This is a genomic window from Streptomyces sp. NPDC058646 (assembly GCF_042716875.1).
In the GTDB taxonomy this organism is placed as follows: Bacteria; Actinomycetota; Actinomycetes; order Streptomycetales; family Streptomycetaceae; genus Streptomyces.
Window position 1 is genome coordinate 1 of sequence record NZ_JBHXRK010000001.1, and the last position, 456,947, is coordinate 456,947.

The window sequence follows — 456,947 nt, forward strand, 5'->3', positions numbered from 1 at the left end:
GTGAGGTGGCGGGCGAGCCGGTCGGCGCGGGAGTCGAGTTCCCGGTAGGTGAGTTCCTGGCCGGCGAAGACCACGGCGCGGGCGTCGGGGCGCAGACGGGCCTGTTCCTCGAAGAGGTCGGTCAGGGTGCGCTCACCGATGTCGGTACGCGTGCCCGTCCACTCCTCCAGCACCTGCCGGCGCTCGGCCGCACCCAGCAGCTCCACCTCCGACAGCGGCCGGCCCATGTCCTCCAGCACCGCCTCCGCGAACCGCAGGAACCGGTCCTGGTGACCGGCCACCGCCGGGATGTCGCACACCTGGCCCGCCGCGTCGAAGTCGATCCGCAGCCCGCCCTGCGGCCCGAGGTCGTACACGCCGACCGCCAGGTCCTCCACCGGCCCGTTGCTCAGGTTGTGCTGGGTGGTCGGGAAACCGCAGAACCGCATCCCCGGCGTGAACGCCATGATGTTGACCAGCGGCGCCGCGATCCGCCGCTCCCCCTCGCCGAGACCCAGGTCCCGGCAGATGTCCTCGTACCGCGTCCGCTGGTGCCGCAGCCCCTCCCGCGTCTCGGTGACCACCGAGGCCAGCAGCCCGGCGGGCGAGGCGTCCGCCGGCACCGCCACCCGCAGCGGTACGACGTTCGACAGCATGCCCGGCGTGCAGCGGGCCCGCTCCGTCCGGCGGCCGGTCACCGGCAGGCCCAGCACCAGCTCGGGACTCCCGCTCACCCGGTGCACGTACGCGGCGACCAGCGCGATGACCAGCATCGTCCACGGCGCCCGGTGAACCCTGGCCGCTTCCCGCAGCCGCTCCGCCCGGTCCGGCGGCAGTACCACCGTCCGCCGTACGAAGGGGAGTTCACCCCGCACCGGGACCCCGCCCGTCCGGCCCTCACCCAGCCGCGGGGTCTGCGGGAGACCGGCGAGGTGCGCCGCCCAGTGCGCACGGTCCGCGGCCGCCTCCGGTGAGGACCGGTACGCCGCGTCCTCGGCCAGCACCTCCGCCAGCGAACCGAAGGGGCTCGGCCCCCAGTCCTCCCCGGCCGAGGCCCGCTCGTACAGCTCGACCAGCCTGCGGTCGAGCAGGGCGACGCCCATGCCGTCGATGGCGAGGTGGTGGAAGGCGTGGAAGTAGAACCACCGCTCCTCGCCCTCCTCGCTCAGCCCCGCCCGGATGAGCGCGTGCCGGGTCAGCCAGTCCTCCGCCAGGTCGAAGGGCCGGGCCAGCTCCGCCGCCATGAGGCCGCGGGCCGCCGCCCCGGGGTCCTCCGCACCGCTGACGTCGAGCAACTCCACTTCCCGGCCGGACGGTTCGGGGTGCAGCAGCTGCCACAGGCCGCCGTCCTCGCCCGCCCCCGTACCCCGCAGCCGCAGTACGTCCGCCTCGCGGGCCAGCTGGTACCAGCACCGGGCGAACAGCACCGGGTCGAGCGCGCCCAGGATCTCCCGGTACTCCCCGATGTTGTAGCGGCAGCCCGAGGCGTCCAGACCGTGGGCCATCCAGATGTCGCGCTGCGCGGCGGACAGGGGCAGCCGCACAGCGGCCGGCCCGTGCGCGGTGTCCTGGTCGGACGCGTTGGTGGACATGCACTGGCTCCTCGGAATAGGTCTCTGCAGCGGGATGCGCGGATGGGCAAGGGATGCCGGGGGAGCGGCGGGGCGCCCGGGCGGGCGGCGGTGCGCGGGAACTGCTGGGCGGTCCGGCCGTACGTCATCCAACCCGCGGGCCGCAGGCCCCGGCGGCAGTTGTTCCGGCACTCGGGAAGCAGTTCACGCCCCGGCGGCAGCCGCCAGACCCGCCAGCGGGCCCGCCCCGCAGGCGGCCCGGACCAGGCCCAGCACCCGGAAGCGGGAGCTGCCGCCCTCGTGCGCGGCCCGGACGGCGCCGCTGATCAGCAGCTCGCGCAGCATCCGGCCGCACTCGGCGAGACCGGGCCCGGCCGGCCCGGTGAGGTCGGCCAGCGAGAACTCCTCCCCGGCGCGGTCGCAGAGTGAGGACAGCAGCTCCCGGGCATCCTGCGGAAGCTTCTCCATCCGTGCGCGCAGCGCCGTCCGGAGCCGCTCCGCCCCGGTGCCCGCGCCCAAGTGGTCGAGCAGGGCCGCCGGGTCGGCCTCCAGGCTCTGGCACAAGGTGGCCAGATCGCACACCACCAGCCAGGACGCCGCCGCGGCCAGCGCCCCCGGGTGCCCGTCCAGACGGCGGCAGATCCACGCCGCCCGCTCCAGGTCGGCCCGGCCCGGGACGAACTCGGGCCGCACCCGCCGGACCTGGCCGAGGAAGACCCGTACCGCCGCGGACGCAGGATCCACCGCGCCCTCGCCCGGCACCTCCAGCGGGGACAGCAGGAAGATCCGCTCGCCCGGCACCTCCCACGGCTGCTCGGAGGTGACCAGCAGCCGCAGCCCCGGGCAGGCGCGCAGCAGCCCGGTCAGCCGGTCCGGCCGGGGCGGGCCCGCAGGAGCGCCGTCCAGTACGAGCAACGCCGGCTGCTCACCCAGGAGTTCGGCCAGCAGCCCGGCAGCCCCCGGGGTCTCGCCGGGTTCCCCGGGCTCCCCGGTGCACAGTTCCGCCACGGCCGCCGCGACCAGGGCCGCCGCATCGCCCCCGGCGCAGCCGAGGTAGTCGGCCGCCGCACCGGGAAAGGCGTGCCACAGCACCGGCGTCCCCGTCGCGTGGAGCCGCGCCGCGACCTCCAGCGCCAGCCGCGTCTTGCCGACCCCGGTCAGCCCCACCACATTGACCAGGCGTTCCGTACCGGAGGACAACTCCCCGGCCAGCACGCCCGCTTCGGCGTCCCGTCCCAGCATCGGGTGCAGTGCGGTCGGCGGCGCGGGCAGCTCGGCGGGCCCGTGCCCGCCGGCCCTGCCCTGCTGGGCCGCCGCCTCCAGTGCGGCCCGGGCGCGCGGGCCGAGCCGCAGGGCGTCGGCCATCAGCCGTACGGTGTCCGGGCGGGGCCGTCTGGCCTTGCCCTGCTCCAGGTCGCGGATGGCTCTCACGCTGATCGTCGACAGATCGGCCAGCTCCCGCTGGGTGAGCCCGATGCGCAGCCGGTGGGCGCGTATGAGGGATCCCAGGGGCGGGGCGGCGGGGTCGGTCGGGTGGTGCTGCGCGTTCGTCTGCTGGTGCGTGTGCGCGGTCATGTGCCCGTTCATGTGTGCGCTCCCGGCGAAGGTGGTGGGGAACGGCGCGGCCTGGGGTGATGTGGCCCGGTTCCTGTCTCCATCGTCGGCAGCCCGCTATCGCCCCGGCATCCCCGGACGAACGGGTTCCGGCCAGTGGCCCTATCACCGGCCCTCCCCGCCCCTCGCGGGGCTCGGACGGTGATAGCGCGGGGATAGGGGCGGGGCCGGTCCCGGGATTCCAGCGGTTCCTAAGTTGATGTCCAGAAGGAAGGAAGCGCCCCGGAAGGCCGGGGCGCACCGACGAAGGGACACGAAATGAACCTCGCCCACGCCCTCCGCGCCGCCCTCGTCACCGTAGCCCTCGCCGGGACCGCCGTACTCGGCACCCAGGTCGCCCGGGCCGACGGCCCGGCCACCCCCGCCACCCCGGCGGGCAGCGCCGTCCCCGCCGCCACCCCGACGCCGAGCACCACCGCCGACACCAACCCCTGGGACTGACACCGCACGGCGGAGCTCAGACCCCGGCGGCGGACCCCGTCGCCGGCACGCGCACCACGGACGTCAGCGACGCCAAGGAGTCCACGGAGCCGCCCGGCCCCGAAGCTCCGACCCGCTCCACCGGCCCGGCAGGCCCCGCGAGCCCGGCCGGTTCCGCAGCCGCGACCGGCACCGCCGGACCCGCAGGCTCCGCCGAACCGTCCAGGAGCCGCTCCGCCTCCGCCAGTTCCGGCTCCATCCGCCGGTCGCGGAAGGCCCGGACCGCCGTCTCCAGCAGCTCCCGCGACCGCGAGCGTTCCGCGGAGCCGCCGCTCGACACGAGCAGCCGCGCCAGGTCCATCCGGACGAGCGCCGCCCCGCCGTGGTCCATGATCTGCTCCCGCACCGACAGCGCCTGCGCGTAGAACCCGCGCGCCGCCTCGCCCCGCCCCATCTCGGCGTACGCGTGGCCCAGGTCCCGCAACAGGTGACCCTCGCCGATCACGTCCCCGCCGTCCCGGCACAGCTCCAGCACCTCACTGAAGGTCCGGACCGCCCGCTCGTGCTCGCCCTGGCCCTGGAACAGCTGCCCCGCCCGGCGCAGCGTCCGCGCCTGGCCGCCCGTATAGCCCACCGAGCGGTAGATGGACAGCGCCTCGTCCAGTCGGCCCTGCGCGGCCGCGGTCTGCCCGCGCCGCATCCAGATGTGCGCGCTCTGGGTCAGGACGATGGCCCTGCCCACCACATCACCGACCAGGTCGAAATCCCGCAGCGCCCGGTCGTACAGGGTCAGCGCCCGGTCCTCGTTGCCCCGCATCCGCTCCAGCAGCGCGAGGTCACGGTGGCACAGGGCCAGCCCCTGCCGGTCGCCGAGCTCCTGGAACACCCCCAGCGCCGAGGTCAGCGCCGCCCGCGACTCCTCCGGCTGGCTGCGGCCGAGGTAGAGCGCGCCGAGCGAGCTGAGCAGCGCCGCGCCGCCCCGCCGGTTGCCCGCCGCCCGGACGGCCTCCAGCGCGAGCTGGTGCGTGCGCTCCCAGTCGTCGAAGTACCCGCGCGCCTCGAACAGCGTCGCCAGGGTCGTCGCCAGGTCCCAGCACAGCTCGTCCATCTGTTCCCGTGCCGCGTGCTCCACGGCCTGGACCAGGTTCGCGTGCTCGCTGTCCAGCCACTCCAACGGGTCCACCAGCAGCTCGTCCACACAGCTCTGCGGCGGTTCCCAGCGCGGCGCGGTGCCGTGCAGCACCGTGAAGTCCCCGCCGTAGATCCGCCGGTGGGCCTGCTCCGCCAGGGACATCCAGCCGCCCATCATCCGGCCGAGCGCCGCCGACTGCACGGCCGGCGCGTCGTGCACCGCGAGCTGCTCCCGTGCGAAGACCCGGATGATCTCGTGGAAGCGGTAGCGGAACCCGCCCGTGGACTCCACCCCGACCACGTCCAGCATCTGTACGTCGACCAGCGGCTCCAGCAGGTCGGAGGGGAAGGGCCGCCGGTCGTCCAGCAGGGCCCCCGCCAGCCAGCCCGGTAGCGCCGGCCCCTGGGCCAGGCTCAGCAGCCGCAGCAGCCTGCGGTCCTCCTCCGCCAGCCCGTCATGGGTCAGGGAGAGGCTGGCCCGCATCGTCATCTCGCCGTGCGTCAGCTCGTCGAGGCGGTGCCGTTCGTTGGCGAGGCGGTGCACCATCGAGGCCAGCGACCAGTGCGGGCGCGCCGCCAGCCGGGCCGCCACGATGCGCAGCGCGAGCGGCAGCCCGCCCACCGTACGGATGAGGGCCTCGGCCGCCACCCCCTCACGTTCCACCCGGTCACCGCCGACGACGCGCACCAGCAGCTCCAGCGCCCGCGCGGTGTCCATCACGTCCAGCTCGACGCGGTAGGCCCCGGGCAGTCCCGTCAGCCGGACCCGGCCGGTGACGAGCACGGCGCAGCGGTTGCTGCCCGGCAGCAGCGGCCGGATCTGGCTCTCGGACGCGGCGTCGTCGAGCACCACCAGCACCCTGCGCGAGGCCAGCAGCGTCCGGTACATCTCGGCCCGCTCGTCCTGGGACTCCGGGATCACCGGGCCGGGGATGCCCAGCGCGCGCAGGAACCGGCCCAGCACCTCCGCGGCGGTGGCCGGGATCCCGGTCCCGCGCAGGTCGCAGTACAACTGCCCGTCGGGGAAGCCGGTCTCGCTCAGCCGGTGCGCGATGTGCGTGGCCAGGGTGGACTTGCCGGTGCCGGGCTTGCCGACGATCGCGGCGAGCCCGACGGCCCGCCGCCCGCCCTCGCCGAGCAGGGCCCGTTCGATCCGCCCGATCTGCTCCTCGTCACCGACGAAGTCCGAGGTGTCCGCGGGCAGTTGGCGTGGGATCTCGTCCCGGTACGCCGGCCCGTCGAACGGGTCCGCGGCCCCGCCCCGCGGCCGCACCCCCGGTGCGGCCCGCCCGGGTCCCGCCCGGCGGACCACCCCCGGAGCCGTCCCGTCGGCGGCACCCCCGCCCGGCCCCGCGCCCTCCGCGGTAGCCGGGCCGAGGCCCCGCGCGCCGCCGCCCGGTCCCTCCTCGGGGCTCCTGCCGCCGGGTCTCTCCCCGCCCCGGGCCGCCGGGCCGCCGCCGGGGAAACCGGCGGACCCCGGGCGCGCGTCCGGGTACGGGGCTCCGGGCACGCCCGCGCCTACGGGGTCCGGCGATCCGCCGTACCCGTCCGAGGCGGCCCGGGACGGGGGCGGGACCTCGCCCGCGAGGATCGCGGACTCCAGCCGGCGCAGCTCGCCGCCCGGCTCCAGGCCCAGCTCCTCCACCAGCAGTTCGCGCCCGACCCGGTAGCTCTCCAGGGCCTCCGCCTGGCGGCCCGAGCGGTACAGGGCGAGCATCAGCTGCCCGCGCAGCCGCTCCCGCAGCGGATGGACACGGACGAGCAGCTGCACCTCGCCGACCAGCTGGTGGTGGCGCCCCAGCTCCAGCTCCAGGTCGATCCTGGTCTCGGCCGCGATCAGCCGCTCCTCGTCGAGCTGCAGGGCCTTGCTGCGCAGCGTCTCGCTCGACACCCCGCTCAGGCAGTCGCCCTGCCACAACTCGCCCGCGGCGCGGAGGAGTTCGACGGCCTCCGCGGCCCCGCCCTGTCTGCCCAGGGCGCGGGCGTCCGCGACCTTGCGGGCGAAGAGGGCGGCGTCGACGAGATCGCCCTCGGTCTTCAGGACGTACCCCGGCGGCCGGGTGGTGATCGCTGCGGCGATCTCCGCCTTGGTGAACAGCTTCCGCAGCCGCGAGACGCAGATCTGCACCTGGGTGCGCGCCGTGTCCGGGGGCTCGTCGTCCCAGATCAGGTCGACCAGGTAGTCGGTGCTGACGACCCGGTTCGCCTCCAGCAGCAGGGCGGCGAGTATGACCTCCTGCCGCCCCGGCGGGATCCTGACCGGCCCGCCCTGGCCGGACACCTGTAACGGTCCGAGGATCCGGAAAACCACCACATCCGGGGTGTGCGGCACCCCGCCGGGCGAAGCAGTCATGACTCTCCCAGCTGGGGGCACGCCTGAAAACGGGTGGAGCGCGGGGTCAGTCTCCCCGAACAACTCTCCGGTTGTCCATGGTGTGGAGATTCCGTGACGGCGTCCCGACGGTGATAGGGCGGCGATAGCCCCGAGTTGCGGGTCCGGCGCACGGTGTACCTGCCGACACCTGGCCGGGGTGCGGCCGTACGGAAGGACTTCCCCCCATGAACAGCCGCAGCGCCAGGAGGCTCCCGCCCAGCCCCGTCGTCACCGACTCCGGTGTCGACCACGTGCGCCTCGCGTACGACTACCTCGACGCCGGCGACCTCGACGGCTACAGCTCCCTCCTGCACGCCGGCCACCTGGGCGTGGCCGAGCTGGAACGCCCCGCCCCCGGCGCCCGCCACCACATCACCCGGATCGTCGCCGAGGGGGACTGCGTGGTGGCGATGGGCCGCCTCTCGCCCCAACAGCGCGAATTCGTGGACGTGTTCACCCTCTCCGCCGAGGGCATGCTGCGCGCCTGCCGCCGCTACTGGGCGGCCGGGCAGTCCCACCGCCCCTGAACTCCCCTGTGCCCGGGGGCCGCCGGCAGAACCGGCCGTTCCGGGCGCCGTGCCGTCCGAGCGGCGCTATGGTGCGGGCGGGACGACTGCACGAGGGGGCGGGGCGTCGATGCGTTTTCTCTTTGTCCACGGCACGGGGGTCCGGCGCGAGCGGCACGACAGGCTCTTCGCCCTGGTCCGCGACCGCCTGGAGGCCAGGTTCCCGCACGCGTCGGTGGAGTCCTGCTACTGGGGCGACCGGTTCGGGGCGGGCCTCGGCGCCGGCGGCCGGTCCGTGCCGGGCCTGCGCCCCCGCCCCGGCGGCGACCCCGATCCGGTGGACGCCGAGACGGCCGAATGGGCCCTGCTGCTCGCCGACCCGCTCTGCGAGGTACGGGTCCTGGCCGAGGCGGGCTGGGACACCGCGGACGGCGCCGGTCCCGCCGGGGACGACGGCTTCGCGATGCCGGGGGTGAGGGCCGCCGGGGCCCGGCCCCTGGACCTGCTGGACCAGCTGGACCAGCTGGCAGACCGTCCCACCGCGGCCCTGACCACCGGCGCGCCCGCCGGGGCCGCGCCCGCCGGCCCCGCGACCCCGGCGGCGACCACGAGCGCGGTGGCCTCCGGGGGCGGGGACGAACTCGCCGCCCTGCTCCGGGGAACCGGTCTCGCCGCGGGCTTCCCCGCCGCCCTGGAGAGCACCGCCCGCTCCGCCGAGGCCGCGCGCGCCGCCGAGCGAGCCCTCACGGAGCCGCAGGCCCGCGAGCTGGCCACCGTCCTCGCCCGCGCCGTGACGGCCGCCGCCCTGGCCTCCGCCGGCGCCGACGCCGACTGCACCGGCGCCGAACGGGACCGCCTCGTCGAGCTGCTCACCGCCCGCCTCGGCGGCGACGCCCGCGTGCCCGGGGCCCGCGCCGCCGCCGTCCTCGGGCGGCTCGCGATGCGGGTCACCACCCAACCGCTCCTCAACGCCTGGCGCGGCTCCCTCACCGTCGGCGCCACCCCCGCCCTCGGCGACATCCTCCGCTACCAGGCCCGCGGCCACGACCTGCGGGAATTCCTGCGCGAGCGGATCACCGCCGAGCCGGGACCGACCGTGCTCATCGGCCACAGCCTCGGCGGGATCGCCCTCGTGGACCTCCTCGCCCTCGCCGCCGCCCGCGGCGAGCCCGTACCCGGAGCCGGACTGCTGGTCACCGTGGGCTCCCAGGCGCCCTTCCTCTACGAACTCGGCGCGCTCACCGCGCTCGCCCCCGGCGCGAAGCTCCCGTACGGCTTCCCCGGCTGGCTCAACGTCTACGACCGGCAGGACGTGCTCGCGTACCTCGCCGGCCCCGTCTTCCCCGACGACCCGCGCGTCACCGACCACGAGGTCGGCAGCCGCCAGCCCTTCCCCGCCTGCCACAGCGCGTACTGGAAACAGGACTCCCTCTACGAGCGGATCGAACAGGCGGTGGCCGAAGCGGAGATCGGGTGATCCCCGACGCCCTGCTGCCGCCGGGCCTCGGACCGCGGCGCACCTTCGCCCTCGTCGCCGGGGTCGAGCGGTACGACATCAGCCACCGGTGGAACCTGCACGGCCCGGCCCGCGACGCCCTGAGGTTCGCCCGCTGGCTGACCGGTCCGGGAGAGGTGCCGCCCGGCAACGTACGGCTGCTGCTGTCCCCGCTCGACGGACCGGACGCCCTGGAGTGGACGGACTCCCCGGCCATGGCGGCCCTGCGGGCGGACCACCGGCCGGCCACCGAGGAGAACGTGAAGTCCGCCCTGCTCGACGAACTCCCCCAGTGCGACGGCGACCTGCTGTGGATCTTCTGGGCGGGCCACGGCTACCTCGGGCAGCGCCAGGAGCTGATCCTGCCCTGCACCGACGCCCGCCCCAGCCAGATCCGCCACCTCAACCTCGACTCGGCCCTGCGCTGGTGGCGCACCGACCTGGTCAAACAGCGCCGGTTCCCGCTCCAGGCCGCCCTCGTGGACTGCTGCCGGGTCGACGCGCCCCGCGACAGCCGCTGGAACTTCGGCACCACCGACTACGGAGGCGGGAGCTCGGTCCCCGGCAGACGGCAGTTCCGCCTGTACGCCTCCCGCGAGGGCGAGGCCGCGCAGAACGACGCCGAACGCGGCGCCGGCCGCTTCACCGAGGCGCTGCTCGGCGAACTCGGGCAGCGGTCCGTACGCGAGGGAGTCACCGGACTGCCCGCCGCCGCCCGCAGCATCCACCGCACCTTCCAGGAGCTGCGCGAGCGCGGCGAGGGCTGGCAGCTGCCGCAGTTCCTCGTGGACCGGGACTGGGACGCCTGCTCCTTCCTCGACGAGGAGCTGCCCGGCCGCCGCACGGCGCGCGCCGTCCGGCTCGACCAGCCCGCCTGGGACGGGCTCGGCGAACTCTTCGAGGGCCGCGACCTGCCGCGCTGCGCCCACGACGCCTACACCTGGGCCTTCAAGGCGGCCGGCTGCACCACCCCGGTGCGCGGCGGCCTGCCGGGGGAGAGCCTGCTGGAGGTGGTCCAGGACCTGGACGAGCGCCAGGGCGGCCCGGACGGGATGCCGCTCGCCGTGCCCTTCGTACGCTTCGTGGCCGACCGGGCCGGGGCGGGCGACGCGGCCTGGGCGGCCCGGCTGCGGGACTGGGTGCGCGCCACCCGGGAGCGGCTCGGCCTGCCCGCACTGCCGCCACCGCCGGCCCCGCCCCGCAGTACGGCCCTGCACGTCAGGCTGGAGGCACCGCCGGGCGGGGAGGACGGCTTCCTGGCCCGGATGTGGCTGCGGCGCGAGGTCACCGAGCAGATCTGGGAGGCGGACGGCAGCCCGGTCGGACTGGACGCCGTACGGGAGGAACTCGTCCACCGGCTCGCCGCGGTCGCGCGGGCCCCGGGCGGCGATCCGGAGGCGGGCCGGCCGTACGACACCGTGGAGCGGATCGAGTTCCACGTGCCGTACGAGCTGCTGGACACCGCCTTCGACGAGTGGCCGGTGCCCCGCGGCCCCGGCGGACGGACCACCCGGTCCCTGGGCCTGCTCTACCAGGTGGTGGTGCGCTGCCCGCAGGAGCGGGAGGACGCCCGGGCGGAATGGCGCAGGAAGTGGCGCTGGCTCGCCGCCCGGGGCGGGCGGCACCCGGACGCCGTCCGCACGGTGGAGGACGGGGACGTGACGGACGTGCTCGGGATGGAGCTGGGGGCGGGACCGGCACCGGCCTGCGTCCTGGCGCACACCTCCGCGGGGGCCCGCACCGAGGGCGCCCTGGACGCCGTGCTCGAAGGAGGGGTCCCGGTGATGGTGTGGCGGCGCGGGGGCGGCGCACCGGCCGCCGGGCTCCTCGGACTGCTCGCGCCGCCCGACGGCGCGGAACGCGGCCCGGGCGCTCCTGCGGACCCCGGCGCGCTGGACGTGCTCGCCCTGCCCGCGCGGGTGCGGGAGTTGCGCCGGGCCGCCGGCCGTGCCGGCCAACAGGCTGAAGGGGGAGACCGGTTGGTGCTGTTGTGGGACGATCCCGACGAGACCCTCACCCTCCGGTCCCTGTCCTGATGCCGATGTCCCGACGATGCCGCCGCCCGCCGCCCGCCGCCCGCCGCCCGCCGCCCGCCGCCCCGGCCCGCCGCGCCACCCCACCCGGGGCCGGGGTCGCCCCACCGGCCCGGCCGACGTCCGTCCCGACCCGACCGACCGCGACACCCGACCATGGAGGCAGAGGCAGTGGCGAAGGACTGGTGGCTGTACCACGGGACCGGCGAGGGCGCGGCCCGGCGCGCCCGCCTGGAGGCCGGATCCCCGCCGCCCTGGCGGGACTTCACCGGAACCCCGGACCCGGACTACACCCCGCCCGGGTGCGCGGGACCGGCCTGGGACCGCACCCGCCGGCGCGGGGAGGGCTACGTACCCGACGACCCGGAGAAGGACGTCGTGAACACGGCCCTCCACCTGCGCAGGCCGCTGCTGATCACCGGCAAGCCGGGCGTCGGGAAGTCCACCCTCGCCTACAGCATCGCCGCGGACCTGGACCTGGGCCCCGTACTGCACTGGCCGATCACCAGCCGGACCGTGCTGCGGGACGGCCTGTACCTGTACGACGCCATCGGGCGCCTCCAGGAGGCCGGGCTGGAACAGCTGCGCACCCCGGGCGCGGCGGGCGCCGCCCCGGCGGCCGCCGTCCCCCCGGACGGACCGGCGGAACCCGCCGCGCCGCCCACCGCCCCCTCCATCGCCCGCTACCTGCGCCTCGGGCCGCTCGGCACCGCCCTGCTGCCCCAGGACCGTCCCCGCGTCCTGCTCGTCGACGAGATCGACAAGAGCGACATCGACCTGCCCGGTGACCTCCTCACCGTCTTCGAGGACGGCGGCTTCGACATCCCCGAACTGGCCCGGCTCGCCAAGGAGGACCCCACCGTCGCCATCGGCACCGACGACGACCCCGACGCCGCCGTACGGATCACCCAGGGCCGCGTCCAATGCCGGTACTTCCCCGTCGTCGTCCTCACCAGCAACGGCGAACGCGACTTCCCGCCCGCCTTCCTGCGCCGCTGCGTCCGGCTGCACCTGGAGCCGCCGGGCCCGGACAAGCTCGCCCGCATCGTGCAGCAGCGGCTGAAGGTGGACGTCGAGGGAAGCGAGGAGTACCAGGAACTGGTCCAGAGCTTCCTCGAACGCGCGGAGGACGGAGACCTGGCCACCGACCAGCTCCTCAACGCGATCCAGCTCCGCCTCGCCGGAGCCTGGTCGGACGCCGGCGACCGCGAACGGTTCCTCGGCACGGTGATGCAGCACCTGACGGGCCCCTCCGCGTGATCGAGGAACTGCTCGCCGCCTTCGCCGAAGGCTCCGACGACAGCGGCCCGCGCCCCGGCATCGGGGCCGAGGAGATCGCCGACATCCTGTGGCTGGCCGCCCGGGTGGACCCGCAGGGGGCCGGGCCCGCCGCGCCGCGGCCCGGCGACGCGACCGCCGAACCGCCGCCCGCCGCCCGACCGGACCCCTCCGGGTCCGGCACCGGCACCTCGCCCGGCCCCGGGGCGGCGGGCGGCGAACCGGCCGTGCAGCTCTACCCCGGACCGGTGCCGGACCCCGCCGGGAAGCCGGCCGACACCACCGGAGGACGCCGGGGATCGGCGCTGCGGCTGCCCCGCGCGGCCTCCCTCGACGACCCGCTCGCGCTGATGCGTTCCCTGCGCCCCGTGGGCCGGCGCTCCATCGGAGGCCCGGGCGAGGAACTGGACGAGCAGCTCACCGTGGAACGCAGCATCGAGCGGATGGTCCCGACCCCCGTCCTGCGCCCCGCCGAGAGCCGCTGGCTGGACCTGGCCCTCGTCGTCGACACCCACCACTCGATGCTGCTCTGGTCGGACCTCGTGGACGAGCTCCGGCGCGTGCTGACCCGCAGCGGGGTCTTCCGCGACGTCCGCACCTGGCAGCTGACGGGCACCGGCCCCGGCGGCTTCCCGATGCTCGGCCGCCGCCGCGGCGGCCCGCCCCGCAACCCCCTGGAGCTGGCCGACCCGGCGGGCCGCCGGCTGATCCTCGTCCTCTCCGACACCGTGGCGGGCGGCTGGAGCCAGGGCCCCCTCCAGGCCGTGCTCCGGCACTGGTGCGGGCACAACGCTGTGGCCGTGCTCAACGTCCTGCCGGAACGGCTCTGGACGCGCGGCGCCGTCCGGCCCGTCACCTACGCCGTCCGCGCGGACCGGCCCGCCGCCGCCACCCGCTCCTGGCAGCAGGTCCCCCTGGCCCGCCTCGCCCGCACGGCCCGGACGGGACGCCACCGCGCCGGCCCCGCCGTGGTCCCGGTCGTCGGCATCGGCTCGGGGAGCCTGGCCCGCCTGGTGCGGGTGGTGTCGGGCGACGGGCGCTGGCGGCGCCTGGCCTGCCTGCGCCTGGACGCGGAGCCGGCCTCCCGGGCGTCCGGGAAGGAGACCGGCCCTCCGCCCCCCGGGGACGACGGCCCCACCGGCCTCGAAGCGGTGGAGCGCTTCCGCGCAGGCGCCTCCCCGACCGCCCAGCAACTCGCCGCACACCTGGCGGCCGTCCCGCTGACCCTGCCCGTCATGACCCTGGTCCGGCGCTCCCTGCTGCGCGATTCGGAGCACGGCCACCTGGCCGAGGTCGCCCTCGGCGGGCTCTTCGCACCGTGGGGGGACACCGGCCGCAGCGCCGAGGACATCGAGTTCGAGTTCCTCCCCGGGGTACGGGAGGCCCTGCTCGGTTCCCAGCTGCGCGGGGACGTCGCCGCCGTACGGGAGCTGGTCCGCCGCCGGGTCTGGGAGTTCATGGCCCGCAACCGCGGTACCGGGCCCGACTTCTCGGCGACCGAGGTCACCACCGGGGAACGGGGCCGCCGCCAGGTGCCGCCGGAGGCGATGCCGTTCGCGGCGCGGCCCCGGACCCGGCCCCTGGCGGACGGGCCGGAACCGCCGAGGCCCCAGGTACGGGCGGTCCCCCGGATCCTGCTGGACCAAGGGCTGCGGGACCGCGTCGTCCGGGTCCGGTACGACACGGCAGCCGAGCCGCAGGAGGTCGGCACCCTCCTCGCGCCCCGGCTGGTGCTCACGGTCGGCGAGGGCCGGACCGAGGCGGGGGTCCTCGCCTGGGTCCGTGCGGGCGACCGCGAGGTCCAGTGCCACCCGGTGTGGTGGGACGAGGGGTCGCCCCGGGTGTTCCTGCTCGCGGCGGTGCAGGACCTCGCCGATCCGCGGACCTGGCCGGAGCCGTTGCGCTGGGCGGGGCCGCACGGCACCCGCCCGGAGGTGGTCCACGTCGACGGCCGCACGGACCAGGGCGAACCGGTCCTGCTGACCGGCGAGATGACCCCGTACGGCGGAGCCCGCAACGGCGAGCTGGTGCGCCTGTCCTCCGAACCGGAGAGCTGGACGCACTACCGCGGCGCGCCCGTCTCCCGCTACGGAGCCCTGATCGGAGTCGTGCACGGGGTGTGGCCCGACCGCATGGTGTTCCTCACGGCCCAGGCCCTGCTCCAGCAGCCCGGCTTCCAGGAAGTACTGTCCGCGCACACGACGGCCTCGCCGCCGGCCGGCCGGCCGGGGACACCGATCTGCCTGCTGGCCCGCGTCCAGACGGACATGGACACGGACCCGGACCCGGACGCAGGCGCAGGCGCACTGGAGGCGGGCACCGAGGTGGCCACCCTCCTGCGGAGGCTCCTGCAGTACACCGGCGTGGCGGGGCGCGTGACGGAAACCCCCGGTGCGGCCCTCCTCGTCGTGGACGAGCCCGGTGCCCTGGCGGGAGCGGGCCGGATCCTGGCGGAACTGCCGGGCCGGTTCGAGGAGCTGCGGGCCGAAGGCGGCCGGCCGGACGCGCGGCTCGTGGTCGGGGTGAGCACCGGCCGGATCGACTCCGAGGAGGACGGGCCCGGCGGGCAGGCGGTGCGGGAGGCGGGCCGGCTGGTCGCCGCCCCCGAGGTCGCCCGGCGGCCCGGCCCCGGCCGCTTCCCCGCGGTGCGCCTGCTCCTGTCCGCACCGTTCCACGAGGAGCTGCGCGCGCTGCTCCGGCCCGACGTACGGGTCACCCTGTCCCCGCTGGTGGGCGACGTAGAGGGCTGGCAGTGCACCCGTGACCCCCGCGAACTGGGGCGGGCGCTCCTGGAGGCCGCCGCGATCCGCAGCACCGGCCCCGGGTGGCCGCACTGCGGTGCCGGCGCCTCCGAGAACGATCCGCTCGGCTGCACCGGCGTCCGGCAGACGGGTTCCTCCCGCTGCCTGGCCCACGTCGGTGACGACGAGCGCCAGGCCCGCCTCGCGGCGCTCGGCCCCGGGTCAGCCGTCGACCTGCGGGGCACCACCTTCGAGAACGGCCTGCTCCAGCAGGTCCTGGACGCGCTGCGCGAACCGGGGACGGGCCGGGTGCGGATCGGGCGGGCCGCCTTCGACCGCGCGCACTTCCCGGACGGCTGGAGCACCGAGCACGCCGCGTTCGAAGGCAGCGTGTCCTTCCCGCACGCCGCGTTCGCGGGCCCGGCGCGGTTCGACGGGAGCACCTTCACCGGGCGGACCTCCTTCGACGGGGCCGTGTTCCAGCAGGACGCCGCGTTCGGGGGGAGCAGCTTCCGCGGCGGGGCCACCTTCCGCCGCACGGTCTTCGGCGGTTCCACGGACCTGACGGACAGCGCCTTCCGCTACGGGGTCTCCTTCGACCGGGCGGTCCTCGAGGGCCCGGCGGACCTCGACGGGATGCGGGTGTCGGGGCCCGCCGACTTCACGCACACCGACTTCCGTGGCCCGGCCGGGATGAACGGGGCCCACTTCGCCGGCTCCGCGGTCTTCTCGTACGCGCACTGGGAGCGGGGCCTGCTGGCCGCCGGGACCACCTTCGCGGGGCCGGTCACCTTCGACCACGCGAGCTACGAGGGCCGCGTGCGCTTCGACGGCGTGCGCTTCCTGTCCGACCCCGGCGCCGGACTCCCCTCCGCGGACCGGCCGGACCGCTGGGACGTCGAGCGACGCCCGGGCGACGTGTTCCACCTGCGCCTGCTGGAGGGGGAGGAGAGCACGTAGGGGGTGTCCTGCCGGTCGGGCCGGTTCATGAGCCGGTGCGGGAGGCGGCCTCCAGCCGCCTGCTTCCCGCCCGGCCGTCGGCCGAGGCGAGCTGAGCCTCGATGTCGTCCAGGGCCCGGCGGGCCGTCGCGATGCGCTCCCTGACCTCGGTGGCCGGGTCGGGGCCCTTGCCGGGCGGCGGGACGCGTCCGGCCTCCTCCTCGATCTCACGTGCCTCGTCCAGGGAGTTGAGGACGACCCCGATGAGGACGTTCACCAGCACGAAGGAGGCGAGCAGTGCGTAGGAGGCGTAGTAGAGGATGCTGAGGCGGGAGATCTGCAGGCCCGCGCGGACGGCGTCGGTGAGGCCGTCGAGCGTGGTGAGCAGGAACAGGGTGAGGGCGGCGCGGCCCACGGAGCCGTAGTGCTCGGGGTCGGAGTCGGCGAAGCACACCCAGCCGACCATGGCGTACACGTACAGCACCAGCGCGCCGATGAAGAGGAAGCTGGCGGTGCCGGGCAGGCTGCGGCCGACCGCGATCAGCAGGATCCGCAGGTGGGGCAGGAAGCGGGCGGTGCGCAGCACGCGGGCGAGGCGCAGCAGGCGCAGGACGGTGGCGTTCTCGCGGATCAGCGGGAGGAAGGCGGACAGCACGATCGCGAGGTCGAAGAGGTTCCAGGGATCACGGAAGAATGCTTTCGGCCGGTCGGCGTACGCACCCGTCCGCAGCAGCATCTCGACCGTGAACAGGGCGAGGCAGCAGTGCTCCGCGGCCTGCAGGGCCTGCCGGTACTCGGCGGCGAGCCCGCTGTACGTCTCCGCGCCCATCAGGAGCGCGTTGAAGAGGATCACGCAGAAGGCGACCAACCCGAAGGCCTGAGCCTCCGTGACCACCCGGCACCGGGCCGCCAGTTCCATGCGGCCGCGGCCGGCCTGCATCGGGTCAGTCATCTCACTCCTCGTGCTGGTCGTGCGCGTCTTCGCCGGGGCCGGCGCCCGCTGGGCGCGGTGATCCGTTCTTCTAACGCCCCACATCCGATCGGCTTTCACCCCCACCCGCACGCCAACGCGCAGCGACCGCACCGGGTCGGCGGATCGGCCCGTCCCACGGCTACGCTTCGCACCTTCGGAGCAGACATCAAGCAGGAGCGTGCCCAGTGCTCGAACCGGTCCAGGCCAATCCCTTCCCCGACAGCCACGCCCCCGGCGAGGGTGCCCAGCCGCACCCGCTGCTGCGTCCGGTGCTGCCGCTGCTGGGGCGCTGGCACGGCCGGGGCCGCGGGGAGTACCCCACCCTGGAACAGGACTTCCGGTACGAGCAGGAGATCACCTTCAGCCACGACGGCCGGCCCTTCCTGCGCTACGAGGCGCGCGCGTGGCTCGTCGACGGGACCGGGGCCGCGGTGCGCCCCGCGGGGCGGGAGGCCGGCTGGTGGCGGGTGCTGCCCGACGCCTCCGTGGAGGTGGTGCTCAGCCATCCCACCGGGATCGTCGAGGTCCTGGTGGGGCGGGTCTCGGGCGAGGAGATCGAGCTGGAGACCAGGGAGGTGGCCCGGACCCCGATGGCCAAGGAGGTCACCGCTACCCGCCGCCGGTACGGGATCCACGACGGCGAGCTGGTGTTCGTGCAGGAGATGGCGGCGGTGGGGCAGCCGATGCAGCACCACCTCGCGGCCCGGCTCCGCCGGTACTGACGCACGCCGGCGGTTCCGCCGGTACGGATGCGCCGCCACCGATGTGCCGGTACGGACACGCCCGGCGGCGCCGGGTCGTGCCGCACGCGGGCGGGCCCGGTGGGCGCGCCGGAGCGGGGGCCGCCGGCGGGGGCGGGCGGACATCGGTGCCCGCCCGCCCCCGCGGGGAGACCTCAGTTCTTGCCGAGCAGGCCGTTCATCGTGTCGATCTCGGCGGACTGGGAGGCGATGATGGCGTCCGCCATGGTCTTGGCCGCGGCGAAGGAGCCCTCGCTCTTTTCCGTCCTGGCCATCTCCACCGCGCCTTCGTGGTGCTTGATCATCAGCTCCATGAACGCGGTGTCGAAGGCCTTGCCCGAGGCCTTGGACAGCTCGTCCATCTCCTCGGCGGACATCATGCCGCCGCCCGGTCCGTGCCCCTGCCCGTGCTGCGAGTGGTCCGTGGCGTCCGCGGACGGCACCGGCTCGCCCCACGAGGTCAGCCACCCGGACAGGGTCCTGATCTCCGGATCCTGGGCCTTCTTGATCTCCTCGGCGAGCCTCTTCACCTGCGCCGACTCGGCCCGGTCGGGCGCCAGGCCGGCCATCTCCACGGCCTGGCGGTGGTGAGGGATCATGCCCGTGGCGAAGGCCACGTCAGCCGCGTTGTGCTGACCGGCCGCCGTCACGGACGGGGAGGCGGCGGCGGAGTGTCCGTTGTGCCCGGTGGCGCCGCCGCCGTCCGCACCGCAGGCGGCCAGGACGAGGGTGGCAGCGGCCGCGGCGCCCAGGGTGGCGGCGCGGCGGACGGGGTTACGGCCGAGGGACGAGTGGTTCGAGGTCATGGTGGTGCAACTCCTTGAGCGAGGCGGTCAGGACGTGCCGGGGCGCGGCGCGGCCACCACCGGAGGAACCGGGGCGGGCGGGCGCCGTGCGGGGTCCTATATCCGCAGGAGTTGCAGTTCGGCCAGGTCGGGCGGCGCCCGGCCGGTGTACGCGGCGGCCGGGGCCGCGCCGGGCGGCGCCCCGCCGGGAAGGGCCTCGTCCACGGAGGCGACCAGCGGGGGCGGCACGTACGCCGAGCCGACTCCGGCCGCCGCACAGGTCCCGTCCGCGTGAGCGAGGTGCTCGGGCGCGCCGGCGGGGACGGAGCGGTCGGTCCCGCCGTGACGTTCGGCCGCCGGTTGCGCCGCACAGGCCGTCAGGTGCGTCGCGTGGGCCGCCGGGTGCGCCGCGTGGACGGATGGGGGCGCCGCGACGGGCACGGGCCTCGGCCCCAGACCGTGCATCGCCAGGACGCCGGCCAGCACCGCGAGCACCAGCAGGACGAAGCCCGGCCCGGCAGGGCGGGGGCGCGTACGCGGCACGGCGGCGATCATGCGCTCATCGTACGAGCCCTTGCCGGGCCCGGCCTGCCCGGTCCGCCTTTCGGCCCAGCCCGCCGCCCCGCACGGCCGGGGCGGCCGGGCGGGGCGGCGCCCGCTCACAGGGGCCTGGTGGGCCAGTCGAGGAGGCGCGCGCCGATGACGGCGGTGTGGAGGGTGTAGCGGTGCATGGGGGTGCGAGGGGTCGATGCCGGTGAGGGTGTGGACCCGCTCCAGGCGGTAGGTGAGCGCCCGTACGCTCAGCGACAGCCTGCGGGCGGCTTCGGCGGCGTTGCAACCGGTGTCGAAGTAGGCGGTGAGGGTGGCGACGAGCGGTTCGGCGCCGCCGCGTGCCTGCTGGAGCGGACCGAGCGTGGTGGCCACGAGGTCGACCAGGGCCTGTCTGTCGCGGGCCAGCACGGGGAAGACCAGCAGGTCGACGGCGCGCATCAGCGGTTCGTCGAAGCCCATGCGGTGGGCGACGTCGAGGGAGTTGAGGGCCTCTTCGTAACTGTGCCCGATGCCGACGACGCCCGGGCGGACCCGGCCGACGGCGACCCGGCCGCCCCCGGTGGCCGCATGGGAGTGCTCGGCGAAGTGGACGAGGACGTCGTCCTGGTCGCCCGGAGCGATGCACACCATGCGGCCGTCCTTGGTGCTGAACAGGATGCGGCGGCTCTCGAACCGGCCGAAGAGCGCCGCCGCCACCCGGCGGGGCACCTCGTCCGTCTCGTCGTACTTCTCCGGCCCCTCCGCCACGGCGACCGTGTGCGTACGGGGACAGGCGCAGTCCGAGGTGCTCCGCCCGCGCCGCGAGGTGGCCCGCGTCGCCGAGCCCGTGCAGCAGGTCGTCGATGAACTCCCGTCTCGCGGTGACCGCCTGGCGCAGCGCGATGTGCTGGGCCTGCTCGTACCCGGCGGCGAAGGAGTCGACGGCCTGCTCGATCACGGACAGCACGGTGTCCTGAGAGGCACCCGCGGGCCAGGCGGCCCGGGCGGCCCGCAGGTGTTCGCGGACCAGCAACCGCAAGCCGGTGCCCTTCGCGGCGGCCTCCGTGCCCAGGGCGTGGCGGGACCGCAGCTCCTCGCGCGTCAGCCGGCGGCCGGTGGCGCAGGCTTCGGCGAGGATCCGGGTGAAGCCGTCGAGGAACTGCTCGGGCGTGCTGTGCGCGGTCATGGGGCCCTCCTGGTGGCCTCGAGTCCTCCGGAGGGACCCGCAGCGGTGGTGGTCTCATCGGTGCGGCGCCCGTCCGGGGCCTGCGGCGGCCGTCCTGCGCCGCCGGGCCCGCCCGGGTGCGGGCGGGGCGCCGGCGTCGTGCGGGCGCGCCCGGGTCTCACGCGTCGGCGGGAACGGCCGGGGGCCTGCTGCCGGCCGCTACGTCCCCGGTCCGGGGGGACGCCGTGGCGCCCGGGCGGACGAGACCGGCGAGGCGCCCGGCGAGGTGCTCGGTGTAGCGGGCGGTGAGCGGTCCGGCGAGCACCAGGATGAGGACGTAGGCCGTGGCCAGCGGGCCGATGCGGGGTTCGGTACCGACGGCCAGCCCGGCGATGACGATGGAGAACTCGCCGCGGGCGACGAGGGTTCCGCCGGCCCTCCAGCGGCCGCCGCCCTTGATGCCGGCGCGGCGGGCCGCGTACCAGCCGGTGGCGATCTTGGTGAGGGTCGTGGCGATCGCCAGCAGGAGCGCGGGGACCAGCACCGGGGGGATGGCGGCCGGGTCGGTGGACAGGCCGAAGAAGACGAAGAAGACGGCGGCGAACAGGTCCCGTAGCGGCGTCAGCAGACCGCGGGCCCCCTCGGCGACCTCGCCGGACACGGCGATCCCGACGAGGAAGGCGCCCACCGCGGCGGAGACGTGCAGCCCCTGGGCGATCCCGGCGACCAGAAGCGTCAGGCCCAGGACGACCAGCAGGAGCAGCTCGGAGTTGTCGGAGGAGACCGCCCGGCTGATCACGCGTCCGTGGCGGAGCGCCAGGTACAGGACGGCGCCCACGGTGCCCAGGGAGATCAGCAGGGTGAGGGCGCCGCCCGCCAGGCCCGCACCGGCGAGCAGGGCCGTGAGGATGGGGAGGTAGAGGGCCATGGCGAGGTCCTCGATGACCAGGACGCCCAGGACGACGGGGGTTTCCCGGTTGCCGAGGCGGCGCAGGTCACCGAGGACCTTCGCGATGACCCCGGAGGAGGAGATCCAGGTGACGCCGGCCAGGGCCACGGCGGCGACCGGCCCCCAGCCCAGCAGCACCGCGGCGACGGCGCCGGGCACGGCGTTGAGGACGAAGTCGACCGCGCCGGAGGGGTATTGGGTACGGAGGCTGGCGACGAGTTCGGACGAGGAGTACTCCAGCCCGAGCAGCAGGAGCAGCAGGATGACGCCGATCTCGGCACCCGTCGCGACGAACTCCTCGCTGGCGCGCAGCGGCAGGAGGCCGCCGTGCCCGAAGGCCAGACCTGCCAGCAGGTACAGGGGGATGGGGGAGAACCCCACCCTGCCGGCCAGACGGCCCAGCAGGCCCAGGACAAGGATGATGGCTCCGAGTTCGATCAGCATGGCGGTCGTGTGATGCACGGGCGTCGGTCCTCCGGTCGGGTCGGTGACGGCGTCAGTGCCTCGGCGGCTGCTCCGGGCAGGGAGAGGTCACGGCCCGGGGCGGCACGCGGTGCGGCAGGTGTGCGGGTGCGGGTGTACGGGGTGCAGGGCTCGGTGCGGAGTGGGCTGCGGGGTGCCGCGGCCGGTACGGGCCGGGCCGGCGGTCGGCGGTCGGCGGTCGGGGCGGCGGGCGGCGGGGGCGCGCCCGGCCGCGCGTGGCCGGTCCCTGGGACGCCGGGGCTGCATGCGGGCGCACAGCGCGGATCGGCACCCGACGCGACGGCACGCCGGGGCTGCGTGCGGGACGGGGCGAACGGCGAGGCGGGCGAGGGCCCGGCGGTGGGGGGCGGACGGCCCGGTCAGGCGTGGAGCCCGGCCGTGGTGCTATCGGGCACGCTGTCGCGCGCGGCGTTGTCGATCCGTGCCGCCCTGGCGGGGTGAGCGGTCAGCCGGCGGGTCGCCGACGGGGCGGGGAGGCACGCCGCCTGGAACTTCCGGCCCATGTCGTCCCCCTCGTCCGTCTCGTCGCTCCGGCTCGTCCAGAGCCCTGGGACCGCCACGACCCCACAATGAGCACTCGTCCGCTCAATCGAGCATAAGCGTTTGATGAGGGAGTTTACCTTATGGCCAACGATGCATGACGGTCAGTCATCACTAATTCGGCAGGTCCGTCCGCCCACCGAGGTGGGGTGCGGGTGATGCCCCCGCCGTGGAGAGGAGGCGGAACCTCCGGCCATCGTGCCCTGCCGGCGGCTCCGTTCGCATTGCCGACTCCCGGCAGTCTTCATGCGACCTTGACGCGGTCGACGCGGTCGACGCGGTCGACGGGGCCGGCCGGACGTGAAGGGAGCGGGCCGGCCGACCGGCGGACTCCCCGACCTGCTCATCGCGGCCGAAACGGGTGCACCGCGTCACCGCGGCGCTCGGGGCGCGGTGGTGATGCTCCTGACCGGGGCGACCGACCGCGGCCCGGGACCGGCCGCCGTGACGCGGTCAGCGGCGGCGTCGGCATCAGCGTCAGCGGCGCCGGCCCCAGGCGATGCGACAGCCCAGGTACGCCGTGCCCACCGGCCCCAGGACGATCAGCGCGGTCAGCGTCAGCGCACTCGACACGGGGTGGCGTCCGCGGTCGACGCGCCCTGCGGGCTGCGCAGCATGAAGCGGGGCAGGGTGCGGGCGAAGCCGACGGCGCCCCCGAAGCAGACGGCCAGGGCGGCGAGCAGCAGCACGGTCTCCCGGCCGGTGACCGCCACCCAGGCCTCTTCGCTCACGTCCGGCCGGCCGGGTCCTGGTCCGGGGCCTTCTCCGGCGACTTCGCGGGGGAGGGCACGGCGGCGAGCAGGGGTTCGGACGGGGCGCGGCGGCGGGCGAACCAGGCGGCGGCGGGCTCGGTGTAACGGGCGGTCAGCGGCCCGATGACGACGAGGATCAGCACGTACGCGGTGGCGAGCGGCCCGAGCGCCGGTTCTATGCCGGCGGTCACGGCGAGGCCGGCGATCACGATGGAGAACTCGCCGCGTGCGACCAGGGTGCCGCCCGCCCGCCAGCGGCCCTTGACGCCGATCCCGGCCCGCTTCGCGGCCCAGTAGCCGGTGGCGATCTTCGTACCGGCGGTGACGACCGCGAGGGCCAGCGCGGGCAGCAGCACGGGCGGGATGCTCGCGGGGTCCGTGTGCAGGCCGAAGAAGACGAAGAAGACCGCTGCGAACAGGTCGCGCAGCGGGCTGAGCAGCGTGTGGGCCCCTTCGGCGACCTCGCCGGAGAGGGCGATGCCGACGAGGAAGGCCCCGACGGCGGCGGAGACCTGGAGCTGCTGGGCGATGCCCGCGACCAGCAGGGTCAGTCCCAGGACGACGAGGAGGAGCTTCTCGGGGTCGTCGCTGGAGACGAACCGGGATATGTGGCGTCCGTACCGCACCGCGACGAAGAGGACCGCGCCCGCCACACCGAGGGCGATGGCCAGCGTCGCACTCCCGGCCGCCAGGCTGACCCCGGCGAGCAGCGCGGTGATGATCGGCAGGTAGACGGCCATGGCCAGGTCCTCGAGGACCAGGATGCTGAGGATGACCGGGGTCTCGCGGTTGCCGACGCGCCCGAGGTCTCCCATGACCTTGGCGATGACCCCGGACGAGGAGATCCAGGTGACGCCGGCCAGCACCACGGCGGCGACCGGCCCCCAGCCCATGAGTAGCGCGGCGACCGCGCCGGGCACGGCGTTCAGGCCGAAGTCCACCAGACCGGCCGGGTACTGGGTCCTGAGGTTGGAGACCAGGTCACTGGCGGTGTACTCCAGGCCGAGCATGAGGAGCAGCAGGATGACGCCGATCTCGGCGCCGATCGCGACGAACTCCTCGCTCGCACCCATGGGCAGCAGCCCGCCGGTGCCGAAGGCCAGCCCGGCCAGCAGGTAGAGGGGGATCGGGGAGAACTTCAGGCGCCCGGCGACGCGGCCGAGCAGACCCAGCCCCAGGATGATCGCCCCGAACTCGATCAGGAAGACGGCGGAGTGCACCGGCGCTCACTCCCGTCCGAGGACGGAGGCCGCCGCGTCGACGCCCTCGCGGGTGCCGATCACGATGAGGGTGTCCCCGCCCGCGAGCCGGAAGTCGGGCGCGGGGGAAGGACGGGCCTCGGCGCGGCGCAGTACGGCCACCACCGACACCCCGGTCTCGGTCCGCATGCGGGTCTCGCCCAGCAGGCGTCCGTTCCAGTACGAGTGGGCGGACAGCTCGATGCGCTCGGCGACCAGGCCCAGGTCGGTGGTGTGCAGGACGTTCGGGCTGTGGTGGGCGGGCATCAGCGCGTCGATCAGCGCGGCCGACTCCGACCCGGTCAGGTGCAGCGACTGCGCACACGCGTCCGGGTCGTCGGCGCGGTACAGGTTCACGGTCCGCGTTCCGTCACGGTGGGCGATCACCGACAGGTGGCGGTGTTCGCGGGTGGTGAGGTCGTACTGGACCCCGATGCCGGGCAGTGGCGTGGTGCTCATCCGTGGAGCAGGCACAGCTCTGTCCCCCCTTGCTTCGCGTTCGGCAGTGGTGCGGCGCAGTCCTGACGGGAGGTCCTGACGGCAGACAGGGTCCCGAAGCCGCGCAGGGTCATGGTGCCACCTCGCCGAACGGGCGGGATATGGGTGCTGCCACGGATGGACAAGCTCCCCGGCGGACGACAGGCTGAGGCGGGGACACGGATCCCGTCGCAGGTCACCGTAGGCGCGGGGCCGTACCGGCGGGGACAGTGGAGGTGAGCGCCCGCCGGGGCTCGGAGGCGGGAACGAAGGGGAGGGACGGACATGTCGCTGTACTGGCGGATCTTCCTGCTCAACGCGGCCGTCCTCGTCGCCGCCGTCCTGCTGCTCCTCGATCCTCAAGCTCGTCGCCGAAGGCCACTCCTCGAAGGAGATCGGCGACCTCCTCGTCATCAGCGCCAAGACCGTGGAGCGCCACCGGGCCAACCTGCTCCAGAAGCTGGGGATGCGCGACCGCCTGGAACTCACCCGCTACGCCATCCGCGTCGGCCTGATCGAGCCGTGACGGATGGACCTCCGACCCGGGACACGGCCCGTGCATCACGCCGGCGAACCGGCAGGCGACCGCGCCCGGAGCGCCCGGGGAACGACGCTGCGCCGGCTGGGGCCGCTGCTGGCGTGGTGCACGGCCGTCACCCTCGTCCTGGGGCCGGCGGGCGCGGCCCTGCGGCAGCCGGTGACCCTGCCGGGGTGCGGTGCGTCCGCCGTACTCCTGACCGCCGTCGGAGAAGCGGCCCACCGGCTGGGACGGCGCCTGCGGCACGGCACCCGGAGAACACGCCGACGCGGACGCCCCCGATGTCCCCGGCACCCCAGCAGGCCCCGCACCCGTACAGGGGCGGACCTGATGCTCGTGTGCGGCGACGACGCGCTCGCCGTACGGCTGGCGGGCGACCCCACGACATCCACCGGCAGCTCGTCACGCTGCTGCTGCCCGACGCCGACACCACCGGCCCCGCTTTGCCGCGGACCACGAGGGCGGTCGAGGCCGAGGCACCGGACGCCACCGCCCTCCGCGCGACCCCGCGCTCGGCGACCCCACCGAGCGCCGGCTGCTCCAGCTCTTCACCGGCCTGTCGGCCCGCTCCTCCTACCGGTCCTGATCGCCGCCGTCTGGGAGCCTTCGGTTCCTTCCGCTCCGCCTCCGCCCTGCGCCGGCCGCCCCGCGGCACGGCGGACCACGTCGTCCTGCCGGGCCTCGGCCAGGTCGGCACCCGCGTACGGGCCCGCCTGCGCGAACTCGGAGTCACCGTCGTCTGCGTGGAGGAGGACCCCGAAGCCCGCGGCATCGCCCTCGCCCGGAGCCTGCGCGTCCCCGTCGTACTGGGCGACGTCACCCAGGAAGGCGTCCTCGAAGCCGCCCGGACCGACCGCGCCCACGCCCTCCTCGCACTCACCAGCTAGACACCACCAACTTCGAAGCCGTCCTCTGCGCACGCACCATCACCGCCGACCTGCGCGTGGCCCTGCGGCTCTACGACGACGACTTCGCCACCGCCGTCCACCCCAACCTGCGTGCCGCACACCCCCAGGCCCTCACCCGAAGCCGCAGTGTCACCTCCTTGGCCGCCCCGCCTTGGCCGGCGCCATGATGGGCCGACATGTCCTGGGGGCCGTACCCGTGGAACGCCGCGTCCTGCTTTCCGCCGCCGTCGACGTCGCCGGCCTGCCCCACCTCGAAGGCCGCACCATCGCCGACACGTTCCGGCCCGGACACCGGCGGGTCCTCGCCACCGACCCGTCCGAGCGCCGCCCCGGCCTGCGCACCACCCGGCTCGACGGCCGCAGCCACGTCAGCGGCCTCCGTCCTCGGCCCGGCCGACCGCGTCGTCATCGCCGCCACCCGCCTGGGCCTGGCCGAACTCCTCAACCACGCCGACCCCCCCGTCCCCGCCGGCCTGACCCGTGCACCCCGGCTCTGCTCCCCGCCCCCCGGGGCTGCCATGATCTCCCCTCGGACCATGGAGCCGCAGGAGTGGGAGGACCGACCGACCGTGACCGGCATCGATTTCCTGGCCTCGTTCATCGCGACGGGCCGCCTGCACGGCCTCGTCACCGGCTCTCCCCTCGGCGAGGTCGACCGGGCCATCCCCCACCGCTTCGTCGATGTCGTCGACGAGGGCGGCGAGTCCCTGCGCCGCGACTACGGATTCGTCGAGTTCTACTTCAACCTCAACCACGCCGGCAGGTGGGTGATGTCCGGCGGGTCGATCGAACTGCACCGCCTCGCGTTCGGCTACGACAGGGCGGCGGAGTGGGCCCGTGCCACGGGGGTCGACTTCCCCCGTTACGTAGCCTGGAAGGACGTCCAGGAGGCACTCGGCCGGATCCCCGGAGCCCCCGCATTCAAGGTGGCCGCCCAGGGAGGCTTCCTCGAACACCGGGCGGCGGGCGTCTCCGTCATCGTCGTGGACGACGAGGAGGAAGAGCGCGGCTACCACGCGGGCCACGGCGACCTGTGGAGCGTGAGCCTGTGGACGCCGGCACCCACGAGATGACCCCTCGCGGTCCGCCGCAGGCACGGCGAACCCGCTGTGTCATGAGTCTTGCGGCGAACCCGCAACGCGTACGAGGTCCCCTCGGGCCAGATGCTGTACTACAGGTCCGTCCTGTGCCGAACCTGACCGAGCACGTGGTCGAGGAGGCCGGGCACGTGCCGTCCGCCCAGGACGAGCTGCCGATCCAGCAGGCGGTTTCCTGTCTCGCACGAGGTTTCGCTGACGAGGGCGCATCCGTGGCAGGCCGACAGATTGAGTTGCGACGAGCCTTGGCGATCGCTCTCGATGCACACCGGGTCGTTCGAACAGACATCTGCGTCACTCAATGCGGCCAGCAGAAGGGGGAGGATCCTGTCCGGCGCGCCCAGTCGGACGAGCCCGCCGAGGGTTCCCTGTGCGTCCCCGGCCGCCGTGTAGATGAAGATGCCCGCGGTGCGGTCCGGCCGATCGGAGTGTGCGTAGATGCGCTCCTGGAGGGCCGCGGACGCGTAACCGCTCGCGAACGCGAGCCGGCGGATCAGCAGGTGGGAGATCGTGTGGAGCGCGACGAACCGAGGCTCGGGCACGTCCAGGCGCTGGGCCCACGGGCTCACGTCCCGGCGGCGCGCCAGGATGTCGGCCCGTGCGCGGACCTCGGGCAGGACCTCCCACTCGGACATCCGCTTCTCGTCGAACCGGAGGAAGATCCCCTCGCCGAACGTCTCGACGGCGGGATAGACGGGATTCCGTCGCCGGTCCGGACCGAGATCGGCAGAGATGAAATCGGAGTCGGCGTCGTGACGTCGGAACCCGCGCAGCGCTCTGACCTCACGGACCCGGCGCACCTGGCCCACACCGACGAGTCGGCTGGTGAGGGCTGAGAAGCGATCCGCAGTGGCGGGCATCCGCCAGCCGTCGACGACGAAGTCGCCCGCACCGTGGTCCCTGCCGCCATCGAGTTTCTGGACGAAGGCAGCCCATTCACCGTCCTTGAGGTCGAGGAGTGGGGACTCGCCGGAGTCCTCACCGCCGGCGGCAAGGGCGAGGACGTCTTCCGGCGACACCCCCTCGATCTCGTCCGCGATCCATCCGGCCACCATCTCCGCCTGCGGGCCGCCGTTGTCGGCCACCACTTTCTCGAAGTACACATGGCCCCGGATCAGGTCCGTCGTCCGCTCGGACCGGGGACGTTCCTCAGGGATGTCGAGCGCCGAGAGACGATCCGCGATGTAGTTGCCGGTGGCACCGCGCTGAACGGCGGCGAGGTGGTGATCGCAGACGTGATCGGGCTTCGGGTCCTCCCACGGCTGGGTGCCCTCGCAGCGGATGCCGTCCCGGTGCAGCGACTCATTGCCGACCAGCTCGGAGAGCGGACGGGACCGGCCACACCCGGTGCACTGGACGCGGAGCGACCCCAACCCCTCCCCGAGCCGGGACGAGCGTACGAACTTCAGTTCCTTGTATGCGCGGCAGAACCGCACGGCGTCGCTGACGCCTCCGTCGTTGCCACGGTGTGCCCACTTGAACCAGGGGATGTCCTGGATGTGACTGCCCTTCCGGCACACGGCGACGTAGCGCATGGGCACGAGCGTCCCGCCGCACTCGCAACTGTTGGTGAAGCGGCCCTTGTTCTTGCCGGTGAACTGGGAGAGCTTGGTGCACCTCTCACAGAACCGCCAGGCAGGGAACCGCCAGTAGAGCAGGTGCGGGGTCCCCTTGGCCGCGCGCCCCGAGTGGGCCGGTGCCTGGCGCAGGACACCGGCGCCCAGCCGTGAGAGGAGCCGTTCGCAACTGATCTCGGGGGCGAACCTGCGGTCCCACCACGAGGTGTCGGGTGCGATCAGGGACTCCCCGAGCACATCGACGATGGCCCCCACACCGAACGGTGAGAGCGTTTCCGACAACCGCAGGTCATGCAGGATGCGTTCCACGGTCGCCTCCTTCCATCGGCTCACGAACCTGCACGGCGACCTTCGGCTCGACCGACCGCATCGAGTCGGCGACGAGCCACCCCTCGCCCCGCTGACCGAACCGCTTCAACAGAGCGTTGTCGTCCGACTTTCTTCGGTCGTACAACAGTGTGGATCCGGCCTCCCGCGCCAGGCGCGCGCGGCGGTCCCAGTCGCACAGGAGCCGCCGCACCTCTTCCTCGGTCTCCTCGGTCTCTGCACCGTCGGAGCGGCTCACCAGGTCGAGGAACGTCGCGACGAGCCCGTCGACCGCCCCGCGCATCCGATCGTCGGAGAGGTCGAGACGTGACGCGCGATCGTTTTCGGCGAGGGTGGAGAACGAGTGCCTCAGCAACGCCACGAGTGCGCCGGCGAGCGATCGTCCGCGGGACGCCACCGACCAGGGGGTGACGCTCGTCGGTTCGACGCTGCGGTAGAGCGCTTCGTGATAGCCGCGGAACGTCTCGAAGTGCGAGCGGTCGCGCGCACGGTTCGAGCGGAACAGCGTCGTGACGATGCCGTTGTTGCGCCCGCGGCCGACCCGGCTGGTGGCTTGGATGTACTCGGCGGTCGTCTTGGGCTGGCCGACCATCAGCATCAGTGCCAGTCGTGGGATGTCGATCCCCACGGACAACATGTTGGAGGACAGGACCACATCGACGGCCCCGTCCCCGTCGTCCACGCTCCGGTTCAGTTCGCGCAGATCATTGGGGAGTTCCTCCGGACCCCGTCGGCTGGTCAGTTCCAGGACCCGGTCGGCCTGGACCCGACGCAACGGCAGGCCCAAGCGCTCCGAACGCGGTTCCAGGCGCCCGTTCACATCGTCGACGACGAGCGTCCCCGAGCGACCGAGCTCACGGAGACTGTTGTGGTACATCACGGCCGTCCAGTAGGAGTCCCGAGTCGTCTCCGGATCGGGTGCTCCGGCGAGCACCTCGGGGATCTCGACCATCGGAGCGGTCGCGGCGATCACCGCGGAGACCTGGGAGAGGGACTGCGGCATCAGCCCGACGTACATACGGCCCTCGCCGCTCTCCACGGGTCGGGAGAAGAAGGTCCGGTCGCCGTCGAGCCCCGCCGGGGGGTACAGGGCGACGCTGCGCCCGTACAGCGCCCGGACCTGCGCGTCCGACGCGCGGATCGTGGCCGTCGAGGCGACGATCTTGGGAGCCGATCCGTTCTTGCCCAGGAGCATCTTGACCACGGCGTCGAAGACCGCGACCGTCGTGCCGAGCGGCCCCGACAGCAGGTGCAACTCGTCCTGGATGATCAGGGAAGGCTGCCGGAACGACGTGTCGAGGCCGAGCAGACGGCCCGCCTCCGGCTTGAACTGGAGACGGGCGAACTTGTCCACCGTGGCCAACAGGATCGTCGGAGGATCCTCGTAGAGCACGTCATCGACCACGCCCACGGGGAGCTCGTCACGGAACCGGCAGTCCTCACGGGTGCAGTGGACGACGACGTCGCGGCCGACGAGCCGGAAGCCGTACCGAGCCCGGTCGTGGGACTTGGCCTCGGGCAGGAGCGCGGCGCCGCACCACGGACAGCTTTCGACCTGGAACCTGTTCACCTCCTTGGGCCGGGATGCCTTGTGCAGGCGCTCCAGGGCGCCCTCGGCGTCGTCCCTCGTGGCAGGGGTGACCTCGTTGCCGACCCACAGGCCGATGGAGAACCGGGCCATGCCCTTCACCCGCGGGTCGCCGCGACGCAGGACCTCCATGGCGCAGACGAGGGAAGCCGCGCGCTGGAATTGCTGTGACGTCAGGAGACGGAGCGTGTACCGAGTGATCACCGCGGTACCGGCACCTGCGACGCCGTGCACGATCCGGCGATGGAAGATCTCGATCGCCGCCAAGCCCAGGTAGGCCTCCGTCTTCCCTCCGCCGGTCGGGAACCAGATCAGATCGACGAGCTCGCGGTCGTCGTGCCTCTCGTCGACGGTCGACGCGAGGGACACCAGCAGGAAGCCGAGCTGGAAGGGGCGCCAGCGGGGCTCCTCCACCGCTGCCGGGTCCTTGCCGTTCTTGATCGCTGTCTGACGTAGCTGCAGCCGCATCGCGGCCATCCCGAGCGCGAACGCCTTCCTCAAGGCGTCCTGGTCCGTGTCACGCAGCAGGTCCACACCGGCTTCCATGCGGCGCACGGCGATGCGCGCCCGTTCGGTGATCGACTGGGCTGCAGGAGCGTCCTCTGCGTGCTCACCGACCCGGTCCTCCTGCTCCGCGACCCAGTCGGAGAAGGACGCGACGAATACGTCCAGTGTCGGCAGGACCGCAGCGGGCTCCGCGTGGATCCGCTCCAGGAGGTCGAGGCGGAGCGCCTTCTCCGCCTCGGATCCGGGAGCGAACCCTGTGGTCTCGACCGCGGGGACGACATACGCCGGTACGGGATCGAGAAAGACACGCGTGCACGCGCCGTCCCGCAGGTCCCAGTCGGCCGCCATGCCGTGGCCGACCGCGTACACCCTCTTGTCCCGGTAGCGCAGCCGTAGTTCGGCGGACTCCTCGTCCAGATCGAGCGACCGGGCGCCGTCGTACTCGAAGATCTGCCCGTCGCGGGCGGGGGTCACCCCGAGTGCGATCTGAAAGAGCATCAGGGCGATGTCGGACCGGTCGTTGCCCGTCGACTTGGACAGCACGCGCGCATGCACTGTCACGAGATGGACGTCGCCGTACGGGCGCCATCTCGATCCGATCTCCAGCTCCACCTCTCCCGCCCGGAACTCGTACGGGGGGCGCTTGCCGGACAGCTCGATCCCGTCGAACCGGAAGGGCCGGCGCTGCCAGCGCGGGGGCCCGTCGCCTGTCACCGGCTGGTAGGTGCCGCCCGAGAAGTCGCACGAGACGGTGTCCCGGTCCGTGACGAAGGAGATCGCCACCGACGAGGGGCGCCAGTCTTCGGCCAGCGGCACGCCGGCGTCGGCCTCCTCCACGTCTCCCTCGGTGACATCGGCCGAGACCTCCACCCCCTCGTCGCCGTCCCCGGTACCCGCCGAAGACCCGGCGGGGAACAACATCCCGACGGCGTACTGCCGGTCCGGCATGTTGGTGACTACCTCGTCCTCGCCGCTGTCCGGTCCGACGTACGCCGCACGAAGGTGATCCAGCGCGAGGTCCTGCGCCTTGGTCCTGCTCATCGGGTCACCGCCCGCTGGGGGAGCAGCTGCTGGAGACGTCGTCGGTCCTCCTTGGACGCGACGATGTGCAGGGAGACGCGAGCACGCGTGACCGCCACGTAGAAGGCCGCGGTCCCGGCGTCGTCGTAGGTCCGGGGAAGGTTGCACACGATGATGTGCTCCGCTTCGAGACCCTTCGCGTACCTCGGGCTCGTCACGATGTGTCCGCGGGGCATCTCGTGGGGAGCCGCGGTCGACGTCGTGCTGATGATCCAGATGTCAGGACCGCGGACCCCGTCGGCCAGCAGTCGGCGTGCCACGGAGTCGGCCGCGGCGAGGTCGGCTTCGGCATCAGGAGTGTGCCACTGGACCCGCTCCCCGTGGACGATGCCCGGATCGCCGACGTCCGCCGCGAGGTATTCCTGCACCATGTGCACGATCGCTCGCGTATTGCGGACGTTGAGGTCCAGGTCGACCGACAGCGCTTCGGGGGCGATCAGTTCGAAGACGTCCCGGTCGAAGCCCCCGTCGACGTGTGCCTGGTTGTTCATGTCGAGGAACATGCGCCACCGACCGCCGGCCCGTCCACTGACGACGACTGCGTCGAGCAGGTCCATCGCCTCCGCGGTCATCAGGTCCTGTGCCTCGTCGACGAACACAGCGTCGTAGCCCTTGGTCGGCCGCAATCGGTCGAACGGGACCACGTCGATGTTGCGACCGGTCACGTGTGGGGCGAAGAAGCGCACGAGTTCCGGGGACCGGAAGGTCACCAGTACGGACCTCCCCTGGTCCGCCTCCTGTTTGGCAGCCTCGACGAGGACGAGGGACTTGCCCGTCCCGGCACCTCCGAACACCATCACGCGAGGGTTGCGGGCAAGCGATGCGAGGACCCTTGCCTGGCTCGCCGTGGCGCGGTTCTGTTCCTCGATGACCGCCCCGCGTTGCGCGTCGATCACGGGCATCCGCGTGAACTCGCCGAACAATCGGGCCCGAAGGTCCTCGATCCTCGCGAACCTCCGGCCGACAGGAGGCTTGCGCGAGGCCGCCGCGACGGCGTCGAGCGCACGGGTCATGTGCTCCCTGCTCATGGCGTCCTTCGCCAGCCAATGGGTCGGCTGCCATTCGACCGAGTGCGGGAGCGGCTCGGTGTCGGGTGTGACGACGACGGCCTCGTGGGCGAACCAGCCGATGCCCTCCTCATGGAGGATGTCCCGCAGCGCGTGCATGGCGGAACGGGCCTGCTCCATCGGGGAACCGGCCAGCTTGTGCCAGTCGTCGCGACGGTCGACGCTGTACCAGGCCCCGTCGAATTTCCTGACGCCCCCGCCCTTCACCTCGACGAGGATGACGACCTTCTTCCAGAGGATGACGAAGTCCGCCTCCGCCTGCTGCTTGTAGGCGTGGGACCGCAGCTTCACCGAATGGAAGGCGACTGCGTCGGGGTCGCCCTCCATGTCTCGGAGCAGACGGGCGACCCTGCGTTCGGCGTCGCTGTCCGCGTTCCTCTCGATATCAGCAAGATCGGGAACGAGGATCACGCGCGTTGTTCCTTCCACAGGTCTTCGTACTCGCGGTACCCGAGCAATTCGTTGACGTCGCCGAAGTTGTCCGCCATGTCCACAATGAGGCACTCGGGTTTACCGCCGTTGGCGAGGCCGCGCAGACCACGTCCGGCCATCTGGATGTAGGCGTTCGGGCTGAAGGTCGGGCGAGCGATGTACAGGGCGCGGACGCCCGGGGCATCGAACCCCTGGATCAACAGGTCGCAGTTCGTGAGGACGCGGATCTCGTTCTTCTTGAACTTCGTGATGATGTCGCGGCGTTCCTGTCTGCCGGTCTGTCCGCTCACCGCCGCCGCCTCGACCCCGCGGTACCTCAGCGTCGCGGCGAGCACCTGGGCCGACAGGACGTTCGGAGTGAACACCAGCACCGGCCAGTCCTCGTTCAGACCCATGATGTGGTTGACGAGGGTGGCCATGCGGGCCTGGTCCCGGCCGATCCGCTCCATGACACTGGGGCTGACCCTGCGCTGCTCCGTGGCCTCGGTGATCTCCTCAGGCCGGAGCTGGACGTCGATGCCGTTCAGCACCTGGTGCTCGACCCGCGCGAGTACGCCGATCTCCGCGAGCTGCTTGTACGCATCCGAGTCGAAGGCATTGAGCTTCTGGTTGCCGAACCGGTTCGCGAGGGCCGTCGTCGCCGCCTCGGACGTCCCCTTGAACGGTGTCGCGGACAGACCGACCAGGGGGCGTGCCCAGCCGCGCCCGGCCACGCCGAGCCAGTCCAGGATGCGCGTGTACCGCTCGGAACCGCCCGCACGATGCCCCTCGTCGACGATGACTGCCGACGAGTCGGCGAGCCACGCGTACTCCGGACTGCCGAGGATGACGTCGAGCTTGGCGTCCGTCGCGACGACGAGGCTGAACTCCGTGTCCGGTTCGTGGACGGTGTTGCCCTCCCAGAGCCGCCCCACCGTCAGCGGCCGCTCGTCCGCGAGCCCCCGCCAGACCGTCGTCCAGGTCTGCACCGCCTGCTCGCACAGCTCCAACGACTGTGCGATCCACAGGACCGGCCCCTGCAGGGCACCCTCGATGAAGAGCCTGAGGACGGTCTCCGCCGCGACGCGCGTCTTACCTGCACCCGTCGGGAGTTCCATCATCGCCTTCTGATGACGACCGTTCGCGTCGGGCTGGACAAGTACATTCCTGAGCTTGCCGCTGATCTCCTCCTGGAACGAGTGGAGGGGGTTGAGCTTCACGGCGCCCGGGACGACGAATTCGTGCTCCTGGCGCTCGTTGCGGCGGCCCGCGTACTTGGTCCCGAAGCCCATCTTCCGCAACCACGAGATGGCTGCGGGGCCCCCACCCCACGCACTCGGCACGTCGGGGAAGCCCTCCTGCCGGAACAGATCGGCGAGCAGCTTGATCGAGTCCGATCCGTACACAGTGAGGAAGAGCTCGGAGACGGAGGCGTCGCCATCGAGCAGTCCCTGTGTCTCCAGAGCCTGCCACAGCCCCTTGGGCAAGGCCTCCCGCAGGTCGTCCGGCCCGAAGTAGACGTCGAGCCGCTCGGCGTCGGTGGAAGCCGCCTTTGCTTCCTGCCGAAGTCCCTCGAGCCGGTGGTCGAGACCCGTTCTGAGGACGCCCTCGAGCTCGGCGTTCGTCAGCCGGAGCTCGAACGCGTCGTTGACGCAGCCGAGGAGTCGCCGCTCGTCGGCATCGCCGCGTACGACCAGGGCCGACCCGTCGAGGTGCCAAGGCAGCGGTTTGTCCTCGACGCCGTCCTCTGTCGTCACACGCTTGACCACCTGGATCGCCCGGGCGACCGTCGCGTTGGTCAGCTTGTCGGCGACGTGCGTGCTGCGCAGCCCGGTGAAGACGTCGACGACCCGCTCGCTGCCCTGCTCCCCGTCGATCACCATCGAGAACGCGAAGCTGTCCTCGAATCGCCGGCACCCCACCGAGGCCACGAGTTCCAGCGCCTGGGCATCCGTCACGCGCAGGTACGGACGCTGACGCGAGGAGAGGAACTCCTGCTGCTCGTCCGTCGTGGCGAGGTAGACGGACGCGGGGGAACGCGACTCGGTGGCTCGCTTCACCCGGGCGGGAATGCTCGGGGGATGGCCACCCGGATAGGCGATGCTGCACGCCGTCGTGATGAACTCGACGAGGAGGGTGTCCTCGATGTTGGGCGGGAACAGCTCGGCTTCGAGTGCTTCCCTGAGCACGGGAGCGGGTACGGCTTCCAGCTCGTCCGGCAGGCCCAATGCCTCGGGGACCTGGCGTGGTCCGCGGAACAACGGCAGGAGCTTCTCGTACTTGACGAGAGACGGGGCGACGACGTCGGCCGGCCGACGGTACCCGCGGTTCGAGTGGAGCAGACCCGCACGGTCCACCGCCCAGCGAACCGGTGACGGCACGGAATGGGTCCGGCCCGTGTCGAGGTCCTCGCACGTCCATTCGGCGTCGCCGGTTTCGAGCAGGCCGACGGTCCAGCTCTCGCGCAACTTCGGGGATGCATCCGAGTCGAGCAGGATGGACAACATGGAGAACGGCCCCGGGCCCTCGCCGGGAAGGAGGTCGATGTTCTCGATCGGCCGTTCGCCGGGACCCTGATCGGCGTTGAGCGTTGCGACGACCCACTCCCGGTACTGCGCTAGCGCCGGCTCGTCCTCCGCGAAATATCTGCGCCTCGGCGCACGGACCACACCCAGCTCGTGCGCAACCTCGGGCATGCAGCGCCGTCGGTCCAACGTCCTTGATGCGTGCTCGTCGCCCAAGGGTTCGGAGAGGTCGAAGACCGTGCGCGGCCAGGCCCATCCACCGTCACGGGTCGGCACCTTGACCGTGGCCGGGTGGCCGGCCAACACCTTGCCCGCTTCGCGAGGAGGCAGTCCGAGAACGGCGTCCCAGAGCTTGGAGAGTTCGTCGTCGCCCGAGGAACCTGAGAGCGTGGCAAGGCGCGCGTTGAGGATCGCGCGCGGGTCCAGATCCCGGAAACCGACCTGTCTGAGGCCCTCGTCGACACCGGGCTGGGCCAGGAAGCCGGGAGAGACGAAGATCGCTCCCTCGATCTCGACGCCCTCCTCCTGGTGCAGGAAAACGACGCTCCTGTCCGCGAGTGACCGCATTCCCTCGGTGGTCGGGACGACCTTGGCCCGATAGACCTCGGACTGGGGCTTGTACCCGAGTACGAACTTGAACGCGTTGGCCGAGGACACCGTGTCCGGCCCCTCGGCCCACTCGCGCAGCCAGGAGAGCAGTCCGCGTTTCGGGAGTTCCTCCAGGGCTCGCTTCAGGTCCCTGTCCGTCGCGTCGATGCCCCCGTGCGGACTGGCCGCTATGAACAGCTGGCGCAGACGGGTGATGCGCTGGGGCGACGTGTAGCACCGCCAATGCGGCACGTCGGCGGCGGTGTGCGTGGAGTTGCTCCACGCACGATGGACGTCAGGCTGGGCTTGGACGGCGAAGTCCAAGGGGCGCAGGATGTCGGCGTTCACCAGGGTCCCCGTGGCGTCGGGTACCAGGTCGACGCCCGCAGCGGTCTCCGGCACGTGTGCGCAGAGCAGCTTGTCGCCGAATGACAACGGCTCCCGTCCTCGCGCCGGCATGTAGTCGAGGTGTGCGGCAGGGTCGTCGGGCTGCGTCACCTGCGGCAGCACGTCGACGAACATGTCCGAGAGCGTGGCGAGGATCTCCCGGTTGTAGTCGTTCTCCAGCAACGTGGTCCGATCGTCGTTCACGCTCCACGGAGCGTTGAAGAGCGCGGACGCAGACGTCTGGTCCTGGAGCGGGAAGTAGGACCAGAACCGTCCGATGCGTTGCCTAGCGTGGCGCTTCGGGATGGCGACGGTGACCTTGACCTCCGTACGGGAAACGGCCTCACCGACTTCCTTGCGCGCTGCCATGGACGGTGCGTGCATGCGGTCGGTGACGATCCACTCGTCGCCGCCACCGTCCGGGGTCTCGATCTTGAAAACCCCGCCTCCGAAGTCGCGAGAGGTGTGGCTGGTCCGGAAGCCGTCCGGGCCGAGCACCCTGAGCCTGACCTGGCGCACAGCGCCGACGAAGAGCAGGAACTCCGAGGCGAACGACTCGATCTCCCGACGGAGTCGGCCGAGGTTGGCGGCGTGCGGAAGTTTCACGACGGTGGAAGCCCACTCGGCGAGCTCCGCGAGGATCGGGTCCTCGGCGAACCTGGCCAACGGGTCGACGACAGTGGGTGTGCGCAGGATCGGATAGCGCCTTGCGGTGGACGTGATCCGGCCGATCTCGGACCGTGCCGTGCGCGAGTTGAACTCGAACGACACCGATCGGCTGAACACCTGTGGCGCGTCCGACACGGCCAGGACGGACTTGAACCCCAACCCGAAGCGCCCGATCTCGTCACCTCGTTTGCCGCTGAGGTGTGCGTGCGTGATCGCGGTGAGTCCGTTCTTGGAGAATGGGCGACCGGCGTTGGCACAGTAGAGGGTCTGATTCTCCGGGTCGAGGACGATCTCGACCCGCCCTGCGAAACCACTTCGGTCGTCACCGACCCCCGACATGGCGTCGGCGGCGTTCTGGACGAGCTCCAGCAGTGTCCGATTGGCATACCCGCCGACCCGGATGGACTCCTCGTGATTGGCGTGCTCGGAGACGAGGTGCGCGTTGGCCCGGTAGGAGGCGAGAGCCCTCTCGAACTGATCCCCCACTTCCCCCACGAGGCCCGCGTCCGGCGTCCAGGACTGTGGCGTGATCGTCACGGGCGACCGCTCCTCATCTCGAATGCATCCGAGCCGTCGGAAGATACAGGCCTGCTCGGAGCGGCTCCAACTCCCGGGGAAACAAGCTCGATCGGGCGCGATATCGCCTCGCGAGCGATGTGGGGAGGATCGCCGGATGGACGGACATGCATGCAGCCGCCGGACCGCTCGACAGCGCCACGACCGTCTCTCGGCCCAGCCCCATCCCAGTGTCGCAACCTTGACCCCTATGTCGTCGCTCGGTGGCCGGACGTGTGCAACCCGGCATAGTCCGACTGCACATGAATCTAGACGATGCGACCGACGTAGACGCCATGAATCCGGATCAAGGGACAGGTCTGATGCGATCGCTGCTCAAGGGTGTTCCGAACCTGATTCGATCATGCAGGTGGATCGGTCATGAGGCTGTGTCCAGATGTTGGTTACTGCCGCATCCGTAGCCGACCTAGGCGGCGGGTCTCCCGGCAGGTCGCCCTCGTTCAGGGCGCGCACGTCGTCAGCAGGCCCTCGTCGTTGCCTCGGCCATCCCTCCGGACGTCGCGTGCTCGAAACGCAAGCTGCTGAACGTTCCTACAGCCAGTCGCGCTTCTTGAAGATGACGTACAGGCTGACGCAGACCACTGCCATCAGCAGGATCGCGAAGGGGTAGCCGGCTGCCCACTTCAGCTCGGGCATGGTCTCGAAGTTCATGCCGTAGATCGTGCCGACCAGGGTGGGGGCGAAGAGGATGGCGGCCCATGAAGAGATCTTCTTGATCTCTTCGTTCTGTTCGAAGCCGGCTTCGGCCAAGGCGCGCATTTCGGCGTTCTGTTGTTGGGAGACCAGGGTGGCGTTGACCGTCAGGATTTCCGTGAGGGCCTGGCGGAAGCCGTCCACGCGTTCGCTGGTGTGCGTGACGTGGTCGGCGACGTCGCGGAGGTAGCGCTGGAGCTCCTCGTCCGTGCCGTACTTCGCGAAGCCGGCCATCAGGCCGTGGAGCATGCCGACCAAGGGGCGGGTCGCGCGCTGGAACTCGACCATTTCGCGGGAGAGTTCGTAGATGCGGCGGGAGACCGCCGGGTCGCCGCGGAAGACCTCGGTCTCGATCTCGTCGATGTCCGTCTGGACGCCCTCCACCACCGGGGCGTAACCGTCGACCACCGAGTCGAGGATGGCGTACAGGGCGGCCTCCGGTCCCAGGCGGAGGAGTTCGGGGGTCTTCTCCATGCGGCGGCGGACGCTGGAGAGGTTCGGGGCGCCGCCGTGGCGGACGGTGATCAGGAAGTCCGGGCCGACGAAGATGTGGAGCTCGCTGAACTCGACCTCCTCCTGGGCGTCCAGGTAGCGGGCCGCGCGCAGGACGACGAAGAGGGTGTCTCCGTACCGCTCCAGCTTGGGGCGCTGGTGGGCCTCCAGGGCGTCTTCGACGGCGAGTTCGTGGAGGTTGAACTCGGCGGCCAAGGAGTGGAGTTCGGGTTCCGTCGGGCGGTGCAGGCCGATCCAGGCCATGCCGTCGGGCTGTTCGCGCAGCTGGCGGAAGGTGTCGGCCAGGGAGGTGGGGGAGGCGATCCGGCGGCCGTCGCGGTAGACGGCGGAGTCGATCACGCTGCGGTGGTGGTTCGGCGGGGCGGCGGCCGGGGGTGCGGGGGGCGGGGTGGACGCGGGAGGGCCCGCGGGAGGGGTGACCGGGGCGGAGGCGGGGCGGCGCCATCCCAGGCGCCTTTCGGACGGCGCGGGTGAGGGGCGGCGGTCTGGGCGCTCCGACATCGCAGGTCTGCTCCCGGTCGAACGTGTGTTTACGGGCAAGGTGCAGGATATATGGGGGAAAGGGGCATCGGTCTTCGCTCGGGCGGGGTCCGTCCCGGATTCCCGGCGCGGACACTTCTCTTGCGGACAGAAGATGTCCGCAAGGGGCGGTTAGCTTGCTGCCATGGCCCCCAGGACGACGCACTCGCATCCCGTACTCGGCACCCGCGCACTGAACCGTGCCACGCTCGCCCGCCAGCTGCTGCTCAGCCGCGCCGAGATGTCCGCGCAGGACGCCGTGACCCACCTCCTCGGACTGCAGGCGCAGAACGTGAAACCGCCGTACTTCCAGCTCCACGCCCGCCTCGCCGGGTTCCGGCCCGCCGAGCTGGCCGGGCTCATGGAGTCCCGGGAGGTGGTCCGGATGGTCACCATGCGCTCCACCATCCACACGCACACCGCCCACGACGCCCTCACCCTGCGCCCGCTCGTCCAGCCCGCCCGCGACCGCGAGGTGAACTACTTCCGCAAGGGGTTGGACGGCGTCGACCTGGAGCGCCTCGGCGCGTGTGCCCGCGACTTCGTCGAGAGCGAGCCGCGCACCATGGGGGAGATCCGGGAGGCGCTGCTCGCGCAGTGGCCCGGCGCGGACCCGCAGGCCCTGTCCGTCGCCGCCCGCTGCCGGCTGCCGCTCGTGCAGGTCACGCCCCGCGGGGTGTGGGGGCGCAGCGGGCAGGTCCGGCTGACCACGGTGGAGCGGTGGCTGGGGCGGGCCGCCGGGCAGGCGCAGCCGGTGGACGAGGTCGTGCTGCGCTACCTCGGCGCCTTCGGGCCCGCCTCCGTCAAGGACATGCAGGTCTGGGCCGGCCTGACCCGGCTCCGCGAGGCCTTCGAGAGGCTGCGGCCGGGCCTGGCCGTCTTCCGGGACGGGAACGGCGTCGAGCTCTTCGACCTGCCCGACGCCCCCCGGCCCGACCCGGACACCCCCGCGCCGCCGCGCTTCCTCCCCGAGTTCGACAACCTGCTGCTCTCGCACGCCGACCGAAGCCGCGTGGTGGCCCCCGAGATCAAGGGCCGGACCTGGACGGGGAACCAGGCCCACCGGACCCTGCTGGTCGACGGGTTCCTCGCCGGGCTGTGGAAGCCGGACGGGGCGGGGGTCACCGTCGAGCTCTTCGGTACGGTCTCCCGGGCCCGCAAGGACGAGATCGTCGCCGAGGGGGAGCGGATGATCGCCGCGATGGCGGACCGGGACCCCGACCCCGACGCCGATGCCGCCCCCGGCGCCGACCCCTATGCGGACGCCGCCGCCCGCCCGGGCTCCGTACGCTTCGGGTCAATCCACGGCTGACGCCGCTCTGGTGGTCCCTTCGCCGGACACGGCACGATGCCTGGCATGACCGAAAGCACGCAGCACAGCACCCGAGACGCCGCCGCCGACGAGTTCCTGGCCGCGCGGGACTTCCTGCTGGAGCGCCGGGGGGACTACGAGGCCGCCCGCGCCGGCTTCACCTGGCCCCGGCCGCACCGCTTCAACTGGGCCCTGGACTGGTTCGACCGCATCGCCACCGGCAACGGCGCCGACGCCCTGCGGATCGCCGAGGAGGACGGCACCAGCCGCAGCGTCTCCTTCGGGGAGCTGGCCGTACGGTCCGACGCGGCCGCCAACTGGCTGCGCGGCCAGGGGGTCGCCGCGGGCGACCGGATCCTGGTCATGCTCGGCAACCAGCGGGAGCTGTGGGAGGTCGTGCTCGCCGCGATGAAGCTGCGCGCCGTCGTCATCCCCGCCACCCCGCTGCTCGGCGCGGCCGACCTGCGCGACCGCATCGGGCGCGGCCGCGTACGCCACGTCGTCGCGCGCGCCGAGGACACGGGCAAGTTCGGCGAGGTGCCCGGCGGCTACACCCGCATCGCCGCCGGGCCGGAGGTCCCGGCCGGCTGGCGGCGGCTGGAGGACATGTACGCGGCCGACGCCGACTTCACGCCGGACGGGGAGACCCTCGCCACCGACCCGTTGATGCTGTATTTCACCTCCGGCACCACCGCCCACCCCAAGCTGGTCGAGCACACGCACGCCTCGTACCCCATCGGGCACCTGTCCACCATGTACTGGCTCGGCCTGCGCCCCGGGGACGTGCACCTCAACATCGCCTCGCCGGGCTGGGCCAAGCACGCCTGGTCCAGCCTCTTCGCCCCCTGGAACGCCGGGGCGACCGTCTTCGTCCACAACTACGCCCGCTTCGACCCCGAGCGGCTGATGGCCGAGATGGACCGGCACGGCGTGACCACCTTCTGCGCCCCGCCGACCGTGTGGCGGATGCTGATCCAGTCCGACCTCACCAAACTGGCCACGCCCCCGCGCGAGGCCGTCGCCGCCGGGGAGCCGCTCAACCCGGAGGTCATCGAGAAGGTCCGCGAGGCCTGGGGGATCACCATCCGCGACGGGTTCGGGCAGACGGAGACCACCCTCCAGGTGGGCAACTTCCCGGGCGCGCCCGTCAAGCCCGGCTCGATGGGACGTCCGGCGCCCGGCTACAAGATCGTGCTCGTCGACCCGGCGACCGGCAAGGAGTCCCCCGACGAGGGCGAACTGTGCGTGGACCTGCGCACCGGGCCCGCCGGTGTGATGACGGGCTACCGTGACGACCCCGAGCGCACGGCGGAAGCCATGGCCGACGGGCTGTACCGGACCGGCGACATCGCCTCGCGCGACGCCGACGGGTACCTCACCTACATCGGCCGGGCCGACGACGTCTTCAAGGCCTCCGACTACAAGATCAGCCCGTTCGAGCTGGAGAGCGCCCTGCTGGAGCACGAGGCCGTCGCCGAGGCCGCGGTCGTCCCGGCCCCCGACGCGCTGCGCCTGGCCGTCCCGAAGGCGTACGTGACGCTCGCCGCGGGCTGGGAGCCCGGCCCGGAGACGGCCCGGGCGCTGTTCGCGCACTCCCGAGCCGTGCTCTCCCCGTACAAGCGGATCCGGCGCATCGAGTTCGGCGAACTCCCGAAGACCGTCTCCGGCAAGATCCGCCGGGTCGAGCTGCGCGACCTGACCGCGGCCGGCTCGACGGGGGAGTACGAGGAGTCCGAGCTGAGCTGAGCCCCGCCGGGCCGACCCGAGCTGAGCCGACCGGGCCGCGACGGCCCCGGCCTGGCCGCCACGGGCCCCACCGCTTCGAAGGCCCCGCGTCCGCGGGACGAGGCCCCCCGTACGCGGAACCCCGTACGGGGGGCCTTCGTACGCGGGGCCTTCGTACGGGGTCCCGTGCGGTCCCTACGCGGGCAGGTGCGCCTCGATCGCGGCGATGACCTCGGGGGCCTCGGGCTCGATGCGCGGGCGGAAGCGGGCCGCGACCTCGCCGGCGGGGGAGATCAGGAACTTCTCGAAGTTCCACTGGATGTCGCCCGCCTCGCCCTCGGCGTCCGGGGTCTTCACCAGCTCCTGGTACAGCGGGTGCCGGTTCTCGCCGTTGACCTCGGACTTCTCCAGGATCGGGAAGGTGACGCCGAAGCCTGCCGCGCAGAAGGTCTGGATGTCGTCGGCGTTGCCGGGCTCCTGACCGCCGAACTGGTTGCAGGGCACGCCGACCACGGTGAACCCCTTCGCCTCGTACGCGAACTGCAGGCGGGCCAGCCCCGAGTACTGGGGGGTGAGCCCGCACTGCGAGGCGGTGTTCACGACCAGGATCGCCTTGCCCTTGTACGCCGCGAGGCTGGTGGGCTCGTCGGACAGGGTGGTCAGCGGGATGTCGTAGAGGCTCATCGGGCTCTCCTCGGCAGGAAGGGCGGCTAACAAGTAGCGGATAACGCCCCCGAGCCTAGGCCCCCGAGTCGATCAACTCGTCCGCCGGGTCGTTGACCGGCAGCGGCATGCCGGTGAGGTCCATCACGAACAGCGGTATCCCCAGGTAGTCCGCGCGGGTGCGGGCGTCCTCCGTGTACCCGGCGAGCGAGAAGTAGACGCTGGTCGCGGAAGCTGTGAGTCCGTTCAGCCAGACGCACTCCACCGCCCGCAGCCCGGCCGGAGCCGTGGTCGGGTCCACCTGCGCGACCAGCCCCGGAGCCCGCAGGTCCACGGCGGCGGAGGGGATGGGCCGGCCGTCGGGCTGGCGTACGTCCTGGAACCCGAGCCAGCGCAGGTAGAGCGCGGCCGTGGCCACCGCGTCCCGGGCGGTACGGATGGTCACCGGGCGGAACGCGGGCCGCGCCGGACCGCCCGCCGTCCCCGTCTCAGGCTCCCCGGGGAGCCGGTCCGCCACTCCGGCCGACCCCTCCCGGACGCCGCCCGCGCGGCCCGCGGACCCGGCGGCTGGGGACCGGGCCCCCGGCCGGGCCGTCCCGGCGCCCTGCTGTCCGGCGCCCGTCCGGTCCGGCTCGGCCCGCGGCGCCCGAACCTGCTCCGCCGCGGCCTGCTCCGGCGGGGTCTGCTCCAGTGGGGTCTGCCCCAGCGGATGCACCGCGATGCGCACCACCGTCCCGCAGGATGCGCACCCCAGCTCGGGGTGCGGCCACTCGCTCTCCCGCCCGCAGTTCGTGCACCGCACCGCCACCCAGGCGTCCGACCAGGTGCGGTGGGTCAGCGGTTCCGGCGGCGCCGTCAGGTCCAGCGGGGGGACGACCGGGCTTCCGCAGGCGCAGGGGAAGACCGGGCAGGTGTAGCTGTTCTCGCGCATGCACGCCGGGCAGCGCACCGGCACCGCTTCCGCCATGAGACCCGGACCCCTTCCGTCGCAGTGCGTGGGTCCATGCTCCACCACCGGCCACCACCGGGGGACCCGGTCCTCGGATTCCAGCGGATTTCGGCCCCAGGCGCGGCCCATTTGTGCGACTCACGGAGCGAGACGCGGCTTTTGGTGGGTTCCGGGCTGTCGCAGCGCCTTGACGTGCGCCGGGCCGCCGCTTAGCTTGTTCCGTATAGCAGAACAAAACTTCCGAATTACGGAAAAGCCTGACCGTCGGACCCGCAGGAGAACTCGATGCCCCGTATGACAGCCGCCGCCGCTGCAGTGGAGATCCTCAAGCTCGAGGGCGTTTCGCAAGCCTTCGGCGTGCCCGGCGCTGCGATCAACCCGTTCTACCGCGAGCTCAAGAACGTGGGCGGCATCAACCACACGCTGGCCCGCCACGTCGAGGGCGCCTCGCACATGGCCGAGGGATACACCCGTGCCAAGGCGGGCAACATCGGGGTCTGCATCGGTACCTCCGGCCCCGCCGGCACCGACATGATCACCGGTCTGTACTCGGCGATCGCCGACTCGATCCCGATCCTGTGCATCACCGGTCAGGCTCCGGTCGCGAAGCTCCACAAGGAGGACTTCCAGGCCGTCGACATCGCCTCGATCGCCAAGCCCGTCACCAAGGCCGCGACCACCGTCCTGGAGGCCGCCCAGGTCCCCGGCGTGTTCCAGCAGGCCTTCCACCTGATGCGCTCCGGCCGTCCCGGCCCGGTCCTGATCGACCTGCCGATCGACGTCCAGCTGACCGAGATCGAGTTCGACCCGGAGACCTACCAGCCCCTGCCGGTCTACAAGCCGCAGGCGTCCCGCGCCCAGGCCGCCAAGGCCCTGCAGTTCCTGCTGGAGTCCGAGCGTCCGCTGATCGTCGCCGGTGGCGGCATCATCAACGCCGACGCCTCCGACCTGCTGGTCGAGTTCGCCGAGCTGACCGGCGTCCCGGTCATCTCCACCCTCATGGGCTGGGGCGTCATCCCCGACGACCACGAGCTGAGCGCGGGCATGGTCGGCGTCCAGACCTCGCACCGCTACGGCAACGCGACCTTCCTGGAGTCGGACTTCGTCCTCGGCATCGGCAACCGCTGGGCCAACCGTCACACCGGCTACAACCTCGACGCGTACCTCGGCGACCGCAAGTTCGTCCACGTCGACATCGAGCCCACCCAGATCGGCAAGATCTTCGCCCCGGACTTCGGCATCGCCTCCGACGCCAAGGCCGCCCTGGAGCTCTTCATCGAGGTCGCCAAGGAGCTGAAGGCCGAGGGCAAGCTGCCGGACTTCTCCGCCTGGGCCGCCTCGGGCCAGGAGCGCAAGGCCACCCTCCAGCGCCGCACGCACTTCGACAACATCCCGATGAAGCCGCAGCGCGTGTACGAGGAGATGAACAAGGCCTTCGGCCCGGAGACGCGTTACGTCACCACCATCGGCCTCTCCCAGATCGCCGGCGCGCAGATGCTGCACGTCTTCAAGCCGCGCCACTGGATCAACTGCGGCCAGGCCGGCCCGCTCGGCTGGACCATCCCGGCCGCCATCGGTGCCGCCACCGCGGACCCGGAGACCCCGATCGTCGCGCTCTCGGGCGACTACGACTTCCAGTTCATGATCGAGGAGCTCGCGGTCGCCGCGCAGCACAAGGTCCCGTACGTCCACGTCCTCGTGAACAACGCCTACCTGGGTCTGATCCGTCAGGCGCAGGGCGGCCTGGGCATCAACTTCGAGGTCAACCTCGAGTTCGAGAACATCAACACCCCGGAGATCGGCGTCTACGGCGTCGACCACGTCAAGGTCGCCGAGGGTCTGGGCGTCAAGGCCATCCGCGTCACCGACCCGAACGAGCTGGGTGCGGCCTTCGAGCAGGCCAAGAAGCTGGCCCAGGAGTTCCAGGTCCCGGTCGTCGTCGAGGCCATCCTGGAGCGCGTCACCAACATCGCGATGAGCAAGACGGTCGACATGAGCGACGTCACCGAGTTCGAGGAGCTGGCCACCGAGCCCGGCCACGCCCCCACCGCGATCAAGTCCCTCAAGGTCTGATCAGCGTCGGCGACGCCCGCAACACCCGTACGGCCCGCAACAGCCGTACGGCCCGCAACACCCGCACTGCCCGTACTGCCTGAACCCACCTGACCGGGATTCCGGCAGTACGCACCGGCCCCCGTCGCTCCGCAAGGAGCGGCGGGGGCCGTTCTGCAGGTCCGGGCGCGTACGCGGGGCCGGGGCGGGCGGGCTACTCGGGGCGGGGGCCGAGCTCCGCGTCCACCGCGCCGGTGAGCAGCTCGCGGGCCCGCTCCAGGGTCAGCGAGCCGCTCAGCCGGCGCTCGCTCAGCCCCTCCACCAGGGCGGTCAGCCGTTCGGCCGCGTCCAGCGGGGTGACGTGCAGGTCGGCGAGGCCGGCCGCCTGGGCGTCCGAGACGGCCTCCGCGGTGTCCTGGGACCAGGAGCGGGTGGAGTCGGCCAGGGTCTCGCGCAGATCGGTGTCGCAGATGGCGCTCGCGCGCAACTCGCCCCAGGCGGTGGTGTTCTCGCGGACCTGGGGGGTGTCCTGGAGCTCGCCGAGCAGCAGCTGGAGGAGGACGGCGCGTGCGTCCTCGGTGTTCCGCACGGCCTCGTCGGTGTAACCGATGGCGCGGTCGCTGATGAAGGCAGGCGTGCGCTGGATCAGCCCGGCGCGGTCCTTGAAGTGGTAGTAGATCAAGGCGGTGGAGACCCCGGCCTCGGCCGCGAGGTCCTCGACGCGCAGGCCTCTGACGCCGTTGCGGGAGATGACCCGAACAGCTGCTTCCAGGATCAACGCCTGGCGATCGGCCACTCCCGCTCGCACCCTTCGGTCGGACCCCTGGACCCGCGGATCCCCGCGGGGGAGGTGCTGCCGGAGGCGCTGCGCCCGCACTTCCCGGACCGCGACCCGCGCCCGCGGGTCCGCGAACTGCTGGACCAAGTGGGCCCGGGGGAGCGGGAGTCGGCGGCCCGGGCCCGCGAGCTGTCGGGCGGCCGGCGCCGACGCGCGGCCGTCGCGCGGGTCCCGGCGGTGGAGGCCGCCCGCCGCCACCGGTCGCCGGAGGCACACGGCAAAGCGCCGAGCCACGGGACCGTCCGTGGCTCGGCGCTCTGGTTTGTGACCGCCCGACGGGGCGAGGCTGGCGCGACAGGACGTTCGCACCGCCGGGCGGAGCAGGAGGCTCCTCGGTTCCGCGCAGGGGGCTCTGTGCGTAGCCCCTGTACGGGAGAGGAGTGGCGGGGACCGTGGCGGGCGGGCGACGGGAACTCCGGCTTCGTCTCCCTCAGGTCAAGAGACGGGCCTCGGAACCCATTACCACCGCACTGGCTCGCACGCTCGCCACGGTCCTCGTCCTGCCCTCACCGCGTACCACCCCTCATCCGGGTCCGCGGCTCGGGCTCGGTACCCGGGGCCTGACCTCCCGTCAGGCCCCCGGTACAGCTATGCGGCTCAGGCGTCGCGCAGGGCGCGGACGGCCTCCTCGACGCGCTTGCCGTAGTCGGTGTCGGCGGCGTGGAAGTGAGCCAGGTTCTTCTCGATGACGTCCTCGAGGGTGACCTGAGACAGGCCGCCGGCGATGTTCGCCACCAGGCGCTGCTTCTCGGCCTCCGACATCAGGCGGTAGAGCTCACCGGCCTGGAAGAAGTCGTCGTCCTTGGTGTGGGCCGGGGCCTCGTGGGTGCCCGTGTAGCCGGAGACGGCCCTCGGGGCGCCGAGCGCCAGACCGGTCTCGGCCGGACCCTGGTACGAGTTGGGCTCGTAGTTCTTGTCGTGGCGCGAGCCGTTGCGCAGCGCCATGACACCGTCGCGGCCGTAGTTGTCGGCCTTCGTCGCCTTCGGGGCGTTGACCGGCAGCACGGTGTGGTTCACACCGAGGCGGTAGCGCTGGGCGTCGGCGTACGCGAACAGACGGCCCTGGAGCATCTTGTCCGGCGAGGCGGTGATGCCCGGGACGAAGTTGTTCGGGGAGAAGGCGGACTGCTCGACCTCGGCGAAGACGTTGTCCGGGTTGCGGTCGAGGACCAGGCGGCCCACGCGCTGCAGCGGGTAGTCGCTGTGCGGCCACACCTTGGTGAGGTCGAACGGGTTGAAGCGGTAGTCCGCGGCCTCGGCGGCGGGCATGATCTGGACGTAGAGGGTCCAGCTCGGGTTCACACCGCGCTCGATGGCCTGGAGCAGGTCGGTCTGGTGCGAGTTCGCGTCCTTGCCGACGAGCTCGGCGGCCTGGTCGCTCGACAGGCAGCGGATGCCCTGGTTCGTCTTGAAGTGGTACTTGACGAAGAAGGCCTCGCCCTGCTCGTTGGTCCACTGGTAGGTGTGGGAGCCGTAGCCGTTCATGTGACGGTACGAGGCGGGTATGCCGCGGTCACCCATCAGCCAGGTGATCTGGTGCGTGGCCTCGGGGGCGTGCGCCCAGAAGTCCCAGACGTTGTCCGGCTCCTGCTTGCCCGTGAAGGGGTCGCGCTTCTGGGAGTGGATGAAGTCGGGGAACTTGATCGGGTCCTTGATGAAGAACACCGGGGTGTTGTTGCCGACGAGGTCGTAGTTGCCCTCTTCGGTGTAGAACTTCAGGGCGAAGCCGCGCGGGTCGCGGACCGCGTCCGCGCCACCGAGGGAGTCGGCGACGGTGGAGAAGCGCAGGAAGGTCTCGGTCTTCTTGCCGACCGTGTTCAGGAACGCGGCGCTGGTGTACGCGGTGACGTCGTCCGTCACCTCGAAGTAGCCGTACGCGGCCGAACCGCGGGCGTGCACCACGCGCTCCGGGATGCGCTCGCGGTTGAAGCGGGCGAGCTTCTCGAGGAGCTGCTGGTCCTGGACCAGGAGCGGGCCACCGACGCCGGCGGTGGCGGAGTTCTGATTGTCGGCGACCGGGGCGCCGGACTCGGTCGTCAGCGTGCGCTTCGACATGGTGACCTTCCGTACGGGTAACTGCTGACGGAAGGCGTCTTCCGTCATGCGGAACAGCCTAATTTCGGCGTGAACGCGACGTCAACAGTTTGTTGAACAAAGATGTGGGAGAGGTGATCCGGACGGCGCCGGCACTTGGGCGCGACAGGACAGGTGTCAGCACCGGCGCCATCCGGAAACTCAGGTCCCCTTGCGGGGAGGTCCGGAGCCCTTGGGCCCCGGAGGGGGATCAGATCTGGGCGCCGGAGAGGCGCTCGACCGCGCGGAGCAGCGCGGAGTGGTCCAGGCCGCCGTCACCCTGGGCGCGCAGCGAGGCGACCAGCTGGGCGACGACCGCGCCGACCGGCAGGGCTGCACCGACGTTGCGGGCGGCGTCGGTGACGATGCCCATGTCCTTGTGGTGCAGGTCGATCCGGAAACCGGGCTTGAAGTCGCGGTTCAGGAAGTTGTCCTTCTTGCGGGTCAGGACCGTGGAGCCGGCCAGACCGCCGTTGAGGACGTCCAGGGCGGCCTGGAGGTTCACGCCGGACTTCTCGAGGAAGACGACGGCCTCGGCGCACGCCTGGATGTTCACCGCGACGATGAGCTGGTTGGCGGCCTTCACCGTCTGGCCGGAACCGTGCGGGCCGCAGAGCACGATGGTCTTGCCGAGGGCCTCGAGGACCGGCAGGGCCTCGTCGAAGTCGGCCTGCTCGCCGCCCACCATGATCGACAGGACGGCCTCGATGGCGCCGGCCTCGCCGCCGGACACCGGGGCGTCGATGACGCGGATGCCCTTCTCGGCGGCGTTCTTCGCGAGGTCGATCGAGGTCTGCGGGGTGATCGACGACATGTCGATGATCAGCGCGCCGGACTTCGCGTTCTCCAGGATGCCGTTCTCACCGTAGGCGATGGCCTCGACCTGCGGGGAGGCGGGCACCATCGTGATGATGACGTCCGCGTCCTTGACGGCCTCCGCGATCGAGCCGGCGGCGGTGCCGCCGGCCGCGGCCAGGCGGTCCAGCTTGTCCTGCTCCAGCGTGAAGCCGGTGACCGGGTAGCCGGCCTTCAGGAGGTTCTCGGCCATGGGGGAACCCATGATGCCGAGGCCGATCCAGGCAATGTTGGGGAGGGTGCTCATGATGAGGGTCCTTCTCTTAATGCTTTGTACGAAAAGTGCGTGGGGTGCCTGGCTGATCGCCTGGACTTTGTCCGCCTACTTGGCGGCGCGGGCCTCGGCCGGCAGCCACGCGAAGGACGCGGCGGCGTCGGCGGCCTTGTACTCCAGGCCTACGTAGCCCTCGTATCCGGCCTTCTTCAGCTGGTCGAGCAGCTCCTCGAGGGGCAGCTCGCCGGTGCCGGGGGCACCGCGTCCGGGCTTGTCCGCGATCTGGACGTGCCCGGTCTTGGCGGCGTACTTTTCGATGACCTCGGAGAGGTCCTCATCGTTCATCGCCAGGTGGTACAGGTCGAGCAGGAACTTGGCGTTGCCGAGGCCGGTGGCCTCGTTCACCTTGTCCACCACCTCGATGCCGGCCGGGGTGCTCACCAGCGGGTAGAGCGGCGACTCGGGCTTGTTGAGGGTCTCGATCAGGAGGATCGCGCCGACGCGGTCCGCGGCCTGGGCCGCCACGACCAGGTTCTTCAGCGCGAGCTCGTCCTGCACGGCGGGGTCGACGCCGTCGACCCGGTTGCCGTAGAGGGCGTTCAGTGCCTTGCAGCCCACCGAGGCGGCGAAGTCCGCGGCCACGTTGATGTTGGCGTTGAAGCGCTCCGACTCCTCACCGGGAACCGAGACCGCACCGCGGTCCGGACCCGGCAGCTGGCCGGCGTAGAAGTTCAGGCCCACCAGCTGGGTGCCGGCGTCCTCAAGGGCTTTCTTGAGGGCGTCGAGCTCCTCCTGTGCGGGGGTGGGGGTCTCGATCCAGGGCCACCACAGCTCGACCGCCGTGAAGCCGGCCGCGGCGGCAGCCGCGGGACGCTCCAGGAGCGGGAGTTCCGTGAAGAGGATCGACAGGTTCACATCGAAGCGCTGGTCCGTGTATCCCATGAGGGGTGTGCGCTCCTTCCGTATTGCGGAAGTTATTTTCTGCTTGATGGAAGACTGCATCGGGCTTGTTGCAGATGTCAAGTGCGGACTCCCGGAAAATCGCGACCGCGGGGTAGCTTGGCCCGCGTGCGATTGAGAGTGGAGTTCACGACCGAGCCCTTCGATCTCGAAGAGGCCCCTGCCCATGCCGTGGCCGCTCGCGAGGTCATCCAGAAGGCCCAGCTGGACGCGGTGGACGTCGGCCCGTTCGGCAACACCGCCGAGGGCGAGTCCGGCCCGGTGCTGGCCGCGGTGGCCGCCCTGCTGCGCGACTCCCTGGAGGCCGGCGCCACCCGGGTCTCCCTCCAGGTCAACGTGCTCGGGGAGGAGACGCCATGACCGAGCCCCGCGACCACCCGTTCGTCACCGCCGTCAAGCCGCTGGTGGACGCGATGGGCGGCGAGCTCATGGATCCGGCCCTCGCGCAGCCCGACGACGTCGTGCTCAGCTGGGAGGGCCAGGAGCTGCTGGCCGTGCGCCTGCCCCAGCTCTCCGACTCGCTGGACCACATCCTCGCGGCCCTGGAGCGCCGGCACGGCGTGCCGCTGGCCCAGCTCGACCGGAAGTCCAAGCAGGACGTCGTACGGATACTGGAGGCGCGAGGCGCCTTCTCGGTCCGGCACGGCGTGGAGACGGTCGCGGGCGCGCTGGGGGTAAGCCGCTTCACGGTGTACAACTACCTGAACAGGGACTCAAACCCTCCCAAAGCGGCCGGAAAGGCCAGCCAGGAGTGAACGAAGCCTGACCCGCAGTGACGAGCCGCCGCCCAATTCACCCGGGCGGCGGCTTTTGTGTACGGGAAGTTTCAACAAAGTGTTGACGCCGTGTGGTGGAGGGCGTTAGCTATGCGCAGCCCGTCAAAGCAACAACAGGCCACGGAGGCCTACCGTGACTTCGAGTCCGACCCCGGGTCTCACCCGGTTCAACGCCTTGGACGACAGCGCGGCCTCGGCCGAGCTGCACGAGGTGTGCGCCAGTTCGGCGTGGGGGAGCAAGCTGCTCGCCCAGCGCCCCTTCGCCACCGCTGAATCCCTGTTCGCCGCGAACGAGGCCGCCATGGCCGAGCTCACCGCGGAGGACCTGGGCGAAGCGATGGGAGGCCACGCGCCGATCGGCCGGCCGAAGCCGGGAGACCCGACCTCCGCCCGCGAGCAGCGCGGCATGGCCGGTGCCTCGGAGGAGCTGAAGAACGAGCTCCTCGAACTGAACCTGGCGTACCAGGAGAAGTTCGGCCACGTCTTCCTCATCTGCGCCACCGGTGCGACCGGTGAGTTCATGCGGGACGCGGTCAGGGTCCGGATCGACCACTCGCCGGAGCAGGAGCGGGAAATCGCCCGCGGTGAGCTCGTCAAGATCAACAAGATCCGCCTGACCCGCCTCGTCGAACTCGCAGAAGGAGCGTGAGCATGAGCACCGAGACCACCGCGTCGGTGTCCACGCACATCCTGGACACCAGCATCGGCAAGCCCGCCGAGGGCGTCGCCATCTCCCTGTCGGCCCGTACGGGTCTCGACGGCGAGTGGGCGGCCCTGGGCGGCTCCGCCACGGATGCGGACGGGCGCTGCAAGGACCTGCCGGCGCTGCCGGAGGGCACCACCCACGTGCGTCTCGACTTCGAAACCGAGACGTACTTCTCCAAGAAGCAAGCCGAGGCGCAGCAGGACGCCCCCCGCGTAAGGGACAGCGGTGCGTTCTTCCCCGAGGTCACCATCACCTTTGCGGTGAACCCGGGCGAGCATTACCACGTACCGCTGCTGCTCAACCCGTTCGGCTACTCCGTTTACCGAGGGAGCTAGCATGGCCACGATTCTGGGCCAGAACCAGTACGGCAAAGCAGAGAACCGCGTCGTCAAGATCACGCGGGACGGCGACACGCACCACATCAAGGACCTGAACGTCTCGGTCGCCCTCTCCGGCGACATGGACGACGTCCACTACTCCGGCTCGAACGCCAACGTCCTGCCGACGGACACCACCAAGAACACGGTGTACGCGTTCGCCAAGGAGTACGGCATCGAGTCCGCCGAGCAGTTCGGCATCCATCTGGCGCGCTGGTTCGTCAACAGCCAGGAGCCGATCAAGAAGGCGCGCATCCGGATCGAGGAGTACTCCTGGGACCGGATCGCCACCTCGGACGCCAACTCCAAGTTCATCGGCTCCGACGAGGTGAACCACTCCTTCGTCCGTCAGGGCATGGAGACCCGCGTCACCCAGATCACGTACGACGGTACGAACTGGGAGGTCATCTCCGGTCTCAAGGACCTCGTCGTCATGAACTCCACGAACTCCGAGTTCTGGGGGTACGTGAAGGACAAGTACACGACGCTGAAGGAGGCCTACGACCGCATCCTGGCCACCCAGGTGTCGGCGCGCTGGCGCTTCAACTGGTCGGACGACGAGCAGCGGATGCCCAACTGGGAGAAGTCCTACGCCGAGACCAAGAAGCACATGCTCCAGGCCTTCGCGGAGACCTACTCCCTCTCGCTGCAGCAGACGCTGTACCAGATGGGCTCGCGCATCATCAACCACCGTTCGGAGATCGACGAGGTCCGCTTCTCGCTCCCGAACAAGCATCACTTCCTCGTCGACCTGGAGCCCTTCGGCCTCAAGAACGACAACGAGGTGTACTTCGCCGCGGACCGCCCGTACGGTCTGATCGAGGCCACTGTTCTCCGGGACGGCGTAGACGCCCGTATCCCCGTGGACATGACCAACCTCTGATGCGGCACGCGCGTCCCGGGGCTCCGCAGTGGCCCCGGGACGGCGCGACACTCTTCAGCTTCGTGAATCGGCACCCGGACGCACATACGGGGCGGCAGTACTGTCAGCTGTCAAGGCCCCCGGCTCCGGCACTCAAATCTCCTGGGCCTTGCCGTGCCCGCACCGCCACTGAAAGCACGAGGAAGTCCCATGGCAGCATCGGCAGCCCTTGACAGCGCGGTCGAGCGCATCGTCATCGAGAACTGTGCGATCGCGACCGTCGACGCGAACGACACCGAGTACGCCTCGGGACACGTGGTCGTCGCCGGTAACAAGATCGAGTCGATCGGTGCGGGCAAGGCCCCCGAGAACCTCGAGAACGTGGTCCGCCGCATCGACGGCACGGGTCACCTCGTCACCCCCGGCCTGGTCAACACGCACCACCACTTCTACCAGTGGATCACGCGCGGTCTGGCCACCGACCACAACCTCTTCAACTGGCTGGTCTCGCTCTACCCGACCTGGGCGCGCATCGACGAGCAGATGACGTACGCGGCCGCGCAGGGCTCCCTGGCCGCCATGGCCCGCGGTGGTGTCACCACCGCGATGGACCACCACTACGTCTTCCCCAAGGGCTCCGGCGACCTCTCCGGCTCGATCATCCGCGCCGCCTCGGAGATGGGCGTCCGCTTCACCCTCGCCCGCGGTTCGATGGACCGCAGCGAGAAGGACGGCGGCCTGCCGCCGGACCACGCGGTCGAGACCCTCGAAGGTGCGCTCGCGGACACCGAGGCGACCGTGAAGAAGTACCACGACGCCTCCTTCGACGCGATGACCCAGGTCGCCGTGGCCCCGTGCTCCCCCTTCTCGGTCTCCACCGAGCTGCTGAAGCAGGGCGCCGAGCTGGCCCGCCGCCTGGGTGTGCGCATGCACACGCACGGCTCCGAGACCGTCGAGGAAGAGCAGTTCTGCAAGGAACTGTTCGGCATGGGCCCGACCGATTACTTCGAGTCCACCGGCTGGCTCGGCGAGGACGTGTGGATGGCGCACAGCGTCCACATGAACGACTCCGACATCGCCGCGTTCGCCCGCACCAGGACCGGTGTCGCGCACTGCCCGTCCTCCAACGCCCGTCTGGCCGCCGGCATCGCCCGCGTCCCGGACATGCTCGCCGCCGGCGTACCGGTCGGCCTCGGCGTGGACGGCACCGCCTCCAACGAGTCCGGTGAGCTGCACACCGAGCTGCGCAACGCGCTGCTGATCAACCGCCTGAACCCGGTCCACCGCGAGCGCGCCCTGAACGCGCGCCAGGCCCTGCGCCTCGGTACGTACGGCGGCGCCCAGGTCCTCGGCCGCGCCGACAACATCGGTTCGCTGGAGGTCGGCAAGTGCGCCGACCTGGTGCTGTGGAACCTGAACACCTTCCTGCACTCCTCGATCGCCGACCCGGTCACCGCACTGGTCTTCGGCGCGGCAGCCCCGGTGACGGCTTCGTTCGTCAACGGCAAGCAGATCGTCGAGAACAACCGACTCCTCTTCGCCGACGAGGACGCCATCGCCGTGTCCACGCGGGAAGAGGCCCAGCGCCTGGCGCGCATCACCGCGCAGGCCTGATCCCCCGGAGTCCGGCCGGGGGGGACGGCCCCCGGCCGGTCGCCGCGGACCCGAGCGGGGTCCGTCGGCAGCCGTGCCCGGGAAGCGCCCGAGGAAATCCGAGGGCGCTCCCGGGTGCGGTGAATCCAGCCACCGGCTTCTTCGCAGGAGGACCGGCGCGGAACGGTTTTGGGCGAATCGTTTCTGCACCCCTTGGGACAAGCATGCGCACCATCCACAACTGAACAAAGGCTCGACTCGCACAGCTTTCGCACCACCTCCATGACACCCACGTCCCTGCCGACGTGTCTAACCGACCGGAGGAAGCCGTGGCCGTAACGCCCAGGTTTCGCAAAGATGCAGTCGCAGTACCGGAGGAGAAGCACCCGGTCGACGAGACCCTGCCTCCGCTGAAGATGTTCACGAGCGGCCTCCAGCACGTGGCCGCCATGTACGCGGGTGTCGTAGCCCCGCCCATGATCGTCGGCCCCGCCGTCGGTCTTTCCGCCACCGAGACCGCCTTCCTGATGGGCGCCTCCCTCTTCACCGCCGGCCTCGCGACCCTCCTCCAGACCCTCGGCTTCTGGAAGATCGGCGCCAAACTCCCCTTCGTCAACGGCGTCTCCTTCGCCGGCGTCACCCCGATGATCGCGATAGGCAAGGGGGAGGGGGACGACGCCATCCCCATCATCTTCGGTGCGATCATCGTCGCCGGAGTCATCGGCTTCTTCGCCGCCCCCTACTTCGGCAAGCTCGTCCGCTTCTTTCCCCCGGTCGTGACGGGTACGGTCATCACCCTGATCGGCATCTCGCTCCTGCCGGTGGCCTTCAACTGGTCGCAGGGCGGGAACAGCACCGCCACCGACTACGGCTCGATGAAGAACATCGGCATGGCCGCCGCCACCCTGGTCATCGTCCTGCTGATGCGCAAGTTCCTGCGCGGCTTCCTCCAGCAGATCGCCATCCTGCTCGGCCTGGTCGCGGGCACCCTCATCGCACTGCCGCTGGGCATGACGAGCCTCGACGCGGTCAAGAACGCCTCCGTGGTCGGCTTCCCCACCCCGTTCCACTTCGGCGCCCCGCAGTTCCAGGTCGCGGCGATCATCTCCATGTGCATCGTCATGCTCGTCTGCATGACCGAGTCCACCGCGGACATCCTCGCGCTCGGCAAGATCGTCGGCCGCCCGGCGGACGCGAAGACCATCGAGGGCGGACTGCGCGCCGACACCCTCGGCAGCGCCATCAGCCCGCTCTTCAACGGCTTCATGTGCAGCGCCTTCGCCCAGAACATCGGGCTCGTGGCCATGACCAAGGTGCGCAGCCGCTTCGTGGTCGCGGCGGGTGGCGGCATCCTGATCCTGCTCGGCCTGTGTCCGATGGCGGCCTCCGTCATCGGAGTGGTCCCGCTGCCGGTCCTCGGCGGCGCCGGCATCGTCCTCTTCGGCTCGGTCGCCGCCAGCGGCATACAGACCCTGGCGGGCGCGGCCATGGAGAAGGGCGAGAACGCCCTGATCGTCGCCGCCTCGGTGGGCATCGGCCTGATCCCGATCGCCGCGCCGCAGTTCTACCACGCCTTCCCGAAGGACCTGCTGGTCGTCCTCGACTCGGGCATCAGCACCGGCTGCGTGGTGGCCATCCTGCTGAACCTGGCCTTCAACCACCTCGGCGCCAAGAAGGGCGCGGCCTCGGCCGCCCCGGAACCGGTGCCCGTCCACTGACGTCCGGACCGGCCGGCCCCACCCCTCCCGGGGCCGGAGCCGGACGAAACGGCGGCGCGTACGCCACCCGCTGCGGGTGTGGCGTACGCGCCGCCGTTTCCACTGCGCCGTTTCCGCCGCGGCATTTCCGCCGTGCGGTGTCGCCGTGCCGAGTCCGGCGTGGCTCAGCAGGGCGGATGGAAGAGGCCGCCGACCCGCTCGGTCGCGGCCAGCCGGTTGTACGGTTCCACCGCCGCCCGCGTCGGCTCGACCTGCACCTCGATCCCGGCCCGGCGAAGCACCTCCCGCGTCTGCGGCATGACCGGGAGGCGTTCGTCCATGCCCCGGCCGAGGACGACCGCCGTCACCCCGAGGGCGAGGAACTCCCGTACCTCCTCGGGCCCGATGCCGGGCTCGTGGCGGGTGGCGTGTCCGGACCGGTGCGCGGGGACACCGCGGGGCCGGGGGTGTCCGGGGCCGGTTCCGGGGGAGTCCAGAGCATCAGGTTGCTCATCAGCTCCGCCTGCTCGATCGCGTCGTCCAGGGCGTGGTGGGTGTGGCGCCGCCGGGACAGCAGCTCGCGCGGCATGCGGCCCTTCACGGCGGCCCGCAGCGGGACCCGCGCCTTCGTCGCGTACAGGGTCTTCATGTCGAGGCAGCCGGAGTGCCCGAACGGGCTGTCGCCGCCGAAGGACATCAGGTACCAGTACAGGAACATCCAGTCGAAGGATGCCGGGTAGCCGCACATCACCGGCTGTGCCCCCGCCGAGACCTCCCGCACCCAGGCCCGGAACTCGTCCATCGCCAGGGCCGGTTCGGCCCCTTCCCGGAGCAGCCGGTCGCGGTCCAGCCCGCTCACGGCCAGCGCCTCGGGCGCGTAGGTCCCGCTGATCGGGCGCAACTCCCGGTAGAAGGTCAGCTGTTCGGGGTCGGCGGCGGTGTACGCAGCGCCGTCCTGGCGTCCCGCGACGGACGCCCCGAAGCTGATCATCGAATAGGGCCCGGGGACGGGTCCGTCGGCCTCGATGTCGACGGAGATGTAGAGGCTGGGACGTGCGCTGCGCGATGCCATGTGCCCGAGGATGCCAGGCACCGCGGCGCCCCTCACCCCGATTTCGTGCGGGCACGCACCGTAGCGGCCCGGACCGGATGCGTCGCGCGGAATCGACGGCCGGCGGGCCCGGGGGGAGGATGGAAGCGGAAGCGAAGCGGACCGCGTCGATCGAAGGAACGGCCATGTTCGGAGACAGCAAGGCATTCAGCGGATTCTCGGTCGACGACCTGGGCAAGGCGAAGGAGTTCTACGGCACGACCCTCGGGCTGCGCGTCACGGAGGACGAGGGCATGGGCCTGCTGTCCCTGCACCTCGCGGGCGACACCACGGTCCTGGTCTACCCGAAGGAGGACCACAGGCCCGCGGACTTCACCATCCTGAACTTCCCCGTGGACGACGTCGACCGGGCCGTGGACGAACTCGCCGCCCGCGGCGTCCGTACGGAGCGCTACGAGGGCTTCGAGGCGGACGAGAAGGGCATCATGCGCGGCGACGGGCCCACCATCGCCTGGTTCAAGGACCCCGCGGGCAACGTCCTGTCCGTACTGGACCAGGGTTTCTGAACGCCCCGCCCCGGCGCCCCCCCCGGCCGTCCCGCGGACGTCCGGCCCCTCGCGGGAGCCGGACGCCCTTCAGGAGCCGGACACGGGCTAGGAGGCCGGGGTGAGGAACATGCCGGTCTGGTCGGCGCCCGCGGTGTTCTTGCAGGAGAAGCCCGACCCGGTGGCCGGCTGCGCGGCGACCAGGGCGAGGCAGCGGCCGGCGGCCAGCTGGCCGAAGTGGTTCGGGTGCATGGACTCCTGGATCAGCCCCTGCGTCTCGCTGCTGTCGATCCAGCGCGCCCACTCGCTGGTCTTCGCGGAGGCGGGCTTCGCGGTGGTGACCTGGCTGCTGGCCTTCGCGCACACCTCACGGCCCTGCATCATGTCCCGCAGGTCCATGAACTGCACGCCCTTGGCGGCGGCGACTCCCTTGAGCCGGTTCGCGATCTGCGGCACGAGCGAGTCGCGGGCCCAGTCCGAGTCGCGGTTCCAGAAGGGGCAGCCGCCCGTGTCGAGGCGGCTCCAGTCGCTCTGCGTGTAGCGGTTCTCCGCGCCGCGCGGAATGGGCGAGGGGTAGGACTGGAGCACGATCCGGTACGAGGAGTCGGCGTAGCCGGCTGTGCGCATGACGGCCCGGATCTCGTCCACGGACTTGCCGACCTTGGCCATGACTCCGTCGATCTTCTGGTCGACGCCGTACTGCTGGTCGTCGTAGCAGTACGAGTTCCAGATGATGAAGTCGTAGGCGCAGTTCTTGATGATGTCGGCGAAGCCGAGGTCGTTGCCGCCGACCGACAGCGCGATCAGCTTCACGTCGTGGGAGGCGGCCACCGCGGCCAGCTGGTCGGCCTGCGGTGCCTCGCCCTTGTAGGCCACGCCGCCGTTCGAGGCGCGGAAGACGTTGTCCGTGGTGGCCCCGGAACAGGCCAGGTTGACCGCCACGTCGGCGAGGGGACCGGCGCTGCGCACCTCGGCGGAGTCGGACCGGTGGCAGCCGCCCGCCGTGGTTCCGTACACCTTCGCCGGGTCGTAGGTGCTGCCGCTCAGCCAGGCCCGGTCGGTGCCGGTCCGGTTCCCGCTGTCGGTCAGGCTGTTGCCCTTCCAGCGGCCGGCTTCGCCGGAGATGTAGCTGTCGCCGAGGGAGACGACGGCGGTGGGGCCGTTGCCCGGGCCGGCGGCCGCGGTGCCGGCCCCGGCCGTGAGCAGCGCGGTGAAAGCGAGCGGGAGGGCGGCGGCGACTGCGGTCAGTCGTCGCACACGACTGGTGGGGTTCTTCCTGCGGGCGGTGCGGGATCCGATCACTGCGGAACTCCTGCGTTCGGCCACACGGAATCCAGGAACAACTCCGGTGCGTGGCTGGGAAAGTGGGGGTACCGCCGGCCGGTGGCAATCGGAAAGGTGACACGCCGACTCTTGTTACCGCTAGGTAGCCGCAGATTACGAGTGGGTAACGACCGACCGGTCGTTCGGTTGTGTCAGGTTCCGGAAACAGCTCCGCCCCCGCTGCCGGGGGCAACGGGGGCGGTACTGCCGGATGTTCGGCTGCTGTGCGTTTCAGCCGAATGTCAGGTCGGTGCCCGGCTCCGTGGTGGTGCCGGAGTGCGTGTCGGTCAGCCCGTGAGCTGGTCGTACGCGGGAAGCGTGAGGAAGTCCGCGTAGTCCGCGTCCAGGGAGACCTGGAGCAGGAGGTCGTGGGCCTGCTGCCACTTCCCGGCCGCGAAGGCCTCCTCGCCGACCTCGGCACGGATGGCGGCCAGTTCCTCGGCCGCGATCGCGCGGGTCAGCTCCGCCGTGGCCTTCTGGCCGTTCTCGAAGACGACTCCGGCGTTGATCCACTGCCAGATCTGCGAGCGCGAGATCTCGGCGGTGGCCGCGTCCTCCATCAGGCCGAAGATGCCGACGGCGCCGAGGCCGCGCAGCCAGGCCTCGATGTAACGGATGCCGACCTGGACCGCGTTGCGCAGACCCTCGTACGTGGGCTTCGCGTCGAGGGAGTCGATCGCGATGAGCTCGCCCGGGGCCACCGAGACGTCCTCGCGCAGGCGCTCCTTCTGGTTCGGCTTGTCGCCGAGCACCGCGTCGAAGGAGGCCATGGCGATCGGGACCAGGTCGGGGTGGGCGACCCAGGAGCCGTCGAAGCCGTCGCCCGCCTCGCGGTCCTTGTCCGCCTTGACCTTCTCGAAGGCGACCTTGTTGACCTCGGCGTCCTTGCGGGACGGGATGAAGGCCGCCATGCCGCCGATGGCGTGCGCGCCGCGCTTGTGGCAGGTGCGGACCAGCAGCTCGGTGTACGCCCGCATGAACGGGGCGGTCATCGTCACCGCGTTGCGGTCCGGGAGGATGAACTTCTCGCCGCCGTCACGGAAGTTCTTCACGATCGAGAAGAGGTAGTCCCAGCGGCCGGCGTTCAGGCCCGCCGCGTGGTCCTTGAGCTCGAAGAGGATCTCTTCCATCTCGTACGCGGCCGTGATCGTCTCGATCAGGACGGTGGCGCGGACCGTGCCCTGCGGGATGCCGGCGTAGTCCTGGGCGAAGACGAAGATCTCGTTCCAGAGGCGGGCCTCCAGGTGCGACTCCGTCTTCGGCAGGTAGAAGTACGGACCCTTGCCGAGGTCGATCAGGCGCTGCGCGTTGTGGAAGAAGTACAGGCCGAAGTCGACCAGCGCCCCCGAGGCCGGGGCACCGTCGATCCGCAGGTGGCGCTCCTCCAGGTGCCAGCCGCGGGGCCGCATGACGACGGTCGCCAGCTCACCGGCGGGCTTGAGGGCGTAGGGCTTGCCCGTGCGGGCGTCGGTGAAGTCGATCCGGCGCTCGTAGGCGTCGATCAGGTTCAGCTGGCCGAGGACGACGTTCTCCCACGTGGGGGCCGAGGCGTCCTCGAAGTCGGCGAGCCAGACCTTGGCGCCCGAATTCAGGGCGTTGATGGTCATCTTGCGGTCCGTCGGACCGGTGATCTCCACACGGCGGTCGTTCAGCGCGGCCGGAGCCGGCGCCACCTTCCAGTCCCCCTCGCGGACCTGTGCCGTCTCCGGGAGGAAGTCGAGGGTGGAGGTCCGGGCGATCTCGGCGCGGCGCTCGGCGCGGCGGGCGAGGAGCTCGGCGCGGCGGGGGGCGAACCGCCGGTGGAGCTCGGCCACGAAGGCGAGGGCCGCTTCGGTGAGGACTTCGTCCTGCCGGGGCAGGGGCTCGGCGTCGACGATGGCCAGCGGGGACGGCGCTGGTGCGGACATATCTGTCACTCCTTCAGCGGCGGTGCCTGGCGGCCGCGGGGGAATGCTCGCGCGAGACGGCACGCAGTGCCGTCGGGTGTGGAGAGTTCCGGGATACGGTCGCGGGCGCCGTTCTTGGTTCAGGGCGCTTCTGACCAGTGGATAGTAATTTCCTCATGGTGGAAGTTCAATGGTTTGTTGATATCGAGATTCTCTGAGTCGACAGATTCCACTTCCCGGTGGCCCTCAGTGCCATCGCAGTTACCCCCCGCTCGGACGGTTCGCTCCGCCGGTTCACGCCAGTCGTACCAGGTCGGGCGGGGTGTCGATGTCGAAGGCCTCCGCCACGTCCCCGCACTCCACCAGGGTGAGCTCTCCCGCGTGGCGCGTCAGGTGCACCCGCGCGCCCTTGTCGCCGGTCGCCGTCGCCGCGATGTCCGCCCAGCGGTCCGCGCCGAACAGCACCGGATGCCCGCGCTCGCCGCCGTACGCCGCCGCCACCAGGCTCGCCGGGGAGCGGTAGGCCTCCCGGACCCGGGCCACGGCCTCCGGCCCGATGCCCGGCTGGTCCACCAGCGACACCAGGGCGGCGCGGGCGCCCGTACCCGCCAGCGAGGCGAGGCCGACCCGCAGGGAGGAACCCATCCCCTCCGCCCAGTCCGGATTGTCGGCGACCACGCACCCGCTCAGGTCGGCCCGCTCACGGACCTCCGCCGCGGCGGCGCCGAGCACCACGTGCACGGGCCCGCAGCCCGCCTCCCGCAGGACGCGGACGGCGTTCTCCACGAGCGGGCGGCCGCGGTAGGGCAGGAGGGCCTTGGGGCGGCCGCCGAGGCGGCGGCCCCCGCCGGCGGCCAGGAGCAGGCCCGCGATCACGGGCGGGCCGGTGTGGGACGACATGCCACCGATTCTCGCTCCTTCAGCGGCCCGCGTGTCCACGGAAACAGGTTCCGGCGTACGGCGGCCAGCGCGGGCCCGATCCGGAGCGGTGCGCAGACCCGGTTCTCGGCGGCGGCCAGCAGGGCCCGTTCGTCACGGTCGGTCAGCATTGCGGTGACTCCTTGCCAATCGGGGGCCAATACGGCGAGTCTGGACCTCGATCGGCCTGGACGGCAGAGCCAATCAGGGGAGGTTGGCATGGCAAACGGGCGAGTGGTCCGGACAGCGGACAGAACCCTCGGCAGCCGGCAGCTCGCGGCCCTGCTGCCCGCGGAGGTACGGGCCCGCCCCGGCTACCGGGCCCTCGCGGACGCCGTCCGCACCCTGATCCTCGACGGGCGCATCGCCCTGCACGTGCGGCTGCCCGCCGAGCGCGAGCTGGCCGGGGCCGTCGGAGCCGGCCGGGCCACCGTGACCGGCGCCTACGACCTGCTGCGCGAGAGCGGCTACGTCCGCAGCCGGCGCGGCTCCGGCACCTGGACCGAACTGCCCGAGGGCCACCGCCCCGTCGGCGCCCACACCCTCGTCGGCGGGGGCGGCCGGAGCGCCGGCGGCGATCCCGGCATCGACCTCGCCATCGCCGCCATGGGCGCACCGGACGGCAGCCTCGCCGAAGCCCTCGCACGGGCCGCTCCCCGGCTGCCCGCCCTGGCCCGCACCCCCGGCTACCACCCGTTCGGCCTGCCCGACCTGCGTACGGCCGTCGCCGACCGGTTCACCCGCCGCGGCCTGCCCACCCGCCCCGAACAGATCCTGGTCACCGCCGGCGCCCAGCAGGCCTTCGCGCTCGTCGTCAGCCTCCTGTGCGGACCGGGGGACCGGGTCGTCACCGAGAGCCCCACCTACGCCAACGCCCTCGACGCCCTGCGCCACGCACGGCTGCGCACCGGCTCCATAGCCGTCTCCGACGCGGGCTGGGACATGGAGATCGCCGAGTCCACGCTGCGGCAGACCGTGCCGAGGCTGGCCTACACGATCCCCGACTTCCACAACCCGACGGGTGCACTGATGCCGCCGGAGCAGAGGCTGCGCCTGCTGGCCGCGACGCGGCGCACCGGGACCTGGCTGGTCGTCGACGAGACCATCGCCGACATCGCGCTCGACGTCCCCGCGCCCGCGCCGCTGGCCTCGCTCGCCCCGCGGGGCGGAGCCGACCACGTCGTCACCATCGGGTCGCTCAGCAAGACCTACTGGGGCGGCCTCCGGGTCGGCTGGATCCGGGCCGCCGAGAAGATGATCACCGAGCTGACGGCGGTACGGGTCGCCGCCGACATGTGCGGCTCGGTCCTCGACCAGCTTGTCGCGCTCCCGCTGCTGGAGGGCCTGGACCGGTCCCTGCCCGCGCGCCTCGCGCAGCTGCGGATCCAGCGCGAGGCCCTGGTGCGCTCGCTCCGGCAGCACGCACCGGAATGGTCCTGGAGGCTCCCGCCGGGCGGGCTCTCCCTCTGGGTCGACCTGGGCGGGCCGGTCAGCTCCGCGCTGGCCGAACGGGCCGCGGTCGCCGGGGTGCACATCGGCCGCGGCGCCCGCTTCGGTGTGGACCCGGGCACCTTCGAACACCGGCTGCGCATCCCGTACACCCTCCCCGCCGCCCAGCTGGACGAGGGGGTGCGCCGCCTCGCGACCGCCTTCCACGACGGGGTGCCGCTGCCCCCGGCGGTGGAACGGCCGTACTGGGTCGCGTAGGCCGCGGGCAGGGCGTACGGGGTCGGGCGTACGGGGTCGGGCGCAGCGGATCAGGAGGCCCGGCGGAAGTACGCGTTCGCCGCCGGGCGGAACATCAGCACCACGGCGGTGAGCACGGCCGCCAGGTGCAGCACCCGGCTCGCCCCGAACACCGCGTCGAGGGCGTCCGCGCCGGTGAGCGCGGCCGGGACGGACCCTCCGTCGAGCAGGTACCCCAGCGGTTCGGCGACCAGCGAGGCCGTACCGAACACGCCGAGACCCACCGCCAGGACCAGCCGCGCCCACCCGGCCCCGTCCCGCATCCGTACGGCGACCAGCACGGCCACCGTGAACACGGTCAGCCGCACCGCCAGCCCCGGGGCGATGCCGCCGGCCGTGGCCTCGCCGTCCGCGGCCAGGCGGCCCAGCATCAGCGCGGTCTCGAAGGCCCCGGCGGCCACCGCCGTCAGCCAGAGCACGAAGGCGGTGCGGACGGCGGCAGGCGGCGGTCCGGGACGGCGGCGCGCGGCCGCGGCGTACGGGGGAGCACTGGGTACGGGGCTCATCGGGCACTCGCTCTCGTGGCGGTGGCGGTGGCGGTGGCGGGGCCGGTTCTCCCCGCCCACCCCGATCCTCCCGGCCCCCCACGCCCCCGACCCGCCTGCTGCCCGGTGGATCCGGCCGGGGGGCTGCCCCACCCCCCGGCGGCCGGCTCAGGGCGTACGGATCAGCCGCCGGCTGCCTGCTGCCGCGACCGCGGAGGTGCGGGAGTCGACGCCGAGCTTCGCGTAGACGTGCACCAGATGGGACTTGACCGTGGCCTGGCTGAGGAAGAGCTTCTTGGAGATCTGCTGGTTCGACAGCCCGTCGGCGACCAGTTGCAGGACCTCCAGCTCCCGCTTCGTCAGCGCCTCCGCCGGGGTCCGCATCCGGTCCATCAGGCGCAGCGCCACCGCCGGGGCGAGCGCCGACTGGCCCGCCGCCGCGGTGCGCACCGCCGCCGCCAGCTCCTCCGGCGGGGCGTCCTTCAGCAGGTAGCCCGAGGCGCCCGCCTCCACCGCCGCCAGGATGTCCGCGTCCGTGTCATAGGTGGTCAGGACCAGCACCCGCGGCGCACCCGGCCGCGCCGTGATCAGCGCCGTCGCCGCTGAGCCGTGCATGCCGGGCCCGAACTGGAGGTCCATCAGGACCACGTCCACCGGCGTGGTGCCCGCCAGTTCCACCGCCCGCTCGGCGGTCGCGGCCTCCGCGACCACCGCGAAGTCCGGTTCGGTGTCCAGCACTGCGCGCAGCCCGGCGCGCACCACCGGATGGTCGTCGGCCAGCAGCAGCCGGATCGTCATCGGGGGGACCTCGCTCCGAGACCGGGCGCCGGGTCCGGGTCGGCGGCCGTATCCGCGTACGCGTCCACCGGCAGCGGCAGGGTGACGGCCACGGCGGTGCCCTGGCCGGGGTCGGACTCCACGGTGAACAGACCGCCCAGGGTCTCGGCGCGCGCCCGCATCGCGGGCAGCCCGAAGCCGCCCTGGCCCGACGGGGCGGCGGGCGCCGAGGAGGGGTCGAAGCCGCGGCCGTCGTCCACGACGTCGAGCGTGACCGAGGAGTCCATGAACGTCAGCGTGATCTCGGCGCGCCCGGCCCGCGCGTGCCGCACCACGTTGGCCAGTGCGGACTGGGCGATCCGTAGCAGGGCCACCTCGTACGGGGTGGGCAGCACCCGCGGCGTGCCGCTCAGCGAGAACCGGACCCGCGGCCCCGGGACCCCCGCGCACAGCCGTTCCAGGGCGGCGGCCAGGGACCCGTGCTCCAGGTCCGGCGGCGTCAGGGCCCGGACGAACCGCCGCGCCTCCGCGAGGTTGTCCTGGGCGGCCTCCCGTGCCCGGGCGATGTGCTCCACCGCCGGAGCCCCGGCCGGCAGCGCGCGCTCGGCGGCCCGCAGCAGCAGCTGGATCGACGACAGGCCCTGGGCCAGGGTGTCGTGGATCTCCCGTGCGAGCCGCTCGCGCTCCGCCAGGATGCCCGCGCCCCGCTCCGCGACGGCCAGCTCCGCCCGGGTCGCCAGCAGCTCCTCGATCAGCTCGCGGCGGCGCTCGCTCTCCCGGTACAGCGCCTGGTAGCCGAGGACGGTCGCCACCGCCACGCCCCCGCCCAGCAGCGGCCCCAGGAAAGCCCCCGGTGTCGCCGGACCGCTGTGCGCGAGGAAACCGCCGATCGCCGCGCAGGCGGTCACCGCGACGGCCGTCACGCCCCAGCGCAGCCGCAGCAGGTGCAGCTCCAGGAAGTACAGCGGGAAGGCGATCCACAAGCCGTCGGGGGAGACCGCGAGCAGCCCCGCCCAGGCCGCGCCGAGGACCGCCAGCCATACCGCCCCGGCGCGAGGCGACCGGTGCACGGCGGGGGTCCGTACGCCCGCCGCGTACACGGCGGCCAGCACGGCGCACAGCCCGACGACCCACCCCGAACGGGGCGCGGCATCGGCGACGGCCCGCCCGGCGGCCAGCGCGAGCAGCCCGAGGAGCAGCGCGTGCAGGCACAGGCGCAGGACCTTCGAGACGGGGGTGAGGGCGCGCGGGGCGCGGGGATCGGGAGGAGCCATGGCCCGACCAGCGTAAGGCGGCGCCCGCCGGCCCCGGTCAATCGAAAGTTTGATGTCGGGATGCGCCCTTCGATACGAGGATCCCTCCTGTGGCGCGATGTGCTGTGCCCGCGCGGCGGACCAAGGTGGGGAGCATGTTCGTCGCATGGAGAGACCTACGGTTCGCGAAGGGCCGGTTCGCCCTCATGGGCTCCGTCGTCCTGCTGATCACCCTGCTCGTCGGCCTGCTGTCCGGGCTCACGTCGGGACTGGCCCGGGAGAACGTCTCGGCCGTCACCGGGCTGCCCGCCACACACCTGGCCTTCGCCGCGCCCGGCGGTGACCAGGAGGTCTCCTTCACCAACTCCCAGGTGCCCGAGAGCGCCTGGCTGGCCTGGCGGGCACGGCCCGGGGTGAAGACGGCCGAGCCGCTGGCCATCCGCACCACCAACGCCGTCTCGGGCGAACGGACCGCCGCCGTGTCCGTCTTCGGCGTGGAACCCGGCGACGGGCCCGGCCGCCTGAGCCCACGAGGCAGCGGCCTCACCCAGGGGCGGGTGGTCCTCACCGAGAAGGCGGCCCAGGAGCTCGGCGGCCTCGCCGCGGGCGCCGGGGTCAGGATCGGCACCCTCGAACTCTCCGTGGCCGCCGTGTCCGGCGCCGCCTCCTACAGCCACACCCCGGTCGTCTGGATGGACCTCCTCGACTGGCAGCGCATCGGCAACCCCGGCACCTCCCTGGAAACCCCCCTCGCCACCGTCGTCGCCCTCTCCGGCGACGGCGTGGACCTGGCCGCCGGGGACGCGGCCGCCGGCACCGAGACCCGGACCGTGGAGGAGGCCCTCGGCGCCATAGGCTCCTACCAGGCCGAGAACGGCTCGCTCCAGCTGATGCGCGGCTTCCTCTTCGCCATCTCGGCCCTCGTGACAGGCGCCTTCTTCACCGTGTGGACGATCCAGCGCAGCGGGGACGTGGCCGTCCTGAAGGCACTGGGTGCCTCCACTCCCTACCTCCTCAAGGACGCGCTCGGCCAGGCCGTGGTCATGCTCGCCGCCGGCACCGCACTGGGTACGGCGCTCGCCGCCGGGTTCGGCGCCCTCATCAGCGGCGGCGACGTGCCGTTCGTCCTCGACGCCGCCACCGTGCTGGTCCCCGCCGCGGTCCTGATCGTGCTCGGTGCGCTGGGCGCGGCCCTGTCCATCCGGCGGATCACCGCCGTCGACCCGCTGACCGCCCTCGGGAGCGCCCGATGACCCTCCTCGTCCACGACGTCACGCTGACCTACCCGGACGGCGACGGCCGCCTCACCGCCCTCGACGAGGTCTGCCTGGAGGTGCCCGCGGGCACCCTCACGGCGGTGATCGGCCCCTCCGGATCCGGTAAGTCCAGCCTGCTCGCGGTCGCCGCCACCCTGGTCACCCCCGACTCCGGCCGGGTCGTGGTGGCCGGCCGGGACACGGCCCGGCTCAGCGCCGCGGAGAAGTCGGCACTGCGCCGCGAGACGATCGGCATCGTCTTCCAGCAGCCGAACCTGCTGGCCTCGCTCACCGCCGCCGAGCAGCTCCAGGTCATGGCGCACCTCACCGGCCGGCCCGCGCGGCAGCTGCGCCGCCGGGCCCTGGAACTGCTCGACGCGGTGGGCCTGGCCGACAAGGCGGACCGGCGCCCCCACCAGCTCTCCGGAGGCCAGCGGCAGCGGGTCAACATCGCCCGCGCGCTGATGAACGAGCCCGCCGTGCTGCTGGTCGACGAGCCGACGAGCGCGCTCGACCACGAGCGCGGCGCGGCCGCGCTCGACCTGTTGGTCACCCTCACCCGCGAGCGCTCCACCGCCACCGTGCTGGTCACCCACGACCACGCCCACCTGGAGCGGATGGACCGCACGGCGACGATGGCGGACGGCCGCCTGGTGCAGCAGCCGGACCCGGTCCCGGCCGCCTGAGGCCGTCGCCGCAGGTCCCCCGACCGTCCCCCGGCCGTCCCCGCGCCCCCGTCCCGCCCCGTCCCGCCGCCGGGGACGGGCGGGCGCGGGACGGCCGGGCGCCGGCTCAGCGGCCGATCGGGGTGCGCTGCAGGAAGGCGAGCCGCTGCCGCGCCAGGTGCAGGTGGCGGGGGTCGAAGGAGGGCAGGGCGCGCAGCAGGCGGATGAGTTCCGGGCCGGCCTCGGCGGCGGCCGCCTGGTCCTTGAGCTGGGTCCAGCAGTAGAGGGCGCCCGCCGCCGCGCCCTTCACCTCGGGGGCGTCCGGGGGCTGGTGGGCCAGCCGGGTACGGCCGACGCTGGTCCACAGCTGGGTCGCGAGCCGGAAGTTGCCCGCCATCCGCGCGAGGTCGGCGCGGATCTCCGCCCACTGGGTGGCCTCCGCCGAGGAGTACCCGTGGATCTCCAGGACGTGCGCCTCCCACGCCTGGGCGAGCGTGGCCGCCTCCACGTGCCGCCCGGCGGTCGCCAGGGCGTGGATGTGCGGCCGCGGGTCCGGCGCGGGGTCCGCGGCCTGCGGCGGCGCCTGCGACGGCGTCCGCCCGGCCGGTGCCGGCCACGGCCCCGGCGCGCGGCCCGGCAGCGGCGGTACGGAACCCTGCGGGAGCGGCGGTACGGGTGCCTGCGGGGCCGGGGGGACCGGGGCGGCCGCGTCGGGGCCGGGGGCCTCCCCGGACTCCCGTACGGGCCACCCGGCGCCCTCCCTGGCCCCCGGTACGCCCAGCTCGCGGGCGGTCGGCAGGACCAGGGCGCCCGGCGGCAGCGCCGCGGTGCCCGCGGCGAGGGCGTGCAGCTGGAGGTTGCCGGGGCGGCCGGGGCTGCTGCGCAGCTGGTTGATCCACTCCCGCGTGTAGCTGCTCACCCCGTCGCCGCCGCCCGCGAAGCCGGGCGGCACGACCACGCCGTACACCTCGGCGGAGGGGGAGGCGGGCAGGCTCCCGTACTCCTGGAGCAGCGGCCACGCGGCCTTGTCGGCGGCGAGGTCGAGCAGCACGGTGGTCAGCCCGGCGGGGCGGCCGCGCAGCTCGGTTCCCAGCCACTCCCAGGGCAGGCCCGTGTAGCGGACGCTGCCCGCGGTGGTCCCCGCCAGGCACAGGTGGAGCCGGCGGCTGCGGCGGTCGACCGTGAGCCTGCCCGACAGGTAGACCAGCAGCGGGCCGGGGGTGGCGGCGGCCGTCCGCAGCCGCGTGAGCACGGTGTTCGGGTCGCGGGCGCCGTCGAGATAGGTGGTGTCGCTGGGGACACCGCTGTTCAGCAGCATCGCCACGGGCACCACCCCCAGCGCGGCCAGGTTGGCGCTCGGGGCGACCTGGACGGTCCGGCGCCGCACCGCGGCGTCCCCCGCTATGAGGAGGACGTGCCCCCGCTGCTGCTCCACCGCGATGTTCTGCATGAGCAGACCGTACTCACTCCGCACGGCGCGGCGTGCGGCCCGGCCCCCGCACCCGCCGCACGGCGCCGTCCGCACAGCCGCCCGGCCGCCGCCCGCCCGTGCCCCGGGACCGCCGGCGGCAGGCCGTACGAAGGCCCCGCCGCCCCTCGTGACGGAGGGGCCGCGGGGCCTTCGCGGAGCTGCTGCGCCCCGCCGGCGGGCGGGGTGCGGATCAGGCCGGGGTCTGGTTGGAGAGGGCCACCGACAGCTCGGCGGCGACGCCCTGCAGGATCGGTACGAAGGACTCGGCCACGGCCTCGGTGACCCGGCCCGCCGGGCCCGAGATCGAGATGGCTGCGGCGGTCGGGGAGTTCGGCACCGAGACGGCGAGGCAGCGGACTCCTATTTCCTGCTCGTTGTCGTCGACCGCGTAACCCGACCTGCGGACCTTCTCCAGCGCGTCGAGGAAGCCCTCGGGCGTGGTGATCGTCTTCTCGGTCGCCGCGGGCATCCCGGTGCGGGCCAGGAGGGCCCGTACCTCCTCGGCGGGGGTGTGGGCGAGGAGCGCCTTGCCCACGCCCGTGGAGTGCGGCAGCACCCGGCGGCCGACCTCGGTGAACATGCGCATGGAGTGCTTGGAGGGCACCTGTGCGACGTAGACGATCTCGTCCCCGTCGAGCAGGGCCATGTTCGCCGTCTCGCCGGTCTCCTCGACCAGGCGGGCGAGGTAGGGCCGGGCCCAGGTGCCCAGCAGGCGCGACGCGGACTCGCCGAGGCGGATCAGGCGGGGGCCGAGGGAGTACCGTCGGTTGGGCTGCTGGCGGACGTAGCCGCATGCCACGAGGGTGCGCATGAGGCGGTGGATGGTCGGCAGCGGCAGGCCGCTGGCGGCGGAGAGCTCGCTGAGCCCGACCTCGCCACCGGCGTCGGCCATGCGTTCGAGCAGATCGAAGGCGCGCTCGAGGGACTGAACGCCACCGCTGGCGGCGGTGGGCTTGGCGGAAGCGTCGGTGGTGCTGGCGCTGGACGTCGGCACGGCGCGGTCCTTTCGGTGCTGGCAGGCAAGGAAGCAGCCTACCGGTCGGTCGGCGTCGGCCCTAGAGCCGGGGCGGTGCCGTCCCCGCCGGTCAGAGGGGGTTTGTCCTGGTGGCGGCCGTCCTCGGGAAGTTACCCGCCCGGCTCCCGGTGGTGGTAGCTACATTCTGTATAGCGAAATCTTAATTCCATCCTGTGGAAACCTCCAATGGTGGAGGAAGTGGGTCAGTGGTCCGTCCGGGCGCTCTTGACTGCTCCCGGATCGCCGTGAAGACTCCGTCAACAGAACGTTGAATTTCGCTCTGTGGAAGTAGATGGGGAGGTTCCGGTGTCCGACGTGGCTGTGGAACTGGTACTGCGCTCGACGCGCGTCATCACCCCCGAGGGGACGCGCGCCGCCTCGGTGGCCGTCGCCGGCGGGAAGATCACGGCCGTGCTGGCGTACGAGGCCGAGGTACCGGCCGGAGCCCGGCTGGAGGACTTCGGCGACGACGTCCTGCTCCCCGGCCTGGTCGACACCCACGTCCACGTGAACGACCCGGGCCGCACCGAGTGGGAAGGCTTCTGGACGGCCACCCGCGCCGCCGCGGCCGGCGGCATCACCACGATCCTCGACATGCCGCTGAACTCCCTGCCGCCGACCACCACCACGGAGAACCTGCGCGTCAAGCAGGAGGTCGCCCGCACCAAGGCGCACGTGGACGTCGGCTTCTGGGGCGGCGCCCTCCCGGACAACGTCAAGGACCTGCGCCCCCTGCACGACGCCGGCGTCTACGGCTTCAAGTGCTTCCTGTCGCCCTCCGGCGTGGACGAGTTCCCCGAACTCGACCAGGAGCAGCTGGCCACCTCCCTCGCCGAGATCACCGGCTTCGGCGGCCTGCTGATCGTGCACGCCGAGGACCCGCACCACCTGGAGTCGGCCCCGCAGAACCCGGGCCCCAAGTACGCGGACTTCCTGGCCTCCCGCCCCAAGGACGCGGAGAACACCGCGATCCAGAACCTGATCGACCAGGCGAAGCGGCTGAACGCGCGCGTCCACGTCCTGCACCTGTCCTCCTCCGACGCGCTGCCGCTGATCGCCGCCGCCAAGGCAGAGGGCGTGCAGATCACCGTCGAGTCCTGCCCGCACTTCCTCACCCTCACCGCCGAGGAAGTCCCGGACGGCGCCACCGAGTTCAAGTGCTGCCCGCCCATCCGCGAGGCCGCCAACCAGGACCTGCTCTGGGACGCGCTCGCCGACGGGACGATCGACTGCATCGTCTCCGACCACTCGCCCTCCACGGCGGACCTGAAGACCGGCGACTTCGCCACCGCATGGGGCGGCATCTCCTCCCTCCAGCTGGGCCTCCCGGCGATCTGGACCGAGGCGCGCAGGCGCGGACGCTCCCTCGAGGACGTCGTGCGCTGGATGTCGAGCGCCCCGGCCGCCCTCGCAGGCCTGGCGCAGAAGGGCGCGATCGAGCCCGGCCGCGACGCCGACTTCGCCGTCCTCGCGCCCGAAGAGACCTTCACCGTGGACCCCGCGGAACTGCACCACCGCAACCGGATCACCGCGTACGCGGGCAAGACCCTGCACGGCGTCGTGAAGTCCACCTGGCTGCGCGGCACGCAGATCGCCGACCACGGAACCCCGACCGAGCCCACGGGCCTCCTCCTCGAAAGGCAGAACTGACAGTGGCGATTCCTTCTTTCACCGGTAACGCGAACCCGTACGGAGGCGGCGACCCGTACGCGGACTACCGCACCGCGGACTTCCCGTTCACCCAGTACGCGAACCTCGCCGCCCGTGAGCTGGGCGCCGGTGTCACCTTCGCCAACGACGAGTTCTTCGCCCAGCGCGAGAACCTGCTGATCGCCGAGGCCGCGCACTTCGACCCCGAGCACTTCGGCCACAAGGGCAAGATCATGGACGGCTGGGAGACCCGCCGCCGCCGCGGCGTCTCCGCCACCCAGCCCTGGCCGACCCCCGAGGACCACGACTACGCCCTGGTCCGCCTCGGCGCCCCCGGCGTCATCCGCGGCATCGTCGTCGACACCGCCCACTTCCGCGGCAACATGCCGCAGGCCGTCTCCATCGAGGGCACCAACTGGGAAGGCGCGCTCGCGCCGACCCCGGAGGAGCTCCTCGGCGAGGACGTCAAGTGGACCACCCTCGTCCCGCGCACCGCGGTCGGCGGCCACGCGGCCAACGGCTTCGAGGTCAGCGCCGAGCAGCGCTTCACGCACCTGCGCGTCAACCAGCACCCCGACGGCGGCATCGCCCGCCTGCGCGTCTACGGCGAGGTCGTCCCGGACCCGCAGTGGCTCGCCACGCTCGGCACCTTCGACGTCGTCGCCCTGGAGAACGGCGGCTCCGTCCAGGACGCCTCCAACCGCTTCTACTCGCCGCCGACCAACACCATCAACCCGGGCCGCTCCCGCAAGATGGACGACGGCTGGGAGACCGCCCGCCGCCGCGACAACGGCAACGACTGGATCCGCTACCAGCTCGTCGCCGAGTCCGAGATCCGTGCCGTCGAGATCGACACCGCGTACCTCAAGGGCAACTCGGCCGGCTGGGCCTCGCTGTCGGTCAAGACCGGCGAGGACGGCGAGTGGACGGAGTTCCTGCCGCGCACCCGCCTGCAGCCCGACACCAACCACCGCTTCGTGCTGGACGCCCCGGCGGTCGGCACGCACGTCCGGATCGACATCTTCCCGGACGGCGGCTTCTCCCGCCTGCGCCTCCACGGCTCCCTGACCGAGGCGGGCGCGGCCGCGCACACCGCCCGCCACCAGGAACTGGGCGGCTGACCCGGCCCCACCGTCACGCCGTGCCCACCGCGGTGGGCACGGCGGCCACCGCGACTGCGCCCCTGCGGGGGCGCCGCGGGTGACCGGACCGCCCCCGGGGGCCGACACCCCCGGGGCGCACGGCCCGAAGGGGCGCACCACTGCCCGGTGCGCCCCTTCGGCGCGTCCGGGTCCGCGCCGGCGACCCGCTCCGGTCAGCCGTGCCAGACCCCCGTCGCCGCCGTCGTGGCGGCGTAGTCGGTGAAGTCGCGGGGTTCGCGGTGCAGGGCGCGCTGGACACCGTCGGCGAGGTGGGCGAAGCGGCGGTCGGCGATCCAGCCGTAGAGCATGTTCAGCAGGTCGGTGTAGTCCTCCGGCAGGCCCTGCTGCGCCGCGTACTCGGCGAAGCCGGCGGGCGGTACGGGGCGGTAGGCGATCGGGCGGCCCGTCGCCCGGGCGATCTCCTCCACCACCTCGGCCATGGTCAGCAGCCGCGGCCCGGACAGTTCGTAGGTCCGTCCGGCGTGCCCGTCCTCGGTGAGGGCCGCCACGGCCACGTCGGCGATGTCCTCGGCGTCGACGAAGGGCTCGGCCCCGTCCCCCGCCGACATCACCACGTCACCGGAGAGCAACTGGCCGCGGAAGAAGGGGTCCTCGCTGAAGTTCTGCGAGAACCAGGCCGGCTTCAGGATGGTCCACTCGGCGCCGGACTCGCGCACCGCCCGCTCGCTGGGAAGCTTCTCCTCGCCGTCCGGCACCACCCAGTCGCGGGCGGACAGCAGCACCAGCCGCTCCACCCCCCGGGACACGGCGAGCTTGCCGAAGGAGCCGAGGGTCGTCGCGGCGTCGGCGAGCTGCGAGTCGATCAGATAGGCCGCGCGGGCGCCCTCCAGAGCGGGCTCCCAGGTGTTCTCGTCGTTCCAGTCGAAGCGGGTCGAGGGGGTCGTCCCCTTGCGGGAGGCCCCGCGGACCTCGTGTCCGCGGCGCCTCAGGCCCGCGGCCACGCGGCGTCCCGTCTTGCCCGTGCTGCCAAGTACCAGTACCGGTTGCGTCGTCATGGCCCCAGTCAATCCGCCCGGGGTGAGCCGCAGAATGGTTCATCCGCTCATGTCGATGTCTGAGCGTCTAGCCTGGCCGCATGGATGCGCTGGCGAGTCTGCTCTACGAAGTACGGTCCGACGGGGCCCTGTTCAGCCGCAACATCGTGACCCCGCCCTGGGCGGTCCGCTTCGCCGGCCGTACGCCGCTCACCCTCGTCAGCACGCTGCGCGGTGAGGGCTGGGTCGTCCCCGGCGGGGACGCCGCACCCGTCGCACTCGGTCCCGGTGACGTCGCCATCGTGGTCGGGGCGGAGCCCTTCACCCTCACCGACGACGCCGGGCTGCGGACCCGGCCCCTGTACGTGGTGCAGGGCCCCGACCACTGCACGACGGACGACGGCGGCGAGATCAGCGCCGACCTGATGCTGGGCCTGCGCACCTGCGGCAACAGTCAGGACGGCCCGACCGTCCTGCTCACCGGGAGCTACCAGGTCGGCGGCCGGGTCTCCGCACGGCTGCTCGGCACGCTGCCCCGGGTGCTCGTGGTCCGCCACGGAGGCCGCCCCGGACCGATCCTGGACCTCACCGTCGCGGAGATCACCCGGGACGACCCGGGGCAACAGGCCGTCCTGGACCGGCTCCTGGACCTGCTGCTGCTGTCCACGCTGCGGGAGTGGTTCGCCGGCCCGGAGGCCGATCCGCCCGGCTGGTACCGGGCGCTCGGCGACCCCGTCACGGGACGGGCACTGCGCCTGATCCACGACGGGCCCGAGCGGCCGTGGACCGTGACGGCCCTCGCCGAGGAGGCCGGCGTCTCGCGGGCGACGTTCGCCCGCCGCTTCAGCGAGCTGGTCGGGAAGCCGCCCATGGCCTACCTGACCGACTGGCGCCTGGCCCTCGCGGCCGACCTGCTGGTGCGCACCGAGGCCACCGTGGAGTCGATCGCCCGCCAGGTCGGCTACCAGAGCGCCTTCGGGCTGAGCGTGGCCTTCCACCGGGTGTACGGGACCCGCCCCGGCCGGCACCGCGCGTCCGCCACCCGGACGGCTTGTTGATCTTCGGCGTTGACAGGGAGCGGCCGGGTGCGTGTAATGGAGGCGGTGTCGCGTGACGCCGGCCAAGAGCAGTGGGCCGGCCGGCAGTCGGGCGAACACCCTTCACGCAGAGGGTCCGTCATGAGTTCCTGCTCCGCACCCCGCATCTGACGCAGCGCCGACAGGCGAGCGCCGGGCATCACGAGCACCTGCACGTCCCGTGCGTCCATCGCGTACGGCGACCTGCGTGCCGCGGTCCCGTTCCGTGCCGTCCAGGCCGCTCAGCCTTCGGCGCCTTCAGTGCTTCATCCCCTTCAGACGTCATCCTTCGCGCTTCCGCGTGCCCTTGCCCCACGGCTCGCGCACCGTCGCGCGCACTCCTCGTATCCTCCGGAGACGCATCCGTATGCCTACGCCTTTCAACCAGTCCGTCATCGACGAGTTCCGCGCCCACGCAGGGAAGGTGGGAGGCCCCTTCGAGGGCGGCGACCTGCTCCTGCTGACGACCACCGGTGCCACCTCGGGCACCGCGCGGACCACCCCCCTCGGCTACGTCCGCCACGGCGGCTCGCTCCTGGTCGTCGGGTCGAACATGGGCGCCCCGCGCCATCCCGACTGGTACCACAACCTCCTCGCCCACCCCGTCGTACAGGTCGAGATCGGTACGCAGAGCTTCGGAGCCCTCGCGGTCCCCGCCGAAGGCGCCCGGCGCGACGAGCTGTTCGCGCACGTCGTACGGGCCGAGCCCGGGTACGGCGACTACCAGGCCCTGACCACCAGGGTCCTGCCGGTCGTCGTACTGGAGCGGGCGGACCCCGACGGCTGGGAGGCGCCCCGCGAGGTGACCAACCTCGCCGACAAGCTGCTGGAGGTCCACACCTGGCTCCGCGGCCAGTTGGGCCAGGTGAAGGCCGAGGTCGACGCCCACTTCGCGGCGCGCGCCGCCCACCGGGGCACGGGGCTGCCGCCCGCCCCGGGTCTCGGGCTGCAGATCCGGCAGCGCTGTCTGGCCTTCTGCCAGGCCCTGGAGTTCCACCACACCAGCGAGGACGCGCATCTCTTCCCCGGGATCGCCCACCACCACCCCGGCCTGGCCGGGACCTTCGACCGGCTCGCGGAGGAACACCGTACGGTCTCCCGCATCCAGGGCGAACTGGCAGCGCTGCTGGCCGGCATCGGGGTCGCCGAACCCGAACGGTTCCGCAGCGAACTCGATGCGATGTCAAGGGAGTTGAACACGCACCTCGACTACGAGGAAGAGGCGCTCCTCCCCCTCCTGGCCGACGTGCCCTGGCCGCCGGCGCCGCCCGCGCAGGACTGACGGCTCCCGGCCCCGAGGCGGGGGACCGGCCCCGGGCTCCCGCCGGCCGGCCTCACCGCGCCCAGACGTGCAGGGCGTCGTCCTCCGCCGAGGCGGTGTACCAGGTCCCGTCACCCAGGGCGCGGGGGAGGCCGGACACCGGGAAGGGATAGGCGATCTCGCCCGTCACCCGCAGGCCGGTGAGATCGACGAACCAGTGCCGGCCCGCGCCGGACTCCTCGTCGCTCTCGACCGTGCCGACCACCGCCGTCCCCTCGTCGACGAAGCCGCCCTCGTAGTCGAAGAAGACGCAGGCGTCCTCGTCGCCCGGCTCGGCCTCGGGATGGCCGGGAAGCACGTCGGCGCCCAGTTCCCCCTCCACCGACCAGCCGTCGGCGTCCGGCCCGGAGCCGGTGCCGTCGGCGGCCCGGTGCACGGTGAGGGCGTCCTGGTCGTGCGTCACCGTCAGCAGGCGCCCGCCGGAGGGGCTCACCGCCAGCAGTACCCGGTCCTCGTCCCCGAAGCGGTCGACGGCCCAGCAGCGATGCCACAGCTCCCACCGCACCGCCCCGGTGATGTCCACGGCCCGCAGGGCGTGCGGGCCCGCGAAGACGGCCAGGTCACCGGTGGGCGCCACGGCGTACCCGCCGAACCGGCGCGGCCAGGGAGCGGGGAAGCGGACCTCAGCCGGTTCCGGCGCGGCGGCGCCGGCCCGGGCCGCGTCCCGTACGACCACCTCGGTGTCGCCCCGCTGCACCAGCCGCCACCCGCCGGGCCGGGACAGCACGGACGGGGCGTCGTCCGCCCCGGAGAAGGGCAGGGGCGCGGTCAGGGTGGCGACGAGGCGGGCCGAGGTGTTCACGGGTGCGGTGCTCCGGAACCGGGGAACGGGAGGTGGGGGCGGGGGTGCCCGCAGCGGCACCCTGCGGCCCGCTGCCGCCTCCGGGACGACACCCCCGGGCCGGTCCGTCCCGGAGCCGTGCCGTCGGCCGGGTCGAAACGGGGTGGGCTCCTGCGTGCCGCACCGATGAGTTCCGGGCGGGCCGGGAGTCTGAATCCCTGAGTACGCAGACACGCGGCGCACGCAGACACGCAGTACGCACAGAGCACGCGGCGCACGCCGACCGAGCGGCGCACGCACCACCGGACAAGGAGCGCAGAGCCATGGGAAAGCTGACCCTCACCACCTTCCTGACCCTCGACGGAGTCATGCAGGCACCCGGCGGGCCCGAGGAGGACCCCAGCGGGGGTTTCGCGTACGGGGGCTGGCTGGCCCCGTACGCGGACGAGGACATGGGCGCGTTCATGAACGGGGTCTTCGACCGGGCGGAGGCCTTCCTGCTGGGGCGCCGCACCTACGACATCTTCGCCTCCTACTGGCCGCGGCACGACGACCCCGCAGACCCCGTCGCCGGCCGGCTGAACCGGCTGCCCAAGTACGTGGCCTCGTCCACGCTCAAGGAGCCGTCCTGGGCCGGGACCACGGTGATCGACGGGGAGCAGCTGCAGAGCGAGATCGTCCGGATCAAGGACACCCTCGACGGCGAGCTCCAGGTGCACGGCAGCGGCGCCCTGGCGCAGTGGCTGCTGGCCCGCGACCTCGTGGACGAGCTGAACCTGCTGTTCTTCCCCGTGTTCCTGGGCACCGGGCGCAGGCTGTTCCCGACGGGCGGTCTGCCCACGGCCTGCGAGCTGACCGACTCGCGCACCACCGCCGCCGGTACGGCCGTCCACACCTACGCGGTCGCGGGCCGCGCCACCTTCGGCACCGTCGGGGAGTGAACGGCAGCCGGGTCCGCCCGCGGAAACGGGGTCGCCCCGCAAGATCGGCTCGGATAGCGTGGGCCCGCACCCGTGCGAGCCGCCGAAGTCTCCACCCGATCCATGCCGTTGGAGAACCCGGTGACCGCCACCTCGCCCGCCCTCGCCCCAGCTGCCCTCGCCGCCCCCCGCCGGACCTGGTCCGCCGATCTGCCCGTCCTGGCCGTGGCCGTCGTCTGGGGCGGCAGCTACCTGGCGGCCAAGGGCATCACCACCGCCCACACCGTGATCGCGGTCCTGGTGCTGCGCTTCGCGCTCGTGCTGCCGGTGCTCGTCGTCACCGGCCGGCGGCGTCTGCGGGCGCTGAGCCCCGCCCAGCTGCGCGGCGCCGGCCTGCTGGGCTGCGTACTCGGCGGGATCTTCCTGCTGGAGACCTACGGGGTGGTGCACACCTCGGCCACCAATGCCGGGCTGATCATCAGCCTGACCATGATCTTCACCCCGCTCGCCGAGTCCGCCCTCCGGCGCGAGGCACCCCCGGCCGCGTTCCTCGGCGCCGCCGCCGTCTGCGTCGCCGGCGTCGTGCTGCTCACGCAGGGCGCCGGATTCACCGCGCCCGGCCTCGGCGACCTGCTCATCCTGTGCGCCGCCCTCGCCCGGACCCTCCACGTCCTGCTGATGGCCCGGATCAAGGCCGTCCAGGACGCCGACGCACTGTCCCTGACCACGGTCCAGCTCGGCGCCGCCGTCCTCGTCTTCGCCCTGCTGGCCGCCGTCCCGGGTACCGGGGACAGCCCGTGGGCCGCGGCCGCCGGCTTCGGGCCCGCCGAGTGGGCCGGCCTGGCCTTCCTCTCGGTCTTCTGCACGCTGTTCGCCTTCTTCGTGCAGATGTGGGCCGTACGCCGCACCTCGCCCTCCCGCGTCAGCCTGCTGCTCGGGACCGAACCTCTCTGGGCGGCTGCGGCGGGCATCGCCATCGGCGGCGAGCACCTCGGCGCGGCCGGACTCGCGGGAGCGGTCCTCGTCCTGGCGGGCACGGCGTGGGGGCGCCGCGCGGCAGGCTGAAACGATTGTCCGAAACCGGCCCCGCGCGGCATGATCCTCCGGTCGTACCCTGGCCTCCATGCCCGCCCTCACTGGGGCCTGGTCACAGGTCCGGGAGCTCCTCCAGCCGTACCCGGCGCCGCTCCCGGCGCGACAGCTCGCACGCCTCCGCGACCCGGAGCGCGGCGAGCGCCTCGAATCCCTCGCAGAGGTTGGGCCCCTCGCCGCGCACCAGACGGACGAAGGCGGCCAGCTCCGCTTCGTACGCCGGGCCGAACCGCTCCAGGAAGCCCGTCCAGGGCTTGCTCGCGGCGGGCGGCCCGTGCGGTTCCGTCGAAGCGATCGGCGTACGGTCGTCCAGCCCCGCGGAGACCTGGTCCAGTTCTCCGGCCAGCTCCATCCGCACGTCGTACCCGGCGCCGTTGCACCGCGTACCGGTCGAGGTGACGAGGGTCCCGTCGTCCAGGGTGAGCACCGCCGCGGCCGTGTCGACGTCACCGGCCTCCCGGAACTGCGCGGGCCCCGCGTCCGAACCGGTCGCGTAGACCTCCGTCACCTCGTGCCCGGTCACCCAGCGGACCATGTCGAAGTCGTGCACGAGACAGTCCCGGAAGAGCCCGCCCGAGGTCGCCAGGTACGCGGCGGCCGGCGGCGCCGGGTCGGCCGTCGTCGTGCGTACGGTGTGCAGCCGCCCCAGGGCGCCGGAGCGCACCAGCTCCCGCGCCGTGCGGTAACCGGTGTCGAAGCGGCGCATGAAACCGAGCTGGAGCACCCCGTCCTCGTCGGCCACCTCGCGCAGCACCGCCAAGGAGCGGGCCAGGTCCGGAGCCACGGGCTTCTCGCAGAAGACCGGCAGTCCGCCGCGCACCGCCCGGACGACCAGCTCCGCGTGCCCCTCGGTGGCGCAGGCCACGACCACCGCGTCCACGCCCCAGGTGAAGACCTGCTCCACGGAGGGCGCGGCGGTGGCCCCGAGCCGGCCGGCCAGGAGCACCGCCCGGGCGGGGTCGGCGTCGGCGAGCAGGAGCGACCCGGCGTCCGGCCGGCGGGCCAGGGACGCCGCGTGGAACGAGCCGATCCGGCCGGTTCCGATGAGCCCGATGCGCATGCACTCAACGTGACCCCGTACGGGGGACCTGTCAATCTGCCCGGGCATGCCCCGATGACCCTTCATGGTCCACTGTGGCGGATACTGGGCGGCTGGAACCGGAATGACCGAATCATGACGGACGAGACGGACGAGGGAAGGGCGCGGCGACGTGGCTAGGGTTCGGACAGGGGTGCGCGTCGTGGGCGCTGTGCTCGCGGCGGTACTGGGAGCCTCGCTCGCGGGCTGCAGCAGTACGGGCGGCAAGCGCGCCGAGGAGCGGGCGAAGGCCGCCGAGGCGGGCCGGCCGGCCGTGTCCACCCCGCGCTGGACCTTCGCGATGGTCACCCACGCGGGAGACGGCGACACCTTCTGGGACATCGTCCAGAAGGGGGCCAAGGAAGCGGCCGCGAAGGACAACATCAACTTCGTGTACGCCCACGACGACCAGGCGCAGCAGCAGGCGCAGTTCGTGCAGAACGCCATCGACCAGAAGGTCGACGGGATCATCGTGAGCCTCGCCAAGCCGGAGGCCCTCAAGGACGTCATCGGCAAGGCGGTCAAGGCCGGCATCCCCGTGGTCACGGTCAATTCCGGCTCCGCCCAGTCCGCCGCGTACGGGGCGCTGACCCACATCGGCCAGGACGAGGAAATCGCGGGCGAGGCCGTCGGGACCGAACTGGGCAAGCGCGGCCGCAAGAGGGCCGTCTGCGTCCTGCACGAGCAGGGCAACGTGGGGCACGAGCAGCGCTGCGCCGGCGCGAAGAAGACGTTCGCGGAGTCCGGCGGGATCATGGAGAACCTGTACGTCGAGGGCACCAACATGCCCTCCGTCCAGGCGGCCGTCCAGGCGAAGCTCCAGGCCGACCCCTCCGTCGACGCGGTCCTCACCCTCGGCGCCCCCTTCGCCCCCACCGCCGTCAAGGCCAAGGACGCGGCGGGCAGCAAGGCCGAGGTGGACACCTTCGACCTCAACGAATCGGTCGCCCGCGACCTGAAGTCGGGCGCCCTCGGCTTCGCCGTCGACCAGCAGCCCTACCTCCAGGGCTACGAAGCGGTCGACCTGCTGTGGCTCTACCGCTACAACGCGGACGTGCTCGGCGGCGGCCGCCCGGTCCTCACCGGCCCGCAGATCGTCACCGGCGACCAGGCCGCCGCGCTGGAGGAATTCATCAAGCGGGGCAGCCGATGAGCGCGTCCGCCGCCGTGGACGAACGGCTGGCGCCGGCCTCCCTGGTCCGCCGGCTGCTGGGCCGCCCGGAGCTGGGCGCCGTGGTCGGCGCGGCAGCCGTCTTCGTCTTCTTCTCCTTCGCCGCCGACAGCTTCCTGCGGGCCTCCAGCCTCAGCACGGTCCTGTACTCGGCGTCCACCATCGGGATCATGGCGGTCCCGGTGGCGCTGCTGATGATCGGCGGCGAGTTCGACCTCTCGGCCGGTGTCATGGTCACCACCTCGGCCCTGTTCAGCTCGATGTTCAGCTACCAGATGACCGCCAACGTGTGGGTCGGCGTCCTGGTGTCCCTGCTGGTCACCCTCGCCGTCGGCTTCTTCAACGGCTTCCTGCTGACCCGCACCGGACTGCCGAGCTTCATCATCACGCTCGGCACCTTCCTGATGCTGACCGGCCTGAACCTCGGCTTCACCAAGCTCATCAGCGGCTCGGTCTCCACCAAGACCATCGCCGACATGGAGGGCTTCTCCTCCGCCCGGGCGCTGTTCGCCTCGCAGTGGAACGTGGGCTCGGTGACGCTGAAGGTCACCATCCTGTGGTGGCTGGTCCTGGTGGCCGTGGCCACCTGGATCCTGCTGCGCACCCGCGCGGGCAACTGGATCTTCGCCGTGGGCGGCGGGGCCGACGCGGCCCGCGCGACCGGCGTGCCCGTCGTGAAGACCCGTATCGGGCTGTACATGGGTGTCGCCCTCTGTGCCTGGATCTCCGGGCAGCACATCCTCTTCTCGTTCGACGTGGTCCAGTCGGGCGAGGGCGTCGGCAACGAGTTCCTCTACATCATCGCGGCCGTCATCGGCGGCTGTCTGATGACCGGCGGCTACGGATCCGCCATCGGCTCGGCCGTCGGCGCCTTCATCTTCGGCATGGCCAGCAACGGCATCGTGTACGCGCAGTGGAACCCGGACTGGTTCAAGTTCTTCCTCGGCGCGATGCTCCTGCTGGCCACGCTGCTCAACGCATGGGTCCGCAAGCGGGCGGAGGCGAAATGAAGAACACCGCAGCGGCCGCGCCCGCCCCCGGGGCGGGCACCGCCCTCGTGAAGCTGACCGGCGTCAGCAAGTACTACGGGAACATCCGCGCGCTCCAGGGCGTGTCCCTGGAGGTCTCGGCCGGCGAGATCACCTGTGTCCTCGGTGACAACGGTGCCGGGAAATCCACCCTCATCAAGATCATCGCGGGGCTGCACCGGCACGACGCCGGCACCTTCGAGATCGAGGGGGAGGAGACCGAGCTGGCCAACCCGCGCGCGGCCCTGGACCGCGGCATCGCCACCGTCTACCAGGACCTCGCCGTCGTCCCGCTCATGCCCGTCTGGCGGAACTTCTTCCTCGGGTCCGAGCCCACCAGGGGCCGTGGCCCCCTCCGCCGCCTCGACGTGGCGTTCATGCGCGAGACCACCCGCGCCCAGCTGCTGCGGATGGGCATCGACCTGCGCGACGTCGACCAGCCCATCGGCACCCTGTCCGGCGGTGAGCGGCAGTGCGTCGCCATCGCCCGTGCCGTCTACTTCGGGGCGAAGGTCCTCGTCCTGGACGAGCCCACCGCGGCCCTCGGCGTGAAACAGTCCGGGGTCGTCCTCAAGTACGTCGCCGCCGCCCGTGACGCGGGCCTCGGGGTGGTGCTGATCACCCACAACCCGCACCATGCCCACCTGGTCGGGGACCGTTTCGTCCTGCTCAAGCGCGGCACGATGGCGGGCAGCCACACCCGCGACTCGATCACCCTGGACGAGCTCACCCGGCAGATGGCGGGCGGTTCGGAGCTCGACGAACTGAGCCACGAACTGGAGCGAGTGGCAGAATCAGGGCCGAACAGCACGCCACCAGGCCCGGACACCCCGTCCGGCACCACCGCACCATGAGGGACGGCACGACTCGATGAGCACGTACCGGGACTTCGCGCTCGCCCACCGGGGCGCCGCACGGGGCACCGTCCTGCGGACCGTCGGGACCCGTGAGCGCCGGTCGCACCTGACGGCACCGCGCGTCCCGACCGTCGGCATCGACATCGGCGGCACCAAGGTGATGGCGGGCGTCGTCGACGCCGACGGCGTCATCCTGGAGAAGATCCGCACCGAGACCCCGGACAAGTCGAAGAGCCCCAAGGTCGTCGAGGACACCATCGTCGAACTGGTCCTGGACCTCTCCGACCGGCACGACGTCCACGCGGTGGGCATCGGCGCCGCCGGCTGGGTCGACGCCGACCGCTCCCGGGTGCTCTTCGCACCTCACCTGGCGTGGCGCGACGAACCGCTGCGCGACGCCCTCCAGGCCCGGCTCGCGGTCCCGGTCATGGTCGACAACGATGCCAACACGGCCGCCTGGGCGGAGTGGCGCTTCGGCGCCGGGCGCGGCGAGGACCACCTCGTCATGATCACGCTCGGCACCGGCATCGGCGGGGCCATCCTCGAAGGCGGCCAGGTCAAACGCGGCCGTTACGGGGTGGCGGGCGAATTCGGCCACATGCAGGTCGTCCCCGGCGGCCACCGGTGCCCCTGCGGGAACCGCGGCTGCTGGGAGCAGTACAGCTCGGGGAACGCCCTGGTCCGCGAGGCCCGGGAGCTGGCCGCCGCCGACTCCCCGGTGGCGTACAACATCATCGCCAGGGTCGGCGGCAACGTCCACGAGATCACCGGCCCCCTGATCACCGAGCTGGCCCGCGAGGGCGACGCCATGTGCGTCGAACTGTTCCAGGACATCGGCCAGTGGCTCGGCGTCGGCATCGCCAACCTCGCCGCGGCCCTGGACCCGTCCTGCTTCGTCATCGGCGGGGGCGTCAGCGCCGCCGACGACCTGCTGATCGGCCCCGCCCGCGATGCCTTCCGCCGCCACCTCACCGGGCGCGGCTACCGGCCCGAGGCCCGCATCGCCAAGGCCCAGCTCGGTCCGGAGGCCGGCATGGTCGGCGCCGCCGACCTCTCCCGGCTCGTCGCCCGCCGCTTCCGCCGCGCGACGCGTCGGCGGGTGGAGCGGTACGAGCGCTACGCGCAGCTGGGCCGGCGCGGCGCCACGGGCTCCGAAGACAAGGCACGAGACCAGGAACAGCAGTGACGCCACCCTCCTTGCCCCACCAGGCCCCCGCTCCCGACGGCGACTCGGTACCCCCGCCCGCCGAGGACCGCCGGCACGTCGTCCGGCGCCGCTGGATCACCGCGATCATCATCCTGCTGCTGGTCGGCGTCCCGGCGGGGTACCTCGCCGTCTCCGCCCAGCAGAGCCGCCAGAGCGGCCGCGACAAGGCTGCCAAGGTCGGCGCCACCAAGGTGCGACCCGGCTGGCCCTCCCGGGTGCAGCGCAGCATCTACGAGGTGCCGATCCCGGACAAGGCCTGGCGGGTCGGGTTCCTGGAGACGAACAACTGGCGCACCAGCCGGCTCTACACCCAGTTCGCCGTCACCCCGCCCGAGCTGGACGCGTTCCTGGCGTCCGTCGGCACCGGCCGGGACGAGCTGACCCCCGGCGTGTCGATCTCCGAGCACGACACCGCGGTCGCCGGCTGGAACTGGAAGACCCACACCGAGTGGCTCGGGACCACCCTGGAGCAGGACGACCCGCGCCCCACCCGGGACATCACCGTCGACCTGACGGACCCCGAGGTCTCCAAGGTGTACGTGGTCTCCTCGACCACCCCCTGACGGCGCCCGCCCGAGGGCTAGCCTGGGATCATGAAGCTCACCAAGCGGCTGCACTCCTGCGTCCAGCTGGAGAAGGACGGGCACACGCTCGTCATCGACCCGGGCGCCTTCAGCGAACCGGACGCGGGCCTGGGGGCGGACGCCCTGCTGGTCACGCACGAGCACCCCGACCACTTCGAGGAGGGCCGGCTGCGGGCGGCCCTCGACACGAACCCGGCGGCGTCCCTGTGGACGCTGCGCAGCGTCGCGGAGAGGCTCGCCCCCGCCTACCCGGGCCGGGTCCACACCGTGGGCCACGGGGACACCTTCACCGCGGCCGGGTTCGAGGTGCAGGTGCACGGCGAACTGCACGCGGTGATCCACCCCGACCTCCCGCGGGTCACGAACGTCGGCTACCTCGTGGACGCCTCCCTCTTCCACCCGGGCGACGCGCTGACCGTGCCCGACGCCCCGGTGGAGACCCTGATGCTCCCGGTGCACGCCCCCTGGAACAAGGTCTCCGAGGTGATCGACTACCTCCGCGAGGTCAAGCCGCGGCGCGCCTTCGACGTCCACGACGCCTACCTGTCGGACATCGCCCGGCCGGTCTACGACACGGTCCTGGGCGCCCTCGGCGGCGCCGACCACGGCCGACTCACCGCCGGGCACAGCGCGGACCTCTGAGTGTCGGTGCCGGGCGGTAGGTTGGGACGCATGCGTATCGCCACCTACAACGTCAACTCGATCACCGCCCGGCTGCCGCGCCTGCTGGCCTGGCTGGAGAGCTCCGGTACGGACGTCCTGTGCATCCAGGAGACCAAGTGCTCCGCGGAGCAGTTCCCGCACGCCGAGCTGCGCGAGCTGGGCTACGAGTCGGCCGTCAACGCCACCGGCCGGTGGAACGGCGTGGCCCTGCTCTCCAAGGTCGGTCTGGAGGACGTGGAGCTGGGACTGCCCGGCGGCCCCGACTACGAGGGCGTCCAGGAGCCCCGTGCGATCTCCGCGACCTGCGGCGGCGTGCGCGTCTGGTCGGTGTACGTACCGAACGGCCGCGAGGTCGCGCACGACCACTACGGCTACAAGCTGAACTGGTTCCGGTCCCTGACCGCCGCCGTCGCCGAGGACGCTGCGGGCGCCCGCCCCTTCGCGGTCCTCGGCGACTTCAACGTGGCCCCGACCGACGAGGACGTCTACGACCCGGCCGTCTTCGCGGGCGCCACCCACGTGACCCCGGAGGAACGGGCCGCCCTGGAGGCCCTGCGCGCCGCCGGACTCACCGAGGTGCTGCCGCGCGCGCTCAAGTATGACCGCGCCTACACGTTCTGGGACTACCGCATGCTGGCCTTCCCCAAGAACAAGGGCATGCGCATCGACCTGGTCTTCGGCAACGAGCCCTTCGCCAAGGCCGTCACCGACGCCTACGTCGACCGCGAGGAGCGCAAGGGCAAGGGAGCCTCCGACCACGCCCCGGTCGTCGTCGACCTGGCCCTGGACGCGCAGGCCCCGTAGCGGACGCGGCCCGGCTCGGGCCGATCCAGGCGCGCCCTGTGGCCAGCCGGGGATCCTGGTGCCAGGCTGGGCGGTATGAACATCCCTTTCCTGGACAAGTGGCTGAACCGGCACGAAACGGAACAGGGTGCGGGGCTCGCCGCCGCTCTCGCGGACGACCCCGAAGGCATCGACGAGTTGTTCGCGGAGTGCGAGCTGCTGCGCGTCCAGGCGAGGGCGGCCGGCCTCGAACTCGACCAGAGTCCGGCTTCGTTGGAGCAGCTCGACCAGCTGATGCCCCGCTGGCGGCGGGACCCCGAGGCGGTGCCGTGGCTGGGCAACGATGCGGGCTTCTACCTCGGGACCGTGATCATCAAGACCGTCCCGGGCGCCGTCTGGCAGGTGTGGCCGAACGGCCAGCCGGTGATCCGGCTGGCCTCGGGCCGGGAGCTGAACGTGATCGAGTCGGGGGTCTCCTGGGCGATGACCGGGTCCCCCGAGCTCAGCCAGGCGTACGCGGAGGCCTCCGAAGGCTGATTCCCGTACGGGGAGATGAGCTTTATATCCCCTTTAGGCGTGTCGAGGTGAAGTGCCCTTCCGCGGCTGGATAGTTTGCGCTGACCTCGACACACCGACAAGTGGGCAGGGCAGCGCATGGCCGTCGATCCGTTGATCGAGCTGCGGGACGTGAACAAGCACTTCGGAGAGTTGCACGTACTCCAGGACATCAACCTCACCGTCGGCCGCGGGGAGGTGGTGGTGATCATCGGCCCCTCCGGATCCGGGAAATCGACCCTGTGCCGGACGATCAACCGGCTGGAGACCGTCGAATCGGGGACGATCAGGCTCGACGGGCAGCCGCTGCCCGCCGAGGGCAAGGAGCTGGCCCAGCTGCGCGCCGAGGTCGGCATGGTCTTCCAGTCCTTCAACCTCTTCGCCCACAAGACCGTCCTCGCGAACGTCTCCCTCGCCCAGACCAAGGTCCGGGGACGCAAGAAGGACGAGGCGGACAAGCGTTCCCGGGAACTCCTGGAGCGCGTGGGCCTCGCCGACCAGGCCGCCAAGTACCCCGCCCAGCTCTCCGGCGGCCAGCAGCAGCGCGTGGCCATCGCGCGGGCCCTCGCGATGAACCCGAAGGTGATGCTCTTCGACGAGCCCACCTCCGCGCTCGACCCGGAGATGATCAATGAGGTGCTGGAGGTCATGCAGCAGCTCGCCGGCGAGGGCATGACCATGGTGGTGGTCACCCACGAGATGGGCTTCGCCCGTTCCGCCGCCAACCGCGTCGTGTTCATGGCGGACGGCAGGATCGTGGAGGACCGGAGCCCGGAGGAGTTCTTCACCGCCCCCGAGAGCGACCGGGCCAGGGACTTCCTCTCCAAGATCCTCAAGCACTGAGGGGCCGTCCGATGACCTCCTCCCGCATTCCCTCCCGCGCTCTCGTCCGCGTCCTCGTCCGGGCCCTCGTCCTCCTCCTCCTGGCCGCAGCCGTCGGCTGCGGCCGGCCGGGCAGCCCCCCGGTGAAGGGGCCGCAGCCCGAGGACCTGCCCGTCTACCAGGTCGACACCGGCCTCCGGCTGCCCGACTCGCCCACCTGGGAGAAGGCCAGGCGCCGCGGCCACCTGGTGGTCGGAGTCAAGGAGGACCAGCCCTACCTGGGGGAGAAGGACCCCGCCGGCGGCCGCTACTCCGGCTTCGACATCGAGATCGCCAAGATGATGTCGGCCTCGCTCGGCTTCGACCCCGAGAAGACCGAGTTCAAGACCATCGCCTCCGCCAACCGCGAGACGGCCCTGCAGAACGGCCAGATCGACTACTACGTCGGCACCTACACCATCAACGACAACCGCAAGAAGCAGGTCGGCTTCGCCGGCCCCTACTACATGGCCGGCCAGTCCCTGCTGGTCCGCAAGGACGAGGAGGACATCAAGGGCCCCGAGGACCTCGCGGGCAAGAAGGTCTGCTCGGCCGCGGGCTCCACCCCGTACCAGCGGCTCCAGAAGGAGTACCCGAAGGCCGTCCTCGTCGCCTACGACACCTACTCGGTCTGCGTGGACAACCTGCTCACCTACCAGGTCGACGCCGTCTCCACCGACGACTCGATCCTCCTGGGCTACGCGGCCAAGGTCCCCGAGGAGCTCAAGGTGGTCGGCAAGCCGTTCTCCCGGGAGCCCTACGGCATCGGGGTGCCGCGCGGCGACAACGCCCTGCGCTTCGCCCTCGACGACGCCCTGGAGGCGCAGGAGAAGAACGGCAACTGGAAGAAGGCCTACGAGGCCACGCTCGGCCTGTCCGGCGAGCCCGCCCCGACGCCGCCCGCCATCGACCGCTACCCGGCGAGCTGAGGGAGAGGGCACCGCCATGGACGTACTCACCGAGAACTTCTCGCTCTACGGGAAGGGCTTCGTCGGCACCGTCGAACTGACCGTCTACGCCTCCCTGCTCGCGCTGGTCCTGGGCTTCGTGATGGCCTCGTTCCGGGTCGCCCCCGTCGGCTCCTTCCGGGTCTTCGGCACCGTGTGGGTGACCGTGCTGCGCAACACCCCGCTGACCCTGCTCTTCTTCGCCGTCCTCCTGGGCCTGCCCCGCTTCGGCCTGGTCCTGCCCTTCCAGCTCTTCGCGGTCCTGGCGCTGGGCTGCTACACCTCGGCCTTCATCTGCGAGGCGCTGCGCTCGGGCATCAACACCGTGCCCAAAGGGCAGGGGGAGGCCGCCCGCAGCCTCGGCATGACCTTCGGCCAGACCCTGGGCGCGGTGGTCCTGCCGCAGGCCTTCCGTTCCGTCATCCCGCCCATCGGCTCCACCCTGATCGCGCTCGCCAAGAACTCCGCGATCGCCGGCGCGTTCAGCGTCACCGAGCTGCTGGGGACCTACAAGACCCTCAACGAGCTGGGCTACAGCATCATCTGGACCTTCATCTGGATCGCCGTCGGCTACCTGATCATCACCCTGTCCGTCAGCGCGCTCTTCAACGTGCTGGAAAAGCGCTACGGAGTCGCCCGATGACCGCGCACGCGCTCCACGGGGACACGCAGTCCACCGCCCTCTACGACATCCCCGGCCCCAGGGCCCGGCGCCGGCACTTCCTCTACGGGATCGCGTCCACGGTTCTGATCCTGGCCCTGCTCGGCTGGCTCCTCCACCTGCTCTTCGACACGGACCAGTTCACCGCCGGCAAGTGGAGTCCCTTCACCTACGCGGGCATCCAGGAGCTGCTGCTCAAGGGGCTGGGAAACACCCTCAAGGCCTTCGCGTACGCCTCGGTGCTCTCCCTCCTGCTCGGCGCGCTGCTCGCTGCCGGCCGGCTCTCGGTCCACCGGCCGGTGCGCTGGCTGGCCACGCTCCTCGTGGAGTTCTTCCGGGCCATGCCCGTGCTGGTCATGATCTTCTTCATCTTCGTCGCGCTGAAGGTCCAGCCGCTGCCCGCACTGGTGGCGGGGCTGACCCTGTACAACGGCTCCGTGCTCGCCGAGGTCTTCCGCACCGGCGTCGACGCGGTGGACCGGGGGCAGCGCGAGGCCGCGTACGCGCTCGGCATGCGCAAGACCCAGGTGATGACCTACGTCCTCGCCCCGCAGGGGGTCCGGGCGATGCTGCCCACCATCATCAGCCAGCTGGTGGTGGCGCTGAAGGACACCTCGCTCGGCTACCTGATCACCTACGAGGAGTTCCTGCACGCGGGCAAGCTGATCGCCTCGAACCTCGACTACGACCTGCCGTTCATCCCCGTCGTCATGATCATTTCCCCCGTCTACATCGGCATGTGCATGTTGCTCTCCTGGTTCGCCACGTGGGTGGCCAGGCGGGAGCGCGGCAACGTCAAGACCAGCGCGGTCGAGGTCGCCCCCGCCGAGCCGGGGACGGTGCTGCCGGGGAGGTGAGCCCGCGGGAACGGCCCCGCCCGGCGGCAGCCGTGGATCACTGCTCGCGCAGCGGTACCGAGACGTACGAGGGATCGGTGCGCGGCGAGGAGAAGGTCAGCTGCGCGCCGGTCGGGTTGTGCTCGATGTAGAGCGGGTCGACGGTGTCGACGACGAGTGCGAGCCGGTGGCCCGCGGGCACGTCGTAGGCGGTGGAGAAGAGTTCCAGGTCCACGCCGAAGGCCTGGCCGGGGGTCCGGCCGTGGAAGGTGTACGGGGCGTTGCTGACCAGTTTGCCGATGCCGAGCGGGCCGACGTCGTAGAGGTACGCGACGAAGGTGCCGTCGGACCTGGTGGGCGTGACCGTGGTGTGCAGGGCGACCGTGCCGCGGATGCGGCGCGCCTCGTCGTAGCGCCCGGACTGCCAGACGGCGGCGAAGGCGCGGGGGAGGAGCGGGACCGAGGCGGTCGGGGGCGCCTTGGCGAACTGGTCGAGGACGCTGGAGAGGAAGAGGATGCCGCCGTTGGCTCCGGAGTCGACGTTGGCGAAGACGTGCTCGCTGTCGGAGAGCGCGAGTCTCTCGGACCCGCCGGAGCCGACCGACTTCCAGTCGGCGTAGCCCTCGTACCCTCCGGTGCTGCGGGACTTCAGCTGGACCGGGGCCTCGGTGTCGATGCCGTTGCGCTCGCCCTTGAGGTAGCGGTCGAACCAGCGGTGGGCGTTGGTCCAGGTGTCGTTGGGGAGGCCGAGCAGGCCGGAGGCCTCGGCGGTGGCGTGGTCGCCGGGCCGGAACTCCAGGCGCTTGGGGCCGGTCAGCTCCTCGAAGAACTTCGCGTACTGGTTGGGCGGGAAGACGGTGTCGCCCCAGGCGTTGCCCAGCATGACCGCGGCGCCGTTGGCGTTGATCTTGTCCACCTGCTCGGAGGCCGAGCGCTTCCTGCCCCACTCGATCATGGCCTGCTCCTTCTCCAGCCGGGAGCCGAGGAAATCGCCGAGGATCGTCTCGAGTTCGGGGCCGGGGCGGCCGGTGAGGTAGCCGGCGGCGCCGAGCATCCCGGCGGCCTGGAGGTGCTGGGTGCGGCCGGAGTAGATGGACTCGATGATGTCGGCCCAGCCGCTGAGCGCCACCACGGCCTTGACGCGCGGGTCGTGCGCGGAGGCCAGGAGGCTGATGCCGGCGCCGTACGAGACCCCGCCCAGGCCGATGCGGTCCGCGTCGGCGGGGGTGTGCGCGAGGGCCCAGTCGATGACGCCGGAGACGTCGGCGATGTCCGGCGGGCCGGCCACCTCGATCTCGCCGCCGGAGAGCCAGAAGCCCCGCGAGGTGTAACTGACCACGACATAGCCGGAGTCCGCGAGCTTCCTGGCCTGGGCGATGTATTCGATCTGGGGCATGCCCCAGCTGGTGGGCAGCACGATCAGGGGGTACTTCCGGCCGTCCGCGGCGTCGGCCGGGGTGAAGACGTTGCCCTTGAGGGTGATGCCGCCGGAACCCGGGATGTCGTGGAAACGGAGTTCCGGGGAGGCGGCCGGGCTCGCGGCGGGTGCCGCGGCGGGCGCGGGCGCCGCCGCCTGGGCCTGGTGGGGGGCCAGGCCCAGGGCGGCCGCGGCGAGCAGGGCCGCCACGGCCGCGGCGGTGGTGGTGCGTTCCATCGGTCGCTCCTCGTGTACGCCGGGGTGCCAAAGTGAGCCGACGGTAACGGGGAGGGCTTACCGGAGGTAACCCGCCAGTAAGTTACGTACTGGTAACAGTTGAACAAGAGTCAAGTCGACGGGCGGTGCCGCGGCGGGCGGTCAGCCGTTGCGGGCGCCGCCGGCCAGCGCGCTCTTGGCCTTCCACTCGTCCCACGACAGGTTCCACTCGCCGTAGCCGTTGCCGAGGTCCGCGTTGCCCTTGGAGCCGGATCCGACCACCTCGAAGGGGTCGCCGACCTGGGACTGCGCGAAGAAGTCCTTGGCGTCGGCGTCGCTCATCCCCACGCAGCCGGAACTGCTGTTGGTGCGACCGAAGTTCGCGCTGTTCCACGGTGCGGCGTGCGCGTACATGCCGGACCAGGTGAGCCGCATCGAGTAGTCGACCATCTTGTCGTAGGCGTCGTCGAGGCCCACCGTCTGGGAGTCCATCCGGATGGTCCCCTCCTTCGACATGATCACCATCTTCCCGGACCAGGAGGCCTTCTTGCCGCCGGGAGTGCCCGCCGAGACCGGGATCGTCTTGAGCGCCTGGCCGTTCTCGGTCACCGACATCTTCTTGGCGTCGAGGCTGACCTCGATCCGGCGGTCCTTGCCGATCTTGAACTCGGTGTTGTAGTCCTTGGCGAAGAGGCCGCCGCCCTTGCCGGAGTCCACGCCGTTCAGGTTCATCTCGACCTTCACGTCGGTACCGGACTTCCAGTACTCCTTGGGCCGCCAGTCGACGCGGTCGTTGCCCGAGTAGTCCTTGATCCAGCCCCAGGAACCCTCGGTGTTGTCCGAGGTGGTGACCTTGAGCTGCTTCTCCACCTCGGCCTTGTTCGCCACCGGGTTGTCGAAGACGATCGAGACGGGCATGGCCACGCCCACCGTGTTGCCCTTGGGGATGTTGATCGAGACCTTGTTCACCTTGTCGGCGGCGCCGGTCCTGAACTGCGTTGTGGCGCTCTGGCTCTCGGTGTTCTGGGCCTCGACCTTGTACTCCGAGCCCGGTGCGGCGTTGCGCTCCGAGGTCCAGGTCTTCCCGTCGTCGGCTATCTTCCCCGGCAGTTCCGCGCCCTTGGCGTCGGTCACCTTCACCTGGGCCAGCTTGCCCTCGGCGACGGTCACCGTGACCGGCTCGCCCGCCTTGACCTGATCGCCCGTGAGATTCACCGAGACGGCCATGTCCGGCTTCGGCTTCGAGCCGGGCTTGCCGTCCTCGGCGCCGCTCCCGCTCCCGCCCGAGCATGCGGTCAGCGCGGCGGCCAGAAGTGCGGTACCCGCCATGGCGGTGCGGCGTATGCGGCTCAACGAAGAACCCCTTCGAGTAGCGGTGGTAATAACCCGTTTCGCACACGTAGATGCGAACGGCACGACTCCAGGTTGCGCAATCCGCGGAAAAGATCGTCCTTTCAGTTGTGACCTGGACCGCAGCAGAACGGTCGTCATCCGGTCACCATCGCCGCGCCCTCCGGTCACGGACGGCCGTGAGAGCCCTGTGCATCCTGCCGCCCGCGCCGTCGAACAAGGCCGATCAGCCATGTGCGCACTGCTCGTGACCCCCGCCCGGAACCACCAGGAGCAGGAGCTGACGGTGCGTTCCCCGGCCGTCCCGGAATACCGGGATTTCCTCGACCGGCACGGCAGGGCGGGCTTTCTCCAGTACCCCTCCTGGGTCGGAGTAAAGGACCTCTGGCGCTCGGAAAGGGTCGGATGGCACTACCCCGGCGGTGAGGTGGAAGGTGTCGGACTCGTGCTCTACCGGCAATTCCCCGGCACCCGGAAATACTTCGCCTACCTGCCCGAAGGTCCCGTGGCCGACTGGTCCGACCCCCGCCGCCACCGCCAAATCCGCCACCGGGCCCGGCCGGCAGATGTCCGACGTGCTCGCCACGGAGGTCGACGCGGGGTCGGCGCGGCCCTCGCCGACCGGCTGCGCACCCGGGGCTGGACGCGCTGCGGCGGCGGGAGCGACGGCGACGCCCAGCCCCGCCACGTCGTGCGCGTACCGCTCGCGGGCCGCTCCCGCGAGGACCTGTGGGCCGGACTGATCCAGGAGTGGCGGCGCCACGTGCCCAGGGCCGCGAAGGCCGGCGTGCAGACGCTCATCGGATCCGCCGCCGACCTCCCCGGGTTCTACCGGCTGCTGCGCAGCACCGAGGAGCGCGACGGCTTCCGGCCCCGCCGCTCCCTCGCGTACTACGAGCAGCAGTACGCGGTCCGCAACGCCGAGGAGCCCGGCCGGATGAGGCGCCCACGCCCTCGGCGCGGACGAGTACGACATGCGGGGGGTACCCTCCACCCTTGACCCCGACGAACACTCCTTCGGACTGCTGCGCTGGAAACTCGGCACCGGAGGCCAGGTCGTCGAGACGCTCGGCGAGTGGGAGACCCCGATGGACGGATACGCCAACACGGCGCTCTACAAGGCCTTCCAGGCGTACCTGGCCCGCCGGTGAAGCACGGCACCACGAGGGCGGCGGCCGCCACGGAAGCCGCCGCCACGGCGACGGCCTCCGCTACGGCATCCGGAGCCGGACCCGCGACCGTCCCCGCACCTGCACCCGCCCCGGCCCCCGCCGCGGCGAAGACCTCGGTGCTGCGCAGCGGTGCGCTCATGGCGGCCGGTTCCGTGGTCTCCCGCGCCACCGGCTTCGTCCGCTCCGCCGTCGTCGTGGCCGCGCTGGGCACCGGCCTCCTCGGGGACGGCTACGCCGTCGCCAACACCGTCCCGAACATCCTGTACATGCTCCTCATCGGCGGTGCGCTCAACGCCGTCTTCGTCCCCGAGCTGGTCCGCGCCGCCAAGGAGCACGCCGACGGCGGCTCCGCCTACACCGACCGGCTGCTGACCGCCTGCACCGCGGCGCTCCTGACGCTCACCGCCGCGGCGGTCCTCGCCGCCCCGCTGATCGTCTCCGCCTACACCGACTACGAGGGCGCCCAGGCGAGCACCACCGTGGCCCTGGCCCGGTACTGCCTGCCGCAGATCCTCTTCTACGGCCTGTTCACCCTGCTCGGGCAAGTGCTCAACGCCCGCGGCCGGTTCGGCGCGATGATGTGGACCCCGGTCCTCAACAACTTCGTGATCATCGGTGTCTTCGGGCTCTTCCTCCACGTCTCCCACGACGGCCCGGCGGGAGCGGCCGGCCTGAGCGCCGCCGACACCCGCCTCCTCGGTCTCGGCACCACCGCGGGCATCGTGGTCCAGGCGCTCGCGCTGATCCCCTCGCTGCGCGCCGCCCGCTTCCGCTGGCGCCCCCGCTTCGACTGGCGCGGCAGCGGCCTCGGCCGCCCCCTGCGCAACGCGGGCTGGCTGGTCCTGCTCGTCTTCACCAACCAGATCGCCTACTGGGTCGTCACCCGGCTCTCGACGGCCACCGGAGCGCACGCCGTCGAGGCCGGCCTCGCGGGCGGCGCCGGCTACACCGCCTACAGCAACGCCTACCAGCTGTGGATCGTCCCCCAGGGCATCGTCACCGTCTCCCTCGTCACCGCCCTGATGCCCAGGATGAGCTCGGCCGCCTCCGACGGCGACCTCGCCACCGTGCGTCGGGAGATCTCGTACGCGCTGCGCTCCAGCGCCGCGCTGGTCGTGCCCGCGGCCGCCGCCTTCGCCGTCCTGGCCCCCTGGGTGATCGGCAGCGTCTTCGAGTACGGCCGCACCGGCCCCGCCGACACCGAGGTCATGGCGGGCATGCTCGTCGCCTTCGCTCCCGGGCTGATCGCCTTCTCCGCGCAGTACGTGCTCTCGCGCGGCTTCTACGCCCTCTCCGACACCCGTACCCCCTTCTGCCTCAACCTGGTCATCGCCGGTCTGAACGCCGCCCTGTCGGCCGCCGCGTACTTCCTGCTGTCCCCGCGCTGGGCGGTCACCGGCATGGCCGCGGCCTCTTCCGTCGCCTTCACCGCGGGCGCCGCCGTCACCGCGTACGCCCTCGCCCGCAGGCTCGGCCCCCGCGCGGGCACCCGCGCCGAACGGCGGACGACCGCCCTGCGCTCGCACCTGCGGCTGGTGGCCGCCTGCGTGCCGGCGGCCGCCGCCGGGTACGCGGCCGCCCGCGCCGCCGACCCGCTCGGGAACGTCGCCGCGGCCGTGACGGGAACCGTGGCGATCGCGCTGGCCGTCGTCCTCCTTGCGAGGCCGCTGCGCCTGACCGAGACCACCGACCTGCTCGACTCCCTGCGGCGCAAGACCGGCCGTTAGCGGGAGGAAAGCCATGAACCACCCTGGGACACCGACCCGATGCCACGCATACTGCTGATCGAGGACGACCCTTCCATCCGGGAGGGGGTCGCCCTCGGCCTGCGCGGGCGCGGCCACGACGTGAGCGCCGCGGAGACCGGCGAGGCGGGCCTCGCCCTGATGGGGAGCGTCCGCCCCGATCTCGTCCTGCTCGACCTCATGCTGCCCGGGATCAACGGAGTGCAGGTCTGCCACCGCATCCGCGAGACCAGCGAGGTCCCGGTCATCATGCTCACCGCGCGCGGCGACGACTTCGACATCGTCATCGGCCTCGAAGCCGGCGCCGACGACTACATCGTCAAACCCGCCCGCACCGAGGTCATAGAGGCCCGCGTCAGAGCCGTACTGCGCCGCCTCCAGGACCCGGCCGCCAACCGGCCCGGGGTCGAGGTCCACGGCGAGCTGGCCATCGACCGCGCCGGACTGACCGTCGCGAAGAACGGCGGGCGCGTCCCCCTGGCCCCCAGCGAGATCAAACTCCTCCTGCACCTGTCCGCCTCCCCGGAGCAGGTCTTCTCCCGCCAGCAGCTCCTGGAGTACGTGTGGGAGCACAGCTACCACGCGGACGCCCGGCTGGTGGACGCGTGCGTGCGCCGGCTGCGCCACAAGGTGGAGGACCCCGCGGGCAGTCCCCGCTACATCCAGACGGTGCGGGGCTTCGGCTACCGCTTCGGCCCGCTCTAGGGCGGGCGGACATGCGACGGATCGCCCCGCTCGGGCTGCGCACCCGGCTGATCGCGGCCTTCCTGCTGGTCGCCGCGATCAGCGCGGTGTCCACGGCCGCCCTCACCTACCAGCAGGCGCGCAACGCCATCCTCAAGCAGACCCAGGACACCGCCGTCAGCACCCTGCGGGACCAGGTCGAGCAGCTGGACATGCGCCTTCCGCTGGACCAGCCGGAGCTCCAGCGCGTGGTCAGCGAGCTCGGCAAGCGCGGCAAACCCCACCCGTGGATCGTCTTCGGCGAGTACGGCAGCGTGCGCGTCTCCACCAACCCGGGCACGCCCACCTCCACCGTGATCACCGAAAGCCTGCGCGAGAGGGTCCGCGGCCACGAGTACACCGCCTTCCAGCGCGTCGAGGACCAGCGCGGCAACCCGTGGCTCACGGTCGGCGTCCCCGCCCTCTTCGAGCACAACGGCTACTCCGGGGCCACCGGAGCCGTCTTCTACGCCAGCATCCCGCTCTCCAGCGAGAAGCAGACCGTCGAGGCCATGGTCGAAGCCGCCCAGCAGGGAGCGGTGCCGGGACTGGCCATCGCCGTCGTCCCCGCGCTGCTGGCCGCCCGCAGCGTGCTGCGGCCGGTCCGCGACATGCGCCGGGCCGCCCAGCGGCTGGGCCGCGGCCGCCTCGACACCCGCATCCAGGTCCGGGGCGCCGACGAACTCGCCGGACTCGCCCGCACCTTCAACGAGACCGCCCGCGCCCTGGAGCAGTCGGTGAGCGAGCTCCGGGACGCGGAGACCCGGGCCCGCCGCTTCGCCTCCGACGTCTCCCACGAACTGCGCACCCCCCTCGCCGGGATGCTCGCCGTGACCGAGGTCCTGGACGAGGACGCCGCGCACCTCGACGCCGACACCGCCAAGGCCCTGCGCCTGGTGAGCGCCGAGACCGGCAAACTCGCCGTCCTCGTCGAGGACCTGATGGAGATCTCCCGCTTCGACGCCCGGGCCGCCGAGCTGAACCTCGACGAGGTGGACATCGGCGAAGCCGTGCGCAAGACCCTCGAACGACGCCAGTGGGACGACGAGCGCGTCGTCACCGAACTCCCGGACGGGGTACGCGCCCGGCTCGACCCGCGCCGCTTCGACGTGGTCCTCGCCAACCTCGTCGGCAACGCCCTGCGGCACGGCGGCGCCCCCGTCCGCGTCACCGTGCGGACCGTACCGGGCGAGGACGGCGAACGGCTGCTCATCGAGGTCGCCGACAGCGGGCCCGGCATCGCCCCGGAGGTGCTGCCGCACATCTTCGACCGCTTCTTCAAGGCCGACGCGGCCCGTACCCGCTCCGCCGGCAGCGGTCTCGGGCTCGCCATCACCCTGGAGAACGTCCGCCTGCACGGCGGCACCCTCCAAGCGGCCAACGGGCCCGTCGGCGGAGCCCTCTTCACCCTCGACATGCCGCTGGAGGCCCGCGTATGACGGGGCGCAGGACCGGCTCCCGGACCGTGGCCGCCACGGCGGTCCTGACGGGCTGCGCCCTGCTGCTCGCCGGATGCGGGATCAAACGCACCGGGGTGATCGAGAGCGGCCACGCCGCCACCGTCAAGAAGCCCGGCGGCCAGGTCGCCGTCCTCTACTACGTCTCCCAGGAGGGCGACCGGCTCGTCCCCGTCCCGTTCGTGATCGAAGGCGGCTACACCATCGCGCCCAAGGCGCTCGTGCGGCTGCTGCTGGACGGCCCCACCGGTCCGGCCCAGCAGGCCGGCCTCACCACGGCGCTGCCCCGGCTGACCGGCATCCAGGCGGAGCAGGTGTCGGTCGGCGCGTACGTGCCGGGCAGGGGACTGACGGTCCGCATGCCGCTCGCCGTGGGCGGTCTGTCGGAACAGGCCCGCCGCCAGCTGGTGTGCACCCTCGGCGTCTCCGCCGTGCCGGACGTCCTCAGCCCGGTCGCCCTGCAGGGCACCGACGCCGCCCTCCCGCCCGCCGAGTGCGACGCGCGGCGCTGACGGATGCGGCCGGCCCGGCCCGCCGGCCGCACCCTTGCGCGCGGGGCCGCGCACCCCGCACCGTGGCCCCATGGATCACGCCGCGGACGTCCCGGACGTCTTCGACCCCCGCATCTACGCGGACGGCATCCCCCACGGGCGCTACCGCGCGCTGCGCGACCGGCACCCGGTCGCCTGGCAGGCCGAGCCGCGGATCGGGGGCTGGCCCGCCGGACCCGGCTTCTGGGCGGTGACCCGGCACGCCGACGTCGTCCGGGTCCTGCGCGACCACCGGACGTACTCCTCCTGGCTGGGGGCCACCCAGATCCGCGACCCCGACCCGGCCGACCTGCCGTTCCTGCGCCGCACCATGCTCAACCAGGACCCCGGCAAGGCCTCCGGGGACCACGGCCGGCTGCGCCGCCTGGTCGCCCGCGCCTTCACCCCCGCCCGGGTCGACGCCTTCGCCGGCCGGGTCCGGGAGCGGGCCCGGGCCCTGCTCGGTGCGGCCCGGGACGAAGCCGAGGGCGGCTCCGCCGACCTCGTGCGGACCGTCACCGACGAGTACGCCCTGCTGAACCTGACCGATCTGCTGGGCGTCCCCGCCGCCGACCGGGGCCTGCTGCTGGCGTGGACCGTACGGATCATCGGCTACCAGGACCCCGAGGATGCGCCGGCGCCCCGGCTCGGCCCGGACGGAACCCCCCTGAACCCGCGGTCCCCGGCCCTGCTCGGCGAGATGTTCGCGTACGCCCGCGAACTGGCCGCCCACAAGCGAGCACACCCCGGCGACGACGTGATGACCGCCCTGGCCCTGGCCGGACTGGACCCGGCCGAGCTGGAGATGTTCTTCTTCCTGCTCACCGTCGCCGGCAACGACACCGTGCGCAGCGCCGCACCCGGCGGCCTGCTCGCCCTGTCCCGCGACCCCCGCGCCTACCGGCAGCTCGCCGGCGGCCGGGTCCCGGTGGACCGGGCCGTCGAGGAACTCCTGCGCGTCCACCCGCCGGTGCTGAGCTTCCGCCGCACGGCTGCCGTCGACACCGAGCTGGCCGGGCAGCGGATCAGGGCCGGGGACAAGGTGGTGGTCTTCCACGCCTCCGCCAACCACGACGAGCGCGTCTTCACCGACCCCGGCCGGCTCGACCTCGGCCGCAGGCCCAACCCGCACGTCTCCTTCGGGGACGGCCCGCACGTCTGCCTCGGCGCCCACTTCGCCCGGCTCCAGCTGCGCACCCTCTACGAGGAGTGGTGCGCGACCATGCCCGCACCCGAACAGGCGGGCCCGCCGCGGCGGCTGGTCTCGAACTTCATCAACGGGATCACGCGGCTGCCGCTGCGGGTGTCCGGGCCGCCTCGGTGACGTCCGCCACCAGCTCGGTCACGTCGGGGCCGTAGGCATCCGAGTTGACCACCTTCAGCAGGATGCAGAAGGAGCCCACGCCGTACTTGCGGGTCAGCTGCCGGTGGTGGCGGGCCAGGTAACGGGCCGCGGCCTGGTTGCTGTTGGCGGTCTGCCCCGACAGCAGGAACACCGGCCGCGCACCGTGACCGTTCGTCAGGCGGGCCAGCAGCACGTACTCGGTCATGCCCTTCTCCCACAGGTACGTCTCACCGCCGACGGCGATCGAGCCCCGCTCCGGGCCGCGCGCGGAGGAGACGTCCACCCGCACGCCCGGCAGCATGGACATCAGGTGCGCCGCCGTACGGACGTTGGAGACGGGGCCGCCCACGCAGAATTCGGCACGTTCCCCGAAGCCCTGCCGGGACTCGTCGTGGGTGACGATCTGCACGTTCGCCCCGCAGTCCTTGATCAGGGCGGATATCTCCAGCAGGGCGAAGGCGTCGTTGCGGTGCAGCGAGGACTCTGTGCCGCCCATCTGCCGGTTGACCACGAACAGGCAGTCGGACCCGGTCGGCAGCCCGAGGAAGGCCTGCTTGCGGCGGAGCGCGCGCCGCCAGAGATAGGTACGGGCGAACCAGCCGAACCCGCCACTGAGGGCGGTGGCCACCACCCCCAGCACGATGTTGCGCACGTCGTCGTTCATGCGCCGGATGCTAGGGCATCCGCCCGCCCGGGGGAGAGCCCCCGGGCGGGGCCGGGGCCGTGCGTGCGGACCACCCGGAGGGGGCAGCCGCGGGCCGGTCCCCTGACGGGGCGGCAGGCCGCCCGCTAGGCTCTGCGGACGCTGCCGACCGGAGGTCCGTGAATGCACCGTCCCGCCGCACGTACGTTGCCGCTGCTCGCCCTCGCCGGGGCGCTCGTCTCCACCGGCGCCGCCTCACCACCCTCCTCCCCGGACACCCCGGTCAAGGTCCCCGTGGCCGCGGGCTACGGCGGGGCCGTTGCCAGTGTCGACGCCGACGCCTCCGCCGCCGGGATCGCCGTGCTGCGCTCCGGCGGCAACGCCGTGGACGCGGCCGTCGCCACCGCCGCCGCGCTCGGGGTGACCGAGCCGTACTCGGCGGGCATCGGGGGCGGCGGCTACTTCGTCCACTACGACGCCGCCTCCCGCCAGGTGCGGACCATCGACGGCCGGGAGACCGCCCCCGCGACCGCCACCGCCGCCCTCTTCCAGGAGAACGGCCTGCCCATCCCCTTCGCCGAAGGCCAGACCAGCGGCCTCGGCGTCGGCGTCCCGGGCACCCCGGCCACCTGGAAGAGCGCCCTCGACTCCTGGGGCACCAAGCCCCTGCGCCACCTGTTGAAGCCCGCCGAGGAACTGGCCCGCAAGGGCTTCACCGTCGACGCCACCTTCCGCGCCCAGACCGCGGCCAACGAGGAGCGGTTCCGGGACTTCCCGGCCACCTCGAAGCTGTTCCTGCCGGGCGGCGCCCTGCCGGTGGTCGGCTCGACCTTCAAGAACCCCGACCTGGCCGCGACGTACGCGGAACTCGGCCGCAAGGGGACCGGCGCCCTCTACCGGGGCCCGATCGCCGAGGACATCGTCCGGACCGTCCGCAAGCCCCCGGTCGACCCCGCCGCCACCCGCACCGTCCGCGCGGGCGACCTGACCACCGGTGACCTGCGCGGCTACGCGACCAAGCGGCAGGCCCCGACCCGGACGAGCTACCGGGGCCTGGACGTCTACAGCATGGCCCCGTCCTCCTCGGGCGGCACCACCGTCGGCGAGGCGCTGAACATCCTGGAGCGGACCGACCTCTCTGCCCTCTCCGAGACCCAGTACCTGCACCGCTTCATCGAGGCCTCGCGGATCTCCTTCGCGGACCGGGGCCGCTGGGTCGGCGACCCGGCCGCCGAGGACGTGCCCACCCGGGAACTGCTGTCCCAGAGGTTCGCCGACTCGCGGGCCTGCCTGATCACCCCGGACCGGGCGCTGACCAGCCCGCTGGCCCCCGGCGACCCGCGCCGGCCCGTGCCGTGCGGTACGACCGGGCAGGCCGCCCCGACCACGTACGAGGGCGAGAACACCACCCACCTGACCGTCGCCGACCGGTGGGGCAACGTGGTCTCCTACACCCTGACCATCGAGTCCACGGGCGGCAGCGCGATCACCGTGCCCGGCCGGGGCTTCCTGCTCAACAACGAGCTGACCGACTTCTCCTTCGCGCCGGCCGCCCCCGGAGTGCCCGACCCGAACCTGCCCGGCCCGGGCAAGCGGCCGCGCTCGTCCATGGCCCCGACCATCGTGCTGGAGGACGGGAAGCCGGTCCTGGCGGTGGGCTCCCCCGGCGGGGCCACCATCATCACCACCGTCCTGCAGACCCTGACCGGACACCTGGACCGGGACCTCCGGCTGGTCGACGCGATCGCCGCGCCGCGTGCCAGCCAGCGCAACCAGACCACCACCGAGCTGGAGCCGGGCCTGTGGAACAGTCCGGTGCGCGCCGAACTGGAGGCCATCGGGCACGGCTTCCGGCAGAACCCCGAGATCGGCGCCGCCACCGGAGTCCAGCGGCTGCCGGACGGGCGCTGGCTGGCGGCGGCCGAGACGAGCCGGCGCGGCGGCGGCTCGGCGATGGTCGTCCACCCCCAAGGGAGGCCGTAACCGGCCGCGCGCTACAGGGCGGTGAGGATCCTCGGGCCTTCGGCGGTGATCGCGACCGTGTGCTCCGCGTGCGCGGCGCGGCTGCCGTCGACGGTCCGCAGGGTCCAGCCGTCCGCGTCGCAGGTGTAGTCGTCGGTGCCGCCCGCGATCACCATCGGCTCGATCGCCAGGACCATGCCGGGGCGCAGCTTCATGCCGCGCCCCGGCGGGCCCTCGTTGGGCACGCCGGGGTCCTCGTGCATGCTGCGGCCGATGCCGTGGCCGCCGAAGCCGTCGGGGATGCCGTACCCGGCGGTGCGGCAGACCGTGCCGACGGCGTGCGCGATGTCCCCGATCCGGTTGCCGGGCACCGCGGCAGCGATGCCCGCGGCGAGGGCCGCCTCGGCGGTCCCGATCAGCCGCAGGTCGGCGGGGCGCGCCCGGCCCACGGTGAAACTGACGGCGGCGTCGCCGACCCAGCCGCCGAGCCGTGCCCCGCAGTCGATGCTGACGAGGTCGCCGTCGCGCAGCCGGTACCCGCCGGGGATGCCGTGCACGATCGCGTCGTTGACCGAGGCGCAGACCACGGCGGGGAAGGGTACCGGCGCGAACTGCGGGCGGTAGCCGAGGAAGGGCGAGCCGGCGCCCGCCTCGCGGAGCACTTCGCGGGCCGTCCGGTCCAGTTCCAGGAGGGAGACGCCGACCCGCGCCCGCTCCCGTACCGCGGCCAGGGCGTGGGCGACGACCCGCCCCGCGGCACGCATCTCGTCGATCGACTGTGCTGTCTTGAGTTCCACCATGCCAATAACTATACCGGTATAACTGTAACGGGATAGTTATTGGGCGACAGGGTAGGATGGGGGCATGGTTCGTAGCCCCCTCACCCCCGAAGAGCGCGAGCGCGGCGAGCGCCTGGGCGCCCTGCTGCGCGAGGCGCGCGGCGGCCGCAGCATGGTGGAGGTGGCCGCCAGCGCCGGGCTGTCCGCCGAGACCCTCCGCAAGATCGAGACGGGCCGCGCGCCCACCCCCGCCTTCTTCACGGTCGCCGCCCTCGCCGAAGCGCTCGGCCTGTCCCTGGACGACGTACTGCGGCGCTGCGCCCTCGCTCCCGTCTGACCGCAGGGTGCGCCGGCCCGCCGGCCCGCGGCGGGGGCTGCCGTACCGCTGCGGCGCGGGCCGTGAGCGCGGCAGCCCGGCCTGCGGTCCCTGCCGCGTGACGGCGCACCGCGCGCATCGCCTCGCCCCCTCGTCGGCCTGTGTCACCGGGGGTACGGCGAACAGGTGATCACGCCCCCCCAACGGCTCCTCCCGCCCCGCAGGCCGGCCGCACCGGCGGCTCCGGCAGGCCGTGTCAGGCGCCGTCCCGGGCCGGCTCGAACCCCTTGGCGAGGAGCCGGACCGCCAGGACCAGCTCCCAGGCGAAGACCGGGACCGCCGCGGCCGATCCCGCCACGGAGACCTGCTCGTACGCCCCGAACATCACGGCCACCGCCGAGGCGCATATCAGGGGTCCGCCGACCAGTCCCAGGACGGCGACGAACCGGGGCACGAGCCGCGCGCGGTACACCGCGTAGGCCAGCAGTGTCGTGTTCAGGCCCAGGGCGACGTTCGGCCCGAGCAGGAAAGCCCAGTCGTGCAGGGCCACGAGCGCCCGGTCGGCGCCCGCGTATCCGGAGGCGTCCGCGACGGTCCCGGCACCCGCCGCCTCTTGACGCAGGGTCACGAGCGCCAGGACGCCGAGGGTGCCCACGGCGATGACCGCGGCTTCGAGGAGGCGGAAGCAGGCGTAGCCCAGCGCCAGCTGCTCGTGCCGCCTGCGCAGGACCGGGAACAGTGCGACCCCGGTGCCGATGACGGCGGCCACGAGGACCAGTTCGCACAGGACCCCCAGGAGCGCCGAGGTGCCGGCGCCGGGGTCCAGGGTGCCGGGGACTCCGTCCAGCACCGGCTGGTAGAGGGCCAGTCCTCCGATCGCGGCGGCCTCGGTCACCAGGAACAGCACGCCCGCGGTCGTCGCGGTCCTTCTGTCTGCACGCATCGTCGGTCCTCTCGGGATCCCAGAAAGGTGTACGCCGTACACCACGCGGCCACCGTAGGCGTACGCCGTACACTCGTCAAGCGGGTTCCGGCCGGGACCCGACCGGAGGGGAGTCGGGATGACACGGCAGCGGGAGGCGGGCCGCCGGGCGCCGTTGAACAGGGAGCGGGTGCTGTCGGCGGCCGTGGCGCTCGCCGACGACGGCGGCATCGAGTCGCTCAGCATGCGCAGACTCGCCCAGGAGCTCGGGGTCGTGCCGATGGCCCTCTACAAGCACGTGGCCAACAAGGAGCAGCTCCTGGACGGCATGGTCGACGCGGTCGTCGCCGAGATCGACCCGCCCGGGGACGGCGCCGACTGGAAGGACGTGGTCCGCCGGCGCGTCCTCTCGGCGCGCCGGGTCCTCCTGCGGCACCGCTGGGCCTCGCAGGTCATCGAGTCGCGGACCGGGCCGACCCCGGCGGTGCTCGCGTACCTGGACTCGATGATCGGCACGTTCCGGGACGGCGGCTTCTCCGTCGACCTCACCCATCACGTGATGCACGCCCTGGGCAGCCGGCTGCTCGGCTTCAGTCAGGAGCTGTTCGACGACTCGGGCAGCGCCGGCCCGGCAGACGCGGCGGCGATCGCCGCGATGGCGGGGAGGTACCCGCGGATCGCGGAGCTGGCCTCGGCCGCCGCCCACGACGGGGAGTCGGTCGTCGGCCGCAGCTGCGACGACCAGTTCGAGTTCGAGTTCGCCCTGGACCTCCTGCTGGACGGGCTGGAGAGACTGCACCGGCAGGGCTGGACCTCCGCCGGATCGCCTAGGGTCGGGGGATGACGATGGAGGAGCTCGGCCGGGCGCGGTACGTCAGTCTCACCACCTTCCGCAAGGACGGCACGCCCGTCGCCACGCCGGTCTGGGCGGTGGCCGACGGCGGCGAGCTGTACGTGTGGACGCGCAGCGATTCGTGGAAGGTCAAGCGGATCCGCCACGACAGCCGGGTCACCGTGGCCGCGTGTGACGTGCGCGGGCGCGTGGAGGAGGGGGCGGCCGTACGGGAGGGCCGTGCGCGGCTGCTGGACGAGGAGGGGCTGCGGCGGGTGCGGCGGCTGATGTCGCGCAAGTACACCTGGCAGTTCTGGATGGTGGACGTCCCCGCCACGTTGTGGCGCCGGGGTGAGCGGCCGCACACCGGGATCGCCGTCAAGCTTTGAGATTCCCGTAGCCCGCACGTAACACGGGTGGGATCGAATGCGGTCATGGAGACCGCGACTTCGCCGGCGATCAGTCAATTCTCGGACTACCTACGGGGGTTGACCCAGAGACTCGACCCCGGAGCGGGCTGGTACGGGGAGTTCCTGCGCCGGGACCCGGAGGGCGTTCGGGCCTGTCTCCAGGGGGCCGCGATGGCTCCGTGGGACGTCGTGGAGTCACTGCTGCGGGACCTCGCGGCGCTGCGGGGCGAGGAGTCGGCCGGGCGGGAGACCGGGTACGCGGCCGGGCTGCGGGCCGCCGCGGTCAGCGCCTGGGACCGGCTGCCCGGCGGCACCGAGGAACTGCGGACCCTGCTCGCGGCGGCGGCCGGCCAGCGGGCCGCGGCGGACACGGCCCTGCGCAGCACGTCAGCCCGCCTGGTCTCCACCACCGACCCGGCGGAGGCGGAGACCCTGGCCCGGGAGGTCTCCTGGACCCGGGACGACGCAGCCCGCGCCGCGGCCCGCCTCGAGGACCTGACGGCCCGCCTGGCGGCCGTCTCCCCCACGGCCGGACCCCGGACGCGAGAACCCCTCGGGGCGGGGGAGCACCCAGCGCCGCCGGAGCAGGTCCCGTTGCCGGAGCCACGGTCGCAGCAGTGGCCGGACCCGGGGCAACGCCCGCAGCCGGCGCCGGCCCAGGCCTCCTGGGCGGGGCCGGGCTCCCCGCGGGAGCCGGGGCAGGCGGCGGCCTCGTGGGCGGGGCCGGAGGTGTCGGGGGAGCAGGGCTCGGTGTCGCAGCGGGGGCCGAACCCGGGGGCGGGGCCTGGGCAGGGGGCGTCGGCGGAGCCTGGGCGGGAGACCTCGGGGCAAGACCCCTGGGCGGGGCAGGGCTTGCCGCGGGGGCGGAAGCCGGGGGCGGGACCTGGGCACGGGGCGTCGGGGCCGGACACCTGGTGGGAGCAGGGGCAGGAGCCTCTGGCGGGGCAGACCCCGCCGGCCGGAGCCCCGCGGCAGCGGGAGGAGGCTGCGCCGGCGGAGGCGCCCGTCGGGCGGGCCGAGGGGCGGTGGCTGCGCGGCGGCCGGCGCTCCGGCGGTGCCCGGTACGCCGGAGCCGGGACCGGAGCGGGAGCCGGAGCGGGAGCCGGTGCCGGAGCGGGGGCCGGCCCGGGGGGCGCCGGGGCCGGGACCGTAGCGGGGGCCGGGGCCGCAACCGGGGGCGGGGGCCAGGGGTTCGTCCCGCCGCCGGGATATCCGGCCGACCTCCCCGGGGCCGGACCGGGGGCTGCTCCGGAGCCCGTCCTCCCCGCGCCCCGCGGAGCCCGCTTCGGCCACCCGGCCGCGCCGGACCCCGGCCCCCGCGCCGCCCCCGCCGCGGACCGGGCCCCGCAGCCGGCCGGAGGCTCCGGGGCCGCGCCCGCCGCGGACCGGGCCCCGCAGCCGGACGGCGGTCCCGAGGGCACGCCGTCCGCAGGCAGGGCGCCCGGCCGGGCCGGGGTCCTCGTCGCGGAACTGATCGCGCTGCGCGCGCAGGCGCGGACCGGCGAGGCCCACGTGCTGCTCTGCGAGGCGGCGGCCTGGCCCGCCGAGCGGCTGCCCGGCCTCGCCGACGAGCTGGCCCGTGCCGGACTCGCGGCCGACTGGGCCACCCTCCTGTGGGAGGCGGCCTCGCTCCCGCCCGAGCGGCTGGCCGCGGCCGCGGCCGCGCTCGGCGAGGCGGGCCGCGAGGCCGATGCGGACGCGCTGCTGCGCCAGGGCGTGGCCCGGCCCGCCGCCGAGATCGCCGAGGCGGCACTCGTCCTGGCCGGAGCCGGCCGGACCCGGGAGGCCGAGTCCCTGCTCGGCGCCTTCGTCCGGGTCCGTACCGCGGAGGAGGCGGCCCGCCTCGCCCGCCGCGACCCGCAGTGGCTCGCGCCCCGCCTGCTCCACGCGGCCCGCGCCCTGCCCGGCACCCGCCACCGCGACCTGGTCCACGCCCTGCGCGTGGCCGGAATCGCTACGGCCTAAACCGCCCGCCTCCTGACCGCAATCGACCGCGGGGCGACGTATCGTGATCGACTACTCCAACCGCGCAACGCGGTCTTGCCCCACGCTGTGCCGAGGCCTACGTTCTACTCCCTACGCACTCCGTCTACGTGCGTAGAACCGGCGTTCCCGTCGCGAGGAGCAGCTCATGGCCCAAGTCGTCCGCGCCGCGCTGGTCCAGGCCACCTGGACCGGAGACACCGAAACGATGATCGCCAAACACGAGGAGCACGCCCGCAGGGCCGCCGCCCAGGGAGCGAAGATCATCGGCTTCCAGGAGGTGTTCAACGCCCCGTACTTCTGCCAGGTCCAGGAGCCCGAGCACTACCGCTGGGCCGAGGCCGTCCCCGACGGCCCGACCGTGCGCCGCATGCAGGACCTCGCCCGCGAGACCGGCATGGTGATCGTCGTACCGGTCTTCGAGCGGGAGAGCGCGGGCTTCTACTACAACACCGCTGCCGTCGTCGACGCCGACGGCAGCTACCTCGGCAAGTACCGCAAGCACCACATCCCCCAGGTCAGAGGATTCTGGGAGAAGTACTACTTCCGGCCGGGCAACCTCGGATGGCCCGTCTTCGACACCGCCGTCGGCCGGGTGGGCGTGTACATCTGCTACGACCGGCACTTCCCGGAGGGATGGCGCCAGCTGGGCCTGGCCGGAGCCCAGCTCGTCTACAACCCGTCCGCCACCCACCGCGGCCTCTCCTCGCACCTGTGGCAGCTGGAACAGCCGGCCTCGGCCGTCGCCAACGAGTACTTCGTCGCCGCCATCAACCGGGTCGGCCGTGAGGAGTACGGCGACAACGACTTCTACGGCACCAGCTACTTCGTCGACCCGCGCGGCCAGTTCGTCGGTGACGTCGCCAGCGACAAGGAAGAGGAACTCCTCGTCCGCGACCTCGACTTCGCCGTGATCGACGAGGTCCGCAACCAGTGGGCCTTCTACCGCGACCGCCGCCCCGACGCCTACGGAGGGCTCGTACAGCCGTGACCGACCCGATCCCCCTGCACAGCCGCCACGTCAGCGTCATGCCGGACTGGCTCGCGCTCTACTACCGGCGGCCCCTCGAACTGACCCACGGCGAAGGCCGTCACGTCTGGGACTCCGAGGGCAATCGCTACCTCGACTTCTTCGGCGGCATCCTCACCACCATGACCGCCCACGCCCTGCCCGAGGTCACCAAGGCCGTCTCCGACCAGGCCGGGCGGATCATCCACTCCTCGACCCTCTACCTCAACCGGCCGATGATCGACCTGGCCGAACGGGTCGCGGCGCTGTCCGGCATCCCCGACGCCAGGGTCTTCTTCACCACCTCCGGCACCGAGGCCAACGACGCCGCCCTGCTGCTCGCGACGACGTACCGCCGTTCCAACCAGATCCTCGCGATGCGCAACAGCTACCACGGCCGGTCCTTCTCCACCGTGTCGATCACCGGCAACCGCGGCTGGTCCCCGACCAGCCTCTCGCCGCTCCAGACGTACTACGTCCACGGCGCCGTACGCACCCGCGGCCCCTTCGCGGCCCTGCCCGACGCCCGGTTCACCGAGGCGGCCGTCGCCGACCTGGAGGACGTGCTCGGCCAGGCGCGCGGGGGAGTGGCCGCGCTCATCGCCGAACCGATCCAAGGCGTCGGCGGCTTCACCTCCCCGCCCGACGGCCTCTACGGGGCCTTCCGCGAGGTGCTCGACCGGCACGGCATCCTGTGGATCAGCGACGAGGTGCAGACCGGCTGGGGCCGTACCGGCGAGCACTTCTGGGGCTGGCAGGCGCACGCCCAGAACGGCCCGCCGGACATCCTCACCTTCGCCAAGGGCATCGGCAACGGCATGTCCATCGGCGGGGTCGTGGCCCGCGCCGAGGTGATGAACTGCCTGGACGCGAACTCCATCTCCACCTTCGGCGGTTCCCCGGTCACCATGGCAGCCGGCGTCGCGAACCTCTCGTACCTGCTGGAGCACGACCTCCAGGGCAACGCCCGCCGCGTCGGCGGCCTGCTGCTGGAGCGGCTACGCGCCATCGCCGCACACGTGCCCGCCGTACGGGAGGTCCGCGGCCGGGGCCTGATGGCCGGCCTGGAACTGACCCGCCCCGGCACCGACCGGGCCGACCCGGACGCGGCCGCCGCCGTCCTGGAGGCCGCCCGCGAAGGCGGCCTCCTGCTCGGCAAGGGCGGCGGGCACGACACCAGCGTGCTGCGCATCGCGCCGCCGCTCTCCCTCACCGTCGCAGAGGCGGAAGAGGGGGCCGAGATCCTCGAACAGGCGCTCCGCAGCATCCCGTAGGGGGAACTCCCATGAGCATCCGCACCCTGATCCGCGGCGGGCTGGTCGTCACCGCCTCCGACGAACTGCACGCGGACGTCCTCATCGAGGACGGACGCGTGGCGGCGCTCGCCGCCCACGGCTCGGCCGCCGCCGAAGCCTGGACCGCCGACCGCACGATCGACGCGAGCGGGAAGTACGTGGTCCCGGGCGGCGTCGACGTGCACACCCACATGGAACTCCCTTTCGGAGGCACCGCCGCCTCGGACACGTTCGAGACCGGAACCCGGGCCGCCGCGTGGGGCGGTACCACCACCATCGTCGACTTCGCGGTGCAGAGCGTGGGCCACACCCTGCGCGAGGGACTCGACACCTGGTACGACAAGGCCGACGGCAACTGCTCCATCGACTACGCCTTCCACATGATCCTCTCGGACGTGAACGAGGGCACCCTGAAGGAGATGGACCTCCTCGTCGGGGAGGGCGTCACCTCCTTCAAGCTGTTCATGGCCTACCCCGGCGTCTTCTACAGCGACGACGGGCAGATCCTGCGCGCCATGCAGCGGGCCTCCGGCAACGGCGGGCTGATCATGATGCACGCCGAGAACGGCATCGCGATCGACGTCCTCGTCGAACAGGCCCTGGCGCGCGGCGAGACCGACCCCCGCCACCACGGCGAGGTCCGCAAGGTGCTGCTGGAGGCCGAGGCCACCCATCGGGCGATCCAGCTCGCCCGGGTCGCGGACGCCCCGCTGTACGTGGTCCACGTCTCGGCGCAGGAGGCGGTGGCCGAACTGGCCGCCGCCCGCGACAAGGGCCTGCCCGTCTTCGGGGAGACCTGCCCGCAGTACCTCTTCCTGTCCACCGACAACCTGGCCGAGCCCGACTTCCAGGGCGCCAAGTACGTCTGCTCCACGCCGCTGCGGCCGAAGGAGCACCAGGCCGCGCTCTGGCGGGGTCTGCGGACGAACGACCTCCAGGTGGTCTCCACCGACCACTGCCCGTTCTGCTTCCGGGGCCAGAAGGAGCTGGGCCGCGGGGACTTCTCGAAGATCCCCAACGGGCTGCCGGGGGTGGAGAACCGGATGGACCTCCTCCACCAGGCCGTCCTGGACGGGCACATCAGCCGCCGCCGCTGGATCGAGATCGCGTGTGCGACCCCGGCCCGGATGTTCGGCCTCTACCCGCAGAAGGGCACCATCGCGCCGGGCTCCGACGCCGACATCGTCCTCTACGATCCGCACGCCGAGCAGGTCATCTCCGCCGAGACGCACCACATGAACGTGGACTACTCGGCGTACGAGGGCAGGCGGATCACCGGGCGCGTCGACACCGTGCTCTCGCGCGGCGAACTCGTCATCGACCGCCGCGAATACACCGGCCGGGCCGGCCACGGGGTCTTCGTCCCCCGCACCACCTGCCAGTACCTGTAAGCCGTCAAGGAGCCGCCCCATGGACTTCGGCCTCGTCCTGCAGACCGACCCGCCCGCCTCGCAGGTCATCAGCCTCATGCGCCGCGCCGAGCGCAACGGCTTCCGCTACGGCTGGACCTTCGACTCGGCGGTCCTGTGGCAGGAACCGTTCGTCATCTACAGCCAGATCCTCGCCAACACCCAGAAGCTGCACATCGGTCCGATGGTCACCAACCCGGGCACCCGCACCTGGGAGGTGACCGCCTCCACCTTCGCCACCCTCAACGACATGTACGGCAACCGCACGGTCTGCGGGATCGGGCGCGGGGACTCGGCCATGCGGGTCGCCGGGCGGGCGCCGAACACGCTGGCCCGGCTCGGGGAGGCCATCGACGTCATCCGGGATCTCGCCGAGGGCCGTGAAGCCGAGGTCGACGGCAATGCCATCCGGATTCCCTGGATCAAGGACGGAAGGCTCCCGGTCTGGATGGCGGCGTACGGGCCGAAGGCCCTCGCTCTGGCCGGGCAGAAGGCGGACGGTTTCATCCTCCAGCTCGCGGACCCCTACCTCACCGAGTGGATGATCAAGGCCGTCCGCCAGGCTGCTGTGGAGGCCGGCCGCGATCCCGCCTCGATCACCATCTGCGTGGCAGCTCCGGCCTACGTGAGCGAGGACCTCGCGCACGCCCGCGACCAGTGCCGCTGGTTCGGCGGGATGGTCGGCAACCACGTCGCCGACCTCGTCAGCCGCTACGGCGAGCACTCCTCGATGGTCCCCGGCGAACTGACCGAGTACGTCAAGGCCCGCCAGGGCTACGACTACAGCCACCACGGCCGCGCCGGGAACCCGTCCGCCGACTTCGTCCCGGACGAGATCGTCGACCGCTTCTGCCTGCTGGGCCCGCCCGAGGCCCACATCGAGAAGCTGCGCGCCCTGCGCGACCTCGGCGTCGACCAGTTCGCCGTCTACGACATGCACGACGCGAGGGAGGCCACCATCGACGCGTACGGGCAGTACGTCATCCCCGCACTGACCACCTGACACGCCCCCGGCCCGCACGGCCCGGCGCCGGTCCCCGCTCGGCGGCGGGGCGGCGCCGTCGTGTGGCCGGCCGGGCGGCGCCGGCCCGTCCGCTCACCCGGACGCGGTCGTCCGGCGCAGGCCCACCCGCTCCAGGACCGCGTACGTCCCCACGACCAGCGCGCCGACCAGCATGAAGACGGTGCCGAAGCGGGTGAGCGGGACGAAGTCCCCGCCGGCCACCACCCCGCAGGCGACGGCGCAGCCGAGTTTCACCCCCACGACGGCCCTGACCGGACCGGCCGGGATCACCGGGTAGCCCGCCAGGAGGGCCAGCGAGGCCGCGCCGCCGAGCTGGAAGAGACCGAAGCCGGTGCTGAAGGCGACCGGCATCCCGGTGGCGGAACCGAGCGGCACGCACGCCGCGATGAGCACGGCCGCCATCACCGCCGTGCTGGCCCCGTCGATCCGCAGGACCATCCGCAGGAAACGGTCGGGCGCCCGGCGGGGCGCCGCGGCCCGAGGGGCCGGATGCGCGGTCTGGCCGGGGTGTACGGACGGTGTCATGGCAGGGCTCCTTCGCGCCGGGACGGTGCCCTCACCGTCACACGGGACCGGTCGCCCGCTCCATGACCTCCCAGGTCATGGAGGCGCCGCCGTCCCGGCGGATGCGGTGGTGCGCATGAAGCAGGAAGTCCCTCCCCGCGTCGGCCTGTTGCTGCGTGAGTGGCGCAGGCGCAGGAAACTCAGCCGGCTCGACCTGGCCCTGCGGGCCGACACCTCCACGCGGCACCTGTCCTGTGTGGAGACGGGCCGGGCCCGGCCCGGCCGGGAGATGGTGCTCCGGCTCGCCGAGCACCTCGACGTGCCGCTGCGCGAGCGCAACGGCCTGCTGCTGGCGGCCGGTTACGCCCCTGCCTATCAGAAGAGCCCCCTGGGCAGCGACCGATGGCGATGGCACGCCAGGCGCTGCGGAGCATGCTGACCGGTCACGAGCCCTACCCGGCGGCGGTCGTCGACCGGGTCTGGAACGTGGTCGACGCCAACCGCTCGATGTCCCTGCTGATGGACGGCGTCCCGCCGGCCGTGACGGCCGAGGGCGTCAACGTCATGCGCCTGATCCTGCACCCGGACGGACTGCGGCGGCACTGCCTCGACTTCGCGGAGGTCCACGCGCACGCCCTCGGCCGCCTCCTGCACCAGGCCCACGGCACCGGTCACCCCGAACTGCGGCGCGCTGTACGAGGAGGTGTCCGCCCACCGGCCGCCGCACCGGTCGCGCCGCCCGGCCCGGTCGACGCGACCGGTGCGGTCGTACCGCTGCGGCTGCGCACCCCCTACGGCGACATGGCGCTGTTCAGCATGATCGCCACCTACGGCGCGCCCGCGGACGTGACCCTGATCCGAGCTCGCCGTCGAGACGTTCTTCCCCATGGACGAGGAGACGGCCCGCCTCCTGCCCCGGCACGTGGCGGCGGGCCCGGGGAACCCGCAGGCCCCCTGAGACGGCGCGGCAGGTCAGCCGACCGAGGTCGCCACCCGGCGCCCGGCGCGGTGCGTCCGTACGTGCTGGACGGGCTGGGTCGGCGGGTGCACGGTCGCCGGGTACAGGGCGACGGCCTGCCGGGCCACGTACACCCGGGCGACGAGTTCGGCGTGGTCGGAGCGCGGCAGCTCCACGCCGAACACCTCGCGCATCAGATCCGGGACCTCCTCCGGGGCGAACCCGCGCGCCGTGGTCGTACCGTCCGGGGTGGTGGTGGTGAGGGTGCTGCCGTCCAGGGCGAGGTGGTCGCGCTCGCGCATCTGCTGGACGAGCAGCCGGCCGGCGAAGGGCGAGCGCGCGTGGGTGGACAGGAAGTGGTTGGCCACCATCCAGTCCGGCGCGTACCGCTGGTCGAGGGTGAAGGCGTGCAGGTCGAACCAGCCTTCGGCGCCGCGCGAGCGCATCAGGTACAGCGGGTTGCCGGTCTCGGTGGCCGTCCGCTCCAGCCGGAAGCCCCACCCGCCGAGCGCGGTCTCGGCGCCGTGCACGAGTTCCATCGGCTCGATGGGATTGCGGCCGAAGCCCGGGTCGCAGACCCACACCTGGCCGGTCTCCGGGGTCTCGGCCGTCTCCACGCGCAGCATCGCGTGCGTGGCCGGACGGAGCTGCTCGCCGCCGATGCGCACCCGCGAGGCCAGCCCCGTCACGCGGAATCCGATGCGCTCCAGCACCGCTGCGAGGAGCACGCTGTGCTCGTAGCAGTAGCCGCCGCGGCGCGCGTGGACCAGCTTGTCCTGAACGTCCGGCAGCTCGAGGGAGATCGGCCGGCCGAGCACGATCTCGACGGTCTCGAAGGGGATCGAGGTGGTGTGCGCGCGCGTCAGCGCACGCAGAACGTCGAGGGTGGGCGCGAGCTCTCCGTCGTATCCGGTACGCCGGAGGTACGCATCCAGGTCGAGGCGGCCGCCCTGCCAGGCCGTGGCATCGTCGTTCATCGTCATGGCGGACATGATGCAGAGAAGTCGGCCCCCGGCCGGACCCCCCGGGGACGAGAACGTCACGTTCGCGCCCCTAGGCCCTGTCGTCGAAGTGGCGCCTGGCCCGCGACGCCCGGCACCGCACCTCGCCGCGTTGTCGGGGCACCCGGGTACGTCCAGTACGCGGGCGCCCCTCCGCCTTGCGATGCACGGCGCCGGACGCCGCGGGCCTGACCGGCGCCACTTCGACGACAGGGCCTAGGGCGCCTTCAGTGCGGTGCCGGCGAACTCCTTGGTCCGTTCGACCGCCTGCTTCATGGAGAAGTGGTCGCCGCCGGGCGGGAAGAAGTCGACCGCCCCGACGGCGCCGTAGTCTGTTCATGCCGTACCCCCCGAAGCGACAAACGATCAAGGCAAGCCTACGAGATCTCCGGGGACCGGCCCGGCTGCCGGCCGGTTCACCCGGCGTCCACCCCGTGTCCGGCCGCCCGTCCGGGATTGTCGGTGGGGTTTGTCGGCCGGGCGTGCTTTGCTGGGGGCATGATCGAAGAGTTCCTGGCCCGTGACCTGTCCGATGTGGAAGAGGCCGTACGCAAGGCGGCGGCGGTCGAGATCATGCCGAGGTTCCGGCAGCTCGCCGACCACGAGGTCGATCAGAAGAGCGGACCGCACGACCTCGTGACCGTCGCCGACCGCAGGGCCGAGGAGCACCTCACGGCCGCCCTGACCCGGCTGCTGCCCGGATCGGCCGTGGTGGGCGAGGAGGCCGTGCACGCCGACCCGACCGTGTACGGGGCGCTGCGCGCCGACGCCCCGGTGTGGATCGTGGACCCGGTCGACGGGACCCGGCAGTTCGTCTCCGGCGACCCCGCGTTCTGCACCCTGGTGGCGCTGGCCCACCGCGGGGAGATCCTCGCCTCGTGGACCTTCGCCCCGGCACTGGAGGAGCTCGCGACCGCCGTCCGCGGCCAGGGCTCGTACGTCAACGGAGAACCGATCCGGTGCGGTTCGCCCGCGCCGGGTGCCGAGCTGCGCATCGCCATGGCCCATCCCCTGTACACCTCCGAGGCCGACAAGCGGGCCCTCGCCCGGCTGGACGTCCCCGGAGTGGCGGCCCGGCCCTGCGGTTCCGCGGGCCTGGAGTACCTGAAGGTGGCCCGCGGCGAGATGGACGGCCTGGCCTTCACCTGGCCCTCCGCCTGGGACCACGCGGCCGGGCTGCTGCTCGTGGCGGAGGCGGGCGGCGCCCAGAGCACGGTCGAGGGGGTCCCCTTCCGGGTGGACCGGGACAACGCCCTGCCGTTCGCGGTGGGCCGGGACGAGGCAACCGCCGTACGGATCCGCGAGCTGCTGCGCGGCGCCTAGCAGGCGCCCGGCGGGGCCGGGCGGCGAGGGCCCGTACGACGGGCGGAATATCCTGGGCGGGGTGGCGCCGCCGGACGAAGGAGTCGCAAGTGCCGTCGATTCTCGATGCGGTCGTGGTGGGGGCGGGGCCCAACGGGCTGACGGCCGCCGTCGAACTGTCCCGGCGCGGCCTCTCGGTGGCCGTGTTCGAGGCCGCCGACGCCGTCGGCGGCGGGGCCCGGACCGAGGAGCTGACCCTCCCCGGCTTCCGCCACGACCCCTGCTCGGCCGTGCACCCCCTCGGTGCCGGTTCGCCCGTCTTCGCCACGATGCCGCTCAAGCGGTACGGGCTGGAGTGGCTGGACGCCCCGCTGCCGATGGCGCACCCCTTCGACGACGGTACGGCCGCCGTCCTCTCCCGCTCGGTCGCGGAGACGGCGGCGTCCTTCGGATCGCGCGACGCGGGCGCGTACCGGCGGCTGGTGGAGCCGTTCCTCGGCCGATGGGACACCCTTGCCCGGGACTTCATGTCCCTGCCGAGCACCGCCCTGCCACGGGACCCCGTCACCCTCGCCCGCTTCGGGCTCGCCGGGCTGCCGCCCTCCACGTGGCTGCTGCGCCGCTTCCGGGACGACCGGGCCCGGGCACTGTTCGCCGGGCTCGTCGCGCACGTGAACGCCCCGCTCGGCGGGATCGGCACCGGCGCGGTCGGCCTGGTGTTCGCCCTGGCCGCGCACGCGAACGGCTGGCCGCTGCCGCGCGGAGGCTCGCAGTCCATCTCGGACGCCCTCGCCGCCTACCTGCGCGAGCTCGGCGGGACCGTGCACACCGGCTTCGAGGTGAGGCGACTCGACGAGCTGCCGCCCGCCCGGGCGTACGTCTTCGACACCTCGCCGACCGCGCTGTCGCGGATCGCCCGCCTGGGGCGCGCGTACGACGGATACCGGTACGGCCCCTCCGTCTTCAAGATCGATTACGCGCTGGACGGCCCGGTCCCGTGGACCGCGCAGGAGCCACGCCGTGCGGGCACCGTCCAGATCGGCCCCGGCACCCGCGACATCGACGCCGCCCTGCAGCTCGCCTCGGGCGGCAGGGCCCCGCGCAACCCCTTCCTGATCACCGCGCAGCCCAGCCTCGTCGACCCGGGCCGGGCGCCCGCCGGCAAGCACGTCTTCTGGGCGTACGGGCACGTCCCCGCGGGCTGGGACGGCGACCTCACCGACGCCGTGGAGCGCCAACTGGAGCGCTTCGCCCCGGGCTTCCGCGACCTGGTCCTCGCCCGCGCCACCGCGGGCCCGCCCCAGCTCGCGGCCCGCAACCCCAACTACGTCGGCGGGGACATCGCCTGCGGAGCCACCTCGGGACTCCAGCTCCTGCTGCGCCCGAAGCTCTCGCTCTTCCCGTACACCACGGCGCACCCGGCCGTCTTCATCTGTTCCTCGGCGACCCCGCCCGGCCCCGGAGTGCACGGCATGTCCGGCCACAACGCGGCCAAGGCGGTCTGGCGCCACCTGCGAAAGGACTCGTGATGGTCCGCATCACCCTCGTCCAGGGGGACATCACCGCGGAGCAGGCCGACGCGGTGGTCAACGCGGCGAACTCCTCGCTGCTCGGCGGCGGGGGAGTGGACGGCGCCATTCACCGGCGCGGCGGGCCGGAGATCCTCGCGGCCTGCGAGGACCTGCGCCGCTCCCGCTACGGCAAGGGCCTGCCGACGGGCCGCGCCGTCGCCACCACGGCGGGCCGGCTGCCCGCCGGCCACGTGATCCACACCGTCGGCCCGGTCTGGTCGCGCGAGGAGGACCGCTCGGAGCTGCTGGCCTCCTGCTACCGGGAGTCCCTGCGCGTGGCCGACGGGCTCGGGGCCCGTACGGTCGCCTTCCCGGCCGTCTCCACGGGTGTCTACGGCTGGCCGATGGACGACGGGGCCCGGATCGCCGTCGAGACCGTACGGGCCGCCACGACCTCGGTGGAGGAGGTCCGCTTCGTGCTGTTCGACCGGGCGGCGTACGAGGCCTTCGAGGCGGCCGTGGCGGACACCCCCTGAGGGTGCCGGGGGCCGAACCGGCCCGTCCTCGGGCCACCGCGCCGCCGACGGTCATGGAAACGGCCCCCGGCCGCTGCCCGCCCACCCCGCGCCACCAGGGGGAACACCCGGACAACACCCCGACCGGCCCCCGGTCTGACCGGCACCTCAGGATCGCCGGGAGCCCCCGCCCGGGTGGGGGCGGGGGTAGGTCCTGGACTGCTTGACGCTGCCGTAGGCGAAGCTCGATTCGATCGAGGCGATGCCCGGGATGGCGTGGATCCGGTGGCGCACCAGGGCCTCGTACGCCTCCAGGTCCTCGATGACCACCCGGAGCAGGTAGTCGCTGCTCCCCGCCATCAGGTAGCAGTCCTGGATGTGCTCGATGCCGGCGACGTGCCCCTCGAAGAGCCGGACGGCCTCCGCCGTGTGGCGTTCCAGCCGGATCCGGACGAAGACGGTGACCGGGAGCCCGAAGGCGACCTGGTCGACCATGGCCGTGTAGCCGCGGATGAGGCCCGCCTCCTCCAGCCGCCGGACCCGGCGCAGGCAGGGGGAGGGGGACAGCCGGACGCGGTCGGCGAGGTCCTGGTTGGACAGGCGCCCGTCGGCCTGGAGCTCCCGGATGATCTGCAGGTCCACCGCGTCCACGGCCACGCTCCTCGGGTTCGTCGGTGCTCTGGGGCGTTCCCGGCCGCTGTCGGGCCCTTGCTCCGGAGTTCCTTGGCAGATCCTGCCCCAAACGTATGCCCGAGCGGCAGAACTGGCAATCGGCTGCCCCGCCCCAGGCCCTAGCGTTGCCCCCGCACGGACCGGACCGGTCCGGGTCCCAGAGGCTGGAGCGTTTCCCTTGGTCGCGACGAACACCACCGGCGCGGCCGCGCCTCCCGGCACGACAGCCCCGCGGGCCGGAAACCCCGGCCGGCGAGGGCTCTCCCCGCACGCCGAAGGCATGGCGGCGCTGCTGGTGACCGTGGCCATCTGGGCGGCCTTCGCACTCAGCGCCCGCGCCCTGAGCGCCTCCTCCCTGCTGCCCGCCGACGCCGCCCTGCTGCGCTTCGGGGTCCCGCTCCTCGTACTCCTCCCCGCCCTGTGGCGGCGCCGCCACCGGATCGCCGCCGTACGCCCCGGCCCAGCGGCCAAGATCGTCTGCGGAGCCGGGGTGCCCTTCTTCCTGGCGGCCATGCACGGCGGCTCCCTGACCTCGGCGGCGTTCGTCGGCTCGATCGTCCCCGGGATGGTCCCGCTCTTCGTCAGCGCCCTCATGGCCGCCCGGGGCCACGGCGCACCCCGCGGTACCCAGCCGGCCGGGCTCGCGCTCATCGCCCTCGGCGTGGCCGCCCTCGTCTGGCGCTACGTCGTCCCGGTGGACGCAGGCGTGCTCGAAGGAGCCGGCACCCTCCTGGTCGCCAGCGGCCTGTGGGCGCTGTACACGGTCGGCCTGCGCGACGTGGACCTGGACCCGGTCGGATCCATCGGGCTGCTGTGCCTGCCCTCCTTCGCGGCGATCGGCCTCCTGGTCCTGACCGGGGTGCTCCCGACGGGGATCTCCCACGCCGCCGGGAGCGACATCCTGCTCTTCCTGGTGGTGCAGGGGCTCGGGGTCGGCCTGTGCGCGGGCCTGCTGTACGCCTTCGCCATCCGCAGGCTGGGCGCCGGGCGGGCCTCCGTCGTCGGCAGCCTGAGCCCCGTCGCCGTCGTCCTGCTCGCCGTCCCGCTGCTCGACGAGTCGCCCACCGCGGCCGTCCTCGTCGGCGTCCCGCTCATCACCGTCGGCGTGGTCCTCGCCAACCGGCGGCCCCGCACCCCCGTCCGTACCCGTACCCGTCCCGAGGTCCCCGCAGATGCTTGAGCTCCTTCCCCCGCCGCCCACCGACCCGCTGTGGGACCTGACGTACGAGTTCGGCACCGACGAGCGGCCCGAGCGCCTCAACCTCGTCCTCGGCGTCTACCGCGACGCGGCGGGGAGCACCCCCGTCATGGCCGCCGTGCGCGCCGCCGAGATCCGCCTGGCGGAGCGCTCGGAGTCCAAGGAGTACCGGGGGCTCTCCGGCAACGCCGCCTTCAACCGGGCCCTGCTGGGGATGGTCCTGGGGGCCGGCGGACCCGCCGACCGGGCGGCGGCCGTCCAGACCGTCGCGGGCTCCGGCGCGCTGAGGCTGCTGGCCGACCTGATCTGCCGCACCCGGCCGGGCGCCACGGTGTGGATCAGCGACCCCGCGTACGTCAACCACCGGCCGATCATGGAGGCCGCCGGGCTGACCGTGCGCACCTACGCCTGGCGCGACGCGGCGGGCGACTTCGACGCCGAGGGGGCGCTGCGGGACCTGGCCGCGGCGCGCCGCGACGACGTGGTCCTGCTCCAGGGCTGCTGCCACAACCCCACCGGCGCCGACCCCTCGCGGCAGGCCTGGGAGGCGCTGGCCGAACTGTCCGCCCGCGAGGGCTGGGTGCCCTTCGTCGACCTCGCCTACCACGGGCTCGGGGACGGGCTCGAGGCCGACCTGTGGGCCACGCGGATGCTGGCGGAGCGGGTGCCGGAGATGCTGGTCGCCGTCAGCTGCTCGAAGAACTTCGGCCTCTACAGCGACCGCACCGGCTGCGCCATCGTCCTCGGCGCCTCGGCGCGGGCCGTACGACACGCCGAGACGGCCCTGCAGAACGCCGCCCGGACGCTGTACTCGATGCCGCCCGAGCACGGTGCGGCCGTGGTGACGACGATCCTGGAGGACGAAGGGCTGCGGGCCGCCTGGCGCGCGGAACTGGACGTCATGCGGGGCCGGATCACCGCCAACCGCGCGGAGCTGACCGCGCGCCTGGGCGCCCTGGGCCACGGAGGCCTCGCGGACTCCCTCGCGCGGCAGAAGGGCATGTTCTCGATGCTGCCGCTGAGCTCGCCCCAGATGCTCCGGCTGCGCAGGCAGTTCGCCGTCTACGGAACCACGTCCGGGCGGATCAACATCGCGGGCATCCCGGCCGACCGGATCGCCTGCCTCGCCCGCGGCATCGCCGGCGTGCTCGACCCTGCGGGCGCACCCCGGGCCGCCCACCCCGTCGCCGGCTGAGCCCCGCCCGGGGAGCCGGGAAGGAGCCCTTACATGCTGGACGGGGCCGCGCGGGGCCGGACATGACAGTCCCCGGCAGTCCGCCGATTCCATGAACCGTCCGTCGTCGCGGGCGGTTCCCGTGGATCGTGGGTCCTGCCGGGGGCCTGGCCAGAGCCTCGACTAGGGTCACGCGGGCCTCCGGACGTCTCCGGAGGGAGGTGCGGCTCTATCTGGTGTTCCGGTGTATTCATGAGTTTCCTCCCTATTCGTCCCACGTCAAGAGGGGCAGGAGAACTGCTCCGGCCGTCGCCCGCCGCCCCCGGCCTCCCTGCGGACACAGCGCCCCGCACGGAGCCCTCGGATAGGGTGAATCGGTAGGAATCAGGGCCCCCGGTGTGAGGTCGGTGCGTTGGACACTTACCAGTCGACGAGCGAGGTGCCGGAGCAGCCGTTGGCGGCTGTCGGCTACGCGGGCGTGCTCCGCGAGCTGCTCCCGATCGCCCTGTGGCGGGAGGACGCGGACGGGCGCATCGTCGAGTGGTCGCTGGCCGCGCAGGACCTGCTCGGCCACCGCCCCGAGGACGTCCTCGGCCGGCCGGGCACCGCCGTGCTCGTCCCCGAGGCCAACCGCGAGCTCGCCGAGGAGCTGACCCGGCGCGTGCAGTCCGGCGAGACGGTCGTCGGTACCCTCCCGGTCCGCCACCGCGACGGGCACCGGGTCCCGATGGAGATGTGGATCGTGCCCGCCCGCGACCCGCAGGGGCGTACGGGGGCCCTGCTCATCGCCGTGGAGACCTCCCAGGTCCACCACATGCGGGACTCGCTGGCCGCCCTCCAGAGCCTCTTCACCCAGTCGCCCATAGGCCTCGCCACCCTCGGCCCCGACCTGCGGTTCCTCCGCGTCAACGACGCCCTGGCCCGGATGAACGGGGTATCCGCCGAGGAACACCTGGGCAAGCGGCTCACCGAAGTGGTGCCCGGGGTCAACGCCGCCGCCCTGGAGGCGATGATGCAGCGGGCCCTCGACGGAGGCACCGCCGTCGTCGACGTCCGCCGCACCGGCCGCACCCCCGCCGACCCCGATCACGACCGGACCTGGTCCTGCTCCTACGCGCCCCTCCTCGACGGCTCCGGGCGCCGCCTCGGCCTGATCGCTTCCCTGATCGACATCACCGAGGGCCAGCGGGCCCAGGCCGACGCCGGACGGGCCCGGCACCGCTTCGCCCTCCTGGCGGAGGCGGGCACCCGCATCGGCACCACGCTGGACCTGCGGCAGACCGCCCAGGAGATCGTGGAGGTGCTGGTACCGCAGCTCGCGGACTCGGCCGACGTACAGCTCCTGGAGGCGGTGCTCGAACCGGACGAGGCGGCGGCGTCGACGCACGGCGTCCTGCGCAGGCTCGCGGCCGCCTTCCCCGACCCGGCCGCGCCCACCGCGAAACTCGTGGCCGGCCAGACCTTCCGCATCCCGGCGGGCACGGTCTACGAGCGGGTGATCGCCGACGGGCAGCCCATGGACCTGTACACCTCCGACATCCCGGCCCTGATCAGGGACCCGCGCGCCGAACCCCTGCGCGCCTACCTCGCCACCCTGGGGTCCGCGCGCATGATCCCGCTCGTCGCGCGCGGCACCGTGCTCGGCGCGGTCGCCGTCACCCGCCTGCGCGACCGCGAGCCCTTCGACGAGGAGGAACGCGTACTGATCGACGAACTCGTCGCGCGCGCCGCCCTCAACATCGACAACGCCCGCATGTACACCCGCCAGCGGCAGGCGGCCCTGACCCTCCAGCGCAGCCTCACCAACAGCGCGCTGCCCGAGGTGCCGGGCCTGGAACTGACCGGCCGCTACCTGCCCGCCAGCGACCACGACGTGGGCGGGGACTGGTTCGACGTCATCCAGCTGCCCGGAGGCCGGACCGGACTGGTCATCGGGGACGTCATGGGCCACGGGATCCACGCGGCCGCCGTCATGGGCCAGCTGCGCACGGCGGTACGGACCCTCGCCCGCCTGGACGTGCCCCCGGAGCAGATGCTCCGCTCGCTCGACGCGGTCGTGGCCGACCTCGGGGAGGACGAGATGGCCACCTGCGTCTACGCCGTCCACGACCCGGAGTCGGGCAGCTGCGTGATCGCCCGGGCCGGCCACCCGCCCCCGGCCGTGGCCGGCTCCGACGGGCGGATCACCTTCCTCGACGGCCCGCCGGGGACCCCGCTGGGCACCGGCGGCCAGGACTTCCCCGCCGAGGAGGTGCCGCTGCCCCCCGGGAGCCTGCTCGTGCTCTACACCGACGGACTCATCGAGGCCCGGGACCGGGACCTCGACCAGGGCATGGACCAGCTGGCGACCGCCCTGCACGGCGTGGACCAGCCCCTGGAGGAGCTGTGCGACGAAATCCTGGAGCGGCTGCTGCCCCGCGCCCCGCAGGACGACGTGGCCGTGCTGCTGGCCCGCACCCGGCAGCCCTGACGGAACCTGACGGAACCTGACCGGGCCGGGTGCGGGCGGGGCGGGGGGCCGGGTGGGGTCACCAGGCCAGGTCCTCCAGCGCGTCGAGGTCCAGCGCGCCCGCCTCCGGTAGCGCCCCGTCCCCGGTCAGCGGCAGCTCCGCCCAGATGACCTTGCCCCGCTCCGTGTAACGGGTGCCCCACCGGTCGGCGTACTGCGCGACGAGGAACAGCCCGCGCCCGCCCTCGTCGGTGGTGGCCGCGTACCGCAGGTGCGGGGAGGTGCTGCTGCCGTCGGACACCTCGACGATCAGGCACCGGTCGCGCAGCAGGCGCACCCGTACCGGAGCGCTCCCGTACCGGATCGCGTTGGTGATCAGCTCGCTGAGGATCAGCTCGGTGGTGAAGGCGACGCCCTCCAGGCCCCAGGCGCTCAGCTGCGCCGAACCCGCGTTGCGCACCCGGGAGACGGCCGACGGGTCGCCCGGCACCTCCCACTCGGCGATCCGGTCCGCCTCCAGCCGCCGGGTGTCGGCGATCAGCAGCGCGATGTCGTCGCTCGGCACCGGGAACAGCAGCGCGTCGAGGACGTCGGCACAGGCCTCGTCGGGGCTGCGGCCGGTCTGCGACAGCGCCTCGCCCAGCAGGTGCAGGCCGGTGTCGAAGTCCCGGTGGCGGTCCTCCACCAGGCCGTCCGTGAACAGCGCGAGCCGGCTCGCCTCGGGCAGCTGGAACTCGGCGGCCTCGAACGGCATGCCCCCGACGCCGAGCGGGAGCCCGGTGGGCAGCTGGGGGAACTCCACCCACCCGTCGGGGCTGACCAGTGCGGGGCCGGGATGACCGGCACTGGCCATCACGCACCGCCCGGAGACCGGGTCGTAGACCGCGTAGAGGCAGGTGGCACCGGTGACCTGGGCCGCCTCGCCCATGCCGTCCGCGGCGGCCCCGCCCACGCCGTCCGCGGCGCCGCCGCCCCCCTCGCCCGCGGCCATGCCGCCGCTCTCGTTCTGGTCGATCCGGTTGATCAGCTCGTCCAGGTGGCCGAGGAGCTCGTCGGGCGGCAGGTCGAGCGTGGAGAAGTTGTGCACGGCGGTCCGCAGCCGCCCCATCGTGGCCGCCGCGTGCACCCCGTGGCCCACCACGTCGCCGACGACCAGCGCCACCCTCGCCCCCGGCAGCGGGATCACGTCGAACCAGTCCCCGCCGACCCCCGCCTTCGCGGGCAGGTAGCGGAAGGCGACGTCCACCGCGGTCTGGTCGGGCAGCACCCGCGGCAGCAGACTGCGCTGGAGCGTCACGGCCGTCGCGTGCTCGCGGGTGAAGCGGCGGGCGTTGTCGATGGACACCGCGGCGCGCGCCCCCAGCTCCTCGGCGAAGGACAGGTCCTCCTCGTCGAAGGGGTCCGGGGTGTCGGCGGCCCGCCAGAAGTTGGCCATGCCGAGGACGACGCCCCGCGCCTGCAGCGGTACCGAGATCAGCGAGTGCAGCCCGTAGTCGAGGGCCACGCGGGTCCCCTCGGAGTCCTGGGCCCGCCAGCCCATCGCCGCGTGCAGGTCGGCGGCGAGCACCGCCCGCCCGGCGTCCAGGGCCGCCGCCATCGGCGCCGTCGGCACGACGAAACGGATGACGTCGCCGACCGCCTGCAGCGGCGGGTCCGGGCGGACACCGCTCATGGCCGCCCGCCGCATCTCCGTGTACAGGCCGCCGGCCGGCGAGGGCTCGTCACCGCGCAGCACCGGGTCCAGCAGCTCCACGGTGGTGAAGTCGGCGAAACGGGGGACGGCGACCTCCGAGAGCTCCTCGGCGGTGCGCACCACGTCCAGGGTGGTGCCGATGCGCACCCCGGCGTCGTACAGGAGCTGGAGCCGGCCGCGGGCCACCTCGGCACGGCCGGAGACCGCGGCGAGCTCGGTGGAGTCGCGCAGCGTCATGACGGTACCGGCGGGCTGGCCCGCGTACGGCTTGGTGGGGCGCACGTTGACCGCGAGGAGCCGGTCGCCCGCCAGGTGCACCTCGTCCGTCGCGACCCGGCCGGAGGTGAGCAGTTCCGCGGTGCGCGGATCGAGGCCGAGGTCGCCGACGTACCGCTGTTCGGGGTCGGCGGGCAGGTCCAGGAGCCTGCGGGCCTCGTCGTTGGCGAGGACGAGCCGGTGGTCGGCATCGATGATCAGAACGCCCTCGCGCACGGCATGCAGGACCGCCTCGTGGTGTTCGTTCATCCGGGTCATCTCGGCGGCGCCCAGCCCGTGGGTCTGGCGCCGCAGCCGGTGGCTGACCAGCGCCGCGCCGCCGGTGCCGAGCAGCAGGGCGCCCGCGGCCGCGCCGAGGAGGAGCGGGAGCTGGTCCTCGACGGAGCCGGACACGTTCTCCACCTCGATGCCCGTGCCGACCAGGCCGACGACGGCGCCGCGGGCGTCGCGGACCGGAACCACGGCGCGGACCGCGTCGCTCGGCTCGCCCGTGAAGGTCTCCGTGAAGGACTCCCCGGCCGCGGCGCGCGCGAGGTCGCCGGTGGCGCGCTCGCCGATCAGCTCCGGCCGAGAGTCGGTGTACCGGATCCCGTCAGTGCTCATCACGGCGAGGAAGTCCAGCCCGGAGGCCCTGCGGGCGGCCTCGGCCAGGGGCTGGAGCTCGCCGGTCGGGTCCGGTGACCGGAGCGCCTGCGGGAGGCCGGGCGCGTGGGCGAACGCCTCGGCGGCGGCGAGCGACCGGTGGGCGGCGTCGCGCCGGCTGTCGTACCGGGCCTGTACCACCAGGGCGGCTGCGGCCGCGGTGATCAGCAGCAGCACGATCACCGCCTGGAGGGCGAAGACCTGACCGGCGACGCTGTGGACCCACTTGGACAGGCGCGCGAGCAGGCGCGGGCCCCACCCGGTCGGCTGCCGACCAAAACGTCCGGTCATGAGCCATTTCTAACACTGTCGCGGGTGTTTGGGAGCGGCTGCCGGTACGGAGTCCGCGGGGCGGAGCGCAGGGCTCGCGCCGCCGCCAGCGCCCGGCGGGCCCGCGTGCCGGTGCGGCCCGGACCCCCTCGGGGGTCCGGGCCGCACCGGCACGGATGGATCAGAGGACATCGGCGGCGATGTTCGCCGCGACCTGCTCCAGCAGGGGACCCGCGTTCGGGATGGACTTCGCCGGGTCGGGCTCCAGGTCCGTGAGCGGGTATGCCCGGCGGATGCCGGCCGCCTCCAGGGCCTCCTGGTCCAGCAGCAGCCGCCCGCAGACGGCCACGACGGGCTTGCCCGCCGCGCGCGCGGCGGCCGCCACGCCCGCCGGGGCCTTGCCGTGCAGGGTCTGCTCGTCCAGCGAGCCCTCGCCGGTGATGACCAGCGTGGCGCGCTCCAGGGCCGGCGCGAAACCGAGTACCTCCAGCATCAGCTCGATGCCGGGACGGAACGTGGCGCCGAGCAGCAGGGCGCCGTAGCCGATGCCGCCCGCACCGCCCGCACCCGGGAGGACCGCGCACTCGGCGGCCTTGGCGCCGATCGACTTCTCCAGCACCACCGCGAAGTGGGCCAGGGCCGCGTCGAGCGCCGCCACGTCCTCGGGCGAGGCGCCCTTCTGCGGGCCGTAGACCGCGGGCGCGCCCTTCGGGCCCGTCAGCGGGTTGTCCACGTCGCTGGCGAGGACGAAGTCCACGTCCGCGAAGCGCGGGTCGATCCCGGACAGGTCGGCCGAGGCCAGTCCGGCCAGCGCGCCGCCGCCCGGGCCGACGGGTTCGCCGTTCGCATCCAGGAACACCGCGCCCAGCGCGGCCAGCATGCCGGCGCCGCCGTCGGTGGTGGCGCTGCCGCCGACGCCGAAGACGATCGAGCGCGCGCCCGCATCCAGCGCGGCCTTCAGCAGCTCGCCCGAGCCGTAGGTGGTGGCCGTCAGCGGGGCGAAGGTGTCCGCCGGCAGCAGCTGCAGCCCGGAGGCCTCCGCCATCTCGACCACGGCGGTGCCGTCGCGCAGCGCGAAGGCGGCCGTGACCTGGTCACCGAGCGGTCCGGTGACCCGTACCTCCCGGCGCTCGAAACCGGCCGCCACCGCGGCCGCGACCGTGCCGTCGCCGCCGTCCGCGACGGGGAGGGTCTCGATCTCCACGTCCGGTACGGCCCTGCGGAGACCGGCCGTCACCCGCTCCGCGACCTGAACGGCCGTGAGCGAACCCTTGAATTTGTCCGCGGCGATGAGCACGCGCGCGGTCTCAGTTACTGCTCCGTCCGTCACCTTGCTATTCCCTTGCTATCGAACAGTGCAGTCGCGCCGCCATGAGCTTATCCGGAGGATCCTCCTATGCCCATGAGTGGCCTGGGCCACACCCGACGGGTCATGTTCCTAAAGCGGGATATATGCCCGCATGGTGTGGCCGCATGAGCGCCGATTCACGGGAACCGTCACCCCCGGACACCCCGGGCGGCCGGTCCCGAAGCCCGGCGGACGGCGCTCCCGACCGCACCGTCGTCACCGTGGGCGCGCTCGCGGTCCTGGCCGTGGTCGCCTGGGCAGCGCTTGCCAAGGACTCCTTCGACACCGCTTCGGGCACCGCGCTCGCCTGGGTGCTGGAGAACTTCGCCTGGCTGTTCGTGATCGCCGCGGACGTCTTCCTCGTCCTGTGCGTCGTGCTCGCGATCAGCCGCTTCGGCCGGATCCGCCTCGGCGCCGACGACTCCGCGCCCGCGCCACCATCCTGGTCGCGCTGCCCTTCGTCGTTGTCATGCTGCTGCTGTGCTGGGCCCTGCTGAAGGAGCTCCGCGCGGACCCGGGGGCCGGACCCGCCCGCCACCACGCCCTGCACGGCATGGGGGACGCCGTCCGGGCCAGGGTCGGCGACGCCCTCACCGAACAGGGCGCGGCCCGCCACCCGCGCCTGCGGCGCGTCGCCGGGTCCAGGACGCGCAGCCGCGAGGACGGCGGCTCCGGCACCCCCGGGACGCCTGGGTAGGGTTGCGGCGTGACCACCACGGATGACTACGCCACCTACATCGCGAGCCTGCCCCGGGTGCTGGCCGGAGCGGCCGCCCTCTACCGGGACGCCGAGGGCCGGGTCCTGCTCGTCGAGCCCAACTACCGCGAGGGCTGGGCCCTGCCGGGCGGCACCGTCGAGTCGGACCTGGGTGAGTCGCCGCGCACCGCCGCCCGCCGCGAGAGCGCCGAGGAGATCGGGATCGACGTGCCGCTCGGCCGGCTGCTCGCCGTCGACTGGTCGCAGGACGCGGCCCGCCCGCCGCTCGTCGCGTACCTCTACGACGGCGGGGTGCTGGACGCCGGACAGCTGGCCGCCGTCACGCTCCAGGAGGAGGAGCTGGTCTCCTGGCTCCTGGTCGAGCCCGCCGAACTCACCACCTACCTGCACGGAACGCTCGGCCTGCGCACCCAGGAGGCCTATCACGTCCTGCAGTCGGGCGAGGGCACGGTCGAACTGGAGAACGGACGCCGCCCGGCCGCTTCCTGAGGCGCCCCGCCCGTACCGGATCCCGACCCACCGCGCCCACGCCGAGCAGGACAGAATCCAGTAGATGATCACCATGTACGCCTGGCCCAGCACCGCCGACGGGCCCGAAGGCCTGCCCCTGGTCCACTTCACCACCGACCAGCAGGCCGGCGGTGAGGTCACTCCCGAGGGGATGCCGGTGTGGCTCTTCGACACCGCGATACGCGAGGGCGGCTGGGCCCAGTTCACCGATTTCGAGAGCTGGGCCGTGCCCGCGACCGGCTGGCAGGCCTTCTACCGCCGGGAGGACGACGTCCTCGCCGTCACCGGACCCGGGTCGTGCGAAGGCTGGTACCAGGGCAGCCTCGGCGCCGACCCGGACTGGGTGGAGGCGGCCGCCGCCCAGCAGAGCGTGGTCCTGCTCGCCGCCCCCGTCCAGCACCCGTCGCTGTACAGCTACGCGGTGGAAGCCGGCGCCGCCTTCGCCCTGCTGGTCCCGCTGCTCGTGGTCTAGACCGCCGGACGGCCCGCGGCCGGCGCAAGGCCCCGGCCGCGGACCGGAGGCCCTACTTCTTCTCCAGCTCCAGCAGCCGCACCTTGCGCTCCAGCCCGCCGCCGTAGCCCGTCATCGCGCCCGAGGCACCGATGACGCGGTGGCAGGGGACGATGATGCTGACCGGGTTCCTCCCGTTGGCCAGGCCCACCGCGCGCGAGGCGTTCGGCTTGCCGAGTTCCGCCGCGAGGCGCCCGTACGACCAGGTCTCGCCGTAGGGGATCCGCAGGAGCTGGTCCCACACGCTGCGCTGGAACGCGGTGCCCTCCAGGTGCACCGGAACGGTGAACTCCGTCAGCTCCCCGGCGAAGTAGGCCCTCAGCTCCAGGACCACCTCCGCGAAGGGGGCCACCCCGTGCGGGACCCGTTCCCCGAAGGTCTCCTCGGCGGGCTGGTGGCGGTGGTCCGTCATGTACAGGGCACTGAGGACCCCGCCCGTGGAGACCAGCTTGAGCAGGCCGAGCGGGCTGTCGACGACGGTGTACTGCTTGCTGGTGGTGCTCATCAGCGGTGTGCTCCTCAGACGGGCAGGTGGTTGACGGGGTGGGCGTCGGTGGCCCACAGGTACTGGACGGCGTAGGCGCGCCAGGGCCGCCAGTCGGCCGCCCGGGCGGTCAGTGCGGCCGGGGTGGAGGGCAGCCCGAGCGCCCGCGCGGCCCGCCGGACGCCGAGATCGGACGCCAGGAAGGCGTCCGGGTCGCCGAGCGCCCGCATCGCGATCACCTCCGTGGTCCACGGACCGAAACCGGGCAGGGCCGAGAGCCCCGCCCGCGCCGCCTCCCAGTCGCTGTCGATGCCGAGCGGCAGCGAACCGTCGGCGAGGGCCGAGACCAGCGTGGTCAGCGTGGTCCGCCGGCTGCGCGGCAGGGCCAGCGACTCCGGGTCCAGGGCGGCCAGCGCCTGCGGCGCGGGGAAGAGGTGCGTCAGCCCGCCCTGCGGGTCCTCGACGCGCTCCCCGTGGGCGGTGACCAGCCGTGCGGCGTGCGTCCGGGCCGCAGCCGTGGAGACCTGCTGGCCCAGGACCGCCCGTACGGCGAACTCCGCCGCGTCGACCGTACGCGGTACCCGGCGCCCGGGGGCCTTGTCCACGATCGGGGCCAGCAGCGGGTCGCGGCGCAGCTGCTCGTCGACCGCCTCGGGGTCGGCGTCCAGGTCGAGCATCCAGCGGCAGCGGCTGATGGCGATGGTGAGGTCGCGCAGGTCGGTGAGGGCCAGCCGGCAGCCGATGTGGTCGGGCTGCGGGGTCAGCGCCACGACACCCGTGCCGTAGGGCAGGCGCAGGGTGCGGCGGTAGGCGCCGTCCCGCCACTCCTCCACGCCGGGCACGGCGGTCGCGGCGAGGTGGCCGAAGAGGTTGTCCGGGTTCAGCGGGGTCCGGAACGGCAGCCGCAGGCTGATCGTCCCCGGGATCCGCGGCTCGGCGCCCCGCCGGCCGGCGGCCTTCGCGGCCCTGTCGCGCAGCTCGCTGGGGGAGAGGGCGAACACCTCGCGGACGGTGTCGTTGAAGGTCCGGATGGAGGAGAACCCGGAGGCGAAGGCGACGTCCCCCATCGGCAGCTCGGAGGTCTCGATGAGCAGCCGCGCCGTCTGGGCGCGCTGGGCCCGGGCGAGGGCCAGCGGCCCGGCCCCGAGTTCGGCGTTGAGCTGCCGCTCGACCTGACGGGCCGAGTAGCCGAGCCGGGTGGCGAGCCCGGGCACGCCCTCGCGGTCCACGACCCCGTCCTGGATCAGTCGCATGGCCCGGGCCACGGCGTCGGCCCGCGCGTTCCACTCCGGGGAGCCCGGGCTGGTGTCCGGCCGGCACCGCTTGCAGGCGCGGAACCCGGCCTGCTGGCAGGCGGCGGCGCTGGGCAGGAAGGTCATGTTCTCGACCTTGGGCGGTACCGCGGGGCAGCTGGGCCGGCAGTAGATCCGGGTGGTCAGGACCGCGGTGAAGAACCAGCCGTCGAAGCGGGCGTCCTTCGACTGAACGGCTCTGACGCAGCGCTCGGTGTCGGTGTGCATGGGTCCAGGATCCCGGGACGGAGGGGCGGGGGCTGGCGGTTTTCCGACATCAAGGCTACGCCGTCCCGCCCAGCCGGTGGGCCGATACGGCCAGGGTCAGGGCGATGAGGTCGTGCGGACGGGACAGCGAGCGGGCAGTCAGCTGCTCCAGGCGGCGCAGCCGGTTGAAGACCGTGTTGCGGTGGCAGTAGAGGCGGGTCGCCGCCCGCCCCGCCGAGCCCTCGGCGGCGAGCCACGCGTCCAGGGTCTCCAGCAGCACGGCACGGTCCGCCGGGTCCAGCTCCAGCAGCGGCCCGAGGACCTCCTGCACCAGCTCCCCCGCCAGCTCGGGCTGGCGGACGACCAGCGCCGTCGGGAGCCGCTGCGACAGCCGGACCAGGGACCGTTCCTCGGCCCCGCACGTGGCCAGCGCCGTCTCCGCCAGCCGTCTCGCCCGGCCCAGCTCCGCCAGCCCGTCCACCACCGGGCTGATCCCGCCGGGGCCGGGACAGCGGTCGGTCAGCTCCGCCACCAGCTCGTCCAGCGAGGAGGACCCCAGGGCCGCCACCGCCAGCTCCTGCTCCGCCCGCATCCGCCAGAACAGCCGCATCCCGCCCGCCGCCGCCACCCGGTGCACCGAGTCCCGCCGGTCCACCGGCAGCACGACCACCGCGTACCGCCCCTGCTCCGGCAGGTCCAGGCCCGCCGCCGCCCGCGCGGCCAGGCCCGGCGCCGCGTTCCCCTCCAGCAGCGCGTCGAGCAGGGCCTGCACCCGCTCGTCGCTGCGCCGCCGCATCTCCAGCTCGCCCGCCCGGTAGGCCTCCGCCGTCGCAGCGGCCTGCTGCTCGATCCCGGCCCACATCGCTCCGGCCGTACGGGCCAGCACCGGCAGGGCCTCCGGCTCCTCCTCCGTCACGATGTCCAGCAGGGCGTCCCAGGTCAGCCGCCCCGCGCGGCGGTACGCATACAGCAACAGGTCCAGCGGCAGCCCCTGTTCGGCCCGCCGCCGGCCGAGCTCCTCCGCGTACGCCAGGTCCTTGCGCGGGTCCGAACGGCGCGCGGCGAACGCCTCGATCCCGTAACGCATCGCCTCGCTGACCTGTTGCCAGTGCTCGTCGCGCGGCACCGCCAGGTCGAACAGCGGCGAATGCTTCGCCAGATCGCCGATCAGCTGCTCCGTCAGTGCGGGTACGCGCTCCAGCAGCACCTCGGCCGCCGTCAGCAGCACCGACCACTCCGCCTCCGTGCGCGCCCTGCGTCCGCCCATGGCCGCAGAGGATGTCACCCGCCGGCCGCCCGCGTAAGGGGCCGCGTCCACAGGTCTGTGCCGCTGCACAACCCCACCCCGGTCCCGGCTGGTCATCGGCAGCGATTCCGCTTCCGCCCGTGGACGGGCCGCTCCGCCCGGTGCTGGTCTGTGCGCCAGCACAACGCCCGGAAGGGCCTGGCGGTAGGAGGGAATGTGGCCTCGCTTCAGGTGCGTGGGCTGTCGGTCGGATACGGGCCGGTACGGGCGCTGCGCGGCGTGTCGCTGGACGTGCCGGAGGGCGCCGTGGTCGTCGTGCTCGGCGGGAACGGCGCGGGGAAGACGACACTGCTGCGCGCAGTGTCCCGGACGCTCGCCTTCCACCGGGGCGCCGCGACCGGGGGGAGCATCGGCTTCGACGGCCGGGCCTTCTCCGGCCCCGAGGGGACCGCCGGGCTCTCCCCGGCCCGTGCGGTCGCCGCCGGGGTGGTGCAGGTGCCGGAGGGGCGGCAGGTGTTCGCCCGGATGACGGTCGCGGACAACCTCCGGGCGGGAGCCCTCGGCGCCCGGGCCGGATCCCGCGCCGACATCGCCCGCTCACTGGCCCGCGTGCACGCGCTGTTCCCGGTCCTGGCCCGGCGGGCCGGGCAGCGGGCCGGGCTCCTGTCCGGCGGCGAGCAGCAGATGCTGGCTCTGGGCCGGGCCCTGATGGCCCGCCCCCGGCTGCTGCTCCTGGACGAGCCCTCGCTGGGCCTCGCGCCGAAGATGGCCGCGACCATCGCCGAGACCGTCACCGAGATCAACGCCTCGGGCACCTCGGTCCTGCTCGTGGAGCAGAACGCGGCCCTCGCCCTGCGGCTGGCCTCCTACGCGTACGTCCTGGAGGTCGGCGAGGTCACCCTGGAGGGCCCGGCCGCCGAACTGGCCGCCTCCGACGAGGTCCGCCGCCGCTACCTCGGTCTCACGGGCGAGGACGCCCCGGGCCCCCGGACGGCCCGCACCCTGGACCGGTGGTCCGCATGACCCGCGCCCCGGACGTCCCGGCGCTCACCGTCCGCGACGTCACCGTCCGCTTCGCCGGGCTGACCGCGCTCGACGGGGTCTCCCTCACCGTCGAGCCGGGCAGCGTGCACGCCGTCATCGGCCCCAACGGTGCGGGCAAGTCCACCTGTTTCAACGTGCTCTCCGGGGTCTACCGGGCCGCCTCCGGAAGCGTCCGGTTCGGCGCCACCGAGCTCACCGGCCTCGCCCCGCACGCCGTCGCCGCGCTCGGTATCGCACGGACCTTCCAGAACCTGGCCCTGCCCCCGCACACCACGGTCGCCGACAGCCTGCTCCTCGGCCGCCACCGGCTGATGCGGTCCGGCTTCCTCAGCACCGGACTCCGGCTGCCGGCCGCCGCACGCGAGGACCGCCGCCACCGCGAACGGGTCCGCGAGATCGCCGCCTTCGTCGGCCTGGAGGCCGATCTCGCCGCCCCGGCGGGCTCCCTCCCGTACGGCAAGCAGAAACTCGTCGAGCTGGCCCGGGCCCTGTGCATGGAGCCCCGGCTGCTGCTCCTGGACGAACCGGTCGCCGGCATGACCGCAGACGAACGGCGGCGCACCGCCGACGTCGTCGCCGGGGTCCGGGACGGCCTCGGCATATCGATCGTGCTGGTCGAACACGACATGGGGGTGGTGATGCGGCTCGCGGACGCGGTGACCGTACTCGACTTCGGCAAACGGATCGGCGGCGGAACCCCCGCCCAGGTGCAGAACGACCCCGCGGTCGTCCGCGCCTATCTCGGCGAGGAGGAACCCGCCGCATGACCACCTTCCTCGAACTCCTGCTCGGCGGGCTCTCCATGGGCTCCGTCTACGCGCTCATCGCCCTCGGCTTCGTGGTGATCTTCAAGGCCACCGAGGTCGTCAACTTCGCCCACGCCTCCCTCCTCCTCGCCGGCGGGTACGTCACCGCCGTCCTCCACGACGACATCGGCTTCTGGCCCGCCCTCGCCGTCGGCGTCGCCTCGGCCGCCGCCGTCGGGGCGGGGGTGGAGTTCCTGGTCATGCGCCGCTACCGGGGCCAGGACCACAGCGTCCTCGCCATCGTCACCATCGGCGTGGACATCCTGATCACCACCGACCTCACCCGCCGCATCGGTACGGACGTCCTCGCCCTCGGCGACCCGTGGGGCGACGCGGTGGTCCACCTCGGCCCGGTCACCCTCCCGCAGACCCGCGTCGCCGCCTTCGCCGCGGCGAGCCTGATGATCGGCGCGTTCCTCCTCGTGTTCCGGTACACCGCCTGGGGCGTGGCCATGCGCGCCGCCGCCGAGAAGCCGGAGACCGCCGCACTGATGGGCGTACGGCTGGGCAGGGTCTCCCTCGCCGCCTGGGCGGTCGCCGGAGCCCTGGCCGCCGTCGCGGCGCTCTTCCTGACCGTCTTCCCCACCCCCGGTCTCGAACGGGCCACCTCGCTGGCCGCCCTCAAGGCCTTCCCGGCGGCGATCCTCGGCGGCCTCGACTCCACCACGGGAGCCCTGGCGGGCGGCCTGATCGTGGGCGTCACCGAAGCCATGGCCACCGGGTACCAGAGCCAGCTCGCCTTCCTCGGCCGCGGCATCGGCGACCTGGCCCCGTACCTGGTCATGGTCGCGGTGCTGCTGCTGCGCCCCGCGGGTCTCTTCGGCACCAAGGAGCTCGCCCGTGTCTGACCTGATCCCCGGGGCCGCACCGGCCCCCGCCACCGCCCCGGCCGCCTCCGGCCCGACGCCCACGGGCCTCCGCCGTCCGCGCCCCGGCCGCGTCCGGTACGCGCTGTGGGCCGCGGCCGGCCTCGTCCTGCTCGCCCTGCCCTTCTACCTCGACCGGTTCTGGCTCCAGGCCGGGCTCTTCGCCATCGCCGCCGGGATCGGGGCCATCGGGCTCAACCTGCTCACCGGGGCCACCGGACAGCTGTCCATGGGGCACGCCTTCTTCCTCGCCGTCGGGGCCTACGGGTACTGCGCGCTGGCCGGCGGCGGCGGGCGCTCCGGCTCCCACGAGCTGGTCGGCCTCGGCCTGCCCAGCTGGCTCGCGGCCCTCCTCGCCGTCGCCCTCGCGGGAGCCGCCGGGGGACTGTTCAGTCCCATCGCGGGCCGGCTTAGGGGCGCCTACCTCGGCATCGCCACGCTCGCGCTGATCTTCATCGGCCAGCACGTCCTGTTCAACGCGACCTCCCTCACCGGCGGCTTCAACGGCCGGGCCGTCGAACCCCTCTCCCTCCTCGGGATCACCTTCGACGACACCGAGACCGTGATCGCCGCCGTCCCCTTCCAGTCCGCCGAGAAGCTCTGGTACGTGGCCCTCGCGGCCCTCGTCGCCTGCGCCCTCTTCGCCCGCGGCATCCTGCGCGGGCGCCCCGGCCGCGCCCTGAACGCCATCCGCGACCACAACATCGCCGCCGGCGTGATGGGCGTCCCCGTGGCCCGCTACCGGGCCGCCGTCTTCGTCCTGTCCTCCATGTACGCGGGGCTGGCCGGGGTCCTGCTGGCCCTGGTCTTCCAGCGGACCGTGCCGGACTACTTCGGCATGGTCCTGTCCCTGGAGTACCTCGCCATGATCGTGATCGGCGGCCTCGGCACGGTCGCCGGCGCCGTCATCGGCGCCGCCTTCGTCTCCCTGCTGCCCCAGCTGCTCACCCGCTACAGCGACGCCCTCCCGCTCGTCTCCGCCCCCGGTACGGGCGGGGTCGCCCCGGGCGAGGCGTCCCGCTACCTGTACGGGGCGGCCGTCGTCGCGGTCGTCCTGTTCCTCCCCGGCGGCCTCGCCCGGATCCGCCCCTCCCGTCCCGCACGCACCCCGAAGGAGCCAGTGTGAAGAGATCCGGCCCCCACAAGAGAGCACGACTCGGTACGGCGGCCCTGGCGGCCGCGCTCGTCCTCACCGGCGCCGCCGGGTGCAGCTCCAAGGCGGGCGGCGGCAGCGAGGACAAGCAGGCCGAGGGGGGAGTGAAGACCGGCAAGGGTGTCTCCGCGTCCGCCATCCGGCTCGGCGCCCTGACCGACATGACCGGCGTCTACGCCTCCCTGGGCAAGAGCGTCACCCAGGCCCAGCAGCTCTGGATCAAGCAGGCCAACGCCTCCGGCGGGATCTGCGGCCGGCAGCTGGAGCTGACCGTCCGCGACCACGGCTACGACCCGCAGAAGGCGCTGGCCGCCTACACCGAGCTGGAGCCCGAGGTGCTCGGCTTCGCACAGTTCATCGGGTCCCCGTTCGTGGCCGCGGTCAAGGACCGCGTCGACGGCCAGGACAAGGGCCTGGTCGTCCCCCAGGCGTGGTCGGCCTCGCTGCTGGGCAGCGCCTCCATCCGGACGATCGGGGCCACCTACGACATCGAGACGGTCAACGCCATCGGCTACCTCCTCGACCAGAAGCGCATCGCCTCCGGCGACAAGATCGGACACGTGTACTTCGAGGGGGACTACGGCGAGAACGCGCTGGCCGGGGCCAAGCACGCGGCCGAGGAAGCCGGGCTCACCGTCGTGGAGCAGAAGATCAAGCCCACCGACAGCGACATGTCCGCCCAGGTCGCGGCCCTCAAGCAGGCCGGGGTCAAGGCCGTGGTGGTCAGCGCCGGGCCCAAGCAGGCGGCCTCGCTGGTCGGGGTGGCGGCGGCGGGCGGCTGGAACGTCCCCGTGGTCGGCAACAACTCGGCCTTCGCCCCCCAGCTCCTCGCCACCCCCGCGGGCGCGGCCCTGCAGAAGGACTACTACGTCGCCGCGTCCTCCCTGCCGGTCGGCGACGCGGCCCCCGGCCCGGCGGCCCTCGCCGCGGCCTACAAGGCGGCGTACCCGGACGCGGGCCTCGACAACGGTGTGGTGGCCGGGTACACCGCCGCCGCGGTCTACGGGGAGGCCCTGAAGAAGGCCTGCGCGGAGAAGGACCTCACGCGCGCGGGCGTCGGGAAGGCGCTGCTGAGCCTGAAGTCCTACGACAGCGGCTTCGGGATCACGCACGACTTCTCCGACCCGAAGGCCCCCTCCACCCGGCAGAGCGTGATCATGAAACCGGACGCGCAGGTCCCGGGAGGCCTGAAGGTGGTCAAGGAGCCCGCGGTGGCCCCGGCGGCCCAGAACTTCACCCCGGCAGGCTGAGCGACGCCCGGCCCCCGCACCGCCCGGCCGCGGGGGCCGGGACGCTTGTCCAGGCGGCGGCCCTGCACCGGGGAACCGTGCGGGGCCGGGACGTTTGCCCAGGCAGCGCACCTGCACCGGGAAACCGCGCCGGGCCGGGACGCTTGTCCAGGCGGCGCACCCGCACCGGGAACCGGGCGGAGCGCCGGCAGCGGACCCGTACCCGCAGACGCGAAAAGGGCCCCCGGACGCCATCGGCGTCCGGGGGCCCTTCCCTGTACGGCTAGCGCAGCGTCGTGGCGCGCGCCTCGCGTCGGTTGTGCCGGAAGGTGTTCGCCCGGCGGGTCGTCGCGAACAGCGGGATGGTCGCGGCCAGCGCGATCTGCAGCGCACAGCCCGTCTGGAGGAGCAGCTGACCGCCCGGGGCGTCGAACGCCCAGGCCGCCAGCAGACCCATCGCCCCGACGATCCAGCTGAGCATCGCCACCGCGAGGACACCCCGCGGCTTGGGGTACTCGACCCGGCTCACCATCAGCCAGGCCACCCCGATGATCGCCAGCAGGGTCGGGACGAACGGCAGCTCCAGCAGCACGATCGAGACGACCGTCAGCGCACCGAAGGGGCTCGGCATGCCCTGGAACATGCCGTCCTTCATCGTCACGCAGCTGAATCTGGCGAGCCTGAGCACCACGGCGAGCAGCACCACGATCGCGGCCAGCGCCGACATCTTCTGGTGCGCGTCGTCGGCGACCATGCCGTAGACGAGCACGAAGTAGGCGGGAGCCAGCCCGAAGCTGATCAGGTCGGACAGGTTGTCCAGCTCGGCACCCATCGGTGAGCTGCGCAGCTTGCGGGCCACGATGCCGTCGAAGAGGTCGAAGACCGCCGCGAGCAGCATCAGTATGACCGCGGTCGCCGCGCTGTGCCGGGCCATGCCCGACTCGCCGCTGCCGGTGAGGTGCGGGATGAGGATTCCGGTGGTGGTGAAGTACACCGCCATGAATCCGCACGTCGCGTTGCCGAGAGTGAGGGTGTCCGCTATCGACAGCCGCAGTGAGAGCGGCATGTCGTCCTCGGCGGACTCCTCCCCGGCGGACTCGGGTACCCAGCCGGCGGCAGGAGTCTCGGGGTCAGTCACGGTCAATTCGGGTCACCCCCGCGGTGGTGGCCTGACCGACCTCGACCGCGACCTCGACGCCCTCGGGGAGGTAGATGTCGACGCGGGAGCCGAAGCGGATCAGACCGATGCGTTCGCCCTGCTCCACCTTGGTACCGGCCGGCAGGTACGGGACGATGCGGCGTGCGACGGCGCCGGCGATCTGCACCATCTCGATGTCACCGAGCTCGGTGTCGAAGTGCCAGACAACGCGCTCGTTGTTCTCGCTCTCCTTGTTGAACGCCGGGACGAACCCGCCGGGAACGTGTTCCACGGACGTCACCGTGCCCGCGAGGGGCGCGCGGTTGACGTGGACGTTCAGCGGGCTCATGAAGATCGCGACCCGGGTCCGCCCGTCCTTCCACGGCATGATGCTCTGCACCACACCGTCGGCGGGCGAGATGACGCGGCCCTGAGCGATCTCACGCTCGGGGTCGCGGAAGAACCACAGCATGCCCGCCGCGAGCGCGGTGGCGGGCACGGCCGCCGCGGCCCAGCGCCCGGACTTGCGCGCCCGGGTCAGGCTGAGCGCCGCGGTGGCGACGGTCGGCAGGAGCCACGGCGATGCTCCGCGTGCGAGACGTCCGTTCAGGAAGCCGACGCGAGGTGCAGAGGTTTGGCTGTGGGGCATGGATGACCTTCGTAGCGGGTGATGCCGCGCCGCAAACGGGGGGACGGGACGGCGGCTTTACTGGAATGCTATCGGTTGCGCGCAACAACTGGGCAAGCCAGAAGCCGAGTCGATGGCCGTCGGCCAGTGACCGCTAGTGACTCCTCCGCGACGAACCGCTGGACGATTCGCCGCAAAGGGTACTTTCAGCCCTGGAGGCGGTACTCCTCGAGCAGGCGTCGCCCGATGATCATTTTCTGGATCTCGGCGGTACCTTCACCGATCAGCAGCATCGGAGCCTCCCGGTAGAGACGCTCGATCTCGTACTCCTTCGAGAAGCCGTAGCCGCCGTGGATCCGGAAGGCGTCTTCCACTACCTCCTTGCAGTACTCGGAGGCGAGGTACTTCGCCATCCCTGCTTCGAGGTCGTTTCGTTCCCCGGAGTCCTTTTTGCGTGCTGCGTTGACCATCATCGCATGGGCGGCCTCGACCTTGGTAGCCATCTCGGCCAGCTTGAACTGGATGGCCTGATGTTCGGCGATCGGCTTGCCGAAAGTGTGACGTTGCTGGGCATACGAGACACCCAGTTCGAAAGCACGCTGAGCGACACCGCAGCCACGCGCCGCCACGTTGACGCGGCCGACCTCGACGCCGTCCATCATTTGGTAAAACCCTCGGCCGGTCTCCCCGCCCAGGACCCGATTGGCCGGAATGCGCAGTCCGTCCATGATGAGTTCGGTCGTGTCGACGCCCTTGTACCCCATCTTGTCGATCTTGCCGGGGATGGTGAGGCCCGGACGGACCTCTCCGAAGCCCGGCTCCTTCTCCACGAGGAAGGTCGTCATCGACTTGTGGGGCGCGGTCCCCTCGGGGTGTCCTTCGTCACTTCGTACGAGGACGGCCACCAGGGTGGAGCTTCCGCCGTTCGTGAGCCACATCTTCTGGCCGTTCAGGACGTACTCGTCGCCGTCCTTCACCGCCTTCGACGTGATGGCCGACACGTCCGAGCCGAGCGCCGGCTCGGACATCGAGAACGCGCCGCGCACCTCGCCCAGCGCCATCCGGGGCAGGAAGTGGTCCTTCTGCTCCTGCGTGCCGTGCTGCTTGAGCATGTACGCCACGATGAAGTGCGTGTTGATGATGCCCGAGACGGACATCCAGCCCCGCGCTATCTCCTCGACGCACAGGGCGTAGGTGAGGAGCGACTCACCCAGGCCGCCGTACTCCTCGGGGATCATCAGGCCGAAGAGGCCGAGCTCCTTGAGGCCGTCGACGATGTCCTGCGGGTACTCGTCGCGGTGCTCCAGCTCGGTCGCGACCGGGATGATCTCCTTGTCGACGAACTCCCGGACGGTCTTGAGGATCTCCCGCTGGACGTCCGTGAGCCCGGCGGTCTGGGCGAGTCGGGCCATGGCTACTTCCCCTGTTCCTTCAGCGTGGGGCGGCCGGGCTGCTCGCCGCCGCGCTCCTTGATGTACGTCTCGGTCGGGACCATCACCTTGCGCCGGAAGACGCAGACGAGGGTGCCGTCCTGCTTGTAGCCCTTGGTCTCCACGTAGACGATGCCGCGGTCGTTCTTCGACTTCGACGGGGTCTTGTCGAGGACCGTGGTCTCGCCGTAGATCGTGTCGCCGTGGAAGGTCGGCGCCACGTGCCGCAGGGACTCGATCTCCAGGTTGGCGATGGCCTTCCCCGAGACGTCCGGCACGGACATGCCGAGCAGCAGCGAGTAGATGTAGTTGCCCACGACCACGTTCTTGCCGAAGTCGGTCGTGTTCTCGGCGTAGTTGCTGTCCATGTGGAGCGGGTGGTGGTTCATGGTCAGCAGACAGAAGAGGTGGTCGTCGTACTCGGTGACCGTCTTCCCGGGCCAGTGCTTGTAGACCGCCCCGACCTCGAACTCTTCGTACGTGCGTCCGAACTGCATGGCCCTACGCCTCCGCCGTCTTCTCGATCGAGGGGTGTTCGAACTTGCTGGTGCGCTGCATGCCCGCCGCGCGCCCCTTGCCCGCGATGACCAGGGCCATCTTGCGGCTGGCCTCGTCGATCATCTCGTCGCCGAGCATCGCGGAGCCCTTCTTGCCGCCGGCCTCGGAGGTGCACCAGTCGTACGCGTCGAGGATGAGCTCGGCGTGGTCGTAGTCCTCCTGCGAGGGGGAGAAGACCTCGTTGGCCGCGTCGACCTGGCCGGGGTGCAGCACCCACTTGCCGTCGAAGCCCAGTGCCGCCGCCCGGCCCGCCACCTCGCGGTAGGCGTCCACGTCGCGGATCTGGAGGAAGGGGCCGTCGATGGCCTGGAGGTTGTGCGTCCGGGCCGCCATCAGGATCCGCATCAGGATGTAGTGGTAGGCGTCCGCGCCGTAGCCGGGCGGCTGCATGCCCACGACCAGGGTCTTCATGTTGATGGAGGCCATGAAGTCGGCCGGGCCGAAGATGATCGTCTCCAGCCGCGGGGAGGCGGCGGCGATCTCGTCGACGTTCACCAGGCCCTTGGCGTTCTCGATCTGCGCCTCGATGCCGATCTTGCCGACCTCGAAGCCCATGGTCTTCTCGATCTGCGTCAGCAGGAGGTCGAGCGCCACGATCTGCTGGGCGTCCTGGACCTTCGGCAGCATGATGCAGTCGAGGTTCTGGCCCGCGCCCTCGACGACCGTGATGACGTCGCGGTAGGTCCAGTGGGTGGTCCAGTCGTTGACGCGCACGACCCGGGTCTTGCCCGTCCAGTCGCCGTTGTTCAGCGCGTCCACGATGGTGTGGCGGGCGCCTTCCTTGGCGAGGGGCGCGCAGGCGTCCTCCAGGTCCAGGAAGACCTGGTCGGCCGGCAGGCCCTGGGCCTTCTCCAGGAACCGCGGGTTCGAGCCGGGCACCGCGAGGCAGGAGCGGCGCGGGCGAAGGCGGTTCACCGGGTGGACTGGCGTGGTCATGCGGGGACCTCCGTGCTTGCAAGGATTTCTAGAGGGGCGAGCTTGTTCGCTGTGCGGATCTCGTCGACGATACGGCCGATGATCTCCGTGATGCCGAAGTCCTTCGGGGTGAAGACGGCGGCGACGCCGGCCGCCTTGAGGGTGACGGCATCCGCGTTCGGAATGATGCCGCCGACGATGACGGGTATGTCACCCGCCCCCGCCGCGCGCAGGCGTTCGAGCACGTCCGGCACGAGCGCGCAGTGCGAACCGGACAGGATGGACAGTCCCACGCAGTGCACGTCCTCGGCCAGTGCCGCCGAGGAGATCTCCTCCGGTGTCAGCCGGATGCCCTGGTAGACCACCTCGAAGCCCGCGTCGCGGGCCCGGACGGCGATCTGCTCGGCGCCGTTGGAGTGCCCGTCCAGGCCGGGCTTGCCGACCAGCAGCCGCAGCCGCCCGGAGCCGAGCTCGTCGGCCGTACGGGAGACCTTCTGGCGGACGAGGGCCATCGGCGTGCCCTCCTCGGCGGTGACGGCCACCGGGGCCGAGGAGACCCCCGTCGGAGCCCGGAACTCCCCGAACACCTCGCGCAGGGCGCCGGCCCACTCGCCGGTGGTGACGCCCGCCCGGGCGCACTCCAGGGTGGCCTCCATCAGGTTCTCGGTACCGGCCGCGGCCTCCTTGAGGCGGTCCAGGGCCTGCCGGGTGGTGGGGAAGACGAACGGGTCGCCGTTGCCCTGGCGGTCCGAGGACTCCTCGCGCTCGGCGCGCCACCGGGTGATGCGCTCGACGGTCAGCGCCTCCACGGCGCCGTCGACCGTCATGATCGCGCCGTCCAGGTCGGCGGTGAGCGGGTTCTCCTCCGTCTGCTGGAAGCAGTTGACCCCGACGATCTTGTCCTCGCCGGCCTCGATCCGGGCCCGCCGCTCGGCGTGCGAGGAGACCAGCTGGGACTTCAGGTAGCCGGACTCGACGGCGGCCATCGCGCCGCCCATCTCCTGGATCCGGTCGATCTCGGCGAGGCACTCGGCGACCAGGGAGTCGACCTTGGCCTCGATCACGTGGGACCCGGCGAAGATGTCCTCGTACTCCAGCAGGTCGCTCTCGTGGGCGAGGACCTGCTGGATGCGCAGCGACCACTGCTGGTCCCAGGGCCGGGGCAGACCCAGCGCCTCGTTCCAGGCGGGCAGCTGCACGGCGCGGGCGCGGGCGTCCTTGGAGAGGGTGACGGCCAGCATCTCCAGCACGATGCGCTGGACGTTGTTCTCCGGCTGGGCCTCGGTCAGGCCGAGCGAGTTGACCTGGACGCCGTAGCGGAAGCGGCGCTGCTTGTCGTCCTCGATGCCGTAGCGCTCGCGGGTGACCTTGTCCCAGATGCGGCCGAAGGCGCGCATCTTGCACATCTCCTCGATGAAGCGGACGCCCGCGTTCACGAAGAAGGAGATGCGGGCGACCACTTCGCCGAAGCGCTCCTCGGGGACCTGCCCCGAGTCGCGCACCGAGTCCAGCACGGCGATCGCGGTGGACATCGCGTACGAGATCTCCTGGACCGGGGTGGCCCCGGCCTCCTGCAGGTGGTAGCTGCAGATGTTGATCGGGTTCCACTTCGGGATGTGGTTGACCGTGTACGCGATCATGTCCGTCGTCAGGCGGAGCGAGGGTCCCGGCGGGAAGACGTGCGTCCCGCGCGAGAGGTACTCCTTGACGATGTCGTTCTGGGTGGTGCCCTGGAGCTGGGCGATGTCCGCGCCCTGCTCCTCGGCGGCCACCTGGTAGAGCGCCAGCAGCCACATGGCGGTGGCGTTGATCGTCATCGAGGTGTTCATCTGCTCCAGGGGTATGTCCTGGAACAGCCGCCGCATGTCGCCCAGATGGGAGACCGGGACCCCGACCCGGCCCACCTCGCCGCGGGCGAGGATGTGGTCGGGGTCGTAGCCGGTCTGCGTCGGAAGGTCGAACGCGACCGACAGGCCGGTCTGGCCCTTGGCGAGGTTGCGGCGGTACAGCTCGTTGGACGCCTCGGCCGTGGAGTGGCCGGCGTACGTCCGCATGAGCCACGGACGGTCCTTCTGGCGCTCTGTCATCTCAGGCGTTCCCTCTGGCCCTTAGATGTTGCGGAAGCGGTTGATGGCTTCGAGGTGCGTGGCGCGCATCTCGTGGTCGCGGACTCCCAGTCCCTCCTCGGGGGCCAGCGCGAGGACGCCGACCTTGCCCTGGTGGAGGTTGCGGTGGACGTCGTACGCCGCCTGGCCCGTCTCCTCCAGGGAGTAGACCTTCGAGAGGGTGGGGTGGATCTTGCCCTTCGCGATCAGGCGGTTGGCTTCCCACGCCTCGCGGTAGTTCGCGAAGTGCGAGCCGATGATCCGCTTGAGCGACATCCACAGGTAGCGGTTGTCGTACTCGTGCATGTAGCCCGAGGTCGAGGCGCAGGTGGTGATGGTGCCGCCCTTGCGGGTGACGTAGACGCTCGCGCCGAAGGTCTCCCGGCCGGGGTGCTCGAAGACGATGTCGATGTCCTCGCCGCCGGTCAGCTCGCGGATGCGCTTGCCGAAGCGCTTCCACTCCTTCGGGTCCTGGGTGTGCTCGTCCTTCCAGAACTTGTAGCCCTCGGCGCTGCGGTCGATGATCGAGGTCGCGCCCATCGCGCGGCAGATCTCCGCCTTCTGCTCGCTGGAGACCACGCAGATCGGGTTGGCGCCGCCGGCCAGCGCGAACTGGGTGGCGTAGGAGCCGAGCCCGCCGCTGGCGCCCCAGATCAGGACGTTGTCGCCCTGCTTCATGCCGGCGCCGTTGCGGGAGACCAGCTGGCGGTAGGCGGTGGAGTTGACCAGGCCGGGGGAGGCGGCCTCTTCCCAGCTGAGGTGGCCGGGCTTCGGCATCAGCTGGTTGGACTTGACGAGCGCGATCTCGGCGAGCCCGCCGAAGTTGGTCTCGAAGCCCCAGATGCGCTGCTCGGGGTCGAGCATCGTGTCGTTGTGGCCGTCCGAGGACTCCAGCTCGACCGAGAGGCAGTGCGCGACGACCTCGTCACCGGGGTTCCAGGCGTTGACGCCGGGGCCTGTGCGCAGCACGACGCCCGCGAGGTCGGAGCCGATGACGTGGTACGGGAGGTCGTGGCGCTTGGTGAGCTCGGACAGGCGCCCGTAGCGCTCCAGGAAGCTGAAGGTGGACACCGGCTCGAAGATCGAGGTCCACACGGAGTTGTAGTTGACCGAGGAGGCCATGACGGCCACCAGGGCCTCGCCCGGGCCCAGCTCGGGCACCGGGACGCTGTCCAGGTGCAGGGACTTGCGCGGGTCCTTCTCGCGCGTCGTGAGCCCCGAGAACATCTCCACCTCGTCCTTGTGCACGGTGATCGCGCGGTACGACTCGGGGAGCGGCAGGGCTGCGAAGTCTGCGGCAGTGGCGGACTGCGACTGAATCGCGTCCAGGATGTCCTTCACGGGAGAGCCTCCGGCTAGCGCTGATGAGGGTGCGCTGGGGTGAACGGGGGTGCGGGGAGCTTGTGGTGTGTGCCGTCGGTCCGGCTGGTGCGGTGGTGCTGGGCGACGCCCGTGGTGAGGCGTGCGGTGCCTGGTGACGCAGGCATCCGGGGCGCGGTCCGTGCCGTGTTCGGCGTGGGTCGCGGGGACATCCGGACGAGATTCAACGTATGGCACCCCGTGTCACTCAGCAAGGCACCGGGTGCCAAAACTTTCTCTCATTTGCCGATTGACCTGCGCCGATGAGCGATGATCGATCAGAGTTACCGGCGAGTAGGGGCAAGCTGGACAAACAGAAACGGCCGCCCCCGGAACCGGGGGCGGCCACTGTGACGAGCGTCGCTCGTGCGTCTCCTGCTACTTGTTCTTCAGTGCTTCTTCGATGGTCCGCATGACCTCGTCCAGCGGGGCGTCCGTACGGGCCACCGCCACCAGCACCTCGCCCTGCGTGCGGACGGCCGCCGGCGCGGCGGCGGGAGCCGTGCTCAGGGTGCGGCCCGCGCCGATCCCCGTACCGAAGGTCCGGCGCACGATCGAGAAGGCGTGGTCCAGCTGTGCCTCCACGTCCCCCTGCCCGCCCGCCCGCAGCCAGCGCCGCAGCACGTGGTTGTGGGCGGTCACGACCGCGGAGGCGGCCACCTCGGCCAGCAGCGGGTCGTCGTTGCCGTCGTGCGGCTCGTGCTCGTCGAAGTGGGCCAGCAGGTAGCGGGTGAACAGCCGCTCGTACCGGGCGACCGAGGCGATCTCCCGCTCCCGCAGCGCCGGTACCTCGCGGGTGAGCCGGTAGCGCTCCACCGACACCGCCGGCGAGGCGGCGTACATCTTCATGACTTCCTTGATCCCGCGGCACACCGTGTCGAGCGGGTGCTCGTGCGCCGGGGCCACGTCCAGCACCGCCTCGGCGCGGGTCAGGGTGTCGTCGTGGTCCGGGAAGATGGCCTCTTCCTTGGACCGGAAGTGCCGGAAGAAGGTCCGGCGCGCCACCCCGGCGGTCGCGGCGATCTCGTCGACCGTCGTCGCCTCGTACCCCTTGGTCGCGAACAGCTCCATGGCGGCCGCGGCGAGCTCGCGGCGCATCTTGAGCCGCTGTGCGGCCGCCCGGGTGCCGGCCGCGCTCTCCGGGGTGTCGGAGGACGCGGAGGCGCGGGGCGAGGTCTTGGCGGGCTGGGACATAGAGCGAAAGTACTTCATTTGCGCAGGGGACCGCGCCTGCGGGGGGTGGGAGGGGGAAGGATGCGGGGGAGGGCCCGCACTGGGCTCGGGAGGGTTCGTCCGCCGTGAGGGTCCGGCGGACCCGAGCAGCCCTCCCCACGCATCCGGCTCATGGGCCGGCCGGTCAGCGGGTGTCCCCTTACCGGCGGGCGTACTCACGGAATCCGCGGCCGGTCTTCCGGCCCAGGCAGCCCGCCGCCACCAGGTGCTCCAGCAGCGGGGAGGGTGCCAGGCCCGGATCGCGGAACTCCTTGTGGAGGACCTTCTCGATGGCCAGCGACACGTCCAGGCCGACCACGTCGAGCAACTCGAAGGGCCCCATCGGGTAGCCGCCGCCCAGCTTCATCGCCGCGTCGATGTCGTCGAGGCTGGCGTAGTGCTCCTCGACCATCTTGACGGCGTTGTTGAGGTACGGGAACAGCAGCGCGTTCACGATGAACCCGGCCCGGTCCCCGCAGTCCACCGGGTGCTTGCGGACCTTGACGCAGATCTCGCGGACCGTGGCGTGCACGTCGTCGGCCGTCAGCACCGTCCGGACCACCTCGACCAGCTTCATCGCCGGGGCCGGGTTGAAGAAGTGCATGCCGATCACGTCCTGCGGGCGCGACGTCACCCGGGCGACCGCGATCACCGGCAGCGAGGAGGTCGTGGTGGCCAGCACCGCGCCCGGCTTGCAGACCTTGTCCAGGGCCGCGAAGAGTTCCTGCTTGACCGCCAGGTCCTCCGCGACGGCCTCCACGGCCAGGTCCACCTCGGCGAAGGCGTCCAGTGAACCGGCCGGGGTGATCCGGGCCAGGGTCTGCGCGGCCGCCTCCTCGGTGAGCCGCCCCTTGGCCACCGCACGGCCGAGGGACTTCCCGATCGCGGCCTTCGCGGCCTCCGCCTTCTCCGCGCTGCGGGCGGCCAGCACCACGGTGAACCCGGACTGCGCGAAGACCTGCGCGATCCCGCTCGCCATCGTGCCCGAACCGGCCACGCCGACGGTGCTGACGGGACGGCCCGCTCCGGCCCGGCCCCCGTCCGGCGGGGTCTGCGCGTCGCGGACGACCGTGGTGCTGCCCGCCGCCTCGTACGTGTAGAAGCCCCGGCCGGCCTTCTGGCCCGTCAGGCCGGCCTCGGTGAGGTGGCCCAGGATGGGGGCCGGCGCGTGCAGCCGGTCGCCCGACGAGGCGTACATGGCCTCCAGGACGGTGCGGGCGGTGTCCACGCCGATCAGGTCGAGGAGCGCGAGCGGGCCCATCGGCAGGCCGCAGCCGAGCCGCATCGCCGCGTCGATGTCCTCGCGGGAGGCGTACTTCGACTCGTACATGGCGGCGGCCTGGTTGAGGTAGCCGAAGAGGAGTCCGTCGGCCACGAACCCGGGGCGGTCGCCGACGGCGACGGGCTCCTTGCCGAGGGCGCGGGCGAGCGCGGTGACGGCCTCGACGGCCGGCGGTGCGGTGAGGACCGAGGAGACCACCTCGACCAGCTTCATCGCCGGGGCCGGGTTGAAGAAGTGCAGGCCCAGCACGCGTTCGGGATGCTGGGACTCGGCGGCGAGGCGGGTCACCGAAAGGGCGTTGGTGCCGGTCGCCAGGATCGTGTCGGGCCGCACGATGGCGTCGAGCTCGCGGAAGACCCGCTGCTTGAGCTCGTACGTCTCGGGCACGACCTCGATCACGAGATCGGCCTCCGCGGCGGCGGCCAGGTCGCCGAAGGTGCGGAAGCGGGCGAGGATGTCCGCGCGCTCCTGCTCGCCGAGGCGCTCCCTGGCGACCGAGCGGGCGGTGGCGGCGGCGAGGGCGGCCGTCGCCCGGCGGGCGGCGGCCTCGCTGACGTCGATGCCGATGACCTCGTGACCGGCCCGGGCGAGGACCTCGGCGATGCCGGTGCCCATCGTGCCGAGGCCGACGACGGCGATGGTCCGGAGGGTGGGGTGACTGGACGGACGGTCCATCGAGGGACTCCAGTGGAAGAGGGTGACGACTGAGGGGCGCGCGGCGCACAGTGCGCGCTGATGCCGACGGAGAACCGTGCGGGGGTGACCCGTGGGGCGAAGGCCCGGACGGGCGGAAGCGGAGCGGCCCTGTCCCGGGGCCACGCCGTGCGACATGCGGAGTACGAACCGACCGGCACGGGGCGGCTGCGTCACCAGGCCGCCCTCGTACGTATGGAAGTGACAGTAACCCGTCGGTAACTGGTGCGCCAGAGTGCGGAGATGTGACCTGTACCGCCCAAATGTACCGATCATCGATCATCAGCCGTTGGGCAGCGCCCTCCGCGGCGCTAGGGTGGCCCGCGTGAACGACGTGCTGGAGCGCCTGCGAACAGAAGCCGCCGGTTCGCCGCAGTACGCGGAGTACGAGGTGCTGCGCGCGGCCGGGCCCGACGCCCTGGCCGCCTCCCTGACCTCGGCCGGGCTGCCGCTGTGGGCCCGCGAACTGGCCGCGTACCGGCTGGGGCTGGCGGGGGACCGCCGCGCCTTCGAGTCCCTGGTGCTGCTGCTCAACCACAGGGACCCGCCGCGCTGCGCGGCCGCCGCCGAGGCCCTCGCCGTCCTGGGCGACCCCCGCACCGCCCGCGCGGCCGCCGCCCTCGCCACCAACGGCCTGCGCACGGCCTACGCCCTCCAGCCGGTGCGGCTGCTCACCGCCCTGCGCGCCCCGGAGTCGGCCCCCGCCCTCATCGCGACCCTGTCCCGGCTGCTGTCCCCGCACGATCCGTACTGGCGCATCGCCCTGGCCTGCGTCGAGGGCCTGGGCGCCCTCGCCGACCCGCGCGCCCGCGAGGTCCTCACCCGGGCCCAGTCCCACCCGCGCCTCGCGGTGGCGGCGACGGCCGCGCTGCGCGCGCTCGGCTGAGGCCCGGCGGCCGGCGGGGCGGCCCGAGGCCGTGAGGCGCCCGCGAGCGGTCACGGGCGCCCCGGTACGGGCTCAGCCCCGGAACCCCAGCAGCCCGTGCAGGGCCGCTCCGCCCGCCGAGGGGGACACCGCCCGGGTGGCCGCGGCCGGCTTCGGGGCCGCCTGCGCCGGGCAGGTGGCGTCCGCGGCGTGCCCGGTCCTCAGGTACGCCGCGACCTTCTCGTCCAGGCACTTGTTGCCGCTGAGCGCGATGCCGTGGTTGCCGCCCCCCTCCTCGACGACCAGCGACGCCCCCTTCAGCTTCTCCCGCATGCTGAGCGCTCCCGCGAACGGCGTCGCCGCGTCCTCCGTCGCCTGGAGCAGCAGGGCGGGCGGCAGGGCGTCGTTGGTGACGTCGGGGGCGCGCAGCGGCTCGGCCGGCCAGAACGCGCACGGCGCGTTGTACCAGGCGTTGTTCCAGGTCATGAACGGGGCCCGGGCGTGCGTGCGCCACATGTCCGCCCGCCACTGGTTCCAGTCCCGCGGCCAGGCCGAATCCCGGCACTGGACCGCCGTGTACACGCTGTAGCTGTTGGCCGCGGAGGGCTCCACCGCCCCGAACCGCTCGTACGCCGCCACCAGCGGCTTCGCGTCCCCCTTCAGCACGAACGCCGAGAAGGCCTCGGCGAGGCCCGGCCAGTAGCCGTTGAAGTAGCCGCCCGGCATGTAGGTGTCCTCCAGCTCGGAGGGGCCCACCTTGCCGCCCGCGGGCGTCCCGCGCAGCGCTTCGCGCATCGCGTACCAGCGCTTCTCGACCCGCGCGGGATCGGTGCCCAGCCGGTAGGTGGCGTCGTACTGCGCGACCCACGCCAGGAAGGCCTTGTGGCGGGCGTCGAAGGCCCGGTCCTGGGCGAGGTTGTCCTCGTACCAGACGCCGCCCGGGTCGACCACCGAGTCCAGGACCAGCCGGCGCACCCGGCCCGGGTGGAGCTTGGCGTACACCGCGCCCAGGTAGGTCCCGTACGAGTAGCCGAAGTAGTTGATCTGCTCGGCGCCCAGCGCCGTCCGCACCACCTCCAGGTCGCGGGCGGCCGAGACCGTGCCGATGTGCGGGAGCACGTCCGCGTGCGCGGTCCGGCAGGACTCGGCGAAGGCGCGCACCCGTTCCAGGTTGGCCCGCTCGGTCCGGGCGTCGCGCGGTACGGAGTCCGGGCGTACGGGGGAGAAGTGGCCCGCCCCGCAGGCGAGGGCCGGCTCGCTCCTGCCCACGCCCCGGGGGTCGAAGCCGATCACGTCGTACTGGGCGGCCACGTCCTTGGGCAGGGCGGAGGCCACGAACCCGGCGAGGGCGCGGCCGCTGCCGCCGGGTCCGCCGGGGTTGACCAGCAGGGGGCCCTGGGAGGTGGCGGCGGTGTGCGGCACCCGGGTGAGGGCGAGGGAGATCTGCCGCCCGTCCGGCCGGTCGTGGTCGAGCGGGACCTTGAGGGAGGCGCACTGCAGCGTCGGGTAGCGGGGCGTCGCGCAGTCCGACCAGCGCAGGGCCGCCTTCGAGGGCGCCGGTGCGGCCGGCGCGGCCGTGACGGGGCTCGCGAGTGCGGCGGCGACGGTGGAGATCGCGAGCAGGACTGCGGCGCGCTTCTTCAAGGGGTGCAGCATGGGGCCTCCCAGCCGAGGGTTCTGGGCGGAATCGTCCCGGAAGCCGCGCCCGGAAGGCGGTATTGGGCCCCCCAATGGCCCGATGTGATGACTCCTCAGGGGCTGGCGGGGGTCACAGCAGGGTGAGCTGCGTCGGCGCGGCGGGCACGGGCCCCGCCGGCGGGTCCGCGGGCCGCTCGGGGGTGAGGACGCGGCGGCCCGCCCCGCGCCCGCCCGGACCGATGCCGAATGCGGCCGCCAGCTCGTGCACTTGGCGGGTGATCTGCCGCTGGTACCAGGTGGGCGCGTACGAGCCGCCGGCGTACATCCGCTCGTACCGCCCGACGAGGTGCGGGTGGTGCTCGCCCAGCCAGGCCATGAACCACTCGCGCGCCCCGGGCCGCAGATGGAGTACCAGGGGTGTCACGGAGGTCGCACCGGACGCGGCCACGGCCCGGACCGTCTCCCGCAGCTGCTCGGGGGAGTCGCCGAGGAAGGGTACGACCGGCGCCATCAGCACCCCGCACTCCAGACCGGCGTCGGTCAGGGCCCGTACGGCGGCCAGCCGGGCGGCGGGGGAGGGCGTACCGGGTTCGACGGTCCGCCACAGCTCCTGGCCGGTGAAGCCCACGGAGACGGAGATCCCGACCTCGGTGACCTCCGCCGCCTGCCGCAGCAGGGGGAGGTCCCGCAGGATCAGCGTCCCCTTGGTGAGGACGGAGAAGGGGTTGGCGCGGTCCCGCAGCGCCTCGATGATCCCGGGCATCAGCCGGTAGCGGCCCTCGGCGCGCTGGTAGCAGTCGACGTTGGTGCCCATGGCGACGTGCGCGCCGGTCCAGCGGGGCGCGCCCAGCTCGCGGCGCAGCAGCTCGGGGGCGTTGGTCTTGACGACGATCTGGGAGTCGAAGCCGATCCCGGTGTCCAGGTCGAGGTAGCTGTGGGTGTTGCGGGCGAAGCAGTAGACGCAGGCGTGGCTGCAGCCACGGTAGGGGTTGACGGTCCATTCGAACGGCATGCGCGAGGCGCCCGGCACCCGGTTGAGGACCGAACGGGCCCGCACCTCGTGGAAGGTGATCCCGCGGAACTCCGGGGTGTCGAAGGTCCGCGTGACGACGGCATCGGCCCCGAAGAGCGCGGACGGACCCGTGGGGCCCTCGGTCAGGTTGTCCCAGCGCATGAGCGCCTCCCTCGGTAGCTCTGCCCCGAGAATAGAACAAACGTTCCCATGATCGTGCGGGCCGTTCGCCGCCCGGCGCCCCGGCGGCGCCCGGCGGCGGCCCCCGTCCGGCCCGGATTTGGGCGCCCGGGCCGGAGGTGGTTGGCTTCGCCGTGACGAGCGAGCACAACTGTTGGAGGAACAGCCATGGCGCAGGTCGAGGCCACCACGGAGCGGATCATCGCGGCCGACGCGGACACCGTGTTCGACGCGCTGGCGGACTACGCCGGGACCCGGGGCAAGGTGCTGCCCGAGCACTTCAGCGAGTACGAGGTGCTGGAGGGCGGCGACGGCGAGGGCACCCTCGTCCACTGGAAGCTCCAGGCCACGAGCAAGCGCGTGCGCGACTGCCTGCTCGAGGTCACCGAGCCCACGAACGGACAGCTGGTGGAGAAGGACCGCAACTCCTCCATGGTCACCACCTGGGTCGTCACCCCGGCCGGTGAGGGCAGGTCCAAGGCCGTCGTCACCACCGTGTGGGACGGCGCCGGCGGCATCGGCGGCTTCTTCGAGCGCACCTTCGCCCCCAAGGGCCTCGGCCGGATCTACGACACCCTGCTGGCCAACCTGGCGGGCGAGGTCGAGGGCTGAGAACGGGCGGGGCCCGGCCGCCGGCCGGCCCGCCCGCGCGGGACGCGGCGGCTCACCGGTTCGGGTGGATTTCCCGGCGGGGCCCAGGGGGTGTCCCGCCGGGCGTGGCCCCGGGTCGGCCCGGGCCCCGGCGGCTAGGGTGGGTGCTCTGCACGTGCCGTCCGCGCCGGCCGCGGTTACGCGTCCGACGGGCGCGCGTGCACGAACCGCGTGCACCGAACGCGAGCAACCGACCGCCCGGGGGCCCGATGAAGATCCTCATCTCCGCCGACATGGAAGGCGCCACCGGCGTCACCTGGCCCGCAGACGTGCTGCCCGGGACGCCGCAGTGGGAGCGCTGCCGGCCGATGTTCACCTCCGACGTCAACGCCGCCGTCCTCGGCTTCTACGACGGCGGCGCCGACCAGGTCCTCGTCAACGAGGCCCACTGGACCATGCGCAACCTGCTGCTGGAACGGCTCGACGCGCGCGTCGAGATGCTCACCGGCCGCCACAAGTCCCTCTCCATGGTCGAGGGCGTCCAGCACGGCGACGTGGACGGCATCGCCTTCGTCGGCTACCACACGGGCGCCGGCTCCGAGGGGGTCCTCGCGCACACCTACCTCGCCAACTCCATCACCGGGGTCTGGGTCAACGGGGTGCGCGCCAGCGAGGGACTGCTCAACGCGCACGTCGTCGCCGAGTACGGGGTCCCGGTCGTCCTCGTCACCGGCGACGACCTGACCTGTGTGGACGCCGCCGGCTACGCGCCCGGCGCGGTGACCGTCGCGGTCAAGGACCACGTGTCCCGGTACGCCGCCGTCTGCCGCACCCCGGCCCGTACCGCCGCCGACATCCGGGCCGCAGCCAAGGAGGCGACGGCGCTCGCCGTCCGCCGCGATCCCGTACGGGGCGGCCCCTACACTGTCGAGCTGGAGTTCGATGCCGAGCACCTGGCGATGGCTGCCACCGTGGTCCCGGGCGCCGAACGGTGTGCCGAACGCAGGGTCGCGTACAGCAGCGAGACCATGTACGAGGGGATCCGGACCTTCAAGGCGGTCACGACCATCGTCTCGGCCGCAGTGGAGGAGCAGTATGGCTGACATGCCCGCAATCACCGCCGAGGCCCCGGCCGAGGTCCCGACCACCCACGTCCCCGTCCCCGGACGGGCCGGCGCCCCGCAGGCCCCACCGGTCCAGGCCGTGGACGAGACCGCGCTCGCCGAAGCCGTCGAGTTCACCTCCGGCCTCATCCGGATCGACACCACCAACCGGGGCGGCGGGGACTGCCGCGAGCGCCCCGCCGCCGAGTACGTCGCCGAGCGGCTCGCCGCCGCCGGCCTGGAGCCGGTGCTGCTGGAACGCACCCCGGGCCGGACCAACGTGGTGGCCCGGATCGAAGGCACCGACCGCGGGGCCGAAGCCCTCCTGGTCCACGGCCACCTCGACGTCGTCCCCGCCGAAGCGGCCGACTGGAGCGTCGACCCCTTCTCCGGCGAGGTGCGCGACGGCGTGGTCTGGGGCCGCGGCGCCGTCGACATGAAGGACATGGACGCGATGGTCCTCGCCGTCGTGCGCGCCTGGGCCCGCGCCGGCGTCAAGCCGCGCCGCGACATCGTGATCGCCTACACCGCCGACGAGGAGGACAGCGCCGTCGACGGCTCCGGCTTCCTCGCCGACCGGCACCGGCACCTCTTCGAGGGCTGCACGGAAGGGATCAGCGAGTCCGGTGCCTTCACCGTGCACACCGGCACCGGACCCGCCCTCTACCCGATCGCCGCCGGTGAACGCGGCACCGCCTGGCTGAAGCTGACCGCGCACGGCACCGCGGGCCACGGCTCCAAGCCCAACCGCGCCAATGCCGTGAGCCGGCTCGCAGCCGCCGTCGCCCGCATCGGCGAGTACCGCTGGCCGGTGCGCCTCACCGACACCGTCACCGCCTGCATCACCGAACTCGCCGCCGTCCAGGGCCTGTCCGTGGACCCGCGCAGCCCCGGCTTCGACCTCGACGCGCTCCTCGCCGGGCTCGGCCCGGCCGCCACCCTGGTGGAGGCGACCGTACGCAACAGCGCCAACCCCACCATGCTCAGCGCCGGTTACAAGCTCAACGTCATCCCCGGCGAGGCCACCGGCTACGTCGACGGGCGGATGCTGCCGGGCGGCGAGGCCGAGTTCATCGCCACCCTGGACGAACTCACCGGCCCCGACGTGCGCTGGGAGTTCCAGCACCGCGAGGTCGCGCTCCAGGCCCCCGTGGACGGGCGGACGTACGGGATCCTGCGCGAGTCCGTCGAACGCTTCGACCCCGACGGGCGCGTGGTGCCCTTCTGCATGGCGGGCGGCACCGACGCCAAGCAGTTCTCCCGCCTCGGCATCACCGGATACGGCTTCTCCCCCCTGAAGCTCCCGCCGGGCTTCGACTACTGGTCCCTCTTCCACGGGGTGGACGAGCGGGTCCCCGTCGAAGCCCTTCACTTCGGGGTCCGGGTCCTCGACCACGCGCTGCGCACTCTGTGAGGGGAACCCTGTGATGGTGGCGGCGACCCGGCCCTACGGCAGCTGGCCCTCACCCATCGACGCGGGCCTCGCCGCCGCGCTCGACGGGCGGCCCGAGTACGTCGGCACGATCGGCCCCGAGGTGTGGTGGACCGAGCCCCGCCCCCGGGAAGACGGCCGCCGCACCCTGGTCCGCCGCACCGCCGACGGCGGCCCGGGGGCCGCGGCGCTGCCCGCCCCGTGGAACGTGCGCAGCCGGTTCACCGAGTACGGCGGCCGCCCCTGGACCGGGACCGAACGGCCCGGGGGCGGACCCCTGCTGGTCTTCGTCCACTTCGCCGACCAGCGGCTCTACGCGTACGAACCGGACGCCCCCGACGGCGCTCCGCCCCGGCCCCTCACCCCCGTCTCCGAGGTCGGCGGCGGACTGCGCTGGGCCGACCCGGTGCTGCGCGGAGGCGAGGTCTGGTGCGTGCTGGAGGAGTTCACCGGCCCGGCCCCGACCGACGTGCGCCGCGTACTGGCCGCCGTACCCCTGGACGGGTCGGCGGCCGGCGACCGGGCAGCGGTCCGCGAACTGACCGACGGACGGCACCGGTTCAGCACCGGGCCCCGGCTCTCCCCGGACGGCCGGCGCGCCGCCTGGCTGGTGTGGGACCACCCCCGGATGCCCTGGGACGGCACCGAGCTGCTGCTGGCGGACGTCACCGCCGACGGGGAGCTGACCGGGGTCCGCACCGTGCTCGGCGGCCCCGAGGAGGCCGTCGCCCAGGTCGAGTGGACCGCCGCGGGGCACCTCCTCGCGGTGAGCGACCGCAGCGGCTGGTGGAACCCGTACCGGGTGGACCCGGACACCGCAGACGCGGTCAACCTGTGCCCCCGGGAGGAGGAGTTCGGCGGCGCCCTGTGGAAACCCGGGCTGCGCTGGCTCGCCCCGCTCCCCGACGGGCTCCTGGCCGTCCTGCACGGCCAGGGCTCCCCGGTGCTCGGCATCCTCGACCCGGACAGCGGCGACCTGGTGGACGCGGCCGGCCCCTGGACCGCCTGGCAGCCGACGCTCGCCGTCAGCGGCACCCGCGTCTACGGGGTGGCCGCCAGCCCGCGCAGCGCGTACGAGGTGGTGGAGCTGGACACGGCCGGCGGGCACGCCCGGGTCATCGGCGGCGGCTCCCCGTCCGGGCCGGACCCGGCCTACTACCCGGAGCCGCAGAGCCGCACCTTCCTGGGCCCCGACGACCGGCAGATCCACGCCCACGTCTACCCGCCGCACCACCCCGCCTGCCGGGCCCCCGCCGACGAACTGCCCCCGTACGTGGTGTGGGCGCACGGCGGCCCCACCGACCACGTACCGCCCGTACTCGACCTGCACATCGCGTACTTCACCTCCCGCGGCATCGGCGTGGTCGTGGTGAACTACGGCGGTTCCACCGGTTACGGCCGCGCCTACCGGGAGCGGCTGCGCGAGCAGTGGGGCGTGGTCGACGTGGAGGACTGCGCGGCGGTGGCCCGCGCACTCGCCGCGGAGGGCACCGCCGACCCGGACCGGCTCGCCATCCGGGGCGGCAGCGCGGGCGGCTGGACGGCGGCGGCCTCCCTGGCCGCGACCGGCCTCTACGCCTGCGCGGCCGTCATCTACCCGGTCCTGGACCTGCGGGGCTTCGCCGAGGAGACCCACGACCTCGAGTCCCACTACGTCGACGGCCTGGCCGGCCCGCCGCAGACCCTCGCCGTGCGCAGCCGCGAACGCTCGCCCGTGGCCCGCGCCGACCGGATCACCGCGCCGTTCGTCCTCCTCCAGGGGCTCGACGACCCGGTCTGCCCGCCGGCCCAGGCGGAGCGGCTGCTGGCGGCGATGCGGGGCCGGTCGGTGCCGCACGCGTACGTGGCCTTCGAGGGCGAGGGGCACGGCTTCCGGCGGGCCGACACCATGGTCAGGGCGCTGGAGGCGGAACTGTCCCTGTACGCCCAGGTCTTCGGGATCGACCGCACCGACATCCCCCGGCTGGACCTGCACGGCTGAGCCCCGGCGCCGCCACCGCCGCACCGGGTCACGGACGTGACGGCGCCCGGCACGTAGCCTGGAGCCGTGATCCTTCACCCCTACCTCAGCGAAGGCACCCGGGTGGGCCTGCGGCCCTTCCGGGTCGCGGACGGACCCGAGTTCACCGCCCGCGTGCGGGAGAGCCGGGACTTCCACCGGCCGTGGCTGTTCCCGCCCGCGACCGTCGAGGAGTACGAGCCCTGGGCGAGCCGCCTCGCGGCGGGCGAGGAGCGGGCCGGGTTCCTCGTCTGCGAACTCGCGACGGGCGCCGTCGCCGGATTCGTCAACGTCAACAACATCGTGCGCGGCGCCTTCCGGTGCGGGGCCCTCGGCTACGGCGCCTTCGTGCACGCGGCCGGGCGAGGCCTCTTCCGGGAAGCGCTCGGCCTGGTCCGTGCGCACGCCTTCGCCCCGGAGGGGGAAGGCCTCGGCCTGCACCGGCTCGAGGCCAACATCCAGCCCGCCAACGCCGCTTCGATCGCGCTGGTGCGCGGCGCGGGCTTCCGGCTCGAAGGGTTCTCCCCCGCCTTCCTCCACATCGACGGGGCCTGGCGCGACCACGAACGCTGGGCGGTCACCGCCGAAATGCCGTGACCGCAGGGCCCGTTCGGAGCAGGATGGGACCATGCGATCCCTCGTGCTCCTCGACGCCCCGTCCAACCTCGGCCTGCGGCCGCCCGCGCCCGGCACCGTACCCGGGGTGTACAAGCTGGCCGGGGCCCTGCGCGAACAGGGCCTCCTCGGCCGGCTCGGCGCACGCGAAGGCGGGGTGGTGGTCCCGCCGCGCTACGACCGGGGCGACTGGAGGGAGGGTGACGGGGTGTTCCACGCCCGGGAACTCGCCGCGTACACCGTCACCCTCGCCGACCGGATCGAACGCCACCTGAGGGCCGGGGAGTTCCCCGTCGTCCTCGGCGGCGACTGTTCGATCCAGCTCGGCGCCGCCCTCGCGATGCGCCGGCTCGGCCGGTACGGGCTGGCCGCCGTCGACGGCTCCGCCGACTTCCGCCACCCCGGCAACGAGGCCGTGAACGGGCCCGTCGGCGCCGCCGGAGGGGAGGAACTGGCCCTGTCCACCGGGCGGGGCCAGCGGGACCTCACCGACCTGGAGGGACTCTCGCCGTACCTGCTGGACACCGACGTCCGCCTCTTCGGGCTGCGGGACGGGGACGCCGACCTGGAGGAACTGCGGGCCGCGGGCATCGACGCGGCCACCGTCGGGGAGATCCGCGAGCGCGGCGCCGGGCCGGTGGCCCGGGCGGCACTGGACGGACTCCACCCGCCGGTCACCGCCGGTTTCTGGGTGCACCTGGACGCCGACGTGCTGGACCCGGGCGTCATGCCCGCCGTGGACAGCCCCGACCCGGGAGGGCTGCTGCCGGACGAACTGGCCGAGCTGCTGGGCGTGCTGGTGCGCTCCCCGCGCTGCGTCGGCCTCAACGTCACCATCTACGACCCGGACCTGGACCCGGACGGACACGCGGGCGCACTGCTCGCCGACCTCGTCGCGGGCGCCTTCGCCTGACGGACGCCCGCCCGGGCGTTCCCCGCCCGGGCGTTCCCCGCTCGGGCACACCGGCCGGCCGATCCGCCCGACCGCCCGAGGGGGCCCGCGGCGGCCTCTCCGCGTCATCCTGAACGGTGGTGATTGCGCGGAACCCCTGTGCACCGGCCGCCGTGACGTGTTCCCTTTCCCTCATGGCCACCACCGTCCGCCGTGCCGTACTGACCCTGACCGCCGCGCCGACCGGCCCCGAGAACCCGCTGCCCGCCCTGCGTGCGCCCGACGGGGTGCACGTACTGGACGAGCGGTCACGCGAGGGGCTCCCGCGCGACATGGCGCGGCAGATCGGGTACGCCCCGCTGCGCTCGCTGCTGCCCGTACGCATCCGCGACGGGTACCGGCGCGAGCGCACGGAGCAGCAGTTCGACGCCGTCGTCATCGAGAACGCACACCTGCGCGTCACCGTCCTGCCCGGGCTGGGCGGCCGCGTCCACTCGCTCGTCCACCTGCCCACCGGACGCGAACTCCTCTACCGCAACCCGGTGTTCCAGCCCGCCGACTTCGCCCTCAACGGCGCCTGGTTCTCCGGCGGCATCGAATGGAACTTCGGCGCCACCGGCCACACCGCCCTGTCCTGCGCCCCGCTGCACGCCGCGCTCGTCCAGGCCCCCGACGGGGGAGCGATGCTGCGGATGTGGGAGTGGGAGCGGCTGCGCGACCTGCCGTTCCAGGTCGACCTGTGGCTGCCCGAGGACTCCGCGTTCCTGTACGCCGGGGTCCGCGTCCGCAATCCGCACGAGCGGCCCGCCCCCGTGTACTGGTGGTCGAACACCGCGGTCCCGGAGGAACCGGGCACCCGGATCCTGGCCCCCGCCGACGAGGCCTGGCACTTCGGCTACGAACGCACACTGCGGCGGATCCCCGTCCCCGGCCGGGAGGGCGCGGACCGCACGTACCCGCTGCGCAGCGAGTACCCGGCCGACTTCTTCTACGAGGTCCAGGACGCGGCCCGGCCCTGGATCGCCTCCCTCGACGCGGACGGGCACGGCCTCGTGCAGACCTCCACCGCCGCGCTCCGCGGACGCAAACTGTTCGTGTGGGGCGCGGGCACCGGCGGCCGGCGGTGGCAGGAGTGGCTGACCGAACCGGGCACGGGCGGCTACGCGGAGATCCAGGCCGGCCTGGCACGGACCCAGCTGGAGCACGTACGGCTGGAGGGCGGGGCGGAGTTCAGCTGGCTGGAGGCGTACGGCCCGCTCTCGGCCGACCCTTCGGCCGTGCACGGCGCCGACTGGACGGCGGCCCGCGGCGCGGCCGAGGGCGCGCTGGACGCCGTACTGCCCCGGGAACGGGTGGAGGCGGCGTACGGGGCCTGGCGCGGGAGCGCCGACACCGAGCCGGGCGAGCGGCTGGCGGAGGGCTCGGGCTGGGGCGCGCTGGAGGCGCTGTGCGGGGGCCACCGGCTGCCCGGCACCCCCTTCGGGGAGTCCACCCTCGGCGAGGAACAGGCCCCCTGGCTGGAACTGTGGCGCACCGGAGTCTTCCCGGCCCCGGAGCGGGTCGGGCCGCCGGGGCCGAGCCTGGTGGCCGCGCACTGGCGGGACATGCTGGAGACGGCCCCGGCCGACCCCCTCACCGAGTACCACCTGGGCGTGGCCCAGTGGCACGCCGGCGATGTGGCCCAGGCGGTACGGAGCTGGGAGCGCGGCCTGGCGCTCGCGCCCTCACGGTGGCCCCTGCTGCGCTGCCTGGCGGTGGCGGACGCCCTGGCGGGTGACCCGGCGCGGGCGGCCGACGGATTCGCGGCGGCCTTCGCGGACCTGGCCGCCGAGAGCCGGGGCGGGGAACACTGGAGCGCCGCGGAGGCCGCGCTGGGGCGCGAGGCCATGACGGCGCTGCTGGCCGCCGGCCGGCTGCCGGATGCCCGCGAGGTCTGGGACCGGCTCCGGCCGGCCCTGCGCGAACAGGGCCGCTTCCGGCTCCTCGCGGCGCGGCTGCTGGCGGCGGAGGGCCACGTGGCGGCGGCCCGCCGGGTCTTCGAGGACGGCTTCGAGGTCCCGGACCTCAGGGAGGGCGAGGAGATCCTCTCCGAGGTCTGGTCCACCCTGACGGACCACCCCCTACCCGCCCGCTACGACTTCCGCATGCGCCCACCGGGCGCGCCGTAGCGGACCCGTTCCGTACGTGCCCGCGTGCCGCCCCGGCTCAGGCGAGGGCCGTGGCGGTTTCGGGGGCCGTGCGGCGGGCCACGAGGGAGGCGCAGACCTCGCCCGCGCGGACGGCGGCCATCGACAGCAGGTTTCCGGTGATGCCGTGGGTGTGCTCCGTCCCGCCCTGGAGGTAGACCGCCGCCTCCAGTTCCGGTGCGGTGTCCACGCGGTAGTCGCGCAGGATCCGCAGCCGGCCCTCTTCGTCGCGCAGGCAGGAGCCGGCGAGGTCGCCGAGCAGGCGGCCGGGGTCGGGCTCGGTGTAGCCGGTGGCGTAGACCACGGCGTCGGCGGTGAGCCGCTCGACGGCGCCGGTGGCCAGGTTGCGGACGTACACGCCCAGGCCCTCGGGGTCCTGGTCGACGCCTTCGACGCGGGAGGTGTTGAGGATGCGCAGGCGCTCCTCGCCGCGGACCTTCTCCTGGTAGGAGCGGCGGTACAGCTCGTCGATGAGGTCGATGTCGACGACGCCGTAATTGGTGTTGCGGTGGTAGTCCATGAGCCGGTCCCGGACGGCCGGTTCGGCGCCGTGGTAGAGGTCCACCGCCTCGGGGTCGAAGAAGCGGTTGGCGTACGGGCTGTCGTCGGCCGGGCTGTAGCCGTAGCGGGAGAGGACCGCGCAGACCTCGGCGCCGGGGTAGGTGCGGTGCAGGTGGTCGGCGACCTCGGCGGCGCTCTGCCCGGCGCCGACGACGACGAAGCGGTGCGGGTCCGGTTCGGTGAACCGCTCCAGCCGGTGCAGGAACTCGCTGGAGTGCCAGACGCGTTCGGAGGACGTGATGCCCTTGGGCAGCTTGGGGACCAGGCCCGTGCCCAGGACGAGGTTGCGGGCGCGGTAGGTGGTGGTCGCGGAGCCGGACGCACCGACCACGTCGACGTCGACCTCGACGACGCGGGCGCCCGGCTCCGCGCCGCCGCCGGCCGGGGCGGCGGCGCGGACGGCGCCGACCTCCAGCCCGTAGCCGACCATGTGGTCCACGCCGTCGGCGCACCAGCCCAGGTAGTCGTGGAACTCCTCGCGGGAGGGGAAGAGCACCTTGTGGTTGATGAAGTCCACGAGGCGGCCCCGGTCCTGGAGGTAGGGGACGAAGCCGAACCTGCTCGTCGGGTTGCGCATCGTGGCCAGGTCCTTGAGGAAGGACACCTGCATGGTGGCCCCTTCGAGGAGCATGCCGCGGTGCCAGCCGAAGGAGGCCTGCTTCTCCAGGAAGATCGCCGTCAGCCGCTGGTCCGGGGCGGCGGCCTCGTTGTACTCCTCGATGGCGATGGCGAGGGCGAGGTTGGCGGGGCCGAAGCCCACGCCGACGACGTCGTAGACGGGGGTCTGCGGATCGGACGCGTAGGGGGAACTCATCGTTCAGGGGCCTTTCGGTGGAAGAAGTTCAGGCCGGCCGCGAGGTGGCAGCCGAGGGCGAGGACCAGGGCGATCGCCAGGCCCGTGCCGGCGAAGGCGAGGAAGCCGGCCGAGATCAGGAGCGTGACCATCGCGGTGGTCCGCAGGGCGGGCGCCGGGCCGGCGGCCCGCAGGGCGGCCGCGGCGGCGACGATGTAGAGCAGGAGGAAGCAGCTGCTGGTGGTGATGAGCGCCAGCTCCACGCCGGCGCCGGTGACGGCGAGCGCGCCGAGGACCACCAGGTAGGCGGTGGCCAGTACGGCCGGCGGGCGGGCGGCCCGCGCGGTCACCGCCCGCGGCAGCAGGCCGTCGCGGGCGGCGGACCCGACCAGCCGGGAGGCGCCCAGCACCCAGGCGTTCGTCGCGATCACCGACAGGCCGAGGGCCAGCAGGTCGCCGGTCACGGCACCGCCCTCGCCCAGGGAGGCGCCCAGCAGCGCGGTGATGACCAGCGGGTCGTCCCCGGGCACGGCCAGGTAGGCCGCGGTGACGCAGACGTAGAGCAGTCCGACGACCGGCACCGCCCAGCGGATCGCGCGGAGGTAGGACCGGGCCGGGTCCTCGACCTGGTCGGCGAGGGTCGAGACGTTCTCCCAGCCGAGGAAGGAGAAGAAGGCGATGACCACGGCCGTGCCCACGCCGCCCCAGCCCGCTTCGAGGAACGGCGTGTACGAAGCCGCCTCCATGTGCGGCGCGGCCAGCACGACCGCCGTGCCCAGGCCCGCCAGCAGCACGACGAGGGAGGCGGCCTGGATGCGCGCGCCGGCGGCCACGCCCAGCAGCGTGAAGCCGGTGGACAGCAGCATGAAGCCGCCGGCGACCGCGTACAGCAGGGTGTCCGAGGCGTCGGGGACGCCGAGGAGGCGGAGCAGGCTGCCGGCCGAGACCACGCCCATCACGGGGTTGCCCACGGCGTACGTGACCAGCAGCAGCAGGGACGCCGACCGGCCGTGGCGGGGGCCGAAGCCGCCCGCCACCACCGATCCGAGGCCCGAGGCGTCCGGGTTCCGGGCCGACACCTCGGCGAAGAACCGGGCGAAGGGGTACGAGGCGAGGGCCAGCGCCACCCAGGCCAGCAGGGCGGCCGGCCCGGCCTGTGCCTCGGTGAGACCCGGAACCAGGAGGATGCCGGTACCGACGATGCTGCTGACGTAGAAGACGACCAGGGCGCCGACGCCGATGCCCCGATCCCTCCGGGTCCGCGGCGGGCCGAGGGTATCCGTCATCCGAGCGCCTCCGGGCCGAGCATCTCCCGTACGTGCGCGGCGACCTGTTCGGCCGCGGCGGGCGCCGTCTTGAAGCCGGAGCCCGACCAGCCGGTGGCGAAGACGATCCGGCTGTCCTCGGACTCCGGCCCGAGGACGGGGCGCCCGTCGCGGGTGTACAGGTCGACGCCGTGGCGGCCGAGGAGGAACTCCGCGTCGGCCAGCCAGGGCCACCGGTGCGTGGTGCCCTCGCGGATGTGCTCGACCTGCTCCTCGGTGACGCCGGGGCCCCCGTCCGGTTCCACGTCCCACTCGTCGACCGGGCGGCCGACGAGGTAGCCGTCGGCGGCCGGACCGGTGTGCTGGGGCCGGCCCCAGACCCCCGTGACCAGGTCGATGACGGACGGCAGGGTCCGGCCGTCGGGGTGCTCGAAGAAGGCGTAGCGGATCCGCTTGGTGCGCGGCGCCTCCGCCGGCAGGACCTCGGTCCCGGGCCGCGGTCCGAGGGTCTGCCAGGCGTCCGGGTCCTGGCCCGCCGTGCCGTCGGGGACGTCCGCCGAGAGGCGGTGGCCCTGGATGTACGGGGTCCCGGTGCCCGCGGCGAGCACCACGGCCCGGGCGCTGACCTCGCTCTCCTCCAGGAGGACGTGGATCCGGTCGGCGTCGCGCCGCTCCAGGAGCCGGACCCGGCCGGGCAGGACGACGGCCCCGTGGGCACAGGCCCGGTCCCGGTAACCGCGCGCCACGGTCGGCGGGTCGGCGTACCCGGCGCCCGGCTCCCACACGGCGCCGGCGACATCGCTGACGTCCAGGGCGGGGTAGAGCTCGCGCAGCTCCGCCGGGGTGAGCAGGGTGGCCTCCACGCCTTCGGCGGTGAGCTCGGCGACGCCCTTCTCGGCCTCGGCGAGGTCGCCCTCGCTGAGGAGCACGAGGGAGCCGGTGCGCTCGTAACCCGTCTGCAGGGTGTCGGGGCCGGGCTCCCGCCCCCAGGCCAGGTGGTGGCTCCGCAGGGCGAGCGCGCGGATCACCGGGTCGGGGTCGTAGGCCCGGACCAGGCCGCCGGACTCGGTGGTGGCGGCCGGGTCGGCGTCGGACGGCGCGGTCATGGCGACGCGCAGGCCCTGGCGGGCCAGCACGTCGGCGGTGGCCGCGCCGACGACGCCGGCGCCGATGACGAGGACGTCGTACGCCTTGCCCTCGTGCTCCGCGTCGGGCGGTACGGACGCCGCCGCGCCGGTCGGCGCGGGGACGGGGACGACCTCCCAGGCGGCTCCGCCGCGGCCCGGGACGGGCTCGCCCTCGGCGGTGAACTCCCGGTCGGCGTGGGCGCGCAGGGCGTCCAGGACCGCCGGCCCGTCCTGGCCGGAGGCGGCGGCCAGGGCCTTGGCCACCGTGGCGAACGCGGAGTCCACCTGGGCGGCGGCGCCGCCCTGCAGCCGGGCGACGTGGGCCTCACCGGCGGCCTCCCCGAGGAGTTCGGCGAACTCCTCGACGGCGCAGTCGTCGGTGAAGTACAGGGTCCCGGTGAATCCGGCGGCCCGGCGGGCGCGGGCGGTGCGCGCCGCACCGGCGTGGGTGCCGCAGACGATGAGGGCGGTGGCGTCGGCCGGGATGCCGGTGTCCGGGCCGCCGACCTCCAGGCCGTCCTCGGGCAGGACCCGCAGGAGCTGCGCGAGGACCGCTCCGTAACTGCTGCCGTCGTCGTCGACGGCCACCGCGGTGTGGCCGGCGCGCAGGACGGCCGCACGCAGCTCGGCGAGCTGCGCGAGGTCGTCGGGGCACCAGCGCAGGGCGGCGCCGGTCGTGCCCGTCAGCAGTCCCGGCGCGGTGGCGAGGGGCAGCAGGACGGGTAGCCCGGCCGCCCGGTAGACGGGCAGGGCGGTGCGGGCGCCGGCGCTGTTGAAGTGGCCGATCACCAGGGTGTAGCGGCCGTCGGCGACGACGGCCTCGGCGACGGTACGGGACACGGCCGTCTCGCCCCGGTCGTCGTGGAGGTCCCAGTCGAGGCTGTCGTGTGCGGCGGCCCCCCGTTCCAGGAGTTCTCCCCAGGCCGCGCGCGGCCCGGAGAAGGGGCCGACGACGGCGGCGCGGACGCCGCGGTCCGTGGCCGTCGCCTCCGCGGGGGCGGCGGGGAGGCTGCGGTCAGGCACTGAACACCCCCTCGGTGGGCACGGCGAGCGGGGTGCCCGCGGCCGGTGCGCGCAGGGCGTCTGCGTCGACGCGGCGGCCGGCGGGGACACCGAGCAGACCGGCGAGCCGGGCGGCGCCGTGGGGCAGTACGGGGGCGGCCCAGGCGGCGAGTGCGGACGCGGCGGCGAGCTGGGCGGCCAGCGCGGAGCGGTACGCCGCGGCTCCTTCGGGGCGCTCGCGTTCGTGGCTGTGGACGTGCCCGAAGTCGTCGGCGAGGGAGACGGCCTCGTCGAGCAGGGCCACGGCGCGCCGGGCGTCGAAGCCGGCCGCCGAGTAGGCCTCGCGCAGCTCCTCGGCCGTACGGGTGAGGCGGGCGCGCAGCCGCTCCCAGGCCCGGCCCGCGGGCTGCTCGGCGGGGGCGGCCCCCTCGCAGTCCTCGGCGACGGCGGTGAGCAGGCGCGTCAGCCAGCCGTCCCAGTGCCCGGCGAGCCGGGCACGGCTGCGCTCGAGGTCGGCGGAGGTGAAGCTGGTCTGGCGGCCCTGGGGCCGGTCGGACAGGACGTGGTAGCGCAGCACGTCGGCAGGGGTGCGGGCGAGTTCCTCGTGGGCCCAGATGGCGTGCCGGCGGCTGGTGGAGAACTTGAGGCCCTCCAGCCGGTAGAACTCGTTCACGATGAAGGTGCTGGGCAGCGGTGCCCTGTCCGCGCCGTGGGGCCCGGCGGCGTCGGCGAGGAAGGCCGCCGGGAAGAGCAGCGCGTGGAAGTAGCCGTTGTCGAAGCCGAAGAACTGGACGGGGCCCGGGGCGGGCTGCCCGGTCCCGCACTTCTCCCACTCCAGCAGGTAGCCGGGGGCCATCTCGAACCACACGTAGACGCGCTGGTCCGTGAAACCGGGCACGGTGACCGGGACGCCCCAGCCGGAGGGGTGGCTCACGGCGATCTCGGGCAGGCCCTCGGCCCGCATCCGTTCGCACAGGGCCCGCAGGTGCGGGGGCATGTCCACGCGCTGCCAGTAGGCGTCGAGCTGCTCGCCGAAGGGGGCGAGGGGGAAGTAGAGCCGCTCGCAGTCGCGCAGTTCGGCGGGCGCACCGCAGGCGGTGCACTGCGGGTCCGTGAGGTCCGCGCAGTCGTTGGGGCGGCCGCACGGCTCGCAGGCGTTGCCGTTGGAGCCGGAACCGCAGTGCGGGCAGCCGCCCTTGACGTAGGCCTCGTAGAGCCAGCGCTCGCAGCCGGTGCAGTAGGGCAGCGGGCGGGTGCGGGCGACGATGTGGCCCTCGTCGTAGAGGCGGTGGAAGAAGTCCTGGACGTAGGCGGTGTAGCCGGCGTCGCGGCGGGGGCGGACGATCGAGTCGAAATCGGCTCCCGCACGGCTCCAGACGGACTCGATGGACTCGCCGTAGCGGTCGGCGATCTCCTCGCCCTTGAGGCCGCCCTCCAGCAGCCCGCGCACCGGGACGTAGCTCTGGTGGTCGTCGAGACCGGTGGTGTAGCGGACGTCGGCGCCGTCGGCGAGGCGGAAGCGGCGCAGGACGTCGCCCGCGAGGTAGGGGCCGGCCATGTGGCCGATGTGCAGGTCGCCGTTGGGCGTCGGGGGAGTGGCGGTGATCCACTCGGTGCGGCTCATGCGGCGGCCGCCTTGCGCTCGTGCAGCGGCCAGTAGAGGGAGACCCAGCTGAGGACGGCGTCCGCAGGGTTGTGGACGACGTGTTCCCGGTTGCGGGGCAGGACGACGAGGTCACCGGCGGTGCAGGGCTCGTCCTCCTCGCCCGCCAGGGACACGGTGCCCGAACCCGAGAGGATGATCATGACCTCGTCCTGGTCGTGGCAGTCGGGGTCGGACGTGGCGCCGGCGGGCAGGAAGCAGGCCATGGCGCCGACGGGCGGCTCCTCACCGATGCCCTGCCACGGGATGAGCCGCTGGCAGGCCATGCCGAATTCCCGGGCGGCGGAGCCCTCGTCGATGCGAATCTTGGTGACCACTGGTCGGTTCCTTTCGGAATTACGGAGGTTGACACGAAAACGTGGGGATGCAGGGCCGCGGCGATTACAGGTCGCGCAGTTCCAACGTGCAGCACTTGGCGCCGCCGCCGGCCTTCATCAGCTCGGGGAGGTCGATGCCGATCGGCTCGAACCCCCGGGCCTTCAGTGCGCCGATGAGGTGCGTGGCGGCGCTCGAGAGCAGGACGTGCCGGCCGTCGGAGAAGGCGTTGAGGCCGAAGACCTCGGCGTCCGCGGCCGTCGCCAGCACGGCGTCCGGGTACAGCTCCCGCAGCACCGCCTGGCTGCCGGGGGAGAACGCCCCGGGGTAGTACATGACCTCGTCGTCGGAGAGCACGGCGAGGGCGGTGTCCAGGTGGTAGAACCGCGGATCGACCAGGGTCAGCCCGGTGACGGGGACCCCGAAGAACTCCTGGGCCTCCGCGTGGGAGCGCGGGTCGGTGCGGAAGCCGGTGCCCGCCAGGAGGCGCCGGCCGACGAGGAGGTAGTCCCCCTCGCCCTCGTTGATGTGCTCGGGCCAGAGGATGTCCGTGCAGCCCTGCTCCCGGAACCAGTCCAGGTAGGCGGGGCCCTCCGCCGTGCGCTGCACGTGCCGGAAGCGCGCGCCGAGGACCTTGCCGTCCACCACGGTGGCCCCGTTCGCCGCGAACACCATGTCGGGCAGGCCCGGTTCGGGCCGGATCAGCTCGACGGTGTGCCCGAGCTCGCGGTACAGGTCGTGCAGCCGGTCCCACTGGATCTGGGCACTGCCCTGGTCCGTGGGCTTCTCGGGCTCCATCCACGGGTTGATGGAGTAGTTCACGTCGAAGTGGCGGGGCGGGCACATCAGCAGCCGCCTCGGCGTGGCCACCCGCTGCGGCGCGGTCGCCCCGGGGCGGGTCGCGGCGGCCGGGGCGATCGGCTCGGCTTCGGGCATGGCAGGTCTCCTTCTGTGGTGGGGAGGGGGTGGGACCGCCCGAGGCGCGGGGTGTGCGCCTGCGGCGGCGGTGGTGCGGGCCGCCGGCCGGTTCGCCGCGCGGCCGTCCGTCGCTCAGTCGGCGACGACGAAGACTCCGGCGCGATTGCGTTCCTGGAGGTACCGCAGGTCGGCGAGGAGCACGGCCTGGTCGGCGTGGCGCAGCAGGACCGCCGCGCCACCGCCCTCGCCGACGGTCCGCGCCACGGTGTCCCCGGGCGCGGGCATGAAGAGGTCCCCGCTGTAGGAGGTCAGCTGCCGGACCTCGTCGAGACCGCTGAAGCCCGTCAGGGTGCCGTCGCGGCGCACGGTGAAGGCGTAGTCCGCGACGAACCCGTCCGGCGCCTGCGCCGCGTCCCCGCTCTGGCCGTCGATGCCCAGCAGGGAGCACAGCCGCGGCAGCGGCTCGCCGGCGATCCGGCGGGCGTACTTGACGACCTTGACGTCCGAGCCGCTGAGGACCGCCTCGAAGCAGACCGGCCCGCTGCGCACACCGGAGCCGGTCACCAGCGCTTGGAGCGCCTGCTCCAGCAGCCGCACCTCGGCCGACCCGGGCAGGGCGTTGACCACGGCGGTCAGCAGCCAACGCGGCCCCTCCTCCAGGCTGTAGCAGCGCCAGGTGTCCGTCAGCCGGAGCTCGCCGTCCACGACGACGCCGTTGGCGAAGTACGGGGTGCCCGGCACGAATGCGTGGACGAGCACCCGGCCGCCGTCGCGCCACAGCCCGGCCAGCTCCTCCGGCGGGACGGGCCGCCCCGGCCGGGCGAAGAGCGCCGAGCCCGTGTTCGCGGTGAACTCGGGGCGCAGCACCTGGGTGGTGCCGGCCTGCCCGGCCAGGTACCGCTCCAGTGCGGCCGGGTCGGAGAACACGACCGTGTCGAAGGCCAGTTCCGGGGCGGCGGCGCGCACCGCCTCGTGCTGGACGACCTTGCTGCCGGCCCGGGCCGGCGCCACCGGTTCCGCGCTGACCTCGAAGGAGGCCGCCGTCCGGCGGATCGCCTCCTCCACGGCGGCACTGGACGCGCCGCGGAAACGGAACCGGCCGCCCACGTGCTCGTAGTACGAATCGGCCTCGGGCAGCACCTCGCCGGGGGTCAGCAGCGCCTCCGCGTACGGCTGCCCGGGCAGCGGCCCGGCCATCGGCGTCACCGCGGTGATCCGGCAGGGGCGGCTCTCCGGCGCCGGGACCAGCAGCCATCCGCCGGTCTCCCCGGTGCCGGGCTGCCGGGGCTCCTCCAGGACGGGCAGGCCCAGCTGGTTGCGGAACGCCGTCTCCATCAGGTCCCGGCCGTGCACCTCCCGCCACAGCAGGGGGATCTCCGCGCCGCCGACGCGGGCGCCGACCTCCAGGAAGGCACAGGTGCGGGTGGCCGGGTCGAAGAAGACCTCCAGGTGGAAGACGGTCGGCCGGTCCGTCAGCGCCCGCAGCACGCGCAGGGCGAAGCCGGCGACGGCCCCGTTGACCTCCGGGTCGTCCTCCTCGACCGAGCCGAGCACTCCGCCGCCGCGGAACTCCAGGCAGTTGTTCAGGTAGCGCGAGGCGCGCACCACCGTCACCCGGCTCCCGTCGAAGGAGCCGTCCACGTGGTAGATCCCGTGCGGGTCGAACGCCTGGACCATGCGCGGCTCACCGCGGAACGACACCCCGGCCAGGTCCTGCGGACCGTCCACGCGGACGACTCCCGCGCTGGAACTGCCGATCAGCGGCTTGACGATCACCGGCCAGCCGGCCCGCCCGGCGAAGTCCAGGACCGAGGCGGCGTCTGGCGCCGGCGCGAAGTCCGGAACCTCCACACCGGCGGCCGCCACCTCGGTGGCCATCCGGAACTTGTCCCGGAACGGCAGCAGCTGCTCCTCCCGGGGGCCCGGCACGTCCCACTCGGCCCGCAGGGCGGCGCCGACGAGGAGGTCGTCCTCCTTCAGGGCGACGATGCGGTCCGGGGCGCCGTGGCGCTCGGCCAGTGCGGCGACGGCCTTGCGGACCTCGGCGAGGTCGTCCGTGGCCTCCACGACCACCACTTCGGCGGCGGTGGGCGGGATCGAGGCCCGGCCCACCTCCGTGCTCACGTAGGTGACGCGGTGGGCGCTGTGGTCCAGGTAGCGGGCGAAGTCCGCGTACTGCTCGCGCCAGCGGTTGACGACGACGACGTGCGACGAGGGTTCCAGTACGGTGCCGTTCATGACGCCCCGCCGTCCGGCGCGAGCGCGTAGAAGTCCGGGCCGTCCAGGTAGCGGATGGTGTTGGCGTCGCGCAGCACCGTCTCCTCCGTGTCGTGGAGCAGCGTGACCATCAGCGGGTAGCCCATGTCGTTCACGGTCCGCTCGATGCGGGAGCCGGGCGGCAGGGCTCCGCGGAGGTCGTTGAAGCTCTCCAGCGCCTTCACCTCGTCCAGGCGCGGGAAGCCGGCGAAGACGCCCTCGACCGGCGACACCAGCGTCACCGAGGCCATGAACGGCCCCTTCGGGTAGTCCTTGCCGAGGCGCTCCTCGAACCGCTCGGGGGCGAGGTAGGCGGCGGCGGACAGGTCCAGCTGCGACTCGCCGAGGGTCACCTTGGCGTAGTGGGGGAGGTTGCCGCCGCAGATGCGGGCGCCCATCTCCACCAGCACGGGACCGGCGTTGGTCATCTTCACCTCGACGTGCGCGGGACCGTGCTGGATCCCCAGGGCGTCGAGGACCTGGACGGCGTACTCGGCCAGCCGGTCCTGGACCTCGCCCCGGCGCTGCATCAGGTACGCGGCGTCGACGAGGTCGATCACCCCGTTCGCGGAGATGCGGGTGGTGCGCCAGATGTCGGTGACGTGGTGGCGGCCGCCGAGGCTGACCGTGTTGACCATGTACTCGGTGCCGCGCAGGTACTCCTGGGCGACGACACCCGTGTTGATGTCGGAGAACACGTTCCGGGCGCCCAGGAGCTTGCCGAAGGCGGCGGCGGACTCCTCGGGGGTGTCGCAGAAGAAGATCCCGTCACCGGCGGCGCTGCGCAGCGGCTTGACCACGATGCGGCCGCCGTGCGTGCGGTGCCAGTCGGCGAGCTCCTCGGCGGAGGAGGGCAGGAGCTGGCGGGCGCCCGCCAGGCCGGCCGCCTTCACCGTCTCGATCTGGACGTACTTGTCGCGCCGGGCCTCGCTGAACTCCACCCCGTTGGTGGGCAGGCCCAGTGCGGAGCTGAGCGCGTCGGCGAACTCGACGCCCACCTCGCCGCCGGCGACGACCGCCACCGGCTCGTAGGCGGCGACGGCCCGCGCCGTGGCGGCCAGGTCCCCGCCGTGGACGATGTTGTCCACGTAGTCGTCCAGGCTGAACGAGCCCTCGTAGACCTTCGGGACCTCACGGGTGCTCTGGACCCGGACGAGGGTCGCACCCGCCTTGAGGAACTCGTCGGCGAGCAGTTTCGTCGGCGCGTACGAATCGACGATGACGACGTGCTGTGCAGCGGACATCTCTACCTCTCGTGGGTGACGGGCTGAAGGGCCGGCGCGGTCTCCCGCTCCGGGGCCGGGCCGGTACGACCGCGCAGGGCCACCGCGGCGAACGCCGCGACCAGGGCGCCCAGGACGCCGGTGACGGCGAAGGCGGCCACGGCACCGGAGGCGTCGAAGGCCGCTCCGGCGAGGGGGGCGCCCAGCGCACTGCCGGCGCTGATCGCCGCCCCGTAGATGCTCATGACCGTGGCCCTGTTGCCCTTCCCGGACAGCTCGCTGGCCGCGGTCGCCGTCGCGGCGAAGACCGGCGAGTACAGGACGGCGGCGGGGACGACGGCGAGCGCCAGCAGCCACCACTCGCCGATCAGGCCCAGGGGCAGGACGGACAGGCTCAGCAGGGCGGTCGCCAGCGGCACCGGCAGGCTGCGCGGCAGGGAGCCGAAGGCCAGGCCGCCGGCCACCGAGCAGATGCCCGACAGGAGCAGGACGACGCTCGTCCACTCGATCTGGCCCTCGGCGCGCAGGGTGGCCACGATCGCCACCTCGTAGCCCGCGATGATCGCGCCGGAGGCGAGGGTGGCCGCGAAGACGGCGATCAGGGGCAGGTTCAGCCGGCCGAGCCCGGAGGCCTTCGCCCCGGCGCCGGACGCCTGCTCCTCCTCCTTCTCGGTCTGCGGGTTGCGCACCGCCAGGGCGAGGTTGGTGCCCAGCAGGAGGGCGCCGAGCGCGAGCAGCGCGACCTCCGTGGACACCTGGGTGGCCGCCGCCACGGCGAGGGCCGGGCCCGCCATGTACGACAGGGAGGTGAGGGTGGAGTCCAGGTTGAAGGCGGTGTGCCGCTGCTCCTGCGGGACCAGCCCCGCGATGGCCAGGCGGATCACGGTGGAGCCCGGGACCAGGACGAGGCCCGACAGCAGGGCGCCGGCGACGAAGACGGGGAAGGACATCAGCGGGGCCAGGCCCCAGAACGCCCCCTGACCGAGGACCGCGACCAGCAGCATGGCCCGCAGTCCGCGCCGGTCGATGAACCGGCCCTGGAAGGGCGCGCCGACGGTCACACCGGCGGTCCACGCCCCGGCGACCAGGCCGGCCTGCCCGTACCCCTGGCCGAGGCCCAGGGCCGTGTGCAGGGTCAGGACGATGGGGATCGCCACGACCGGCAGCTTGGCGAGCAGTCCGAGCAGCAGGACGGCACGGAACCCGGGTACCGCCAGCACCTGGCGGTACTTGTCAGGCCCCATCGGGCTGCCCGCCGCCGTCGGGCACCGGCTCGAAGCCGAACGTGCGGATGAAGCAGTCCCGCGGCTGGCCGACGGCGAACAGGATGCAGTCGAGGAGCGAGCGGGCGGTGAGCCCGGTGCCGGGACCGCGGTCGGCGCCGTCCCACTCGGGGCCGAGCGGGTCCACGTTCCGGAAGTCCGGCGGGTAGAGGGAGATCACGCGCACCCCCTGCGGGCGCAGCCGCTGCGACATGATGTCGGCGAAGTTGGCCTGGGCGCCCTTCGCCGCGTAGAACGCCGGGCTGGCGCTGCTCGAGTCGCTGCGGCCGGAGGCCACCAGGGAGACGATGTTGACGATGTCGGGGCGCTGCGAGGAGCGCAGCAGCGGCAGGAAGTGCTTGGTCATCAGCACCGTGCCGATCCCGGCGGACGCGACGGTCGCCATGATCTCCTCGTCGGTGACCGTCTCCAGGTCGAAGCCGTCCAGCCACCCGGCGCCGTTGTTCAGCAGGATGTCCACCCGGTCGGTGACCCGGCCCACCTGTTCGGCGAACGCGCGGACCGACTCCGGGTCGCTGACGTCACAGGCGAACGCGTGGACCTTGGTGTGGCCGAGGGCGAGGATCTCGTCCCGGGTCGCCTCCGCGGCCTTCAGGCTGCGGGCCGACAGGAAGACCTCGGCGCCCAGGGAGGCGAAGCGGATCGCCAGCGTCCGGCCGAAGTCGCGGGCCGCGCCCGTGACCACGACGCTCGTGTTCTTCATAGCGTTGCGTTCCTTAGCTCAAGATGAGGGTGTCTTCCGAGCGCTCGGCGGGCAGCCGGTGGATCAGCGCATCGGCGGCGGTCCGGGCCCACTCGTCGGGCGTGGGGTAGGTGTGGTGCTCGTCCGGGAGGCAGGTCGCGAGCATGTCGGTGTCGATGCCGCCGCCGGGATCGGCCGCCACCACCCGCACGCCGGGCCGCAGCCGGGCCGTCTCCTCGGCCACCGCGCGGGTCAGACCCTCGACGGCGAACTTGCTCGCGGTGTAAGTGGCGAGCATGGCCCGGGGGTTGCGGCCCCAGCCCGAGGAGACGGTGACGAGCGTGCCGCCTTCGGCGATCCGGGGGATGAAGGCGCGGGCCATCGTGTACACGCCGCCCACGTTCACCCGCAGCACCGCGTCGAACTCCGCCGGGGGAACCTCCCACAGCGGCGCCGGCGCGTTGACGGCCCCCGCGTTGGCGACGACCAGCCCCGGCGCGCCCAGGTCCGCGTGGACCCGCCGCGCCCATTCCTCCACCTGGTCGGCGTCGGTGACGTCCACCCGGTCGAAGCGGTGCCCGGCGCCCAGTTCGGCCCTCAGTTCCTGGAGGGCCCCGGTGTCGCGGCCGCAGCCGGCCACCGGGTAGCCCAGTCCGGCGAAGCGCCGGGCCAGGGCCCGGCCCAGGCCCTTCGTCGCGCCGGAGACCACCACCGGCAGCAGCCTGTCGTCGGTCACGCTCGTCCTCCTCTGCTTGCCAGTTCACGTACGGGGCCCCGCGGGTCGAGATCGGTGACGAACCGCGCCGAACGCCCGGGGCGGTCGTGGAGCACCTGCTCGGGCGGGAAGAAGCCGTAGCGGGTGACCAGGACGAAGTCCGTTCCGGCCGCGTCCGCGGCCAGGACGTCCTGCCGGGAGTCGCCCACGAGCACGGCCTGCTCGGGAGCGGCTCCACCGCGCGAGAGGATCTGCTCCAGCCGCCGGGACTTGGGCTCCTCGCCGCCCAGCACCGAGTCGAAGGCGCCGAGGAGTCCGCCCGCTTCGAGCACGCCGACCGCCTCGGCGGTGAGGGTGCCCGTCGCCACGTGCAGCGGCAGGCCGCGCGCGGACAGCTCGGCGATCAGCTCCGCGGCGTGCGCGCACAGGGGCGCCCGCCGGTACCGCTGCGCGAGGAGGGCGGCGTAGGCCCCCGCGTAGCGGTCGTGGAACTCCGGGGCGTCCGGCCCGGCCAGGCCGCGCTCGGCAGCTGCGGCGTGGAACGCGGCGAAGTGGGCCCGCCGGGAGCGGCCGAAGGTCCGGCGGAACTCCGCCGCGAACTCCTCGACCAGCTCCGGCGGGTACTGCGCGAACACCTCGCGGACGCAGTCGACCTTGAGCTCGTTGGAGTCCACGATCACTCCGTCGAGGTCGAAGACGACGACCGGGTGACCGGCCAGTACGTCCAGGAGCCGCTCAGACCCGGGCATGGGCCAGCGCCTCGTCGAACAGGGCCGGGGAGAAGGCGGAGGCCGAGGCCTGCGCCAGGAAGCCGAGCGCGCTCAGCTTCTCGTCGGCCGACAGGCCGGTGTTCTCCTCGATGCGCTGGACGTACGTGGGGTGCACGTTCCGCATGCCGGCGAGGGCGTAGAGCCCGCTCGGGCCCCAGCGGTACTTGTCCATCAGGGGGTGGAAGTGCCGCACGACGATGTCCATCAGTGGCTGCAGCCTCTCCGGCCCGTCGCCGAGGACGGCGAGCAGCTGCTCGGTCCGCGTGTTGCCCGCCCCGCGGCCCATGCCGTGGACGGTGCCGTCGAGCCAGGTGGCTCCGGCCCCGGCGGCGGTCACGGTGTTGTGGAGGGCGAACCCCTGGTTGTCGTGGGCGTGGATGCCCACGGCGGCCTGCTGGCCGTCCTGGAACAGGCGGACCAGCGCGGCGGTGCGGTCCGGGCGCAGCGAGCCCAGGGAGTCGGCGATGTAGACCGCCTCCAGCGGGCCCGCCGCGACCACGTCGGCCAGGCAGGAGGTGACTTCGTCGGCGGTGGCCAGGTCGATCTGCATCAGGTTGAGGCAGACGGCGTAGCCGGCCTCGCGCAGGGAGGCGATCGCCCCGGTCACGCCGGCCACCTTGTCGTAGCGGACCGCGACGCGGACGATGTGGACCGGCAGCGACCCGGGCTCCAGCTTCCGCTTCAGCTCCCGTCCGACTTCGGCGGCGGGCAGGGCGACGAGGTCGGTGCCGTCCACCATCACTGCGAAGCGCAGCCGGTGTCCGGCGGGCAGGGCGTCCGCGAGGTTCGGGGTCAGCCCTTCGGGGAGCTGCCCGTACGGGCCGAACCGGCCCTCCTCGAAACGGACGTACCCCAGCTCCACCACGTCGATGCCGAGACCCGGACAGGCGGCCAGGTACTCCTCCACCAGTGCGGTGTCGAAGTTCCAGTTGCTGTAGTAGCCGCCGTCGCGCAGCGTGCAGTCGAGGACCGTCAGGCCGTTGTGGTCCACGGTCGTCACTTCCCGTCGAGATCAGGAAGGGTGTTCGTGAAGTCGACGTGGTGGATGCGCTGCATCTCGGCCCAGTTGAGCTTGGCGTCGTGGTTCTCGTGGCGGACGAGGAGGCCGCCGTCGAGGTGCATCATGTCGTCCCACGCCTGGACGGCCGGGTGCAGGTCGTTGGCGCGCAGGAAGTCGTAGGTCGGGTCGAAGTGGTCCTCGGCCTCGACGTACATGAAGAGGGTCAGCGGCTCGATGTAGAAGATCTGGAGCTTGCGGACACCGATGACGTCCAGGGCACCGCCGGGGGCGACGATCTCCGGAATGGCCTCGCGGTGCAGGGCGATGTACTTCTCGGCGGCGGCGGCGTCCTTGAGGCGGATGGTGAAAGCGTGGTTCTTCATCGGGAGATCTCCTTGGTAAGGGTGAGAAGGTTCTGATAGGTGGCGTGGACTTCGGTCCACGTCTCCTCGTCGAGAATGTGCCGGCTGGGGCCGCGCACATGGGTGTTCTTGACGATTCCGCGTTCCTTGAGGAAGCGCTTCGCAATGGCGAGGTAGTAATCGGTGCTGTTCATCATGTGGCACATGAGGTACGAGAGCTGGTGGCCGATGCGCTCGGCCTCGGCCCGCCGGCCCTCTTCCAACAGACGCCACAGGACCACCACGATTTCCGCGATCTCCGTCGCGGGAATGGTGCCCGTCAGACCGCGGCGGTGGCAGTCGAGGAGCATCATTCCGCCGTCGCCCTCGAAGATCCGGGCCCGGCCGCCGGTGGCGTCGCGCAGCTCGCTGACGCGCGGCGGCGTGGGCTGGGCCTCCGGCTTGAAGAGCACGCGCTCCTCGCCGTACGTCTCCAGCAGCCGGACCTGGGCGTCGATGCTCAGAGGCGTCTTGGCCAGGCTCTTCGCGTGGTGGATGATCACCGGGATGTCGACGGACCCGATGACGTCGCTGTAGTAGCGGACCATGCCCTCGTCGCCCAGCGCGATGGTCGCCGGGTGCATGACCAGGAGCGCGTCCACACCGGCTTCCTGCGCGTGGCGGGAGTACGCGACCGCGGCCTCGGGGGATTCCGCCCCGGTGCTCATCACCGATATCCCGCGGCCCTGTGCGGCCTTGGCCGAGAGTTCGGCGACGCGCAGTCGCTCGTCGTGGGTCAGGCGCAGCACTTCCGAGATCTGGCCGACGACGAATCCGTCGCAGCCGACGTCGAACATGTGGTCCGCCTGGGCGAGGAAATCCTCCTCGTCGATTGCGCCGGTCTCCGTGTAGGGCATGAGGACGACGGGCAGAACGCCTTTTACCTGCTTAGCCATGCGCTTGGTGTCTTCCAGTTCTGGTGGGAGGTTTTCCGGATTTCCGGACAGGCCGGGTGTTTTCCGCGGCGTGTTTCAGCGGCCGGTGACGAGGCGGGCGATTTCCCCGGCCGCCCAGGGCGCCATCTTGAAACCGCCGCCGTTGAAGCCGGTGGCGAGGAGCAGTCCCGTCTCGCCCGGGACCGGGGCGACGCGCGCCGGGGCGGTCGTCGCGTCCGGGGAGTCCGGGGCGTGCGGCGCGTCCGGGGCGTAGCACTCGGAGGCCCGCAGGGTGCCGAGCGAGGTGCTCCGCGCGGCCCACCGGAAGCGGGTGCTTCCCGCGGCCACGGCCCGCCGGGTCTGCTCCGGGTCGGCGGGGAGGCCCCCGGCCGGGGCGTCCACGCGCTGTCCGGTGGGGTGGCCGAGCAGCATGCCGCCGGACTCCGGGTCCGGGCGGCCGTTGACGTCGTGGACGTCGTCCATGTAGGCGGGGTGGTCCTTCACCGTGCCGTCGGGCAGCCGGAGTTCGACCTGAACGGCCTGCGCCCACAGATCGTGGGGGACCCCCCAGGAGTCGAGCAGCCGGGGGGTGTCGGCGCCCGCGGCCACGACGACGCGGTCCGCGGCGATGACGCCGGCCCCGGTGCGGATGCCCCGCAACCGGCCGCCGGTGCGCAGGAGTTCCCGCGCCTCCACGCCTTCCAGGACCCGGCCGCCCTTGCGCCGTCCGGCGGCGAGGTAGGCGCGGGTGATGTCGATCGGATCCGACCATCCGGCCCGGGGCTCCCATACCGCGCCGTCGACCGGCCGGTTCAGGAGGTGGCCGAACCTGAGGTCCGCCTCGGCGGACTCCAGCCACTCCATCGGGGCCTCGGGGGCACCCTCCACCACGGACCGGGCGTGTGCCAGCCGGCTCGGGTGGGGGACGTAGAGGAACCCACTCTCGAAGAAGGGCACTTCGACGCCGGTGCGGTCGGCGAACTCCTGGAAGTACCGCCAGCCGGCGAGGGCCCGCGCCGTGAGCGTGGGGTCGTCGTGGTAGCAGCGCACGATGCCGCCGCTCCACGCCGTGGTCCCGAGGCCCGCCCGGCCGCGTTCGACCAGGAGTACGGCGACCCCGCGGTCGACGAGTTCGTGGAACACCGCCGCCCCGACGACCCCGCCGCCGATCACCACCACGTCCGCGGCGGCCAGGGAGGGTTCAGCCATGGTGGCAACACCGGACTTCATCGGCCTCAGTGACACGCATGATCGACTCTCCCCCCGGACCCGGGCCGGAACCCGGTGGTGCTCGTCAGTGCAACGGAACACGCGGACGCCGCCGGCCGCATCCGGGCGCCAGGCGGGCGTCCGGCCGGTGATCAGCGCGTTCACGACACGAGGAAGCTAGGTCGGCGGACCGGGGAGCGTCGAGGAGCACCGGGCGTGCTTCGTCAGGTCCGGCGGCTCCCCGGGCGGCAGCCGGCCGCCCCCACACTGCATGCGGAAGCCGGCCCCGCCGCCGTCCGGGGCCGCCCGCCGGCACCGGCCCTGCTGCCGCCAGGGAGCGGGGTGGCACCGGCGGTGCCCGGGACGCGAGGCAAGCGGAACGCGGCCGGGCACCGAAGGGTTTTTTGGGTACGCCGGGGGGCTCCTTGACCGCTGACCGCGGGTCGGGGCGGCGCGATGATCCCCTCGCCCCGTGGCCTACCGGTCCTGGCGGCGCGGGCCCGGGGTCAGGCCGGGCGCCGGCTCCGTGTCAGACCCGGCACAGGACCTCGCCGTTCAGGACCGAGAACCAGGCGTCGGGGTGGGCGCCCCAGGCGCGCCAGGCCTCGGCGGCGGCGGTCAGGTCCGCCCGCGTCGCGTGACCGTCCCGGGTGGCGATGTCCGCGTAGCCGGAGGCCGTGGTCCGGTCCGCCCACAGGGCGGACCACCAGGCGGTCTCCTCCGCCGTGGCGTAGCACCAGGCCGTCGCCGTGCACCGGACGTCGGTGAAGCCGGCCTCCCGGGCCCAGGCCGCCAGCCTGCGGCCCGCGTCCGGCTCGCCGCCGTTGGCGCGGGCCACCCTGCGGTAGAGGCTCAGCCAGTCCTCCAGCCCCGGCGCCGCCGGATACCAGGTCATCGCCGCGTAGTCGGCGTCCCGTGCCGCCACGATGCCGCCCGGCCGGCACACGCGCCGCATCTCGCGCAGGGCCCGCACCGGGTCGCCGACGTGCTGGAGCACCTGGTGGGCGTGGACCACGTCGAAGGAGTCGTCCGGGAAGTCCAGCGCGTGCACGTCCGCCGTGCCGAACTCCACGCCGGTCAGTCCGCGCTCCGCCGCGTACGCGCGGGCCTGTTCGACGACGTCCGCGGACGCGTCCACGGCGGTGACCCGCCCGCCCGGGGCGACCAGCTCCGCCAGGTCGGCGGTGATGGTGCCCGGCCCGCAGCCCACGTCCAGGACGGACAGGCCCGGCCGCAGCTCGTCGATCAGATAGGCGGCCGAGTTCACGGCCGTGCGCCAGCGGTGCGAGCGCAGTACCGACTCGTGGTGGCCGTGCGTGTAGACGGCGGTCTCCTTGCTGGCGTCCATGGCCTGACCCCTCCTCCTCGAAGCGTGCTCCCCACCGTAGACGATCAGTTCGGCATGTGAGACAGACGTTTTGAAATGTGGACACGTGCCCTGTGTGTCAAGAGAACCGGTCAGGTGGGTGGCAGCGCCGGGCCGGTGCGAGGAGAGTGGGCGCAGGGGACCGGACACCCGTGGCAGAGGACGGTGGGAGCCATGTCCGACACGTTGCTCTCCCAGCACGCCGCAGCGCTGCGGCTCTTCGGCGAACGACTGCGCGCCGTCGCGGACGACCAGTGGGACGCCCCGACCCCGTGCACGGAGTGGACCGTGCGGGACCTGGTCGACCACGTGACGGGCGAGCAGCTGTGGGTCCCGCCGCTGGTCACCGACGGCCGCACCGTGGAGGAGCTGGGCGACGCCTTCTCCGGCGACGTGCTCGGCGAGGACCCGGTCGCCGCCTGGGAGCGGGCCTCGGCCGCCGCGCACGCGGCCTTCGCCGCGCCCGGGGTGCTCGACCGGACCGTACGGCTCTCCTACGGGCCCGCGCTCGGCTCCGCGTACTGCTCGGAGCTGACCGCAGACTGCGTCGTGCACACCTGGGACCTCTGCCGGGGCATCGGGGCCGACGACCGCCTCCCGGACGGCCTGGTCGAGTTCTCCATCAAAGAGGTCATGCCGTACGCCGACGGTCTCGCGGCCGGCGGCATGTACGCGGAGCCGCTGGAGGTCCCGCCCGGCGCCGACGCGCAGACCCGGCTGCTCGCGCTGCTGGGGCGGAAGGGCTGACCGACCGCGACAACGGGCACACCGCACCAAACAATCGTATAAAGGGCAGGTCTGGCGGAGTGGAACGGAGCGGTGCGAGCGCGGAAGGCGGGAACCGGTGGCGGGGATGCAGCGCACGGCGGCGGAGGGCCGTGGTCCGGTCCGGTACGGACCCCCCGCGCCCCTGCCCGGCCTGCCGGTGCTCCCCGAACTCCTCTCCGTCCTCGCCGCGGCCGCCGGGCGCTCGGCGCCCGAACCCGCCGGCGGCGGCGAACCCGTCCGCGAGGCCGCATGCCGCCACTGGGCGCGGCGCGGGCTGCCGACCGCCCCCGAGAACGTGGCCGCGGGCCCCGGGGCCCCCGCCCTGCTGCTCGCCCTGCTCGGCGCGTACGGGGGCGACGTGATGCTGCCCCGCCCCTGTCCCGCCTGGTGGACCCCGCAGGTGCGGCTGCTGGGAGGGCGGGCCTATCACGTGCCCACCCCGGCCGAATGCGGCGGCGTACCGGACCCGTACGCCCTGCTGGAGACCGTACGGCGGGTACGCGCCGAAGGCGGCGACCCGAGGGTGCTGCTGCTGTCGGTGGCCGACGACCCGACCGCGACCGTGCCGCCGCCCGAGATGCTGCTGGAGGCCTGCGAAGCCGCCGCGTCCGCCGGGCTGTTCGTCGTCAGCGACGAGAGCTGGCGCGACACCGTCCACCGGCCCCACGACACGCTCGTCCTGAGCCCCGCCGAGATGCTGCCCGACCAGGCGGCCGTCCTGGTCGACCTGGCCGGAGCCCTGCTCCCCGCGGGCTGGCCGGCCGCCGTGGTCCGCTTCCCCGACACCCCGCGCGGGACCGCGCTGTGCGCCCGCACCCTCGACGTGCTCACCGCCACCGGCGCGCTGGTCGCGGGCCCCGTCGCCGGGGCCGCCGCGCACGCCCTCGACGAACCCGACGCCGTCGCGGGCCGGGCCCGGGCGGCAGCCGCCCTGCACGGCGCGGTGGCCGCGGCCGCGCACCGGGAGCTGCTCGCCGTCGGGGCCCTGGCGCGGCCCCCGCAGGCGGGCCGCCACCTGTACGCCGACCTCACCCCGCTGCGCGCCGGCCTCGCCCGGCACGGGGTCGGCGACGCCATGGAACTGGAGGACTGGCTGGGGGGCCGGCTCGGCGCGCCCACGCCCGGGGGGCAGCGGTTCGCCGACGAACTGGGGGCCCTGCGGGTGCGCCTGTCGACCGGTCCGCTGCTCGGGGCCACCCCCGAGGAACGGCTGGCCGCGCTCACCGCCGCCGATCCCCTCGCCCTTCCGTACGTACGGCGCTCCCTGGACCTCCTCGGATCGGTCCTGGCAGGACTGGCCTGATCCCGACCCGGTGAACGGAGACACGTCGATGAGGGACCAGACGGACGCCCAGGCCCCCGCCCACCGGCCCCACCCCGGGCCCGGGCCGGAACCCGGGCCCGCGACGGAAGGCGCGTCCGTGACCGGGGCCGCGGTCGTGACCGGCGCCGCGGCCGTGACCGAGGCCGTGACCGAGGCCGTTGCCGTCGCTGTGGCCGGACCCGCGTCCGTGACGGAAGGCGAGTCCGTGATCGGACCCGAGTCCGTAACGGGGGCTGCGTCGGTGATCGGACCCGCGTCGGTGACCGGCGCCGCGGCCGTGATCGGGTCCGCGGCTGTGGCCGGACCCGCGTCCGTGACGGAAGCCGCGTCCGTGATCGGACCCGCCTCCGGCCCCGGGCTCGCCCCGGCCCCCGCCCCGGCCCCCGCGGCCGGGCCGCCGGGCGGCGGGCCGCGGGTCCTGGGGGAGGTCCGCCGCTGGCCCCGCTCCTTCGCCGGGCGGCTGACCACCCCGCTGCCCGGCCTGCGCGCCTTCGCCCGGCTCGCCCGCGAAGGCGCCTTCCGGCCCGACCCCGCGGGGCTGCGGGGCATCCCGGACCTGCCGTACGAGCCCGCCCCGCTGCCCGCCGCGGACCCCGGCACGGTCTGCGTCACCTGGGCCGGACACGCCAGCTGGGTGATCCGCGCCGGCGGGCTGACCGTCCTGACCGACCCCGTCTGGTCCCGGAAGATCCTCGGCACGCCGACCCGGATGACGCCCGTCGGGGTGCGCTGGGAGGACCTGCCGCCCGTGGACGCGGTGGTCATCAGCCACAACCACTACGACCACCTCGACGCGCCCACCCTCAAGCGGCTGCCGCGGCACACCGCCCTGTTCGTCCCGGCCGGCCTGGCCCGCTGGTGCCGGCGCCGCGGGTTCACCCGGGTCACCGAGCTCGACTGGTGGGAGTACGCCGAACTGGACGGCGTACGCTTCGAGTTCGTCCCCGCCCACCACTGGTCGAAGCGGTCCCTGACCGACACCTGCCGGACCCTGTGGGGCGGCTGGGTCCTCACCGACGCCGGCAGCCCCGCGCGGACCCAGGTCTACTTCGCCGGCGACACCGGCTACGGCCACTGGTTCGCCGAGATCGGCCGCCGCCACCCCGGCATCGACCTCGCGCTCCTGCCGGTCGGGGCCTACGCCCCGCGCTGGTGGCTCAGCGACGTCCACGCCGACCCCGAGGAGGCCGTACGGGCCTGTCTCGACCTCGGCGCCCGGCGGATGGCCCCCATGCACTGGGGCGCCTTCGTCCTGTCCGCCGAGCCCGTCATGGAACCGCTCCTGCGGACCCGGGCCGCCTGGAGCCGCGCCGGTCTGCCCCGGGAGGACCTGTGGGACCTCCCGATCGGGGCTTCCCGCACCCTGCGCGGCCCGACCCCCGACTGACCGCACCGGGCGGGACTGACCGCACCGGGCCGGAACAGGGCGGCTCAGTGGTGCCAGGCCCGCCCGCCCACGTTGTGGATGAACCGCTGGAGCACCTTCAGGGTGAGGAGGTACTCCTCGTCCGAGATGCCCGCATGGCGCTCGTCCCACAGCTGCTCCTGCAGAGCCGCGGCCTCGGCGTGGAACGCCCGGCCCTCGGGGGTGAGGTCGAGGCGGCCCTCGGCGTCCTGGGTGATCCAGCCCCGGACGACGGCCGTGTCGATCTCCTCGGCCAGCGCCTCCTCGCCCACCGCGAGGTAGTTCCGCAGCACCCCGGTCACCTCCTCCCGGGACCTGCCCGCCGGGGCGGGCGCGAGCTGGGTGAGGATCCACCACTGCGGCTGGGTGGTGCCCAGCCCGGCCAGCGCGCCCCGGGTGCGGCTGACGACCGCGTCGTAGGCGGCCCAGCTCCAGTAGCCGATGGGCTGCCGGACCAGTTCGGCGTCTTCGTGCGAGTACTCCATGGCGGGTCCGCTCCGTTCCGTCGCTGTGCAGATCGTCCGACACCCAGGACCCTATGAACTCAACCCCGGTCGAGGTCCAGTGGCGAGGCCGGGCGAGGTCCGGCGGCGAGCTCCGGCCCCCGGAGGCGGCCGGGTCAGCGCCCCGGCCGCAGGCGCCGCAGCAGCGCCGGGCCCGCGCTGATCAGCAGGGCCAGGCCCACCGCCAGCGCCACACCCTTCCAGGGCTCCGGGAAGAGCGAGCCGCCCAGGATGCCGATCAGACCGTACGTCGCCGCCCAGGCCAGGCAGGCCGGCGCGTCCCCGCGGGCGAAACGGCGCAGCGGCAGCTCCGCCAGCAGGCAGGCCAGCATCGCCGGGATGCGCCCCGCCGGGACCAGCCGGGACAGCACCAGCACCAGCACCCCGTGCTCGTCGAGCCCGGTCTGCGCCTGCTCCAGCCGCTCGGGCGTGGCCCGGTTGCGCAGCGCCTCCAGCCACCGCGAGCCGTTGCGGGAGTGCACCCCGCGCCGGCCCAGCCAGTACAGGGCCACGTCCCCGGTGAACGCGGCCAGCGCCGACACCCCGAAGACCAGCAGCAGCCCGAAGGGCAGCGACTGGTGGAAGGCCACCACCGCGGCCGAACTGACCAGCGCCCCGGTCGGGATCACCGGCACCAGCGCCCCCAGCGCCACGAGCAGGAACAGCGCCGGATACCCCACCGCCTGCTGGGTCGTCTCCGGCGGTACCTGGCCGGCCGCCGCCGCGAGTTCGCGCAGGATCACGGCAGCCGCACCCGCTCGCCGTGCCCGGGCACCCGCACCGTCACCTTCGGCGCCAGCAGGCCCGCCCGGCGCGCGAACTCCTCGCCCGGCGCGTGGAACTCGTGGGGCCGCACCGCGTCCAGCCCGATCGGCCAGTACGTGCCGTAGTGCACCGGGACCGCAGCCGAGGGCGCCAGTCCGGCAAGCGCCGTGGCCGCCCGCGCCGGGTCCAGGTGCCCCGGCCCCAGGTACGGACCCCAGCCGCCCACCGGCAGCAGCGCCACGTCCACCGGCCCGACCTCCCCGGCCATCGCGTCGAACAGCCCGGTGTCCCCGGCGAAGTAGGTCCGCGCCGCGCCCTGCACCACGTACCCGAGCGCGGGCGCGAGCTGCGGCCCGAACGGCAGCCGCCGTCCGTCGTGCCGCGCGCTGACCGCCCGTACCCGTACGCCGTCCCGCACGGCGACCTCGTCGCCCGGCGCCACCTCGGTCACCGGCAGCCCGCGCAGCCGGGCCAGGCGCGCGAACCCCGGCACCGCCCGGCGCGCGCCGCGCGGCACGAGCAGCCGGGTGCCGGGCGCGAGCCGCGCCAGGGACGGCAGGTGCAGATGGTCGGCGTGCAGGTGCGACACCAGCGCCACGTCCGCCACCGCCGCCTCGGGCGGCGGCACCGCCCCGCGCCTGCGCCGCAGATGCGCCAGCCGCCGGGCGAACAGCGGGTCGGTCAGCACCCGCACCCCGGAGTCCTCGACCGTGCACGTGGCATGCCCCCACCAGGTGATCTCCACCGGCATCCGGCCTCCCTCCCTCGCCCGCTCTCTCCCACGAGCCTAAGCGGCCCCGGGGGAAGCGGGGTGCGTCCCCGCCCCCGGCAGGGAGGCTGCCCCGAGGATCCGCAGGGAACCCGAAGCTCTCCCGACCCCTCCTCGCGGGCGTGAGATCGGAGTAGGGTCGGGCGGCATGGAAGAGCTGCGCGTGGCCGCGATCGCCAGCCTGGCCCCGCTCGAAGACCTGGACGCCGACCCCTTCGCCGTGGACACCCGGAGCCAGCAGGCGATGTGCGCCCGCTGGGCCGCCGGGCAGGGCTACGTCGTGACGCGGCAACTGCTCTTCTACGGGCTGCGATCCGACCACTGCGTGCTCTGGTCCGGCGTCGACGACGGGCAGGTCGACCTCTTCGTCGCCGCCAACCACCGGGTGCTGGCCCGCGCGCTGCGCTGCGTCGAGGAGTTCAGCGCCGAATGCGCACGGCGCGGCGTACGGCTGGAGACCGCCGGTCTCGACGAGCCGCAGTACACCTCCGTGATGAAGGCCGAGGTGCACCGCAGGCTCTCCATGCCCACCGCCGGCTACGACGGCACCTGACGGGCGCCCCCGCCCGTACCGGAGCGCCCCCCGTGTCGCCCGGCCGGGTGAGCGGCCCTGTGCGAGCCTGGGAGGCGGGACGGGGGTCCGCGGCGGGTCGCGGGCCGGAGCGGTGAGGCGGGTGCGGCGTGTGGCGAGGACGGTGGCGGACCGCGGGCAGCGCCCTGGTACGGGTGATCGTCGTGTGGGCGGTGTCCACCCTCACGATGCTGGCGCTGGCCGGGATCCTGCCCGATTTCCGGCTCCGGGCCGGTGACGGCGACAGCATCACGCAGATCGGGCTGACCGCCGCCTGGGGCGCGGGGGCCTTCGGCCTGCTGAGCGCCCTGGTCTGGCCGGTGCTCGTACGGGCCCTGCTGCTGGTTCCCGCCCTGGTGCTCGGCCTGCTCGTCTTCTTCCTGAACGGCTCGCTGCTGCTCATAGCGCTCAGCCTCATCCCGGCCGGGCGGGGGGAAGTCGCACCGGAGACCGCGGTCGTGGTGGCCGCGGTCATGTCCGCCGTGGCATCGGCGACTTCGACCGCGCTCGCGGTGCGCGACGACGGGGCCTACCGGCGGCGCCTGCACCGGCTCGCCGACCGGCGGCGCCGCCGGCAGGGCCGCGCGGCCGGACCCCGCAGGGGCGCGGCCCCGCCGGGCCTGGTCTTCCTCCAGCTCGACGGCGTCGGGTACGAGGCCCTGCACCGGGCCGCGGAGGGCGCCCTGATGCCGACCGTGCGGGACTGGCTGGACGGCAGCCACCGCATCGCCCCGTGGCGGACGGACTGGTCCAGCCAGACCGGGGCCAGCCAGCTCGGGATCCTGCACGGCTCCAACTTCGACGTGCCGGCCTTCCGCTGGTACGAGAAGGACACCGGCGAGGTCGTCGTCTGCAACCGGCCCACCAGCGCCGCCGAGCTCCAGCGGCGCGCCGTCGAGCGCACCGGGGACGGCGGCCTGCTCACCCTGGACGGGGCCAGCCGCGGCAACCTGTTCAGCGGCGGCGCCGACCAGCTGGCCCTGGTGCTGTCGGTCTCGGCCAGGCGGGGCCGGGCGAACCGGTCCCGCGCCGGCTACTTCGCGTACTTCTCCGACCCGGCCAACGCCGTCCGCACGGCCCTGTCCTTCGTCGCCGAGGTGGGCCGGGAGATCGGACAGTCGGTACGGGCGCGGATGCGCGGCGACCGGCCGAGGGTCTCCCGGGGCGGGCTGTACCCGCTGATCCGGGCCTTCGCCACGGTGGTGGAACGCGACGTGGTGGTGGCGGCCGTGATCGGCGACATGTTCGCGGGCCGCGCCGCGGTCTACGCGGACCTGGTCGCCTACGACGAGGTCGCGCACCACAGCGGCCCGGAGGGCCGGGACACCGACCGGGTCCTGGCCCGCCTCGACCGCAGCCTCGCGCTGATCGCCCGGGTCGCCGAGCACGCGCCGCGCGAGTACCGGATCGTCCTGCTGTCGGACCACGGGCAGAGCCCGGGGGAGACCTTCCTCGGCCGGTACGGGCTGACCCTGAAGGACCTGGTCCGGGCGGGCTGCGGACTGCCGGTCTCCCGCCGGGCCGGCGGCACCCGCAGCGGCGCCGAGGCCCGCGCGGCCGTCCTCGCGGCCCTGCACCGGCCGGTGGAGGAGGGCGAGGAGGCCCACCCGGAGCCCGGCTCCGACCCGGTGGTGCTGGCCTCGGGCAACCTCGGGCTGATCTCCTTCCCCGAGGTTCCCGGCCGGGCCTCGCGGGAGTGGATCGAGCGGGCGCACCCCGCCCTGCTGGCGACCCTGGCGAACCATCCGGGGGTGGGCTTCGTGCTGGTGGACGGGGTGGTACTGGGCCCGGGCGGAACGGCGGCGCGGCTGGACGTCCCGGGGGAGGCGGAGGAGTTCCTGGCCTCCTTCGGCCCGGGCGCGGCCAGGGCCGTCCGGCGGACCGACTCCTTCCCGCACGTGGCCGACATCATGGTCAACTCGGCGTACGACCCGCGGACGGGCGCCGTGCACGCCTTCGAGGAGCAGATCGGCTCACACGGCGGCCTGGGAGGGGAGCAGGGGCACCCGTTCCTGATGTGGCCGACGGGGCTCTCGGACCCGGGCGCCGACCTGGTGGGAGCGGAGGCCGTCCACGCGGTCCTGCGGCGCTGGCTCCGGGAGGCGGACGGCCCGCAGGTCCCCGTCGGACCCGGGGCCGCCGCGCGGCCCGCCGGGGGCCGCGCGCAGGATCCGCGGCCGGAGGGGGACACCGGCGGAACCTTTCCTCCCGCGGGGGTGCCCGCACGGGACGAAATCCGCTGATTTGGTGCCTCGTGTGCGGTGGCCGACCATGTGTCGACCTGCCCACCATGTGAGACCTACCGAGGCGCACCCCCGATGACCAGCACCGCAGCCCCGTCCGTCGAGACCACCGGGACTGCGGGGTCCGCCCCGCAGGGCGACCCGCACGCCCGGCGCTTCGGCCTTCCCGTAGCCACCTGCCTGGTCATGGGCAACATCATCGGCGGCGGGATCTTCCTCCTCCCCGCGTCGGTGGCCCCCTTCGGGACGATCAGCCTCGTCGCCTTCGCCGTGCTCACCGTGGGAGCGACCGCCCTCGCGCTGGTCTTCGGCCGTCTCGCGCGGCGGCACCCGCGGACCGGCGGCCCGTACGTCTACGCCCGCGCGGCCTTCGGGGACTTCGCCGGCTTCCTCGCCGCCTGGAGCTACTGGATCACCGGCTGGGTCTCGAACGCGGCCCTCGCGGTGGCGTCGGTCGGCTACCTGTCGGTGCTCTTCCCCGCCGTCGGCGCGCACAGGTGGTCGATGTGCCTGGCCGCACTGGCGGTGCAGTGGCTCCCCGCGCTCGCCAACCTGGCGGGCACCCGCTACGTCGGCGCGGTCCAACTGGTCTCGACCGTACTGAAGTTCATCCCGCTGCTGCTGGTGGCCGTGGGCGGGCTGTTCTTCTTCGACCCGGACAACCTCGGCCCCTTCCGGGCCACCGACCAGAGCGCGGTCGGCGCCGTCTCCGCCTCAGCGGCCATCCTGCTCTTCAGCTACCTCGGCGTCGAGTCCGCCGCCGTCAGCGCGGGCGAGGTACGCGACCCGGCCCGCAACGTCGGCCGGGCCACGATCCTGGGCACGGCCGGCGCCGCAGCCGTCTACCTGCTCGGCACCCTCGCCGTCTTCGGCCTGGTCTCCCACGACACGCTCGTCGGCTCCCAGGCGCCCTTCACCGACGCGGTCAACGCCATGTTCGGCGGGACCTGGGGCGGCACGGTGGTCGCCTGCGCCGCCGTGGTCTCGATCACGGGCGCCCTCAACGGATGGACCCTGCTCAGCGCGCAGACCCCGTACGCGGCCGCCGAGGACGGGCTCTTCCCGAAGGTCTTCGCCAGGAAGCGGCGCGGGGTCCCGGTCGCCGGCGTCCTCGTCACGGTGCTCCTCGCCTCCGCCCTGACCGTCTACAACTACACGGCCGGCGCGGAGGGCGTTTTCGAGATCCTGGTCCTGGTCACCACCTTCACGGCCACCGTCCCGTACCTGCTGTCCACGGCCGCCCAGATCTACTTCCTCGCCACCGGCCGGTCGGAGCGCGTCGACCGCCCCCGCCTCGTGCGCGACGCGGTCCTGGCCTGCCTGGCCTTCGGCTTCTCCATGTGGCTGGTCGCCGGTTCCGGATACGCGGCGGTCTACCAGGGCGTGCTGTTCCTCTTCGCGGGCGTCCTCGTCCACGCCGTCATGTCCGCCCGCCGGGTGCGGCAGGCGGGGCAGGCGGGAGCCGGCACCGGCGCGTGAGACCCCGTACGGGGCGCGCACCCGGACGGCCGCACCCCGGATGCCGTCCCCGCGCCCCCGGGGGAGGCTGTGGCCGTGACCGCCGCCACCGCACAGACGAGGACCGCGCCATGACCCACTGCCGGCGTATCGGCGTCATGACCGGGGTCGCAGCGCTGCTGCTGACCGCCACCGCCTGCTCGGGCCTGGGCCGGAGCACGGTGGGCATGCTCAGCTTCCGGGGCCACGACTCGCCGGTGGAGGTGAGCTACACCAGCACCTCGGTGAAGGGCTGCCACCGCATCGACGTCCCCCACGGGGCCTCCCACGTCGAGAACAACACCCTCGTCGACGTCGTCCTGTACCGGACGCCGGACTGCCGGAAGGCCGACCCCGACGACGGCATCTACGTCGCCACCACCCAGTCGAACGTCACCGCGCCCGACACCCTGCCCTGGCGCAGCTTCCGGGTCATCCACTGACCCGACGGGCCGGTGACGGTCCCCGCACCGATCTCGACGCGTTCTGCCGGCGCGGCCCGGTCCGGGGCTTCCACCTGCATGCGTACGGGCAGCCCACGGACGGCGGGGGCGACACCCTGCGGAGCCGGCGCGAGCACGCCTGTCCGGTTCCGCAGGGCGTCTGCCTGCCGTTCACCCCCAGGGGGCCCGTCTTCCGACCGGCCCGAGTCCCGACGACTCAGTCGAGGTAGTCGCGCAGTACCTGCGAACGCGACGGGTGGCGCAGCTTCGACATCGTCTTGGACTCGATCTGGCGGATGCGCTCACGGGTGACCCCGTACACGCGGCCGATCTCGTCCAGCGTCTTCGGCTGGCCGTCGTTGAGGCCGTAGCGCATGGAGACCACGCCCGCCTCGCGCTCCGAGAGCGTGCCCAGGATGGACTGGAGCTGCTCCTGGAGGAAGGTGAAGGAGACCGCGTCGGCCGGGACGACCGCCTCGGAGTCCTCGATGAGGTCACCGAACTCGCTGTCGCCCTCCTCACCCAGGGGGGTGTGCAGGGAGATCGGCTCACGGCCGTACTTCTGGACCTCGATGACCTTCTCGGGGGTCATGTCGAGTTCCTTGCCCAGCTCCTCCGGGGTGGGCTCGCGGCCCAGGTCCTGGAGCATCTGGCGCTGCACGCGGGCGAGCTTGTTGATGATCTCGACCATGTGCACCGGGATGCGGATGGTGCGCGACTGGTCGGCCATGGCGCGGGTGATCGCCTGCCGGATCCACCAGGTCGCGTACGTGGAGAACTTGAAGCCCTTGGTGTAGTCGAACTTCTCCACGGCGCGGATCAGGCCGACGTTGCCCTCCTGGATCAGGTCCAGGAAGAGCATGCCGCGGCCCGTGTAGCGCTTGGCGAGGGAGACCACGAGGCGGAGGTTGGCCTCCAGCAGGTGGTTCTTGGCGCGGCGGCCGTCCTCGACGAGGATCTCCAGCTCGCGCTTGAAGGCGGGCTTGTGGTCCTCCTCCTCTTCGAGCTTGTACTCGGAGAAGAGACCCGCCTCGATGCGCTTGGCGAGCTCGACCTCCTGCTCGGCGTTGAGGAGCGGCACCTTGCCGATCAGCTTCAGGTAGTCCTTGACCGGGTCGGCGGTGGCACCGGCCACCATGACCGTCTGCGCCGGGGCGTCGTCCTCGTCGTCGTCGGACAGGACGAAGCCCTGGGAGCCGCCGGCCTTCGGCGCCTCCTCCTCGGCCTCGTCGGCGAGGTCCTCGGCAGCCCAGTCCTCGCCCACGGCCGCGGGGGTCTCGCCCTCGTCGGCGTCCTTGGCACCGGTCTTCTTCGCCGCGGCCGTCTTCTTGACGGCCGTCTTCTTCACGGCGGCCTTCTTGACGGTGCGCTTCTTCGGCTCGGCGGCCTCGGCCGCCTCCTCGGGAGCGGCCGCGGTGTCTGCAGATATCGCCGCCGCGGCGGCGACGGGGGCGGCCGCGGTCTTGCGCGCGCCGATGGGGCGCGGCGCGGCGGCGGCCTTCTTGGCCACGGTGCGGGCGGGGGCGGCGGCGGCCTTGCGGGGCTTCTTGGCGGCAGCCTTGGTGGCGGGGGCCGCGCTGACGTGAAGGGCGACACCCTCCTCGTCCAGGACCTGGTTCAGGCTGCGCAGGACCCGCTTCCACTGGTCCACCGGGATGCGGCCGGCCTCGAAGGCCTGGCGCACGTCGTCACCGTTGATGTGACCCTGCTCGCGTCCGCGCTCGACGAGCGCGACGAGGGCCTCGGATTCGGCGATCTCCGGAGGGAACGTACGGGACGGGCTGAGCGACACAAGGAGCCTCTCGTTGCGAACAGATAAGGGGTGGACGGGACATCATCGCGCGAACTCGGGAAACAGACCCGAGGGGGGTCTGTATTCCGGGGCCGCGCGAGGACACCTGTCGGTTCATCGCACGTCCGAGTCGATTCGTTACGCGCTGAATTGAGTGACCTGCGCCACGCTGTGTCCGCGCAACCGATTCGGCGCGGATCCGTCCGGCCCCGCCGTCAGCCCGTTTTGCGGGCCTCGATGAGGAAACGGGCGGTGTGCGCGACGAACGGACCCTCGCGTGCAATCCGTTCGTGCAGCTCGCGCAACCGGTCCCGGTACTGCCCGACCGTGAAGCCGGGCACCATCCAGATCACCTTCCGCAGAAAGTAGATCACGGCTCCGATGTCGTGGAACTCCGTGCGCAGGCGTTCGGACCGCAGATCGACCACTTCGAGCCCGGCCTCCGTCGCCGCGGCCACCGCGTCGTCGGGGTGCCGGCCGCGCCGGACCTCCTCGGGCTGCGGGCCCAGGAAGAACTCGACGAGCTCGAAGACGCTCGCCGGGCCGACCTGCTGGGAGAGGTAGGAACCGCCCGGCAGCAGCACGCGCGCGATCTCGTCCCACCAGATGGTCACCGGATGCCGGCTGGTGACCAGCTCGAAGGCCCCGTCCCCGAAGGGCAGCGGCGGCTCGTCGGTGTCGACGACCACGGCCGCGCCGAGCGGGTGCAGCAGCTCGGTGGCCTTCTGGACGTTGGGCGGCCAGGACTCGGTGGCCACCGTCAGCGGGGGCAGCGGACCGGCCCCGGCGAGCACCTCGCCGCCGCCGGTCTGGATGTCGAGCACGGACCGGACCCCGGCCAGCCGCTCCCGCAGGAGCCCCTGGTACCCCCAGGAGGGACGCTGCTCGGTGGCCCGGCCGTCGAGCCAGGAGAAGTCCCAGCCGTCCACGGAGACCGATTCCGCTTCGGCGACGAGATGGTCGAAAGTACGCGTCATGTCTAGATCGTCCCAGGCCGGGACCCGGTGGACCACCGGATATGTCGACTACAGTGGACGGCGGGCCGTGACTGGCGTTCGGGTGGATCACCACCGGGGAGCGGCCCGGCGTACTCCCGTACGCCGACTGCCGCGCGCCTGGGCGAACCGCGATCCGCAGCGACGTTCAGGAGACCCCATGACGACTGCCACTGCCCAGCTGATGGACGGCACCGCCCTCGCGCGCCGCATCTCGGAGCAGACCGCCGCCCGGGCGGCGCAGATCACCGAGCGCACCGGCACCGCTCCCTGCCTCGCCACGGTCCTGGTCGGCGAGGACCCCGCCTCGGTCACGTACGTCCGCATGAAGCAGAACCGCTGTGCCAAGGCCGGGATCACCTCGCGCCACGTGGAGCTGCCGGCCGCCACCACCACCGAGGAACTGGTGGCCACCCTCACCGCGCTCTCGGCGGACCCGGAGATCAGCGGCATCCTGCTCCAGCACCCCGTTCCGCACCACATCGACGAGCGGGCCGCCTTCGAGGCCATCGCCCCGGGCAAGGACGTCGACGGGGTCACCATGCACTCCTTCGCCGCCATGGGCTTCGGACTGCCGGGCTTCGTGTCCTGCACCCCCGGCGGGATCATGCGCCTGCTGGAGGCCTACGACGTCGACCTGACCGGCAAGCACGCCGTCGTCGTCGGCCGCAGCGCCATCCTCGGCAAGCCCGCCGGGATGCTCCTGCTGGAGAAGAACGCCACCGTCACCTACTGCCACTCGCGCACCCGCGACCTGCCCTCGATCGTGCGCCAGGCCGACGTGCTGGTCGCCGCCGTCGGCAAGGCCGAGTTCATCCGCGGCGAGGACATCAAGCCGGGCGCGGTGGTCCTGGACGCCGGGTACAACGAGGGCAACGTGGGCGACGTCCACTTCGAGTCGGCCGCCGCGCGGGCCTCGCTGATCACCCCCGTGCCGGGCGGGGTCGGCCCGATGACCATCGCCGTCCTGCTGGAGCAGACCGTCCAGGCGGCCGCCGCACAGGCCGGGCTGGACCTCGCGGGCCTCTGACCCCCGCGGAGCGCTGAGCACCCGCAGGCCTGCGCCCTGCCCCCTGCCGACCCCTGACCTCCGCGGCACCCTTCCCCGCACGCCGTACGCCCCGGGCCCTTCGGCCCGGGGCGCGCCGTTTCCGCCGGTGACCGGACGGAGGGACGATCCCCGGAGCGGGACCCGGGCGGTGCAGCGGACAGGTGAGCGCACCGGGGGACACGCAGACCTGGGGCCCGCCGGGCCGCACTGCAGGGCGGGTGCCGGGAGCCTGAACTGCCTGCGGCAGGGTGCCGCCGTGATCAGGGCGGGGGCGGTGACGGTCTTCTTCGCCCGGCGCCTGGGGGCCCTCACCGGCGAGGGCCGCCGCAGCGGCCCCGGCGCCCGCCCGACGCCGCGGGAGCGGCCCCCGGCTCAGGCCCGCCCCACCGCCGCCCGGCGGCGCGCCGCGGCGACGACGGGGGAGCGGCGGAACTCCCGGGACAGTGCCGTCAGGGGCCGGCTGTCCAGGCGGTACGGGTCCGGGTGCCCGGGCCCGGCGCCGCCCGCCGCCCGGTCCTGGCAGGCCGCCGCCAGCACGGCCGCGTCGGCCACCACCGCGGCCCGCGCCTCGCAGACGCCCTGCCCCCGCGCGGCCTCGTATGCGGTCTGCCGCACAGCGGGGTCGAACCAGGGAGCCAGGGCCAGGATCCCGTCGTCGATGACGGACTCCCGGTGGATCAGCCGGATCCCGACCGGCGACCACCAGGTGAGCGGTACGGTGCGGAGGTTGGAGGCGGCGTAGCCGCGCAGCGCCGTCGACAGCGGACGCAGCAGCCGGTACCGGTTGAAGTCCCGCCAGGCCGCCGACCCGCCGACCAGCGGCACGGTGAACCCCGCACCGACCATCAGGGCTGCCGCCGAGGCCAGCGGCGGTGCCACGTCCGTGGACAGGACCACCCAGTCGCGGCCCGCCCAGCGGGCTCCCACGGAGGCCCACTTGGCGGCGAGGTAGGCCAGGTCCAGCAGCCCGCCGAGCACGATCAGGGCCAGCCCGCTGCGCAGCGGCCGCAGCGAGCGGTCCGCGCGCCGCAGCCACTTCGCGCACAGCAGGGTCAGCGCCGAGGTGCCCACCGTGTGCGCCACCAGGAAGCAGACGATCATCTCGCGGATCCACGGTGTCGTGGCGTAGTACGTGTCCAGGTCGCGGAGGCGTTCCACCGGCGCGTCGCCGATCACGAACAGCACCACGATCGCCGCGGTGACCGCGCCGAACACGCCCGCCGTCAGCCGGGTGGCACGCCGCACGGCCGCGGGCGGACCGCCACGCCACTGCAGGACCAGGACGACGCACAGCCCCGAGAAGACGGTGGCCAGGCCGAACACCAGCGGCGCGGAGAAGTTGACCACGCCGGTGAACCGGTTGACCGCGGCGATCGTCGGCGGTGACGCCAGGAACGTGATGGGGGCGCCCACCACGAGCAGGGCGCACGCCGTCCGGTTCAGCGGCTGGTCCCAGCCCCGGCGCAGCATCGGCGCCTTGATCAGCAGCGCCAGGAGCATCAGGGAACCGGGCAGGAGCAGCAGGAGCCCGCCGCTCACCGGACCTGTCCGACGGGGTCGGCGGGGCCGACCGGGTCCACCGGGCCGGTGCCGGTGTCTGTGCCGGTGCCGGTGTCTGTGCAGGGCTCTGTGCCGAGGACGGCTCCGGGGGCGGCTCCCGGTACCGGGCCGAGCCCGGCGACGGCCCGCTCGGCGGCGGTGAGCGGCGGCGCCTGGAGGGCGCCCCGGTCCGAGGCGCGCAGGACGTGCCAGATCACCGGCGGGCGCAGCCAGTGGGTGGGTGCGCTGCTCATGGTGAGGACCTTGAACAGGGCGGCGGTGAGCACCTCGTCGGTGGTGGCCCCCGTCATCAGCCGGTTGACGTACGCGTTGAGCAGGCCGGTCCCGGCCCGCGGCTTCATCCCGGTGGCGCCGGGGTACAGGATGTCCTGCGAGGTGGCCAGCTCCCAGGCGGTGCTGACCTGCGGGGCGATCGCGCGCTGCGCCGCGCGGCCGATGCCCGGGTGGGCGAGGCCCTTGGCCTGGAGCAGGGCGCGTACGGCCAGCAGTCCCTGGGCGGCGACCGACATGCCCTGCCCGTACAGCGGGTTGAAGGTGGCGACGGAGTCGCCGACGGCGATGAAGCCGTCGGGCAGCTCGGCCTTCTCGAAGTAGATCCGGCGGTTGGCGGTGCCCTGGGTGACGGAGACGTCCGTCAGGGGCTTCCTGCCCTCCAGGAGTTCGCCGACGATCGGGTCCCGGACGCCCTTGGCGAACGGGATGAACCGGTCCGGGTCGCCGGTCGGCTGACCGCCGCGGGTGCCGGAGAGGGTGGCCTGCCACTGGCCGTTCTCGATGGGCACGATCGTGGCCGTCTGCCCGGGCACGGGCACCCGGGGGTCGGACTGCACGTTCACGATGGGGAAGCCCATCTCGTGGGCCCCCGGAGGGGCTTCGAAGATCCGGGTCGCGTAGACGAGCCCGGAGTCGACCTCCGCCTGCCGGATCCCGCTCACGCCCAGCGCCTGGAGCCAGGTCCGGGCCCGCGAGCCGCGCCCGCTCGCGTCGACCACCAGGTCGGCCGCCACCACCAGGCCCTCTTCCTGGGGGGTGTCGACGCGGACGCCGGTGACCCGGGCCGCCGTGCCCTCCAGCCCCCGGACGCGGCTCTGCCGGAGGGTGGAGACCCCGTCGAGGCCGGTCACCCGGGCGCGGACCACCGAGTCCAGGAGGTCCCGGCTGCAGGAGATGTTGAACTGCTTCTCCCCGCAGCGCGGTATCCAGCCCTGGGCGGTCTTGGTGACCAGGTCGGTGGGCAGGCTGCGGCGGATGGCGCCCGCGGCCGTCCAGTCGTCGGTGATGCCGGGCAGGATCCGCTCGATGGCGCGGGCGCCGCCCGACCACAGCAGGTGGGTGTGGCGGGCCTGCGGGAGTCCGCGGCGCGGCGCCGGGCCGTCGGGCAGCGGGTCCGCGTCGATGACGGTGACCGTCGCGTGCTCGGCGAGGACGGCGGCCGCGAGGAGGCCGGCCAGACTGCCGCCGATGACGACGGCGTGGTGCGGCCGGGAAGACTGGTTCATCGTGTCGTGCTCTCTGTCAGGGCCGTGCTGAGGGCATCGGCGCGAGGTGTGCGGCGGCTGGCCGGGGCGCAGGTCACCGGCGTGACACGGCGCTTCCCCAGCCGAGCGAGGTCTTGATGCGCTCGAGCGCCTCGGGGAACTGCTCCTCCCGGGGCGGCGGCAGGTAGGGCCGCAGGAGGCTGCCGAGGTGCAGGCCGAAGGTCTCGGCCCGGACCTCCGCCGGATCCCCCTGGTCGGCGCGGGCGGCGGCCTGCCGGACCACCGGGGCCAGCCCGTCACCGGAGTTCAGCAGTTCGGTCAGTTCTCCGTGGCGCCCCGTCAACCGGGCGGCGACCGCCATGCCCGGCCCGAGGCTGTCGCAGGACCCCTCGTCGAGGTGCCACAGCTCGTGGCAGGCGATGACGAGCTGGTGCTCGGGCCGGGTGTGCTCCTCGATGACGATCAGGTCGACGTCGTCCAGCGCCAGCCAGAGCCCGCTCGCGGTGTCGGGCGGGAAGGCGGAAAAGTGGAAGTCGACCTTCCGTTCGGTGCCCCGGCGTCGGGTGTAGGCGGCGCAGAGGGCCGCGATGATCTCCGTGACATCGGCGGGAGGCGTCAGGCGCGCGTCCGCAAGCAGGTCGGACCCCAGTTTCCGCATGGCTCGTGTGGTCCTCATGGCGCTTCTCCCTCGGCGGTGCGGCCTTCGGCCGCGGGTCCGCCCTTCGTGCCCGGAAGCCCGAGCTGTCCCTCGCGCGCGAGGAGGTCGTCCAAGTGGTCGGCCAGCGACTTCCAGCCCTGCGGGGACAGCCGGCCCGCCCGGGTGACGATGCTCCGTACGTCGTGCCCCCGCATCACCGCCAGCATCGGGTTCTCCGTCTCCCGCTCGGCGGACTCCAGTTCGCGCTCGATGCCGGACAGAACGGTCGCCAGCGCCTCGGCGTCGTCGGCCAGCAGGAAGCCGCTCTCGACGCCGTAGAAGCGCTGGATCCCGGCGGCCGCCGCCAGGTTCGGCAGGCCCTCGCGCTGGACGAGCCGGGTCAGCGACTGCCCCGACGCGTCGAAGGACCTGGCGATGGCGGCGAGTGAGTGGGCCTGCCCGTCCTGGCGGGGACGGGTGCGGCGCAGGTGTTCGAAGCGCTGGTGGACCTGCTCCTTCAGCGGCAGCCGGGGCGGCCTGCCGTCGAGGGTCAGCCGGATGGCGTGCGGGTCCATGCCGGTCAGGTGCGACAGGTGTTCCAGGTCGTCCCCGCCGTCCGGGGCCGTGCTCGCGGTGAGGGCCAGGGCCCGCTCCACCGCGCTCTTGCTGTCGGCGAGGAGGAATCCCGCGTAGACCCCGAAGAAGCGCTGCACGCCCGCCGCGTGGCCCAGCCGGGGCAGTCCGGTGCCCGCGTTGAGCGGGCCGAGGGAGGCGCCGGGTGCGTCGAAGTCGTCGGCGATGGCCGCGAGCGGCCACTCCCGGCCGTGCTTGTCCCGCCGGGTGGCCCGCAGGTGGAGGAACCGCCGGTGCACGCGCTGCTCCAGCGGCAGCTCGGGGGCCGTGCCCGCCACCACCCCGGGGACCCGGGCGGCTTCGACCCCGGAGAGCAGACTGAGCCGCTCCACGGCCAGCACCTCGGCAGGGTCCTTGCCGCGCTGCCCCGCCAGCTCCTCGATGCGACGCCAGGCCGCGGCGAGGGCGGGTCGGGCGGCGGCTCGCACCTGCGGATTCTCCGTGAGTCGAGAAGGAGTTCGAGTGTTCTGGGCTGGATGAAGCCTAGCCGTCCGCCCCCCGCCGAACCAGGGCACCCCCAACCTTTCCTGTGCTCGGACTCAAGAAAGGTTGGGCTCAGGAGACCGGTGCGTGCGGGTACTTCGCCGTCGCCGGGTCACCCGGCAGCAGCCGTTCCGCCGTCGTCGTGCCCCGGCGTCCACCGCCCCGCCCGGGACCGGCCGGGGGCGACTCAGCCCAGGTCGAAGAGGTTCCGCAGGCCGAGCCGGTAGCGCCACCGGTCGTGCCGCCGGGCGGCCTCCAGCCCCGGCGCCCGGTACCGGGGCGTCACCGTGCACCGGGCCGCCGCCGAGCCGTCCCGGTCGAGCAGGCAGTTGACGGCCGCGCGCGCCGAGGCGTTGGCCCCCTCCATCGTGGCCAGGTCGATCTCGACCTGCACGTAGTCCCCGCTGAGGAAGAAGTTCGGTATGCGGGTGCCCGCGCTCGGCCGGTTGTGGAAGGTGCCGGTCGGGTGGATCAGCAGTTCGTCCTCGTTGGTCGGGTCCGGGGTGCCGAGCCCGTCCACGCCCGGGTCCAGGAACCACGAGTGGAGCGCCGAGTCGCTCAGCGCGATTGCCCCGGTGTCGTTGAGGGAGGCCTTCAGCTGCGCCCACACCTCCCGCGCCACCTCGTCGCGGGTGCACTGTTTGGCCGTCTTCCCGTAGAGGATCCCCGGCTTGTCCCACTCCGAGATGTCCACCGACAGGCAGTCCACCGCCCGGCCGTCCCCGTAGTCGGCGGGGAAGTCGCGGGACGGCCAGTGCTCGGCCTGCTGGATCGCCGTCAGCGACCAGGCGGAGTCGATGCAGTTGAAGTGGCCGTGCACGAGCGGCGCCCGCTCGGTGAGATAGAACTGGATGCCGGTCATCCAGTCGGTCTCCAGCCGGTCGCAGCGCCCCAGCATCGGATCCGCGGCCCGCAGGCCCGCGCTCCAGGTACGGCGGGCGTGCTCCACGGGCAGCGCCGACACGTAGTGGTCGGCGGTGACCGTCTGCCGGGAGCCCGCCGGGTCCAGGACCACCACCCCGCTCACCCGGCCGTCGCCGTACTGCACCTCCCGGACCGTCCAGCCGATCTTGAACTCCACGCCCAGGGAGCGCAGGTGGGCCTCCCACGGGTCGATCCACGCCTCGTTGGTCGGCAGGTTCAGGATGCGGTCGGGCGGCCCGTCCGCGCCGCGCCCGAGCGCGTTGAAGACGAAGGCCTCGCCGAGGGTCCCGACCGTACGGGTGGAGGCCTCCTCGGCCTTGGTCGCCACGATGTTGCGGGTGATGCCGACGGCGAGGATCCGCTGGTACTCGCGGGACATCTGCGCGGCGCGCACGAAGTCCCACCAGGGGGTGTGCTCCCACACCTCGTCCCGCCGCTCGTCGCAGCTGGTGAGGAAGACGAGCACGCGGTCGGCGAAGTACGCGGTCTCGTGCGGGGGGAGGCGGACCAGGGTCTGCAGGATGCCGCCGAGGGCGCGCCGCAGCTCGTCGGGCGTCAGCTCGGCGGGGGAGTGGCCGGGCCACGGGATGGGCGCGCGCAGGTCCTCGCGGCCCCCCTCCCGGGCGAACATCATCTCGCGCGGGGCGACGAGGTTGTCCCACACGCCGTTCGCGTTCCCGGGGAAGGGGATGCGCCGCATCGTGTCGGGCAGGTCGTGGTAGATGCCGGGGATGAAGCGGAAGCCGTGCTCGGCGGGTAACGGCCGGCGTCCCCCGCGGGCGCTGCCGGGCACGTCCATGCTGCGCGCCTTGCCGCCGAGCGCGCGGCGCTCGTACACGGTGACGGCGTAGCCGCGCTCCGCCAGTTCGTGGGCGGCCGTCAGGCCCGCGACCCCGCCGCCCAGTACGGCGACCCGGCGGCCGCTCCCCGCTGCCGCGGCCGCCGCCGTGCCGCTGGTGGCGGCGGTGGCCGCGGACGCCGGGACCGCCGCCGCCCCGACCGCCGACAGGGCCCCGGCCCCGGCCGCCGCGCCCGCCATGAACGTACGCCTGGAACTTCCCGTGCCCGCCATCCGGTGCCCCCTCGTTACCGCTGGTAACAGTCTCGTCCGGCGCAGGAGCATAGGGGGGCCGCGCTCGGCACGGAAGGCACGGACGTACCCGAGCGCACTATGGCGCGAAAGGTTCACACCGGCGCCCGCTGTGCGAACCTTGACTTCACGTCACGGGAAAAGGAGCCGGTGCATGCCGAGTGAGCCGCTGTCGCAGAAGGAGATCGAGGACCGCCTGCGGGAACTGCCGGGCTGGGCCTTCGAGGACGACCGCATCTTCCGTACCTACCGGCTGGGCACGCACTTCGCGGCGAGCGCCTTGGTCGCCCACATCGCCTCCGTGCAGCAGGAGTTGAACCACCACTCCGACCTGACGCTCGGCTACGACACGGTCCGCCTGTCGGTGCACAGCCATGACGCCGGCGGGGCCGTGACCGAGGCGGACTTCGCCCTCGCCGAACGGGTCGAGGCCATCGCCCCGGCCCACGGCGCGAGCTGATGCCCCGGCCCTCCCCGCCACCGGGCACGCTCCTCGGCTACGACGCGGAGGCCGCGGCCTACGACGCCACCCGCGGCGGCACCCCGCGCGCCGCGGCGGCCGCCGCGGCGGTCCTCGGCCTGCTTCCCGCACGGACCGCCACCCTCCTGGACCTCGGCTGCGGCACCGGCATCGTCACCACCCGGCTCACCCGGCCCGGACTGCGGGTCCTGGGCGCGGACACCTCGTACGGGATGGCCGCGACGGCGGCCCGCCGCGGGGTCCCGGTGGTCCTCGCCTCCGGCACCCGGCTGCCGGTGCGGACCGGATCCCTGGACGCGGTGAGCGCGGTGTGGCTGCTCCACCTGCTGCGGGAACCCGGCGCCGTCGGGGAGCTGGTCGCCGAGGCCGGCCGGATCCTGCGGCCGGGCGGGGTCCTCGTCACCACCGTGGACAAGGACGCCGCCCACGACGTCGGCAGCGACATCGACACCGTGCTCGCGCCGCACCTGACGCGGTCCCCGGCGGACGCCTCCGGACAGATCGCGGACCACGCGGACCGGGCGGGCCTGGAACCGACCGGCCAGGCCCGGTTCACCGGCCACGGCCAGGGCCGCACCCCGCGCCAGGCGGCCGCCGCGCTGCTCGCGGGCCGGTACGCCTCCCGGATCGTCCCGCGCGGCATCACCGCGCAGGAACTGGCGGCCCGGCTGGAACGTCTGCCCGATCCGGACCGGCCGCGCGGGGAGCCGGTGTACACGCTCCGCCGCTACACCCGCGTCTGACGGCTTCCGCTCCGGACGGCCGGACGGCCGGACGGCCGCGCGGCTGCCCGGCCGTCCCCCGTCAGAGCCGTTCCAGACGCCACCACTGGGCGGGGGAGTCGCTGTCCTCGCCCTGCCGGACCCGCCCCTCCCCGTCGGTCTCCAGCACCAGGCCGCTGATGCACGCGATCAGCGACACCACCCCGGGATCGTCCAGGTGCTCCTCGACGATCCACTCCTGCGCGCCGAAGGCGTTCGCCCGCCACACCTGCACCCGGGCGCCGCTGTCCGTCGAGGCGTTGGCGACGTCGAGCCGCCGCCCGTTGTCCTCGCTCACCACGTGGAAGATGCCGCCGCCGCTGTGCACGGGCGAGATCCGCCACCGGCGGGCGGCCGCCGGGGCGGGCGGCCCGTCGGGTCCGACCCGTACCCGGGAGGCGCCCTCCAGCTGGAGCACCAGCCCGCTCTTCACGTTGCGGATCCGGTAGAGCCCGTCGGAAAGTGTCATGCGATCGCCGCTCACACGTCGAAGACGGCCGGATCCGGCCCGATCCGGCGGCCCGCCGCGCCCGCGCCGAGGGCGTCCAGCGCGGCGACGTCGGCGGCGTCCAGCTCGAATCCGAAGACGTCCAGGTTCTCCCGGATGCGCGCCGGGGTCACGGACTTCGGGATCACCACGTTCCCGTGCTGGAGGTGCCAGCGCAGCACCACCTGCGCGGCGCTGCGGCCGTGCTTCGCGGCGATCACGGTGACGGCGGGGAGCGTCAGCAGCTCCTTGCCCTGCCCCAGCGGAGACCAGGCCTCGGTGGCGATCCCGCGCTCGGCGTGCACGGCCCGCAGCTCGGCCTGCGGGAACAGCGGATGCAGCTCGATCTGGTTCACGGCCGGGACCAGCGCGCTCTCCGCGGCGATCCGTTCCAGGTCGGCCGGGCGGAAGTTGGACACGCCGACCGCCTTCGCGCGGCCGCTCGCGGCGATCTCCTCGAAGGTCTTCCAGATGGAGACGAAGTCCTCGCGCATCGGGCGCGGCCAGTGGATCAGGTACAGGTCGACGTGGTCGAGCCGCAGCTTGCCGAGCGAGTCGTCGAAGGCGCGCAGCACCGCGTCCCGGTCCCAGGTCCGCTTCGGGCCGTTCCACAGCTTGGTGGTGACGAACACTTCCTCGCGGGCCACGCCGGAGGCGGCGAGGCCCTTGCCGGTGCCGGCCTCGTTGCCGTAGACGGACGCGGTGTCGATGCTGCGGTAGCCGGCCTCCAGCGCGGTCGCGACGGCGCGCTCCGCCTCGGCGTCCGGCACCTGCCAGACGCCGAAACCGAGCTGGGGCATCAGCGTGTCGTTGTTGAGCTTGACGGTGGGGACCTGATTCACGTCGGGTAGTTCCCTCGGGTCGGTGGTGCGGCGGCGTACGAGGGGCGACAACCGGCCCCCCGTACGCCGTATTCCCGCCACGGCGCCGACCCTCACGACGCGCCGGCGGAGCTCCCCAGGTACGCCTCCCGGACGCTCGGGTCCGTCCGGACCTCGGCCGGGGTGCCCTCGGCGAGCACCTTCCCGAGGTCCAGGACGACCACCCGGGTGCACAGGTCCATCACGAAGGCCACGTTGTGCTCCACGAGCAGCACCCCGCAGCCCTCCTCCGCGGCCAGCCCCCGCACCACCCCGGCGAGCCGCCCGCGCTCGGGGGCCGACATGCCGGAGGCCGGCTCGTCCAGCAGCAGGACCCGCGGCGGATCGGCCGCGGCGCGGGCCAGCTCCACCATCCGGGCCTGCCCGACGGGCAGGCCGCCCGCGGACGCCGGCCCGAGCCGGCCGATCCCGCAGCTCGCCAGCACCCGCTCGCCCCGGGCCCGCCGTTCCCGCTCGCGGGCCCGCCGAGCCGGCCAGCCCGTGAGGTCGGCGGCGAGGCCGCCTCCGCCGCCCCGCCACTCCTGCGCCACCAGCACGTTGTCGGCCACGCTGAGCTGCCCGAACAACTGCTGGCGCTGGAAGGTCCGGCGCATCCCGTGGCGGGCCCGCCAGACGGGGGAGCGGCGGGTGATGTCCGCCCCGTCCAGCAGCAACCGGCCCTCGTCGGGCCGCCGGATCCCGGACAGCACGTCGAACAGGGTGGTCTTCCCGGCCCCGTTCGGCCCGATCAGCCCGCACACCTCACCGGCCCGGATCCCGAGGTCCACCCCCGTCAGCGCCCGGACACCGCCGAACCGGAGGCTGACGCCGCGGGCCTCCAGTACGTATCCGCTCATGTCGCGATCCCCAGGTAGGCCTCGGTGAGCCGGTCCGCCTCCACCTCGGCCCGCGGGCCGCACCAGGAGACCCGGCCCTGGGCTAGGTAGGCGACGGTGTCGGCGATCCCGAGGATCTCGGCCGCCTTCTCCTCCACCAGCAGCAGCGCGGTCCCGGCGTCACGGAGCTCCGTGAGCAGCGCGTACACCGCGTCCACGACGCGCGGGGCCAGCCCGAGCGAGGGCTCGTCGGCGATCAGCACCGCGGGCGGCCGCTGCAGCAGCGGGGCCAGGGCCAGCATCTGCTGCTCCCCGCCGGAGAGGGCGCCCGCGGGGATCCCGCGCCGCTCCGCCAGCCGGGGGAACCGGTCGTACACGGCGGCCCGCGCCGCTGCCTCCCCCAGGTACAGGGCCAGGTTCTCCTCGATGGTGAGCGCGGGGAAGATCCCGCGGCCCTCGGGGGCCAGCAGCACCCCGGCCCGCGCCCGGCGCACGGCCCCCTCGTGCGTGGCCTCCCGTCCGTTCACGAGTACGGAGCCGGCCGCGACGGGCAGCAGCCCCGCGGCCACCCGGCACGCGGTGCTCTTCCCGGCGCCGTTCGGCCCCAGCACGGCGAGGATCTCGCCCTTCCGGACGGCCAGGTCGACGCCGTGCAGCACGAGCCCGCCGTCGTACCCGGCCGCGACCGAGCGCAGCTCCAGGGCGGGCCCTGCGGCGCTCTCCCCCGCACCACCCCTCCGCGGAACCGGGGGCCGCAGCCCGAAGCCGGCCCCGCCGGCGTTCGAGGGGCGGGGTCCGGAGCGGAGCCCCGCTTCGGGAAGGGGCGGGGCGGGGGAGGGCCCCGCAGGGTCCCGCCCCGCGGCCCGCCGCTTCGCCAGCCGGACCGGCACCGCCGCGCCGTACCCGTCGGGATCGTTGGCCAGGGCCAGCCCCGCCAGACCGAACAGGATCACCGGCAGGTGCACGGACTCCGTCACGTAGTCCGACAGCAGCCGCGGCGCCACGGCGAACACCAGCCCCGCCACCACCGCGTACTGCGGCCTGCGCACGCCCGCCGCCACCACGACCGCCAGCCACACCAGCCCCGTCATCGCCGTGAAGTCCGTCGCGGTGATACGGGTGTTGTACGAGGCGTACAGGACGCCCCCGAAGCCGGCGAGCCCGGCCGACAGCGTGAACAGCAGCAGTTTCGTCCGCAGTACGGAGACGCCCGAGGCCACGGCCGCCGCGGGCGCCGACCGCACGGCCAGCATCGCCCGCCCCGACGGCGAGCCGCGCAGCGCGCTCAGCCCGGCCGCCACCAGGGCGACCAGCACCACCAGGGCCACCCCCAGCGCCCGGTCGTCGGACAGGTCCACCGGGCCGAACACCGGGCGGGGGACCGGCCATCCCGCATCCCCGTTGCGCAGCCACCTCAGCTGGAACAGCACCTGGTCGGCGAGGAAGGCCAGCGCCAGCGTCGCCAGCGCCAGCGAGCGCCCGCCGAGGCGCAGCGCCGGCAGGGCGGCCAGCGCCCCCAGCACCGCCGCCCCGCACGTCCCCACCGCCAGCGCCGCGACGAACGGCCAGCCCCGGCTCATGAGCAGCCCTGCGACCAGGGCGGCGCCGGTCACGAAGGTGGCCTGGGCCAGCGAGACCATCGCCCCGAGCCCGGTCACCACGGTGAAGGACATGAACACCAGGGCGATGGCCAGCCCTTGCGCCAGCAGCCCGCTCCAGAAAGGGGTCGTCACGGTGTAGAAGGCGACGCAGAGCAGACCCGCGCCCGCGGCCCACACCCCCCAGCGGCGTCCCCAGGAGGCCCCGGCCAGATGGTCCACCGGCGGTGCGTCCACGGCCGCGACCCCCGCGGTCCGGGCCCGCCGGGTGAGCACCAGCAGACCGCCGAAGAGGATCAGGAAGGGTACCGCGGTGCGGAACCCGGTGATCCCCTCGGCGAAGGAGGCGTATCCGGCCACCAGGTTCTGCAGGACGCCCAGTCCCAGGCCGCCCGCGAAGGCGAGCGGCACGGATGCGAACCGTCCGATGACCGCCGCCGTCGCCGAGACGAACAGGAACAGGGTGAAGTCGTGCGCCGACAGGCCCAGCAGGGGCGTGGCCAGCACGCCCGCCAGGCCGGCCAGCCCCGACGCGATCATCCAGGCCACCGAGGACAGCCGGTCGGCGCTGATCCCGCGCAGCTCGGTCAGCGACCGGTTGTCGACGGCGGCGCGCAGCCGCAGCCCCAGCCGCGTGTGCCGCATCAGCACCCACAGGGCCACCGCCACCAGCGCGGTCACCACCCAGGTGATCAGCTGGTCGGAGTCGATGCCGACGCCCTCGGCGAGCTGCCAGGACTTCGCGGGGCTCGGTCCCACGCCCGGCAGCCCGAACTGGTTCTCCGCCGGTTTCACGGGCGCGCCCGCGTCCGCCAGCAGCTCCACCACCCACAGGCCGGCGGCCGGCAGGGCCACCAGCAGCCCGATGGTGGCGACGATCTGCGCGGTCTCGCCGACCCGCGCGAGCCGCCGGAACATCAGCCGGTCCAGCCCCCAGCCGAGTGCGGGGGCCAGGACGAGCACCACCAGCAGCGCCGCCGGTACGGCTGGCCACCCGAGCCCCGAGTGCAACTCGTAGAAGGTGAGCGCGCACAGGTAGGCGGTGGCCCCGTGCGCGAAGTTGAACAGCCCGGACGCCGAGTACGACAGCACCAGCCCGGTGGCGAGCAGTGCGTACAGGGCGCCGGAGACCAGACCGCTCAGTACGAAGACGAGCAGATCTCCCATGGCGCGTCCCCTACTTGAAGGGGATGGGCTCGTAGCACCTGAACGGGACGGAGACCTCGTACGCACCGTTCTTCAGCTGTACGAGTGCTCCGCAGCCGAAGCTGTCCTTCTGCCCCTTGGGCTCCGCCCGGTCGCCGACGAGCGTGCCGGTGTCGGAGAAGCCCTGCGCGGCGGCCTGGAAGGACTCGACGGTCAGGTCCTTGCCCGCCTTCTTCGCGATGGACACGAACAGGTCGGCCGACATGTAACCGGTCAAAATGTGCATGTTGAGCGGTACGTCCTGACCGCCCGCGGCTGCCCTGATGTCGGCCTTGAACCGGTCCATCTGCGGATCGGCCGACTCGAAGGGCTGGAACTGCAGCAGCACGTGCACCCCGTCGAGGGCCTGCTTGGTGGCGTCCTTGGCGAGCAGGCCCGGGTCGTAGTCGGTCGGGTCGGAGATCAGGCCCTTGTAGCCGCTGCGCTTGAGCGCGGTGAACAGCCCGATGTTGTTGGGGGTCTGCATGACGGAGACCACGGCGTCCGGGGCCTTGCCGCCGTTGCTCTCCATGATCTCCTTCACGTACGCGGACCAGTCGTTCGGCACGGCCGTGCCCGGCACGGAGGCCTTGGCGTACGAGACGGTGAACCCGGCGCTGGTGAAGCCCTGCTGGAAGGTGCGGATGCCGAACTTCCCGGCGTCGCTGTCGTTGGCGATCACGGCCACCGACCTGCCCTGCGCCCCGCCGAGGATCTGGGCGATGCCCTCGGGCCAGGTCTGGTTGAGGGTGCCGCCGGGGCTGGGCACCAGGCAGCCGTTGAACCCGTAGATGTACTTCGGCCCGCAGAAGGAGGGCAGGGTGCCCCAGCCGAAGGTGGGCACCTTCTCCTGCTCCAGGAAGTCGGCTCCGGAGAAGGTCACCGAACTCATGGGGGAGACCGCGAAGACCTCATCCTGCTGGACCAGCTTGCGCGCGGCCGCCAGGTTCTTCGCCGGGTCCTGGCCGTCGTCCTCCGCGCCCAGGTAGTCGATCTTCCGCCCGTTGACGCCGCCCTCGGCGTTGGCCCTGAGGTACCGGGCCTTGGCCCCGAGGTCGGTGTCCTTCTTGCTGTAGCCGCTGGCGGTGGTCATCGACACGATCCCGCCGACCTTGATCGAGTCGGCGGTCACCCCCCGGGAGTTCCCCGAGGCTCCGGGCTCGCCGGGCCGGGTGCCGTCGGAGGCGGAGTTGCAGGCGGAGACGAGCGCGAGGGCCGCTGCCGCGGCGGCCAGGGTGCGGATCGGTCGCAACATGTTGGGGATCCCCTCCGATCGGAATCCCCGCATTCTGTGCGGGACCTGACGGATCGTCAATATCGATGACGAGGAGAAGTGATGGTCCGTCAGAATGTGCCGGTAGGGAGCGTCATGCCTGGTAGAGGGCCGCGACCTCCTTCGCGTACGCCTTCTCGATCGCCCGGCGCTTCAACTTCAGCGAGGGGGTCAGCAGCCCCTGCTCCTCCGTGAACTGCTCCGGCAGCACCCGGAAACCGCGGATCGCCTCGGCCTGCGAGACGAGGGTGTTGGCCGCCACCACCGCCCTGCGCACCTCCGCCGCCAGGTCCGGGTCGTTCACCAGGTCGGCCGCCTTCAGCTGCGGCCGGCCGCGCATCGACAGCCAGTGCGCGACCCCGTCCATGTCCAGGGTGAGCAGCGCGGCGATGTAGGGCCGGTCGTTGCCCACCAGGACGCACTGCGCCACCAGCGGATGGGAACGCACCCGTTCCTCCAGCGCGTTGGGGGCGACGCTCTTGCCGTTGGAGGTCACCAGGATCTCCTTCTTGCGGCCCGTGATGGTGAGGTAGCCCTCCTCGTCGAGCCGCCCCAGGTCCCCGGTCGCCAGCCAGCCGCCGCGCAGCACCGCCTCCGTGGAGCGCGGGTCGTTGAGGTAGCCGGAGAAGATGTGGCCGCCGTGCAGCCAGACCTCCCCGTCGTCCGCGATGTGTACCGTGCTGCCGGGGATGGGCCGGCCCACCGTGCCGTACTTGGTGGCCCCCGGGGGGTTCGCCGTCGCCGCGGCGCACGACTCCGTCAGCCCGTACCCCTCGAAGACCGTGATCCCGGCACCCTCGAAGAACAGCCCCATCCGGCGCGACATCGCCGAACCGCCCGACATGGCGTGCCGCACCCGGCCGCCCATCGCCGCGCGGACCTTCCCGTAGACGAGCTTCTCGAAGAGCCGGTGCTCCATCCGCAGCCCGGCCGAAGGCCCCGGGCCGATGCCGAAGGCCTTGTCCTCCTGCGCCTCCGCGTACCGCACCGCCGTCTCCACCGCCCGGTCGAACGGCCCCGTACGCCCTTCCGCCTCGGCCTTGCGTCGGGCGGCAGCGAAGACCTTCTCGAAGACGTACGGGACTCCGAGCACGAAGGTCGGCCGGAACGCGGCGAGGTCCGGCAACAGCTCCGCCGCAGCCAGTACGGGCTGGTGCCCGAGCTTCACCCGCGCCCGGACCGCTGCCACCTCCACCATCCGCCCGAAGACGTGGGCCAGCGGGAGGAAGAGCAGGGTGGAGGGCTGCTCGCCGGGCCGGGCCCGGAAGACCGACTCCCAGCGGTGCACCAGCGTGTCCGCCTCGTACATGAAGTTCGCGTGGGTGAGGACGCACCCCTTCGGCCGGCCGGTGGTGCCGGAGGTGTAGATGACGGTGGCGATCGAGTCCGGGGTCACGGCCCCGCGGTGGCGGTGCACCACGTCCTCGGCGACCCCGCTCCCGGCGGCCACCAGTTCGTCCAGCGCGCCGGTGTCCAGCTGCCACAGCCTGCGCAGGTGCGGCAGCCGGTCGATCACCGAACCGACGGTCATGGCCTGGTCCTCGTCCTCGACGACACAGGCCGTGCACTCGGAGTCGTACAGGATCCAGTGCACCTGATCCGTCGAGGAGGTGGGATAGACCGGTACGGGCTGGGCCCCCACCGCCCACAGGGCGAAGTCGAAGAGCGTCCACTCGTACCGGGTCCGGGACATGACGGCCACCCGATCCCCGAACCGCACGCCCTGGGCCAGCAGCCCCTTGGCCAGGGCGAGTACCTCCGCCGCCAGTTCGCCGGAGGTCACATCGCGCCAGATCCCCGCGGTCTTCCGGCCGAGCACCACCCGGCCGGGATCCTGGCGGGCATGCTGGAAGACGGCGTCGGCCAGGCCACCGACGGGCATGCCCGTGACGACCGGTGGGACGGTGATCTCGCGCAAGGCCCCGCTCCTCTCCGCACAGCGCGGCGACGCTATCCCACGCCCGGCTACAGATGATCAGCCCGCGGAGACCTCCACAAGACCTCCTCAGCGGGGTTCAATCCGGTCCGTGGTGAGGCTGGGACGGGCCGGTCACGTGGTGCGGCTGAGGCGGTCGGCACCGCTGAGGACGGCCGCCGCGAGGGCCTCCGAAGCCGGGGTCGGCCGGTGTCCCTGGAGCAGTGCGAAGTCCACCGGCCCGAGCTCCGGCAGCCCGCCGATCCGCACGAGCCCCGGGGGGATCAGCCCCCGCGTGTGCGCCATCACCCCCAGCCCGGCCCGGGCCGCCGCGACCAGGCCGCTCAGGCTGCCGCTCGTGCACGCGATCCGCCACGGCCGGCCCTCCCGCTCCAGCGCTTCCAGCGCCCGGGCCCGGGTGATCCCCGGCGGCGGGAACACGATGAGCGGCACCGGGCGCTCCGGATCCACCCGCAGCCCTTCCGCCCCGATCCACACCATGCGGTCCCGCCACACCAGGCGGCCCCGCTCGTCCCCCGGGCCCCGCCGCTTCGCCAGCACCAGATCGAGGCGGCCCGCGTCCAGCCTCTCGTGCAGGGTGCCGGACAGCTCCACCGACAGCTCCAGGTCCACCTCGGGGTGCTCGTGCCGGAAACCCTCCAGGATCTCCGGCAGCCGCGTGAGCACGAAGTCCTCCGAGGCCCCGAACCGCAGCCGCCCGCGCAGCCGGGTGCCCGCGAAGAAGGCCGCCGCCCGCTCGTGGGTCTCCAGGATCGTCCGGGCGAAGCCCAGCAGTGCCTCGCCGTCCTCCGTCAGCTCCACGCGGTGGGTGTCCCGGACGAACAGCGGCCGCCCCGTCGCCTCCTCCAGCCGCCGGACGTGCTGGCTGACCGTGGACTGCCCCACCCCGAGCCGCCCGGCGGCCTGCGTGAAGCTCAGCGTCTGGGCGACCGTGAGGAAGGTGCGCAGATGGACAGGGTCGTACATACCGCCCAGATTAGCGCCCGTCATCGTGTTCCGTGATGACAGTGAGTGCGGTGTGCGGGTTTCCCGATCACCGAATCCCCCTGACCATGGAGGAACACCCGCCTGGCTTCCTGGGCGGGCACCCGCGCGGCCCTGGCCGTGCACCCCGCGCGACCCCCCGGCCGTGCACCCCGCCTGGTCTTCGTGCCGGGCACCCGCCTGGCCTCCTCGGTCGGGCACCCGCCCGACCTCCCCGGTCGGGCACCCGACCGTCTGGACCGCGTACCCGCCCCGACAGCAAGTGAGCCCCGCCCATGCGCCGCCCGCACTTCCCCGCCCGGCTGCCCCTGGACCCGTACGTCCTGGCCCTGCTCGGGACCGTCGGCCTCGCCGCCCTGCTGCCCGCCCGCGGCACGGCCGCCACCGTCGCCGGCGGCGCCGCCACCGCCGCCGTGGCCCTGCTCTTCTTCCTCTACGGGGCCCGGCTCTCGACCCGCGAGGCCCTCGACGGGCTGCGCCACTGGCGGCTCCACCTCACGGTGCTCGCCGGCACCTTCCTGATCTTCCCGCTCCTCGGGCTGGCCGCCGGGGGCCTGGTCCCGACCCTGCTCACCTCCCCGCTCCACAGCGGCCTGCTCTTCCTCTGCCTGGTCCCCTCGACCATCCAGTCCTCCATCGCCTTCACGTCGATGGCCCGCGGCAGCGTCCCCGCCGCGATCTGCGCGGGCTCCTTCTCCAGCCTCGCCGGCATCGTCCTCACCCCCCTCCTCGCCGCCGCCCTGCTCGACGGGGCCGCGGGCGGCTTCTCCCCCGACTCCCTGCTCAAGATCGTCCTCCAGCTCCTGCTGCCCTTCCTCCTGGGACAGCTCCTGCGCCGCTGGACCGGCGGCTTCCTCGCCCGCCACAAGCAGGTCCTCGGCCGCGTCGACCGGGGCTCGATCCTGCTCGTCGTCTACACGGCCTTCAGCGCGGGCATGGCCGCGGGCATCTGGCACCAGGTCAGCCTCCCGCGCCTCGGCGCCCTGCTGGTGATCGAGGCCGTACTCCTCGCCGTGATGCTGACCGTCAGCTGGTACGGCGCGAAGCGCCTCGGGTTCGGCCGCGCCGACCGCATCGCCATCCAGTTCGCCGGGTCGCAGAAGAGCCTGGCCGCCGGACTCCCCATGGCCAGCGTCCTGTTCGGGGCCCAGGCGAGCCTCGCCGTGCTGCCGCTGATGCTGTTCCACCAGATGCAGCTGATGGTCTGCGCGGTCATCGCCCGCCGCCGCGCCGAGGACCCCGCCGAGGACCCCGCTGAGGCCCCGGCCCAGGATCCGGCCGAGGACTGCGCCGCCGAACTTCCCGCCGGGCATGTGGCGGAGGTCTCCCGGCCGTCCCAACACCCCGCGCCACAGGCCCGGTAACGTGCGTCGGTGACCTGGACACGCCCGATCGCCGCCCGCGCCGAACGCCCCTGCACCCTGGTGGTCTGCCGCGGCTGCTGCTGCGGTGACCCCCGCAAGAACCCCGGCACCGACCACGCCGGGCAGCTCGCCCGGCTGCGCGCGGCGGCCGAGGCCTCGGGGGGCCGGCTGGCCGTCCGTACGAGCGACTGCCTCGGCCCCTGCGCACAGGCCAACGTGATCGTGGTCCAGCCCACCAGCGAGGCCCGCCGCCGCGGAGCCCGCGCGGCCTGGTTCGGGTGGGCGCTCGACGACACGGCGACCGACGACATCATCGCCTGGGCCGCGTCCGGCGGGCCGGGCTCCACCCCCGTCCCGGCCACGCTCGACCTCCACCGCATCGAGCCCCCGGACCCCAAGCCGGCGGCCTCGTCCCCCTCCCGCCGGACCCGGCGCAACCGCTGAGCGGCGGGGAGAGGGCGGCGAGGCGGCCGGCTAGACGAGGACGCGCTCCTCGCCCGCGTAGATGTTCATGTCCGCCCCGCGCAGGAACCCCACCAGCGTGAGTCCCGACTCCAGCGCCAGGTCCACCGCGAGGGAGGACGGGGCCGATACGGCGGCCAGCACCGGGATGCCCGCCATGACGGCCTTCTGCGCCAGTTCGAAGGAGGCCCGGCCCGACACCAGCAGGACCGCCCCGGTCAGCGGCAGCCCGCCGCCCTGGAGCGCTCGGCCGATCACCTTGTCGACCGCGTTGTGCCGCCCCACGTCCTCCCGTACGTCCAGCAGCTCGCCCTCCGCCGAGAACAGTCCGGCCGCGTGCAGCCCGCCCGTCCGGTCGAAGACCTTCTGGGCAGCGCGCAGCCGGTCGGGGAGCGTGCCGAGGAGCTCCGCGCGGATGCGTACGGGGTCGGCGGCCGCGGCCCCCGGGAAGCGGGTCGCCGTACGGACCGCGTCCAGGCTGGCCTTTCCGCACAGACCGCAGGAGGAGGTGGTGTAGACGTTCCGCTCCAGGGTGATGTCCGGCACGGGCACCCCAGCGGCCAGCTGCACGTTGACGACGTTGTAGGTGTTGACGCCGTCCTCGTCCGCGCCCTCGCAGTAGGTGACCGCCCGCACGTCCGAGGCGGCCCCGAGGACCCCCTCGCTCACCAGGAAGCCCACCGCCAGCGCGAAATCGTCGCCCGGGGTGCGCATCGTGATCGCCAGCGGTTTGCCGTTCAGCCGTATCTCCAGCGGCTCCTCGGCCACCAGTGTGTCCGGCCGGCTTCCGGCGACGCCGTTCCGGATCCGGACGACACGGCGGCGCTCGGTGACCCGTCCCATGGTGATCAGCCCACCCCTTCTGTTCCCGAATCCATCCGACAAGGTCATTCTCCCGGTTCCGCTTCCCGCGCGGCTCCCGGCAGCAAGATCCTCGGGAATCTCCAAATTCCAGTGCAGGAATCCTGTCGGGTCACGCGCCCCCGTACCCACCAGTAGCAGGCAAAGCTGGGTGATCCTGACTTCCGTACGAGGGGGGACCCCGCCCATGACCGGTTCACGCGTGGTGGCGCTAGGGCACTACCAGCCCGCGAGAGTGCTCACCAACGAGGACCTCGCGGCCATGGTCGACACCACCGACGAGTGGATCCGGTCCCGGGTCGGCATCACGACCCGCCACGTCGCCGGCCCCGAGGAGCCGGTCGACGAGCTGGCCTACCAGGCGGCGGGCAAGGCCCTCGCGAGCGCCGGCCTGACCCCCGACGACATCGACCTGGTCCTGGTCGCGACCTCCACCGCGATCGACCGCTCGCCCAACATGGCCGCGCGCGTCGCCGCCAAGCTGGGCATGCGCGGCGGCCCCGCGGTCATGGACCTCAACGTGGTCTGCTCGGGCTTCACGCACGCCCTGGCCACCGCCGACCACGCGATCCGGGCCGGCTCCGCCACCCGTGCCCTGGTCATCGGCTCCGACAAGATGACCGAGATCACCGACTGGTCGGACCGCACCACCTGCGTGCTCACCGGTGACGGTGCGGGCGCGGCCGTCGTCGAGGCCTGCGCGGAGCCGGGCATCGGCCCGGTGCTGTGGGGTTCGGTGCCCGAGATGGGCCACGCGGTCCGGATCGAGGGGTCGCCGCCGGTCTTCGCACAGGAAGGCCAGTCCGTCTACCGCTGGACGACCAGCCAGCTCCCGCCGCTCGCCCGCAAGGTGTGCGAGCGGGCCGGGGTCGCCCCGGAGGATCTCGCCGCGGTGGTCCTGCACCAGGCGAACCTGCGGATCATCGAGCCGCTCGCGCAGAAGATCGGGGCCGTCAACGCCGTGGTCGCCCGCGATGTGGTCACCTCCGGCAACACCTCGGCCGCCAGCATCCCGATGGCCCTGTCCAAGCTGGTCGAGCGCGGCGAGGTCCCCTCCGGGGCCCCGGTCCTCCTCTTCGGCTTCGGCGGGAACCTCTCGTACGCCGGCCAGGTCATCCGCTGCCCCTGAGCCGCATCGTCAGGTCCACCCACCGCCGCGAGACGAATCGTCTCGCGGCGGAGTGCTGGGTATGACTGCAGGTCAGCGCGGCGTGGCGGACAGCCGCCCGCGGAATATGTGGTCGGATCCCCGCCGATCCTTTGCTATTGTTGTCCATGTCGCCGCGGGAAACCGGGGCCGATCACCTGGTCCGGGTGGCGGAATGGCAGACGCGCTAGCTTGAGGTGCTAGTGCCCTTTATCGGGCGTGGGGGTTCAAGTCCCCCCTCGGACACCAGCAGGAACCCCACTTCGGTGGGGTTCTTTTGCGTTGCGGCCCCGGCCCGGCCCCACCCCCTCCCCGGCTCTCCGCCCCGACCCCCTCACGTACGCAGGACCACCAGGCCGTCCGGGGTGGCGAGGCTGCCCGGGGCGACCTCGGTGAAGGTGTGCGGGAGGGACAGGCGGGGGTGGCCGGTGCACGGGGCGGCCTCGAAGAGGTAGACGGCCGCGGACGAGGTGTCGCTGACCAGGTGGGGCCCATCGGGCACGGTGCCGATGCCGATGCCGGTGAGCGGGGTGCGGAAGAGGCGCCGCAGGTGGCGCAGGGTCTCCGGGGTGGCCGGGGCCCCCGCCGGCCGGTGCTGCGGCTGCTGGTCACGGGGCGGGGCGGCCTCGTCGGCAAAGGGGTCCGCCGGGGTCGCGGCGGCCGGGGCGTCGGGGGGCATGGCGCCGCTCAGCAGAAGGGCGAGGAGCACCGGGACGGCCTTGCGGCGCAGTGCCCCGGTCGCCGAGGGCAGGCGGTGGGCGTGGCCGGCCGGCAGCGACAGCGCCAGGCTCCCCGCAGCGTCGCCGGTGGCGATCGGGACCGCCGCGCAGACCACCCCGGGGGCGTACTCGCGCAGGTCGAAGACGGGCGCGCCCGGGGCCACCGCGTCCAGGGCGCTGAACAGGGCACGGCTGTCGGTGATGGTCTGCGGGGTCAGCCGCGTGGGGCGGTGGCGGGCCACGTGGTCGGCGCGGCGGTCGTGGTCGAGCTGGGTCAGCAGGCACTTGCCGACGGCGCTGGCGTGCGCGGCGGCCCGGAAGTCCACCCACTCGCGCACGGGAGGCGCACCGGGCCCGTCGGCCATCTGCGTGATCCGGACCTCGCCCTCGGCGTACCGGCTCAGGTAGACCGCCGCCCCCGCGCTGTCCCGCGCCAGCGCCAGGGTGCGCTGGAGCTGGCCCGCCAGACCGCTGCCGCCCGGAGCGGCGAGCCGGTCGAGGGCCGGGCCGGACGCGAACACCCCGGCGCCCGGGCGGTACGCGTACTCCTCCTCGCACAACATCACCAGCAGGGCCCCGAGTTCCGCGGGTGCGAGGCCGGACTCCCGACCCAGCTGGCGGGCCCCCACCCCCAGCGGGTGCCGTTCCAGGACCCGTACGACGGCCAACGCGCGGTGGGCCTCCGCCAGGGCCCCGCCGGTCCCGGCCCCGACCACGGTCCCGCGGGCCGCCGCCGTCAGCGCGGGGTGGCGCAGCGGACCGGCGGCCGGCCGGGGCGGAGCCGCCGGCGCAGCGGCCGGCGGCAGGGGCAGGAACGCGGCCAGCACCCCGGGCAGCCCGGGCCTCGGCAAGGGAACCGGGCCCAGGTCGGGATCGTCGAGCTGGTCCACGTAGCGCAGGACGGCCGCCTGCGCACACAGCCGGACCTCCCGCAGGTCACGGCGGCCGCTCGGGCGGAAGCCGCGCCGGCCCAGCTCACGGGCCCAGTGCCCGGCGTCGTGGTGCTCGCCGCGCCGGGAGTGGTCGAGGAAGAGGCAGTAGGCCGCCGAGGCGGTCCCCGGGCTGCCGGAACCGGCGGCGAACTGCCACCAGAACCGGGCGCCCTCACGCAGCCCGGCCAGGTGCAGGAGGCAACCGAAGACGACCGCGCCGGCCAGGTCGGTGTGGGCGTGCGCGACGAACGAGCCGAGCTGCGTCCTGGCCTCGGGCGCGCACACCGAGGCCAGACAGGCGGCCTTCAGGTCGCGCCGGGCCGGTTCCGCGTCGAGCGGGCGGTCCCGGGCGGGGTCGCTCCAGCCGTGGGAGCGGCGGCGGGTGCGGGTCACGGCGCCGGGGGCGTGCGGAGCGCGCAGCAGGCGGGCCTCGGCGGCGCCGAGGTCGTAGTGCGGGTAGCGGTCGCGGACGCCCGCCCGCGCCAGGAACTCGGCGAGGGAGCGGGGGGCGCCTTCTGCACCCCGTGGCCCGTGCCGGTCGCGGCCGCTCATGATTCCGCGGGGGCGTCGAGCAGCCGGGAGAGCCGCCGGTGCGCCTGGCCCAGGTACGAGCCGACCGTGCCCTCGTCGACGCCCATCACGGCGGCGGCCTCGCCGGGGGAGCAGCGCAGCCCGTACCGCAGCAGCACGGCGTCGCGCTGCCGCTCGGCGAGGCGGGAGACGGCGGAGTAGAAGCGGATGGTGTCGGCCAGCACCTCGTACTGGTCCGTGTGGGCCCCCTTGAGCGCGGCCTCGAAGGCGCTGATGTCCATCGGCTCGGGCCGCTGCTGCCAGGGGGCGCGGCGGCGCTGCCCTTCGACGATGCAGTGCTTGAGGACGGTCCAGGCGTAGGCGTCGAGCCGGTCCATGTGGAGCATCCGGAGCCACTCGTTCATGATCGAGTCGAAGGCGGCGTCCACCGTCGCCTCGGCCGCCGCGTCGGAGCCCAGGTGCAGGTAGGTGAAGCGCATGTACGCAGGCCGTCTGTCGGCGTGGAAGGCCCAGTACGACAGGCGCGCCGCCGCGTCCCACTGGCTCATGGGTGTCGGCCGTCGGCGCCGGCTCGGCAGTCCCACGGCCCCACCGGACTCCTCGGGTCCGCCATCGCTCACCGTTCCACCTCATCCCCTGTGCGGCCCAGGGAATCAGCGCGGGCGCACCGAGGGGGCGCAGAGAAGAAACCTGGAAATATTACGTTCGGTGATGATCGGTCGGTGATCGATGTAGATCGAGCAGGGCATCAGCCAGCGCATATGCATATGCCGGTCGACCATGGCGGTGCACGGGGTGTGACCATCCCAGGATTCACTCGTTTGCCGGAGGCGTGAGCACCTCACCGCGCTTCCGCTCCACCGCCCTCGAACAGGCCGAGGCGGTCCCGCCGCGGCGGACCAGGTGGCCACCGCCCGCGCGAGCAGCGCCCGGTCGGAGGTGTGCGTGCCCGCCCCGTGGATCGCCGCTGCGGGCACCCGTGACCTGCTCCGGGCCGGGGAGGACACCAGGCCGCCGGCCGTCGCCGCCGACGGGGTGACCGCACCCGTGGAGGTGCCCGCCGCCACGGGGGCCTGCGCGGCGTGGCCGGCCCTGGAGGTCACCTCCTCGGCCCGCATCGTGGAGGCACACGCCTTCGTCCTCACCGACCTGGGCGCGCTGACCCCCGTACACCTCACCCACACCCCGCTGCCGGACGGGCCGGGCGCCGTCCCCGCGCGGCAGCCGCGCGAGGCCACCGGGGCGGCCGCCCGGGCCGCCTGGGCGCCCACCGCCTGCCGGCTGCGGGAGATGGGCGGCGACGCGGTCCGCGCCGTCAACATCTGGGAGTTCGCCGCCTCGGACCTGCCCGACGGCGGCGGCCGTGCCGTGTGGTCCTGCACCCGGGCCTCCGGCTGGGCCGGGACCGGCGACGTGCTCGTGCGGCTCGGTCCGGCGGCCGGGCCGCCCCAGGACGTGACCCGGGCCCGCGCCACGGCGGCCTGCGGGCGCTTCGGCCGGCACGTGCTCGCGGGCACCCGGTGGCGGTCGCCGGCCGGCCGCTGGTACCTGCTGGCCGCCGGCAGTCGGGAGGTGGCCGGGATCACCGCGACCGGAGCCGTCCGTGCCCGGGCGGAGGGCCGGACCCTGAGCGCGCCCGCCGGACCGGAGGGAGCAGCGGTCTCGCTGACCGCGCGGCTCGCGGGCGGCGCCGCCGTCACCGCACTCGACGACCGGGGCGGCGGCCGCGACTGACGGGTCGGCGGCACGTCCCACCGGCTGTAACATTGGCCCATTGCGAGGGCCGTGACGGAGAGGTCACTGCCCTCGCTTTCGCGTATGTCCACCCAGTGAAAAAGCGGGACGTCGCCTTTGGGCGGTTCGATACGATGAACCGCATCATCGCCCTGCAGGCCACGTGGTACCGCATATATGAAATGGAGCATCCGAGGATGGCTCGACACCTGATCACCAGCGCGCTTCCCTACATCAACGGGATCAAGCACCTGGGCAACATGGTCGGGTCGATGCTTCCGGCGGATGTGTACTCCCGGTACCTCCGCCAGCGCGGCCACGACGTCCTCTACATCTGCGCCACCGACGAGCACGGCACCCCCGCCGAACTCGCCGCCAAGGCAGCCGGTCTCTCGGTCGCCGAGTTCTGCGCGCAGGCCCACGACGCCCAGAAGGCGGTCTACGACGGCTTCGCGCTGTCCTTCGACTACTTCGGCCGCAGCTCCTCGGAGCAGAACCGCGAGATCACCCAGCACTTCGCCCGCCAGCTCGAGAAGAACGGCTTCATCGAGGAGCGCGCGATCCGGCAGGTGTACTCGCCGGTCGACGGCCGCTTCCTCCCGGACCGCTACGTCGAAGGCACCTGCCCGCACTGCGGCTACGACAAGGCCCGCGGCGACCAGTGCGAGAACTGCACCCGCGTCCTCGACCCCACGGACCTGATCGAGCCCCGCTCGGCCATCTCCGGCTCCACCGAGCTGGAGGTCCGCGAGACCAAGCACCTCTTCCTCCTCCAGTCCAAGCTCCAGGTCGAGGTCGAGGCCTGGGTCGCGCAGCACGAGGAGGAGTGGCCGCAGCTGGCGTCCTCCATCGCCCGCAAGTGGCTGACCGAGGGCCTGCACGACCGCGCCATCACCCGCGACCTGGACTGGGGCGTCCCGGTCCCGGCCGACACCTGGCCCGAGCTGGCGGCCGAGGGGAAGGTCTTCTACGTCTGGTTCGACGCGCCGATCGAGTACATCGGTGCGACGAAGGAGTGGTCGGACCTGGACCCGGCGAACCGCGACTACAAGTCCTGGTGGTACCAGGCCGAGGACGTCCGGTACACGGAGTTCATGGCCAAGGACAACGTCCCCTTCCACACCGTGATGTTCCCCGCCACCGAGCTCGGCGTCCGCGAGCCGTGGAAGATGGTCGACTACGTCAAGGCCTTCAACTGGCTGACGTACTACGGCGGAAAGTTCTCCACCTCGCAGAAGCGCGGCGTCTTCACCGACCAGGCGCTGGAGATCCTCCCGGCCGACTACTGGCGCTACTTCCTCATCGCCAACGCGCCCGAGTCCGACGACTCCTCCTTCACGTGGGAGCACTTCACCGCCACGGTCAACAAGGACCTCGCCGACACCCTCGGCAACTTCGTCAACCGCGTGCTGTCGTTCTCCCGCAAGCGCTTCGGCGACGAGGTCCCGGCGGGCAACCCGGCCGGAGGGGCCGAGGCCAAGCTGGGCGAGCAGATCGCCGAGCTGCTGGCCGAGTACGAGGGCCACATGGACGACCTCCAGTACCGCAAGGCCGCGGCCGCGCTGCGCGCCCTGTGGTCGGCCGGAAACTCCTACCTGGAGGAGAAGGCCCCCTGGCTGGAGATCAAGACCGACCCGGAGGGCGCAGCCCTCACCCTGCGCACCGCGATGAACCTCATCCACCTCTACTCGGTGGTCTCCGAGCCCCTCATCCCGGCCTCGGCGCGCGCCATGCGCTCCGCGTTCACGCTCGCGGGCGACACGGCGACGTGGGTGACCCCGGAGCAGGCCAAGGCGCTCGACTCGGTTCCCGCCGGGACGCCGTTCACCGTGCCGCCGGTGCTCTTCGCGAAGATCACCGAAGAGGACCTGGAGTCGTACCGGGAGCGCTTCGGCGGTTCCCCCGAAGCCGCCTGAGGCGGCAGCCCGCCCGTAGCGGGCGTCCGTCGAGCGCATGAGGGGTGCGACCCACCGGGGTCGCGCCCCTCACGCGTACCCGTCGGCCCTCACGCACACGCCTCCCGTACGTGGTTGCGGCCGGCGTTCCCGTACGCGGCTCCCGCAGGCCGTTCCCGTACGTGCCTCCCGTACGTGCCTCCCGTACGTGCCTCCCGTACGTGCCTCCCGTACGTGCCTCCCGTACGGGTAGGGAAAACCCCACCGTGAAGAGTCCGCCTGGGCGTGCAGACCCGCCGGGGGGTGCGCGGCTGGAATGGCCGCATGACCCCTTCGCGCACCGTTCACCGGAGCCTCGGCTGGCTGCTCGCCGCCGCCTGGGCCCTGTCCTTCCCGCTGTTCTCCGCGCTGGAACCGCACCGGCTCTGGGGCTGGTGCGCGGCCGCAGGGTACCTGGCCGCGGCCGTGGCGACCCGCTTCGGCCGCCGCGGGGCGCTCGCCGCCGCCCTGCTGGGGGCCGTCGTACTACCCCTGGTCTGGCTCGTGCTCACCGGGCAGGGCCAGTCGGAGGTGACGGTCATCGAGCGGTCGGGGCGACTCCTGCTGGAGTCCGGCCGGCCGTACGTGGACCAGCCCGCGCGCGTCGAGGAGTACACCCCCTACCTCCCGGGCATGGCCCTGCTCGGCATCCCGAGGGCGCTGCTCGGCGGCGACGGCGGTAGCTGGCCGGTGCGGCTGCTCGGCGACGCCCGGATCTGGTGCGCGGCGGTCCTGTTCGGGTGCCTGTGGGCGGCCCGGCGGGTGCTGGGAGGCGCCCGGCCCGTGCTGCCGGCCGTCCTGGTGGCCTCCCCGGTGGTGGCCCTGCCGCTGGCGGTGAGCGGGGTGGACCTGCCGCTGGCCGGGCTGTGCTGCCTGGCGCTGGCGGCTGCCGCGGGTGGCCGGCCGGCCCTGGCCGGAGCGGCGCTGGCCGGTGCGTGCGCGCTCAAGTGGACGGCGCTGCCCGCCGTGGCGGTGGCGGTGGCGCTGCTCGCGGCCTGCCGGGGCGGGCGGGCGGCGGGTCGCTGCGCGCTGGTGGCGGCGGCCGGTACGGTCCTGCTGGTGCTGCCCGGAGCGCTGCTCCAGCCGGGCGAACTGTGGCGGCAGGTCTTCGCCTTCCCGACCGGGCGGGCGGAGGTCGCGACCCCGGCGAGCAGTCCGCTGCCGGGGCGGCTGCTGGCCGAACTGGGCGACTGGGGCTGGTATCTGACGGCAGGTCTGTTCGTCCTGGGCGGCCTGGTCGTGGCGCTCTCGCTGCTGGTGCGGCCGCCGCGCTCGCTGGTGGCGGCGGCCGACCGCCTCGCCCTCGGCCTCACCCTGGCCTTCCTGCTGGCCCCCGCCGGCCGCTTCGGCTACCTGGCGCTGCCGCTGCTGCTGGCGGTCTGGGCCCGCTCGGCGGCCGTACCGGGAGCCTCGCGCATCGTGACGGGCTCCTTCCGGACCCTCCGCACCCGGCGGGCGGACGGACCGGGGGACGGGCCGGCGGAAGGACCGGCGGAAGGGCGGGATACGCGTTCCGCCTGACAGGCCCCGGCCGCCGGACGGTTCGACCACCTTGCTCCCGTGGACCAGCTGACCGCCGAAGACCCGCGCCGCAGAGGACCGTACCGACTGATCGCCCGGCTGGGGGCGGGCGGCATGGGCCTGGTCCATCTGGGCCGCTCCGAGGGCGGCCGTACCGTGGCCGTGAAGGTGGTGCAGGCCGAGTTCGCCGGGAACCCGGACTTCCGCAGGCGTTTCGCCCGTGAAGTGGCCGCCGCGCGGCGGGTGGGCGGGAGCTGGACGGCGGCCGTGCTCGACGCCGACACCGAAGCCGCGGTCCCCTGGGTCGCGACCCAGTACATTCCCGGACCCGACCTGCACACCTCGGTAGCCGAGGACTTCGGCCCGCTGCCGGAACGCTCGGTCCGGACCCTCGCCAACCGTCTCGCCCTCGCCCCGCGGGCCGTGCACGGGGCGGGCCTGATCCACCGCGACCTCAAACCGTCCAACGTCCTCGTCACCGTCGACGGCCCCCGCGTCATCGACTTCGGCCTCGCGCGGGCCATGGACAGCCTGACCGGGGACAGTCCGCACACCCGGACGGGCATGCTGATCGGCTCCGCCGGCTTCATGTCGCCGGAGCAGGTCCGCGGTCGCGAACTCACCTCCGCCAGCGACGTCTTCTGCCTGGGCGCCGTCCTCGTCCACGCCGCCACCGGGCGCCTCCTGTTCGGCGCCGCGGAAACCGGCCTGAACGCCCACCTCTTCCGGGTCGCCGAGGAGGAGGCCGACCTGACCGGCGTACCGGAGTCCCTCGTCGACCTCGTCCGCGCCTGCCTGGACAAGGACCCGGCCAAGCGGCCCCCCCCGAGGAGGTGGCCGCCCGCACGGCGGAGGACCAGGCCGGGGAATGGCTGCCCGGCACCGTCCTGGCCCAACTCGGCCGCCACGCCGCACAGCTGCTGGACTACGCCCCCGCGGCCGCCCCGGACGCCCCGCCGCCGAGCAGGACCCGCGCATCCCCTCCGCGCGGCAGCAGCCGCTGCCCCCGCCGCCCGCGTACGCGCCCGCGGCACGGGGCCACTCCGGCCCGGTGCAGGGATTCGGGCCGCCGGCCTTCCCGCCGCCGTTCCCGGCCTCCTTCCAGGACCGGGCCGCCCCGCGCCCCAGGCGCTGGTGGGGCCTGCTCGTGATCGCCCTGACCCAGCTGCTGGTGCTGCCCGAAGCGTCGGCCTTCGACCGGGCGCTGCCCACCCTCCAAGCCGACCTCGGCCTCCACGCGGCCGCCCTGAACCCCGTCACGAGCACCTACGTGCTCGCCTTCGGCGCCCTGCTGCTGCCCGGCGGACACCTCGCGGATCTCGCCGGAGCACGGAAGATACTGCTCCTGGGCCTGGCCGGCTTCGCGGCGGCCTCCGCGCTCGGCGGTTCGGCGGGCGACCCCACCCTGCTGATCGCGGCCCGCGCCCTGCAGGGCGCCTGCGCCGCCCTGCTGACACCGGCAGCGCTGTCCCTGGTGCTGACGGGCTTCACCGACCCGAAGGCGCGCCGCCGGGCCTTCGGGATCTACGCCGCGATCGCCGCGGGCGGCGGCGCGTTCGGGCTCTTCACGGGCGGCTGGCTCCTGGAGGCGCTGAACTGGCGCGCGTCCCAGTACGCCGCCGTCCCCCTCGCCCTGATCGCGGTGATCGGCGTGCGCGCCCTGCTGCCCGGCCTCCCGGGCCGCACCGGCGCCCGCTTCGACGGACCCGGCGTGCTGCTCGGCTCCGCGGGGCTCCTCGCCCTCACCTACGGCCTGGGCGACGCCGAGTCGGCCGGCTGGGCCACCCCGGTGACCCTGCTCCCGGTCGTGGGCGGCGCCCTGCTGCTCGGTGCCTTCCTGCTGCGGCCGGCCACCGCGCCCGGCCCGCTCCTCGCGCCGTCCGTCCTGCGGGACCGCAGCGGCCTCGGCGCCGTCCTCACCCTGGTCGTGCCCGGCTTCGCCGTGCTCGCCCTCCTCCCGGCCACGGGCTCCTTCGTGCAGCAGGTCCTCGGCCACGCCCCGTTCGAGGCCGGGCTGGCCCACCTGCCCCTGGCGGCGGCGGCCGTGATCGCCTCCACCCAGGTCTCCGCCCGCCTGCTGGGCCGCGTCGCTCCCCGCGTCCTGATCGTGGCGGGCCTGGCCGTCACCGCCCTCGGCCTCGCCCTGCTGACCGGCATGACGACCGGCGACTCGTACACCGCCGACGGGCTTCCCGGCATGCTCCTCGCGGGTTTCGGCCTGGGTCTGGCCTTGATGCCGCTCCTCGCCACCGCGACCGCCGGGGTCGCCGCGCCGCACGCGGGCGGGGCCTCGAGGGCCGTCGCCACGGCCCAGCACGTCGGCCAGGCGATCCGCGGGGCGGTGCTCGGCACCGTCGTCATCGGCCGGCTGCGCGACGTCCCGCACCTGCCCGAGGGGCTCGCCGGGCAGCTGATGGACGCCTACACCACCATGCTCTGGATCGCCGTCGGCGTGCTGCTGCTCGCCGCCCTGGGCGCCGGCCTCCTGGTCACGCGCAGGGCGTCCGGCGCCGAGGCGCCCGCGGTGCCCGCGCACCGGTGGTGAACCCTGCCGGGGGCAGCGTTCAGGCCTGCTGTCCCGACAGGTGGGCGAGGACCGCGAGGACCCGGCGGTTGCCCTCCGTGGCGTCCAGGTCGAGCTTCGTGAAGATGCTGGACGCGTGCTTGACGACCGCCGCCTCGGTGATGAACAGCCGGCCCGCCAGGGCCTGGTTGTTGTACCCCTCGGCCATCAGCGCCAGTACCTCCCGCTCGCGCGGGGTCAGCCGGGCGAGCGGCCGGTCGGTGCTGCGGCGGCTGAGCAGGACCCGGACCACCTCGGGGTCGATCACCGTCTGGCCGGCCGCGACCCGTTCGAGGGCGTCGAGGAACTCGGCCACCTCGCCGACCCGGTCCTTGAGCAGATAGCCCAGCCCGGCCGCCGACGCCCCCGTGAGCAGCTGCGTCGCGTAGGCGGTGGCCACGTACTGCGAGAGGACGAGGACCGGCAGCGAGGCGTCCCGGGAGCGGAGTTCGAGCGCGGCCCGCAGCCCTTCGTCCCGCAGGCCCGGCGGCATCCGGACGTCGGTGACGACGGCGTCCGGCCGTTCCGCTGCCACGGCCCGCACCAGCTCCTCGGCGTCGCCGACGGCAGCCAGGACCCGGTGACCACCGCGCGTGAGCAGTTCCGTCAGCCCCGCGCGCAACAGTACGGAGTCCTCCGCGAGGATCAGCCGGAGCACGGTACCTCCGCCCTGAGTTCGGTCGGTCCGCCGACCGGACTGGACACCACCAGTCGGCCCCTCAGCATCGCCACCCTGTCCGCCAGTCCCGTCAGGCCCGCCCCCGCCGCGGGATCGGCCCCGCCGCGGCCGTCGTCGGTGACGCGGAGGGTGAGCCGCCCGCCCTCGACCCTGCCGACGACGGCGACGTGCGAGGCGCCGCTGTGCTTGGCGGCGTTCGCCAGCGCCTCGGCGACGGTGAAGTACGCCGTCACCTCAACCGGTTGGGGAAGGCGCGGCACATCCAGGTCCACGGACACCGGCACCGGATGGCGCAGGGCCACCTCGGCCACCGCCGCCGCCAGCCCGTGGTCGGTCAGGACCTGCGGGTGGATCCCCCGTACGAGGTCCCGCAGTTGCTCCAGCGCCACCCTCGCCTCGCCGCGGCCCCGGCTCACTAGCGCGGCGGCGTCGCCGGCCTGCGGGACCTTGCGCAGTTCCAGCTCGGCGAGCCCGAGGGTCATGCTGAGCGCGACCAGCTGCTGCTGCGCGCCGTCGTGCAGGTCCCTTTCGATGCGCCGCCGTTCGGCTTCGAAGGCGTCGACGAGGCGGACCCGGGAGCGGGTGAGCTCCATTACCCGGTCGTCCTCCTCGCGCGGCCCGAGCAGCAGCCGGGCGGTCTTCACCTGGGCCCCGGCGAGCAGGGCGCCCGTGTACGCCGCCACCGCGAGCGTGACCAGTCCCGCGGCGGTGCCGCCCAGGGCCTCCAGCGGGCCGGAGACCGGCCGGCCGGGGATCAGCATCACCGTGTCCGGGGCGATGGCCCAGACGGTGACCGGGGTGGCGACGAGGATCAGGGCGAACGCCATCAGGAGGACGACCCCCAGCCCGGCCGCTCCGAAGACCGGCCCCAGCAGGGCCGCGTAGCCGAGCTCGCGCCAGGTGGCGCGCTCCCGCAGCCGCGTCCGCAGCCACGCGGCGGGCCCGGCTCCGGCCAGCGACGCGTGCGGGTCCGGCACACGGCCGGGCTCCACCCACCGCAGCCGCCGCCGCTCCAGCGCCCCGAGGGGCACCGCGCCCGCGACGGCGCCGAGCAGGAGCAGCAGCCCGACCCCGGCCACCGCCAGCAGCACCCCGAGGCCGACGAGCAGGGCCAGCACGATCAGGGCGGCGTACCCGACGAGGAACCCGCTCCCGAGGTACGCCCAGCACCGCCACGGCCACCAGGAGCCCAGGAAGCGCAGCGGTCGCCGCAGCACCGCCCAGACGGCGACGGGCGGTTCGCGGCCCGGCTCGGCAAGGACGACGGCATCGGACATGCGGACCAGCCTATGTGACCCCGCGACAGTCGGCGGAGCGTCACATCAGGGCGCCCAGGGCCAGGAATCCGCAGACGTCCTGCACGCCGAAGAGCAGGACCTCCGCCTCCGGGGCGGCCCTGGGCAGGCCGTTCACCAGCGGGATCGAGCCGCCCGTCGCGACGTACGAGGCCTCCGTGCCCCAGGCCTCCTCGAGTGCGGTGGCGGCGCGGTCCGCCGGTCCGCCTGTGCGGGCTTCGAAGCCGGGGCCGGTGTCCCCCGGGGACGAGCAGGTCGCGGGCCTGCTGGACGGGCTCGGGCGGATGGCCGGCGGAGGCGGCCGAGGGGATGGCCGCCAGCCGTTCCGGATCCGCCTGCAAGCCCTCCATCAGGGCGTCCGCCCCGGATTCCGGCCTGTCCGGGCTGCCCGTGGCGTGGCGGACCGGGCCGGACGAGTGGATCATAGTGAAGCCGGCACAAGCGATAGACATGCACTCCCGTGCGTGATCTCCAGGGAGGTCTCGATGGACGTCCTCGTGCTGATCGGCCGCCTGCTCTTCGTGGCCCTGTTCGCGGCCTCCGGCGTCGCCCACGTGACCCGGACCCGGCAGATGGCGGGCTACACCGCATCCCGCGGGGTGCCCATGGCGGTACCCGCGACCTTCGTCAGCGGTCTGGTCATGCTGGCGGGCTCGGTGAGCATGGCCTTCGGAATCTGGGCCGATCTCGGTGCGCTGGCCCTCGCGGCCTTCTGCTTCGCCGCGGCCCTGCTGATGCACCCCTTCTGGAAGGAGAGCGATCCGCAGGCCCGCATGATGGAGCAGACCCAGTTCTCCAAGGACCTGGCGCTGGGCGGCGCCGCCCTCGTGATGTTCGCGTTCTTCGCCTACGCCGGCCACGACCTCGGCCTCATGGTCACCGGCCCGGCCCTCTCGGTCGACTGAGCCACCGCCGTAAAATCATGGGTATGAACCAGAACGGCCCCCGTGCGGAACTCGGCGACTTCCTGCGGTCCCGGCGGGCGCGGATCCGGCCCGAGGAAGCGGGACTGCGCTCCTACGGAGGCCGCCGCCGGGTGCCGGGCTTGCGCCGGGAGGAACTGGCGCAGCTCGCCGGGGTGAGCGTCGACTACTACACGCGCTTCGAACAGGGCCGGGCAGAGAACGCGTCCGACGCCGTCCTGGGCGCCGTCGCCGCCGCCCTGCGCCTCGATCCGGCCGAGACCGCCCACCTCGCCCGGCTGGCGCGTACGGCGGGACGCGGGGGCGCGGGCGCCGGCGCGCCCGCGGGCGGTGAGGCCGCGTCCGAGCAGGCCCAGGAGGTCCGGCCGGGGCTGCTCAGGCTGCTGGATTCGATGCCGGGGACGCCCGCCTTCGTCATCGGCCGGCGCACCGACATCCTGGCCTGGAACCCGCTGTTCGCCACCCTCGTCACCGACTTCGGCGCGCTCCCCGCCGAGCGCCGCAACAAGGCCTGGCTGCTCTTCCTCGACCCGCAGGTGCGCGGACGGTTCGTCAACTGGGAACGCAAGGCCCAGGACCTCGTCGCCTACCTCCGCTTCGACCACGGACGGCACCCGCACGATCCGCGGTTCGCCGCGCTCATCGCGGAACTGACCGACCGCAGCCCCGAATTCGCCCGGCTGTGGGCGGCCCAGGAGGTGCGGGAGAAGACCCACGGCGGCTACCACCTGCGCCACCCCCTGGTCGGCGAGTTCACCCTCGCCTACGAGAGCCTGGACCTGCCGGACGACCCCGACCAGAGCCTGATCACCTACACCGCGGAAGCCGGCTCGCCCTCCGAGGCGGCGCTGCGGATCCTGGCGGCGGAAGCGGGGCGGACCGGCGGGCGGGCCGCCGGACAGCGCGGTGGACAGGGCCGCGGAGGGCGCAGCGGCCGGGACGGGGATCAGGACGCCGGGAGCACGGCACGCACCGACAGACTCTCGTAGCCCGGGATCGGCACCCCCGGGCCGGGCACCGCCGTCCACACCCCGCCCGCCGCTCCCGGTCCCGTCCTGGTCCAGCGCTCGGGGTCCGTCAGTACCTCCGGGGTGGGACGGGCGCCGCCCACCACCACCCCGGCACGGGGCACCCGCACCACGGGGCCGCGGGCCAGGACGTCGCTCAGCAGCCGGTGCGCCACGGGGTGCGCGGCGGTCCGGACAGGCCGCTCCCCACGCTCCGACTCCGCCATCGGGGGCAGGCTGGTGCCGCCGATGGCCTGAAGTGAACCCTGCGAGAGGGATCTTGACCTGTCTGCCGCGTATCGAAGCGGGGCCGTGATCGTTTTTTCAGCCGTAACCCCTGCAAGTGTTGCGGAATCGGGAGGACGCGCGGTGACCGCTTGGCAGTACTTCGCCGGTGCGGGCCTGGTGGCGGCGCTCTGCCCGCTGCACGGCCACGTGGCGGTCGCGGGCGACGGCAACGGCCGGGGAGCCCGGATCGACGTGTGCGTTCCGGCCGGGCAGCCGGGGCCGCCCTCCGTACGCCCTTCCGCACGGCCCTCGCTCCCGGCCGTCCTGCCCGGGACCGGCCGGCCGACCGTCCACCACCCGGGGCGGTCCCCGCGGCCCGCCGGGCGGCCGGAGCGGCCCGCGCCGGCCGCGGACCCCGCGGCCGGGCCGGTGGCTGAGGACCCGAAGCCGCCGGAGCCCGCCGCCCCGGGGCCGGCGGCCGGCCCGGAGCCCGCCCCGGCCGACACCGCCGGCCCGCCCCGTCCCAGGGCCGCCGCCGCGCCCGCGAGCGCCTTCCACGTGCGCCCGTACCGCTCGGCCGCCCTGCAGCGGCGCGGCCCGGACGGCATGTCCACCGTGATGCTCATGGTGGTCGTCACCACCCCGGCCGTACTCGCGGCCGCCGCACTGCGGCCGCGCTCCAAGAGCCGCGGCTGATCCCGCGCACCCCACCACCGATCCACACCGGGAGAATCCACGTGTCCGAATGGCTGGTCCTGGCCATCGCCATGGCGCTCGTCTGCGCCCTCGTCCTCACCATCACCACGATCCGGCACCGCCGGGCCGCCGATGACGAGGACACCAGCGAAACCCCCGACGTCATCGAGTACATGACGATGATGGTGGGGGTGGTCTACGCGATCGTGCTCGGCCTGGCCATCGCGGGGGTCTGGGAGGCGCGCGGCGCCGCCGAGGACAGCGTGCGCCGCGAGGCCCAGGCGCTGTACGAGGTCACGCAGCGCGCCGACGTCTACCCGGCCGCCGTGCGCGACCGGATCCGCGGCGAGGTGGACGCGTACGTCTCCCACACCGTCGCGGTGGACTGGCCGCTGATGACCTCCGGCGAGAGCGCCTCCGCCGAGGGTGCCCAGCTGCTCGGCAAGCTGCGCAGCGACGTCACCCACCAGAGCCCCGCCACGGAGCTGCAGGCGCAGGCCTACCAGCCGCTCCTGGACCACATCGCCGCCGCCGACGACGCACGGCACTCGCGGACGCAGAGTTCGGAGTCCACGCTGCCGAGCGTGGTGTGGTTCGGGCTGCTGGTCGGCGGGGTGGTCACCGTCGGGTTGATCTTCACCTTGCAGATCCGCCGTTCCGGGCGGGAGCTGCTGCTGGCCGGGCTGTTCAGCGCGCTGATCGTGTTCCTGCTGTTCATGGTGTGGAGCTTCGACGCACCGTACGGACGGGACGGGATCGATTCGGCCGCGCCGTTCCAGGACCTGTTCCCGGCGCTGACGTCCGCCGCCGCCCGCTGACCGTCCGGACGGCTACAGCCCGCTGCCCGACAGTGCCGCCTGCTGGCGGACCGCCGCGACCACCGGCGAGTGCCGCAGGGCGTGGGAGATCTTCAGGAGGTCGCGGGGCCCGTCGGCGGTGTCGAGGACGGTCTCCTCGCTCGCCACGATGACCTTGCCCTCGGGGTCCGCGGAGCGGGCCTGCACGGCGGCCGCGACCATGGCGGCGTCGGCGACCGCGCGGGCGGTCTCCTCGTCGGCCCCCGCCGCGGCGGCGCGCTCGTAGGCGTCGTCGCGGTGGCGGGTGTCGAAGTAGGGCCCGAGGTTCAGGAACCCGTCGTGGATGTCCGACTCGCGCTGGATCACGCGCAGCTCGGCGGCGGACCACCAGGACATCTTGACGGAAGGGGTGCCGCTGGGAGCGGAGATCTGCACCTCGTGCCAGAGCGCGCCGAGCCGGCGGTAGGTCCGCCAGGTGTGCCAGCTGTCCGAGAGGCGCTGGCAGACGAGCGGGACCACGAAGCCGATGGCACTGATCAGCGCACCCAGGGAGGCGAGCGGCGGGGCGACGTAGGTGCTCAGGGCGTCCAGGTCGTTGCCGAGCCAGCGGGCGACGACGGCGGACATCTTGGTGGCGTCGTACCCGAGGTTGAAGATGTAGCCCGAGACGATGATGACCAGGCCCACCCGGAGCCAGCCGCGGACCTGGAGGGACCAGCGCCAGCACAGCACCACCATCACCACGGCGGCCACGTGGTGCGCCAGCAGGTAGAGGGTGATCATGTGCCCGATGTAGGGCGTCGTCGCGTAGAAGGTGTCGAAGTCGCGCAGGCGCTCCTGCGGGGTGTCGCCGAGGGCGAACAGCACCACGAGGGTGACGATCACGATGCTGTAGCCGAGGATCCAGCGCCGCGAGACCCGTCTGGTCTCCTCGGCGGGCCCGCCCCGCCAGTTGACCATCAGGACCAGGCAGGAGGCGCTGAAGGCGGTGATCAGGCAGTACACCAGCGGGGCCGAGACGTTGACGATGCCGGTCCAGCGGTTCACCGCGGCGATGGTGGGCGGGGCGGCGAAGGCGAACACCGCGCCCGCCAGGGTCAGCAGGGCGCAGACGGAGCGCAGCAGCGGGTCGCGCCAGTTGTGGCGCAGCGCCGGGATCTTGAAGGCGAGCGCGACCGCCATCGCGGCTGCCGGTATGTAGTAGTCCTCACCGTTCAACGGTCGTTCCTGTGCCCCCGGTATCCGAGCGAGGCCTCGATCCGGCCCGCCAACTGGTCACGCTGGGCCGGAGCCCGGTGGCTCGCCGAACCGGCCAGCCAGGTCCTGCACCTGCTGCCCAGCAGTAAACCGAAGGTTTCCGCCTCGGTCTCCTCCTGGACGTCGGCGCGCGTGCGCGCCGCGACCCGACGGACCGTCTCGCCGATGTCCGCCTCGTCCGTCAGGAGCCGGGCGGCGACGGCGGCGCCGTCGACGTGATGGCTGCAGTGGCCCGCCTTCATGTGCCACAGCTCGTGCCCCAGGATCACCAGTTGGTGGTCCGGCGCCGTGCGCTCCTCGATGACCACCAGGTCGCGGTCCGCCATGTCGAGCCACAGGCCGCTGGCCGTCCCCGGCGGGAACGAGGCCATCCGGAAGTCCACCCGGCGGCCACGGTGTCTGCTCATGCCCTCGCAGAGGGCGGCGTAGAGGTCCACGGGTTCCACGGGCGCGGTGAGCCGGATGCCGGCCACCAGCTCCCCGCACAACCGCCGCTGCTCTCTGCCTATGCTCACCGTTCTCCCCGTCGGCGCGGATCCGGATCAGGACTCAAGGATCAGACCCAGACTTTCGCCTGGGTCAGGATTCGTTCGGTTTGACGCTTTCGAGGAGCATGTCCAGCCATTCGGTCACCTTGTCCCGATGCTTGTCGCTGGGCAGTTGGGCGGCGCGCCAGGCGATGCCCCGCACTCCGTGGTTCTGGAGAAGTCTTGCCAGTGGATCGCCCGCCGAAGCGGCCGAGGCCGGTACGGTTTCCCGCGCGCGGCCCGCGAAGTCCTGGAGCAGCTGCTGTTCGGTCCGCTGGAGCGCGTCGGTCAGGGCGTCGGCGTCGTGGGCGGTGAGGAACCCCGCGTGGACACCGAAGAAGCGCTGGATCGCGTCGCAGTGTTCCATGGTCGGCCGGCGGTCGCCGTTGATCAGGGCTCCCGCCTGCTGGCGCGACATGCCGGCGCCGTCCGCGATCTCCTGCTGCGTGTACCTGCGGCCGTTGGGTTTGACCCTGGTGCGCCGGAGCAGGTCGAGGCGCTGGAGGAAGCGGGCCTGCAGGTCCGGTTCACCGGCCGGCCGTCCTTCCAGCAGGGTCCTGACCACGTCCGTGGGGACGCCGGATGCCTCCGAGAGCCGTCGCAGGTCGAAGACCTGGTTCAGCTCGCGGCCCATCTTGCCCGCGAGTTCGGCTACCCGCGTGACGGTGGCTGCCAGGGGTGCGTTGGCCACCGCGACGGGAGCCGGGAAGCCGTCTGTCACCAGTGGTTCTCCTAGATCGCGCGAGGTCGGTACGGGCACGTGGTCGGCCTCTGGAATCTATCCGCTCCGCCTCCGGAGGACCAGAACTTGCCACAGCTGTGGCGGGAATGAGCTGTCGGGAGGCTGGAATTGCCACAATAGTTGACACTCGAATGAAGTCGGTAGCAGGATCGCCACAGGCAATGAAGATCCAGACCGTGAGGAGGGGGAGCTCTCGGTGCCACATCTCGCAGCGGTGGGCCCGTCCGATGGCCTCGCCCGAGCCGGCGAGGAGCGCCTGGCGGGCGATGAGTCGGCGCGCGGCGCCGTGCGGTCGGAGCGACGCAAGGAGATTTTGCGCCAGCGCCGCGAGGAGCTGGGCCTGAGCCAGGAGGACCTCGCCGCACGGCTGCGCATCAGCGTCCGTGCGTACGGGAACTGGGAACGGGGCCTGGTCAAGGAGTGGACCGACCGCAAACTGCTCGCCCTGGCCGAGGCCTTGGAGATGAGCGAGCGGCAGTGCTTCTGGCTCTTCCGCGTCATGGTGGACCGTGATCCGCCGCTCACCTGGCGGGCCTCCGAGGACAGCCGGCTGCCGGACGACCCGGCCCAGCGCGACTACCTGTGCGACTACGCGGCGCTCATGGAGTCCGTGCCGTACCCGAGTTTCCTGGTGGACCACCGCTGGGACGTCGCGCTGACCAACTCGGCCTTCGACCAGCTCTTCCAGTCCGTACGGCCGCATCCCACGGCCCTGCCGGACGACAACTTCCTGCGCTTCGTGCTGTTCCACCCGGACGCGGCGGCGGTGCTGGAGGACCACGAGCCCGCCTGGTGCGTGCCGCTCCTGGCCCAGTTCGCGACCGCACTGGCCGGGGCCCCCGAGGACGAGGGGCTGCGCAGCATCCGCCAGGAGGTGGCCCGCGACCCCTTCATGGAAGCGGCCTACCGGTACGGGGTGCCGCACTGGCTGAGCACGCACGGAGCCGGCGTCGCGGAGCGCGACGGGGCGGTGCGGACCGTGCGCCACCCCGACCCGGGGTGGGGGCTGGTGCGCTGCCGCATGGTGGCCGAAAGCAGCCGGATGCTGGACGAGATGGGGCTGACCCGGATCACCCTGATCCTCTCCGCCCCCCAGGGCGCCCAGCTCGGCCCGGTCCGCGGCGGCGGGATCCCGCACCAGCAGCCGACCCGCCTGCGCGCCGTGCCGCCGCTGGGGGAGTGACCGCCCGGGGGACACTGGTCCCCCGGCGTGTGCGTGCGCGGCGGGGGTGCCACGGATCGTGGCACGGTGCGGTGTGCGGCGAAAGGGCGGTAGGGGCGTGCGGCTGACGATCCTCGGCGGGGGCGGGTTCCGGGTACCGCTCGTCTACGGAGCACTCCTGGGCGACCGCGCCGAGGGCCGGGTGTCCCAGGTGACGCTCTACGACGAGGATCCCGCGCGGCTCGCCGCCATGGCCCGGGTGCTCGCCGACCAGGCGGCAGCGGCCGCGGTGCCGGACGCCCCGGCCGTGACGGCCACCACGGACCTCGACGAGGCCCTGCGCGGGGCCGACTTCATCTTCTCGGCCATCCGCGTCGGCGGCCTGGAGGGACGCGCCGCGGACGAGCGGGTCGCCCTCGCCGAGGGCGTGCTCGGCCAGGAGACGGTGGGAGCCGGCGGGGTCGCGTACGGCCTGCGGACCGTGCCGGTGGCCCGTCGGATCGCGCGGCGGATCGCCAGGACCGCCCCCGACGCCTGGGTCATCAACTTCACCAACCCCGCCGGACTGGTCACCGAGGCCATGGCCGAGGAGCTCGGGGAGCGGGTCATCGGCATCTGCGACTCCCCGGTGGGGCTCGGCCGGCGCATCGCCCGGCTGCTGGGGGCCCGGCCGCAGGAGGCCTGGATCGACTACGTCGGCCTCAACCACCTGGGCTGGGTGCGCGGGCTGCGCATCGGGGGCCGCGACGAACTGCCCCGGCTGCTGGCCGACACCGAGGCGCTGGAGTCCTTCGAGGAGGGCAGGCTCTTCGGTGCGCAGTGGCTGCGCTCGCTGGGCGCCATCCCGAACGAGTACCTGCACTACTACTACTTCAACCGTGACACCGTACGGGCTTATCAGGAGGCGAAGCAGACACGCGGCGCCTTCCTGCGCGACCAGCAGCGCGGATTCTACGCCGAGGCCGGCCGTGCCGGGCTGCGGGCCGGGGAGGCGCTCGCCGCCTGGGACCGGACCAGGGCCGAGCGCGAGGCCACGTACATGGCCGAGAACCGCGAGGCGGCGGGGGCCGGGGACCGGGACGGGAGCGACCTGGAGTCCGGGGGCTACGAGCAGGTCGCGCTGGCGTTGATGCGGGCCATCGCCCGCGACGAGCGGGCCACGCTGATCCTGAACGTCCGCAACCGTTCCACCCTGTCCGTGCTCGACGACGAGGCCGTCATCGAGGTGCCCTGCCTGGTCGACGCCAACGGCGCCCACCCCGTGGCCGTCGCCCCGCTGCCGCTGCACGCCGTAGGGCTGGTGACGGCGGTCAAGGCCGTCGAACGGGAGGTCCTGGCGGCCGCGGCGAGCGGGTCACGGGCGGACGCCGTGAAGGCCTTCGCCCTGCACCCGCTGGTGGACTCGGTGGGCGTGGCGCGCCGGCTGGTGGACGGCTACGCGGCGGCCCATCCGGGCCTGGCCCACCTGCGCTGAACCTCCGCCGGGCCGGGCCGAGGGCCCGGCGCCGGGCCGCTCGTACGGCCTCGCGCCGGGGTCCGCGTTCGGTCCCGTACGGCCTCGCGCCGGGGTCCGCGATCGGTCGCTGGTGCGGCCCCCGCCCGGCCGCTCGTACGGGCCCTCGCAGCGGCTCCCCCGTACGGCCCAGTGCGCATGCGGCCCGGCGGGGGCGCTGTGAGAGTGCGAGATGTGACCACTGCCCCCGCTGACGCCCCTGCCGCACCGCGTGCGGCGCCCCCCGTGCTCGACCGGCGGCGGCGGAACGTCATCTTCGGCACGATCATGCTGGGCGTGCTGCTGGCCGCGCTCGACCAGACCATCGTCGGCACCGCCCTGCCCACGATCGTGGCGGACCTCGGCGGCGGCGACCACATGTCGTGGGTGGTGACGGCCTACTTGCTCGCGGAGACCGTCGCCACGGTGCTCGTCGGCAAGTTCGGCGACGTCTTCGGCCGGAAACTGATCTTCCAGATCTCGGCGGTCATCTTCATCAGCGGCTCCTTCCTGTGCGGGTTCTCCAGCAACATGACCCTCCTGATCCTGTGGCGGGGCGTGCAGGGCATCGGCGCGGGCGGCCTGATGGTCACGGCGATGGCGCTGATCGCCGATGTGGTGCCACTGCGCGAACGGGGCAAGTACCAGGGCGCGATCGGCGCCGTCTTCGGCGTGGCCACCGTCATCGGACCGCTGCTGGGCGGGCTGTTCACCGACTCCCTCAGCTGGCGCTGGTGCTTCTACGTCAACGTGCCCATCGCGATCCTGGTGGTGATCGCGGCCGCGCGGACCATCCCCTCCGTGCGCGCCGCAGGCAAGACCGTGATCGACTACCTCGGCATCGCGCTGGTGTCGGTCGGGGCCAGCGCCCTGATCCTGGCGACGAGCTGGGGCGGCAACGAGTACGCCTGGAACTCCGGGGTGATCATCGGCCTGTTCGCGGGCGGCGTCCTGGCACTGGCGTTGTTCTGCGGCGCGGAGGTCCGGGCCGCAGAACCGATGCTCCCGATGCGGCTGTTCAGCAACCCGGTCTTCTCGGTCTGCTCCGTCCTGAGCTTCGTCGTCGGCTTCGCCATGCTCGGTGCGATGACCTTCCTGCCGACCTACCTCCAGTACGTGGACGGGGACTCGGCCACCATCTCGGGGGTGCGGACCCTGCCAATGGTCATCGGCCTGCTGATCGCCTCCGTCTTCAGCGGCAACGTCACCAGCAAGACCGGCCGCTACAAGGTCTTCCCCATCGTGGGCTGCGCGGTCATGGGCGTCGGCCTGTACCTGCTGTCGCTGATGGGGCCGGGGACCAGCACCTGGCTGGAGTCCCTGTACATGTTCGTCCTCGGTACCGGCATCGGCCTGTGCATGCAGGTGCTCACCATCGCCGTGCAGAACACCGTGGACTACGCCGACCTCGGCACGGCCACCTCCGGCGTCACCTTCTTCCGTACCCTCGGCAGCGCCTTCGGGACCGCCGTGTTCGGAACCCTCTACGCCAACAGCCTGGGGCCCGGGCTGAAGACGGCGGTCGGCGAGGCGGCCCGGGCCACCGGAACCGACCCGGCGGTGCTCGGCCGGGCCGCGCAGAGCCCGGAGGGGGTGCACGGGCTGGACCCGGCGCAGGCCGGCCCGGTGATCGCGGCGTATGCGGAGGCACTGCAGACGGTGTTCCTGTGGACGGTACCGGTGGCGGTGTTCGGCTTCGTGGTGGCGCTCTTCCTCAAGCAGGTCAAGCTGCGCGACAGCGCCCGGGCGGGCTCCACGGACATGGGCGACGGCTTCGCCTCACCGGCGACGGCCTCGGGGAACTCGGCGAAGCTGCTGGAGCTGGCGGTCGGCAAACTCGTGCGGACCATGGGGCCGCAGGAAGCGCGGGCCATCGTCGAAGGCTCCGACACCCGCCTGGACATGGCCGGGGCGTGGACCGTCATGCAGGTGGAGCTGATGACCCGGACCGTGGGCTACGCCAGCCTCGGGCTCATCGCCGGACGGCGCCACCTGCCGCCGGAGGTGCTGCTCCCGGCCTTCGACCGGATGGTCGAGGAGGGCTACCTCACCCACGAGGGCAGTTTCTTCACGCTCACCCCGGGAGGCCAGCGGGAGGCCGACGTCATCTCGGCGGCCTGGGCGCACTGGCTCGGCGACCAGCTGGAGAAGGACCGGGGGCGGCCGCGGAGCGCCGAACTGCGGGTGGCGGCTGACGCGATCGCGAAGCGGCTGCTGGCCGAGGACCTGGGCGAGGGGAACTTCGCGCCGAGGCCGGCGCTGCCGGGGTGACCGTCGGGGGTCAGAAGCCGGTGCGGCCCGGCGGGTCCGTGACCGGTGCGGCCGGCGTGGAACCATCGGCGGGCGGCGGGCGTTCTTCCCACCGAGGCACAAGCGCAACGGGGGTACTACACATGGCGATCACACTGGCAGAAGAGGTCATGCTGCTGTCGCTGGACGACGAGACCGGGTCGGCCAAGCAGCGGCAGACGGCGGGCTGGGCGGTGGCGGGCGGCATCCTGCTGGAACTGGTCCTGGCCGAACGGGTGTCCGTGGCGGGCAAGTACCTGGAGCTGACGGATCCGACGCCGACCGGGGAGCAGCTGCTCGACGGCCGGATCCTGCTGATCGAGGCGTGGCTGCGGGGCCGCAGCAAGCGCCGGGTCACGGACTGGCTGACCAAGGACCACACCAAGGCGGTCGGCGCCACGCTGGAGAGCTTGCGCGGGCGGGGCGTGGTCACGGAGCAGGAGCACAAGGTGCTCGGCATGTTCCCGGTGCGCCGCTACCCGGAGTCCGACGGCTCGGTCGAGCGGGAACTGCGGCAGCGGCTGGAGGCGGTGGTCCTCGAGGGCGCCGAGCCGGACGTGCGGACGGCCGGTCTGATCGCCCTCGTCCACTCGGCGAAACTGCACCGCCTGGCCTTCCCCGGCCAGCCGCGCAAGCAGATCGTCGCGCGCGCGGCCGAGATAGCCGCCGGGCAGTGGGCGGCGGAGGGAGTGCGGGCCGCGATCCGCGACATGCAGGTGGCCATCACGGCCGCCAGCCTGGCGACGGCGGCGGCCGTGACGGCGTAGGCGGCCCGTCCCTTTGCGCGGGGTAGGGATGATCCGCCCATCGGAATGAGCTGACGCCAGATCCGCAACCACGGGGCGGCAGTGGGACGACGTGGGCCGTGAACGTCTCGGTGAGAGAGGCGTCTGGTCGGTGGTCAGCCGGTCGCGCCTCCAGACCGCTTGTGCGGTCCGGGTCGCACAGGCGAGGGCAGACCGCAGCCCGCCCGGGCGTCCGGCGCTCAGCTCCTCGCCCCGCGGGGCGAGGGCATGTCGGACCTGTCTGTTCAGTGCACTGAACTCCGCGGCGGAAAGCTTGGGCACGGCGCAATGGTCGTACGCGCCGGATGCCACCGCCGCGGCGGTGGCCTGCCGGATCGCGTCCGGCGTCCGTTCGGACAGCCGGGATGCCGTGGCGACGAAGGCCGCCACCCCAGGCGGAACCGTAGACATGGGGCCACGGTAGCGGTGGACGAGATGGCGTGCCCCGGCCCCTGGCCCCGGTCGTGGCCGGGCGGGGGCAGAGGGCAGGGGGCCCGTTCCGGTTGCCGTCGCCGCCAGGTGGCCGCCTCGCCGGCTGCCCTCAGGCGGTCGAGGTCGAGGTCGGGTAGGCGTACGAGGACACGTCCGGCAGCGTCGTGAGGTCCGGGCGCCAGGCACGCAGGACGCCCGCCGAGGGGGCGTAGAGGGCCGCCGGGATCTCGGCCGGGGCGAACCACTGCCACCGGACGATCTTGTGCGGTTCGGTGACGGCGGGCACGCCCTGCGCGGTGGTGGTGACCGCGGCCGCCGTGAGCCGGGTCGTGCCCGACTTCGCGTCGATCTGGACGGAGAGCACCCGGATCCCCTCGGGGGCCGCCCGCAGGTCCGTCTCCTCGGCGAGTTCGCGGGCCGCGGCCTGCTCGAAGCCCTCGCCGGGGTCGACCTTGCCGCCGGGCAGCTCCCAGCGGCCGTCGTGCGCCTGGCCGAGCAGCACCCGGCCGTCCGGGCCCACCACGACCAGCCCGACGCCGACGACGGCATTGGGCTGCGGGACGGCCCGCTCAGGGCGTTCCGGATGCTCGGGGCGGGGGTCGGTGCTGCTCATGGCCGTCCTTTCGGTGGGGTGCTGGGCCGGGCCCTGACGTGGATCCGCTCGCCCTGCGGACCGAACAGGCTGAGGAACTCCGCGGGCTGCGGACCCGGGTTGAAGAAGGCGTGCGGGGTGTGCGTGTCGAATTCGGCCGCCTCGCCGGGGCCGAGGATCAGATCGTGCTCGCCCAGCAGCATCCGTACCCGCCCGGACAGCACGTACAGCCACTCGTAGCCCTCGTGGACGCGGAGTTCGGGCGGCGGCCCCTCGTGCGGCGGGAGGATCAGCTTGAAGGCGCTCACCCCGCCGCCGAGGCCGCGCGTCAGCGGCACGTACGTGGAGCCGTGCCGGACGAAGGGACGCGGGCGGATGCGCGGGTCCCCGGTCTCGGGCGCTCCGACCAGCTCGTCGAGCGCCACCCGGTGCGCCCGGGCCAGCGGGAGCAGCAGCTCCAGCGTCGGGCGGCGCTGTCCGGACTCCAGCCGGGACAGCGTGGAGAGCGAGATGCCGGTGGACTCGCTGAGCTGCGCCAATGTCGTGCCGCGCTGCCGGCGCAGGGCGCGCAGTCGTGGTCCGACGGAGGTGAGCACACCCGCGAGTTCTTCGTCCTGCTCCTCGGTGGCCATGCCTCCATTTGCTGCTTCGGCAACAGAATTTGTCAAGCGCGGGGCCACGGGCGGACCCTCGCCGACATGGACGACATGGACGACATGGACGACATGGACGACATGGACGCCAGGAACGACAGCGGCGGCATCGGCGGCAAGGGCGGCGAGGACGGCATGGACACGGACGAGCGGTTCGACGCGGTGGTGGTGGGCGGCGGGGCCGCCGGTCTGGCCGGGGCGCTGACCCTGGTCCGGGCCCGGCGCTCGGTGCTCGTCCTGGACTCGGGGACTCCGCGCAACGCCCCCTCCGCGCACCTGCACGGCTACCTCGGCCAGGACGGCCAGAGCCCCGCGGCCCTGCTGGCCAGGGGGCGCGCCGAGGTGACTGGCTACGGCGGTGAGGTCCGGGCCGTCACGGCCGTCGCGGCCGACCGGTTGCCCGGGGGAGGGTTCCTGGTCCGCTGCGGGGACGGCTCCACCGTCCGCGCCCGGAGGCTGCTGGTCGCCACCGGCCTGGTGGACGAACTGCCGGGGCTGCCGGGCATCCGGGAGCGCTGGGGCCGCGACGTGCTGCACTGCCCGTACTGCCACGGCTGGGAGGTCCGGGACCAGCCGCTCGCCGTGCTGGCCACCGGCCCCGTATCCGTGCACCAGGCCCAGCTCTGGCGCAACTGGAGCGAGCACGTCACCCTGCTGGCGCACACCTGGCCGCTCACCGCCCAGGACCGCGAGCTGCTGGCGGCCCTGGGCGTGGCGGTCGTTGAGGGCGAGGTGACCGGCCTCGACGTCAGTGAGGACCGGCTGACCGGGGTGGCGCTGGCCGGGGGGACCTCCGTGGCGTGCCGGGCGCTGGTGGTGGCCCCCAGGTTCGTGGCCCGCGCGGGCGTGCTCACCAGCCTGGGCCTGCCGACCGTCGGTGTCGAACGCGACGGCCAGGTGGTCGCCACCTGCGTCGCCTCCGATCCCGCGACCGGGGCGACCGCCCTGACCGGGGTCTGGGCCGCGGGCAATGTGACCGCCCCGATGGAGCAGGTGGCGGGCTCCGCCGCCCAGGGCGTGCGGGCGGCCGTCGCTCTCAACGCCGACCTGGTCGAGGAGGAGACCCGGCGGGCGCTGGAGGTCCACCGGGCCGGTGCACGGGCGGATCCGGAGGCAGGCCCGGGGCCGGCCGGGCGGTAGGGCGCTGGTCCGTTATCGGATGCCTGTACGGGTTTGGGCCCGACGCCGTCCGTGCAGGCTCTGGGCGGTCTGATCGTCGTACGGTTCGGCGGTTCAACGGCTCAGGGGGCGTTCACATGGCACATGTGCTGGTTATAGGCGGAGGTGTCGGAGGGCCGGCCACGGCCCTGCTGGCGGCACGGCGGGGGCATACGGTCGAACTCTTCGAACGCGACACCCGGGCCCCGGGCACCGCGCTCGACCGCGACTTCTTCGGCTGGCGCCGCCCGGCCGTACCCCAGGCGACCCAGCCCCACGTCCTCCTCGGGGCCGCGCGCACGGTCCTGCGGAACGAACTCCCCGACGTATACGAGGAGATGCTGCGGCTGGGGGCGCGCGAACGGCACGAGCTCGACTGGTTCGACGTACGCCCGCCCGCCCGGCCCGGCGACGAGGACCTCGTCATGATCCAGGCCCGGCGCATCCTGCTGGAAAGCGCCCTGACCACCGCCCTGCGCGCCGAACCGGGTGTCGTCGCACGGTACGGGGAACCCGTCACCGGCCTGACCAGCCTGACCACACCATCAGGGGTCCGGGTGACGGGAGTGACCACGGAGGCCGGCGGCCACCCGGGGGACCTCGTGGTGGACGCAGGAGGGCGGCGCGGCGGCGTGGAGCGCTGGCTGACCGCAGCGGGCTGCCGTCCCTCCGTCGTGGAACGCCACCGCACCGGGCTGGCGTACTTCTGCCGCTGGTACCAGCTGCCCGGGGGAGTGGAGGACGGGCCGCGCCGCCCGTGGGCGGTGGCCGGCGGGACCTTCGCCGGATGCGCCGTCTTCCCGGCCGACAACCGGGTGTTCGCGGTGACCCTGATCGTGCACACCGGGGACTCCACGCGCTCCGCCCTGCGCGACCCCGCCGTCTTCGAGGCCGCCGCCCGCTGCTTCCCGCCCGGCGCCGCCTGGCTGGGACTCGGCGCCGAACCGCTGTCCGGGGTGGTCGCCACCGCGAGCCTGGACAACCGGTGGAGCGCGCTGGTCGACGACCGGGGCCCGGTGGTGACGGGACTCGTACCGGTCGGGGACGCGATCACGCACACCAACCCGACCCTCGGGCAGGGCACTTCGCTCGCCCTGTGGGCCGCGAGCAGGGTGGCCCGCACGGCGCACCAGGAGCCCGCTTCGGAGCAGTTCGCCGCCGACCACCACGCGTGGGCCGTGCGCACCCTGAAGCCGTGGTTCGACTTCCAGGTGGTTGCCGACGCGGCCATCGGGGAGCGGTTCGCGACCAGGGTCGCGCGGACCGGCACGGCGCGCGAGATCGCCGCGCTGTTCGACTGCGCCCTGGACGACCCCGAGGTGATGCGGGCGCGGGCCAGGGTCCGGCACCTGGCGGAGCCGCCGGAGCGGGCGTACGCGGACCCGGAGGTCCGGGCCCGGGTGGCGCGCTGGCTGGCCGCGCGGCCGGAGTACGCGCCGAACGCGGTCGGGCCGGACCGGGCGGAGTGGGAGAGACTGACGGCCGGTTGAGCAAGCCGCGGCCGGGGCGCTCGCGGCGGGGGTGCCCGCGGCCGGGTGCCCGCGGTCAGGTGACGGGGCCCAGCACCTCGGCGAGGTCGTAGCCGACGACCTCCTCGAGCTGGGCGTAGGTGCAGCTCTCCGGCACCCGGTCGGGCCGCCACCGGCGGAACTGGGCGGTGTGCCGGAAGCGGTCGCCCTCCATGTGGTCGTACGTGACCTCGCAGACCCGCTCGGGCCGCAGCGGGACCCAGGACAGGTCCTTCTTCCCGGTCCAGCGGCTCTGCGCACCGGGCAGCCGGGCGCTCTCGTGCGCCTCCTCCTCGGCCCAGGCGGCCCACGGGTGACCGGAGACGTCGGCCATCCGGAGCGGTTCCAGCTCCTCGACCAGCTCGGCGCGGCGCTTCATCGGGAAGGCGGCGCACACGCCCACGTGCTGGAGGGCGCCGTGCTGGTCGTGCAGCCCGAGCAGCAGTGATCCGACAATCGGACCGCTCTTGTGGAAACGGAAACCCGCGACGACGACGTCGGCCGTACGCTCGTGCTTGATCTTGAACATCAGGCGGGCATCGGGCCGATAGGGCAGGTCGAGCGGTTTGGCGACCACCCCGTCGAGCCCGGCGCCCTCGAACCGCTCGAACCACTCCTGCGCGAGCGCGGCATCGGTGGTCGCGGGCGCGACGTGGACGGGGGGCCGAGCGGTGGACAGGGCTTGGGTGAGGGCGGCGCGGCGGTCGGCGAGCGACGTGTCGAGGAGCGACGCCTCGCCGAGCGCGAGCAGGTCGAAGGCGACGAAGCTGGCCGGGGTCTTCCCGGCGAGGAGGGTGACGCGGGACTGCGCGGGATGGATGCGCTCGGTCAGCCGGTCGAAATCGAGACGTCCGCCATGCACGATCACGATCTCACCGTCCACGACGCACCGGTCGGGCAGATTCTCCTTCAGCGCCACCACCAGCTCAGGAAAGTACCTGGTCAAGGTCTTCCCGGTGCGGCTGCCGATCTCCACCTCGTCCCCGTCCCGGTGCACGATGGCGCGGAAGCCGTCCCACTTGGCCTCGTACTGCATCCCGGGCGGGATCTTCGCCACGGCCTTGGCGAGCATCGGCTTCACGGGCGGCATCACCGGTAGATCCATGCCCTCGATTCTGCGGTGGTACGTCCGGACCCGCCCGGTATGCGCACCCGGCCGGGCCCGCCTACCGTGGCGGTCATGGGTGCTGCCGGAGATGCGATCGAGCTGGAGGCGGGTGGGCGGACGGTACGCCTCTCCAGCCCGGACAAGGTGTACTTCCCGGAGCGGGGCCTCACCAAGAGGGACGTCGCCGAGTACTACCTGGCGGTCGCCGACGGCATCACGCGTGCCCTGCGCAACCGCCCCACGACCCTGGAGCGCTTCCCCGACGGGGTGGAGGGCGAGTCCTTCTTCCAGAAGCGTGCGCCGAAGAACCTCCCGGACTGGATCCCGACCGCCCACATCGCCTTCCCGAGCGGCCGCTCGGCCGACGAGATCTGCCCGACCGAGCCGGCGGCCGTCCTGTGGGCGGCCAACCTGGGCTGCCTCACCTTCCACCCCTGGCCGGTGCGGCGCGAAGACACCGACCGGCCCGACGAACTGCGGATCGACCTGGACCCGCAGCCGGGCACCGACTACCACCACGCCGTGGCGGCCGCCCACCAACTGCGCGCTCTGCTGGAGGAACTGGGCCTGCGGGGCTGGCCCAAGACCTCCGGCGGCCGAGGGTTGCACGTCTTCGTCCCGATCGCGCCGCGCTGGACCTTCACCGAGGTCCGGCGGTGCGCGATCGCCCTCGGGCGGGAACTGGAACGCCGGATGCCGGGCAAGGTCACGACGGCCTGGTGGAAGGAGGAACGCGGCGAGCGGATCTTCGTCGACTACAACCAGACGGCCCGCGACCGCACGATCGCCTCCGCCTACTCCGTCCGCCCCCGCCCGCACGCCCCGGTGTCGGCGCCCCTGCGCTGGGACGAGGTCGACGACGCGGAGCCGCGGGACTTCGACATCGTGACGATGCCGGCCCGTTTCGCCGAACTGGGCGATCTGCACGCCGACATGGACGAGCACGCCTTCACCCTGGACGCCGTACTGGAGCTCGCCGAACGCGACGAACACGACCACGGCCTGGGCGACATGCCGTACCCGCCGGACTACCCGAAGATGCCGGGCGAGCCGAAGCGGGTCCAGCCGAGCCGGGCGAAGCACGAGGACGGCGCGTAGGGCCGGGCAGAGCCGGGTGTTGATCAGGCGTTGATCGGACGTCCATCGGCGGCGATCAGTATCTCCGGCATGTCGATGAACACCGCTTCCACCACCTCCGCCCCCGCCTGGTACGACCTCGCCCTCTGTGCCCAGACGGGCCCGAGCTTCTTCTTCCCGGAGCCCGGCTCGTCCCTGCGGGACGCGAAGGCGCTGTGCGGGTCGTGCGAGGGGCGGGCGGCGTGCCTGGAGTACGCCCTGGCCAACGACGAGCGCTTCGGCGTCTGGGGCGGACTCTCCGAATCCGAACGCCTCGCCCTGCGCCCCCGCGGCTGATCAGGTCCGCGTCCCCTTCCCACTCCGCCGCACGAGCCCGACCCGCAGCGCGAGATCGAACCCGTCGCCACCGCACTCCTCCCGCCGCGGCGCATGGGGCACGACCCGTACGGGGTAGTGCCCCCCGACGGGCGACACGACCCCGCCGAAGCGAGGGTCCCCGGCGAACCAGAGCCGTGGACTGCGCTCGTGTGCGTCCGCCGCCAGTTGCACGGGGAACGGGAACAATCGAAACGTCGAGGCGATTTGGTCCGTGAACCGGATGACGACGAGCGAGGCCGTCTGTGGATCGGTCTCATAGGGCAACTCACACCACGGGTATGTCTGGAGGATCGAGGCGATGCGTCGTCGGCGGCAGAACGCGACGACCACTACGGGGAGGAATGGGACGACGACGGCGACCACACTGCTGAAAATGAGCAGGGCGTGCGGGAGCAGACCCAGTACGAGGCCGGCTCCGGCGATCACAGCTGAAGAAAGCAGCCCCACCAGCCATGCGGCACGGCGGACCACCAAGCGCTGGTAGCCGACGGGCGTCTGGGGGTGGTCCCATGCGACCTTGGTCATCACAGGTGTCACAGAAGCACCTCTAGGATGCGCGAGGTGCCTGCTGAACTCGGAGCGCGAGCTTCGGGGTTCGAAAAGCTGACCGTATGGGTGACGGCCTCCAGGATGCTTGTGTATGCCTCGGCGTGCTCGATCGCCGTGCTGGTGAGGTCCAGGATGATGATGTGACGTCCCGCCGGGTCCGCAGTGACGACTCTGGCTTGAAACAGACAACCGTCCACCTCATCGGGGGTGATGAGCCCAGCAACGAGGCAGCACGGGCTCGAAGAAGCGAGCTCGATGACCTTGCGCGTCGCGCTGCTCCAGAGCGAGGACCGGGCGATGGCGAGGGCGGTCCGGGCCACGGTCACCCGAGGATTGGGGTGGTCCGCTTGCCGGATGGTCAGTGAGAACAGTGAGGTCGATACACCTCCATCGCCCTCCGGATGCAGTCCGATCGAGGTACGCACCACCTGGTGAGCCACCAGAGCGTCCATGCGGTCCATGAGCTGCGCGATTTGCCGGCGGCTCTCTGTACCACCCAGAGCCTCAGCGACGACTTCGAGCACCGGCCGATCGCGCGGACCGATGTCGTGGAAGCCCGGCGGTAGCCGGAACCAGAGTGCGGGGACCTGCACGTCGTGCATCACGGCCTCATCACCGCCCAGGCACTGGCGGACTTCGCGGCCGCGGACGGTGCGTCGTCCAGCACCCCGCGCACGCCATCTGCCGTAGTGGATGCCTGCTCGACCGCATCGCTGTCCGACAGAAACCCGGCACCACCCGTGACCGCCCCCGTCACCGGCCCAGCAAGTCCCACAGACTTCCGGACCGTGGGGTCCGTCGTCCGCACCGCCCAGGTGAGGAGGGGGTTTTCGACCTCCTGGATGGCGAGACCCGTCGACCACGTGGTCCGGCCGAATTCACCCGCCCCCGTCCCCAGGCTTGCCAGGGCGCTGGTTTCCGGGGCGGCGGAGAGGGCCGCGCGGGCGGCTGCTGTGCCTGCCTTGGCTCCTGAGGCGACCGCGGCGAGGCCCGGGACCGAGCCTGCGGTGTCGCCGAGGAGGGTCACGCCGCTCTTCCAGAAGTCCGCGTCGAACTCGCCCTTCGTGAAGCCGTCCGACAGGGACTTCCGGAATCTCGGGTCGGCGAGGTGTGTGCCCAGCGCGGCCACGGACAGCCCGCCGGCGACCAGCATCACCGCCAGGCCCGCGGGCGGGCACAGCAGGGCCACGCCGGCCCCGACCGCACCCAGAACCGCCGACGCGTTCGACAGGGCGTCGCCCGGGTCGTCGGTGATCTTGTGCCAGATCGAGGCCAGTACGCCCGGTTCCTTCGGGGCCAGTCGGTCGGTGGCCTTGTCCAGGGCGTGGGCGACGCGGCGGGCCGCCGCGGCGTGTTCCGAGGCGAGCTCGCGGGCCAGGCGGCGGGCGTCCGCGAGGGCCTCCTCGGTCTTCGCGGCGGCGGCCTGGGACTCGTACCGGGCGGCCAGCGCGCGGTGGGCGACCAGGGTGTCGTGCCAGGCCGTGAGCCGGCGGGCCGCCTCCGCGAGGGAGGTGTGGGCCGAGCCGAGGTAGCGGGGGAGCTCGTCCGAGAGGGAGGCGCGGAAGGCGGTGGCGGCCTCGCCCTGCCAGGCCGAGCTCTGGGAGACCAGGGCCTTGACGACGCGAGCCGCCTCCCCCAGGGAGGCGGACGAGGCGTTCAGCTTCTTGGCCAGGGCCAGCACCGCCGCGGGGTTCCCCGGCGCCGGGTCGAAGCCCAGGGCGGCGGGCTCAGCCACGGGCGTCCGCCGCCGCACGGCGGAAGGCTTCGCGGACGGCCGTCTCCAGCTCCGCGTACTCCTGCGCGCTGCGGTCCACGCCCTCCCGTACGCGCTTGACGCGTCTGGTCAGCTCCCGCGCGCCGTGGGCCCACCGTTCCTGGAAGCCGTCGCAGGCGGCGTCCAGGTCCGCCGTGCCGAGCTGGTCGGCCCGTACGTGGTCCAGTGCCTGCCGGGCCTCCCGCAGCGAGAGCAGGGAGGAGTCCAGGGCGCGGGTCAGGCGGGTCAGCTGGTCGATGTCCACCCGGAGCGAGGTCATGACGCGAAACCCTGGCAGAGCGCGGCTCCGCCAGGGCAATCGGCGTCACCCGGGCGAGCGAGCGGAAACCGGTCAGCCCGGAGGCGGAGCCTCCGGGCCGAGGGGGTGGCCGGGGTCAGGCCGGAGACGGAGCCTCCGCGCCCGGGATCAGCCCTTGCGGGCCGCGATGCGCGCGGCGCGGGCGGCCAGGCGCTCGTCGAACTTGCGGGCCTCGGAGTCCAGGCCGTTCATGAAGAGCGCGAGCTCCTCCTGGGCCTTCTGGCCCTCGGGGCCGAGCCCGTCGATGTTCATGATCTTCAGGAAGCGGATCACCGGGCTCAGCACGTCGTCGTGGTGGATCCGCAGGTTGTAGACCCCGCCGATCGCCATCTGCGCGGCCATCCGCTCGAAGCCGGGCATGCCGTGTCCGGGCATCCGGAAGTTGACCACGACGTCCCGCACGGCCTGCATGGTCAGGTCCGGGGCGAGCTCGAAGGCCGCGCCCAGCAGGTTCCGGTAGAAGACCATGTGCAGGTTCTCGTCCTGCGCGATGCGGGCCAGCATCCGGTCGCAGACCGGGTCACCGGACTGGTGGCCGGTGTTGCGGTGCGAGATGCGGGTGGCGAGCTCCTGGAAGGCGACGTACGCCACCGAGTGGAGCATCGAGTGCCGGTTGTCGGACTCGAACCCCTCCGACATGTGCTGCATCCGGAACGCTTCCAGCTTGTCCGGGTCCACGGCGCGCGAGGCCAGCAGGTAGTCGCGCATGACGATGCCGTGGCGGCCCTCCTCGGCGGTCCAGCGGTGCACCCAGGTGCCCCACGCGCCGTTGCGCCCGAACAGCGAGGCGATCTCGTGGTGGTAGCTGGGAAGGTTGTCCTCGGTCAGCAGGTTCACGACCAGCGCGATCTTGCCGATCTCGGTGACCTTGGACTGCTCCGGGTCCCAGGCCTCGCCGTCCTCGAAGAAGCCCGGGAAGTTCCGGCCGTCGCTCCACGGGACGTACTCGTGGGGCATCCAGTCCTTGGTCACCTGCAGGTGGCGGTTGAGTTCTTTCTCGACCACCTCTTCCAGCGCGAACAGCAACTTGGCGTCGGTCCACGCCTCCGAGCTGCCGAGGTGGGGAGAGGTGACTGTCACGGGTACTCCTGGGTGCAAAGCGAATTACCTACGGTTCCGTAGCCTACGGAGTCGTAGGTTAAGCGCGACATCAAGGCCAGCCAAGCCCCACTCACCCATATGTCCGGTTACATCCAGTTATCTATGCAGTTTGAGCCCGGTCAGGGGCGGGGAAGTGCGGCTGGCAAAGTCATACCCTCAGGTGGTGCACGGGTCCTCGCCTTGACGACCGGGACCGGAGCCCGGGCCCGGGCGGGGCCAGGCCCTGCCGGTGTACGCCTTCCCCCGGGCGCCCGGCCCTAAGCGGACTCGGCGCGCTGCTTCGCCGCGCAGGGGCCTCGCCCCGCGTGATTCGCGTCACCCCGCGTCATCCCGCGCCGCCAAGCCCGCCGGACGGCCGTCTGTCGGCCATCCGGGGCCGGCCGGTCACTCGTGCCAGAGGTTCTCCCGTACCTCTTCGGCCGTGGTCGGCCGCAGGTCGCCGTCCAGCAGCAGCCACCGCGTGATGCCGATCGACTCCAGGAACGGCACGTCGTGGCTGGCCACCACGAGCGCGCCCTCGTACGAGTCCAGTGCGCCGGTCAGCTGCCGGACGCTCGCGAGGTCCAGATTGTTCGTCGGCTCGTCGAGCATGAGCAGCTGTGGCGCGGGCTCGGCCAGCAGCAGCGCGGCCAGCGCCGCCCGGAAGCGTTCGCCGCCCGACAGGGTGCCGGCCGGCCGGTCCGCCCGGGCGCCGCGGAAGAGGAAGTGCGCGAGCCGCGCCCGGATCAGGTTGTTCGTCGCCTGCGGGGCGAACCGTGCCACGTTCTCCACCACCGAGCGGCTCTCGTCGAGCACGTCGAGGCGCTGCGGCAGGAACCGCGTGCTCACGTGGGTGACGGCCTCGCCGGACTCGGGTGCGAGCTGGCCCGCCATCGTGCGCAGCAGGGTGGTCTTCCCGGAGCCGTTGCGGCCCACGAGTGCGATCCGCTCCGGTCCGCGCAGCTCCCATTCGCCGCGTACGGCCGCCCCGTGCGCCAGGCGCAGGTCGCTCAGGGTGAGCACGCGGCGCCCCGGCGGCACCTGGGTGGCGGGCAGTTCGATGCGGATCTCGTCGTCGTCGCGCACCGCGTCGACCGCCTGGCCGAGCCGTTCCCTGGCCTGGGCCAGCTTCTCGGTGTGCATGATGCGGTGCTTGCCGGCCGATTCCTGCGCCGCGCGCTTGCGGGCACCCATCACGATCTTCGGCTCGCGCTTGTTCTCGAACATCTTCTGGCCGTACCGCTTGCGCCGGGCCAGTTTGACGTGGGCGTCGGCCAGTTCGCGCTTCTGCCGCTGCACGTCGGCCTCCGCGACCCGGACCATCCGCTCGGCCGACTCCTGTTCGGCGGCGATCATCGCCTCGTAGTCGGTGAAGTTCCCTCCGTACCAGCGGACTTCGCCGTCGTGCAGGTCGGCGATCTGGTCGACGCGCTCCAGCAGCTCCCGGTCGTGGCTGACCAGGACCATGACCCCGTTCCACGATTCGACCGCCCCGTACAGGCGGCGGCGGGCGCGCAGGTCCAGGTTGTTGGTGGGCTCGTCCAGCAGGAGCACGTCGGGGCGGGCGAGCAGCAGGGCGGCCAGTCGCAGCAGGACGCCCTCGCCGCCCGACAGTTCGCCGACGGTGCGGTCCAGGCCGATCCCTGCGAGGCCGAGCTGGTCGAGGGTGGCCAGGGTCCGTTCCTCCACGTCCCAGTCGTCGCCCACGGCGGCGAAGTCGGCCTCGGTGGCCTCGCCCGCCTCGATGGCGTGCAGGGCGGTGCGCGCCGCACGGATCCCCAGCGCCTCGTCCACGCGCAGCGCGGTGTCGAGCGTGAGGTTCTGCGGCAGGTGGCCGACCGTGCCGGCGACGGAGAACTGGCCCCCGGACGGGGTCAGCTCTCCGGCGGCGAGTTTCAACAGGGTGGACTTCCCACAGCCGTTGAGTCCGATCAGGCCCGTCCGACCGGGGCCGACGGCCAGGTGGAAGTCGTCGAAGACGGGGGTGCCGTCGGGCCATTCGAAGGAGAGCGCGGAGCAGGTGAGGAAAGCAGGGGCGTGACTCATAGAGGCCTCCAGGTTGCGTGAGTGGTACGTGCAACGCGGGGAGACAGCCGACGGTCAGCCGGTGACGCGGAAGGTCACGGTGGGGCGGTCGGTGTCTCGGACCTCAGACGAGCAATGTCCTGCTCCGTTTCGGCGGCAGTGGGGCGTCTACGAAGCTACGGGCGGCCGGATTCGGCCGCAAACGGATTTACGGGGCCGGGGGAGCGGGGGCCGTCGCCGGGCGGGCCCGGGCGGCGGCGCGGACGGTCAGCAGGTGTCGCGCATCAGCTCGGCGAGGCTGTGGTCCATGTCGAGGTAGAGGTGCTCCAGACCCGGGGGCACCACGGTCGCGGCCCGCTCCAGGAACCGGTGCAGCTCCGCGGTCGTCATCAGGACGATCGCCACGCCCTCGGGTGCGTGGAACTCGACCGTGGTGCGGTCGGCGTCGTACGGGCGCACGCGGACGTCCCCGCTGCCCGACGGGCGGTCCAGCCCCGACTCCAGCAGCTCGCGCGCGAAGGTCCACGAGACCTCGATGCCCTCGAGCGTGGCGGGGGCCGGGAACGCCATGCGCACGGCGAAAGGATCCGCACGGTCGTAGCAGAGGGTGACGGTCACGGTCTCGACCTTCGGCGCGGTGGCGACCAGACGGGCCTGAACGGCCTGCTCGATGACAGTGATCAAGGCTCACTCCCTTGCGGCGGATCTGCTGCCGGGCTGAGGGTGAAGTCCGGCAACCGGATAGACGCCGGAATCGGCAAATCCGTGCACGGGGGATGACGTGAGCTGTATCACCGATTGGCCGGAACCTGTCCGTGTGATCGCACAGAGTGACCGTTCGGTCGGAAGTGCGGGAAGGCGGAGTAGTCGGTTCCGTACACCCTGAAGTGCGTGAAGAAGGGCTGGTAACCGCTCACTCCGGCGGAGCAAGGTGCCGCCCCGAAGCGTTCGCGGCTCATCCGCCGAGGGCCGCCACGCCCGGTGCGCACCGACCGGCGGCCGGCCGACGCAAAAGCGTACGGGGCCCGTCGGCGGCCGGGCGACCGGTGCACCCGGCGGCCCCGGGCCCAGGCGGGCCGCGGCCGCGAGGCGCCCTGGACGGCCGATCCGGGGTGCGTTAGCTTCCGGCGCCATGAGACTTCTGGGAGTTGGCATGTGCGCGGCGGCTGTGGCGCTGGGGATGGCGGCGGCACCCGCCCAGGCGTCCCCGGCCGGAGCCTCGGCCGAACTGGCCGAACTGGCCGAACTGCGCGGCGCGGGCTGGGCGTTGAAGGACACCGGCAAGGAGGCGCGGTTCCGGGGACTGGCAGCGGTCAGCCGGTCGACGGCGTGGGTGGCCGGCTCCAAGGGGACCGTCCTGCGCACGGTGGACGGCGGCCGCAGCTGGCGGGACGTCTCCCCGCCGGGCGCCGTCGCGGAGGGGCTGGAGCTGAGGGACATCGAAGCCTTCGACGCGCGGCGCGCGGTGGCCCTGTCCATCGGGGAGGGCGAGGCCTCCCGGGTGCTGCGCACGGAGGACGGCGGCGCCACCTGGACCGAGACCTTCCGCAATCCCGACCCGCGCGCCTTCTACGACTGCCTCACCTTCTTCGACGCCCGGCACGGGCTGGCGATGAGCGACCCGGTGGACGGCAAGTTCCGCATCCTGTCCACGCAGGACGGCGGCCGCAGCTGGCGGGTGCTGCCGAGCGACGGGATGCCCCCGGCCCTGCCCGGCGAAGCGGGCTTCGCGGCGAGCGGACAGTGCCTGGTCAGCGCCGGGTCCCGGGACGTCTGGCTGGCCACGGGCGGCGGTGCCGCCGCCCGGGTCCTGCACTCCGCGGACCGCGGCCTGACCTGGCGCGTCGCCGACTCCACCGTCCCGGCGGGCGATCCCGCACGCGGGGTCTTCGCCCTGGCCTTCCGGGACCGTACGACGGGCCTCGCCGTCGGCGGCGACTACCGCACGGGCCAGGCCTCCCCGCAGGCCGCGGCCGTCTCCTCCGACGCCGGCCGCACCTGGCGCCAGGCGGCAACCCCGCCGCCGGCCTACCGCTCGGGCGCCGCCTGGTACCCGTACGCCCGGGGCACGGCCCTCGCCGTCGGCCCGACCGGCACGGACGTGACGACCGACGGCGGCCGCAGCTGGCGGGCGCTGGACGCGGGCTCCTTCGACACCGTCGACTGCACGGCCGACGCGGCCTGCTGGGCGGCGGGGGAGAAGGGCCGGGTCGCCCGGCTGGAACGCCGCTGATCAGGGAGCCGGGGTGATCCGGTCCATGCCCGGGTAGCGGCCGGGCGTGAAGCCCGCGGCCCGGTACACCGGCTCGCCGTCCGCGCTGGCGTGCAGCTGGACGTAGCCGATGCCGAGGCCGCCGAGCCACTCCAGCAGTCCGTCGACGACGCGGCGGCCGTGTCCCCTGCCGCGGGCCGCCCCGTCCGTCACGATGCCGTCCAGGTAGCCCCGGCGCCCGTCCGGCCCCGCTGGACCGGGCAGGTGGTAGGTGATCCAGGCCATGCCGGAGGCCAGCAGCGGTCCGCCGGGGGGAGCGCCGACGACCAGGCAGCGCACGGCGGGCCGCTCGCCCACCCGCTCCGCGAACCAGCCCGCCGCGATCGTCCGCCAGGCGGCGTCGGGCGGGCCCGGCTCCACCCCCAGAGCCTCCAGGGCGACGGCGCGCAGCCGGATCAGCTCGGGTATGTCGGCGGGCTCGGCGAGGCGGGGAAGCACCGGTTTCTCCTCGGAAGTCGTGAGGCGCGGCCGCGTCCGGCCGCCCGCCGCGTCGGCGCGGGCCGGGCGTCCGTACGGCCGCGGGTCAGTGGTGTCCTGACGGTCGAATCGAATCCAGATCGAGCTGTGCCGAGCCGAGACGGGGCGCAGCCGGCCGGACGGGGCCGGGCTCCGCCCGTCGGTCAGACCAGGGGGTTCTCGCGGACCGTCGCGAGGTCCGCGGAGGTCTTCGTGGCGATGAACTCCGTGATGCGGTAGGCGCAGACGCCCGCCACCGTGAAGGGGTCCTCGGCCGCGATCTTCTCGATCTCCGCACGCGAGACCCCGCCGGCCAGGATCACGCCCCCGTCGCGCGGGATCTTGCGGCCCGACGCGAGGAAGACGCCCGCCGCGTAGTGGCCGTCCAGCCAGGCGATGTGGGCGTCCATCTCCTCTTCGACGGCTTCGAGGGGTGCGGTGTAGGTGAGCTCCATGACGAACATGATCGCCAGGCTACTCTCGCTCCATCATGACGAGTGCGAAGACCCCCGCCGACGAGGCCGAGGCCCGGGCGATACAGGACGAACTACGCCACCAGGTCGTGCTCACCGAGCCCGGCCCGCCCCCCGGGCAGGGCCTGGTCGCGGGCGTGGACGTGGCCTACGACGACGAGCGGGACCTGGTGGCCGCCGCGGCCGTGGTGCTCGACGCCGCGACCCTGGAGGTCGTGGAGGAGGCCACCGCCGTCGGCCGGGTCAGCTTCCCCTACGTGCCCGGCCTGCTCGCCTTCCGGGAACTGCCGACCGTACTGGAGGCCCTCGGGGCGCTCACCCGGGCGCCCGGCCTCGTCGTCTGCGACGGCTACGGCCTCGCGCACCCCCGGGGCTTCGGCCTCGCCTGCCACCTCGGGGTGGTCACCGGACTGCCGGCCATCGGCGTCGCGAAGAACCCGTTCACCTTCACCTGCGAGGAACCGGGCGCTCGGCGCGGCGACGGGGCCGCGCTGCTGGCGGCCGACGGCGCCGAGGTCGGCCGGGCCCTGCGGACCCAGGACGGGATCAAGCCGGTGTACGTCTCCGTCGGCCACCGCGTCTCGCTGGACAACGCCTGCGCCCACGCCCTGGCGCTGAGCCCCCGCTACCGGATCCCGGAGACCACCCGCCACGCGGACTCGCTGTGCCGCCGCGCCCTGCGCGAGGCCTCCTGACCGTCGCCTCCGCCCGGCCCCGGGGTCCGCGGTACGGGCTCCCGGACGCCGGGGCGGGCCGGGGTCAGCGCGAGTGCACCACCCGGAAGGTGATCCCGGCCCGCTGGAGCCGGGGCAGCAGCGCGTCACCCATCGCCACGGCCGTCGTCAGCTGCCCCCCGGCCTCCGGTACGGGGTCGTAGGCCAGGCAGAGCGCAGACTCGGCCAGCATCTTCGCCGTGTCGCCGTAGCCCGGGTCACCGCCCGCCACCTCGGTGAACACCCGGCGCCCGCCGCCCTCGCCCACGAAGCGCAGCGTGAACCAGCTGCGGGCCCGCCGCTCCGCGTCCGGTCCCTGCCCCGGCTCCCAGCGGTTCATCAGCATCCGCCGGGCGGGCGGGACCTGGGCCAGGGCCACGGCCGCGCCCACCGCGGCCGTACCGCCCACCGCGACGGACAGGTGCTTGACGGAGGCGTAGTGGCGGTAGCGGAAGTCCGGCCCGTACCGCTCCAGCGCGGCGGCGGAACGGGCCACCACCGTCGGGTCCAGCGTGGGCAGTGGCAGCGCCCAGGTGCCGGTCTCCCGACTGAACCGCGGCGCACCCACCGGCCCCCGCGCCCGGCGCCCCAGCAGCCGGGGCTCGTGCAGCCGGCGCGCCCGCGCGGCCGTCAGGGTCTGCGGGCCGCGGCTGAGCGCGGTGAGGGCGGAGGTCAGGGTCCCGCCCGAGAAGAGGGCGTTGGTGCGCATGAACCCGTCGACCTTCAGCGGTACGCCCTCCGGGAGCTGACGGACCGTGAAGTACGCCCCGAGGTCGGCGGGGATCGAGTCGAAACCGCAGGCGTGCACGATCCGGGCCTCGGTCTCCCGCGCCCGCGCGTCGTGCTCGACGTACATCCGGTCCACGAACTCCGGCTCGCCGGTGAGGTCCACGTAGTCGGTGCCCGCCTCGGCGCACGCGGCGACCGGTCCGGCCCCGTACCAGACGTACGGGCCCACCGTCGTGGCCAGCACCCGGGTGGAGGCGGCCAGTTCGCGCAGGGCCTGCGTGTCCGAGGCGTCCACCCGCAGCAGTGGCAGCTTCGCGCAGGCGGGATCGACGGCGGCCAGCCGCTCGCGCAGCCGCTCCAGCCGGGCGAGGTCCCGGCCCGCGAGGGCCCACCGGCAGCCGTCCGGTGCGTGCGCGGCGAGGTACTCGGCGGTCAGCGCTCCCACGAATCCGGTCGCGCCGAAGAGCACGACGTCGTACGGCCGTTCCGGATGGTCCTGCCGAACCTGTGCGTTCATGACCGCTCCTCCCAGCTGGTGTCGGTGGCTGAGGCTAGCGTGAGGAACGGCTGTCCGTGCGGGCAGGTGTGACCTGCGGTAGGTGGGAGGCGTCATGAAGGCTCGGGAGGCTGCGGTGCGCAAGTGGGAGGCGGTGCGGGAGTTCGCTCTCGGGCTCCCGGAGGCGTGGGAGGACCATCCGTGGGGGCCCGAGGACTGCGTGACGAAGGTCAACAAGAAGATCTTCGTCTTCCTGGGCACCGTGGACGGTCCCCAGCAGCCCGGCCTCTCCGTGAAGCTCAAGGACGAGGCGCTGCACGGGCACGCGATGACCGCTCCGGGCGCGGCGCCCTCCGGGTACGGTCTGGGCCGGTCCGGGTGGGTCTCCGTACCCCTGGGGGAGAAGGGGACGCCCTCGGTGGAGGTGCTGTGCGAGTGGGTGGAGGAGAGTTACCGGACGGTGGCCCTCAAGCGGCAGGTCAAGGAGCTGGACGCCCGGACCGGGGCAAACGGCTAAGCGCTTGCTCTTGTGCTGAGTGGGACACGTTCCTAGCATCGCTGGTGTTACATCAGTTGTGTCACACCGTGCGACCGACAACGCTGGGGGCTCGATGGCAGTGACAGGGAACGGCCCGCTCGCCGGAGTGCGCGTCGTCGAGCTGGCGGGCATCGGCCCGGGACCGTTCGCCGCCATGCTCCTCGCCGACCTCGGCGCGGACGTGGTCCGGGTGGACCGGCCCGGCGGCGGCGGGCTCGCCGTCGATCCGGCCTTCGACGTCACCAACCGCAACAAGCGCTCCGTCCTGGTCGACCTCAAGTCCGCGGAGGGCCCCGCCCGCGTACTGGACCTGGTCGAGCGGGCCGACGTCCTCATCGAGGGCTTCCGCCCCGGGGTGGCCGAGCGGCTCGGCGTCGGCCCGGCCGACTGCCACGCCCGCAACCCGGAGCTCGTCTACGGCCGGATGACCGGCTGGGGCCAGGAAGGGCCGCTGGCCCACACCGCCGGGCACGACATCGCGTACATCGCCGTCACCGGCGCGCTGGGCATGATCGGCAGCGCGGACGGACCCCCGGCCGTCCCCGCGAACCTGGTCGGGGACTACGCGGGCGGCTCCCTCTACCTGGTCATCGGCGTGCTCGCGGCCCTCCAGCACGCCCGCACCGCAGGCACCGGGCAGGTGGTCGACGCGGCCATCGTCGACGGCACCGCCCACCTCACCGCCATGATCCACGGGATGGTGGCGGCCGGCGGCTGGCAGGACCGGCGCGGGGCCAACCTCCTCGACGGCGGCTGCCCCTTCTACGGCACCTACGAGACCTCCGACGGCCGGTACATGGCCGTCGGCGCGCTGGAGCAGCAGTTCTACGACACCTTCGTGGAGCTGCTCGGCATCAAGGACCAGGCCCCCGCCCGCAAGGACCTGGCCCGCTGGGGCGAGCTGCGCGAAGCCGTCGCCGCCCGCTTCCGCACCCGTACGCGCGCGGAGTGGACGGCGGTCTTCGAGGGCACCGACGCCTGCGTGGCCCCGGTGCTGTCGCTGGGCGAGGCCCCGCACCATCCGCACCTGGCCGCCCGCGGCACCTTCACCGACTTCGGCGGGATCACCCAACCCGCGCCCGCGCCGCGGTTCTCCGCCACTCCGGCCGCCGTCAGCAGCGGCCCCGCCCTGCCGGGTGCGCACGCCGCCTCCGTGGCCGCCGACTGGGACGTACCGGCCCTGCTCCCGAAGGAAGCCTGATGGAACTCTCCATGATGCTCGACTACGCGGGCGATCCGCGCCGGGCCGCGGACGAGGCGGCGGCGCTGGAGTCCGCGGGCCTGGACGCCGTCTGGGTGGCCGAGGCCTGGGGCTTCGACTCCCCGACGATCATGGGGTACCTCGCCGCCCGCACCGAGCGGCTGAAGATCGGCTCGGCGGTCCTCAACGTGTACTCGCGCACCCCCGGCCTGATCGCCCAGACGGCCGCCGGTCTCGACGCGGTCTCCGGCGGCCGGGCGATGCTGGGCCTCGGCGCCTCCGGACCGCAGGTCGTGGAGGGCTGGCACGGCCGGCCGTACGACAAGCCGCTCGGCCGGACCCGCGAGACGGTCGAACTGTGCCGCCGGATCTGGCGCCGCGAGACGATCGACCACCACGGCATCACGGACATGCCGCTGCCGCCGGAGAAGGGCGGCCGGCACGGCAAGCCGCTGAAGATCCTCACCCGCCCGGTCCGGGACGCGATCCCCGTGTACGTCGCCTCGCTCGGCCCGGCCAACGTCCGCCTGACCGCCGAGATCGCCGACGGCTGGCTGCCCACCCTCTTCATCCCGGAGAAGGCCCGTGCGGTGTGGGGCGCCCCCCTCGCCGAGGGCGCCGCCGCGCGGTCCCCGGACCTCGGGCCGCTCCAGACGGTGGCGGGCGGGCTGCTCGCCATCGGTGCGGACGCCGCGGCCGTACGCGACCTCGCGCGACCGCAGATCGCGCTGTACGTCGGCGGGATGGGCGCGGTGGGGAAGAACTTCTACAACGACCTCGCCGTGGCCTACGGCTACGAGGAGGAGGCCCGCCGGATCCAGGAGCTCTACCTCTCCGGGCGCAAGCGCGACGCCGCGGCCGCCGTCCCGGACGAGTTCTGCGAGCTGATGACGCTGTGCGGACCCGAGGGCTACGTACGCGACCGCGTCGAGGCCTTCCGGGAGGCGGGCGTCACCATGCTCGACGTCACGCCCGTCGGCCCCGACCCCGCCCGCCTGATCGAAACCGTCAAGAACTGGCTCTAGGGGGTGTCCTGCCCACAGGCCGGCCCGGTCCGCCCGAGCACAGGCCGGTCCGACCGGCCGCCGACCCGCCCGGCCTGACCGCCGCACTCCGCCCCGCGGCGGCCCCGGACGGCAGCCTCCACCGCCGGGGGGCCGCAGCCGCCCGATCCCGCTCACCGAACCCCCCGACCGGCACGACACCCCTGGGAGCCCCTCCGATGAAGCGAACCGTCCGATGAAGCGCCAGATCTTCGACGCCGACCACGAGGCGTTCCGCGAGACCGTCCGCACCTTCCTCACCAAGGAGGTGCTGCCGCACTACGAGCAGTGGGAGAAGGACGGCATCGTCAGCCGCGAAGCCTGGCTGGCCGCCGGCCGGCAGGGGCTGCTGGGGATGGCCGTCCCGGAGGAGTACGGCGGCGGCGGGAACACCGACTTCCGATACGCCGCCGTGATAGCCGAGGAGTTCACCCGCGCGGGCACCCCCGGGCTCGCGATCGGCCTGCACAACGACATCATCGGCCCCTACCTCACCTCGCTCGCCACCGAGGAGCAGAAGCGCCGCTGGCTGCCCGGCTTCTGCTCCGGCGAGACCGTCACCGCCATCGCGATGACCGAGCCGGGCGCGGGCTCGGACCTCCAGGGCATCCGTACGACGGCCGAGGACCGCGGCGACCACTGGGTGCTGAACGGTTCCAAGACCTTCATCTCCAACGGCATCCTGGCCGACCTGGTGATCGTGGTCGCCAGGACCACGCCCGAGGGCGGCGCGCACGGCCTGTCGCTGCTGGTCGTCGAGCGCGGCGCCGAGGGCTTCGAGCGCGGCCGCAACCTCGACAAGATCGGCCAGAAGGCCCAGGACACCGCCGAGCTGTTCTTCCACGACGTCCGGGTGCCCAAGGAGAACCTGCTCGGCGAGCTGAACGGCGCCTTCGTCCACCTGATGACGAATCTCGCGCAGGAGCGGATGGGCATCGCGATGGCCGGGATCGCCGCCGCCGAGTACCTGCTGGAGATCACCACGCAGTACGTCAAGGAGCGCGAGGCCTTCGGCCGCCCGCTCGCCAAGCTCCAGCACATCCGGTTCGAGATCGCCGAGATGGCCACCGAGTGCGCCGTCACCCGTACCTTCCTCGACCGCTGCATCACCGACCACGCGAACGGCGAACTCGACCACGTACACGCCTCGATGGCCAAGTGGTGGGCCACCGAGCTCCAGAAGCGCGTCGCGGACCGCTGCCTGCAACTACACGGCGGCTACGGATACATGACCGAATACCGGGTCGCGAGGGCCTTCACCGACGGCCGTATCCAGACCATCTACGGCGGCACCACCGAGATCATGAAAGAGATCATCGGCCGTTCCCTGCTCGGCTGACCCCCGCCTGCCCCTCCCCTTGGAAAACCTCCGAAAGGCTTGACCAGTGAGCACCGAAGCGTACGTATACGACGCGATCCGCACGCCGCGCGGCCGCGGCAAGGCCAATGGCTCCCTGCACGGCACCAAGCCGATCGACCTGGTCGTCGGCCTCATCGACGCCCTGCGCGAGCGCAACCCCGGGCTCGACCCCGCCACCATCGACGACATCGTGCTCGGCGTCGTCGGCCCGGTCGGCGACCAGGGCTCCGACATCGCCCGGATCGCGGCGATCGCCGCCGGACTCCCGGACACCGTCGCGGGCGTGCAGGAGAACCGCTTCTGCGCCTCCGGGCTCGAAGCCGTCAACATGGCGGCCGCCAAGGTCCGCTCCGGCTGGGAGGACCTCGTGCTGGCCGGCGGGGTCGAGTCCATGTCCCGCGTCCCCATGGCCTCCGACGGAGGCGCCTGGTTCGCCGACCCGATGACCAACTGGGACACCGGCTTCGTCCCGCAGGGCATCGGCGCCGACCTGATCGCCACCATCGAGGGCTTCTCGCGGCGCGACGTCGACGAGTACGCGGCCCTCTCCCAGGAGCGGGCCGCCGCGGCCGTGAAGGAGGGACGCTTCGCCAAGTCGGTCGTCCCCGTCACCGACCGCAACGGCCTGGTCGTCCTGGACCACGACGAGTTCATCCGCCCGGGCACCACCGCCGACACCCTCGCCAAGCTCAAGCCGTCCTTCGCGGACATCGGCGAGCTCGGCGGCTTCGACGCCGTCGCGCTGCAGAAGTACCACTGGGTCGAGAAGATCGACCACGTCCACCACGCGGGCAACTCCTCCGGCATCGTCGACGGGGCCTCGCTCGTCGCCATCGGCTCCCGCGAGGCCGGCGAGCGCAACGGGCTGCGCCCGCGCGCCCGCATCGTCTCGGCCGCCGTGTCCGGCTCCGAGCCCACCATCATGCTCACCGGTCCCGCCCCCGCCACCCGCAAGGCCCTCGCCAAGGCCGGGCTGACCATCGACGACATCGACCTGGTCGAGATCAACGAGGCCTTCGCCGGTGTGGTGCTGCGCTTCGTCAAGGACATGGGCCTGTCCCTCGACAAGGTCAACGTCAACGGCGGGGCCATCGCCCTCGGCCACCCGCTCGGCGCCACCGGCGCGATGATCCTCGGCACGATCGTCGACGAGCTGGAGCGCCAGGACAAGCGCTACGGGCTCGTCACGCTCTGTGTCGGCGGCGGCATGGGTGTCGCCACCGTCGTCGAGCGCCTCTGAAACGTCCTGTCCCCAGACCCTCCTCCGCACGGACCGACACGAAAGCAGTGACCATGAGCGAGTCCACCACGATCCGCTGGGAACAGGACGAGACCGGCGTCGTCACCCTGATCCTCGACGACCCCGACCAGTCCGCCAACACCATGAACCAGGCCTTCAAGGACTCCATCGAGGCCGTCGCCGACCGCGCCGAGGCCGAGAAGGACTCGATCCGCGGCATCGTCTTCACCTCCGCCAAGAAGACCTTCTTCGCCGGCGGCGACCTCAAGGACATGATCCGGCTGCGCCCCGAGCACGCCCAGCTGGCCTTCGACACCGGCACCGCCATCAAGCGCTCCCTGCGCCGCATCGAGACCCTCGGCAAGCCCGTCGTCGCCGCGATCAACGGAGCCGCCCTGGGCGGCGGTTACGAGATCGCCCTCGCCTGCCACCACCGCGTCGCCCTCGACGCGCCCGGCTCCAAGATCGGCCTGCCCGAGGTCACCCTCGGCCTGCTCCCCGCCGGTGGCGGCGTCACCCGCACCGTGCGCCTCATGGGCATCGCCGACGCGCTCCTGAAGGTCCTCCTCCAGGGGACCCAGTACAACCCGCAGCGCGCCCTGGACAACGGCCTGGTCCACGAACTGGCCGCCACCCCCGAGGAGATGCTCGCCAAGGCCCGCGCCTTCATCGACGCCAACCCCGAGTCGAAGCAGCCCTGGGACGTCCCCGGCTACAAGATCCCCGGGGGTACGCCGTCCAGCCCGAGGTTCGCCGCGAACCTGCCGGCCTTCCCCGCGAACCTGAAGAAGCAGCTCAACGGGGCCCCGTACCCGGCGCCGCGCAACATCCTGGCCTGCGCCGTCGAAGGCACCCAGGTGGACTTCGAGACCGCGCTGACCATCGAGGCGCGCTACTTCACCGAGCTGGTCACCGGCCAGACCGCCAAGAACATGATCCAGGCGTTCTTCTTCGACCTCCAGGCCGTCAACGCCGGCCGCAGCCGCCCCCAGGGCGTCCCCGCGCGCACGGTCCGCAAGGTGGCCGTCCTCGGCGCGGGCATGATGGGCGCCGGCATCGCCTATTCCTGCGCCCGCGCGGGCATCGAGGTGGTGCTCAAGGACGTCACCGCCGAGGCCGCGGCCAAGGGCAAGGCGTACGCGCAGAAGCTCCTCGACAAGGCCGTCTCCCGGGGCCGTACGACCGAGGCCCAGCGCGAGGAGCTGCTCGCCAGGATCACCCCCACCGCGGACGCCGCCGACCTGGCGGGCTGCGACGCCGTCATCGAGGCCGTCTTCGAGGACACCGCCCTGAAGCACAAGGTGTTCCAGGAGATCCAGGACGTCGTCGCACCGGACGCGCTGCTGTGCTCCAACACCTCCACCCTGCCCATCTCCGGGCTGGCGGAGGGGGTTTCGCGTCCGGCCGACTTCATCGGGCTGCACTTCTTCTCGCCCGTCGACAAGATGCCGCTCGTCGAGATCATCAAGGGCGGGCAGACCGGTGACGAGGCCATCGCCCGCGCCTTCGACCTGGTCCGGCAGATCAACAAGACGCCCATCGTGGTCAACGACTCGCGGGGCTTCTTCACCTCGCGGGTCATCGGCCAGTTCATCAACGAGGGCGTGGCGATGGTCGGCGAGGGCATCGAGCCCGCCTCCGTCGAGCAGGCCGCCGCGCAGGCCGGCTACCCCGCCAAGGTGCTCTCGCTGATGGACGAGCTGACCCTGACCCTGCCGCGCAAGATCCGCAACGAGACCCGCAAGGCCTTCGAGGCCGAGGGCCGGACCTGGGCCGAGCACCCCGCCGACGCCGTCATCGACCGGATGGTCGACGAGTTCGGCCGCCCGGGCCGCAGCGGCGGGGCCGGCTTCTACGCGTACGACGAGTCGGGCAGGCGGGCGGGCATCTGGCCGGGGCTGCGCGAGCACTTCGCCAAGCCGGGACACGAGATCCCCTTCGAGGACATGAAGGAGCGGATGCTCTTCTCCGAGGCCCTGGACACCGTCCGCTGCCTCGACGAAGGGGTCCTCACCTCGATCGCCGACGCCAACATCGGCTCCATCATGGGCATCGGCTTCCCGGCCTGGACCGGCGGCGTGATCCAGTACATCAACGGCTACGAGGGCGGCCTGCCGGGCTTCGTCGCCCGTGCCCGCGAGCTGGCCGGGACGTACGGGGAGCGCTTCACCCCGCCGGCTTCGCTGGTCGCGAAGGCCGAGCGCGGCGAGACGTACGCCGACTAGCGCGGCGGGACGTAGGCCGGCCGGCGCGGCCGTCCCGGGCCCGTGGAGGCGGGCCCGGGACTGTTCCGTTGCGTTCCGTCCCTACTGGCCGGCGCCGCTCAGGAAGGCGAACACCCCGCGCTCCCCGGTCCCGTCCGGGGCGGACCAGCCGGCCAGCACCTGCCCGAGCAGACCGTCCGCGGCGGCGGCCCCGGGGCCGAGCACCCGGGTCACGGTCAGCCGCAGGACCGGCCCCGCCCCGGACGCGCGGCCCACCGTGACGACGGTCGCTCCGGCGGTGTCGGCCACCTCGCCGGGGCCGGTGAGGTCCTCCGGTACGCCCTCGCCCTCGGTGCGGACCTCGACCGTCGGGTCCGGGGCGTCGCTCGCGTTCTGGTCCTGCGCCGTCGTCCGGCCCGCCATCAGCGCCAGGAGCTGCTCCACCAGGACCGGGTCGTGGGCGCCGTCGTAGATCCAGCGGCGGCCCAGCACCCCGTGCTCGGACGTGCCGATGAGGCCCTCCTCCGCGCCCTTCAGCGGGGCCCCGCGGTAGGTGACCGGCACCAGGTAGGCGATCGGTGCGTCACCGGAGCCGTCCGTGACCACCATGAACTCGATGCCCACCTCGCCCTCGGGGTCGTCCAGCCGGAAGCCACCCGCCTTGGCGAGCTGCGGGACGGCGCCCTCCGCGCCCTGGTACCAGGGGCGTGAGGGCAGCCAGCCGGTGAGGAGTTCGAGTTTGCCGGGGGACATGGTGGTGCGATGAATGACAGCCATGTCCGTCAACCTATCCGCACGGCCCGACAGTTGCCGCTCAGGCCTGCGGGCCGACGTCCGGTGTCCGTTCCGGTTCCGAGACGAACGCCGCCCGCAGTTCCTCCCGCAGCGACCGCTGAAACGCCGTCACCAGGGCCTGCACCACCATCGGCTGCATGTGCGCCGACAGGGCCTTCATCGACTCCACCCGTTCCGGATCGCTCTCGCCCTCGGTGAACGGCCCCCACACCTCGTCCCGGAACAGCGCCGTCAGCTCGTGCGCCGCCGACCGGGTGTGCTCCATCAGCACCGTCCGGGCCGCCAGGATCGTCTCGTGCGCGATGGGTACGTCGAGCAGTGCGACGCCCAGCCTCAGCAGCCCCACGTCCACCCGGAACCCGTCCCCCGAGGGGGCCAGTACGCCCATCGCGGTCAGCCGCTCGACGTCGCCGTCCGACAGGCCGCGCCCCGCCCGTTTCTCCAGCTCCGCCCGCGAGGCCTCCAGCGCCGCGTCCGGAGCCCAGCTCGCCACCAGCGCCCGGTGGATGGCCAGGTCGTGCGCGCTCAGGTCGTCGGGGAGGGCGTCCAGGTACCGCTCGATGGCCGACAGCGTCATCCCCTGGTGCTGCAGCTCCTCGATCAGCGCCAGCCGGGACAGGTGCTCCGGACCGTAGTGGCCCACCCGGCGAGGACCGATCGCGGGAGGGGGCAAAAGCCCGCGCGTGCTGTAGAACCGTACGGTGCGGACGGTGACGCCCGCCCGGGCCGCCAGCTCGTCCACGGTGAGCATCGGCTCGGGTGCCCGGTCGGTCATCGTCTGCGCCTCGCTCTCTGCTCCACAGCTTGGGTTCAACAGTATTGCTGTCGCACCAACGATGTGAAACGGCCAGGAGCTGCCCATGACCACGAACCTGCGACTGCCCGGACGGCCCGAGGAGCTCACCCTCCCGGCCCTGCTGGCCCGCAACGCCGCCGCGTACGGGCACCTGCCCGCCCTCTCGTGGCGCGCCGGCCCCGCAACGGCCCCGTGGACCACCCTCACCTGGGCCGAGGCCCGCCGCGAGGTCGCCGTCCTCGCCTCCGGCTACCGCGCCCTCGGCGTCGAGCGCGGTGAACACGTGCTGCTGATGATGGGCAACCGCCCCGAGCACTGGCTCAGCGACCTCGCCCTCGTCCACCTCGGCGCCGTCCCCGTGACCGTCTACGGGACCTCCGCGGCCGAGCAGGTCGCGCACATCGCCCGCCACAGCCGGGCCAGGGTCGCGGTCGTCGAGGGAGCCCGCGAACTCGCCCGCTGGGAGCCGCTCCTGGACGACCCCGGCGTGCCCCTGGAACGGCTCGTCGTCGCCGAGGCGGCCGAGGCGGGACCGCACCGCGCGTACGAGGACGTGTACGCGAGCGGCGTCCGGCTGGACGGCGCGGACGCCTTCGAGAAGGCCTGGCAGGACCCGGAGAACCAGTTCTGGCGCCCCGAGGACCCGCTGACGGTCGTCTACACCTCCGGCACCACCGGCGACCCCAAGGGCGTCCGGCTGACCCACCGCAACCTCATGCTCCAGTCTGTCCGCCTCGACCGGAACGTGGCCCTGCCCGAGCACGCCGAGCACCTGTGCTACCTGCCCTTCGCGCACATCGCCGAGCGGATCCTCGGGATCTACCTGCCGTTGCTGCGCGCCGCGCACGTACGGCTGTGCGCCGATCCGGCCGCCGTGTCCGCCGCCGTCCGCGAGCTGCACCCGGTGCAGTTCTTCGGGGTGCCCCGGGTGTGGGAGAAGCTCGCCGCCTCCGTACGGGCGGTCCTGGCGCGGCTGCCCGAGGAGCAGCGCGCCGCCATCGAGGCGGCGAACGACCTGGCCCGCACGCGCGCCGGCCACCGGGAGCGCGGTGAGGAGGTGCCGGCGGCGCTCGAAGCCACGTACGCCCGGACCAAGGAGCGGGTGCTGGACCCGCTGCTCGGCCTCGCCGGGCTGGACCGCCTCGTGTGGACGGCCAGCGCCACCGCCCCGATGCCGATCGACGTGGTCCGCTTCTGGGCGGGCTGGGGCATCACCATCATGGATGCCTGGGGGCTGACCGAGACCTCCGGCGTGTGCACGGTCAACAGCCCGGACGCCTTCCGGCTCGGCTCGGTGGGCCGCCCGATCGAGGGGGTGGAGCTGAAGCTCGCCGAGGACGGGGAGATCCTCACCCGCGGTGCGACCGTCTTCGGCGGCTACCTGCGGCCCGACGGCTCCCTGGAGAGCGCGGCCGACGCCGAGGGCTGGTTCCCGACGGGGGACATCGGGCGGCTCGACGAGGACGGGTTCCTCTGGCTGACCGACCGCAAGAAGGAACTGATCATCACCTCGAACGGCAAGAACGTCTCGCCGGCGCTGGTGGAGAACACGGTCAAGGAGCACCCGCTGATCGGGCAGGCCATGGTCCACGGAGACGGCCGCTCCTACCTCGTGGCCCTGCTGGTCCTGGACCCGGAACTGGCCCCGGCCTGGGCCGCCGCACGCGGCATCGAGGCCGCCTCCCCCGCCGCCCTCGCCGCACACCCCGCCGTCCGCGAGGAGGTCGCCCGCGCGGTCGAGGCCGCGAACGCCCGGCTCAACCGCACCGAGCAGATCAAGCGGTACCGGCTGCTGACGGCGGAGTGGGGGCCCGACACCGGTGAGCTCACCCCCTCGCTCAAACTCCGCCGCCGCGTGGTCCGCGAGAAGTACGGGGCGCTGATCGACGGGCTGTACGAGGAGCCGTACGAGGGACCCGGCGGGGAGGCACCCGGGGAACCGGAAGGCGTTCGCCGGGCGTAACCCCAACGGCCCGGTCCGGTGGGCGTGCACCCGCCCACCGGACCGGGGCTGTGGAATGTCGACATACCCAGCCCGTCACCCCGCTCCCCGCCAGACAGGGCGGTGACGGACAGCGGGTGCCCGGGGCAGCCGGTCACCCGGCGGCCTCGATGTTGGCGACGGCCGTAGTGATCTCGCGGCCGGACGCGATCCGGATGTACGCCAGCTCCGCCCACCGCTCGACGCCCGTGTTCGACACGGTCTCGTTGACCACGGCCATCAGCTCGCCCTCGGCTCCGGACGCGATGTCGCGGACGCGCTTGCGGAGCAGGTGGTGCGGGACGTCCTCGTACGCCTCGGTCATCGCGCCGCCTCCGGGTGGTGTCGGCGGATCAGGACGTTCAGGTCGCTCACGCGGGACGAATCGCGGGCGCCGTGTGCCCGGATGCGCTCCATCGCGTGGCGATGGCATTCCTCGCACGTGTCCGGCGGGACCGGCCATCGCCGGGGGAACAGCTCCAGGTGCTCGGTCTTGATCGTGCTCGCCATGTCCGGCGCTCCCTACCGTCGTCTGCGGGTGAGACGGCCGTTCTCCTGCGGGAGTAACGGCCACAGGAGGATGATGGCCGGGCACGCGGAGGGGCAGATAGGCCATCACGTGGCCATCCGCGGCCACGTAGCGGCCACGGCCGGGGGCTGATGTGATGACACCTCAGACTGGGGCCATGGGCCACCGAAACGACGCGCTCCGAGCAGCCCGACTCCGGGTCGGGTGGCGCAGCATGGAGGCCGCGGCGGCAGCGCTCCAGGCACACGGACAACGGTTCCTCGACGACCCCCACTTCACCGTCAGCGCCCGCACGTGGCGCCGGTGGGAGGGCGGCGCGCCCGGCTGGCCGCCGGAGGAAACCGCGACCGTGCTGCACGACGCGCTCGGGCAGTGGCCGGAGGACCTCGGATTCACGGCGCCCGCCGACTGGTTCCGACCCGAGGCACACCAAGAGGAAGACGTGAAGCGCAGGACCTTCGTATCCGTCACCGCCGCAGCGCTCGTGCCCGGCCCCGTCGCTACCCAGCACGTCGACCCCGCGCTCATCGACTACTTCCAGCAGCAGCTCGAAGGGCACTACCGAGCCGACATGTTCCTCGGCCCCCACGACCTCATCGGAACCGTCAGCGCGCAGTACCAGCTCATTGACAAACTCGTCCGGTCAGCGAAGGGCGAGACCCGCCGCGGACTCCTCCGCGTCGGCGCCGCGTACGCCGCGCTCGTCGGCTGGCTCTACCAGGACGCCGGTGACCTCGGCGCCGCCGCGTTCTGGCGGGGGATAACGCAGGAGATCGCGGCCCGATCCCGGGATCCGCACCTCGTCGGCTACTCCCTCGTCAACCTCGCGCAGGTCCGCACCGACCTCGGCGACGGGTACGGCGTCATCGACCTGTGCGAAGCGGCGCTCCACGGTGACCGGATCTTCCCGAAAGTGCGGATCATGGCCATGCAGCAGCAGGCCCACGGCGCCAGCCTGACCGGTGACCGGAGGACCGTCGACCGGCTGATCGATGCCGCTGGCGGACTCCTGTCCCGAGTCGATGACGACCTCCCGTGGGGTAACGCATGCCGTCGGACCCCCGGATACCTGGAGGTTCAGCGGGCCACCTGCTACGGGAGGCTCGGCCTCGGACGCGAAGCGGAATCCCTGTGGTCCCAGGTCCTCGCGGCGGTCCCTGCCACCGCCCGCCGGGACCGCGGCGTCTACCTCGCCCGGCACGCCACCGCGGCCGCTGGCGCCCTGGAGCCGGAGCAGGCGGTAGAGATCGCCCGAGCGGCGGTAGAGATCGCGGCAGAAACCGGGTCCGCGCGCATGCTCCGTGAACTCGGCGCCCTGGAACAGGCCATGCGACCGTGGCACGATGCCACCGTAGGCCGGGACCTTGCCGAGGTCCTGGCGCCCGTGACCGAGGGGAGCTGACATGGGTGGCGTACCGCGGCCGTTGACGCAGGAGGAGATCGCCGAAGGGCTGGGGAAGCTGCCCGGTTGGGAACAGGACGGGGATTCGATCACCCGTACGTACCCCATCCGTTACCACGCGGCGGTGGCCGCGATCGTGACGATTGCGGACCGGTCCCGACGGGTTCAGCATCACGCTGACCTCGACCTGCGCATCGATCACCTGCGCGCGTCCATCACCACACACGACGCGGGGAACCGGTTGACCGGAGCTGACTTCGACCTTGCGCACCGTATCGACGCCATCGTGGCCGCGCACCAGGCGCTCCCCCTGGACTGACAGCCGACTCTGTCTGGCCGGGCCGGTGTTGCCGGTGTCACCCGCGCTGATTCCGCGCCGTCCGCGCAGGCTCGGATGGCGCCGAGGTGGGCTCCGGCGGAAGAGGTGTCCGCTGAGGAGCCCACGCCCGGCTGGAGCCTCGTCCGGCTACGGGGCCCCTCAGCGGCCGATCACCGGGTAGTGGTCCGAGAGGTTGTCGTAGGTGTAGGAGGTGCCCCAGCTGGAGACCGTCCAGGGCGCCGACTGCTCCTTGACCACGTTGTTCTCCCAGCCCGCCGGGCGGGCGTTGCCCTTGCGGTAGAGGACGTAGTCCAGGTCCTCGCGCGGGTCGGTGGGGTATCGGTACCGGGCTATCGAGTTCAGGGCGGTGTCGAAGGAGTACGTGTGCCCCGTCCGCGAGTCGGAGTCCGCCAGGTCGGCGTCGGCGAGCATGGACGCGTACTCGGGGGTGTGCGAGTCGACGTTCATGTCGCCCGCCACGATGACCTGCTCGCCCGCCGGGATGTTCTTCCCGTCGAGGAAGGAGTCGATGGTGCGGAACTGGCGGGCGCGCATCTGCGCCGCCTCGCCGGAGCCGCAGCCCGGGTCGGTGGACTGCGCGTGCGTGCCGACCACGTGCACCTTGGCGCCGTTCACGTTCAGGACGACGTAGGCGAAGCCCTTGTTGGACCACCAGTCGGCGCCGCACGCGTCCTTGTAGACCACCTGCTCCTTGCGCACGATCGGCCACTTGCTGAGGACCGTGACGCCGCCGTCCTCCGGGGTGGTGGAGGAGTAGGCGCCGCCCGTGGCGTCCCAGCCGCTCTTGCTGCGGCCGACGACCGGGGTCTGGTACGGGTACTGGGCGGCCGAGTTGGCCTTCAGCGCGTCCGAGGCGGAGTTGTCGAAGGCCTCCTGGATCACGACCACGTCGTGGCCCTGGTAGAAGGAGGCCCGGGGGATCTCCGCCGCCCGGTGGTCCTGGCCCCAGTTCGGGTAGAGGCTCTTGCTCATCAGGAACACGTTGTACGACAGGACGCTCAGCCGCGGGGCCGAGGCCGACTCGGCGGCCGTGGCGGCGGGCGCGGTCGTGGCGGCCAGCGCGCCGGCGGCGACCGCCGCGACGGCCGCGGCGGCGGCGCGGTGACGACGGGGAGAGCTCTGGGGCATGGGGGTCTCCATCATTCCTGCGGGGGAAGATCGGCTCCGTCATCCAAGCAGCCACGGTTACCTCTGGGTAACACCCGTGCAGCGACTTTCTGTCCGGCCGGGGACATCGCGGGGAGACCCGCGAACGCAGCCGGTCATACTGGACACATGAGTACGACGGAGCAGCCCGCAGGACCCGGTGCGCGGGCCGGTGCCGGACACCGCACCGACCCCGCGCCCCCGCCGCCCGGCGGGGTGCTGTGGACCATCGCCGGGGACGTCAGGGCCCTGCTGATGCTGCCCGCCGCCTTCACCCTCCAGGTCGCCCACCCCGCGATCGGGGCCGGGGTCGACCAGTACTCCGTGTTCCGCACCGACCCCTGGGGCCGCGGCGAGCGCTCGCTGCGCTCCGTCCAGCTGTGGGTGTACGGGGGCGAGGAGGCCGCCGAGGAAGGGCGCCGGGTCCGCAGGCTGCACAAGGAGATCCAGGGCACCGACACCCGCGGCCGGCGCTACCACTCCCTCGACCCCGCCTGCTACGGCTGGGTGCACGCCACGGGCTTCCCGGTCTACCTCTACGCCGGCCGCTACCTGCTGCGCCGGTTCACCCCCGCCCAGGAGCGGCAGCTGTACCGGGAATGGCTCCAGGTCGGCCGGATCCTCGGCATCCATGACCGGGACATGCCGCAGAGCATCGAGGCGTACTGGGAGTACTGGGGCCGCATGCTGGCCGAGGAGATCGAGCCCACCAAGGTGGCCCGGGAACTGGTCGCCACCGACGTGCCGCTGCCCCGCCCCGAGGTCGGCTCCGTCGCCGTGCGCCTGCTGCTCCTGCTCACCTGGCCGGTCCTGCGGGTGGCATTCCTGCGCCTGCGGGCCTTCGTCACCGTCGGGTACATGCCGCCGGAGGCCCGCGCGGCCATCGGGCTGGAGTGGACCCCGGCCCAGGAGCGCAGGCTCCGGCGGTTCAGCACGGTCGTACGGCTGCTCGTACCGCTGCTGCCCGAGCGGCTGCGGTACCTGCCGATCGCGCGGGCGGCGCGGGCCCGGTGGCGCGGCGCCGCCCGCTGACCCCGTCAGTGGCCGTCGTGCCCGCTGCCGGAGCCGCGGCCGTGCTCGTGGACCGAGTTCGTCGCCGCGATCTTCTTCCAGGACCTCGGCTCCACCTGCCCGGCGGCGGGAGCGCCCTGGGCCGGCGGTGCGGACCGCGGCGAGCGGGCCGAGGGCTGCGCCGGGTTCAGGGCGGAAACGTCCGGCTTCCCCGGGGTGTACAGCCAGGTCTCGAAGAGCTGGGCCAGCGGCTTGCCGGAGGCCTGCTCCGCGTACCGGACGAAGTCGCCGACCTTGGCGTTGCCGTAGGCGCGCTCGGCCGGCCAGCCCTTGAGGATCTGGAAGAACTTCTCGTCGCCGATCTCGTTGCGCAGCGCCTGGAGGGCGATCGCGCCGCGGTCGTAGACGGCCCCGTGGAACTGGTTCTCCGCCCCCGGGTCGCCCGGCTTGACCTGCCAGAACGGGTCCTCGGCCGGACGTGAGGCGTAGGCCCAGTCGGCGAGCTCCTGCGCGGTGCCCTCGCCCTCCTTCTCCGACCACAGCCACTGGCTGTAGCGGGCGAAGCCCTCGTTGACCCAGATGTCCTTCCAGCCGTCGACGGAGACGCTGTCGCCGTACCACTGGTGGGCCAGCTCGTGCACGACCACGGAGACGTTGGCGCCGTTGCTGAACTGGCGCGGGCTGTAGAACGGCCGGGTCTGGGTCTCCAGGGCGTAGCCGCTGGTCACGTTGGGCACGTAGCCGCCGAGGGCGTTGAAGGGGTACGGCCCGAAGACCCCCTCCAGCCACTCCGCCACCTCGGTGGTCCGCTCGACGCTCGCGCGCGCGGCCCCCGCGTTGTCGCCGAGGTCCTTGCTGTACGCGTTGAGGACCGGGAGCCCGTTCGCCGTCCTGTCGGTGGTGATGTCGAACTTGCCGATGGCCAGGGTGGCGAGGTAGGTGGCCTGCGGCTTGTTGGAACGCCAGTTGAAGCGGGTCCAGCCCAGCTTCGAGGTCTGCGACTGGAGCACGCCGTTGCTGATGGCCTGGGTGCCGTCCGGGACGTTGACGGACACGTCGAACGTGGCCTTGTCCAGGGGGTGGTCGTTGCTCGGGAACCACCAGACGGCCGAGTCCGGCTCCTGCGCGGCGACCCCGCCGTCCGGGGTGCGCGCCCAGGCCGACCAGCCGTCGACCTTGAACTCGGAGGGTTTTCCGGCGTACTTGACGACGACGCTGAGCGGAGTGTTGCGCGCCAGCGGCTTGGCCGGGGTGACCTCCAGTTCGTGGGCGCCGGAGGTGGTGAACTTCGCCTTGGCGCCGTTGACGCGGATCTCGCTGACCTTCAGGCCGAAGTCGAGGTTGAAGCGGGACAGGTCCTGCTTGGCGGTGGCCAGCAGGGTGGCGGTGCCTTCGAGGAGATCGGTCTTCGGCTGGTACTGCAGGCGCAGGTCGTAGTGGGACACGTCGTATCCGCCGTTGCCGCTGGCCGGGTAGTAGGGGTCGCCGATACCCGGGGCCCCCGGGCCGTAGCCGGCCGCCGAAGCCGGGATCACCAGCAGGAGGGAGGCGGCGAGCACGCTCGGGGCGATGACTTTGCGGTGCACGAAGGACTCCAAGGGGTAGAGGAGACAGCTCAGTTCGATGACGCGTCGCTCGACCGTATTCACCCTCGGCGCCCCAGGTCATGTCTACGGCCCCTGCTGTCACACGATCGCCATTCGGCCGTCACGGGACGGGGCGCGTGCGCGCCGCGGTGCGGCCCCGCCCGGTCCCCGGCCTGCCCCGCGGCACCCGCCGGCCGGCGACGGCGGACCGCCCGGGCCCCGACTTCCCCCCGGCACCCCGCACCAGGACGACCGGAAACCGCGTCCCCGCCAGGGCCCGGACGACCGTCCGGACCGCCTTCCCGCCAACGGCCCGGACGGCCGTCCGGCGGCCGAAGCAGGGACCGGCCCGTGCTCCCGGCCCCGGGCGTGGTTGCGACCCGGCCGCAGCCGTGGCGGCGACCCCGCCAGCCCCCGCAGGGGCGTCCCAGCGACACCGCAGGGCGTCCCAGCGACATCGCAGGGCGGCCCCGAAAGAACCGGAGGACCCGGGAGGGGGGTCGACATACTGAGCAGTCGGTAACCTACCCGGCATGACACTTCCCGCGCTCGCCGCCCGCCGCTGCTGGCACGCCGCGATCAACCCGCTGCACGCCACCATCTACTTCTCGCCGGACCTCGCCGAGCACTTCGCCGCCCTCGGCGTCACGCACCCCGCCGCCGTCAACCTCGCCAGCCGCTCCGCGGCCATGGGCGCGGTCGGCGCCGGCGCGGTCACCGCAGCCTTCTCCAACTACCGGCACGACCTGGTCGCCCGCCACCTGCCCGCCGTGTGGGAGACCGCCACGCCCGAGCAGGCGCTCGCCGCCCGGCTGCGGGCCGCCGACAGCACCCTGCGACGGCTCCTCGGCGACGAGGTCGTCGGGTCCCCCGAGCTCGCCGAGGCCGCCGCCCTGGCGATACGGGCCACCGAGGGCTGCACCCGGCACGCCCGCACCCTCTACGCCGCCCATGCCGACCTCCCCGTACCCGAGGAGCCCCACCTGCGGCTGTGGCACGCGACCAGCCTGCTGCGCGAGCACCGCGGCGACGGCCACCTCGCCGCCCTGCTCATCGCCGGCCTGGACCCGGTCGAGGCCCTGGTCAGCCACTCCGCCACCGGCCGCGGCATGAGCGCGAAGTGGATCAAGGCCACCCGGGGCTGGGACCAGGAGGACCTGGACGCCGCCACCGCCCGGCTCCGCGCCCGCGGCATCCTCGACGCGGACGGGGAACTCACCGAGGAGGGCAAGGCCGTACGCGAGCGCGTGGAGGCCGACACCGACCGCCTGGACGCGGCCCCGTACGAGCACCTCGGTGCGCAGGGCCTGGCCCGTCTCCACGAACTCGGCGGCGGTTTCGTCGCCAGGGCGGTCGGCGCCGGGGCCTTCCCCCCGGGCCTCTTCGGCAAGGCCTGACCGGCGTCCCGGGCGCCAACCAGCAGGGTTCCCCGCGTCCGCCACTGCCACCTGCCACAATTGGCAGCCTTCCAGTGCAAACGAAGGCAGGCGGGACCCGATCGTGACGATGTCCATCGAAGGCAGGATCGCCGAGGAGCTCGGCGTACGGGAGCGGCAGGTCGTGGCCGCCGTCGAGCTGCTCGACGGCGGCTCCACCGTGCCGTTCATCGCGCGCTACCGCAAGGAAGCGACCGAGATGCTCGACGACGCCCAGCTGCGGACCCTGGAGGAGCGGCTGCGCTATCTGCGCGAGCTGGAGGACCGGCGCAAGGCGGTCCTGGACTCCGTACGGGAGCAGGGCAAGCTCGACGCCGAGCTGGAGGCGCGGATCAACGCGGCCGACACCAAGGCCCGGCTGGAGGACATCTACCTGCCCTTCAAGCCGAAGCGGCGCACGAAGGCGCAGATCGCCCGCGAGGCCGGTCTGGAGCCGCTCGCCGAAGGCCTGCTGGCCGACCCGTCGGTGGAACCGGCCGCCGCCGCGGCCGCGTTCGTCGACGCCGACAAGGGTGTCGCCGACCCCGCCGCCGCCCTGGAGGGCGCCCGGGCGATCCTCACCGAGCGGTTCGCCGAGGACGCCGACCTGATCGGCGAGCTGCGCGAACGCATGTGGAGCCGCGGCCGGCTCGCCGCGAAGGTCCGCGAGGGCAAGGAGGAGGCGGGCGCCAAGTTCGCCGACTACTTCGACTTCGCCGAGCCCTTCACCGCCCTGCCCTCGCACCGCGTCCTCGCGATGCTCCGCGGCGAGAAGGAGGAGGTCCTCGACCTCACCCTGGAACCGGAACCGCCGGCCGAGATCCCCGGCCCGTCCACGTACGAGGGCATGGTCGCCCGCCGCTTCGGCATCGCGACCCCCTCCGAGCAGAGCCGCCCCGGCGACAAGTGGCTGGCCGACACGGTCCGCTGGGCCTGGCGTACGAAGATCCAGGTGCACCTCGGCATCGACCTGCGGACCCGGCTGCGCGCCGCCGCCGAGGACGAGGCGGTGCGGGTCTTCGCCTCGAACCTGCGCGACCTGCTGCTCGCGGCCCCCGCGGGCACCCGCGCCACCCTCGGCCTCGACCCGGGCTTCCGTACGGGCGTGAAGGTCGCCGTCGTGGACGCCACCGGCAAGGTGGTGGCCACCGACGTGATCTACCCGCACGTGCCCGCCAACAAGTGGGACGAGTCCCTCGCCAAGCTCGCCCGCCTCGCGAAGGAGCATGCGGTCGAGCTGGTCGCCATCGGCAACGGCACGGCCTCGCGGGAGACCGACAAGCTGGCCGGGGACCTGATCACGCGCCACCCGGAGCTGGAGCTGACCAAGGTGATGGTCTCGGAGGCCGGCGCCTCCGTGTACTCGGCCTCCGCCTTCGCCTCGCAGGAGCTCCCGGACATGGACGTGTCGCTGCGCGGCGCCGTCTCCATCGCCCGCCGCCTCCAGGACCCGCTCGCCGAACTGGTCAAGATCGACCCGAAGTCGATCGGCGTGGGCCAGTACCAGCACGACCTGTCCGAGGTGAAGCTCTCCCGCTCGCTCGACGCGGTGGTCGAGGACTGCGTGAACGGTGTCGGGGTGGACGTCAACACCGCCTCCGCCCCGCTGCTCTCCCGGGTGTCGGGCATCAGTGGCGGCCTCGCCGAGAACATCGTGGCCCACCGCGACACCAACGGCCCCTTCCGCAGCCGCAAGGGCCTCAAGGACGTGGCCCGGCTCGGCCCGAAGGCGTACGAGCAGTGCGCGGGCTTCCTGCGGATCCGCGGCGGGGACGACCCGCTGGACTCCTCGGCCGTGCACCCGGAGGCCTACCCGGTGGTGCGGGCCATGGGGAAGACGGCGGGCGGCGAGGTGGCGGCACTGGTCGGCAACACCGCCGTGCTGCGCTCCCTGCGCCCGGAGCAGTTCGTCACCGAGGCCTTCGGCCTGCCGACCGTCACGGACATCCTGCGCGAGCTGGAGAAGCCGGGCCGAGACCCGCGTCCCGCCTTCAAGACGGCCACCTTCAAGGAGGGCGTGGAGAAGATCGGAGACCTGACCCCCGGGATGATCCTGGAGGGCGTGGTCACGAACGTGGCCGCCTTCGGGGCGTTCATCGACATCGGCGTCCACCAGGACGGCCTGGCCCACGTCTCGGCGCTGTCGAAGAACTTCGTCAAGGACCCCCGGGACGTGGTGAAGCCCGGCGACATCGTCCGCGTCAAGGTCATGGACGTGGACATCCCGCGCAAGAGGATCTCCCTGACCCTGCGGCTGGAGGACGAGGCCGGGGCGGAGCGCGGCGCGGGCGCGCCGAGGCAGCGCGAGGACCGGCAGGAGCGGCGCGAGCGGCAGGGCGGCGGCGGCCGTCCGCCGCAGCAGCGCGGTGGTGCGGGTGCCCGCGAGGGCGGCAGCAACCAGGGGCAGGGTCAGGGCCAGGGCGGCCGGCGCGGCCAGGGTCAGGGCCCGCGGCAGGGGGGCGGCTCGGGTGGTTCGGCCCCCGCGCCCGCCAACAGTGCCATGGCCGACGCCCTGCGCAGGGCCGGCCTCACGGGCCCGGAGGAGCGCCGCAAGCGCTGAACCCGCGGCCCCGGGGAGGGTTTGCAGCCACCCGGGACGTGGGGGACTCCGTACGGAATGGCCGAATAGGCACCTCGTGCGGGGGAACGCCTTGCCAATTCCCGTACAAGATCTGTAGGCATGAAGGAACGCCCGTTCGTCTTCTGGCGAACGGGCTTCCGCTTTCCCCTCAGGACCGCATTCCCCGAGGCCGCCTTGAAGGCACAGGACGTCATGCCCATGCCCACACACGCCTACCGACGCTGCCCGCGAAAGGGTCCGAAGAGGGATCACATGCCCTACCCGCAACTCAGCCTGCGCAAGAGGTGCGAGAACATTCTCGGCCATCTGGATCTGACCCGACCCTTCTCCCTCGACGGGCTGTGCCAGCGCATAGCGGAGCAGCGCGGCCGCCCCATCCGGCTGCACCCGCTCCCCAAGGAGGCGGCGGAGTCCGGGGTCTGCGGGCTGTGGGTCGGCACGGCCAGTGTCGACTACGTCTTCTACGAGGCGCAGACCACCCCGCTCCACCGGGAACACATCGTCCTCCACGAACTCGGCCACATCCTGTTCGGCCACAACTCGCTGCTGGGCGAGGAGATCGACGGGCACGCGCCGGTGGTGCTCGGGCGCACGAACTACACCACCCGCCAGGAGCAGGAGGCGGAGATGCTCGCCAGCATGATCCGCATCCGCACGGCGAACTCCGCACCCCCGTCGGCCGTCCGCGCCGGGGACACCCTGTCCCGGCTGGAGTCCGCGATGGGATACGAGCGGCACGAGCGGGGGAGCCATGGGGGCTGACCTGACCGCCATCGGCGACTGGCTCGCCGTCCCGAGCGTGGTGTGCCTGTGGATCGCGGTGCTGCTGCGCGCCCCGGGAGCACTGCGCTCCCCGCAGCAGCGCGGCCTGTGGTTCGCCGTCGCCACCGCCGCCGCCGCGATGACCCTGAACCTTCCCGCCGTCGTCACCTACGCGATGCGGGACCCGCACCACTCGCACACCGTCGGCATCGTCCGCAATCTGATCGGCGTCCTGTCGGCGGGCGCCGTGCTCTACTTCGTGGCCGCCGCCACCCGCGGCCGCCGCCTCCAGCTCGCCTCCTGCATCGCGACGGTGGCCTGGGTCACCGCGCTCCTCGCCCTGGACGCGACCGCACCCGGCCACGGCACGCACACCATGCCTCTGGTGGGCGACCCGGTGCCCTCCCTCGCGTACTGGCTCGTGCTCATCTCCGCGCACGTCATCGCCAACACCGTCTGCGTCGCCCTGTGCTGGCGCTACAGCCGGCGGACCGAGAGCCGGGGCCTCGCCGCCGGGCTGCGGCTGTTCGGCCTCGGCACCGCGCTGGCCGGCCTGTTCTGGTTCGCCTACCTGCTCAAGGCCCTCTTCGGCAGCACCTGGGCGATGCCCGCCCTGCCGCTCCTGATGAACCTGCACGGACTGCTGCGCGCCGCCGCGATCCTGGTGCCGACCCTGTTCACCCTGCGCCGCACCACCGCCGACATCTCCACCGCCTGGCAGCTCTGGCCGCTGTGGCGCGACCTGGTCCAGGCCGTCCCGCACGTGGCCCTCAACAAGCCGCGGGCCGGCCGGCTGGTGGAGCTGCTGTGGCCCCCCGTCCCACGGAACCTGCTGGTGTACCGCAAGGTCATCGAGACCCGTGACGCGATCCTCATCCTCGGCGAGTACGTCGCCCCGGGCGTCCCGGAACTGGCCCGCGGCCACGTCACCGGACGCGGGGTCCCCGAGCAGCGGCGGACCGCGGCCGCGCTGGCCTGCGTACTGAAGGAAGCACGGCAGGCGAAGCTCGCCGGCCTCCCGGGCCGGGCCGCGGAGGCCTCCGCGCTGACCCTGCCCGCCGCCATCCAGACCTCCGGCGAGGGCAACGGCCTGGAGGACGAGGCCCGCTTCCTCGTCGACGTGGCCCAGGCCTACGCCTCGCCGACCACCACGGCCTTCACCCCGTGACCCGCTCGCCCAGAAAGTGAAAGACTCTTGACCACCGTTCTGATCACCGGGGCCAGTGCCGGGCTGGGTGCGGCCTTCGCCCGCGGGTTCGCGGCCAAGGGCTGCGACCTCGTCCTCGTCGCCCGGGACAAGGACCGCCTCGACGCCCTCGCCGACGCCCTCGGCAGCGAGTTCGGCACGGAGTCCGAAGTGCTCCCCGCCGACCTGCTGGACGCCCGGGAGTGCACGGCCGTCGCCGAGCGGCTCGCCGACCGGGCCCGGCCCGTGGACATCCTGGTCAACAACGCGGGCTTCGGACTGTCCGCGCCCTTCCCGTACAGCCCCGTCGAGGACGAGGAGCGGATGCTCGACCTGCTGGTGAAGGTGCCCCTGCGGCTCACCCACGCCGTGCTGCCGGGCCTGCGCGAGCGCCGCTGCGGCGCCGTGCTCAACGTCTCCTCGGTGGCAGGCCTCCTGCCCACCGGCACGTACGGGGCCGCCAAGGCCTGGGTGGCCGCCTTCAGCGAATCCCTCCGGGTGGACATGGAGCCGTACGGGGTCCGGGTGCTGGCGGTGGTGCCCGGCTTCACCCGCACCGAGTTCCAGGAACGGGCCGGGATGGACGTCAGCGCCCTGCGCGACGCGGTCTGGCTGGAGCCGGACGCCGTCGTCGACCGGGCCCTGCGCGATCTCGCGCTGCGCCGCCCGGTCAGCATCACCGGCCGCCGCTACCGCGCCTACGCCTTCGCCGCCCGCCACCTCCCGCGCACCTTCGTGGCCCGCAGGCTGGCCCGCAAGCGCCGGGCCCCCGAAGGACAGGGCCGATGACGGCGCAGGGGGACCGGATCCGCGGAGCCGTGGACTCCGGGACTCCGGCACCCCGGTCATCGAGGCGGGCAGCGCGGGCCCGGCACGATCGCGAAGAGACGGCCTAGAGCTCGGTGACCTTGCCGTCCGCCACCCGCAGACGGCGGGTCACATGGACGGCGTCCAGCATCCGGCGGTCGTGCGTGACCAGCAGCAACGTGCCCTCGTACGCCTCCAGGGCCGCCTCCAGCTGCTCGATCGCCGGCAGGTCGAGGTGGTTGGTGGGTTCGTCCAGGACCAGCAGGTTCACCCCGCGGCCCTGGAGCAGGGCCAGGGCCGCGCGGGTGCGCTCACCCGGGGAGAGGGTGGCCGCCGGGCGCAGGACGTGGGCCGCCTTGAGGCCGAACTTCGCCAGCAGGGTGCGCACTTCGGCCGGCTCGGTGTCCGGGACCGCCGCGCAGAACGCCTCCAGCAGGGGTTCGTCGCCCAGGAACAGGCCGCGGGCCTGGTCGACCTCGCCGATCAGCACCCCCGAGCCGAGGGTGGCGGAGCCGGAGTCCGGGGCGAGGCGGCCCAGCAGGACGGCGAGCAGGGTGGACTTGCCCGCGCCGTTGGCCCCGGTGATCGCAACCCGGTCCGCCCAGTCGATCTGCAGGCTGGCCGGGCCGAAGGCGAAGTCGCCGCGCTCGACGGTGGCCTCGCGCAGGGTGGCCACGACCGAGCCCGACCGCGGGGCCGCCGCGATCTCCATGCGCAGCTCCCACTCCTTGCGGGGCTCGTCGACGACGTCCAGCCGTTCGATCGCGCGCTGCGTCTGGCGGGCCTTGGCGGCCTGCTTCTCGCTGGACTCGCCGCGCAGGTTCTTGCCGATCTTGTCGTTGTCGCCCGCCTTGCGGCGGGCGTTGCGCACGCCCTTGTCCATCCAGTTGCGCTGCATCTGGGCGCGGCCTTCGAGGGAGGACTTCTTCCCCGCGTACTCCTCGAACTCCTCGCGCGCGTGGGTACGGGCGCGCTCGCGCTCCTCCAGGTAGGACTCGTAACCGCCGCCGTAGAGGTTGATCTGCTGCTGGGACAGGTCGAGTTCGAGGACCTTGGTGACGGTCCGCGTCAGGAACTCGCGGTCGTGGCTGATCACGACCGTGCCCGCGCGGAGCCCCTTGACGAACTGCTCCAGCCGCTCCAGGCCGTCCAGGTCCAGGTCGTTCGTGGGCTCGTCCAGCAGGAAGACGTCGTAGCGCGACAGGAGCAGCGAGGCGAGGCCGGCGCGGGCGGCCTGACCGCCCGAGAGCGCCGTCATGGGCAGGTCCAGGCCCACCGTGAGACCGAGCTCGGCCGCGACCTCCTCGGCCCGCTCGTCGAGATCGGCCCCGCCGAGGTCCAGCCACCGGTCCAGCGCGGTCGCGTACGCGTCGTCCGCGCCCGGCGTGCCGTCCACCAGGCCCTGCGTCGCCGCGTCCAGCTCCGCCTGCGCGGCGGTCACGCCCGTTCGGCGGGCCAGGAAGTCGCGTACCGACTCGGCGGGCCGGCGTTCCGGCTCCTGGGGGAGGTGCCCCACGGCGGCGGTGGGCGGGGAGAGCCGCAGCTCACCCGTCTCCGGGGTGTCCAGTCCGGCGAGCAGGCGCAGCAGGGTGGACTTCCCGGCGCCGTTGACGCCGACGAGACCGATGACGTCGCCGGGCGCGACGACGAGGTCGAGATCGGCGAAGAGCGTGCGCTCACCGTGCGCGGCGGTGAGCTTCTTGGCGACGAGGGTTGCAGTCATGGTCCGTCGATCCTATCCGGGCCCGGACGCGCCCCCGGATGGCAGTAAAGGTGGGATGCACGTCATTGCGGCCATCGGGCCGGCGTCACACCATGGGGTCATGGTGTTGCGAAACGTACTGGTCGTTCTCTACGACGGGGTGCAGAGCCTGGACGTGACCGGGCCGGTGGAGGTGTTCGCCGCCGTGGACCACTTCCCGGGGCGGGCCGGGTACGCCATCCGCACCGTGTCGCCCGGCGGCGGGCCGGTCCGTACGAGCAGCGGGCTCACGCTCGTCCCGGACGCGGACCTGGAGGGCGCCCGGCCTGGACCCGGGACCACGCTGCTGGTGCCCGGGGGCCGCTTCACGGCCGATTTCGAGCCGAGGCTGACCGACTGGCTGCGCGCGTACGGGGGTCGCGCGGAGCGGTTGGTGTCCGTGTGCACGGGAGGGCTGCTGCTCGCCGAGGCCGGACTGCTGGACGGGCGGCGGGCGACGACGCACTGGAACGCCTGCGAGGGGATGGCGCGGGACTACCCGGGCGTCGTGGTGGAGCCGGACCCCATCTACGTGCGGGACGGGCCCGTGGCCACCTCGGCGGGGGTCACGGCCGGGATCGACCTCGCGCTGGCGCTGGTGGAGGAGGACCACGGGCGGGACGTGGCGCTGACGATCGCCCGGCACCTGGTGGTGTTCCTGCGCCGGCCCGGCAACCAGGCGCAGTTCAGCGCGCAGCTGGAGGCGCAGACGGCCCGGCGGGAGCCGCTGCGGGACGTGCAGCAGTGGATCACCGAGCACCCCGAGGGGGACCTCGGCGTGGAGGCGCTCGCCGCCCGGGCCCGGCTGTCGCCGCGGCACTTCGCGCGCGCCTTCCAGGCGGAGACGGGGGTGACGCCGGGGCGGTACGTGGAACGGGTGCGGGTGGAGCACGCCCGCCGTCTGCTGGAGGAGAGCTCCACGGGCGTCGCCCAGGTCGCCCGCGCATGCGGGTACCGCACGCCGGAGGCGCTGCGCCGCGCCTTCGTGAGGGCCCTGGGCCAGCCCCCCGCGGAATACCGCCGCCGCTTCGGCCCCTGACCCGCCTCCGACCCCTGCCCCGGCGTCCGCCCACCCGCCCGGGCCCGCCCCCGACCGGTCCGGCCTGACCGGGCGGGCCCGACAGGACCACACCCGACCGGACCCGGTCGCACCGACCGACCGGACCCGGACCGGCCGGCAGACCGCATCGAGCCGACCGACCCGACCCGACCCGACCGCTCCGGAGGAGCCATGCAGATCGCCGTACTGCTCTACGACCGCTTCACCGCCCTCGACGCCATCGGCCCCTTCGACACCCTCGGCCGGCTGGAGGGGGCCGAGGTCGTCTTCGTGTCCGAGCGGCCGGGTCCCGTGCGGACCGACAACGGCGCGCTCGCGCTCGTCGCGGACAAGGCGCTCGGCGAAGTGACCCGGCCCGACATCGTCATCGTGCCCGGCGGCCCGCACCCCGAGGTGGAGATGAAGAACCCCGCCGTCATCGAATGGCTGCGGGCCGTCGACGCCACCACCACCTGGACGACCTCCGTCTGCACCGGCTCCCTGCTGCTCGCCGCGGCCGGACTGCTCGACGGGCGGCGGGCTGCCGGCCACTGGCTGTTCCTGGACCAGCTGCCGCAGTTCGGCGCCCGGCCCACCGGGGAGCGCGTCGTGTTCGACGGCAAGTACGTCACCGCCGCCGGGGTGTCCTCCGGGATCGACATGGGGCTCACCCTGCTCGGCAGGATCGCGGGGGACACGTTCGCCCAGACCGTCCAGCTGATGACGGAGTACGACCCGCAGCCGCCCTACGACGCCGGTTCCCCGGACAAGGCCCCGGCCGAGATCGTCGCGAGGCTGCGGGGGGTCAGTCCGCTGTAGGCCAGCGGAAGACGGGCGCGCGGCGCTCCAGGAAGGCGGCGACACCCTCCGCGGTGTCGCCGCTGCCGGCGGCCTCGGCCGCCCAGTGGCCGTCCCGGTCGGTCCTGCCGTCGGCGAACTCCTTGGCCGCCGCCTGCGTCAGCTGCGACCGGGAGGTCAGGACGCGGGTGAACCCGGCCACCCGCTCGTCCAGGTCACCGGCGGGCACCAGCTCGTTCAGGAACCCCGCGCGCAGCGCCTGTTCGGCGTCGATCAACTCGGCCGAGAAGAGGAGGTACTTGGCCCACGCCGGGCCCACCAGCCCCGCCAGCCTCCGGGTGGAGGACGCCGGGTAGACGACGCCGAGCTTCGCCGGGGTCACCCCGAACGAGGCCCCCTCCTCCGCGAAGCGCAGGTCGCAGGCGGCCGCCAGCTGGCTGCCGCCGCCCACGCAGAACCCGCGGATCGCCGCCAGCGTCGGCTTCGGGAAGGCCGCCAGGGCCTCCTCCGCCGCGACGGCGAGGGCCTGCGGGTCCTCGTCCCCGGTCAGCGAGGAGATGTCCGCTCCGGCGCAGAAGGTCGGCCCGGCTCCGGTGAGCACCAGCACCCGTACGGCAGGGTCGGCCGCCAGTTCCGCGAGCAGCTCCGGCAGCGCCCGCCACATCGCGGCCGTCATGGCGTTGCGCTTCGCGGGGTGGTTGATGACCACGGTGGCCACCCCGTCGGCGACCGTGCAGGGGAGGGCTGCGTCCAGGGCTGCTTCCATGCGCCGGATGCTATCCCGGGCCGTCGATCCTATGATCAAGGGAGTCCGTTCGGGGGGTGCGAGGAAGGTGGCACGCTCATGGGCGCAGACCGTTCCGAAGAGAGGGACCGCGACCCCCGGCGGGAGAAGAAGAAGCTGGGGCGCAGTTTCGGACTGCTGGCCCTGCTCGGAGTGCTCCTCGTGCTGGCCGGTCTGGTCGGCTTGGTCTACACCGGCGTGGCCACGCTGACCTCGATGTTCCTCTTCGGCTGGCTGCTGCTCATCGGCGGTGTGGTGGGGCTGCTGCAGGCCGTGCAGTCCCGTAGGGGGAACTACTTCTGGCTCGCCGTCATCGTCGCCGCGATCAACCTCGCGGCCGGTTTCGTGATCCTGCGCCGTCCGGAGGCGAGCGCCGAGGCGCTGACCATGTTCGCCGCCCTGCTCTTCCTCACCGGCGGGGTGTTCCGGCTGGTCGGTGCCCTGGTGGTGCGGGGCACCAACTTCGGGCTCGCGCTCGTCCAGGGCGCCTTCGGGATCCTGCTGGGCGTCCTGATCCTGTCCAACTGGCCGGGCAACAGTCTGTACGTGATCGGAACCTTCTTCTCCCTCGCGCTGCTGTTCGACGGGCTCAGTCTGATCGCCACGGGCCTGGGCGCCCGGCGCATCCTGGGCTTGGTCAGCGAAGACGAGGCGCCGGCCGGGCCGGGCCCGGCGGACGGTACGCGCCAGGCGGCGGAGAACCGACCGGTAGAAGATCAGGAACAGTCGAACAACTGACTCTGTCATACGCCAGTGTTCAGAAAGCGTCCGAATCACGCTGACTTCTGGTCAGTGCTTCGGTCCGGACGAGCGCGTTCCCCACTCTTGACGCGTGGACACGATCGAGCGCGAAGACGGGGGACGGAACATGGACCTCAGCGGGAGCGTCCCGCCGGCCAGGGGGGGTGAGCCGGAGGCTCCGGCACACCCCCTCGCCTACGAAGGGGTGTGGCGGTTCACCGCGCCCGCCGTAGAAGAATCCGTTCCGCAGGCCCGCCGGGCGGTCCGGGACCTCCTCGGGCGCCAAGGGGTGCCCGCCCGGCAGGACCTCGTGTACTCCCTGCTGTTGATCGTCTCCGAGCTGGTGACGAACTCGGTCCGGCACGCCGCACTGCTCTCGCCGGAGGTCGCCGTCGAGGTCGCGATCGGCCGCGAGTGGGTACGGGTGGCCGTGGAGGACAACCACCCGTACCGCCCGAAGGCGCTGGAGGCCGATTTCGGCCAGACCGGCGGCCGGGGGCTGCTCCTGGTACGGGAGGTCACGCGGGAGGCCGGCGGGGTCTGCGACGTCGAGCACACCTCGACCGGCGGCAAGGTGATCTGGGCGGCCCTGCCGCTCACTGTGCCCGCCCCGGCCGGACCCGCCGGCCCGGCCTCGCCCGCGGGACCCGTCGTACCCACCGCTCCGGTCGTCTGAACCGCGTACGGCCCACCGGCTCCGATCGTCCGAACCACGCACGATCCACCGGCTCCGGCCCTCCGGACGGCGTACGGGCTACCAGCCCGCCGCATCGCCCGTCAGCTCGCGGATGGCGGGCCGCGCCGCGTCGAGCACGGTCATGAACCAGGCCGAGAACGGTACTTCCGCGTGCCGCTTCGCCAGTTCCGCGGCGGTGACGAAGGCGGTGTCACCCACCTCCGCCGGATCCGGCCGCAGCGCCGCCTGCGCAAGTCCCACGAACAGGTGGTTGTACTCCTGCTCCACCAGACCCGAAGCGGGATCCGGGTGGTTGTAGCGCACGGTGCCCGCTTCCGCGAGCAGCGACGGGGACAGCCCCAGCTCCTCGTGGGTCCGCCGGGCCGCGGCCGCGAAGGGCGACTCCCCGGGGTAGGGGTGACCGCAACAGGTGTTCGACCACACGCCGGGGGAGTGGTACTTGCCGAGGGCGCGCTGCTGGAGCAGCAGACGGCCCTGCTCGTCGAAGAGGAACACCGAGAACGCCCGGTGCAGCTGCCCGGGCGCCTGATGGGCGGAGAGCTTCTCCGCCGTGCCGATGGTGTTGCCGGACTCGTCGACCAGTTCGAGCATGATCGCTTCTTGAGCGCCGGTGCCGTTGGACGCGCCGTTCGCGGCGGTGGCTGGTGTGGTCGGCATACCCATCCTTCGCTTCGGACTTCGGCCTTCAGTCTGCCGTACAAAAGCGGCTTGTCCCTACTTCGGTGATCCGCGCATGTCTGCCCCTCGCCGCGTGGTAAACGGCGAGGGGCAGATCACAGGGCCGGGCGCGTCCTCGGCAGCGGAGGGGGTCAGAGGCCGAAGGGAGCCGGGTACGCGATGGTCCCCGCAGGCACCGGAACCGAATCGTCCAGCACCAGCGCCATCAGCGCCTCGTCAGGCACCTCGAAGGGCGCCCGGATGCCGAAGCGCGACGCCGGGACGAACCCGAAGCGCCGGTAGTACCCGGGATGCCCCAGGACGAGGACCAGCGCCTCGCCGCGCTCCTCCGCCGCGGCGAGCAGGGCCCGGACGACCGCGCTGCCGGCCCCCGAGCGCTGGAGCGCGGGAGCGGTGGCCACCGGCGCCAGGGCGAGCGCCCGCACGCCGTCGACCGCGCACGCCGTCAGCAGGGCGTGCGCGGCCACCGACCCGTCCGGGCCCTCGGCCACGTACGACAGACCCGGCACCCAGGCGTCGTCCGTGCGCAGCGCGTCCACGAGATCCGCCTCCAGCGGGGTCTCGAACGCCGCCCGGACGACCTCCCGGACGGCGGCGGTGTCGGCCCCGGTCTCCGGGCGGGTCCGCCAGGTGCCGCCGTCGCCCGCGCTCACCGGACGCAGGACGTAGCCCGTGCACCGGTACTCGTGGCCGTGGCGCACCCGTACGTCGAGCTCCTCGCGGGTCGCGGCCGACGCCGCCCGCGCCGCGGGGGTCGCCGGGGCCGGGAAGGTGCGCACCCGCTCGGCGAGCGGGCCGTAGTACTCGGCCCAGTCGGAGCCGGGCTGGTGGTGCACGCCGAGCACCTGGTACCCGGCGGCCCGGGCGGCCGCCAGGTTGCCCGCGGTGGAGCGCAGCGGGTAGTGCTCGTCCCAGAAGGCGCGGGCGCCGGCGGACGGATCCGCGACGGTCCACTCGCACTCGGTCAGCACGAGGGTGCCGCCGGGGGCGAGCAGCCTCTTCCACCGCTCGAGCGCGGTGTCGAAGCCGATGGTGTAGGCGGAGCCCTCCGCCCAGACGAGGTCGAAGGAGCCGTCCTCGCAGGGGAGAGCGCCCATGTCGGCCTCGACGGTGCGGACGCGGCCGTCGAGCCCGCGGGCCGCCGCGGCGGTACGGAGCTCGTCGAGGAAGGGCCGGTGGAGGTCGACGGCGGTGACCTCGGCGCCGTCGGCGCCGCCCGCCTCGGCCGCCAGCAGCAGGGCGCTGCGGCCGGGACCGCAGCCCAGGTCCAGTACGCGCGGCCGCTCGGGCAGCGGTCCGCACAGGGACAGCAGGTGCCGGGTGGTGGCGTCCGAACCGGGGGCCTGCCGGGGCAGGCCGTGGTGGAGCGCGAAGAACGCCTCGTGGAGGGCGTCGGCGGAGGCGTGCCCGGAGGTGTCGGAGGTGGTGTGGGTGTTGTCGGTCAACGTGAACCCTCGAACGGGGGCCCCGGCCGACGAGGCGCGATCAGCGGTGCGGCTTGCTCAGCCGTCGGATCGGGCCTGGCCGGGTGCCCGGAAGGAAAGGGGGGTGTGCCGGAGTTCGCTGCCCATGGCCGCGACCTTGACGACGGTCATCAACCCCACCTCCTTCTCGCTCGGTCACCTCTGGACGGCCACTTCTGGATGCCCAGGACGCTTGTGCGGGAGGCGCACGCGTCAGCGGCCACCTTAACATCCGGGCCGGTTTGTGATCTCTGCGCGCGGTCGTCGATGATGATCACGCCCGACCCGGGGTCCCGGATATTCGGCTCGTCGGGGCGTAAACGGGTGGTGAACCCCCGCTTCCATTCATCCGATAGCCTCTGCCGACGTGCCGCCGCCCGACCAGGCGCCGGTCCAGAATCCGTCGCAAGGAGTGAGTTCGTCTGCCGACCGTCATCCTCACCGGCCTGCCGGTCCCCGGATCACCGCTCGCGGACGAGCTGCGCGGACTCGGCTTCGACGTGCGCCCCGCCGCCGGTCCTGAAGAGGCCGCCGCCATGCTGTCCACCGTCCCCGCCGACCAGCGCGTGGCCGTCGTGGACAGCGCCTTCGTCGGCCACGTCCACGCCCTGCGCCTCGCGCTGACCGACCCGCGGTTCGACGCCTGCGCCGTCAGCGGGGCCCTCGCCGTCCAGCCCGCTGCCCGGACGGCCCTGGACAAGGCCGCCGCCACGGCCGCCGCCACGGGCGCCGGCTCCTACGCCGACCGGCTCGCCGCTGAGGCCGAGGCCGCCGGGGCCACCGTCCAGCGGCCCGAGCTCGGCACGCTCGTCGCCGCCGTGCCGGCCACCGCCGCGGAGCGGGACGCGGCCGTCGCCGCCGTCGCCGCCGTGGACGAGGAGGCCGTGCGCCTGCGGACCGCCGTGAAGTCCCGGGACGGCTTCTTCACCACCTTCTTCATCAGCCCGTACTCGCGCTACATCGCCCGCTGGTGCGCACGCCGCGGCCTGACCCCGAACCAGGTCACCACCGCCTCACTGCTCACCGCGCTCGTCGCGGCCGGCTGCGCCGCCACCGGCGACCGCTGGGGCTACGTGGCGGCCGGTGTGCTGCTCCTCGTCTCCTTCGTCCTGGACTGCACCGACGGGCAGCTCGCCCGCTATTCGCTCCAGTACTCGACGATGGGCGCCTGGCTCGACGCGACCTTCGACCGGGCCAAGGAGTACGCCTTCTACGCGGGCCTCGCGCTCGGGGCCGCCCGGAACGGGGACGACGTCTGGGCCCTCGCCCTCGGCGCCATGATCCTCATGACCTGCCGCCACGTCGTCGACTTCTCCTTCAACGAGGCCAACCACGACGCGACCGCGAACACGAGCCCCACGGCCGCCCTGTCCGGGAGGCTCGACAGCGTGGGCTGGACCGTCTGGGTCCGGCGGATGATCATCCTCCCCATCGGTGAGCGCTGGGCGATGATCGCGGTGCTGACCGCCGTCACCACCCCGCGCACCGTCTTCTACGCCCTCCTGATCGGCTGCGCCTTCGGCGCCCTCTACACCACCGCCGGCCGGGTGCTGCGCTCGCTGACGCGCAAGGCGCGCAGGACCGACCGGGCAGCCGCCGCCCTGGCCGAGCTCACCGATTCGGGCCCGGTGGCCCAGGCCTGGGCCACGCTGATCGGCGGGCGGCTGCCCGCCGGCCCGCTGGTGTACGCCCTCGTCGGCTCCGTCCTGATGGTCGGCTCCGCCGTGGACAGCGAGTACGGCGCTCCCTGGCTGATCGGGACCGCCGTGTTCTACGGCATCGCCGCCGGGAAGTCCCTCGAGCGCCCCCTCAAGGGCGCGCTCGACTGGCTGATACCGCCGCTGTTCCGGGCCGCCGAGTACGTGTCCGTCCTCGCCCTCGCCCTCCACGCGGACGTGCCGGGGGCGCTCCCGGCGGCATTCGGCCTGATCGCGGCGGTCGCCTACCATCACTACGACACGGTCTACCGGATCCGCGGTGGCACCGGCGCGCCGCCGCGGTGGCTGGTGTGGACGACCGGAGGTCACGAAGGCCGGGTCCTGCTGGCCGTGGTCCTCGCCGCAGTCCTTCCCCGGGACGCGTTCCCCGTCGCGCTCACGGCCATGGCCGTGTTCGTGGCACTCGTGGTGCTCGTGGAGAGCATCCGCTTCTGGGTCTCCTCCGGAGCACCCGCCGTACATGACGAAGGAGAACCAGCATGATCGGCCTTGTACTCGCTGCCGGTGCCGGACGCCGCCTGCGTCCCTACACCGACACCCTGCCCAAGGCCCTCGTGCCCGTCGGTCCCGAGGGCCAGGAGGAGAGCCTGACGGTTCTCGACCTGACGCTCGGCAACTTCGCCGAGGTCGGCCTCACCGAGGTCGCCGTCGTCGTCGGCTACCGCAAGGAAGCCGTCTACGAGCGCCGCGAGGCGCTCGAGGCCAAGTACGGCGTCAAGATCACGCTGATCGACAACGACAAGGCCGAGGAGTGGAACAACGCCTACTCCCTGTGGTGCGCGCGTGAGGTCCTGAAGCAGGGCGTCATCCTCGCCAACGGCGACACCGTCCACCCGGTCTCGGTCGAGAAGACCCTGCTCGCCGCCCGCGGCGACGGCCGGAAGATCATCCTCGCGCTGGACACGGTCAAGAACCTGGCCGACGAGGAGATGAAGGTCGTCACCGCCGAGGGCCGGGGCGTGCGGAAGATCACCAAGCTGATGGACCCGGCCGACGCCACGGGCGAGTACATCGGCGTCACCCTCATCGAGCCCGAGGCCGCCGAGCAGCTGGCCGAGGCACTGAAGACCACGTTCGAGCGCGACCCCGACCTGTACTACGAGGACGGCTACCAGCAGCTCGTCGACGACGGCTTCACGATCGACGTGGCCCCCATCGGCGACGTCAGGTGGGTCGAGATCGACAACCACGACGACCTCGCCAAGGGCCGGACGATCGCATGCCAGTACTGACGCGGCTCATCCCCTCGCCCGTCGTCGTCGACATCAGCTGCGGGGCGATGGACGACCTGGCCGGCCTCCTGGCCGACCAGCGGATCTCCGCGTCCGGCAAGCTGGCGATCGCGATCAGCGGAGGCTCCGGCCAGGCGCTGCGTGTCAAACTGGAACCCGTGCTGCCGCACGCCGACTGGTACCCGGTGGTCGACGGCACGATCGACTCCGCCGTCAAGCTGGCCGACGACATAAAGGGCCGCCGCTACGACGCCGTCGTGGGCCTGGGCGGAGGCAAGATCATCGACGTGGCGAAGTACGCCGCGGCGCGGGTCGGGCTGCCCATGGTGGCGGTCGCCACCAACCTCTCCCACGACGGCATCTGCTCGCCGGTGTCCATCCTGGACAACGACAACGGCCGCGGCTCCTACGGCGTGCCGACCCCGATCGCGATGGTCATCGACCTCGACGTGATCAAGGACGCCCCCGTACGGTTCATCCGCGCCGGGATCGGCGACGTGATCTCCAACATCTCGGCCATCGCCGACTGGGAGCTCTCGCACCGCCTCACCGACGAGGCCGTCGACGGCCTCGCCGCAGCCATGGCCCGCACCGCCGGTGAGTCCGTACTGCGCCACCCCGGAGGCGTCCGCGACGACGAGTTCCTCACGGTGCTCTCCGAAGCCCTCGTGCTGTCCGGCATCGCCATGTCGATCAGCGGCGACAGCCGCCCCTCCTCGGGCGCCTGCCACGAGATCAGCCATGCCTTCGACCTGCTGTACCCCGGACGTTCGGCCCTCCACGGCGAGCAGGTCGGACTCGGGGCGGCCTTCGCCATGCACCTGCGGGGGGCCGCGGAGAAGTCCGGGCTCTTCGTCGAGGTGCTGCGCCGCCACGGACTGCCCGTGCTGCCCGAGGAGATCGGGTTCAGCGTGGACGAGTTCGTCGCGGCCGTCGAGTACGCCCCCCAGACCCGTCCGGGACGCTTCACCATCCTGGAGCACCTCAACCTGTCCGCAGCCGAGATCAGGGACGCTTACGCCGACTATGCCAAGACCATCCGTAGCTGAACTCCGGCCCGTCGTTCACCCGGCGGGCGTCAAGGACCGGGTCAGCGGCGAGCACTGGGGCGGGCGCCTCTACATGCGCGAGATCTCCCTGCGCATCACCCGCGTCCTGGTCACCACCAAGGTCACGCCGAACCAGCTGACCTACCTGATGACCCTCGCCGGCGTCCTCGCCCTCCCGGCCCTGCTGGTGCCGGGCGTCTGGGGTGCCGTCCTCGGCGTGGTGGCCGTCCAGATGTACCTGCTGCTCGACTGCGTCGACGGCGAGGTCGCCCGCTGGAAGAAGCAGTTCTCGCTCTCCGGGGTCTACCTGGACCGGGTCGGCGCCTACCTGTGCGACGCGGCCGTCCTCGTCGGCTTCGGCCTGCGCGCCGCGGACCTGTGGGGCAGCGGCCGCATCGACTGGCTGTGGGCCTTCCTGGGCACCCTCGCGGCGCTCGGCGCGATCCTGATCAAGGCCGAGACCGATCTGGTGGGCGTCGCGCGCCACCAGGCCGGGAAGCCGGTGGTCCAGGACGCCGCGGCCGAGCCGCGCTCCTCCGGCATGGCCCTCGCCCGCCGGGCCGCCGCCGCGCTCAAGTTCCACCGCCTGGTCCTCGGCATCGAGGCCTCCCTGCTGATCCTGGTGCTGGCCGTCCTGGACCAGGTCCGCGGCGACCTGTTCTTCTCCCGGCTGGGTGTCGCCGTACTGGCCGGCATCGCGCTGCTCCAGACCCTGCTGCACCTGGTGTCGATCCTGGCCTCGAGCAGGCTCAAGTGAGCGCCCCGATGCGGCTGGGCGCCGTGATCATCACCATGGGCAACCGGCCCGACGAGCTCAAGGCGCTCCTCGACTCGGTGGCCCGGCAGCAGGGCGACCCGGTCGAGGTCGTCGTCGTGGGCCAGGGCGTCGAGGTCACCGGCCTCCCCGAGGGCGTCCGTACCGTGGCGCTGCCCGAGAACCTGGGCATCCCCGGCGGCCGCAACGTCGGCATCGAGGCCTTCGGCCCCGGGGGCCGCGACGTGGACGCGCTGCTCTTCCTCGACGACGACGGGCTGCTGGAGCGGACCGACACCGCCGAGCTGTGCCGCCAGGCCTTCGCCGAGGACCCCCGGCTCGGGATCATCAGCTTCCGGATCGCCGATCCGGAGACCGGTGAGACCCAGCGCCGGCACGTGCCCCGGCTGCGCGCCTCGGACCCGATGCGCTCCTCCCGCGTGACCACCTTCCTGGGCGGCGCCAACGCCGTCCGCACGTCGGTGTTCGATCAGGTGGGACCGCTGCCGGGGGAGTTCTTCTACGCCCACGAGGAGACCGACCTGGCCTGGCGGGCGCTCGACGCAGGGTGGCTGATCGACTACCGGGCGGACATGGTGCTGCTGCACCCGACCACCGCCCCCTCCCGGCACGCGGTCTACCACCGTATGGTTGCCCGTAACCGGGTGTGGCTCGCCCGCCGCAACCTGCCCGCTCCGCTGGTCCCGGTCTACCTGGGCGTCTGGCTCCTGCTGACGCTCCTGCGCAGGCCTTCGGTACCGGCTCTCAAGGCCTGGTTCGGCGGCTTCAGGGAGGGATGGACCACTCCCTGCGGTCCCCGGCGCCCCATGAGATGGCGCACGGTCTGGCGGCTGACCCGGCTGGGCAGACCACCTGTCATCTGACGACCCCGCGTCTGGGACCATGGCGCGATCACGGGCCTCGTGCCACCAGCCTGATGCCCGATCCGGCCGCATCTTGAAGACGAAAGTTTCAACTTGTGAGTGACACAACCCACGACGGCGCCCTCGCCACGAGCAGGCCGCCGTCCGAAGACGCGGGGCTGGGCCCCGCGGAGCTCGCCCGGAAGTACGGCCTCTCCGTGAGCGGCGCCCGGCCCGGTCTGGGCGAGTACGTGCGGCAGCTCTGGGGTCGGCGCCACTTCATCCTGGCCTTCTCCCGCGCCAAGCTGGTCGCGCAGTACAGCCAGGCGAAGCTCGGCCAGGTCTGGCAGGTGGCGACCCCGCTGCTGAACGCGGCCGTCTACTGGCTGATCTTCGGCCTGATCCTCGGCGCGGGCCGGGAGATGCCGGAGGGCGTCTACGTCCCGTTCCTGATGATGGGCATCTTCGTCTTCACGTTCACCCAGAGTTCGGTGATGGCGGGCGTCCGGGCGATCTCCGGCAACCTCGGCCTGGTGCGGGCCCTGCACTTCCCGCGCGCCGCCCTGCCGGTGTCCTTCTCGCTCCAGCAGCTCCAGCAGCTGCTGTACTCGATGGTCGTCGTCTTCGTGATCGCCGTCAGCTTCGGCAACTACCCGCGGCTGTCCTGGCTGCTGGTGGTCCCCACGCTGGCGCTGCAGTTCGTCTTCAACACCGGCCTCGCCATGATCTTCGCGCGGATGGGCTCCAAGACCCCCGACCTCGCGCAGCTGATGCCCTTCGTGATGCGTACCTGGATGTACGCCTCCGGGGTCATGTTCCCGATCGGGATCTACCTCAAGGACCAGCCGCAGTGGATCAGTGACGTGCTGCTGTGGAACCCGGTCGCGATCTACATGGACCTCATCCGGTTCGCGCTGATCGACGACTACGGCAGCAGCAACCTGCCCCCGCACGTCTGGCTCTTCGCAGTGGGCTGGGCCGCCGTGATCGGCCTCGGCGGCTTCGTGTACTTCTGGAAGTCTGAGGAGCGTTACGGCCGTGGCTGACAACACCAAGGGGCGCGTCCCCACCGTGATCGCGGACGAAGTCCACATCGTCTACCGGGTCAACACCGGCGGCGCCGGCAGGGGCGCGGCCACCGCGGCCCTCAGCAAGATCCTCCGCCGGGGCAAGGGCGACGCCCCGGGCGTCCGCCGGGTCCACGCCGTGCGCGGGGTCTCCTTCACCGCGTACCGGGGCGAGGCCATCGGCCTCATCGGCTCCAACGGTTCCGGCAAGTCCACGCTTCTGCGGGCCATCGCGGGCCTGCTGCCCTGCGAGTCCGGCAAGGTCTACACCGACGGCCAGCCCTCGCTGCTGGGTGTCAACGCCGCACTGATGAACGACCTCACCGGCGAGCGCAACATCGTTCTCGGCGGTCTCGCGATGGGGATGACCCGCGAGCAGATCAAGGAGCGGTACCAGAGCATCGTCGACTTCTCGGGCATCAACGAGAAGGGCGATTTCATCTCCCTGCCGATGCGCACCTACTCCTCTGGCATGGCGGCGCGTCTGCGTTTCTCCATCGCGGCAGCCAAGGACCACGACGTCCTGATGATCGACGAGGCGCTGGCCACCGGTGACCGCAGCTTCCAGGTGCGTTCCGAGGACCGTATCCGCGAACTGCGGGAGAAGGCCGGCACCGTCTTCCTGGTGAGCCACAACAACAAGTCCATCCGCGACACCTGCGACCGCGTGCTGTGGCTGGAGAAGGGCGAACTCCTGATGGACGGGCCCACGGAGGAAGTCGTCTCGGCATACGAGAAGGCCACCAACGGCTGATCCGGGCGCCGCGGCGCCCTGCGCGCCGCCCCCCGGCGGACCCCCGCAGGCCCCCACCGCTCAGCGCGGCGGGGGCCTCGGCATGTCCTTACGCGCAGCAGGACGACATTCAGTGGCGGAGCGAATACCCCAGAGGCTTCCGCGCCGTTGTACAGCGTAAGCTGAAGCCGTCCTGAATCGGGGACAAGAGGGGACGATTCCCCGCAGGTGAACGGCCCGGGGACCCCCGGGGAATACCTGGCGGCGTGTCCGAAATAGGATGTATTAGGTCGGCAGTGTAGAACGGGAGATGTGACGGCAATGGCTACGGGAATTCTCCGGCCCCCAGGCACTACGGCCGTCCCCGCCCCGGGCGGCGGGCGGTGACCCCGGGGTACAGCACCCGCCCCCTGCCCGACACCGATCACACGCGCGCCACCCTGGACAAGGCCCGGACGGAGAACTTCCCCGTCGCCCCCGCCTTCCTTCCCCGCGCCTGGCGCGAGGGCCTCATGGCCGTCTACGGGTACGCCCGCCTCGTCGACGACATCGGCGACGGCGACCTCCTCCCCGGCGGCAGGGACGCCGAGCTCCTCGGCCTCGACCCCGCCGCCGCGGACGACCGGCTCGCCGTGCTCGACGCCTTCGAGGCCGACCTGCTGCGCGTCTTCGGCGGCTCCGGCGGCGACCCCCGCCACCCGCTGCTCCTCGCCCTCCGGCCCGTCGTCCGCGCCCACGGCCTCACCCCGGAGCCCTTCCTCGGCCTGATCGAGGCCAACCGCCAGGACCAGCGCGTCACCCGTTACGAGACGTACGAGGACCTCGCCGCCTACTGCGAGCTGTCCGCCCACCCGGTGGGCCGCCTCGTCCTGTCCCTCACCGGCACCAGCACCCCCGAACGGATCCGCCGTTCCGACGCCGTGTGCACCGCCCTGCAGATCGCCGAACACCTCCAGGACGTCACCGAGGACCTCGGCCGCGACCGGATCTACCTGCCCGCCGAGGACATGCGCCGCTTCCACGTGACGGAGGCCGACCTGCGGGCTCCGTCCGCCGGGGCCTCCGTACGGTCCCTGATCGCCTTCGAGACGCAGCGCGCCCGCGACCTCCTGGACGAGGGCGGACCGCTCGTGGGCAGCGTCCACGGCCGGCTCCGGCTGCTCCTCGCGGGCTTCGTGGGAGGCGGGCGCGCCGCCCTGGGAGCCGTCACCGCCGCCGGCTTCGACGTACTTCCCGGCCCGCCCAAGCCCACCAAGAGCGGCCTGATCCGCGAGGTGGCCGCCGTCCTGCGCACAGCGCCGAGAAAGAGGTGAGCCCGATCGTGGAGGGCCCCGCACACCCGTCCGCACCGGTCCTGGCCGCCTACAGCTACTGCGAGGCCGTCACCGGCTCGCAGGCGCGCAACTTCGCCTACGGCATCCGGCTGCTGCCCACGGACAAGCGGCAGGCGATGAGCGCCCTGTACGCCTTCTCCCGGCGCGTCGACGACATCGGCGACGGCACGCTCGCCCCGGAGGCCAAGCTGGCCCGCCTGGAGGAGACCCGCGCCCTGCTCGGACGGATCCGTTCCGCGGACGTCGACGAGGACGACACCGACCCGGTCGCCGTCGCGCTCACGCACGCCGCACGCCGCTTCCCGATCCCGCTCGGCGGCCTCGACGAACTCATCGACGGCGTCCTGATGGACGTCCGCGGCGAGACCTACGAGACCTGGGACGACCTCAAGGCCTACTGCCGCTGCGTGGCCGGGGCCATCGGCCGGCTCTCGCTCGGCGTGTTCGGCACCGTGCACACCGCGGTCCCCGGCTCGGACGCCTCGCGCGCCGGGGAATACGCCGACACCCTCGGGCTCGCCCTGCAGCTGACCAACATCCTCCGGGACGTCCGCGAGGACGCGGCCAACGGACGCACCTACCTGCCCGCCGAGGACCTCGCCAAGTTCGGCTGCTCCGAAGGCTTCCACGGCGACCGGGCACCCGCCGGCGCCGACTTCGCCGGGCTCGTCCACCACGAAGTGCGGCGCGCCCGCGCCCTGTTCGTCGAGGGGTACCGGCTGCTGCCCCTGCTCGACCGCCGCAGCGGTGCCTGCGTGGCCGCCATGGCGGGCATCTACCGGCGCCTGCTCGACCGCATCGAGCGGGAGCCCGAGGCCGTGCTGCGCGGCCGCGTCTCCCTGCCGACGCACGAGAAGGCCTACGTCGCCGTGCGCGGCCTGTCCGGCCTCGACGCGCGGACCATCTCCCGCCAGAGCACGAGGAGGCGGACCTGATGACCCGGACCACCTCCGCCCCGGCGCTCCCGCGCGCCGGGCAAGCAACCCCCGCGCGGGCCGCCGCGTCCGACCGTACGGGCGCCGCGCACACGGACGCGGGCCGCGCCGCGGCCACCGGCGCGCCCGGACCCGCGCCTGCCCGCCGGCAGGCCGCTCCGGCAGGGCAGCACACGACGGGGGAGGGCGCATGAGCAACACCGACACCGACAACGGCACCGACAACGGAGGCCGGGCGGGCGCCGGCCGTGCCGTCGTCGTGGGCGGCGGACTCGCCGGGGTCACCACCGCGCTCGAACTCGCCGACGCCGGACTCCGGGTCACCCTGCTCGAAGGCCGCCCGCGGCTCGGCGGGCTCGCCTTCTCCTTCAAGCGCGGCGAACTCACCGTGGACAACGGCCAGCACGTGTACCTGCGCTGCTGCACCGCCTACCGCTGGTTCCTCGACCGCGTCGACGGAGCCGCGCTCGCCCCCCTCCAGGACCGCCTCGACGTCCCCGTCCTCGACGTCGCGCACCCCCGCGGACCGCGCCTGGGCCGGCTGCGCCGCAGCGCCCTGCCCGTCCCCCTGCACCTGGCCGCGTCACTGGCCACCTACCCGCACCTCTCCCTCGCCGAGCGGGCGGGCGTCGGCCGCGCCGCCCTCGCGCTGCGCCGCCTCGACCCCGCCGACCCGGCGCTCGACGGCATCGACTTCGCGACCTGGCTCGGCCGCTACGGCCAGTCCCCGCGCACCATCGAGGCCCTCTGGGACCTCGTCGGCGTCGCCACCCTCAACGCCACCGCAGACCAGTCCTCCCTCGGTCTCGCCGCCATGGTCTTCAAGACCGGCCTGCTCTCCGAGAACGGCGCCGCCGACATCGGCTGGGCCCGCGTACCGCTCGGAGACCTGCACGACACCCTCGCCGGCAAGGCGCTCGCCGCGGCCGGCGTGCGGACGGTCCTGCGCGCCCGGGCCACCGCGGTGTCCCCCGTCCCGGAGGGCGGTTGGCGCGTCGACACCGAGGAGGAGTCCCTCGACGCGGACACCGTCGTCCTCGCCGTCCCGCAGCGCGAGGCGCATGCACTGCTGCCCGCCGGGGCCCTGCCCGACCCCGACAAGCTCCTCGACATCGGCACCGCGCCGATCCTCAACGTCCACGTCGTCTACGACCGCAAGGTGCTCAAGCAGCCCTTCTTCGCCGCCCTCGGCTCCCCGGTCCAGTGGGTCTTCGACCGCACCGACTCCTCCGGGCTCCCCGACGGAGGCCAGTACCTCGCACTGTCCCAGTCGGTCGCCCAGGACGACATCGACGAACCCGTATCGGTCCTGCGGCACAAGTACCTGCCCGAGCTGGAGCGGCTGCTGCCCGCCGCGCGCGGCGCCAAGGTACGGGACTTCTTCGTCACCCGGGAACGCACCGCGACCTTCGCCCCCACCCCCGGCGTCGGCCGGCTGCGCCCCGGGCCGCGGACCGACACGCCGGGGCTCTACCTCGCCGGTGCATGGACCGCGACCGGTTGGCCCGCGACCATGGAGAGCGCCGTCCGGAGCGGACTGAGCGCGGCACACGCCGCACTCGCCGCGCTCGGCCGCCCCCGGGAACACCCGCTGCAGGAGACGGCATGACGACCAGCACGACCAGCACAGCACGTACAGGAACCAGAGGAGAGCCAGTGAACCCGGGGAATCCGGCTGTCGAGAACACGGGTGCCGGTGTGGGCACAGCCGGAAGGGGAGCCGAGAAGGCGGACACGGTCGCCCTCCTGGAGCGCGGCCGCACGCTGACGACCCCCGTGCTCCGGGCCGCCGTTGACCGGCTCGCGGCGCCCATGGACACCGTCGCCGCCTACCACTTCGGCTGGATCGACGCCCACGGCAACCCGGCGGACGGCGACGGCGGCAAGGCCGTCCGCCCCGCACTCGCCCTGCTCTCCGCCGAGGCCGCGGGCGCCGCCGCCGAGGTGGGCGTGCCCGGCGCGGTCGCGGTCGAGCTGGTGCACAACTTCTCGCTGCTGCACGACGACCTGATGGACGGCGACGAGCAGCGCCGCCACCGCGACACGGTGTGGAAGGTGCACGGCCCCGCCCAGGCCATCCTCGTCGGCGACGCGCTCTTCGCCCTCGCCAACGAGGTGCTGCTGGAGTTGGGCACCGTCGAGGCGGGGCGCGCCGCGCGCCGGCTGACCACCGCCACCCGCAAGCTCATCGACGGGCAGGCGCAGGACATCTCGTACGAGCACCGCGAGAGCGTCAGCGTCGAGGAGTGCCTGGAGATGGAGGGCAACAAGACCGGCGCCCTCCTCGCCTGCGCCGTCTCGATCGGCGCCGTCCTCGGCGGCGCGGACGACCGCACCGCCGACAAGCTGGAGGAGTACGGCTACCACCTGGGCCTCGCCTTCCAGGCCGTCGACGACCTCCTCGGCATCTGGGGCGACCCCGAGGCCACGGGCAAGCAGACCTGGAGCGACCTGCGCCAGCGCAAGAAGTCCCTGCCGGTCGTCGCCGCCCTCGCGGCGGGCGGACCCGCCTGCGAGGAACTCGCCGAGCTGCTCTCGGCCGACGCCAAGAGCAACGACTTCGAGAACTTCTCCGAGGAGGAGTTCGCCGCCCGGGCGGCGCTCATCGAGGCGGCCGGCGGCCGCCGGTGGACCGCCGACGAGGCCCGCCGCCAGCACGCCGTCGCCATCCGGGCCCTGGACGACGTCGACATGCCCCAGCGGGTGCGCGACCAGCTCGTCGCCCTCGCCGACTTCGTCGTCGTGCGCAAGAGGTGATCGCCACCCGGTCCCAGATATGAATCGCGAGTCGCCGGCCGGCGCCGCCGCCTGAGGGCGGCGAGCACCGGCCGACGGCAGACCCCAGCACAGCAGAGGACACTGTTCTAAGGGGAAGCCATGACAGCGACGACCGACGACGCCGCGGACGCCCGCGGCGCCGCCAGCGAGGTGAACGCCGTGCCGCGTTCCGCCTCCCGTCCGGCGACGGGGATCCCGCCGGACGCGACGGGCCGGGGCGGCCCGGGCACGGCCGCGCCGCCCGGCGCGCCCGCCCCGGGCCGGAACCCCGTACGGGCAGCCGCCGCGGACCCGCCCCCGCCGCCGGAGGACGACCCGCAGGGCGTGCGCGAGGCCGTCGCACGGGCGACCCGGCAGCTGCTCGCACGCCAGGACCCCCAGGGCTGGTGGAAGGGCGACCTGGAGACCAACGTCACAATGGACGCCGAGGACCTGCTGCTGCGCCAGTTCCTCGGGATCCGGGACGAGAGGACCACCGCGGCCGCCGCCCTGTTCATCCGCGGCGAGCAGCGGGACGACGGCACCTGGGCCACCTTCCACGGCGGCCCGCCCGAACTCTCCGCCACCATCGAGGCGTACGTGGCCCTGCGCCTCGCCGGTGACGCGCCGGACGCCCCGCACATGGTCCGCGCCTCGGCCTGGATCCGCGCCCACGGCGGGATCGCCGCCGCCCGGGTCTTCACCCGCATCTGGCTGGCCCTCTTCGGCTGGTGGAGCTGGGAACACCTCCCCGAACTCCCGCCCGAGCTGGTGTTCCTGCCCCCGTGGGTCCCGCTGAACATCTACGACTTCGGCTGCTGGGCCCGGCAGACCATCGTCCCGCTGACGGTCGTCTCCGCGATGCGCCCGGTCCGCCCGGCCCCCTTCGCCCTGGACGAGCTGCACGCCGACGCGAGGGTGCCGAACCCGCCCGAACGGCTCGCCCCGCTGGCCAGTTGGGAGGGGGCCTTCCAGCGGGTGGACCGGGCCCTGCACGTCTACCGGCGGTTCGCCCCGCGCCGGCTGCGCAAGGCGGCCATGGCCTCCGCGGGCCGCTGGATCATCGAGCGTCAGGAGAACGACGGCTGCTGGGGCGGGATCCAGCCGCCCGCCGTCTACTCCGTCATCGCCCTGCACCTCCTCGGCTACGACCTGCGGCACCCGGTCATGCGGGCCGGCCTGGAATCGCTGGACCGGTTCGCGGTGTGGCGCGAGGACGGCGCCCGGATGATCGAGGCCTGCCAGTCGCCGGTCTGGGACACCTGCCTCGCCGCGATCGCCCTGGCCGACGCGGGGCTGCCGCCCGACCATCCGGCGCTGGTCAAGGCCGCCGACTGGATGCTCGGCGAGGAGATCGTCCGCAGCGGGGACTGGGCCGTGCGGCGGCCCGCCCTGGCCCCCGGCGGCTGGGCCTTCGAGTTCCACAACGACACGTACCCCGACATCGACGACACCGCCGAAGTGGTCCTCGCGCTCCGCAGGATCAAGCACCCCGACCCCGCCCGGGTCGAGGCGGCCATCGCCCGCGGGGTGTCCTGGAACCTGGGCATGCAGTCGCGCAACGGAGCCTGGGGCGCCTTCGACGCCGACAACACCAGCCCCTTCCCCAACCGGCTGCCCTTCTGCGACTTCGGCGAGGTCATCGACCCGCCCTCGGCCGACGTCACCGCCCACGTGGTGGAGATGCTCGCCTTCGAGGGCATGGCCGGTGACACCCGCACCCGGCGCGGCATCGCCTGGCTGCTCGCCGAACAGGAGCCGGAAGGCGGCTGGTTCGGCCGCTGGGGCACCAACTACGTGTACGGGACCGGCTCGGTGGTCCCCGCGCTGACAGCGGCGGGCATCGCCCCGGGACATCCCGCGATCCGGCGGGCGGTGCGCTGGCTGGAATCCGTACAGAACGCGGACGGCGGCTGGGGCGAGGACCAGCGCTCCTACAAGGACCGGTCGTGGGCCGGCAAGGGGGCCTCCACCGCCTCCCAGACCGCGTGGGCGCTGATGGCCCTGCTGTCGGCCGGCGAGCGGGACAGCCAGGCCGTGCGGCGAGGCGTCGCCCACCTGGTGCGGACGCAGGAGGAGGACGGCTCCTGGGACGAGCCGTACTTCACGGGCACCGGCTTCCCCTGGGACTTCTCCATCAACTACCACCTGTACCGGCAGGTGTTCCCGCTCACCGCGCTCGGCCGCTACCTGCACGGAGAGCCGCCCGCGGCGTGCGCACCGCAGGCGGCATCCGCGGCGTCGGTGCCGGCCGTGTCGGCAGCCGGGTTCCCGGCCCCCGTGGAGCGCAGGGCTGCTGCCGGGGCCGGGGAGACGTGATCTCCGCCGAGGCGGCCGCCCCGCTGCTGGTCGCCTGCGCGCTGCGCATCGAGGAGGCCGCGCTGCGGAGCGCGGCCCGCGGAGCCCGCACGCCGGCCGGGTCCGGGCACACCCTGCTGCGCACCGGCATGGGTCCGCGGGCGGCCGGGCGGGTCGTCGGACGGGCCCTGGACCGGCCCGGGATGGACCGGGCCGCCGTCCTCGCGACAGGCTTCTGCGCGGGACTGGTCCCCGGCATGCACCCCGGCGACCTGGTCCTCGCCGAGCGGACCCGCGACCCGCAGGGCGACGTCACCTGCACCGGCACCGCCCTGCTCGCCGAGGCACTGGCCCGGGCCGCACCCGGCCGGACCGTGCACATCGGCCCCCTGACCGGATCCGACCACGTCGTCCGCGGCCAGGAGCGCGCGCAGCTGCGCGCCACCGGCGCCATCGCCGTGGACATGGAGTCCGCGGCCACGCTGTGGACCGCCACGGGCGGCGGCAGCCGCCCGGTTGCGGCCGTCCGGGTGGTCGTGGACGCTCCCGAGCACGAGCTCGTCCGCATCGGCACGGTCCGCGGTGGAATATCGGCCTTCCGTGTACTGCGTGCCGTACTGCCCGCGTTCTACGACTGGCACCGTTCTTTGCTGCTCCCCAGGAGGTGAGCCAGATGGCCATGCCGCTGCGCCAGACCATCAGGGTCGGGACCTATCTTCTCGAACAGAAGCTCCGCAAGCGCGAGAAGTTCCCGCTGATCGTCGAGCTGGAACCGCTCTACGCGTGCAATCTGGCCTGTGAGGGGTGCGGGAAGATCCAGCACCCCGCCGGGGTCCTCAAGCAGCGCATGCCGGTCGCCCAAGCGGTCGGTGCCGTGCTGGAGTCCGGTGCGCCCATGGTGTCCATCGCGGGCGGCGAGCCCCTGATGCACCCGCAGATCCACGAGATCGTCCGGCAGCTGGTGGCGAAGCGGAAATACGTGTTCCTCTGCACCAACGCGTTGCTGCTGCGCAAGAAGATCGAGAAGTTCACCCCGTCCCCCTACTTCGCCTTCGCCGTGCACATCGACGGCCTGCGCGAGCGGCACGACGCGTCGGTGGCGAAGGAAGGCGTTTTCGACGAGGCGGTCGCGGCGATCAAGGAGGCGAAGAGGCGGGGCTTCCGGGTCACGACCAACTCCACCTTCTTCAACACCGACACACCCCAGACGATCATCGAGGTGCTCGACTACCTCAATGACGACCTCCAGGTGGACGAGATGATGATCTCGCCGGCCTACGCCTACGAGAAGGCTCCCGACCAGGAGCACTTCCTGGGGGTGGAGCAGACCCGTGACCTCTTCAAGAAGGCCTTCGCGGGCGGCAACAGGCGGCGCTGGAGGCTCAACCACTCGCCGCTCTTCCTGGACTTCCTCGAAGGCAAGGCCGATTTCCCCTGCACCGCCTGGGCCATTCCGAACTACTCCCTCTTCGGCTGGCAGCGTCCCTGCTACCTGATGAGCGACGGCTACGTGCCCACGTACCGCGAACTCGTCCACGACACCGACTGGAGCAAGTACGGCCGCGGAAAGGACCCGCGCTGCGCGAACTGCATGGCGCACTGCGGGTACGAGCCCACCGCCGTCCTCGCCACCATGGGGTCCCTCAAGGAGTCCCTGCGGGCGGCCCGGGAGACGATCGGCGGGAGCCGGGGACCCTCGCGGGGACCGGCATGACCGCCGCCGCGCAGGGCCCGGACGACGACGCACGGGACGGCCGCGGCCGGGGGAACGGCTTCGACCTGCGGGCCCTGCTGGCCCGGCGCGGCGGCGAGCGGTACGAGCTGCACGCCCGCCACCTCAACCCCCAACTGCCCCGGATGCTGCACACCATCGGCTTCGACAAGGTCTACGAGCGGGCCGAGGGAGCCCACTTCTGGGACGCCGAGGGCAACGACTACCTGGACATGCTGGCCGGGTTCGGGGTGATGGGCCTGGGGCGCCACCATCCGGTCGTACGCCGGGCCCTGCACGACGTCCTGGACGCCCGGCTCGCGGACCTCACCCGCTTCGACTGCCAGCCGCTGCCCGGGCTGCTGGCCGAGAAGCTGCTCTCGTACAGCCCGCACCTCGACCGCGTCTTCTTCGGCAACAGCGGCACCGAGGCCGTGGAGACCGCCCTGAAGTTCGCCCGGTACGCCACCGGGCGGCCGCGGGTCCTCTACTGCGACCACGCCTTCCACGGGCTGACCACGGGCTCGCTGTCGGTGAACGGGGAGGACGGCTTCCGGGAGGGCTTCGCCCCGCTGCTGCCGGACACGAAGATCGCGCTGGGGGACCTGGCCGCCCTGGAGCGGGAGCTGAAGCGCGGGGACGTCGCCGCCTTCGTCGTCGAACCGGTCCAGGGCAAGGGGGTGATCGAATCCCCGCCGGGCTTCCTCCTGGCCGCACAGGAGCTGCTGCACCGGCACAAGGCGCTGCTGATCGCGGACGAGGTGCAGACCGGACTCGGACGGACCGGTGACTTCTACGCGTACCAGAACGAACCGGGCGTGGAGCCCGACCTGGTGTGCGTGGCCAAGGCGCTGTCGGGCGGTTACGTGCCGGTCGGCGCGACCCTGGGCAAGGACTGGATCTTCCGGAAGGTCTACTCGTCCATGGACCGGGTGCTGGTGCACTCCGCCAGCTTCGGTTCCAACGCGCAGGCGATGGCAGCCGGGCTCGCCGTCCTCTCCGTGATGGAGGACGAGGAGCTCGTGGCGCACGCCCGGGCGACGGGCGACCTGCTGCGCGGGCGGCTCGCCGCCCTGGTCGGCGAGTACGAGCTGCTGCACGAGGTGCGGGGGCGCGGCCTGATGATCGGCATCGAGTTCGGCAGACCGTCCTCGCTGGGGCTGCGCAGCCGGTGGACCGTGCTCCAGGCGGCGCGCAAGGGACTGTTCGCGCAGATGGTCGTCGTCCCGCTGCTGCAGAAGCACCGGATTCTCACGCAGGTCTCCGGGGACCACCTGGAGGTGATCAAGCTGATCCCGCCGCTGGTCCTGGACGAGCAGGACGTCGACCGGTTCGTCGGCGCCTTCCGCGAGGTCATGGACGAGGCGCACGGCGGGTCGGGCCTGATGTGGGACTTCGGCCGGACCCTGGTGAAGCAGGCGGTCGCCAACCGCTGACCGCCGCTCCGTACGGACCGCGGCCCTCCACCCCGGTGCCGGGGAAGGGCCGCGGCCTGTGAGCGCGCGCACGGCCGGGTCCTCAGGGGGCGGTCAGCAGCCGGTCGCGGAGGCGGTCCAGGGTCGCGGGGGCGAGTCCGAGGCCGTCGGAGAGGTAGTGCCCGACCCCACCCCACCGCAGGTCGATGGTGTCGAAGGCGGCGGTCAGGTACTCCGCGCGCGCGTCGAACAGCGGGGCGAGCAGCTCCATCACCTCGGGGGAGTGGGCCGCGACCGGCTCGCCGCTGCGGCGCACCCGGTAGCGCCGGTGCGGGGCGTTCGACTCCAGGTAGTCCGCGACGATGGCGTCGCGTTCGACGCCGAGCGCGAGCAGCGTGACGGCGACCGACAGCCCGGCCCGGTCCTTGCCGGCCGCGCAGTGCATCAGGGCCGGGACGCTGTCCTCGGCGAGGGCGTGCACGACCCGGCTGTGCTCGGCGGTGCGGCGCTCGATGATGGTGCGGTACGACTGCGCCATGCGGGCCGCCGCCTTGCCGTCGCCGAGCGCCGAGCGGAGCTGGTCGAGGTCGCCGTCGCGGACCATCTTCCAGAACTCCCGGCCGTCGGCGGGGTCCGACAGCGGGATGTTCACGTTCCGCACGCCGGGCAGTGCGACGTCCGGACCCTCCAGGGCGTGATCGGCGTCGTTGCGGAAGTCGAAGATGGTGTGCAGGCCGAGCGAGACGAGGAACTGTGCATCGGTTTCGGTGGCATGTGCCAGATGTCCGCTTCGGAACAGTCGTCCCGTCCTGACCCATCGTCCGTCGGCGGTCGGGAGTCCGCCCACGTCACGGAAATTGCGCACTCCGGCCAGCTCCGGCTCCGGTGCCGGCTCCGGTCCGGGTCGCGTCGGCGGGGCCGGGGGTATCTGCTGGGTCACGGGTACTCCTCCGCATCGTCGTGGGTGTCCGAATTAGGCTACTTGGCGACAACTTGCCGTGTACGGAGGCCAGATCGGGCGCCTCCCCGTGAGCCAGATCATACGGTGACCGTGAGTGTCTGATCACGAATGCCGAATTGCCCGGCAGGGACGGTTGTTGGCGGTGGGGAATGGACACAGGGTGACCGGAATTCCGTCGATCCCTCACTCCTGTGAATCCGTCAGGAAATTCACAGCTTGTTCCGTGCGGCCCCGCTCGATTAGCTTCGCCCTCGATCCGGGTGGACCGCCGAATCCTGCCGCCGCCCGGAAACCGCACCCGACTATTCATGCGCGCGGCAGGAGCGGGGGAACCAGGTAAGCCGCTGTTCCGGATCTCTGAACCGGGACGGCTTGGGGTGAAGTCGTACATATGTGACCCATGTCCAACGGGTCCCGTGGGTACGGCCGGACATCTCCAGTCCGAACCCGACAGCTCACCTCGCAGGCGACGGAGAGGAATTCGTCATGCCCGCAAAGGGAAAGCACCGCCGCCCCAAGTCCGGTCCCATATCGCGTGGTTTCGCCGTGGCCGGCACCGGGGGCGCCGCCCTCGCACTGCCGCTGATGGGTGCCGCCGGCGCCCACGCCGCGCAGGCCCCGGCCGCCGCGACCGCCACCGCCACCGCCCCGGCGGTGCAGGCCGTGCAGGCGGCCGCGCAGGCCGCTCCGCAGGCAGCCCAGCTCCCGGCCGCTCCCCAGGCGGCACCGAGCGTGTACACGGTCGTGCCGGGCGACTACCTCTCCAAGATCGCTGCCGAGCGCCGGCTCACCGGCGGCTGGGAGCAGCTGTACGCCGACAACCGCGAGGCCGTCGGCGCCGACCCGTCGCTGATCCACCCGGGCCTGAAGCTCACGCTCGGCGGGCAGAGCGCCTCCGCCCCGGCCGAGGCCCCGGCCCGGTCCGCCGCCGAGGCGACCCCGGAGAAGAAGGCCGCTACGCAGCAGGCCGCCCCGCAGAAGTCCGCCCCGCAGAAGTCCTCCGGTTCCGCCTCCTCGGCGCCCAAGGCCAAGAAGCCCTCGGCCGACTCGGCCGCCCCGGCGAAGCAGCAGGGCTCCGGCTCCGCCGCGAAGGCTCCCGCGGGCGCCGGTTTCGTCGCCCCGGTCGCCGGCGGCGTCTCCACCCAGTACAAGGTCTCCGGCAGCATGTGGTCCTCCGGCTACCACACCGGCGTCGACTTCATCGCCCGCTCCGGCACCAGCGTCAAGGCCGTCGGTGCGGGCACCGTGGTCTCGGCCGGCTGGAGCGGTTCGTACGGCAACGAGGTCGTCATCCGGCACGCGGACGGCAAGTACTCCCAGTACGCGCACCTGTCCTCGCTCTCCGTCTCCTCCGGCCAGAGCGTCACCGCCGGACAGCAGATCGGCCTGTCGGGCTCCACCGGCAACTCGACCGGCCCGCACCTGCACTTCGAGATCCGCACGAGCCCGTCGTACGGCTCGGACATGGACCCGATCGCCTACCTCCGCTCGAAGGGCGCGAGCCTCTGACGGCACCCGCCGCCGGAAGAAGGACACACGTGAGGCCGGGACCCGAGGGGGGTCCCGGCCTCACGTGTACTTGTTCCTTGTCCACCAGGTGGTACAGATCACGGTCCGTCAACCCCTGCTTACGTTGGCGTAGGTCGCCCACGGCGGTGAAGGATGGTGTCCCGTGGCAGCGACGACGACGAAACTCAAGACCATCGGCTCGTACGCGGCGATCGGGGACAGCTTTACCGAGGGCGTCGGGGACCCTGGACCAGGGGGCTCCTATCTCGGCTGGGCGGACCGGTTCGCCGTGCTCCTGGCCGATCAGCGCGACGAGCACGACTTCCGGTACGCGAACCTGGCCGTGCGCGGCCGGCTCCTCGACCAGATCGTGGCCGAACAGGTGCCGCGGGCCAAGGCCCTCGCACCGGACCTCGTGACCTTCTGCGCCGGGGGCAACGACATCATCCGGCCCGGCAGCGATCCCGACGACGTGGCGGAGCGGTTCGAGGCGGCCGTGGCCGACCTCGCCGCATCCGTCGGACAGGTCATGATCACGACCGGCTTCGACACCCGGGGCGTGCCGGTCCTCAGACACCTCCGCGGCAAGGTGGCGACGTACAGCGCACACGTGCGCGCCATCGCCGACCGCTACGGCTGCCCGGTCCTCGACCTCTGGTCGCTCAGATCCGTGCAGGACCGCCGGGCCTGGGACGCCGACCGGCTCCACCTCTCGCCCGAGGGACACACCCGGGTCGCCCTGCGCGCCGCGCAGGTGCTCGGCCTGGAGGTGCCGGCCGACCCGGACCAGCCGTGGCCGCCGCAGCAGCCGCGCGGATCGGTGGACGTGACCCGGGACAACATCCAGTGGGCGCGCGAGCACCTGGTGCCGTGGATCGGCCGCCGGCTGCGCGGGGAGTCCTCCGGGGACCACGTGGAGGCGAAGCGGCCGGACCTGATGCCCCTGTAGGCACGGGCCGCACCGCGGGGACGAGGTCGCGCACGGAGGGGTGCGCGGCCGGAAAAGGCGGGCGGACGGCCGAAAATGCGTGTGTACGGGGGCCGGAAGCGGAATCCTTGGGGGCGGGTGTGCGTTGGGATGGTCGTAGACCCCTACGACCACGCAGAACCCCCTTCCTCCCAGGAGGCGCCTTGACCGGCTCCCGTCCCCTGCGTCCACGGCTGCGCGCGCTGCGGCCCGAAGCCTTCGGCGCGGACCCGTCCGGCGCCCGGTTGGAGCGGATCCGCCGCTCGCCGAACTTCGCCGACGGCGTCTTCCAGAATCCGGTCGGCGCCCGGACCAGGCCCTCCGGGTCGATGAAGGAGTTCGCCAAGATCTATTTCCACAAGGAGCAGCGGCTCCGGCGAAGCCCCGGGGCCCCGATCCCGGTGCACCCGACGACCTTGGCCGATCTGGCGAAGCCGCCGGTCAGCGGGTTGCGGCTGACGTGGATGGGGCACTCCAGCGTGCTCGCGGAGATCGACGGGCGGCGGGTGCTGTTCGACCCCGTGTGGGGCGAGCGGTGCTCCCCCTTCCCCTTCGTCGGCCCCAAGCGGCTGCACGCCGTGCCCGTACCGCTGGCCGCCCTGGGGAAGGTCGACGTGGTGGTCATCTCGCACGACCACTACGACCACCTCGACCTGCCGACCATCAAGGAGCTGGCCGGTACGGACACCGTCTTCGCCGTCCCCCTCGGCGTCGGCGCGCACCTGGAACGCTGGGGGGTCCCGGCCGGCCGGCTGCGCGAGCTCGACTGGAACGAGAGCACCGAGATCGCGGGACTCTCGCTCACCGCGACCCCCGCCCGCCACTTCTGCGGCCGCGGCCTGCGCAACCAGCAGCACACCCTCTGGGCCTCCTGGGTCGTCGCGGGGGACGAGCACCGCATCTACCACAGCGGGGACACCGGCTACTTCCCCGGCTTCGCGGAGATCGGCGCCGAGCACGGCCCCTTCGACGCCACGATGATCCAGATCGGGGCCTACTCGGAGTACTGGCCCGACATCCACATGACGCCCGAGGAGGGCATGCGCGCCCACCTCGACCTCCAGGGCGGTACCCCGCACGGCACGATGCTGCCCATCCACTGGGGCACCTTCAACCTGGCCCCGCACCCGTGGGACGAGCCCGGCGAGGGCACGCTCTCCGCGGCCGGGGGAGCGGGGGCCGCCGTCGCCCTGCCGATTCCGGGCCAGCCCTTCGAGCCCGGCACCACGGGTGTCCCGGCGGTGCCGTGGTGGCGCCCGTTCGTGGCCGCGGGCCCGGTGCGGCCCGAGTCCGCGCCCGCCGCCTCCCCCCGGCCGGCCGTCAGCGGCCGGCCCGCCGCCGCGACCCGCGAGGAATCCGAGGCGGTCGGCTCGTAACCGCACCCGCCCCGACCGGCCCGCCCCCGCGCACGCATCGGGGCGGGCCGGCGGGCGCAGGGGCACCCTGCGGTGGGCGGGGCGGCCGGGCCGGTCGGGCTCGGGGCGGCCGGCGGAACACCGGGAATCCGTGATGCCCCGGAGCCGCCGGGGGGCGACCGGCGGATTCGGGCTGTCGTGCGAGCGCTCCACCGGGAGCGGTAAGCACCCCCCTGAACTTCCCCAACTGGCAGTCCCGGGCGGGAGCATGCGGTCTAGCGTGGGTATCCGGTGATCAACACCGGGCCCCGGGAACTACTGGGGGCCGGGCCCCACGTACCGAGGACGCCCATGTCCGGACTCCGAGCCGCCCGCCACTCCCCGTCGAGACACGCCGTCACCGGTCCGGGGCGGCAGTTACGCCCCCAACTGCTCCGTGCCGCCCTGCTCCCCACACTCGCCGCGGGCCTCAGCGGCGCCGCCGCGGTGATCTTCACCCTGCAGCTCGGCGGGGGAGCCGGCGACCGCGACCCCCGGCTGTGGCCGGTGCTCACCGGTTGCGCGCTGCTCGTCGCCGGCGCGCTCGCCGCCGCCCTGCTCGGGGCGCAGCGCTCCGCCAAGGCCGTCCAGGACCGGTGCGAGGCCCTGCGCCGGTCCAGCGTGCGCGGCCGCCAGGAGCTGCGGACCGCCGCCGAGCGGCTCGGGCGGGGCGAGGTCCCGCCCCGCCCGGTGCGCGGCGGGCCGAGCGCGCCGCCGGTCGGAGCCGACCCGGCCGGGGTGGACGAGTTCTGGCTGCTCTCGCAGGAGCTGCGCGGCGCCCGGGAACAGGCGCACGCCACCCTCGTACGGCTGGCCGGCCCGGCCACGCCGTCCGACAGCGAACGGAAGGTCGAGGTCTTCGTCAACCTCGCGCGGCGCCTGCAGTCCCTGGTGCACCGGGAGATCTCGCTGCTCGACGAACTGGAAGACTCGGTCGAGGACCCGGACCTGCTCCGGGAACTCTTCCACGTCGACCACCTCGCGACCCGGATCCGCCGGCACGCGGAGAACCTGGCCGTGCTCGGCGGCGCGGCCTCCCGCCGCCAGTGGACCCGGCCCATCGACCTGAGCGAGGTGCTCCGCTCCTCGGTCGCGGAGGTGGAGCAGTACACCCGGGTCAAGGTGGTGCCCCCCTCGGGAGGCAGCGTCCGCGGCCACGCGGTCGCCGACGTGGTGCACCTGCTGGCCGAACTGGTCGAGAACGCCACGGTGTTCTCCGCCCCGGACACCGACGTCGTGCTGCGCGCGGAGCGGGTCACCGCCGGGATCGCGGTCGAGGTCGAGGACCGGGGGCTGGGCATGCCCGCGGAGGAACAGCACCGGATGAACGCCCTGCTCGGCGACCCCGACCAGATCAGCGTCCGGCACCTGCTGGCGGACGGCCGCATCGGCCTGTTCGTCGTCTCGGCGCTGGCCCGCCGGCACGGGATCGCCGTCGAGCTCAAGTCGAACATCTACGGCGGGGTGCTGGCCGTACTGGTGCTGCCGCAGGAGCTGCTGGGCGCGGAGGCGCCGGGCGCCGCCGATGCGGCGGGCTCGCGCGCCACCTCCTGGGGGACCGGGGAGGGGGCGGGGGCGCCGCCGCTGGAGCCCGTACGCGTGACGCTGCCCCGGCAGGAGGCCCCGCCCCCCTGGACCTCCACCGCCGCCTCCCCGGAGCCTGCGGCTGCGCCTCCGGCGGGTGTGCGCCGGGCCGGGGGCCGGGCCGAGAACCCGGTCGGGGCCGGGCCCGGGCCCGGCGGCGACCCGCGTACGGAGAGCTGGGCGCAGGACCGGCTCGGGGGCCTGCCCTCGCCCCGGCCGGGAGAACGGTCCGGTCCGGATGCCGGGTCGGGCGGGCAGCAGCGGAACGGGGCTCCGGAACCGGCCCCGCCGCCCGTACGGACCTCCGCTCCGGCCGGGGACGCGGACCCCGCCACGGCACGGCTCCGCAGCGAGAAGCAGCGCCGGGCCCCGGCACCGGCCCGCACCGGGCCCCCGCACCCGTACGGCGCCCACGCCCCGGCCCCGCCGCCCACGCAGGAGCCGACCCCGGCACAGGCCCCGGCCGGAGCCCAGGCGGACGACCCTGCCGGGGCCCGGGCACAGGAGTCCAGGGCGTCGTCGGCCGCGGCACACGGCCAGGCCTGGCCCCGCACACAGGCTCCGACCTCGGCTCCGGCGCAGGATCCGCCCTGGGCGGAGGCATCTGCCCAGGCGCCGGCCGCGGCCCCGGTCCAGGCCCGGGACGCGGCCTGGGCCCCGGCACGGGTGCCGTCCCAGACGGCGGCCCCGGGGGCAGCGCAGGACCGGGGCCGGGCTCCGGCACGCGGCCGGGCCTCGGCTCCGGCGCCGCTGTCTCCGGCGGAGGACACGGCGCAGGGCCCGGTGACCGACCCGTTCCAGGGGTCGGGCCCGGGTGCGCCGCAGGTGCACGATCCGGCCTGGGGTCAGGCGGATGGCCCGGGCTGGGGCGACCTCCGGGCGCAGGAGCCGTCCGGGGCGGCGGCCTCGACCCCGGCAGACGGCCAGGCCTGGGTCCAGGCACAGCAGACGGCCCCGGCGCCGGTGTCGGACACGGCCCCGGCCCTGGCGTCGGACACGGCCCCGGCCCCCGCGCAGGGCCCGGTGCCCCTGTCGGCGCAGGACCCGGTCCGGGGTGGGCCGCAGGTGCAGGGTTCGGCATGGGGTCGGGCCGAGGCGGCGTCCCGGGCACAGGGCTCGGCGCTGGAGCCGCCCCCGGCCGGGCCGCCGGCGGAGGACCGGCCGGCGTTGCCGCGGCGGCGGGCCCAGGAGCACCTCGCGCCGCAGCTGCGCGAGGCCCCCGCGCCCCGGCGGGTCGACGGCGCCGAGCAGCCCCTGCACGACCCGGGTCTGATGGCCGCCTTCCAACGGGGCTTCGGCCGCGCGCAGTCGGAGCACCGGACATGAACCCCACCCCCCACCTCAGCAAGGAGCGCACCCCCATGGGCGGCGAAGTGGCGACGAAGACCGGCAGTCGGCTCTCGGACCTCGACTGGCTGCTCAGCGGCCTGGTGCAACGCGTGCCCTACACGCGCAGTGCCGTCCTGCTCACCGCCGACGGACTGGTGACCTGCGTCCACGGCCTGGACGCCGACAGCGCGGACCACATGGCGGCACTGGCCTCGGGCCTGTACTCGCTGGGACGCAGCGCGGGATCCCGGTTCGCCGACGGGGCCGAGGTCCGCCAGGTGGTGGTCGAACTCGACAGTGCCCTCGTCTTCGTCTCGGCGGCCGGCTCCGGGACCTGCCTGGCGGTCCTCGCCGACCGCGAGGCGGATGCCGGGGTGCTCGGCTACGAGATGGCGATGTTGGTCAAGAGCGTGCGCCCGTACCTGGCGGCCCCGCCGCGGCGCCCCGTCGCCGGCCCGGAGCAGTGAGGGCCCGGGCGAGGGGGGCCTGCGCGAAGGGACGGGACACGCCGTGGCTCGACGACTCGGCGGGCCGGGTCATGCGTCCGTACACGGCCAGCGGGGGGCGGACCCGCCCGGGCGTGGCGCTCGACCTGCTGTCGCTGGTGACCGCGACCGGAGTACGGCCGCGCGGCCCGCTCGGCGCGGAACACGCCCTCGCGCTGCGACTCTGCGCCGGCGCGGCGGCGGTCACGGTCGCCGAAGTGGCCGGGCAGCTGCGGCTCCCGGCGGGTGTGGTGAAGGTGCTGCTGTCCGACCTGATGGAACACGGGGCCGTCATGGCGCAGTCGCCGCGGTACCCGGGCGGTGGATCCTTCGCCGCCGACGACCGGTCCCTGCTCCTGGCGGTGCTCGATGGCCTGCGTAGACGACTGTGACGTACCGGCCCCCGCGACCCTGAAGATCCTGGTCGCGGGCGGCTTCGGCGCGGGCAAGACCACCTTCGTGGGCGCGGTGAGCGAGATCGAGCCGCTCAGCACGGAGGAGCTGCTGAGCGGCTTCGGCGAGGCCACGGACCCGCTGGAAGGGGTCGGGCAGAAGACCACGACGACCGTGGCCCTGGACTTCGGCCGGATCACCCTGGACGAGCGGCACGTGCTCTACCTCTTCGGCACGCCCGGGCAGCAGCGCTTCTGGTTCCTGTGGGAGGAGATGTGCAGCGGCGCACTCGGGGCGGTGGTGCTCGCCGACACCCGCCGCCTCGCCGACTGCTTCCCGGCCGTCGACTTCTTCGAGCGGCGCGGGATCGCCTTCATCGTCGCCGTCAACGAATTCGACGACGGTCACCGCTACGCGCCCGAGGAGGTGCGCGAGGCGGTGGGGCTCGGGCCGGACGTGCCGGTCGTACGGTGCGACGCGCGCCTGCCGAGCTCCGGGACCGGGGCGCTGGCCGCCCTCGTCCGGCACCTCCTGTGCCTGTCCACAACAAGATCGACACCTGCACTGTCTTCGGAGTCGGGGGAACCGTCATGACGTACTACGAATCGACCGGACACCTGCTGCTCACACCGGTGGACCGGGAAGCGCCCGCACGGGTCGTGCGGCTGCGCCAACTGGGTCTGGGGGAGCGGACGGACGCGGAGCTGGACGCCTTCGCCCGGCGGGTCTGCGAGGCGCTGGAGGCGCCGTACGCGGGGGTCAACTTCATCGGCGAGGAACGGCAGTTCTTCGCCGGCCTGCACCATGCCCCGCAGGCCCCGGCGAGCGGCTACCCCGCCCGGGTGCTGGCCCGGGACCACGGCTACTGCCCGCACGTGGTGGTGCGGCGGCGGGCGCTGGTGCTGGAGGACGTACGCGACTTCGCCCGCTTCGCCGGCAACGCGGTGGTGGACGAGAGCGGGGTGCGGTCCTACGTGGGCGCCCCGCTGACGGACCGGCAGGGCGTCGTCCTCGGCACGGTGTGCGCGGTGGACGTGGTGCCGAGGCGCTGGGGGACGGAGGGCCTGGCCACGGTCAAGGCCCTGGCGGCGGATCTGGTGGCGCTGCTGCACGCGAGGGAGGACCGGCGGCCCTGAGCGCCGCGGGCGGCGGTCGTCGGTAGGGGACCACGGGAGGCCGGAGAGGAGCCACGGGGATGGTCACGACCGCGCAGGACGTCCGTACGATCGCACTGTCGCTGCCGGACAGCAGTGAGAAGCCCGCCTGGGGCATGCCGGCCTTCCGGGTGGGCGGCAAGATCTTCGCCGCGCTGGCGGACGACGACACCTCGATCGGGGTCAAGTGCCCCCAGGAGGACCGGGCCGAGCTGATCGCGGCGGAGCCGGAGAAGTTCTTCGTCCGTGCGGGGCACGACGACAACTACGCGTGGCTGCGGGTGCGGCTGGCGGCGGTGCAGGACGCGGAGGAGCTGCGCTCGATCCTGACCGACTCCTGGCTGCAGGCGGCCCCGAAACGGCTGTCCGCCGCCCATCCGGAGCTGGGCGGCGGCGGCACGGACCGAGGCGGCACGGCCAGGGGGTGAGCCGCCGCCGGTCACCGTGCCGTGCACCCACCAGGAGACCTCCGGTTCACCGGAGGCAGGGCTCCCTCGGGGCGGATCGGGGCGGGGCCGGAAAGCCGCGCGCGACCACCCCGCGAAGTGCGGTATTGTTCTCCTGCGCGTTCAACCAGGGGAAACCCCAGGTCAACGGGTATCGGGACGTGGCGCAGCTTGGTAGCGCACTTGACTGGGGGTCAAGGGGTCGCAGGTTCAAATCCTGTCGTCCCGACTGTGCGGAAACGCAGGTCGGAGGCCGTTCTCTCATCCATGAGAGGGCGGCCTTTTTCGTCTGTCCGCCCCTGGAACGCCGCGGGGTCCGGGTCCGGGGGAGCCGCTCGTGCGCGGACCGGTGACGCGGCCGTGGCCGGCGCAGCGGACCGGACGCACCCGGGATCGAGGACCGTAGCTGTCCGCAAGTGCGCCGGCGCGTTGCCCGGGAGCCGGACAGACTGCCGGGTCCGGCGTATGCGTCCGGATCCGGACGTTCCCAGCCCGGCGGACAGCGGCGGACGTGCCTGACGTGCATCGTGATCACCTCCTGTTACTTCACGTGCATCCGTTGGAGGATGATCCTCATGGCGAACAGCGCCACCCCCGAGCCCGTCCACCGCACCGTCGAGGGCCCCGCGGGCCGGATCCATCTGGTCGAGCAGGGCGCCGGCCCGCTGGTTTTGCTGGTGCACGGCTTCCCGGAGTCCTGGTACTCCTGGCGTCACCAGCTCCCGGTGCTGGCCGCGGCCGGCTACCGGGCCGTGGCGATCGACGTACGCGGCTACGGGCGCTCCTCCAAGCCCGCCGACGTGTCCGGCTACCGGATCGGTGACCTGGTCGCCGACAACGTCGCCGTGGTCGAGGCCCTCGGTGAGGAGCAGGCCGTGATCGTGGGCCACGACTGGGGCTCGGTCATCGCCGCGAACTCCGCGCTGCTCGCCCCGGACACCTTCCGCGCCGTCGCCCTGATGTCCGTCCCCTACGCACCGGCGGGCGGACCCAGGCCGACCGAGGTGTTCGCGCGCATGGCGCCTCCCGGGCACGAGTTCTACGTGTCCTACTTCCAGCAGCCCGGCCGCGTCGAGGCGGAGATCGAACCCGACGTCCGGGGCTGGCTGCGCGGCTTCTACGCCTCCATGTCCGCCGACACCATGGCGGGCCCGGCCGAGCCCCCGGCAGTGCTGGTCCCGGCCGGCCACCGGATGCGCGAGCGCTTCCCCGAGGCGCACCCCGCATGGCTGTCCGACGCCGACCTCGACGTGTACGCGGGCGAGTTCGAGCGCAGCGGCCTGGTCGGCGCGCTGAACCGGTACCGCAACTTCGACCAGGACTGGGAGGACCTCCAGCCGCACGCGGGGGCCCCGATCACCCAGCCGTCCCTGTTCATCGGCGGCGCCCTCGACGGCAGCGTCATCATGCAGGGCGAGGTCATCGAGGCGTTCGAGCACACCATGCCGAACCTCCACGCCACCCACATCCTGGACGGAGCCGGCCACTGGCTCCAGCAGGAACGCCCCGAGGAGGTCGGCGAGCTGCTGACCGCATGGCTCGCGGCCGTGGACGGCTGACCCTCTCCGCTGCTCCCGGCGGCGCGGACGCCGCTGCCGTCCGGGGCCGCGGCCACTTCCGGACCGGTGGCCTGACGCCGGGGTCGCCGAAGTGGACGCGTCCTCCCCGCGGATCGCCTCCGCCGCATCAGCGGCTGCTGGGCCCCACGCCACGACTGGATCACGGCAGCGCCCGTACGGTCGGGCTGCCACCGTCCCGCCGGGCGGGGCGCGCATGCGCGACCTCGCGCCTCGCACCCACCCTCCCCGAGGGGGCGGCGCCGGCCTGTTCGAGGAGCCCGAGGCCACCGGGCAGGCCGGCGAAGGGCGTTGGCGCCCCCACCCCCGGCTCCGGAACCCCCGCCCGCTCCTCCGGTGGCCCCTGAGCCCGGGGCCCGGCGGGGCGGGCAGCCGGGGAGGCGGAGTCGGGGCCGGATCGCCCGGCGGGTACGGTTCGCGCAGGGACGTGTCCACCAGGCGTACGACGGGCGCCGACGCGACCGCGGTCGACACCCCCTAGGATGCGTCCGGCACCGCGAGGAACCGGGCCGACGCCGCGTTTCCGCGACCATGCCGTCGACGTCGCGGCCGAAAGCACGGGACTCGTGGTCCACCCGGCCGAGAACGCCGGCTGAGCCGTTCGCCGTACCCCCGGCACCTGCAGGAAAGCCCCACCGTGAACACCATCAGAACCCTCTGTTTCGTCATCGCCGCGCTCTCGTCGTACGCCGCGCTCGCCTACCGGCTGTGCCAGGGACGGCGCAGCTGGAAGGACGGCGCCTACCGCACGCTGATCACGACCCTGCTGTTCCAGTGCCTCACCTTCACGATGGGCGCCGTCGCCATGGACTGCGCGAGCCTCTTCGGCGTGGGCAACCTCGCCATCCTCGTCATGCACATGGCGGCGGTCACCTTCTGCATCAGCGCCCAGCTCATCCTTCTGCAATGGGCGGCCACCGGTGAGGAGGCGGTACGCAAGACCCGCTACTGGCTGGTCGCCGGCGTCGCCCTCAACGCGCTCCTCGCGGGCCTCTTCTTCCTCTCCGGCGGTCCCGGCCGGGAACCGCTGGACTTCGACGGCAGCGGCGATCCGCTGCTCCTCGCCTACCTCCTGGCCTTCATCGCCTCCCAGGCGATCCCCTGCGTCACCATCTTCCGCCAGTGCGGCCCGTACCTGCGGATGACCGACAACTCCTCGCTGCGGCAAGGCCTGCACATGCTGTCCGTCGCGGCGGTGATCCTCTTCGTCTACCAACTGGTCAGGACGGCCAACGTCCTGGCCATCGCGGCCGGACTCGGCATCGGGCCGTGGAAGGAGGCATTCGCCTCCGTCCTCAACATGCTGGGCATCATCGCGCTCTCGCTCAGCCTGACCGTGTCCTTCTGGGGCCCGGCGACGGCCCGGCTGCTGGAGTGGACGCGGACCTACCGGTCCTACCGGGCCCTCTACCCGCTCTGGCGGGACCTGTACGAGGCCTCCCCGGGCATCGCCCTGGAGCCGCCCGGCACCTCGGTCTCCGACCTGGACTACCGGCTCCACCGCCGGGTCGTCGAAATACGGGACGGATGGCGGGAACTGCGCCCGTACATCGAACGCACCACCGGGGACGGCAGCGGCGGCGGGCCGGGCGGGGACGGGAGCGCGGAGGTCCGGCAGGCCTTCATCGAAGCGGCCCAGATCAAAGAGGCCCTGCACGCGAAACGCACCGGCACCGTCCCCCAGGACAGCAAGGACGTCGGCGACTTCGACGACCGCGACACCGGCAACTTCACCGCGGAGGTCGCCTGGCTCACGAAGGTCGCGGCCGCCTACACCCGGCTCGGCAGCGCGACCTGACCACCCCGGCCGGGTCACATCCGCGCGGACCCGGCGCGGACCCGGCGCGGTTCAGGCACGCGCCAGGAGGAGGCCGCCCATCGTGACCATGGTGGCGGCCACCAGCCCGTCGAGGACCCGCCAGGCGGAGGGCCGGGAGAGGAGGCCGCTGAGCAGGCGGGCCCCGTACCCGAGGGTGGTGAACCAGGTCAGGCTGGCCAGGACGGCGCCGGTGCCGAAGGCCCAGCGCAGGTCCCCGCGGCCGGCGGCGAGCGAGCCGACGAGCAGGACGGTGTCCAGGTAGACGTGCGGGTTGAGCCAGGTCATCGCCAGGCAGGTCAGTACCGCCCGGCGGCCCGACGCGGCCGAGGCCCCCGCGGTGGTCAGGCCGGCGCCGGGGGTGGGGCGGAGCACCCGGCGGGCCGCGAGGACCCCGTAGCCGACGAGGAAGGCGCCCCCGGCGAGACCGACCACGGTGAGGGCGGCCGGCCAGGCGGTGACGAAGGCGCCGACCCCGGCGACGCCGAGCACGATCAGGAGGGCGTCGGAGACGGCGCAGATGGCCACGACGGCGAGGACCGCATGGCGGCGGGCGCCCTGGCGCAGGACGAAGGCGTTCTGCGCGCCGATGGCGACGATGAGGGAGAGTCCGGTGCCGAAACCGGCGAGGGCCGCGGTGGTGATGCCGTGTGTCATGGCACCGACGCTATGGAGCATCGATGGTTCAGTACAGCTAAAGATTTTTACGTACCATTAGCGCTCATGATGGATGAGCTTCCTCTGGACCAGGTGCGGACGCTGTTGGCCGTGGTCGACGAAGGCACCTTCGACGCCGCTGCCGCCGCCCTGCACGTGACGCCCTCGGCCGTCAGCCAGCGCGTCAAGGCCCTGGAGCAGCGGACCGGGCGGGTGCTGCTGATGCGCACCAAGCCGGTGCGGGCCACGGAGTCCGGGCAGGTGGTGATCCGCTTCGCCCGGCAGCTGGCCCGCCTGGAGCGCGACGCGCGCGCCGAGCTGGGGATGGCCCACGGGATGGGGCCGGTACGCCTGCCGATCGCGGTGAACGCGGATTCCCTCGCCACCTGGTTCCTGCCGGCGCTGTCCCGGGTGCCGCAGGATCCTCCGGTCTGCTTCGAGCTGCACCGCGAGGACGAGTCGCACACGACGGCCCTGCTGCGCGAGGGCCAGGTGATGGCGGCGGTGACCTCCTCGCCGGACCCGGTGGCGGGGTGCACCGTACGGCGGCTCGGGCTGGCGCGGTACCTGCCGGTGGCCAGTCCGGCCTTCGCGGCCCGGCACCTGACGGGGGAGCTGGAGCGGGACCTGCAGGAGGCGCCGACGGTCGTGTTCGACCGGAAGGACGAACTCCATGACGCGTTCGTACGGGAGCTGGCGGGGCGGCCCTCCGCCGGCGCCGGCCCGGTGCGGCACCACATGCCGACCTCGGAGGGCTTCCGCGACGCGGTGGTCGCCGGACTGGGGTGGGGGCTGGTACCGGAACCGCAGGCGAGCCCGCTGCTGCGGGCGGGGCAGCTGCTGCTGCTGGCCCCGCGGCGGCCGATGGACGTGCCGCTGTACTGGCAGCAGTGGAAGCTGGACTCGCCCGTACTGTCCGCGGTGGCGGACGTGATCGCGGAGGCGGCCGCGGAGGCACTGCTCTGACGCCCGGCGGGCGGGACCGGCCGCGCGGGCGGGGCCGGGCGCGCGGGCGGGGCCGGGCGCGCCGCCGGCTGCGGCCGCGCACCCTAAGCTGCGGGCATGGAGTCCTACACGATCGGCCAGGCGGCGCGGCTGCTCGGTGTGAGCGTCGACACCGCCCGGCGGTGGGCGGACGCGGAACGCTTCCCCACCCGCCGGGAGGGCACGCGGCGGATGGTGGACGGGCCGGACCTGGCCGCGTTCTGCGTGGAGGTCGCGCAGGAGGGCGGGGACGGCGAGCAGGCCCCGTACACCTCCGCCCGCAACGCCTTCCCCGGGATCGTCACCGGCGTGAAGCTCGGTACCGTCGACGCGCAGGTGGAGATCCAGGCGGGAGCGCACCGGATCGTGTCGCTGCTGACCCGGGAGGCCGTGGAGGAACTCGGCCTCGAAGTGGGTGCGCGCGCCACCGCCCGGGTCAAGTCGACCAGCGTGTTCATCGACAGGGCCTGACGCAGGCCCGTCCGTGCGGCGCGGCGCTGCGGCGGGGCGGCCCCCGGGACGGTGGCAGACTTGCCGGTGATCCGCCGAAGGGGAGTACGCCGTTGTCCATGTTCAGCAGCCTGCGCCGGGTCGTGCGCCGCGGCTACCGCCGGGCCGTCGACCTCAGCCATCCCGCGCGCTCCCCGCTGGGCAGCGCGGTGGTCAACTGCGTGGTCTACCAGGACGGCGTGCGGCAGGACGGCTGCGCCGAGGCCGAGCAGGCCCTCCACCGGGTCCGCAAGACGGGTCACGGCTTCGTCTGGATCGGGCTGCACGAGCCCTCGCAGCAGGAGCTGGCCGGGCTCGCCGAGCTGTTCGGCCTGCACCCCCTCGCGGTCGAGGACGCCGTGCACGCGCACCAGCGCCCCAAGGTGGAGCGCTACGACGACATACTGTTCTCCGTCTTCAAGACCGTGCGCTACGTCGAGCACGAGGAGCTGACCGCGACCAGCGAGGTCGTGGAGACCGGCGAGCTGATGGCCTTCACCGGCGAGGACTTCGTGATCACCATCCGCCACGGCGGCCGCGGCACCCTCGGCCCGGTCCGCGAGGCGCTGGAGGCCGCGCCGGAGCAGCTGGCCGCGGGTCCGGCGGTGGTCCTGCACGCCATCGCCGACCACGTGGTCGACGACTACGTGGCGGTCACGGACGCGGTGCAGAACGACATGGACGCGGTGGAGACCGCGGTGTTCAGCGAGCACGGCGGCCGCGGCGACGCCGGCCGGATCTACCAGCTCAAGCGGGAACTCCTCGAACTGCGCCGGGCGGTGGCCCCGCTGGACCGTCCCCTCCAGCAGCTGGCCACGCAGCCGATACCGGTCGTCCCGCCGGAGTGCCGGGCGTACTTCCGGAACGTGGCCGACCACCTGACGCGGGCCACCGAGCAGATCGGCGCCTACGACAACCTCCTCGACTCGATCCTGCAGGCCCACCTCGCGCAGGTGACCGTCGCCCAGAACGAGGACATGCGGAAGATCACGGCATGGGCGGCCATCGTCGCCGTGCCGACGATGGTCTGCGGGGTCTACGGCATGAACTTCGAGCACATGCCGGAACTGCACTGGACCTACGGGTACCCGGCCGTCGTCGGTGTCATGGTGGTCGCCTGCCTGGTCATCCACCGCGGCTTCCGCCGCAACGGCTGGCTCTGACCGCCGCAACCCCGGCCCGAACCGCGGCCCCGCCGCCGGTGCGCGCCGCCGCCGGCGGACACGTCGGCGGCGGCGCCCACGCCGTTCCGGGACCTGCCCGGGTGACGCGCGTCTCGCGGCGCATGTGGCAGGGGGCTGTCCAGACCGGCCCGGTCAGGAGATATCTTGATGTCGAGCAATGTTGCAGACGAGAGACGCAGACTGTGGAGCGGAGCATCCGGTGACTGACTCGACCATCATCTACACGCACACTGACGAGGCCCCGGCCCTCGCGACGTATTCGTTCCTGCCTGTGATCCAGGCCTACGCGTCGACGGCCGGTGTGAATGTCGAGACCCGTGACATCTCCCTGGCCGGTCGGATCATCGCCAGCTTCCCCGAGCACCTCGAGGAGAGCCAGCGGATCGACGACGCCCTCGCCGAGCTGGGCGAGCTGGCGAAGACCCCGGAAGCCAACATCATCAAGCTTCCGAACATCTCGGCCTCGATCCCGCAGCTCAAGGCCGCGATCGCCGAGCTCCAGGGCCAGGGCTACGCCCTCCCGGACTACCCGGACGACCCGAAGACCGACGAGGAGCGCGAGGCCCGCGCCCGCTACGACAAGGTCAAGGGCAGCGCCGTCAACCCGGTCCTGCGCGAGGGCAACTCCGACCGCCGCGCCCCCGGCTCGGTCAAGAACTACGCCAAGGCCCACCCGCACCGCATGGGCGCCTGGACCTCCGAGTCGAAGACGAACGTCGCCACCATGGGCGAGAACGACTTCCGCTCCACCGAGAAGTCCGCGGTGATCGCCGAGGCCGGTACCCTGCGCATCGAGCACGTCGACGCCGACGGCGCCACCACCGTCCTGCGCGAGTCCGTACCGGTGCTCGCCGGTGAGGTCGTGGACGCGTCCGTGCTGCACGTCGACGCGCTGCGCACCTTCCTGAACGACCAGATCGAGCGTGCCAAGGCCGAGGGCGTGCTGTTCTCCGTGCACCTCAAGGCCACGATGATGAAGGTCTCCGACCCGATCGTCTTCGGCCACGTGGTCCGCGCCTTCCTCCCGAAGACCTTCGCCCGCTACGGCGCCACCCTCGCGGCCGCCGGCCTGTCGCCCAACGACGGCCTCGGCGCGATCCTGAACGGCCTGGGCGCCCTGCCCGAGGGCGACGCGATCAAGGCCTCCGTCGACGCCGAGATCGCCGAGGGCCCGGCCCTCGCGATGGTCGACTCCGACAAGGGCATCACCAACCTGCACGTGCCGTCCGACGTCATCGTCGACGCCTCCATGCCGGCCATGATCCGCACCTCCGGCCACATGTGGGGCCCGGACGGCGCCGAGGCCGACACCCTCGCCGTCCTCCCGGACAGCAGCTACGCGGGCGTCTACCAGGTCGTCATCGACGACTGCCGTGCCCACGGCGCCTTCGACCCGTCCACCATGGGCTCGGTCCCGAACGTCGGCCTCATGGCGCAGAAGGCCGAGGAGTACGGCAGCCACGACAAGACCTTCGAGATCGCGACCGCGGGCACCGTCCGCCTCGTCGACGCCGCGGGCACCACGGTCCTGGAGCAGGAGGTCGCCGCCGGCGACATCTTCCGCGCCTGCCAGACCAAGGACGCCCCGATCCAGGACTGGGTCAAGCTGGCCGTCACCCGCGCCCGCGCCACCGGCGTCCCGGCCGTCTTCTGGCTCGACGAGGACCGCGCGCACGACGCGCAGCTGATCGCCAAGGTCAAGACGTACCTCGCCGACCACGACACCGAGGGTCTGACCATCAAGATCCTCTCCCCGGTCGAGGCCACCGCCTACTCCCTGGAGCGGATCCGCCGCGGCGAGGACACCATCTCGGTGACCGGCAACGTGCTGCGCGACTACCTGACCGACCTCTTCCCCATCCTGGAGCTGGGCACCAGCGCCAAGATGCTGTCGGTCGTCCCGCTGATGAACGGCGGCGGCCTCTTCGAGACGGGCGCCGGCGGCTCCGCGCCGAAGCACGTCCAGCAGCTGGTGAAGGAGGACTACCTGCGCTGGGACTCGCTCGGCGAGTTCCTCGCGCTGGCCGTCTCCTTCGAGCACCTCGCCGTCACCACCGGCAACGCCAGCGCCCAGGTGCTGGCCGACACCCTGGACCGCGCGACCGGCACCTTCCTCAACGAGGACAAGTCGCCCAGCCGCAAGCTCGGCGGCATCGACAACCGCGGCAGCCACTTCTACCTCGCCCTGTACTGGGCGCAGGAGCTGTCCCGCCAGACCGACGACCCGAAGCTGGCGGCCGCCTTCGACCCGCTGGCCAAGTCGCTGGCCGAGTCCGAGCAGAAGATCGTCGCCGAGCTGATCGCGGTCCAGGGCTCCCCGGTCGACATCGGCGGCTACTACCAGCCCGACGCCGCCAAGGCCGCGGCGGTCATGCGCCCGTCCGCGACCTTCAACCAGGCGATCGCGACCCTGGGCTGAGCCCTGCGCCCCGTTCCGCCGTCGCGTGCCACCCCCAGGTGACGCGCCCGTGACGTGCTCCGCCCCGGCCGGCCAGGTGCCCGGCCGGGGCGGAGCCGTATCCGGCGGGTCAGAGGCGGTGGATCCGTTCCTGTTCGAAGGCCAGCGGCGACCGGCCGGCGGCGAGGATCCGCAGCCCGGGGGCCACGGCGAGCAGCTTCCCCAGCCAGACCCGGGCGTCCGGGCCGAGCTGGTCGGTGCCGTCCAGGACGAGCAGCATGTCCCGTTCGGCCAGCCACGAGGCGGCGTTCGCCGTCCCGCACGGCAGCGGGCGCACGCCCGGTAAGCAGCCGAGCTGCGCCGTCAGTTCGCGGACCCCGTAGACGCCGAGGACGGGATCCATGGCGACGACGGCCGACCCGTCGTAGAAGTTGGACGAGAGCCGCCGGGCGATCTCCCGGACGAGCAGGCTCCGCGGTTCTCGGAACCCTCCCGTCACGGTCAGCACCCGCCCCCGCCGGACGGCGGTGAGCAACCGGGACAGCTCCGCGGACGAAGCGGGCAGTGATCCGGTCGACCCCGAATCCCTCATCGGCACGATGCCCCCCATTGCATACGTGACCAAGCGCGGCGACAGGGATCGTTCGGGCCGCGTGACGACGATTATGCGCCAACTGGGCCCGAGGGCCAGGGGAATGACGTATTCCGGAGGGGAGCCGGGGCAGGGGGGCCACCGGCGGGCCGTACGGGGGCTGCCGAGGGGCCCGGCATGCCCGCTGTCGTGCCCGCGCCCGTGCCCGTTCCCTTGCCGGTCGGCGCCGTGCCCGCCGTGCCGGTGGCCCACCGGACCGCGCAGGTCCCGTCCCGTACCGGGCCGCGGCCGCCGGCCGGTGCGCGGGGTGGCCTATTCCAAGGAGCTCGCCGCCACCCGGCTGGTCCCGGTGGCCGTGCAGGACCTGACCGCCGAAGCCATCCCCTGCGGGGAGCTGCGGGCGAGGCCCTCACACGCCTACCGGGGCGGCAGTTTCCCGTACCTGCTGATGGCCGCCGACCGCGTCTGAACCGAACCCCTCCGGTCGGCGTAGGTGCCGTGGTCCCGCTGACGTACGTGTCCGGCCCCGACTCCTGGGAACGGTTGTCCGGCAGCCGGTAATGGGCTCTACTGCTGTGCAGCCCCCACTCGGGGCATATTCCGGGGAGGGACCAGGATGACAGCGGACCGGCGAGCGGACCGGCGAGCGGAGCCGGGCACGGACGGGCGCACGGACCGGCGCGCCGGGCGACGGACGGCCGGCCGGCGGGCCGCCCGTCCCTCACACCGCCGCCGCCCGGGCTTCCGGGGCCGCCGGACCCTGCTGGCGACGGCGATCTCGGTCTTCCTCCTCGTCGGTGTCTGCGCGGCCACCGGAATCGCCTGGGACCCCTTCGGCGGGGCCTCCGCACAGGCCGGTCCGCCCCCCGGCGCCGACGCGCCCCTGCTCCCCGGCCCCACCGCCGAGGCCTCGCCCGCACCCTCCGGCCCGGTCACCCCGCAGCCGTCGCAGAGCCCGCAGCCCCCCGGAGGCGCGGCCGACGGCGGCTCCGAGGGCGCGGGGGAGCCCGCGGCCGAGCGCCCCACCGGAGCCCTGCCCTTCGACATGCCCCAGCCCGCCGCCCTGCGCTCCGGGGAAGCGGGCCGGAAGCTGGTGTTCGCCCACTACTTCACCCCGTACCCGCTGTCCCTCGACAACGTGGGCGCGGAGGCCGACTACTACACCCGCAACTACCTGAACCCGGACGGTGAAAGCGGCAAGCACGAGAAGTACGGCGGCCTGCTGCGCGACCGGCCGCTGCCCGTCCCGCCCAAGAGCGGCAACTGGGAGCTGGCCAACCTTCAGCAGGAGGTGCGCACCGCCCGGGCGGCGGGCATCGACGGGTTCACCCTCGACATGCTCTCCCTCTCCGGGAAGAACTGGGAGCGCTCCACCCTCCTGATGGAGGCCGCCCGTTCGGTGGACCCGGCCTTCAAGATCATGCTGATGCCCGACATGACCTCGCTGAAGACCGACGACCCGGGCGTCCTCGCCGACGCAGTCGCCGCACTCGGGAAGTCGCCCGCCGCGCACCGGCTCGCCGACGGCCGGCTCGTCGTCTCCCCCTTCAAGGCGGAGGCGAAGAGCGTGGCCTGGTGGACCGGGGTCATGGACGCCCTCACGTCCCGCCACGGCATCCGCACCGCCTTCGTCCCGCTCTTCCTCGACTTCCACGCCAACAGCACGGACTTCGCCCAGATCAGCTACGGCTTCTCCGAATGGGGCAGCCGCAGCTACGTGGGCCAGGACAGCGCCGCGCGCGACATCCGGCGGGCGCACGGCATGGGCAAGATCTGGATGCAGCCCGTGTCCGTCCAGGACGTCCGCCCCAACCAGGGCATCTACGACGAGGCGGGCAACACCGCGACCCTGCGGTCGACGTGGAAGCACGCCATCGACGACGGCGCCGACTGGGTACAGCTCACCACCTGGAACGACTACTCCGAGAGCACCCAGTTCGCCCCCTCCCTCCACAACGGCTACGCCTACCTGGACCTGACCTCCTACTACCTGACGAGGTTCAAGACGGGCAGCTGGCCGAAGATCGTCCGGGACACGCTCTACCTCACGGCGCGCACCCAGTTCGCGGCGGCCGACCCGACCGGGGACCAGTCGCTGGTGATGTCGCTGCGCAAGGGCAGCGCCGCGCCCCGGGACACGGTGGAGGTGCTCAGCTTCCTCGCCGCGCCGGGTGTCGTCCGTACGACGGTGGGCTCCGTGAAGGCATCCCACGACGCCCCCGCAGGCCTCCACGCCGAACTGCTGCCGCTGAAGGCGGGCACCAGCTCGGCGCAGGTGGTGCGCGACGGCAGGACCAAGGCGCAGGTGGAGCTGCCCTATCCGGTGGACCACAAGGTCGAGGTGCAGGACCTCCAGTACTACGCGGCCACGAGCGGGCGGGAGGCGCCGGCCGCGCGGTGAGCGTGCCGCGGCCGTCGTCCCGTGCCGAGCCGTGCACCAGCGCCCCCCGGCCTCGTACCTCGTGTCGGATCCGTGGGGACCGACCTGGTGACCTGGCGGCCCGGCAGGCCGGCGGCGGCGAACCGACCGCGGTCCGGTACCGCCTCGACGGTGGTCCGGAACCGGGCTCCCGGCCCGGCTCGCCCCGCACACCCCCTCGCCCAGGGACCACCACTCCCGCGGAACCGGCCACCCGCCCCCGGCCCACGGGCAGGCCACTCCCGCGCGATTGGCCTTCGCGCGCCCGGCGCCGCCCCGGCATGCTGCGGAAGCAGAACACCGCCCATGCCACCCGGAGGTACCCGTGACCGAGCCAGCCACCCCGTCCGTCTTCCCGGGCGGCCCCGGCCTCTTCCGGCTGGACCCGGGCACCGCCCACCTCAACCACGGCTCCTACGGGGCGGTGCCGGTCCCCGTGCAGGAAGCCCAGGAGGCCCTGCGCGCCGAGGCCCACGCGGACCCCGACGCCTTCTTCGACTCCGTCCCCGACCGGCTGGACCTGGCCCGCCACAGGATCGCGGCCCACCTCGGGGCCGACCCCGAGGGCATCGCCTTCATCGCCAACGCCACCGAGGGCGCCAACCTCGCCCTCGACGCCGTCCCCCTGACCGAAGGCGACGAGATCCTGGTCACCGACCACGGCTACGGCACGGTCGTCGCGGCCGCCGCCCGCCGCGCCCCCGTGACCACCGTGGCCCTGGACCCCCACCTGCCCGACGAGGAAGCCGTACGCGAGACCGTGCTGGCCGCGCTCACCCCCCGCACCCGGGTGGCCCTGCTCGACCACGTCAGCTCGCCCACCGCCCGCATCGTCGCGGGCCCCCGGCTCCTCGCCGACCTCGCCGCCCGCGGCGTCACCACCGTCGTCGACGGCGCCCACACCCCGGGCATGCTGGCGCGCCCGGTCGCCGAGGGCGCCGACTTCTGGTTCGGGAACCTGCACAAGTGGGGGTACGCCCCCTCCGGCAGCGCGGTCCTGGCCGTCGCCCCCGCCCACCGGGCCCGGGTCCGGGCGCTCTCCCCCTCCTGGGAGGACCACCGCGGCTTCCCCCGGTCCGTGGAGTACCGGGCCACCGCCGACTACACCGGCTGGCTGGCCGCCCCCGAAGGACTGGACCTGCTGGAACGCCTCGGCGCGGGCGAGGTCCGCGCGCACAACGCCGCCCTCGCCGCCCACGGCGCGCAGCTCCTCGCCCGGATCCCCGGATTCACCGCCCTCCCGCACACCGAAGGCCTCCCGCTGCGCTCCCTGCTCCTGCCGCCCGGGCTCGCCGAGACGCAGGACGCCGCCCGGGCCCTGCGCGAGGAGATCGCCGCGAAGCTGCGCACGCGGGTGCTGATCTGGCCCCGCCGGGGCGGCGGCGGCATCCGGCTCTGCGGGCAGATCTACAACCGGCCCGGGGAGTACGAACGCCTCGCCTCCGCGCTCCCCGGCTTCCTGTCCGGGCCGCTCAGCCGCGCCGCAGCAGGTACGTGTCCATGATCCAGCCCTTGCGGGCCCGGGCCTCGGTCCGCAGCTCCTCGATCCGCCCGGCGACCTCGGCCAGCTTCCCCGAGACCAGGATCTCGTCCGGGGTGCCGACGTAGGCCCCCCAGTAGATGAACAGGTCCTGGTCCAGATGGGCGGTGAAGGCGTGCCGCGCGTCCAGCATCACCACCACGTCGTCCACGTCCTCGGGCCAGCCCTCGGCGAGCCGCCGCCCGGTGGTGATCTGGACCGGCCGGCCCACCCGGTTCAGGTTGGTCCGGTGCCGCGCCAGCAGCGCCGAGACACTGCTGATGCCGGGCACGACCTCGTGCTCGAAGGCCACCCGGCCCCGTTCCAGCACCTCGTCGAGGATGGCGAGCGTGGAGTCGTACAGGGAAGGGTCGCCCCACACCAGGAACGCCCCGGTCTCGCCCTCCGCCAGATCCTCCGCGATGAACCGCTCGAAGAGCGCGGCCCGCGCGCTGCGCCAGCCGTCCACCGTCGGCGCGTAGTCGGCCGGGGTCCGGTCGCGGTCCGGGTCGCGGCCCTCCACCAGCCGGTGGCCGGGGCGGGCGTACTCGTCGAGCATCGCGCGCCGCAGCCCGGTCAGATCCGCCTTCTCGTCACCCTTCTCCAGGATGAGGAACGCGTCCGCCGCGCCGATCGCCTTGACGGCCTGGAGGGTCAGGTGGGCGGGGTCACCCGCACCGATGCCGATCACTGAGAACTTCTTCACCCGGCTATTCTGCCCGTCATGCGTGTCGCCCTGTTCGTCACCTGCGTCAACGACGCGCTGTACCCGGCTACCGGCATCGCCGTCGTCCGCCTCCTGGAGCGGCTCGGCGTCGGGGTGGACTTCCCCGCCGCGCAGAGCTGCTGCGGCCAGCCCCAGTACAACACCGGGTACCGGCGCGAGAGCGAACCGCTGGTCCTGCGCACGGCCCGGGCCTTCGCCGGGTACCCGTACGTGGTCACCCCCTCCGGATCCTGCGCCGCGATGATCCGCGAGCACTACCCCCGCATCGGCCGCAAGGCCTCCCAGGAGGGGCGGGGCACCGAGCTGGCGCAGGCGGCACAGTCCCTGGCCCCCCGCGTGTTCGAACTCACCGAGTTCCTGACCGACGTCCTCCGGGTGACCGACGTGGGGGCGTACTTCCCGCACACCGTCACCTACCACCCTTCGTGCCACGGCCTGCGCGGACTCGGACTCGGCGACCGGCCGCGCCGGCTGCTCTCCGCCGTCAAGGGCCTCGACCTCGTCGAGCTGCCCGGAGCCGAGGAGTGCTGCGGGTTCGGCGGGACCTTCTCCGTCAAGAACCCCGACGTGTCCGCCGCCATGGGCGCCGACAAGATCGCCGGTGCCCGCGCCACCGGCGCGGACGTCCTGTGCGGGGCCGACAACTCCTGCCTCGCCCACCTCGACGGCCTCCTGCGCCGCACCGCAGCTCCGCTCCGGGCCCTGCACCTCGCCGAGATCCTGGCCGCGACCGAGGAGGAACCCCTGCGATGACCGGGCCGACGACCACCCACCTCGGCATGCCCGCCTTCCCCGACGCCGCCCGCGAGGCCGTACGGGACCAGGTGCTGCGCGCCAACCTCCGCCGCGCCACCCACACCATCCGCGACCGGCGGGCCCGCGCCGTCGCCGAACTCGCGGACTGGGACCGGCTGCGCGCCGCCGGCAAGGCCGTCAAGGACCACACCCTGCGCCACCTCGACCGCTACCTCCTCCAGCTGGAGGAGGCGGTGACGGCCGCCGGAGGCACCGTCCACTGGGCGGCCGACGCGGACGAGGCCAACCGCATCGTCACCGGCCTCGTCCGCGCCACCGGCGAACGCGAGGTCGTGAAGGTCAAGTCCATGGCCACCCAGGAGATCGGCCTCAACGAAGCCCTGGAGGCGGCCGGGATCGCCGCCTACGAGACCGACCTCGCCGAGCTGATCGTCCAGCTGGGCCACGACCGCCCCTCCCACATCCTGGTCCCCGCCATCCACCGCAACCGCGCCGAGATCCGTGACATCTTCCGCACCGAGATGGGCCGCTGGGGCCGGCCCGCGCCGGACGGACTCGGCGACGACCCGCGGGAACTGGCCGAGGCGGCGCGCCTGCACCTGCGCGAGAAGTTCCTCCGCGCCAAGGTCGCCGTGTCCGGAGCCAACTTCATGGTCGCCGAGACGGGCACCATGGTCGTCTTCGAGTCCGAGGGCAACGGCCGGATGTGCCTGACCCTTCCCGAGACCCTGATCTCGGTCGTCGGCATCGAGAAGGTGGTCCCCACCTTCCGCGACCTGGAGATCTTCCTCCAGACCCTGCCCCGCTCCTCCACGGCCGAACGGATGAACCCGTACACGACCATGTGGACCGGCACCACGGACGGCGACGGACCCGCCGCCTTCCACCTCGTCCTCCTCGACAACGGCCGCACCGACACCCTCGCCGACGAGACCGGCCGCCAGGCCCTGCGCTGCATCCGCTGCTCCGCCTGCCTCAACGTCTGCCCGGTCTACGAACGCGCCGGAGGACACGCCTACGGCTCCGTCTACCCCGGCCCCATCGGGGCCGTCCTCAGCCCCCAACTCCGCGGCACGGCCAGCGACATCGACGCCTCGCTGCCGTACGCCTCCACCCTCTGCGGCGCCTGCTACGACGTCTGCCCCGTCGCCATCGACATCCCGGAGGTCCTCGTCCACCTGCGCGAACGGGTGGCGCAGGGCGGACCGGTGACCCGTGACGGCATCCGCGTACGGATCCGCCCCGCACACGGCCACGCCGCCGAACGGGCCGCCATGCGCGCCTCCCGGCTGCTCCTGGACCGCCCCGCCGCCCTGCGCGCGGGCGAACGCCTGCTGGCACGGGCCCGCCGTCTGAGCCCGCGCCGGCTCCCGGGACCGGGCCGGGCCTGGACCGACAGCCGCGAGCTGCCCGCCGTCCCCGCGGAGTCCTTCCGCGACTGGTGGGCCCGGGAACGGGGGACTCCGCGATGAGCAGCAAGGACCGCATCCTGGCGCGCATCCGCCGGGCCGCCTCCGGGCCGGACGGCGAGATCCCGCGCGACTACCTCCGCGTCCACGGCTCCCCCACCCCGGCCGAGAGCACCGACCTGCTCGCCGCGCACCTCACCGAGTACCGGGCGCACGTCCACCGCACCGGTGAGGACGGCCTCCCGGCGCTGCTGGCGCGGCTGCTCGCCCCGCACCGGAGCGTCCTCGTACCGCCCGCCCTGCCCCCGCACTGGCTCTCCGCGGCCCACCCGGCCCGGATCCACGACCGGGCCGCGTCCACCCCGGCCGAGCTGGACCGCACCGGAGCGGTGGTCACCGGCTGCGCCCTCGCCGTCGCCGAGACCGGCACGATCGTCCTGGACGGCGGGCCCGACCAGGGGCGCCGGCGCATCACGCTCATCCCGGACCACCACGTGTGCGTGGTCCGCGTCCCCGGCCAGGTGGTGGACTCCGTCCCGCAGGCCCTCGCACGCCTCGACCCGGCGCGCCCGCTGACCTGGATCTCCGGCCCCTCCGCGACCAGCGACATCGAACTCGACCGGGTGGAAGGAGTGCACGGCCCCCGGACCCTGGACGTGATCCTCCTCGATGCACCATAGGGTCATGCCCGCACACATCGCCCTCGCCGCCCTCGTGGTGCACGACTACGACGAGGCCATCGACTTCTACACCCGCGCCCTCGGCTTCGACCTCGCCGAGGACACCGCCCGCCCCGACGGCTCCCGCTGGGTCGTGGTCCGGCCGCCCGGCGCCAAGGAGACGGCGCTGCTGCTGGCCCGCGCCAAGGACGAGGCCCAGCGCTCCCGGGTCGGCGACCAGACCGGCGGCCGGGTGGGCTTCTTCCTCTACACCGACGACTTCGCCCGGGACCACGCCCGGATGACCACCGAGGGCGTCCGCTTCCTGGAGGAGCCGCGCCACGAGCCGTACGGCTCCGTCGCCGTCTTCGAGGACCTGTACGGCAACCGCTGGGACCTACTCCAGCCCGCCGCCTAGCCTCGGCGCCTCCCGCGCGGCATCGACGGCCGGGCCGTCCTCCGCCACCCGGCCGGCCAGCTCCCGGGCCCACCGGACCAGGCCCGGCACGTCGATCCCGTACGGCTCCCCGTCGAGCCCCTCGATCCCGGCGGCCCCGCGCGACAGCAGCCGCGCCCCGCCGACGGCGTTGCCGCGCGCGGAGTGCGTCAGCCCGACCGCGAGCTGTGCCAGCCCCCGCCACAGCGGGGCCGCGGCGGGCGGCCCCGACTTCCAGGCGTCCTCGAACACCTCGTGCGCGTGGAAGGGCATCCCGGCGTCCAGCAGCCGCTGCGCCTCGCGCACCGTCCCGGCGGGGGACCGGACCACTCCTTCGGGCTGCCGCTCCACACCCTCGGCCCCGTACGGCAGCGGCCGCCCCAGCCCGTCCCTCGGCCGGGCGCTGCGCGCCCGCCCCGCATCGTCCCTGTCCCGTGCGTTCACCCCCTCATCCTGCCGGTCGCCGATTACCGGTGCATGCACACCCCTCGCCGTGGGGTAATGTTCTGCATGTGCCGCCGGGACGGGGAAACCCAGTCGGAGGAACAGCCGGAGGCACAACGGGACGTGGCGCAGCTTGGTAGCGCACTTGACTGGGGGTCAAGGGGTCGCAGGTTCAAATCCTGTCGTCCCGACTCGAAAGAGTCGCAGGTCAGGGGCCGTTTCAGAGCAATCTGAAACGGCCCTTCGATCGTTTTTGGGGACCGGTTGGGGAGCTGGGCGGTCAGTGCTTCACGTTCGACGTCAGACGTAGGCTGCTGTCGGAGAACAAGGGGGAGACGATGACTGACGACCACAAGACGAGCGTGCCCGTGTGGACGCTGGCGACCGCTGAGGTCCGAGTGCCAGGGTTGACCGCGGGCGACTCGATGACGGCTGAGCGCCTGGCTGAACTGCGCGGCGTACTGGCCGTCCTGGCCGACGAGCCGATCGTCACGCTTGAGGTACATCCGCTGCCCGACAAGATCGACCGCGGCCGGGGCATCCCGCTCGACGCCGCGAGTCCCCTGGCGCAGCACCTGTCACAGTTCATCACGCAATCGGCGCGGAGTTCCCTCACGGTGGCCAGAGCGACCGCTTCCGGCGAGAGCCTGTACCGCATGGTGGTCCCGGCGAAGGTCGCCGCCCAGTTCGGGCAGGGCATCCTTCGCCCGATGGTGCCCAAGGGGGCGGCCGGTGGCATCTACGGTGAACTCGTGAACTCCACGGGCCAGATCGCCTCCAAAGCGCGGTTCGTGCCGGTCGGAGGAGCGGCAGCGGCCGGCACGGTCGGCGGGGCCGGAGCGACCGCCGGTGCCGCGGCCGCCGGCGGGACAGCGCTCACCGTGGCCGCTCCGCTCGTGCTCATGGCCGTGGCGGTGGGGGTGAGCGCGCACGCCGACCACAAGCGCCAGCAGGCCATCGAACACATCACGAAACTGCTGGAGCAACTGCAGGAGGAGAAGCTCGACGACGAGCACAGCGAACTCGACGGCTGCCGGGACGCCATCGACAAAGCGACTGCCATTCTGCTCGACCAGGGCAAGCCCGGTGTCTCGCTGGGACTCGACTCGGCGGTGCATGCCATCAACACGGCGCTGGGCAAAGCCGACCGCCGCCTTGCCCGATGGCAGAGCGCGCTGGACAGCCTGCCCGAGGGCGAGGCCGTCGAACTCGGCACGCTGACCAAGTCGTTCCCCGGCGTCGACGACCACGGCGGCAGGTTCCGCACCCACCTCGAACTCGCTTCCCTGGCCATCGCGCTGAAGCGGCGGGTGGTCGTCCTCCAGGCCGTCGAGCACGCCCAGAGCGACGCCGGCAATCCGTTCCAGAACTTCACCCGCGCACTCAAGCGCGATCAGCAGCGCCTCGACGAACTGGAGTCGAGCATCGCCGGCGTCCTGGTACGCCTGTCGGCACTGGAACTGGCCCGCCCGAACGGTTTGCGACCCGTCTTCACGACCGGTGAGGTCGATCGCCTCATGAGCGCGGCACACCGGATCCACACGTTGGGTGACGGCGTCACGGTCAACAGCCGCACGACAGACGTGGCGATCGAGATGGCCCGCGACAAGGACGGCTCGGTGGTCGTGTTCCCCGCGCTGCCCGCGTAGGCGCAGGCGCGCGCGGCCGGGCCCGCCGGCGCCGCTGCGTGCAGGCCGGGGAACAGCAGGCCGCCGAGACCCACGGCGCGGTGCGCGGCGATGACCGACGGACGCCCGGCGCGAGGCGCCCGTCAGGCGGGTCCGCCCGACAGGAGACGGCGCAGGTGCGCCGCGGCCTTCGCCGAGCCCTTCGCGGCGGCCTGCCGGTACCACTGCACGGCTTCCTGCGGGCGTGAACGTTCCAGCACCTCGCCGAGGTTGAGCATGCCCATGGGCTCGCCCGCCTCCGCCGAGCGGCGGTACCACTGTTCGGCCTCCGCGGCACGGTCGCTGTACCGGAGGATGTTGCCGAGGTTGTTCATCGCCTGTGGCTCCCCCTTGTCGGCGGAGCGCCGGTACCACTGTTCGGCCTCCGCCTGCCGCCCTTCCCGCTGCACCAGCGCGGCCAGGCTGAACATGGCCGACGGATCACCTTGGTCGGCCGCGGCGCGCAGCCACTTCTCGGCCTCCGCCGTGCGGCCCTTCTCGCCCAGCATCATGCCCAGCACCAGCATCCCTTCCGCCTCGCCCTGCTCGGCCGCCCTGCGAAGCCACCGCTCCGCCTCGTCCATCCGGTTGCCCCGGAAGGCGCGGAAGCCTTCCTGGACCATGGCGGGGGCGTACCCCTGCTCGGCGGCGCGCCGCTCCCACTGGGCGGCCTCGTCCTCCTGTCCCGTCCGCTTCAGCACCACGGAGAGGTTGTGCATCGCCAACGGGCTGCCGAGTTCCGCCGCGCGGCGGAACTGCTGTGCGGCGTCCGCCGTGCGGCCCTGGTCGAGCAGCGAGGCGCCCAGGCGGATCATGGCGTCGGTGTCGCCGGACCGGGCGTCCCGGCGGTGCCGGGCGTCCTGGGTGTCCAGCTCCGGGTTGCCGGTCATCCGCACGAGCGCCCGGAGCAGCGGCTCCAGTTCCCCGGCAGCGCCCGCGGAGGTGTGCCGGTCCCGCTTACGGCCGTACACGGCGGCCCCTTTCGTCGTCTCGGTCGTGTCTGCCGTCCCGCTCGTCCGCGGCCCGGCTGCCCCGCCCGGCGGATCGTCTGCGGCCAGCTGCCAGTCGAGTTCCCATACGCGTACGGTCCCGTCGGCGGCGGCGGACAGCGCCGAGCAGCCGTCCGGGCCGAACAGGGCGTCCCGGAAGCCGTCCTTCGGCCCGCCGAGCACGCGCAGGCAGCGGCCGGTGGCGAGTTCCCACAGCCGCATGGGCCCCTCGGCGCCGCGGGAGAGCGCGAAGCGGCCGTCGGGCGTCAGCCGGACGGCCCGGGCGGGTCCCGGCTGTTCGTCGAACACCCGCAGGCAGGCTCCGGTTCCGGTGTCCCACAGCCGGATCCGGGCGTCGTCCGGGCCGCCGCAGGACAGCAGCAGCCGTCGCCCGGTGTCCGCGCAGACGGCCTGCACCGGGGCGGTGTGGCCCCGCAGCACCCGGAGGCAGCGGCCGGTGTCCAGGTCCCACAGCCGGACGGTGTTCCCGGCCCCGCTGGTCGCGGCGGTCCGGCCGTCCGGGGCGAGCCACAGTTCCGCGGACCAGCCGTGGTCCCCGTCCAGGGTCCGCAGACACGTCCCGCTCGCCAGCTCCCACAGGCGTACGCGGTGGTCGGCACCCCATACGAGGGCGCGCCGCCCGTCGTCGGTGAACCGGGCCGCGGCCGCGCCCAGGGTGAGCCGGAGCGAGACCTGGCGGGTGCCGGTGGCCACGGACCAGGCGTCCAGTGAGCCGTCGGCGTTCGCCGTCAGCACCGTACGTCCGTCGCGCGTGAACTGGACGCCTTTGAGGACGTTCATCCCGTGGCTGTCCGGCAGGCCCTCGATCACCGGTCCGGGTTCACCGGATTCCACGTCGAGGACGTGGAGGGTGTGGGGGAGCCGGACCGCCACCGTCCGGCCGTCTGCGGACAGCGCCAGGGTCGCCCCGGAGTCGAACTGCGCCAGGACCCTCGCCGGCCAGGCCGCGCGCAGTCCCGTCCGGGTGACGCGGCGGTCGCGGGCCAGGGCCCGCCACGCGGCGAGCGCCTGCGGGGCCCGTTCGTGGCCGGGGACGGCGCGGGCCCGGGTGAGCAGGTCCAGGGCGGCGGCGCTGCGGCCGAGCCGCCGCGCCTGTTCCGCCTCCTCGACCAGGGCCGCCACCCTGCCGTCCAGGCTGCTCAGTTCGTCGTGCCGCCGCGGGCGGCTGAGCCGTGTGGCCGCCGTGTAGGGCTCGGGCAGCCGCCACCTCCGTGCGGTGCCGTCCCGCCCGGCGGAGAGCAGGTGCCGGCCGTCGTCGAGGAACACCACGGCCTCGACCCCTTCCCGGTGTCCGCGGTAGGTCCGCAGGGTGCGGCCGGTGGCGACGTCCCACAGCCGGACCCCGCCGTCCCGGCCCGCCCCCGCCAGGAGCCGGCCGTCGGGGCTCAGGTCGAGGCAGTCGGCCCGGGCGTCGAGGGAGCGCAGGGGTTCACCGGTGTGCGGGGCCCACACCCGGATGCCGCCGCCGAGGAGGGCGACAGCCGCGGTGTGCCCGTCCGCGGCGAGGCAGAGGGGGGATGCGAACATGTTCCGCACCGGCAGGACCGTCTGCTCGCGCGCTCCTTCCGGGTCACGCAGGGACACCATGCCCGGGCCCCCGAAGTACACCAGCCGCCGGCCGTCGGAGGTCGCCTGCACCGGCCCGCTGTGGAAACCCTCCAGGGTGTAGCGGACCCGGCCGGTGACGACGTCCCAGCCGAGGACGGTGCCGTCCGTGGTGCCGGCGACGACCAGCCCCGGCTCCTGGAGGAGCCGGGGCCGGTGCACCCCGGTGGAGCCGGAGCGATAGGCCGGCGTGAAGGTCTGCAGGCAGCGGCCGTCGCCGAGGTCCCACAGCCGCACCAGGCCGTCGGAGCCCACGCCCACGGCCTGCCGTCCGTCGGGGCCGAGGTCCACGGAGCGGCGCATCCCGTCCAGTTCACGCAGGCAGCGGCCGGTGCCCACGTCCCACAGGCGGACCGTGCCGTCGAAGGCCGTCAGCGCGCGGCGTCCGTCGCGCGTGAGCCGGATCTCGACGTCGGGCTTCTGGTACGGGTACCAGGGCAGCTCCCGTGCCTCGCCGACGGCGCCGGGGCCGGCCGCGCCCCGCTCCCGGTGCACCTCGTCGAGGAGCGGGCGCACCCGCTCGGCGTCCTGCGCGTCGGCGCGGGCGGCCTCGAGCGCGGAGATCAGGTCCTCGTCGGTGGTGGCGCCCCGTCTCCAGCGCGCCAGGCCCGCGTTGTAGGTGGCCTCCGGGTGGCGCGGATCGACTTCGAGGGCCGCCTCGAAGGTCTCACCGGCCTCCGTCGTGCGGCCCAGGTCGAGGAGGGACAGGGCCCGGTTGTTGAGTTCGTCGGCGCGCAGTTCCGCGGCGCGCGGCGGCGGCCTCGGATGGGCGTGCCCCGTCAGCTCCCGGTAGAGGACGACGAGTTCCTCCGCGACGGCGGCCATCGAATCCGGCCTGCGCGCGGGATCCTCGTCCAGGCAGCGGGCGAGCAGGCCGGCGACGCCGGCCGGCAGGAAGACCGGCCCCTCCGGACCCCCCACCCGCGCCGGGCCCTCGGTACGGGCCGCCGCGAGCGCCTCGCCCACCACCGGGCCCATCAGCCAGGTCACCTCGCCGGTGAACATCTCGAAGACCGACACCGCGAAGCTGTAGATGTCGGTACGCAGGCTCAGCGGCGCCCCCGCGGCCTGCTCGGGCGAGGCGTACGCCACGGTCATCCCGCCGCCGGTGACCAGTTCACCGCCTCCGGCCGCGTGCGCCCTCGCGATGCCGAAATCGGTGACCTTGGCGGTCCCGTCGGTGTCGATCAGGACGTTGGCGGGCTTCACGTCCTGGTGGACGAGGCCGCGCTCATGGGCGTGCTGCAGACCCCAGGCGGTCTGGACGGCCAGGTCCAGGATGCGGGCCAAGGCCTGTGCCGGACCGCCCGCGTACAGCCGCCGGTCACGGATCCGGTCCCGCAGGCTGCCCCCCGGCACGTACTCGGCGAACACCCGCGGGACGCCGCCCAGAACGCGTACGTAATGGCAGCCGCACACATGCGGATGCAGACCGATCGACACCCACGTCTCGGCCTCGCGCACGAACAGCCGCTGCTGCTCGGGAGTGCGGAACAGCTCGGGCCGCGGGCACTTCACGGCCAGGTCCGTGTCCCACTCCCGGTGCCACACCCGGTAGACCAGGCCCATGCCGCCGTCCGTGTGCACGCCCGTCACCTCGTACTGACCGGCCACGACGTCGCCGACCTCCCACAGCAGAGGTGTCGGCGGCTCCCCGACGGGCACCTCAGCCGGCCCGGAGGCCGGGCAGTGCGGCGAACTCCCGTGCCACCACGGCACTTTCTCGTACGGTGCGCACCCAGGCCCGCGCCTTCGTCAGCGGGTGGTGGGGGAACTCGGCGTCCCAGGCCGGATCGTCACTCGGTTCGTACGGCAGCTGAGGGTCGTACGGGTGCCCGCCGTCCTTCCTGGAGGGCGCGCCCGTCTTGAGGTGGACCAGTGACTCGCGCATGCCGCTGATCTGCCACTCCTCGAACTGGCCGGTCAGCACGGCGGTCCGGTCCGCCTTGGCGAGCACGAACGAGGCCCGGAACAGGCGCCCGGTCGCGGACCTGGGCAGCTTCTCCGCCACCAGCGTGTACAGCGCCATGGAGCCGCCCAGCAGGACGGAGTCCGCTTCGAGGAGCGTCGCGGTGGGTGTTGGCGCGGCGGCGGGCGCGGGGCCGGGTAACACGCGAGCGGCGTGGGTCCGCGCGAGCTGCCGGCGCAGCACGTCGATCTCGTACAGCCACACGGGGCTGCGGGGCAGGCTCGGCTGCATGCTCAGCACCACGACGTCACGCGTGTCCGGGTCGAACCACCGCGTTCCGTCGAGGTGTTCGAACCCGGTGGTGTCGAAGGATATCGGCTGGGATTCCCAGGTCGCATGGGCCACGGGCGCAAATTAACACGCACACCGGGACCGCACCACGGTCGACAACGAGCCAACGACGCCCGTAGATCCGTCACCGGTTCGGCGTCAGCTGCCGCGTTCCGTGTCCGTACCCGCAGGGGACTCCACGAGGCACCGGCGGACCCGGGCCCGGCGGTGCCGACCGGCCGGCCCGCGCCGGTACGCCGTACCCGCCGTCACCGGCGGGCCGCCGGCGAGCCCCACACGGACCGCCGAGACCGGCACCGCACCCGTAACGGATCGCGTGCGGGGGCTTGTGGCCGCTCCCCGGAGGCTGCTATTCCCTTCCTGTCGTTAGGAAACTTTCCTTACGATCGCAGCACCGTCAACGGGATGGAGAGACCCTTGAGACCCCCACGCCTTCGGCTGCGCGCCCTCGCGGCCGCCGGAACTCTCACCGGAAGTCTGCTCGTCGGCCTGGCCGGCGCGCCCGGCGCAGCGGCCCCGGCCCCCACCGCCGCCGCGGCGCCCCGGACCGCCGAAGCCGCCGCCGCTCCGGCGGCCGCCGTCGTCCACGAGGCCGAGAGGGCCTTCGTCTCGAAGGGCCTCGTCGAGTCCGACCACGCCGGCCACACGGGCAGCGGATTCGTCAACTACGACAACACAAAGGGCAGTTACGTCGAGTGGACGGTGAACGCCGCCCAGGCCGGCAACGCCGCACTCACCCTCCGCTACGCCAACGGCACCACCGCCGGCCGCCCCATGACCCTCACCGTCAACGGCACGGCGGTCGCCACCGCCAAGGCCTTCGACGGCACCGGCGCCTGGACCTCATGGGCCACCACCTCCCTGACCGCCCACCTCAAGGCCGGCGCCAACACCGTGCGGGCCACCGCCACCGGCGCGGCCGGCGGGCCCAACGTCGACCACCTCGCCGTCGACCCCGGCACCGCCCCGCCCCGGCCGGGCGCCACCCCGGTCGCGGCCAACGGCCAACTCGCCGTGTGCGGAACCAAGCTCTGCAACCAGTACGGCCGGCCCGTCCAGCTCCGCGGCATGAGCACCCACGGCACCCAGTGGTACGCCCAGTGCCTCACCGGCGGTTCGCTCGACGCCCTCGCCGGGGACTGGAACGCCGACGTCCTGCGCGTCTCCACCTACGTCCAGGAGGGCGGCTACGAGACCGACCCGCGGAAGTTCACCGACCTCGCCCACGCCCTGATCGAGCAGGCCTCCGCCCGGGGCATGTACGTGATCGTGGACTGGCACATGCTCGACCCGGGGGACCCGAACGCCAACCTGTCGAAGGCCAGGACCTTCTTCAAGGCGATCGCCGACCGCCACAAGGGCAGGAACAACATCCTGTACGAGATCGCCAACGAACCCAACGGCGTCACCTGGTCCAAGATCAAGAGCTACGCCGAGCAGATCATCCCGGTGATCCGCGCCATCGACGCCGACGCCCCCGTCCTGGTCGGCACCCGCGCCTGGTCCTCGCTCGGAATATCGGACGGCGCCGACGAGTCCGAGACCGTCGGTAACCCGGTCGACGCCCCCAACATCATGTACACCTTCCACTTCTACGCCGCCTCGCACGACGACGCCTACCTGAACGCTCTCTCCCGGGCCGCCGACCGGATCCCGGTGTTCGTCACCGAGTTCGGCACCCAGGACTACGCGGGCGAGGGCCCGGACGACTTCGCCATGTCGCAGAAGTACCTGGACCTGATGGCCGCCAAGAAGATCAGCTGGGTCAACTGGAACTTCTCGGACGACTTCCGCTCCGGCGCCGTCTTCAAGACCGGCACCTGCAACGGCAACGGCCCCTGGGCCGGAACCGCCTCCCTGAAGCCGGCCGGCGTCTGGATCCGCGACCGGATCCGGACCGCCGACGACTTCCCGACCGGCTGACGCCCCTCCCGCACCGCCCCCGCGCCGTCCCCGCCCGCCTCGCCCGGCGGGCGGGGACGGCGCGGGCCCCGGTGGGCAGGGGCACTCCCGGAGGGCCGGTTCCGTGACGCAGACCGCATGGCTACGGGGACCCGGCGAACGCGGCAACACCGCGACGCGCCTCGACCGGCGCCGCCCCGACCGCAAGACCCGATCGGGCGGGTCACGGCCATCGACGCGCTGAACCGCGCAGGCGGCGACCGCTCCGAGCTGAGCTGCGCCGTACGGGACCGGCCCCCGCGCCTGCCTGCCTGGGCCCGCCCGCGCGCGCCGCCGACGCGTGGCGTCCGTTCGGCCTACGGGCTGCTCCATCGGCGTTGCAGGGACGTTGCCTCTTGATCGTCCGCTCGTTGGGCGGGGTGCGCGGCAGCCGCCGCGGTCGTCCCCCGCCGGTGAGAGGGAGTTCCCCATGCGCGCCGAGATCCCCCCGTCCCAGCTGCGGCGCGTCACCCGCCGCACGATCCTCTCCGGTGCGCTGGGGCTCGGGACGGCGGCGGTGTGGCCGCGGACCGCCGCCGCGCACGCCTCGGCCGCGACGGGCCCGGAGATCTTCGACTGCGCGGCCTGGGGCGCCCGGCCCGCGGCCGAGCCCGTGGTCATCCTCTCCACGCCGCCGCAGCGGATCGTCGTCCACCACACGGCCACCACGAACGTGGAGGACTACACCCGCCAACGTGCTTTCGCCCTGGCCCGGGCGATCCAGAACTACCACATGGACACCCAGGGGTGGATCGACACCGGCCAGCACTTCACCATCAGCCGCGGCGCGTTCATCACCGAAGGGCGGCACCACAGTCTCGCCGAACTGGCCGCGGGGGCCCGGCAGGTCCGCTCCGCCCACTGCGTCGGCCAGAACAACGTGTCGGTGGGCATCGAGAACGAGGGCACCTACACCAGCGTGGAACCGCCGGCGAAGCAGTACGAGGCCCTCGTCGCGCTGTGCGCGCACGTCTGCGGCCAGTACGGGCTGTCCCCGGAGGAGATCCACGGCCACCGGGACTTCAACGACACGGCCTGTCCCGGCGACCGGCTGTACGCCCTTCTCCCGCGGCTGCGCCAGGACGTCGCCGCCAGGCTGGGCGAGGACCCGGCGGCGGACCCCGCCCCGAACCCGCCCGTCGACCTGGGCGAGGACCTGTGGAACAGCATCGGCCTGGAGGGCCGCCACCGCTGGACCGGGCCCCTCCGAGTACCTTCCCGCGGACGCCCTGGAGCGGGTCCTCGGGCCGCGCTCGGGCCCCCGCTGATCCGGCCCTGACCGGCACAAACGGCACGAGCTTCCTGGACCCGCGACGGCGGCCGGCCGCGCGGGCCGGGCGGACGGCGGCCCCGCCCGCCTGCGCCACGGAGTCCGTCCCGCGTGTCGCACATCACGTTTCCCGGATGCGTATCCCCGCGGCTTCCGGGAAGAGGCGAGTAGAACGGAAGGATGATGCCGGATGGTTCCGGGAGCGGACAGCGAGCGCTTCACCGTCGCGGTGCGGACGGTGGACGGAGCCGTCGTCGTCGAGCTGGCGGGAGAGCTGGACCACGACACGGCCCAGCCGCTGCGCGACGTCCTGGAATCCTCGGTCCCCGCGGGAGGCCTGCTGCTGGTGGACCTCACGGACCTGGGATTCTGCGATTCCACCGGGCTGAACGTGCTGCTGCACGGTCGGCTCACGGCACAGGAGGCCGGTGCGGGCCTGGAACTGGTGGGCCTGCACGGTTCGGTCGCCCGCATGTTCCGCATCACCGGCGCGGACGGGGTCTTCCCCGTGCACGCCGACGTGGCGGCGGCGCTGGGCGAGCCGGGTCCGGCGGACCCCCCCTAGCCCCCGGCCCGCGGCAAGCGGACACGCGGAGACGACTCCGCGTCGACACGGAGGAGCCTGAGCGTCATGGAAGAGCGGGGGTCACCCGACCGGACCTGGTACCTGGTACTGGACGGGGCCACCGATGTCGTGACGCGCGCCCGGGACTTCACCCGCACGGCGCTGACCGCTTGGCACTGGCTCCCGGCCGGGCAGCGGGAGGACCAGGAGGCCGCCGAGGACGTCCTCCTGCTGGTGTCGGAGCTGGTGGCCAACGCCTGCCTGCACGGCGGCGGGCCGGGCGCACTCCTGCTGGACTGCACGGAGGAGCGGCTGCGGATCGAGGTGACCGACGGGAACCCGGCGCCCCCGCGCCCGAGCGTCCCCCGGCCCGGCCGGCCGGGCGGGCACGGCCTGCTGATCGTGGAACGGCTGTCCCGAGGCTGGGGATCGCAGCCCTGGCCGGGTGGCAAGAGCGTCTGGGTGGAGGTGCTCTGCCCCTCGCCGGTGCAGCGCGGCCGGGCCGGGAACTGAGACGCCGGACCCCCGGATCCGCCACGCCTACGGGCGTTCGTACCGCAGCTCGACGACGCCGTTGCCGAAGGTGCGGGTCCCGTCGAGGCGCAGCGGCGTACGGGCGGCGGACGGCGGGAAGAGCGTCCGGCCGCGCCCGATGAGCACGGGGTGGACGTAGATCCGGTAGGCGTCCACCAGGTCGTGGCGCAGGAACGAGGCCGCGAGGTCCGCCCCGCCCACCACCAGGTCACCGCCGGGGGCGGCCTTCAGGGCGGCGACCTCGTCCGGGACGACGTCGCGGACGATCTGGGCGTTGGGTCCGACCGTCTGCAGGGTGCGCGAGTACACGTACTTCGGGGTGTCCCGCCAGATGCGCGCGAACTCGGCCTCGGTCGCGGAGGCGGCGGGGTCCTGGTCGGCGGTCGGCCAGTAGCCTTCCATCAGCTCATAGCTCACACGGCCCTCCAGGAAGGCGCCGATCGTCCGCGCCTGGTCGTTGAAGTGCCGGTGCAGCTCGTCGTCGACCAGGTGCCAGTCGATCTGCCGCTCGGGACCCTCGAAGAATCCGTCCAGGGACACCGACATCCACAGAATGATCTTCCTCATACCGGCTCACGCTACCGCGCGGACATACTGATCGACGTGAAGACCGAAGACGACAGCGCCGGGAACACCGTTCTGTGCGAGATCCGGGGCCGGGCCGGGGTGATCACCCTCAACCGTCCCGAGGCCCTCAACGCCCTCACCCACCCCATGGTGCGGCGGATCGACGAGGCCCTCAGCACGTGGGAGCGGGACCCCGCCGTCGAGCAGGTCCTGATCCGCGGGGCCGGGGAGCGCGGCCTGTGCGCCGGCGGGGACATCCGGGCCATCTACGACGACGCCAAGGCGGGAGCCACGGCCTCCGTGGGGTTCTGGCACGACGAGTACCGGCTCAACGCCCGCATCGCCCGCTGCCCGACACCGTACGTCGCCCTGATGGACGGCATCGTGATGGGCGGCGGAGTCGGCGTCTCGGCCCACGGCAGCGTCCGCGTCGTCACCGAGCGCTCCCGGGTCGCCATGCCCGAGACGGGGATCGGTTTCGTCCCCGACGTCGGCGGCACCTACCTGCTGGCCCGCGCCCCCGGCGGGCTCGGAACGCACCTGGCCCTCACCGGCGCCGCTGTGGGAGCCGCCGACGCGGTGCTCTGCGGACTCGCCGACCACTTCGTCCCCGCGGCCCGCCTGGAGGACCTCACCGCCGCCCTCGCCGCCGCACCTGTACACGAGGTGCTGCCGCGGTACGCCGCCACGCCCCCGCTTGGCGAGCTCGCCGGGCGGCGGCACTGGATCGACCACTGCTACGCGGCGGACACCGTCGAGGAGATCGTGGAACGGCTGCTCCGCCACGGCGACCCCGCCGCGAAGGAAGCCGCCGAAACGATCCTGGCCAAGTCCCCGACGGCCCTCAAGATCACCCTCGCCGCCCTGCGCCGCGCCGCCGCCCTGGGGGCCCTGGAGGAGGTGCTGGCCCAGGAGTTCCGGGTGTCGTGCCGCGCGCTGGTCCTGCCCGACCTGGTGGAGGGGATCCGGGCCCAGGTCGTGGACAAGGACCGCAACCCGCGCTGGTCACCCGCGGCGCTGGAGGCCGTCACCGACGCCGAGGTGGAACGGCACTTCGCCCCGCTGGGCGCCGGTCGCGAACTGCACTTCCCGCAGGGCTAGGCCCTGTCGTCAAAGTGGCACCGCGGGCCAGGCGCCACTGTGACGACAGGGCCTAGGAGGCGACGTACTCCCGCAGGTGGCGGGCGGTCAGGGTGTCGCCGCCGGCCACCAGGGCCGCCGGGGTGCCCTCGAAGACGACCTCGCCCCCGGCGTGTCCGCCCTCCGGGCCGATGTCGATCAGCCAGTCGGCGTGGGCCATCACCGCCTGGTGGTGCTCGATGACGATCACCGAGTTCCCGTCGTCCACGAGCCGGTCCAGCAGCGCGAGGAGCTTGTCCACGTCCGCCATGTGCAGCCCCGTCGTCGGCTCGTCCAGGATGTAGGTGGAGGACTTCTCCGCCATGCTGATGGCCAGCTTGAGGCGCTGGCGCTCACCGCCCGACAGGGTGCTGAGCGGCTGGCCGAGCCGCAGGTAGCCCAGCCCCACGTCGGCGAGCCGGCCCAGGACCGCCCGGGCCTGCCCCGTGGTGAAGAAGGCGTGCGCCTCCGCCACGGGCATGTCCAGCACCTCGCTGATGTTCTTGCCGCGCAACCGGTAGGACAGCACCTCGGCAGTGAAGCGCTTGCCCTCGCACTTCTCGCAGACCGAGGCCACCCCGGCCATCATCGCCAGGTCCGTGTAGACCAGCCCGAGGCCGTTGCAGTGGGGGCAGGCCCCCTCCGAATTGGCGCTGAACAGCGCCGCCTTGACCCCGTTGGCCTTGGCGAAGGCGGTCCGGATCGGGTTCAGCAGCCCCGTGTACGTCGCCGGGTTGGAGCGGCGCGAGCCACGGATAGGGGACTGGTCGGCCACCACCACCCCCTCCCGTCCGGCCAGGTAGCCGTGGATCAGGGAGCTCTTCCCGGAGCCCGCGACCCCGGTGACGACCGTCAGCACCCCCAGGGGGACCTCCACGCTGACGTCCTTGAGGTTGTGCAGGTCGGCGCCCTTCACGGACAGGTGCCCGCGCGGCGGGCGCACCGTCTTCCGCAGCCGCGCCCGGTGCCCGAGGTGGCGGCCGGTGAGGGTGCCGGAGGCGCGCAGCCCGGCCACGTCACCGCTGTAGCAGAGCTGCCCGCCCGCCGTGCCCGCGCCCGGGCCGAGGTCCACGACGTGGTCGGCGATGGCGATGACCTCGGGCTTGTGCTCGACGACGAGCACGGTGTTGCCCTTGTCGCGCAGCCGCAGCAGGAGGTCGTTCATGCGCTGGATGTCGTGCGGGTGCAGGCCGGTGGTCGGCTCGTCGAAGACGTACGTGAGGTCCGTGAGCGAAGACCCCAGGTGGCGGACCATCTTGACCCGCTGGGCCTCACCGCCGGACAGGGTGCCGGAGGGGCGGTCCAGGCTGAGGTAGCCCAGCCCGATCTCGACGAGCGACTCGAGCAGCCCGCGCAGGTTCGCGAGCAGCGGGGCCACGCCCGGGTCGTCGATCCGGCGGACGAAGGCGGCCAGGTCGCTGATCTGCATCGCCGAGCACTCGGCGATGTTCACCCCCTGGATGCGGGAGGAGAGCGCGGCGGCGGACAGGCGGGTGCCCGCGCAGTCCGGACAGTCGGCGAAGACCACGGCCCGGTCCACGAAGGCCTTGATGTGCGCCTGCATGGACTCGCGGTCCTTGGACAGGTAGGAACGGCTGATCCTGGTGATCAGCCCCTCGTACGTGAAGTTGTTCGAGCCGACCTTCACCTTCACCTGGGCCTTGTGCAGGAAGTCGGCCCACTCCTGCTCGGTGAAGTCCTTGAGCTTCGTGTCGGGGGAGTAGAAACCGGAGTTCGCCATGACCTGCCAGTACCAGGAGTCCACGGCGAAGCCCGGGACCGTGATCGCGCCCTCGTTGAGCGAGAGCTCGCGGTCCACCAGCTGGTCCACGTCGATGTCGGATACCTGGCCGATGCCCTCGCAGCGCGGGCACATGCCGTCCGGCGCGTTGAAGCTGAAGGCGCTGGAGGTGCCGATGTGGGGCGTGCCCAGCCGGGAGAAGATGATCCGCAGCATGGTGGAGGCGTCGGTGGCGGTCCCCACGGTGGAGCGGGAGTTGGCTCCCATCCGCTCCTGGTCGACCACGATGGCGGCGCTCAGGTTGTGCAGGCCGTCCACGTCCGGCCGGCCCAGGCTCGGCATGAACGACTGGATGAACGCCGTGTACGTCTCGTTGATCATGCGCTGGGACTCGGCGGCGATGGTGCCGAAGACGAGGGAGGACTTACCCGATCCGGACACGCCCGTGAAGACCGTCAGCCGGCGCTTGGGGATGTCCAGCGAGATGTCCGCGAGGTTGTTCTCCCGGGCGCCGCGGACCTGGATGACCTGGTGGCCGTCGGCGAGGTGTGCTCGGTTCACGCGCGCTGCTCCTGGTCGTCCATGCCGTCACGGGACTGCTCGCCGGCGGCCTCGGCGGCCCACTCCACGAGCTGGATGATCACGCCGTTCGGGTCGGCGACCTGGAACAGCCGCTCGCCCCAGGGTTCCTCGCGCGGCTCCATGGCGATGGTGACGCCCTCGGAGCGCAGCCGCTCGTACTCGGCCGCGAGACCGGTGACGGTGAAGGCCAGGATCAGGCCGCCCGCGTGCTGGTCGCGAAAGCCCTCGGGCAGGACCTCCAGTCCGCGCCGGAGGAAGATCACCTCGGGGCCGCCGGGGCGGGTGAGGGAGGCGTAGCCCTCGGCCGCGCGAGCCTCCTCGTAGCCGAAGTGGCCGGCCAGGAAGGATGCCGAGGCGGGGACGTCGTCGACGTTCAGGGATATGGCGGTACTGGTGATCTGCACGGGAGCTCCTCGCGTGGGCGACTGTCTCGAGCTTACTCTATACGCTGTACTCTATACGATGTAGTCAATTAATCGCCGCGAGAGGGGACCGGAGATGCCGAAGGACCGGAGCGGGGCGGGCGATCCCGTCCGCACGCTGGAACTGCTGTGGCGGGAGACCGGGCAGGAGGCCCCGCAGCCCGGACGGCGCGGACCGCGCCAGGGCCTCAGCGTGGACGCCGTGGTCCGCGCCGCGACCGCGCTCGCCGACGAGCAGGGGCTCGCCGCACTGACCATGAGGGCGCTGGCCCAGCGCCTCGGCGTCACCCCGATGACCCTCTACACGTACGTGCCGGGGAAGGCCGAGCTGCTCGACCTGATGCTGGACGACACGTACCGGTCCATGGACCGCCGGCCCGCCCCCGCCGGGGAGCCGTGGCAGCAGCAGGTCACGCGCGTCGCCGACGACAACCGCGACCTGCTCCGTCGCCACCCGTGGCTCGCCGACCTGTCCGTCACCCGCCCGCCCCTGGGGCCCGGGGTGATCGCGAAGTACGAGTACGAGCTGGCCGCCTTCGACGGCATCGGCCTCACCGACCCCGAGATGGACGCGGCCCTCACCCACCTCCTCGGCTTCGTCCACGCCAACGCGCTGGCCGCCGCCGACGCCGCGGACCACAACAGCCGGCAGAGCGACGAGGAGTGGTGGGCCGTCAGCGCCCCGCTGCTGGAGCAGGCCATGGACGCCGAGCAGTACCCGCTCGGCACCCGGGTCGGCGGCGCCGTCGGCGCCTACGACCCGGAGGCCGTGTGGGCCTTCGGCCTCCGGTGCGTCCTGGACGGGCTGGCCCGGCTCATCGAGACCCGCACCGGCCGCCGGGCCTGAGGCTCCCGGCGCCGGGAAGTCGCCCCGGCCCGCCCGGGAATGCCCCCGGGAAGGCCCTCGGCGGGCGTACGGGCGCCCGCCGGGGCCCGTCGCGGGGGCCGGGTCCGCCGTGGCCGCCGACGGCCCCCCGCGAGCCGCCCAAGGCCCTCCGGTGGAACCGGGACATCGCCTCTGACCTGGGCTCATGTGCCGCGCTCGCCTAGGATCGAGCTCTCGGGAAAGGGGAGTTCATGGACCGGAACATACGCTCGGTGGACGATGTGCTCAGCCTGCTGGACGGGCTGTTCGCCGCGGAGGCCGACCGCTGGACGGACGGCGGCGCCGACTGGTGGGACGGCTTCTACGCGGACCGCTCCCGGCAGGTGCCGTTCTTCGTCGCGAAGCCGGACGAGAACCTGGTCTCCTGGCTCGACCGCGGCCTGCTCACCCCCGGCCGCGCCCTCGACCTGGGCTGCGGCCCGGGCCGCAACGCCCTCCACCTCGCCTCCCTCGGCTTCGAGGTGGACGCCGTCGACCTGTCGCCCGCGGCCGTCGCCTGGGCACAGGAACGCGCCCTCGCGGCCGGCGCCGACATCCGCTTCCACCGCGGCGACGCCTTCGCGCTCACCGCGGCCGAACTGGAGGGACCCTACGACCTGATCTACGACTCGGGCTGCTTCCACCACCTGCCGCCCCACCGCCGCATCAGCTACCGCGCCCTCCTGGACCGGGCCCTCGCCCCCGGCGGCCACCTCGCCCTCACCTGCTTCGCCGCCGGAGCGATGGGCTCCGAGCGTGCCGACGCGGACTTCTACCGGCAGGCCCGACTCGACGGCGGGCTCGCCTACACGCCGGAGTCGCTGCGCTGGATCTTCTCCGACCTGACCGAGATCGAACTGCGCCGCATGCACGACGAGCCGGACACCTCCCCGGCCTTCGGCGAGCCCTTCCTCTGGACGGCCCTCTTCCGCAGGCCCGCTCAGCGGTAGCCGGTGGTGTCCGCCGGCCGGTCCGGGTCCTGGACCTCGACCAGGTAACGCCAGGCGTCCGGCCGGCTGCCGTCGAGGTCCGTGAAGCCGTAGATGCCGGCCAGCTGCCCGCTGGACAGGGACTGCCCGTTCCAGCGGGACACCTCCGGGTCCGCGGCCAGCGCCGCGACCGCCCGGCCCACGTACGAGGGGGTCTCGGAGATGCCGAAGTGCGGAACCTTCTCCAGGGCGTCCCGCCAGTTCTCCTCCGTCACCCCGAAGTGCTCCAGCATCATCTCCGAGCGCAGCCACCCCGGCGTCAACGCCACCGCGGTGGCCCCGCGCGGCCCCACCTCGTGCCCCAGGGCGAACGCCATGCGCAGGACCGCGGACTTGGCGATGTCGTAGAAGAACGAGACCCGGTAGCGCGTCGCGTTGTAGTCGGCGGTGCCGTCCGTCATCTCCACCACCAGCCCGCCCGGCTCGCGCAGCAGCAGCGGCAGCGCGAAATGGCTCGTGACGGCATGGGTCTCCACCGCCAGCCGCAGCAGCCGCAGGCCCTTGTCCAGGTCGTGCTCCCAGACCGTGCTGTCCCACTCGAAGAGCTTCTCCCCGCCCCAGATGTCGTTGACCAGGACGTCCAGACGCCCCTGCTCCGCGTGGATCCGGCCGACGAGCGCCTCGACCTCCTCCGGCACGAGATGGTCGGCGACCACGGCGATGCCCCGCCCGCCCGCCGCGGTGACCAGCTCCGCCGTCTCCTCGACCGTCTCGGGCCGGTCGTACTCCGAACGCCTGCCCCGGGTGCTGCGCCCCGACACGTACACGGTGGCGCCCTGCGCTCCGAGCTGGACCGCGATGCCCCGGCCCGCACCCCGCGTCGCCCCCGCCACGAGGGCGACCTTGCCTCGAAGAGTCCGCTGTGATTCCGGCATGCCCCGAGCCTACGACGCCCCGCCCCACCCCGGCACGCGGGACACGGCCGACTCCATCGCACCCGCGGGCTTGTCCAACCCGCCCTCCACGCGGCACTGTTGACCGGGTCTCGTCCACCAGGTCAGGAGAACGGGCTTGTCGCGCGACGCCACCCGCCCCCCGCACGTGATCGACCCGGCGGGCGGCTGCCCGCACGCCCTCAACGCCCGGCTGCGCGCGGCGGGTGCCGTCGCGGACGTCCTGCTCCCGGGACGGGTCCCCGGCGCCGTGGTCCTCGGGCACGAGGCCCTCAAGCAGTTCCTCGCCCACCCCGACGTGGCCAAGGACCCCCGGCACTGCCCCGCCCTGCACGACGGCAGCATCCCCCGGGACTGGCCGCTGCGGGTCTTCGCCGACGCCCAGGGCATGCACACCGCCGACGCCGCCGACCACCGCCGGCTCCGTGCCCTGGTCGGCCAGGCCTTCACGGCCCGCCAGGTGGAACGGCTGCGACCGCGCGTCGAGGAGCTGACCAGGGCGCTGCTGGACGACCTCGGCCGCGCCGCGGCCGCGGCCCCCGACGGGATCGCCGACCTGCGCACCCACTTCGCCCTCCCGCTCCCGATGAGCGTCATCTGCGAACTCCTCGGGGTGGACCCCGAGCACCGGGTCCGGCTGCACCACCTGTCCAACACGGTGATCGTCGCGACCGACACCACCCCGGCCGAGGCGATGGCCGCCGTACGCGAACTCGTCGCGCTGATGGGCACCATCGCCGCCGCGCGCCGCCGGGACCCGGGCGAGGACCTCACCAGCGCCCTGATCGCCGCCCGCGAGGACGACGGGGACCGGCTGAGCGAGGCCGAACTCATCGGCACCATGCGGCTGATGCTCATCGCGGGCCACGAGACCACCCTCAACCTCATCAGCAACGCGGTTCGCGCCCTGTGCACCCACCGGGACCAGCTCGCCCTCGTCCTGGAGTCCAAGGCCACCTGGTCGGACGTGGTCGACGAGACCCTGCGCTGGGACGGCCCCGTCAGCTGGTTCCCCTTCCGGTACCCCACCCGGGACCTGGCAGTCGGCGGCACCGTGATCCCCCGGGGCACCCCGGTGCTCGCCGGATACACCGCGGCCGGCCGCGACGAGGCCTTCCACGGCCCGGACGCCGACCGCTTCGACGTCACCCGCCCCACCGCCGCCCGCCACCTCGCCTTCGGCCACGGCGCGCACTACTGCCTCGGCGCCCCGCTCGCGCGGCTGGAGGCGACCATCGCCCTGGAGCGGCTCTTCACCCGCTACCCCGACCTCGACCTGGCGCTCCCCGGAGCCGGCCTCCCGCACCAGCGCAGCTTCATCGGCAACAGCGTCGAAGCCCTGCCGGTCCGCCTCGTACGGGAATGAGGTGGCGCCGGGTCGGCGGGGGCCCGGCGGGGCGGTCCCTGGCTCAGCGGGTTCAGCGCGTCGGGGTACATCCCGGTCCAGGTCTGGACATCGTGCCCGCCGACCCGCCGACCCGCCGGTCCGCCATGCCGGCTCAGGCGGCTGAGGCGGTGCAGGTGCCCCACCCTTGTGCGCGGCCCACGTGCACCGTGACCGCGTGCCGGCCGGTCGCCCCGTCCGGGACGGTCCCGGTGCGCTCGCCCGTCTGTACGGCCCGGGTGCGGTCCGCGGCCCGGACCTCCAGCCGGTGTCGGCCGGGGGCGGCCGCCCAGAGCCACACCCACTGGCGCCAGGTGTCGTCCCCGTCCGCGGCCCCGAGCCGGGCCTGCTGCCACGGGCCGCCGTCCACCCGCACCTCGACCAGGGAGATCCCCCGGTGCTGCGCCCACGCCACCCCGGCCACGGCCACCCGGCCGGCCGACAGGGCAGCGGAGGGGCGCGGGGTGTCGATCCTCGACTGCGTCCTGACCGGGGCCCGCGCAGCCCACGACCGGCGCACCCAGTACGCGTCGTACGCGTCGAAGGTGGTCAGCCGCAGCTCGCGCAGCCACTTGCAGACCGAGACGTATCCGTACAGGCCCGGCACCACCATCCGTACCGGGAAGCCGTGGGCGAAGGGCAGCGGCTCGCCGTTCATCCCGAAGGCCAGCAGCGCCTCCCGGCCGTCCATGACCGCCTCGACGGGCGTGCCCAGCGTCATCCCGTCCACCGAGCGGGCCACCAGCTGGTCCGCCGGCCCGCCCCGGGACGGCGGCCGCACCCCCGCCTCCCGCAGCAGGTCCGCGAGGCGTACGCCGAGCCGGCGGGCGTGGCCCACGTACGGGCCCCCGACCTCGTTCGACACACAGGTGAGGGTGGCGTCGTGCTCGACGACCGGGCGGGCGAGCAGGTCCCGCAGGTCCAGGGTGAGCGGCCTGGCCACGCCCTCGCCGTGGATGCGCAGCCGCCAGGCGCCGGCGTCCACGCGCGGGACGACCAGGGCGGTGTCCACCCGGTAGAAGTCCCGGTTCGGTGTGAGGAAGGGGGACACCCCGGGCACCCGGAGGTCCGCCCCGGCGGGCACTGGCGGCGCGGGCACGTCGGAAGCCGGGAGGAGCAACCGGGCCCGGGAGTCCGTGGCCCCCGCCGAACCGTGGGAGCCCAGGCGCCGCCCCGCGAGCCCCGCCCCGGCCGACGCGGCCAGTGCGGCGGCGACCAGCCGGCCGAAGCCTCGCCGGTCCGTCACCCAGGTCCCGCCGGGCGGCGCCCCGGCGGGCCGGGACCGGGTCGCCGCCCCCTGACCAGCAGGTACAGCATCCAGACCGCGCCGAGCCCGCCCGCCAGCGATGGCAGGGCGTCCCGCCAGGAGGCCTCCGGGCGGCTGAGCGCCGCGGCCGCCCCGGTCAGCGCGAAGGCACGGGTGAGGGCGATCCCGGCGGGGAGCCGGCGGACGGCGAGGAGACCGGCCGCCACCGCGACGGCGGCCAGCACGGCCACGATCCCGAGCGTCAGCACCGGTTTGTCGGTCGCGCCGAACTGCCGGATCGCCCATTCCCTGACGGCCGCCGGCGTACGGTCGACGGCGGCCCCGCCGACGGCGGTGACGGGGGAGGCCTCGGGGCGCACGGCGGCCGCGGCCAGCTCGGCCAGGGCCAGCCCGGCGCCCGCGGCGACCACCCCGCTGACGGCGCCGAGCAGGTACGGCCGCCGCCGGAGATCCGCTGCCTCACGCACCATCAGGGGCCACCTCCGCCCTGTCCGGTCAGGCAGGGCCCGCTTCCAGTGTCGCCCCGTTGCTCCGGTCGCCCCGTGTGCGGCCGGGGTCGCCCCCGGCCACCGCCGCCTAGGTCCGCGGCCGGTCGGCCCGGTCCGCCGCCCGGCGGGCCAGGAGCTCCGGCCACAGCGCCGGGTCCGCGGCCGCACTCGGGGTGCCCGGCCCCCGGCGCTTGCGCAGCTCCACCACCCCGTCGGCGAAAGGCGACCCGGTGGTGCACCCGCAGGCGACCGGACCCGCGTCGTGCCCGCCGCCTAACCGGTCGGGGGCAGCGGGCTCCGGCGCCGCCGGCCGCTGCTGCGCGGACTCGGGCCGCTCCTGTTCGCTCTCGGACATGCCCCGATGATTTCCGGGGCGGTCCCGCCAGGCAGCCCGCCCGGAGCGCTCTCCCCCGCACGGGCACCGAGATTCCCCCGGGAGGGTGACGATCCGCCCGTCAGCTGGTCGTCGCCGCGTCCCGTGGTGTAGTTCAGCGGGCCGGTGCGGCTGCCGGGGGGAGGGCCTGCGCGATCCGGGTGGCCAGGGCGTAGGGGTCCCCGCTCGGCCGGCTCGGGTGCGGGGTGGTCCGCCGTGCCCACTCCTCCTCGAAGGCGTGCCAGTCGATCTCCCGCGGCGCGGCCTGGCGGACCAGGGCGTCCTCCAGCGAGTCGAAGTAGACCTGCCAGCGGCGCGCGTACAACTCGCTGATCAGGCCGTTCCATTCACGGTTGGCGTAGTCGTGGAGGAAGCCCCCTTCGCTGGTGCCCCGGCCGCCCCACACGCTCAGGACCGAGCGGGCGTCGTACTCGTACCGGTCCTGCTCGGCCCGGTCGGCGCCGCCGGAGCGGGCCGCCCCCAGCCAGCGGCCCAGCAGGAAGTTCGGGTCGGAGCCCGTGACGGCGTCCAACTGCCTTTCGCCCTCGTGCCATTGGGAGGTCAGCTCGCGGAAGAGGGCCAGGTCCTTCGCCTCGTACGCCGCCCTGATCTTCGGCAGCAGCACCCGCGAGTGGTTCGCGAGGGCCTGCCGGGCGGTGTCCACCAGGTCGAAGCGGTAGGCGCTCGATCCGCGCAGCCGGGGATCCACCGCCAGGAGGTGGTCCAGGGCCCTGCGTACCGAATCGGCCGGGTAGCGCATGGACTTGGGGCTCCAGTACGCCGCCCCCGCCGCGGTCAGGCTCGGCCGGGCGGTGAAGAGGCTGTCCTGGGACTCCGACCACAGCCCCGAGGAGGTGCTGTACGGACCTTTGCGCAGTTCCTCCCAGGCCGCCGAGGCCGCGGCGTCGGGCCGGCCGTACCGGCGGGCGGCGAACGCGGCGAACCACGCCCGCTGGTCCACGTTCCCCGGTTCCCAGGCCAGATCGGTGAAGAGGTCGAAGGCGGCCGGGTTGGTCCCGGTGGCCTCCGGCAGGTAGGCGATGCCGGTGAGCGCGCTGTTGCCCTTCGCCCGCCAGGGGCCGAACCGCTCGATCCACACGGAGGTGTTGGCGCCGACCGTGGTGTGCCCGCCGAAGTTGTAGATGGTGCCCAGGGCGTACGGGGCCCCGCCCCACCGGGTCTCGCGGTCCAGGCGGTTGTAGCGGTCCGACAGCCCGTCCAGGATCAGCAGCTTCGAGGTGTCCACCCCGGCGAGCAGCTCCGCGGTCGGATCGTCCTGCCAGCCCAGTACCGCCCACAGCGCGCCCGGGTGCGCCGCGTGCAGGGCGTCCTGGATCGCCCCGGCGGCGGCCTTCACGTCCACCGACCCGGTCCGGCCGCCCTCGTGCAGCGGGCTCATCCGGTACATCGTGCTGTCCCCGAACACGGCCCGCTGCTGCGCGTAGTACGCGGCGGCCAGCTTCCCGAACGCCGGGGAGGCGGGGTCCAGCCAGTCGGGGCGGTCGAAGCCCGCCCAGTCGCCCTGCGCCACCGTGACCGAGCCCGGGTTCCGGGCGGCGAAGCCGGGCGGGACGGTGCCGAAGTAGCCGGGCAGCACCGGGGTCATGCCGAGCCCGCGCAGCTGCTCGGCGATCCGCCCGCCCAGTTCCGCCCGCTCCCGCATCAGCCGCTCGGAGACCGGGCCGCCGAAGCCGCTCAGGTTCTGCAGCAGCCACCAGCTCTGGTGGGCGGGGCCGGGGATCCACTTCCGCAGCTCCTCGGCGGAGTAGCCGAAGTCCTGGAGCGCCCGGTAGTACGGGTACTCGGCGCCGACCTGCACGAACACCTCGTTGATGCCGTGCAGGGCGAGCAGGTCGACCTGCCGCTGGTGCTCCTCGAAGGAGCGGTACGGGCCCGCGTACCCGTCGTCGGTGTCGTTGAGGGCGTACCGGTGCGGGACCACCGCACGGCGGGTGACCGGCGCGGGGACGCCCGGCAGGGTCGCCGGGAGCATCCCGAGGCTGTCGCCGGGCCAGCCGATGTCGGCCCCGGCGACGTGCTGGAGGTACCAGCCCACCCCGGTGAGCAGCGTGGCCCCGGTGCTCCCGCGCACGGTGAGGGCCCCGGAGGTGCCGGACACGGTGAAGGTGTCGGCCGCGGCGGCCGGGTCGGGAACGAGGGTGAACTGTCCGGCGTGCCGGGGGAGCAGCCGCCCCAGCGCGGCTCGTGCGGGCGCGGTGTCGAAGGTGCGCGGGCGCGGCGCGCCGGTTCGCGCCGCTGCGGGCGCTAGGGCCCCTGTGGTCCCGCGCACGCCGGCCGGTGCGGTCCCGCGCACGTCGGCCGGTGCGGGCGGGGGCGCGGCCGGGGTCGCGGCCCCGGGGGCGGGGCCGGCGCAGGCGAGGGTCAGCAGCACCGCGGGGAGCGCGGCGCGGACGACCGGGCGGGTCCGCGGCCTGGGTGTCATGGGGTCCTCATCCGTTCGCTCGCCGTGGGCTGTTCGCGGCCGGCTGCCCTCGTGCCCGGCAGCCGGCCGCCGTCCGTCGTTGCGCCGTCAGACCGGCAGGGACCAGGCCTGGTCCACCCGGTGGTCGCCGCAGGCCGCCAGCCGCAGCCGCTCGGCGGGGGCGTCCGGGGCCGCCGCCGCGGCGGGAGCGGTCAGGCACCGCCCGCTCGCCTCGTCGACCAGGGCCCCGTCCCGGCGGTGCGTCCAGCGCTGGCCGGGCTGCTCGTCCTCCCGGGACGCGCACTCCGCCAGCTCCACCAGGCCGCCCTCGCCCGCCGACAGGCAGTCACCGGCGAGCCGCAGGCGGGCGTCGTCGCCCAGGATCCAGCGCTGGTCGGCAGCCCCCGTGCAGGCCGCCAGTACGACTGCCCCGACACCGGTGGTGTTGGCCCCGTCGGCGCACTTCGCGCCGTCACCGACGATCTGCCCGGTGGGCACCGCCTCGGTGCAGCCGCCCGGCGTGAGCCGCCAGACGCCGGTGTCGTGCGCGCCGACCCTCCCGGTCAGCGTCCCGGAGACCTCCCGGCGCTGCCCGGTCCACAGGTCCTTGGCCCCGGCGGTCGCGCATCCGTGGAGGCCGAGCTCCTCCAGCGGTACGGCGATGTCGCGGTCGCGGGCCGAGCGGTTGAGCACGGCCACGGCGCGGTCGCCGTTCGCGAGCGGCCGGACCAGGATCTCGAAGGTGGCGTTGGAGGAGACCACCGCGCCCTGACGGCCCATCGGGTCCTGGTCGAGCGCGATCAGATCGGTGTTCCCGAGAGCGGCGAGGCCTTCGGGGGTGAGCGCCGAGACGTCGGAGGACAGGATGAAGGGGGCCGCCATCATCGCCCACAGCGCGACCTGGCTGCGGCTCTCGGCCGCGGTCAGCCCTGGCGCGCCGGCGATCAGGAAGTCGGGGTCGTTCCAGTTGCCGGGCGACGCGTACCGGCCGAGCCAGCGGTTGTACCCGTAGTTGCCCGTCACCGAGCTCCAGCGCGAGGTGGCGGGGGCGGCCGGGTTGTACACCTTGATGTCCCGGCCCTCGCGCCACAGCTGGCCGGTCTCGCCGACCCAGCCGAGCACCTTGTGCCAGTCGGGACTGCCCCATTCGCCCTGCTGGAAGTAGGCGGGGGCGGAGGCGGACAGCACCATGTCGCGCCCGCTGGCGCGCAGCGCCCCGGCGACGGCGTTGTAGGCGTCCCGGTAGGCCTGCTCCTTGGTCGTGCCCTCGGGCACCCACAGGTTGCAGCCGTCCATCTTGACGTAGTCCACCTTCCAGGAGGCGAACTGCCGGGCGTCCTGCAGGTAGTGGTCCGCGCCACCGCCCTGGGGCGCACCGCTGCCCGGGTACTTCTCGCAGGTCAGGGAGCCGGCGTCCTGGTAGATGCCGAACTTGAGGCCCTTGGCGTGGAGGTATTCGCCGAGCCAGGCCATGCCGCGCGGGAACTTATGCGTGTCGACGACCAGGCTGCCCCGCGCGTCCCGGCTCTTCGTCATCCAGCAGTCGTCGACGGTCACCGTGTCGTAGCCCTTGGCGGCGAGCCCGGTGGACACGAGCGCGTCGGCGTTCGCGACCACCTTGGCCTCGTCGATGTCGCACATGTAGTGCGCCCAGTTGTTCCAACCCATGGGCGGGGTGAGCGCGAGGGGGGTGTCCGAGGTCGCGGTGGGCTCGGCCGCCGCCGGGGCGGGAGCGAGCGCGAGGGCGAGCAGGGCGGCCGCGGTCAGGCAGGGGAGCGAGGCACGCAGGCGAGGCGGCACGGAGTCTCCTTGACGGGGGGCGGGCGTTCCGAGGCAGTGGTGCGCTCAGTGCAGCGGTGCGATTACCCACTGTCAACACAAGTCGATGGTTATCAGTCGATGACCAGCAATATGGCCGTAGTCGACGTCACACGAAAGGGGTGACGGGCCGTGCGCGCCGTCACCTGGGGCGGGGCCGGTGCCGTGTCGTACCGCGAGGGACGGAGATACAACGGCTGATACGGTGTATCTCATGCCCAGGAGATCAGCCGCCCTCGACCGCGCCACACCCGGGGCCATCGCCGCCGCCGCCCTGCGGATCCTGGACGAGGAGGGACCCGGGGCCCTCAGCTTCCGGGCCCTCGCCGACCGGCTCGACGTCTCCCACGCCACCGTCCAGCGCCGCTGCACCGACCTCGCCGGACTGCTGGACCTGTGCACCGAACACCTGGCCGCGCAACTGCCCGAGGTCCCCGCCGGGACGGACTGGGCCGAGGCCACCGAGCTGCGCTTCACCGCCCTATACCGGCTGCTCACCGCCCACCCCGGGCTGCTGGTGCTGCGCGGGGGCCGGCCCTGGCTCGGGCGGCAGCTGCTGGCCCGGCTCGTGGAGCCCGCCCTCGCCGACAGCGTGGCCGCGGGGATGACCGCCGCCGAGGCGATGACCGTCTACCGCCGCATGTACCTGCTCACCCTGGGCAGCGCGGCCTTCGTGGACCACCGGGACCCGGCCGGGGCCACCGAGGCCTCCCGCGCCGCGCTCGCCGCGCTGGATCCGCAGCGGTTCCCCGTGCTCTCGGGCGGGCTGGCCGACGTACTGCCGCCGCTGACCGACCACGAGGTGTACTACGGCGCGCTGCGCCAGCTCATCACGGCCGCCCGGCCCGCCGTCTGAAAGTCTGAAAGGCAGTCCGACCATGGAACAGCAGCTCGACTACGCCGCCGTGCGCGCCGCCGCCGACCGGATCGCAGCGGGGGTGCGGCCCGTCGCCGTGGTCCCCGCCGTGGTCCCCGCAGGCGGTCCGGCCGGCGGGACCTGGTACGCGCTGGAGCACCTCCAGCACACCGGGTCCTTCAAGGCCCGCGGCGCCCTCAACTTCCTCACCGCCCACCACCGTGCCGGCAGCCTCCCCGCAGCAGGCGTCACCATCGCCTCCGGCGGCAACGCGGGCCTCGCCTGCGCCTGGGCGGCCCGCGCGCGGGCCGTGCCCGCCACCGTGTTCCTGCCCGCCAACGCCCCCCACGTGAAGGTCGAACGGCTGCGCGGATACGGGGCCCGGGTGCGCCTCGTCGGCGACCGCTACGCCGAAGCGCTGGCCGCCTGCCAGGAGTTCGCGGCCGACACCGGGGCCCTCAGCAGCCACGCGTACGACCACCCGCTCATCGCGGCGGGCGCCGGGACCCTGCTCGACGAGATCCGGACGGCACTGCCCGGCCTGGACACCGTGGTCGTCGCCGTGGGCGGCGGCGGCCTCTTCGCCGGGGTCGCCACCGCCGCGCGCGAGCACGGCGTACGCGTGGTCGCCGCCGAGCCGGAGAACTGCCGGGCCCTGAACGCGGCCCTCGCGGCGGGGCGGCCCGTGGACGTCGCCGTGGACTCGGTGGCCGCGGACTCGCTGGGCGCCACCCGGGTCTCGGCGGACGCGCTGAGGGCCGCGCAGCAGGGGGGCGCCGAGTCGGTGCTGGTCCCCGACACGGCGATCACCGCCGCCCGGCGCGCCCTGTGGGAGGAGCACCGGATCGTGGTCGAGACCGGCGCGGCCACCGCCCTGGCGGCGCTGCGCGGTGCGCCTCGGCCGCCGGGCGAACGGGTCGCCGTCATCCTCTGCGGAGCCAACACGGACCCGGCCGACCTGGCGACGGCCGTGTCCTAGGAATCTCCCGGCGGGGCCGATGCTCCGTCAGCCGTCCCAGTTGCCCCGGCTGTCGCCGCCTCCGTCGACGCCGTCGTCTCAGTCGTCCGCCTCGTCGCCCTCCCGGACGACCACGACCGTGCTGGCTGAGTACTGCACCACCTGCTGGCTCACCGACCCCAGCAGGGCCCCCTTGAAACCTCCGTACCCGCGCGTGCCGACCACCATCAGGTCGGCCTCCTTGGAGGCGTCGACCAGTACCTGGGCGGGGGAGCCCTGTTCGACGCGGCGGAACACCGGCACGCCGGGCGATGTGCCGACGGACGAGGCCACGGTGTCGGCCAGCTTCCTCCTGGCCGCCTCCTCCACCGTGACCACCTCCTCCTCGGCGGTCAGGGAGGCTGCCGAACCGATCGCGAACGGGTTGCGGTTCCACTCCCAGGCCATCACGGCGTGCACCCGGCCGCCCGTCATCCTGGCCTGCTCGACTCCCCAGCGCAGGGCCCGCCGGGAATGGTTCGACCCGTCCACGCCGACGACGATCAGAGGCTCGATGGGGCGCTCGGTCACGGTGGTTCCTCTCGCTTCGCCCGAATAGTCGATCTTCTCCATGTATACCCGGAGGGAGGCGCCGACCTCGTACGACGATCGTCGCGACGGCCGAAGACTTTGGAGGGCAGCCCGCCCGCCCCCGTTCCGGCGAAGGTCGGAGTGTCACGGTGAACGGCGCCGGACACGGCACGACATGGAGGAACGGGCGTGGCACAGCGCAAGGGTTGTCTGATCGGCTGCGGCGTGGCACTGGTGGTGGGCATCGGCCTCCTCGTGGCCCTGGTCTTCGGCATGGGGAAGGTCCTCGACATAGCCGACAAGACGCTGGTGGACCCCAAGGTCTTCGAGGCCGTGCAGACCGGCGACGCGGAGAGCGAGGTCCGCGGGAAGCTCCCCTCCGGCGACACCTTCGTCAAGGGCGTCCTCAAGGAGGGCGGCCCCGCCGAGCCCGAGGGCAGCACCTGCGCCTGGTACGTCTCCAGCGGTGACCCCAAGGCCGGCAAGGAAACCGTCTTCCGCTTCTGCTTCAAGGACGCCGAGCTCGCCCAGAAGGCCGAATACCCCATGCAGTAGCAGCCGCCACCGTCCGGCGGAGGGCGGCGATCCGTGGAGCGGGGGCGGGCAGCCGCGTCGGACGGCAGGCGGGCGGTGTGCTCGTCGATCCAGGCGAGTACGGAGGCCTGCTCCCGGTCGGTGCACCGGGAGAGGCGGAACAGCAGCGCCCGCCAGGCGCGGTCGGCCGCGGCGGCCGGGGCGGACCTGCGGGCCGCGGCGCTGAAGGAGCCCCGGGCCACGCCGTCCCAGCCCGGTCGTGGTGCGATGCCGACGCGGCGGACCGGCGTGGCGAGCCCGCCGGTGGTGAGGATCCGGGGACTGCTCCGCGACCGAGGCGTGGGCCGCCGGGCCCGCACGGCCTGCCGGCCGTCCGGGTCCGGTAGCTGCGTGAGGTCCGTGAGCCCGGCACGCCCGGCGCACAACCGGGCGAACCGGACCGGTTCCTGCGCGTCGGCGATTCAGGACGTACCGCCCGCTGTCCGGCAAGGACCCCAGCCGGCCGGGACCTTCGTCCGTGAGGCAGTACGCGAAGACCTCCGCGCAGGAGGCGTCACCTGCGGGGGGCTGCCGTGCATCGTTCTCGTCCATGGCCGGCGTGGCAGGTCCTGCCCCCGCGTCCTCCGGTTCTGAGACCGGTGCTCTGGCTGCTGCCCTGCACGCCGCGACGGCGAAATCCCGACGTGCGAACGCCGCTCGCACAAACCGGGACGCGCTCGGCCCGCGTCGATACGATCAGCCGTATGAGAGCTGCCGGCACGTTCAGCGTCCACACCTTCACCCCGACGGAACTGGGCCCGGACCCGGTCGTGCCCACCGGGACCCCGGTGGGGGTCGCGCGGATGGAGAAGCGCTTCGGGGGCGAGGTCGCCGGCCGCTCCGCGACCCTGTTCACCTCCGCGTTCGACCAGACCACCGGGGTCGGCACGTACGTGGCGATGGAGTCCTTCGAGGGCTCGCTGGACGGGCGGAGCGGCGCCTTCAACTTCGCGCACTCGGCGACGACCTCCGGCAGCGACCGCACCGCCGAGTTCTTCACCATCGTGCCCTCCAGCGGCACCGGCGAACTGGCCGGGATCTCCGGCGCCGGTGGGATGGCGGTCGACTCCGACGGCACGCACCGGATCTGGTTCGACTACGAGATCGGCTGAAACCTGCGGTAGGTAAACCGGTTTCACCGGGTGCGGGGTAAAGCGCATTAGTGCGCGGCCGCGCGGACGGTCGACAAGGAGTCGATTTCCCCCCTCGACCGGCTTCGTTATCGAATCGATACCGGCCTCGCCGGGCTTCGCACTAAAGCGCATCAGCCCAGTTCCACGCCGTACCGATCGGGTCTTTCGCGCACTGCTCCGGTCCCTCGCGCCATTCGGTACCCGCCAGCCGCCGGCAGGCGTCCCTTTCGCCTCATTGACGCGGTCCCGATTTCGGGCGAGCGTGTGCACCGCCTCCGGCAACGAGGCCGGACTTCTGCGAAGGCGGCGAGGATGACTCGTTCGAACCTGACCCGTATCGCTGGTGCCGGGCTCGTGGCCGGCGTCCTGTTAGGGGCCTCCGCGTGCGGCCTCAGCGGCGGCGCCGCGGACAGCGAGCAGGGCGAGAGGACCGGCAGAGTGGCCGGGAAGATCACCTTCAGAACTCTCCAGCTGAAGCCCGTGTACACCTCCTACGTCCAGGGGGTGATCGACGCCTTCGAGGCGAAGTACCCCGAGGCCGAGGTCACGTGGGAGGACGTCCCGGGCGACGGCTACAACGAGAAGCTCGTCGCGGACGCCCAGGCCGGGACCCTCCCCGACGTCGTCAACCTCTCCACCGACTCCTTCCAGCTCCTCGGTGACCGGGGCATGCTCGCCGACGTGGCCGCGCTCGACACCGGACAGGCGAAGGAGTACGTCCCCGGCGCGTGGGAGCAGTTCAAGCTGCCGGGCAAGGGCGACGGCGTGTTCGCCTACCCCTGGTACGTGACCCCCGAGATCCTCACCTACAACCGGGAACTGTTCCGGAAGGCCGGCCTGGACCCGGACGCGCCGCCGACCAGCGTCGAGCAGTTCTTCGACTACGCCGACCGCATAGCGGCCGCGTCCGGCGGCCAGTACGCCGCCTTCATGGCCGACCCCAAGGGCCGGCTCCCCGGGGACTGGCAGAAGATGGGCATCCCGATCCTCAACGGCGCGCAGGACCGGTTCACCTTCGACACCGACAAGGCGGTCGAATGGGTCGAGCGGATGAAGGACCTCTACGCCAAGGGTGCGATGCCCAAGGAGTCCCTCCTCACGTCCGACGACGTCAACCAGCTGTACGGCGGCGGAAAGCTCGTCTTCGGTCCCGGCTCCCCGGGCTTCGTCAAGGACATCAAGCGCAACGCCCCGCAGGTCTACGCGGACACCCAGGTCGCGGGAGCCGTCACCGGAAAGCTCGGCCACATCGGCATCTACGCCCAGTCGCTCGGCATCCGGAAGGACACCGAACACCTCGACGCCGCCACTGTGTTCGCCCAGTGGGTGACCAACGGCCCCAACCAGGTGGAGTTCTCCAAGAAGGCCACCATCTACCCGTCCAACGCCCAGGGCCTCGCCGACCCCTACTTCTCCGACCGCGGCGACGGCAAGGACGCGGAGACCGTGGCCCGCGCGGTGGGATCCGAGCAGCTGAAGACCGCGGCCCTCGACGCCAACACGCCCGTCCAGTGGACCAACCAGGTCGGTGACGCCGTCGTACGCGAGATGCAGAGGGCCATCACGGGCGAGCAGGACGCCCGTACGGCCGTACGCAAGGCCCAGGAAGCGGCCAACAAGCTGCTCGCCGACGCGGCCGCGAAGTGACGCAGGCACGCCAGGTGACGCAGCCCGACACGGAGCCGGAGACGGGGACGGAGAAGGGGCGGGCGCGGCGGACGGGGGAGGCCCGGCGGGCACGGGGCGTGGGGCGGGCGCGGCCGGCACGGTGGGCGCGGCGGGCGACACGGACGCGGCGCGCGGACGAGGCCGGGGCCGGGCTGCCCCACCGCACCTGGTGGACGCCCTACCTCTTCCTCGCCCCCGGTCTGGCGATGGTCGCGGTCTTCAGCATCTGGCCGTTCGTCAACACCGTCGTCCTCTCCCTCACCGACGCCCAGATCCTGCGCGGCGGCACCTTCGTCGGCCTCGACAACTACCGCCGCGCGCTCGCCGATCCGGACTTCTGGGTCGCAACCGGCAACAGCGTGCTCTACCTCGTGGTCGTCGTCCCCTGCCTGGTCCTCCTCCCGCTGGCCCTCGCGGTGCTCGTACAGGCGAAGGTCCCCGGCATCGGGTTCTTCCGCTCCGCCTTCTACACCCCGGTGATCGCCTCGGCCGTGGTCGTCGGCCTGATCTGGCAGTGGGTGCTGCGCAGCGACGGCCTCGTCAACACGGTCTTCCAGGAGCTGCGCCTCGTCTCCGAGCCCGTCCCCTTCCTCACCGACAGCACGATGCTGCTGGTCTCCGCCATGATCGTGACGGTGTGGAAGGGCCTGGGCTACTACATGGTCTTCTACCTGGCGGCCCTCGGGAACGTTTCCGCCTCCCTCCACGAGGCGGCCGCCCTCGACGGCGCCGGGGCCGTGCGGCGCTTCTTCAGCATCACCGTCCCCCAGGTGAAGCCGATGATGCTGCTGGTGGGCACGCTCTCGGCCATCTCCGCGCTGCGCGTCTTCACCGAGATCTACATCCTCGGCGGCGAGAGCGGCGGCCCGGGCGGCGGCGCCCGCACCCTGCCCTTCCTCATCCGGCAGGTCGGCCTCGGCTTCTCCGGCGAGACCGGCTACGCCTCGGCCATCTCCATGCTGCTGTTCCTCCTGACGCTGGTCTTCAGCCTGCTCGGCCGCCGCCTGTCGAAGGGAGACGAGAGTTGAGCACCCCCGCCGACGCCCCCGCGAAGGGCGCAGGGCCCCGCCGTGCCACCGGGCACGGGCGCCGCCGGGCCGCACTGGCCTGGCGGTACGCGGCGCTGACCTCGATGCTGGTGGTGATGCTGGGCCCGATCGTCTGGCAGTTCCTGACGTCGATCCGGGGCCGCACCGAGAACGTGTACGACGGGGTGCTGCCCGCGCATCCCACCCTCGACAACTACGTCCGGGTCGCCGAATCGTTCCCGCTGCTCCAGTACGTCGGCAACACCCTCACCGTCGCCGTGCTCGCCGTGACCTCGAACCTGCTCTTCGCCGCGATGGGCGGGTACGCCCTCTCCCGGGCGGGGTGGAGGGGCCGCAAGACCGTGTTCACCGTGCTGGTGGCCACGCTCATGTTCCCCTTCGAGTCCGTGATGATCTCCATGTTCCTCACGGTCCGGGAGATGGGGCTGGTCGACACCCTCATCGGGGTCTGGCTGCCCGGAGCCGTCTCCGTCCTCAACATCATGATCATGCGGGCGGCCTTCCTCGCCGTGCCGCGCGAGGTGGAGGAGGCAGCGGTCCTGGACGGCGCGGGCGAATGGACCCGCTTCACCCGGGTCTTCCTTCCCGCCGCGAAGGGGGCCCTGGCCGTCGTCTGCATCACCAGCTTCATGGGCGCCTGGGACGATTTCCTCTGGCCCCTGCTCGTCCTCACCGACAGCGACCACTACACGCTGCAGCTCGGCCTGAAGTCCCTGGCCGGCGCGACCACGGTCAACGACCAGCGGCTCGTCGCCGCCGGGGCGATGGCCGCGCTCGTCCCGATGGTGCTCCTGTTCTTCGCCCTCCAGCGTTTCTTCTTCAAGGGCGTGGGAGGGGGAGCCGTCAAACTCTGAGCCGCCCCCCCGCACCGCCTCCGGCCCTCGTCCTCGTCCTCGTCTTGACCCTCGACCCGCCTCCGGCCTTCGCTCCCGTCCCACCGCCCTCCATCGCCGCCGACCTCCCCCCCGCATCTCCGCCCCCGACCTTGCCGACTCCTGGAGCAGCCGTCATGCACGACGAGCGCAGCATCTCCGAACACCGCCTCCGCCGGGTTCTCAGGGAACGCATCAAACCCGCCGTCCACACCCACCCCGTCCCGCTGACCGTCGAGCGCTGGGACGCCCCGGGCGAGCCCGTCCCGGTCGCCGAGGGGCTCGCCGCGCCGTACCGGCCCTGTGGGGCCGGCGAGCCGTGGGGCCCGGCCTGGGGGACCACCTGGTTCAAGGTCACCGGCACCGTCCCGGCCGACTGGGCGGGCCGGACGGTCGAGGCCGTCCTCGACCTCGGCTTCGACCGGATGATGCCCGGGTTCCAGTGCGAGGGCCTGGTCCACCGGGCCGACGGCGGCGAGGTCAAGGCCCTGAACCCGTACAACGACTGGGTGCGCGTCGCCGACCGGGCCGAGGGCGGCGAGCGCGTCGAGTGGTACGTCGAGGCCGCCGCCAACCCGGTCCTGGTCGACCACGCGCCCACGTACGAGGGGGACCGGCAGACCAGCGGTGAGCAGCCCCTGTACCGGCTGGCCAGGATGGACCTCACCCTCTTCCAGGGCGAGGTGTGGGAGCTGGTCCAGGACCTCGAGGTCCTCCACGACCTGATGACCCAGCTCGGTGTCGACGACGCCCGGCGGTACGCGATCCTGCACGCCGTCGACGCGGCCCTGGACGCGGTGGACCTCGGGGACGTCCCGGGAACCGCGTCCGCCGCCCGCGGGCGACTCGCCGGCGTACTCGCCTCCCCGGCCCATGCCTCCGCGCACCGGATCAGCGCCGTCGGCCACGCCCACATCGACTCGGCCTGGCTGTGGCCGCTGCGCGAGACCGTGCGCAAGGTCTCCCGCACCGCGTCCAACATGGTCCACCTCATGGACGGGCACCCCGATTTCGTCTTCGCCATGTCGCAGGCGCAGCAGCTCGACTGGATCAAGACCCACCGGCCCGAGCTCTTCGAGCGGATCAAGAAGAAGATCGCGGACGGCCAGTTCGTACCCGTCGGCGGCATGTGGGTGGAGTCCGACACCAACATGGTCGGCGGCGAAGCCATGGCCCGCCAGTTCCTCTACGGCAAGAAGTTCCTGCTCGACGAGTTCGGCATCGAGACCCACAACGTCTGGCTGCCCGACTCCTTCGGCTACACCGCCGCGATGCCGCAGATCGTCAAGCTCGCCGGAGCCAAGTGGTTCCTGACCCAGAAGATCTCCTGGTCCCAGGTCAACACGTTCCCGCACCACACCTTCTGGTGGGAGGGCATCGACGGCACCCGCGTCTTCACCCACTTCCCGCCCGTCGACACCTACAATTCCGACCTCGGCGGCAGCCAGCTGGCACACGCCGCCCGCAACTACCGCGAGAAGGGCCGGGGTTCGCGCTCGCTGGTCCCCTTCGGCTGGGGGGACGGAGGCGGCGGCCCCACCCGGGAGCACTTGGCCCGGGCGGCGCGCCAGCGGGACCTCGAAGGCTCGCCGCGGATCGAGATCGAGCGCCCGGACGCCTTCTTCGAGAAGGCGCACGCCGAGTACGAGGACGCGCCCGTCTGGGCCGGCGAGCTGTACCTGGAGCTGCACCGCGGCACCTACACCTCCCAGGCCAAGACCAAGCAGGGCAACCGGCGCAGCGAATCGCTGCTGCGCGAGGCCGAGCTGTGGGCGGCCACCGCCGCCGTGCGGGTGCCGGGGTACGCGTACCCGTACGAGGACCTGGAGCGGATCTGGAAGACGGTGCTGCTCCACCAGTTCCACGACATCCTGCCGGGCTCGTCCATCGCCTGGGTGCACCGCGAGGCGCGCGAGACGTACCGGGCGGTGCGCGCGGAGCTCGACAGCATGGTCCTGGCCGCGCAGCTGGCACTGGCGGGGGAGGGCACCGAGGAGGTGGTCTTCAACTGCGCCCCGCACGCGAGGCGCGGCATCCCGGCCGGTGGGGCGGGGGTACCGGCCGCCGCCGCGCAGCCGGTCACCGTGGAGGAGCGGCACGGAGGCGGGCACGTCCTGGCCAACGGGCGCCTGCTGGTGGAGATCGACGGCCGCGGGCTGATCGTCTCGGCCTACGACCTGGAGGCGGACCGCGAGTCCGTCGCGCCGGGGACCGCGGCGAACCTGCTCCAGATCCACCCCGACTTCCCCAACATGTGGGACGCCTGGGACATCGACGCGTTCTACCGCAACAACGTCACCGACCTCGTCGGCCTGGACACGATGGAGATCGCCGAGGCCGGTCCGGAGTCCGCGACCGTACGCGTCACGCGCTCCTTCGGGAACTCCACCGCCGTCCAGTCCCTCACCCTGCGCGCCGGGGCCAAGACGGTCGACATCGTCACGGACGTGGAGTGGCACGAGAGCGAGAAGTTCCTCAAGGCCGCCTTCCCGCTGGACGTGAAGGCCGAACGGACCGCCTCCGAAACGCAGTTCGGACACGTCTACCGGGCCACCCACACCAACACCTCCTGGGAGGCCGCCAAGTTCGAGATCTGCGCCCACCGCTGGATCCACGCGGAGGAGCCCGGCTGGGGCGTGGCGCTGCTCAACGACTCCACGTACGGCCACGACGTCACCCGTGACGTGCGTCCCGACGGCGGGCAGACCACCACGGTGCGGCTCTCGCTGCTGCGGGCGCCGCGCTATCCCGACCCGGAGACCGACCAGGGCTCCCACACCCTGCGGTTCTCGCTCGCCCCCGGCGCCGGGATCGGGGACGCGGTCCGCGAGGGCCACTGGCTCAACCTGCCCGAGCGCACCCTGGCCGGGGCGGGCCCGGTCGCCCCGCTGCTCGCCGTCGACGAGGACGCGGTGGTGGTGGAGGCGGTCAAGCTGGCCGAGGACCGCAGCGGCGACCTGATCGTCCGCCTCTACGAATCCCGCGGCGGCCGCGCCACGGCCACCCTGACGGCGGACTTCCCGGTCACGGCGGCCGTGGAGAGCGACCTCCTCGAACGCCCCCTGGAGGGCTCGGCGGTGGGCACCCCCACCCCGGACGGCACGGTCGCCCTGACCCTGCGCCCGTTCCAGATCGTCACGCTCCGCCTGCACCGGACCTGACGCCGGAGCGGAGCCGGAGCCGGGAGTCCCGGCGGGGGCGCGGCGGCGGGTCATTCCGCCGGTCGGGCCCCCGCCCGCCCGCCGGTGCGGTGCGCAGTGCCGCGAGAGCACGCCGCCCTTCCAGCTCCGCCGGTTGACGAGAACGCAGCGGGATGCCGATCTTCCGAGCAGGTGACGCAGTCCGGCATGAGCGTCCTGCGCAGCACGAGCCGGGGACGCCGCCGCGCGGCAGTTCATGCCGGTGCTGCCCACACCCCCGTGGAGAGGGACGGCGGCGCCGTAGTGGACCGTGTGGCCCGATCTCGTGGGTCCTGCGAAGATCGGCGCCATGCCCCTCCCCCTGTCCGTCGACCGGATCCTCGGCGACCGGCGCCGCGCCCCGACGCCCGCGCGGCTGCCCGCCGAATGGTCACGGAGCTGAGCGCGGACCGGGAATCGCGCCGCAATGTCCGCGCGGTCGAGGCACTGTCCGACGGCCGGATCCTGGCCACGCTCGACGGGGTACGGCTGGAATGCCGGCTCCCCTCAGGGAGGAGAGCGTGGACGGTTCCGGGCGCCGAGGGCGGGTGCGTGACCGCCGCATCACGCCGTCGTCGTACGTCTCGCTGGTGCTCTGTGCGGACGGCCAGCGCTGAGTCTGTGCCACGGACCTCGAACGGCCCTCCGGCCGAACGCCGCGTCGAACCCCTGGAGCTCGCCACCCGGCGGATGTTCCCGTACTCCTGGGTGCCCGGCGAAACCCACTTCGGCGGTCCCGGCATCGAGGCCGCGGACGGAACCTTGGTCCACGCCGGAACGGTGTACGACGGCCGAGGTCTCCAGCCCGGCGGGTCGTACGTGGTCCGGCGCGAGGTCTCCGACGGTCGCCCGCGGTGGGTGTTCCGCACCGGCCGGGAGGCCACCGCCCTGGACGCCGATGAGGCCACCGTCTCCATCGGGTACGACGACGGAGAGGTGGTTGCGCTCGACGTGGGCGACGTCAGCGTGCGCTGGCGGCAGCACCACGGTAGGCGCGGTCTCCGCCGTACCGACCGCTCTCACCGTCACCGCCACCGGCCGGTTCCTCATCGGTACCGGCGACGGCCGCATCCTCGTCTGCTCGGCCCCGTAGCGATCCGGCTCCGCGACGCAACAGCCGCCTCCTGCCCGGTCAGGGAAAGCCAGGGCTGGTCGTTGCGGCGCCGGGGCTGCGGCGGGGGGCCGTACCCCGGGGATCTCCGGCAGCCCCCGGTACGGGGGCACGTGCCGGCCGGGTGCGAACGGGTGGTGACCGTCTCGGCGTCACTCTTCCCAGTAACCGCGCCGGGGCAGCTCGACCCACAGATCCGGCGGCCCCGTGACGGCGCGTGGATCGGTCAGCCGCAGGCCGGCGAAGCCGCACGCGTAGGCCACTGCGTTGTGCCGGTAGAGGTACGAGGTCAGGACCTCCTCGGGGCCGTCGCCAGGGTCTGGCCAGCCGCCCGGGTGGAGGTCCGAGCCTTCGATGCGGCCGTCACGGGCGATCCTGCCCTGGTTGCCGCTCTTGGGGTTGGCGTAGAGCCCGTAGCAGACCGTTCCGGCGGACAGGCGGGTCAACACCCCTGGCATCGACGGCGCGTAGCCCCACGGCTGGGTGACGACGCAACCACCCCGCACGGTGGTCACGCCCACGATCTGCAGGCTCGCGTCGAAGTTGTACGCCCAGGGTTCTTCGCGCAGTCGTTCCAGTTCTTCGCCGTCCGCCGGGGTCGCCTCCAGGCGGCGTATCGCTTCCTCGGCATCGATCCCAGCCACGCACGCGAGACCCGTGCCCTCGTAGTACTGGTCTGCAAGCGCGGCGACGAGTCGTGCGCCCGCCCGTGCGGCCGTCCGTTCCACCAGGCTCAAGCCGCGCATGCCTTCAGGCAGCTCGAACAGGTCGGGTGTCGGTCCGGCCAAGCTGAGACGCCCCGGTGACCAGCCCCCGATCAGGGGTTTCCAGGGATCCGCGCCGGCAGCGGCGAGGGCCCGCGCGTTGTCCGGCCGGTCGGACCAGACGGCTTCCCACAAGGCGGTCGTCCCGTTCTCCAGCGCGTCCACGTCCAGGACGCGCCGAGCCAGCTCGGCGACCACCTGTGGTGACCCCCAGGCCGCCGCCCGGTGCAAGGGCCGCCCTCCGCTCCACGCCTCCGGATCGGCACCCTCGTCGAGGCGCCGGGTCATTCCGGCGAGGTCCGCCCAGCTCTCCCAGCCCATGCCCGCCCAGCCATCCTTGCGATCCGACACTGGTCCCCCTCCGAGGTGCATCCGGCCGACTCCTGCCACCGCACCGTCCCGTACGCCCAGCATCACCGACAGGTCTGACAAGCGGCCCTGCTGGGGCGCCGAGGCAGCCGTCAGCCGGACGCTCGGCAGGTCCGGCGAACCGGGTCACATGCAGGTGAAAACCCTCGCGTCCTCCACGGGTACGGGTGCCGCGACGGCCTTCGCGGACTTCCTGCGTCACGTCACCTGCCGCGTCACCGGCAAGAACGCGGGCTCCCGCACCACCGATGCGAGTTAGCTGTAACAGACGAGGGCCCCGCTCTCCGTCCGCGGTCCGGCCCGTTCCCCTGCCCGCGGGCTGACCGGGTCCCGTGCCCGGACGGGTGGCACGGGGGAGGTGCGGGCCACTCGGCGGGGAGGGGTCTCCTGGGGTCTGCGTGTGATCCCGCGCGGCCCGGGGTGCGTGAAGTCCGCCACAGGGGTGGGGGAGGGGGCCCCGGTTGGTGGGGATCCTGGTGAGGTGCGGCCCCGACGGGTTTTGCACTTAGTTGCAAAACCGGGCTGCCCTCGCTAGAACAGGTTCATCACCCCCGCGCGAGGAGGCGCCCCTCATGAGTTCCCAGAGCCGGTACCCGCACCTGCTGAGCCCCCTGGACCTCGGCTTCACCACCCTGCCGAACCGCGTGATCATGGGCTCGATGCACACCGGCCTCGAAGAGCACGAGGGAGGCTTCGAGCGGCTCGCCGCCTTCTACGCCGAGCGCGCCCGCGGTGGGGCCGGGCTGATCGTCACCGGCGGCATCGCCCCCAACGACGCCGGCCGACCCTTCGAGGGAGGATCCCGCCTCACCACCGAGGAGGAGGCCGCCGAGCACCGGGTGATCACCGAGGCGGTGCACGCCGAGGGCGGGAAGATCGCCATGCAGATCCTCCACTTCGGCCGTTACGCCTACCACAAGGACCTGGTCGCCCCCAGCGCCCTCCAGGCCCCCATCAGCCCCTTCGTCCCGAACGAGCTCACCGACGTCCAGGTCGAGCGCACCGTCGAGGACTTCGTCCGCGCCGCCCGCCTGGCCAAGCTCGCGGGATACGACGGCGTCGAGATCATGGGCTCCGAGGGCTACCTGGTCAACGAGTTCATCGCCGCCGCCACCAACCGGCGCACCGACCGCTGGGGCGGCGCGTACGAGAACCGTGTGCGCTTCCCGCTGGAGATCGTCCGCCGCACGCGCGCCGCCGTCGGCGAGGACTTCATCCTCATCTACCGGCTGTCCATGCTGGACCTGATCCCCGGCGGATCCACCCTGGACGAGGTCGTCCACCTCGCCAAGGAGGTCGAGGCGGCCGGCGCCACCATCATCAACACCGGCATCGGCTGGCACGAGGCCCGCATCCCGACCATCGCCACCTCCGTCCCGCGCGGCGCCTACACCTGGGTCACCAAGCGGCTGATGGGGTCGGTCTCCGTCCCCCTCGTCACCAGCAACCGCATCAACACCCCGGAGATCGCCGAGGAGCTGCTCGCCGACGGGCGCGCCGACCTGGTCTCCCTCGCCCGGCCCTTCCTGGCCGACGCCGACTTCGTCGCCAAGGCCGCGGCAGGCCGCGCCGAGACCATCAACACCTGCATCGGCTGCAACCAGGCCTGCCTCGACCACACCTTCAGCGGCAAGATCACCAGCTGCCTGGTCAACCCGCGCGCCTGCCACGAGACGGAACTCGTCCTGTCGCCGACCCGGCTGCAGAAGCGCGTCGCCGTCGTCGGAGCCGGTCCCGCGGGCCTCGCCTGCGCCGTCTCCGCCGCCGGCCGGGGCCACGCCGTCACCCTCTTCGAGGCCTCCGGCCACATCGGCGGCCAGCTCGACGTCGCCCGCCGCATCCCCGGCAAGGAGGAGTTCGAGGAGACCATCCGCTACTACGGCACGCAGCTCGTCGAGAGCGGCGTCGAGGTACGCCTGAACACCCGCGCGGACGTGGCGGCCCTCCAGGGCTACGACGAGGTCGTCGTCGCGACCGGCGTCACCCCCCGCACCCCCGCGATCGACGGCGTGGACCGCGCCGACGTCGTGAGCTACCTGGACGTCCTGCGCGACGGAGCCCCCGTCGGCGAGCGCGTCGCCGTCGTCGGCGCCGGCGGCATCGGCTTCGACGTGGCCGAGTACCTGACCGACAGCGGCGAGGGCGCCTCCCAGGATCCCGCCGTGTACTTCCGGCACTGGGGCGTGGACACCGAGTACGCCGGCCCCGGCGGCCTCACCGCCCCCGCCCGCCCCGCGCCCCCGCGCCAGGTCCACCTGCTCCAGCGCAAGGCAACCAAGGTCGGCGCGGGCCTCGGCACCACCACCGGCTGGATCCACCGCGCGGAACTCAAGCACCGCGGTGTGGTCTCCGTCGCCGGCGCCACGTACGAGCGCATCGACGACGAGGGCCTGCACATCACCGTCGACGGAGAGCAGCGCCTGGTGCCCGCCGACACGGTGGTCCTCTGCACCGGCCAGGAGCCGCGCCGCGACCTGTACGAGGCCCTGCGCGCGGCCGGGGTCGAGGCGCACCTCATCGGCGGTGCCGACGTGGCCGCCGAGCTCGACGCCAAGCGGGCGATCCGCCAGGGTACGGAGCTGGCCGCCACCCTCTGAGCGCGGGAAGTCGTCCCGGCGGCGAACCTCCTGGCTCCAAGGTGTTGTGGCGGCCCGGCCCGGGCCGCCACAATCTCCCGGTGACGCTGACACCGGCAGACGCCGACACGATCCTCGCCGACAACTTCGCCCCCTGGGTCCTGGCCCTCGGCCTGACCGTCCAGGAGACCGGCGAGCGGCACGCCGTCCTGCGGCTGCCCTGGTCCGACGCCCTGGCCCGGGACGGCGGCGGACTCTCGGGGCAGGCCCTGATGGCGGCCGCCGACACGGCCACCGTCATCGCCGTCTCCGCCGCGCGCGGGGAGTACGGGCCGATGACCACCGTCCAGCAGTCGACGAGCTTCCAGCGGCCGGTGGTCGGCGCGGACGTACTGATCCACGTACGGGTGACCAAGCTCGGCCGGCGGATGGCCTTCGCCGATGTCACCATGACCCCCGAGGGGGCCACCGAACCCGCCGCCACGGCCTCCACGGTCTACGCACTCCTCGGCTGACGGGTCGTCCGGGCGGCGCGGCCCCGGACGGAAAAGCGCACGACACACCGGGGCCGCCCCGCGTACCGTCCCCGGGTGACCGGCACGGAAGCAGGACAGCGACCCGAAGGCCCCGGACGACACCGGCCGCCCGAGCGCCGCCCGTTGGGGCGGAACAAGGACTTCACCGTGTTCTGGCTCGGCCAGGCCCTGTCCGTCCTCGGCGGGTCCGTCTCCCTGCTCGCGCTCCCGCTGCTCGTCCTCCACACCACCGGGTCCCTCGTCCAGATGGGCCTGGTCACCGTCGTGTCCGGGGTCTCGGGCATCGTCACGGGGGTGTTCGCCGGATATGTGGTGGACCGCGTCGACCGCCGCCGCCTCATGATCGGTTGCGACCTGGCCCGGGGGCTGCTGCTCGGCGCGGTGCCCCTGCTCTGGATCGCGGGGCCGCGGATCTGGCTGCTGTACGTACTGACCGCGCTGGTCGGGGTGTTGAAGACCCTCTTCGACGTGGCCTACGTGACGGCCGTGCCGGATCTGGTGCGCCCGCAGGACCTCACCGCCGCCAACGGCCGCCTGATGAGCACCTTCGCCTTCGGAACCCTGCTCGGGCCGGTGGCCGCGGGCGTCCTCACGGCCGCGGTGGGAGCGGACTGGGCGCTGGCCGTCGACGGGGCGACCTTCCTCGTCTCCGCGGCCAGCCTGGCCCGGGTCCGCTTCGGCCGGCCGGCCTGCCGGGAGGCGAAGGAGGAGGGCGGTTGGGAGTGCGGGCGGGAAGGAGTGCTCCGGGAGGTGTTCGTCGTCGGCTTCCGCTTCCTGTGGGCCCATCCGCTGCTGCGCCCGCTGACGGTGCTGCTCACGTTGCTGACCTTCCTCACCATGGGCGCCACCGACCTGCTGATCTACCGGGTCCAGCACGACCTGGGCCGGGACGCCGCGACCCTCGGCTACGTGATCGCCGCCGGCGGGGCCGGCGCCCTCGTCGCCGCCTTCGCCGCGGGGATGCTGCGCCGGGTATTCGGCTTCGGGGCATGCTGGCTGGCCTCGGTCGCGATGATCGGCCTGGCGGTGGCCGGAACCGGCGTCAGCCGCAGCGTGCCGCTGATCGCGGTGCTGGCCGCCGTATCCATGTTCGGGATGACCCTGGGAGGGGTGTGCAGCATGACGCTGCGCCAGGAGGTGACCCCCGAACACCTCCTGGGCCGCGTGACCTCCGCCTTCTGGACCGTGCACAACGCCTCGGGCCCGGTGGGCGCGGCGGTGCTCACGGTCCTGGCGGCCCGGCACGGGGTCCCGGCCGTCAGCCTGGCCGCCGGGGCGTCGTGCCTGCTGATCCTCTGCGCCGGGCTGCTCACCCCGCTGCGCGGCAGCCGGATCGGGGCGGCCGCGCGGCCCGGCGGGCCGCGGTCCGCTCCGCGTGGTGCGCGGACGGGGCCGTCGGCGCGCGCATAGGGTGCTGCTCTGCCACCGTGGATCGCGAGCACCGCACCGAGGAGCCGACATGTCCGGACAGTTCGAGGCCGGTGTCGACATCGACCGGCCTGTCGACGAGGTCTTCGCGTACCTCGCCGACGGGCGCAACGACCCCGAGTTCAGCCCGCGCGTCCAGCAGATCATCAAGACCCCCGGCGGGCCGACCGCGCTGGGCACCGTCTTCCGCAGCACGGTCAAGGACGCCGGGATGAGGACCCGCCGTGAGTTCCGCATCGTCGGCTTCGAGCCGCCGCGCCTGATCCGCTGGACGGAGCAGAGCAAGAACCTGGTGACGGCCGAGGGCGGCTACGACCTGGAGGCCCTGCCCGGCGGCCGCACCCGGCTCCGCATCTTCAACACCCTCGAAGGGCACGGCCTCGGCCGTCTCCTCGTCGGGCTCGCGCTCCGTGCGGCCCGCAAGGACGCCCCCGACTTCGGCCGCCGCATCAAGGCGGCGGTGGAGGCGTCCTCGCCCTCGTCCTGAGCCGTTCTGAGCCGCCGGCGGGCCGGCCCTCAGTGACGGGTCGGGACCGCCCGGTCAGAACCGCCCGGGTCCGGCCGGGACGGGCAGCGGCTTCCGCGGGGTCAGCGCATCCCGCTGCTCCGCGGCGGCGGGCGGGTTCTGGCAGGTCACGTTCCCGGCCGGCAGCCGGCCCGTGGCCAGGTAGGCGTTGACGTGCTCGTTGGCGCAGGAGTTGGGGTCGGCGAGGTACACGCCGTGGCCCTCACCGCCCTCCACCAGCACCATCCGGGAGCCCTTCAGCGCACGGTGCAGGCCCTGCCCGCTGACCAGCGGGGTCTGCGAGTCCCACTCGTTCTGCACCGTCAGTACGTTCGCCCTGGTCCGCATCGGCGTGGCCGCCTCGACCGGCCGCTGCCAGAAGGCGCACGGCATGACGTTGGAGACGAAGTCCCCGTACAGCGGGTACGCGGCCTTGTCCCTCGCTGCGTCCCGCTCGTACTGCTCGGTGTAGCGGGGCCAGTTGCCGGTGTCCCCGCACGCCACGGCCAGGAAGACGGCCGTGCTGTTGTCCGCGGGCAGCTCCGGCCCGGCGCCGTCTGCCGGAGCCGGGGCGCCGGTGCCCGTGGTGAGCAGCCTCTTCACCTCCGCCACGCCGGACGGATCGGGCTGCGGCGTGCCCTCCGCCGCGGCCTTGACGGCCACGATGACTCGGGTGGCCTGTGCCGGGTAGAAGAACACCGCCCGGGCGCTGCGGATGTCGTCACCCGTGAGCTTGAGCCCCTCGAAGTCGATCGGCTCCCGGTCGGCGCGCGCCACCAGCCCCCAGAAGGTGTCGGAGACCTTCTTCGGGGTGTCGCCGAGCCCGTGCTCGCCCGAGCGTTCGGCGGCCCAGCCGGTCCAGCGGGCGAAGGCCGGTTCGGCCTCGGACGCCCAGACCCGCACCATGTCGCGCCAGATGCGCTGCGGGTCCACCCCGCTGTCGAGGACGAAGCGGTCGGTGCGGCCGGGGAACATCTGCGTGTACACCGAGCCCAGGTAGGTCCCGTACGAGTAGCCCACGTACGAGATCTTCCGCTCGCCCAGCACCGCGCGGATCGTGTCCATGTCGCGCGCCGTGTTGCGCGTGGTGATGTGCGGCAGTGACGCGCCGGCCTTCTCGCGGCACTTGTCGGCGACGGACCGCGCCCAGTCCACGTCGGAGGGGAAGGTCTCCGGCTTGTACGGACGCAGGAAGTTCTGCTCGTCTTCCGCCAGCCCGCAGCTGATCGGGCTGCTGGCGCCCACGCCGCGCGGGTCGAAGCCTATGAGGTCGTACTGGTCGCGCACGTCCTTGGGCATCGCTTCGTTCATCAGCAGGGGCAGGTCGAGGCCCGAACCGCCGGGGCCGCCGGGGTTGAACAGCATGACGCCGTGCCGCTTGGCCGGGTTCTCGCTCTTGATCCGGGACAGGGCGAGGTCGATGGTGCGTCCGGTGGGACGCCGGTAGTCGAGCGGGACCTTGATGGTGGCGCATTCGTACGAGGCCGGCCGATCGGGGCTGCAACGCTGCCATGCGGGCTTCTGCTGGAGGTATGGGGCCGCCGGGGCGGCGGTGGCCTGGGTCGCGGCCAGCAGGGGCACGGTCGTTGCCAGGAGTCCGGCGGTGGCGAGCAGCGGTGCGAGGCGTTTCATGCGCACGTTGCCGTTTCCTTTCGCTGAAGTCGCTTACGCGCTCACCTTGTTGCATGGGGCGGGCCGGGCGAATCATCCCGGAGGGCCGGGCCGCATGCTTCTCACGAACGAGGCGAAATCAGGACAACTGGCCGACGCGCCGGGGCGGTGGGCCGGACGGCCGCGGTGTGCCGGGGCGGGTCAGTGCCCGCTGTGGGAGGCGGCGGGGGGGTCGGCAGGGGAGGCGGCAGGGGGTTCGGCAGGAGAGGCGGCAGGGGGTTCGGCAGGAGAGGCGGTGGGGGAGGTGGTGGGGGAGGCGGCCGGGTGTGCGGTGTGTGCGGATCCCGACTCCAGGGAGCCGCCGAGCCGCCCGCGCAGCGCCTCCAGGGCCTCCGCGGAGGGGGCGGTGACCACCCAGCGGTTCCCCACCAGGTACGTGCCCCCGTAGGCCTTGGCCTCGGTCAGCCAGTCGCGCAGGCCCCGGTCGGCGGCGAAGCTGGCCATGCGGAAGGCGCCCTGCCCGGTCTCGCACCCGCCCTGCCGCAACTCCTCGGCCTCCACGCTCAGTTCGGCGGCGCAGCCGATGGCGGCGGCGATCTGCTCGACCGAGACGGGCGGGGTGTCCGGGGTGTCCGGGGTGTCGGGGGCGTCCGCCGCCGGGCTCCCGGCGCAGCCTCCGTACAGCAGTGCGGCGCACAGCGCGGCGAGCGCCGCCCGGGCGGGGCGGACGACGCGGTTCGGGCGGTCCGGCGATGCCATGGCGACCTCACGGGGGATGGGCGGGCGGCCGTGGCGCCCGGGAGGGGAGGAGGCCCGGGCGCCACGTGTTCAGGGGGTGGTCGTCACTCTGCTCAGGAAGCCTTGGCCTTCTTTCCCTTTTCGGTCACGGCGAACCAGAGGCCTTGCTTGTTGTGACCGGTGATATCGCCGGGCTGCGCGTCGCCGGTGAAGGAATAGACCGGCCAGCAATCGATGGTCAATTGCTCGCTCCCATCGGGTCGCTTCACCGTCCCGATCAATTTGGGATCGATTCCGTTTACCTTTGTCTTGTCCACGGGGGCGGCGGGCTTCCAGGTGTCCAGGCAGGCGCCGACGCAGCCGATCTTCATCGGCCAGGCGCTGTCCTTGTCGAAGCGGTACAGGGTCCGGCCCTCCGCGTCCGCGACCACGTGGCCGAGCGTGGCGTCAGGGTTGACGGACAGTTCGGCCCCCTGCCCGCCCTCCTCCTTCTCCTCCTTCTCCTCCGGAGCCGGGGCGGGGGCCGGGGCCTTGGCGGGCGCCGCCGGCTTCCCGTCGGGGCCGAGTGCGTGCCAGGTGCCGCCGACGCCCTCGCCGAGGGTGTCGCCCGGCTTGGTGTCCTTCGCGTAGCGGTACACGGGCCACCCGGCGAGCGTCAGCTGGCGGGTGCCGTCGGCCCGGGCGACCGATCCGAGGAGGCCCCCGTCGATGCCCTCGCCGGCCGTGGCGTCGTCCGCCGCCACCGGGGGCCAGGCGGTGGCGCAGTCCCCCTCGCAGGCGGACTTGGGGGGCTTGGGCGTGTCCTTGTCGAAGCGGTAGAGCGTGAAGCCCTGGGCGTCGGTGACGGTGGTGCCCAGGGCCGCGACCTGCTGGGCCTTCAGCTCTCCGGCGGGGGCCCCCGCGGCCGCCGCACCCGCCGGGTCCGCCGCGCTCGGGTCGGCGCCGCTGCCGTACCCCGCCCCCGATCCGTAGGCGTCGCCGGCGCCGGACCCGAGCTGTTGGCTGCCGCCCACGGGCACGACCGAATTTCCCTGTCCGGAAGGCTTGTCGGAGGTTCCGCATCCGGCAGTCAGCAGAAGGGCGGCGACCGCCGACCCGGCGAATATCCCACGATGCATTCTCTTCACGATCTCTCCTTCAGAACGGTTCCGCGTTTCTTTTCTTCGGTCCCTTCGCTCATTGATACGGGGCCGGGGAGAGGGGGAGCGAATATCCAAGGGAATTTGTCAGATCGCGCCAAGATTGAACTCGGTGCGGTCCGGGGACGTCCATCCGTCAGTCCTGGATGCGCAGGGCGAGGGCCGGGCAGCGGCGCACCGCCCGCAGGGCCTTGGGCCGCAGCCGGGCCGGCACCGGCATCGACGCGTGTGCCGGGTAGCCGTCCGCGTCGAGCCGTACGACGTCGGGAAGGATGTCCACGCACAGCCCGTGCCCCTTGCACAGGGTCCAGTCCACGACCAGCCGTTCGGGACTCTCGTCCCGTGGCAGCGGCAGCGCTCCCAGCACCCGCCGTCCGCACCCGCTGCCGAGGGCATGGTCCCGGAACTCGTCCGGGAAGGCGGCGAGGGCCGAAGCCACGAAGTGTGAGGTTCCGTCCGGATGACTGCACGCACCCCGGCCCCGTACGGACAGCACCCGGGCCTCCACCGCCTCCAGTGCGGCCCGGCCCCCTCCGGCGACGGCGCCCTCGAGCACGTCGGCCAGTGCGGGCAGGCCGCGGACGCAGGGCCCGCACTGCCCGGCCGACTCCTTGGCCATCCAGCGGGTCACCCGGGCCACCTCACCGGCCGGGCAGGTGTCCTCGGGCAGGGGCAGCACCGCCCCCGCGCCGAGCACGGCGTCGTAGGAGGACAGGGACTGCCGCGATACCTGCGCCGTGCGGGCGGAACCGGGGTCGAGCCACCGGCCGTGGAACCCGCCGACCAGGACGCCCTGGCCCGGTTCGGTGCCGCACAGGTCCAGGACGTACGCCAGCGAGGTCCCGGTCGGCACCTCGACGACCGTGGAGCCGGCCACGGTCAGCAGCACGGTGCCCGGCTCGGCGGGCAGCCCGGCCGCACGGTAGTCCTGCGCGCCGAGCCGGGCCGCCACCGCCAGCTGGGCGAAGGTCTCGGTGTTCGACAGCAGCGTGGGCACACCACCCAGGCCCCTCTCACTGGTCCGTATCTTCCGCCCCGACGGCAGGGCGGCACCTCCGTTCAGCCCGCTGACGAGGGCCGTCCCCTCACCCGTCACGAAGCGCTCCGGCAGCAGGGCCACCCGCACCCGGCGGCCGCCCGGACCGCGCTCCGCGACGGCCTCGCCCACCGACTGCTCCACGTCCGTGCGGGTCACGGCCACCACGACCTCCTCGGCGTCGAGCGCGGCCGCGGCCAGCAGGGCCCCGTCGATCACCAGGTGCGGTGCGTGCAGGAGCAGGGCGGTGTCCTTCAGACAACTCGGCTCTCCCTCACTGCCGTTGACCACCACCGCCGAGGCTCCGCCCTGGCCCTTGGCCGACCGGATGACGGCGCGCAGTTTGCGGGCGAAGGGGAAGCCCGCCCCGCCGCGGCCCCGCAGGTCGATGTCGTCGGCGAGGGCGACGAGTTCTTCCGGGTGGTACCGGGGCAGTGAGCCGTGCGCGTTCAGATGGGCCACCCGGTCGAGCCGGGCGATCAGGTCGAGTCCGGCCAGCAGCCGGGGCGCGCCCACGCAGCCCAGGCCCGGACGCGGCCCGCCGGTCACAGCTGCCGCTCCTGCGCGGCGAGGGAGTCCACCAGGGGGGCGTGGACGAAGGACCGCTGAGCCGGCGCCGGAGCCGGGTTCGGCGCCGGCCGGCGGTGGGCCGGTACGCGGACGGCAGCGGGCGGGACCGACGGACGGACCGTCGGACGGGGCGGAGGCTGGAAGGGCGGCCGCGCGGGCGGCCGTACGGGGGGCGCCCCGTGCATCCTGGACCTGAGCCGGAAGGCGAGGACGGTGGCGACGCCGGCCAGGCACAGCGCGTAGGCCGCCGTCACCCAGGCGTCGGCGGGACGGCCCGCCTTGAGCCCGTGCACCAAGGAGGCGCCCCACGCCGGATAGGCGCCTATGTGGAGGGCGCGCCACCACAGGGAGCGGCTCTTGGTGGCGAAGACGCTGCGCACCGCGCCGGACACGGCCACGGCCACGAAGAGGTACCCGGCGAGCGTGCCGAGACCGATGAGCACGGGCCGGTCCGGGTCCGCGAACGGCAGGAGGGCCGCGGCGGCGGTCGTCTGCTCCTCGGCGACCTTGACCCAGATGTGCAGGGCCAGGAAGCCCAGCCCCGCCACGGCCAGCCCGCGGTGCGCTCCCTGCGCGAGCAGCCGGTGGCCCGACTCCAGCAGCACCCGGTCGGTGGCCACCAGCCCCCACAGGACCGTGGCGGTGAGCGAGACGAGGGACAGGACGCCCGCCCCGAAGTCGAGGAAGTCCCAGACGTGGCTCAGGGCGCCCGCGCGGGCGGCCACGACGAGGGAGACGAGGGCCGCGGCGCAGGCGGAGACCGCGCCGGGGCGCAGCCTTCCGGCGACGGGCAGGAGGGAAGGCCGCCGGACGGCCCGCCGTCCGGCGGCCGGAGCCGCTGCTGCCGCCGCGTGACGACTTCTGCGGCGGGCTCGGTGAGAACGGGGCGGGTACGGCTGGGACAGGGGCATCCGGTTCTCCTGTGCGCCTAGGGGGTGCCCGACCCTGATCCCCCGGACGTCCCCGGGGCTCCGAGCTCTCCACCTGGCGCTCGATGCCCGGGACTTGTCTACGGTCGTGCCCGGCAGCGCTGTGAACTCCCGCGCCGGCCGAGGGTGCTTGGGCCGGAGTGCAGCAGCATCGTGGAGCTCCCCCGCATCTCCACGGGATTTATCGAAACGTGATAATTTCTCGCACCGCGTCTGCGGCGCATCGAACAACACCGGAAGATTCCCCTCCAGCGGAGGTTGCGACAGGCCACCGCATCGCCCGCCACCTACGCGTCCCCGAAGGCAAAAACACGGCAAAACTGCGGGACCGTACGTGGCCGGACCGCTCCAGGAGGGAGTACGAGGGTCGCAACTCGCTTGCCAGTTACGGACGTTGGTGAGCGAGGCCACCCCGGCGGGCTTGTCGTGTCCCCCAGAGGACAGGCCTCACCCCGGCACGAACGAGGTAACGATGTGCGAACTTCTTAACCGCATCTGGTCCCGCCCCCGAGGCGAATGGACCCGCGTCCTGCGCAGGGAACTCCCCGCGCTGGCCGCCGAGATAGTGGAGGAGCTTCTGCATGGAATTCCGGAATTTTCCGAACTTATCGATGACAACGATGCCGTCGATGAGGAATTGCTCAGACAGAAGGTGGAGGAGGCCCTCCTCAACGCCCTCGGATACCGCGAACCGGCTGGGCAGACCCCGGCGTCCGCCCCGGCACCCGCACCATCCGAGGCACCCCCGGCGGCCGTGACGAGGGCGTCCTCCGCCGCCGGGTACGAGGAGCGGCACGACGGCAGGCACGAAGCCCGCCGCGAGGACATGCGGGAGGCCGTACGGGACTCCGTCCGCGAGTCCCTGCCCGACCCCGAGCGCGACCCGGTACGCGAATCCCCGCCCGGCGACGGCCCGAGGGGCGGTCAGGGCGAGCGGCCGGAGGACGCCGGGCCCCCCGGCGCGCGGCAGGAACTCTTCAGGGCGCTCACCGACGACCGGGCTCCGTCGGACGCCTCCCTCACCCAGCTGGCCGAGGCGGCCGGCTGGCCCCTCCCGCCGGCGGTACGGGCCGTCGCGCTCGCCGCGCCCGGCGAGACGCACCAGCTGGCCACCGCACTGGCAACGGCCCTCCCCGGCGTGTTCGCGGGCCGTCCGTGCCTGCTGGTCCCCAGCCCCGACCCGGACACCAGGGCCCTCCTCGAACTCCCCCTGCGGGGAAGGTCCGCCGCCGTCGGCCACGCGGTCCCCCTGCGCGACACCGCCTCCTCGCTGCGCTGGGCCCTGCGGCTGCTCGCCCTGACCCCCACCCGTGCCGGACTGGACGCCCGGGCCGTCTTCGTGGACGACCACCTGTCCACCCTCCTGCTGCTCCAGGACGAGCCCCTCGCGCACGCCCTGGCGGCCCGGTGGCTGCGCCCCCTGGCCGACCTGACCCCCCGTCAGAGCGAACGGCTGGAGGTGACGCTGCTCGCCTGGCTGGAGGGTGGCGGCGCCCCGGAGGCCGCCAAGGCCCTGAACGTGCATCCGCAGACCGTGCGGTACCGCATGCGGCAGCTGGAGAAGCTGTTCGGCCCCGGGCTGCGCGACCCCCGTACCCGGTTCGAACTGGAGATGGCCCTGCGCAGCCGCCGCCTGATGGCCCAGGTCCGCCGCCAGAACGCCCGGGCGGGCCGCAGGACGGCCCGCGTCGTCACCGCCGACTTCACCCCCCTGGTCGTCGGCCGGATGGCGCGCGTCAACGGCTTGTGACCGGGCCCCGTCCGAATCCCGGCCGGAGCCCCGCCCTGGACCGGCTCCGGCCCGGCCCCCCTCCGCGGGGGCCGGGCCGGAGCCGTCGCACGGGTGCGGCGCCCGGCTACGAGGCGGCGAGGCAGGTCCCGGAGCCGGGCGCGGCCCCGCGCATCCTCGAGCTGAGGTCCAGCAGCTCCCCGTACGCCCGGGCACACGCCCCGCAGCCCGCCAGATGGCGCGCGAGGGCGCGGGGCCGCGCCGCGCCGCCCCGGCGGGCCGCCGCACCGAGCATGCCGCCGTAGTGCCGGCACGGGCCGTCGGCCGCGGTGTCCAGGTGGGCGCGCAGGTACGCCTCGCGCAGTCCTTCCCGGGCCCGGAAGGCCAGCGAGGTCACCGCGCCGGGGGTGATGCCCAGCAGCACGGCGACCCGCTGCGGCGGATCCTCCTCGACGAGGGTGTGCCACAGCACGGCCCGCCAGCGTTCGGGCAGCGCCTCGAAGGAGCGGGAGACGATCCTGAGGTCCTCCCCGGCCAGCACCTGGCGCTGTGGATCGCTTCCCGCGGGCTCCGGCCCGCACCAGGCGCCGGGGTCCGCCGTCAGCAGGGTCAGCCCGTCCCCGCTGCGCCACTCCATGGCGGTGTGGCGGACCACGGCCAGCAGGTAGGCCCGCCAGGATCCCCGGGGGCCGGCGCCGGCGCGGACGGCGCGGAAGGTCCGCAGGAACGCCTCCGACGCGAGGTCCTCCGCGTCCTGCGGGGTACGGCAGCAGGTGCGCGCGTACGCCAGGGCCGCCCGGCGGTGGCGCCGGTACAGGACGTCGTACACCTCCGGGTCCGCGGCGTCCGGACCGCAGCCGGCCCGGAGCCGCCGGGTCAGCTCCTCGTCGGAGGGGGCGGCGGGGGCGCCGCCCGGGGCCGGCGGGCCGTCCGCGGTGTCTCGCGGGGCGGTCATGGCACTCCTCGTCGGTCGTGCGCCCGGACGGGTGCGGGAAGCGGTGTCGGCCCGAAGTCGGCTTCGGGCCGACACCTGTCCCGGGGCGGGCGCGATGGGTGGGGGAGGGAGCGCCCGGCCCGGGAGCGAGGGGGCGACCGGGACCGGGACCGGGGCGTCAGCGGCAGGTGCGCCCGCTGTTGATGCAGTCCACCGCCCGGGCCATCAGGCCGTCCGACATCACGTTGATGAAGTCGCCGTGGTCGGTCACCGGCTTGTGGAGCTGCTCGGGGAAGCTGTCCACGGCGATGCGGGCGCCCGGCGCGACCTCGTAGACGATGCGCTGCACCAGCTGCGGCATGGCCTTGAAGCCTTTCTTGCAGCGGCCGTCGCTGTCGGCGAAGGCCACGTGGGTGCGGTGGTTGGCGCTGTCGGTGTTCCGGCCGTCCCAGCAGCTCTGGAAGTTGAAGGTGCGCACCACGTCGCTGCCCTTCGGGCAGATCGGGTACTTGTCCTTCAGCTGGCGGTTCTCGAATCCGGTGCAGCTCCACGAGGCGTTGGCGTTCGCCGTGCCGTTGGTGAAGGCCTTGGCGTCGCCCGTGATGACCCGCAGGAAGCGGGGCATGGCTGTGACACGGCCGACGGGGCTCCCCTTGAAGGTGATGGTCACCTGCTTGGGCTGCAGGATGGTGCCGACGTTGCCGTCCTGGCCGCCGCCGGGGGCATCGGCGTCCCGTTCGGCCTTGCCGTCGCGCAGGCGCAGCACGGGCCAGTAGTAGGTGGACTGGTCGCCGTTGCCGCAGGTGGTGCCGGCGGCCGCGAGGCTGTCGTTGGTGGAGAAGGCGTCGGTGGAGTTGTTGCCCACGTAGTCGTGCATGTGGTGCGCTCCGTTGGAGACGCCGGGCGCGACGATCACGTTGTCGGGGTTGAAGTGGCCGTTCTCGTTGGTGCCGCACCGGGAGCTGAAGGAGCCGGTGGAGGCACCGCGCGCCGGGACGGGGGTGCGGACGTTCGGCCGGACCTTGTCGATGGCGACGAAGTCGCCGCGCGCCGGAGCCCCCTTGCGGGAGGCGTCCGCACCGCCGCGCTGCCCCTCCGCTCCGAGGGCCTGGGCGCCCTGTGCCCCGGCCCCCTCGTCGGAGACGTCCGCCTGCTTCATCTCGCACCCGCTGAGGTCCTCCAGCCCTTCCGGGCGGGCTCCGGAGCGGCCGATCGCGTCGGCGACCTGCGTGATGGACTTGCCGCGCTGGTCACGGAGTTCACCGAGGAGGGCGTCCCCCTCCGCCTCTCCGGCGGCGAGGCGCCGGTAGGCGTCGGCCACCTGGTCGTCCAGCTGGGCGAGGTTCTCGTCGACCTCCGCCCGGGCCTGGTCGGGGACGGCCGTGAGGCGGTCACCCACGTCCGGGCAGTCGATGGTGGTCATCACCTGCCCCGTACGGTCGTCCTCCTGGCCCGCGGACGCGTTGCCGGCGACCACGGCGACGCCGCCGCCGCCCAGTACCAGGGCGGAGACCACGGCCAGGAGCTTGTTCGACAAGCGGGGGCGTTTATGGCCCTTTTGACTCATGCGATCACTTCACTTCGTCGGTCGGACATCGGAGGGGCGGAGCGGGGTGGCGGGCGGGGGCCCGCCGGCGACGGCGTCGAAGTCGACCAGCCCGGTGTCCTCCAGGACCGTGATGTGGTCCAGGACCGTGGCGTTGGCCGAAGTGGCGAGGGACCGGACCATGGAGTTGCGGGTCTGTGCCCGGATCCCGGCCAGCAGTGCGAACACCTTTCCGTGTGCCTGGCGCAGCAGCTGGACGAACAGCCGCTCGTACTCGTCGCCCTGGGCACTGGTCATCTGGCGCAGCCACTCCTGCTGCTGTGTGCTCGGCTGGTTGGGCAGGTCCACGCCGAGGGCCTGGCCGACCTGGATGACCTGCCGGTCCAGCTCGGTGTGGCCGTCGACGAGGTGGTCGCCGGCCGTACGTACCGAGGGACGCGTCCCCCGCTGCTGGGCCTGGCGTCCGGCGGGCAGTTCCCACAGGCCGGCGAGCCGTACCTTCCGGACGAAGTCCCGGTCGGCGGCGGTCAACGGCCCGTACGCCGTGCTCATGGTCCCGCCGCCGTCGTCCTCGCCCGCGGGAGCCGCCGCGGCGGCCGAGGCACGGCCGCCGTAGCTCTCCACGGGGATCAGCAGCGCGATCAGGGTGACGGCCAGGGCGGTGATGACGACACCGCTTCCGATCGCGTACCTCGTGCCCACCGACAGGCTGCTGGCGGATCTCCGCCGCAATGACAGCACAACTGCCTCCTCGCTCCGTGGTCCCGGAGGGGGCGGGGGCCGCAGGCCCTCGTACGTCCTGCGGTGCGCACCCGCATGACCGGGGTGCCACGGGACGCTAGTGCCAGTTGTGGGGCCGCCACGGGAGGACCATCACCCTTGGACAAACATCGGGGCGGCCCCCCGAAGGGCTGGTATCTTCCCGCGTCCGGGAGGCCACGGCCCCAGTCGCACCGCAGGCGTGCCGCGGCCGCGCCCTGGCGCGCGACGGCCCGGTCGGCCCCGCCGGCCGGGGACGCCCGCCGCGCCCGCCGGGCCGACCGACCGTGACCGCTGAACGGCCCGCACCACCGTCCCGCCCACCGCACCGCCGAGGAGATCCCGTGACCGACGAAGACCTCCCTCCGCTCGCCGCATCCGTCCGGCAGCCCGAGGGCACCCCCGACCGGCTGCGCCGGCAGATCGAGTTCGTCATCGAGGTGGACCGGCTCAAGAACGTCTTCCGGCAGAGCCCGCTGCTGGCCGCGGACCGCAAGGAGAACGACGCCGAGCACTCCTGGCACCTCGCCCTGATGACCCTCGTGCTCGCGGAGTACGCGGACGAACCCGTCGACACCAGCAAGGTCCTGGCCCTGGTCCTCGTGCACGACCTGGTGGAGATCTACGCGGGGGACACCCCCCTGTACGACACCGCGGGCGCCGCCGGCCAGGAGGCGCGGGAACAGCGCGCCGCGGACCGGCTCTTCGCGCTGCTGCCCGGCGACCAGCAGGAGCGGTTCCGCGCCCTGTGGGACGAGTTCGAGGCGCGCGTCACCCCCGAGGCGCGCTTCGCCAAGGCCATGGACCGGCTCCAGCCGCTTCTGCTCAACTACGGCAACGAGGGCGGGACCTGGCGCACCCCGGGGGTCACGGAGGAGGTGGTGCTCACCCGTAAGTCCGTGATCAAGGATGCCTCGGGGGACCTCTGGGAATACGCGCGGAGCCTGATCCGCACCGGTGCGGACCGGGGCTGGGTGCCCCGTGACCGCACGGGCGCCTGACGGGCCGCCGCAGCCGTGCTCACACACCGTGATCGTGGCTGGCCGGCGGGGGGAAACGGATGCTCCGGTGACCAGAACACCGTGCCTCCCTGTCCCGAGTGCTCCAGTGCCCACACGTACGGGATGGGCTCGCTCCTCGTCCGCCCCGAGTGCGCCCACGAGTGGCAGCTCAAGTCCGGCGTGGTCCGCAAGGTCTGACCGGCGCCCCGCCGGCCGGGGCCGGCCACCGGTCCTGCTCCGAGCCGGTTCCCGGGCAGGAGTAGTACGCGCCCGAAATCCAGTTCGTCAGCGCCGCACATCCGGGGCCGCACGTCCGGGTGGTTGTTCCCCGCCGGGGCCCTTTTCGGCATTCCGGGCGCGACCGGACCGCAAGAGTTGCCCCATGATCATCGACCCGCCCCCTGTGCCCGGCTCCTCGAACGAGCCCGCCCCGGCACCCGCTCGCCGCCCCTCCCGCCGCACCGTCATCGCCGGTGCGGCCGCCGTCGCGGGAGCCGGTGCGCTGACGGTCGCGGCCGCCTCCGCCGAGACCCCGCAGGCCGCGGCCGGCTCGGCACGCCCCGACTGGGACACCTGCCTGACCATCGCCCGGGCCGTCCTCGTACGGGACGACGAGGACCGGCCGCTGGTGCCGCGCTACGCGGACATCCTCCTCAAGGACGGCCTTCCCCCCACCCGGAACGCCCGCAAGAAGGTGCTGATCGTCGGCGCCGGGCCCGCCGGGCTCACCGCCGCCCACCTGCTGCGCGAAGCCGGACACCGGGTGACCGTCATCGAGGCCAACGGCAACCGGGTGGGTGGCCGGATCAAGACCTTCCGGACCGGCGGCCACGAGAACTCCCCCTCCCCCTTCGCCGACCCGAAGCAGTACGCCGAGGCCGGCGCCATGCGCATCCCCGACAGCCACCCCCTGGTCACCGGACTGATGGACGGCCTGGGCCTCAAGCGCCGGCGCTTCCACCTGGTCGACGTGGACGGCTCCGGCCGCCCCGCCTACCGCACCTGGATCTTCGTCAACGGTATCCGCGTCCGCCGGGCCGACTACGCCCGCAGCCCCCAGCAGCTCAACCGCTCCTTCGGGGTCCCGGCGGCCTACGAGGGCCTTCCGGCCGCGCAGATCGTACGCAACGCCTTCGCTCCCGTGCGCAAGGAGATCGAGGGCAAGAAGGACAAGGAGCTCGTCGAGGGCTGGGCCCGCGTCATCCAGCGGTACGGGCACATGTCGATGTACCGCTTCCTGACCGAGGAGGCCCAGCTCGACGAACGGACCATCGACCTCATCGGGACCGTCGAGAACCTCACCTCCCGGCTGCACCTCGCCTTCGTGCACAGCTTCATCGGGGCCTCGCTGATCAGCCCCGACACCGCCTTCTTCGAACTGCCCGGCGGCACCGCCACCCTGGCGGACGCGCTGTACGGCCGCGTCAAGGACCTCGTCCGGCTCGACCGACGCGCCACCCGGATCACCCACGGCGAGGGCCGGGTCAGCGTCGACACCGTCTCCGAGGGCCGCGGCGGCAGCCCGGTCCGGCGGGAGACCTTCACCGCCGACACCGCGATCATCACCGTGCCCTTCTCCGGGCTGCGCCACATCCCGGTCACCCCCGCCCTCTCCTACGGCAAGCGGCGCGCGGTCACCGAACTCCACTACGACGCCGCCACCAAGGTGCTGCTGGAATTCAGCCGCCGCTGGTGGGAGTTCGACGAGGCCGACTGGAAGCGCGAGCTGGAGGCCGTACAGCCGGGCCTGTACCGCAAGTACCAGCTCGGTCAGACCTCCGAGGACGGAGCCCTGCTGGGCGCGCACCCCTCCGTACCCGAGGGCCACGTCTCCGGCGCCCAGCGCGCGCACTACGCCGCCTGCCGCCTCGTCACCCGCGACCAGCCCGAGGCGGCCGGGGTCGTCGGTGGCGGTTCGGCGACCGACAACCCCAACCGGTTCATGTTCCAGCCCTCCTACCCGGTCGAGGGCAGCCCGGGCGGCGTCGTCCTCGCCTCCTACAGCTGGGCGGACGACGCCCTGAAGTGGGACTCCTTCGACGACGCGGAGCGCTACCCGCGCGCGCTCGCCGGGGTCCAGGACGTGTTCGGGCAGCGGATCGAGGTGTTCTACACCGGCGTCGGCCGCACCCAGTCCTGGATGCGCGACCCGTACGCCTACGGCGAGGCCTCCGTCCTGCTGCCCGGCCAGCACACCGAACTCTTCCCGCACGTCCGCACGCCCGAGGGGAGCCTGCACTTCGCCGGCTGCCACACCTCGATCAAGCCGGCCTGGATCGAAGGAGCGCTGGAGTCCGCGGTCCGTACCGCCCTGGAGGTCCACTCCGGGGGCTGACCGGGAGCCCCGCCGCAACCGTCAGCACTCGGCGAGGACGATCAGCCGGTCGCCCTCGCCGAAGCGGACCCGCTGCCGCTTGTCGGGATTGATCCGCACCCCGTAGTCGGGGCCCGTGGCGGCTTCGGCCCGCAGCTGGTAGCCGATCGCGCAGGCGCGGTGGCGCCGCGCCGAGGCGACGGCGGTGGCGAAGGAGACCTCGTGGCCGGCCCGGACGTAGTCCGTGGCCGGCCTCAGGTACAGCTCGTGCCCCTCCGCGCCGAGCAACTCGGCGAAGACGGCAGCGAGATGGCTGCTCTCCGAGATCTGGGTCATGAGGAGACTGATCAGCCGGCCGCTGACGATGAAGTCGGCGCTGTCCCGGGCGGGCGCCAGCAGCCGGTTGCCGTCGTCGGACATCTCCGTGGTGAGCGAGAGTTCGCGCCGTGCGGCCTCCCCGATCGCCCGCAGGTGCAGCAGGGTGACCAGGGTCCGGTCGTCCGCCTCGGCCTCGGCCTCGGCCCCGATCTCCCCGTCCGCACCCGCCCGCGTCTCGCCGAGGACGATGACACCGTCGTACGAGGGCACGTCCAGCTTGTCCAGCACCAGGGGATCGGTGATGTCCCCGCGGCGGAAGGCCACTTCGAGCCGCCGGGCCGCCGTGACCTCCGGGGCGTTGCGGCCCGGCGGCTCGTCGCCGAGGGCCACGACGTCCAGGGTGGAGCCGGGGTCCACGTACTCGTCGAGCTGTTCCACGACGAGCGGGGCGCGGCGGCTCCAGCCGAGGAGGAGCAGGCGCTCGGGTGCGGGCGTCCGGGGGGCGGGGGAGACGATCGCATCCTCGTCGACGAAGGAGGAGGCGTCCGCCGGTACGGCCGTGTCGTCGTCCCGCGAGATGACGACGAGCCGGTCGCCCGCACCGACGGGCGTACCGGGGTCCGGGTTGAGCGCGACGCTGCCGTCGCCGCGCAGCAGGCCGACCACCGAGGACGTGGTGAAGGACAGCAGGGCCTCCCCGAAGGTCCGTCCCACGAGGTCCCCGGCGGCTGCGGTGTAGAACTCGTCCCCCTCGAAGTCCAGCAGCTCCTGGTACACGAGGGACAGACCCGGCTGGCGCGCGGTCTGCACGAGGAGCCGCGCGACGATGTCGTCGACGCACAGCACGTGCCCGCCCGGCCCGGCCGCCAGCCTCGCCGTGAGGTGGTTGCGGGTGTCGCGTACGGCGGCGACCACCACCACCGCCCCGGCGGTCCCGGGTACGGCCGCGTCGAGTGCGAGCAGGGTCTTCACCACCTGGGCGTCGCCCGCGTCCCCGCCGGGAGGCAGTACGAGGACGGCCTTCGCGGTCTGCGGGCTCACCCGGAGGAGTTCCGTGGGGTCGGTGGTGCGTCCGCTGCGGCAGATGATCCTGGTCCTGCCGGTGTGGGTGACGTGGGTGGAGATCTCCTCCTCCATCGCCACCTTGTCCATCGGGGCGAGGACGGCGAGGGCCGACCGGCGTTGGTTGGCGTGGGCGGCGACGAGCTCCCCGATCACCGGGAAGATCTGGTCGGACCAGCCCAGGACGACGGTGTGCCGCTGTTCCAGCACGGTGGAGTGGCCGAGGCGCAGCGCCATGATCCGGCGGTTGAGCCCGGTGGTGATCAGGCCCACCAGGGTCGACACGAACAGCAGGGCGACGAGGGCGAGGGTCACGGAGGCGAGGACGTACAGGGGCGGCCCGACCGCGCCCCCGATCTTGAGCGTCTGGCCCACGCTGACCCACACCGCCGTGAGCCGGCCGTACGGGGTCGTCGGGGCCGCCCGGTCGGCCCAGACCAGGACGGTGCTCGCCGGTACGACGACGGCGAGGCAGGCGAGCGTCAGCCAGCCGACGAGGGCGGTGGTCCCCCCGGCCACCAGGTGGTCGAACCGGTAGCGCAGGCGCAGCCGGAGGGACGTCCTGTACTGCCCCGCCATGCCAGCTCCCGCGCCTGAGACCGTGCTCCACGGGCGGCTGCCCGCCACCCGGAGCCCACGTTAGACACATGAGCGCGGCCCGGCCGCCGCGGACCGCCGTCCTCACCCGGAGGTATGAACGATCAGTGGGGAACCGGGGCGTGGCGGTCCGGCGGAGGGGGTCCACGCGATCGCGGGCGGGCGCACCGCGCCGCAGAGCGGCATCCCGCAGGAGTCGGTGAGGCCGAGCGTCGCGCAACCGCCGCCGTGCTCGACGACGGGTGCGGGGAGGTCGTCGAAGAAGACCTTGATCCGGCGGAACATCCCGAACGTCCCGCCGGGCGGCAGTTCCCCCCACGTCAGGTAGAAGAACCGTGCTCCGCGCCGCCCTTGTACGTGGGGTCCGCGGAAGTCCGCGCTCCCGTCGGGCGCGGTGGTCCGGGTGACCGTGAATTCCCAGACGGCCTCCGCCGCGTCCCCCGGAGCCAGCCCTTCCGGCTCGCGCCCGCGCTGGACCCCGACATGGACGTGCCGATGCGGCCCGCACGTGAGCCCGGGCAGCTCCCGGCCGGTGACGCGGAGCGAAAGGGAGGACATGGGCCCAGCCTACGAGCGGGCGGCGGCGGGCGGGAGGGGCTCCCCGCCCGTGTCCTGCGGCCGTACCGGCCGGGGCTCGCGTCCCGGCCGGCCGCATGGTGGTCACCGGGCCTGCCGCAGATCCAGTTACACGTGTAATCTCCGGGTGGGCGCCCGGCCCGGGCCGTCGTACGGCGCCCGCGGCCCGTCGGGCGGCCCCCTGCCCCGTGAAGCTCCGAGGAGAATTCGATGGCACACACCCCGGCGGCCCGGCCGCGCGTCCTCACCGCCCCGGACGGCACGCCGTTCCGCGATCTCAACGGCAACGGCGTCATGGAGCCCTACGAGGACCCCCGCCTCCCCGTGCCCGAGCGGGTCGCGGACCTCCTGCGGCGCATGACGCTGGAGGAGAAGGCGGGCCTCCTGTTCCAGACCATGGTCACCATCGAGCCGGACGGCTCCCTCGTGGAACCCGGACCGGGGGCGCCCGACGACGACCCGATGCGCGCCTCCACCTCCGCGATGGTGACGGGCAGGCTGATGAACCACTTCAACCTGTTCGGGGCGGCGGCCCCGCGCCGCATGGCCGAGTGGAACAACCGCCTCCAGGACCTCGCGGCCACGACGCGCCTCGGGATCCCGGTGACGGTCTCCACCGACCCCCGCAACGGTTTCGTCGACAACCCCGCCGCGAGCGCGCAGACGGAGGGCTTCTCGCTGTGGCCCGAACCGCCCGGCCTGGCCGCCGTCGGGGACGAGGAACTCGTCCGCCGGCACGCGGACGTCGTGCGCCAGGAGTACCTCGCGGTCGGCATCCGCCTCGCACTCCACCCGACGGCCGACCTGGCCACCGAGCCCCGCTGGCCCCGGGTCCTGGGCACCTTCGGCTCCGACGCCGGGGCCGCCGCCCGCATGGTCGGCGCGTACGTCCGCGGCCTGCAGGGCGAGAGCCTCGGTCCCGACAGCGTCGCGGCGATGACCAAGCACTTCCCCGGGGCCGGGCCGCAGCTGGACGGCGAGGACGCGCACTTCCCGTACGGGCGCGAACAGGTCTACCCCGGCGGGAACTTCGACTACCACCTGATCCCCTTCGAGGCGGCCTTCGCCGCGGGCACCTCGCAGGTCATGCCCTACTACGCCATGCCCGTGGGCACGCCCTACGAGGAGGTCGGCTTCGGCTTCAACAAGGGGGTCGTCACCGGCCTGCTGCGCGAGAAGTACGGCTTCGACGGCATCGTCTGCACCGACTGGGGGCTGGTCACCGACACCCAGATCTTCGGGGCGCCCTTCCCCGCGCGCGCCTGGGGCGTGGAGCACCTGGACCGGCTGACCCGGGTGGAGCTCATCCTGGACGCCGGAGCCGACCAGCTCGGCGGCGAGGCCGCACCCGACCTCGTGGTGGAACTCGTACGGACCGGCCGGGTGACGCCCGAGCGCATCGACACCTCGGTCGCCCGCCTGCTGCGGGAGAAGTTCGTCCTCGGCCTCTTCGACGACCCCTACGTGGACCCCGACGCCGCGGCAAGGATCTGCGGGAACCCCGCGTTCACCGCGGAGGGCCTCGCAGCCCAGAGCCGCTCGGTCACCGTCCTCAAGGACCGCCCCGCCGGGGCCGCCGGGCCGCTGCTGCCGCTGGCCCCGGGGACGCGCGTCTACACCGAGGGCGTCGACCGGGCCGTCGCGGCGCGGTACGCCACGGTCGTGGAGACACCGCAGGAGGCCGAGGTCGCGGTGCTGCGCATCGCGGCCCCGTACGACAAGGAGCGCACGACCGGGTTCGAGTCCTTCTTCCGGGCCGGCCGGCTCGACTTCACCGAGGAAGAGCTGCGCCCCGTGCTCGACGTCGCCGCCGCCGTTCCGACCGTCGTCGACATCTTCCTGGACCGGCCGGCGGTCATACCCGAGGTCGCGGAGCGGGCGGCAGCGCTCGTGGCCGACTTCGGCGCCTCGGACACGGCGCTGCTGGACGTGCTCTTCGGCCGGGTGCGGCCCGAAGGGAAGCTGCCCTTCGAGCTGCCCCGCTCGATGGCGAGCGTCGTCGCCGGGCACGCGGACGTGCCCGACGACTCCGGGGACCCGCTCTTCCCCTGCGGTCACGGCCTCCGGCTCGGCTGAACGGCCCCGCCGCACCGGGTCCCGCCGGGCACCGGCCCGGCGGAGCACCGGGCGCCACCGCACCTGGACGGGGCTCCGCCGGCCCGGCTCGATAGGATCGCGACCGCAGACGACGGAAGGCGATCATGGCGGACAGTCCCATTCGGCCCAGCTCCCTGATCAATACGGTGTACGGGGCGTTCCTGCGGCGCCTCGGCGGGTGGATCTCCGTCGCCGACCTGATCACCCTGATGTCCGAACTGGACGTCGACGGCCCGGCGGCCCGCTCGGCGATCTCCCGGCTCAAGAAGAAGGGCGTACTCGAACCGGAGCGCCGCGGGGCCACCGGCTACCGGCTCAGCGAGGCCGCGCAGCCCGTCTTCGACGAGGGCGACCGTCGGATCTTCGGGAGCCTGGAGCCGGCGAAGCTCAGCGACGGCTGGGCGATGGCCGTCTTCTCCGTACCCGAGTCCGAGCGGTCGTACCGCTACCAGCTGCGCACCCGGCTGACCTGGCTGGGCTTCGGGAACATCGCCCCGGGCGTGTGGCTGGCCCCGGGCCGGCTCCTCGGGGACGCCCGCGACATGCTCGTGCGGCTGGGGCTCAGCGACTACGTGCACCTGTTCGCCGCGGACTACGCGGCCTTCAGCGACCTGCCCGGGACGGTCAGCTCCTGGTGGGACTTCCCTGCGATCCAGGAGCAGTACGCCACCTTCAGCCGGGCCTACGCACCCGTGGCGGAGGGGCTCGCGCAGCAGGGCGGTATCGACGGCGGCGAGGCGTTCCGCCGCTACGTGCCCATGCTCACCCAGTGGCGCCGGCTGCCCTACCTGGACCCCGGTCTGCCCACCGAGCTGCTTCCGGCCGACTGGAACGCGGTGGCCGCCCGCCAGATGTTCCAGCAGCTGCACGAGGTGCTCGCGGCGCCGAGCCTGCTGTACGTGGAACAGGTCGCCGGCCTGCGCGGGGGCGTGCCGCAGGCGTAGGCCGTCGTTTTCGGATCGTGCCGGGCTGCGCGGGCCCGGCACGATCCGGGAGGGGCGGCGGGGAAGGCGTCGTGCGCCCCGGGCGGGTCCGGGCCGCACGGTCCCGCCCGGCGGGAGGGGCGGCGGGGAGGTTACGGGGTCCCGGGGTGGTGCAGGCGGCGCCAGTGGCCCGCGAGGTCGCCGGCCGCGGCGGTGACCGAGTCGAAGGCCATGGTCGTGCGGGTGTCCCGCTCGTAGCGGCCCCACCGCGGCATGGGGTCGTGGTGGGGGTCGCCGGTGCGGACGAAGGAGATCCAGGACGCGTGCACGGTCGCGGCGAGGCCGTCGCGCACCCTCGGGTCCAGCCCCGCGAGGAAGGGGGCGTGCGCCCATTTGTCGAAGTTGTCGAAGACGAAGGGCAGTTCCAGGCAGTGCGCGGCCCCCAGCCGACCGCCGTGCGCCGGCGTCGGCAGGTTGAACTGGTACGCCCAGACCGGACGGCCGCGGGCCGCCCGCCGCTCGGCGAGGGCCAGGGCGGGCATGCGGAACAGGTCGTCTCCGATCAGGTCCATCAGCACGTCCACCGGCCGGGCGCCCGGCCGGGCCTGCTCGTACGCGGTGTACGCCTGGGCGGCCCGGTTGCCGAAGGTGTCCCGGGCCCGGGCGAGCACCTGCTCCCTGGTCGCGGCGGCGTACGGCTCGCTGAGCGCGAAGGCGAAGTTCGCCTCTTCCCTGGTCCAGCCGATGAGGACGTCGATGTCGGCCCCGGCGCCGCTGAGCAGCAGGTCGGTGGGGTGGCGGTCGAGCGTGACCCCGTCGATGACCGGCAGGAACGGGGTCGACCAGTAGCCCCACTGCCCGGTGCGGCCGAACATCTCGAAGGTGGCGGCGACCAGGCGCGGCCACGGTACGGCCCGTAGCTCCGCCACGTTCTTGACGCCGAGGATGTCCAGGTAGACCGCGGTGCGCCGGAGCGACTCGGCGCGGTCGGGGATCTTCAGGCCGAGCGGCGGACTCTGCAGGACGGCGCGCCGGAACAGCGGGCGGCCCTTGGGCCGGGTGCCGGCCAGCGCGGCCACGGACAGCGCGCCGCCGGACTGGCCGGCCACGGTGATGTCGTCCGGGTCGCCCCCGAACGCGGCGATGTTGTCCCGTACCCACTGGAGCGCGGCGAGCTGGTCGGTGAGCCAGAAGTTCCCCCCGGCGCCGTCCTCGCCGAAGTAGAGGTATCCCAGCGGTCCGAGCCGGTAGTTGAGGGTCACGACGACGAGGTCCCCGTCGCGGGCGAAGGTCTCGCCCGAGTAGACGGGCAGCGAGCCGGACCCGGAGATGAAGCCGCCGCCGTGGATCCACACCGTCACCGGCCGCTTGGCGCCGTCGGCCGCGGGGGTCCATACGTTGAGCGTGAGGCAGTCCTCGTCGAACGGGGGCGAGCCGTGGGTTCCGAGTACCTGGTCGCCTCCTTCCCGGTAGGGCTGCGGCGCGCTCGGACCGAACGAGGTGGCCTCGCGGATGCCCCGCCAGCCGGGGTGGGGCTGGGCCGGCCGCCAGCGGAGGGCGCCGACGGGCGGCGCCGCGTAGGGGACGCCCTTGAAGACGGCGAGCCCTCCTTCGGCGCTCCCGCGCAGCCGGCCCGCGGGCAGCTCCACCACGGGCGGGGGCAGCTGCGCCCGCGGGGCGGCCTGCGCGGTGAGGGCGCCGGGGGCACCGGAGAGCAGTGCGGCGCCGGCCAGCACGCTGCCGTTCCTCAGGACCTTGCGTCGCGACGGGTCGTCGGTCATGGTGCCTCACTCCTTGACGGGTCAAGGGCCTGCCGCCGAGTCGGCATGGCGCCAAATTGACGATGGCTAGTGTTACGCCATATTCACGCCCGGGGTCAAGGCGTCGAGCCGCCCTGGAATCCGTTATCTTGCGCACTCTTGACGGTCGTCTCAATTACGCGATAGACACGTGTCACCCTCGACTTCCTCCCTTCGGCACCACCGGCTCGCGAGGGCCGGCTGACCACGTACGGAGTCCCCATGGCAGGACGGTTTCGTCCCCTCGGTCCGATCGCTTTCACGGCAAGCCTGTTGCTGGTCACCGCGTGCGGTGGCGCCAGCCTCGGGGCCGGCGGCGGAGACCAGCAGAACGGGCCCGTGAAGATCGGGCTCCTCGTCCCGCAGTCCGGGATCTACAAGGCGCTCGGCGACGACATGAGGCAGGGCTTCGAGCTCTACCTCGCGCAGCACGGCGGCAGGCTCGGCGGCCGTGACGTGGAGATCGTGATCGCCGACGAGGGGGAGACGGCCGACTCGGGCAAGGCGGCGGCCGAGAAACTGGTCAAGCAGGACCGCGTGCTGGCGGTGAGCGGCGTCGTCAGCTCGGCCACCGTCAACGGCGTCAAGGACCTGTTCGAGTCCAGCAAGGTCCCGCTCGTCGGCTCCAACGCCTCACCGACGAACCTGACGGGGACCGGGTACATCTGGCGGACCTCCTACGTCAACGACGAACCGGGCAAGGCGCTCGGCAAGCACGTCGCCGAGAAGGCCGGCGGCCCCGTCTTCCTGATCGCCGCGGGCTACCAGGCGGGCAAGGACGAGGTGGAGGGCTTCAAGTCCACCTTCCTCCCGGCGGGCGGCACCCTCGCGGGGGAGGAGGTCTACACCCCCTTCCCGGGCACCAAGAACTTCCAGCCGTACCTCGCGCAGATCGAGAAGTCCGGGGCGAAGGCCGTCTTCTGCTTCTACGCCGGCGGCGCGGCCGTCGACTTCGTCAAGCAGTACCGGGACTTCGGACTGGCCGGGAAGATCCCGCTCTACGCACCGGGCTTCCTCACCGAAGGCGGCGTGCTCAAGGGGCAGGGGGAGGCGGCCGAGGGCATCCTCACCGCACTCAACTACAGCGCGGACCTGGACAACGCCGCCAACCAGCGCTTCGCCCCGGCGTACACCTCCGCCCACGGCACCGCCCCGACCACCTACGCCATGGCCTCCTGGGACGCGGCGCAGGTCCTCGACAAGGCGATCAAGGCGGCCGGCGGCACGGTGACCCCGCAGACGGTCAACGCGGCCATCGGCACGGTGGGCGACATCGACAGCCCGCGCGGCACCTGGCGGTTCAACGCGGGCGGCACGCCCGTCCAGCCCTGGTACCTGCGCGAGGTCAGGCAGGGCGCCAACACCGTCAGCTCCGAACTCGGCAGACTGGGCGGCTGACATGACCGGATGGCTCGACGGGAACCTCGTCAGCGTCGTCGACGGGGTCGCCTTCGGTCTGCTGCTGTTCACGATCGCCGTGGGCCTCTCCCTGGTCTTCGGCATGATGGACGTGCTCAACCTGGCCCACGGCACGCTCTACCTCGCCGGGGCCTACGTCGCCTACGCACTGTCCGACGGCAGCCTCACGGGTCTGCTCCTCGCGCTCGCCGCCGGAGTCGCGGTGGGCGTCCTGGGCGGGGCCGCGCTGACGTTCCTCACGCAGCCGCTGGCCCGGCGCGGGCACCTGGACCAGGCCGTGCTGACGCTCGGGGTCACCTTCATCGTCGCCGACCTCCTCGCCGCGGCCTTCGGCGGCGAGGTGCTGCCCACGGACCCGCCCGTCGCCCTGAGGGGCACGGTGGACCTGCTCGGCCACGCCTACCCGGTCTACCGGCTCGTGTTCATCGGTGTCGCGGCCTGCCTCGCGCTCCTCGTCCACCTCACCTTCGAACGCAGCTCCCTCGGAGCCCTGGTACGGGCCACCGTCGCGGACCGGGACATGGTCCGCGCACTGGGCGTCGACGTCCGGAAGGTGCTGTACGGGGTCTTCGCGGCCGGTGCGGCCCTGGCCGTGGCCGGCGGTGTCCTCGGAGCGCCCATCCTGGGGCCCGGGCCGGGCGTGGACGAGACCGTACTGGTCCTCTCGCTCGTCGTCGTGGTCATCGGCGGCCTGGGCTCGGTGCGCGGGGCACTGGCCGGCGCGCTCCTGATCGGCCAGGTGCAGACGCTCGGGGTGGCACTGCTCCCCGAGTACGCCCCCTTCCTCCTCTTCGGCACGATGCTGGTGGTCCTCGTGGTCCGCCCGCACGGCCTGATCCCCTCGGCGGTACGCACATGAGAAGCTCCGTGACCGCAGGGAACGGGGCGAGGCGGCTGTGGGCGGGCGCCCTCGTGGCCGGACTCTCCCTGGCGCCCTTCGTCCTCGGCCCCTACGCCATCGGCACCCTGTCCCGGATCCTGGTGTTCGCCCTCCTCGCCGTGAGCGTGCACCTGCTCACCGGCCTGACCGGGCTGCCGACCCTCGGCCAGTCGGCGTACTTCGGCGTCGGCGCCTACACGGCGGCCGTCGTCGCTACGCGCCTCACCGACATCGGGATCCTCCAACTCCTCGTGGCCGCAAGCATGTCCGCCCTCGTTGCCGTGCCGACCGGATGGCTCGCCGTGCGGGCCCGGGGCGTGGTGTTCCTGATGCTGACCCTGGCGGTCGGCGAGATCGTCTACAGCGCCGCCGTCAACTGGAAGTCCCTGACGAACGGCACCGACGGGATCGCGGGCATCCCGCACGTCGTTCCGCTGCCCGGCATGCCCGCCCTGGAACTCGACGGACTGGTCTACTTCTACGTCCTGGCCGTGTCCCTGGCACTCCTCGCGGCGGTCTCCCGCCTGGGCTCGACCCCCTTCGCCCTCGCCCTGCGCGGGATCCGCGACAACGAGCCCCGGATGAGGGCCATCGGCTACCCCACGCAGCGGTACGCCCTGGCCGTCTACTGCGCCGCCGGAGCCCTGGCCGGCGCCGCCGGAGCCCTGTGGGTGTCGGTGCAGCGGTTCGTCTCGCCCGGTGACGCCGGATTCGAGATCGCCGCCCTGGCCCTGCTGGCCGTCGTCATCGGCGGCACCGGATCGCTGCCAGGGGCCTGCGCCGGCGCCGCGCTGGTCTGGCTCACCCGCGACCACCTGGGCAACCTCGAAGCCGTCGCCGGACGCGGGCCGCTCCTGCTCGGGCTGCTCTTCGTCCTCGCCGTCTACGCACTGCCCCGCGGACTGGCCGGCGTACGGCTCCCGCAGAGACCGTTCCGCAGGAGGACGACGTGACCGGCCCCCACGCCCTGGAACTGCGCCGGGTGTCCCGGCACTTCGGCTCCTTCCGGGCCCTCGACGAGGTCGACCTCACCGTACGGCCCGGCGCCCGGCACGCGGTCATCGGCCCGAACGGCGCCGGCAAGTCGACCCTGTTCGGCCTCGTCTCGGGCACCCTCGCGACGACCGCCGGAACCGTCCTCGTCGACGGGCAGGACGTGACCCGGCTGCCCGTGCACCGCCGGGTCGGGCTGGGCGTCGCCGCGACGTTCCAGCACTCCAGCCTCTTCCTGCGCGAGACCGTGCTGGAGAACGTCCTGCTCGCCGTACTCCGCCGGACCGGAACCGGGCTCGGGCTCGGGCTCGGGCTCGGGCGACGTGGCAGCCGGAAGGCGGGCGCCCGCGACGCGGCCGCCGCGCAGGCACACGCCCTGCTGGAGCGGGTCGGCCTGCCCGCCCGGCACGACGTCACCGCCGCCGCCCTCTCGCACGGCGAGCGGCGCCAGCTGGAGGTGGCCGTCGCACTGGCCACCGAACCCCGGCTGCTGCTCCTGGACGAACCGGCCGCCGGCATGTCGCCGGCGGAGACGGCCCGCCTGACCGAACTGATCGCCGCCCTGCCCGGGGAGGTGACCGTACTCCTCGTCGAACACGACCTCGACATGGTCTTCGAACTCGCCGACACGGTGACGGTCATGCACCTCGGCAGACACCTGAAGACCGGATCCCCGGACGAGGTACGGGCCTCCGCCGAAGTCCAGACCGCCTACCTCGGCACCACGGAGGTCTCCCCATGACGCCCTTCCTCCGCATCCGCGCGCTGCGCTCCGGCTACGCGGGCGGTGTTGTCCTCGGCGGGGTCGACCTGGACCTCGACGCAGGCGGGACCGTCGCCCTGCTCGGGCGCAACGGGGTCGGGAAGACCACCCTCGTCTCGACCGTCACGGGGCTCGTCCGGCCCTACGGAGGCAGCATCACCCTCGACGGCCGGGAGATCGCCGGAGCCCGCGTCGACGTGATCGCCCGGGCCGGGGTCGGCGTCGTCCCCCAGGGCCGCAGGGTGTTCGCGCCGCTGACCGTGGACGAGCACCTGAGCATCGCCGGCCGGCGCCCGGCGCGCGGCCCGTGGACCAGGGACCGCGTCCTCGACCTGCTGCCGCGGCTGGGGGAGCGGCTCGGCCACCGCGGCGACCAGCTCTCCGGAGGGGAGCAGCAGATGCTCGCGATCGCCCGGGCCCTGCTGGGCAACCCGCGCCTGCTGCTCCTCGACGAGCCGTCCGACGGGCTGGCGCCCGCAATCGTCGCCCAAGTGGGCGAGGTGATCCGCGAGGTGAGCGCCCAGGGCATGTCGGTGGTCCTCGTCGAACAGAACCTGGGGCTCGCCCTCTCCGTCGCCCGGACCGTGGCGGTCATGCGGAAGGGAGTCATCGTCCACCAGGCGGCCGGCGCGGAACTCGCCGCCCGCCCCGCCGACCTACGGCGCCTGCTGGGCGTCGAGTGACGGGACCGCCGCGGCTCCTGTCGCCCCCGAACAGGCGGGAGACGATAATGGAGGCTTGCCGGAATTGATGAGCGAGGCGACATGCGCGAATCAGACAGTGGCGGGCAGAGTCCGGCAGCGGCCCCGGCCCCCGCACCCGTCGGCGACACGGCAGCGGTCATTCTTGATCATCAAGGGGTGGTCGTCTCCTGCACGCCGACGGCCTCAGCGTTGATCTCGTGTGCGCCGGGGGAGGTGTGCACGGCGCTCGCGGAAGCACTTCCGGGCACAGGGTACGGGGAGCGCCGCCGTCTCGCGATCCCTGCCGGGTGCGGTCCGGATCCCGCTCGGGCCCTGGAATGCGTCCTGGTGCCGATGGTGTCGCGCCAGGCCGCAGGCCAGTGGCTCGCGCTCGTCACCCCGGCCGGGGGCACGCTCCCGGCCGGGGGCGCGACCGACGCGCCGGACCGCGAGGCGGAACGGAGGCGGCGGGAACTCTCCCACGCCGCCGCGGCGACGATCGGCGCCTCCCTGGACGTCGTCGACACCGCACAGACGCTCGTGGACCTCCTCGTGCCCCTCTTCGCGGATCTCGCCACGGTGGACCTGGCCGAGCAGGTGCTCGTGGGCGACGAGCCGCCCGAGTTCGCCGCGAGCGGCGACGTACGCCTGCGCCGGATCGCGGCCGCCCGCAGCGCGGACATCCCGGCGGAGAAGCTCCTGGCCGTCGGGGAAGCGGTGCCACCCGTCCGCGACAACGCCCTGATGCGGCCTCTCATGGAGGGCCGCCCGGTGGTCGTGCCCGACATCAGCACGCTCCGCACGACGCTGCCCGTGGACCCCGAGGCCCTCCAGGCGTTCGTCCCGCCCGGTGCGCGCTCCTCGGTGGCGGTCCCCCTCTACGCCCGCGGCCTCATCCTCGGCTGCGTCACCGTCTGGCGCTCCGACCGGCTCCCGGCCTTCGGCGACGGGGACGCGGCCCTCCTGGAGGACGTCGTCACCCGCACCGCGCTCGGCGTGGACAACGCCCGGCGCTACACCAGGGAGCACCGCTCCGTGCTGGCCCTCCAGCGCAGTCTGCTGCCGCACTCGGCGCTGGACCTGGGCGCCGCCGAAACGGCGGGCGTCTACCAGCCGGCCGGCGGCGGAGTGGGGGTGGGCGGGGACTGGTACGACGTGATCCCCCTGCCCTCCCTGCGGGTGGCCTTCGTGGTGGGCGACGTCGTCGGCCACGGCCTCGACGCCACCGCGGCCATGGCCCGGCTGCGCACCGCCGTCCAGACCCTGGCCGATCTCGACCTGGACCCCGGAGAACTCCTCACGCACCTCGACGACCTGGTGCTCGGCTTCTCGGCGGAGCGGGCGGCGGGAGCCGGCCGCTCCGAACTGGCCGTCCTGGGGGCGACGTGCCTCTACGCCGTCTACGACCCGGTGGCGGGACGGCTCACCGCCGCCAGCGCCGGCCATCCTCCGCCGGTCGTCCGCTGCGCCCGCGGCGAATCCTTCACCGTCGAGATGGCGCCGGGACCGCCGCTGGGCGTCGGCGGCATGCCGTTCGAGGTGGCGGAGCTCGACGTGTCCCCGGGGAGCACGCTGGCCTTCTTCACCGACGGCCTGGTCGAGAACCGGGTCCGCGACGTGGAGGAGGGGACTGCCGCGCTGCGGGACTGCCTCGCGGTGTCCGCGGCCACGGCCGGCCTGACGCTGGACGAGACCTGCCGGCACGTCCTCGGCTCGCTGGTGCCGGAGGTGCCCGGCGACGACGTCGCCCTGCTCCTCGCCCAGGTGCGCCGGCATCCGCCCGGCCGCGTCGCGACATGGGAGTTCGAGGCCGAACTGTCGCAGGTCGCGCGGGCCCGGGAGGGCGTCGCCGGACAGCTGTCCGACTGGCAGCTGGACGACCTCGCCTTCGTCACGGAGCTCGTCGTCAGCGAACTGGTCACCAACGCCATCCGCTACGCCGGGGGGCCCGTGGGGCTGCGGCTGATGCTGGACGAGGTGCTCGTGTGCGAGGTGTCCGACCCCAGCAGCACCCAGCCGCGCCTGCGGCGGGCCAGGGACACGGACGAAGGCGGGCGCGGCCTCTTCCTGGTCGCCCAGCTCGCGGACCGGTGGGGCTGCCGGTTCACCGGCCAGGGAAAGACCATCTGGACCGAACAGGCCGTCGGTGCTCCGCCCCGCGAGGACGGCGCCAGCCGCTGAGCGCCCCGGCACATCCGGTCGTATAGGACGTATGTCCGCATTCCTTGCGTGCCGTGCTGGGACATGCTTAGCATGTTACACGTGTAACAACAAGCGGGAGGCGCCCTGTCGGCGGGATGCGGGCGGGTGGGTCGGGGCCGGTGGAGCGTCGGCGAAATTCGAATGTCCCGAAATATTGACGGTCGCCATTCCGGCGACATACTTGCTTCATTCTCCCTGCTGCCCCAAGACCGAGGTGCCGCCCCATGGAGCTCTCCCCGTCCGCGCATGCGGACTCCTTCTGCCGCGACCGGCTTCCCCCCGCCTCCCTCTGGCCCGAACTCCACTTCGACCTGCCGGAGTTGAACTACCCGGACCGCCTCAACTGCGCCCAGTGGCTGCTCGACGACGCGGTCGACCGCTGGGGACCGGACCGCCCCTGCCTGCTGACCCCCACCGAGCGGTGGACGTACGGCCGGCTCCGGCAGCGCGCCGACCAGGTGGCCCAGGTGCTGACCGAGGACTTCGGGCTCCGGCCCGGCAACCGCGTGCTGCTGCGGGGCCCGAACAACCCCTGGCTCGTCGCCGCCTGGTTCGGTGTCCTCAAGGCGGGCTGCGTCGCCGTCACCACCATGCCGCTGCTGCGGGCCGCGGAACTCTCCGAACTGCACGGCATCAGCCGGCCGTCCGTCGCCGTGTGCGACCACCGCTTCCTCGCGGAACTCGCCGAGGCCGACACCCCGGGACTCGACGTCCTCGCCTACGGAGGGCCGGACGAGGACGACCTGACCCGGCGGTGCGCCGCCAAGCAGGGCCGGTTCACCGCGGTCGACACCGCGGCGGACGACGTGGCCCTGATCGCCTTCACCTCGGGGACGACGGGCCGCCCCAAGGCCACCCTGCACTTCCACCGGGACGTCCTCGCGAACGCGGACACCTTCTCCCGGCACGTGCTGAAGCCCCGTCCGGACGACGTGTTCACGGGAACGCCGCCGCTGGCCTTCACCTTCGGGCTCGGCGGACTCGTGGTCTTCCCGCTGCACGTGGGCGCCGCCACCCTGCTGATCGAGCAGGCCGGACCCGAGCAACTCGCCGACCTCGTCGCGGAGTACGGGGTGACCGTGCTCTTCACCGCCCCCACCGCCTACCGGGCGATCATGGCGGCCGGTGTCACGGACCGGCTCGCGGACCTGCGGCGCTGCGTATCGGCCGGGGAGGCGCTCCCCGCCCAGGTGTGGGAGGAGTTCCACGCGGCCACCGGTCACCGCATCATCGACGGCATCGGCGCCACCGAGATGCTCCACGTCTTCATCTCCGCCGCCGACGAGGACATCCGGCCCGGCTCCACCGGCAGGCCCGTCCCCGGCTACCGCGCCCGGATCGTGGACGAGGACGGCGCGCCCGTCCCGGACGGCACGCCCGGCCTGCTCGCCGTCACCGGCCCCACCGGGTGCCGGTACATGGAGGACCCGCGCCAGACCGCGTACGTGCGCAACGGCTGGAACGTCACCGGTGACACCTATGTGCGGGACCGGGAGGGGTACTTCTGGTACGTCGCCCGCAGCGACGACATGATCGTCTCCTCCGGCTACAACATCGCCGGCCCCGAGGTCGAGAAGGCCCTCGCGGTGCACCCCCACGTCGAGGAGTGCGGCGTCGTCGGGGCCCCCGACGCCCGGCGCGGCATGCTCGTGAAGGCGTACGTGGTCCTGCGTCCCGGCATCCCCGCGGACGGGGCGACCGTCAAGGAGCTCCAGGACCACGTCAAGCGGACCATCGCGCCCTACAAGTACCCCCGCGCCGTCGAGTTCGTCACCGAACTGCCGCGCACCAGCAACGGCAAGCTCCAGCGCGGCGAACTGCGCAAGCGGGCCCATCGCGCCGACCCCCGCTAGCGGTCGGCCTCCCGTACCGACGGGGCTCCCCGTGCCCCGAGGCACCCCCGTACCCCCCGTACGGGCCACCTCACGTGCCCGCCGGGGCACGCCCGTACCCCCGTACCGGCCGGATCCCCCCGGCCCGATGAAAGGCACCGCCATGACCGCTTCCCACCCGCGGAAGGACCCCGGCGCCGGCAGCTGCGCCGCCGGCTGTCCCGAAGCGCTCGTACCGAATCCGCCCGGCATCGTCATCGAGCGGCGCGTGGAGTGGCAGGACACCGACGCGGCCGGCCATTACCACCACTCGACGGTCGTGCGCTGGGTCGAGGCCGCCGAGGCGGCCCTGCTGCGACGGCTGGGGCTCGCCCATCTCTTCGGCAGCACGCCCCGGGTCCACTTCGAGGCGGACTACCGGGCCCGCCTGTGGTTCGGCGAGACCGTCCGTACCGAACTGCAGGTCACCCGGGTCGGAACCAGCTCGCTCCACTACGCCTTCACGGTCCGCGGCGCGGACCGGGAGGTGGCGGCCACCGGGCGCATGGTCATCGCCCACTCCGCCGCCCGCGCCGCGGGTTCCGCGGCCTGGCCCGACGAGGTGCGCGACGTGCTCACCGGGGCGGGGCCCCAGGCCCCGGAACTCTTCGCGTGACCAGGGCGACGCCCCGCCGATATAACGTCATCTTGACGAGCGTCAGATTTCCAGCATATTTTGAGCTCGGAACCACGAGGAGGAGCGCCGTGCGCGTAGCAGTTATCGGAGGAGGGCCCGGCGGGCTGTACTTCGCGGCCCTGGCCAAGCAGCTGTCCCCGAGTTGGGAGATCACCGTCTGGGAGCGCAACGCTCCCGATGACACCTTCGGGTTCGGCGTGGTGTTCTCCGACGAGACGCTCGACGGCATCGCCCAGGCCGACGCCCGCATCTTCGACGCCATGTCCGCGGACTTCGCCCGCTGGAGCGACATCGACGTCCGCTACCGGGGCAGCGTGCTCACGTCGGGCGGCCACGGCTTCGCCGCCCTGGGCCGCAAGCGGCTGCTCCAGATCCTCCAACAGCGCTGCGCCGCCCTGGAGGTGGACGTCCGCTACCGCACGCAGGCCCCGCCGGTCGAAGAGCTCTCCGCCCGGTACGACCTGGTCGTCGCCGGGGACGGGGTCCGCTCGGCCACCCGTGCCGCCTACGCCGGCACCTTCGGGCCCGACCTCGACGAGCGGAACTGCCGCTACATGTGGCTCGGCACGGACAAGGTCTTCGAAGCCTTCACCTTCATCGTCGCCGAGGGGGACTTCGGGACCCTCCAGGTCCACGCGTACCCCTTCGACGACACCCGCTCCACCTTCATCGTCGAGATCGGCGAACAGGCCTGGCGGCGCGCGGGCTTCGACCGGTTCGCGGCCCGCGACCACCCGCCGGGCACCAGCGACGAGGACAGCATCCGGCTCTGCGAGGAGATACTCGCCGACCACCTCGACGGCCACCGCCTGCTGCCCAACAACTCCAAGTGGATCCGCTTCACCACCGTCCGCAACAGGACCTGGCGGCACGGCAACGTCGTCCTGCTCGGGGACGCCGCCCACACCGCGCACTTCTCCATCGGCTCCGGCACCAAGCTCGCCATGGAGGACTCGCTCGCGCTGGCCGCCTGCCTCCACGAGCACGAGGACGTCCCCGCGGCACTCGCCGCCTACGAGGCCGAACGCAAGCCGGTCGTCGAGTCCACCCAGCGCGCCGCCCAGGCGAGCCTCGAATGGTTCGAGAACGCCGGACGCTACACGGGCCAGAACCCGCACCAGTTCGCCTTCAACCTCCTCACGCGCAGCCGGCGCGTCACCTACGACAACCTCCGGGTGCGCGACCAGGAGTTCACCGACGCCGTCGACTCCTGGCACGCCACGGACACCGCCCGGGAGCTGCCCGCAGCCGGCCGGACGGGTACGCCGCCCATGTTCCGCCCGTTCCGTCTCGGCGGCCTGCACCTGCGCAACCGGGTTGTCGTCCCACCCGTCGCGCTCTACACCGCCCGCGACGGCGTACCCGGCGACTTCGACCTCGTCCACCTGGCCACCCAGGCCATCGGCGGCGCCGGCCTGGTCTTCGCCGGAATGACGGCCGTCAGCCCCGAGAGCCGCGCCACGACCGGCTGTCCCGGCCTGTACACCGACGAACAGGAGGCCGCCTGGAAGGGTGTCGCCGACTTCGTCCACCAGCAGTCGGACACCTGCCTCGGCATCCAGCTCACCCACGCCGGCCGCCGGGCCGCGGCCGGCGGCCCCCGCCCGGACGGCAGCCCCGGCCCGGTCGGCGCGGAGAGCCCGGCCCCGGTCGCGGCGTCCGCCCTGGCCTGGGACGACGACGGTGCGGTGCCGCGCGAGGCCACCCGGGCGGACATGGACGCCGTCACCCGGGACTTCGTCACCGCGGCCGGACGTGCCCACCGGGCCGGCTTCGACGTGCTCGAACTCCAGTACGGGCACGGTCACCTGATGTCCGGATTCCTCTCACCGCTGACCAACCTCCGCACGGACGCCTACGGCGGCACCCTGCACGGACGGCTGCGCTTCCCCCTGGAAGTGCTCCGCGCGGTCCGCGAGGTCTGGCCGGCCGGCAAGGCGCTCGTCGTCCGGATCTCCGCCGCCGACTGGGCCGAGGGCGGCACCACCGAGGCCGAGGCCGTCGAGATCGCCCGCGCCCTCGGCGCTGCCGGGGCCGACGCGATCGACGTGTCCACCGGTGAGGTCGTCGCCCACGAACGCCCCCGCTACGGCCGCAGCTACCAGACCCCGTACGCCGACCTCATCCGCAACGCGACCGGTGTCCCCACCATCGCGGTCGGTGCGATCTCCACGTACGACGACGTGAACTCGATCGTCCTCGCCGGCCGGGCGGACCTGTGCGCTGTGGGCCGGGCCCAGCTCCACGACCCGCTGTGGACCCTGCACGCAGCCGCCGCCCAGGGGTACACGGGCCCGGCGGCCCCCTGGCCGGCGTCCTGGAAGGCCGGCAGCGGCCGGCCCCCGGCCGCGCGCACCGACCGCGTCCCGCCGCGGCTCCAGCTGCTCCGGGAGCCCGCCGCCCCCGTGCACCAGCGCTGGCTGCCCCTCGTCCACGCCGCCGCCTGCACCGCGGCCCACTGATCCGGAGGGACCCGATGGAGAACCTGCCCCGCTTCACCGCGGCGGCCGTCCAGGCCGCCCCCGTCTACCTCGACCCCGGAGCCACCGTCGACAAGGCGGTCGCCCTCCTCGCGGAGGCCGCCGCGAACGGCGCCTCGCTCGTCGTCTTCCCCGAGGTGTTCGTCGCCGGATACCCCTACTGGAACTGGACGATGAACCCCGTCCAGGGCTCGCCCTGGTTCGAACGCCTCTACCGCGCGTCCGTCGACCTCCCCGGCCCGCACGTGGACGCCCTGCGCGCGGCGGCCCGCCAGTACGGCGTCGTCCTCGTCATCGGCGTCAACGAACGGGGACCGCACAGCCTCGGCGTCCTCCACAACACGCTGCTGACCATCGGCCCGGACGGGGAACTGCTCGGCGTCCACCGCAAACTCGTACCGACCTGGGCGGAGAAGCTCACCTGGACCGGGGGCGACGGCAGCTCCCTGAAGGTCCACTCCACGCCCGTCGGCCCGCTGGGAGCCCTCGCCTGCGGGGAGAACACGAACACCCTGGCCCGCTTCGCCCTCCTGGCCCAGGGCGAACTCGTCCACGCCTCCTGCTACATCTCCCTGCCCGTGGCCCCCGCGGACTACGACATGGCGGACGCCATCGCCGTACGCACCGCCGCACACAGCTTCGAGGGCAAGGTGTTCTCCGTCGTGTCCTGCTCGACGGTCTCCCCGGAGATCGTCGACGCCCTCGCCGGCGAGGACGAGGAACTGCGCGCGCAGTTCACCCGGCCCCGCAGCGCACTGTCCGGGATCTTCGGCCCCGACGGGCGGCCCGTCACCGAACCGCTGATCGACGACGAGGGCATCGTCTACGCCGAGATCGACCTGGGCCGGTGCATCCAGCCCAAGCAGATGCACGACATCGTCGGCCACTACAACCGCTTCGACGTCTTCCAGCTCCACGTCGACAACCGCCCCCGCACCCCGGTGACCTTCGCGACCGATCCGGCACACGCGACGCCACCCGCCCCCGCGCCCTTCACCGCACCACCCCTCACCGCCGACAGCACCGGCGGCACGAAGGAGGAAGCATGACCACCCGACAGGACGACAGCATGCTGGGCCGCGCCAGGGTCAGCGACACCCCCGAACTCACCGCCTACTACGAGGAGCTGGCCGAACACGAGGCCGGCGCCCTGTGGACCGTCGCCAACGACATCGAACCCTGGTACCCGCAGCCCCGGTCCGTGCCCGTCCTGTGGCGCTACGACGAACTGCGGCCCCTGGTCCACAAGGCGCTCGACCTCGTCGCGGCCGACGACGCGGGCCGCCGCGTGGTCATGCTCGTCAACCCCGGACGCAGGGACGTCAGCGCCGCCGCCGGACTCCTCTACACCGGCCTGCAGATCATGGGACCCGGCGAGGCCATGACCGCCCACCGCCACCAGGCGGCCGCGCTCAGGTTCGTCCACGAGGGCACCGGAGCCTGGACCGTCGTCGACGGACAGAAGCTGCAGGTGGGACCCGGCGACTTCGCCATCACCCCCAACGGGACCTGGCACGAGCACGGCAACGAATCCGACGACGCCCCCGTCATCTGGCAGGACGGGCTCGACATCCCGCTCGTCAACGCCCTGGACGCCGGCTTCTACGAGGTGCACCCCGACCTCCACCAGGTCCAGGGGAAGGTCGTCAACTCCTCCGTCCTCACCTACAGCGCGAACCTGCTGCCCTACGGGTCGCAGCGGTGGACCCGCCCCTACTCCCCGCTGCTCGCCTTCCCCTGGGAGCAGACCTACGAGGCCCTGCTGGGCCTCGCCGAGGCGACCGGGGGATCCCCGTACGACGGTGTGATCGCCGAGTACACCAACCCGCTCACCGGCGGCCCGGTCATGCCCACGATGGGCGCCCACATGCAGCTGCTGCGGCCGGGCCAGTCCACGCTCGCCCACCGCCACACCGGATCCGTCGTCTACACGGCGGCCAAGGGGCACGGCTACTCGGTCGTCGCGGGACAGCGCTTCGCATGGAAGAAGGGCGACATCTTCTGCGTGCCGTCCTGGGCCTGGCACGAGCACCACAACCTCGACCAGGGCGAGGACGCCTGCCTGTTCTCCTTCAACGACTTCCCGGTGATGAACTCCCTCGGCTTCCACCGCGAAGAGGCCTACCCCGACAACGGCGGGCAGCAGCCCACCGCCTGAACCGCGGCGCCGTACCGCACGCCGCCGGCCCTGACACCGGCAGCGGTACGGCGCCGCACCGCACCGCACCGCGAGCGGTACCACGATCCACCGGAAGCCTCCCCGACCCCGGACGCTTCCCCACCCACTCCCTTGGAGGACCGATGCGCCTGGTCACCTACACCCTCGACGACGGACCGCACGTCCTCGGCGCCCGGACCGACCCCGACCACGTCGTGGACCTTGCCGCGCTGGCCGCACACGCCGGCGTCGAACTCCCTCTCGACCTGCTGTCGTTCGTCCGGGCGGGCGCCCCGGCCCGGGACACCGCCGCGCGCCTGCTGGCCGCCGGCCCCTCCGGATGGCCGGCCGGCGCCGTCCACCGGATCGCCGAGGTGTCGCTGCGGGCCCCCCTGCGCCCCGGAAAGATCATCGGCGTCGGGCTGAACTACGTGGAGCACGTCGCCGAGTCCAGCCGCAGCCTCGACACCGACAAGGACCTCCCCCCGCGGCCCGTCCTCTTCAGCAAGCCGGCCACCGCCGTCACCGGCCCCGGGCAGCCCATCCTCCACAACGCCGACCTGACCACCCAGCTCGACTGGGAGTGCGAACTGGCCGTCGTCATCGGCCGCACCGCCTTCCGCGTGAGCGAGGAGGAGGCGTACGACCACGTCTTCGGCTACAGCATCGTCAACGACATCAGCGCACGCGACCAGCGCCGCTCCGGCCAGTGGTTCTTCTCCAAGGGCCAGGACTCCTACGCCCCCTTCGGCCCCGCCGTCGTCACCGCGGACGACGTGCCCGACCCGATGGACCTCGACCTCTCCCTGCGCGTCAACGGCGTGACCAAGCAGAAGTCGAACACCCGGCACATGCTCTTCCCCATCGCCCGCCTCATCGCCGACATCTCCTCCGGCGTCACCCTCGAACCCGGCGACGTCATCGCCACGGGATCACCCTCCGGAGTCGGTGCCGGCATGGTCCCCCCGGAGTTCCTCCACCCCGGCGACACGGTCGAAGCCACCGTCGAAGGCATCGGCACCCTGACCAACCCCGTGGTCGACGCCCGCTGACCACCCGCCCCCCGACCAGAGGACCCCTCGTGCCGCACCGCACCTACCGCATCGGCCAGATCGTGCCCAGCTCCAACGTCACCATGGAGACCGAGGTACCGGCCATCCTCCGGGCCCGCGAGACCATCGCGCCGGAACGCTTCACCTTCCACTCCAGCCGCATGCGCATGACCCACGTGACCCCGGAACAGCTCAAGGCCATGGACGCCGACTCCGACCGCTGCGCCGTCGAGCTCTCCGACGCCCGCGTGGACGTACTCGGCTACGCCTGCCTGGTCGCCATCATGAGCATGGGCCTCGGCTACCACCGCGCCTCCGAGGAACGCCTGCACACCCGTACGGTGGAGAACGGCGCCCCCGCCCCCGTCGTCACGAGCGCCGGCGCCCTGGTGCACGGCCTCGGCACGCTCGGCGCGAAGAAGATCGTCCTCATCGCCCCCTACATGCGCCCGCTCACCCGGACCGTCGTGGACTACCTCACCCACGAAGGCATCGAGGTCATCGACTACACCGCCCTGGAGATCCCCGACAACCTCGACGTCGCCGCACACGACCCGGCCCGCCTCCCCGGCCTCGCCCGCGCCCTGGACCACAGCGACGCGGACGCCGTCGTCCTCTCGGCCTGCGTGCAGATGCCCTCGCTGGGCGCCGTGGAGGAGGCCGAACAGCTGCTGGGCAAGCCCGTCGTCTCCGCGGCGGTCTGCACCGCCCACCAGATGCTGCGCGCCCTCGACCTCCCCGCGGTCGCCCCCGGAGCCGGCCACCTGCTGTCCGGCGCCTACGCGGACGCACCGTACGTCTCCCGGTGACCGCGCGACTGTCGCGGTCGCAGCGGACGGGGGCGGGCGGGCGCGGGGGTGAGGGTGTGGGGGCCTCACCCCCCCGGCGCCGGCCGCTTGCGCCGACTGCCGCGCCCGTGTGGTGGCCCCACGGCCCGGCAGGCACCGTGAAGGATGGTCGGGCGGGCCCTCCGTGCCGCCGGTGACATCCACGAGCGAGGCCTGGGCATGCAGGAACCGTGTGTGAGCGGCGAGCGGGACAGGAGCGGACTGCGGGCGCCGGTGCCGGCGCCGGCGCCCCGGGGCGGGACCGCGTGCCCGCTGCCCGTACTGGCCGCACCGGCCGCCGTCTGGACCCTGGCCCAGCTGCTCCTGGTCGTGCCCGGCCTCGGCCTGGGCTGGGACGAGACGGTGTACGTCAGCCAGGTCGCCGGGCACGCACCGGCCGCCTTCTTCAGCGCCCCGCGCGCACGCGGCATCACCTTCCTCGTGGCCCCGGTGGCAGCACTGACGGACTCGACCGCCGCCCTGCGCGTCTACCTGGCCGTGCTCTCCGGCTGCGGACTGTTCCTCGCCCTGGCCGTCTGGCGCCGACTGCTGCCCGGCCGCGTCCTGGTGGCCGCCGGTCTGCTGTTCGCCGGCCTGTGGGTCTCGCTGTTCTACGGCCCCCAGGCGATGCCCAACCTCTGGGTGGCGTTCGCGACCCTCGCAGCCGCCGGCTGCCTCCTGCGCGTCACCCGCGGCGACGGCGGAGGGGACCGCAGGGCGCTGGCGGGCCTGGGGGTGGCCGTCGCCGCCGTCGCGCTGATGCGCCCCGTGGACGCCGTGTGGCTCGTGCTCGCCCTCGCCGTCGCCGCGTTCCTCCTGCCCGGCGGGCGACGCCTCCTGGTGGTGGCCGTCCTCCTCGCGGGAGCGGCCGCGGGCGGCGCCGAGTGGGTCGTCGAAGCCGTGCTGCGCTACGGCGGACTGCCCGCGCGGCTGCACCGGGCCAGCGTGATCCAGGGTCACCTCGGCTGGTACTTCGCCGTCGACGACCACCTGCGCGCCCTCGGCGGCCGCACGCTCTGCCGGCCCTGCACCGAACCGTGGCGGCACAGGCCCACGGGGCTGTGGTTCCTCGCCCTGCCGCTGCTGGTGGCCGGCGGCCTGCGCAGGGCCTGGCACACCCCCGACCGCGCGCCGCTCTGCGTGGCCGTCTGGGTCGCCGCGGTGACGGCCGGGCCGTACCTGTTCACCGTGGGATACGCGGCGCCGCGGTTCCTGCTGCCGGCGTACCTCCTGCTGGCCCTGCCCACGGCGTACCTCCTCACCGGCCTGCCGCTGCGCGGGCGGGGCCGCCGAGCCGTCGGTGCCCTGCTGGCGGTGGCCCTGGCCGCCCACCTGGCGATCCAGTTCCGCGTGCTCCACTCCGTCACCGGCCGGGTCCGGGCGGACACCGCCGCCCTGAACCGCATCGCGGCGACCCTGCGGGCCCAGGGCGTCCGCCCGCCCTGCTTGGTCAGCGGGGACGAGGCGGTGCGGGTCGCCCACCGGACGGGCTGCTCCTCCCGGCAGCCCGGCGGGCACGACGCGAGCACCACCCCGGAGCAGCTCGCCGCGACGGCCCGCCGGATGCCGGTCGTCCTCCTGCGCTCCGGTTCCGCCCCACCCCCCGCCTTCGCCCGCACCTGGCCCGTCCACCCCCTGCCCACCCTGGGCGCACGCACCCACTACCGCGCCCACGTCTCCCTACCGGCCCGCCCGGGCCCGCCCTGAGGCGGAGCGAGGGCGGACCGGCGGAGAGAGCACTGCCCTGCACGCGGGTGGCTCGGCGCCGGCCCCGGCGGGCCGGTCCTGACCGCGATCGCCCTTCCCGCCACCGCCCCGGTACGGCGGCTCCGGGGCGGGGCCCCGCACCCGCCCGTGGCGCGGACCGCGCGGAGCAAAGGCCGGGGTGACGGGGCCGTCGCCGCCGGGCTCTGTGGCTGGTGGGGCCTCACCGGGCGAGGCCTGTGCACCGTCACCGCGGGGGGCGCGGTCGCGACGGTGGGCATGCTGCTCCAGTACCACCTGGTCGGCGGCCCGTTCTCCCGACCCGCAGGCTGCAGTCCGCCCACGTGGCGACCGCCGGCCTGCCCGGCGGTCCCGCTACGGACGGACCGCCGTGCTCTCGTGCCGCTGCCGTACGTCCTGCAGAGTGGTCGCACGCACGCACGCACACGCCCCCCGCATCCGACCGCCCCCATGGACCCAGGGAGTTCCGCCGTGGCCTCGACCTCCGTACCGTCAGGGACGACGCCCGCCGACCCGGCCGCCGTCCGGCTCGAACGCGACGGCCCGGTCCGTACGGTGGTCCTGAGCCGTCCCGGGGTCCGCAACGCGGTCGACGGCCCGACTCGCGGACGCCTTCCGGGCGTTCGAGGCGGACGAGGACGCGTCCGTGGCCGTGCTGTGGGGCGAGGGGGGTACGTTCTGCGCGGGCGCGGACCTCAAGGCCATCGGCACCGGCCGGGGCAATCAGGTGCTCGCCGAGGGCGACGGGCCGATGGGTCCCACCCGGATGCGCCTGACCAAACCGGTGATCGCCGCGGTCAGCGGCCACGCGGTGGCGGGCGGCCTCGAACTGGCCCTGTGGTGCGACCTGAGGGTGGCCGAGGAGGACGCGACGTTCGGCGTGTTCTGCCGCCGCTGGGGCGTGCCGCTGGTGGACGGCGGCACGGTGCGGCTGCCGCGCCTGATCGGCGAGAGCCGCGCGATGGACCTGATCCTCACCGGCCGCCCCGTGACCGCCGCCGAGGCGTACGCGATCGGCCTCGTCAACCGCCTCGTGCCGCCCGGGCAGGCCCGCCGGGCGGCGGAGCGGCTCGCCCACGAGATCGCGGGCTTCCCGCAGTCGTGCCTGCGCCACGACCGGCTCTCCGTACGGGAACAGCACGGCCTGGGAGAACGGGAGGCCCTGGACGCCGAGTACCGGCACGGGCTGGTCCCGCTCACGACGGGGGAGACGCAGGCCGGCGCCGACCGGTTCGCGGGCGGCGCAGGCCGCCACGGGTCCTTCAGCGGCTGAGCGGCACGCCCGGCATCCCGGGGCTCAGCGCCCGGCCGGGGCCAGTACCACGAAGTCCGCTCCGGCCGGATCGAGGCAGACGGCCAGCCGGCCGACGCCCTCGGCGTCCTCCGGCCCCATCTGCACGCGGCCACCGTTCCCGGTGACCTCGGCGACGGTGGCGTCGCAGTCGCTGACCGCGAAGACCGGGTGCCAGTACGGCCGTCCGTCCGTCAGGGCGAGGTGCTCCCCGGGCAGCTCCATGATGCCGCCGTGCATGCGCTCCTGCGGCAGACCGGCGGGGGTGACGAGGACGTACGTGCCCCCGCCGCCCGGCAGCTCCATGTCGCTGAACTGCCAGCCGAAGAGGCCGCCGTAGAACTCCTTCGCGGCAGCGGCATCGCTCGTGCACAGCTCCGTCCAGGACAGCGAGCCCGGTTCGTCCACCAGCTCGACACCGGTGTCCTTGCCCGGCTGCCACACGGCGAACTGGCCTCCCAGCGGGTCGCTGTACTGTGCCATCCGGCCCCACTCGTCGAGGTCCCTCGCCGCCACCCGCACCGTGCCCCCGGCGCGCTCGACGGCCTCGGTCGAGGCGTCGGCATCGGCGACGCCGAAGTAGATCATCCAGGCCGAGCGGGCTCCCTCCTCGGTGAGCTTGCCCAGTCCGGCGACGATCTTGCCGTCCTTCCGGAACATGCCGCCTTCCATGTCCTCGCCCTCGCCCATGGACGCGTAGTCCCACCCGAGCACGGCGCCGTAGAAGGCCGCGGCGGCCGGTACGTCGGGTGAACCGAGGTCGATCCAGCAGGGGGAGCCGGGCACGAAATCAGTGGTGATCATGGTCGTTCGTTCCCTTTCGCGCGGGACGCCGGCGGTGTCCGTCGCTACTACTGGAGCCGGGACAGGTCGACCGAGTCGGCGGGGGCGGGGGGAGTGGCCACGACGGGCTCGTCGAAGGCGGAGAAGGAGGCCTGCACCCGCTCACCGTCCGCTTCGGTGCCCCGCAGCCGCAGGAGGTACGGCTCGTCCTCGGTGGAGACCTCGAAGGTGCCCGACGTGTCGTCCGCCCGGCTGCTGACCGTGATGGCCGGACGGCCGTCGACGGTGGTGCGCGCCCCCTTGTCCAGCTGCTCGGCCGCCGGGGTCGAGGAGAACTCCTCCTTGAAGTGGTCGAGGTCGCAGAACTCGGCGAACTCGCGCAGGAGCAGGCTGCTCGTGGTGCCGTGCACGTAACGGCCGTTGATGAGAGCGATCGCGTCCTCGGCCGCGGCGCCCGGCACCTGGGACCGCAGGAGGTCGTCGTCGAGCTTGACCCACACGTCCTTGCCGCGCTTGATGATCTCGGCCGTGCCCGCGTCACCGGGTGGCGTGACGGCGCCGACGCAGGTGCCGCCGTCGTCGAACCGGAGGTCCAGGGCGGTGGTCCCCGCCGCGTCGTCCACCGTGGCCACGACGCGCATGGCCGTGAGCTCGGACATGGCCCGGCGGGAGGCGTCCGCGATGGCCTGGGCGCTCTTGTCGGCCAGACCGTTGTCGTCGGCGCGCGCCGTGGCCGCGCCGACACCCGCGCACACGAACAGAGCGACGGTCACGGCGGCCGTACGGCGGGCCGCTGCGGCCCGGCGTCCAGACATCGGGCACCACCTTCCGCCGGCCGCCCGCGGGCGGCATCGGGCGTCGCCGGACTCCGGCGCAGCCGGTCTCACCTGATCAGCGTAGGTCCGGGCCGTGGCCCGCGCAGCCCGGGCCGGCCCCGGTCGACCCCGGTCCCGCCGGGGGCTCCGGCAGCCACCGCGTACGGACGAAGCGGTCGAGGCAGAGGGCGAACGCAGCCGTGTCGTCCTGCGGGAGCACGACACCGGCCCCGGCCAGGGCGGCGTCGGCGGCGGAGCCGTCGATCCGCAGGCTGCCCTCCGAGCCGCCGCCGGTGAGTTCCGCGGCCAGTGTGCCGAGGAGCGGGAACGCCGCGTTGTCCGGGTCCCCGCCGATCCGGCGCATCCACTCCTGCGGCTCCACGTCCGCCAGTCGGTAGCCCCTGGCCCGCAGCCGCTGTACCGCGGTGTCCAGTCGCAGCAGCCGTCCGGCGGCCAGATGGAAGGTGCGGCCCGCCGCCCCGGGCCGCAGGGACAGCTCCACGACGGAGTCGGCGACGTAGTCCACGGGCACCAGGTCGAACGCCGTGTCCACGCCGGCCGGAGCGGCCTCGGCCTGGACGCAGCCCTTCAGCAGCAGCCACATGTAGTCCCGCGTCTGGCAGGCGCCCGTGCGGCTGTGCGCGCTGATCCGGGTCGGACGGTGCACGGTCACCGGCAGCGAGCGGGCCCGAGCGGCGTCGACGAGCCGTTCGGCCACCCACTTGCTCCGCGTGTAGCCGTGCTCCAGGGCTCCGAGCGGACCGGTCGGGTGCTCGGGGCCGAGGGGCAGGTCCGAAGGCCCGGCGAAGACGCCCACGGTGGACACGTGGTGCACCGGCACACTGCGGTGCCGTGCCGCCAGCCGCAGGATCCGCGCCGTGCCGTCCACCGTGGCCGCCTTGAGCTGCCGGTAGGGGGACACGAGGTTCACCGCCGCACCGACGTGGTACACGGAGTCCACCGTGCGCGCCAGCTCGTCGAACGCGGATCCGGACAGGCCCAGGCGGGGCGCGGCCAGATCACCGGGGACCACCCGGATCCTCCGTGCGCAGGCTTCGTCCCAGATCCCGTAGTCCTCCATGACGGAACGCAGCCGGGCGGCGGCGCGTGCCCGGTCCGGGCCGCGGACCAGGCAGTGCACCCGGGCCCGGGTGCGGTCCAGGAGGGCCCGGACGGTGAAGGCGCCGAGGAAGCCGGTCGCACCGGTCACCAGGACGTGCGCCGGATCCGCCGCCACCCGGACCGTGGCGGCGGCCGCGACGATGTCGGCGGGCAGCTCGGTGTCGGCACGCGGGTCGAAGACCGGGCCCCCGGTGTCGCGGTCGGCGAGCTCGGCGAGCCCGGCCACGGTCGGCGTCAGGGCCAGCGCACCGAGCGGGATCCGCACGCCCAGCTCCTCGTGGAGCCTCAGTACCAGGCGGGTGGCGAGCAGGGAGTGCCCGCCCAGACCGAAGAAGTCGTCGTGCACACCCACCCGGACGCCCCCGAGCAGGTCCTGCCACACCTCGGCGATGCGGCGCTCCGTGGGGGTCCGGGGAGCCAGGAACGGCCTGGACGGCTCCGCATCGTCCGCCCCGCCCGCCCCGGGCGGCGGCAGTGCGGCCCGGTCCAGCTTGCCGCTCGCCGTGAGCGGGAACCGTTCCAGCCGGACGCACACGGCGGGCACCATGTGGTCCGGGAGCCGCTGCGCCGCCGCACGGCGCAGCGCGTCCGGCTGCGGGACGTCGCCCGCTCCGGGCAGGTAGTAGGCGATCAGGCGGGTACCGCCCGCAGGGCCGTCGGTCCGGGCCACCACCACCGCGTCGGCCACTCCCGGCACGGCCCTGACCGCGGCGGCCACCTCCCCGGGCTCCACCCGGTGGCCGCGGACCTTGACCTGGTCGTCCCGGCGGCCGAGGAACTGGATCCGCCCGTCCGGCAGGTACCGGGCCATGTCTCCGGTGCGGTAGAGCACCCCGGCCGGGCGGAAGGGGTCCGGGACGAACTTCCGGGCGGTCAGCTCCGGGTCCCCCGGGTAACCGGAGGCCACCGCGCGGCCTCCGACACAGATCTCCCCGACCGTGCCCGCGGGGCAGAGCCGTTGCCGGCCGTCCAGCAGCAGCACCCGCGCCCCGGGCACGGGACGGCCGATGGGAGGCAGGTCGGGCCAGGCGGCCGGGTCGGGGCCCAGGCGTTCCGCGGTGACCACATGGGTCTCGGACGGACCGTACTGGTTCTCCAGTACCGCGTGCGGGGCCAGTGAACGGAAGAACTCCCGGAGCGCCGGGGTGGCGTGCAGCTGTTCCCCCGCGGTGACGACCTCCCGGAGGGTCGTGGCCGGACGACCGGTGGCACACGCGTAGTCGGCGAGCTGCTGGAGGGCGACGAACGGCAGGAACAGCCGCTCGATCCGTTCGGACGCCAGCAGGTCGAGGAGACGGGCCGGGTCACGCCGGGACTCCTCGTCGGCGACGACGAGGGTGCCGCCGGAGGCCCACGTGCTGAACAGCTCCTGGAAGGCGACGTCGAAGCCGGGCGACGCGAACTGCAGGGTCCGGGTGCCGGGACCCGCCAGGGAGCGGGCCCGCTGCCAGGCCAGCAGGCAGGCCAGGGACCGGTGCGGTACGGCCACCCCCTTGGGCAGGCCGGTGGAGCCGGAGGTGTGGACCAGATAGGCCAGGTCCTCGGGGGTCACGACGGGCGGACGGGCTCCGGGCGCTGCCGGGACGGCGTCCGGGGACACCGTCTCCACTCCCGGCGGCAGGAGCCGGGATGACTCCGGCCGGACCAGCGCGACCCGGATCCCGCTGCCGCCCGCCATGCGGGCGATCCGGTCGGCGGGGAGCGCGGGGTCGAGGGGCACACAGCCGCTGCCCGCCTTGAGGACGCCCAGCACCGCGACCGCCAGCTCCGGGCCGCGCGGCAGACATACGCCGACCGGGGCCCCGGCCGCGCCCCGCGCCATCAGGTACGCCGCCACCGCGTCCGCCGCCCGGTCCAGCTCGGCGTAGGTGAGGGTCCGGTCCCCGTGGACCACCGCCGGCACGCCGGGCGTACGTCGGGCCCGCGCGGCGAAGGCCTCGTGGGCGAGCGGCTGCGGGCCGTCCGCGGACGGCCCCCGCGACCAGGTGCCGAGGAGCAGCCGGCGCTCGCCGGCGGGCAGCACGTCCAGCTCCCGGACCGGCCGGCCGGGCCGGGCCGTGGCGTCGGCCAGCAGGGTCCGCAGCCGCTCCGCCAGGCGCCGGGCGGTAGCGCGGTCGAAGAGGTCGGTGGAGAACTCCAGGAACCCGCGGAACCCGCCCCCTTCGGGCACCAACCGCAGGAACACGTCGTACTTGGACGTTCCCGCGTGGAGGTACAGCCGTTCGGCGGTGATCCCGGGCAGGTCCAGTGCGGGCTCCGGGGCGTCGTCGAGCCCGAACACCACCTGGAAGAGCGGGAAGCGGCCCGGCGTGCGCTCCGTCCCCAGGGCGCGGACCAGGTGGGAGTGCGGGATGCCGCGGTGCCGCACGGCACCCCACACCTGTTCCTTGGCCCGGACGGCCAGCTCGGCGAAGGAGATCCCGGCCGGTGCCCGCAGACGCAGCGGGAGGACGTCGGCCAGGCAGGCGATCATCGGTTCGAGCACTTCCTCGTCGCGGCGGGAGACGGGGGTGCCGATCACCACGTCGTCCTGCCCGGAGAGCCGCGAGACCAGCGCGGCCAGTGCCGCGGCCAGGACGGAGAACGGTGTGCTCCGCGTCCTGCGGGCGAGGTCGCGGACACCGGCCCCGATCCCGGCGTCCAGGGTGAACCCGATCCGGTCGCCGCCGGTGCCGAGCACCGCGGGCCGCGGCCGGTCCGTGGGCAGGGCGGACTCCGCCGGGGCGTCGCGCAGCACCTCCCGCCAGTACGCCAGGGACTGTGCGCGGGTGCCCTCGTAGGCCCGGCGGCGTTCCCGGGCGTACGGCCCGAACTGGAGGGGAAGGGCCGGTATCCGCGGCTCCGTGCCGGCGAGGGCGGCCCGGTAGCGGGTGCTGAACTCGGCGTCCAGCAGGCTGAAGGACCAGCCGTCGATCACCGCGTGGTGGACCGCCACCACGAGCACGGCGTCGTCCTCGGCGAGCCGGAGCAGGCTCGCCCGCAGCAGGGGTGGGCGGTCCAGGGCCACCGGCCGGGTCGCCGCCGCCACCGCGGCCGCCCGCAGCTCCCGCGGCCGCACCCACCGGACGTCCAGGTCCACCCGGTCCGGGGGAGGCATCACGGTCTGCCGCGGCTCGCCCTCGACGAGGGCGAGGCGGCTGCGCAGGGCCTCGTGCCGGGCGACGATCCCGGTCAGTGCCCGCTGGACGGCGTCGGCGTCGACGCGGGCACCGCGCAGCCGGTGGGCCCACGATTCGAGGTACCGGGAAGTACCTTCCTGGAACTGGTCGTTGAGCCAGATCGACTCCTGTTCGAACGACATCGGGTGGTGGGGGGCCGGTATGCCGGCCGCATCGGGGGCGGGCGTCACGAGGCGGGCGCCTTCCGGGTCGGCGGGACGGGGGCCAGCGAGGCGAGCAGACTGCCGCGGTCGAGCTTGCCCGTCGCGGTGGTCGGCAGGGCGGCGCGGTGGTGGACGCCGTGGGGCACGAGGTGCGGGGGCAGGTGGTCGGCCAGGGCGCGGCGCACCGACGGGGGAGAGGGGGCGGCGACGGCGTCCGCCGTGTAGAACATGGCGAGCCGTTCGTGTCCGCCGTCCGGTGCGGGAACGGCCACCACGGCTGCTTCCCGCACACCGGGGATCAGGCGGGCGGCGCTCTCGATCTCGCCCGGTTCGATGCGGTGTCCGGAGATCTTGACCTGGAGGTCGGTGCGGCCGCGGAAGTGCAGTACGCCGTGCGCGTCCAGGAGACCGAGGTCCCCCGTGCGGTACAGGCGCACCGGGGCCCCGTCGAGGGCGAGGAGGGGGAAGGCGGCCCCCGTGGCGTCGGCGTCACCGAGGTAGCCGAGCGCCAGCCCGTCGCCGGACAGGCAGATCTCGCCCGTACGGCCCGGGGGCAGGACACGGTCCCCGTCCAGGATGTGCACCGAGGTGCCGGGCACCGGGACCCCCACGGGGATGCCTCCCGGTGCGGCGCAGTCCGCCGGCGTGACCCGGTGGGTGGTGGCGAACACGCAGTTCTCCACCGGCCCGTAACCGTTGACGAGGGCGGTCTCCGGATACCGGGCAAGGAAGCGGGCCACGTGCGCGGGGGAGAGCCGCTCGCCGCCGGTCAGGACCTGGCGCAGGCCGGCGAAGCAGGGCCGTCGCGGATCGTCCTCGTCGACGAGGAGGTTGAACAGTGAGGAGGTCAGCCAGGCGGTGTCCACCCCGGCCGTGCCGACGAGCTCGGCCAGGGTGTCGGGGAGCAGGTGGTCGGTGTCGGCGATCACCGAGGTGCCGCCCGTGGTCAGCGGGCCCCAGAGCTCGAGGCTGAACGCGTCCCAGGAGACCGGGGCGGCTTGCAGGACCACCCGGCCGGGCCCGAAGTCCGCCCATCCGGCGCCCCGGAAGAGGCGGGTGGTCGCCCGGTGTGGGGAGAGGACGCCCTTGGGAGCGCCGGAACTGCCGGAGGTGAAGAAGACGGTGGCCGCCCGGGAGCCGTCGGAGGACAGGGGGGCCGGCCCGGAAGGTGAGGCGGGCGGCGGAGCGCCGAGGCGCCGCGCGGCCTGCTCCTGGGGTTCCTCCGGAACGGTCCAGCAGGGCGGGTTCCCCGGGGCTCCGTGCTCGGCCACCATGACCGGCGACCGCAGCGCGGCCGTGATCCGGAGGATCCGTTCCGGCGGCCACCGGGGGTCCAGGGCGGCGTACGCGGCACCGCACTTGAGCACGGCGAGCAGTACGGCCACCAGCCGCGTGGAGCGGGGCAGCAGCACGGGGACGATGGTTCCGGGTCCCGCACCCGCCGCACGCAGGGAGCGGGCGTGGACCTCCGCGGCGGCGTCGAGGGTGGCGTAGTCGACGTACTCGCCCCGGTGGACGACCGCGACGGCGTCGGGGCGCGAGCGGGCGTGTCCGGCGACCGCTTCGTGGATGAGCCACGGGCCGGCGGGGACGGAGTGGTGCATGGACGGGCTCCTGGAGGCCGGTGGGAGGGGCCGCGGACGGCGCGGGGCGTTGCTCAGTCCCCGTCGGGGGACAGCGCCTCGGCCAGGGTGTCGCTCTCGAACAGGCGCTCCGGGGCGATCCGGGAACCCAGTTCGGTGCGGATCCGGGCGCAGATCCGCATGGCCTGGAGAGAGGTGCCCCCGAAGTCGTAGAAGCTGTCCGCCATCGTGACGTGGGGTGTCTTCAGCACGTCGGCGACGATGCGGAGGACGACGTCCTCGTGCCCGGCCGGCTGCCCGGGGAGGTGCTGCTCGTTCACGCTTGGCTCCTGGTCCTGCGCCGACGGGCGGCCAATATAGGCCGCAGGGACGACCCGCGGCCGAAATCCGCCAGGTGAAGGCCGTCGAATGGCCGAATCCCGTTTGTTCGTGGCCGATTTGATGAGGAGGAATTTTCCGGAGGCGGCGGCGGCCGCAACGAACGGAATCCAGACTTCCTTCACAAGTGAGGGTTGAAGCTGCCGAGTTGGTGGATTCACCTAAGCTGCGAGCCGGTCCATGAAGGGCTTGCGCGTGATCCGTTTGGCGTGAAAACATGATCCGGCATTGCGCCACAGATCGCCGTCCAATCCGAACCAGCCACACGCTGATTCGGGCGGGGTCGCGCCCAGAACCGTTCGTCGTCGCCCGGAGAACCCGTACGCCGACTCAAGGTCGAGAGGAAAACTCTGTCGTGGGACGTAACCTGGTGCGCCTCGGAGCGGCCGGAGAACCTGCTCTCACCGTGGTCTGTTTCCCCTGGGCCGGCGCCGGCGCGGTTCCTTTCCGTGCCTGGTCCCGAAAGGCGCCCGACGGGCTGGCGCTCGAAGTGGTGCGGCTCGGGGGCCGCGAGGACCGCATGCGCGAACTTCCCCCGGAAGAGCTGGACCTCCTCGTCGGGGAACTCGCGGCCGAGCTGGACACCGGCCGGCGCTACGCCTTCTTCGGCCACTGCTTCGGGGCGCTGCTCGCCCTCGAAGTCGCCCACCGGCTCAGGCAGAACGGCGGGGAAGGCCCCGAGAGCCTGCTGGTGGTCGGCGAGCCGCCCGGCCACGGCGACCACGGTCCACCCGTCACCGACGTGCGGGCCGAGATGCGGCGCAGCGGTGTCATGCCCGAGGAGGTACTGGACGACCCGGCCCTCTTCTCCCTGCTCGAACCGGCGATCGCGGCCGATCTGCGACTGGCCCACGTGGCTGCCCGCCTTCCGGAGCGGGACCCCTTGTCCGTGCCGCTCGCCGCGTTCTTCGCCACGGCGGATCCCGTCCTCGACCGGGCGGCGGCCGAGGCGTGGTCGAAGGTCACCTCGGGGCCCGCGCGCGTCCGTTCCGTCGAGGGGGAGCGATTGCTTCCCGGGTATTCCTGGGAGCCGCTCGCCTCTTCCGTATTCGATGCGGCCCGTGCGGACGGAACCAGTTCCGGAGTGTTGAAGGGATGACATGAATTCCCAGCACGATGACCTCGAAACAGCCGTCCGCCAGGAATGGTGTGCGGTACTCGACATCCACCGGGCAGAATCGGAAGACGATTTCTTCGAGCTCGGAGGAAATTCCATGCAGGCGGCTCGGCTGGTCGAACGCCTGGAAAATCGGCTGGGAATCGAATTCCCCCTCGAGGCCCTGTTCATAGAGGGCACCCTTCAGGCCGTCGTCACCGCCCTCGGTACAGCGGCTTCCGTGCCCGGCCAGGACTCCGGAGCGCTCCGGTGACCGCACCCGTGGGCGACACCCCCCTGCCGCCGGTGGGAGTGGTGCACCGACCGTACGGGGCCGCAGGCCTCCGGGAGATCTACCGCGCGGCCCGGGGGATCTGCCGCCCGGTCCTGCTGTTCCGCCGGCGGGTCGCCGAGCAGCACCCCGAACTCGTACGCCTCGCGCAGGCGATGGTCCCCGTACACGTCCTCCCGGACGGCGACCCGGGCGCCGCGGTCGCAGCCCTCGGGTTACGCGGACTGACCACCTTCCACGACGACGAGCTCGACTTCACCGACGACCTGCTCACCGCCCTCGGCCTGCCGGGCGCACCGGCCACCGGCCGGCCCTGGGACAAGCTCGGCCAGCGGCGGGCCTTCGAGCGGGCCGGTCTCTCCTCGCTGCGTTTCGCCCGGGTCGACTCCCGGCAGGGATTCGACCGGGCGGTGCGGGAGGTGGGCCTGCCGGCCGTGCTCAAACCCCGGCGGGCGGTCGGCGGACAGGGCGTGACCTTCGTCCGCGACCGGGGCGACGCGGACCACGTGCTCGCGCACCGGCACTCCTGGGGCGGACTGCTGCTGGAAGGCATGATCCCGCCGTCCGTCCATCCTTCCGGCGTCCCCTGGCTGGCCGACTTCGTCTCCGTCGAGACCATCAGCACCTCGACCCGCAGGCTGCACTGCGCGGTCTTCGACAAGGCGCCGGTGAGCGTCCGGAACCGGGCCGGGACCGACGGGGCGGACATCGTGCGGGTCACGGGGGACGTCGTCCCCAGCCGGCTGCCGCCGGAGGTGCGCGCCCTGGTCCTCAAGCGGACCGGCGAGGCGCTCGACGCCCTCGGGGCCCGGCACCGCGTGACCCACACCGAGCTCCGTGTCACGCCCACGGACGTCGAGGTGATCGAGGTCAACGGCCGGGTGGGAGGACACCTGACCCGCCTGCTCCGCCCCCTGGGCGGCCCGGACCTGGTGCGTGCCGCCCTGGCCGTGGCCCTGGGGGAAGGGGCCGGGGACCGTCTGGTGGAACACCCCGCGGAGCTCGACGGGACCGGGTTCATGGTGGGGCTGTTCGTCCCGTTCATGCACCAGGAGGGCACCGTGGCCTCCCGCGTGACACGCGCCGACCTGCGCGCGCTGCCGGGCGTCGTCGGCGTGGACGAGGTGGCCGAACACGGCGCGGAACGCGCCGACACGGCCTACCGCGCGGCCAACGTCACCGTGCGCTGCGCGACACCGCAGGAGACGGACGCGACGGTGACACAGGTCGTGCGGGGCATCGCCCGGCTGTTCGCCGCCGACGGCCTGGAAACCGACCCCTGGCTCCGGCACTTCACGCCGGACCGGAGGTCCCCATGACAGCCACCGGGGAGCAGGGAACCGTGACAGCGGCCGAGGGGATCGACGAACTCGCGGGCCTCTTCCACGAGTCCGCCGCACAGCACCCGGACAGGGTGGCCATCGAGCACGGGCAGGAGTCGCTGACCTACCGGGAACTCGCCTCACGGTCCGCCGCGGTCGCGTCGGAGCTCGTCAGGCGCGGTGTCGCGCCCGGACAGCGTGTCGCCCTGTACGCGGTGCGCCACCTCCAGACCTATGCGGCGTACCTCGGCATCCTCCAGGCGGGCTGCGTCGTCGTTCCGATCGCTCCGGCGACCCCGGCGTTCCGTGCGGCCGCCGTCATGGCCTCCGCGGAGGTCCGCCTGGCACTCGCCGTGTCACCACGGCCCGAGTGGGCCGGCTCGGGCACGCCCTGCGCCGACCTCCTGGACCGGCCCGCATCCGCGGAGGCCGTGATGCCCGTCAGGGCCGGGGCGGGTGAGCCCGGGGAGGCCTACCTCCTCTTCACCTCGGGCTCGACCGGGCAGCCCAAGGGCGTTCCCATCACGCATCGCAACGCCCTCGCCTACGTACGCCATGCCGTGGCACGGCACCGGGTGACTCCGGACAGCCGGCTCTCCCACACCTTCGAGCTCACCTTCGACCCCTCGGTCTTCGACCTCTTCTGCGCATGGGGCGCGGGCGCCGCCCTCGTGGTGCCCCAAGGACGGGAACTCCTCCTGCCGGCCCGCTACGTCAACCGGCACCGCATCACCCACTGGTTCTCGGTGCCCTCCGTGGTCTCCCTCGCCCAGCGCGTGGGAGCCATCCCGGCGGGCTCGATGCCCGGCCTGCTGCACAGCCAGTTCATCGGGGAACAGCTCACCCTCACCCAGGCCCGCGCCTGGCGGGAGGCGGCACCGGACAGCGTCATCGACAACGTGTACGGCCCGACGGAGGTCACCGTGGCCTGCGCCGGGTACCGGCTCCCCCAGGACGCCCGCGAGTGGCCGGAGTCGAGCAACGGCACCGTCCCCATCGGAGAGGTCCACCCCGCGCTGGAACGCCTCGTCCTCGACGAGGACGGACGTCCGGCCGAGGACGGAGAACTCTGCCTCCGCGGCGTGCAGCGCTTCGACGGCTACCTGGACCCCGCCGACAACACCGGCCGCTTCCTGCACTTCACGGCGGGGATCGCGACCCCCTTCACCGGGGGAGTGCCGACCCGCGAGCACTGGTACCGCACCGGGGACCGCGTCCGGGTGGAGGACGGCCGCCTGGTCCACCTCGGACGGCTGGACCGCCAGGTCAAGCTGAGCGGCTACCGGATCGAACTCGGCGAGATCGAGGACGCCCTGCGCCGCCACCCGGCCGTCCTCGAAGCCGTGGCCGTGGTGGTCGACCGCGAGGGGTCGCCCTGCCTGGCCGCGGTCCTGACCGGCACCGAGCAGCCGCAACCCGACCTCGCGAAGCACCTCAGGACCCTGCTGCCGGAGTACATGGTGCCGACGGCCTGCCTCTGGCTCTCCGCACTGCCCCTGGGGGGCAACGGGAAGCTCGACCATGCCGGGATCCGCAGAGCGGCCGCGGAGGCCGTCTCGGCGGGCCGGGACGCGTCGCCCGCCCGCTGACCTGCCCCGACCGGCGTTCCGTTCTTCCGTCCGTCCTCCCCGCCGACCGACCGCGCCGCAGCCACCCCCGCGTACTCCCGGAACTCCCGCTCACACCAAGGAAGGGGGCCACCGCATGCCCGCGTCGCTCCACGGCTCCCCGGCGGCGGCCCGGGCGTCCACCGCCAGGCCCTCCTCGATCTGCACGGTCCGGAACTCCTTGCCGCAGGGCGTCGCGAGGCGCAGGCCGGACACCGGCCCTGATCGTGCCCGGCCCGTATGAAAGGACGATCCATGCCCGAGGCCGACGCGGCCCGCACCCCCCTCACCCCGTCCGAGTTCGGCATCTGGCTCATCAGCAGGAAGGAGCCCGAAGCCTTCAACCTCCACCGGCTGTGGGACCTGCACGGGGAGCTGGACGTGCGGTCCCTGCGCCACGCGGTGGAGGACGTCGTACGCCGCCACCCGGTCTTCGCCCGCCGCCTGGCGGAAGGTGACGTCCCGTCCTGGGCGGCCGGCGAGGCCGTCCCCGAATGGAGCTTCGAGGCGGAGGCGGAAGGGGCGGACGAGGCCGGGTGGCAGCGGCGGGCCGGCGCCCACCGGTTCGAGCTGGCCCGGGACTGCCCGGTCCGCGTGAGCCTGCTGCGCCGCGGCCCCCGGCACCACCTGCTCTCCCTGCTCGTCCACCACGTGGCCTGCGACGGCGTGGCCCTGGAGACCCTGATCGGCGAAATCGGCGACCGGTACGCGCAGTTGGCGCACGGGGGCACCGTTCCGTCCCCGGCCGCCGCTCCGCCGGCCCCGGCCGTGCTCCCGCCCGCAACGGAGGCCGCCCCCGAGACCGGCTACTGGCCGCAGCAGCTGGCGGACGCCCGCTGGCCCGAAACCCTGCCGCCGGCGGCCGGGGCGCGCACCTGCCGGGCCGATGCCCTCCGCCTGCCGCTCGGCCCGGAGGAGACGGCACTGATCCGCGGCGCGGCACGCAGACTGCGGGCCACCCCGCACCTGATCGGCCTGGCCGCCCTCTACGCGACCCTCGCCGTCCACGGCAGTCCGTGCGACGTCATGGTGGCGACCCCGTTCGCCGCCCGGACCCCCGAGAACATGGCCCTCGTCGCCTGCCTGGCCCGGGTGGTGCCGCTGCGCCAGCGCTGGGCCCCCGGCTCCTCGGGCGGTGAACTCGTCGAGTCCGTCCGCCGCACGGTGTCGGAGGCACTGGTCCACGCGGGGGAGCCGATCCGGGAGGCCTCCGAGCTCTTCGACGCCTCGACCTCCGGAACCACCGTCTGCTTCCAGGCCCACGGCCGCCTGCCGGACCCCGTCCTGCCCGGTACCGACGTCGTCGCCCTGGACGACGACGACTTCCGGCTCGCCCGGTTCGACGTGGAATTCGATCTGCACCTCGGACCGCAGACGGGTGCCGTGGTCCTCACGCGCCGCACGTCCGGCAGCACCACGGGCGAGGGCGCCGGCCGGCTCCTCAGGACCTACCGCAGGATCCTTCTGCGGATCGCCCGCGACCCCGGGCTCACCCTGTCCCTGGCGGACGCGCGGACGGAGGCGGCACCGGACGGCGAACCGGAGGCCTCTCTGCTGCTCGCGCCCCCGCGGCACAGCCCGCCCCGGCCCCTGATGGAACGGTTCGCGGAACTGGTCCGCACCTCGCCCGGCCGCCCGGCCGTCACCTGCCTCTCCTCGACCGCCACCTTCGGCGAACTCGGCAATGCCGTCGGCCGGCTCGCCGCCGTCCTCCGCGACCGCGGAGCGGGCCCCGGAACCCCCGTCGGCATCCTGGCCGAGCGGGGGATCCCCCTGGTCGCCTCGGTGCTGGCGGTCTGGCAACTCGGCGGCCACGTCGTCCTGCTGGACCCGCTGCACCCCGACCCCCGGCTCGCGCACGTGGTCGCCGACAGCCGGACGCGTCTGCTGCTGCGCAGTCCCGGACTGCGCCACCGGCTGCCCCGACACCCCGACGTGGTGGACCTGCCCACCGTGGCGGACACCCGCCCGCCGGCGCCCGGTGAGCACCTGCCGGCCCCTGCCACCGTCCACCCCCGCTCCCTCGCGTACGTCATCCACACCTCCGGCACCACGGGGCAGCCCAAGGGGGTCATGGTCGACCAGGGCGTGCTCGCCACCATGTTCGAGGTCCAGCCGGCCGGTCTGCGGGTGTCCCGGGTCGGGCTGACCTGCGCGGTCTCCTTCGACGTCTTCTTCCACCAGCTGCTGTACCTGTTCCGCGGGAGCTGCCTGGTGGTGGCGGAGGACGCGGCCTACCGCGACCCGCAGGCCCTCGTGTCCTGGACCGAGCGCCACGGCGTGCAGTTCCTCAGCATCACCCCGTCGATGCTCGGCGCGATGCGGCAGTTCGGATTCGAGCGGACCCTCGGCCGGGTCCGGGTGGAGATCGAACTGGCCGGTGAGGCCGTCGACCAGGCCACCTGGGGACGGCTGCGCGCACTCGGCGTACGGGCGACCAACTCCTACGGGCCGACCGAGACCATCGTCGTCACCGCCTGCGACTTCCAGGAGCAGGACAGTCCGAGCATCGGCCGCCCCGTGGAAGGAACCTCGGCCTACGTACTGGGCCCCACCCTGCGCCCGGTCCCGCCCGGGGTCGCGGGCGAGCTCTACATCGGAGGGCCGCAGGTCAGCCGCGGCTACGCCGGCAAGCCCGGACTCACCGCGGACCGCTTCCTCCCCGACCCCTTCACCTCCGAGCCCGGCGCCCGCATGTACCGCACCGGTGACCGGGTACGGCTCACCGCCGCGGGCCGGCTCGACTACCTGCAGCGCGTCGACCACCAGCTGAAGGTCCGCGGCCAGCGGGTGGACCCGTACGAGGTGGAGGACGTCCTGCGGCGGGCCCCCGGAGTACGCGACGCCTACGTCGCGCGCGGCGCCGCCGCGACGGCCTCGGGGCTGCGGGCGTACGTCGTCCCGGAGGACGCCTCGGCCCCGCCCTCCTCCCACCGGATCCGTGCCGTCGCGGCCGGCCACCTGCCGCCGGCCGCCGTCCCCACCCACATCACCGTGGTCGCCGCCTTCCCGATGACCCCCAACGGGAAACTGGACGAACAGGCCCTGCCCCAGCCCGTCGCGGACGAGCCCGCCGGGACCGGCACCGATCCGGTCGCCCGGGTGTGGCAGGAGGCGACCGGTCTTCCCCCGCGGTCCGAGGACGACAACTTCTTCGAATGCGGGGGCAGTTCCCTGGACGCGGCACGCGCGGTCGCCGCACTCAACCGGCTCCGCTCGGCAGAGATCGATCTCGCCTCCTTCCTGCGCGACCCGACCCCCTTAGGCCTGCGCCACCAGCTGCGCAACGCCGAGGCCCGGCAGGCCGAACCGGGCACCGGCGCGGAAGGCGCCACCCCGGCAGCCGCCGCCCGCGACACCACGGGCCTGCCCCGTCTCTCCGATGCGCAGCGAAGGCTCCTGCTGCTGCACCGGGCCGCTCCGTCGAGCAACGAGTTCACCGTCTACTGGGCGCTCCGCCTGCCCGGCGAACCGGCCGCGGACGCCCTGGACCGTGCCTGGCTGGAGGTCGTGACGGCCCACCCCGAACTGCGGCTGCGCGTGACGGAGGCGGACGGGGACCCCGTACGCGCCCAGTGGCCCGCCACGGAGTTCCCCGTACACCGGCGGACCGTCGGGCGGCAGGAGCTGGCCGGCGTACTCGGCGAGGCGGCCGGCCGTGCCTTCGCCCCCTTCGCGGAACCACTGATCCGGCTGGAGGCCCTGCGACTGGACGGCGGCGGGCACGTACTGCTGTTCACCGCGCACCACCTCGTCCTCGACCGCCGCTCCATCGAGCTGATCAACGAGCGGCTCACCGCCTGCCTCGCGGGGCGCACGATCCCCGTGCCGGCCCGCCCGTACACCGGGGCCCCCGAGCAGCCCGCGGCCGGGGCGGAGCGGTCGCGCCAGTTCTGGGCGGCCGAACTCGCGCAGGTCTCGACGGCGGCGCCGATCGACTTCGGCACTCCGGAGCCGAGCCCGCGCGACTGGCGGGGCAAGCGGGTGACCCGCAGCCTGGACGGGGCCGCCTGGAAGCTCCTCCAGGAGACGGCCCGCGCCCGGCGGACCACCCCGCTGGTGCTGGTCATGGCCGCGTTCGCACTGACCGCCGACCGTTACGGAGCCGCGGGAGACGTGCTCGTGGGCACCACGATGGACGTCCGGCCCCCCGGCTTCGACGACGTCGTCGGACTGTTCGTCAACCCGGTACCGGTACGGCTGCGCTTCGGCCCCTCCCTCACCGGCGACGAGCTGATCTCCATGACCCACGCGGCGCTGCTCCGGGCCCACGAACACCGGCACCTGCCGTTCAACGAGCTGGTCCGCCACCTGAAGCTGCGGTCCGAACCCGGCGGCGCCCCCCTCTTCCAGGTCCTCGTCGATCACGAGCCGCTGCCCGGCGCCGCCGGCCGGGACTGGACGCCCGTCGACATCCCGGGGACGGTCGCCAAGTACGACCTGGAGGTCATGCTGCGCCAGACCGAGGAGGGAGCCTGCCTCGGCGTCAACTACCGGACCGACCGCTGGCAGGAGGAACAGGCGGCCCAGGTCGCCGACCAGGTGCACGCGGCGCTGCTGCGGCTCGCCTCGGACACGTCCCTGCCCGCCGCCCTGCCCCTCGCGGACGGCACCGGCTCCACGGGTGCGGGGGAGGAGCGCGCGGCACCGCCGTCCGGACGGATCCCCACCGTGGGCGAACCGGTGGCCGGGACCGGGCTCCGCGAACCGGGACGGATCGCCGTCGCCTCCGGCGACGACACCCTGACGTACGGCGCGCTGCGGTCCGCCGCCCTCGCCGTCGCGGCGCGTCTCGCCGGGGAGGGGGTGCGCCGCGGCGACCGGGTCGCGGTCCTGGTCCAGCGCTCCGCCTCCCTGGCCGTCGCCGTACTGGGCACGGTCTTCGCCGGGGCCGCCTACGTGCCGCTCGACCCCGGCCACCCCGACGCGCGGATCGCGAAGGCGCTGCGGGACTGCGGGGCCACCGTCGTCCTCGCCACCGGTGACTGCGCGGAACGGGCACGCCGGCTGGGAGCCACCGTGGTCGACCCCGAGCGGAGCGGCCGCGAAGACGGCTTCACGCCCGTGGTCCCGCGCGAACGGGACGAGGCCTACGTCATCTACACCTCCGGCTCGACCGGAGAACCCAAGGGCGTGGTCATCGAACACGGTTCACTCGCCGTCTCCACGGCCGCACGCCGCGCGTTCTACCCCGGCCGTCCCGTGTTCCTGCTGGTGTCGCCGCTCGCGTTCGACTCCTCGGCGGCCGGACTCTGGGGAACGCTCACCGCGGGGGGACGGCTCGTCGTCGCGGACGACGACGAGGTCCGCGACCCCGAGCGGCTGATCGCCCTCGTCGAACGCCACGGCGTCACCCACCTGCTCTGCGTCCCCTCCCTGCACGGCCTGCTGCTGCGCGCCGCCGAACACGCCGGCGTCACCGCCCTCCGTACCCTCCGCGAGGTGATCACGGCGGGGGAGCCGCTGACGGAGCGGCTCCTTCACCACCATTTCGGCCTGCTCCCCGGGGTTGCGCTGGTCAACGAGTACGGGCCCACCGAGGCCTCGGTGTGGTCCAGCGCCCGCCGCTACCTCGAACCGGGGCCGGTCGGGATCGGCGGCCCCGTCCCCGGCTACCGCCTCCACGTCCTCGACCACGCGCTGCGCCCCGTACCACCGGGCGCACCGGGCGAACTGCACGTCGGCGGACCGGGCGTGGGCCGGGGATACCTCGGCCGTCCCGGGGCCACGGCCGAGGCCTTCCTCCCCGACCCCTTCGCCGGAGAGCCGGGGGCGAGGATGTACCGCACCGGCGACCGCGTGCGCCGGACCGCCGACGGCACCCTGGTCTACCTCGGCCGGACGGACGACCAGGTCAAGGTGCGCGGCCACCGGATCCAGCCCGGAGAGGTCGAGGAGGCGCTCCGCGCCGTCGAGGGGGTCGAGGACGCGGCCGTCGTCGCCCGTGACGCCGCCACGCTGGTGGCGTTCCTGACCGGCCGTCCGGCATCGCCCGACCACGTCCGGCGGGCGGTCGCCGCGACGCTGCCGACCTTCATGGTGCCGGGCGCCGTGCACGTCGTGGACCGGCTGCCCCGCACCGCCAACGGCAAGACCGACCGCCGCGCCCTGGAGGAGCTGGCCGCCGCACCGGTTCCCGTGCCGCCCCCGGCCGCTGCGCAGGCCGCGGGCAGCCGGCCGGTGCGGTCGCGGCACGCGGAGGTCGCCGCCGCATGGGCCGAGGTGCTGAAGGTCCCGGACGTGCCGGAGGACGTGAACTTCTTCGACCTCGGCGGTCACTCCCTGCTGGTCCCCGTGCTCCAGGAGGCACTCCACCGGCGGACCGGCGTCCGCATCCCCGTTCTCGACCTGTTCCGTCACGGCACCGTCGCCGACACCGCCGCCCTGCTGGCCGGCCGTACGGCCGGGGGCGGAACCGGGTCCGCGGCCGGGGCCGGACCCGCGGCGGAGCCCGGGGCCCCACCGTCCCGGGACGCCGCACGACGCGCATCCAGGGCCGAGGCCGCCCGCCGGCTCCGCGGCCGCCGCACAGAGGAGGCAGACCGATGAGCCGTGACCGTTCGCTGGACATCGCCGTCGTCGGCATGTCGGGCCGCTTCCCCGGCGCGGCGGACATCGCCGGGCTGTGGGAGGCCGTCGACGCGGGCCGGGTCCTGACCCGCCGCTTCCGGCGGGAGGAACTGCTGGACGCGGGCGTCCCCGCCGCCCGCGCCGACGACCCGCACTACGTGCCCGTGTACGGGCGGCTGGACGACTCAGACCGCTTCGACCACGCGTTCTTCGGGATCAGCCCCCGCGAGGCGGGTCTCCTCGACCCGCAGCAGCGCCTGCTGCTGGAGTGCGCGTGGACGGCACTGGAGGACGCCGGCCATCCCTTCGGCCAGGGCGACCCGCTGCGCACCGGCGTGTACGCCTCCGCCGGTCGCAGCGCACACCTGCACGACCTGCTGGCCGCCGACGACCTGGAACCTCCGGAGCTGGAAGAGGTCGTCCTCACCAACGAGCGCGACTTCCTGGCCACCCGCATCTCCTACCGGCTGGGCCTCACCGGACCCGCGCTGAGCGTGCTCACCGCCTGTTCCTCGTCCCTGGTCGCGGTCCACCTCGCCGCCCAGGCGCTGAACAACGGCGAGTGCGACCAGGCCCTGGTCCTGGCCGCGTCCGCGTCCGGGCCCCAGACCGGCCATCTGCACCTGCCGGGCGGCGTGATGTCCGCCGAGGGGCAGTGCCGGCCCTTCGACACGGCCGCCGACGGCACCCTGAGCGGCTCGGGAGTCGTCGCCGTCGTGCTGCGCCGCTACGAGGACGCGGTGGACGGCCACCTGCCCGTGCACGGAGTCGTCCTCGGCTCGGCGGTGAACAACGACGGCAGCACCAAGGCAGGGTTCCTCGCCCCGTCGGCCGAGGGCCAGGAGCAGGTGATCCGCTCGGCCGTGGCAACGGCCGGCATCGACGCGGCGACCATCGGCTACCTGGAGGCCCACGGCACCGGGACCCGGATCGGCGACCCGATCGAATGGTCGGCGGCCTCGGCCGCCTACCGCTCCCTGGGGGCCGGTCCCGGGTCGATCGCGGTCGGCGCCCTCAAAGGCGTGACCGGCCACCTCGACACCGCGGCCGGCCTGGCGGGCCTGGTCAAGGCGCTCCTCGTGGTCGGGCACGGCCGGGTGCCCGCCGTACCGGGCCTGGTCGAGCCCAACCCCCTGCTGGACCTGGAGGGTTCACCGCTCCGGCTGCCGGCCGGCGCCGAGCCGTGGCGGGGGCCGGAGCCCCGGCGTGCCGCCGTCAGCTCCTTCGGTGTCGGCGGCACCAACGCCCACGTCATCGTCGAGCAGGCACCTGTGCCCGTCCCGGCGGACCGGGCAGCCGGCGGCCACCGGCCGGGCCCGCAGCTGGTGGTGCTGTCGGCCGCCGACGAGGAGGCCCTCGGACGGATGCGGACGCGGCTCGCGGACCATCTGGCAGCCGTCCCGGACGGGGACCCGGCCGCACTTGCCGACATCAGCGGCACACTGGCCGGCCGGGCGGCGCTCGCCCACCGCTCCACCGTGGTGGGTTCGACCGTCGCCGAGGTCGCCGCCCGGCTGCGGGCCCCCGCCGCACGCGCCGCGACCGCGGCCCCGCGGACCACGCCGCTGGTCTTCCTCCTGCCCGGCCAGGGCACCCAGGTCCCCGGGATGGCCCTGCCCTTCGAAGCGGCGCTGCCCGGATTCGGCCCGGCCCTCTCGGCCTGCCTGGACGCGTTCTCCGAGGACACGGCGAAGGAGGTGGAGCAGGCCCTGCGCGACCCCGGGTTCCCCCGCGAACGGCTTGCGCAGACGCGGCTCGCCCAGCCGGCGCTCTTCGCCGTCGAGTACGCCGCCGCGGCCGCGCTCCGGCACGTCGGACTCGTCCCGTCCGTCCTCCTGGGCCACAGCCTCGGCGAGCTCACCGCCGCATGCCTGGCGGGCACCCTGCCCCTCGAAGCGGCGGCCCGGCTCGTGGAGCACCGGGGCCACCTGATGCAGGAGTGTCCTGAGGGGGCCATGGTCTCGTTGGCGTGTTCGGAGGCGGAAGCCGTGCAGCTCGTCTCCGCGCACTGCGCCCCCCTGGCCCTCGCGGCGGTCAACACATGGACCGACACCGTGCTCGCGGGCACACCCGAGGCCGTGCACGCCTTCCACGAGAGGATCGCCGACCGGGTCCCCTCGCGCGTGCTGCGCACCGGCCGGGCGTTCCACAGCGCCCTCGTCGAACCAGCCGTGACCGGTCTGCGCACCGCCCTCGCGCAGGTGGCGACAGGTCCGGCAGACCTCCCGTGGGTGCGCACCACGGACGGAGCACCGGTGCGCGCGGGATCCGTCGTGGACGCCGGGTACTTCGCCGACTCCGCCGGCAGCCCGGTGCGCTTCGCCCAGGCCCTCGCGGCCGTACGCGCCGAGTTCCCCGGCGCCCGGGCGGTGGAGGTGGGGCCCGGCCGGGTGCTCAGCGCATTCGCCGAAGCGGCCGCGATCCCCTCCGTGCCGCTGTGCCCGACCGCCTCCGCCCACCCCGGCCCCGGCCCGGGACCGGTGCTCGCCGCCCTCGGGGAACTCTGGAGCGGGGGCATGCCCGTGGACCTCACCCGGATCCAGCCGCGCCGGCGCCATGCCCGGCTGCCCGGCTACCCGTTCCACGGCCCGCGGTGGCCGCGCCCCACCGCCCGGCGCACCGTCGCCCCGGGCACCGCCGAACCGCAGACCGGGGCGACCCCGCGGGCCGAGGGCCGGGACGCTCCGGCACCCGCACCCGCACCCGCACCGGCATCCGGCAGCCAGGCACCGGAGGAGCCCGCCGTCATCGTCCGGGAACTCTGGTTCGGGCAGCTCGGCGACGTCCCGCTGTCCGGCGACGCGGATTTCTTCGATCTCGGAGGGGACTCCCTCTCCGCAGCCCGGCTCGCCCGGGCCATGGGCCGCGCCTTCGGCATCGAGGTGTCCGTACGCGATCTGCTGACGCAGCGGACCCTCGACGCCCACACAGCCCTGGCCGAGCGTCTGCTGGTGGAGCAGATCCTCGGCGAGTCCGAGGAGGACCGATGACCGCCTCCCCCCTGGACCGGCTCACCCCGGACCAGCGCGCCCGGCTCGCGGCCCGCCTGGCCGGGCGGCGCGGCACCCGGCCCCCGGAAGCCGCGGCCCCGCAACCGCCCCGGGCCGCCCCCTCCGGCAGCCATCCGCTGTCGCTGACCCAGTACCGCATGTGGCTCGCCGAACAGGCCGCGCCGGCGGGCTCGCCGGCCTACACGGTGCCCCTCGCCCTGCGGTTCACCGGACCGCTGGACACCGAGCGGCTGCGGGCCTGTCTGGCACTGCTGGCCGGACGGCACCTGGCGCTGCGCACCCGGATCGTCCAGGAAGGAGGGGCGCCACGCCAGATCTTCGACGGTCCCGCGCACATCCCGCTGGAGATCCGGTCGCCGGCCGCCGGCCCGGCCGGGCTGCAAGAGGCCCTCACCCAGGAGGCCGCGCGGTCCTTCCCGTTCGAGGACCCGCCCTACGTCCGGGCCCTGCTCCTCGTCGTCTCACCCGGGGAACACGTCCTCGTCCTCACCCTGCACCACGCGGTGTGCGACGGGGCGTCCCTCACCGTCCTGATCGGCGAACTCCTCGACGCCTACGGTGCCGTGGGCGCACCGGCGGTCCCCGGACCGCCGGTCCCGGTGCAGCACCTGGACTACGTCCACTGGGAGCGGAGCACCGAAGGCGCGGCCGAACTGGCCCGGTACGCGCAGTACTGGGGACGTCGGCACGCCCACCTGTCCGACCGGCCCGAGCTGCCCTTCGCCCGGGACGGCTCCCCGGCGGCCGGGGAGGCCGCACCCTGCGCGGAACTGGACCTGACGGAAGGTCTCCCCGAAGCCGTCCACGCGCTGGCCCGGCGCACCGGCAGCACCCCGCACGCCGTGTGGCTCGCCGCGTTCGCCGCGAGCTGGCACCTGCTCGCCGGAGTCCGCGCCGTGCCGGTCGGTGTGCCCACCGCCAACCGGACGGCCGAGCGGTTCGACCGCGCCTTCGGGGCCTTCGTCTCGACGATGCCGCTGGTACTCGACGTCGCCCCGGGGCTGACCTTCGGCGAACTCGTGGGGCGGACCGTCGAGGCGCTGCTGGAGGGATCGGCCCGGCCCGTCGCCCCCCTCGACGCCGGAGCGGGCGCGGACACCCCCGCCGTCACGTTCGTGTTCACCGGGGAGATCGATACCCCGCGCGCGTGCGGGCCGCTCGCCGTGGAACCGGTCCCGGTCCGGGTCCAGGGCAGCCAGGGCGACCTGACGGTCCAACTCGAAGCGAGCGGCGGGCGGATGACTCTCAGGCTCACCGGATCGCCGGAGCGGTACACCGGCGAGGGCCTCGCCCGCCTCGCCCGGGCCTACCGGCAGTGCCTGCGGAGCGCGCTCGCCGCTCCCGACGTCCCGCTGGCCGCCGTCGACCTGAGGGAGGACGAGGACCGGGCGTTCCTCGCATCGGTCCTCGGCTCCACCGCCCCGGCCCCCGCCGCCCCGCTGCCGTACGAGGCCTTCGCCGGACGGGCCGTACGGAGCCCGGACGCCGTCGCCGTGGTGGACGCGACCGGGCACGGGCTCAGCTACCGCGAACTGGCGGACCGGGCGGCCGACCGCGCCGCCGCCCTGTACGCGGCGGGGGTGCGGCCCGGGACGTCCGTGGCCCTCCGGGTGCCACCGGGCGCCGAGTACCTGGCCCTGACCCTGGCCGTGTGGCGGCTCGGCGGCTGGACCCTGCCGGTCCGCGCCGAGGACCCGCCCGCGCGCCTGCGGGAGCTGCTGCTCGGCGCGGACGCCCGGTTCCTGGTGCACGCCGGCACCGGCGGAGTGCCGGACCGCGGGGAACCGGACGGACTGCCCGGACGGGACGGACCACCTGGACGGGACGGACTGCCCGGGCCGGACGGTCTGCCCGGCCCGGACGGACTGTCCGGTCTGCCCGGCCTGACGGTCCTCCCGCTGCGGGAGGTCACCGCCCTCGTCGGCGCGCCGGTTCCCCCCGCCGTGACCGTCCGCCCGGACGACCTCGCGTACGCCGTGTTCACCTCCGGCACGACGGGGGCGCCGAAGTGCGTGCAGGTGTCGCACGGGGCCCTGGCGAACGAACTCGCCTGGCGGCGCGACACCTTCGCACTCGGCGCACCCGACCGGGTGCTCCAGACCATTCCGCTCGCCTTCGACCCCTCCTTCTGGCAGTGCTTCGGCCCGCTCGTCTCCGGAGCCGCCGTCGTCTTCCCGGACATCGACCCCGGGGTCCGGCCGGGCGACCTCGTGGACGCGGCCCTGGCCCACAGCGCGACCGTGGTGGACCTGGTGCCCTCGCTGCTCGCCGCCCTGACCGACGACGACCTGCGCCGGCTTCCCGCGCGCGTGGTCTTCTGCGGCGGCGAGGCACTGCCCACCGCCCAGGCGGAGCGCTACCTGCGACTCGGGCAGGGCGAACTGCACAACCAGTACGGTCCCTCGGAGGCCTGCATCGACGCCACCTCCCACGCCTGCCGCACCGCGGGGGCCGGACAGGGCACCGTCCCCCTGGGACGCCCCCTCACCGGCGTCCGGCTGTTCGTCCTGGACGGCGCGCTGCGCCCGGTGCCCACCGGGTCGCCGGGCGAGCTGTACGTCGGCGGCGCCGGTGTCGCCCGCGGCTACGCCGGACGCCCGGCGGAGACCGCGGACAGGTTCCTGCCCGACCCGGGAGGTCCGCCCGGGGCACGGATGTACCGGACCGGCGACCGGGTGCGCTGGAACGCCGACGGCAGCCTGGCCTTCCTCGGCCGGATGGACCACCAGGTGAAGGTGCGCGGACACCGGGTGGAGCTCGAAGAGGTCGACCGGTGGCTGCGCTCCGCCGCCGGGGTGCGGGAGGCCGCCGGCGTCGTGGTCGGCGTACGCGTCAGCCGTCTGGTCGGCTTCGTCACGGGCGGTTCCGGACCCGGACCCGATCCCGCGGCCGTGCGGAGCCGGCTCGCGCAGCACCTGCCCGCGCACATGGTCCCCGCCGAGGTACGGGTCCTGCCGGCCCTGCCGCTCACGGCCAACGGCAAGGCGGACCGCCGCGCCCTGGCCGAGCTGGCGCTGGAACGGCCCGCCGGGCCGCGGCCCGGCCCGGCCGCCGCGGATCCGGTGACCACCGCCGTGCTGGAGGCCTTCGCCACCGTGCTGGACCTGCCGTCCGCCGGGCCCGAGGACCACCTGTACGAACTGGGCGGGGCCTCCCTGGGCGGGGCCCGCATCGCCGCCGAGCTGACCCGTCGGCTCCGCGTCGAGGTCCCCGTACGCACCGTGCTCGTGAACCCCCGGGCCTCGGACCTCGCCGGGGCGGTGACCCGGCTGCTGCACCCGCCCGCTGCGGCCCCCCCGCCCGGCGACGCCGGGACCGGCCCCGGCCCCGGGTCCGAGGCGGAGGCGGAGGCGCTCGGCACCGAGCAGCTCCAGGTGCTCGGGCAGGAGCGGGTCCTCGGCCGCCTCACGCCGCCGATCTCCTCCCTGCTGGCACTGCCCCGCCCCGTCGGCCCCGACGAGGTCGACAAGGCCGTCCGGCTCCTGGTGGACCGCCACGAGGCGCTGGCCCCGCTCGCCGGGGCGGCGGTGGAGGACGGCTGGCAGCCCTGCGTCACGGAACCCCTGCCGAACCCGCCGGAGCGCGTGCACTGGCAGTCAGGCGTCTCCGACCGGAGCGTGCCCAACGGGATGCCCGCCCTGCAGGTGACCCTGCTGGAGGGTCCGGACGGCACGGTCCGCCACCTGATGCTGCGCCTGGCCCGCAACCGGGGCGACGGTGCCTCCGTAGGGATCCTCGGCGAGGAACTCCTCGGCCTGCTGGCCGGTGAACCCCTGCCGGAACCCGCCCCCCGGTACAGCGAGTACCGGCGCGGCCGGCGGGAGCGCCGGCGTGCCCGGGGCGCCGAGCTGGAACGCTACTGGGCGGACGCCCTGGCCGGGGCCGCGGCCGATCCCTTCGCGCGGCAGCGCCCCCCGGGGCGCTCCTTCCGCAACCACGGCGCCCAGCTGACGGTCCCGGCGGCCTCCCTCACGAGGACGACCGAGTTCTGCCGGGAGTCGGGGACGACCCCCACCGCCGTGTACCTGGCCGCCCTGGCCCGTCCCGTGGCCCGTGCCACGGGCCGGCGGCACGCCGTGCTCGGACTGCCCGTCTCCCACCGGTCGGCGCTCACCGAGGCCCGCCTGGTCGGGCGCGCCGTGGACCTGCTCCCCGTGGTGGTACCGGTCGGGGACCCGGCCGCGGCGCACCGCGCGCTCCTCACCGCGCTGGACCACGCCGACCTGCCCCTGCTCCGGATCGCCGAGCTCACCGATCCCGCCGATGCCGCCGTGCGGCCCCCGGTCTGCTCCGCCGGCCTGATCGTCCACGAGAACCCGTCGGGTGCACCGGTGGTCGACGACGCGCCGCCCGGCGACTTCGTCCCCGAGCACTGGTCGGATCTCGATCTCGTCCTCCACGTCCATCCGACACCCTCCGGCGGCTGCCGGCTGGTGCTCTCCGGCTGCGCGCGGATGTTCGACCGCCCCCTTCTCCGTACCCGACTGCAGGAACTGGCCGCGGAGATCGAGGGATGGACCTCCACGGCTCGCTCCCACCGCCAAGATTGAGGAATGACATGAACGAGGAAGAGAAGTACCTCTTCGACCTCCGCGGCTACCTCGTCCTGCCGGACGCGCTCAGCCAGGAAGAGGTCGCGGACGTCAACACGGCCCTCGACCACCACGGTCTGTGGGAGGGCGAGAACAAGCTCGGCTACCAGCTGCTCAAACGGTACAACCCGTTCATCGCCAATGCGGGCCCGCTGCACACCACCCAGCGCCCCGTACGCAACCTGATCAGCCACCCGGCGGTGCTCCCCTACCTGGAGGAGCTGCTCGGCCCCGACCTGCGGTACGACGAGGGACAGGTCCTCTACGCGCGCAAGGGCGCGGGCGCCCTGATCCTGCACAACGGCAACACCCCGTGGGAGTACCCGCCGCTGACCTACCAGGTGCGGGACGGACGCATCTACGGCGGACACATGATCGCCGCGTTCTGCCTCACCGACGCCCTCGCCGACCAGGGCGGCTTCGCGGTGGTCCCCGGCAGCCACAAGTCCAACTTCGAGCCGCCCGAGGCCTTCCAGACCTGGGAGAAGGTCGGGGACTGGGTGAGCCGGGTACCGGTCAGGGCCGGCACCGTCGTGATCTTCGCCGACACGGCGACGCACGGCAGCTGGCCCTGGGTGGCCGACTTCGAGCGGCGGGTCGTCTTCTGCCGCTACACCGCGGGCATGGTGCAGCACACCTCCCCGGCACCCGTACCGTCCGACCTGCCCGACGAGGAATGGACGCCCGTGGAGCGCCGGCTGCTCCGCCCGCCGTACGCCTGGCACTTCCAGCACGACGAGGCGGGCTACGCGGAGAAGTCGCGCACCTCGGTGCGCACGGCCGACGGCTGGGTGATGGACGACCACTCCCGCCAGATCGTCCCCGTGGCCGACGACACCGCATCGGAGCGTGACTGACATGGCTGCCGTCACCCTCAGCTCCCTGGACACCGAGACCTTCAACCACCAGATCCGGACCAGCCCCCTCGACATGATGATGCGGCTCCACCAGGAGGGCACCGTCTGCGTCATCCGCTCCGAGGAGAAGCACCGGCTCGTCGTCACCTCCGAACCGGAGCTCGCCGCGGCCGCGCTGGCCCACGGCTCGCGCAACCACCGGGAACTGCTGCGGCAGTTGGTGGGCAGCGGGCTGTTCGTGGTGACCTCGGGCGAGCAGTGGCGCCGCCGCAGGGGCCTGCTGCGCCCCATGTTCGCGGCCCGCGCCGTGGCCGAACTGCACAGCCTGGTCATCGAGGCCACCGAGGACTTCGCCCGGCGGGAGCTCCTGCCCGCCGCGGGCAAGGAGATCGACCTCGCGGAGACCCTTCAGCAGCTGAGCATCGAGATCATCCTGCGGCTCGTCGAACCGGAACTGCGGGGACCCGAACTGGCCGCGCTGACGGCGGCCCTGCACGCCGCGGTCGGCTACCTCGACACCCGCCTGTTCGATCCGGACAAGGTCCGGGAGGCCGACGAGGACAGGTTCACCGCCGACCGCAAGGTCCTGGAGGACTTCATCGCGGAACGCGCCGCACGGCAGACCTGTCCCGCCACCGGCCGCGGACTGCTCGCCGACCTCGTCGCCGCGCTGCGGGAGGACGGGCAGGAGGTGGACCGGGGGCAGGCGCTGACGGAGGAGCTGCTCTCCGTGTTCGTCGCCGGCGTGGAAACCATGGGCACCCTCCTGACCTGGATCTTCCACAACCTGGAGGCGAATCCCGAAGCCTGCGACCGCGCCCTGCGCGAGGTCCTGGCCGAGGACCTGCGCCAGGTGTCCGCCCTGCCCTCCCTGCCGTCCGGGACCCTTCCGTACACCCGGGCGGTGGTCGAGGAGTCACTGCGGCTCCACCCGCCGGCCTGGGCGCTCTTCCGCCGCATCGACGCACCGCTCGAAGCCGCGGGCGTCCGGCTGGAAGTGGACGACGTCGTGATGTCCAGCACCTGGGCCATCCACCGCGCCCCCCAGCTCTGGGACCGGCCCGAGGAGTTCCGGCCCGAGCGCTTCCTCGGCGAACGGCCTCCCACCCAGCAGTACTTCCCGTTCGGTGCCGGGCCGCACCAGTGCCTCGGCCGCCAGTTCTCGCTGCTGGAAGCCCAGTTGGCGAGCGCCGTCATCCTCCGCCACGGCACGCTCCGCGTGGACATCCCGCCGGGCGGCACGGGTCTGCGCCCGACCATCGCCCTGGCACCCCACCCGCACCCGCGGGCCCGGTTCCTCCCGCACGCCGCCGGCGCCGGCCGGGGAGGCGACACGTGAGCGACACCGGACACGTCCGCGGCACCGGGGAAGGAGCCCGCTCCGCGGCGCAGGAGGTCATCGCCCGTTCGTGGGAGCGGCACACCGGCTGCGCACCCGTCGCGGACTCCAACTTCTTCGCGGACGGCGGTACGTCCATCGGCATGATCAGGCTGGTCCAGGACGTCGGGGAGGGTACGGGTGTGGCGCTGGAGTTCGCGGACGTCTACGCCGCCGAGACCTACGCGGAGCTGTGCGAGCTGTGCGAGCCGGCAGGCGACCGGTCCGCCGCCGGCGACCACACCGATCGCACCGACCGCACCGACCGCACCGGCCGCACCCCGCTCCGGGACCCCGCATGACGGCCTCCATACCCTCCGCGGGAGGGGCCCGGGCGCGCACGGACCGCCCGTGGATCCGGGTGTCACCACCCCAGCCCCGCGAGCGGGTCGACCGGGATCTCGGGCGCATCGACGAGTGGCTGCGCGGATACGTGGGAAGGGCCCATCCCAAGCTGGGGCGGAGCGGTCCGGTCTGCCCCTTCGTCCCGCCCGCCCTCGGCGACCACGCGGTGCAGCTCAGCCTCCGCTACGAGATCGACGGCCGCGACGACGCCCTGCTGCACCGGGCCCTGGAGGCTGAGATGGAGGACTTCGTCCGGGTGGCGAGGCCGGTCGCGACCTCCGGGACCTCGCTGGAGAGCCGGGTCGTGGCGCTCCCCGACACCGGGCCCGACGGGTGGCGCACCCTGGACCGGGAGTACGAGGCCCTCAAGGACAAGGCGGTGGACAGCGGGCTGATGATCGGCCAGTTCCATCCGGACTGCGACGAACGGGCGGTGCGAAACCCGGCGTTCAGGGTCTCCATCGCTCCGCTCGGCGTGCTCGCGATACGCCGCATGGCCCCGCACGACGTGCTCTTCCTGCACGACCGCAGGACCTGGTTCGGCACCTACGACCGGCTCTTCCGGTCCCACTACCAGCGGGGGCGGATCAGGGACCCGCTCCTGCGGCGGCTCCACCTCGTGGGGGTGGCCCGCCACGGACTGCCCCCCGTCGTTGTCCGGGAGCACGAGAAGGAGGAATGATGCACCAGGACCTTTTCCACGTGGTCGTCAACCACGAGGAGCAGTACTCCATTTGGCCCACCTACCACGGTGTTCCCACGGGCTGGAGGACCGTCGGGGAGCCCGCGACACGGGAGGGCTGCCTGAGCACGATCGAGGAGCTGTGGACGGACATGACGCCGAAGTCGCTGCGCGAAGCGGCCCCGGCGGGTCCGGCCGAGCCGTCCACCGGGGCCGGCTGACGGGCCGGGCCCGCCACCGGAGTCGTCGGCCGTCGCCGCGCAGCGCGGCGACGGTCGCCCATACCAGGGAATCGCAGAGGGAATGATGCTGGAACAAGTTCGACTGCCGCTACGCCACCGCGCGTTCCGGACGGTGTGGTGCGGTGAGACGCTGTCGATGCTGGGCGACTACAGCTTCGAAGTGGCCTTCGTCTGGCTGGTGTTCCAGGAGACCGGCTCGGCCGGTGCGCTGGCGGCCGTGCTGCTGGTGCAGACGGTGCCGCGCGGGGTGCTGCTGCTGGTCGGGGGCGCGGTCACCGACCGGCTGTCGCCCCGTACGGTCATGCTCTGCTCCCACCTGGTCAGGGGCAGCGCGGTGGGGCTGCTCGGCCTGCTGGCCGTGATGGACGACGTCCAGGTGTGGCACCTGTACGCGCTGGGAGCCGTCGCCGGGGTGGCGGAAGCCTTCTTCATGCCGGCCCAGGACAGCATCCTGCCCTCCCTGCTGCCCGCCGAGCAGATCGCCCGCGGGAACGCCCTCGTCGGGTTCGGCGAACAGGGCGCCCGGTTCCTCGGCCCCCTCCTGGGCGCCTCCCTGGTGGCGCTGGTGGGGACGCCGGCCGCGATCCTGCTCAACAGCGGCACCTTCTTCGTGGCCGCCTGGACCGTGCTGGCCGCGCCGAGGCGCCGCCCGGACGGCGAGGGGTCCAAGCCGCTCTCGGTCATCGGCGGCGAGATCGTGGAAGGCTTGCGGTACGCCCGGCGGAGCCGCGAGGTGCGCACCGTCCTCATGATCATCGGGGCGGCGGCGCTGAGCTACAGCGGCCTCTTCGCGGTGGCCCTCCCGGCGCTGGCGAAGTCCTTCCCCGAGAGCTCCATGGCCCTGGGCCTGCTCCTGTCGGCCTGGGGGCTCGGCCAGCTGACCGGAACGGTCGCCGCGGTCTTCACCGGCCTGCCCCGGCGCTGGGGCATCCTGATCATCGGTATGACGCTGACGGAGGGAGTGGCCTTCGTGCTCCTCGGCGTCCTGCCCAACGTCTGGCTGGCCGCCACCACCCTGGCCCTGCTCGGCGTGGGCGTGGCGTACTCCAGCGACGTGGCCCTGCCCACGTTCATCCAGACCCGTACGCCCGAGGACGTGCTCGGCCGGATCAACAGCGTCATGTACCTGCCCCGCGTCGTACTCGAACCGGTCTCCCTGGCGGTCATGGGCCTGCTGGTCACGGGAGACCTGCGCTGGGCCTTCGCGGTGGCCGCGGTTCCGGTCCTCACGGTCGGTGTCCGCCTGGCCTTCGACAGCAGCGCCCGCAACCTCACCACCGCCACCGAGAAACCCCACCCGGCCCCCGCGCCCAGCCCGGGCGCCGTCTGAGCACCGGGCAGCGGTCCCCCCGCCAAGGGTCGTGCGGTCCGGTCCGGCGGAGGCGGACCGACCGCCGTCGTGTGACGCGCCGGGGCAGACACGCCGACCGAGGAGACTGCCGTGCCCGACGACATCACGCGCTGGCTGTCCGCGCACGCGCTGGCCCTCAGCACCCTTTCCGCGGGTGAGCCGTACGGCGACCTGGAGCCGTTGCGCGAGACGCTGCGGGACGTGCGGATCACGGGCTTGGGGGAATCCACGCACGGTACGCGGGAGTTCTTCCTGCTCAAGCACCGGCTGCTGGAGTTCCTCGTCCGTGAGATGGGATACCGGGCGCTGGCGATGGAGGCCAGCGAGTCGGCGGCGCTGGCCGTGGACGCCTACGTGGGCGGCGCCCCGGGCGATGCCGCGCGGCTGGTCTCACGGCTGGGCTTCTGGACGTGGCGGACCCAGGAGATCCTCGCCATGGTCGAGTGGATGCGGACGTACAACCGCACCGTCCCGGCAGCCGAGCGGGTGCGCTTCGTCGGTATCGACCCGCAGTGCTGTGCGGACTCGGCCGCCGCGGTCGGCGCGTTCCTGGAGCAGGCCGCGCCGGGCACCGCCGGGTCCGTACGGGAGAGCCTCGCCCTCCTCGCCACCTCCCGGCCCGGCTCACGGCCGGACTCCGGACGAGGCCTGTACGAGGAGGCCGTCGAGCTGGCCGCGCTCCTGGAGGAGCAGCACGTGGGCCTCGCCGCCCGTACGAGTCCCGAGGCGGCGGCGGACGCGCTCCGGCACGCCCGCATCCTGGTCCGCTGCGCCGACCTGATCACGCGGCCGCTGCAGCCGAACCCCGGTGCGGAGAGCCTCTTCGCCGTCCGGGACCGCTACATGGCCGAGGCCGTCACCGCGCTGGTGGACGGCGCGGCCGACCGTATCGCCGTATGGGCGCACAACGGGCACATCGCGAAGGGCACTTACGGGGCGGGGGTGCCCGCCCTCGGCAGCCTCCTGCGCCGCCGCCACGGCGAGGCCTACTACGCTGTGGGCCTGCTCTTCGGCAAGGGGCAGTTCCGGGCCCGCCGGGGGAACGACACCACCGGCCCGGCGGTGCGGCACCGGATCGGCGGCGCAGGCCGGTCGGTCGAGTCCCGGCTCGCGGCCGCCGCACCGGGCGACTACCTGGTCGACCTGCGGGGCGGTGCGGCGAAGGCAGCACCCGCTGTGCGGGAATGGCTGCACGGGCCCGGCCTCCAGCGCAGCTTCGGCGCCAACGTGCCCCGGTTCACCTACCGCTTCCACCTCGCACCGCTCGTACCCGCCGAGGAGTACGACGGGATCGCTTTCGTGGCGAAGTCGACCTGCTCCCGCCCCCTGGAGTGATTTCCCCGCCACCGCGGCGTCATCGCGGGTGTGTGGACCCTCGTCCCGCCACTCGGCCCACTTCCAGCCGGACGTCCACTCTTCCGAACCGGGGATCGTCGACGGGGAGGTAGTCGAAGACGTGCGAGGACACGGTGGTCATGCGTCGGAAAAGTCAGTGATCGGTCAGCATGAGTCCTGAAAGACCCGGGGAAAGCTGACCGGACAGGCGAAGGGTTGTAATCTGCGGGGACCGCCCTTGACCTGCAATGAGCAGGCAGGGAGCAGACATTTCGGGAGCTTCTTCATGTTTCGTACCATGTTCAAGTCCAAGATCCACCGGGCCACCGTCACCCAGGCCGACCTGCACTACGTCGGGTCCGTGACCGTCGACGCGGACCTGCTGGACGCGGCGGACCTGCTGCCCGGGGAGCTGGTCCACATCGTGGACATCACCAACGGTGCGCGGCTCGAGACGTACGTCATCGAGGGGGAGCGCGGCTCCGGGGTCATCGGGATCAACGGCGCCGCCGCGCACCTCGTGCACCCCGGCGACCTGGTCATCCTGATCAGCTACGCGCAGATCGAGGACGCCGAGGCGCGGGTGTTCCGGCCGCGGGTCGTGCACGTCGACGCCGACAACCGGATCGTCGAGCTGGGAGCGGATCCGTCCGCCCCCGTACCGGGCACGGATCAGGAGCGCAGCCCCCACGCCGTGGCTGTCTGAGGGGAGTCGGGGACCATGGTGCAGAGCACGGCGGTCGAGTTCAGGGACGAGCGCAAGACGGGGCGGCTGCTGGCCGTCGAGGACGGGACGGCGGTGGGGCACATCGCCTACTTCGTGCTCGCCGAGGAGCCCCACGCGCTGGTGGCGGTGCACACCGTCGTCGAGCCGCGGCACGAGGGCCGCGGTGTCGCCGGCGGGCTGGTGCGGACCTTCTACGGGATCGCCGCGGCCGAGGGCGTGCCCGTGGTTCCGCTGTGCCCCTATGCGGCGAGCTGGGCCGCCAAGCATCCCG

The 456,947-nt window shown here is 73.3% G+C and carries 380 protein-coding genes, 4 tRNA genes, 10 pseudogenes and 2 riboswitches (1 of these 396 running past the window's edge); of the genes and pseudogenes, 233 read left to right on the forward strand and 161 right to left on the reverse strand.

Annotated features, from left to right (window positions below):
- The coding region (locus ACFWUZ_RS00005; protein WP_384364427.1) for a condensation domain-containing protein at positions 1-1,571 on the reverse strand (1,571 nt) is incomplete at its 3' end.
- A gap of 183 nt (positions 1,572-1,754) precedes the next feature.
- A complete protein-coding gene (locus tag ACFWUZ_RS00010) occupies positions 1,755-3,137 on the reverse strand; it encodes a helix-turn-helix domain-containing protein (protein ID WP_384364430.1) in 1,383 nt (460 codons plus the stop codon).
- A gap of 285 nt (positions 3,138-3,422) precedes the next feature.
- On the opposite strand from ACFWUZ_RS00010, the gene ACFWUZ_RS00015 reads away from it, so the two are divergent.
- The gene (locus ACFWUZ_RS00015) at positions 3,423-3,605 is read left to right on the forward strand and encodes a hypothetical protein (protein WP_384364433.1); all 183 of its coding nucleotides are present in this window, start codon (positions 3,423-3,425) and stop codon (positions 3,603-3,605) included.
- A gap of 16 nt (positions 3,606-3,621) precedes the next feature.
- On the opposite strand, the gene ACFWUZ_RS00020 is transcribed toward ACFWUZ_RS00015, so the two are convergent.
- Positions 3,622-7,068: a BTAD domain-containing putative transcriptional regulator gene (locus tag ACFWUZ_RS00020; protein WP_384364436.1), complete on the reverse strand. Its 3,447-nt coding sequence runs from the start codon at positions 7,066-7,068 to the stop codon at positions 3,622-3,624.
- Positions 7,069-7,274: 206 nt separating this feature from the next.
- Between ACFWUZ_RS00020 and ACFWUZ_RS00025 the strand changes: the two genes are divergently transcribed.
- From ACFWUZ_RS00025 to ACFWUZ_RS00045, 5 genes are all read left to right on the forward strand, one after another.
- Positions 7,275-7,616: a nuclear transport factor 2 family protein gene (locus ACFWUZ_RS00025; protein ID WP_384364439.1), complete on the forward strand. Its 342-nt coding sequence runs from the start codon at positions 7,275-7,277 to the stop codon at positions 7,614-7,616.
- A 109-nt stretch (positions 7,617-7,725) separates the two neighbouring features.
- On the forward strand, positions 7,726-9,072 hold the full coding sequence (locus ACFWUZ_RS00030; protein WP_384364442.1) for a hypothetical protein: 1,347 nt from the start codon (positions 7,726-7,728) through the stop codon (positions 9,070-9,072).
- On the forward strand, positions 9,069-11,126 hold the full coding sequence (locus ACFWUZ_RS00035; RefSeq protein ID WP_384364445.1) for a hypothetical protein: 2,058 nt from the start codon (positions 9,069-9,071) through the stop codon (positions 11,124-11,126). The genes ACFWUZ_RS00030 and ACFWUZ_RS00035 overlap by 4 nt, the downstream gene beginning before the upstream one ends.
- 153 nt (positions 11,127-11,279) lie before the next feature.
- Positions 11,280-12,383 (forward strand): AAA family ATPase, encoded by a 1,104-nt coding sequence (locus tag ACFWUZ_RS00040; RefSeq protein WP_384364448.1) that lies wholly within the window; start codon positions 11,280-11,282, stop codon positions 12,381-12,383.
- Complete coding sequence (locus ACFWUZ_RS00045; protein WP_384364451.1) at positions 12,380-16,102, forward strand: SAV_2336 N-terminal domain-related protein; 3,723 nt, start codon at positions 12,380-12,382, stop codon at positions 16,100-16,102. The genes ACFWUZ_RS00040 and ACFWUZ_RS00045 overlap by 4 nt, the downstream gene beginning before the upstream one ends.
- 25 nt (positions 16,103-16,127) lie before the next feature.
- Here ACFWUZ_RS00045 and ACFWUZ_RS00050 read toward each other — a convergent pair whose 3' ends face one another.
- Positions 16,128-17,033 carry an ion transporter gene (locus ACFWUZ_RS00050; protein WP_384364454.1) on the reverse strand — a complete coding sequence of 302 codons (906 nt, stop codon included), beginning with the start codon at positions 17,031-17,033 and terminating at the stop codon, positions 16,128-16,130.
- Positions 17,034-17,239: 206 nt separating this feature from the next.
- Between ACFWUZ_RS00050 and ACFWUZ_RS00055 the strand changes: the two genes are divergently transcribed.
- Positions 17,240-17,776 (forward strand): FABP family protein, encoded by a 537-nt coding sequence (locus tag ACFWUZ_RS00055; RefSeq protein ID WP_384364457.1) that lies wholly within the window; start codon positions 17,240-17,242, stop codon positions 17,774-17,776.
- A 173-nt stretch (positions 17,777-17,949) separates the two neighbouring features.
- On the opposite strand, the gene ACFWUZ_RS00060 is transcribed toward ACFWUZ_RS00055, so the two are convergent.
- From ACFWUZ_RS00060 to ACFWUZ_RS00095, 8 genes and pseudogenes are all read right to left on the reverse strand, one after another.
- Positions 17,950-18,600: a DUF305 domain-containing protein gene (locus ACFWUZ_RS00060; protein WP_384364460.1), complete on the reverse strand. Its 651-nt coding sequence runs from the start codon at positions 18,598-18,600 to the stop codon at positions 17,950-17,952.
- 96 nt (positions 18,601-18,696) lie between these two features.
- Positions 18,697-19,134: a DUF6153 family protein gene (locus tag ACFWUZ_RS00065; RefSeq protein WP_384364463.1), complete on the reverse strand. Its 438-nt coding sequence runs from the start codon at positions 19,132-19,134 to the stop codon at positions 18,697-18,699.
- Positions 19,135-19,238: 104 nt separating this feature from the next.
- Positions 19,239-20,296, reverse strand: a pseudogene (locus tag ACFWUZ_RS00070) (PucR family transcriptional regulator).
- A gap of 157 nt (positions 20,297-20,453) precedes the next feature.
- The gene (locus ACFWUZ_RS00075) at positions 20,454-21,686 is read right to left on the reverse strand and encodes a cation:proton antiporter (RefSeq protein ID WP_384364466.1); all 1,233 of its coding nucleotides are present in this window, start codon (positions 21,684-21,686) and stop codon (positions 20,454-20,456) included.
- Positions 21,687-22,066: 380 nt separating this feature from the next.
- Positions 22,067-22,267 carry a hypothetical protein gene (locus ACFWUZ_RS00080; RefSeq protein ID WP_384364469.1) on the reverse strand — a complete coding sequence of 67 codons (201 nt, stop codon included), beginning with the start codon at positions 22,265-22,267 and terminating at the stop codon, positions 22,067-22,069.
- A 537-nt stretch (positions 22,268-22,804) separates the two neighbouring features.
- Positions 22,805-22,978: a hypothetical protein gene (locus tag ACFWUZ_RS00085; RefSeq protein WP_384364472.1), complete on the reverse strand. Its 174-nt coding sequence runs from the start codon at positions 22,976-22,978 to the stop codon at positions 22,805-22,807.
- The gene (locus tag ACFWUZ_RS00090; protein ID WP_384364475.1) at positions 22,975-24,219 is read right to left on the reverse strand and encodes a cation:proton antiporter; all 1,245 of its coding nucleotides are present in this window, start codon (positions 24,217-24,219) and stop codon (positions 22,975-22,977) included. Before ACFWUZ_RS00090 ends, ACFWUZ_RS00085 begins: the two co-directional genes overlap by 4 nt.
- Before the next feature lie 6 nt (positions 24,220-24,225).
- The gene (locus ACFWUZ_RS00095) at positions 24,226-24,696 is read right to left on the reverse strand and encodes a cation:proton antiporter regulatory subunit (RefSeq protein ID WP_384364478.1); all 471 of its coding nucleotides are present in this window, start codon (positions 24,694-24,696) and stop codon (positions 24,226-24,228) included.
- 373 nt (positions 24,697-25,069) lie between these two features.
- Between ACFWUZ_RS00095 and ACFWUZ_RS00100 the strand changes: the two are divergent.
- The 3 genes and pseudogenes from ACFWUZ_RS00100 to ACFWUZ_RS00110 all read left to right on the forward strand — a co-directional run.
- Positions 25,070-25,240: pseudogene (locus tag ACFWUZ_RS00100) on the forward strand (response regulator transcription factor); the annotation flags it as partial.
- Between the two features lie 520 nt (positions 25,241-25,760).
- Positions 25,761-26,603, forward strand: a pseudogene (locus tag ACFWUZ_RS00105) (NAD-binding protein); the annotation flags it as partial.
- Positions 26,604-26,729: 126 nt separating this feature from the next.
- Complete coding sequence (locus ACFWUZ_RS00110) at positions 26,730-27,233, forward strand: hypothetical protein (protein ID WP_384366350.1); 504 nt, start codon at positions 26,730-26,732, stop codon at positions 27,231-27,233.
- Between the two features lie 98 nt (positions 27,234-27,331).
- Here the strand turns inward: ACFWUZ_RS00110 and drmB are convergent, their stop codons facing one another.
- The 5 genes from drmB to ACFWUZ_RS00135 form a co-directional block, all read right to left on the reverse strand.
- Positions 27,332-29,167, reverse strand: coding sequence for a DrmB family protein (gene drmB / locus ACFWUZ_RS00115; protein ID WP_384364481.1), 1,836 nt, complete (start codon positions 29,165-29,167; stop codon positions 27,332-27,334).
- Positions 29,124-32,297: a helicase-related protein gene (locus ACFWUZ_RS00120; protein ID WP_384364484.1), complete on the reverse strand. Its 3,174-nt coding sequence runs from the start codon at positions 32,295-32,297 to the stop codon at positions 29,124-29,126. Before ACFWUZ_RS00120 ends, drmB begins: the two co-directional genes overlap by 44 nt.
- Complete coding sequence (locus tag ACFWUZ_RS00125; RefSeq protein WP_384364487.1) at positions 32,294-33,814, reverse strand: NERD domain-containing protein; 1,521 nt, start codon at positions 33,812-33,814, stop codon at positions 32,294-32,296. The genes ACFWUZ_RS00120 and ACFWUZ_RS00125 overlap by 4 nt, the downstream gene beginning before the upstream one ends.
- Positions 33,811-38,520 carry a sacsin N-terminal ATP-binding-like domain-containing protein gene (locus ACFWUZ_RS00130; protein WP_384364490.1) on the reverse strand — a complete coding sequence of 1,570 codons (4,710 nt, stop codon included), beginning with the start codon at positions 38,518-38,520 and terminating at the stop codon, positions 33,811-33,813. Before ACFWUZ_RS00130 ends, ACFWUZ_RS00125 begins: the two co-directional genes overlap by 4 nt.
- Before the next feature lie 570 nt (positions 38,521-39,090).
- The gene (locus ACFWUZ_RS00135) at positions 39,091-40,266 is read right to left on the reverse strand and encodes a magnesium and cobalt transport protein CorA (protein WP_384364493.1); all 1,176 of its coding nucleotides are present in this window, start codon (positions 40,264-40,266) and stop codon (positions 39,091-39,093) included.
- A 163-nt stretch (positions 40,267-40,429) separates the two neighbouring features.
- On the opposite strand from ACFWUZ_RS00135, the gene ACFWUZ_RS00140 reads away from it, so the two are divergent.
- On the forward strand, positions 40,430-41,596 hold the full coding sequence (locus ACFWUZ_RS00140; RefSeq protein WP_384364496.1) for a winged helix DNA-binding domain-containing protein: 1,167 nt from the start codon (positions 40,430-40,432) through the stop codon (positions 41,594-41,596).
- Between the two features lie 45 nt (positions 41,597-41,641).
- Positions 41,642-43,342, forward strand: coding sequence for an AMP-binding protein (locus tag ACFWUZ_RS00145; RefSeq protein WP_384364499.1), 1,701 nt, complete (start codon positions 41,642-41,644; stop codon positions 43,340-43,342).
- A 174-nt stretch (positions 43,343-43,516) separates the two neighbouring features.
- Here the strand turns inward: ACFWUZ_RS00145 and ACFWUZ_RS00150 are convergent, their stop codons facing one another.
- A complete protein-coding gene (locus ACFWUZ_RS00150; protein WP_384364502.1) occupies positions 43,517-44,005 on the reverse strand; it encodes a glutathione peroxidase in 489 nt (162 codons plus the stop codon).
- A gap of 55 nt (positions 44,006-44,060) precedes the next feature.
- Positions 44,061-44,951 (reverse strand): hypothetical protein, encoded by an 891-nt coding sequence (locus tag ACFWUZ_RS00155; protein ID WP_384364505.1) that lies wholly within the window; start codon positions 44,949-44,951, stop codon positions 44,061-44,063.
- Between the two features lie 267 nt (positions 44,952-45,218).
- Between ACFWUZ_RS00155 and gcl the strand changes: the two genes are divergently transcribed.
- Positions 45,219-47,006, forward strand: a complete 1,788-nt coding sequence (gene gcl, locus ACFWUZ_RS00160) for a glyoxylate carboligase (protein WP_384364508.1) — start codon at positions 45,219-45,221, stop codon at positions 47,004-47,006.
- 193 nt (positions 47,007-47,199) lie between these two features.
- On the opposite strand, the gene ACFWUZ_RS00165 is transcribed toward gcl, so the two are convergent.
- The 4 genes from ACFWUZ_RS00165 to ACFWUZ_RS00180 form a co-directional block, all read right to left on the reverse strand.
- Positions 47,200-47,781, reverse strand: coding sequence for a TetR/AcrR family transcriptional regulator (locus ACFWUZ_RS00165; protein ID WP_384364511.1), 582 nt, complete (start codon positions 47,779-47,781; stop codon positions 47,200-47,202).
- Positions 47,782-48,420: 639 nt separating this feature from the next.
- Positions 48,421-49,878, reverse strand: coding sequence for a catalase (locus tag ACFWUZ_RS00170; RefSeq protein ID WP_384366213.1), 1,458 nt, complete (start codon positions 49,876-49,878; stop codon positions 48,421-48,423).
- A gap of 229 nt (positions 49,879-50,107) precedes the next feature.
- A complete protein-coding gene (locus ACFWUZ_RS00175) occupies positions 50,108-50,998 on the reverse strand; it encodes a 2-hydroxy-3-oxopropionate reductase (RefSeq protein WP_384364514.1) in 891 nt (296 codons plus the stop codon).
- Between the two features lie 75 nt (positions 50,999-51,073).
- Positions 51,074-51,907 carry a TIM barrel protein gene (locus tag ACFWUZ_RS00180; protein WP_384364517.1) on the reverse strand — a complete coding sequence of 278 codons (834 nt, stop codon included), beginning with the start codon at positions 51,905-51,907 and terminating at the stop codon, positions 51,074-51,076.
- Between the two features lie 126 nt (positions 51,908-52,033).
- Between ACFWUZ_RS00180 and ACFWUZ_RS00185 the strand changes: the two genes are divergently transcribed.
- The 7 genes from ACFWUZ_RS00185 (at position 52,034) to ACFWUZ_RS00215 (ending at position 57,957) form a co-directional block, all read left to right on the forward strand.
- Positions 52,034-52,285 carry a hypothetical protein gene (locus ACFWUZ_RS00185; protein ID WP_384364520.1) on the forward strand — a complete coding sequence of 84 codons (252 nt, stop codon included), beginning with the start codon at positions 52,034-52,036 and terminating at the stop codon, positions 52,283-52,285.
- Positions 52,282-52,680 (forward strand): helix-turn-helix domain-containing protein, encoded by a 399-nt coding sequence (locus ACFWUZ_RS00190; RefSeq protein WP_384364523.1) that lies wholly within the window; start codon positions 52,282-52,284, stop codon positions 52,678-52,680. Before ACFWUZ_RS00185 ends, ACFWUZ_RS00190 begins: the two co-directional genes overlap by 4 nt.
- Positions 52,681-52,834: 154 nt before the next feature.
- Entirely contained in the window at positions 52,835-53,350 is a 516-nt protein-coding gene (uraD, locus tag ACFWUZ_RS00195; RefSeq protein WP_384364526.1) for a 2-oxo-4-hydroxy-4-carboxy-5-ureidoimidazoline decarboxylase, read from the forward strand.
- 2 nt (positions 53,351-53,352) lie between these two features.
- Complete coding sequence (gene uraH / locus ACFWUZ_RS00200; protein WP_030715205.1) at positions 53,353-53,742, forward strand: hydroxyisourate hydrolase; 390 nt, start codon at positions 53,353-53,355, stop codon at positions 53,740-53,742.
- A gap of 1 nt (position 53,743) precedes the next feature.
- Positions 53,744-54,667: a factor-independent urate hydroxylase gene (pucL, locus tag ACFWUZ_RS00205; RefSeq protein ID WP_384364530.1), complete on the forward strand. Its 924-nt coding sequence runs from the start codon at positions 53,744-53,746 to the stop codon at positions 54,665-54,667.
- 189 nt (positions 54,668-54,856) lie between these two features.
- Positions 54,857-56,260: an 8-oxoguanine deaminase gene (locus ACFWUZ_RS00210; protein ID WP_384364533.1), complete on the forward strand. Its 1,404-nt coding sequence runs from the start codon at positions 54,857-54,859 to the stop codon at positions 56,258-56,260.
- Between the two features lie 308 nt (positions 56,261-56,568).
- Positions 56,569-57,957, forward strand: coding sequence for a nucleobase:cation symporter-2 family protein (locus ACFWUZ_RS00215; protein WP_384366216.1), 1,389 nt, complete (start codon positions 56,569-56,571; stop codon positions 57,955-57,957).
- Between the two features lie 164 nt (positions 57,958-58,121).
- Here the strand turns inward: ACFWUZ_RS00215 and ACFWUZ_RS00220 are convergent, their stop codons facing one another.
- Both ACFWUZ_RS00220 and ACFWUZ_RS00225 read right to left on the reverse strand, forming a co-directional pair.
- Positions 58,122-58,304: an MTH938/NDUFAF3 family protein gene (locus tag ACFWUZ_RS00220; protein ID WP_384364536.1), complete on the reverse strand. Its 183-nt coding sequence runs from the start codon at positions 58,302-58,304 to the stop codon at positions 58,122-58,124.
- On the reverse strand, positions 58,301-59,008 hold the full coding sequence (locus ACFWUZ_RS00225; RefSeq protein ID WP_384364539.1) for a 3'-5' exoribonuclease domain-containing protein: 708 nt from the start codon (positions 59,006-59,008) through the stop codon (positions 58,301-58,303). Before ACFWUZ_RS00225 ends, ACFWUZ_RS00220 begins: the two co-directional genes overlap by 4 nt.
- 164 nt (positions 59,009-59,172) lie before the next feature.
- On the opposite strand from ACFWUZ_RS00225, the gene ACFWUZ_RS00230 reads away from it, so the two are divergent.
- Positions 59,173-59,553, forward strand: coding sequence for a VOC family protein (locus ACFWUZ_RS00230; RefSeq protein ID WP_384364542.1), 381 nt, complete (start codon positions 59,173-59,175; stop codon positions 59,551-59,553).
- An 87-nt stretch (positions 59,554-59,640) separates the two neighbouring features.
- Here ACFWUZ_RS00230 and ACFWUZ_RS00235 read toward each other — a convergent pair whose 3' ends face one another.
- From ACFWUZ_RS00235 to ACFWUZ_RS00250, 4 genes are all read right to left on the reverse strand, one after another.
- Positions 59,641-60,834 carry a GDSL-type esterase/lipase family protein gene (locus ACFWUZ_RS00235; RefSeq protein WP_384364544.1) on the reverse strand — a complete coding sequence of 398 codons (1,194 nt, stop codon included), beginning with the start codon at positions 60,832-60,834 and terminating at the stop codon, positions 59,641-59,643.
- Positions 60,835-61,142: 308 nt separating this feature from the next.
- Complete coding sequence (aceB, locus tag ACFWUZ_RS00240; RefSeq protein ID WP_384364547.1) at positions 61,143-62,762, reverse strand: malate synthase A; 1,620 nt, start codon at positions 62,760-62,762, stop codon at positions 61,143-61,145.
- A 273-nt stretch (positions 62,763-63,035) separates the two neighbouring features.
- A complete protein-coding gene (locus ACFWUZ_RS00245) occupies positions 63,036-63,641 on the reverse strand; it encodes an NTP transferase domain-containing protein (protein WP_384364550.1) in 606 nt (201 codons plus the stop codon).
- A complete protein-coding gene (locus tag ACFWUZ_RS00250; RefSeq protein WP_384364553.1) occupies positions 63,614-63,790 on the reverse strand; it encodes a hypothetical protein in 177 nt (58 codons plus the stop codon). The genes ACFWUZ_RS00245 and ACFWUZ_RS00250 overlap by 28 nt, the downstream gene beginning before the upstream one ends.
- Before the next feature lie 88 nt (positions 63,791-63,878).
- Here ACFWUZ_RS00250 and ACFWUZ_RS00255 point away from each other — a divergent pair, with 88 nt between their 5' ends.
- A complete protein-coding gene (locus ACFWUZ_RS00255; RefSeq protein ID WP_384364556.1) occupies positions 63,879-65,366 on the forward strand; it encodes a PLP-dependent aminotransferase family protein in 1,488 nt (495 codons plus the stop codon).
- A gap of 50 nt (positions 65,367-65,416) precedes the next feature.
- On the opposite strand, the gene ACFWUZ_RS00260 is transcribed toward ACFWUZ_RS00255, so the two are convergent.
- The 3 genes from ACFWUZ_RS00260 to ACFWUZ_RS00270 all read right to left on the reverse strand — a co-directional run bounded on the left by ACFWUZ_RS00260 (position 65,417) and on the right by ACFWUZ_RS00270 (position 67,941).
- Positions 65,417-65,911: a hypothetical protein gene (locus ACFWUZ_RS00260; protein WP_384364559.1), complete on the reverse strand. Its 495-nt coding sequence runs from the start codon at positions 65,909-65,911 to the stop codon at positions 65,417-65,419.
- A 147-nt stretch (positions 65,912-66,058) separates the two neighbouring features.
- The gene (locus ACFWUZ_RS00265) at positions 66,059-66,688 is read right to left on the reverse strand and encodes a response regulator (RefSeq protein WP_384364562.1); all 630 of its coding nucleotides are present in this window, start codon (positions 66,686-66,688) and stop codon (positions 66,059-66,061) included.
- Positions 66,685-67,941 carry a sensor histidine kinase gene (locus ACFWUZ_RS00270; protein ID WP_384364565.1) on the reverse strand — a complete coding sequence of 419 codons (1,257 nt, stop codon included), beginning with the start codon at positions 67,939-67,941 and terminating at the stop codon, positions 66,685-66,687. The genes ACFWUZ_RS00265 and ACFWUZ_RS00270 overlap by 4 nt, the downstream gene beginning before the upstream one ends.
- 134 nt (positions 67,942-68,075) lie before the next feature.
- Here ACFWUZ_RS00270 and ACFWUZ_RS00275 point away from each other — a divergent pair, with 134 nt between their 5' ends.
- Together ACFWUZ_RS00275 and ACFWUZ_RS00280 are read left to right on the forward strand one after the other, a co-directional pair.
- Positions 68,076-69,173 carry an ABC transporter permease gene (locus ACFWUZ_RS00275; protein WP_384364568.1) on the forward strand — a complete coding sequence of 366 codons (1,098 nt, stop codon included), beginning with the start codon at positions 68,076-68,078 and terminating at the stop codon, positions 69,171-69,173.
- Positions 69,170-69,862 (forward strand): ABC transporter ATP-binding protein, encoded by a 693-nt coding sequence (locus ACFWUZ_RS00280; protein WP_384364571.1) that lies wholly within the window; start codon positions 69,170-69,172, stop codon positions 69,860-69,862. The genes ACFWUZ_RS00275 and ACFWUZ_RS00280 overlap by 4 nt, the downstream gene beginning before the upstream one ends.
- A gap of 106 nt (positions 69,863-69,968) precedes the next feature.
- Here the strand turns inward: ACFWUZ_RS00280 and ACFWUZ_RS00285 are convergent, their stop codons facing one another.
- Both ACFWUZ_RS00285 and ACFWUZ_RS00290 read right to left on the reverse strand, forming a co-directional pair.
- On the reverse strand, positions 69,969-71,291 hold the full coding sequence (locus tag ACFWUZ_RS00285; protein ID WP_384364574.1) for a hypothetical protein: 1,323 nt from the start codon (positions 71,289-71,291) through the stop codon (positions 69,969-69,971).
- A gap of 211 nt (positions 71,292-71,502) precedes the next feature.
- Positions 71,503-72,306 (reverse strand): IclR family transcriptional regulator, encoded by an 804-nt coding sequence (locus ACFWUZ_RS00290; RefSeq protein WP_384364577.1) that lies wholly within the window; start codon positions 72,304-72,306, stop codon positions 71,503-71,505.
- A gap of 336 nt (positions 72,307-72,642) precedes the next feature.
- Here ACFWUZ_RS00290 and allB point away from each other — a divergent pair, with 336 nt between their 5' ends.
- Both allB and alc read left to right on the forward strand, forming a co-directional pair.
- On the forward strand, positions 72,643-73,977 hold the full coding sequence (gene allB / locus ACFWUZ_RS00295; RefSeq protein ID WP_384366219.1) for an allantoinase AllB: 1,335 nt from the start codon (positions 72,643-72,645) through the stop codon (positions 73,975-73,977).
- A gap of 2 nt (positions 73,978-73,979) precedes the next feature.
- On the forward strand, positions 73,980-75,098 hold the full coding sequence (gene alc, locus ACFWUZ_RS00300; RefSeq protein ID WP_384364580.1) for an allantoicase: 1,119 nt from the start codon (positions 73,980-73,982) through the stop codon (positions 75,096-75,098).
- A 194-nt stretch (positions 75,099-75,292) separates the two neighbouring features.
- Here the strand turns inward: alc and ACFWUZ_RS00305 are convergent, their stop codons facing one another.
- A complete protein-coding gene (locus tag ACFWUZ_RS00305) occupies positions 75,293-76,135 on the reverse strand; it encodes an NmrA family NAD(P)-binding protein (RefSeq protein ID WP_384364583.1) in 843 nt (280 codons plus the stop codon).
- A gap of 80 nt (positions 76,136-76,215) precedes the next feature.
- On the opposite strand from ACFWUZ_RS00305, the gene ACFWUZ_RS00310 reads away from it, so the two are divergent.
- Both ACFWUZ_RS00310 and ACFWUZ_RS00315 read left to right on the forward strand, forming a co-directional pair.
- Positions 76,216-77,172, forward strand: coding sequence for an AraC family transcriptional regulator (locus tag ACFWUZ_RS00310; protein ID WP_384364586.1), 957 nt, complete (start codon positions 76,216-76,218; stop codon positions 77,170-77,172).
- 385 nt (positions 77,173-77,557) lie between these two features.
- Positions 77,558-78,472 (forward strand): nitroreductase/quinone reductase family protein, encoded by a 915-nt coding sequence (locus ACFWUZ_RS00315; RefSeq protein ID WP_384364589.1) that lies wholly within the window; start codon positions 77,558-77,560, stop codon positions 78,470-78,472.
- A 52-nt stretch (positions 78,473-78,524) separates the two neighbouring features.
- On the opposite strand, the gene ACFWUZ_RS00320 is transcribed toward ACFWUZ_RS00315, so the two are convergent.
- Positions 78,525-79,313: a hypothetical protein gene (locus ACFWUZ_RS00320; protein WP_384364591.1), complete on the reverse strand. Its 789-nt coding sequence runs from the start codon at positions 79,311-79,313 to the stop codon at positions 78,525-78,527.
- Positions 79,314-79,615: 302 nt separating this feature from the next.
- Between ACFWUZ_RS00320 and ACFWUZ_RS00325 the strand changes: the two genes are divergently transcribed.
- On the forward strand, positions 79,616-80,233 hold the full coding sequence (locus ACFWUZ_RS00325) for a dihydrofolate reductase family protein (RefSeq protein WP_384364594.1): 618 nt from the start codon (positions 79,616-79,618) through the stop codon (positions 80,231-80,233).
- A gap of 102 nt (positions 80,234-80,335) precedes the next feature.
- A complete protein-coding gene (locus tag ACFWUZ_RS00330) occupies positions 80,336-81,277 on the forward strand; it encodes a DMT family transporter (RefSeq protein WP_384364597.1) in 942 nt (313 codons plus the stop codon).
- A gap of 82 nt (positions 81,278-81,359) precedes the next feature.
- On the opposite strand, the gene ACFWUZ_RS00335 is transcribed toward ACFWUZ_RS00330, so the two are convergent.
- Positions 81,360-82,364 (reverse strand): Gfo/Idh/MocA family oxidoreductase, encoded by a 1,005-nt coding sequence (locus tag ACFWUZ_RS00335; RefSeq protein WP_384364600.1) that lies wholly within the window; start codon positions 82,362-82,364, stop codon positions 81,360-81,362.
- A 181-nt stretch (positions 82,365-82,545) separates the two neighbouring features.
- Here ACFWUZ_RS00335 and ACFWUZ_RS00340 point away from each other — a divergent pair, with 181 nt between their 5' ends.
- The 12 genes from ACFWUZ_RS00340 to ACFWUZ_RS00395 all read left to right on the forward strand — a co-directional run bounded on the left by ACFWUZ_RS00340 (position 82,546) and on the right by ACFWUZ_RS00395 (position 92,556).
- Positions 82,546-83,535 carry a sugar ABC transporter substrate-binding protein gene (locus ACFWUZ_RS00340; RefSeq protein WP_384364603.1) on the forward strand — a complete coding sequence of 330 codons (990 nt, stop codon included), beginning with the start codon at positions 82,546-82,548 and terminating at the stop codon, positions 83,533-83,535.
- The gene (locus tag ACFWUZ_RS00345) at positions 83,532-84,563 is read left to right on the forward strand and encodes an ABC transporter permease (RefSeq protein WP_384364606.1); all 1,032 of its coding nucleotides are present in this window, start codon (positions 83,532-83,534) and stop codon (positions 84,561-84,563) included. The genes ACFWUZ_RS00340 and ACFWUZ_RS00345 overlap by 4 nt, the downstream gene beginning before the upstream one ends.
- Complete coding sequence (locus ACFWUZ_RS00350; RefSeq protein WP_384364609.1) at positions 84,560-85,435, forward strand: ATP-binding cassette domain-containing protein; 876 nt, start codon at positions 84,560-84,562, stop codon at positions 85,433-85,435. The genes ACFWUZ_RS00345 and ACFWUZ_RS00350 overlap by 4 nt, the downstream gene beginning before the upstream one ends.
- Before the next feature lie 16 nt (positions 85,436-85,451).
- On the forward strand, positions 85,452-86,624 hold the full coding sequence (locus ACFWUZ_RS00355) for an ROK family glucokinase (protein ID WP_384364612.1): 1,173 nt from the start codon (positions 85,452-85,454) through the stop codon (positions 86,622-86,624).
- Positions 86,621-87,208 (forward strand): hypothetical protein, encoded by a 588-nt coding sequence (locus ACFWUZ_RS00360; protein WP_384364615.1) that lies wholly within the window; start codon positions 86,621-86,623, stop codon positions 87,206-87,208. The genes ACFWUZ_RS00355 and ACFWUZ_RS00360 overlap by 4 nt, the downstream gene beginning before the upstream one ends.
- Positions 87,209-87,238: 30 nt before the next feature.
- A complete protein-coding gene (locus ACFWUZ_RS00365; protein WP_384364618.1) occupies positions 87,239-87,871 on the forward strand; it encodes an MBL fold metallo-hydrolase in 633 nt (210 codons plus the stop codon).
- 30 nt (positions 87,872-87,901) lie between these two features.
- Positions 87,902-88,696: an exodeoxyribonuclease III gene (locus ACFWUZ_RS00370; RefSeq protein ID WP_384364621.1), complete on the forward strand. Its 795-nt coding sequence runs from the start codon at positions 87,902-87,904 to the stop codon at positions 88,694-88,696.
- 75 nt (positions 88,697-88,771) lie between these two features.
- Positions 88,772-89,212, forward strand: coding sequence for a DUF6278 family protein (locus ACFWUZ_RS00375; protein WP_384364624.1), 441 nt, complete (start codon positions 88,772-88,774; stop codon positions 89,210-89,212).
- 117 nt (positions 89,213-89,329) lie between these two features.
- The gene (locus tag ACFWUZ_RS00380; RefSeq protein ID WP_384364627.1) at positions 89,330-90,073 is read left to right on the forward strand and encodes an amino acid ABC transporter ATP-binding protein; all 744 of its coding nucleotides are present in this window, start codon (positions 89,330-89,332) and stop codon (positions 90,071-90,073) included.
- Positions 90,074-90,084: 11 nt separating this feature from the next.
- Positions 90,085-91,020: a glutamate ABC transporter substrate-binding protein gene (locus ACFWUZ_RS00385; protein ID WP_384364630.1), complete on the forward strand. Its 936-nt coding sequence runs from the start codon at positions 90,085-90,087 to the stop codon at positions 91,018-91,020.
- Between the two features lie 16 nt (positions 91,021-91,036).
- Positions 91,037-91,681 (forward strand): amino acid ABC transporter permease, encoded by a 645-nt coding sequence (locus tag ACFWUZ_RS00390; RefSeq protein ID WP_384364633.1) that lies wholly within the window; start codon positions 91,037-91,039, stop codon positions 91,679-91,681.
- The gene (locus tag ACFWUZ_RS00395) at positions 91,678-92,556 is read left to right on the forward strand and encodes an amino acid ABC transporter permease (protein WP_384364636.1); all 879 of its coding nucleotides are present in this window, start codon (positions 91,678-91,680) and stop codon (positions 92,554-92,556) included. The genes ACFWUZ_RS00390 and ACFWUZ_RS00395 overlap by 4 nt, the downstream gene beginning before the upstream one ends.
- Positions 92,557-92,593: 37 nt before the next feature.
- Here ACFWUZ_RS00395 and ACFWUZ_RS00400 read toward each other — a convergent pair whose 3' ends face one another.
- Complete coding sequence (locus tag ACFWUZ_RS00400; protein ID WP_384364639.1) at positions 92,594-94,189, reverse strand: CocE/NonD family hydrolase; 1,596 nt, start codon at positions 94,187-94,189, stop codon at positions 92,594-92,596.
- Between the two features lie 141 nt (positions 94,190-94,330).
- A complete protein-coding gene (locus tag ACFWUZ_RS00405; RefSeq protein ID WP_384366222.1) occupies positions 94,331-95,497 on the reverse strand; it encodes an Ig-like domain-containing protein in 1,167 nt (388 codons plus the stop codon).
- A gap of 253 nt (positions 95,498-95,750) precedes the next feature.
- On the opposite strand from ACFWUZ_RS00405, the pseudogene ACFWUZ_RS00410 reads away from it, so the two are divergent.
- The 6 genes and pseudogenes from ACFWUZ_RS00410 to ACFWUZ_RS00435 all read left to right on the forward strand — a co-directional run bounded on the left by ACFWUZ_RS00410 (position 95,751) and on the right by ACFWUZ_RS00435 (position 102,469).
- Positions 95,751-96,669, forward strand: a pseudogene (locus ACFWUZ_RS00410) (lipid II:glycine glycyltransferase FemX).
- A 137-nt stretch (positions 96,670-96,806) separates the two neighbouring features.
- On the forward strand, positions 96,807-98,417 hold the full coding sequence (gene murJ / locus ACFWUZ_RS00415; protein ID WP_384366225.1) for a murein biosynthesis integral membrane protein MurJ: 1,611 nt from the start codon (positions 96,807-96,809) through the stop codon (positions 98,415-98,417).
- A gap of 39 nt (positions 98,418-98,456) precedes the next feature.
- The gene (locus ACFWUZ_RS00420) at positions 98,457-99,140 is read left to right on the forward strand and encodes a response regulator (protein WP_384364642.1); all 684 of its coding nucleotides are present in this window, start codon (positions 98,457-98,459) and stop codon (positions 99,138-99,140) included.
- An 11-nt stretch (positions 99,141-99,151) separates the two neighbouring features.
- Complete coding sequence (locus ACFWUZ_RS00425; protein WP_384364645.1) at positions 99,152-100,597, forward strand: ATP-binding protein; 1,446 nt, start codon at positions 99,152-99,154, stop codon at positions 100,595-100,597.
- The gene (locus ACFWUZ_RS00430; protein WP_384364648.1) at positions 100,594-101,127 is read left to right on the forward strand and encodes a hypothetical protein; all 534 of its coding nucleotides are present in this window, start codon (positions 100,594-100,596) and stop codon (positions 101,125-101,127) included. The genes ACFWUZ_RS00425 and ACFWUZ_RS00430 overlap by 4 nt, the downstream gene beginning before the upstream one ends.
- Positions 101,128-101,197: 70 nt before the next feature.
- Positions 101,198-102,469: a cytochrome P450 gene (locus ACFWUZ_RS00435; RefSeq protein WP_384364651.1), complete on the forward strand. Its 1,272-nt coding sequence runs from the start codon at positions 101,198-101,200 to the stop codon at positions 102,467-102,469.
- Here ACFWUZ_RS00435 and ACFWUZ_RS00440 read toward each other — a convergent pair.
- Positions 102,429-103,154, reverse strand: a complete 726-nt coding sequence (locus ACFWUZ_RS00440; protein WP_384364654.1) for a hypothetical protein — start codon at positions 103,152-103,154, stop codon at positions 102,429-102,431. The two genes, ACFWUZ_RS00435 and ACFWUZ_RS00440, sit on opposite strands and share 41 nt — an antisense overlap.
- Positions 103,155-103,316: 162 nt before the next feature.
- Between ACFWUZ_RS00440 and ggt the strand changes: the two genes are divergently transcribed.
- Positions 103,317-105,116 carry a gamma-glutamyltransferase gene (gene ggt, locus ACFWUZ_RS00445; protein ID WP_384364657.1) on the forward strand — a complete coding sequence of 600 codons (1,800 nt, stop codon included), beginning with the start codon at positions 103,317-103,319 and terminating at the stop codon, positions 105,114-105,116.
- 11 nt (positions 105,117-105,127) lie between these two features.
- On the opposite strand, the gene map is transcribed toward ggt, so the two are convergent.
- Positions 105,128-105,895 carry a type I methionyl aminopeptidase gene (gene map, locus ACFWUZ_RS00450; protein ID WP_384364660.1) on the reverse strand — a complete coding sequence of 256 codons (768 nt, stop codon included), beginning with the start codon at positions 105,893-105,895 and terminating at the stop codon, positions 105,128-105,130.
- 64 nt (positions 105,896-105,959) lie between these two features.
- Here map and ACFWUZ_RS00455 point away from each other — a divergent pair, with 64 nt between their 5' ends.
- Positions 105,960-106,211: a helix-turn-helix domain-containing protein gene (locus ACFWUZ_RS00455; protein WP_384364663.1), complete on the forward strand. Its 252-nt coding sequence runs from the start codon at positions 105,960-105,962 to the stop codon at positions 106,209-106,211.
- A gap of 235 nt (positions 106,212-106,446) precedes the next feature.
- Here the strand turns inward: ACFWUZ_RS00455 and ACFWUZ_RS00460 are convergent, their stop codons facing one another.
- Positions 106,447-107,133 (reverse strand): DUF4386 domain-containing protein, encoded by a 687-nt coding sequence (locus ACFWUZ_RS00460; RefSeq protein WP_384364666.1) that lies wholly within the window; start codon positions 107,131-107,133, stop codon positions 106,447-106,449.
- Between the two features lie 118 nt (positions 107,134-107,251).
- On the opposite strand from ACFWUZ_RS00460, the gene ACFWUZ_RS00465 reads away from it, so the two are divergent.
- From ACFWUZ_RS00465 to ACFWUZ_RS00495, 7 genes are all read left to right on the forward strand, one after another.
- Positions 107,252-107,956: a TetR/AcrR family transcriptional regulator C-terminal domain-containing protein gene (locus tag ACFWUZ_RS00465; protein WP_384364669.1), complete on the forward strand. Its 705-nt coding sequence runs from the start codon at positions 107,252-107,254 to the stop codon at positions 107,954-107,956.
- Positions 107,953-108,333, forward strand: coding sequence for a PPOX class F420-dependent oxidoreductase (locus ACFWUZ_RS00470; RefSeq protein WP_384364672.1), 381 nt, complete (start codon positions 107,953-107,955; stop codon positions 108,331-108,333). The genes ACFWUZ_RS00465 and ACFWUZ_RS00470 overlap by 4 nt, the downstream gene beginning before the upstream one ends.
- A gap of 99 nt (positions 108,334-108,432) precedes the next feature.
- On the forward strand, positions 108,433-110,319 hold the full coding sequence (locus ACFWUZ_RS00475; protein ID WP_384364674.1) for a hypothetical protein: 1,887 nt from the start codon (positions 108,433-108,435) through the stop codon (positions 110,317-110,319).
- 166 nt (positions 110,320-110,485) lie between these two features.
- Positions 110,486-111,328 carry a nitrilase-related carbon-nitrogen hydrolase gene (locus ACFWUZ_RS00480; RefSeq protein WP_384364677.1) on the forward strand — a complete coding sequence of 281 codons (843 nt, stop codon included), beginning with the start codon at positions 110,486-110,488 and terminating at the stop codon, positions 111,326-111,328.
- Between the two features lie 38 nt (positions 111,329-111,366).
- On the forward strand, positions 111,367-112,620 hold the full coding sequence (locus tag ACFWUZ_RS00485) for an aspartate aminotransferase family protein (protein ID WP_384366229.1): 1,254 nt from the start codon (positions 111,367-111,369) through the stop codon (positions 112,618-112,620).
- Between the two features lie 11 nt (positions 112,621-112,631).
- Positions 112,632-114,032, forward strand: a complete 1,401-nt coding sequence (gene hydA / locus ACFWUZ_RS00490) for a dihydropyrimidinase (protein WP_384364680.1) — start codon at positions 112,632-112,634, stop codon at positions 114,030-114,032.
- A gap of 19 nt (positions 114,033-114,051) precedes the next feature.
- A complete protein-coding gene (locus tag ACFWUZ_RS00495; protein WP_384364683.1) occupies positions 114,052-115,053 on the forward strand; it encodes a TIGR03842 family LLM class F420-dependent oxidoreductase in 1,002 nt (333 codons plus the stop codon).
- Between the two features lie 93 nt (positions 115,054-115,146).
- Here the strand turns inward: ACFWUZ_RS00495 and ACFWUZ_RS00500 are convergent, their stop codons facing one another.
- Entirely contained in the window at positions 115,147-115,599 is a 453-nt protein-coding gene (locus ACFWUZ_RS00500) for a hypothetical protein (RefSeq protein ID WP_384364686.1), read from the reverse strand.
- A gap of 115 nt (positions 115,600-115,714) precedes the next feature.
- Here ACFWUZ_RS00500 and ACFWUZ_RS00505 point away from each other — a divergent pair, with 115 nt between their 5' ends.
- Complete coding sequence (locus ACFWUZ_RS00505; RefSeq protein WP_384364689.1) at positions 115,715-116,017, forward strand: multiprotein-bridging factor 1 family protein; 303 nt, start codon at positions 115,715-115,717, stop codon at positions 116,015-116,017.
- Positions 116,011-116,373 (forward strand): annotated as a pseudogene (locus ACFWUZ_RS00510) (transcriptional regulator); the annotation flags it as partial. The gene ACFWUZ_RS00505 and the pseudogene ACFWUZ_RS00510, both read left to right, overlap by 7 nt.
- Before the next feature lie 177 nt (positions 116,374-116,550).
- Here ACFWUZ_RS00510 and ACFWUZ_RS00515 read toward each other — a convergent pair.
- On the reverse strand, positions 116,551-117,519 hold the full coding sequence (locus tag ACFWUZ_RS00515) for an arylamine N-acetyltransferase (RefSeq protein WP_384364692.1): 969 nt from the start codon (positions 117,517-117,519) through the stop codon (positions 116,551-116,553).
- 516 nt (positions 117,520-118,035) lie between these two features.
- Here ACFWUZ_RS00515 and ACFWUZ_RS00520 point away from each other — a divergent pair.
- The 3 genes from ACFWUZ_RS00520 to ACFWUZ_RS00530 all read left to right on the forward strand — a co-directional run bounded on the left by ACFWUZ_RS00520 (position 118,036) and on the right by ACFWUZ_RS00530 (position 120,886).
- A complete protein-coding gene (locus tag ACFWUZ_RS00520; protein WP_384364695.1) occupies positions 118,036-118,860 on the forward strand; it encodes an inositol monophosphatase family protein in 825 nt (274 codons plus the stop codon).
- A gap of 98 nt (positions 118,861-118,958) precedes the next feature.
- A complete protein-coding gene (locus ACFWUZ_RS00525; RefSeq protein ID WP_384366232.1) occupies positions 118,959-120,368 on the forward strand; it encodes a phytoene desaturase family protein in 1,410 nt (469 codons plus the stop codon).
- A complete protein-coding gene (locus tag ACFWUZ_RS00530) occupies positions 120,368-120,886 on the forward strand; it encodes an O-acetyl-ADP-ribose deacetylase (RefSeq protein WP_384364698.1) in 519 nt (172 codons plus the stop codon). Before ACFWUZ_RS00525 ends, ACFWUZ_RS00530 begins: the two co-directional genes overlap by 1 nt.
- A 147-nt stretch (positions 120,887-121,033) precedes the next feature.
- Here ACFWUZ_RS00530 and ACFWUZ_RS00535 read toward each other — a convergent pair whose 3' ends face one another.
- A complete protein-coding gene (locus tag ACFWUZ_RS00535) occupies positions 121,034-121,516 on the reverse strand; it encodes an Lrp/AsnC family transcriptional regulator (RefSeq protein ID WP_384364701.1) in 483 nt (160 codons plus the stop codon).
- 199 nt (positions 121,517-121,715) lie between these two features.
- Here ACFWUZ_RS00535 and ACFWUZ_RS00540 point away from each other — a divergent pair, with 199 nt between their 5' ends.
- From ACFWUZ_RS00540 to ACFWUZ_RS00550, 3 genes are all read left to right on the forward strand, one after another.
- Complete coding sequence (locus ACFWUZ_RS00540) at positions 121,716-122,717, forward strand: DMT family transporter (protein WP_384364704.1); 1,002 nt, start codon at positions 121,716-121,718, stop codon at positions 122,715-122,717.
- Complete coding sequence (locus tag ACFWUZ_RS00545; protein ID WP_384364707.1) at positions 122,710-123,930, forward strand: aromatic amino acid transaminase; 1,221 nt, start codon at positions 122,710-122,712, stop codon at positions 123,928-123,930. Before ACFWUZ_RS00540 ends, ACFWUZ_RS00545 begins: the two co-directional genes overlap by 8 nt.
- 391 nt (positions 123,931-124,321) lie before the next feature.
- Positions 124,322-126,379: a SpoIIE family protein phosphatase gene (locus tag ACFWUZ_RS00550; RefSeq protein ID WP_384364710.1), complete on the forward strand. Its 2,058-nt coding sequence runs from the start codon at positions 124,322-124,324 to the stop codon at positions 126,377-126,379.
- A 58-nt stretch (positions 126,380-126,437) separates the two neighbouring features.
- Here ACFWUZ_RS00550 and ACFWUZ_RS00555 read toward each other — a convergent pair whose 3' ends face one another.
- Together ACFWUZ_RS00555 and ACFWUZ_RS00560 are read right to left on the reverse strand one after the other, a co-directional pair.
- A complete protein-coding gene (locus ACFWUZ_RS00555; protein WP_384364713.1) occupies positions 126,438-129,260 on the reverse strand; it encodes a SpoIIE family protein phosphatase in 2,823 nt (940 codons plus the stop codon).
- 160 nt (positions 129,261-129,420) lie between these two features.
- A complete protein-coding gene (locus tag ACFWUZ_RS00560; protein WP_384364716.1) occupies positions 129,421-130,569 on the reverse strand; it encodes a glycerate kinase in 1,149 nt (382 codons plus the stop codon).
- Between the two features lie 143 nt (positions 130,570-130,712).
- On the opposite strand from ACFWUZ_RS00560, the gene ACFWUZ_RS00565 reads away from it, so the two are divergent.
- From ACFWUZ_RS00565 to ACFWUZ_RS00580, 4 genes and pseudogenes are all read left to right on the forward strand, one after another.
- Positions 130,713-131,084 carry a BCCT family transporter gene (locus tag ACFWUZ_RS00565; RefSeq protein WP_384364719.1) on the forward strand — a complete coding sequence of 124 codons (372 nt, stop codon included), beginning with the start codon at positions 130,713-130,715 and terminating at the stop codon, positions 131,082-131,084.
- Positions 131,021-131,284: pseudogene (locus ACFWUZ_RS00570) on the forward strand (BCCT family transporter); the annotation flags it as partial. The gene ACFWUZ_RS00565 and the pseudogene ACFWUZ_RS00570, both read left to right, overlap by 64 nt.
- 9 nt (positions 131,285-131,293) lie before the next feature.
- Positions 131,294-131,794: an NUDIX domain-containing protein gene (locus tag ACFWUZ_RS00575; RefSeq protein WP_384364722.1), complete on the forward strand. Its 501-nt coding sequence runs from the start codon at positions 131,294-131,296 to the stop codon at positions 131,792-131,794.
- A gap of 64 nt (positions 131,795-131,858) precedes the next feature.
- A complete protein-coding gene (locus ACFWUZ_RS00580) occupies positions 131,859-132,287 on the forward strand; it encodes a hypothetical protein (protein ID WP_384364725.1) in 429 nt (142 codons plus the stop codon).
- A 52-nt stretch (positions 132,288-132,339) separates the two neighbouring features.
- Here ACFWUZ_RS00580 and ACFWUZ_RS00585 read toward each other — a convergent pair whose 3' ends face one another.
- Genes ACFWUZ_RS00585 through ACFWUZ_RS00595 form a run of 3 tightly spaced genes read right to left on the reverse strand, consistent with a single transcriptional unit; the run spans position 132,340 to position 135,576 of the window.
- Positions 132,340-132,831: a methylated-DNA--[protein]-cysteine S-methyltransferase gene (locus ACFWUZ_RS00585; protein WP_384364729.1), complete on the reverse strand. Its 492-nt coding sequence runs from the start codon at positions 132,829-132,831 to the stop codon at positions 132,340-132,342.
- Between the two features lie 14 nt (positions 132,832-132,845).
- Positions 132,846-134,330: an AlkA N-terminal domain-containing protein gene (locus tag ACFWUZ_RS00590; RefSeq protein WP_384364732.1), complete on the reverse strand. Its 1,485-nt coding sequence runs from the start codon at positions 134,328-134,330 to the stop codon at positions 132,846-132,848.
- A 55-nt stretch (positions 134,331-134,385) separates the two neighbouring features.
- Positions 134,386-135,576, reverse strand: a complete 1,191-nt coding sequence (locus tag ACFWUZ_RS00595) for a PucR family transcriptional regulator (RefSeq protein WP_384364735.1) — start codon at positions 135,574-135,576, stop codon at positions 134,386-134,388.
- A gap of 195 nt (positions 135,577-135,771) precedes the next feature.
- Here ACFWUZ_RS00595 and ACFWUZ_RS00600 point away from each other — a divergent pair, with 195 nt between their 5' ends.
- From ACFWUZ_RS00600 to ACFWUZ_RS00620, 5 genes are read left to right on the forward strand one after another with little or no spacing between them, the layout of a single operon-like run.
- Positions 135,772-136,578, forward strand: coding sequence for an ABC transporter ATP-binding protein (locus ACFWUZ_RS00600; protein WP_384364739.1), 807 nt, complete (start codon positions 135,772-135,774; stop codon positions 136,576-136,578).
- Positions 136,575-137,366 carry an ABC transporter ATP-binding protein gene (locus ACFWUZ_RS00605; RefSeq protein ID WP_384366235.1) on the forward strand — a complete coding sequence of 264 codons (792 nt, stop codon included), beginning with the start codon at positions 136,575-136,577 and terminating at the stop codon, positions 137,364-137,366. The genes ACFWUZ_RS00600 and ACFWUZ_RS00605 overlap by 4 nt, the downstream gene beginning before the upstream one ends.
- On the forward strand, positions 137,363-138,253 hold the full coding sequence (locus tag ACFWUZ_RS00610; protein WP_384364742.1) for a branched-chain amino acid ABC transporter permease: 891 nt from the start codon (positions 137,363-137,365) through the stop codon (positions 138,251-138,253). Before ACFWUZ_RS00605 ends, ACFWUZ_RS00610 begins: the two co-directional genes overlap by 4 nt.
- A complete protein-coding gene (locus ACFWUZ_RS00615) occupies positions 138,246-139,397 on the forward strand; it encodes a branched-chain amino acid ABC transporter permease (RefSeq protein WP_384364745.1) in 1,152 nt (383 codons plus the stop codon). The genes ACFWUZ_RS00610 and ACFWUZ_RS00615 overlap by 8 nt, the downstream gene beginning before the upstream one ends.
- Positions 139,394-140,674: an ABC transporter substrate-binding protein gene (locus ACFWUZ_RS00620; RefSeq protein ID WP_384364748.1), complete on the forward strand. Its 1,281-nt coding sequence runs from the start codon at positions 139,394-139,396 to the stop codon at positions 140,672-140,674. Before ACFWUZ_RS00615 ends, ACFWUZ_RS00620 begins: the two co-directional genes overlap by 4 nt.
- A 262-nt stretch (positions 140,675-140,936) precedes the next feature.
- Here the strand turns inward: ACFWUZ_RS00620 and pssA are convergent, their stop codons facing one another.
- From pssA to ACFWUZ_RS00665, 9 genes are all read right to left on the reverse strand, one after another.
- Positions 140,937-141,719 carry a CDP-diacylglycerol--serine O-phosphatidyltransferase gene (gene pssA / locus ACFWUZ_RS00625; RefSeq protein ID WP_384366238.1) on the reverse strand — a complete coding sequence of 261 codons (783 nt, stop codon included), beginning with the start codon at positions 141,717-141,719 and terminating at the stop codon, positions 140,937-140,939.
- 64 nt (positions 141,720-141,783) lie between these two features.
- Positions 141,784-142,440, reverse strand: coding sequence for a phosphatidylserine decarboxylase (locus tag ACFWUZ_RS00630; protein WP_031149394.1), 657 nt, complete (start codon positions 142,438-142,440; stop codon positions 141,784-141,786).
- A gap of 185 nt (positions 142,441-142,625) precedes the next feature.
- Positions 142,626-143,831: an acyl-CoA dehydrogenase family protein gene (locus ACFWUZ_RS00635; protein ID WP_384364751.1), complete on the reverse strand. Its 1,206-nt coding sequence runs from the start codon at positions 143,829-143,831 to the stop codon at positions 142,626-142,628.
- A gap of 2 nt (positions 143,832-143,833) precedes the next feature.
- Positions 143,834-144,346 carry a MaoC family dehydratase gene (locus ACFWUZ_RS00640; RefSeq protein WP_030010163.1) on the reverse strand — a complete coding sequence of 171 codons (513 nt, stop codon included), beginning with the start codon at positions 144,344-144,346 and terminating at the stop codon, positions 143,834-143,836.
- A 4-nt stretch (positions 144,347-144,350) separates the two neighbouring features.
- Positions 144,351-145,343 carry an HpcH/HpaI aldolase/citrate lyase family protein gene (locus ACFWUZ_RS00645; RefSeq protein ID WP_384364754.1) on the reverse strand — a complete coding sequence of 331 codons (993 nt, stop codon included), beginning with the start codon at positions 145,341-145,343 and terminating at the stop codon, positions 144,351-144,353.
- Positions 145,340-147,409: a protein meaA gene (locus ACFWUZ_RS00650; protein ID WP_384364756.1), complete on the reverse strand. Its 2,070-nt coding sequence runs from the start codon at positions 147,407-147,409 to the stop codon at positions 145,340-145,342. The genes ACFWUZ_RS00645 and ACFWUZ_RS00650 overlap by 4 nt, the downstream gene beginning before the upstream one ends.
- A 21-nt stretch (positions 147,410-147,430) precedes the next feature.
- Positions 147,431-148,768 carry a crotonyl-CoA carboxylase/reductase gene (ccrA, locus tag ACFWUZ_RS00655; RefSeq protein WP_384364759.1) on the reverse strand — a complete coding sequence of 446 codons (1,338 nt, stop codon included), beginning with the start codon at positions 148,766-148,768 and terminating at the stop codon, positions 147,431-147,433.
- Between the two features lie 396 nt (positions 148,769-149,164).
- Entirely contained in the window at positions 149,165-149,980 is an 816-nt protein-coding gene (locus ACFWUZ_RS00660) for a TetR family transcriptional regulator (protein ID WP_384364762.1), read from the reverse strand.
- A gap of 178 nt (positions 149,981-150,158) precedes the next feature.
- Positions 150,159-151,955 carry a 3-hydroxyacyl-CoA dehydrogenase family protein gene (locus ACFWUZ_RS00665; protein ID WP_384364765.1) on the reverse strand — a complete coding sequence of 599 codons (1,797 nt, stop codon included), beginning with the start codon at positions 151,953-151,955 and terminating at the stop codon, positions 150,159-150,161.
- Between the two features lie 343 nt (positions 151,956-152,298).
- On the opposite strand from ACFWUZ_RS00665, the gene ACFWUZ_RS00670 reads away from it, so the two are divergent.
- A complete protein-coding gene (locus ACFWUZ_RS00670; RefSeq protein ID WP_384364767.1) occupies positions 152,299-152,859 on the forward strand; it encodes an adenylosuccinate lyase in 561 nt (186 codons plus the stop codon).
- Positions 152,860-152,931: 72 nt separating this feature from the next.
- On the opposite strand, the gene ACFWUZ_RS00675 is transcribed toward ACFWUZ_RS00670, so the two are convergent.
- Together ACFWUZ_RS00675 and ACFWUZ_RS00680 are read right to left on the reverse strand one after the other, a co-directional pair.
- Entirely contained in the window at positions 152,932-154,494 is a 1,563-nt protein-coding gene (locus ACFWUZ_RS00675; protein ID WP_384364769.1) for an alpha/beta hydrolase, read from the reverse strand.
- Between the two features lie 112 nt (positions 154,495-154,606).
- Positions 154,607-155,650 carry an Rv2578c family radical SAM protein gene (locus ACFWUZ_RS00680; RefSeq protein ID WP_384364772.1) on the reverse strand — a complete coding sequence of 348 codons (1,044 nt, stop codon included), beginning with the start codon at positions 155,648-155,650 and terminating at the stop codon, positions 154,607-154,609.
- A gap of 186 nt (positions 155,651-155,836) precedes the next feature.
- Here ACFWUZ_RS00680 and ACFWUZ_RS00685 point away from each other — a divergent pair, with 186 nt between their 5' ends.
- The 7 genes from ACFWUZ_RS00685 (at position 155,837) to ACFWUZ_RS00715 (ending at position 164,468) form a co-directional block, all read left to right on the forward strand.
- Positions 155,837-156,280 (forward strand): SRPBCC family protein, encoded by a 444-nt coding sequence (locus ACFWUZ_RS00685; RefSeq protein WP_384364775.1) that lies wholly within the window; start codon positions 155,837-155,839, stop codon positions 156,278-156,280.
- Between the two features lie 248 nt (positions 156,281-156,528).
- Positions 156,529-157,362 carry a M55 family metallopeptidase gene (locus tag ACFWUZ_RS00690; RefSeq protein WP_384364778.1) on the forward strand — a complete coding sequence of 278 codons (834 nt, stop codon included), beginning with the start codon at positions 156,529-156,531 and terminating at the stop codon, positions 157,360-157,362.
- Position 157,363: 1 nt separating this feature from the next.
- A complete protein-coding gene (locus ACFWUZ_RS00695) occupies positions 157,364-158,776 on the forward strand; it encodes a M20/M25/M40 family metallo-hydrolase (protein WP_384364781.1) in 1,413 nt (470 codons plus the stop codon).
- Positions 158,777-158,789: 13 nt separating this feature from the next.
- On the forward strand, positions 158,790-160,775 hold the full coding sequence (locus tag ACFWUZ_RS00700) for a prolyl oligopeptidase family serine peptidase (RefSeq protein ID WP_384364783.1): 1,986 nt from the start codon (positions 158,790-158,792) through the stop codon (positions 160,773-160,775).
- Between the two features lie 66 nt (positions 160,776-160,841).
- Entirely contained in the window at positions 160,842-161,390 is a 549-nt protein-coding gene (locus ACFWUZ_RS00705; RefSeq protein ID WP_384364786.1) for a GNAT family N-acetyltransferase, read from the forward strand.
- Between the two features lie 31 nt (positions 161,391-161,421).
- Positions 161,422-162,321, forward strand: a complete 900-nt coding sequence (locus ACFWUZ_RS00710) for an arginase family protein (protein ID WP_384364789.1) — start codon at positions 161,422-161,424, stop codon at positions 162,319-162,321.
- A 173-nt stretch (positions 162,322-162,494) separates the two neighbouring features.
- Positions 162,495-164,468, forward strand: a complete 1,974-nt coding sequence (locus tag ACFWUZ_RS00715; RefSeq protein WP_384364792.1) for a DUF5107 domain-containing protein — start codon at positions 162,495-162,497, stop codon at positions 164,466-164,468.
- A 37-nt stretch (positions 164,469-164,505) separates the two neighbouring features.
- Here ACFWUZ_RS00715 and ACFWUZ_RS00720 read toward each other — a convergent pair whose 3' ends face one another.
- From ACFWUZ_RS00720 to ACFWUZ_RS00800, 17 genes are all read right to left on the reverse strand, one after another.
- On the reverse strand, positions 164,506-165,861 hold the full coding sequence (locus ACFWUZ_RS00720; protein WP_384364795.1) for a lysine N(6)-hydroxylase/L-ornithine N(5)-oxygenase family protein: 1,356 nt from the start codon (positions 165,859-165,861) through the stop codon (positions 164,506-164,508).
- Positions 165,858-167,126, reverse strand: coding sequence for an APC family permease (locus tag ACFWUZ_RS00725; RefSeq protein WP_384364798.1), 1,269 nt, complete (start codon positions 167,124-167,126; stop codon positions 165,858-165,860). Before ACFWUZ_RS00725 ends, ACFWUZ_RS00720 begins: the two co-directional genes overlap by 4 nt.
- Complete coding sequence (locus tag ACFWUZ_RS00730) at positions 167,123-169,255, reverse strand: FAD-dependent oxidoreductase (protein ID WP_384364801.1); 2,133 nt, start codon at positions 169,253-169,255, stop codon at positions 167,123-167,125. The genes ACFWUZ_RS00725 and ACFWUZ_RS00730 overlap by 4 nt, the downstream gene beginning before the upstream one ends.
- Entirely contained in the window at positions 169,248-170,858 is a 1,611-nt protein-coding gene (locus tag ACFWUZ_RS00735; protein WP_384364803.1) for a class I tRNA ligase family protein, read from the reverse strand. Before ACFWUZ_RS00735 ends, ACFWUZ_RS00730 begins: the two co-directional genes overlap by 8 nt.
- The gene (locus ACFWUZ_RS00740) at positions 170,855-171,214 is read right to left on the reverse strand and encodes a cupin domain-containing protein (RefSeq protein ID WP_384364806.1); all 360 of its coding nucleotides are present in this window, start codon (positions 171,212-171,214) and stop codon (positions 170,855-170,857) included. Before ACFWUZ_RS00740 ends, ACFWUZ_RS00735 begins: the two co-directional genes overlap by 4 nt.
- A gap of 64 nt (positions 171,215-171,278) precedes the next feature.
- A complete protein-coding gene (gene ddaH, locus ACFWUZ_RS00745) occupies positions 171,279-172,148 on the reverse strand; it encodes a dimethylargininase (protein ID WP_384364809.1) in 870 nt (289 codons plus the stop codon).
- A gap of 114 nt (positions 172,149-172,262) precedes the next feature.
- The gene (locus ACFWUZ_RS00750; RefSeq protein ID WP_384364812.1) at positions 172,263-174,368 is read right to left on the reverse strand and encodes a hypothetical protein; all 2,106 of its coding nucleotides are present in this window, start codon (positions 174,366-174,368) and stop codon (positions 172,263-172,265) included.
- Positions 174,365-175,630, reverse strand: coding sequence for an ATP-grasp domain-containing protein (locus ACFWUZ_RS00755; protein WP_384364815.1), 1,266 nt, complete (start codon positions 175,628-175,630; stop codon positions 174,365-174,367). Before ACFWUZ_RS00755 ends, ACFWUZ_RS00750 begins: the two co-directional genes overlap by 4 nt.
- 2 nt (positions 175,631-175,632) lie before the next feature.
- Positions 175,633-176,853 (reverse strand): MFS transporter, encoded by a 1,221-nt coding sequence (locus ACFWUZ_RS00760; RefSeq protein ID WP_384364818.1) that lies wholly within the window; start codon positions 176,851-176,853, stop codon positions 175,633-175,635.
- Positions 176,843-177,595: an SDR family oxidoreductase gene (locus ACFWUZ_RS00765; RefSeq protein ID WP_384364821.1), complete on the reverse strand. Its 753-nt coding sequence runs from the start codon at positions 177,593-177,595 to the stop codon at positions 176,843-176,845. Before ACFWUZ_RS00765 ends, ACFWUZ_RS00760 begins: the two co-directional genes overlap by 11 nt.
- A 13-nt stretch (positions 177,596-177,608) precedes the next feature.
- Positions 177,609-178,310 (reverse strand): SDR family oxidoreductase, encoded by a 702-nt coding sequence (locus tag ACFWUZ_RS00770; protein WP_384364824.1) that lies wholly within the window; start codon positions 178,308-178,310, stop codon positions 177,609-177,611.
- Positions 178,307-179,038, reverse strand: coding sequence for an HAD family hydrolase (locus ACFWUZ_RS00775; protein WP_384364827.1), 732 nt, complete (start codon positions 179,036-179,038; stop codon positions 178,307-178,309). The genes ACFWUZ_RS00770 and ACFWUZ_RS00775 overlap by 4 nt, the downstream gene beginning before the upstream one ends.
- Positions 179,025-180,050: a hypothetical protein gene (locus ACFWUZ_RS00780; RefSeq protein ID WP_384364830.1), complete on the reverse strand. Its 1,026-nt coding sequence runs from the start codon at positions 180,048-180,050 to the stop codon at positions 179,025-179,027. The genes ACFWUZ_RS00775 and ACFWUZ_RS00780 overlap by 14 nt, the downstream gene beginning before the upstream one ends.
- Before the next feature lie 5 nt (positions 180,051-180,055).
- Entirely contained in the window at positions 180,056-180,442 is a 387-nt protein-coding gene (locus ACFWUZ_RS00785; protein ID WP_384364833.1) for an L-rhamnose mutarotase, read from the reverse strand.
- Positions 180,439-181,356, reverse strand: a complete 918-nt coding sequence (locus tag ACFWUZ_RS00790) for a dihydrodipicolinate synthase family protein (RefSeq protein ID WP_384364836.1) — start codon at positions 181,354-181,356, stop codon at positions 180,439-180,441. Before ACFWUZ_RS00790 ends, ACFWUZ_RS00785 begins: the two co-directional genes overlap by 4 nt.
- A gap of 75 nt (positions 181,357-181,431) precedes the next feature.
- Positions 181,432-182,544 carry an NAD(P)/FAD-dependent oxidoreductase gene (locus ACFWUZ_RS00795; protein WP_384364839.1) on the reverse strand — a complete coding sequence of 371 codons (1,113 nt, stop codon included), beginning with the start codon at positions 182,542-182,544 and terminating at the stop codon, positions 181,432-181,434.
- A 529-nt stretch (positions 182,545-183,073) separates the two neighbouring features.
- Positions 183,074-183,892 carry a methyltransferase domain-containing protein gene (locus ACFWUZ_RS00800; protein ID WP_384364842.1) on the reverse strand — a complete coding sequence of 273 codons (819 nt, stop codon included), beginning with the start codon at positions 183,890-183,892 and terminating at the stop codon, positions 183,074-183,076.
- A 192-nt stretch (positions 183,893-184,084) separates the two neighbouring features.
- On the opposite strand from ACFWUZ_RS00800, the gene ACFWUZ_RS00805 reads away from it, so the two are divergent.
- The 3 genes from ACFWUZ_RS00805 to ACFWUZ_RS00815 all read left to right on the forward strand — a co-directional run bounded on the left by ACFWUZ_RS00805 (position 184,085) and on the right by ACFWUZ_RS00815 (position 187,389).
- Positions 184,085-184,657, forward strand: coding sequence for a TIGR03086 family metal-binding protein (locus ACFWUZ_RS00805; RefSeq protein WP_384364845.1), 573 nt, complete (start codon positions 184,085-184,087; stop codon positions 184,655-184,657).
- A gap of 106 nt (positions 184,658-184,763) precedes the next feature.
- Positions 184,764-185,981 carry an aminotransferase class I/II-fold pyridoxal phosphate-dependent enzyme gene (locus ACFWUZ_RS00810; RefSeq protein WP_384366241.1) on the forward strand — a complete coding sequence of 406 codons (1,218 nt, stop codon included), beginning with the start codon at positions 184,764-184,766 and terminating at the stop codon, positions 185,979-185,981.
- 355 nt (positions 185,982-186,336) lie between these two features.
- Complete coding sequence (locus ACFWUZ_RS00815) at positions 186,337-187,389, forward strand: MBL fold metallo-hydrolase (protein ID WP_384366244.1); 1,053 nt, start codon at positions 186,337-186,339, stop codon at positions 187,387-187,389.
- Positions 187,390-187,433: 44 nt separating this feature from the next.
- Here ACFWUZ_RS00815 and ACFWUZ_RS00820 read toward each other — a convergent pair whose 3' ends face one another.
- From ACFWUZ_RS00820 to ACFWUZ_RS00830, 3 genes are all read right to left on the reverse strand, one after another.
- Positions 187,434-187,892 carry a MarR family transcriptional regulator gene (locus tag ACFWUZ_RS00820; RefSeq protein WP_384364848.1) on the reverse strand — a complete coding sequence of 153 codons (459 nt, stop codon included), beginning with the start codon at positions 187,890-187,892 and terminating at the stop codon, positions 187,434-187,436.
- A 134-nt stretch (positions 187,893-188,026) separates the two neighbouring features.
- Complete coding sequence (locus tag ACFWUZ_RS00825; RefSeq protein WP_384366247.1) at positions 188,027-188,647, reverse strand: DedA family protein; 621 nt, start codon at positions 188,645-188,647, stop codon at positions 188,027-188,029.
- A 2-nt stretch (positions 188,648-188,649) separates the two neighbouring features.
- A complete protein-coding gene (locus ACFWUZ_RS00830; protein ID WP_384364851.1) occupies positions 188,650-189,426 on the reverse strand; it encodes an MBL fold metallo-hydrolase in 777 nt (258 codons plus the stop codon).
- Positions 189,427-189,592: 166 nt separating this feature from the next.
- Here ACFWUZ_RS00830 and ACFWUZ_RS00835 point away from each other — a divergent pair, with 166 nt between their 5' ends.
- From ACFWUZ_RS00835 to ACFWUZ_RS00850, 4 genes are all read left to right on the forward strand, one after another.
- The gene (locus tag ACFWUZ_RS00835; RefSeq protein WP_384364854.1) at positions 189,593-189,997 is read left to right on the forward strand and encodes a hypothetical protein; all 405 of its coding nucleotides are present in this window, start codon (positions 189,593-189,595) and stop codon (positions 189,995-189,997) included.
- A gap of 128 nt (positions 189,998-190,125) precedes the next feature.
- Complete coding sequence (locus ACFWUZ_RS00840) at positions 190,126-192,258, forward strand: phage holin family protein (RefSeq protein ID WP_384364857.1); 2,133 nt, start codon at positions 190,126-190,128, stop codon at positions 192,256-192,258.
- A 75-nt stretch (positions 192,259-192,333) separates the two neighbouring features.
- On the forward strand, positions 192,334-193,737 hold the full coding sequence (locus tag ACFWUZ_RS00845; protein WP_384364860.1) for an amino acid permease: 1,404 nt from the start codon (positions 192,334-192,336) through the stop codon (positions 193,735-193,737).
- Positions 193,738-193,847: 110 nt separating this feature from the next.
- Positions 193,848-194,198 carry a hypothetical protein gene (locus tag ACFWUZ_RS00850; RefSeq protein ID WP_384364862.1) on the forward strand — a complete coding sequence of 117 codons (351 nt, stop codon included), beginning with the start codon at positions 193,848-193,850 and terminating at the stop codon, positions 194,196-194,198.
- A gap of 217 nt (positions 194,199-194,415) precedes the next feature.
- On the opposite strand, the gene ACFWUZ_RS00855 is transcribed toward ACFWUZ_RS00850, so the two are convergent.
- Positions 194,416-195,990 (reverse strand): RNA polymerase sigma factor, encoded by a 1,575-nt coding sequence (locus ACFWUZ_RS00855; protein WP_384364865.1) that lies wholly within the window; start codon positions 195,988-195,990, stop codon positions 194,416-194,418.
- A 215-nt stretch (positions 195,991-196,205) separates the two neighbouring features.
- Positions 196,206-196,967 carry a methyltransferase domain-containing protein gene (locus tag ACFWUZ_RS00860; RefSeq protein WP_384364868.1) on the reverse strand — a complete coding sequence of 254 codons (762 nt, stop codon included), beginning with the start codon at positions 196,965-196,967 and terminating at the stop codon, positions 196,206-196,208.
- A gap of 57 nt (positions 196,968-197,024) precedes the next feature.
- Positions 197,025-197,118: riboswitch (ZMP/ZTP riboswitch) on the forward strand.
- Between the two features lie 27 nt (positions 197,119-197,145).
- Between ACFWUZ_RS00860 and ACFWUZ_RS00865 the strand changes: the two genes are divergently transcribed.
- Positions 197,146-198,015 carry a bifunctional 5,10-methylenetetrahydrofolate dehydrogenase/5,10-methenyltetrahydrofolate cyclohydrolase gene (locus ACFWUZ_RS00865; RefSeq protein WP_384364871.1) on the forward strand — a complete coding sequence of 290 codons (870 nt, stop codon included), beginning with the start codon at positions 197,146-197,148 and terminating at the stop codon, positions 198,013-198,015.
- Positions 198,016-198,408: 393 nt separating this feature from the next.
- On the opposite strand, the gene ACFWUZ_RS00870 is transcribed toward ACFWUZ_RS00865, so the two are convergent.
- The 5 genes from ACFWUZ_RS00870 to ACFWUZ_RS00890 form a co-directional block, all read right to left on the reverse strand.
- Positions 198,409-199,575 (reverse strand): MAB_1171c family putative transporter, encoded by a 1,167-nt coding sequence (locus ACFWUZ_RS00870; RefSeq protein WP_384364874.1) that lies wholly within the window; start codon positions 199,573-199,575, stop codon positions 198,409-198,411.
- A complete protein-coding gene (locus tag ACFWUZ_RS00875) occupies positions 199,572-201,095 on the reverse strand; it encodes an NAD(P)/FAD-dependent oxidoreductase (RefSeq protein WP_384364877.1) in 1,524 nt (507 codons plus the stop codon). The genes ACFWUZ_RS00870 and ACFWUZ_RS00875 overlap by 4 nt, the downstream gene beginning before the upstream one ends.
- A 73-nt stretch (positions 201,096-201,168) precedes the next feature.
- Positions 201,169-201,750 carry a toxin-antitoxin system, toxin component gene (locus ACFWUZ_RS00880; protein ID WP_384364880.1) on the reverse strand — a complete coding sequence of 194 codons (582 nt, stop codon included), beginning with the start codon at positions 201,748-201,750 and terminating at the stop codon, positions 201,169-201,171.
- Positions 201,747-202,772 (reverse strand): hypothetical protein, encoded by a 1,026-nt coding sequence (locus ACFWUZ_RS00885; protein WP_384364883.1) that lies wholly within the window; start codon positions 202,770-202,772, stop codon positions 201,747-201,749. Before ACFWUZ_RS00885 ends, ACFWUZ_RS00880 begins: the two co-directional genes overlap by 4 nt.
- Before the next feature lie 242 nt (positions 202,773-203,014).
- Positions 203,015-204,823 carry an FAD-dependent oxidoreductase gene (locus ACFWUZ_RS00890; RefSeq protein ID WP_384364886.1) on the reverse strand — a complete coding sequence of 603 codons (1,809 nt, stop codon included), beginning with the start codon at positions 204,821-204,823 and terminating at the stop codon, positions 203,015-203,017.
- A 172-nt stretch (positions 204,824-204,995) separates the two neighbouring features.
- Here ACFWUZ_RS00890 and ACFWUZ_RS00895 point away from each other — a divergent pair, with 172 nt between their 5' ends.
- Together ACFWUZ_RS00895 and ACFWUZ_RS00900 are read left to right on the forward strand one after the other, a co-directional pair.
- Positions 204,996-205,301, forward strand: coding sequence for a 4a-hydroxytetrahydrobiopterin dehydratase (locus ACFWUZ_RS00895; RefSeq protein WP_384364889.1), 306 nt, complete (start codon positions 204,996-204,998; stop codon positions 205,299-205,301).
- Positions 205,301-206,065, forward strand: a complete 765-nt coding sequence (locus ACFWUZ_RS00900) for a class I SAM-dependent methyltransferase (RefSeq protein WP_384364892.1) — start codon at positions 205,301-205,303, stop codon at positions 206,063-206,065. Before ACFWUZ_RS00895 ends, ACFWUZ_RS00900 begins: the two co-directional genes overlap by 1 nt.
- Before the next feature lie 61 nt (positions 206,066-206,126).
- Here the strand turns inward: ACFWUZ_RS00900 and ACFWUZ_RS00905 are convergent, their stop codons facing one another.
- The 7 genes from ACFWUZ_RS00905 to ACFWUZ_RS00935 all read right to left on the reverse strand — a co-directional run bounded on the left by ACFWUZ_RS00905 (position 206,127) and on the right by ACFWUZ_RS00935 (position 215,224).
- Entirely contained in the window at positions 206,127-206,552 is a 426-nt protein-coding gene (locus ACFWUZ_RS00905) for an RICIN domain-containing protein (RefSeq protein WP_384364895.1), read from the reverse strand.
- Positions 206,553-206,563: 11 nt separating this feature from the next.
- Positions 206,564-207,412: an aldo/keto reductase gene (locus ACFWUZ_RS00910; RefSeq protein WP_384364898.1), complete on the reverse strand. Its 849-nt coding sequence runs from the start codon at positions 207,410-207,412 to the stop codon at positions 206,564-206,566.
- A 92-nt stretch (positions 207,413-207,504) separates the two neighbouring features.
- Positions 207,505-208,287, reverse strand: a complete 783-nt coding sequence (locus ACFWUZ_RS00915) for an ABC transporter ATP-binding protein (protein ID WP_384364901.1) — start codon at positions 208,285-208,287, stop codon at positions 207,505-207,507.
- Positions 208,284-211,031 carry an ATP-binding cassette domain-containing protein gene (locus ACFWUZ_RS00920; RefSeq protein ID WP_384364904.1) on the reverse strand — a complete coding sequence of 916 codons (2,748 nt, stop codon included), beginning with the start codon at positions 211,029-211,031 and terminating at the stop codon, positions 208,284-208,286. The genes ACFWUZ_RS00915 and ACFWUZ_RS00920 overlap by 4 nt, the downstream gene beginning before the upstream one ends.
- A 10-nt stretch (positions 211,032-211,041) precedes the next feature.
- Positions 211,042-212,304, reverse strand: coding sequence for an ABC transporter substrate-binding protein (locus ACFWUZ_RS00925; protein ID WP_384364907.1), 1,263 nt, complete (start codon positions 212,302-212,304; stop codon positions 211,042-211,044).
- 112 nt (positions 212,305-212,416) lie between these two features.
- Complete coding sequence (locus ACFWUZ_RS00930) at positions 212,417-214,240, reverse strand: AMP-dependent synthetase/ligase (RefSeq protein WP_384364910.1); 1,824 nt, start codon at positions 214,238-214,240, stop codon at positions 212,417-212,419.
- A gap of 132 nt (positions 214,241-214,372) precedes the next feature.
- Positions 214,373-215,224 (reverse strand): LysR family transcriptional regulator, encoded by an 852-nt coding sequence (locus ACFWUZ_RS00935; protein WP_384364914.1) that lies wholly within the window; start codon positions 215,222-215,224, stop codon positions 214,373-214,375.
- Positions 215,225-215,517: 293 nt separating this feature from the next.
- On the opposite strand from ACFWUZ_RS00935, the gene ACFWUZ_RS00940 reads away from it, so the two are divergent.
- Positions 215,518-216,606 carry a bile acid:sodium symporter family protein gene (locus tag ACFWUZ_RS00940; RefSeq protein ID WP_384364917.1) on the forward strand — a complete coding sequence of 363 codons (1,089 nt, stop codon included), beginning with the start codon at positions 215,518-215,520 and terminating at the stop codon, positions 216,604-216,606.
- A gap of 9 nt (positions 216,607-216,615) precedes the next feature.
- Positions 216,616-217,050 (forward strand): (2Fe-2S) ferredoxin domain-containing protein, encoded by a 435-nt coding sequence (locus ACFWUZ_RS00945; RefSeq protein WP_384364920.1) that lies wholly within the window; start codon positions 216,616-216,618, stop codon positions 217,048-217,050.
- Between the two features lie 30 nt (positions 217,051-217,080).
- Here ACFWUZ_RS00945 and fdhD read toward each other — a convergent pair whose 3' ends face one another.
- Entirely contained in the window at positions 217,081-217,911 is an 831-nt protein-coding gene (gene fdhD, locus ACFWUZ_RS00950; protein ID WP_384364923.1) for a formate dehydrogenase accessory sulfurtransferase FdhD, read from the reverse strand.
- A 205-nt stretch (positions 217,912-218,116) separates the two neighbouring features.
- Here fdhD and ACFWUZ_RS00955 point away from each other — a divergent pair, with 205 nt between their 5' ends.
- Together ACFWUZ_RS00955 and ACFWUZ_RS00960 are read left to right on the forward strand one after the other, a co-directional pair.
- The gene (locus ACFWUZ_RS00955) at positions 218,117-219,058 is read left to right on the forward strand and encodes a beta-ketoacyl-ACP synthase III (RefSeq protein WP_384364926.1); all 942 of its coding nucleotides are present in this window, start codon (positions 218,117-218,119) and stop codon (positions 219,056-219,058) included.
- Between the two features lie 179 nt (positions 219,059-219,237).
- Positions 219,238-219,325, forward strand: a tRNA-Leu gene (locus ACFWUZ_RS00960).
- A gap of 439 nt (positions 219,326-219,764) precedes the next feature.
- Here ACFWUZ_RS00960 and ACFWUZ_RS00965 read toward each other — a convergent pair.
- Positions 219,765-220,511 (reverse strand): annotated as a pseudogene (locus tag ACFWUZ_RS00965) (IclR family transcriptional regulator C-terminal domain-containing protein); the annotation flags it as partial.
- 764 nt (positions 220,512-221,275) lie between these two features.
- Complete coding sequence (locus ACFWUZ_RS00970) at positions 221,276-221,806, reverse strand: sigma factor-like helix-turn-helix DNA-binding protein (protein WP_384364929.1); 531 nt, start codon at positions 221,804-221,806, stop codon at positions 221,276-221,278.
- A 355-nt stretch (positions 221,807-222,161) separates the two neighbouring features.
- Here ACFWUZ_RS00970 and ACFWUZ_RS00975 point away from each other — a divergent pair, with 355 nt between their 5' ends.
- The 5 genes and pseudogenes from ACFWUZ_RS00975 (at position 222,162) to ACFWUZ_RS00995 (ending at position 228,992) form a co-directional block, all read left to right on the forward strand.
- Complete coding sequence (locus ACFWUZ_RS00975) at positions 222,162-222,992, forward strand: hypothetical protein (RefSeq protein WP_384364932.1); 831 nt, start codon at positions 222,162-222,164, stop codon at positions 222,990-222,992.
- Positions 222,993-223,189: 197 nt separating this feature from the next.
- Complete coding sequence (metG, locus tag ACFWUZ_RS00980; protein ID WP_384364935.1) at positions 223,190-224,908, forward strand: methionine--tRNA ligase; 1,719 nt, start codon at positions 223,190-223,192, stop codon at positions 224,906-224,908.
- A gap of 303 nt (positions 224,909-225,211) precedes the next feature.
- Entirely contained in the window at positions 225,212-226,447 is a 1,236-nt protein-coding gene (locus tag ACFWUZ_RS00985) for a glycosyltransferase 87 family protein (protein WP_384364938.1), read from the forward strand.
- A gap of 114 nt (positions 226,448-226,561) precedes the next feature.
- Positions 226,562-227,209 (forward strand): annotated as a pseudogene (locus tag ACFWUZ_RS00990) (serine/threonine-protein kinase); the annotation flags it as partial.
- Positions 227,210-227,498: 289 nt separating this feature from the next.
- Positions 227,499-228,992 (forward strand): MFS transporter, encoded by a 1,494-nt coding sequence (locus ACFWUZ_RS00995; RefSeq protein WP_384364941.1) that lies wholly within the window; start codon positions 227,499-227,501, stop codon positions 228,990-228,992.
- 19 nt (positions 228,993-229,011) lie between these two features.
- Here the strand turns inward: ACFWUZ_RS00995 and ACFWUZ_RS01000 are convergent, their stop codons facing one another.
- Entirely contained in the window at positions 229,012-229,668 is a 657-nt protein-coding gene (locus ACFWUZ_RS01000; protein WP_384364944.1) for a response regulator, read from the reverse strand.
- On the reverse strand, positions 229,656-230,966 hold the full coding sequence (locus tag ACFWUZ_RS01005) for a sensor histidine kinase (protein ID WP_384364946.1): 1,311 nt from the start codon (positions 230,964-230,966) through the stop codon (positions 229,656-229,658). Before ACFWUZ_RS01005 ends, ACFWUZ_RS01000 begins: the two co-directional genes overlap by 13 nt.
- 482 nt (positions 230,967-231,448) lie before the next feature.
- Here ACFWUZ_RS01005 and ACFWUZ_RS01010 point away from each other — a divergent pair, with 482 nt between their 5' ends.
- Together ACFWUZ_RS01010 and ACFWUZ_RS01015 are read left to right on the forward strand one after the other, a co-directional pair.
- Positions 231,449-231,889, forward strand: coding sequence for a DoxX family protein (locus tag ACFWUZ_RS01010; protein WP_384364949.1), 441 nt, complete (start codon positions 231,449-231,451; stop codon positions 231,887-231,889).
- Positions 231,890-231,906: 17 nt separating this feature from the next.
- Positions 231,907-232,896 (forward strand): helix-turn-helix transcriptional regulator, encoded by a 990-nt coding sequence (locus ACFWUZ_RS01015; protein WP_384364951.1) that lies wholly within the window; start codon positions 231,907-231,909, stop codon positions 232,894-232,896.
- Here the strand turns inward: ACFWUZ_RS01015 and ACFWUZ_RS01020 are convergent.
- Positions 232,854-233,141 (reverse strand): hypothetical protein, encoded by a 288-nt coding sequence (locus ACFWUZ_RS01020; protein ID WP_384364954.1) that lies wholly within the window; start codon positions 233,139-233,141, stop codon positions 232,854-232,856. The genes ACFWUZ_RS01015 and ACFWUZ_RS01020 overlap by 43 nt on opposite strands.
- Positions 233,142-233,283: 142 nt before the next feature.
- Between ACFWUZ_RS01020 and ACFWUZ_RS01025 the strand changes: the two genes are divergently transcribed.
- Positions 233,284-233,838, forward strand: coding sequence for a hypothetical protein (locus tag ACFWUZ_RS01025; protein ID WP_384364957.1), 555 nt, complete (start codon positions 233,284-233,286; stop codon positions 233,836-233,838).
- 41 nt (positions 233,839-233,879) lie between these two features.
- Positions 233,880-234,656, forward strand: coding sequence for a hypothetical protein (locus ACFWUZ_RS01030; protein ID WP_384364960.1), 777 nt, complete (start codon positions 233,880-233,882; stop codon positions 234,654-234,656).
- A 12-nt stretch (positions 234,657-234,668) separates the two neighbouring features.
- On the opposite strand, the gene ACFWUZ_RS01035 is transcribed toward ACFWUZ_RS01030, so the two are convergent.
- The 3 genes from ACFWUZ_RS01035 to ACFWUZ_RS01045 form a co-directional block, all read right to left on the reverse strand.
- Positions 234,669-235,853 (reverse strand): MAB_1171c family putative transporter, encoded by a 1,185-nt coding sequence (locus ACFWUZ_RS01035; protein WP_384364962.1) that lies wholly within the window; start codon positions 235,851-235,853, stop codon positions 234,669-234,671.
- On the reverse strand, positions 235,850-236,407 hold the full coding sequence (locus tag ACFWUZ_RS01040) for a toxin-antitoxin system, toxin component (RefSeq protein WP_266939894.1): 558 nt from the start codon (positions 236,405-236,407) through the stop codon (positions 235,850-235,852). The genes ACFWUZ_RS01035 and ACFWUZ_RS01040 overlap by 4 nt, the downstream gene beginning before the upstream one ends.
- Before the next feature lie 64 nt (positions 236,408-236,471).
- Positions 236,472-237,140 carry a helix-turn-helix domain-containing protein gene (locus ACFWUZ_RS01045; RefSeq protein ID WP_384364965.1) on the reverse strand — a complete coding sequence of 223 codons (669 nt, stop codon included), beginning with the start codon at positions 237,138-237,140 and terminating at the stop codon, positions 236,472-236,474.
- Positions 237,141-237,357: 217 nt separating this feature from the next.
- On the opposite strand from ACFWUZ_RS01045, the gene ACFWUZ_RS01050 reads away from it, so the two are divergent.
- From ACFWUZ_RS01050 to ACFWUZ_RS01065, 4 genes are all read left to right on the forward strand, one after another.
- Positions 237,358-238,344: a helix-turn-helix domain-containing protein gene (locus ACFWUZ_RS01050; protein WP_384364967.1), complete on the forward strand. Its 987-nt coding sequence runs from the start codon at positions 237,358-237,360 to the stop codon at positions 238,342-238,344.
- A 97-nt stretch (positions 238,345-238,441) separates the two neighbouring features.
- Positions 238,442-239,797 carry a 6-phospho-beta-glucosidase gene (locus ACFWUZ_RS01055; protein WP_384364970.1) on the forward strand — a complete coding sequence of 452 codons (1,356 nt, stop codon included), beginning with the start codon at positions 238,442-238,444 and terminating at the stop codon, positions 239,795-239,797.
- Between the two features lie 177 nt (positions 239,798-239,974).
- Positions 239,975-242,086 (forward strand): MDR family MFS transporter, encoded by a 2,112-nt coding sequence (locus ACFWUZ_RS01060; RefSeq protein ID WP_384364973.1) that lies wholly within the window; start codon positions 239,975-239,977, stop codon positions 242,084-242,086.
- A 122-nt stretch (positions 242,087-242,208) separates the two neighbouring features.
- Positions 242,209-242,871 carry a GPP34 family phosphoprotein gene (locus ACFWUZ_RS01065; RefSeq protein ID WP_384364976.1) on the forward strand — a complete coding sequence of 221 codons (663 nt, stop codon included), beginning with the start codon at positions 242,209-242,211 and terminating at the stop codon, positions 242,869-242,871.
- A gap of 559 nt (positions 242,872-243,430) precedes the next feature.
- Here ACFWUZ_RS01065 and ACFWUZ_RS01070 read toward each other — a convergent pair.
- Complete coding sequence (locus ACFWUZ_RS01070; RefSeq protein WP_384364979.1) at positions 243,431-243,934, reverse strand: NUDIX domain-containing protein; 504 nt, start codon at positions 243,932-243,934, stop codon at positions 243,431-243,433.
- Positions 243,931-244,545 (reverse strand): helix-turn-helix domain-containing protein, encoded by a 615-nt coding sequence (locus ACFWUZ_RS01075; protein ID WP_384364981.1) that lies wholly within the window; start codon positions 244,543-244,545, stop codon positions 243,931-243,933. The genes ACFWUZ_RS01070 and ACFWUZ_RS01075 overlap by 4 nt, the downstream gene beginning before the upstream one ends.
- A 156-nt stretch (positions 244,546-244,701) precedes the next feature.
- Here ACFWUZ_RS01075 and ACFWUZ_RS01080 point away from each other — a divergent pair, with 156 nt between their 5' ends.
- Complete coding sequence (locus ACFWUZ_RS01080; protein WP_384366250.1) at positions 244,702-245,706, forward strand: NAD(P)/FAD-dependent oxidoreductase; 1,005 nt, start codon at positions 244,702-244,704, stop codon at positions 245,704-245,706.
- Positions 245,707-245,822: 116 nt separating this feature from the next.
- On the forward strand, positions 245,823-247,214 hold the full coding sequence (locus ACFWUZ_RS01085) for an NAD(P)/FAD-dependent oxidoreductase (RefSeq protein WP_384364984.1): 1,392 nt from the start codon (positions 245,823-245,825) through the stop codon (positions 247,212-247,214).
- A gap of 55 nt (positions 247,215-247,269) precedes the next feature.
- Here ACFWUZ_RS01085 and ACFWUZ_RS01090 read toward each other — a convergent pair whose 3' ends face one another.
- Positions 247,270-248,337 (reverse strand): ATP-dependent DNA ligase, encoded by a 1,068-nt coding sequence (locus tag ACFWUZ_RS01090; protein ID WP_384364987.1) that lies wholly within the window; start codon positions 248,335-248,337, stop codon positions 247,270-247,272.
- Positions 248,338-248,412: 75 nt separating this feature from the next.
- Between ACFWUZ_RS01090 and ligD the strand changes: the two genes are divergently transcribed.
- Positions 248,413-249,438, forward strand: a complete 1,026-nt coding sequence (gene ligD, locus ACFWUZ_RS01095; protein WP_384364990.1) for a non-homologous end-joining DNA ligase — start codon at positions 248,413-248,415, stop codon at positions 249,436-249,438.
- 69 nt (positions 249,439-249,507) lie between these two features.
- Positions 249,508-249,753 (forward strand): WhiB family transcriptional regulator, encoded by a 246-nt coding sequence (locus ACFWUZ_RS01100; protein WP_384364993.1) that lies wholly within the window; start codon positions 249,508-249,510, stop codon positions 249,751-249,753.
- On the opposite strand, the gene ACFWUZ_RS01105 is transcribed toward ACFWUZ_RS01100, so the two are convergent.
- The 7 genes from ACFWUZ_RS01105 to ACFWUZ_RS01135 form a co-directional block, all read right to left on the reverse strand.
- Positions 249,754-250,320 (reverse strand): hypothetical protein, encoded by a 567-nt coding sequence (locus ACFWUZ_RS01105; RefSeq protein ID WP_384364996.1) that lies wholly within the window; start codon positions 250,318-250,320, stop codon positions 249,754-249,756.
- Positions 250,321-250,328: 8 nt separating this feature from the next.
- Entirely contained in the window at positions 250,329-250,946 is a 618-nt protein-coding gene (locus ACFWUZ_RS01110; protein WP_384364999.1) for a hypothetical protein, read from the reverse strand.
- Positions 250,946-252,079: a hypothetical protein gene (locus ACFWUZ_RS01115; protein ID WP_384365002.1), complete on the reverse strand. Its 1,134-nt coding sequence runs from the start codon at positions 252,077-252,079 to the stop codon at positions 250,946-250,948. Before ACFWUZ_RS01115 ends, ACFWUZ_RS01110 begins: the two co-directional genes overlap by 1 nt.
- A complete protein-coding gene (locus ACFWUZ_RS01120) occupies positions 252,072-252,377 on the reverse strand; it encodes a hypothetical protein (protein ID WP_384365004.1) in 306 nt (101 codons plus the stop codon). The genes ACFWUZ_RS01115 and ACFWUZ_RS01120 overlap by 8 nt, the downstream gene beginning before the upstream one ends.
- A 147-nt stretch (positions 252,378-252,524) precedes the next feature.
- The gene (locus ACFWUZ_RS01125; protein ID WP_384365007.1) at positions 252,525-253,496 is read right to left on the reverse strand and encodes an acyl-ACP desaturase; all 972 of its coding nucleotides are present in this window, start codon (positions 253,494-253,496) and stop codon (positions 252,525-252,527) included.
- 405 nt (positions 253,497-253,901) lie between these two features.
- Positions 253,902-255,542, reverse strand: a complete 1,641-nt coding sequence (locus ACFWUZ_RS01130) for an ABC-F family ATP-binding cassette domain-containing protein (protein ID WP_384365010.1) — start codon at positions 255,540-255,542, stop codon at positions 253,902-253,904.
- A 246-nt stretch (positions 255,543-255,788) separates the two neighbouring features.
- The gene (locus ACFWUZ_RS01135; RefSeq protein ID WP_384365013.1) at positions 255,789-256,205 is read right to left on the reverse strand and encodes an SsgA family sporulation/cell division regulator; all 417 of its coding nucleotides are present in this window, start codon (positions 256,203-256,205) and stop codon (positions 255,789-255,791) included.
- A gap of 469 nt (positions 256,206-256,674) precedes the next feature.
- Between ACFWUZ_RS01135 and ACFWUZ_RS01140 the strand changes: the two genes are divergently transcribed.
- Positions 256,675-257,754 (forward strand): WD40/YVTN/BNR-like repeat-containing protein, encoded by a 1,080-nt coding sequence (locus ACFWUZ_RS01140; protein ID WP_384365016.1) that lies wholly within the window; start codon positions 256,675-256,677, stop codon positions 257,752-257,754.
- Here the strand turns inward: ACFWUZ_RS01140 and ACFWUZ_RS01145 are convergent, their stop codons facing one another.
- A complete protein-coding gene (locus tag ACFWUZ_RS01145; RefSeq protein WP_384365019.1) occupies positions 257,755-258,231 on the reverse strand; it encodes a GNAT family N-acetyltransferase in 477 nt (158 codons plus the stop codon).
- Between the two features lie 182 nt (positions 258,232-258,413).
- The gene (locus tag ACFWUZ_RS01150) at positions 258,414-258,713 is read right to left on the reverse strand and encodes a YciI family protein (RefSeq protein WP_384365022.1); all 300 of its coding nucleotides are present in this window, start codon (positions 258,711-258,713) and stop codon (positions 258,414-258,416) included.
- Positions 258,714-258,739: 26 nt separating this feature from the next.
- Between ACFWUZ_RS01150 and ACFWUZ_RS01155 the strand changes: the two genes are divergently transcribed.
- Positions 258,740-259,417 (forward strand): endonuclease V, encoded by a 678-nt coding sequence (locus tag ACFWUZ_RS01155; protein WP_384365025.1) that lies wholly within the window; start codon positions 258,740-258,742, stop codon positions 259,415-259,417.
- 64 nt (positions 259,418-259,481) lie between these two features.
- On the opposite strand, the gene ACFWUZ_RS01160 is transcribed toward ACFWUZ_RS01155, so the two are convergent.
- A complete protein-coding gene (locus ACFWUZ_RS01160; protein WP_384365028.1) occupies positions 259,482-260,681 on the reverse strand; it encodes a saccharopine dehydrogenase family protein in 1,200 nt (399 codons plus the stop codon).
- Positions 260,682-260,775: 94 nt separating this feature from the next.
- On the opposite strand from ACFWUZ_RS01160, the gene ACFWUZ_RS01165 reads away from it, so the two are divergent.
- The 6 genes from ACFWUZ_RS01165 to ACFWUZ_RS01190 all read left to right on the forward strand — a co-directional run bounded on the left by ACFWUZ_RS01165 (position 260,776) and on the right by ACFWUZ_RS01190 (position 268,267).
- Positions 260,776-261,177: an MmcQ/YjbR family DNA-binding protein gene (locus ACFWUZ_RS01165; RefSeq protein ID WP_384365031.1), complete on the forward strand. Its 402-nt coding sequence runs from the start codon at positions 260,776-260,778 to the stop codon at positions 261,175-261,177.
- 94 nt (positions 261,178-261,271) lie between these two features.
- Entirely contained in the window at positions 261,272-262,399 is a 1,128-nt protein-coding gene (locus ACFWUZ_RS01170; protein WP_384365034.1) for a CaiB/BaiF CoA transferase family protein, read from the forward strand.
- The gene (locus ACFWUZ_RS01175; RefSeq protein ID WP_384365037.1) at positions 262,399-263,424 is read left to right on the forward strand and encodes an LLM class F420-dependent oxidoreductase; all 1,026 of its coding nucleotides are present in this window, start codon (positions 262,399-262,401) and stop codon (positions 263,422-263,424) included. The genes ACFWUZ_RS01170 and ACFWUZ_RS01175 overlap by 1 nt, the downstream gene beginning before the upstream one ends.
- Positions 263,425-263,638: 214 nt before the next feature.
- The gene (locus ACFWUZ_RS01180) at positions 263,639-264,781 is read left to right on the forward strand and encodes an acyl-CoA dehydrogenase family protein (RefSeq protein ID WP_384365040.1); all 1,143 of its coding nucleotides are present in this window, start codon (positions 263,639-263,641) and stop codon (positions 264,779-264,781) included.
- Positions 264,782-264,827: 46 nt separating this feature from the next.
- On the forward strand, positions 264,828-266,042 hold the full coding sequence (locus tag ACFWUZ_RS01185) for an acetyl-CoA C-acetyltransferase (RefSeq protein ID WP_384365042.1): 1,215 nt from the start codon (positions 264,828-264,830) through the stop codon (positions 266,040-266,042).
- A 53-nt stretch (positions 266,043-266,095) separates the two neighbouring features.
- Positions 266,096-268,267 (forward strand): 3-hydroxyacyl-CoA dehydrogenase NAD-binding domain-containing protein, encoded by a 2,172-nt coding sequence (locus tag ACFWUZ_RS01190; protein ID WP_384365045.1) that lies wholly within the window; start codon positions 266,096-266,098, stop codon positions 268,265-268,267.
- Positions 268,268-268,348: 81 nt separating this feature from the next.
- Here the strand turns inward: ACFWUZ_RS01190 and ACFWUZ_RS01195 are convergent, their stop codons facing one another.
- Both ACFWUZ_RS01195 and ACFWUZ_RS01200 read right to left on the reverse strand, forming a co-directional pair.
- Complete coding sequence (locus ACFWUZ_RS01195; RefSeq protein ID WP_384365048.1) at positions 268,349-269,023, reverse strand: 1,4-alpha-glucan branching protein; 675 nt, start codon at positions 269,021-269,023, stop codon at positions 268,349-268,351.
- Between the two features lie 37 nt (positions 269,024-269,060).
- A complete protein-coding gene (locus ACFWUZ_RS01200) occupies positions 269,061-269,816 on the reverse strand; it encodes a MerR family transcriptional regulator (protein WP_384365051.1) in 756 nt (251 codons plus the stop codon).
- A gap of 85 nt (positions 269,817-269,901) precedes the next feature.
- Between ACFWUZ_RS01200 and ACFWUZ_RS01205 the strand changes: the two genes are divergently transcribed.
- The gene (locus ACFWUZ_RS01205; RefSeq protein ID WP_384365054.1) at positions 269,902-271,800 is read left to right on the forward strand and encodes an AMP-dependent synthetase/ligase; all 1,899 of its coding nucleotides are present in this window, start codon (positions 269,902-269,904) and stop codon (positions 271,798-271,800) included.
- A gap of 133 nt (positions 271,801-271,933) precedes the next feature.
- On the opposite strand, the gene ACFWUZ_RS01210 is transcribed toward ACFWUZ_RS01205, so the two are convergent.
- Positions 271,934-272,143, reverse strand: a complete 210-nt coding sequence (locus ACFWUZ_RS01210; protein ID WP_384365058.1) for a hypothetical protein — start codon at positions 272,141-272,143, stop codon at positions 271,934-271,936.
- Positions 272,140-272,328, reverse strand: coding sequence for a hypothetical protein (locus ACFWUZ_RS01215; protein WP_384365061.1), 189 nt, complete (start codon positions 272,326-272,328; stop codon positions 272,140-272,142). The genes ACFWUZ_RS01210 and ACFWUZ_RS01215 overlap by 4 nt, the downstream gene beginning before the upstream one ends.
- 176 nt (positions 272,329-272,504) lie before the next feature.
- Between ACFWUZ_RS01215 and ACFWUZ_RS01220 the strand changes: the two genes are divergently transcribed.
- Positions 272,505-273,749 carry a Twin-arginine translocation pathway signal gene (locus ACFWUZ_RS01220; RefSeq protein ID WP_384365064.1) on the forward strand — a complete coding sequence of 415 codons (1,245 nt, stop codon included), beginning with the start codon at positions 272,505-272,507 and terminating at the stop codon, positions 273,747-273,749.
- A 1-nt stretch (position 273,750) separates the two neighbouring features.
- On the forward strand, positions 273,751-274,068 hold the full coding sequence (locus ACFWUZ_RS01225) for a 4a-hydroxytetrahydrobiopterin dehydratase (RefSeq protein ID WP_384365067.1): 318 nt from the start codon (positions 273,751-273,753) through the stop codon (positions 274,066-274,068).
- A 159-nt stretch (positions 274,069-274,227) separates the two neighbouring features.
- Here the strand turns inward: ACFWUZ_RS01225 and sph are convergent, their stop codons facing one another.
- On the reverse strand, positions 274,228-275,217 hold the full coding sequence (gene sph, locus ACFWUZ_RS01230) for a sphingomyelin phosphodiesterase (RefSeq protein WP_384365070.1): 990 nt from the start codon (positions 275,215-275,217) through the stop codon (positions 274,228-274,230).
- A 147-nt stretch (positions 275,218-275,364) separates the two neighbouring features.
- Between sph and ACFWUZ_RS01235 the strand changes: the two genes are divergently transcribed.
- A complete protein-coding gene (locus tag ACFWUZ_RS01235; RefSeq protein ID WP_384365073.1) occupies positions 275,365-276,267 on the forward strand; it encodes an oxygenase MpaB family protein in 903 nt (300 codons plus the stop codon).
- Positions 276,268-276,272: 5 nt separating this feature from the next.
- Here ACFWUZ_RS01235 and ACFWUZ_RS01240 read toward each other — a convergent pair whose 3' ends face one another.
- Positions 276,273-277,832 carry a M1 family metallopeptidase gene (locus ACFWUZ_RS01240; protein WP_384366253.1) on the reverse strand — a complete coding sequence of 520 codons (1,560 nt, stop codon included), beginning with the start codon at positions 277,830-277,832 and terminating at the stop codon, positions 276,273-276,275.
- A 533-nt stretch (positions 277,833-278,365) separates the two neighbouring features.
- On the opposite strand from ACFWUZ_RS01240, the gene ACFWUZ_RS01245 reads away from it, so the two are divergent.
- The 5 genes from ACFWUZ_RS01245 to ACFWUZ_RS01265 all read left to right on the forward strand — a co-directional run bounded on the left by ACFWUZ_RS01245 (position 278,366) and on the right by ACFWUZ_RS01265 (position 284,565).
- Positions 278,366-279,229, forward strand: a complete 864-nt coding sequence (locus ACFWUZ_RS01245; protein WP_384365076.1) for a hypothetical protein — start codon at positions 278,366-278,368, stop codon at positions 279,227-279,229.
- 103 nt (positions 279,230-279,332) lie between these two features.
- On the forward strand, positions 279,333-281,807 hold the full coding sequence (locus ACFWUZ_RS01250; protein ID WP_384365079.1) for a Tex family protein: 2,475 nt from the start codon (positions 279,333-279,335) through the stop codon (positions 281,805-281,807).
- 273 nt (positions 281,808-282,080) lie between these two features.
- A complete protein-coding gene (locus ACFWUZ_RS01255) occupies positions 282,081-282,590 on the forward strand; it encodes a hypothetical protein (RefSeq protein WP_384365082.1) in 510 nt (169 codons plus the stop codon).
- The gene (locus tag ACFWUZ_RS01260; protein ID WP_384365084.1) at positions 282,580-283,758 is read left to right on the forward strand and encodes an MAB_1171c family putative transporter; all 1,179 of its coding nucleotides are present in this window, start codon (positions 282,580-282,582) and stop codon (positions 283,756-283,758) included. Before ACFWUZ_RS01255 ends, ACFWUZ_RS01260 begins: the two co-directional genes overlap by 11 nt.
- Positions 283,759-283,785: 27 nt before the next feature.
- Positions 283,786-284,565 carry an SDR family NAD(P)-dependent oxidoreductase gene (locus tag ACFWUZ_RS01265; RefSeq protein ID WP_384365087.1) on the forward strand — a complete coding sequence of 260 codons (780 nt, stop codon included), beginning with the start codon at positions 283,786-283,788 and terminating at the stop codon, positions 284,563-284,565.
- A 103-nt stretch (positions 284,566-284,668) separates the two neighbouring features.
- On the opposite strand, the gene ACFWUZ_RS01270 is transcribed toward ACFWUZ_RS01265, so the two are convergent.
- Positions 284,669-286,306 carry an ABC-F family ATP-binding cassette domain-containing protein gene (locus tag ACFWUZ_RS01270; RefSeq protein ID WP_384365090.1) on the reverse strand — a complete coding sequence of 546 codons (1,638 nt, stop codon included), beginning with the start codon at positions 286,304-286,306 and terminating at the stop codon, positions 284,669-284,671.
- Between the two features lie 100 nt (positions 286,307-286,406).
- On the opposite strand from ACFWUZ_RS01270, the gene ACFWUZ_RS01275 reads away from it, so the two are divergent.
- Together ACFWUZ_RS01275 and ACFWUZ_RS01280 are read left to right on the forward strand one after the other, a co-directional pair.
- Positions 286,407-287,363, forward strand: a complete 957-nt coding sequence (locus tag ACFWUZ_RS01275; RefSeq protein WP_384365093.1) for a GlxA family transcriptional regulator — start codon at positions 286,407-286,409, stop codon at positions 287,361-287,363.
- A gap of 192 nt (positions 287,364-287,555) precedes the next feature.
- Positions 287,556-288,182, forward strand: coding sequence for a DJ-1/PfpI family protein (locus tag ACFWUZ_RS01280; RefSeq protein ID WP_384365096.1), 627 nt, complete (start codon positions 287,556-287,558; stop codon positions 288,180-288,182).
- Here the strand turns inward: ACFWUZ_RS01280 and ACFWUZ_RS01285 are convergent.
- The gene (locus ACFWUZ_RS01285; RefSeq protein WP_384365098.1) at positions 288,169-288,927 is read right to left on the reverse strand and encodes an enoyl-CoA hydratase/isomerase family protein; all 759 of its coding nucleotides are present in this window, start codon (positions 288,925-288,927) and stop codon (positions 288,169-288,171) included. The genes ACFWUZ_RS01280 and ACFWUZ_RS01285 overlap by 14 nt on opposite strands.
- A 78-nt stretch (positions 288,928-289,005) precedes the next feature.
- On the opposite strand from ACFWUZ_RS01285, the gene ACFWUZ_RS01290 reads away from it, so the two are divergent.
- Positions 289,006-289,683 (forward strand): HdeD family acid-resistance protein, encoded by a 678-nt coding sequence (locus tag ACFWUZ_RS01290; RefSeq protein ID WP_384365101.1) that lies wholly within the window; start codon positions 289,006-289,008, stop codon positions 289,681-289,683.
- A gap of 130 nt (positions 289,684-289,813) precedes the next feature.
- Positions 289,814-290,362 (forward strand): ATP-binding protein, encoded by a 549-nt coding sequence (locus ACFWUZ_RS01295; RefSeq protein WP_384366256.1) that lies wholly within the window; start codon positions 289,814-289,816, stop codon positions 290,360-290,362.
- Between the two features lie 78 nt (positions 290,363-290,440).
- Here the strand turns inward: ACFWUZ_RS01295 and idi are convergent, their stop codons facing one another.
- The gene (gene idi / locus ACFWUZ_RS01300) at positions 290,441-291,040 is read right to left on the reverse strand and encodes an isopentenyl-diphosphate Delta-isomerase (protein ID WP_384365104.1); all 600 of its coding nucleotides are present in this window, start codon (positions 291,038-291,040) and stop codon (positions 290,441-290,443) included.
- Between the two features lie 152 nt (positions 291,041-291,192).
- Positions 291,193-292,506 (reverse strand): GNAT family N-acetyltransferase, encoded by a 1,314-nt coding sequence (locus ACFWUZ_RS01305; protein ID WP_384365107.1) that lies wholly within the window; start codon positions 292,504-292,506, stop codon positions 291,193-291,195.
- A 440-nt stretch (positions 292,507-292,946) separates the two neighbouring features.
- On the opposite strand from ACFWUZ_RS01305, the gene ACFWUZ_RS01310 reads away from it, so the two are divergent.
- From ACFWUZ_RS01310 to ACFWUZ_RS01385, 16 genes are all read left to right on the forward strand, one after another.
- Positions 292,947-294,725, forward strand: coding sequence for a DUF5941 domain-containing protein (locus tag ACFWUZ_RS01310; RefSeq protein WP_384366259.1), 1,779 nt, complete (start codon positions 292,947-292,949; stop codon positions 294,723-294,725).
- Positions 294,722-295,474, forward strand: coding sequence for a sugar phosphate nucleotidyltransferase (locus ACFWUZ_RS01315; protein ID WP_384365110.1), 753 nt, complete (start codon positions 294,722-294,724; stop codon positions 295,472-295,474). Before ACFWUZ_RS01310 ends, ACFWUZ_RS01315 begins: the two co-directional genes overlap by 4 nt.
- A complete protein-coding gene (locus ACFWUZ_RS01320; RefSeq protein WP_384365113.1) occupies positions 295,462-296,523 on the forward strand; it encodes an iron-containing alcohol dehydrogenase family protein in 1,062 nt (353 codons plus the stop codon). Before ACFWUZ_RS01315 ends, ACFWUZ_RS01320 begins: the two co-directional genes overlap by 13 nt.
- Positions 296,501-297,280, forward strand: coding sequence for a CDP-alcohol phosphatidyltransferase family protein (locus ACFWUZ_RS01325; protein WP_384365116.1), 780 nt, complete (start codon positions 296,501-296,503; stop codon positions 297,278-297,280). The genes ACFWUZ_RS01320 and ACFWUZ_RS01325 overlap by 23 nt, the downstream gene beginning before the upstream one ends.
- Positions 297,281-297,288: 8 nt before the next feature.
- Positions 297,289-298,161 (forward strand): glycosyltransferase family 2 protein, encoded by an 873-nt coding sequence (locus ACFWUZ_RS01330; RefSeq protein WP_384366262.1) that lies wholly within the window; start codon positions 297,289-297,291, stop codon positions 298,159-298,161.
- A 95-nt stretch (positions 298,162-298,256) separates the two neighbouring features.
- The gene (locus ACFWUZ_RS01335; RefSeq protein WP_384365119.1) at positions 298,257-299,186 is read left to right on the forward strand and encodes an ABC transporter permease; all 930 of its coding nucleotides are present in this window, start codon (positions 298,257-298,259) and stop codon (positions 299,184-299,186) included.
- Complete coding sequence (locus ACFWUZ_RS01340; protein WP_384365122.1) at positions 299,179-299,961, forward strand: ABC transporter ATP-binding protein; 783 nt, start codon at positions 299,179-299,181, stop codon at positions 299,959-299,961. The genes ACFWUZ_RS01335 and ACFWUZ_RS01340 overlap by 8 nt, the downstream gene beginning before the upstream one ends.
- A 362-nt stretch (positions 299,962-300,323) precedes the next feature.
- Positions 300,324-301,253, forward strand: coding sequence for a squalene synthase HpnC (gene hpnC / locus ACFWUZ_RS01345; protein WP_384365125.1), 930 nt, complete (start codon positions 300,324-300,326; stop codon positions 301,251-301,253).
- The gene (hpnD, locus tag ACFWUZ_RS01350) at positions 301,250-302,209 is read left to right on the forward strand and encodes a presqualene diphosphate synthase HpnD (RefSeq protein WP_384365128.1); all 960 of its coding nucleotides are present in this window, start codon (positions 301,250-301,252) and stop codon (positions 302,207-302,209) included. The genes hpnC and hpnD overlap by 4 nt, the downstream gene beginning before the upstream one ends.
- Positions 302,209-302,403: a hypothetical protein gene (locus ACFWUZ_RS01355; protein WP_384365131.1), complete on the forward strand. Its 195-nt coding sequence runs from the start codon at positions 302,209-302,211 to the stop codon at positions 302,401-302,403. The genes hpnD and ACFWUZ_RS01355 overlap by 1 nt, the downstream gene beginning before the upstream one ends.
- On the forward strand, positions 302,400-303,818 hold the full coding sequence (hpnE, locus tag ACFWUZ_RS01360) for a hydroxysqualene dehydroxylase HpnE (RefSeq protein WP_384365134.1): 1,419 nt from the start codon (positions 302,400-302,402) through the stop codon (positions 303,816-303,818). The genes ACFWUZ_RS01355 and hpnE overlap by 4 nt, the downstream gene beginning before the upstream one ends.
- Positions 303,819-303,865: 47 nt before the next feature.
- The gene (locus tag ACFWUZ_RS01365) at positions 303,866-304,966 is read left to right on the forward strand and encodes a polyprenyl synthetase family protein (protein WP_384365137.1); all 1,101 of its coding nucleotides are present in this window, start codon (positions 303,866-303,868) and stop codon (positions 304,964-304,966) included.
- 120 nt (positions 304,967-305,086) lie between these two features.
- A complete protein-coding gene (gene shc, locus ACFWUZ_RS01370) occupies positions 305,087-307,285 on the forward strand; it encodes a squalene--hopene cyclase (protein WP_384365140.1) in 2,199 nt (732 codons plus the stop codon).
- Positions 307,282-307,932, forward strand: coding sequence for a 1-hydroxy-2-methyl-2-butenyl 4-diphosphate reductase (locus ACFWUZ_RS01375; protein ID WP_384365143.1), 651 nt, complete (start codon positions 307,282-307,284; stop codon positions 307,930-307,932). Before shc ends, ACFWUZ_RS01375 begins: the two co-directional genes overlap by 4 nt.
- Before the next feature lie 5 nt (positions 307,933-307,937).
- Positions 307,938-308,978, forward strand: coding sequence for an adenosyl-hopene transferase HpnH (gene hpnH, locus ACFWUZ_RS01380; RefSeq protein WP_384365146.1), 1,041 nt, complete (start codon positions 307,938-307,940; stop codon positions 308,976-308,978).
- The gene (locus ACFWUZ_RS01385) at positions 308,975-310,411 is read left to right on the forward strand and encodes an aspartate aminotransferase family protein (RefSeq protein ID WP_384365149.1); all 1,437 of its coding nucleotides are present in this window, start codon (positions 308,975-308,977) and stop codon (positions 310,409-310,411) included. Before hpnH ends, ACFWUZ_RS01385 begins: the two co-directional genes overlap by 4 nt.
- Positions 310,412-310,493: 82 nt before the next feature.
- Here ACFWUZ_RS01385 and ACFWUZ_RS01390 read toward each other — a convergent pair whose 3' ends face one another.
- Entirely contained in the window at positions 310,494-311,330 is an 837-nt protein-coding gene (locus ACFWUZ_RS01390; RefSeq protein ID WP_384365152.1) for a tyrosine-protein phosphatase, read from the reverse strand.
- Positions 311,331-311,640: 310 nt separating this feature from the next.
- Positions 311,641-311,833, forward strand: a riboswitch (cyclic di-AMP (ydaO/yuaA leader).
- Positions 311,834-311,837: 4 nt separating this feature from the next.
- Here ACFWUZ_RS01390 and ACFWUZ_RS01395 point away from each other — a divergent pair.
- The 12 genes from ACFWUZ_RS01395 to ACFWUZ_RS01450 all read left to right on the forward strand — a co-directional run bounded on the left by ACFWUZ_RS01395 (position 311,838) and on the right by ACFWUZ_RS01450 (position 323,987).
- Positions 311,838-312,860 (forward strand): peptidoglycan DD-metalloendopeptidase family protein, encoded by a 1,023-nt coding sequence (locus tag ACFWUZ_RS01395; protein WP_384365155.1) that lies wholly within the window; start codon positions 311,838-311,840, stop codon positions 312,858-312,860.
- Positions 312,861-313,023: 163 nt separating this feature from the next.
- Positions 313,024-313,809, forward strand: coding sequence for an SGNH/GDSL hydrolase family protein (locus ACFWUZ_RS01400; RefSeq protein WP_384365158.1), 786 nt, complete (start codon positions 313,024-313,026; stop codon positions 313,807-313,809).
- Between the two features lie 182 nt (positions 313,810-313,991).
- Positions 313,992-315,203, forward strand: a complete 1,212-nt coding sequence (locus ACFWUZ_RS01405; RefSeq protein ID WP_384365161.1) for an MBL fold metallo-hydrolase — start codon at positions 313,992-313,994, stop codon at positions 315,201-315,203.
- Between the two features lie 330 nt (positions 315,204-315,533).
- A complete protein-coding gene (locus tag ACFWUZ_RS01410) occupies positions 315,534-318,131 on the forward strand; it encodes an ATP-binding protein (RefSeq protein WP_384365164.1) in 2,598 nt (865 codons plus the stop codon).
- 35 nt (positions 318,132-318,166) lie between these two features.
- The gene (locus ACFWUZ_RS01415; protein ID WP_384366265.1) at positions 318,167-318,601 is read left to right on the forward strand and encodes a roadblock/LC7 domain-containing protein; all 435 of its coding nucleotides are present in this window, start codon (positions 318,167-318,169) and stop codon (positions 318,599-318,601) included.
- A gap of 71 nt (positions 318,602-318,672) precedes the next feature.
- Positions 318,673-319,011: a DUF742 domain-containing protein gene (locus ACFWUZ_RS01420; RefSeq protein ID WP_384365167.1), complete on the forward strand. Its 339-nt coding sequence runs from the start codon at positions 318,673-318,675 to the stop codon at positions 319,009-319,011.
- Complete coding sequence (locus tag ACFWUZ_RS01425) at positions 318,989-319,606, forward strand: ATP/GTP-binding protein (protein ID WP_384365170.1); 618 nt, start codon at positions 318,989-318,991, stop codon at positions 319,604-319,606. Before ACFWUZ_RS01420 ends, ACFWUZ_RS01425 begins: the two co-directional genes overlap by 23 nt.
- Positions 319,603-320,148 carry a GAF domain-containing protein gene (locus ACFWUZ_RS01430; protein ID WP_384365173.1) on the forward strand — a complete coding sequence of 182 codons (546 nt, stop codon included), beginning with the start codon at positions 319,603-319,605 and terminating at the stop codon, positions 320,146-320,148. Before ACFWUZ_RS01425 ends, ACFWUZ_RS01430 begins: the two co-directional genes overlap by 4 nt.
- A 59-nt stretch (positions 320,149-320,207) precedes the next feature.
- Complete coding sequence (locus tag ACFWUZ_RS01435) at positions 320,208-320,594, forward strand: MmcQ/YjbR family DNA-binding protein (RefSeq protein WP_384365176.1); 387 nt, start codon at positions 320,208-320,210, stop codon at positions 320,592-320,594.
- A 173-nt stretch (positions 320,595-320,767) separates the two neighbouring features.
- Positions 320,768-320,841, forward strand: a tRNA-Pro gene (locus ACFWUZ_RS01440).
- 346 nt (positions 320,842-321,187) lie between these two features.
- On the forward strand, positions 321,188-322,171 hold the full coding sequence (locus tag ACFWUZ_RS01445; protein WP_384365179.1) for an alpha/beta fold hydrolase: 984 nt from the start codon (positions 321,188-321,190) through the stop codon (positions 322,169-322,171).
- A 655-nt stretch (positions 322,172-322,826) separates the two neighbouring features.
- Positions 322,827-323,987 (forward strand): MAB_1171c family putative transporter, encoded by a 1,161-nt coding sequence (locus tag ACFWUZ_RS01450; RefSeq protein WP_384365182.1) that lies wholly within the window; start codon positions 322,827-322,829, stop codon positions 323,985-323,987.
- A 51-nt stretch (positions 323,988-324,038) separates the two neighbouring features.
- Here ACFWUZ_RS01450 and ACFWUZ_RS01455 read toward each other — a convergent pair whose 3' ends face one another.
- The gene (locus ACFWUZ_RS01455; RefSeq protein WP_384365185.1) at positions 324,039-324,662 is read right to left on the reverse strand and encodes a LysE/ArgO family amino acid transporter; all 624 of its coding nucleotides are present in this window, start codon (positions 324,660-324,662) and stop codon (positions 324,039-324,041) included.
- 69 nt (positions 324,663-324,731) lie between these two features.
- Between ACFWUZ_RS01455 and ACFWUZ_RS01460 the strand changes: the two genes are divergently transcribed.
- From ACFWUZ_RS01460 to ACFWUZ_RS01475, 4 genes are all read left to right on the forward strand, one after another.
- Positions 324,732-325,628, forward strand: a complete 897-nt coding sequence (locus tag ACFWUZ_RS01460) for a LysR family transcriptional regulator ArgP (protein WP_384366268.1) — start codon at positions 324,732-324,734, stop codon at positions 325,626-325,628.
- A 96-nt stretch (positions 325,629-325,724) separates the two neighbouring features.
- On the forward strand, positions 325,725-326,117 hold the full coding sequence (locus ACFWUZ_RS01465; protein ID WP_384365188.1) for a molybdopterin-binding protein: 393 nt from the start codon (positions 325,725-325,727) through the stop codon (positions 326,115-326,117).
- Between the two features lie 98 nt (positions 326,118-326,215).
- Complete coding sequence (corA, locus tag ACFWUZ_RS01470) at positions 326,216-327,298, forward strand: magnesium/cobalt transporter CorA (RefSeq protein ID WP_384365191.1); 1,083 nt, start codon at positions 326,216-326,218, stop codon at positions 327,296-327,298.
- Between the two features lie 220 nt (positions 327,299-327,518).
- The gene (locus ACFWUZ_RS01475; protein WP_384365194.1) at positions 327,519-329,738 is read left to right on the forward strand and encodes an NADP-dependent isocitrate dehydrogenase; all 2,220 of its coding nucleotides are present in this window, start codon (positions 327,519-327,521) and stop codon (positions 329,736-329,738) included.
- Positions 329,739-329,847: 109 nt separating this feature from the next.
- Here the strand turns inward: ACFWUZ_RS01475 and ACFWUZ_RS01480 are convergent, their stop codons facing one another.
- Positions 329,848-330,309 carry a hypothetical protein gene (locus ACFWUZ_RS01480; protein WP_384365197.1) on the reverse strand — a complete coding sequence of 154 codons (462 nt, stop codon included), beginning with the start codon at positions 330,307-330,309 and terminating at the stop codon, positions 329,848-329,850.
- 307 nt (positions 330,310-330,616) lie between these two features.
- On the opposite strand from ACFWUZ_RS01480, the gene ACFWUZ_RS01485 reads away from it, so the two are divergent.
- The 3 genes from ACFWUZ_RS01485 to ACFWUZ_RS01495 all read left to right on the forward strand — a co-directional run bounded on the left by ACFWUZ_RS01485 (position 330,617) and on the right by ACFWUZ_RS01495 (position 334,232).
- Positions 330,617-330,778, forward strand: a complete 162-nt coding sequence (locus ACFWUZ_RS01485) for a hypothetical protein (RefSeq protein WP_384365200.1) — start codon at positions 330,617-330,619, stop codon at positions 330,776-330,778.
- 147 nt (positions 330,779-330,925) lie between these two features.
- The gene (locus tag ACFWUZ_RS01490) at positions 330,926-332,710 is read left to right on the forward strand and encodes a glycoside hydrolase family 71 protein (RefSeq protein ID WP_384365203.1); all 1,785 of its coding nucleotides are present in this window, start codon (positions 330,926-330,928) and stop codon (positions 332,708-332,710) included.
- Between the two features lie 343 nt (positions 332,711-333,053).
- The gene (locus tag ACFWUZ_RS01495; RefSeq protein WP_384365206.1) at positions 333,054-334,232 is read left to right on the forward strand and encodes an aminotransferase class V-fold PLP-dependent enzyme; all 1,179 of its coding nucleotides are present in this window, start codon (positions 333,054-333,056) and stop codon (positions 334,230-334,232) included.
- On the opposite strand, the gene cobF is transcribed toward ACFWUZ_RS01495, so the two are convergent.
- Positions 334,201-334,953 (reverse strand): precorrin-6A synthase (deacetylating), encoded by a 753-nt coding sequence (gene cobF, locus ACFWUZ_RS01500; protein WP_384365209.1) that lies wholly within the window; start codon positions 334,951-334,953, stop codon positions 334,201-334,203. The genes ACFWUZ_RS01495 and cobF overlap by 32 nt on opposite strands.
- 18 nt (positions 334,954-334,971) lie before the next feature.
- Here cobF and ACFWUZ_RS01505 point away from each other — a divergent pair, with 18 nt between their 5' ends.
- From ACFWUZ_RS01505 to ACFWUZ_RS01520, 4 genes are read left to right on the forward strand one after another with little or no spacing between them, the layout of a single operon-like run.
- Complete coding sequence (locus tag ACFWUZ_RS01505; RefSeq protein WP_384365212.1) at positions 334,972-335,727, forward strand: (Fe-S)-binding protein; 756 nt, start codon at positions 334,972-334,974, stop codon at positions 335,725-335,727.
- A complete protein-coding gene (locus ACFWUZ_RS01510) occupies positions 335,724-337,202 on the forward strand; it encodes a lactate utilization protein B (protein ID WP_384365215.1) in 1,479 nt (492 codons plus the stop codon). The genes ACFWUZ_RS01505 and ACFWUZ_RS01510 overlap by 4 nt, the downstream gene beginning before the upstream one ends.
- Entirely contained in the window at positions 337,199-337,819 is a 621-nt protein-coding gene (locus ACFWUZ_RS01515) for a lactate utilization protein C (RefSeq protein ID WP_384365218.1), read from the forward strand. Before ACFWUZ_RS01510 ends, ACFWUZ_RS01515 begins: the two co-directional genes overlap by 4 nt.
- Before the next feature lie 4 nt (positions 337,820-337,823).
- Positions 337,824-338,216: a VOC family protein gene (locus ACFWUZ_RS01520; RefSeq protein ID WP_384365221.1), complete on the forward strand. Its 393-nt coding sequence runs from the start codon at positions 337,824-337,826 to the stop codon at positions 338,214-338,216.
- Here the strand turns inward: ACFWUZ_RS01520 and ACFWUZ_RS01525 are convergent.
- Positions 338,196-338,678, reverse strand: a complete 483-nt coding sequence (locus ACFWUZ_RS01525; protein WP_384365224.1) for a DUF309 domain-containing protein — start codon at positions 338,676-338,678, stop codon at positions 338,196-338,198. The two genes, ACFWUZ_RS01520 and ACFWUZ_RS01525, sit on opposite strands and share 21 nt — an antisense overlap.
- Before the next feature lie 117 nt (positions 338,679-338,795).
- On the opposite strand from ACFWUZ_RS01525, the gene ACFWUZ_RS01530 reads away from it, so the two are divergent.
- Both ACFWUZ_RS01530 and ACFWUZ_RS01535 read left to right on the forward strand, forming a co-directional pair.
- A tRNA-Pro gene (locus ACFWUZ_RS01530) sits at positions 338,796-338,869 on the forward strand.
- A gap of 147 nt (positions 338,870-339,016) precedes the next feature.
- Positions 339,017-340,327, forward strand: coding sequence for a hypothetical protein (locus tag ACFWUZ_RS01535; protein WP_384365227.1), 1,311 nt, complete (start codon positions 339,017-339,019; stop codon positions 340,325-340,327).
- Positions 340,328-340,449: 122 nt separating this feature from the next.
- On the opposite strand, the gene ACFWUZ_RS01540 is transcribed toward ACFWUZ_RS01535, so the two are convergent.
- On the reverse strand, positions 340,450-344,574 hold the full coding sequence (locus ACFWUZ_RS01540) for a protein kinase (protein ID WP_384365230.1): 4,125 nt from the start codon (positions 344,572-344,574) through the stop codon (positions 340,450-340,452).
- Positions 344,575-344,626: 52 nt separating this feature from the next.
- Positions 344,627-345,274, reverse strand: a complete 648-nt coding sequence (locus ACFWUZ_RS01545; protein WP_384365233.1) for a hypothetical protein — start codon at positions 345,272-345,274, stop codon at positions 344,627-344,629.
- Between the two features lie 363 nt (positions 345,275-345,637).
- Between ACFWUZ_RS01545 and ACFWUZ_RS01550 the strand changes: the two genes are divergently transcribed.
- The 4 genes from ACFWUZ_RS01550 (at position 345,638) to ACFWUZ_RS01565 (ending at position 349,509) form a co-directional block, all read left to right on the forward strand.
- On the forward strand, positions 345,638-347,143 hold the full coding sequence (locus ACFWUZ_RS01550; protein ID WP_384365236.1) for a cellulase family glycosylhydrolase: 1,506 nt from the start codon (positions 345,638-345,640) through the stop codon (positions 347,141-347,143).
- Positions 347,144-347,591: 448 nt separating this feature from the next.
- On the forward strand, positions 347,592-348,440 hold the full coding sequence (locus ACFWUZ_RS01555) for a peptidoglycan recognition family protein (protein WP_384365239.1): 849 nt from the start codon (positions 347,592-347,594) through the stop codon (positions 348,438-348,440).
- 181 nt (positions 348,441-348,621) lie between these two features.
- The gene (locus ACFWUZ_RS01560; RefSeq protein ID WP_384365242.1) at positions 348,622-348,996 is read left to right on the forward strand and encodes an STAS domain-containing protein; all 375 of its coding nucleotides are present in this window, start codon (positions 348,622-348,624) and stop codon (positions 348,994-348,996) included.
- Between the two features lie 66 nt (positions 348,997-349,062).
- Positions 349,063-349,509, forward strand: a complete 447-nt coding sequence (locus ACFWUZ_RS01565; RefSeq protein ID WP_384365245.1) for an ATP-binding protein — start codon at positions 349,063-349,065, stop codon at positions 349,507-349,509.
- A gap of 27 nt (positions 349,510-349,536) precedes the next feature.
- On the opposite strand, the gene ACFWUZ_RS01570 is transcribed toward ACFWUZ_RS01565, so the two are convergent.
- Positions 349,537-350,097 carry a dihydrofolate reductase family protein gene (locus ACFWUZ_RS01570; RefSeq protein ID WP_384365249.1) on the reverse strand — a complete coding sequence of 187 codons (561 nt, stop codon included), beginning with the start codon at positions 350,095-350,097 and terminating at the stop codon, positions 349,537-349,539.
- 36 nt (positions 350,098-350,133) lie between these two features.
- Between ACFWUZ_RS01570 and ACFWUZ_RS01575 the strand changes: the two genes are divergently transcribed.
- Positions 350,134-351,198 (forward strand): enoyl-CoA hydratase/isomerase family protein, encoded by a 1,065-nt coding sequence (locus ACFWUZ_RS01575; protein WP_384365252.1) that lies wholly within the window; start codon positions 350,134-350,136, stop codon positions 351,196-351,198.
- Positions 351,199-351,250: 52 nt separating this feature from the next.
- Here the strand turns inward: ACFWUZ_RS01575 and ACFWUZ_RS01580 are convergent, their stop codons facing one another.
- Together ACFWUZ_RS01580 and ACFWUZ_RS01585 are read right to left on the reverse strand one after the other, a co-directional pair.
- Positions 351,251-353,518 carry an ATP-binding cassette domain-containing protein gene (locus tag ACFWUZ_RS01580; protein ID WP_384365255.1) on the reverse strand — a complete coding sequence of 756 codons (2,268 nt, stop codon included), beginning with the start codon at positions 353,516-353,518 and terminating at the stop codon, positions 351,251-351,253.
- Positions 353,515-353,943, reverse strand: coding sequence for a VOC family protein (locus ACFWUZ_RS01585; protein ID WP_384365259.1), 429 nt, complete (start codon positions 353,941-353,943; stop codon positions 353,515-353,517). Before ACFWUZ_RS01585 ends, ACFWUZ_RS01580 begins: the two co-directional genes overlap by 4 nt.
- A gap of 94 nt (positions 353,944-354,037) precedes the next feature.
- Between ACFWUZ_RS01585 and ACFWUZ_RS01590 the strand changes: the two genes are divergently transcribed.
- Both ACFWUZ_RS01590 and ACFWUZ_RS01595 read left to right on the forward strand, forming a co-directional pair.
- A complete protein-coding gene (locus ACFWUZ_RS01590; RefSeq protein WP_384365262.1) occupies positions 354,038-354,808 on the forward strand; it encodes a TetR/AcrR family transcriptional regulator in 771 nt (256 codons plus the stop codon).
- A 230-nt stretch (positions 354,809-355,038) separates the two neighbouring features.
- Positions 355,039-355,776, forward strand: coding sequence for a class I SAM-dependent methyltransferase (locus ACFWUZ_RS01595; RefSeq protein ID WP_384365265.1), 738 nt, complete (start codon positions 355,039-355,041; stop codon positions 355,774-355,776).
- Here ACFWUZ_RS01595 and ACFWUZ_RS01600 read toward each other — a convergent pair.
- Positions 355,767-356,690 carry an SDR family oxidoreductase gene (locus tag ACFWUZ_RS01600; RefSeq protein WP_384365268.1) on the reverse strand — a complete coding sequence of 308 codons (924 nt, stop codon included), beginning with the start codon at positions 356,688-356,690 and terminating at the stop codon, positions 355,767-355,769. The two genes, ACFWUZ_RS01595 and ACFWUZ_RS01600, sit on opposite strands and share 10 nt — an antisense overlap.
- Before the next feature lie 136 nt (positions 356,691-356,826).
- Here ACFWUZ_RS01600 and ACFWUZ_RS01605 point away from each other — a divergent pair, with 136 nt between their 5' ends.
- Positions 356,827-358,074, forward strand: coding sequence for a cytochrome P450 (locus tag ACFWUZ_RS01605; protein ID WP_384365272.1), 1,248 nt, complete (start codon positions 356,827-356,829; stop codon positions 358,072-358,074).
- Between the two features lie 133 nt (positions 358,075-358,207).
- Here the strand turns inward: ACFWUZ_RS01605 and ACFWUZ_RS01610 are convergent.
- The 3 genes and pseudogenes from ACFWUZ_RS01610 to ACFWUZ_RS01620 form a co-directional block, all read right to left on the reverse strand.
- Positions 358,208-359,829 (reverse strand): annotated as a pseudogene (locus tag ACFWUZ_RS01610) (molybdopterin-dependent oxidoreductase).
- A gap of 506 nt (positions 359,830-360,335) precedes the next feature.
- A complete protein-coding gene (locus tag ACFWUZ_RS01615) occupies positions 360,336-362,663 on the reverse strand; it encodes an alpha-N-acetylglucosaminidase (RefSeq protein ID WP_384365275.1) in 2,328 nt (775 codons plus the stop codon).
- Positions 362,664-362,750: 87 nt separating this feature from the next.
- On the reverse strand, positions 362,751-364,442 hold the full coding sequence (locus tag ACFWUZ_RS01620) for a ricin-type beta-trefoil lectin domain protein (protein WP_384365278.1): 1,692 nt from the start codon (positions 364,440-364,442) through the stop codon (positions 362,751-362,753).
- Positions 364,443-364,674: 232 nt separating this feature from the next.
- On the opposite strand from ACFWUZ_RS01620, the gene ACFWUZ_RS01625 reads away from it, so the two are divergent.
- Both ACFWUZ_RS01625 and ACFWUZ_RS01630 read left to right on the forward strand, forming a co-directional pair.
- Entirely contained in the window at positions 364,675-365,316 is a 642-nt protein-coding gene (locus tag ACFWUZ_RS01625; RefSeq protein ID WP_384365281.1) for a TetR/AcrR family transcriptional regulator C-terminal domain-containing protein, read from the forward strand.
- Between the two features lie 22 nt (positions 365,317-365,338).
- On the forward strand, positions 365,339-366,295 hold the full coding sequence (locus ACFWUZ_RS01630) for a serine/threonine dehydratase (RefSeq protein ID WP_384365284.1): 957 nt from the start codon (positions 365,339-365,341) through the stop codon (positions 366,293-366,295).
- 78 nt (positions 366,296-366,373) lie between these two features.
- Here ACFWUZ_RS01630 and ACFWUZ_RS01635 read toward each other — a convergent pair whose 3' ends face one another.
- A complete protein-coding gene (locus ACFWUZ_RS01635; protein WP_384365287.1) occupies positions 366,374-366,844 on the reverse strand; it encodes a universal stress protein in 471 nt (156 codons plus the stop codon).
- A 189-nt stretch (positions 366,845-367,033) separates the two neighbouring features.
- Here ACFWUZ_RS01635 and ACFWUZ_RS01640 point away from each other — a divergent pair, with 189 nt between their 5' ends.
- Positions 367,034-367,399, forward strand: coding sequence for a hypothetical protein (locus tag ACFWUZ_RS01640; RefSeq protein WP_384365290.1), 366 nt, complete (start codon positions 367,034-367,036; stop codon positions 367,397-367,399).
- A gap of 569 nt (positions 367,400-367,968) precedes the next feature.
- Here ACFWUZ_RS01640 and ACFWUZ_RS01645 read toward each other — a convergent pair.
- Positions 367,969-368,043: transfer RNA gene (locus ACFWUZ_RS01645), tRNA-OTHER, on the reverse strand.
- Positions 368,044-368,121: 78 nt separating this feature from the next.
- Here ACFWUZ_RS01645 and ACFWUZ_RS01650 point away from each other — a divergent pair.
- From ACFWUZ_RS01650 to ACFWUZ_RS01670, 5 genes are all read left to right on the forward strand, one after another.
- Entirely contained in the window at positions 368,122-368,529 is a 408-nt protein-coding gene (locus ACFWUZ_RS01650; protein WP_384365293.1) for a DUF3224 domain-containing protein, read from the forward strand.
- Positions 368,530-368,862: 333 nt separating this feature from the next.
- Positions 368,863-370,197 (forward strand): ABC transporter substrate-binding protein, encoded by a 1,335-nt coding sequence (locus ACFWUZ_RS01655; protein ID WP_384365296.1) that lies wholly within the window; start codon positions 368,863-368,865, stop codon positions 370,195-370,197.
- Between the two features lie 14 nt (positions 370,198-370,211).
- A complete protein-coding gene (locus ACFWUZ_RS01660) occupies positions 370,212-371,246 on the forward strand; it encodes a carbohydrate ABC transporter permease (RefSeq protein WP_384365298.1) in 1,035 nt (344 codons plus the stop codon).
- A complete protein-coding gene (locus ACFWUZ_RS01665) occupies positions 371,243-372,121 on the forward strand; it encodes a carbohydrate ABC transporter permease (RefSeq protein WP_384365301.1) in 879 nt (292 codons plus the stop codon). Before ACFWUZ_RS01660 ends, ACFWUZ_RS01665 begins: the two co-directional genes overlap by 4 nt.
- A 155-nt stretch (positions 372,122-372,276) precedes the next feature.
- Positions 372,277-375,300: an alpha-mannosidase gene (locus ACFWUZ_RS01670; RefSeq protein ID WP_384365304.1), complete on the forward strand. Its 3,024-nt coding sequence runs from the start codon at positions 372,277-372,279 to the stop codon at positions 375,298-375,300.
- A 1,281-nt stretch (positions 375,301-376,581) separates the two neighbouring features.
- Here ACFWUZ_RS01670 and ACFWUZ_RS01675 read toward each other — a convergent pair.
- A complete protein-coding gene (locus tag ACFWUZ_RS01675) occupies positions 376,582-377,514 on the reverse strand; it encodes an ankyrin repeat domain-containing protein (protein ID WP_384366271.1) in 933 nt (310 codons plus the stop codon).
- Between the two features lie 178 nt (positions 377,515-377,692).
- Here ACFWUZ_RS01675 and ACFWUZ_RS01680 point away from each other — a divergent pair, with 178 nt between their 5' ends.
- From ACFWUZ_RS01680 to ACFWUZ_RS01700, 5 genes are all read left to right on the forward strand, one after another.
- Positions 377,693-377,821: a hypothetical protein gene (locus ACFWUZ_RS01680; protein WP_384365307.1), complete on the forward strand. Its 129-nt coding sequence runs from the start codon at positions 377,693-377,695 to the stop codon at positions 377,819-377,821.
- Positions 377,822-378,134: 313 nt separating this feature from the next.
- Positions 378,135-380,159: an FAD-dependent oxidoreductase gene (locus ACFWUZ_RS01685; RefSeq protein ID WP_384365310.1), complete on the forward strand. Its 2,025-nt coding sequence runs from the start codon at positions 378,135-378,137 to the stop codon at positions 380,157-380,159.
- An 80-nt stretch (positions 380,160-380,239) separates the two neighbouring features.
- On the forward strand, positions 380,240-380,653 hold the full coding sequence (locus tag ACFWUZ_RS01690; protein WP_384365313.1) for a PaaI family thioesterase: 414 nt from the start codon (positions 380,240-380,242) through the stop codon (positions 380,651-380,653).
- Positions 380,654-380,728: 75 nt separating this feature from the next.
- Complete coding sequence (locus ACFWUZ_RS01695; protein WP_384365316.1) at positions 380,729-382,084, forward strand: MFS transporter; 1,356 nt, start codon at positions 380,729-380,731, stop codon at positions 382,082-382,084.
- Between the two features lie 49 nt (positions 382,085-382,133).
- Complete coding sequence (locus ACFWUZ_RS01700; RefSeq protein WP_384365319.1) at positions 382,134-382,589, forward strand: SRPBCC family protein; 456 nt, start codon at positions 382,134-382,136, stop codon at positions 382,587-382,589.
- 54 nt (positions 382,590-382,643) lie between these two features.
- On the opposite strand, the gene ACFWUZ_RS01705 is transcribed toward ACFWUZ_RS01700, so the two are convergent.
- The 5 genes from ACFWUZ_RS01705 to ACFWUZ_RS01725 form a co-directional block, all read right to left on the reverse strand.
- Positions 382,644-384,239: an alpha/beta hydrolase gene (locus ACFWUZ_RS01705; protein WP_384366274.1), complete on the reverse strand. Its 1,596-nt coding sequence runs from the start codon at positions 384,237-384,239 to the stop codon at positions 382,644-382,646.
- Positions 384,240-384,419: 180 nt separating this feature from the next.
- Entirely contained in the window at positions 384,420-384,977 is a 558-nt protein-coding gene (locus ACFWUZ_RS01710; RefSeq protein WP_384365322.1) for a hypothetical protein, read from the reverse strand.
- Positions 384,978-385,069: 92 nt separating this feature from the next.
- Positions 385,070-386,074 (reverse strand): SCO0930 family lipoprotein, encoded by a 1,005-nt coding sequence (locus tag ACFWUZ_RS01715; protein ID WP_384366277.1) that lies wholly within the window; start codon positions 386,072-386,074, stop codon positions 385,070-385,072.
- Between the two features lie 157 nt (positions 386,075-386,231).
- Positions 386,232-387,680 (reverse strand): NADH-ubiquinone oxidoreductase-F iron-sulfur binding region domain-containing protein, encoded by a 1,449-nt coding sequence (locus ACFWUZ_RS01720; RefSeq protein WP_384365325.1) that lies wholly within the window; start codon positions 387,678-387,680, stop codon positions 386,232-386,234.
- A complete protein-coding gene (locus tag ACFWUZ_RS01725; protein ID WP_384365328.1) occupies positions 387,677-388,612 on the reverse strand; it encodes a hypothetical protein in 936 nt (311 codons plus the stop codon). The genes ACFWUZ_RS01720 and ACFWUZ_RS01725 overlap by 4 nt, the downstream gene beginning before the upstream one ends.
- 490 nt (positions 388,613-389,102) lie before the next feature.
- Here ACFWUZ_RS01725 and ACFWUZ_RS01730 point away from each other — a divergent pair, with 490 nt between their 5' ends.
- Positions 389,103-390,380: a PucR family transcriptional regulator gene (locus ACFWUZ_RS01730; RefSeq protein ID WP_384365331.1), complete on the forward strand. Its 1,278-nt coding sequence runs from the start codon at positions 389,103-389,105 to the stop codon at positions 390,378-390,380.
- 106 nt (positions 390,381-390,486) lie between these two features.
- Here the strand turns inward: ACFWUZ_RS01730 and ACFWUZ_RS01735 are convergent, their stop codons facing one another.
- The 3 genes from ACFWUZ_RS01735 to ACFWUZ_RS01745 all read right to left on the reverse strand — a co-directional run bounded on the left by ACFWUZ_RS01735 (position 390,487) and on the right by ACFWUZ_RS01745 (position 393,541).
- Positions 390,487-391,314, reverse strand: coding sequence for an RNA polymerase sigma factor (locus ACFWUZ_RS01735; RefSeq protein ID WP_384365334.1), 828 nt, complete (start codon positions 391,312-391,314; stop codon positions 390,487-390,489).
- Between the two features lie 157 nt (positions 391,315-391,471).
- Positions 391,472-392,860 (reverse strand): DUF1996 domain-containing protein, encoded by a 1,389-nt coding sequence (locus ACFWUZ_RS01740; protein ID WP_384365337.1) that lies wholly within the window; start codon positions 392,858-392,860, stop codon positions 391,472-391,474.
- A 9-nt stretch (positions 392,861-392,869) separates the two neighbouring features.
- Positions 392,870-393,541, reverse strand: coding sequence for a DUF4142 domain-containing protein (locus tag ACFWUZ_RS01745; RefSeq protein WP_384365340.1), 672 nt, complete (start codon positions 393,539-393,541; stop codon positions 392,870-392,872).
- Positions 393,542-393,942: 401 nt separating this feature from the next.
- Between ACFWUZ_RS01745 and ACFWUZ_RS01750 the strand changes: the two genes are divergently transcribed.
- From ACFWUZ_RS01750 to ACFWUZ_RS01760, 3 genes are all read left to right on the forward strand, one after another.
- A complete protein-coding gene (locus ACFWUZ_RS01750) occupies positions 393,943-394,599 on the forward strand; it encodes an HD family hydrolase (RefSeq protein ID WP_384365343.1) in 657 nt (218 codons plus the stop codon).
- Positions 394,600-394,680: 81 nt separating this feature from the next.
- Positions 394,681-394,797, forward strand: a complete 117-nt coding sequence (locus ACFWUZ_RS01755) for a hypothetical protein (RefSeq protein ID WP_384365345.1) — start codon at positions 394,681-394,683, stop codon at positions 394,795-394,797.
- 184 nt (positions 394,798-394,981) lie between these two features.
- Positions 394,982-396,934 (forward strand): flavin monoamine oxidase family protein, encoded by a 1,953-nt coding sequence (locus tag ACFWUZ_RS01760; RefSeq protein ID WP_384365348.1) that lies wholly within the window; start codon positions 394,982-394,984, stop codon positions 396,932-396,934.
- A gap of 21 nt (positions 396,935-396,955) precedes the next feature.
- Here ACFWUZ_RS01760 and ACFWUZ_RS01765 read toward each other — a convergent pair whose 3' ends face one another.
- Both ACFWUZ_RS01765 and ACFWUZ_RS01770 read right to left on the reverse strand, forming a co-directional pair.
- Positions 396,956-398,872: an NAD-binding lipoprotein gene (locus ACFWUZ_RS01765; protein ID WP_384365351.1), complete on the reverse strand. Its 1,917-nt coding sequence runs from the start codon at positions 398,870-398,872 to the stop codon at positions 396,956-396,958.
- A 102-nt stretch (positions 398,873-398,974) separates the two neighbouring features.
- Entirely contained in the window at positions 398,975-399,448 is a 474-nt protein-coding gene (locus tag ACFWUZ_RS01770; RefSeq protein ID WP_384365354.1) for a DUF5990 family protein, read from the reverse strand.
- A 228-nt stretch (positions 399,449-399,676) separates the two neighbouring features.
- On the opposite strand from ACFWUZ_RS01770, the gene ACFWUZ_RS01775 reads away from it, so the two are divergent.
- Together ACFWUZ_RS01775 and ACFWUZ_RS01780 are read left to right on the forward strand one after the other, a co-directional pair.
- Positions 399,677-401,542, forward strand: a complete 1,866-nt coding sequence (locus ACFWUZ_RS01775; protein ID WP_384365357.1) for a glycoside hydrolase family 3 protein — start codon at positions 399,677-399,679, stop codon at positions 401,540-401,542.
- 125 nt (positions 401,543-401,667) lie between these two features.
- Positions 401,668-402,507: a PaaX family transcriptional regulator C-terminal domain-containing protein gene (locus tag ACFWUZ_RS01780; RefSeq protein ID WP_384365360.1), complete on the forward strand. Its 840-nt coding sequence runs from the start codon at positions 401,668-401,670 to the stop codon at positions 402,505-402,507.
- Positions 402,508-402,638: 131 nt separating this feature from the next.
- Here the strand turns inward: ACFWUZ_RS01780 and ACFWUZ_RS01785 are convergent, their stop codons facing one another.
- A complete protein-coding gene (locus ACFWUZ_RS01785; RefSeq protein WP_384365363.1) occupies positions 402,639-404,267 on the reverse strand; it encodes a carboxylesterase/lipase family protein in 1,629 nt (542 codons plus the stop codon).
- A gap of 240 nt (positions 404,268-404,507) precedes the next feature.
- Here ACFWUZ_RS01785 and ACFWUZ_RS01790 point away from each other — a divergent pair, with 240 nt between their 5' ends.
- The 15 genes and pseudogenes from ACFWUZ_RS01790 (at position 404,508) to ACFWUZ_RS01860 (ending at position 423,248) form a co-directional block, all read left to right on the forward strand.
- A complete protein-coding gene (locus ACFWUZ_RS01790) occupies positions 404,508-405,683 on the forward strand; it encodes an ABC transporter substrate-binding protein (RefSeq protein WP_384365366.1) in 1,176 nt (391 codons plus the stop codon).
- 1 nt (position 405,684) lies between these two features.
- Positions 405,685-406,563 carry a branched-chain amino acid ABC transporter permease gene (locus ACFWUZ_RS01795; RefSeq protein WP_384365369.1) on the forward strand — a complete coding sequence of 293 codons (879 nt, stop codon included), beginning with the start codon at positions 405,685-405,687 and terminating at the stop codon, positions 406,561-406,563.
- An 8-nt stretch (positions 406,564-406,571) separates the two neighbouring features.
- Complete coding sequence (locus tag ACFWUZ_RS01800; protein ID WP_384365373.1) at positions 406,572-407,537, forward strand: branched-chain amino acid ABC transporter permease; 966 nt, start codon at positions 406,572-406,574, stop codon at positions 407,535-407,537.
- Positions 407,534-408,319 carry an ABC transporter ATP-binding protein gene (locus ACFWUZ_RS01805; RefSeq protein ID WP_384365376.1) on the forward strand — a complete coding sequence of 262 codons (786 nt, stop codon included), beginning with the start codon at positions 407,534-407,536 and terminating at the stop codon, positions 408,317-408,319. Before ACFWUZ_RS01800 ends, ACFWUZ_RS01805 begins: the two co-directional genes overlap by 4 nt.
- On the forward strand, positions 408,316-409,023 hold the full coding sequence (locus ACFWUZ_RS01810) for an ABC transporter ATP-binding protein (protein WP_384365379.1): 708 nt from the start codon (positions 408,316-408,318) through the stop codon (positions 409,021-409,023). Before ACFWUZ_RS01805 ends, ACFWUZ_RS01810 begins: the two co-directional genes overlap by 4 nt.
- Before the next feature lie 354 nt (positions 409,024-409,377).
- A complete protein-coding gene (locus ACFWUZ_RS01815; protein ID WP_384365382.1) occupies positions 409,378-411,204 on the forward strand; it encodes a SpoIIE family protein phosphatase in 1,827 nt (608 codons plus the stop codon).
- Positions 411,205-411,449: 245 nt separating this feature from the next.
- On the forward strand, positions 411,450-413,078 hold the full coding sequence (locus ACFWUZ_RS01820) for an AMP-binding protein (protein WP_384365385.1): 1,629 nt from the start codon (positions 411,450-411,452) through the stop codon (positions 413,076-413,078).
- Between the two features lie 142 nt (positions 413,079-413,220).
- A complete protein-coding gene (locus tag ACFWUZ_RS01825) occupies positions 413,221-413,712 on the forward strand; it encodes an acyl-CoA thioesterase (RefSeq protein WP_384365388.1) in 492 nt (163 codons plus the stop codon).
- Between the two features lie 89 nt (positions 413,713-413,801).
- A complete protein-coding gene (locus tag ACFWUZ_RS01830) occupies positions 413,802-416,195 on the forward strand; it encodes a bifunctional salicylyl-CoA 5-hydroxylase/oxidoreductase (protein WP_384365391.1) in 2,394 nt (797 codons plus the stop codon).
- A gap of 14 nt (positions 416,196-416,209) precedes the next feature.
- Complete coding sequence (locus ACFWUZ_RS01835) at positions 416,210-417,262, forward strand: carbon-nitrogen hydrolase family protein (RefSeq protein ID WP_384365394.1); 1,053 nt, start codon at positions 416,210-416,212, stop codon at positions 417,260-417,262.
- Positions 417,259-418,371 (forward strand): cupin domain-containing protein, encoded by a 1,113-nt coding sequence (locus tag ACFWUZ_RS01840; RefSeq protein ID WP_384365398.1) that lies wholly within the window; start codon positions 417,259-417,261, stop codon positions 418,369-418,371. Before ACFWUZ_RS01835 ends, ACFWUZ_RS01840 begins: the two co-directional genes overlap by 4 nt.
- 143 nt (positions 418,372-418,514) lie before the next feature.
- Positions 418,515-419,423 (forward strand): fumarylacetoacetate hydrolase family protein, encoded by a 909-nt coding sequence (locus ACFWUZ_RS01845; RefSeq protein WP_384365401.1) that lies wholly within the window; start codon positions 418,515-418,517, stop codon positions 419,421-419,423.
- Between the two features lie 83 nt (positions 419,424-419,506).
- Complete coding sequence (locus tag ACFWUZ_RS01850; protein WP_384366280.1) at positions 419,507-420,232, forward strand: Asp/Glu racemase; 726 nt, start codon at positions 419,507-419,509, stop codon at positions 420,230-420,232.
- Positions 420,233-420,430: 198 nt separating this feature from the next.
- The gene (locus tag ACFWUZ_RS01855) at positions 420,431-421,957 is read left to right on the forward strand and encodes a hypothetical protein (protein ID WP_384365403.1); all 1,527 of its coding nucleotides are present in this window, start codon (positions 420,431-420,433) and stop codon (positions 421,955-421,957) included.
- Positions 421,958-422,425: 468 nt separating this feature from the next.
- Positions 422,426-423,248 (forward strand): annotated as a pseudogene (locus tag ACFWUZ_RS01860) (crotonase/enoyl-CoA hydratase family protein).
- A 24-nt stretch (positions 423,249-423,272) separates the two neighbouring features.
- Here ACFWUZ_RS01860 and ACFWUZ_RS01865 read toward each other — a convergent pair.
- From ACFWUZ_RS01865 to ACFWUZ_RS01885, 5 genes are all read right to left on the reverse strand, one after another.
- Positions 423,273-424,070 (reverse strand): VOC family protein, encoded by a 798-nt coding sequence (locus ACFWUZ_RS01865; protein WP_384365405.1) that lies wholly within the window; start codon positions 424,068-424,070, stop codon positions 423,273-423,275.
- Between the two features lie 47 nt (positions 424,071-424,117).
- Entirely contained in the window at positions 424,118-424,864 is a 747-nt protein-coding gene (locus ACFWUZ_RS01870; protein ID WP_384365408.1) for a hypothetical protein, read from the reverse strand.
- Between the two features lie 76 nt (positions 424,865-424,940).
- Complete coding sequence (locus ACFWUZ_RS01875; protein ID WP_384365411.1) at positions 424,941-429,335, reverse strand: amino acid adenylation domain-containing protein; 4,395 nt, start codon at positions 429,333-429,335, stop codon at positions 424,941-424,943.
- Positions 429,332-430,912: an amino acid adenylation domain-containing protein gene (locus ACFWUZ_RS01880; protein WP_384365414.1), complete on the reverse strand. Its 1,581-nt coding sequence runs from the start codon at positions 430,910-430,912 to the stop codon at positions 429,332-429,334. The genes ACFWUZ_RS01875 and ACFWUZ_RS01880 overlap by 4 nt, the downstream gene beginning before the upstream one ends.
- 53 nt (positions 430,913-430,965) lie before the next feature.
- On the reverse strand, positions 430,966-431,211 hold the full coding sequence (locus tag ACFWUZ_RS01885) for an acyl carrier protein (protein WP_384365417.1): 246 nt from the start codon (positions 431,209-431,211) through the stop codon (positions 430,966-430,968).
- Positions 431,212-431,624: 413 nt separating this feature from the next.
- Here ACFWUZ_RS01885 and ACFWUZ_RS01890 point away from each other — a divergent pair, with 413 nt between their 5' ends.
- Genes ACFWUZ_RS01890 through ACFWUZ_RS01905 form a run of 4 tightly spaced genes read left to right on the forward strand, consistent with a single transcriptional unit; the run spans position 431,625 to position 435,568 of the window.
- Positions 431,625-432,368: a thioesterase II family protein gene (locus ACFWUZ_RS01890; protein ID WP_384365420.1), complete on the forward strand. Its 744-nt coding sequence runs from the start codon at positions 431,625-431,627 to the stop codon at positions 432,366-432,368.
- Between the two features lies 1 nt (position 432,369).
- The gene (locus ACFWUZ_RS01895; protein WP_384365423.1) at positions 432,370-432,639 is read left to right on the forward strand and encodes a phosphopantetheine-binding protein; all 270 of its coding nucleotides are present in this window, start codon (positions 432,370-432,372) and stop codon (positions 432,637-432,639) included.
- On the forward strand, positions 432,636-433,976 hold the full coding sequence (locus ACFWUZ_RS01900) for an acetyl-CoA carboxylase biotin carboxylase subunit family protein (RefSeq protein WP_384365426.1): 1,341 nt from the start codon (positions 432,636-432,638) through the stop codon (positions 433,974-433,976). The genes ACFWUZ_RS01895 and ACFWUZ_RS01900 overlap by 4 nt, the downstream gene beginning before the upstream one ends.
- Positions 433,973-435,568, forward strand: a complete 1,596-nt coding sequence (locus ACFWUZ_RS01905) for an amino acid adenylation domain-containing protein (protein ID WP_384365429.1) — start codon at positions 433,973-433,975, stop codon at positions 435,566-435,568. The genes ACFWUZ_RS01900 and ACFWUZ_RS01905 overlap by 4 nt, the downstream gene beginning before the upstream one ends.
- A gap of 90 nt (positions 435,569-435,658) precedes the next feature.
- Here ACFWUZ_RS01905 and ACFWUZ_RS01910 read toward each other — a convergent pair whose 3' ends face one another.
- Positions 435,659-435,802: a hypothetical protein gene (locus tag ACFWUZ_RS01910; RefSeq protein WP_384365432.1), complete on the reverse strand. Its 144-nt coding sequence runs from the start codon at positions 435,800-435,802 to the stop codon at positions 435,659-435,661.
- A 39-nt stretch (positions 435,803-435,841) separates the two neighbouring features.
- Here ACFWUZ_RS01910 and ACFWUZ_RS01915 point away from each other — a divergent pair, with 39 nt between their 5' ends.
- From ACFWUZ_RS01915 to ACFWUZ_RS01970, 12 genes are all read left to right on the forward strand, one after another.
- Entirely contained in the window at positions 435,842-442,135 is a 6,294-nt protein-coding gene (locus ACFWUZ_RS01915) for an amino acid adenylation domain-containing protein (RefSeq protein WP_384365435.1), read from the forward strand.
- On the forward strand, positions 442,132-445,146 hold the full coding sequence (locus ACFWUZ_RS01920) for a type I polyketide synthase (protein WP_384365438.1): 3,015 nt from the start codon (positions 442,132-442,134) through the stop codon (positions 445,144-445,146). Before ACFWUZ_RS01915 ends, ACFWUZ_RS01920 begins: the two co-directional genes overlap by 4 nt.
- Complete coding sequence (locus ACFWUZ_RS01925; RefSeq protein WP_384365441.1) at positions 445,143-449,717, forward strand: amino acid adenylation domain-containing protein; 4,575 nt, start codon at positions 445,143-445,145, stop codon at positions 449,715-449,717. The genes ACFWUZ_RS01920 and ACFWUZ_RS01925 overlap by 4 nt, the downstream gene beginning before the upstream one ends.
- Positions 449,718-449,725: 8 nt before the next feature.
- On the forward strand, positions 449,726-450,616 hold the full coding sequence (locus ACFWUZ_RS01930) for a phytanoyl-CoA dioxygenase family protein (RefSeq protein ID WP_384365444.1): 891 nt from the start codon (positions 449,726-449,728) through the stop codon (positions 450,614-450,616).
- 1 nt (position 450,617) lies between these two features.
- The gene (locus ACFWUZ_RS01935; protein ID WP_384365447.1) at positions 450,618-451,955 is read left to right on the forward strand and encodes a cytochrome P450; all 1,338 of its coding nucleotides are present in this window, start codon (positions 450,618-450,620) and stop codon (positions 451,953-451,955) included.
- Positions 451,952-452,296 carry an acyl carrier protein gene (locus ACFWUZ_RS01940; RefSeq protein ID WP_384365450.1) on the forward strand — a complete coding sequence of 115 codons (345 nt, stop codon included), beginning with the start codon at positions 451,952-451,954 and terminating at the stop codon, positions 452,294-452,296. The genes ACFWUZ_RS01935 and ACFWUZ_RS01940 overlap by 4 nt, the downstream gene beginning before the upstream one ends.
- Positions 452,293-453,021, forward strand: a complete 729-nt coding sequence (locus ACFWUZ_RS01945) for a DUF6875 domain-containing protein (RefSeq protein ID WP_384365453.1) — start codon at positions 452,293-452,295, stop codon at positions 453,019-453,021. Before ACFWUZ_RS01940 ends, ACFWUZ_RS01945 begins: the two co-directional genes overlap by 4 nt.
- Positions 453,018-453,242, forward strand: coding sequence for an MbtH family protein (locus ACFWUZ_RS01950; RefSeq protein ID WP_384365456.1), 225 nt, complete (start codon positions 453,018-453,020; stop codon positions 453,240-453,242). Before ACFWUZ_RS01945 ends, ACFWUZ_RS01950 begins: the two co-directional genes overlap by 4 nt.
- 82 nt (positions 453,243-453,324) lie before the next feature.
- Positions 453,325-454,593 (forward strand): MFS transporter, encoded by a 1,269-nt coding sequence (locus ACFWUZ_RS01955; RefSeq protein WP_384365459.1) that lies wholly within the window; start codon positions 453,325-453,327, stop codon positions 454,591-454,593.
- Positions 454,594-454,704: 111 nt separating this feature from the next.
- A complete protein-coding gene (locus ACFWUZ_RS01960) occupies positions 454,705-455,949 on the forward strand; it encodes an erythromycin esterase family protein (protein WP_384365462.1) in 1,245 nt (414 codons plus the stop codon).
- Between the two features lie 286 nt (positions 455,950-456,235).
- Positions 456,236-456,655, forward strand: a complete 420-nt coding sequence (panD, locus tag ACFWUZ_RS01965; RefSeq protein ID WP_384365465.1) for an aspartate 1-decarboxylase — start codon at positions 456,236-456,238, stop codon at positions 456,653-456,655.
- 15 nt (positions 456,656-456,670) lie between these two features.
- On the forward strand, positions 456,671-456,947 hold the 5' portion of the coding sequence (locus tag ACFWUZ_RS01970; RefSeq protein WP_384365468.1) for a GNAT family N-acetyltransferase. 77 nt of this gene lie beyond the right edge of the window; 277 of the gene's 354 nt are visible here — the first part of the coding sequence; its start codon is at positions 456,671-456,673; its stop codon lies beyond the right edge, outside the window.

Coding starts and splice junctions, on each gene's coding strand:
- ACFWUZ_RS00010 (WP_384364430.1), bottom strand. CDS start 3,137: ATGAACGGGCACATGACCGCGCACACGCACCAGCAGACGAACGCGCAG.
- ACFWUZ_RS00015 (WP_384364433.1), top strand. CDS start 3,423: ATGAACCTCGCCCACGCCCTCCGCGCCGCCCTCGTCACCGTAGCCCTC.
- ACFWUZ_RS00020 (WP_384364436.1), bottom strand. CDS start 7,068: ATGACTGCTTCGCCCGGCGGGGTGCCGCACACCCCGGATGTGGTGGTT.
- ACFWUZ_RS00025 (WP_384364439.1), top strand. CDS start 7,275: ATGAACAGCCGCAGCGCCAGGAGGCTCCCGCCCAGCCCCGTCGTCACC.
- ACFWUZ_RS00030 (WP_384364442.1), top strand. CDS start 7,726: ATGCGTTTTCTCTTTGTCCACGGCACGGGGGTCCGGCGCGAGCGGCAC.
- ACFWUZ_RS00040 (WP_384364448.1), top strand. CDS start 11,280: ATGGAGGCAGAGGCAGTGGCGAAGGACTGGTGGCTGTACCACGGGACC.
- ACFWUZ_RS00050 (WP_384364454.1), bottom strand. CDS start 17,033: ATGACTGACCCGATGCAGGCCGGCCGCGGCCGCATGGAACTGGCGGCC.
- ACFWUZ_RS00060 (WP_384364460.1), bottom strand. CDS start 18,600: ATGACCTCGAACCACTCGTCCCTCGGCCGTAACCCCGTCCGCCGCGCC.
- ACFWUZ_RS00065 (WP_384364463.1), bottom strand. CDS start 19,134: ATGATCGCCGCCGTGCCGCGTACGCGCCCCCGCCCTGCCGGGCCGGGC.
- ACFWUZ_RS00095 (WP_384364478.1), bottom strand. CDS start 24,696: ATGAGCACCACGCCACTGCCCGGCATCGGGGTCCAGTACGACCTCACC.
- ACFWUZ_RS00120 (WP_384364484.1), bottom strand. CDS start 32,297: ATGAGCAGGACCAAGGCGCAGGACCTCGCGCTGGATCACCTTCGTGCG.
- ACFWUZ_RS00135 (WP_384364493.1), bottom strand. CDS start 40,266: ATGTCGGAGCGCCCAGACCGCCGCCCCTCACCCGCGCCGTCCGAAAGG.
- ACFWUZ_RS00140 (WP_384364496.1), top strand. CDS start 40,430: ATGGCCCCCAGGACGACGCACTCGCATCCCGTACTCGGCACCCGCGCA.
- ACFWUZ_RS00145 (WP_384364499.1), top strand. CDS start 41,642: ATGACCGAAAGCACGCAGCACAGCACCCGAGACGCCGCCGCCGACGAG.
- ACFWUZ_RS00150 (WP_384364502.1), bottom strand. CDS start 44,005: ATGAGCCTCTACGACATCCCGCTGACCACCCTGTCCGACGAGCCCACC.
- ACFWUZ_RS00155 (WP_384364505.1), bottom strand. CDS start 44,951: ATGGCGGAAGCGGTGCCGGTGCGCTGCCCGGCGTGCATGCGCGAGAAC.
- gcl (WP_384364508.1), top strand. CDS start 45,219: ATGCCCCGTATGACAGCCGCCGCCGCTGCAGTGGAGATCCTCAAGCTC.
- ACFWUZ_RS00170 (WP_384366213.1), bottom strand. CDS start 49,878: ATGTCGAAGCGCACGCTGACGACCGAGTCCGGCGCCCCGGTCGCCGAC.
- ACFWUZ_RS00175 (WP_384364514.1), bottom strand. CDS start 50,998: ATGAGCACCCTCCCCAACATTGCCTGGATCGGCCTCGGCATCATGGGT.
- ACFWUZ_RS00180 (WP_384364517.1), bottom strand. CDS start 51,907: ATGGGATACACGGACCAGCGCTTCGATGTGAACCTGTCGATCCTCTTC.
- ACFWUZ_RS00190 (WP_384364523.1), top strand. CDS start 52,282: ATGACCGAGCCCCGCGACCACCCGTTCGTCACCGCCGTCAAGCCGCTG.
- uraH (WP_030715205.1), top strand. CDS start 53,353: ATGAGCACCGAGACCACCGCGTCGGTGTCCACGCACATCCTGGACACC.
- pucL (WP_384364530.1), top strand. CDS start 53,744: ATGGCCACGATTCTGGGCCAGAACCAGTACGGCAAAGCAGAGAACCGC.
- ACFWUZ_RS00210 (WP_384364533.1), top strand. CDS start 54,857: ATGGCAGCATCGGCAGCCCTTGACAGCGCGGTCGAGCGCATCGTCATC.
- ACFWUZ_RS00225 (WP_384364539.1), bottom strand. CDS start 59,008: ATGGCATCGCGCAGCGCACGTCCCAGCCTCTACATCTCCGTCGACATC.
- ACFWUZ_RS00230 (WP_384364542.1), top strand. CDS start 59,173: ATGTTCGGAGACAGCAAGGCATTCAGCGGATTCTCGGTCGACGACCTG.
- aceB (WP_384364547.1), bottom strand. CDS start 62,762: ATGTCCGCACCAGCGCCGTCCCCGCTGGCCATCGTCGACGCCGAGCCC.
- ACFWUZ_RS00245 (WP_384364550.1), bottom strand. CDS start 63,641: ATGTCGTCCCACACCGGCCCGCCCGTGATCGCGGGCCTGCTCCTGGCC.
- ACFWUZ_RS00250 (WP_384364553.1), bottom strand. CDS start 63,790: ATGCTGACCGACCGTGACGAACGGGCCCTGCTGGCCGCCGCCGAGAAC.
- ACFWUZ_RS00255 (WP_384364556.1), top strand. CDS start 63,879: ATGGCAAACGGGCGAGTGGTCCGGACAGCGGACAGAACCCTCGGCAGC.
- ACFWUZ_RS00260 (WP_384364559.1), bottom strand. CDS start 65,911: ATGAGCCCCGTACCCAGTGCTCCCCCGTACGCCGCGGCCGCGCGCCGC.
- ACFWUZ_RS00265 (WP_384364562.1), bottom strand. CDS start 66,688: ATGACGATCCGGCTGCTGCTGGCCGACGACCATCCGGTGGTGCGCGCC.
- ACFWUZ_RS00270 (WP_384364565.1), bottom strand. CDS start 67,941: ATGGCTCCTCCCGATCCCCGCGCCCCGCGCGCCCTCACCCCCGTCTCG.
- ACFWUZ_RS00275 (WP_384364568.1), top strand. CDS start 68,076: ATGTTCGTCGCATGGAGAGACCTACGGTTCGCGAAGGGCCGGTTCGCC.
- ACFWUZ_RS00280 (WP_384364571.1), top strand. CDS start 69,170: ATGACCCTCCTCGTCCACGACGTCACGCTGACCTACCCGGACGGCGAC.
- ACFWUZ_RS00285 (WP_384364574.1), bottom strand. CDS start 71,291: ATGCAGAACATCGCGGTGGAGCAGCAGCGGGGGCACGTCCTCCTCATA.
- ACFWUZ_RS00305 (WP_384364583.1), bottom strand. CDS start 76,135: ATGACGACGCAACCGGTACTGGTACTTGGCAGCACGGGCAAGACGGGA.
- ACFWUZ_RS00310 (WP_384364586.1), top strand. CDS start 76,216: ATGGATGCGCTGGCGAGTCTGCTCTACGAAGTACGGTCCGACGGGGCC.
- ACFWUZ_RS00315 (WP_384364589.1), top strand. CDS start 77,558: ATGCCTACGCCTTTCAACCAGTCCGTCATCGACGAGTTCCGCGCCCAC.
- ACFWUZ_RS00325 (WP_384364594.1), top strand. CDS start 79,616: ATGGGAAAGCTGACCCTCACCACCTTCCTGACCCTCGACGGAGTCATG.
- ACFWUZ_RS00330 (WP_384364597.1), top strand. CDS start 80,336: ATGCCGTTGGAGAACCCGGTGACCGCCACCTCGCCCGCCCTCGCCCCA.
- ACFWUZ_RS00335 (WP_384364600.1), bottom strand. CDS start 82,364: ATGCGCATCGGGCTCATCGGAACCGGCCGGATCGGCTCGTTCCACGCG.
- ACFWUZ_RS00345 (WP_384364606.1), top strand. CDS start 83,532: ATGAGCGCGTCCGCCGCCGTGGACGAACGGCTGGCGCCGGCCTCCCTG.
- ACFWUZ_RS00350 (WP_384364609.1), top strand. CDS start 84,560: ATGAAGAACACCGCAGCGGCCGCGCCCGCCCCCGGGGCGGGCACCGCC.
- ACFWUZ_RS00355 (WP_384364612.1), top strand. CDS start 85,452: ATGAGCACGTACCGGGACTTCGCGCTCGCCCACCGGGGCGCCGCACGG.
- ACFWUZ_RS00365 (WP_384364618.1), top strand. CDS start 87,239: ATGAAGCTCACCAAGCGGCTGCACTCCTGCGTCCAGCTGGAGAAGGAC.
- ACFWUZ_RS00370 (WP_384364621.1), top strand. CDS start 87,902: ATGCGTATCGCCACCTACAACGTCAACTCGATCACCGCCCGGCTGCCG.
- ACFWUZ_RS00375 (WP_384364624.1), top strand. CDS start 88,772: ATGAACATCCCTTTCCTGGACAAGTGGCTGAACCGGCACGAAACGGAA.
- ACFWUZ_RS00380 (WP_384364627.1), top strand. CDS start 89,330: ATGGCCGTCGATCCGTTGATCGAGCTGCGGGACGTGAACAAGCACTTC.
- ACFWUZ_RS00385 (WP_384364630.1), top strand. CDS start 90,085: ATGACCTCCTCCCGCATTCCCTCCCGCGCTCTCGTCCGCGTCCTCGTC.
- ACFWUZ_RS00390 (WP_384364633.1), top strand. CDS start 91,037: ATGGACGTACTCACCGAGAACTTCTCGCTCTACGGGAAGGGCTTCGTC.
- ACFWUZ_RS00395 (WP_384364636.1), top strand. CDS start 91,678: ATGACCGCGCACGCGCTCCACGGGGACACGCAGTCCACCGCCCTCTAC.
- ACFWUZ_RS00400 (WP_384364639.1), bottom strand. CDS start 94,189: ATGGAACGCACCACCACCGCCGCGGCCGTGGCGGCCCTGCTCGCCGCG.
- ACFWUZ_RS00405 (WP_384366222.1), bottom strand. CDS start 95,497: ATGGCGGGTACCGCACTTCTGGCCGCCGCGCTGACCGCATGCTCGGGC.
- ACFWUZ_RS00420 (WP_384364642.1), top strand. CDS start 98,457: ATGCCACGCATACTGCTGATCGAGGACGACCCTTCCATCCGGGAGGGG.
- ACFWUZ_RS00425 (WP_384364645.1), top strand. CDS start 99,152: ATGCGACGGATCGCCCCGCTCGGGCTGCGCACCCGGCTGATCGCGGCC.
- ACFWUZ_RS00430 (WP_384364648.1), top strand. CDS start 100,594: ATGACGGGGCGCAGGACCGGCTCCCGGACCGTGGCCGCCACGGCGGTC.
- ACFWUZ_RS00435 (WP_384364651.1), top strand. CDS start 101,198: ATGGATCACGCCGCGGACGTCCCGGACGTCTTCGACCCCCGCATCTAC.
- ACFWUZ_RS00440 (WP_384364654.1), bottom strand. CDS start 103,154: ATGAACGACGACGTGCGCAACATCGTGCTGGGGGTGGTGGCCACCGCC.
- ggt (WP_384364657.1), top strand. CDS start 103,317: ATGCACCGTCCCGCCGCACGTACGTTGCCGCTGCTCGCCCTCGCCGGG.
- map (WP_384364660.1), bottom strand. CDS start 105,895: ATGGTGGAACTCAAGACAGCACAGTCGATCGACGAGATGCGTGCCGCG.
- ACFWUZ_RS00455 (WP_384364663.1), top strand. CDS start 105,960: ATGGTTCGTAGCCCCCTCACCCCCGAAGAGCGCGAGCGCGGCGAGCGC.
- ACFWUZ_RS00460 (WP_384364666.1), bottom strand. CDS start 107,133: ATGCGTGCAGACAGAAGGACCGCGACGACCGCGGGCGTGCTGTTCCTG.
- ACFWUZ_RS00465 (WP_384364669.1), top strand. CDS start 107,252: ATGACACGGCAGCGGGAGGCGGGCCGCCGGGCGCCGTTGAACAGGGAG.
- ACFWUZ_RS00470 (WP_384364672.1), top strand. CDS start 107,953: ATGACGATGGAGGAGCTCGGCCGGGCGCGGTACGTCAGTCTCACCACC.
- ACFWUZ_RS00480 (WP_384364677.1), top strand. CDS start 110,486: ATGGCCCAAGTCGTCCGCGCCGCGCTGGTCCAGGCCACCTGGACCGGA.
- ACFWUZ_RS00485 (WP_384366229.1), top strand. CDS start 111,367: ATGCCGGACTGGCTCGCGCTCTACTACCGGCGGCCCCTCGAACTGACC.
- hydA (WP_384364680.1), top strand. CDS start 112,632: ATGAGCATCCGCACCCTGATCCGCGGCGGGCTGGTCGTCACCGCCTCC.
- ACFWUZ_RS00495 (WP_384364683.1), top strand. CDS start 114,052: ATGGACTTCGGCCTCGTCCTGCAGACCGACCCGCCCGCCTCGCAGGTC.
- ACFWUZ_RS00500 (WP_384364686.1), bottom strand. CDS start 115,599: ATGACACCGTCCGTACACCCCGGCCAGACCGCGCATCCGGCCCCTCGG.
- ACFWUZ_RS00505 (WP_384364689.1), top strand. CDS start 115,715: ATGAAGCAGGAAGTCCCTCCCCGCGTCGGCCTGTTGCTGCGTGAGTGG.
- ACFWUZ_RS00515 (WP_384364692.1), bottom strand. CDS start 117,519: ATGACGATGAACGACGATGCCACGGCCTGGCAGGGCGGCCGCCTCGAC.
- ACFWUZ_RS00520 (WP_384364695.1), top strand. CDS start 118,036: ATGATCGAAGAGTTCCTGGCCCGTGACCTGTCCGATGTGGAAGAGGCC.
- ACFWUZ_RS00530 (WP_384364698.1), top strand. CDS start 120,368: ATGGTCCGCATCACCCTCGTCCAGGGGGACATCACCGCGGAGCAGGCC.
- ACFWUZ_RS00545 (WP_384364707.1), top strand. CDS start 122,710: ATGCTTGAGCTCCTTCCCCCGCCGCCCACCGACCCGCTGTGGGACCTG.
- ACFWUZ_RS00555 (WP_384364713.1), bottom strand. CDS start 129,260: ATGACCGGACGTTTTGGTCGGCAGCCGACCGGGTGGGGCCCGCGCCTG.
- ACFWUZ_RS00565 (WP_384364719.1), top strand. CDS start 130,713: ATGAGCGCCGATTCACGGGAACCGTCACCCCCGGACACCCCGGGCGGC.
- ACFWUZ_RS00580 (WP_384364725.1), top strand. CDS start 131,859: ATGATCACCATGTACGCCTGGCCCAGCACCGCCGACGGGCCCGAAGGC.
- ACFWUZ_RS00585 (WP_384364729.1), bottom strand. CDS start 132,831: ATGAGCACCACCAGCAAGCAGTACACCGTCGTCGACAGCCCGCTCGGC.
- ACFWUZ_RS00590 (WP_384364732.1), bottom strand. CDS start 134,330: ATGCACACCGACACCGAGCGCTGCGTCAGAGCCGTTCAGTCGAAGGAC.
- ACFWUZ_RS00595 (WP_384364735.1), bottom strand. CDS start 135,576: ATGGGCGGACGCAGGGCGCGCACGGAGGCGGAGTGGTCGGTGCTGCTG.
- ACFWUZ_RS00605 (WP_384366235.1), top strand. CDS start 136,575: ATGACCCGCGCCCCGGACGTCCCGGCGCTCACCGTCCGCGACGTCACC.
- ACFWUZ_RS00610 (WP_384364742.1), top strand. CDS start 137,363: ATGACCACCTTCCTCGAACTCCTGCTCGGCGGGCTCTCCATGGGCTCC.
- pssA (WP_384366238.1), bottom strand. CDS start 141,719: ATGCCGCTCTCACTGCGGCTGTCGATAGCGGACACCCTCACTCTCGGC.
- ACFWUZ_RS00630 (WP_031149394.1), bottom strand. CDS start 142,440: ATGCCCCACAGCCAAACCTCTGCACCTCGCGTCGGCTTCCTGAACGGA.
- ACFWUZ_RS00635 (WP_384364751.1), bottom strand. CDS start 143,831: ATGGCCCGACTCGCCCAGACCGCCGGGCTCACGGACGTCCAGCGGGAG.
- ACFWUZ_RS00640 (WP_030010163.1), bottom strand. CDS start 144,346: ATGCAGTTCGGACGCACGTACGAAGAGTTCGAGGTCGGGGCGGTCTAC.
- ACFWUZ_RS00645 (WP_384364754.1), bottom strand. CDS start 145,343: ATGACCACGCCAGTCCACCCGGTGAACCGCCTTCGCCCGCGCCGCTCC.
- ACFWUZ_RS00650 (WP_384364756.1), bottom strand. CDS start 147,409: ATGACAGAGCGCCAGAAGGACCGTCCGTGGCTCATGCGGACGTACGCC.
- ACFWUZ_RS00660 (WP_384364762.1), bottom strand. CDS start 149,980: ATGTCCCAGCCCGCCAAGACCTCGCCCCGCGCCTCCGCGTCCTCCGAC.
- ACFWUZ_RS00665 (WP_384364765.1), bottom strand. CDS start 151,955: ATGGACCGTCCGTCCAGTCACCCCACCCTCCGGACCATCGCCGTCGTC.
- ACFWUZ_RS00675 (WP_384364769.1), bottom strand. CDS start 154,494: ATGCTGCACCCCTTGAAGAAGCGCGCCGCAGTCCTGCTCGCGATCTCC.
- ACFWUZ_RS00680 (WP_384364772.1), bottom strand. CDS start 155,650: ATGCGCTGGGACAACCTGACCGAGGGCCCCACGGGTCCGTCCGCGCTC.
- ACFWUZ_RS00685 (WP_384364775.1), top strand. CDS start 155,837: ATGGCGCAGGTCGAGGCCACCACGGAGCGGATCATCGCGGCCGACGCG.
- ACFWUZ_RS00690 (WP_384364778.1), top strand. CDS start 156,529: ATGAAGATCCTCATCTCCGCCGACATGGAAGGCGCCACCGGCGTCACC.
- ACFWUZ_RS00695 (WP_384364781.1), top strand. CDS start 157,364: ATGCCCGCAATCACCGCCGAGGCCCCGGCCGAGGTCCCGACCACCCAC.
- ACFWUZ_RS00700 (WP_384364783.1), top strand. CDS start 158,790: ATGGTGGCGGCGACCCGGCCCTACGGCAGCTGGCCCTCACCCATCGAC.
- ACFWUZ_RS00710 (WP_384364789.1), top strand. CDS start 161,422: ATGCGATCCCTCGTGCTCCTCGACGCCCCGTCCAACCTCGGCCTGCGG.
- ACFWUZ_RS00715 (WP_384364792.1), top strand. CDS start 162,495: ATGGCCACCACCGTCCGCCGTGCCGTACTGACCCTGACCGCCGCGCCG.
- ACFWUZ_RS00720 (WP_384364795.1), bottom strand. CDS start 165,861: ATGAGTTCCCCCTACGCGTCCGATCCGCAGACCCCCGTCTACGACGTC.
- ACFWUZ_RS00725 (WP_384364798.1), bottom strand. CDS start 167,126: ATGACGGATACCCTCGGCCCGCCGCGGACCCGGAGGGATCGGGGCATC.
- ACFWUZ_RS00735 (WP_384364803.1), bottom strand. CDS start 170,858: ATGAGCCGCACCGAGTGGATCACCGCCACTCCCCCGACGCCCAACGGC.
- ddaH (WP_384364809.1), bottom strand. CDS start 172,148: ATGCCCGAAGCCGAGCCGATCGCCCCGGCCGCCGCGACCCGCCCCGGG.
- ACFWUZ_RS00750 (WP_384364812.1), bottom strand. CDS start 174,368: ATGAACGGCACCGTACTGGAACCCTCGTCGCACGTCGTCGTCGTCAAC.
- ACFWUZ_RS00755 (WP_384364815.1), bottom strand. CDS start 175,630: ATGTCCGCTGCACAGCACGTCGTCATCGTCGATTCGTACGCGCCGACG.
- ACFWUZ_RS00760 (WP_384364818.1), bottom strand. CDS start 176,853: ATGGGGCCTGACAAGTACCGCCAGGTGCTGGCGGTACCCGGGTTCCGT.
- ACFWUZ_RS00765 (WP_384364821.1), bottom strand. CDS start 177,595: ATGAAGAACACGAGCGTCGTGGTCACGGGCGCGGCCCGCGACTTCGGC.
- ACFWUZ_RS00775 (WP_384364827.1), bottom strand. CDS start 179,038: ATGCCCGGGTCTGAGCGGCTCCTGGACGTACTGGCCGGTCACCCGGTC.
- ACFWUZ_RS00785 (WP_384364833.1), bottom strand. CDS start 180,442: ATGAAGAACCACGCTTTCACCATCCGCCTCAAGGACGCCGCCGCCGCC.
- ACFWUZ_RS00790 (WP_384364836.1), bottom strand. CDS start 181,356: ATGGCTAAGCAGGTAAAAGGCGTTCTGCCCGTCGTCCTCATGCCCTAC.
- ACFWUZ_RS00795 (WP_384364839.1), bottom strand. CDS start 182,544: ATGGCTGAACCCTCCCTGGCCGCCGCGGACGTGGTGGTGATCGGCGGC.
- ACFWUZ_RS00800 (WP_384364842.1), bottom strand. CDS start 183,892: ATGGACGCCAGCAAGGAGACCGCCGTCTACACGCACGGCCACCACGAG.
- ACFWUZ_RS00805 (WP_384364845.1), top strand. CDS start 184,085: ATGTCCGACACGTTGCTCTCCCAGCACGCCGCAGCGCTGCGGCTCTTC.
- ACFWUZ_RS00810 (WP_384366241.1), top strand. CDS start 184,764: ATGCAGCGCACGGCGGCGGAGGGCCGTGGTCCGGTCCGGTACGGACCC.
- ACFWUZ_RS00820 (WP_384364848.1), bottom strand. CDS start 187,892: ATGGAGTACTCGCACGAAGACGCCGAACTGGTCCGGCAGCCCATCGGC.
- ACFWUZ_RS00830 (WP_384364851.1), bottom strand. CDS start 189,426: ATGCCGGTGGAGATCACCTGGTGGGGGCATGCCACGTGCACGGTCGAG.
- ACFWUZ_RS00835 (WP_384364854.1), top strand. CDS start 189,593: ATGGAAGAGCTGCGCGTGGCCGCGATCGCCAGCCTGGCCCCGCTCGAA.
- ACFWUZ_RS00845 (WP_384364860.1), top strand. CDS start 192,334: ATGACCAGCACCGCAGCCCCGTCCGTCGAGACCACCGGGACTGCGGGG.
- ACFWUZ_RS00850 (WP_384364862.1), top strand. CDS start 193,848: ATGACCCACTGCCGGCGTATCGGCGTCATGACCGGGGTCGCAGCGCTG.
- ACFWUZ_RS00860 (WP_384364868.1), bottom strand. CDS start 196,967: ATGACGCGTACTTTCGACCATCTCGTCGCCGAAGCGGAATCGGTCTCC.
- ACFWUZ_RS00865 (WP_384364871.1), top strand. CDS start 197,146: ATGACGACTGCCACTGCCCAGCTGATGGACGGCACCGCCCTCGCGCGC.
- ACFWUZ_RS00875 (WP_384364877.1), bottom strand. CDS start 201,095: ATGAACCAGTCTTCCCGGCCGCACCACGCCGTCGTCATCGGCGGCAGT.
- ACFWUZ_RS00880 (WP_384364880.1), bottom strand. CDS start 201,750: ATGAGGACCACACGAGCCATGCGGAAACTGGGGTCCGACCTGCTTGCG.
- ACFWUZ_RS00890 (WP_384364886.1), bottom strand. CDS start 204,823: ATGGCGGGCACGGGAAGTTCCAGGCGTACGTTCATGGCGGGCGCGGCG.
- ACFWUZ_RS00895 (WP_384364889.1), top strand. CDS start 204,996: ATGCCGAGTGAGCCGCTGTCGCAGAAGGAGATCGAGGACCGCCTGCGG.
- ACFWUZ_RS00900 (WP_384364892.1), top strand. CDS start 205,301: ATGCCCCGGCCCTCCCCGCCACCGGGCACGCTCCTCGGCTACGACGCG.
- ACFWUZ_RS00905 (WP_384364895.1), bottom strand. CDS start 206,552: ATGACACTTTCCGACGGGCTCTACCGGATCCGCAACGTGAAGAGCGGG.
- ACFWUZ_RS00915 (WP_384364901.1), bottom strand. CDS start 208,287: ATGAGCGGATACGTACTGGAGGCCCGCGGCGTCAGCCTCCGGTTCGGC.
- ACFWUZ_RS00920 (WP_384364904.1), bottom strand. CDS start 211,031: ATGGGAGATCTGCTCGTCTTCGTACTGAGCGGTCTGGTCTCCGGCGCC.
- ACFWUZ_RS00925 (WP_384364907.1), bottom strand. CDS start 212,304: ATGTTGCGACCGATCCGCACCCTGGCCGCCGCGGCAGCGGCCCTCGCG.
- ACFWUZ_RS00935 (WP_384364914.1), bottom strand. CDS start 215,224: ATGTACGACCCTGTCCATCTGCGCACCTTCCTCACGGTCGCCCAGACG.
- ACFWUZ_RS00940 (WP_384364917.1), top strand. CDS start 215,518: ATGCGCCGCCCGCACTTCCCCGCCCGGCTGCCCCTGGACCCGTACGTC.
- fdhD (WP_384364923.1), bottom strand. CDS start 217,911: ATGGGACGGGTCACCGAGCGCCGCCGTGTCGTCCGGATCCGGAACGGC.
- ACFWUZ_RS00955 (WP_384364926.1), top strand. CDS start 218,117: ATGACCGGTTCACGCGTGGTGGCGCTAGGGCACTACCAGCCCGCGAGA.
- ACFWUZ_RS00970 (WP_384364929.1), bottom strand. CDS start 221,806: ATGAGCCAGTGGGACGCGGCGGCGCGCCTGTCGTACTGGGCCTTCCAC.
- metG (WP_384364935.1), top strand. CDS start 223,190: ATGGCTCGACACCTGATCACCAGCGCGCTTCCCTACATCAACGGGATC.
- ACFWUZ_RS00985 (WP_384364938.1), top strand. CDS start 225,212: ATGACCCCTTCGCGCACCGTTCACCGGAGCCTCGGCTGGCTGCTCGCC.
- ACFWUZ_RS01005 (WP_384364946.1), bottom strand. CDS start 230,966: ATGTCCGATGCCGTCGTCCTTGCCGAGCCGGGCCGCGAACCGCCCGTC.
- ACFWUZ_RS01015 (WP_384364951.1), top strand. CDS start 231,907: ATGGGTATGAACCAGAACGGCCCCCGTGCGGAACTCGGCGACTTCCTG.
- ACFWUZ_RS01020 (WP_384364954.1), bottom strand. CDS start 233,141: ATGGCGGAGTCGGAGCGTGGGGAGCGGCCTGTCCGGACCGCCGCGCAC.
- ACFWUZ_RS01060 (WP_384364973.1), top strand. CDS start 239,975: ATGCGGCCCGGCGGGGGCGCTGTGAGAGTGCGAGATGTGACCACTGCC.
- ACFWUZ_RS01065 (WP_384364976.1), top strand. CDS start 242,209: ATGGCGATCACACTGGCAGAAGAGGTCATGCTGCTGTCGCTGGACGAC.
- ACFWUZ_RS01070 (WP_384364979.1), bottom strand. CDS start 243,934: ATGAGCAGCACCGACCCCCGCCCCGAGCATCCGGAACGCCCTGAGCGG.
- ACFWUZ_RS01075 (WP_384364981.1), bottom strand. CDS start 244,545: ATGGCCACCGAGGAGCAGGACGAAGAACTCGCGGGTGTGCTCACCTCC.
- ACFWUZ_RS01080 (WP_384366250.1), top strand. CDS start 244,702: ATGGACACGGACGAGCGGTTCGACGCGGTGGTGGTGGGCGGCGGGGCC.
- ACFWUZ_RS01085 (WP_384364984.1), top strand. CDS start 245,823: ATGGCACATGTGCTGGTTATAGGCGGAGGTGTCGGAGGGCCGGCCACG.
- ACFWUZ_RS01090 (WP_384364987.1), bottom strand. CDS start 248,337: ATGGATCTACCGGTGATGCCGCCCGTGAAGCCGATGCTCGCCAAGGCC.
- ligD (WP_384364990.1), top strand. CDS start 248,413: ATGGGTGCTGCCGGAGATGCGATCGAGCTGGAGGCGGGTGGGCGGACG.
- ACFWUZ_RS01100 (WP_384364993.1), top strand. CDS start 249,508: ATGTCGATGAACACCGCTTCCACCACCTCCGCCCCCGCCTGGTACGAC.
- ACFWUZ_RS01105 (WP_384364996.1), bottom strand. CDS start 250,320: ATGACCAAGGTCGCATGGGACCACCCCCAGACGCCCGTCGGCTACCAG.
- ACFWUZ_RS01110 (WP_384364999.1), bottom strand. CDS start 250,946: ATGCACGACGTGCAGGTCCCCGCACTCTGGTTCCGGCTACCGCCGGGC.
- ACFWUZ_RS01120 (WP_384365004.1), bottom strand. CDS start 252,377: ATGACCTCGCTCCGGGTGGACATCGACCAGCTGACCCGCCTGACCCGC.
- ACFWUZ_RS01130 (WP_384365010.1), bottom strand. CDS start 255,542: ATGAGTCACGCCCCTGCTTTCCTCACCTGCTCCGCGCTCTCCTTCGAA.
- ACFWUZ_RS01140 (WP_384365016.1), top strand. CDS start 256,675: ATGTGCGCGGCGGCTGTGGCGCTGGGGATGGCGGCGGCACCCGCCCAG.
- ACFWUZ_RS01150 (WP_384365022.1), bottom strand. CDS start 258,713: ATGTTCGTCATGGAGCTCACCTACACCGCACCCCTCGAAGCCGTCGAA.
- ACFWUZ_RS01155 (WP_384365025.1), top strand. CDS start 258,740: ATGACGAGTGCGAAGACCCCCGCCGACGAGGCCGAGGCCCGGGCGATA.
- ACFWUZ_RS01160 (WP_384365028.1), bottom strand. CDS start 260,681: ATGAACGCACAGGTTCGGCAGGACCATCCGGAACGGCCGTACGACGTC.
- ACFWUZ_RS01165 (WP_384365031.1), top strand. CDS start 260,776: ATGAAGGCTCGGGAGGCTGCGGTGCGCAAGTGGGAGGCGGTGCGGGAG.
- ACFWUZ_RS01170 (WP_384365034.1), top strand. CDS start 261,272: ATGGCAGTGACAGGGAACGGCCCGCTCGCCGGAGTGCGCGTCGTCGAG.
- ACFWUZ_RS01175 (WP_384365037.1), top strand. CDS start 262,399: ATGGAACTCTCCATGATGCTCGACTACGCGGGCGATCCGCGCCGGGCC.
- ACFWUZ_RS01180 (WP_384365040.1), top strand. CDS start 263,639: ATGAAGCGCCAGATCTTCGACGCCGACCACGAGGCGTTCCGCGAGACC.
- ACFWUZ_RS01190 (WP_384365045.1), top strand. CDS start 266,096: ATGAGCGAGTCCACCACGATCCGCTGGGAACAGGACGAGACCGGCGTC.
- ACFWUZ_RS01195 (WP_384365048.1), bottom strand. CDS start 269,023: ATGGCTGTCATTCATCGCACCACCATGTCCCCCGGCAAACTCGAACTC.
- ACFWUZ_RS01200 (WP_384365051.1), bottom strand. CDS start 269,816: ATGACCGACCGGGCACCCGAGCCGATGCTCACCGTGGACGAGCTGGCG.
- ACFWUZ_RS01205 (WP_384365054.1), top strand. CDS start 269,902: ATGACCACGAACCTGCGACTGCCCGGACGGCCCGAGGAGCTCACCCTC.
- ACFWUZ_RS01210 (WP_384365058.1), bottom strand. CDS start 272,143: ATGACCGAGGCGTACGAGGACGTCCCGCACCACCTGCTCCGCAAGCGC.
- ACFWUZ_RS01215 (WP_384365061.1), bottom strand. CDS start 272,328: ATGGCGAGCACGATCAAGACCGAGCACCTGGAGCTGTTCCCCCGGCGA.
- ACFWUZ_RS01220 (WP_384365064.1), top strand. CDS start 272,505: ATGGGCCACCGAAACGACGCGCTCCGAGCAGCCCGACTCCGGGTCGGG.
- ACFWUZ_RS01225 (WP_384365067.1), top strand. CDS start 273,751: ATGGGTGGCGTACCGCGGCCGTTGACGCAGGAGGAGATCGCCGAAGGG.
- sph (WP_384365070.1), bottom strand. CDS start 275,217: ATGCCCCAGAGCTCTCCCCGTCGTCACCGCGCCGCCGCCGCGGCCGTC.
- ACFWUZ_RS01235 (WP_384365073.1), top strand. CDS start 275,365: ATGAGTACGACGGAGCAGCCCGCAGGACCCGGTGCGCGGGCCGGTGCC.
- ACFWUZ_RS01245 (WP_384365076.1), top strand. CDS start 278,366: ATGACACTTCCCGCGCTCGCCGCCCGCCGCTGCTGGCACGCCGCGATC.
- ACFWUZ_RS01255 (WP_384365082.1), top strand. CDS start 282,081: ATGCCCTACCCGCAACTCAGCCTGCGCAAGAGGTGCGAGAACATTCTC.
- ACFWUZ_RS01260 (WP_384365084.1), top strand. CDS start 282,580: ATGGGGGCTGACCTGACCGCCATCGGCGACTGGCTCGCCGTCCCGAGC.
- ACFWUZ_RS01270 (WP_384365090.1), bottom strand. CDS start 286,306: ATGACTGCAACCCTCGTCGCCAAGAAGCTCACCGCCGCGCACGGTGAG.
- ACFWUZ_RS01275 (WP_384365093.1), top strand. CDS start 286,407: ATGGTGTTGCGAAACGTACTGGTCGTTCTCTACGACGGGGTGCAGAGC.
- ACFWUZ_RS01280 (WP_384365096.1), top strand. CDS start 287,556: ATGCAGATCGCCGTACTGCTCTACGACCGCTTCACCGCCCTCGACGCC.
- ACFWUZ_RS01285 (WP_384365098.1), bottom strand. CDS start 288,927: ATGGAAGCAGCCCTGGACGCAGCCCTCCCCTGCACGGTCGCCGACGGG.
- ACFWUZ_RS01290 (WP_384365101.1), top strand. CDS start 289,006: ATGGGCGCAGACCGTTCCGAAGAGAGGGACCGCGACCCCCGGCGGGAG.
- ACFWUZ_RS01295 (WP_384366256.1), top strand. CDS start 289,814: ATGGACCTCAGCGGGAGCGTCCCGCCGGCCAGGGGGGGTGAGCCGGAG.
- idi (WP_384365104.1), bottom strand. CDS start 291,040: ATGCCGACCACACCAGCCACCGCCGCGAACGGCGCGTCCAACGGCACC.
- ACFWUZ_RS01315 (WP_384365110.1), top strand. CDS start 294,722: ATGATCGGCCTTGTACTCGCTGCCGGTGCCGGACGCCGCCTGCGTCCC.
- ACFWUZ_RS01320 (WP_384365113.1), top strand. CDS start 295,462: ATGCCAGTACTGACGCGGCTCATCCCCTCGCCCGTCGTCGTCGACATC.
- ACFWUZ_RS01325 (WP_384365116.1), top strand. CDS start 296,501: ATGCCAAGACCATCCGTAGCTGAACTCCGGCCCGTCGTTCACCCGGCG.
- ACFWUZ_RS01330 (WP_384366262.1), top strand. CDS start 297,289: ATGCGGCTGGGCGCCGTGATCATCACCATGGGCAACCGGCCCGACGAG.
- ACFWUZ_RS01355 (WP_384365131.1), top strand. CDS start 302,209: ATGACCCGGACCACCTCCGCCCCGGCGCTCCCGCGCGCCGGGCAAGCA.
- hpnE (WP_384365134.1), top strand. CDS start 302,400: ATGAGCAACACCGACACCGACAACGGCACCGACAACGGAGGCCGGGCG.
- shc (WP_384365140.1), top strand. CDS start 305,087: ATGACAGCGACGACCGACGACGCCGCGGACGCCCGCGGCGCCGCCAGC.
- hpnH (WP_384365146.1), top strand. CDS start 307,938: ATGGCCATGCCGCTGCGCCAGACCATCAGGGTCGGGACCTATCTTCTC.
- ACFWUZ_RS01385 (WP_384365149.1), top strand. CDS start 308,975: ATGACCGCCGCCGCGCAGGGCCCGGACGACGACGCACGGGACGGCCGC.
- ACFWUZ_RS01395 (WP_384365155.1), top strand. CDS start 311,838: ATGCCCGCAAAGGGAAAGCACCGCCGCCCCAAGTCCGGTCCCATATCG.
- ACFWUZ_RS01410 (WP_384365164.1), top strand. CDS start 315,534: ATGTCCGGACTCCGAGCCGCCCGCCACTCCCCGTCGAGACACGCCGTC.
- ACFWUZ_RS01415 (WP_384366265.1), top strand. CDS start 318,167: ATGGGCGGCGAAGTGGCGACGAAGACCGGCAGTCGGCTCTCGGACCTC.
- ACFWUZ_RS01420 (WP_384365167.1), top strand. CDS start 318,673: ATGCGTCCGTACACGGCCAGCGGGGGGCGGACCCGCCCGGGCGTGGCG.
- ACFWUZ_RS01425 (WP_384365170.1), top strand. CDS start 318,989: ATGGCCTGCGTAGACGACTGTGACGTACCGGCCCCCGCGACCCTGAAG.
- ACFWUZ_RS01430 (WP_384365173.1), top strand. CDS start 319,603: ATGACGTACTACGAATCGACCGGACACCTGCTGCTCACACCGGTGGAC.
- ACFWUZ_RS01435 (WP_384365176.1), top strand. CDS start 320,208: ATGGTCACGACCGCGCAGGACGTCCGTACGATCGCACTGTCGCTGCCG.
- ACFWUZ_RS01445 (WP_384365179.1), top strand. CDS start 321,188: ATGGCGAACAGCGCCACCCCCGAGCCCGTCCACCGCACCGTCGAGGGC.
- ACFWUZ_RS01455 (WP_384365185.1), bottom strand. CDS start 324,662: ATGACACACGGCATCACCACCGCGGCCCTCGCCGGTTTCGGCACCGGA.
- ACFWUZ_RS01460 (WP_384366268.1), top strand. CDS start 324,732: ATGGATGAGCTTCCTCTGGACCAGGTGCGGACGCTGTTGGCCGTGGTC.
- ACFWUZ_RS01465 (WP_384365188.1), top strand. CDS start 325,725: ATGGAGTCCTACACGATCGGCCAGGCGGCGCGGCTGCTCGGTGTGAGC.
- corA (WP_384365191.1), top strand. CDS start 326,216: ATGTTCAGCAGCCTGCGCCGGGTCGTGCGCCGCGGCTACCGCCGGGCC.
- ACFWUZ_RS01480 (WP_384365197.1), bottom strand. CDS start 330,309: ATGAGGGATTCGGGGTCGACCGGATCACTGCCCGCTTCGTCCGCGGAG.
- ACFWUZ_RS01490 (WP_384365203.1), top strand. CDS start 330,926: ATGACAGCGGACCGGCGAGCGGACCGGCGAGCGGAGCCGGGCACGGAC.
- ACFWUZ_RS01505 (WP_384365212.1), top strand. CDS start 334,972: ATGCGTGTCGCCCTGTTCGTCACCTGCGTCAACGACGCGCTGTACCCG.
- ACFWUZ_RS01510 (WP_384365215.1), top strand. CDS start 335,724: ATGACCGGGCCGACGACCACCCACCTCGGCATGCCCGCCTTCCCCGAC.
- ACFWUZ_RS01515 (WP_384365218.1), top strand. CDS start 337,199: ATGAGCAGCAAGGACCGCATCCTGGCGCGCATCCGCCGGGCCGCCTCC.
- ACFWUZ_RS01520 (WP_384365221.1), top strand. CDS start 337,824: ATGCCCGCACACATCGCCCTCGCCGCCCTCGTGGTGCACGACTACGAC.
- ACFWUZ_RS01535 (WP_384365227.1), top strand. CDS start 339,017: ATGACTGACGACCACAAGACGAGCGTGCCCGTGTGGACGCTGGCGACC.
- ACFWUZ_RS01555 (WP_384365239.1), top strand. CDS start 347,592: ATGCGCGCCGAGATCCCCCCGTCCCAGCTGCGGCGCGTCACCCGCCGC.
- ACFWUZ_RS01560 (WP_384365242.1), top strand. CDS start 348,622: ATGGTTCCGGGAGCGGACAGCGAGCGCTTCACCGTCGCGGTGCGGACG.
- ACFWUZ_RS01565 (WP_384365245.1), top strand. CDS start 349,063: ATGGAAGAGCGGGGGTCACCCGACCGGACCTGGTACCTGGTACTGGAC.
- ACFWUZ_RS01570 (WP_384365249.1), bottom strand. CDS start 350,097: ATGAGGAAGATCATTCTGTGGATGTCGGTGTCCCTGGACGGATTCTTC.
- ACFWUZ_RS01590 (WP_384365262.1), top strand. CDS start 354,038: ATGCCGAAGGACCGGAGCGGGGCGGGCGATCCCGTCCGCACGCTGGAA.
- ACFWUZ_RS01595 (WP_384365265.1), top strand. CDS start 355,039: ATGGACCGGAACATACGCTCGGTGGACGATGTGCTCAGCCTGCTGGAC.
- ACFWUZ_RS01600 (WP_384365268.1), bottom strand. CDS start 356,690: ATGCCGGAATCACAGCGGACTCTTCGAGGCAAGGTCGCCCTCGTGGCG.
- ACFWUZ_RS01615 (WP_384365275.1), bottom strand. CDS start 362,663: ATGACACCCAGGCCGCGGACCCGCCCGGTCGTCCGCGCCGCGCTCCCC.
- ACFWUZ_RS01625 (WP_384365281.1), top strand. CDS start 364,675: ATGCCCAGGAGATCAGCCGCCCTCGACCGCGCCACACCCGGGGCCATC.
- ACFWUZ_RS01630 (WP_384365284.1), top strand. CDS start 365,339: ATGGAACAGCAGCTCGACTACGCCGCCGTGCGCGCCGCCGCCGACCGG.
- ACFWUZ_RS01650 (WP_384365293.1), top strand. CDS start 368,122: ATGAGAGCTGCCGGCACGTTCAGCGTCCACACCTTCACCCCGACGGAA.
- ACFWUZ_RS01655 (WP_384365296.1), top strand. CDS start 368,863: ATGACTCGTTCGAACCTGACCCGTATCGCTGGTGCCGGGCTCGTGGCC.
- ACFWUZ_RS01670 (WP_384365304.1), top strand. CDS start 372,277: ATGCACGACGAGCGCAGCATCTCCGAACACCGCCTCCGCCGGGTTCTC.
- ACFWUZ_RS01675 (WP_384366271.1), bottom strand. CDS start 377,514: ATGGGCTGGGAGAGCTGGGCGGACCTCGCCGGAATGACCCGGCGCCTC.
- ACFWUZ_RS01680 (WP_384365307.1), top strand. CDS start 377,693: ATGCAGGTGAAAACCCTCGCGTCCTCCACGGGTACGGGTGCCGCGACG.
- ACFWUZ_RS01685 (WP_384365310.1), top strand. CDS start 378,135: ATGAGTTCCCAGAGCCGGTACCCGCACCTGCTGAGCCCCCTGGACCTC.
- ACFWUZ_RS01700 (WP_384365319.1), top strand. CDS start 382,134: ATGTCCGGACAGTTCGAGGCCGGTGTCGACATCGACCGGCCTGTCGAC.
- ACFWUZ_RS01705 (WP_384366274.1), bottom strand. CDS start 384,239: ATGAAACGCCTCGCACCGCTGCTCGCCACCGCCGGACTCCTGGCAACG.
- ACFWUZ_RS01710 (WP_384365322.1), bottom strand. CDS start 384,977: ATGGCATCGCCGGACCGCCCGAACCGCGTCGTCCGCCCCGCCCGGGCG.
- ACFWUZ_RS01715 (WP_384366277.1), bottom strand. CDS start 386,074: ATGCATCGTGGGATATTCGCCGGGTCGGCGGTCGCCGCCCTTCTGCTG.
- ACFWUZ_RS01725 (WP_384365328.1), bottom strand. CDS start 388,612: ATGCCCCTGTCCCAGCCGTACCCGCCCCGTTCTCACCGAGCCCGCCGC.
- ACFWUZ_RS01730 (WP_384365331.1), top strand. CDS start 389,103: ATGTGCGAACTTCTTAACCGCATCTGGTCCCGCCCCCGAGGCGAATGG.
- ACFWUZ_RS01735 (WP_384365334.1), bottom strand. CDS start 391,314: ATGACCGCCCCGCGAGACACCGCGGACGGCCCGCCGGCCCCGGGCGGC.
- ACFWUZ_RS01740 (WP_384365337.1), bottom strand. CDS start 392,860: ATGAGTCAAAAGGGCCATAAACGCCCCCGCTTGTCGAACAAGCTCCTG.
- ACFWUZ_RS01760 (WP_384365348.1), top strand. CDS start 394,982: ATGATCATCGACCCGCCCCCTGTGCCCGGCTCCTCGAACGAGCCCGCC.
- ACFWUZ_RS01765 (WP_384365351.1), bottom strand. CDS start 398,872: ATGGCGGGGCAGTACAGGACGTCCCTCCGGCTGCGCCTGCGCTACCGG.
- ACFWUZ_RS01770 (WP_384365354.1), bottom strand. CDS start 399,448: ATGTCCTCCCTTTCGCTCCGCGTCACCGGCCGGGAGCTGCCCGGGCTC.
- ACFWUZ_RS01775 (WP_384365357.1), top strand. CDS start 399,677: ATGGCACACACCCCGGCGGCCCGGCCGCGCGTCCTCACCGCCCCGGAC.
- ACFWUZ_RS01780 (WP_384365360.1), top strand. CDS start 401,668: ATGGCGGACAGTCCCATTCGGCCCAGCTCCCTGATCAATACGGTGTAC.
- ACFWUZ_RS01785 (WP_384365363.1), bottom strand. CDS start 404,267: ATGACCGACGACCCGTCGCGACGCAAGGTCCTGAGGAACGGCAGCGTG.
- ACFWUZ_RS01790 (WP_384365366.1), top strand. CDS start 404,508: ATGGCAGGACGGTTTCGTCCCCTCGGTCCGATCGCTTTCACGGCAAGC.
- ACFWUZ_RS01795 (WP_384365369.1), top strand. CDS start 405,685: ATGACCGGATGGCTCGACGGGAACCTCGTCAGCGTCGTCGACGGGGTC.
- ACFWUZ_RS01810 (WP_384365379.1), top strand. CDS start 408,316: ATGACGCCCTTCCTCCGCATCCGCGCGCTGCGCTCCGGCTACGCGGGC.
- ACFWUZ_RS01815 (WP_384365382.1), top strand. CDS start 409,378: ATGGTGTCGCGCCAGGCCGCAGGCCAGTGGCTCGCGCTCGTCACCCCG.
- ACFWUZ_RS01820 (WP_384365385.1), top strand. CDS start 411,450: ATGGAGCTCTCCCCGTCCGCGCATGCGGACTCCTTCTGCCGCGACCGG.
- ACFWUZ_RS01825 (WP_384365388.1), top strand. CDS start 413,221: ATGACCGCTTCCCACCCGCGGAAGGACCCCGGCGCCGGCAGCTGCGCC.
- ACFWUZ_RS01835 (WP_384365394.1), top strand. CDS start 416,210: ATGGAGAACCTGCCCCGCTTCACCGCGGCGGCCGTCCAGGCCGCCCCC.
- ACFWUZ_RS01840 (WP_384365398.1), top strand. CDS start 417,259: ATGACCACCCGACAGGACGACAGCATGCTGGGCCGCGCCAGGGTCAGC.
- ACFWUZ_RS01845 (WP_384365401.1), top strand. CDS start 418,515: ATGCGCCTGGTCACCTACACCCTCGACGACGGACCGCACGTCCTCGGC.
- ACFWUZ_RS01850 (WP_384366280.1), top strand. CDS start 419,507: ATGGAGACCGAGGTACCGGCCATCCTCCGGGCCCGCGAGACCATCGCG.
- ACFWUZ_RS01855 (WP_384365403.1), top strand. CDS start 420,431: ATGCAGGAACCGTGTGTGAGCGGCGAGCGGGACAGGAGCGGACTGCGG.
- ACFWUZ_RS01865 (WP_384365405.1), bottom strand. CDS start 424,070: ATGATCACCACTGATTTCGTGCCCGGCTCCCCCTGCTGGATCGACCTC.
- ACFWUZ_RS01870 (WP_384365408.1), bottom strand. CDS start 424,864: ATGTCTGGACGCCGGGCCGCAGCGGCCCGCCGTACGGCCGCCGTGACC.
- ACFWUZ_RS01880 (WP_384365414.1), bottom strand. CDS start 430,912: ATGCACCACTCCGTCCCCGCCGGCCCGTGGCTCATCCACGAAGCGGTC.
- ACFWUZ_RS01895 (WP_384365423.1), top strand. CDS start 432,370: ATGAATTCCCAGCACGATGACCTCGAAACAGCCGTCCGCCAGGAATGG.
- ACFWUZ_RS01905 (WP_384365429.1), top strand. CDS start 433,973: ATGACAGCCACCGGGGAGCAGGGAACCGTGACAGCGGCCGAGGGGATC.
- ACFWUZ_RS01915 (WP_384365435.1), top strand. CDS start 435,842: ATGCCCGAGGCCGACGCGGCCCGCACCCCCCTCACCCCGTCCGAGTTC.
- ACFWUZ_RS01920 (WP_384365438.1), top strand. CDS start 442,132: ATGAGCCGTGACCGTTCGCTGGACATCGCCGTCGTCGGCATGTCGGGC.
- ACFWUZ_RS01925 (WP_384365441.1), top strand. CDS start 445,143: ATGACCGCCTCCCCCCTGGACCGGCTCACCCCGGACCAGCGCGCCCGG.
- ACFWUZ_RS01930 (WP_384365444.1), top strand. CDS start 449,726: ATGAACGAGGAAGAGAAGTACCTCTTCGACCTCCGCGGCTACCTCGTC.
- ACFWUZ_RS01935 (WP_384365447.1), top strand. CDS start 450,618: ATGGCTGCCGTCACCCTCAGCTCCCTGGACACCGAGACCTTCAACCAC.
- ACFWUZ_RS01945 (WP_384365453.1), top strand. CDS start 452,293: ATGACGGCCTCCATACCCTCCGCGGGAGGGGCCCGGGCGCGCACGGAC.
- ACFWUZ_RS01950 (WP_384365456.1), top strand. CDS start 453,018: ATGATGCACCAGGACCTTTTCCACGTGGTCGTCAACCACGAGGAGCAG.
- ACFWUZ_RS01955 (WP_384365459.1), top strand. CDS start 453,325: ATGATGCTGGAACAAGTTCGACTGCCGCTACGCCACCGCGCGTTCCGG.
- panD (WP_384365465.1), top strand. CDS start 456,236: ATGTTTCGTACCATGTTCAAGTCCAAGATCCACCGGGCCACCGTCACC.